Here is a 461,373-nt window from a genome sequence, read left to right on the forward strand (position 1 = left end):
TAACCCTGCTTGTCCAGGTTGGCCAGCACCACCTCGATGTCTTCCCGTGCCAGTTTACGCTCGGGCGAAAGCACCAGGTCAAAGGCGTGACGAGGGGTGCCGAACGCCATCAGCAGGCCTTCAGGAATGTGCTTGAGGGCATCGGCCTTGCGCACATAGAGGTACATCTCGTTTTTTTTCGGGCTTTTGTAGATAGAGCAAATCTGTTTCATGGTTGTTCTCCAGCGCTGGCGAGACTGTCGAGCAGCGCCTGGCCCATCCGCTCACGGCGCCAGCCGCGCAGCGAATCGGGCAATTGATAAGGGCCATTGGGGAAGCCGGTCTTGAGCAGGGCTTCCAGGGTTTTCTTGCGCAACATCAGTTCCGGTGCGATCCCCAGGCGTTCGGCTTCAGCCTGGCCGATGGCACGCAGTTGCTTGAGCAGCACCGACGCATCAATCGGCAGTGGCTCGGGCAAGGCTGGCGGCCACTCGGTCGGCAGGACGCTGCCCGCTTCTTTGACCAGGCCCAGCAGGAATTCGCCGTCCTGACGCACGGTGCGCGGGTGCATGTCTTCGATCCTGGCCAATGCCGCCAGGTTGTCCGGCTGGGTGCGAGCCAGTGGCCACAAAGCGTTCTCGCGGATGATGCGGTTGCGTGGCAAGTCGCGGGCACGGGCCTCGCGCTCACGCCAGGCGCACAGCTCGCGCATCACCGCCAGCTGAGCACGGGAAAGTTTCCAGGCAAGTTTGGCCTCCCGGTACAACTCGTACGGGTCGATCTCCCGTTGCAGTTGCGCCACCAGCTCCGCACCGTCTTCCAACACCCAGGCACATTTTTCGTCGGACAGTCTGGGGCGCAGTTGCTCGTAGACTTCGGCCAAGTGCACCGCATCTTCGGCGGCGTAGCTGATCTGTGTTTCGGAGAGCGGGCGCTGCAGCCAGTCTGAGCGCGTTTCACCCTTGGGCAGCTCGATGCCCAGTACTTCTTGCACCAAGCGTGAGTAGCCCATCGAAAAACCAAGGTTCAGGTAGGCGGCCGCCAATTGGGTATCAAACAGCGGCGCCGGCAGGCTTCCGGTCAAGCGCAGCAATACTTCGAGGTCTTCGGTGCAGGCGTGCAGCACCTTGATCACGGTCGGGCATTGCAGCAAGGCTGCCAGCGGGCTCCAGTCATGGATGGTCAACGGATCGATCAGGAAGGCACGCTGGCCGTCTCCCACCTGGATCAAGCCGGCGATAGGGTAAAAGGTGTCGACCCGCATGAACTCAGTGTCGAGTGCGATGTAGGGCAGATGCTGCCATTGCGTGCAATGGCTGGCGAGGTTGGCGTCGTCGCGTATCCAGTGAATGTCGATGGCCACGAGGCTCTCCTTGAACAATGGCGCGCAGTATATATCGGCGCCGGGCTTTGCTGGGCATCGACTCGACAAGAGTAGCTGCAACAGACGCACAAGTGGCTCAGGCGCTCGCCCGCCATTGCAACAAGCGCCGCATCATTGCTTGGCCATTACCCCATCCGCCGCGGCCGTGCGGCAGTGGGCGAACAGGTCCAGGTGCGGTTGATAGACTTCGCTTTTGACTTCCAGCAGCCCCAGCATCGAGTGGAACAGGTTGTCCTGGCTCAAGGGCTGGTTGCGTTCGGCTTGCAGGCATTGAGTATCGACGGCGAATGAACGCTGATAGGCGTCAGAAAACCAGGCCAGCATGGCCACATGCTTTTGCTGATCCGGTGCCAACATGTAGGGGGTGCCGTGCAGGAACAGGTTGTATTCGCCCAGCGACTCGCCATGGTCGGATAAATACAGCATGGCGGTATCCACGCTGTCCTGACGACTGCGCAGAATATCGATCAGGCTGGCCAGCACGTGATCGGTGTAGACCAGCGTGTTGTCATAGGCGTTGACGATACTTTCGCGACTGCAATTGTTCAGCGCATTGCTCTGGCACACGGGCGTGAAGCGCTGAAATTCCTTCGGATAACGCTTGTAGTATTCCGGGCCATGGCTGCCCATCTGGTGCAAGACCAGCACCGTGTCGTTTTTCAGGTTGTCGATGAACGGCTGCAAGCCCTGCAACAGGATCTCGTCGCGGCACTCGTTGTTGGCACACAGCAGCGGGTCCTTGAGGTTGCTCACATCTTGCAGGGTGACCCGGTCACAGGTGCCCTTGCAGCCAGACTGGTTATCGCGCCAGATAACATCAAGGTCTGCCCGCTTGAGCACGTCCAACAAGCCTTCCTGGTTCTTGGCCTGGCTGGCGGAGTAATCCTTGCGGCCCATATTGGAGAACATGCAAGGGACCGACACAGCGGTCTCGGTGCCGCAGGAATGCACGTCGGTAAAGGCGATCAAGCCCTTTTCCTTGCTCAGTTGCGGGGTGGTATCGCGGTCATATCCGAGCACACCGAAGTTCTCGGCCCGAGCGCTTTCACCCACTACCAGCACCGTCAGCGACTTGCGGGTGTGCTGCTGCCAGCCAGCCTCTTTATGGGCATCTTCACCGATCCGGCTAAACGGGTGCGTAGCGGAGGCGACTTGCTCGCGAGCATAACTGATCGAGGCGCCGATGAGGTTGCTCGGCACCACCATCAGGCGCAATTCATGGTGGTTGCGAAACAGGGACGACAGGCCCTGGTAGTTCACCAGCGCAACCCCGCCAATAACACACACCGAGGCGACCATCACCAATGCCTTGCTGAGCAGTTCACGCGGCCAGCGGCGATAGGCAATAGGGGTTTTCCACAACAGCAGGGAAGGCACGACGCCCAGCAAAAACAGATAAACGGCCAGTTTTAACGACAACAAGTCGCGTATTTCGGTGGCGTTGGTCTGCATCGTGTTGCGAACCATGCCTATATCAATCAAGACACCGTACTGGCTCATGAAGTAAGCCACGCCTGCGCCCATGAAAAACAACAGAATCAGCAGAGGTTTCAATACAAAGCGAAAGGCAAAGAGTGTTAATACGGTATTGAAAATGGCCAGGATCAATAGCCCAAATGCAGCGCGCAGAGCGAAACCTTGAGTGATTTCAACCACATGGTTCCACAGGTAAATATTGAAGCCGAAAAGTAGAAAGACGCTGGCAATCAGCGTGACCCACTCGGGGCGCGCGGCTTTGATTCTTAACATGAGAGTCTGCTTTAACCCATAAAGTTGTGATCTGGCAACCTCGCGTCCACGACGCACCAGATTTGCGCAACTCTAGGTAGCGAACCATCAATTTTTTGTGAAAAACTTGGTAACAAATAGTTTGTTTACGGAACTAAATCGGCTGGTAGGAGCAGAGCTTGCTCGCGATGGCATCACCGCCGTAATCGGATAGATGCCATCGCCGTCGTAATTGGATAGACCGCGGCGATGCCATCGCGAGCAAGCTCTGCTCCTACAGCGAAACCATAGGGTAGCGCAATGAACCGACCGCCTGAAGCGCCGAGTCGGGCAATCACGGCTATCCTGAATGTTCATAACTCCAGCACTCAAACGGAGAGGTGACGAGATGCCAACGAAACACGATCTGTTCGCAGACCTGCAGCTGACACGGGAAGAAGTTGAAAAGCGCACCGCCAGTGACCCCAAGCTCAGCGCGTTGTTGAGTAAATATGCATCGATCGATGCCGATGTTGTGGAGAAAGAGGCGAACTACACGGCCGACGAACTGGTCAAGCGAAATAAAGAAAAGCGCCTTCAAATCAAGGATGAAATCGTCAGGCACCTGGGGAATTCAGGCGCCAAATAACGTCTGATACCGAACACTCGAGGGCCCCGCTGCCGCACAGGCAGCGGGGCCTTTATATGACGAGCCTGCCAGCCTTGCGCATCCAACCCCGACATGGCAGCGTGAGGCGCTGGCCCGTTAATTGGACAAGGAGCTTTCAAGTGTCGGACAAGAAGCTGGAAACCACCGTGGAGCGCGTCTACCAGGGGGTCTATGAGGCCATCAGCAAGCGTAGGATGCGCCCCGGCCTGAAGCTTGGGGAGGCTTCACTCGCTGAGCTTTTTGACGTCAGTCGCACCTCCGTGCGGGCCGCACTCAAACAATTGGAGGCTGAAGGGCTGGTCTCCACCGAGACCAATCGCGGGGCCTGGGTGTCGCTGCCCAGCGACGATGAAATCCGCCTGCTGTTCGAAACCCGGCGCCTGATCGAAATCGGTATCGTCAGCGAACTGTGCCGACGCCGCGACAGCGCCGCCATGCAGGACCTGCGCGACCACTTGCTGCTGGAAGACGAAGCGGCCAAGGCGCACGACCATGATCGATTGCTGCACTTGCTGGGCGAATTTCATATCAAGTTGGCGGCAACGCTGCACAACCCGGTGCTGCTGGACTGGTTCCGCAAGCTGATATCCCGTACCTCGCTCTACGCCGCGGCCCTGGACGACGACCGCCACGATGCCTGCCGCGAAAACGAACACCTGCGCCTGATCGAGTTTATCGAGGCGGGCAATCAGAATGCCGCCATCGAATTGACCTGCATTCATTTGAATGGGGTCGAGAAGGCGATTCTGGACGTGGCGGCGACGCTGAAACTGTCCTACCCCCCGCCTCACTGACGGAGTATCACCACTCGGGAAAAAAATATTTACATATTCTTAAGAATGATTATTATTAACGCCGATCCGAGCGAGACCCAAAAGGACCTGCGTCAGTGATACGAATCTCTCCGGTATTTCCCCGGTTACAAGAAGGGAAAAATATCTACGGCTTGCTCAACTCGTTACCTTCACCGCTGCTCTGCGAAATGATCGCGTTTGCGGGCTACGACTTCGTGATTCTCGATCTTGAGCATCTACTGCGCTCAGAAGAAGACATCATGCATTGTGTCCGCGCCTGTGAGGCTGCTGGCATTTCGCCTTGGCTGCGCATACCGCAAGTGGACGAAAAACTGATCGGCCGGGCACTGGATGCCGGCATCGAAGCCATTGTTCTTTCACGCACCGAAAGCGCCGCGCAAGTTCAGCGCGCCATCGAAGCGGCCTTCTTTCCCCCCTTGGGAAAACGCGGAATAACCGGCGGACGTATTACCGGTTTCGGTCGCCTGCCACTCCCCGAATACATCGAACTGGCCAATCGTCAGACCCCCATTATTCCCATGATCGAAAGCAGCGCCGGAGTCCAAGCGCTGGGCGAGATCCTGCAACTGCCGGGGGTCGGCATGATCATGGAAGGCGCCCTGGATCTGTCCCTCGATCTGGGTCTTGGGCCTGACCCGCTCAACCCTCAAGTCTGGCAAATGTTGCAAGACATGGCCGATGCCTGCCTTAGCGCCGCCGTCCCTTTCTGTGCAAACCCTCGCACAGCTGAACAGAACTCGCTGTGGTGCGCTCGCGGGGTTCGAAGTTTTCTGGCCGGTGAAGACCGAGGCTTGCTGTATAACGCGTTGAAAGCCCGCCTGCACTCTCTCAAACCGTAAAAATAAGCCAACGTAGTCCAAAATGAAAATAACAACACCCCTACATTTTTCACTCAGCCTTATCACGCTGGGCATCTGCCACGCCGCCGTGGCCGCCGATCAATCCACAGGCTCTGCCAACGAAATGTCGCTGGCGCCCATGGTGATTCAGGGTGATGTGCTCCGCTGGGCCAGCGACGAAGACGTGCGCACCTACGCCGGCAGCCGCAGCGTTGTCGATTCCAGCGAGCTGAAAAAAGCCAGCGTCCGCGGTCTGGACGATGCGTTGCAACGGGTACCGGGCGTCAAGATCTTTGACGAAACCGGCACCGGCGCCTTGCCGCAGATTTCGGTACGCGGACTGTACGAGAGCCGCAGTGGCCGGATTCAAGCCTTGTCAGATGGCATTCCATTGGCACTGGCGCCTTACGGCCAGACAGGCCTGTCGCTGTTTCCAATGACCATGGCGACAGTCGACCGTATAGATATCGTGCGTGGGGGCGCAGCGGTGCAATACGGTCCGAACAACGTTGGCGGGGTGATCAACTTCATCAGCAAGCCGATTCCTCGCCGCTGGGAAACCACGTTGCAGGAGAAGACCACCTTCAATGCTGGCGGTCGCCAGTTGTGGGACACCTACCTGGGCACCGGCGGCTACCTGACCGACAACTTCGGCCTGCAACTGGACATCAACACCTTAAGTGGCGAATACGGTCGCGAGCACTCCGACACCGATGTGCAGAACTACCGTCTGCGCGGCCAGTGGAACATCGACGACGATCGTGACCTGAGTTTCGGCATCCAGCACTACAAGGCCGATATGGATCTGGCCGGTGCGCTCAGCGTTCGGGATTACAAGGATGATCCACGCCAATCGACCCGCCCGCTGGACCGCTTCGAGGGTGACACCAATCGCGTCTGGGGCACCTACACCCAGCGCCTGGGCGCCATGGGGCCGTTCGACTCGGTAGAATTCAGCTGGACCAACTTCGCCCACGACAGCTACCGCAACTTCGTGGTCGGCCTGCCGTTCACCCCGGACGGTACGCCGGCGACCAAACAGGACGCCCCACGTGACTTTAGAGTCTGGGGCACGGAGCCGCGCATCAGTGCCACCATCGATGGCGACACCGTCGGCCAGACCTGGTTGCTGGGCGCCCGATATGTCAGCGAAGACATCGACTACAAGGTCAACCGCCAGAGCATCGCTACCGGCGTGAATGCGCCGTTCCGCGACTGGAAATTTGATGACGACGCCCGCGCGTTCTACATCAGCAACGCCATCAGCCTGCTCGATCAACGCCTGACCATCACCCCCGGCGTGCGCTACGAAAATGCCCGCATGGATTACAGCGACGGCATCACCGGGTTCAACCGCGAGAACAAATCCGAAGAATGGCTGCCAGGCCTGACAGTAGGCTACCAGGCGACCGACGACTGGTTCGTCTATGCCAACGCCCAAAAGTCCCTGCGTCCACCGCAAATCACGCAGATCGTCAAAGAAGGCGATGTCGGCGCGGAACTGGCGTGGAACTACGAGACCGGTGTGCGCTACACCCCATGGGACGGCATGCGCGTCGACTTCAACCTGTACCGCATCGATTTCGACGACCAGATCGCGTACAACGCCACGACCGACCGTTTCGTCAACCTCGGCAGCACCCGTCATCAGGGTGTCGAGACCGAGATTTTCTGGACGCCGGAAGCCATGCGTGACCTGGACCTGCACGCCAGCTACGCCTACCTCGATGCCAAGCAGCGCAACGGCACCTTCAAGGACAACGAGGTGCCGTTCTCCTCGCGCAATCAGTTCACGGTTGACGGTCGTTACCGTTTTGCCGAGCACTGGACCTACAACCTCGACGGCTTGTATGTCAGCAGCGCCTACACCGATGCGGCCAACTCCCGCAACGAAGATGCCACCGCCAGCGTGGGCAAGCTGCCTGCCTACTGGGTGTGGAACACCGCCATCGAGCGTGAATTCCTGCTGGCCGACAAGAGCGTCCTGACCGCATCCGCCGGCGTCAGCAACCTGTTCAACCGCGAGTACTACTTCCGCGGTATCGACACCAGCCCTTGGGGTCGTCAACCCGCGCCAGAGCGCTCGCTCACCCTAGGCGTCAACTACCGCTTCTAAACCGCGCACCTGCGCCCCTGTAAACAGTTGCCCGATCCTTCGGGACGGGCAACTGCTGCCCCCAGGAAACTGCCATGCACCGTCCTTTCGTCATCCTTACTCACGTCGCCCACCCTGCAATTCTTGAGGGTTTCCTGCCTGCCGCGCACAAACGCGGGTTGCCGATCGTGGTCATCACCGATCACGCTCAGGAACACCGGCGCCTGCTCGCCACTTCAGAGATTTCGCCGCAGCAACTGCTGGTTATCGAGTGTGATGTGTTCAATCCGCTGGCAGTCATCGAGGCCCTCAACAGTCAAGGCCTGCGCCCTGGCGCCGTGTTCTCTAACAGCGATCACTTGCAGACCGCGACCGCCATCGTGGCCGAAGCATTCGAATGCCCGGGCAAGGACTGGCGGCTGTGCTATGCGGCGAAGAACAAGGCAGCCATGCGCGAGCGCATGCAACGCCTGGGTCTGCCTGGGCCTTGGTTCCAGGTACTCACCTCGAATGCCATGCTACCGACCGATGCACCCTGGCCGGTGGTCGCCAAGCCTCGTGAAGGCGTCGCCAGCCTGGACGTCCGGCTGTGTCACAACGCCGCCGAGCTGAGCGCTTACTGCGAGCAGTTCTGGCAGCAGCAACCGGACCGCGCCTTGTTGCTGGAGGCCTACATGGAAGGCCCATTGTTCACCCTCGAAACCCTGGGCGACGGGCGCACTCTGCAAGCCATCGGTGGCTTCGACGTCACCCTTTCACCCCCCCCGCATTTCGTAGAACTCGCCGCTCGCTGGAATGGACAACTCAGCCGCGCCCAGCGTAGCGCCGCGCTGGCTCAAGTGGCCGCGTTCGGGGTCAATTTTGGTGTCTGCCACAGCGAATTCATTCTGACCGCCCAAGGCCCGGTGCTGGTTGAGATCAACTATCGCAGCATCGGCGACGGGCGCGAGTTCCTGCTTGATCGCCTGCTGCCACAGGGTTGGTTCGATCGCATCATCGCCCTGCACTTGGGAGAAAGTCTGATCGAGGCGCAACCGGCGCAAGCCGAAGCCACCGTGCATTACCTGGTGGCCGATCGCTCCGGGCGCCTGGATCAGGCCAGCGACAGCTTCAACGTTGAGCGTGAGGGCCATTGGTGTGACTACCGTGCACTGCACCAAGCCGGTGACACCGTGACCATCAGCCACTCCAATAAAGACTATGTGGGCGTACTGCGACTGATCGCGCCGGATGACGCGAGCCTGCAAGCACAACTGAATTCGACCCTGAACGACCTGAAATGGGTGGTGGCATGAGCCTGCAACCAGAGGCCGCCGATCAGGCGTACATGACTCGACGCATCATCGATTGCTGCCTGCGCGAGGACATCCGTGGGATCGTCAGCAAAGGACAGATTGGCCCGCTGCCCGAAGCCCTGAGCCAATGTTTGCAGCATCAGCCCGACGCCAGTTGGCTGCGAATCGCCCATCTGGGCGCCGACGAACTATGGCTGCCGGTGGTCAAGGCGTATCCATTGCAGGACTGGATCGGCACCAGCGACGCCTGGATCAAGGTGTCCCCGCAAAACCACGCCGAAGTTCAACGCGGATACTCACTCTGGCTGAGCCACCTGGGCCACGGTCTGGACGAAGAAAGCCTGGCGCTGTTCGCGGCGTATTTGAAAGAAGCCGATTGCGCGACCGAACACCGGACCCTGTGCAATCAGGCGTATCACCAACAGGCAACCGCGCTGAGCAACGTGACGGACCTTGCGGACTGGTCGCAGCGGCTGCTGAAAATCGATCAGTTGGCGAGCTACCTGGATCACCCGTTCTATCCAACGGCCCGAGCTAAAAGCGGCTTCGATTCCGCTGCCCTCAAAGGCTATGCACCGGAGTTTGCACCGCGCTTCGAACTCAACTGGCTGGCGATCCCCAACACCGCCCTGACCTTGACCAGCCCGCAACCTGCGCACTGGCCAGACTTCGAGGAAGTCGGCCTGTCACCAACCTTGCAAAATAGCCATTCATTGTTGCCGGTACACCCGCTGACCTGGGGAGAACTTGAGCACTACGGCCTGCCTGAAGGCACGCTCAAGGCCCCACGTACCGCCATGCAGGTCGAGCCGACGCTGTCCGTGCGCACCGTGGTTTGCGTCGATCACCCTCAGTGGCACATTAAACTGCCGCTATTGGTCAGCACACTCGGTGCCCGCAATTTGCGCCTGATCAAACCCAGCACGTTGTACGACGGTCACTGGTTCCAGACCACTTTGCAGGCCTTGACCGAGCGCGATCCGGCGCTGGCGTCCCGTTATCTGCACGTCGATGAAAAACACGGGGGGCATGCCGCCGAGAGTCGCCACCTGTCCTACATCGTGCGCCGTTACCCGACGGGGCTGGAAAATATCACGCTGGTCCCGGTCGCCGCATTGGCAAGCCCGCTTGCCGATGGCCGCCTGTTCCTCGAACAACTGGCCGAGCGCTTCTATGCAGGCTCGCTGCAACAGTGGCTGGAAGATTATCTCGATGTGCTGTTGCAGGTTCATCTGCGACTGTGGCTGCGCTATGGCATCGCGCTGGAGGCCAACCAGCAGAACGCCGTTTTGATGTTCGAACCAGGGCTGCCATTGCGCCTGCTGATGAAGGACAACGACGCCGCTCGCCTGTGGCCTCAGCGCTTCGCCAACGCCTGCCCGGACCTCGCAGATCTGCCCGCCGCCTTGCAGGATGAGCGCATTCGCGTCGACAGCAGCCAGCCGTTGGCCGAGATGTTCTGCACCATCACCTTGCAGTTGAACATCGTTGCAATCCTGGAAGCGATTGCGACCGCAGGCCTGGCTCCTCGATCCAGCCTGTACGGCACGCTGCGCCAGCGCTTCACGAGCTGCCTGACACAACTCGAAGCAGAAGGCATCGACTGTCACGACGCGCGCCAATGGCTACTCGACAGCCCGAAACTGCCGGTGAAATACCTGCTCAGCGCTGGCAGCCTGTTCAGCAAGGCGCATTCCGGTGCCAGCGACATCAACAAGTTCTATGGCTACAGCGCGGCGAACTTCCTGCTGGAGGACGGCCCATGCAACGACGCCTGATCACCAGCGTCTTGCTGGGGCATTACCTGTCGGCCTTCACGGCGCTGGGTATCCCGCTGTACCTGCCGCGCATCCTCGCCGACCTCGCACCGGACACACCGGGCTGGGCCATCGGGGTGCTGTTCGTACTGCCGACACTCTGTACCGCGCTGGCAGCGCCGCTTTGGGGGCGCTGGGCCGATCGCAACGGTTGTCGCACCTCGTTGCTGCGCGCCCATGCCGGGCTGTTCGCAGGCTTTCTGTTGGCAGGCTTCAGCCCCAATCTGACGGTGTTCGTCCTGGCGTTGATCATCCAGGGCACCTTCGGCGGCGCGATGGCGGCGTCCAACGCCTACCTGTCGACCCAGTTCAAAGAGGGCGATCTGTCCCGCGCCCTGAACTGGACGCAGTACTCGGCACGCCTGGCGATGATCAGTGGCCCGATCCTGTTGGGGCTGCTGACCTCGCAAGGCTTGGGGCTGGACCTGTATCGCTATCTGGCCTGGTTACCGCTTTTGGCCTTCGTGCTGATCCTGCCGCTGCCCAACGACGCGCCTAAACATGCCTTGGCCAGCAAGAAAGCCGAGGCCTTGGGCGAACTGCCACAAGACATGCCACGGCTGCTGGCGGTGCAGTTTCTGTTCAGCTTCGCGATGGTCGTGACCTTTCCCTACTTCATGCCCTTTGGCGAGCAACTGGGCATTGGCAACGACGTCTTGATCGGCGTGCTCTACAGCCTGCCGCATCTGGTTTACCTGCTGGCCCTGCCCTGGGTCCAGAAGCATCAGGGCAACCTGCTGTTACCGGGGCTGGCGCTGCTGGCAATCTCTAACGCCCTGCAATTCTGGAGCGTACAGGCCGAGCCTTTGTTCGCGCTGCGCCTGCTCAGCGGCGCCGGCATGCTGCTCAGTTTTGTCGGGTTGCACCGTTGCCTGAGCCAACGCAGCCGCAAAGGCAGCGCCGGCCGCCTGTTCGGCTGGTTCGACTCCAGTGGCAAATGGGCCGGCACCGCTGCCGGTGTCACGGCCGGGCTGGTCAGCCAGACCTGCGGTATCGCCTCGCCCTTTCTTGTTGCGTGCCTGGCAGCCATGGCGGCCATGGTGCTCGCGCGCCCTCTATTGATGACCTCCCGGGAGATTCCGGCATGACACTCGCTAATACCGCATCGCTGAACACTGCATCCCTGCATGACCATGCCCTCGATGGTGAAGCCCAGCGCCATGCCATCGAATGCCTGCTCAATTGCTATTTGCGCGAATACGCATTGCCACGCAATGAAGCGGACCTGGACTATCAAGCCCAGGATCTGCCGATGAGCCTGCGCCAGGCCAATGGCCGTTGCATCAGCATTAGCCTACCCAGCGGCCGATTGGTCGTACGCACCGGCCGCACTAGCCTGCTGGGCCGTTGCCACTACACCAGCGCGCCTTATTTCAAAGGCAACAACCAGAGTTGGAAACCGTTGGAAGCCAACGAACTGGCGCGCTTGCTCTGCACACCGCTCAGTGGCGCCGACCGCGTTGGCGAGATGCTGCAACAGGTCGCCAACAGCCTGCACATCACCCGCACCTTTCTGCGTCATTCACGCCCAGCCAACGAAGCCGCCGACAGCTTGCTGGCGTCCGAGCAACATCAGCTGTGGGGCCACGCCCTGCACCCGACGCCGAAAAGTCGCGAGGGCATCTCTCATGACGATTTACTGGCCTGCTCGCCGGAAGTCGGGGCGAGTTTTCAACTGCACTGGTTCAAGGTCGATCCGACGCTGATTCGCCACCAAGGCGAAGACCCGCGCAGCACCTTGCAGCAACTGTCGGGGCGCGACGACGCCTACCCGTGCCACCCCTGGGAAGTGGCTCGCGTGCTGGCCGACCCGCTGGTGCAGCGTGCACAACAACAAGGCTTGATCGAATACCTCGGCCCCCTGGGCCAGGCCATGTACCCAACCTCGTCGGTGCGCACGCTCTACCATCCGCAGCTGGCTTATTTCTTGAAGTTCTCGATGCACGTGCGCCTGACCAACTGTGTGCGCAAGAACGCCTGGTATGAGCTGGACAGCGCCGTCGCCCTCACTCGCCTGCTCGGCCCGATCATGAACGAGCTTGCGACACAACAACCGGGCTTTATGTTGATGCCTGAGCCCAGCGCCACCAGCCTGGACCTCAGCGCCCTGGGGACGCTGGAGGAGGCCCGCGAAGTCACCGAATGCTTCGGTATCGTTTACCGGGAAAACCTCTCCCTCGCCGACCGCGAACAGTATCTGCCGCAAGTGGCCATGGCGCTGTTCACCTGGGATCAACAAAATCGCAGTGTCTGCCGCCAACAGGTACAGGTCTACGCCGACAACACCGGCTTGAGCATTGAGCAAGCCACCCTGAACTGGCTGGATGCCTACGCCAGCCAGATGCTCGGTGGCGTGCTGTATTGCCTGTTCCGCCAGGGCATCGTGCTGGAGCCGCATTTGCAGAATACGGTGATCGGCTTTGCTGAGGACGGGCTGCCCAGCCAGGTCTGGATTCGGGACCTGGAAGGCACCAAGCTGGTCCCTGAAGTCTGGCCCGCCGAGCGCCTGAGCGAACTGGATGAGCGTACCCGTAACTCGGTGTACTACAGCGCGCAAAAGGCCTGGCAACGAGTGGGCTACTGCGCACTGGTCAACAACCTTGGCGAAGCAATCTTCCATTTGGCCAATGGCAGCGCCTCGCTGGAAGACCAATTGTGGGCGCGCATCGGCAACCTGCTGCAGGTGCAATCCACGCGCCTTGGCCATCCGCCAGAACTGCGTGAGTTGTGCGCCGGAGCGCCCTTCCCCAGCAAGGAAAACTTTATGACCCGCCTGATGATGCGCGCCGACCGCGAGGCCGGCTACACCTCCCTGCCGAGCCCCCTGGCAATCATTGAAAAGAGGAAACGCGCATGAGCCTGCCTGCCTCCGTTACCCAACGCATCGAGCAACTCAAGACTGAGCACGACGCGCCCTTGTGCGCCTACGTCTACGACCTTCCCGCGCTTGAGCAGCACATCAAAGCGATGCGTCAGGTACTGCCCGAAAACTGCGAATTGTTCTACGCCGCCAAGGCCAACCCGGAAGCCCCGGTGCTGAAAACCCTGGCACCGTGGGTGGACGGTTTCGAGGCCGCCTCGGGCGGCGAACTGACGTGGCTACATGAGCAGTGCCCCGATCAGCCGCTGATCTTCGGTGGCCCCGGCAAGCTCGATCGCGAACTGGACATTGCCTTGCAGTACCGGATTTCGGCGTTTCACGTAGAGAGCGTGACCGAACTGCGCAGCCTGGCCCGCATCGCCCGCGAGCGCGGTGTGCGGGCTCCCGTGATGCTGCGGCTAAACCTGAAACTGGCCCAGGCACCGCAGAGCCGATTGGTCATGGGCGGCAAACCCACGCCGTTCGGCCTGGATGAAGAAGGCCTGGCAAGCGCCCTGCAATTGCTGCGCGAAGAGCCATCGCTGGAACTCAAGGGCCTGCACTTTCACCTGCTGTCGCACCAACTGGATGTCGACGCGCACCTTGAAATCATCCGCAGCTACTTCCTGACCTTCCGCCAACTGTGCGCCGACCACAACCTGCAACTGCCGGTATTGAATGTCGGTGGAGGCATGGGTATCAACTACCAGGACGCGGCCCAGTCGTTCGACTGGCCACGGTTTTGCCAGGGCCTGAAGGGATTGATCGACGAATACGACATGGGCGCAACCCGCGTCCGCTTCGAGATCGGCCGCTTCATCAGCGCTGCCTGCGGCTACTACGTCATGCAGGTCCTGGACATCAAAAAAAGCCACGGCGAGTTTTTTGCCATCGGCCGCGGCGGCACCCACCACTTCCGCACGCCTGCGGCGCAAGGTCATGACCATCCGTTTACGGTATTGCGGGGCACTCAGCCGGCACAGATCAGTGATCAGGCCGTTACGCTGGTGGGGCAGTTGTGTACGCCGAAAGATGTGCTGGCCAAGCAACAACCGGTGGCGCAGCTGGCGATGGGTGATTTGCTGGTGTTTACCCTTGCGGGGGCTTATGCCTGGAATATCTCGCACCAGAATTTTCTGATGCATGAGCCGCCGTTGAAGGTTTTTATTGGGGGGTGAATCCAGGCCTGACTGGACGGCTACAGCGTGCGCTGCCTGCGCCTGCCGCGCTTGAAGGAGGAACTGGGCCTGGCTCACGGCGATATTTTGCGTTGACATAGTGATGTTCATCGTCGACCATTGGTCCCAATCGCGCCCGATCCTCTGGTGCTGGCTAGTCCAGCATTATGTTTGGGCCTTCTTTTTTTTGAGACATGGACGTTGCAGCAGCTCTCCCCACCAAAACCATTCCAAAGCTACCCTGATCTGGTGGCGCTTCTGGTTGCGCGGGGAATGGCAGTCGCCGACCCACAGCGAGCGGAACGGAAAATTTCGCAGATTGGCTACTACCGGCTGAGTGGCTACTGGTTTCCTGCTCGTGAATTTGTGAGGGACACACAACTCAACGTTGCCTTCTGCCAGGTAACCCGCAAACCTCTGCGACAGAACCAGTTCATGGCAGGAGCGTCTTTTGACGATGCGGTCGCGCTCTATCTTTTTGACAAGAAGCTTCGGCAGCTCATGCTGGATGCTATCGAAAGGATTGAGATCCAAATCAGAACGGTAGTCGCCCATGAAGTCGGCTACCACAGTCCAATGGCGTACACCGACCCCCAGTTTATCCAGCCAAAGCAAACCAAAGACTGGACTGACAGCCGTGGTCGAAAGCGAAATACATGGTCAGAATGGCAGCTTCGTAAACAGGGTTTGGTCGATCGCAGTCAGGAAGACTGCATCGAGTGGCACAGGCGGGCACACAAAGCCATTCCCTTTTGGGTGGCAGTTGAAGCATGGGACTTCGGCACTCTGTCTAAGTACTATGAGATTCTCAAGGGTAACCACCAGAATCGTATCGCGGCCCGACTGGGGATCACAGATACGCGGGTGCTTACGCGCTGGCTCCGGGACATCAACACTCTTCGAAACAGATGTGCTCACCACACACGTATCTGGAATCAGGTTTCAGCTAACCCATTGCCAGTACTGAACAATGAGCCCTATTTCCAACAGCTCGCGCTCGATCACAATGCCCTTTCTCGAGTCTACGGACTGATCTCGGTGATCTGGTTTCTTGTGCAGCGACTAGGACCTAGCTCTCGCTGGATACACCAGGTTGCTGAGGCATTCGACTCGAAACCGACCTTCCCAGGCTGCCAGTTTTCAGCGTTGGGTCTTCCCACCGAGGTAGGATTCCCAAGAACGTTATTTGGAATCTGATCGTCCCTGACTTATGCCTTGCATCGGCCCAGCCCCCCCCTGGACGCGCAACACCTTCCTATGCGCCCTACACGTTGTAGCCGGCCTAATCGTCGGTCATGACAAGTTGCGGATATTTTCAGGTCAATCAGCGCTCGGGCATCCGCTGAAACTCGACCAATCACTCCGAGCCAGAACCAAACCCGACTACAAAAGAGCTCCCACTGCCCACCCATTTACTGGCAAGCGGGGAGCATCTCAGTGCGAACGGAGCGAGATAATCACTCGTAGTACGAGATAGCCCCTTTAAGCTGCTCTGCAAAACCATAGATATCATCTACGGAAGCTATGGGGTGTCGAGCCTCGTTCTTCTCGTGATCGAAAATACCGATGTACTTCTGACTTCGATTGAAGTGAAGCCGGCAAATTGGCTTACGATTGTTGTCGTCGAGAAGAATGCCGAAATAGCTTTGCGTATCCCGATGAACAATCCGCTTCGCATCAACCACCGCCCTGACAATAGCCTTTACGATATGAAAGCCTTCCAGCTCATCAAGCGTCGTTTGGACCAAATCCTCGCCAGACTCTTCAGCGGGAGCAGACTCACTTACCGGCTCGCTCTCAATGGAAGCTAGCGGATAGGACGGCTGAATCACACCATTCATTGCCGACTTCAGACGCTCATTTACCTGATCACCCAAGAATTGAGCGGATGCCTTACGCGTCAAAATAGCAAATTGATCCCGAACCTTTTGCGTGATGATTCCATCATAAACACGGGCAGCGAAGAATTTCACAAAGTCATCGCTGGGTTGAACAAACTGAGAAGCAATTTCCTTCTTGATCTGGCTAACGTACTTCAGCTCACCAGCAGCACTGATAATCGAATCAACATCAAATGCCGATTTGGTTAGCTTCTGGAGCTCAGGTAGCACGTGCTCATCAAGGTCCAGCAGGTCCAGCTCCAGAAACGGCTTCTCGTCCATCTTGTTCGGAGCATCTAGATCAGTGAAGAATTTGTAGACACGGCCGTTGGTCAGAATGGAGATACGAGCACTGGTTACATGAAAGTACCGAAAGAGCTGACTTGCATGATTGATGTGTAACGGTTCTCCGATCTTCTTGCACTCAATCAGAATCTGAACCTCACCATTCTTCATGATTGCATAGTCGATCTTTTCGCCTTTCTTTGTCCCGACATCGCAGACGTACTCCGGCGTCACCTCGGAGGGATCAAACACATCGTATCCAAGCACAGAGTTGATGAACGGCATGATGAAGGCTGTCTTGGTAGCCTCCTCGGTTTGGATCGCCCCACCCTGATGTTGGATTTTGGCGGACAACGCATTCAATCGCTCTAGAAATTCCATGTCACTTTCCTTGATCAGACACCGCATCCTAGTGGCACACCCCAATACTGGCAATTGCAAATCACAGTCCGCGTGATTCAGCTCACCAGCAGAGCACCCAATAGTCTGACGACAAGGATCGAGCTTCGTACGGGCATGCATGGAAGGAAGACTCGAACGGGCATCACAGGTTGCGTAACGGCACCCAGTTGTGCGGCAACAGCTCAGCAATCTCGCTCGCCCGCTGCATCAGGAAGGTCTGTTGGCCAGACGCCTACCCTAGCTTCACAGTTAGGCAGAGGCGGAATGCTTCTTTATGCGTTCGGCGAATCTAGGTAGCTCTGTAGCTGGATCAAATTTGGCTCCCTTGCGAAGTCCTTGGCCTGAGAAATGGTGGTATGCCAGAAATAGACTGCCTTTTAGCATTGAATGCTGTGCTTCGGGCGGTTGATAGCGATCAATATGGATACCCAATGACCTGGCAAATTCCTCAGCTCTAGAGCCATGACAGAAAACAGCTTTGGGTTTGATATGCGAGATGAGCGCCGTCAGAGTTTGGTGGGCGAGCCTCCACTCAGCTCTGGGGATTTCCTTCTGTTTCTGCACTGGATACCAACATGTGTTCGTAACCAGACAATTGAGCGGGCTGACCAATTCGATCAGTTTCATCGTCCAACGAGTTGATTTCGAGGTACCCCCCGCAGTGCTGAGCTTCATAGTGCTCCCAGAACAGAGCCGGAAAGAGGGTCAGCGAAGCCCAATACTCATCGAATGAGGAGAACTGCTCGCGAAGAGGCGTAGCCGGGTTCGTACCAATAATGATTAGATCAGCCGTAGACCAGTTTGGGTTCGGCGAGAATGGGCGGCGATAGGGGCCGCTCGGAGTATCGCACCATTGCTTTAGCTGTGCTTCAAAGTCCATGGTGGATTCACCTCCACACCCTGATCTTCCTCGCAGGAGCTGTTACAACGCTCTGAATTGAACAAGGATAGCTTGTTCAATATAGCCGGTTGGCTGAAGTCTTCTCACACGACGACACACGAGCCAAAGAAATTATTGGCACGCCGAGACAGGTGGCGGAGCTGTTTTCAAATTGCCACGCTGCATTGATTGGCGAGCTTACTGGCGGAGCTTGAGCCGCATCGATTGCCTGCTGATTGGAAGTCGAAGGTGAAGCGATGGATCGAGGGAGTGCAGCGAGGGCGATTTTAGTAGTACAACAGAGTAGTACAATCGAAAAACAAAAAGCCCCGTAATTCATTGAATTACGGGGCTTTTGTATGTATGGCGGAGAGATAGGGATTTGAACCCTAGGTACTGTCGCCAGTACAACGGATTTCGAATCCGTCCCGTTCGGCCACTCCGGCATCTCTCCAATGGCGCGCATGATACCAGCACTTTCGCAGAAGGCGAAGCCCCCAAGCGAAAAAAAATTGCGTGCTATCAGGCGCTTGCGTGAACTTGCCGCTTACAGCGGCACGCCCAGGCGTTTTGCGACTTCTTCGTAGGCTTCGATGACGTCGCCCAGACCCTGGCGGAAGCGGTCCTTGTCCATCTTCTTGCGGGTTTCTTTGTCCCACAGGCGGCAGCCGTCCGGGCTGAACTCGTCGCCCAGCACGATTTGGCCGTGGAATACGCCGAATTCCAGCTTGAAGTCCACCAGCAGCAGGCCAGCGTCATCGAACAGCTTGTTCAGCACGTCGTTGACCTTGAGCGACAGCTCTTTCATCTTGGCCAATTGCTCGGCGGTGCCCCAACCGAATGCCACGACGTGGGATTCGTTGATGAACGGATCGCCCTTGGCGTCGTCCTTCAGGAACAGTTCGAAGGTGTGCGGGTTGAGCTTCATGCCTTCTTCGACGCCCAGGCGCTTGACCAGGCTGCCGGCGGCGTAGTTACGAACCACGCATTCGACCGGAATCATGTCCAGCTTCTTGACCAGGCACTCATTGTCGCCCAGCAGTTTGTCGAATTGAGTCGGGATACCGGCCTCTTCGAGCTTCTGCATGATGAAGGCGTTGAACTTGTTGTTCACCATGCCCTTGCGGTCGAGTTGTTCGATACGCTTGCCGTCGAACGCCGAAGTGTCGTTGCGAAACAGCAGGATCAAGCGGTCTGCGTCGTCGGTCTTGTAAACCGACTTGGCTTTGCCGCGGTAGAGTTCTTCACGTTTTTCCATGATGGGCTCCGCTTGCTAAATAGATGGGCTAGGCGATTTCACGCCAGTCGAGCCCAGAATCTTGATCGGCCAATTGCAGCCAGCTCGGGTCGCACCCCAGGGTGTCGACAAATTGTTGCCGGGCCAGCTGCGGCAGGTTGTTCTTGCTACTGAGATGGGCCAGCACCAGGTGTTGCAGGTGCTGCCAGCCCAACTCGGCCACCAGGCCGGCCGCCTGGTGGTTGTTCAAATGCCCCATGGAGCCGCCCACCCGTTGCTTGAGAAAGCTTGGGTAGTGCCCCCTGGCCAATAAATCTCGACAGTGGTTGGCCTCAATCATCAAGGCGTCCACACCGTCATAGCAGTCCAGCAGGTTGCCATCGTATGAGCCCAGGTCCGTCAGTAGGCCAAAACGTCGGCGCCCATCACTGAACACATACTGGGTGGGCTCTTGCGCATCATGCTCGACAGCCACCGCTCTAATGCTCAGAGAACCGACTTGCAGGCTCTCGCCACCGGCCATGAACCCGGCCGCCTCGACCGGCTTGCGCATCCCGCGCTGGGTACCCCGGCTCATATAGACCGGTAAATTGTAGCGCCGCGACAGCAACTCGACCCCATGCACATGGTCGGCATGTTCGTGAGTCACTATCACGGCGCTCAATTGCGCCGGCGTCATGCCCAATCGGGCCAGCCGGCGCTCGGTTTCTCGCAGGGAAAATCCGCAGTCAACCAGTACGCAAGTATCGCTACTTGCGACCAGCGTGCCATTGCCCTTGCTTCCGCTTCCTAAATTCGCGAAGCGCACTTAACCCAGGTTATCCTGGATCAAGGTCAGTACGCGGCGAGCCACATCGGCCGGCGCCACAGTATTGATGTTTTTCTCGACCGTCACCTGCACGCTGTCACCGACCTTGCTCAGGCGGACCTGATAACGCTCGGCGCGAGCTTCACGCTCTTCCTTGGAAGGGGCGGTACCCAACAGCTTGCTGAAGAAGCCAGGCTCTTGATCATGCTTCTCGGCTTTTTCGGCCAAGTTGATGTAGTACAGGCCCAGGCTGCGGTTGATGTCTTCGATGCGCCATTCGCCCTGCTCCAAGGCGCGACCAACACTGGACCAGGCACGGTCAAGATCGGTGCCGACGCTCAGCACCGGGTTGCCGCTGCCGTCTTCTTCCAGTGTGACGCGGGTCGGGGCGTCGAAATCACGCGCAGCCAACAAGGATACCGAACCGCCCTTCTCGGCGCTGCGAGTCATGCTGGCCAGCAATTCGTCGGTCAGCGCCGCATCGATACCGCTGCCCGAACGGGCCGGGAAGTCGACTTCAGTGGTGCTGCCGGCAGGACGCTCGACGCTTACGACGTAGACTTCACTGGTATTGCGTTGAACGCCAGGCTCGATCCGCACGCGTACGCGGGCTTCGTTGTCGCTGCTGCTTGCACTGCTGGCCAGACGCTTGGCCATACTTGCAGACAATTCATCGAAACGCTGCCAGGTGGTGCTGAATTCGCCAGTTTGCGGGCGCTCTTCGGCAATCCGAAAACCGTTGTCTTCAAAGAATTGACGCGCCACCGGCCAGACTTCCGAGGGCGAATGCTGCGCCAGGACCCAACGCGACTCGCCGCTTTTTTGCAGGCTGTAGTCGGTCGCTTCGGCGGAAGCCTGCATCGGCAGCGGACGCGGCACCTCGTACTCGCCCTTGACGTTGCTGTCGGCAACGTTGCGAGGAATCGGCAACAGAGGGTCCAGACGCTTGCTGGTGGTGACATCAGGTGGCAACTGCATGGCAGCCGTAGGATGCGCCTCCAGGTAATCGCTGCCACGATCGCGGAAGTAGCCATCCTCGCCCCACAACCAGCCGCAGCCGCTGGTGCTCGAGATAACCAGGGCAAGGGCAGACAGGCCAGCCAATCGCTTCATGCGGTGTACTTCCTCAAATTTTCAGAATGCCGGAATCACGCAAGGCGTTCCGCACTGTTTCATGATATTTAGCGCTCAGCCAGGTCAGCGGCAGGCGGATGCCCTCCTGCATCAAGCCCATTTCGTACAGTGCCCACTTGACCGGAATCGGGTTGGCTTCAACGAACAGGTCTTTGTGCAGCGGCATGAGTTTTTCGTTGATGGCGCGCGCCGTGTCGGCATCGCCAGCGAGCGCGGCGTTGCACAGGTCGGCCATTTCACGCGGGGCGACGTTGGCGGTCACCGAGATATTGCCCTTGCCGCCCATCAGGATCAGTTCAACGGCAGTCGGGTCATCGCCGGACAGCACCAGGAAATCGGCCGGCACGCCGTCCAGGATTTGCTTGGCGCGCTCAAGGTTGCCGGTGGCTTCCTTGATGCCGATGATGTTTTTCACGGTCGACAGGCGGATAACGGTTTCGGCCAGCATGTCGCAAGCGGTGCGGCCAGGCACGTTGTAGAGGATCTGCGGAATGTCGACGGCTTCGGCGATGTGCTTGAAATGCTGGTACAGGCCTTCCTGGGTCGGCTTGTTGTAGTACGGGGTCACCAGCAGGCAGGCGTCAGCGCCGGCGTCCTTGGCGTCCTTGGTCAGGCGCACGGCCTCGCTCGTCGAGTTGGCACCGGTACCGGCGATGACCGGAATGCGCCCTGCGACTTTCTCGACCACATATTTGATGACTTCGAGATGTTCATCGACGTCGAGTGTCGCGGATTCGCCTGTGGTGCCTACCGCAACAATGGCATGGGTGCCGTTTTGCAGATGGAAATCCACGAGCTTGGCGAGGCTGTTCCAGTCGATATTACCCTGTGCATCCATGGGTGTGACCAGTGCCACCATACTGCCCGTAATCATGCAACCGCTCCTGCCGGAAAAAGAGAGCCGTAATGGTACTGGCGCTATCAGGCTTGCACAAGCGAAGTCCGGCGGCTGAGCATTCCCCTCGGCGACGCTTTTCGCTACCCTTCTGACTTTGATCGGTACGGACCGACCTGTTTGCTGACTTGCCGCGTCCCTTTTCGGTGCTATAACCCTCATTCCTGGGCCGTCGTTGCTCGCTGCGCCGTCTTTTTGCGCTTAGCAATGGTGATTGCCACAGGTTTCGCAGGCCCGCCGAGACACGCGCCAAATGGCAAAACCCGCCCTTGACCGTATCGACCGCTCATCGCTTTAGGAATGCTGCATGTCCACCCCCACCGTTCGCGAACAATTTCTCGTCATCAGCGCCCTGGGCCCAAACCCCATGGAACTGACCAATGTCCTGTCCCGCGCCAGCCACGACAACCGCTGTGCGGTCATCACCTCGCGCCTCACTCGCCATGGCGACTGCAGCGCGTTGGTGCTGCAGGTGTCGGGTAACTGGGATGCCCTGGCGCGACTGGAAACCGGGTTGCCGGGCCTTGCCAAGAAACACGGTTTCACCGTCAATGTGGTTCGCAGCGCAGCGCTGGACAACCGCCCACAGGCGCTGCCCTATGTGGCCTATGTCAGCGCTGCCTACCGCACTGACATCGTCAACGAGCTGTGCCAGTTCTTTATCAACCACAATGTTGAACTTGAGAACCTGACCTGCGACACCTACCAGGCCCCGCAAACCGGCGGCACCATGCTCAACGCCACCTTTACCGTGACCTTGCCGGCCGGCACTCAAATCAGTTGGCTGCGTGATCAGTTCCTGGATTTCGCCGACGCCCTCAACCTTGATGCGCTGATCGAACCTTGGCGCCCACAGAACCCCGCCTGAGGAGAGCAAGCATGGCAGTTGAACTCGACAAGGCAGTGGCAGACTTCCAGGCCCAGGCCACCAGCGACAAGACGGTCAGCCTTTCGGACCTCAAGGGTCGGCAGGTGGTGCTCTATTTCTACCCCAAGGACAGCACCCCTGGCTGCACCACCGAAGGCCAGGGTTTCCGTGACCAGTACCCGGCCTTCCAGGCCGCTGGCACCGAGATTTTTGGCGTGTCGCGCGACGGCCTCAAATCCCACGAGAACTTCAAGGCCAAGCAGGCCTTCCCGTTCGAACTGATCAGCGACAAGGACGAAGCGCTCTGCCAGCTGTTCGATGTCATCAAGCTCAAGAAGCTGTATGGCAAGGAATACATGGGCGTGGACCGCAGCACCTTCCTGATCGACAAGAACGGCGTGCTGCGCAAGGAATGGCGCGGGGTGAAGGTGCCCGGCCATGTCGACGCCGTACTGGCCGAGGCGCAAGCGCTCAACGCTTGATGCAACGCTAACAATGTGGGTGATGTGGGAGCTGTGGGAGCTGTGGGAGCTGTGGGAGCTGTGGGAGCTGTGGGAGCTGTGGGAGCTGGCTTGCCAGCTCCCACATTGTTAGAGCTACGCCAATAGCCTGGATTAAATCATCGGTGCTACTGTCGGCTCCTGCTTCGGCCAGGCATCAAGCACGGCCTTGAATAGCGTGGCCAGGGGGATCGCGAAGAACACCCCCCAGAAGCCCCACAGACCGCCAAACAACAACACCGCACAAATGATCGCCACCGGGTGCAGATTGACCGCCTCGGAGAACAGCAGCGGCACCAGCACGTTGCCATCCAGTGTCTGGATGATGCCGTAGACCGCCATCAAGTAGATGAACTGATCGCCCCAACCCCATTGGAACAAGGCAATCAAGGTGACTGGCACCGTCACCACCACGGCCCCCACATAAGGGACCACCACCGACAGGCCAACCAGCAGCGCCAGCAAGGCGGCGTAGTTCAGGCCCAGCACCACGAAGGCGATGTAGGTGGCGACACCACAGATAAAGATCTCGATGACCTTGCCACGAATGTAATTGGCGATCTGCCGATTCATGTCCTGGGCCACACGCGTCAGCAAGGCTCGCTCACGCGGCAAATAACCGAGCACCCACTGGCCGATCATGCTGCGGTCCTTCAGGAAGAAGAACACCAGGATCGGCACCAGCACCAGGTAGATCATGATATTGACCAGCAGCGGCAGGCTCGACAGCGAAAAGGTCAGCGCCCACTGGCCAAACTTGCCAATCTCGCCACGCATCACTTCGATGGCTTGCAACACCTGCTCATCGGACACCAAGTGTGGATAGCGCTCAGGCAACAGCAATAGCAGCGACTGCCACTTGCCCAGCATGCCCGGCAGCTCGTTGAACAAGGTGATCAACTGATGCCAGAGCAGCGGCACCAGCACCAGCAGAAACACCCCCAGGGCAGCCATGAACAAGGCGAAGACCACCCCGACAGCCACACCCGTCGGTACCCGCAAGCGCTCCAGGCCCACGACCAGGCCCTGCATGAGAAAGGCCAGTACCATCCCGGCCAGTACCGGCGCCAGCATCCCTCCCAGCGTCAATACTGCCGCGAAGGCAAGAAACAACAGGACCGCCAGTACCACTGCTTCTTCATCGGAAAAGTAGCGCTGGATCCAGTCGCGAAGCACTTTGAACATCAATCATCCTTAAAAACTGAAATCGCCGAGGTCAGGCTTTTTTCAACCAGTACGTGTAGACACCCAACTCCACGTCTTCGTGTAACAACGTATGGCCGGCCAAACGCGCAAAGCTGCGAAAATCGCGCTGCGATCCCGCATCGGTCGCCACCACTTTCAATACCGCCCCACTGGCCAGGCGATTGAGTTCCATTTTGGCCTTGAGCAGGGGCAGCGGGCAGTTCAGCCCGGTAGCGTCGAGTTCAGCGTCACACTCTACAACGAAGGTCATTGATTCACTCCAGGCTATTGCGCGATTGTCTCAGACAACGATACTCGACTTTCGATCCATATCGACAAGCCCGTCAGCATATCGCAAGCAGGCAGGTCTCTGGCCGCAGGACGGGTAGCCAGCTACAGTAGGTTCTTTGTCGACCCGAGCTTTGTGCATGACTTTATTGCGCCCTACCCTGCTGACGCTGGCCTGCCTGCTGGCTATTCCAAGCCACGCCGACGACCTGCCGTCACTCGGCGACGCCAGCTCTTCCATCGTTTCCCCGCAACAGGAGCATGACTTGGGCCGCGCCTGGCTCAGCCTGTTGCGCAGCCAGGTGGCCCAGCTGTCCGACCCCCAGCTCAAGGATTTTGTCGAAACCAGCGTCTACAAATTGGCGGAAACCAGCCAACTTCAAGACCGGCGCCTGGAATTCATCCTGATCAAGAGCCCGGAACTCAACGCCTTCGCCGCCCCGGGGGGGATCGTCGGGGTAAACGGCGGGCTTTTTCTCAATGCCCAGACCGAAGGGGAATACGCCTCGGTACTGGCGCACGAACTGGCGCACTTGTCACAACGCCATTTCGCCCGCGGGGTTGAAGCCCAGCAACGCATGCAGGTGCCGATGATGGCAGCCTTGTTGGTTGGCATCGTGGCAGCCGCAGCAGGTGCCGGTGACGCCGGCATCGCCGCCATTGCCGGCTCCCAGGCGGCTGCCATCCAGTCCCAGCGAACCTTTTCACGGCAGAACGAGCAAGAGGCCGACCGCATCGGCATCCAGAACCTGGAGAGAGCCGGGTATGACCCGCGCAACATGCCAACCATGTTCGAACGCTTGATGCGCCAGTACCGCTTCGATGCCAAGCCACCCGAATTCCTCCTGACGCACCCGGTGACCGAATCGCGGATTGCCGACACCCGTAACCGCGCCGAACAAGCCGCCAAGGGTGGCACTGAAGACAGCCTGCGCTATCAACTGATGCGCGCCCGCGTGCAACTGGCCTTTGAAGATACGCCCGGGCTTGCCGCCAAGCGTTTTCGCGCCTTGCTCGACGAGAACCCCAAGCTCGACGCCGCGCGCTACGGCCTGGCACTTGCCCAGATCAAGAGCGGCCAGCTCAACGAGGCCCGCGAAGGCCTGGCGCAGTTACTCGCCAAGACGCCGAATGATGTCACCTACAACCTGGCGCAAATCGACCTGGACCTGACCAACAATCGCCTGGCCGACGCCCAACAGCGTGTGGACAGGATGCTGACCCTGTATCCCAACAACTATCCGTTGAACCAGACCCGCGTCGACGTGCTGCTCAAGCAGAACAAGGCCGGCGAGGCAGAAAAGACATTGGATAAGCTGCTCAAGAGCCGCCCGGACGACCCGGACATCTGGTACATGGTCGCCGAAACCCGCGGGCTCTCCGGCAACATCATCGGCCTGCACCAGGCCCGCGCAGAGTACTTCGCCCTGGTGGGCGACTTCGACCAGGCCGTGCAACAGCTGGACCTGGCCAAGCGCAAGGCCAATAACCTGCCATTGCAATCACGTATCGATGCGCGTCAACGCGAGCTGCTGGACCAGCAACGGATGGTCAAGGAAATGATGCGCTGACAAACCCTGTAGGAGCAGAGCTTGCTCGCGATGGCATCACCGCGGTTTATTCCAAGACCGCGACGCCCGCATCGCGACCAAGGTCAGCTCCTACGCGTTACCGGACAACTTCATGCGCGCCGCATGAGTGAAGTCGAGCATGCGGTTGAGCGGGCGAATGGCCTGGGGAATGATTGCCGGGTCGACGAAGATCTCGTTGCTACCCTCACGCAGGCACTGCAAGGTGCGCTCTAGCGTGTTCATGGCCATCCAGGGGCAATGTGCGCAACTACGGCACGCGGCGCCATTACCCGCCGTAGGGGCCTCGACAAACACCTTGTCCGGGCACAGCTGCTGCATCTTGTAGAAGATGCCGCGGTCGGTGGCGACGATAAAGGTCTTGTTCGGCAGCGTTTGCGCGGCAGCGATCAACTGACTGGTGGAACCCACGGCGTCGGCCAGATCGATAACCGATTCCGGCGACTCTGGGTGAACCAGGATCGCGGCATCCGGGTACAGGGCTTTCATGTCTTCCAGCTGGCGAGACTTGAACTCTTCGTGGACGATGCAGGCACTGTCCCACAAGAGCATGTCGGCACCGGTTTGCTTCTGGATATAACGCCCCAAGTGCTTGTCCGGCGCCCAGATGATTTTCTCGCCGTTATCCATCAGGCTTTCGACGATTTCCAGCGCGCAGCTGGAAGTCACGACCCAATCTGCTCTCGCCTTCACCGCTGCCGAGGTATTGGCATACACCACCACGGTACGATCGGGGTGCTGATCACAGAATGCCGAGAACTCATCGACCGGACAGCCCAGGTCCAGCGAGCAAGTCGCCTCCAGGGTCGGCATCAGAATCCGTTTTTCCGGGGTCAGGATTTTTGCGGTTTCGCCCATGAAGCGCACACCGGCCACCAACACTGTCTTGGCGGGGTGATTCTTGCCAAAACGGGCCATCTCCAGGGAGTCAGAGACGCACCCGCCGGTTTCCTCGGCCAGGGCCTGGATAACAGGGTCGCAATAGTAGTGAGCAACCAGCACCGCGTCCTGAGCCTTGAGCTCGTCGGCGATGGCGGAACGAAGATGAGCCTCTTGCTCTGGCGTCAGCGGCTTGGGCTGCTTGGCGTCGAGGTGGGCTTGTACCAGAAGGCGTTCGGAAATTTGCGTCATGTTCGCAAGACCTGCAAGCGCTAGTGCGCGAAAGTCGAGTATACCACCCGACTCTCGCAGAGCCGGTACGTGGCTGCAAGCGGGCACACAGCCCGCGAAAACGCCGAAGGCTACAGATAATTGGATGAATTCAAAAGATTTTTTTGACCATGGGTGAAACGCTCGAAAGAAACGAGAATCATTAGTTTCCTCCGAATGACAGGCAACAAAAAAGCCGCTTTCAAGCATTGAACTTGAAAGCGGCTTTTCTGATGAAGCATGTGGTGGGTCGTGTGGGATTCGAACCTACGACCAATTGGTTAAAAGCCAACTGCTCTACCAACTGAGCTAACGACCCGCTAAGTGAGGCGTATAATACTGATTTCTAACGGGAATTCAACACCTATCAGAAAAATATTTCAAAAATATCTCGTTGGGTCGCTGACACCCGCCGCGGCAAAGCCTTCGGCACGCAGACGGCAGCTGTCGCACTTGCCGCACGCACGGCCCAGATCGTCGGCCTGATAGCAGGAAACGGTGAGGCTATAGTCCACGCCACGGGCAATGCCCGCCTGGACGATAGCGGCCTTGCTGAGATTCTGCAGCGGGGCCTGGATACGGAATCCGTTACCCTCCACACCCGCCTTGGTCGCAAGATTGGCCATGCGCTCGAACGCTTCGACAAACTCGGGACGGCAATCCGGGTAGCCGGAGTAGTCCACGGCGTTCACGCCAATAAAAATATCCCGAGCGCCCAACACTTCTGCCCAGCCCAGGGCCAACGAAAGGAACACCGTGTTACGAGCCGGCACATAAGTGACCGGTATGCCTTCACTCGGCGCTTCAGGGACATCGATGGACGTATCGGTCAGGGCTGACCCACCAATGCCATCGAGGCTCAAGCCAATCACCTTATGCTCGACCACACCCAGGTCACGGGCGACACGAGCCGCTGCATCCAGCTCGGCGCGATGGCGTTGGCCGTAGTCAAAACTCATGGTGTAGCAGCTGTAGCCTTCGGCCTTGGCCATGGCAACCACCGTGGCTGAATCCAGGCCACCGGACAGCAGAATTACCGCGCGTTTTTCGCTCATTGCTTGCTCACTCCTCTCAGCGCCCCGGCTCATCATTCCACAGCAGTTTATGCAGCTGCATCTGCAACCGTACCGGCAGGTTATCGGCAACAATCCAGTCCGCCAGGTCGGTCGCCCGCATTTCATCCTTGCTTGGCGAGAACAAGACTTCGCCCGCCCGCTCATCCAACCGATATTCAATCAGCTTGGAGACAGCCCAGTCGTAATCTTCCCGAGAACAGATCACGAACTTGACCTGGTCATTGCGGGTCAGCAAACCGATATTTTCATAGCGATTGCGATGAGCTTCTTTGGAGCCGGGCGTCTTGAGATCAAGCACACGACTGACCCGCGTGTCGACAGCGGATATGTCCAGCGCACCGCTGGTCTCGACCGAAACCTCGTAACCGGCATCACACAGCTGCTTGAGCAACGGGATAGCATTGGGCTGGGCCAATGGCTCGCCGCCCGTCACACAGACGTAGCGTGGGCGAAAGCCAGCCACTTGCTCAAGAAGGGAGTCCAGGGTTCGGAGGGTGCCGCCACTGAAGGCATAGGCGCTGTCGCAGTACTGGCAGCGCAGAGGGCAGCCCGTCAGGCGAACAAACACAGTGGGCAGGCCAGCCGTGCGCGTTTCACCCTGCAACGAGTAAAAAACTTCGGTAATTCGTAATGTATCTTGCATAGTCGCCACGGGCGAGACAGCTAAACAGGCCGTCCGCCTCCGTCAGGCACCTTTCCAGACTCGACATCGCGCAGCCCGGAAAAGCGTATTTCAATAAAAGGGCCAAGATTCTAACGAAAAAACCCGCGGCAAGCGCGGGTTTCTTCAAATCAAGGCGTTTGGCTCAGAGCCGCTGCAGGTCTCGCTGCGCCAATTGCGCTGCTGAAGTACCAGGATACTGGCTCACGACCTGCTGCAAAATCCCCTTGACCTTGTCCATGTGCCCAAGCCGGCGCTCGACGTCGGCCAGCTTGTACAACGAATCAGGCACCTTGTTGTGCTTGGGATACAGCTGGCTGACCTTGGCAAAGGCCTGGCCTGCGCCTTGCAAATCACCCTTGGCGAGGTTTACTTCGCCCAACCAGTACTGGGCATTGCCCGCGTACTGGCTGTTGGGGTATTTGCGCAGGAAGGCGTTGAACGCCTGGCTGGCCTTGTCAAAGTCCTTGGCCTTGATCAGGTCGAAGGCAGCATCGTAATAGAGCTTTTCCTTCGCCGGATCGCCCGCTTCGCTGCCAGCAGGCGCTTGGCCGGCCGGCGCTACGGGAGTACCGGGGGCGTTGATATCGCCACCGGTAGAAGAATTCTCGGATGCCGCAGGTGCCGGGGCACTGCCACTTCCAATGCGCCGATCAAGGTCCTGATAACGTTCCAGGCTCTCTTGCTTGATGCGCGACACTTCGTTTTGCAGGACTTCGATCTTGTCCTGCTGGCGCTCGATCTGCTCCTGCATCTGCTGCAGTTGCAAGAACAGCTGCCCCTGCGACGAGGTCGGGGTCGAAACCCCTCCCCCGGCGTAGGCGCCGTTCGTACCGTAACCCGCAGGCGGATAACTACTGCCCCCACCGGCGTCATAGCCACCGGCATCGTTGTTATCAACCACAGGAACCTCAGCCCATGCCAACAAAGGCAGGGTGAGAGCCAAGACAGTTACAGCACGACGGCACGTTCGCATATCGAATTACTTACGCAATTCGACGCGACGGTTCTGAGCCCACGACTGCTCGTCGTTGCCGGTAGCAATTGCACGCTCTTCGCCGTAGGAAACCAGTTCCAGCTGAGCAGGCGAAACGCCTTGCAGTACCAGGTAGCGTTGAACGGCTTTCGCACGACGCTCGCCCAGAGCCATGTTGTACTCGCGAGTACCGCGCTCGTCGGTGTTGCCTTCCAGCACGACGCGAGCGCCGTTGCCTTTCAGATCCTTAGCGTGAACATCCAGAGCGCGCATGGCTTCTGGCTTCAAGTCCGAGCTATCGTATTCGAAGTAGAAGGTAGTGATTGCGCGCAGAGCAGCTTCTTCGCTCAGGCTGCCATCGACAGCGCCGGTGTTTGCACCGTAGCCAGCGTTAGGATCGACAGCAGCGCCTTCACCAGCGTTGTCGCCGCCCTTCGAGGAGCAACCTACAGCTACAGCCATGGCCAGAGCCAGCGCAGCAAACTTACCAAACTTCAGCATTTCCATCGTGAAACTCCTAATGAACCCCAATGTGTTAAGTAAAACGTACAACGTCGCCGCATCAGTTCAGGTAAGGGGACCAGGACGGTTCTCTGACTTCGCCTTGAGCGGTAGGAAGCGGGAGCCTCACTCGCCCATTGAGGGATACGAGCATCAAGACTCCCCGGCCCTGCTGGCGGGTGGCGTAGATTAGCATGGTGCCGTTGGGCGCAACAGTAGGCGACTCATCAAGACTGGTCTCTGTGAGGATCTTTACGCTTCCGCGTTGCAAATCTTGAGCTGCCACCTTGAAGTTGGTGAAGCCATCCTGACGATGAATCATGACAAGAGTCTTTTCATCAGCGGACAATTTAGGGTTGGCGTTGTAGTTACCGATAAAGGTAACGCGCTCGGCACCGCCACCACCCACGCTGGTTTTGTAGATCTGTGGCTTGCCGCCACGGTCGGAGGTGAAGTAGATGGTCGAACCATCCTTGCCCCAGAACGGTTCGGTATCAATGGCCGGGCTGCTGGTGACACGGGTCAATTGACGCGAGCCCAGGTTCATCACGTAGATTTCCGGGTTACCGTCCTTGGACAACACGAACGCCAGGCGATTGCCGTCCGGCGAGAATGCCGGGGCACCGTTGAGGCCCTCGAAGTTGGTGATCTGCTCACGGCGACCGGTATCGATATTTTGCAAGAAGATACGAGGACGCTTCTGCTCGAACGACACGTAGGCAATGCGCTTGCCATCCGGGGCAAAACGCGGAGACAGGATCGGTTCACGCGATTGCAGCAGCGTCACTGCACGAGCACCGTCGTAGTCCGAACGCTGCAAGGTGTAGCGCGTGTTGTTGGCAGCAAAGCGCTCAGCCGTCACGTACAGCATGCGAGTGGAGAATGCACCTTTGATGCCGGTCAGCTTTTCAAACGACTGGTCGGCAATGTAGTGAGACATATCGCGCAACTGGTCAGTACTGCCAGACACGCTGCCGGTCAGCACTTGCTGCTGGGTGGCTACGTTGAACAGGGCGTATTGCACCTGCAGGCGACCGCCGGCCGGAGTAATGCTGCCCACCATGACGTACTGGGCGCCCAGCGCCTGCCAGTCACGGAAGATGACTTCGCTGGCCTGGGTCGGCTGGCTGATCATGTTCTGTGGTGGAATCGGCGAGTAGTAACCCGAGTTGCGCAGGTCATTACCAATGATTTGGGCCATGTCTTCAGGCAGTACACTGCCGCCCTGCAAGCCGAATGGAACGACGGCGATAGGCGTGGCACGGTCGCTGCCACTGGTGACCAGGATGTTCTTTTCTTCTGCAACGACCATTCCCGCTGTGCAGCAGAGAACGACCAGCAGTCCTCGAAGAATGTTAATCACAAGGCTAGATCCTCAGGTGTGAATGTCATCTTGAATGAACGATAGGGATTGAACTCGCTCGGTTTCAGGCCCTGCATTTCTGTTAAACGACCAATGTTCTTGACCGCCGCGACCGCCGAATTGTCAAACGGCGCATCGCCACTGGAGCGTGCAACGCTCACGTTGGTGATGGTGCCATCGGGCAACATGCCGATTTGCAACACAACCGTCATGTTCTTGCGCGCAGAAGGAGGACGCGCCCAACCTTCGGCAGCACGAGCACGAATCAGATCGTCGAAGTCGCCCGCTACCTGGTCACCACGCTCATCGGCCAGGGCCTGTTGACGTTCGGTGGTATCAGACAGCAATTCGGCCAGCGCCTGGGCTTTCTTGTCCTCGGCAGCCTTGCGTGCAGCGTCTGTTGCCTTTTTCTTGGCAGCATCGGCAGCCGCTTTCTTCTTCGCATCCTCAGCGGCTTTTTTCTTCGCCTCCTCGGCAGCAGCCGTTTTCTTGGTGTCTTCGGCAGCCTTCTTCTTGGCGTCCTCAGCGGCCTTTTTCTTGGCCTCTTCGGCAGCCTTCTTCTTGGCGTCCTCAGCGGCCTTTTTCTTGGCCTCTTCGGCAGCCTGCTTCTTGGCGTCCTCTTCAGCCTCCTTCTTGGCTTCTTCCTCGGCCTTTTTCTTGGCTATATCGGCCAGTTTTTTCTCTTCGGCCTTTTTAGCAGAATCGGCTTTCTTGGCCTCATCAGCCTTTTTAGCCTCATCGGCTTTCTTGGCTTCGTCTGCCTTCGCCGCCTCGGCTTTTTTCGCCTCGTCAGCTTTTTTGGCTTCTTCGGCTTTTTGAGCTGTTTCTTCTTTCTTTTGTTCCGCAGCCTTCACCGCTTCCTGCTTTTGCTGCTCGACCTTTTTCTGCTCCATCTGCTCGACTTCAGTCTGGCGCGACGCGGTTTTCTTCGCTTCCCCGGCAATCTTCTGATTGGTCTGGGTGGTGGCCTGACTTTTCGATTTCAGCTGGTACAGCGTTGCCTGGACGATAGGCCTGGACGGCGGCAACTCCGGCGTCATGGCAAAACTGACGAACAGCATGCCAAACACCAGTATGTGCAGCGCGATGGCCCAGACGCTGGGCCAGAAATAGCTTTCCGAGGCGGATTGCTCTCGCTGTTGCATCAGGGCGCCTCGGTAATCAAGCCAACATTGCCGACACCCGCCTTCTGCAACCCGCCCATCGCGCCCATGACCGCGCCGTAATCGACGGACTTGTCACCGCGAATGAACACCTGGGTCTGCTTGCCCTGGTCGCGTCCGGCAGCAATGATCTTGGTGACCGCATTGGTCATCTGCGGCAACGTCATGGCTTTATCCATCTGTTTTTCGGTATCGACTTCGCTGCCCAGGTTCCAGAAGTAGGTCTTGTCGGCCTTGATGGAGATGGTCAGGATCTGGACGTTGTTGTCCTGCGGCAAGGCTTCGCTGGAAACCTTGGGCAGATCAACCTTCACGCCCTGGTTGAGCATCGGTGCGGTCACCATGAAAATGACCAGCAGTACCAACATCACGTCGATGTATGGCACCACGTTCATTTCGGCGACCGGCTTGCGTTTGTGGCGAACTCGAGCCATTGGGTCTACCTGCTCACTCTTCGCTGGTGTGCACTTTACGGTGCAGGATGGCTTGGAACTCATCGGCGAACGTGTAGTAACGGCCGATCAGTATTTCGCTGCGGGCAGCGAAGCGGTTGTAGGCGATGACCGCAGGAATGGCGGCAAACAAGCCGATTGCGGTGGCGATCAGGGCCTCGGCAATACCCGGGGCCACAGTGGCCAAGGTCGCCTGCTGAGCAGATGCCAGGCCGCGGAAGGAGTTCATGATCCCCCAGACGGTACCGAACAGGCCGATATAAGGGCTGGTGGAGCCCACGGTGGCCAGGAACGGCAGGCTTTGCTCGAGCTTTTCTTCCTCACGGGAGATGGCCACGCGCATTGCACGCCCCACACCTTCCATGACGGCATCCGGGTCTACACCCGACTGCTGGCGAAGACGGGAAAACTCCTTGAAGCCGGCACGGAATACCTGCTCGACACCGGAGTCCGGGTCAGGGTTGCTGCCCGCCTGGCGGTACAGCTTGGACAGGTCGATACCCGACCAGAAGCGCTCCTCGAAGCTTTCCAGGGCACGACGACCGGCGCGCAGCATGGTGCTGCGCTGAAAAATCATGATCCATGAGGTTACCGATGCTGCTACCAGAATCAGCATTACCAGCTGTACAACGACGCTGGCATTGCTGACCAGGCTCCACATGGAGGTATGGTCGACGACGTTAGCTTCCACGCTTAATCTCCTGCTCTTTGGTGTGTACCCGGGCTGCTCGCGTCGGCGAAGGCCGCACGCAAGTCGGGGGGAATGGCCCGGGGTTTCAAATTATCGGCGCGCACACAGGCCACCAGGAACTGCCCTTCGCAGAGCAGCGTTGCATCCGCAGCCCGCCTGACCTGCTGATGAAATCTCAGGCTGGCGCGGTTCAATTCCATTACGTCGGCAGTCACCAGCAATTCGTCGTCCAGCCGCGCCGGCACGTGGTAACGGGCCTCGCTGGAATGCACGACGAACAACATGTTCTCGCCCACCAGTTGCGACTGGGCAAAGCCCAATTCGCGCAACCGTTCGGTACGGGCACGCTCCATGAATTTAAGGTAATTGACGTAATACACGATGCCGCCCGCATCGGTGTCCTCGTAATAAACGCGACAGCGATGTGCGAACGACTGAACCCCATTTTGCGCGCGCATACTCTAGTGCTTACTCCTCAGGTTGCCAATCCGCCCAGGCAACTGTTTTTCATGGTTTGTGCAGCTTTCCCCCTTGGTCTTGCCCACACCCGTCGGTAGGACCATGAAAACAGCAAAAAAATCAGTACCTAACGATGATTCACTCTTCAATCCGACCAGTGCCCGCTTCGGTCACTGGCATTTCACCCAGCCGACTGGGGATGTTCAGGCCAAAATGCAGGTAAGCGTGCCGGGTCACCACTCGACCCCGGGGCGTGCGCATGATGTAGCCCTGCTGAATGAGATAAGGTTCAAGCACATCCTCGATGGTATGACGCTCTTCGCTGATCGCCGCCGCCAGGTTATCGACCCCCACCGGGCCGCCATCGAACTTCTCGATCATGGTCAACAACAGGCGCCGATCCTGATGATCGAAGCCACGTTCATCGACGTCTAGCAGGTTCAGGGCCAAATCGGCGACCGGACGGGTAATCTCGCCCTTGCCGCGCACCTCGGCGTAATCGCGAACCCGACGCAGCAAGCGGTTAGCGATCCGTGGCGTGCCGCGTGCACGGCGAGCAATCTCGAACGCGCCAGCATCTTCGATTGGCAAACCAAGAATGCCGCCGGAGCGACTGACGATGGTGGTCAGGTCTTCGGTGTTGTAGAACTCCAGGCGCTGGACAATGCCGAAGCGGTCTCGCAATGGATTGGTCAGCATGCCGGCACGGGTGGTCGCCCCCACCAGCGTGAAAGGCGGCAAGTCCAGCTTGATGGATCGCGCAGCCGGACCCTCGCCAATCATGATGTCGAGCTGGAAGTCTTCCATGGCCGGGTACAGCACTTCCTCGACGATCGGCGAAAGCCGGTGGATCTCGTCGATAAAGAGCACATCGTGGGGTTCAAGATTGGTCAACAAAGCGGCCAGGTCGCCCGGGCGCTCCAGCACGGGGCCGGACGTGCTCTTGATCGAGACACCCATTTCCTGGGCGATGATATTGGCCAGCGTGGTCTTGCCAAGCCCCGGCGGGCCGAAGATCAGGGTGTGATCCAGCGCCTCGTTGCGGGCACGGGCCGCCTGAATGAACAGCTCCATCTGCTCTCGCACCACCGGCTGGCCAATATAGTCAGCGAGGCGATAAGGGCGGATGGCGCGATCCTGCACTTCTTCACGGTCACGCCCGGAGGCGGCAATCAGTCGGTCAGCTTCGATCACTTAAATCATTCCTTTCAGCGCGCGACGGATCAGCTCTTCGCTGCTCAGGCCCTTGGCATCGATGGCGGCGATGGCCCGGCTGGCTTCCTGGGGTTTGTAACCCAGCGAAATCAAGGCACTGACCGCATCGTTCTCCGGCGTGGCCACAGGCATTGTCGGCCGGCTTCCATTAGGCGAATCACTCGGTACCAGCGCAAACATGCTCGGCACCGTCTCCCAGGCCTTGAACCGGTCCTTGAGCTCGACCAACAGTCGCTCGGCGGTTTTCTTGCCAACACCCGGCACCTTGACCAACGCCGAAGCGTCCTGGGCACTGACGGCGCGCACCAACTCATCGACTTCAAAGCCTGACATCAATGCCAGTGCCAGTTTGGGGCCAACGCCATTGAGACGGATCAGCTCGCGGAAGAACTCACGCTCGCGCTTTTCATAAAAGCCGTAGAGTAACTGAGCGTCTTCGCGCACGACCAAATGCGTGTGCAAGGTGACAGCTTCACCGACCGACGGCAAACGGTACAAGGTGGTCATGGGCACTTCCAGCTCATAACCCAGGCCATTGACATCAAGAATCAGGTGCGGCGGCTGTTTTTCAGCCAGGGTGCCGCGCAGGCGTCCAATCACGTTCAAATCCTTTCTTTGAAGCCACCCGCATGGGTGCTCCACTGAAACCAGCAGGCGTGCCCACAATAATTGCAGTTGCAGGGCACCCCGCAAGATTAAATGTATGAGTCATTGATGCAGTCAGAGCCGCAAGCGACCACTGCGCCTGCGCGCGGTGCTCAAGCCATGGGGGATCAGGCTGGATCGGGTATGTGCATGACACAAGGCAATCGCCAGGGCATCGGACGCATCGATTTGCGGTTTCTGGACCAACTTGAGCAGGTGCATGACCATCATTTGCACTTGCTCCTTACTGGCGCCACCTGTCCCCACGACCGACTGCTTCACCTGGGTTGCAGAATATTCGGCTATTTCAAGGCTTTCTTCGGCTGCAGCAACGATAGCCGCACCGCGAGCTTGCCCAAGCTTGAGTGCCGAATCAGGGTTGCGAGCCATAAATACGCGCTCGATACCCATGGTGACCGGCCCATAGGTCTGGATCACTTCGCGCACCCCACGATAAACGATCTGTAAACGCTCATGCAGCAGGCCGCTGCCGGTACGAATACAGCCGGAAGCGACGTACTCACAGCCGCGCCCGGTATCGCGTACCACGCCATAGCCGGTGATTCGCGAACCGGGGTCGATACCAAGAATAAGGGTCATAGGGTCTGCAATGAAAATCAGGCACCTGTCGGTGCCAGCATAAAGACAGAAGCCGCAGCGACGCAACGTGACAAGCAGGTTGCAGCCGCTACGGCTTTTTGTGTGTTGCGCTTGAAACGATCAGCCCAGTTTTTCCATGACTTCGTCTGGAATTTCGGCATTGGAATAGACGTTCTGCACGTCATCCAGGTCTTCAAGCATGTCGATCAGCTTGAGCACCTTTTCAGCGCCCTCAAGATCGAGTTCGGCACTGGTGGTCGGACGCATGATGATCTCAGCATCAGAAGCCTTGAAACCTGCGGCTTCCAAGGCGCTGCGCACCGCATAGAAACCGGCGAATGAGGTGTACACCTCAAAGGAGCCATCTTCGTTGCTGACCACATCATCGGCATCCGCCTCCATGGCCGCTTCCATCAATGCGTCTTCGTCCACGCCTGCGGCAAACGAGATCTGCCCCTTGCGTTCGAACAGATAGGCGACCGAGCCGTCAGTACCCAGGTTTCCGCCGCACTTGCTGAACGCATGGCGCACAGCAGCCGCCGTCCGATTGCGGTTGTCGGTCATGGCCTCAACCATGATCGCCACGCCGCCCGGGCCGTAACCTTCGTAACTGAGCTCTTCGACGTTGTCGGCTTCAGTGGCACCAGCACCTCGCGCAACGGCGCGATCGATGATGTCACGGCTCATGTTGGCGCCCAGCGCCTTGTCCAGCGCCAAGCGCAGACGTGGGTTGGACCCAGGATCACCGCCACCTTGCTTGGCGGCTACGGTGAGCTCACGAATCCACTTGGTGAAAATCTTGCCTCTTTTGGCATCCTGACGCTCTTTGCGGTGCTTGATGTTCGCCCACTTAGAATGACCTGCCATAACTCGCTCCGAATTCTTTTTTGAAACAGTTGCCTACCCTGCTGCATTGTCAGGGCGCCCAGGTACCGACAAACAGAAAGGCGCACCGCAGTGCGCCTTGATCTGCCTTATTCGGCCTTGGGTTGCTCGCGCAAACGAATGTGCAGTTCGCGCAATGCCTTGCCATCCACCACGCCTGGCGCCTGAGTCATGACACAGGCAGCGCTCTGGGTTTTCGGGAAGGCGATCACTTCACGAATCGACTGGGCGCCGGTCATCAGCATCACCAGGCGATCCAGGCCGAAGGCCAGGCCACCGTGCGGCGGCGCGCCGTATTTCAGTGCGTCGAGCAGGAAGCCAAACTTCTCTTCCTGTTCCGCCGCTTCAATACCCAGCAGACGGAACACCGCCTGTTGCATTTCTTTGCGGTGGATACGGATAGAACCGCCGCCCAGCTCAGTACCGTTCAGAACCATGTCGTAGGCGCGAGACAAGGCTGCGCCCGGGTTGGCCTGCAGCTCTTCTGGCGAGCACTTGGGTGCCGTGAACGGGTGGTGCAAGGCGGCGAAGCTACCGTCGTCGTTCTCTTCGAACATCGGGAAGTCGACAACCCACAGTGGCGCCCAGTCGGTCGTCAGCAGGTTGAGGTCGTGACCGACCTTGATACGCAGAGCGCCCAGCGCTTCACTGACGATCTTGGCCTTGTCGGCGCCGAAGAACACGATATCGCCATCAACCGCACCGACGCGATCAAGGATCACGTTCAGGTTGGCCTCTGGAATGTTCTTGACGATTGGCGATTGCAGGCCTTCGACGCCCTTGGCGCGCTCGTTGACCTTGATGTAGGCCAGGCCCTTGGCACCGTAGATACCGACAAACTTGGTGTAGTCGTCGATTTGCTTACGCGGCATGCTCGCCGCGCCCGGTACACGCAATGCCGCGACACGGCATTTCGGGTCGTTGGCCGGGCCGCTGAACACCTTGAAATCAACAGCCTGCAACTGATCGGCAACATCAACCAGCTCCAGCGGAATACGCAGGTCCGGCTTGTCCGAACCGTAGCGACGCATGGCTTCGTCCCACGTCATGTGCGGGAAGTCGCCGAAATCCAGATCCAGCACTTCCTTGAACAGCTTGCGGATCATGGACTCGGTCAAGCCCATGATTTCGCTTTCGTTGAGGAAGCTGGTCTCGATGTCGATCTGGGTGAATTCCGGCTGGCGGTCTGCACGCAGGTCTTCATCGCGGAAGCATTTGGCGATCTGGTAGTAGCGGTCGAAGCCAGCCACCATCAGCAGCTGCTTGAACAGCTGGGGCGATTGAGGCAAGGCGAAGAAGCTGCCAGCGTGGGTACGGCTCGGCACCAGGTAGTCACGCGCACCTTCCGGGGTAGCCCGGGTCAGGATTGGCGTCTCGACATCCAAAAAGCCGTTTTCGTCGAGGAAGCGACGAATGCTGGTGGTGATGCGCGAGCGCAGACGCAGCTTTTCAGCCATTTCCGGACGGCGCAGGTCGATGAAGCGATAACGCAGGCGAGTTTCCTCACCCACGTCGGAAAATTCGTTGAGCGGGAACGGCGGGGTTTCCGCTTCGTTCAATACAGTCAGCTCGTAGCCCAGCACTTCAATAGCGCCGGAAGCCATGTTGGCATTGACCGCGCCAGCCGGACGAGGACGGACCTTACCGGTGATCTTGACCACATATTCGCTGCGCACGCGGTCGGCAGCAGCAAAGGATTCTGCGCGATCCGGGTCGAAGACGACCTGGGCCATGCCTTCACGATCACGGATGTCGAGGAAAATAACCCCGCCGTGGTCGCGGCGACGATGGACCCATCCGCAAAGGGTAATTTCCTGACCGTCCAGGCTCTCGTTCAGTTGGCCGCAATAATGGCTGCGCATCATGATGGTGGTTTCGCTTCTCGTGATTCGAATGTTCGGTGGAGGCCTTACTGGCCGCAAGGGGGGCTTATAGTGCAAGAGCCCAAGGGTCAGTTCAACTCAATCGGACTTGTCGCCGCCCGCCAGGTTCTTTTTAGTCCCGGTTTTGAAGTCGGTTTCGTACCAGCCGGTTCCGCCCAGGCGAAAGCCTGGCATGGACAGCATCTTCTTGAGCTCCGGCGCCTGGCAGGCTGGGCAGTCTGTCAGTGGCGTATCGCTGATTTTCTGGATGGCTTCGAGCTGGTGATTGCAGGAAGCACACTGATAGTCATACATGGGCATGGGCGTGTCTCGACAACCTGGACGCGAAGGCGCAAACCGCGCCTGACGACAAAAAGCGAGATTATATAGGGTTCAAGGGGGACTGTGCAGCCGTATGGCGCAACTGCTCGCCCACCGGTTGCCAGCCCACCCACTTCGGGCGTCATGAAGCACTGGCAGGCCTGAGTAAATGCACCACACAGATGACTCGAACCAGCCCACTGAAGTTCTTGACCCCGCCGTGGCGCAGGTGAACCTCGCGGTCAACATACGAAAGAATCGCGTTGACCGAACAGTTATTGGTCTTGGCGATACCCTCCAGAATCTTCCAGTACACCACTTCCAGGCGCAGGCACGTGGCGAAGCCGTTCAACCTCACCGACTTGGACCGCGGCAAGGCCAAGTTCATATTGAAGTTTTCATCAAAGGGATCAATCCCCGCTTTTTGCAGCCGTCCTGCCACACTGACAACACGCTCAAATGCACGCGACATAATTTCACCATTCCTTTGGCAAACTACTCAAAAGGGCATTCCATTCATTCATGACCACAGCGTTATCAAAACAGCAGCCAATAATGCCCCACTAGCAGATAGGACTCTTTTTATACGTAGGACGCATCCACAAAACGACCGCGACCTCTTCACCCGCCCGAACGTTGATTCACCACGCCTGATCAATATTCCACGAGACAGAAACGCCGAAGGCCCGCCTCACCGAGTCAAGTGGGGCGGGCCTTCGCGGCAGGTTCAGGCGCTTTGGCGCGCCCGGCGACTTAGTGGTTTTCCAGCAAGGCGCGCAGCATCCACGCTGTTTTTTCATGAACTTGCATACGCTGAGTCAGGAGGTCCGCGGTCGGCTCATCACTGACTTTATCGAGCAGTGGAAAGATTCCCCGAGCCGTACGCGTAACGGCTTCCTGACCCTGGACCAACTGCTTGATCATTTCCTCGGCCGCCGGCACGCCTTCTTCTTCCTTGATAGAGGAAAGTCGGGCATAGGTGGAATAAGTACCCGGTGCCGGGAAGCCCAATGCACGAATACGCTCGGCAATAGAATCAACGGCCAAGGCCAGCTCGTTATATTGCTCCTCGAACATTAAGTGCAGGGTGCGGAACATGGGGCCCGTGACGTTCCAGTGAAAATTGTGCGTCTTCAGGTAAAGCACATACGTATCAGACAACAGCCGGGACAAACCTTCCACGATCGATTTGCGGTCTTCTTCACTAATACCGATATCAATTGCCATATACAGCTCCTTTTCGGATGGTTTTACCGCGTGCTACCCACCCCACTCTATCAAGACTCAGTGCCCCCTGCAGCCTTCGGAGCGTCGCAAACCTTGGCCTGGGCCAAACCCGAGACAGGTCGAAACCCGGCTCCTTGTCCCTACGCAGTCAACCGTTCAGGCCCCTGATTTGAGTCGCTATGCCGTTTGCTGTTAAATAGGCAGCGTGCCGCCCTTGCCGTTTTTTTTCTGGCCGGAGCGCCATAGGCTGACTTTTACCGCCACGTAGCGTGCACCTCCTTTATATAAGCGCGCGACGTGAATTCAGCTATTCCTGTGATCTGCCTAACGTGAGTCATTCAAAATGTTAAAAATCGTCCACCTCCTGACAGGCGCAGCAGCCTTGCTGTTGTCCTTTATTCCCAGCTTGCGAACCGAAGCAATCCCCTACCTGCAAGAACCCGATGCGCTTTACCTGGCCTTGTTCGGCCTGCTTAACCTGACCATTGCTCCAATGACCCAACACCCCCGCTACGGCCTGCGTCGTCACCTGCAAAGCCTTGCCAGCGCACTGCTGATCCTGACCGTCGTGCTACAGACCCTGACCCTGTTGGCTCGCCCGGAAATCGGCGGCTACCCGGCCATTCTGTTCAGCCTGCTGTGCGCGGTAGTGGCAACGCTTCTGCACGTCTTCGTCAGCCTCTACACCCCTCGTACACGCACCAGTTCCGCGCCGTCGTCCGAGTACGATATGAGCAATCGCGATACCGGTACCGTGAAGTGGTTCAACACATCCAAAGGCTTTGGCTTTATCTCCCGGGATTCGGGCGATGACATTTTTGTCCACTTCCGCGCCATTCGTGGCGAAGGCCATAGGGTTTTGGTCGAAGGTCAGCGTGTCGAGTTTTCGGTAATGAATCGAGACAAAGGCCTGCAAGCCGAAGATGTGATCGCCGCCGCTCCGCGACGCTAATCTCGGCCCACAAAAAAGCCCGCAACGTGTGCGGGCTTTTTTGTGGATAACGAAAAGCGCTTCAATAATGTGGCGGTGGCGCATCCTCGCTTTCGATCTGGAATTGCCCCTGCATCTCTTCGTGACGCTTGATCAGCGCCGCCATCTGCAATTTCAGGCGCTCAACCACCCGCTGCTGCTCCACCAGTACGTCATTGAGCGTTTGCAAGGTGTCATCCTGAAAAGCCAGGCGACTCTCAAGTTCTGTAACGCGCGCTTCCAGACTCATGATTCAACCCTCCAAAAACACAAAACCTTCCACCCCATTCAATATCGGCTTTAGGCGATTGCGAATCACTTCCACTTGAGCGACTGTGTACTCCACTGCTGGGTGACGCCCCCAGACAGGTGCCGGCCAAGCAATATCGTCGCGCTGGCGAACTATTACATGCATATGTAACTGACTGACTACATTCCCCAAGGTTGCCACATTCATCTTTTCAGCCATGAACTCAGCCTTCAGAATTTTCGCCAAGACTGTAGTCTCTTTCCACAACTGCACTTGATCCGCCTCACCAAGATCGAACACTTCGCTGATGCCTGGCACACGAGGCACAAGAATAAACCAGGGATAGTTCGCATCTCGGGACAACAGCAACTGGCAAAGAGGGAAGTCGCCAAGTGGCAAGGTATCTTGTTGAAGCCGCGAATCGAGTACGAACACCTGAAACCTCCAAAACAGCTAATAAATAAGCAGCGCTCCCAGCCAAGCCAGGCAAAAAGCGTGTCACTCAGGATACCCGTGAATGCTCCGCCTGGCACCGACAAGCCACCACCCCACCACCATCTGTGTACCGTATACCAAAAACCAGAACAGAATTTGTTACCGTGCCGATCACATTTAGCACCAAAATAGTGCAAACAGGCTGAAAAACCTATCCCAGAAGGCCCGCGGTGTAACCGCGCAAAGCCAAAAGCGGCCTGCACGCTACTTTTTTGCACCAAAATCAGACCAACATCAGCCTGCCTCTCCCTTTTTTATCCGCCATTTACCCAATTCCGCGGCTACGAAGGTAACGATCCGCCTGCACCCCTGCCGCCAGCCTTATTACCCAAGGTGAGTCAAGCTGAAACAAATAGTTCTTAGCCCCCAATGTTTTCGGGGCTTTTGTCAGAAAAAACGAAAAAAAGTGAAAAAAATGCACACCCTTGGCATGCCTGTGCACGCTTATTGCATAGCCACTTCGCATAGTCGGCAAGCCCCCCGTGAGGACCACGGCGAACTGCGACAAATCACAACGGCGGCATGGAGTGACCGCGTGTTTCGACCCTGACTCAATAGGTCGAGTTTGCGACATGGACACAACTTTTTGCGACACGGTCGTAAAGAAGCCAAAAGGATTGTTTTGCAAGTATCGCCAATATTGGTCAGCGTGATATAAGTTTGCGCCGACACAAAAAGAAAGAGCCGCCCAGATAAAAACATCAGGTGGGACGGCAGTACTCTTCCTAAAAAACCAAAGGAGCAAATCACGATGCGCGTGATGAAGTGGAGCATGATCGCCCTCGCCGTAGCAGCAGCAAGCGGCACTCAAATGGCTAGCGCCTCCAGCCAGTCCGAATCCAAGGGCTTTGTTGACGACAGCACGTTCAACGTGACAACTCGTGCGCTTTATTTCAGCCGCGACTTCCGCAACAGCCCACCGGGTTCGAAAAGCTACACCCGCGAAACAGGCCTGGGCTTCAACGCTCTGTATGAATCCGGCTTTACCCAAGGCACCGTAGGCTTCGGCGTTGACGCCATCGGCTTGCTGGGCGTGAAACTGGACAGTGGCCGCGGCCGTAATGGCACCGGCCTGTTCCCTACCGGCTCTGACGGCCGGTCGCAGGACGACTACTCCGAAGCGGGCGGCGCGGTCAAATTGCGCATCTCCGACACCGTGCTCAAGTATGGCGACCAGTACACGACTGTTCCGGTCTTCGCTACCGATGACAGCCGCCTGCTGCCAGAAGTCGCTGAAGGCTTCTCGCTGAACAGCAAGGAAATCGCTGGCCTGGACCTGAACGCCGGTCACTTCACCGCGATCAACGCCCAAGACCAGACCTTCCATGACAGCCTGGGCCTGACCAAGACCGACTTCGTCGGTGGCACCTATGCCATCACCGACGGTCTGAGCGCCAGCCTGTACTACGCAAAAACCGAAGATTTCTGGAAAAAGTGGTACACCAACGTCAACTACGCCATGCCACTGGGTGAAGGCTCTGGCCTGGTGTTCGACTTCAACCTCTACAACACCAAGAGCGACGGCGCTGCCAACTACACCGCGTTCGACGGCGACGAGCTGGACAACAACGCGTACAGCCTGTCGGCAGCCTACACCTTCCTGACCGCCCACACCTTCACCCTGGCCTACCAGAAAGTGTCCGGCGACGGCGACTACGGTTACGGCGTAGACGGTGGCGGCACCATCTTCCTGGCCAACTCCATCGCTCGTTCCGACTTCAACGCCGAAAACGAGAAGTCCTACCAGGCTCGTTACGACCTGAACATGGCAACCTTCGGCGTTCCAGGCCTGAGCTTCATGGCTCGCTACGTCAAAGGTACCGACGCACACGTTGCCGGCACCGACAACGGCAAAGAGTGGGAACGCGACATCGAAGCCAAATACGTCTTCCAGGAAGGTCCTGCAAAAGACCTGAGCCTGCGCGTACGTCAAGCGACCTACCGCTCGGCCGATGGCGTCTACTACGGTTCGCCTTCGATCGACGAGCTGCGCCTGATCGCTCAGTACCCACTGAACATTCTGTAATTACAGAAATCAGCGCGTCGCAACACCCCGAAAGCCCGGCTCTGCCGGGCTTTCTCTTTATATGAGGGAATTGGCCCGACGCAATGAGCCGCCTCATGCCCGCGCATGCCTGTACGCGATCGAATCACCACCGTACAATGCCGGGTCATTTCAGTCTTCAGCAACCGACAACGGCCAACCATGCGCACCAGTCAATATTTGCTCGCCACTCAGAAAGAAACCCCTTCCGACGCGGTCGTCATCAGCCACCAGCTCATGCTGCGGGCCGGCATGATCCGCAAACTCGCATCCGGTCTCTACACCTGGCTGCCGATGGGCCTTCGGGTGATGCGCAAGGTCGAGGCCGTCGTACGCGAAGAAATGAACGCCGCGGGCGCCCTTGAAGTGCTGATGCCCGGCATCCAGCCTGCCGAACTGTGGCAGGAATCCGGCCGCTGGGAACAGTACGGCCCGGAACTGCTGCGCATGAAGGATCGCAATGATCGCGATTTCTGCGCAGGGCCAACCCATGAAGAAGTGATCACGGATCTGGCGCGCAACGAGCTGAACAGCTACAAGCAGCTGCCAATCAACCTGTATCAGATCCAGACCAAATTCCGTGACGAGATTCGTCCACGCTTCGGCCTGATGCGCGGTCGCGAGTTCATCATGAAGGACGCCTACTCCTTCCATGTGGACCAGGCATCCCTGCAAGTCACTTACGATCGCATGCACCAGGCCTACTGCAACGTATTCACCCGCCTGGGCCTGAACTTCCGCCCTGTAGAAGCCGACAACGGCTCCATCGGCGGTGCCGGCTCCCACGAATTCCACGTGCTGGCCGACTCGGGTGAAGACGATATTGTCTTCAGCGACACTTCCGACTACGCCGCCAACATCGAAAAAGCCGAGGCACTGCCTCGCGAAAAATCGCGCCTGGCCGCCACCGAAGAACTGCGCTTGGTCGACACCCCGGATGCCAAGACTATTGCCCAGTTGGTAGAAGGTTATGGCCTGCCGATCGAGAAAACCATCAAGACCCTGATCGTCCACGCGGCCGAAGAAGGCAAGCTGGTTGCGCTGATCATCCGTGGCGACCACGAGCTCAACGAGATCAAGGCAGGTAACCTGGAGCAGGTCGCAAGCCCACTGGTCATGGCCTCCGATGCCGAACTGCGTGCCGCGATCGGCGCCGGTGCAGGCTCCCTGGGCCCATTGAACCTGCCACTGCCTTGCATCATCGACCGTTCGGTTGAACTGATGAGCGACTTCGCCATTGGTGCCAACATCGACGACAAGCACTATTTCGGCGTGAACTGGGAGCGCGACCTACCCGTCCCTACCGTTGCCGACCTGCGCAATGTGGTCGAAGGCGACCCAAGCCCGGACGGCCAGGGCAACGTGGTGATCAAGCGTGGCATCGAAGTGGGCCATATCTTCCAGCTGGGCACCAAGTACAGCGAAGCCATGAAATGCCAGGTGCTGGGTGAAAACGGCAAGCCCGTCACCCTGACCATGGGTTGCTACGGCATTGGCGTGTCTCGCGTGGTGGCTGCAGCGATCGAGCAAAACTACGACGAGGGCGGCATCATCTGGAGCGACACCCTGGCGCCCTTCCAAATTGCCCTGGTTCCCCTTCGCTACGAGACTGATGCGGTTCGTGAAGCCACCGACAAGCTCTACGCGGAACTGACCGCTGCCGGCTTCGAAGTGCTGCTGGATGATCGCGACAAGAAGACCAGCCCAGGCATCAAGTTTGCCGACATGGAACTGATCGGCATTCCGCATCGCATCGTTGTCAGCGATCGCGGCCTGGCTGACGGCAATCTTGAATACAAGAGCCGGACTGAAGGTGAGGCGCACGCCGTGCCCGTTGCCGAGGCCCTGTCGTTCCTGCAAGCCCGCATTCGTCGCTGATTACTACCAAGAGCAATCATGTTCAAGCGAAGTACCATTCAACTCGGGGGCGCCGCACTGTGCGGCGCCATGTTGCTCAGCGGATGTGCCAACCACATGTCCCAGCGCAGCGAACACGAGGACCGTGTCGAGCGTAAATTGCTCGAGCACAGCCTGCAGATCGATGTTGGCGAGCCCAAGGTGCTTGAGCTGCCGCAACGCCGGGTTCGTATTCACGAGCAAAAGACCTTCGAAATCACCGAGTTCGAAGTGAGCCGGCGCTATGATCGCTACACCCCCTACCAGCCTTGGCGGGAAATCTACGAGATTCCGCTGGGCGCAGTGGCGGTGGTGGCTGGCATTGGCGCCAATGTTGTCAACGTGTTCGCGCTGGGGACCTTGCCCGACAGCGTTACGCGGGATTGGCTGAGTTATGGCTTTGCCGGGCTCAACCCGCTCATGAACACGCAGTCCAATGGTCGCGCCCAGCAAAACCTGGCCGGTATCGACGAAACCCAACGGGACAAGCGTCGCGAGTACACCAGCTTGCCGTGGAGCGAACGCCCGGTCGAGGTCCAGGCCGGCAAGAAGTCCTACGACTTGAGCACTGATCGTAACGGCGTACTGCGCTTGAACCTGCTGGACAGCCCGTTTTCAGAGCAGGATCTGACCCACGTCGGCACCTTGCACTTGCGTATCAGCGATGAAGACGAAAGCACCCACGCCGATGCCAGCCTGCTTCTGAGCGGGCAACTGCGCAGCAAGCTAGTCGAAGCCCACGCCCTGATTTTCGATGATCTGGAAGGTGATGATGTCGGTCAATGGGTTCATCGAGTCAAGCGCCTGTCGGAGCTTGGCATGGAAGAAGAAGCCAGCGAGCTGGAGCAAAGCCTGATCGAGCTGACTCGCAACGATCCAGAGCTGCAACAAGAGTTTCTCAAATCGCTGACTAAAAATGCGGGCCGACTGGTTGCCGATCCAGGCTCCTTCAATTGAAATGAAGCCTGTGCCGCACCTGCGGCCCAGGCTGTTTCACAGCTCGAACAGCTCCAGCTGTTCATGGGCGCCACGCAGATCCTGCAAACGCACTCCTACCCCCAAGAGCCGCACAGGTTTGTCGCCGCGTGCGAACGCCTGAGTCATCAGTTGCTGGTAACTTTCCAGATCTCGCCCGGCGCCCGCCTGCTCAAGCGTGGTTTGGGTGAAGTCATGAAACTTGACCTTCACAAAGGGCTTGCCAGGCCGATAGCTGTCGTCGATTCGAGCCATGCGGCCAGCCAGCGACTCCAGAAGCTCCGGTAACCGCTGCAGGCAACTGGCCAAGTCAGGCAAATCAACGTCATAGGTATTCTCGACGCTGACAGACTGGCGGCGACTGTCGTTCTGCACAGGGCGATCATCGATACCTCGGGCCAAGCTCCAAAGCCGCTCGCCGAAACTGCCAAACTCACGAACCAGCGCCAACTTGGCCCAGCCGCGCAAATCGCTGCAGTTCAAGATTCCCAGACGACCCAACTTGTCAGCGGTGACCTTGCCGACGCCATGCAGCTTGCTAACCGCCAGCGTCGCGACGAAGTCCTCAACGTCAGCTGGCGTAATCACAAACAGACCATTGGGTTTACGCCAATCGCTGGCGATTTTGGCAAGAAACTTGTTTGGCGCGACCCCCGCAGACACCGTGATGTGCAGCTGTTGAGCGACCTTGCGACGAATGTCTTCGGCTATTCGAGTTGCGCTGCCAGCAAAATGCGGGCTCTGGGAAACGTCCAGATAGGCTTCATCCAAGGACAAGGGTTCGATCAAGTCGGTGTAATCGCGAAAGATACCCTGGATTTCCCGCGACACCTCTTTATAGACATCCATGCGCGGCTTGACGATCAACAGGTCCGGGCACAGCTTCAAGGCATGACCAGACGCCATGGCCGAGCGCACACCAAAGGCTCTTGCCTCATAGTTGCAGGTGGCGATCACTCCGCGCCGATCCGCAGAGCCCCCCACCGCCATGGGCTTGCCAGCGAGCGCCGGGTTGTCACGCATTTCGATAGCCGCGTAGAAGCAATCGCAGTCGACATGAATGATTTTGCGTTGGGTCATGGCTCGCCGTGGCATTTATATAAAGGAGAATATCCTGGGCAGTATCTCATTGCCTCACCCCTCCTACATCCACTGCGTTGGTTTCCCATCTCACTAGATAATAAATTTGAACACGAAAAAACTCTCGAACTGCCCTGAAAGGCCCGTCGCACCTGACTTCTCGGCCCACTTGACGACGCTAAGCATCTGAACGAAAAAGAATTTCCTGAAACTAGCATTTGACAAGACGGCCGAACGCTGTAGAATTCGATCACACAGACGCGGGATGGAGCAGTCTGGTAGCTCGTCGGGCTCATAACCCGAAGGTCGTCGGTTCAAATCCGGCTCCCGCAACCAGTTATACGAGAAAGGCCACTTGAAAAAGTGGCCTTTTTTCGTTGTGCGCATTTTAACCGAGCCGGCTAATTTATCTATTTTCTTTATTAATCATTGACATGGCAGTCGTTCTCTATAGAATGCGCCACACAGACGCGGGATGGAGCAGTCTGGTAGCTCGTCGGGCTCATAACCCGAAGGTCGTCGGTTCAAATCCGGCTCCCGCAACCAGTTATACGAGAAAGGCCACTTGAAAAAGTGGCCTTTTTTCGTTGTGCGCATTTTGACCGCGCAGACTAATTTATCTATTTTCGTTATTAATCATTGCTATAGCTGCCATTCTCTATAGAATGCGCCACACAGACGCGGGATGGAGCAGTCTGGTAGCTCGTCGGGCTCATAACCCGAAGGTCGTCGGTTCAAATCCGGCTCCCGCAACCAGTTATACGAGAAAGGCCACTTGAAAAAGTGGCCTTTTTTCGTTGTGCCAAAAAAAACCCCTATGCTTGCAACGATAGCCTTGGCAGCCTCGATGAATATTTTTCCATGGAAACGGCCTGCCATCGCCTAGTCATCAGTATGTGCGTAACATTCAGAATTATTTTTCCATAGGGATTGGTAACGTGGCTGGATGCTTCCATCCTTGGGCGCACAATCCAAGAGGTTATTGATGCGCACCGAATCGCCTGATGCTCAAGCCCCTGAGACTGCACCACACCCCCTGAACCCCAAACGCCTACACTGGCTGGAGCTGCTGAGCCGGTATCGCCAGCCCATTGGCCTGGCAGTGACTTTGCTGCTGTTCGGCATTGCGTTGATTGCCTGCCGACACATGCTCAGCGAACTCGACATCTATGCCCTGCACGATTCGCTGCTTAATGTTCCACTGCCCTCCCTTGCCAGCGCATTCGTAGCAGCCGTCATCGGCTTTGTGATTATGCTGGGTTATGAGTGGTCGGCCAGCCGCTATGCCAATGTTCAACTGGCGCCCCGGACCTTGGCGATGGGCGGTTTTACCGCTTTTGCCATCGGCAATGCGATCGGTCTGTCGCTGCTCTCCGGTGGCTCGGTTCGCTATCGCCTGTATGCGCGCCATGGGGTCGGGGCCGGTGATGTCGCGCGCATGACGTTATTTGCGAGCCTGTCGCTGGGTTGCGCACTGCCACCTTTGGCTGCACTGGCGGCATTGAGCGATTTATCGGCCGCCTCCATTGCCCTGGGCATTGCACCCACCTTGCTGGGCAGTGTTGCCGTCGCTGTGTTGGCCCTTAGTGTGCTGCTGGCTTACGGCATCTATCGCCGACGACTGCCGGATCAACCACTGGCCGATAACCTGCTAGTCAAGATCGGACGCCGCACCCTGCGCCTGCCAGGCTTGCGCCTGACGCTGCTGCAGCTAGTGATCACCGCGCTGGACGTCGCCGCCGCCGCAACCGTGCTGTATTTGCTTTTACCTGAAACGCCACCGTTCGGCACGTTCCTGTTGGTGTACCTGCTGGCGTTGGCGGCGGGCGTGCTCAGCCACGTGCCCGGTGGCGTTGGCGTGTTCGAGGCAATTCTATTAGCCGCTTTCGCCAATCAACTGGGCGCCGCGCCGCTGGCTGCCGCCCTGCTGCTCTATCGCCTGATCTACGTTGTGCTGCCTTTGCTACTGGCCTGCGTGATGTTGCTGGCCAACGAGGCCAAGCGCCTGCTGTTTGCCCAACAAGCCATTCGTGCAGCCTCCGGGCTGGCTGCACCGGTGTTGGCGGTGCTGGTATTCCTCTCCGGCGTGGTCCTGTTGTTTTCCGGTGCAACGCCTGAAATCGACGAGCGCCTGGAGCATCTTGGCTTTCTGATCCCACACCGCCTGATCGATGCCTCGCACTTCGGCGCCAGCCTAATCGGCGTGCTGTGCCTGCTACTGGCCCAAGGCCTGCGTCGACGCCTGTCCGCGGCCTGGATCTTGACCACCATATTGCTGCTGGTCGGCGCGCTGCTTTCACTGCTCAAGGGTTTTGACTGGGAAGAGGCCAGCCTGCTCACACTGACCGCCTGCCTGCTGGCGGTCTTTCGCCGCTCGTTCTATCGCCCGAGCCGATTGATGGAGCTGCCCTTCTCGCCCATCTATTGGGTCGCCAGTGCCTGTGTGGTTGCCGCCTCCATCTGGTTGCTGCTTTTTGCCTATCAGGACGTGCCTTACAGCCATCAACTGTGGTGGCAGTTCACCCTCGACGCCGACGCGCCTCGTGGCTTGCGCTCAGCCTTGGGCAGCGCCGTACTTCTGGTGGTTGTTTCGCTGACCTGGTTGCTGCGCACGGCTCGCCCTGTGATTCACTTGCCGACCCAGGACGAACTGAGTAAAGCGGTAAAGGTGTTGATGGCCTCGGATCAGCCCGACGGTGGCCTGGCCTTGACTGGCGACAAGGCGCTGCTATTTCACCCCAATGACGATGCCTTCCTGATGTACGCTCGCCGGGGCCGCAGCCTGGTTGCCCTGTACGATCCGATCGGCCCACCACAACAACGCGCCGAGATGATCTGGCAGTTTCGTGACCTGTGCGACATTCATCATGCTCGCCCGGTGTTCTACCAGGTGCGCGCGGAGAATCTGCCTTTCTATATGGACATCGGCCTGACCGCGCTCAAGCTGGGCGAAGAGGCGCGGGTCGACCTCAAGCGCTTTGACCTGGACGCCAAGGGCAAGGAAATGAAGGATTTGCGCTACACCTGGAGCCGGGGTGGGCGCGACGGCTTGAGCCTGGAGATTCACGAACCCAACCAGGCTCCGCTCGATGAGCTGAAAGCGATTTCCGATGCCTGGTTGACCGGCAAGAACGTCCGCGAAAAAGGCTTCTCCCTGGGCCGGTTCAGCCCCGATTACTTGCAGCATTTTCGCATTGCAATCATTCGTTTCGAAGGCCGCCCGGTGGCGTTCGCCAACTTGCTCGAGACCCACAGCCATGAACTGGCCAGCCTCGACCTGATGCGTGCACACCCCGACGCGCCCAAACTGACCATGGAGTTCATGATGGTCGGCTTGATCCAACATTATAAAAATCATGGATACACACGCTTCAGCCTGGGCATGGTGCCGCTTTCTGGCCTGCAACCCCGGCGCGGAGCACCGCTGACCCAGCGCCTGGGCTCGATGGTGTTTCGCCGCGGCGAGCAACTCTACAACTTCCAGGGTCTGCGCCGCTTCAAAGACAAGTTCCAGCCTGACTGGGAACCCCGCTATATGGCAGTGCCGGCCGGACTCGATCCGCTGGTAGCACTTGCCGACACTGCCGCACTCATTGCAGGCGGCCTGACTGGATTGGTGAAACGCTGATGATTCAACGCTACTGGCGACATTTAGGGGTGACGGTGCTCGTGCTGTTGCTGGCGTGTGGTACGGCCTTCTGGCTCTGGACGCGCCCTGCCCCTCAGGCTTCTGTGCAAACCTTGGCACAGCCCGATGGCAGCACCCTGACTCGCGTCGTGCCCGGCAACCGGGCCAAGGCACAGGTTGCGCTGGCGGTGCCTGCCGAAGACGCCCTGAGCACCAAGCAATTACTTAATTTGAGCCAGGGCGGCTCGGCACAGATTGTCCAGGTCATCCTGCCCAAGGACGACTGCACGTTGCAGCAGCAAGCCCTGCAAAGCGCCCTGAAACAACTGGACGGCCCAGCCACCCTGGTTGCAGGCATCGGCCCGGGCGCCGCACAAGCCTGGAACTGGTTGGCCAATCAAAATGACGACAAGGCCCAGGCCATTTCGGTCGGTTTCACACTGGAACAGCCGGGCTGCACTACCGCCCTGCCCAAAACCGCCGTCCACGGTCATTGGACTGTCGCCTGGAACGACAACCCGGATGATCCCAGCGCAGCCTTTGTGCGCGATCAACCCAATGCCCAAACCAGCATCAGCGATTACGACATCCACTTGCCACAAGTCCTGCAAAGCCAGTTGAATAAACAGCTGGTTGGTGAAGACGGCGACGCGCTGAAAATTCCAGTCGTCGAAGTACCCGCCGGGCAAACCACCGACACGGTAACGCTGTTTCTGTCAGGCGACGGTGGCTGGCGAGACCTGGACCGTGATGTGGCCGGGGAAATGGCAAAGCTGGGTTACCCAGTCGTGGGTATCGACACCCTGCGCTACTACTGGCAGCACAAATCACCCGAGGAAAGCGCCGCCGACCTGGTGGAGCTGATGCACCATTACCGGCAGAAATGGGGCACCAAGCGCTTCGTGCTGGCCGGCTACTCGTTCGGTGCCGACGTGCTGCCGGCCATCTACAATCGCCTGCCCGCCGACGCTCAAGCGCATATTGATGCAGTACTACTGCTGGCATTCGCCCGCAGTGGCAGCTTCGAGATCGAAGTGGAAGGCTGGCTGGGTAACGCTGGCAAGGAAGCACCGACAGGGCCGGAAATGGCCAAGATGCCGAGCGCCAAAGTACTGTGTATCTATGGCGAAGAAGAAACTGACGACAGCGGCTGCACCGATACCACTGCCGTGGGTGAGAAGCTCAAGCTACCCGGTGGCCATCACTTTGATGAAGACTACCCGGCTCTGGCCAAACGCATGATCGACGCTATCGAGAAGCGCCAGGGAAAGACTGACGTAGCCAAGGACTGAGGCCCGCCGCGGCGGATCATGCAAAATTGCAGCGCCTGCATCGCAGCCAAGGCTGGCTCCTACACCGGCGGGTAGGAGCCAGCCTTGGCTGCGATGGCCACACCGCGGTGTATCTGGCTATATCTCAACCTGCGTTCCCAACTCGATCACCCGATTGAGCGGCAGATTGAAGAACCGCAAATTGCCGTTGGCGTTCTTCAACAGAAACGCGAACAACAAGCCCCGCCACCGCGCCATCCCCACCAGCTTGGAAGGTATGACCGTTTCCCGGCTGAGGAAATAAGTGGTGCGCATCGGGCTGAAATCCAGTTCATCAAGATGGCACAACGCCAGAGCGCCCGGTACATCCGGCTCATCCATGAACCCGAAATGCAGGATCACTCGATAAAACCCCTCGCCATGGGCCTCGACTTCGAAGCGCTGCTGCTGGGGTACACGCGGCGAGTCTTCGTTAACCACCGTCAGCAACACCACCTGCTTGTGCAGGACCTGGTTGTGCAACATGTTGTGCAACAGCGCATGAGGCACAGCGTCGACGCGCGCCGTCAAAAACACCGCCGTACCTTCGACCCGGTGTGGAGGCTGCACGCTGATACTGCTGATAAAGATCGGCAGTGGCAGGCTGCCTTCATCAATACGTTCCACCAGCACCTGCTTGCCGCGCTTCCAGGTGGTCATCAACACAAACAACGCGATGCCGGCCAGCACCGGAAAGGCACCTCCCTGAAAAATTTTGGGAACGTTGGCGGAAAAGAACAGCGCATCCACGAACAGAAACCCCAACAGGACCGGCACCGCAAAGATCGGCGGCCATTTCCACAGCAGCAACATGGCCGCCGACACCAGAAGCGTGGTAATCAGCATGGTCCCGGTCACCGCCACCCCATAGGCCGAGGCCAGCGCACCGGATGACTCGAAGCCCAGCACCAGCAGGATCACGCCAACCATCAGCGCCCAGTTCACCGCCCCGATGTAGATCTGCCCCTGCTCATCGCTGGAGGTGTGTTGGATTTGCATGCGCGGCACATAGCCCAATTGAATGGCTTGTCGAGTCAGGGAAAAGGCACCGGAAATGACCGCTTGGGAGGCGATCACTGTAGCCAGGGTTGAAAGGCCGACAAGCGGCACCAGCGCCCACCCCGGCGCCAATAGGTAGAACGGATTACGCGCCGCCTCCGGGTTTTCCAGTAGCAATGCGCCCTGGCCAAAATAGTTCAGCGCCAACGCCGGCAGCACCAGGGCGAACCAGGCGCGGGCAATCGGCTTGCGGCCGAAGTGCCCCATGTCGGCATACAGCGCTTCGGCGCCGGTCAGCCGTATTTGATTGAAACCACCCAAATCAACGACCAGAGGATTAATGACAGAATCCCCAGCACGCCATCATGGTTGACCGGTACGCCGTACTCACCGGAAAACACTTCCTTGAGGGTATACAAGGGGCTGGTGCCGATATCGCCGTACACCACCCCTACCGCCGCCACCAGCATGCTCAACGGCTTGGTAGTCGAATGCTCACCGGCCACCTGACCATTTGCCTGAACCATCAACCACCCCTGACACCTGGATCTGGACTTGCGCCAAAATTGACGAAAAACCTGCGTCTGCGCACGCGCAAGCCGCTTCATTGCAGAGAGCCTTTAACCGCAGCGGCTCAACGCGGCGAAGCATAGCGCAGCACTCGTCGTATTTCCCCGTTTAAAGCTGGTCAAGCGCGTTGTGCATCGCTAGAATTGCGCACTTTTTGATCAGAGGCGCTCACAGCGTCCGCCAGGGCAGTTACGCTCAATGCGCAACTGCCCCTTCAACACCGAGGTTAGCCATGTCCACCGTCCCTACGCCTGCTGCTCCCAAGGTTGGCTTCGTTTCCCTGGGCTGCCCAAAAGCCCTGGTCGATTCCGAGCGCATCCTCACGCAATTGCGCATGGAAGGCTATGAAGTCGTTCCCACCTACCAGGACGCCGACGTCGTGGTGGTCAACACCTGCGGCTTCATCGATTCGGCCAAGGCCGAGTCGCTGGACGTAATCGGCGAAGCCCTTGCCGAAAACGGGCGCGTGATCGTGACCGGTTGCATGGGCGTGGAAGAAAGCGCGATTCGCAACGTACACCCCAGCGTGCTGTCGGTCACTGGCCCCCAGCAATACGAGCAAGTGATCAATGCCGTCCATGAAGTGGTCCCGCCACGTCAGGACCACAACCCGCTGATCGACCTGGTACCGCCACAAGGGATCAAGCTGACCCCGCGCCACTACGCGTATCTGAAGATCTCCGAAGGCTGCAACCACAGCTGCTCGTTCTGCATCATCCCGTCCATGCGCGGCAAGCTGGTCAGCCGCCCGGTGGGTGATGTACTGAGCGAAGCAGAGCGCCTGGTCAAGGCCGGCGTCAAGGAACTGCTGGTCATCTCCCAGGACACTAGCGCCTACGGTGTCGACGTCAAGTACAAGACCGACTTCTGGAATGGCCAGCCGGTTAAAACCCGCATGCTGGAGCTTTGCCAGGCCCTGAGCACCCTGGGTGTTTGGGTGCGCCTGCACTATGTCTACCCGTACCCGAACGTGGACGACGTGATTCCGCTGATGGCCGCTGGCAAGATCCTGCCGTACCTGGACATCCCGTTCCAGCACGCCAGCCCCAAAGTGCTGAAGTCGATGAAGCGCCCAGCCTTCGAAGACAAGACCCTGGCGCGCATCAAGAACTGGCGCGAGCAGTGCCCTGACTTGATCATCCGCTCGACCTTCATCGTCGGCTTCCCTGGCGAAACCGAAGAAGACTTCCAGTACCTGCTGAACTGGCTGACCGAAGCCCAGTTGGACCGCGTTGGGTGCTTCCAGTACTCACCGGTTGAAGGCGCACCGGCCAATGACCTGAACCTGGATGTGGTTCCAGACGACGTCAAGCAGGATCGCTGGGACCGTTTCATGGCTCACCAGCAGGCCATCAGCGCCGCTCGCCTGCAGATGAAAATCGGCAAGGACATTGAAGTGCTGATCGATGAAGTCGACGAACAGGGCGCGGTTGGCCGTTGCTTCTTCGACGCCCCGGAAATCGACGGGAACGTCTTTATCGGCGGTGACAACAACCTCAAGCCAGGCGACAAGGTCTGGTGCCGGGTGACGGATGCCGACGAATACGACCTGTGGGCCGATGTGATCTGATCCCCGTAGGAGCCGACCTTGCCGGAATGCCGGACCATCGCGATAGCCTCACTGCGGTTATCAGCTAGACTGCAGCGCGTTCATCGCGGCTAAAGCCTGCTCCTACACGAGTCAATAGGCGGGGACTTTCAGGTATGCGCCACTACCCGGTCGTGCAGACCCCAAGGCGGAGTGACTACGACGAACTGACCGAGGTCTGGGAGGCCTCGGTGCGCGCCACCCATGATTTCCTGCCAGACAGCTATATCGAACTGTTGCGCGGCCTGGTCCGTGATCAGTACCTGGACGCCGTCATGCTGATCTGCTGCAAGGACTCACGCCACAGCATCACCGGTTTTGCCGGTATCACAGCCGGCAAGATCGAAATGCTCTTCGTGGCCCCCGAACACCGCGGCCACGGTGTCGGCCAAACCCTCCTGCAGTACGCCATCGATCACTTGAACGCCACCGAACTGGACGTCAACGAACAGAACCATCAGGCACGGGGCTTTTACGCGAAGCTTGGGTTTGAGGTGATCGGCCGTTCCCCAACCGATGGCATGGGCCAGCCCTACCCTTTGTTGCACCTGCGCCTGCCCCGCACCGGCAGCCCGCGAACCGGCTGAATCCACCCAATGCCGAATGTTGCCGGGATAAACCGGCGCCAGGCGGTTACAATGTCATCCTTTTCTTGTAACGGCCTTGCACATGACAGACCCCATCCGCCTTTCAAAACGCCTCATCGAACTCACCGGCTGCTCGCGCCGCGAGGCCGAGTTGTATATCGAGGGTGGCTGGGTCTCGGTGGATGGCGAGGTCATCGACGAGCCGCAATTCAAGGTTGGCGACCAGAAGGTCGAGCTGGCCGCTGACGCCAAGGCGGTCGCACCGGAGCCGGTGACGCTGCTGCTCCACCAACCGGCCGATCAGGCCAGCGACGACGCGATTGCCGGCATTACGCCAGACTCCCTGGCGGAAGAGCATCGTTATGGCCGTCGCCCGCTCAAGGGCCACTTTGCCCGCCTTGCCTGTGCAGCCCCCCTGCAGAAAGGCGCCAGCGGCCTGCAGGTCTTTACCCAGGACTGGCGCATCGTGCGCAAGCTCACCGATGACATCGCCAAGCTCGAACAGGAATACGTGGTCGAAGTGGGTGGCGAAATCGCCGAACACGGCCTCAACCGACTGAACCATGGCGTGAAATGGAAGGGCAAAGAGCTCCCCGCCGTCAAAGCCAGCTGGCAGAACGAAACCCGCCTGCGCATGGTCATGAAAAACCCTGCACCCGGCCTGATCGCCCAGTTGTGCGCCAGCGTCGGCTTGACCGTGGTGTCGATTCGCCGCATCCGCGTCGGTGGCGTGTCCATGGGCAAGCTGCCCTTGGGCCAGTGGCGCTACTTGTCCGCCAAGGAAAAGTTCTGACCCCTTTTTTCGGCGCCACCAACCGGTGGCGCGCCTTACCAGGATTGAATCATGATTCACAATGATGTGCTGCGCAGCGTGCGCTATATGCTTAACCTCAACGACAAGCAGATGACCGACATCATCAAGCAGACCGGCTTTGAAGCCGAGCAAGCCGACGTCACCAGCTACGTCAAAAAAGAGGACGAAGAAGGTTTTGCTCACTGCCCGGACGAGTTGATGGCTCACTTTCTCGACGGCCTGGTGACCTTCAAGCGCGGCAAGGACGACAGTCGCCCACCGGTGCCCGTCGAATTGCCGGTCACTAACAACATCATCCTGAAAAAGCTGCGGGTGGCCTTCGAGCTGAAAGAAGAAGACTTGATGGCCATTCTCAAATCGGTGGAGTTCTCGGTTACCAAACCTGAACTGAGCGCACTGTTTCGCAAGTTTGGCCACAGCAACTACCGCGCCTGCGGCGACCAACTGCTGCGCAACTTCCTCAAGGGCCTGGCCCAGCGCGTACGCCCCAGCTGACCATGAACCACAGCGTGTCGCCGATCGGTATCGTGCACTCCTGCTTCAAGGAAAAGTTCGCCATCCCACGCCAGCCCCAGCTGGCACCGGCAGCACGTGGCGTATTGGAACTGTTGCCACCCTTCAACCAGGGTGACGCGGTACAGGGGCTGGAGCAGGTCAGCCATGTCTGGTTGCTGTTTCTGTTCCACCAGGCGCTGGAGGACAAGCCGCGACTGAAGGTGCGCCCTCCTCGCCTGGGCGGCAACAAATCCATGGGGGTATTTGCCACCCGCGCCACTCACCGCCCCAATGGCATCGGCCAATCTGTGGTCAAGCTTGAGCGTGTCGAGGCAGACCGCTTATGGCTGTCAGGTATCGATCTGCTGGACGGAACGCCAGTGCTGGACATCAAACCTTACGTGCCGTATGCCGACAACGTCATGGATGCTGTCAATGGCATCGCCAGCGCTGCTCCAGCACTGATTGCAGTGCGATGGAGCGATGAAGCGATGGTAGAGGCCCAGGTCCATGCACAGCGCCTTGGCGAGCCACTGGTGGCCCTGATCGAACAATGCCTGGCCCAAGACCCGCGCCCGGCCTATCAGGTACCGTCCCCTGAGCGCCACTACGGTGCGCGCTTCTGGGATGTGGATGTGCGCTGGCACTATCCCCAGGCCGATACCATCGCCGTGCTGGCGGTCGTGCCAACAGCCCCTGACCCGCCCTGTAGGAGCACGGCTTGCCGGCGATAGAAGCGCCGCGGTGTGTCAGGCATGACGTCTCGCGGGCAAGCCCAGCTCTCACAGACACGGGGCAATAAAAAACGCCCGATCAAGCCATGTTGATCGGGCGTTTTCTTTTCAGCGGGTTACTTCTCGACGAAGGCGCGCTCGATCAAGTAGTCACCTGGCTCACGCATCCGCCTGGATACCTTCAGGCCGAAGCTGTCGAGCACTTCGCTGGTTTCATCCAGCATGCTCGGGCTGCCGCAGATCATCGCACGGTCGTCCTGAGGATTGATCGGTGGCAGGCCAATATCGCTGAACAACTTGCCGCTGCGCATCAGGTCCGTCAGGCGACCCTGGTTCTCGAAGGGTTCACGGGTGACGGTCGGGTAGTAGATCAGCTTGTCCCGCAGGGACTCACCGAAGAACTCGTTCTGTGGCAGATGCTCGGTGATGAACTCACGGTACGCGACTTCGTTGACGTAGCGAACACCGTGAACCAGGATCACTTTTTCAAAGCGCTCGTAGGTTTCCGGGTCTTGGATGACGCTCATGAATGGCGCCAGCCCGGTACCGGTGCTGAGCAGGTACAAATGCTTGCCAGGGTTCAGGTCGTCCAGCACCAGGGTCCCGGTAGGCTTCTTGCTGATGATGATCTCATCGCCTTCCTTGAGGTGCTGCAACTGAGAGGTCAGCGGGCCGTCCGGCACCTTGATGCTGAAGAACTCCAGATGCTCTTCCCAGTTCGGGCTGGCGATGGAATAGGCGCGCATGAGTGGGCGGCCAGTCTCTTGTTGCAGCCCGATCATCACGAACTGACCGTTCTCGAAGCGCAGGCCCGGGTCGCGAGTGCACTTGAAGCTGAACAGGGTGTCGTTCCAGTGGTGGACACTGAGGACACGTTCGTGGTTCATGTTGCTCATGTACAGGGGCTCCTGAAGAAAAACGCGGCGCTGAGCGAAAGCGCGATGTGCCGTAGTTTAGAGAACGCGAGAATATCTGTTAAATGGGTTATTAAGATATAGGTTATTGGTTATATAGATATGCGATTTACTTTGCGTCAGCTCCAGGTATTCGTTGCCGTGGCCCAGCAGGAAAGCGTCTCGCGTGCTGCTGGCCTGCTGGCGTTGTCGCAGTCGGCGGCCAGTACTTCCATCACTGAACTTGAGCGCCAGTGCAGTTGCCAGTTATTCGACCGCGCCGGCAAGCGCCTGAGCCTCAACGCCCTGGGCCATCAACTGTTGCCCCAGGCCGTCGCCCTGCTGGACCAGGCCAAGGAAATCGAAGACTTGCTCAACGGTAAGTCCGGCTTCGGCTCTTTGGCGGTAGGGGCCACTTTGACGATCGGCAATTATTTGGCAACCCTGCTGATCGGCAGCTTCATGCAGCAGCATCCAGAAAGCCAGGTCAAGCTGCACGTCCAGAACACTGCTCATATCGTGCAACAAGTGGCTCACTATGAAATCGATCTGGGCCTGATCGAGGGCGATTGTAATCACCGCGATCTGGAAGTACATCCATGGGTAGAGGATGAACTGGTGGTGTTCTGCGCGCCACAACACCCCTTGGCCAATCGTGCCAGTGTCGACATGCAAACCCTGACCGGTGAGGCATGGATCCTGCGCGAACAAGGCTCGGGCACACGCCTGACGTTCGATCAAGCCATGCGTCACCATCGCAATTCGCTGAATATCCGCCTGGAGCTCGAGCACACCGAAGCCATCAAGCGCGCCGTCGAGTCGGGCCTTGGCATCGGCTGCATTTCACGGCTGGCACTGCGCGATGCCTTTCGTCGGGGCAGCCTGGTTCCTATCGAGACCCCGGAGCTGGATCTCGCTCGACAGTTCTACTTCATCTGGCACAAACAGAAATTCCAGACCCCAGCCATGCGCGAGTTCCTGGAGCTGTGCCGCACCTTCACCGCCGGGGTCAGGCGCAGCGACGAAATCGTTCTGCCCAATATTGCCTAAAGCAGTATGACGCCCCATACCACAGCAATCATGGTCAGTGTAACCAATTGCGCTGCGCTCCCCATGTCCTTGGCGTTCTTGGACAGCGGGTGCCTGTCCAGGGAAATGCGGTCGATCGCCGCCTCAACCGCTGAGTTGAACAACTCCACGATCAAGGCCAGCAGGCACACTGCGATCAACACGGCACGCTCGGCACGGCTGACATCGAGTAAAAACGCGACAGGCACCATCAATACGTTAAGCAGTACCAATTGACGAAAGGCTGCCTCGCCAATAAAAGCGGCGCGCAAACCGTCCAGTGAATAGCCCGCGGCATTGAAAATACGTTTGAGGCCGGTCTGGCCTTTAAAGGGAGACATAGATGAAATTTCTGCAACCAGGGAGGTGGGAAACGCTAATTCAGATCCGGTCAAAAAAGCGTGAAGACACACGCTTCAATTAGACGAGATTGATTCGAGTTGTTGCAAAAGCAAGGCCGCCTGGGTACGTGTACGCACACCCAGCTTGCGAAATATAGCCGTGACATGTGCCTTGATCGTGGCTTCGGACACGCTCAACTCATAGGCAATCTGCTTGTTCAGCAAACCTTCGCAGACCATCGTCAATACTCGAAACTGCTGCGGAGTGAGGCTGGCAAGGCCTTCGCTGGCAGCCTTGGCCTCAGCCGAAACACTGACAGCCTCAAACGCTTGTGGCGGCCACCAGACATCGCCATCGAGCACCTTGCACACCGCCTGCTGGATAGTTTCGAGCGAACTGGACTTAGGGATGAAGCCGCTTGCGCCGAACTCGCGCGAACGCACCATCACCGAGGCTTCTTCCTGGGCCGAGACCATCACCACCGGCACTTGTGGATACTGCCCGCGAAGCAGCACCAGGCCAGAAAAGCCGTAGGCGCCTGGCATATTCAGATCCAGTAGGACCAGATCCCAATCGGATTTCTCCGTCAGGCGGGTTTCAAGCTCAGCGATACTCGCGACTTCGACCAGTCGCGTCTCCTTGCCCAGGCCCAGGGTCAGGGCTTGGTGCAATGCACTGCGAAAGAGAGGGTGGTCATCGGCTATCAGGATTTCGTATGTGGCCATCGATCAAATGATCCTGTTCAGTGCAAACGCCTTTTTGAGGACGCTTGCCGAGGCAACTCAAGGCGCCGGTATTGTGTACCGCGCGCCGCTGGACATTCCCTAACGCCCGAAAATACGTGTGCCCAGGCCTTCGTCGTGCCCGAATCGGCGCCAAGGATGCCGAGACCGGCCCGGGTGGTCAAGTTCGAAGGAGCCATATTGCCATTCTAGGGCTCATCGGCTCTCTCAACACCCCCAATGCGACCCTATAGATAAGGCTGCAGACGCATGTGCACTTCGTCCTGCGCATCAATTGGCATTTGGAACTTGGCGCTCAGGTAATGGGTGCTGAAGACATCAAGGTAGGCATCCAGCGCATCGGCTGCGGTTTGATCCTGGGCCAGCTCAAGACACATGGCCGCCACTTCCGCAGTGCAGAAATGGTCATCACGTTTGGAGCGCCGCAGTTTGTAGCGAGACAAACGATCCGGCTCCAGGCTCAGGACCGGCAGGCGATCAAAGTACGGACTTTTACGAAACATTTTGCGTGCTTCGTTCCAGGTTGCATCCAGCAGGATGAACAGCGGTCGCTTGCCATTCTGCGGCGTCACTTGGGTCACCACCCGTTGTGGCTCGACAAATTCGCCAGGAAAAACCAGATAAGGTTGCCACTTGGGATCGTCCAGCAGCGCAAGCAGTTGTTCGTCCACCTGTGTGCGCTGCCAGTTGAAGGCACGGGTATCGACGATGGTATCGGCGATCAACCAACCGGTATTACTGGGTTTGAGCGGTTCTACATCATGCATGACCAGGCACATACCCGAGCGCGCTTCGACGCGAGGCCGCCATGCGCACAAACAATGGCTGGGGATTACCCGGCAATCAGGGCAGCGCGGTGCGCGCGAGCCGCGGGCGGTAAAGGGCTTGATGCATCGGGCAAGGCGCCCATCACGCAATAGGGAAACAGCATTACTCATGGGCGCGGGCAACGAAAGCAGGAATGAATCGACACGACAACAACTCGCAAGCTCAAAGGCGCGAGTCTATCAGATTGCCCTTCCCACCAACGGGATAGAGCGCCATCGTAAGCTCCCTTATACTGGCGGCAATGAACGTACCGCCAGGTCGCTGGTCCAATCGCCAGCCACCGAATCAGGAGAGTTGCATGCTGCGTTTTATCGTTCCGTCCATCACCTTGCTGCTGGCCCTGCCCTTGAGCGCACAGGCTGCATCGCTGAAAGACTTTGAGCTGGGCAAGATGCTGGACAAGGTCGCCAAGGAAAGCAGCGTCGGCACCCCTCGGGCGATCAACGACGATATTCTCGACCAGGGCTACACCGTAAAGGGCAATGAACTGATCAATCACCTGAGCGTGCGGGACAGCCATGCGGCGAAAATGCGCGCCAACCCGGACGATGTACGATTCCAATTGGGCAAGAGTGTTTGCCTGAACAATGGCTATCGTCAATTAATGGCCAAGGGTGCAGTGATGCGCTACGACTTTACCGAGTACAAAACCAATCGCCCTGTAACAACTGAACGCTTTACCGCTGCCGACTGCGGCATGAACAACCCGCCGAAAAAGAAGTAACTCCCCATTATGCGCACCGCCCCTGAAGCTGGCGCGCATACATGTCACGTGATCCCGTCAGCATAAAGACCCGCCAGGGTCTAGATTTAGAGAGACGAATCCCCCTTTCCTGATGGACGAGCGGAGGTATTGCCCTGCCGGGTTGCGCAAGTATTACCGCAGGGCAAAGATTGCGATGCAGAAGGAGACGTTGAATGCCGTACAAACCGAATGATTTTCTATCCACTTACTTCAAGAGTAACGGTGTCGACCTCACCAGCAAGGTCGAAGAACAGATCAACCTGGTGGCCCCTAATAGTCCGAACCAGCCACTTTATCGCGACATGATGCTGACAGTCCTGCGCATGGCCCAGGACGATCGCGATCGCTGGAACGCCAAGATCACCCTACAGACACTGCGCGAACTGGATCACGCCTTTCGCGTTCTGGAGCAGTACAAGAGCAAACGCAAGGTTACGGTTTTCGGATCAGCCAGAACGCCTGTCGAACACCCCTTATACGCCTTGGCCCGTGAGCTTGGCGCAACATTGGCACGCTCAGACTTGACGGTCATCACCGGTGCCGGTGGTGGCATCATGGCCGCTGCCCATGAAGGGGCCGGGGTGGATCATAGCCTCGGGTTCAATATCACCCTGCCCTTTGAGCAGCATGCCAATGCAACGGTCGAAGGCACCGACAAACTGCTGCCGTTCCACTTCTTCTTTATTCGCAAGTTGTTCTTCGTCAAGGAGGCTGATGCACTGGTGCTGTGCCCTGGCGGCTTCGGCACGCTGGATGAAGCTTTGGAAGTACTCACCCTGATCCAGACAGGCAAGAGCCCGCTGGTGCCTGTAGTGCTATTGGATGCCCCAGGCGGAACGTTCTGGAAGGAAGCCTTGAGTTTCATCAAGCGCGAACTGGAAGACAATCGCTACATTTTGCCCAGCGACATGAAACTGATGAAGCTGGTCTACAGCGCCGAGGACGCCGTGGAGGAAATCAATCAGTTCTATAGCAACTACCACTCCAGCCGCTGGCTGAAAAACCAGTTTGTCATTCGCATGCACCACGCACTGAACGACAATGCCTTGGCAGCGCTTCAGACCGACTTTGCCGGCCTGTGCCTGAGCGACACCTTCCATCAGCATGCCTACAACGGCGAGGAGCACAACGAGCCCCAGTACAGCCATCTGGCTCGTTTGGCCTTTACCTTCAATGGTCGCGACAATGGCCGTTTGCGTACACTGATCGACTTCATCAACCTCGAAGAAAACCGCGTTAACGCACCTGGGCAACCACAAAGCCCTTCGGTACAACGCTCGTCGCGTGAGCCGTTGAAAGTTACCTGAAGCCAGAAACAAAACTGCCAACCTGAAAAGGTTGGCAGCATCGTCATTCAGTCATACAGGTCACGGCCGCTCAACAAGCGACCCACCATGTCCATCGAATACCCTCTATAGACCAGGAAGCGTGTTTGCTTTGCTCGCTCGCGCGGGTCTGAAGGAAGTTGACCGGAAAACTTCCGCTCCCAGGTGTCATGCAAGCGCTCCTGCCAATCGACCTCGCATTCGCGCAAGGCCTGCTCGACGTCAGAACGCGCTAGCCCGCGTTGCCCGAGCTCTTCGCGGATGCGAACAGGGCCGTACCCGGCACGAGCGCGATAGCCGATAAAGCTTTCCAGATAGCGGGATTCACTGAGAAGCCCCTCTTCCGTCAGACGGTCGAGCGCTTCATTGATCAGTTCTTCGGGAGCGCCGCGCTGACGCAGTTTGCGCGTCAGTTCGACTCGACCGTGCTCGCGTCGTGCGAGCAGGTCCATGGCTGTCCGTCGCACCGCGACGGGGGTATCAAGTACGGCGGACATGGGATCAGAAGTTGGCGTCGGCGTCTTCTGGCGCTTCTTCTACTGCTTTAGCAGTAACAGGATTGGCGTTTGCCCCACCGTTCAGTAGTTTGTCGCGAATCTGCTTCTCGAGAGCGGCGCCGATTTCCGGGTTTTCTTGCAGGAACTTGGCAGAGTTTGCCTTGCCCTGACCAATCTTGCTGCCCTGGTAGCTGTACCAGGCGCCGGCTTTTTCCAGGAAGCCATGCAGTACACCCAGATCGATGATTTCGCCATTCAGGTAGATACCCTTGCCGTACAGGATCTGGAATTCAGCCTGGCGGAAAGGCGGTGCAACCTTGTTTTTAACGATTTTGACGCGGGTTTCGCTACCGACAACCTCATCACCTTCTTTAACCGCACCGGTACGGCGAATATCCAGACGAACCGAAGCGTAGAACTTCAGCGCGTTACCACCGGTAGTGGTCTCTGGGCTGCCGAACATGACGCCGATTTTCATGCGGATCTGGTTGATGAAGATGACCAGGCAGTTGGCGTTTTTGATGTTACCGGTGATCTTACGCAGCGCCTGGGACATCAGACGAGCCTGCAGGCCCACGTGCATGTCGCCCATTTCGCCTTCGATCTCGGCCTTGGGGACCAATGCTGCGACGGAGTCGACGATGATCACGTCAACGGCATTGGAGCGCACCAGCATGTCGGTGATTTCCAGGGCCTGTTCGCCGGTGTCTGGCTGGGAGACCAGCAGGTCATCGACATTGACGCCCAGCTTGCCGGCGTACTCTGGGTCCAAGGCGTGCTCGGCATCGACGAATGCACAGGTAGCACCCATTTTCTGGGCCTGGGCAATGACGGACAGGGTCAGCGTGGTTTTACCCGAAGATTCAGGACCGTAGATTTCGACAATACGACCTCTTGGCAGGCCGCCAATGCCTAGGGCGATGTCCAGACCCAGCGAGCCGGTAGAGATGGCCGGGATGGACTGGCGCTCGTGATCGCCCATGCGCATGACCGCGCCTTTACCGAATTGACGTTCGATCTGACCCAGGGCCGCAGCCAAGGCACGCTTCTTGTTGTCGTCCATTGAAGTCCTCGTAAATTCAATAAGGCCTGTCGGCCATAAATAACTGTATAAGTAGCCAGTATTATTCCACAGGGTTTTGCAACCGCCTACCCCCGATTTGTTATTTCTTCGGCGGCAAGCTGTATCAGCCCCTCTAGCGCGGCCTTCACCGTTTGTCGGCGGACGTCGTCCCGGTCTCCGGGGAAATGCCGGCATTCTGCCAGCTCGCGCTCACCGACCGACCAGGCGAGCCAGACGGTACCGACCGGTTTTTGCGGCGAGCCGCCTTCGGGCCCGGCGATACCACTGACCGCCACGGCAAACTCGGCGCTGCTTTCAGCGCGCGCACCTCTGGCCATGGCCTCGACCACTTCTTTACTGACCGCACCGACACGAGCGAACAGCTCGTCAGGCACACCCAGTTGCCTGGTCTTCTGAGCATTGGAATAGGTCACGTAACCGGCCTCGAACCAGGCTGAGCTGCCAGCGATCCGGGTGATGGCCTCGGCAATACCGCCACCGGTGCAGGACTCGGCCGTGGTGACTTGGGCATTGAGACTGCGAAGACGTTCACCGAGGGTGCGTGCAAGTTGAGTGATCGGGTCCATGAGGCGCTCCATTGAGGGGATCCGGTTGCCTACCGTACACCAGGCAAGCCCCCGTGCAAGAGCCCTGCCCCGGCAAATATGCTGCAAGCTGCGACAGCGTCCAGTTGCGCCATGCAAAGCGGGGCGATTGCGACCCCGCATTCGGCAAGGGAAGGAAAATCCCTGTACTATTCGCCGCTTGCCTTATTGTCTAATCGACACTGCGAGCCACGTTTGCGCATGAGTGACCTTTCAAACCACACCCCGATGATGCAGCAGTACTGGAAGCTGAAAAACCAGCACCTGGACCAGCTGATGTTTTACCGCATGGGCGACTTTTACGAAATCTTCTACGAAGATGCGAAAAAAGCCGCGAAACTTCTGGATATTACCCTGACTGCGCGTGGGCAGTCGGCTGGCCAGTCTATCCCCATGTGCGGTATTCCGTACCATGCCGCCGAAGGCTACCTGGCCAAGCTTGTGAAGCTCGGTGAATCAGTGGTGATCTGCGAGCAGATCGGCGACCCGGCCACCAGCAAGGGCCCTGTCGAACGCCAAGTGGTACGCATCATCACGCCCGGCACCGTCAGTGACGAAGCCCTGCTCGATGAGCGTCGCGATAATCTGATCGCCGCCGTACTGGGCGATGAGCGCTTGTTCGGCCTGGCAGTGCTGGACATCACCAGCGGCAACTTCAGCGTGCTCGAGATCAAGGGCTGGGAAAACCTGCTGGCAGAGCTTGAGCGCATCAATCCGGTCGAGTTGATGATCCCTGATGATTGGCCCCAGGGCCTGCCCGCCGAGAAACGCCGGGGGTCGCGTCGCCGCGCACCATGGGACTTCGATAAGGATTCGGCATTCAAAAGTCTCTGCCAGCAATTCTCGACCCAGGACTTGAAGGGCTTCGGCTGCGAGAAGCTGACCCTCGCCATCGGCGCCGCCGGTTGCCTGCTGGGCTACGCCAAGGAAACCCAGCGTACCGCCCTGCCGCACCTGCGTAGCCTGCGCCATGAACGCCTGGACGACACGGTAGTGCTCGACGGCGCCAGCCGCCGCAACCTCGAGTTGGACGTCAACCTGGCCGGTGGCCGTGACAACACCCTGCAATCGGTGATCGACCGCTGCCAGACCGCCATGGGCAGCCGCCTGTTGACCCGCTGGCTGAATCGTCCGCTGCGTGACTTGAAAGTGCTCAACGCGCGCCAGAGCTCGATTCGTTGCCTGCTGGAAGCCTACCGCTTCGAGAAGTTGCAGCCGCAGCTCAAGGAAATCGGTGATATCGAGCGGATTCTCGCCCGTATCGGCCTGCGCAATGCCCGTCCTCGGGATCTGGCGCGCCTGCGAGACGCACTGGGTGCGCTGCCAGAGCTGCAAAATGCCATGGCCGAGCTCGAAGCTCCGCACCTGGCTCGCCTGGCCGCCATCGCCGGAACCTACCCCGAGCTTGCTGACCTGCTGCAAAAGGCGATCATCGACAACCCACCGGCGGTTATCCGCGACGGCGGCGTGCTCAAGACCGGATACGACAGCGAACTTGACGATCTGCAATCGCTCAGTGAAAACGCCGGCCAGTTCCTGATCGATCTGGAAGCCCGCGAGAAAGCCCGAACGGGCCTGGCCAACCTCAAGGTCGGTTACAACCGCGTGCACGGCTACTTTATTGAGTTGCCCAGCAAGCAAGCCGAGCAGGCTCCGGGGGATTACATCCGGCGCCAGACGCTCAAGGGCGCCGAGCGCTTTATCACTCCGGAGCTCAAGGCCTTCGAAGACAAGGCCCTGTCAGCCAAAAGCCGCGCCCTGGCACGCGAGAAGATGCTGTACGACGCACTGCTCGAAACCATGATCGGGCATTTACCACCGCTGCAGGACACCGCCGCAGCCCTGGCTGAACTGGATGTGCTGAGCAACCTGGCCGAACGCGCCTTGAACCTGGACCTGAACTGCCCAAGCTTCGTCGAAGAGCCGTGCATGCGCATCAATCAGGGCCGCCACCCGGTGGTTGAACAGGTGTTGACGACGCCATTCGTGGCAAACGACCTGGCGCTGGATGACAGCACCCGCATGTTGATCATCACCGGTCCGAACATGGGCGGTAAATCGACTTACATGCGTCAAACGGCATTGATCGTGCTGCTGGCCCATATTGGTAGTTTCGTGCCCGCCGCCAGTTGCGAGCTGTCTTTGGTGGATCGCATTTTCACTCGGATCGGCTCCAGTGACGACCTGGCCGGTGGACGCTCGACCTTCATGGTTGAAATGAGCGAAACCGCAAACATTCTGCACAACGCCACCGAGCGCAGCCTGGTACTGATGGATGAGGTCGGTCGCGGCACCAGCACCTTCGACGGCTTGTCGCTGGCTTGGGCCGCCGCCGAGCGCCTGGCTCAGTTACGTGCCTATACGCTGTTTGCCACCCATTACTTTGAACTGACGGTACTGCCTGAAAACGAGCCACTGGTGGCCAACGTTCACTTGAACGCCACCGAGCACAATGAGCGAATCGTGTTCCTGCACCATGTGCTGCCTGGCCCTGCCAGCCAAAGCTACGGTCTTGCAGTAGCACAGCTGGCCGGTGTACCAGGGCTTGTAATCCAGCGTGCGCGTGAGCACTTGAGCCGGCTGGAAACATCGAGCCTGGCCCATGAAACACCGCCCGCCAAGCAGGGCCAGCAGTTGGTGCCTCATCAGAGCGATCTGTTTGCCAGCCTGCCGCACCCGGTGCTCGAAGAGCTGGCACGGACCGATATCGACAATCTCACTCCCCGCCAAGCTATCGAATTGCTCTATACACTAAAGACACGGGTCTAACGCACGCTCGCTCAAGCTGATAGAATCCGGCGCGGTTTGGGAACGCCGCGGACTCCTAGCCTGGTCCGCCGGCTGACTGACCCAAACCTGACGGGCCCTATCTGGATGGGTTCCGTTGCCGCCGCCTGAGGAGAAAACGAGAAATGACCTTCGTCGTCACCGACAACTGCATCAAGTGCAAGTACACCGACTGCGTAGAAGTCTGTCCGGTGGACTGCTTTTACGAAGGCCCTAACTTCCTGGTGATTCACCCGGATGAGTGCATTGACTGTGCGCTGTGTGAGCCTGAATGCCCTGCTGTAGCGATCTTCTCGGAAGACGAAATTCCAGCAGGCATGGAAAACTTTATCGAGTTGAACGCCGAGCTTGCCGACATCTGGCCGAATATTACTGAAAAGAAAGATTCGATGCCGGACGCTGAAGAGTGGGATGGCAAGACTGGCAAGATCGCTGAACTGGAGCGCTAAACGCACCGGATTCAATAAAAGGCCCCACGAGGGCCTTTTTTAATGCGCGGTAAAAAACAGGCAAAAAAAAAGGTTCTTCACGGAATCCTGGGAAATAGACAAAAAAGAACGGCGATTTGACCGATGATGTTCGTGCGAGCAAACCCATCAACCAAACCGCCGTTCTCATGCCAGATATTAATACGATCCTGCCTTTTTGGGATGGATTTTCTGTGGCTTCCGCCCAAGTCGTTGGCGGCTCTCTCCAGATCAACCTAACCCCTCGACCTAATCAGATTCCTCTTTGCAGCGGCTGCCTCAAGCCCTGCCTTGCTGTCCACGACCAGTCAGAGCGATCCATTCGGGATCTGCCAATTCTTGGCCACCCTGTCACGCTTACCGCTGTTTTTAGACGCCTGCGTTGCCTGGACTGCGGGACTCGGATGGAGTCGGTCAGTTGGCTTGATCGGTACGCCAGGCTTAGCGCAAGGCTTTGCCAAGCGGTCATCAAAGCCTGTCGCCAGATGGCAACGCTCCATGTCGCTCAACTCTTTGGCCTGCACTGGGAAACAGTGCGCGTCCTGGAGCGTCGCGCGCTTGAGCAAACATTGCATGAACTACCCGAGGCCGAGCCCAAGCGCTTGGTGATGGATGAGTTCGCCTTGTTCAAGGGGCATCGCTACGCCAGCGTGATCTTGGATGCCGATACGCGTCGCGTTTTGTGGGTGGGTGAAGGGCGCAGCCGGATAGCTATACGCTCGTTTTTCGAGGATCTGGGGCCAGAGCGGTGTTCACAAATCGAAGCGGTCGCCATGGATATGAATACGGCCTTCGATCTGGAAGTGAAACATCACTGCCGCAATGCGCGAGTGGTCTACGACCTGTTTCATGTCATCGCCAAATACGGTCGTGAAGTCATCGACAGGGTACGAGTCGACGAGGCTAACCGACTGCGCCATGACAAACCGGCGAGAAAGGTGGTCAAGCAGGCCCGCTGGCTCTTGCTGCGCAACCCCGAAAATCTGAAGAGCCAAGAGCAGCAGGTACATCTGCAGGATTTATTGGATGCCAATCAGTCGCTGATGACGGTCTATATCATGAAGGCTGAGCTCAAAGCGCTATGGTCGAGCGAAACAGCGTGGGAATGGCGTAGGGCGTGGAAACAATGGATGGGGCATGCCAAGCAGAGCGGCATTCCTTCGTTGATCCAGTTCGCGAAAAGGCTGAGCGGTTACTGGCGAGGCATTTTGAGCAGAGTTCGATGGCCAATGCACACAGGCCAACTAGAGGGGATCAACAATCGGATCAAGGTCATCAAGCGAATGGCTTACGGCTACCGGGACAGCGCATTTTTCTTCTTGAAGATCAAATGCGCTTTTCCCGGCAATCCGTGAAGAACCAAAAAAAAGGGGCGGTATGACCCGCCCACATTTTTTCCGTAGTCCCTGCTATTCCCTGTCATCGTCCTGATGAATCGCTTCATGCGATGTCCTTGGCCGTCGTCCTTGGCAGCCTGTGTCTGTCCGTAGACACAGTGCTGATACTAGAGATTCTGGCGGACGAAGCAATCGACGAAACCTTTCAAAAAAAAACTGAAACCTATCGACACATCCGGCCAGTTTCTTTTGTTTTCAATGGGTTAGATAAAGGATTGCATCCATTCTGGACAGCCTGCCACAGCGTTTACTAACAATCACTTACATCAACGGTAAGAGATCGCTTACACGTAGCAGAGCACTTCTGACTTTATTTCGCACCCACGACAACGCCCCGAACAAATCAGGGCGCTGTAATACGATCAGGTCAAACCAGAATCACTGGAACAGAGACTCGCTGGAAAGCCCGTTTTTCTCAAGGATTTCGCGCAGGCGCTTGAGGCCCTCGACCTGGATCTGGCGAACACGTTCACGCGTCAAGCCAATCTCAAGGCCGACATCTTCCAGGGTGCTGCTTTCATGACCCCGCAAGCCAAAACGACGAATCACGACTTCGCGCTGCTTGTCAGTCAATTCGCTGAGCCACTGATCGATGCTCTGGGATAGATCATCGTCCTGAAGCAGCTCACAGGGGTCCGTCGGGCGATCGTCGGTCAGGGTGTCCAGCAGCGTCTTGTCTGAGTCCGGTCCCAGGGAAACATCCACCGAGGAAACCCGTTCGTTCAGACCTAGCATGCGCTTGACCTCGCCAACCGGTTTTTCCAGCAGACTGGCAATCTCTTCCGGGGAAGGCTCGTGATCGAGCTTCTGAGTCAGCTCGCGGGCAGCGCGCAGATAAACATTGAGTTCCTTGACCACGTGAATCGGCAAGCGAATCGTACGGGTCTGGTTCATGATTGCCCGTTCGATGGTCTGGCGAATCCACCACGTGGCATAGGTCGAAAAGCGAAAGCCGCGCTCAGGGTCGAACTTCTCTACGGCACGGATCAGGCCCAGGTTGCCTTCTTCGATCAAATCGAGCAATGACAGGCCTCGATTGACATAGCGCCGAGCAATTTTCACCACCAGCCGCAAGTTGCTCTCGATCATGCGCTTGCGCCCTGCCGGATCTCCACTTTGCGACAGGCGCGCGAAGTGAACTTCTTCTTCAGGAGAGAGCAGAGGAGAAAAACCGATTTCATTCAGATATAACTGGGTCGCATCGAGCGCCCGGGTGTAATCGATGTACTTATGCTGTTTAAGCGCTGTGGAGCTTTTAGCCTTGGTACGAACCGAAGGTACAGCAGGTTCTTCGTCTGACACCGATTCCATAACGATGTCGGTTTCCATAAGGAGCACCTCATCGTCGATGTCAAACTCCGGCGCTTCTTTGTTGAGAGCCATTGTTATAGTCCTTTGCTGAGTTCGACCTCAAGCTCGAGCGACGCCTGATCTCCTTGGCAGCGCTGGAGCCTGTCCCCATTTACGTGAAGGAACAGGCTGGGAATGCAATCAACGACGCGGCAGGAATTGCAGCGGATCTACAGGTTTACCCTGGCGGCGAATTTCAAAATGCAGCTTCACCCGGTCTGTCCCTGTTGACCCCATTTCTGCAATCGTCTGTCCGACTTTGACCTGCTGTCCCTCCCGAACCAACAGCCTGCGGTTATGGCCGTAGGCACTTACGTAAGTATCATTGTGCTTGATGATGATCAGCTCGCCGTAGCCCCGCAAGCCACTCCCGGCATAAACCACTGAACCATCAGAGGCAGCAAAAACAGGCTGTCCCAAATCACCCGCGATATCAACGCCTTTATTCAAACTACCGTTTGAAGCAAATTTACCAATCAGAACGCCGCTCGCAGGCCATGCCCAGCCCTCCACCGAACGCTCTCCAACCGGTACTGGAGTGGCTATTGGCGCACTGACAGACGCCGTGCCACCCGAGGCAGGCGGGACCGGCACAACGGTGCCATTGGCATCGACAGGCCGCTTGAAGACCGTGGTTTTGCTTGAGGACGAGGGTGAGGAACCGGATTGGGTGACCACGGATGTCGCAACGCCGCTGGAGCGCCCGTCAAAACGGATCGCCTGGCCTGGATGAATCGTGTACGGCGCAGGGATGTTGTTTCGCGCGGCGAGCGCTTTGTAATCCCAGCCGTAACGGAAAGCAATGGAGAACAACGTATCGCCCTTGCGCACGACATATTGGCCCGTGGTGACGGTCGGTCGCTGGGGCGCTGAGCGATCAACCACGCGGGCGCTGCTCGATGAACTGGAAGAGCTGCTGCAACCTGCCAGCAAAGTGCCGAAAGCAAGACCAATCACCAGAAGCTTTAAGCTCGATAGACCCGTACGCTGCCGAATGACTGTGAGACTCACCCGCCGCTCCCTCTAGTGGTGACCAAATGAAATAATGTTGCAATTATAACCAGACGGCGACGAATTACCGACGCCAAAGTAGCGACAAAGTTTGATTGAACGCACTTTTTAAAGTTCGATTGGCCCATAGACCGGCGCATTGAGACAGAATTCCCAAGTGCGCACGCTTATTTCAGGCCAAAGGCCCATGGAGCAGGGGAACGAATCTGACTGAGCCTAGCACTCGGCGAGAAAATCCATGTTCTTCACGCACAATCAGCATCAGTTGCTGAACTTCTCCAACAGCCCCCACCGGAATGACCATCCGCCCTCCGGGTGCCAATTGGTCGAGCAATGCGGGTGGGACCTCGCTGGCGACAGCAGTGACGATGATACCGTTATACGGCGCAAGGGCCGGCCAGCCTTCCCAGCCGTCTCCCCAGCGAAACACTACGTTGCGCAGATTGAGTGCGACCAGGCGCTCCTTGGCCCGATCCTGCAGGACCTTGATGCGTTCGACCGAAAACACCCGCTCAACCAGTTGCGCCAGGATGGCAGTCTGATAACCGGAGCCGGTGCCAATTTCCAGGACTTTGTCCAGCGGGCCGTCTTCGAGCAGCACCTCGCTCATGCGCGCCACCATGAACGGCTGGGAGATGGTCTGGTTGTGGCCGATCGGCAACGCAGTGTCTTCGTAGGCGCGATGGGCCAATGCTTCGTCCACGAATATATGCCGTGGCGTACGCCGGATGACATCGAGCACTCGCTCGTTGGTGACCCCTTCCTCGCACAGGCGCTGGATCAACCGCTCGCGCGTACGCTGGGAGGTGAAGCCTATGCCACCACGCATCAGATCATCCTGCTTTCGCATCAGCCCATACCCTCCAGCCAATCTTGAACGCTCTCGAAAGCATCATTGAAGGTACGATCAAGCTGCAATGGGGTAATCGACACGTACCCCTGCATGACCGCATGGAAATCCGTACCCGGACCGCCATCTTCAGCATCCCCGGCCACCGCGATCCAGTAGCCTTCCTTGCCGCGCGGGTTGACCACCTTGGTCGGTGCCGCAGCACGGGCGCGATGCCCGAGGCGGGTCAATTGGACCCCACGAATGCGCTCCAGCGGCAAGTTCGGAATATTGACGTTGAGCACCGTACGTGGCGGCAAGTTGAGCCGCTCATGGGCCTCGACCAGCTTACGAGCATAGTAAGCCGCCGTGCCCAGATTGTCAGGTTGGCGCGATAGCAGAGAAAAAGCAAACGAGGTATTGCCCAGGAAGCGCCCTTCCAGTGCCGCCGCCACGGTCCCCGAATAAAGGACGTCATCCCCAAGGTTAGCCCCCAGATTGATACCGGACACGACCATGTCCGGCTCGTGCGCCAACAAGCCATTGAGGCCCAGGTGGACACAGTCAGTGGGGGTGCCATTGAGGCTGATAAAGCCATTGCTCAGGGTTTGCGGATGCAGGGGGCGATCAAGGGTCAGCGAACTGCTGGCCCCACTCTTGTCTTGGTCCGGCGCAATCACTGCACACTCGGCATAGTCCGCCAGCGCAGCATGAAGCGCGGCGAGACCGGGGGCCATAACCCCATCATCGTTGGATATCAGAATACGCATGGGCTGTCCGTCTGTGCTGCCGAAACCAGATCGACCAGTTCGCGCACCACCACGGTGGCAAAGCATCCGGCCGGGAGAACGAATTCCAGTTGCAGAATGTCTGGCTCGGGATAATGCCACGTCAGCCCCTGGATGGGCAGTCGCAGGATGCGACGTTCGTGATCCATTCCCGCCATGGCCAGCCATTGGCAGAGTGGCAGATTGGCCTGAGCCACCTCTTGCTCCGACTCATGAGAGAGGCCACTGGCAGGTGAGTCGCCAGCGCCCCACATCGGCCCGGTGGGATGTAGATCCAAAATGGCCAAACGAGGATCGCTGCATTCTGTTTCAGTTGCAGGAAAGAAACTGCGGCTGTCGGTAAAGGCCAGTAAATCGCCAACCCGCGCCTGATTCCAACTGCCCTCTGCAACCCGTGCAGCCAGGACCTGGTTGAACAAGTAGCTACGCGCACTGGAGAGCAGGCGCGAGCGGGTGTTGCGCTGCTCGGGCAAGGCTTGGCGCTCAGCCCAATGCCGAGCGGCCGCCATGTTGCCGCCCTCATGGCCGAAACGCTGGGTGCCGAAATAGTTGGGAACGCCCTGCTCTGCCATGCGCTCCAGACGCGCTTGCAACGCTTGCGGATCCGCCGTGAGGCCGGTCAGGCGCAGGGTAAAGCCGTTCGCCGAATGCGCGCCGCGCTGCAGTTTGCGCTGATGGCGCGCACGCTTGAGGATACGCAGCGTCTCGTCCTCGGCAGCCGAGAGGTCCGGGTCTGCCTTGCCTGGCAGGTGCAGGCTAAACCACTGACGTGTCAGGGCCTGGCGGTCCTTGAGGCCGGCGTAGCTGATATGGCGCACCTGCACACCGGCGGCGCGCGACAAACGCCTCGCAGCTTCCTCGGTGTTCAGGCCGCGCTTTTCCACCCACAACCACAGGTGTTCGCCTTCGCCGCTCAAGGGAATATCGAGTACTTCGTCGACCTGGAAATCTTCGGCGGTCGCCTTCAGTACAGCGGTGCCCAGGGCCTCACCCCAGGCGCGTGGGCCGAGCAGTTCTTGTTCGTTCATGCTGGCAGCAACAAGGCAACGGCGTGGACGGCGATACCTTCCTCGCGACCGGTGAAGCCCAGCTTCTCGGTGGTGGTGGCCTTGACGTTGACCTGATCGAGATCCACGGCCAAATCCTCGGCAATCCGCATGCGCATGTCTTGAATATGAGGAGCCATCTTGGGTGCCTGGGCAACGATGGTCGCGTCGACGTTGCCGACCTTCCAGCCCTTGTCATGCAGCAGTCCGATCACGTGGCGCAACAGCACGCGGCTGTCGGCGCCCTTGAATTGCGGGTCGGTATCTGGGAAATGCTTGCCGATGTCGCCCAGGGCGGCGGCACCGAGCAAGGCATCGCTCAAGGCATGCAACAAGACATCACCGTCAGAGTGCGCAAGCAATCCAAAGGTGTGTGGGATTTGTACACCGCCCAAGGTAATAAAATCGCCTTCAGCGAAACGGTGCACATCATAGCCGTGGCCAATACGCATAAAAAAACGCCCTGAGTGAGTCAGGGCGTGATTCTACCTGCTTTGCGCAACCTTAGGCTCAGGATTTGCCGCCCTCGCACAGGGCCTGGGCATGATGGCGCAGGTGATCATCGATGAAGCTGGCGATGAAGTAGTAGCTATGGTCGTAGCCGGGCTGCAGCCGCAGTTCCATGGGGTGCCCGGCTGCTCGTGCAGCCTGGGCCAATACCTCTGGTTTGAGCTGATTAGCGATGAAGTCGTCCCGATCTCCCTGATCGACCAGCAGCGGCAAGCGCTCGCTGGCCTCGCTGATCAACACCGAGGCGTCCCACTCTCGCCAACGCGCACGCTCCTCACCCAAGTACCGCGAAAGTGCCTTTTGCCCCCAAGGGCAATCCATCGGATTGCTGATCGGGGAAAACGCCGACACTGACTGATAACGCCCCGGGTTACGCAAGGCACAGACCAACGCACCGTGTCCGCCCATGGAGTGGCCACTGATGCCGCGCTGCTGCGAAGCCGGGAAATGCGCCTCTACCAGCGCTGGCAATTCTTTGACCACGTAATCGTGCATCTGGTAGTGCTGGGCCCAGGGCTGCTGCGTCGCATTGACGTAGAAACCTGCGCCAAGGCCAAAGTCCCAGGCGTTGTCTGGATCACCTGGTACCTCTGGACCACGGGGACTGGTGTCGGGTGCGACGATAATCAGGCCTAGCTCGGCGGCGAGCTTGTGCGCACCCGCCTTCTGCATGAAGTTTTCATCTGTACAGGTCAAACCGCTCAACCAGTACAGCACCGGCAGCTTGCCCCCCAGCTCGGCCTGAGGCGGCAGGTACACAGCAAAAACCATGTCACAGCCCAGCACCTCGGAGCTGTGACGGTAGCGTTTGTGCCAGCCGCCGAAGCTTTTCTGACAGGAAATGTTTTCCAGGCTCATGGCAAACCTCAGAAATGGATGACGCTGCGGATGCTCTTGCCTTCGTGCATCAGGTCGAAAGCCTTGTTGATGTCTTCCAGGCCCATGGTGTGGGTAATGAAAGTATCCAGCGGGATTTCACCCCTCTCGGCCATGTCCACATAGCTCGGCAACTCGGTACGCCCACGCACACCACCAAAGGCCGAACCCCGCCAGACGCGACCGGTCACCAACTGGAACGGACGGGTGGAGATTTCCTGGCCGGCAGCGGCCACGCCGATGATCACCGACTCACCCCAGCCCTTGTGACAGCACTCCAGTGCAGCGCGCATCAACTGCACGTTGCCGATGCACTCGAAGGAGAAGTCCACGCCGCCATCGGTCATGTCGACAATGACTTCCTGGATCGGACGATCGAAATCCTTCGGGTTGACGCAATCGGTCGCACCTAACTGGCGAGCGATTTCGAATTTGCCCGGGTTGATGTCGATGGCGATGATACGACCGGCCTTGGCCTTGACTGCACCGATGATCGCCGACAGGCCAATGCCGCCCAGGCCGAAGATAGCCACGGTGTCACCGGGCTTGACCTTGGCGGTATTGAGCACGGCGCCGATCCCTGTGGTCACGCCACAACCGAGCAGGCAGACCTTCTCCAGCGGCGCGTCCTTGGCAATCTTGGCCACGGAAATTTCAGGGAGCACGGTGTACTCGGAAAAGGTCGAGGTGCCCATGTAATGGAACAGCGGCTTGCCGTTGTAGGAAAAACGAGTGGTGCCATCGGGCATCAGGCCCTTGCCCTGGGTGGCGCGGATGGCCTGGCACAGGTTGGTCTTGCCCGACAGGCAGAATTTGCACTGACGGCATTCCGGGGTGTAGAGCGGAATCACATGATCGCCAACGGCCACCGAGGTCACACCTTCACCGATCGCCTCGACAATGGCGCCGCCTTCATGCCCCAGGATCGAAGGGAAAATGCCCTCTGGGTCCGCACCGGACAGCGTGTAGGCATCGGTATGGCATACACCGCTGGCCACTACCTTGAGCAGTACTTCACCCGCCTTGGGCATCGCGACATCCACTTCGACGATTTCCAGCGGTTTCTTCGCCTCAAAGGCTACAGCGGCACGGGACTTGATCATCATCTTTTCCTTCAGGGGTGAGCAAACATTCGACGAGTGTAATTGAGCGCCAAGTGATTAATAATCAGGCCAAAGACAAAACATTATTGCTGTATGGGGATAATCATGGGCGAGAGTCGCTGGGAAGGGATCGACGAATTTGTTGCGGTTGCCGAATGCAGCCAATTCACAGCCGCTGCCGAACGCCTGGGGGTCTCGAGCTCGCATATCAGCCGGCAGATCGCCCGCCTTGAAGACCGCTTGCAAACTCGCTTGCTGTATCGCAGTACCCGGCGCGTGACCCTGACTGAAGCCGGGCAAACCTTTCTGCACCACTGCCAGCGCTTGCAGGACGGGCGCGAGGAAGCCTTGCGCGCAGTCGGTGACTTGAACAGCGAGCCCAAGGGCTTGCTCCGCATGACCTGTGCGGTGGCTTATGGAGAGCGCTTTATTGTTCCGCTGGTGACGCAATTCATGGGGGCTTACCCGCAACTGCGCGTCGATATCGAGTTGTCCAATCGCACGCTGGACCTGGTGCACGAGGGGCTGGACCTGGCGATCCGCCTGGGGCGCCTGCAAGAGTCCCGGCTGGTGGCGGCACGACTGGCGCCAAGGCGCATGTACCTGTGCGCCTCGCCTTCCTACCTGGAGCGCTATGGCCGCCCGCACAGTCTGTCGGAACTGAGCCGTCACAATTGCCTGGTTGGCAGCTCGGATCTTTGGCAGCTGCAGCAAAACGGTCGCGAGTTTACCCAGCGGGTCCAGGGCAACTGGCGCTGCAACAGCGGCCAGGCCGTGCTGGATGCGGCATTACGGGGAGTGGGGTTGTGCCAGCTACCGGATTATTACGTGCTGGAACACCTCAACAGTGGGGCGCTGATTTCGCTATTGGAGGCGCATCAGCCACCCAATACTGCCGTGTGGGCGCTGTATCCGCAGCAACGGCATTTGTCGCCGAAGGTGAGAAAGCTGGTGGACTTTCTACGTGAAGGCCTGGCGATACGGCCTGAGTACAAAATCAATTGAAAAACGATGATGCGCAATGCCTAGAAAACAGGAGTGAACCCTTGGGTGCCTGCCAACGGATCGCATGAGCCCCACGAGGTGCCCGCCTTGGTTTTTCCTTGGTTCTTGAGATCGAGCGCCGCCCGCGCGGCGCATCGCCGGCTAAAGCCGGCTCCCACATTGGTTGCAACGTGCCATGGCCTGTGAGAGTGGAGTTGTCAGCCACGCGCCCCCCCCCGAAACCACAAAAAACTAAAGCCGAACCACCAAGGCTAACAACCCCTACCCCACAGGCCATGGCACGTTGCAACCAATGTGGGAGCCGGCTTTAGCCGGCGATGCGCCGCGCGGGCGGCGCTCGATTTGGGCAACAGCGAAAAACCCAAGGCAAGCGCCTGGAAGCCTTGAAACGGTCTTCCTCCCGTCATTCACAGGGTGAACCGCAGAGTACCTGGCAACAGATTACATGAGCACCCACGAGGTGCCTGCCTTGGTTTTTCTTTTGCTCTTGAGATCGAGCGGCGCCTTCAGCGTGGACGCAACGCCCAGCGCTGGCGCAGCCATTCAAGGTCTTCAGGGCGGGTGACCTTGATGTTATCGCTGCGCCCTTCGATCAGGCGCGGCGCCTGGCCGGACCATTCGATGGCGGACGCTTCGTCGGTGATAACGACATCGGCCACAAGGCTGTCCGCCAAGGCTCGGTGCAATGCGCCAAGGCGAAACATCTGCGGGGTGAAGGCTTGCCAAATGGTGCTGCGATCCACAGTGGCACTGACACGGCCCTGGGCATCGGCACGCTTGAGGGTGTCACGAGCAGGAACAGCCAACAGCCCTCCGACCGGATCATCCGCAAGCTCAGCCAGAAGCTTGTCCAGGTCGTCGCGGGTCAGGTTCGGGCGCGCCGCATCATGGACCAGCACCCAATCCTCGTCGGCGGCACCCTGTTCGTGCAGCAACAACAAAGCATTGAGCACCGAGTCGGCGCGCTCGCGACCGCCCGGGGCACGCTGGATGCGTGTATCGCGAGCTGATTGCAGGTTTGGCCAGAACGGATCGTCAACCGCCAGGCTGACAACCACCCCTTTCAGACAGGGATGATCAAGAAAACAGTCGAGGCTATGCTCGAGAATGGTTCTGCCGCCCAGTTCCAGATACTGCTTGGGGCGGTCGGCAGCCATGCGGGCGCCTATGCCCGCGGCGGGAATCACTGCCCAGAAGGCAGGCAGGGACTGGCTCATTGAGCCATCTGGTAGAGGGTTTCGCCCTCCTTGACCATCCCCAGTTCATGGCGAGCGCGTTCTTCAACGGTCTCCATGCCTTTTTTCAGTTCGAGCACTTCAGCATCCAGTACTCGGTTGCGTTCCAGCAGACGCTCGTTTTCGGCGTGCTGTTCGGCGATCTGTTGCTTCAGGTCGGTCACTTGCTTGAGGCTTCCGTTGCCCACCCAGAGGCGATACTGCAGGCCACCGAGCAGCAGGAGCAAGACAAGGAACAACCAATAAGGACTGCGCATCTAGATATCCAGTGGAAAAAGACAACCGCCGCTCGAGCGTCTTATGGCACGAAGCCTGGCACAGGCCAGGCTTTGTGATGAAGCTCACAGCAGGGCTGGCGAAACGCCGCCGGGCGACGTTTCGAACAGGCCTTAGTGCCTTTTTACCATCTCAGGCTTAACCGCGAAACTCGGCACGACCACGGTATACCGCTTTGGCGCCCAGTTGCTCTTCGATGCGCAGCAGTTGGTTGTACTTCGAAACGCGGTCGGAACGGCACAGCGAACCGGTCTTGATCTGGCCAGCCGCAGTACCGACAGCCAGGTCAGCGATGGTCGAATCTTCGGTTTCACCGGAACGGTGCGAGATCACGGCAGTGTAACCAGCGGCCTTGGCCATCTGGATGGCTTCCAGGGTTTCGGTCAGGGTGCCGATCTGGTTGAACTTGATCAGGATCGAGTTGCCGATCTGCTTGTCGATGCCTTCTTTCAGGATCTTGGTGTTGGTCACGAACAGGTCGTCGCCGACCAGTTGGACTTTCTCGCCGATCTTGTCAGTCAGGATTTTCCAGCCGGCCCAGTCGGACTCGTCCAGGCCGTCTTCGATCGAGATGATCGGGTAGCGCTGGGTCAAGCCTTTGAGGTATTCAGCAAAACCTTCAGCGTCGAATACTTTGCCTTCGCCAGCCAGGTCGTACTTGCCATCCTTGTAGAATTCGCTGGCCGCGCAGTCCAGTGCCAGGGTCACGTCGGTGCCCAGCTTGTAGCCTGCATTGGCAACGGCTTCGGCGATGGCCGACAGTGCGTCTTCGTTGGAAGCCAGGTTCGGCGCAAAACCACCTTCGTCACCGACGGCAGTGTTCAGGCCACGGGCCTTCAGCACGGCTTTGAGGTGATGGAAAATCTCGGTGCCCATGCGCAGCGCATCGGAGAAAGTCTTGGCGCCAACCGGCTGAACCATGAATTCCTGGATGTCGACGTTGTTGTCGGCATGCTCGCCGCCGTTGATGATGTTCATCATCGGAACCGGCATCGAATAAACGCCTGGGGTGCCGTTCAGGTTGGCGATGTGAGCGTACAGCGGCAGGTCCTGGTCGTGTGCAGCAGCCTTGGCGGCGGCCAGGGATACCGCGAGGATAGCGTTGGCGCCCAGGGTGGCCTTGTTCTCGGTACCGTCCAGTTCGATCATGGCGCGGTCCAGGGCTTGCTGGTCAACCGGGTCTTTGCCCAACAGCAAGTCACGGATCGGGCCGTTGATGTTGGCAACGGCTTTCAGTACGCCTTTACCCATGTAACGGCTCTTGTCGCCATCACGCAGTTCCAGCGCTTCGCGCGAACCGGTGGAAGCACCGGACGGCGCGCAAGCGCTGCCGATGATGCCGTTGTCCAGAAGCACGTCAGCTTCAACGGTAGGATTGCCACGGGAGTCGAGAACTTCACGACCTTTGATGTCGACGATTTTTGCCATTGTTGTACGCACTCCAAAATTGACGAAAACGACGCAGCTGAAGAAAAACGTGAGCGTCTGCAGGCATTAGCACTGGCAAGCCTGAAGACGGTCAGGCTCCGACCCTAGGGGGACCCTGGGGTCAGAGCGAGAAATCGTGCGGTACTTTACCGGAGATTCGAGGATTACGCGGTTTCTACTGTCGGAAAACTCTTCACCAGGTCATCCAGGGCCTTGAGTTGGCTCAGGAAGGGTTCGAGCTTGTCCAGGCGCAGGGCGCAAGGGCCGTCACACTTGGCGTTGTCCGGGTCCGGGTGCGCCTCGAGGAATAGCCCCGCAAGGCCTTGGCTCAGGCCGGCCTTGGCCAGGTCAGTAACCTGGCCACGGCGACCGCCCGCAGAGTCGGCGCGACCGCCCGGCATCTGCAGGGCATGGGTCACGTCGAAGAAAACCGGGTATTGGAATTGCTTCATGATGCCGAAGCCGAGCATGTCCACCACCAGGTTGTTGTAACCAAAGCTGGAACCACGCTCGCACAGAATCAACTGATCATTACCAGCCTCTTCGCACTTGGTCAGGATATGTTTCATTTCCTGGGGTGCGAGGAATTGCGCCTTCTTGATGTTGATCACAGCACCGGTCTTGGCCATGGCCACCACCAGGTCAGTCTGGCGCGACAAAAATGCCGGCAACTGGATGATGTCACAGACTTCGGCAACCGGCGCTGCCTGGGCAGGCTCATGCACATCGGTGATCAAGGGCACGCCGAAGGTGGCCTTGATCTCCTCGAAAATCCGCAGGCCCTCTTCCAGGCCGGGGCCACGGTAAGAGGTCACGGAGGAACGGTTGGCCTTGTCGAAGCTGGCTTTGAATACATAAGGGATACCAAGCTTTTCGGTAACCCGCACGTACTCTTCGCACACCTTCATGGCCAGGTCCCGCGACTCCAGCACGTTCATGCCGCCGAACAGGACGAACGGCTTGTCGTTGGCGATCTCGATCGCGCCTACACGGATAATCTTCTGTGCCATGGGTCAGGCCTTTTTCTGATGCTGAGTCAGTGCAGCCTTGACGAAACCGCTGAACAACGGGTGACCGTCGCGCGGCGTCGAGGTGAACTCCGGGTGGAACTGGCAGGCGACAAACCATGGATGCTCGTTCGCTTCAACCACTTCGACCAGCGCGCCATCGCCCGAACGGCCAGAAATCTTCAGGCCAGCCTCGACCATTTGCGGCAGCAGGTTGTTGTTCACTTCATAGCGATGACGATGACGCTCGACAATCACATCCTTGGCGTAGCAGTCGTGAACCTTGGTGCCGCTCTGCAGCTGGCATTCCTGTGCACCCAGGCGCATGGTGCCGCCCAGGTCGGAAGCTTCGGTACGGGTTTCGACTGCGCCAGTGGCATCGGCCCACTCGGTGATCAGGCCCACGACCGGGTGACCGCTGGTACGGTCGAACTCGGTGGAGTTGGCGTCTTTCCAGCCCATGACGTTACGCGCGAATTCGATCACGGCAACCTGCATGCCCAGGCAGATACCCAGGTACGGCACCTTGTTCTCGCGAGCATATTGCACGGCGGTGATCTTGCCTTCGACACCGCGCAGACCGAAGCCGCCCGGTACCAGGATGGCGTCGACGCCTTCGAGCAGGCCAGTGCCCTGGTTCTCGATGTCTTCGGAGTCGATGTAGCGCAGGTTGACCTTGGTACGGTTCTGGATGCCCGCGTGGCTCATCGCTTCGATCAGCGATTTGTACGCATCCAGCAGCTCCATGTACTTGCCGACCATCGCGATGGTGACTTCGTGCTCTGGATTGAGCTTGGCATCGACAACCTGCTCCCACTCGGACAGATCAGCGCCGTTGCACTGCAGGCCAAAGCGCTCGACGACGAAGTCATCCAGGCCCTGGGCGTGCAGCACGGCCGGGATCTTGTAGATGGTGTCGACGTCTTCCAGCGAAATCACCGCACGTTCTTCAACGTTGGTGAACAGCGCGATCTTGCGACGCGACGACACGTCGACCGGGTGGTCGGAGCGGCAGATCAGCACGTCAGGCTGCAGGCCGATGGAACGCAGTTCCTTGACCGAGTGCTGGGTAGGCTTGGTTTTGGTTTCGCCTGCGGTGGCGATGTACGGAACCAGCGTCAGATGCATCAGCATCGCGCGCTTGGAGCCGACTTCGACACGCAGTTGGCGGATCGCTTCCAGGAAAGGTTGCGACTCGATATCACCGACAGTACCGCCGATTTCAACCAGGGCCACGTCGGCATCGCCGGCGCCCTTGATGATACGACGCTTGATTTCGTCGGTGATGTGCGGAATCACCTGAATGGTGGCGCCCAGGTAATCACCACGGCGCTCTTTGCGCAGCACGTGCTCGTAGACACGACCAGTGGTGAAGTTGTTGTTCTGGGTCATGGTCGTGCGGATAAACCGCTCGTAGTGGCCCAGGTCCAGGTCGGTTTCGGCGCCGTCGTGGGTGACGAACACTTCACCGTGCTGGAACGGGCTCATGGTGCCCGGGTCGACGTTGATGTACGGGTCCAGCTTGAGCATGGTGACCTTAAGTCCCCGCGCCTCCAGGATGGCCGCCAAAGATGCCGATGCAATGCCTTTCCCCAATGAAGAAACAACACCGCCCGTGACGAAGATGTAGCGCGTCATGAAAAACCCTAGAAGTCTGCGTTAAAGCGGTCAGAGCCGCCGGGGGAAGCGAAGGAAGGCCGAAGCCCCCGATCACCTGCATTTTTTACGGTGCACCTCGAAAAACTGCCGCGTTTTGACAGACCAGGGCAACAGCACCCGGTACGGAACTCGCTACACATTTTCAGAATCGCCCAGCAAAGACTGCGTGGTAACCGGCAGCGACTGTAATTCGGTTGAATCAACAGAAGCTGTATCAAGAAGGGAGCGTAGTCTACCGGAAACCCCCTTTCATCTCAAACCTTGCGCGTTCGTCGTACATCTGTCGGTACCTGCCATTGCAGTTGCAGGCCGCTCGTCGGTGCCTGAGGCAGATTTGCCACGGCGACCAATTGATCATCCTGGTATAACAGCGGCAGCCTTGCGCGAGCGAATGCGGGCAGGCCCCACTCGTTGAGCAGGCGCTTGAGGTCTCGATGCCCACGCCCCGCCAACGCCAGCACCTCACCGCCCCGGCGGTAATCGACACGCAGGCTCGACTGCGGCAGATCGCCGCTCAACCAGAGCGTGCCGTTGCCCGGCAGGGTCAATGGCTGGCCAGGGTCCGGCCAATCGATATCACCCACAGGCTCTGCCAGCCATTCATCGGACAACCACCACAGCCGCCCGGCGGATCGCTGCAACTGGCCATCAGTCAATTGCCAGAGCGCCGTGGCGTCTGCGCCGGCATCGCGCAGGGTGTCCCAGCCGACCCAATGCCGGCTGTCGGGCAAGCGCGTGCGCACGGCCAGCCAATACTGCAGGGCATTGCGCTGGCGTGCTGGCGAAAGCTCGCACAGGGGCGCCAGAGCAAGGGACGACAGCCCCAGCCAATCGAACTCACTGGGCGTGGCAATGCCTTTGAGGTCCTGTTCAGCAAGCTCGTCCAGCAAGCCCTGGGCTTCGGACAGGTGTTCGGCGGCGCGAGCGATCGTGGCACCGGCCTGGGGCCAGCGTCGGGTGATGAGCGGTATCACTTCGTTGCGCAGAAAATTGCGCGAGAAACGGCTGTCGGCATTGGACGGGTCTTCGATCCAGTCCAGGCCGTGAGCCTGGGCGTAGGCCAACAGCTCGCTGCGCGGCCTGTCGATAAAGGGCCGCAACAGATGACCGGCGCCCAGAGGGCGGTGCGTTGGCATCCCCGTCAGCCCCCGCAGACCACTGCCGCGCAAGAGCCGGAACAATAAAGTTTCAGCCTGATCGTCGCGGTGTTGTGCCAGCAATAGCACCTCACCCTTCCCCAGCACCTGACCAAAGGCCGCATAACGCGCGTCTCGCGCTTGCTGCTCAAGGCTGGCGCCGGGCGCGACCTGTATATGAACGATCTGCAGCGGCACACCCAAGCTGTCGCACTGCGACTGGCATTGCGCGGGCCAGGCAGACGCAGCCGTTTGCAGCCCATGATGAACATGGAGCGCCTGCAAGGGTGGGAGTTTTTCGTGGCGAGCCAGGTTGGCGAGCACGTGAAGCAGCACGGTGGAGTCGAGGCCGCCCGAGAGGGCGATGCGCACAACCCGGGCATTGCGCCAAGGGGCCAGGTAGGACAGAAGCCGGAAGGCAAGCGAATCGGACATGAGAGCCACTGCCGTAGTCGACTGTACTGGACTGCACACGGTCTTCACATAAACCGCAGCGCATTCATCGCCGTAGGAGCAGAGCTTGCCGGAATGCCGGACCATCGCGATGGCATCACTGCGGTCGTCTTTAGGATCGCAGCGATGCCATCGCGGGTAAACCCGGCTCCTACAGGACGGGTTGGCGTATCAGAGGCCGTAGCTCATCAGACGCTCGTAGCGACGTGCCAGCAAGGCGTCGTTGTCGAACTTCTTGAGCATTGCCAACTGCTCGCCCAACGCCTGGCGAATGGCCGCCGCAGTCTTGGCCGGGTCACGGTGCGCACCGCCCAGGGGCTCGTTGATGACCTTATCGACAATACCCAGGCCTTTGAGGCGCTCGGCCGTGATACCCATGGCTTCGGCTGCGTCGGAGGCCTTCTCGGCGGTTTTCCACAGAATCGAGGCGCAACCTTCTGGCGAAATCACCGAATAGGTGGAGTATTGCAGCATGTTCAGTTGGTCGCAGACACCAATGGCCAGCGCACCACCCGAACCGCCTTCACCAATCACGGTGGCGATGATCGGGGTTTTCAGGCGTGCCATTACGCGCAGGTTCCAGGCGATCGCCTCGCTCTGGTTGCGCTCTTCGGCATCGATGCCTGGGTAGGCGCCCGGCGTGTCGATAAAGGTCAGGATCGGCATTTTGAAACGTTCGGCCATTTCCATCAGACGGCAAGCCTTACGGTAGCCTTCTGGGCGCGGCATGCCGAAGTTGCGGCGTACCTTTTCGCGAACGTCACGGCCTTTCTGGTGACCGATCACCATCACTGGCTTGTCGTCCAGGCGAGCAACGCCACCCACGATAGCGGCGTCGTCGGAGAAGTGACGATCACCATGCAGCTCATCGAACTCAGCGAAGATATGATCGATGTAGTCCAGGGTGTACGGGCGACGAGGATGACGCGCCAGGCGCGCAATCTGCCAGCTGGTCAGGTTGCCGAAAATGCTTTCAGTCAGCGTGCTGCTCTTGTCTTGCAGACGGGAGATCTCATCGCCGATGTTCAGCGAGTTGTCGTTGCCGACCAGGCGCAGCTCTTCGATCTTGGCTTGCAGGTCAGCAATCGGCTGTTCGAAATCGAGAAAATTCGGGTTCATAGGCATCCGTCTTGGGTCGACGGCCAAGCGGCCGGCCGGTTGATCCGTTTGGCGCCCTACCATAAGGGATCAGGCGCATTCAGGTCGAGTTTAAATCACAGGTCGGGCTCAATCCCGGGCTCGCGGCCCGAGGCTGAACTCAACGATATTGCAAAAAGACGTTCTCACGGCCGAACTGGTCACGCAGAGCTTGAATCAAGCTGTCAGCCGGGTCGATGGACCAACCCTCGCCGAACTGCAAAAGTGCCTTGGCATCGGGGCCGGTGTACTCCATGGTGATCGGGCAGGCGCCGCGATGGCGCTTGCACAAATCGCCCAGCCAGGAGAGCCGATCACCCTTCAAGGCCTGGGCGTGCACCTTCAGGCGCAGGCTCTCGGCCAAGTTGGTGCGCGCATCCTCCATGCTCATCACCCGCTTGACGCGCAGGCGCAAGCCACCGGAAAAATCGTCGTTACTGACCTCCCCTTCCACCACCACCATGGCATCGGTTTGCAGCAATGACTGTGCCGAGTGGAAAGCCTCGGCAAACAGGGAGGCTTCGATCCTTCCTGAGCGATCATCAAGGGTGATGAAGCCCATCTTGTCGCCTTTCTTGTTCTTCATGACCCGTAGCGCAATGATCATGCCCGCCACGGTCTGTGTGTCACGGGCAGGTTTCAGATCAATGATCCGCTGGCGTGCGAAGCGGCGGATCTCACCTTCGTATTCGTCGATTGGGTGACCGGTGAGGTACAAGCCCAGGGTTTCTTTCTCACCGCGCAGGCGCTCCTTGAGCGTCAGCTCCTTGGCCTTGCGGTGATTGGCATAGACATCGGCATCCGACTCGACAAACAGCCCGCCGAACAGGTCCGCATGGCCGCTGTCGTGCGTGCGGGCAGTTTGCTCAGCTGACTTGATCGCCTCTTCCATGGCCGCCAGCAGCACGGCACGGTTCAGGTCGATATTGGCCTGGTAGGCTTTCAATTCGTCATAAAAATACGGCCCCAGGCGGTCCAGAGCGCCGCTGCGCACCAGCGCATCAAGGGTGCGCTTGTTGATCCGCTTGAGGTCCACCCGCTCGCAGAAATCGAACAAATCCTTGAACGGCCCGGCTTCACGCGCCTCGACAATGGCCTCGACCGGCCCCTCGCCGACACCCTTGATCGCCCCCAGGCCGTAGATGATCCGGCCATCTTCGTCCACGGTGAACTTGAACTCAGAGGCATTCACGTCCGGCGCATCCAGACGCAGCTTCATGGTTCGCACTTCTTCGATCAAGGTCACGACCTTGTCGGTGTTGTGCATATCGGCCGACAGTACCGCCGCCATGAAAGGCGCGGGGTAATGGGTCTTCAGCCAAGCGGTCTGGTAGGACACCAGGCCATAGGCGGCGGAGTGGGATTTGTTGAAGCCGTAACCGGCGAATTTTTCCACCAGGTCGAAAATGTTACCGGCAAGGTTCGCGTCGATCCCATTGGACGCACAACCTTCAATGAAACCGCCCCGCTGCTTGGCCATTTCTTCGGGTTTTTTCTTACCCATGGCTCGACGCAGCATGTCCGCACCCCCGAGGGTGTAACCGGCCATCACCTGGGCAATCTGCATCACCTGTTCCTGATACAGGATGATGCCGTAGGTGGGCGCCAGTACCGGCTTGAGGCCGTCGTACTGGTAATCGGGGTGCGGGTAGGCCAGCTCGGCGCGACCGTGCTTACGGTTGATGAAGTCATCCACCATGCCCGACTGCAAAGGCCCCGGACGGAACAGGGCCACCAGTGCGATCAGGTCTTCGAGGCAGTCGGGCTTGAGCTTTTTGATCAGCTCTTTCATGCCGCGCGATTCAAGCTGGAACACCGCCGTGGTTTCAGCTTTCTGCAACAATTGGTAAGTCGGCTTGTCATCCAACGGAATGAACGCGATGTCCAGCGGTGGCTGGTCCACCTTGGCGCGATCGCGATTGATGGTCTTGAGTGCCCAGTCGATGATGGTCAGGGTCCGAAGGCCCAGGAAGTCGAACTTCACCAAGCCCGCGGCCTCGACGTCATCCTTGTCGAACTGGGTAACCAGGCCACCGCCTTCTTCATCGCAGGAAATCGGCGAAAAGTCGGTCAGCTTGGTGGGGGCGATAACCACACCACCGGCGTGCTTGCCGGTACCGCGGGTGACGCCTTCAAGCTTGAGTGCCATGTCCCAGATTTCCTGGGCTTCCTCATCGACCTTGAGAAAGTCGCGCAGGATCTCTTCCTGCTCGTAGGCTTTCGCCAGGGTCATGCCAACTTCGAACGGGATCATCTTCGACAGACGGTCAGCCAGGCCATAGGACTTACCCTGGACCCGCGCCACGTCACGCACGACCGCCTTGGCCGCCATGGAACCGAAGGTGATGATCTGGCTGACGGCGTTGCGGCCATACTTGTCGGCCACGTAGTCGATGACTCGGTCCCGGCCGTCCATGCAGAAGTCGACGTCAAAGTCGGGCATGGAGACCCGTTCCGGGTTCAGGAAACGTTCGAACAGCAGGTCATATTCCAACGGATCAAGGTCGGTGATCTTCTGTACATAGGCTACCAATGAGCCAGCACCCGACCCCCGACCCGGTCCTACCGGCACGCCGTTGCTCTTGGCCCACTGGATAAAGTCCATAACGATCAGGAAGTAACCGGGGAAGCCCATCTGGATGATGATATCCAGCTCAAAGTTGAGCCTGTCCACATAGACTTGACGCTTGGCGTCGTAATCTTCGGTGGTATCGCGCGGCAGCAGGACCTGCAGGCGCTCCTCCAGCCCGTCGAAGGAGACCTTGCGAAAGTACTCATCGATGGTCATGCCATCCGGGATCGGGTAGTCAGGCAAAAAGTGCTTGCCCAACTGGACGTTGATGTTGCAACGCTTGGCAATCTCGACGGTGTTTTCCAGCGCCTCGGGCAGGTCGCTGAACAACTCGGCCATTTCCTCGGCGCTTTTCAGGTATTGCTGGTCGCTGTAGTTTTTCGAGCGGCGCGGGTCATCCAGCGCCCGCCCCTCACCGATGCACACACGGGTTTCGTGGGCTTCGTAATCGGTTTGCTTGATAAAGCGCACATCGTTGGTGGCCACCAGCGGCGCGCCCAGGCGGTCGGCCAGGGCCACGGCGGCGTGCAGGTATTCTTCGTCGTTGGTGCGGTTGGTACGCTGGACTTCGACATAGAAACGGTCGGGGAAGATGGCCATCCATTCGCGCAGCAGTGTTTCAGCTTCAGCCGGGTTGCCCGAGAGCAACGCCATGCCGATGTCGCCCTCCTTGGCCGCGGAAAGGGCAATCAGCCCTTCGCTGGCAGGCGGCACCCAATCGCGCTCGATGATCACCAGGCCATTGCGCTGGCCTTCGATGAAACCGCGGGAAATCAATTCGGTAAGGTTTCGGTAGCCCTTGGCGTTCATGGCCAGCAAGCTGATGCGGCACAGCGGTGCATCGGGGTCTTTGCTCGCCAGCCACAGGTCGGCCCCGCAGATCGGCTTGATACCAGCGCCCATGGCGGTTTTGTAAAACTTGACCAGCGAACACATGTTGCTCTGGTCAGTGACCGCTACGGCGGGCATGCTCATCCCGGCCAGGGCCTTGACCAGCGGCTTGATCCGCACCAGGCCATCGACCAGCGAATATTCGGTGTGCAGGCGTAGATGAACGAAAGAAGCCGACATGGTGATCCTATAGCAACCGAAAAAACGACAAGGCCCGGATTGTACCGGGCCCTGATAAAAACATCAGCCAGTCAGGCCGGTGTGAAGTCTGGATCGAGTGCCAGACGCGCCTCATAGGCGACTCGGACCGGGGCGAAGGAACGCCGATGAATCGCCGTCGGACCCAGCCGCGCCAAGGCTTCCAGGTGCACCGGGGTCGGGTAACCCTTGTGCCCGCCGATACCATAGCCTGGGTAAATCAATTCAAAGGCGGCCATCTCACGATCCCGACTGACCTTGGCCAGAATCGAGGCCGCCGCAATGGCTGGCACCTTGGCGTCGCCCTGGACGACGGGCGCCGAAGGCACTGCCAGTTTAGGACAGCGATTGCCGTCGATCAGCGCCATTTTAGGGGTGATGCGCAGGCCTTCCACCGCTCGCTGCATGGCCAGCATGGTGGCCTGCAGAATATTGAGCTGGTCGATTTCGTGCACCTCGGCCCGCGCAATGCACCAGGACAAGGCTTTCTCGCAGATTTCGTCGTAGAGCTTTTCGCGCTTGGCTTCAGTCAGTTTCTTGGAATCATTGAGCCCCAGAATCGGACGATTGGGGTCCAGTATGACCGCTGCGGTGACCACTGCACCGCACAGCGGGCCGCGGCCCACTTCATCGACCCCGGCCACCAGGTCTTCGACCAGGTCGAAGTCCAACCCCATGCTCATTTGCATTTATTGCTTACCCAACAAGTTCAGAACGGCGTCGGCAGCCTGATTAGAGGCGTCGCGCCGAAGCGTTCGGTGGATCTGATCGAAGCTGTCGGTCTGCTCGGTGCCTGCACCGATCAGCGGCACCACGGTACGAGCCAGGGCATCGGGCGTTGCCGCCTCCTGCAGCAGTTCCGGCACCAACAGGCGCTGGGCCAACAGGTTCGGCAAGGAGACGTACGGGCTTTTGACCATACGCTTGAGAATCCAGTAACTGACGGGCGCCAACCGATAAGCAACCACCATGGGACGCTTGTACAGCAGCGCCTCCAGGGTTGCGGTGCCTGAAGCGATCAACACGGCATCACAGGCTGCCAGGGCCAAATGCGACTGACCGTCGAGCAATGTCAGCGGCAGGTCGCGACCTTGCAGCATTTGCTCAAGTTGCAAGCGGCGCTCCGGGTTGGCGCAAGGCACCACGAACCGCACCTGTGGCAGGCGCTCACGCAGTTGCTGTGCCGCGTCCAGGAACAAGGCGCCCAGGCGCCCGACTTCGCCCCCGCGGCTGCCTGGCATCAACGCCACCACCGGGCCTTCGGGTAAACCGAGTTCAGCGCGGGCAGCAGCGCGATCAGCGTCCAGCGGGATAGTGTCTGCCAGCGGATGGCCGACGAAACGCACCGGCACGCCTTGTTCCTCATAGAAACGCGCTTCAAACGGAAACAGCGTGAGCATCAGGTCGCAACCTTCGCGAATCTTCAGCACGCGCTTCTGGCGCCACGCCCATACGGACGGGCTGACATAGTGCACCGTCTTGATACCGGCCTGACGCAGTTTGAGTTCGATATTCAGGGTGAAATCAGGCGCGTCGATACCGATGAAAACATCAGGCTTCTGATCGATCAGCGTCTGGATCAACTGTTTCCGGCGCTTGAGCAGCTCGCGCAGGCGACCCAATACCTCAACCAGCCCCATGACGGCCAAGCGTTCCATCGGGAAATAAGAGGTCAGGCCCTGGGCCTGCATCAGCGGTCCACCCACGCCGATGAACTGCACGTCAGGGTGACGTTCCTTGAGCGCACGCATCAAACCCGCGCCAAGGATGTCACCGCTGGCCTCACCCGCCACCAGCGCTACACGTAGTGCGCCCATGATCAGCGGGTAATGCCACGGGTAGAAGTCTTGATCGACGTGAGGAACACGTCTACTTCAGGAAACAGACTGGCAGGCTCGGCCAGCTCGACGATGGCCTGCTCCACGGTCAACCCCTGGCGGTACACCACCTTGTAGGCGCGTCGTAGTGCATGGATTGCGTCTTCGCTGAAACCACGACGGCGCATGCCTTCGAAGTTCATGCTGCGCGCTTGGGCCGGGTTGCCAAAGACAGTGACAAAAGCCGGTACGTCCTTGCCAATGGCGGTACCCATGCCGGAAAAACTGTGGGCGCCGATGTGGCAGAACTGATGCACCAGCGTGAAACCGGACAGGATTGCCCAGTCATCGACATGCACATGGCCAGCCAACGCCGTGTTGTTGACCAGGATGCAATGATTGCCGATAACGCTGTCATGGCCAATGTGGGCATAGGCCATGATCAGGTTGTGATCACCCAGGGTTGTTTCCGATCGATCCTGAACCGTACCGCGGTGGATGGTCACGCCTTCACGGATGATGTTGTGGTCACCGATCACCAGGCGTGTTTCTTCACCCTTGTACTTGAGGTCCGGCGTGTCTTCACCCACCGAGGAAAACTGGTAGATGCGATTGTGCTTGCCGATGCGGGTTGACCCCTTGAGCACCACGTGCGGCCCAATCACGGTCCCCTCGCCGATTTCCACACCAGCGCCGACGATCGACCAAGGGCCGACTTCGACACCCGGGGCCAGGATGGCCGTCGGGTCGATGATTGCGCGAGGGTCAATCAAACTCATAGTTTGCGTTCCGCACAGATGATTTCAGCGGAGCATACCGGTTTGCCATCGACCGAAGCCTGGCAATCGAACTTCCAGATCTGGCGCTTGCAGCTAATGAACTTGGCTTCAAGAATCAGTTGGTCGCCGGGCAGGACTGGCTGGCGGAAGCGCAGCTTATCCGAACCCACGAAATAGTAGAGCGTACCGTCGGCGGGCTTCACGTCGAGCATCTTGAAGCCCAGGATACCGGCCGCCTGGGCCATGGCTTCAATGATCAGAACGCCTGGCATGATCGGGTGAGCAGGAAAGTGGCCGTTGAAAAACGGTTCATTGATGCTGACATTCTTATAGGCACGAATGCGCTGAGCCTCGACATCGAGCTCCACTACCCGGTCCACCAACAGGAACGGGTAACGGTGAGGCAGGTATTCGCGAATTTCGTTGATGTCCATCATTTCGAGGGGAAGCCTGTAGTCAATATAAGGAGCGCGCGACTGACACGCAGCACTCCTGTAAGCAAATCAAGGAGGCAGTCTAGCGGCTGTGCACACTTGATGTGGAAATGGTTTCAGCTTTCTGATGAAGGCTGGCCGCTTGAGGTCACTGCTTCGACACGCTTTTCTAGTTGCTGCAGGCGTTTCGACATATCATCGAGCTGGCGAATTCTCGCTGCGCTCTTGCGCCATTCTGCAGCTGGCTGCATCGCTGTACCCGACGAATAAGCGCCTGGCTCAGTGATTGAACGGGTCACCATGGTCATGCCGGTCACAAAAACGCCATCACATACATCAATGTGGCCGACCATTCCAACGCCGCCCGCAATGGTGCAATGCTTGCCGATTTTGGTGCTGCCGGAAATCCCGACACAGGCCGCCATCGCCGTGTGGTCACCCACTTGAACGTTGTGGGCAATCTGAATCTGGTTGTCGAGCTTCACGCCGTTACCGATGCGAGTATCCGCCAACGCGCCGCGATCGATCGCTGTGTTGACGCCGATTTCGACATCATCACCAATACTGACACCGCCAATCTGGGCAATCTTCTGCCAGACGCCTTTTTCGTTGGCAAAGCCGAAGCCTTCGCCACCGAGCACTGCGCCCGACTGGATGACCACCCGTTTACCGATACGGACATCGTGGTACAGGGTGACTCGCGGAGCCAACCACCCGCCCTCGCCTACCTGGCAACGAGCCCCGATGAAGCAATGGGCGCCGATTGTAACGCTCGCACCAATGCTCGCACCGCTTTCGATGACCGCAAATGCACCGACACTCGCGCTCGGATCAACCTGGGCATCCGCAGCCACGACAGCGGTCGGATGAACCCCGGCCGCAGCCTTGGGTTTAGGGTCGAACAGATGGGAAATGCGTGCATACGCAAGATACGGGTCGGGCACGATCAACGCGTCGCCGGCAAACCCTTCGGCATCGGCAGCCTTGAGCAATACCGCAGCCGCCTTGGTTTCAACCAGGTATTTGCGGTACTGAGGGTTGGCCAAAAAGGTCAACTGACCAGGGCCAGCCTCCTGCAAGGTGGCCAGTCCAGTGATTTCCTTCTCCTCAACGCCACGTACGGTAGCCCCGAGGAACTCAGCCAGTTGGCCAAGCTTCATGGTCACGGTCATGATCAACGCGCTTGGTTCATGCGCTCGATGACTTGGCGAGTGATGTCGTACTGAGGTTTGACATCAATCACGGCACCGCGCTCGAAGACCAGGTCGAAACCGCCTTTCTTGATGACTTCTTCAACAGCGCCATCCAGCTTAGGCTTGAGTTGCTTGAGCATTTCGCGGTCAGCAACGGCCTTGGCTTCGTTCAGTTCCTTGGACTGGAACTGGAAATCACGGGCCTTTTGCTTGAATTCAAGCTCCAGACGCTCGCGCTCGCCTTGCTGCATTTTGTCGCCACCACTGACCAGACGGTCCTGGATGCCCTTGGCGCTGCTTTCCAGGCTCTTGAGCTTGGTCAGTTGCGGGCCGAATTTTTTCTCCGCATCGACGGCGTATTTCTTGGCCGCGTCGGATTCGAGCAGTGCCATCTGATAGTTCAGAACAGCAATTTTCATCTCGGCGAGAGCCGGGGTTGCGATCAGGGCCGTAGCCAGGATAGCCAGTTGAGTCAACTTACGCACGATGCCACTCCTACAGAATCCGATGTCGTTAGCTTGGGGCAGACCTTAGAAGGTCTGACCGAGGGAGAATTGGAACACTTGGGTTTCGGCGTCGTCTGGCTTCTTGACCGGCATCGCCAGGCTGAAGCTCAGCGGGCCCAATGCAGTGATCCAGGTCACGCCCACACCCACGGAACTGGCAAGCCCGGACAGACCGACTTTTTCGCAGTCAGGCTTGGAGCCGCAGTTGGTGTCGAACACGTTACCCACATCCCAGAACAACGAGGTCCGCAGGGACCGCTGGTCCTTGACGAATGGCAGCGGGAACAGGATTTCCGCACCACCCTGGACCAGCACGTTACCACCGAACGGCAGCGGATCCTGATCCGGGTCGATCGCTGTGCCCGGGTTAATACCCTGGCTTGGCGTACTGCGCGGACCCAAGGTGCTGTCCTTGAAACCACGTACCGAGTTGAAACCGCCGGCAAAGTAGTTTTCGTAGAACGGCAGACCCGAGGTCGAACCGTAACCATCACCGTAGCCCAGCTCGGTGTGGAAGCGCATGGTGTACTTGTCATTGATCGGCTGGAACAGCTGGGCGCGGTAGTCGAGCTTGAAGAACGACAGGTCGCTGCCCGGCGTCGTGGTTTCCAGCACCAGGCTTTGAGAGTGACCGCGGGTCGCCAGTACGCCTTTGTTCAGGGTCGATTCCGACCAACCGGCCGAGGCCTTGAAGTTGAGGTACTTGTTGCCTTCCTGATTGATGAAATCAAAGATCTCGTCAACGGTGTACAGACCCGTGTTGATTTCGTCCTGCTGCACGCTCAGGCCAAAGGTAAGGCGCGAAGTCTCGCTGATCGGATAACCCAGGTTAACGCCTGCACCGAGGCTGTCCACGGCATAGCTGGCAACGTCGACATCGAGTTCGTCGTAGTCGGTTGTCCGGTAGAAGGCGTTGTAGCCCAGGCTTACGCCGTCTGCAGTGAAGTAGGGGTCCACAAAGCCGAAGTTGTAGCGGCTCTGGTATTCGCTGCGGGTCAGGCCGATGGAGACCTTGTTACCGGTACCCAGGAAGTTGTTCTGGCTGATCGAGCCACCCAGGATCAGACCGGCGCTCTGGGCAAAACCGACGCTGGCGGTGATGGAACCGGAAGCCTGTTCTTCTACGCTGTAGTTCACGTCGACCTGGTCGTCAGTACCCGGCACAGCCGGCGTCTCGACGTTGACTTCCTTGAAGAAGCCCAGGCGCTCCAGACGGGTCTTGGACTGGTCGATCAGGTAGGTAGAAGCCCAACCGCCTTCCATCTGGCGCATTTCGCGACGCAGGACTTCGTCTTCGGTCTTGGTGTTGCCACGGAAGTTGATGCGGTTGACGTAGGCACGCTTGCCAGGGTCGACCACAAAGGTGATATCGACGGTGTGATCGTCATCGTGAGGCTGTGGCACGCCGTTGACGTTGGCGAAGGTATAGCCTTCGTTACCCAGGCGACGGGTGATCAGCTCGGAAGTGGTGGTCATGACCTTGCGCGAGAACACCTGGCCTTGCTTGACCAGCAGCAGCGCCTTGACCTGGTCTTCCGGCACTTTCAGGTCACCGGACAGTTTCACGTCACGAACGGTGTACTTCTCCCCTTCGTTGACGTTGACGGTGATGTAGACGTTTTTCTTGTCCGGGGTAATCGATACCTGGGTCGAGGCGATATCCATATTGATATAGCCGCGATCGAGGTAGTAGGAACGCAGACGCTCCAAGTCGCCAGCGAGTTTCTCGCGGGCGTACTTGTCATCGTTCTTGAAGAAGGACAGCCAGTTGGTGGTCTTGAGCTCGAAGAGGTCGATCAGGTCTTCGTCCGGGAATACCGAGTTACCCACCACGTTGATGTGCTGGATGGCGGCGACGGTGCCTTCGTTTATCTTGATTTTCAAGGCCACGCGGTTGCGCGGTTGCGGTACGACTTCGGCATCGACCGAGGCGGAGTAGCGGCCTTGGGCCACATACTGGCGCTGCAGTTCGTTACGAACGCCTTCGAGGGTTGCCCGCTGGAAGATTTCACCTTCGGCCAGGCCCGACTGTTTCAGGCCCTTCATCAGGTCTTCAGTGGAGATCGCCTTGTTGCCCTCGATCTCGATACTGGAAACCGAAGGACGCTCGACCACGGTGATGACCAGGACATTACCTTCACGGCCCAGCTGGATATCCTGGAAGAAACCGGTCTTGAACAGCGAGCGCGTGGAGTCCACCAGACGGCTATCGTCTACCTTGTCACCCACGTTCAGCGGCAAGGCACCGAACACGCTGCCGGCCGAAACCCGTTGCAGCCCGTTGATGCGGATATCGGAGATAGTGAAGGACTCGGCGTGAACTTCAGCGATCATCATTACGGCGAGAACCGCAGTTAGCAACAGACGTTTCATGAAGTCCTTTCTTATTCCAACTGGCAATAGACAAACTGCCGCCAAAGGGCGGCAGGTTCGCAATTGAGCGAAGCGTTACAGTCGACCCAAATCGTTTATCAGGGCAAGCAGCATGACCCCGACTACCAAACTGATACCGATCTGGACCCCCCAACCTTGCACCCGATCGGATAACGGACGACCACGCGCCCATTCAATCAGGTAGAACAGCAAATGCCCCCCATCCAGCACAGGGATGGGCAGCAAATTAAGAACCCCCAGGCTAATGCTCAGGTAGGCAAGGAAATTCAGAAAATCCCCTACACCGGACTGGGCCGAAGCGCCCGCCACTTTAGCAATGGTTATCGGTCCGCTCAAGTTTTTTACCGAGAGCTCACCGAACAACATTTTCTTCAGTGATTCCAAGGTCAGGACGCTCATCGTCCAGGTCCGTTGAACCCCTTCAACCACGGCATCCAGAGGGCCGTAGCGAACTTCGCGCAGCATCGCTGCTGGCCACTCGACAGCTTTGACGCCTGCCCCCAGATAACCGCCCTTGGCCTTACCTTCACCACGGCTGGCGAGCACCACCTGAACATCGAGCTGCGCACCATCACGCTCTATACGCAAGACCACCTGGGCGCCCGGGCGCTTGCGCACCGAATCGACCACCTGCTGCCAATCGGACAGCGGCTGGCCATCAAGGCTCAGCAACCGGTCACCGGACTTGAGGCCGGCTGCCTGGGCAGGCCCCTTGGGGTCCAGCTCGGCCAACACTGGCTCCAGCGCCGGACGCCACGGGCGAATGCCCAGTGAAGAAATCGGGTCAGGCTCATCTTCACCCTTGAGCCAATTGTTCAGGACCAGCGAGCGAGTCTGTTCGGCAGTCGAGCCCTGCTCACGGACAGACACTTGCAGGGTGCCACTTTCACCCAGGCGGCTGACCAGTTGCAAATTGACCGCAGCCCAACCGGTGGTCGGTTCGCCATCGATGGCAACAATTTCCTGCCCTTCGTGCAAACCGGCAACCGCGGCGATACTGCCGCTTTCGATGGCACCGATGACGGGACGTATTTGCTGGCTGCCAAGCATGGCCAGCACCCAGAAAAACAGGATGGCGAGCAAGAAGTTGGCAATAGGGCCGGCCGCCACGATAGCAATACGCTGGCGTACCGACTTGCGATTGAACGTTTGATCCAGCTGATCGGCAGGCACTTCGCCTTCACGCTCGTCGAGCATTTTGACGTAGCCGCCCAGCGGAATGGCCGCGACCACGAACTCCGTCCCCTGGCGATCATGCCAGCGCAACAGCGGCGTGCCGAAGCCAACCGAGAAGCGCAGCACCTTGACGCCACAACGCCGCGCCACCCAGAAGTGGCCGAATTCGTGGAAGGTAACCAGCACACCCAATGCCACCAGGGTGCCGATAATCATGTAAAGCGCACTCATTGCTTTCTCCGAATGACGTTCACAGGTTTCGGCCCTCCAAGCCTGCGTGCTTGCCCATCAGCGACCGTGACGACTCAACCATTGCCCAGCCAGCTCACGCGCCCGGGTATCGACGGCAAAAACGGCTTCAAGTTCATTGACCGCCACGACCGCTTCGCTGTCCAGCACTTGTTCGATGATACTCGCGATCTCCGGGTAACGGATGCGCCGATCCAGAAATGCCGCCACCGCCACCTCGTTAGCCGCGTTGAGCATCGCCGGCGCACTGTTGCCCGCCTCGGCAGCCTGACGCGCAAGACGCAGACACGGGAAGCGTTGCTCGTCAGGCGCCTGGAAGTCCAGACGAGCCACGGCAAACAAGTCCAGTGGCGCTACACCGGAGTCAATCCGCTCAGGCCACGACAAGGCATGCGCGATAGGCGTACGCATGTCTGGATTACCCAATTGCGCCAACACCGAACCATCCACGTAGTCGACCAGCGAATGGATCACGCTTTGTGGGTGTACGACAACCTCGACCTGCTGCGGCCGCGCATCGAACAACCAGCAAGCCTCGATCAGTTCCAGGCCTTTGTTCATCATGCTGGCCGAATCGACCGAAATCTTGCGCCCCATCGACCAATTAGGGTGCGCGCAGGCTTGCTCGGGCGTGACCGCGTCCAGCTCATTGAGCGGTGTTTCGCGAAACGGCCCACCCGAGGCGGTCAACAGAATTCGACGAACACCAACAGCCCCCAGGCCTTGGGAGAAATTACCCGGCAGGCACTGAAAAATAGCGTTGTGTTCGCTGTCGATGGGCAGCAGCACAGCACCACTGCGGTGCACGGCATCCATGAACAAGGCGCCGGACATGACCAACGCTTCCTTGTTGGCCAGCAGGACTTTCTTGCCTGCTTCAACGGCCGCCAGGGTGGGCTTCAGGCCAGCCGCACCGACAATCGCCGCCATGACCACATCAACCTGCGTGGCCGAGGCGACCTGACACAAGCCCTCCTCCCCCACCAGGACTTCGGTTGCAAGCCCCGCGGCCTTCAACCGCGCCTGTAACTCAAGGGCAGCGCCAGCTTGCGGCACGACGGCGTACGCCGGCCTGTGCTGTACGCACAGCGCGAAGAGCTCGCTCAAGCGCGAATAGCCACTCAGCGCAAAGACCTGGTAGCGATCAGGGTGGCGCGCAATGACGTCCAGCGTACTCAGGCCGATGGAGCCGGTGGCGCCCAGCACGGTAATCCGTTGCACAGTGTTCACAGCACGCCCCAGTTGGCAGCCCAGAGCACCACGGCAAAAACAGGAATGGCAGCGGTCAGGCTGTCAATGCGGTCCAACACTCCACCATGGCCCGGCAGCAGGTTACTGCTGTCCTTGATGCCGGCGCGACGCTTGAACATGCTTTCGGTCAAATCGCCCACCACCGAGACCAGCACCACCAAGGAGGCACCGAATAGGCCCTGGATCAATTCACCTGCGCTCCAGTCGCGCTGCACGGCGACGACCGCCGTAATGACCAGACTGAGCAGCAGGCCGCCATAGAGACCTTCGCGACTCTTGCCCGGGCTCACTTCCGGGGCCAACTTGCGCTTGCCGAAAGCCTTGCCAGAGAAGTAGGCACCAATATCCGCCCCCCACACCAGCACCATGACCGCCATGATCAGCCAGTTACCCAGTGGCCACTGCTTGATCAACACCAGCCCTTGCCAGGCGGGTAGCAGCACCAGCAGGCCGATCAACAACTTGCAGGCGACGCTGGACCAAAGATCTCCCGTACGCGGGTAAGTCGCAACCAGCCAGGTTGCCAACGCCCACCAGAGCACCGACGCACCCAGTACCCAGGGCGCCATTTCCGGCAGCAGGTACAGCAGAAACAGCAGGCCAGCGACGATGGCGGCATAGGCGATGCGCAAGGGTTGCGCTTCGAAGCCTGCCAGGCGCGCCCATTCCCAGGCGCCCAAGGTCACCACCAGACCGATAAAAAGGGAAAAGCCGGCGCCTGAAAGCAGGAAGAACCCGCCCAGAGCAACCGGCAGCAGAATCAGCGCAGTGATGATTCGTTGTTTAAGCATTAAGCGCGGGCTCCAGCTTCGACCTGCTCGCTCGTTTTACCAAAGCGACGCTGGCGCGAAGCAAAATCGGCCAGCGCCTTGCGCATGGCCTCGTGTTTGAAGTCCGGCCAGAACAGGTCGGAAAAATACAGCTCTGCATACGCCAGCTGCCAAAGCAGGAAATTGCTGATGCGATGATCTCCGCCCGTGCGAATGCAAAGATCGGGCAGCGGCTGATCGCCGGTGACCAAACAGGTCTGCAGCAGGTCAGGCGTGATGTCTTCCGGGCGCAGGTGCCCCGCCTGGACTTCGCGAGCCAGGCGCTGCGCAGCCTGGGCGATATCCCACTGGCCACCGTAGTTGGCGGCGACCTGAAGGATGAAGCGCCCTTCACCCGCGGTCATGGCCTCTGCTTCACGCATCGCCGTCTGCAGCTCAGGATGGAAACGCGAACGGTCGCCGATGATGCGCAAGCTGATGTTATTTTCATTCAAGCGCCGGGCTTCACGCCGCAACGCCGAGAAAAACAACTCCATCAGTGCACCAACTTCATCGGCCGGGCGCTGCCAGTTTTCACTCGAGAAGGCGAACAGCGTCAAGACTTCAACGCCCGACTTCACGCACACCTCGATTACCGCGCGCACCGCGTCCACGCCGGCCTTATGGCCAGCCACGCCGGGCAAAAATCGCTTCTTCGCCCAGCGATTGTTCCCGTCCATGATGATCGCGACATGGCGCGGTACCGCGTCAGCCGCGGCCTGTTTGGTCTTATCCATGAATAAACTATTCCGACCCTTAAACGGCCATCAGGTCCGCTTCTTTTTGCTTCACGGCAACTTCGATCTCAGCGACAAACTTGTCAGTCAGCTTCTGGATTTCGTCAGCGGCACGACGCTCGTCGTCTTCGCTGATTTCCTTTTCCTTGACCAGGTCCTTGAATTGGCTCAAGGCGTCGCGACGAATGTTGCGCACGGCGATGCGAGCGTTTTCTGCTTCATCACGGGCCTGCTTGGTGAAGCCCCGGCGGGTTTCTTCAGTCAGGGCCGGCATGGAGATCAACAGCAGCTCACCCAGGTTGGTCGGGTTCAGGTTCAGGCCTGCACTACCGATGGCCTTGTCGACAGCGCCCAGCATGTTGCGCTCGAACGCGACAACTTGCAGGGTGCGAGCATCCTTGACAGTGATGTTAGCGACTTGCTTGATCGGCGTATCGGCGCCGTAGTAAGGCACCATCACACCTTCAAGAATGCTCGGGTGGGCCTGTCCGGTACGAATGCGGCCGAATGCATGAGCCAGAGACTCGAGCGACTTCTTCATGCGCTCTTGAGCGTCTTTCTTGATTTCGTTGATCATTCTTCGCCTTCCTCGATCAGAGTTCCTTCAGCGCCGCCCACTACGATGTTCAGCAGCGCACCTGGCTTGTTCATGTTAAACACCCGCAGCGGCATCTTGTGGTCGCGGCACAGGCAAATTGCAGTCAGGTCCATCACACCCAGCTTGCGATCCAGTACTTCATCGTACGTCAGGCGATCGAACTTCTCGGCATGCGGATCCTTGAATGGGTCGGCAGTGTACACACCATCGACCTTGGTCGCTTTCAATACCACGTCCGCGTCGATTTCAATCGCGCGCAGGCAAGCGGCCGAATCGGTGGTAAAGAAAGGATTGCCGGTACCGGCAGCGAAAATTACCACATCGCCGGAATTGAGGTGGCGAACACCTTTGCGGCGGTCGTAGTGATCTGTGACGCCGACCATGGAAATCGCCGACATGACGATCGCCGGGATGTTGGAGCGCTCCAGCGCATCGCGCATGGCCAGGGCATTCATGACGGTTGCCAGCATACCCATGTGGTCACCGGTAACGCGATCCATGCCCGCTGCACTCAAGGCAGCGCCACGGAACAGGTTGCCGCCGCCGATGACCAGACCTACCTGCACGCCGATGCCGACCAGCTGGCCAACTTCCAACGCCATGCGATCCAGTACTTTCGGATCGATCCCGAACTCTTCGGAACCCATCAGGGCCTCGCCGCTAAGTTTGAGCAAAATGCGTTTATAGCGAGGTTGACGACCACTCACCTGCTGAGCCATTGCGAATCTCTCCTGCGGCGTTTTAAAAATTCTGAGCCGGCTGCTTACAGCCTGGGCTAACTCTAGCTTGGCGCTGCGACAGCGCCACGGACGCGGGCCTCGTAAGCCCGAACGCATCCTTCACTTTGACAAAGAGGCTGCGCGCGTGAGCGGGCAGCCTCTTTGGGGCGACAGAGGTTAGTCCGTCTTATTGCTTGCTGGCGGCAGCCACTTGTGCGGCAACTTCTTCAGCGAAGTTGTCGACTGGCTTCTCGATGCCTTCACCGACCTTGAAGTAGGTGAACGAAACGATTTCAGCGCCAGCTTTCTTGGCCAGATCACCAACCTTGACTTCAGGGTTCTTGACGAACGCCTGCTCAACCAGGCTGGCTTCTGCCAGGAACTTGCTGATACGACCAGCCACCATCTTCTCGACGATCTCGGCTGGCTTACCCTTGATCTTGTCTTCGTTCAGGCTCATGAAGACGCCTTTTTCACGCTCGATCGCGTCGGCCGAAACTTCCGAAGGCAGCAGGAACTCAGGGTTGCTGGCAGCTACGTGCATAGCGATGTCTTTGGCCAGCTCAGCGTTGCCGCCTTTGAGAACAACCAGAACACCGATCTTGTTACCGTGCAGGTAACCGTCAACCACGTCACCTTCAACGCGAACCAGGCGACGGATGTTGACGTTTTCGCCAACCTTGGCAACCAGGGCTTCACGCGCTGGCTCTTGAGCGGCGATCAGCGGAGCTGCGTCGGTCAGCTTGTCAGCGAAAGCTTTTTCGAGGCTGGCAGCAACGAAGGACTTGAAGTCATCCTGCAGAGCCAGGAAGTCGGTCTGCGAGTTGACTTCCAGAATGACGGCGGACTTGCCATCTTCAGCGACTTTAACAGCGATAGCGCCTTCAGCAGCAACGTTGCCTGCTTTCTTGGCAGCCTTGATGGCGCCCGAAGCACGCATGTCATCAATGGCTTTCTCGATGTCGCCGCCAGCCTTGGTGAGGGCTTTCTTGCAGTCCATCATGCCTTCGCCGGTGCGCTCGCGCAGTTCTTTTACCAGCGCTGCAGTAATTTCTGCCATTTCAAAATTCCTCTTGGATAGGTTATCAACCATTCCACCCGATCGAACGGGCGTTCAATTCTTCCCAGACAAACCCTTGTTAGCTGCCGCACGTTACAAACAGAACCGTGGGCGCCGACAAAGGGTTTTCGAGGTGGCAAAAAGGGGGCCAAGCCCCCTTTTTGCTTACTGAGTCAACGACAGGTCGTCAATTACTCAGCTGCAGCTACCGGAGCTTCTTCAACGAAAACTTCAGTTGCGCCAGCACCACCGTTGCGACCACGGATAACAGCGTCAGCCATCGAACCCATGTACAGCTGGATAGCGCGAATGGCGTCATCGTTGCCTGGGATGATGTAGTCAACGCCTTCCGGGCTGCTGTTGGTATCGACAACGCCGATGACCGGGATGCCCAGCTTGTTGGCTTCGGTGATCGCGATGCGCTCGTGATCAACGTCGATTACGAACAGTGCGTCAGGCAGACCGCCCATGTCCTTGATACCACCCAGGCTGCGATCCAGTTTTTCCAGATCACGGGTGCGCATCAGGGCTTCTTTCTTGGTCAGCTTGGCAAAGGTGCCATCTTCGGCCTGAGTTTCCAGGTCGCGCAGACGCTTGATCGAAGCACGGATGGTTTTGAAGTTGGTCAGCATGCCGCCCAACCAGCGGTGGTCGACGTACGGCGAACCGCAACGTGCTGCTTCTTCAGCAACGATCTTGCCAGCGGAACGCTTGGTGCCGACGAACAGGATCTTGTTTTTGCCCTGGGCCAGGCGCTCTACGAAGGTCAGCGCTTCGTTGAACATTGGCAGGGTTTTTTCAAGGTTGATGATGTGAATCTTGTTACGCGCGCCGAAAATGTACTTGCCCATTTTCGGGTTCCAGTAACGGGTCTGGTGGCCGAAGTGCACACCGGCCTTCAGCATATCGCGCATATTGACTTGGGACATGATAGTTCCTTGATAAGTCGGGTTAGGCCTCCACGCATCCCAATGACCCACCGACAGCTCAATGGCTGAAGGCACCCAGGTCATCGTGCCGATGCATGTGCGGGTTAGTGCTCACCGGGTCGACCCGGAAAGCGGCGCATTTTATATCACAGAACCGAGCACAACGAAACCCGAAATCTCAGGCAGCCCCCAGGGTTTTGCGCACGGCCAGGTTTCGCGCCAGAATGAACCCAGTCCTGCTCCTGATCCGAGCCCACTACTCCCTATAAAGGCAGCGACTGCGCCGCGCCGCCAGAATCGGCCGTGCGTCTGTTAGAATTGCGCCTTTCCGTGTTTACCCGCGCCGTCGGCGCCGAGAGAGCCTGTATGACCGTCACTATCAAAACCCCCGAAGACATCGAAAAGATGCGCATTGCCGGCCGCCTGGCAGCCGAGGTGCTGGAAATGATCGGGGAACATGTCAAGCCCGGCGTCACCACTGAGGAGCTGGACCGCATTTGCCATGATTATATCGTCAATGTGCAACAGGCCATCCCTGCGCCGCTGAACTACAAGGGCTTCCCCAAGTCGATCTGCACCTCGATCAACCACGTGGTCTGCCATGGCATTCCCAATGAGAAGCCCCTGAAAAATGGCGATGTGGTGAACATCGACATTACCGTCATCAAGGATGGCTACCACGGCGACACCAGCAAAATGTTCCACGTCGGCACCGTGCCCGAGTGGGCCGTACGCCTGTCGAAAGTCACCCAGGAGTGCATGTACAAGGGTATTGAGGTCGTGCGCCCCGGCGCTCGCCTGGGCGATATCGGCGAAGTGATCCAGAAGCATGCCGAGAAGAATGGTTTCTCGGTGGTTCGCGAATATTGCGGCCACGGCATTGGCAAGGTATTTCATGAAGAGCCGCAAGTGCTGCACTACGGCCGGGCCGGCACCGGTCTTGAGCTCAAGGAAGGCATGACCTTCACCATTGAGCCGATGATCAACCAGGGCAAGGCCGATACCCGCCTGCTCGGCGACGGCTGGACGGCGATCACCAAGGATCGCAAATTGTCCGCCCAGTACGAGCACACCATTCTGGTAACCGCCGACGGCTACGAGATCTTCACGTTGCGCAGCGATGACACCATCGCCCGCATCTCGGCCTGAATGCTCTTGTTCATTTAGTTAAGGAAGGCGACGCGATGCCGCAGGTGGATCCAGATTTGTTCGACCGGGGTCAATTCCAGGCCGAACTGGCCTTGAAAGCCAGCCCCATCGCCGCCTTCAAGAAGGCCATCCGTCAGGCCCGCGAGGTGCTCGACAATCGCTTTCGCAGCGGCCGGGATATCCGTCGCCTGATCGAGGACCGCGCCTGGTTCGTCGACAACATCTTGCAACAGGCCTGGAATCACTTCGACTGGAGTGAAGAGGCAGATATCGCGCTGGTGGCCGTGGGCGGCTATGGCCGGGGTGAGCTGCACCCCTACTCCGACATTGACTTGCTGATACTGCTCGACAGTGCCGACCATGAAGTCTTTCGCGACTCCATCGAGCGCTTTCTAACCCTTTTGTGGGACATCGGCCTGGAGGTTGGCCAGAGCGTACGGTCGGTGGATGAATGCGCAGAGTTGGCCCGTGGCGACCTGACCATCATCACCAACCTGATGGAAAGTCGCACCATCGCCGGCCCCGAAAGCCTGCGCCTGCGCATGCTTGAGGTCACCAGCACCCAGCACATGTGGCCGAGCAAGGAGTTCTTCCTGGCCAAGCGCGCCGAACAGAAAACCCGCCACCACAAATACAACGACACCGAATACAACCTGGAACCCAACGTCAAGGGCTCCCCCGGCGGCCTGCGCGATATCCAGACCATCCTCTGGGTTGCCCGCCGCCAATACGGCACGCTTAACCTGCACGCCCTGGCCGGCGAAGGGTTTCTGCTGGAAAGCGAAAACGCGCTGCTCGCCGCCTCCCAGGAGTTTCTCTGGAAGGTTCGCTATGCCTTGCACATGCTGGCGGGGCGGGCCGAAGACCGTTTGCTGTTCGACCACCAACGCAGCATCGCCGCCTTGCTGGGCTACCAGGACGACAACGCCAAACGCGCCATCGAACGCTTCATGCAGCAGTATTACCGGGTGGTCATGAGCATCGCCGAGCTGAGCGACCTGATCATCCAGCATTTCGAAGAGCTGATCCTGGCCGATGACACCAGCAGCAGCACCGAGGCGTTGAACTCACGCTTCCAGCTGCACGATGGCTACATCGAAGCCACGCATCCGAAAGTGTTCAAACGCACCCCCTTCGCCATGCTGGAGATCTTCGTGCTGATGGCCCAGCACCCCGAGATCAAGGGCGTGCGCGCCGACACCATCCGCCTGCTGCGTGAACACCGCCATCTGATCGACGACGAGTTTCGCAACGATATTCGCAACACCAGCCTGTTTATCGAGCTATTCAAGTGCGAGATCGGCATTCACCGAAATCTACGGCGCATGAACCGCTACGGCATCCTGGGCCTCTACCTGCCGGAATTTGGTCATATCATCGGCCAGATGCAGCACGACCTGTTCCACATCTACACCGTCGATGCGCACACGCTCAACCTCATCAAGCACTTGCGCAAGCTTCAATACACACCGGTTTCCGAGAAATTCCCACTGGCCAGCAAACTGATGGGAAAACTACCCAAGCCGGAGCTGATCTACCTGGCGGGGCTGTATCACGACATCGGCAAAGGTCGCCAGGGCGATCATTCGGAGCTCGGCGCAGTCGATGCCGAAGCCTTTTGCCGTCGTCATCAATTGCCCCAATGGGACAGCCGCCTGATTGTCTGGCTAGTGCAAAACCACCTGGTGATGTCCACCACGGCCCAGCGCAAGGACCTCTCCGACCCACAGGTCATCCACGACTTCGCCAACCTGATGGATAACCAGACGCGACTCGATTATCTCTACGTGCTGACGGTCGCCGACATCAACGCGACCAACCCCAGCCTGTGGAATTCCTGGCGAGCCAGCCTGTTGCGCCAGCTCTATACCGAAACCAAGCGCGCCTTGCGCCGTGGCCTGGAGAACCCGCTGGACCGCGAAGAACAGATTCGCCAGACCCAGAACGCGGCCCTGGACATTCTGGTGCGCAGCGGTACCGATCCAGACGACGTCGAGCAACTCTGGTCGCAGCTCGGTGACGACTATTTCCTGCGCCACACCGCTGGCGATGTGGCCTGGCACAGTGACGCCATCTTGCAGCAACCTGCAGACGGCGGACCGCTGGTACTGATCAAGGAAACCACCCAACGCGAATTCGAGGGTGGCACTCAAATCTTTATCTATGCACCCGACCAGCACGATTTCTTTGCCGTGACCGTAGCGGCCATGGACCAGCTCAACCTGAATATCCATGACGCCCGCATCATCACCTCCAGCAGCCAGTTCACCCTTGACACCTATATCGTGCTCGACAACGATGGCGGCTCTATTGGCGACAACCCGGCGCGCATCAAGGAAATCCGCGATGGCCTGACCGAGGCCCTGCGCAACCCCGACGACTACCCCACCATCATCCAGCGTCGAGTGCCGCGCCAGCTCAAGCACTTCGCCTTCGCCCCACAGGTGACGATCCACAACGATGCCCAGCGCCAGGTCACGATCCTGGAGCTGAGCGCACCGGATCGCCCAGGCCTGCTGGCCCGCATTGGCAAGATTTTCCTGGAGTACGACCTGTCGTTGCAGAACGCCAAGATCGCCACCCTGGGCGAGCGCGTAGAAGACGTGTTTTTCATTACCGACGCTCACAACCAACCACTTTCAGATCCGCAGCTGTGCAGCCAGCTGCAGGATGCCATTATCGATCAACTGAGCGTTAATCAGACCAACAGCATCGAACTGAGCCGCCTGTCCATCTAGTTTGATCATCCGCGAGACCCGACCCGAATGAACAATGCTTTGACCCAGCTTCAGCCCTACCCGTTCGAGAAACTGCGCGCACTGCTCGGCACCGTGACACCTGCCGCCGACAAGCGTGCCATTGCGCTGTCGATCGGTGAGCCCAAGCACCGCTCGCCAAGCTTTGTCGCCGAAGCGCTGTCGGCCAACCTTGAACAGATGGCGGTGTATCCGACCACACTGGGTATCCCGGCCCTGCGCGAAGCCATCGCCAACTGGTGCGAGCGTCGCTTCAATGTACCGGCCGGCTGGATTGACCCGGCTCGTCATGTGCTGCCGGTCAATGGCACCCGCGAGGCGCTGTTCTCATTTACCCAGGCAGTGGTCAATCGCAGCGACGATGCCTTGGTCGTGAGCCCCAACCCGTTTTACCAGATCTACGAAGGCGCAGCCCTGCTGGCCGGCGCTCAGCCGCACTACTTGCCTTGCCTGGACGAAAACGGCTTCAACCCGGATTTCGACGCTGTTTCGGCCGATGTCTGGGAACGTTGCCAGATTCTTTTCCTGTGCTCGCCGGGCAACCCAACGGGCGCGCTGATTCCACTGGAAACACTGAAGAAGCTGATTGCCCTGGCAGACCAGTACGACTTCGTGATCGCCGCGGACGAGTGCTATAGCGAGCTGTACTTCGACGAGCAGACCCCGCCACCCGGCCTGCTGAGCGCCTGCGCGGCCCTGGGCCGCAGCGACTTCAAGCGTTGCGTGGTGTTCCATAGCCTGTCCAAGCGCTCCAACTTGCCAGGCCTGCGTTCAGGCTTCGTGGCCGGCGATGCCGACATCCTCAAGGGCTTTCTGCTGTATCGCACCTACCACGGCTGCGCCATGCCGGTACAAACCCAATTGGCCAGCATTGCGGCCTGGAATGACGAAATCCATGTGCGCGCCAACCGCACCCTGTATCGCGAGAAGTTCAACGCCGTGCTCGAGATTCTGGCACCGGTGCTGGACGTACAGAAGCCCGACGGTGGTTTCTACCTGTGGGCCAAAGTGCCCATGGACGACGCGCAATTCTGCCGCGACCTGTTCGAACAGCAGCATGTGACGGTAGTGCCGGGCTCGTACCTGTCACGCGAAGTGGATGGCGTCAACCCAGGAGCCGGGCGCGTGCGCATGGCACTGGTTGCCCCGCTGGCCGAGTGTGTCGAAGCCGCCGAGCGGATCCGCGACTTCTTCAAAAAATGACAAAAAAAACCGGCCATCACGGCCGGTTTTTTTATGCGCTTGGCAATTACAGCTTGCCAGCGTTCTCGCTCAGGTAAGCAGCAACGCCTTCTGGCGAAGCGGTCATGCCCTTGTCGCCTTTTTTCCAGTTGGCAGGGCAGACTTCGCCGTGCTCTTCGTGGAATTGCAGTGCGTCGACCAGGCGCAGCAGCTCGTCCATGTTACGACCCAGTGGCAGGTCGTTGACGATTTGCGAACGCACGACACCGTTGGTGTCGATCAGGAAAGCGCCACGGAAAGCTACGCCGCCCTCGGACTCAACGTCGTAGGCCTTGCAGATCGCGTGGTTGATGTCGGCAGCCAGGGTGTACTTGACTGGGCCGATACCACCATCATTGATCGGGGTGTTGCGCCAGGCGTTGTGAGTGAAGTGCGAATCGATGGAGACACCGATCACTTCAACGTTACGCGCCGTGAACTCAGGAATGCGGTGGTCCAGAGCGATCAGCTCGGACGGGCATACAAAGGTGAAGTCCAGCGGGTAGAAGAACACCAAGCCAAATTTGCCTTTGATAGCATCGGACAGTTTGAAGCTGTCTACGATTTCGCCATTGCCAAGCACGGCAGCGACGTCGAAGTCCGGGGCTTTTTTGCCAACGAGCACGCTCATTCGTAATCTCCTGATGTGTTTTTGAATGCAATACACGACTTGCCATGACGGCCTGCACGGTATCGCACGAATCGACCATCATACACGGCGATTGCGACAACTCCGAATTTGAAGATCCGAACCGACAAACCGCACGCGCCTCCCCCCTCACCTGTCCGCGACCAGCCGCTCTAGATCAGGCCTTAGAGAAGTTGTTTTGACAAGCATTCTCATTACCATTACTCTTCTTCGCATTGAGCACTTAACCACGATGGTCCTCACTTATGTATGTATGTCTCTGCGTAGGCGTCACCGACGGTCAGATCCGCGAAGCCATCTATGAAGGCTGCTGTAGCTACCGTGAAGTTCGCGAGGTCACCAATGTTGGCACTCAATGCGGAAAATGCGCCTGCCTCGCCAAGCAGGTGGTACGTGAAACCCTGACCAAATTGCAGGTCAGCCAGGCCACCCTGCCCTATCCCGCAGAATTTACTGCCGCCTGATTTACCCTCTTTTGAAGAGCCGGACCTTGAGTCCGGTTTTTTTATGCCTGTAATTCAAGAAGTTAGCGTCCAGATGCAGAACTCAAACATTCTTATTCCGATTAATTTTTACTTATTATTCAATAACTTAGGTTTGACAGTAATAGTTGCGAGGCTCAAACTTCTAAGTATCGGCACATAACATCAGGGCAGGACCCCACCATGAAAGGCGACATTAGCGTCATCCAGCATCTCAACAAGATCCTCGGAAACGAGCTGGTCGCAATCAACCAGTACTTCCTCCATGCGCGGATGTACGAGGACTGGGGCCTGAACAAACTCGGCAAGCACGAGTACAAGGAATCCATCGATGAGATGAAACACGCTGACAAACTGATCAAGCGTATTTTGTTTCTCGAAGGCCTGCCGAACGTTCAGGACCTGGGCAAGCTACTGATTGGCGAGCACACCCGCGAAATGCTCGAGTGCGACCTGAAGATCGAACAAACCGGCGTCGTCGACCTCAAGGCCGCGATCGCCCACTGCGAAACCGTTGGCGACTTCGGCAGCCGTGAATTGCTCGAAGATATCCTCCAATCCGAGGAAGAGCACATCGACTGGCTGGAAACCCAACTGAGCCTGATCGACAAGGTCGGCATGGAAAACTACCTGCAGACGCAGATGGGCGAAGAGTAACGTTCCCCGCCCACAAAAAAGCCCCGCCTCTTTGCAGAGCGCGGGGCTTTTTCGTTCAAGGCCGAATCAAGCCTTGGCAGCTTCAGCCTTGGCGGCGGCGTCCTTGATCAGGGTCTGCAGCGAACCATCGGCGGCCATTTCAATCATGATGTCGCTGCCGCCGACCAACTCGCCGCCGACCCACAGCTGTGGGAAGGTTGGCCAGTTGGCGTACTTTGGCAGGTTGGCGCGAATTTCCGGGTTCTGCAGGATGTCCACGTAGGCAAACTTTTCGCCGCAACCCATGACAGCCTGAGCTGCCTTTGCCGAAAAGCCGCACTGCGGAGCATTTGGCGAGCCTTTCATGTAAAGCAGAACGGTGTTGTTTGCGATCTGCTCTTTAATCGTTTCGATGATATCCATGGAACACCTCAGCTGGAACTTTGCGGCTTGCTCGCCGGTACGGTGGCGCATTGTATCGGAATCCCGAGCGTAGTGCTCGGCCTTGCCCCAATGCCAGGGTAGGCGCCGGCTTTAGCCGCGATAAGGGCGCCGCGGTTCACCAGATGTACCGCGGCGCCCTTATCGCGGCTAAAGCCGGCTCCTACAGGCATCTGTTCAAGCCTGGGACAGTTGGGGGAGCAGGCAGTAACTGGATTTCGTCGACGGTCTGGACTTGCTCCTGTGCAATCGGGATACCGGTCAGCTCACCAATCAGCCGCCAATGCTCGTCCAAGCCGGTACTGATGGTCGCCATGCGATCGATCATGCGCTTGCCCGCATGACGGGTGATTTCATCGTCACTGCGCAGCAGCTCGAAACACATGGCGGTCATCGACGCCGTCAGGTGTGTCAGGGTTCGAGCGGTGATACCCAACAGTTCCATCAGTTGCTGCTCTTTGACATCCATTGCAAAGGCTCCACGGACTTGAATGCTCTTTATAGCGCAGGCATAGGGGTGCGCAATGCGGCCTGCCCTTGTGCAAGGCATAATGATATCGTCTGGTCGACAAACGGCATTCAAGCCGATGAGAGGTGCCGTCATTTGCAATGCCTGACGGGCTCGGTGTACAACTGTCGTTTGGCTTGGCAGGTATTGAGCCTGGCGCTGACACATTCAGTTGCCGCCATACCGTCAGCCCCTATTGGTAAGACGCGACATTTAATTATAAGATCGCGCCTTCCCCTATTCGTCGCCCCGTGCGGCTTACGCCGCAGGTCTCCCACGTTTTCCCGTAAAAACCTGGTTTCGAGCATCTGCGGTCTGTTGCAAAAAGGTAGTCAATGATGAGCGCAAGGCACTTTCTCTCCCTGATGGATTGCACGCCAGACGAGTTGGTCAGTGTGATTCGTCGAGGCATCGAGCTGAAGGACCTGCGTAACCGCGGCGTACTCTTCGAACCTCTGAAAAACCGTGTGCTGGGCATGATCTTCGAGAAATCCTCGACACGTACCCGCCTGTCGTTCGAGGCTGGCATGATCCAGCTCGGTGGCCAGGCCATTTTCCTATCGCCGCGCGATACCCAGCTGGGCCGTGGCGAGCCGATTGGCGACTGCGCCATCGTGATGTCGCGCATGCTCGATGCGGTGATGATCCGTACCTTTGCGCACAGCACCCTGACCGAGTTTGCGGCCAACTCCCGGGTCCCGGTGATCAATGGCCTGTCCGATGACCTGCACCCCTGCCAGTTGCTGGCCGACATGCAGACCTACCTGGAGCACCGTGGCTCGATCCAGGGCAAGACCGTGGCCTGGATCGGTGATGGCAATAACATGTGCAACACCTATATAGAAGCCGCCATCCAGTTCGACTTCCAGTTGCGTATCGCCTGCCCGCAAGGCTATGAGCCCAACCCTGAGTTCATCGCGTTGGCCGGTGACCGGGTGAAAATTTTCCGTGATCCAAAAGATGCAGTCGCCGGCGCCCACCTGGTGAGCACCGATGTCTGGACTTCCATGGGTCAGGAAGAGGAAACTGCACGCCGCCTGGCGCTGTTTGCGCCGTATCAGGTCAACTGTGCGCTGCTGGATCTGGCGGCCGACGATGTCCTGTTCATGCATTGCCTACCAGCCCATCGTGGCGAGGAAATCAGCATGGACCTGCTCGATGACCCGCGCTCGGTTGCCTGGGACCAGGCAGAAAACCGCCTGCATGCGCAGAAAGCGCTGCTTGAATTCCTTGTTGAACCGGCCTATCACCACGCATGAGTCAACCTTTACTGCTTAATCTGCGAAACCTGGCCTGTGGGTACCAAGGCCAGCGTGTCGTCCAAAACCTCAATCTGCACCTGAACGCCGGTGACATTGGCTGCCTGCTGGGCTCCTCGGGTTGTGGCAAGACCACCACCCTGCGGGCCATTGCAGGCTTCGAGCCGATCCATGAAGGCGAGATCCAGCTGGCAGGTGAGGTCATTTCCAAGGCCGGGTTTACGCTGGCCCCGGAAAAACGCCGGATCGGCATGGTGTTTCAGGACTACGCCCTGTTTCCACACTTGACCGTGGCGCAAAATATCGCGTTCGGCATTCGCAAGCATCCCCAGCAAACCCGCGTGATTGCCGAGATGCTCGAACTGGTCAATCTGGCCGGCCTTGGCGAGCGTTTCCCTCATGAGCTCTCGGGCGGCCAGCAACAACGCGTCGCCCTGGCCCGCGCCCTGGCACCAGAACCACAACTGCTGCTGCTCGATGAGCCCTTCTCCAACCTTGACGTTGAACTGCGTCGGCGCCTAAGCCACGAAGTGCGCGACATCCTCAAGAACCGCGGCACCAGCGCCATCCTGGTCACTCATGATCAGGAAGAAGCCTTTGCTGTCAGCGACCATGTGGGCGTGTTCAACCAAGGTCGGCTGGAGCAGTGGGATACCCCGTTCAATCTCTACCACGAGCCACTGACGCCCTTTGTTGCAAGCTTCATTGGCCAGGGCTATTTCATCCGCGGGCAGATGCTCAGCCATGACGCGGTACAAACTGAATTGGGCGAGTTGCGTGGCAACCGGGCTTATACCTGGGCACACGGCAGCGCCGTAGATGTCTTGCTGCGCCCTGACGACATCGTGTATGCCCCGCAAAGTGCCTTGAAGGCTCGTATCGTCGGCAAAAGCTTCCAGGGCGCCTCAACGCTATATCGCCTGCAATTGGCGACCGGCACCCAGCTGGAAGCTATCTTCCCAAGCCATATCGATCACGCACCGGGGAGTGAAGTTGGCATCAAGGTCGCGGCTGATCACCTGGTGCTGTTCCAGGCGCCCGGCAGTGTGGCTGTAGGAGCAGACGGTTCGGCGCTCCGACTTGCTCGCGATGGCGTCACCGCCGTAGCCGGATAGACCGCGGTGATGCCATCGCGACGGTTCGGCGCCCCGACAAGCTTGGCTCCTACGGCCGGCCGATATCCGCAAACTTCGCGCTGGTGTGCTCGGCCAGCACTGCGGCCGATAACTCTACCTCCAGCCCCCGGCGGCCAGCACTGACAAAAATGGTCGGTTGTGGCTGGGCCGTCTGGTCGATAAAAGTGCGCAGGCGCTTTTTCTGACCCAGCGGGCTGATCCCCCCCAACAAATATCCGGTCGCCCGCTGGGCAGCCGCGGGATCTGCCATTTCGCATTTTTTTACACCTGCCGCCTGGGCCAGGCCTTTCAAGTCGAGCGTACCGGCTACTGGAACTACAGCCACCAGCAATTCGTGTTTCTCGCTGCTGGCAAGCAGGGTCTTGAACACTTGGGCAGGGTCCAATCCCAGTTTTTCGGCCGCTTCAAGGCCATAAGAAGCGGCCTTGGGATCATGTTCGTAACTATGGATACGATGTTCGGCGCGAACCTTCTTCAACAAATCCAACGCGGGGGTCATTGCGGGGCTCCAAAGCGATAGGGAGATTCAGCAGGACATTACTGTAGGGGATTCTGCCCAGTTGAGGTGAGGCAACCACTTCCTGATTTCGGTTTTTGCGCCAATCATAGAGGCATGCTTGAGAGCCGTGTTGTATCGCGGGGTAATCACCCGCAACCTGTCTCCCTGACCACACCTATTCAAGTGCAAGGCCACCGATATGACAGACACTCAGAACAAGCTCTACATCATTGCCCTGGACCAGGGCACTACCAGTTCGCGAGCCATCATTTTCGATCGTGACGCCAACGTGGTCAGCACGGCCCAGCGCGAGTTCGCCCAGCATTATCCGCAAGCAGGCTGGGTCGAACACGACCCGATGGAAATCTTCGCCACCCAGAGCGCGACCATGGTCGAAGCCCTGGCCCAGGCCGGCATCAGCCATGATCAGGTCGCCGCCATCGGCATCACCAACCAGCGTGAAACGACGGTAGTGTGGGACAAGACCACCGGGCGCCCCCTCTATAACGCCATCGTCTGGCAATGCCGGCGCAGCACCGAGATCTGTGAACAACTCAAGCGTGACGGCCTGCAGGAGTACATCCGCGAAACCACAGGCCTGGTCACCGATCCGTACTTCTCCGGCACCAAGCTCAAGTGGATCCTGGACAACGTCGAAGGCAGCCGCGAGCGTGCACGTCGAGGCGAGTTGCTGTTCGGCACCGTCGACAGCTGGCTGATCTGGAAATTTTCCGGCGGCAAAATCCACGTCACCGACTACACCAACGCCTCGCGCACCCTGCTTTTCAATATCCATACCTTGCAATGGGATGAAACGATGCTGCAGGTGCTGGATATTCCTCGGGAAATGCTGCCAGAAGTGCGCTCCTCTTGCGAAGTCTATGGCCATACCAAAAGCGGTATCGCCATTGCCGGTATTGCCGGTGACCAACAAGCAGCGTTGTTCGGGCAAATGTGCGTCGAACCTGGCCAGGCGAAGAACACTTATGGCACCGGCTGCTTCCTGCTGATGAACACCGGGACCAAGGCGGTGACGTCGAGCCACGGCATGCTGACCACTATCGCCTGTGGCCCGCGTGGCGAAGTGGCCTATGCGCTGGAAGGCGCTGTGTTCAACGGTGGCTCCACCGTGCAATGGCTGCGCGACGAGCTCAAGATCATCAAAGACGCCCATGACACCGAGTACATTGCCAGCAAGGTAAAAGACAGCAACGGCGTTTATCTGGTGCCGGCCTTTACCGGGTTGGGTGCGCCTTACTGGGACCCTTATGCCCGTGGCGCACTGTTCGGCCTGACCCGCGGGGTCAAGGTCGACCACATCATCCGCGCCACGCTGGAGTCGATTGCCTACCAGACACGCGATGTCCTCGATGCCATGCAGCAAGACTGCGGCGAGCGCCTGAGTGCATTGCGGGTAGATGGCGGTGCGGTGGCCAACAATTTCCTGATGCAGTTCCAGGCCGACATCCTCGGTACCCGGGTCGAGCGCCCGCAAATGCGCGAAACCACGGCCCTGGGTGCGGCCTACCTGGCAGGCCTGGCCTGCGGCTTCTGGGCCAGCCTGGATGAGTTGCGTGGCAAGGCCGTCATCGAGCGCGAGTTCACCCCGCAACTGGACGACGCCCAGAAAGAAAAGCTCTACGCCGGCTGGCTCAAGGCGGTAGACCGCACTCGCGATTGGGAGCCCCACGAAGCGCATTGAGTGTGGGCCGCCCCTGACGGGGCAATGGGTAGCCGTCAGGGGAGTCATGCGGCATCATGGGCGAATTTTGCACGGCAGCCTAAGGAAAGCCCATGAACCTGCCTCCTCGTCAGCAGCAAATTCTCGATCTGGTCCGTGAGCGCGGCTATGTCAGCATCGAAGAAATGGCCCAGCTGTTCGTGGTGACCCCACAGACTATTCGCCGCGATATCAATCAGCTGGCCGAACTGAACCTGCTGCGTCGCTATCACGGCGGCGCCGCCTATGACTCGAGCATCGAGAACACGGCGTACACCATGCGTGCCGATCAGATGCGCGATGAGAAACAACGTATCGCCGAAGCCATTGCCGGGATGATCCCTGATCATGCCTCGCTGTTTATCAATATCGGGACGACCACCGAATCCATCGCCCGCGCCCTGCTCAATCACAATCACCTGAAAATCATCACCAATAACCTGCATGTGGCATCGATCCTCAGCGGCAAGGATGATTTCGAGGTGCAACTGGCGGGCGGTAATGTTCGTCGTGATGGAGGCGTGGTGGGCCAGGCCAGTGTCGATTTCATCAATCAATTCAAAGTTGATTTCGCGCTGGTGGGCATCAGTGGTATCGATGAGGACGGCAGCCTGCTGGATTTCGACTACCAAGAGGTCCGAGTATCCCAAGCGATCATCGCCAATGCCCGGCAAGTCATTCTGGCCGCTGATTCAAGCAAATTCGGACGCAATGCCATGGTACGCCTGGGGCCGATCAGCCTGATCGATTGTCTGGTGACCGATCAAGCGCCGGTGCCGGCACTGACACAGCTGTTGACCCAACACAAAATCCGCCTCGAGGTCGTGTAGGAGCCAGCCTTGCAGACTGTGTGAAAACCTAGCAATTTTCGCAGCGATTCAAGAAAATGCCTCGTATTGAAAACACGGGGCATTTTTCAGTGGCGTACATTCAAGGCGAAGCGCGGCACCAGACCAGTCTCTTTCCGACTTCCCTGGAAGATCTGATACCTGAAGATCATCTCGTGCGCGTGATTGACGCCTATGTCGCCAGGCTGGATCTAGTGCAACTGGGCTTCGGTAAAGCGATTCCCAAGAGCACAGGTCGCCCTTCCTACGATCCTGCTGATCAGCTCAAACTGTACTTCTACGGTTATTTCTACCGGATTAGATCCTCACGCCGGCTTGAAGCCGAGTGCCAGCGTAACGTCGAAGTTATGTGGCTGATCAATCGACTCAAGCCTGACTTCAAGACCATTGCCGATTTTCGCCGCGACAACAAAGCAGCCTTCGTTAAAACGTGTCGAGCCTTTGTCCAGTTTTGCCGCAAGGCCGGCTTGATTGCGGGTAATTTGGTGGCCATTGATGGCAGTAAATTCCAGGCGGTAGCCTCTGCACGGCGTCATTTAAGCCTCAAGCAACTCAAACTGCAGGAAGAAAAGCTGGACAAGCGCATTGGCGAGTATCTGGCACAGCTGGATGAGGCCGATAAGTCTGAAGACAGCGAAACAATTGACCCCAGCGCTATCAAAACAGCGCTGGCTCGACTTGAAGACAAGCAATCAAACAACCGGGCTCGCCAAGCGTTGCTGAAGTCCAAGGGGCTAGAACAGTTCAACACCCACGAAAGTGATGCCCGCATGATGCGCACTGCCAAGGGCTCGCAGGTTGCTTACAACGTGCAAACGGCGGTGGACGCCGAGCACTGCCTGATCTTGCACCATGAAGTGACTCAGGATGGCGAGGACAGGCGCCAATTAGAGCCGATGGCCAAGGAAGCCAAAGAGCTGTTGCAACAGCCTGAGCTAACGGTGACTGCCGATGGTGGTTACTCCAATGGCAAGCAATTCCAGGCGTGTGAAGACGCGAGCATCACCGCTTATGTCCCGCCCAGCCGCTCAAAAAACTCCAGCAAAAAGGGTCAGGATTTTTTTGAGCGAAGCGCTTTTACTTACGACCAAGAGCAAGACCACTACACGTGTCCTGCGGGTCAATTGCTGATATTTAAACAGTTGCACAACGATGGCCGGGTCTATAAGGCCGTCAGCGATTGCACATCGTGCGCGTTAAAAGGGCAATGCACCGACGCTAGGCGTCGATACCTCTCGCGCCATGCTCACGAAGATGCTTTTGAGCGAATGGCGCAGCGAATGCAGGCGCATCCCGAGATGATGGTCAGCCGAAGATCGATTGTTGAACACCCTTTTGGCAACCTCAAACAATGGCTATTTGGTAATGGCCGTTTCTTGTTGCGACAACTTGAGGGTGCGCGAGCGGAAATGGCGCTTGCGATAACCGCTTACAACCTTAAAAGAGCAATTAACGTGCTCGGGGTACGCCAAATGATGGCGCTAATGGACTGAAAGGTCTTTTTTCGTCCATATTTTCGATTCAAGCAAACACCCCGAACAGGTCGGGGCGCTTGCTTGAATCGATGGCCGCGGGTTTTCACACGGTCTGCTTGGCTGCGATGAACGCACCGCGGTGTGCCTGATGCACCGCGGTGCGTTCATCGCGGCATAGGTATCTACACATCTTTTGGTGTACTGCATTTCGTAGCAGTGGACGAGTAGAACGAGGCCACGTCCGGCTGCGCAGCAGTCGTAAAACCTGGCACTTCAGTATTCAGATACACCGCGAGTACAGGCTTTGCGAGGACTACGTCCCCGGACCTGGCCTCGCTGAACTCGTCTACTGCTACGAATGTAGCCGCTGACGAGGTACGAGGCTGCGATCGGCAGCGAAGCGGCCGTAAAACCTGAGACCGTAATCCATCAGGCACACCGAAGGGCCTGAATTTACGACGGCTTCGCCGCCGATCGCAGCCTCGTACCTCGGCAGCGGCTACAAGAGCCGCGCTGCCCCAGAATTGTGTAGATACCTATGCTGCGATGAGCACACCGCGGTGCATCAGGCAAACCGCGGTGCATTCATCGCGGCTAAAGGCTAGGCGCCCCCGCCGCTCCTACATGGCTGCAAAACATGTTCGATTATTTACATTTACCTTCCTGATCAGCAACACTTTCAATCAACCATAACTGGAAAGACCTCCATCATTGCGCTAAAATTTTCGAAAGTGAACATTAATGTTCGGTTTTAGTTTTCGATAGTGCATCGCGAGAGGCCATCCAATGCCCCATTCAACGATCCCACCCCTGGCTGAAGTCTATGACCTGGCCGTTATCGGCGGCGGCATCAATGGCGTTGGGATTGCAGCAGATGCGGCTGGGCGCGGCCTGTCGGTGTTCCTTTGCGAAAAGGACGACTTGGCCAGCCACACCTCATCGGCCAGCAGCAAGCTGATCCACGGCGGCCTGCGCTATCTGGAGCATTACGAGTTTCGTTTGGTGCGCGAAGCACTGGCTGAGCGTGAAGTCTTGCTGGCCAAGGCGCCGCATATCGTCAAGCCCATACGTTTCGTGCTGCCACACCGCCCTCACCTGCGCCCGGCCTGGATAATCCGCGCCGGCCTGTTTCTTTATGACCACCTGGGCAAGCGCGAAAAACTGGCCGCTTCGCGCAATGTGCGTTTCGATGCCAACAGCCCGCTCAAGTCCACTATCGTGCGCGGTTTCGAATACTCAGATTGTGCCGTCGACGACGCCCGTCTAGTCGTGCTTAATGCCATGGCGGCGCGAGAACAAGGCGCGCACATTCATACCCTGACTCGCTGCGTCAATGCTCGGCGGATCAAAGGCCTCTGGCATGTTCACCTGGAGCGCACCGACGGCAGCCTGTACTCGATTCGTGCCAAAGCCCTGGTGAACGCTGCGGGTCCCTGGGTCGCCACCTTCATCCGCGACGACCTGAAACTTGACTCCCCCTATGGCATTCGCTTGATTCAGGGCAGCCACCTGATCGTGCCGAAACTCTATGACGGTGACCACGCCTACATTCTGCAAAACGAAGATCAGCGTATCGTTTTCGCAATCCCCTACCTTGAGCGGTTTACCCTGATCGGCACCACCGACCGTGAATACCAAGGCGACCCCGCGAAAGTTGCGATCAGCGAAGCAGAAACCGACTACTTGCTCAATGTCGTCAATGCACACTTCAAAAAGCAGATGGGCCACGGTGACATCCTCCACACCTATGCGGGAGTACGGCCTCTGTGCAACGACGAGTCCGACAACCCTTCGGCCATCACTCGTGACTACACCCTGTCGCTGTCTGTAGTCGCCGGCGAAGCGCCCTTGTTGTCGGTGTTCGGGGGCAAGCTGACGACCTATCGCAAATTGGCGGAATCTGCCATGTCGCAGTTGGCGCCCTTCTTCCCGAACCTCAAAGGCAGCTGGACGGCCAACGCGCCATTACCCGGTGGCGAGGACATGAGCACACCGTCGGCCTTGAGCGACGCCTTGCTGGCACGCTGTGGCTGGCTGCCTGGCGAAGTGGCCAAGCGCTGGGCGCTGACCTACGGCAGTCGCAGCTGGCGCCTGCTTGAGGGTGTGCAAGGGCCGGAAGACTTGGGCCCATTGATCGGTGCCGGGCTTTACACTCGCGAAGTTGACTATCTCTGCTCTGAAGAGTGGGCAGTCACGGCTGAAGACATCCTCTGGCGGCGAACCAAACTGGGCCTGCTCACCACGCCGGTGGAACAGCAATGCCTGCGCGATTACCTCGATCAGTTCCACGCCAACAAGGCGAAGACCCAGGCAGCCTGATCTGCGCAACTGCGGTGCCTGTAGGAGCCAGCCTTGCAGGCTGTGTGAAAACTCAAAATTTGGTTGATTTAGGGGGTACTTGACCCCCTCCCGACTAGTCGATCGTCGCGTGTACGCGATTACAGGAGGTCGTTTTTTGAGTGGGTCGACTTTTGTCGGAGTTTTCACACAGCCTGCTTGGCTGCGATGAACGCACCGCGGTACCTGTAGGAGCCAGCCTTGCCGGAGTGCCGGACCACTGCGATGACCACGCCGCGGTACATCAGGCAAACCGCGGCGCATTCATCGCAGTGGTCCGGCACTCCGGTAAACCCGGCTCCTACACATTCGGTTTTCCGAACATGGTGTTTTGAGTCATTCGGCAATCCGGACAAAAACGATTCATAAATTATTCTTAAAAATTAAATATTCTTTAATAATCAACAAGTTGACTACTTTTCACCTGAGTGGCACGAGTCATGCTCTACACTCTCCTACGAATGCGCAATTCGATTACCTGGCGCATTCGCTGAACGAAAGGGCCACTCTGAGGCTCAATAAAAAAAACAAAGGTCGAGGACAATTTGATGCGCATCGTTCCCCATCTGTTGGGCGCAGCCATTGCTGCCGCTCTGATTTCTACTCCGGTTTTCGCCGCCGAACTGACTGGCACCCTCAAGAAGATCAAAGAGTCCGGCACCATTACCCTGGGGCACCGTGACGCTTCCATCCCGTTTTCCTACATCGCTGATGGCTCGGGCAAACCGGTCGGCTATTCCCACGACATCCAGCTGAAAGTTGTCGAGGCCCTGAAAAAGGACCTGGGCATGCCGGACCTGAAGGTCAAGTACAACCTGGTCACCTCCCAGACCCGTATCCCGCTGGTGCAAAACGGCACCGTCGACCTGGAATGCGGCTCGACCACCAACAACGCCGAACGCCAACAGCAAGTAGACTTTTCAGTCGGCATCTTCGAGATCGGCACCCGTCTGCTGGCCAAGAAAGACTCGCCCTACAAGGACTTCGCTGATCTGGCCGGCAAAAACGTCGTGACCACCGCGGGCACCACGTCCGAGCGCATTCTCAAGTCGATGAATGCAGACAAGCAGATGAAAATGAACGTCATCTCGGCCAAGGACCATGGCGAATCCTTCCAGATGCTCGAAACCGGCCGCGCCGTGGCCTTCATGATGGATGACGCCTTGCTCGCCGGTGAAATGGCCAAGGCCAAGCAGCCACAGGCCTGGGCCGTGACCGGTACACCTCAGTCCTATGAGATCTACGGTTGCATGGTCCGCAAGGGTGATGCGCCGTTCAAGAAAGCGGTCGACGACGCCATTGTCGCCACCTACAAATCGGGCGAGATCAACACGATCTACAACAAATGGTTCCAGTCCCCTATCCCGCCTAAAGGCCTGAACCTGATGTTCCCGATGAGCGCCGAGCTCAAGGCACTCATTGCCACCCCCACCGACAAACCTGCTGCTGAAAAAAAGTCCTGACTTCAGACTAACCTTTCTCTCGAGAGTGCCGCGCGCTCTCGAGGGCTAGAAGGTGCCCGTAAATCAAACGAATCTGAGGGGAGACCCTGATGAATTACAACTGGGACTGGGGCGTGTTCTTGAAGTCCACGGGCGTGGGCAACGAGACCTATCTGGACTGGTACATCACCGGGCTGGGGTGGACCATCGGCATCGCCATCGCCGCCTGGATCATTGCCTTGTTGCTGGGCTCGGTGCTCGGCGTGATGCGCACGGTTCCGAACCGCTGGGTATCCGGCATTGCTACCGTGTATGTGGAAGTCTTTCGTAACGTACCGCTGCTGGTGCAGCTGTTTATCTGGTACTTCCTGGTACCCGACCTGCTGCCCGAGAACCTGCAAGAATGGTACAAGCAGGACCTCAACCCGACCACCTCGGCATTTCTGAGCGTGGTGGTCTGCCTGGGCCTGTTCACCGCAGCCCGCGTGTGCGAGCAAGTGCGCACCGGCATCCAGGCGCTGCCCCGTGGCCAGGAGTCGGCCGCTCGCGCCATGGGCTTCAGACTGCCGCAGGTCTACTGGAACGTACTGCTGCCGCAAGCCTACCGGATCATCATTCCGCCACTCACCTCCGAATTCCTGAACGTGTTCAAGAACTCTTCGGTAGCGTCGCTGATCGGCCTGATGGAGCTACTGGCCCAGACCAAACAGACGGCCGAGTTTTCCGCCAACCTGTTCGAAGCCTTCACGTTGGCGACCCTTATCTACTTCACCCTGAACATGGGCCTGATGTTGCTGATGCGCATGATCGAGAAGAAAGTCGCCGTGCCGGGCCTTATCTCCGTGGGGGGTAAATAATGGACTTCAGTGGAATCATCCCAGCCATCCCAGGCCTGTGGAACGGCATGATCATGACCCTTCAGCTCATGGTACTGGGGGTTATCGGCGGTATCGTGCTGGGCACTATCCTGGCACTGATGCGGCTGTCGTCAAGCAAGCTGCTGGCCAACATCGCCGGCACCTACGTGAACTACTTTCGCTCCATCCCGCTGCTGCTGGTGATCACCTGGTTCTACCTGGCGGTGCCGTTCGTGCTGCGCTGGATCACCGGTGAAGACACCCCGGTCGGGGCATTTACCTCGTGCCTGGTGGCGTTCATGATGTTCGAGGCGGCGTATTTCTGCGAAATCGTCCGCGCCGGTGTGCAATCGATCTCCAAGGGCCAGATGGGCGCCGCCCAGGCACTGGGCATGAACTACAGCCAGACGATGCGCCTGATCATCCTGCCCCAGGCCTTTCGCAAGATGACTCCGCTGCTGCTGCAGCAGAGCATCATCCTGTTTCAGGACACCTCGCTGGTCTACACCGTGGGCCTCGTGGACTTCCTGAACTCGGCCCGCGCCAGCGGCGACATCATCGGACGCTCCAACGAGTTCCTGATTTTTGCCGGTGTCGTCTACTTCGCCATCAGCTTCTGCGCCTCCCTCTTGGTCAAGCGCCTGCATAAAAGGTTAGCCGTATGATTTCTATCAAGAACGTCAACAAGTGGTACGGAGACTTCCAGGTGCTGACCGACTGCACCACCGAAGTCAAAAAAGGTGAAGTGGTGGTGGTCTGCGGGCCGTCAGGCTCGGGCAAATCGACCCTGATCAAGTGCGTCAATGCCTTGGAACCCTTCCAGAAGGGCGACGTGATCGTCGACGGCACCTCTATTGCCGACCCGAAGACCAATCTGCCCAAATTGCGCTCTCGCGTGGGCATGGTGTTCCAGCACTTCGAGCTGTTCCCGCACCTGACCATTACCGAAAACCTGACCATCGCGCAGATCAAGGTATTGGGTCGCAGCAAGGAAGAAGCCACCAAGAAAGGGCTGCAACTGCTTGAGCGGGTGGGCCTGAGCGCTCACGCGCACAAACATCCAGGGCAGCTTTCCGGTGGCCAGCAACAACGCGTGGCCATTGCCCGCGCACTGTCGATGGACCCCATCGTCATGCTGTTCGACGAACCCACCTCCGCGCTGGACCCGGAAATGGTCAACGAAGTGCTCGACGTGATGGTGCAACTGGCCCACGAAGGCATGACCATGATGTGTGTGACCCACGAAATGGGCTTCGCCCGCAAGGTCGCCAACCGGGTGATCTTCATGGACCAGGGAAAAATCGTCGAGGACTGCGAGAAAGAAGAGTTCTTCGGCGACGTCAGCGCCCGCTCTGATCGTGCCCAGCACTTCTTGAACAAAATCCTGCAGCACTAAGCCCGCTTGCCCGTGCCCAGCAAAAGATGGGCACGGGCAACTGGTCGTTCCAAGGCGACTGTGATGAAATGCGACCCTTCTCTTTATCGCGCATCCAAGCCTGCATTAGCCGTGAAACCCCGTCTGATTCGCCACCTGTTCCTGCCCCCGCTAATTATCTTGTTGATGATTGGCCTGGGTTACGCCGGCTATCTGGTCAGTGAACGCAATGGCATTCGGGCGCTGAGTGAAAACGGCGAGCGGCAGCTGGAGCTGCATGCCCGTGCGGTCGAGAGCGAAATCAACAAGTACACCTACCTGCCCAGCCTGTTGGAGCTGGAAGACAGCGTGTCTTCGCTGCTGACCGGCGCCGATGGCGAACACCGTCAAATCGTCAACGAATACCTCGAAGGCTTGAACCGACGCAGCCGCAGCCGGGCCATCTATGTGCTCGATACCACAGGCAGAGTCCAGGCCACCAGCAACTGGCGTGATGCCGACAGCTACCTGGGGGAAGATCTCTCCTTCCGTGCCTACTTCCAGGATGCGGTGCGCGGCCAACCGGGCCGGTTCTATGGCATCGGCAGCACCACGGGCGAGCCCGGTTATTACCTGGCCCATGGCCTTGAAGAACATGGCAAGATCATTGGCGTTGCGGTGATCAAGGTACGCCTGGAAGCCATGGAGGAGCGCTGGCAGCGCGCTCGCCTGGAGGCCTTTGTCAGCGACGAAAACGGCATCATTATTTTGTCCAGCGACCCCGCCCGACGACTCAAGTCGGTGCGCCCGCTGACACCTGAAACCAAGGAACGCCTGGCGCGCAGCCTGCAGTATTACTGGTGGCCGCTCAACGAACTGCAACCGCTGGCCCGGGAAAAACTCAGTGAGGGTGTCGAAAAGCTCACCTTTCCCGGCAACGCCGAACTGGGTGCCGATAAGCACGAAGTGTCGTATCTGGCCCAGACACGCCAACTCAGTGACACACCGTGGCACTTTACGCTACTCACCCCGCTTCAGGATTTGCGTCGCGAATCAATTATCCAGGGAGTACTGGCCGGCGTTGCCTTCGCTCTGCTGGCGATTTTGCTGATTGCATGGAACGAACGACGCAAAGTCATCGCCACCCGCCTGGCTGCCCGCGAAGCGCTAGAGGAAGCCAACAGCCAGCTTGAACGCCGGATTACCGAACGCACCGCGGACTTGCGCGCCAGCAACGAACGCCTCAAGGGCCAGATCCGCGAGCGGCGCCATGCTGAAGAAACCCTGCGCCGGGCCCAGGATGAACTGGTCCAGGCCGGCAAGCTGGCAGCTATCGGGCAGATGTCTACCAGCATTGCCCATGAGTTGAACCAGCCGCTGGCAGCCCTGCGCACCCTGTCGGGCAACACCGTGCGTTTTCTTGAGCGCGGCGCACTGGATACCGCCAGCGCCAACCTTCGAACCATGAACGATCTGATCGACCGCATGGGCCGAATCACGGCCAGCCTGCGCTCATTCGCCCGCCGGGGCGACGATCGCGGCGAGGCCTCGTTGGCCAAGGCCGTCGACGCCACCCTGCAAGTGCTCGCCCCGCGCATGGACACCAGCCATCTGCAATTGCACCGCGACTTCAGTGATATAGCCGTCAGGATCGACCAGACGCGCCTCGAGCAAATCCTGGTCAACCTGATCGGTAACGCCCTGGACGCGATGCAGGCGCAACCCAAGGCCGAGCTCTGGCTGGAAGGCGAGACCAGCGGCGACAAATATCGCCTGCGAGTACGCGATAATGGCCACGGCATCGACAGCGAAGCGCGCAAGCACCTGTTTGAACCTTTTTTTACCACCAAGCCTGGAGAACAGGGCCTGGGCCTGGGCCTGACCCTTTCTGCCAGCCTCGCGGCGGCCGCCGGTGGCTCGCTCAGCGTTGAACACCCTTCAGAAGGCGGCACCGCGTTTACCCTGAGCCTGCCGCTGCTCACCGCCCCCACCTTGCCAGCCGAGCCGCTATGAATCCCTCGCCTCTTACCGTCCTGATCGTTGAAGACGATCCGCATGTATTGCTCGGCTGCCAGCAGGCGCTGGCGCTGGAAGATATCGCCTGTGAAGGCGTCGGCAGCGCCGAAGAAGCCCTGGAACGCATTGGCGACGATTTCGCCGGCATTGTCGTCAGCGATATCCGCTTGCCGGGCATGGACGGGCTGGAGCTATTAACCCGCCTGAAAGCCCGCGACCGCAGCCTGCCCGTGGTGCTGATCACCGGCCACGGCGATATCAATATGGCCGTTGGCGCCATGCGCAACGGTGCCTATGACTTCATGGAGAAACCTTTCTCTCCCGAGCGCCTGGTTGAAGTCGTACGCCGCGCCCTGGAACAGCGCAGCCTGGCGCGGGAAGTGTTTTCTCTGCGCCGGCAACTGGCTGAGCGTAGTTCGCTGGAAGGCCGGATCATCGGCCATTCCACGGCCATTCAAGATTTGCGCGAACTGATCAGCAACGTCGCCGATACGTCCGCCAATGTGCTGATCGAAGGCGAAACCGGCACCGGCAAGGAACTGGTTGCCCGCTGCCTGCATGACTTCAGCCGCCGTCAGGGCCAACCCTTCGTGGCGCTCAACTGCGGGGGGCTGCCAGAAAACCTGTTTGAAAGTGAGATTTTCGGGCACGAAGCCAACGCTTTTACCGGCGCCGGCAAACGCCGCATCGGCAAGATCGAACACGCCAACGGCGGCACGCTGTTTCTTGACGAAGTCGAAAGCATGCCGATCAACCTGCAGATCAAGCTTTTGCGGGTGTTGCAGGAGCGCACCCTGGAACGCCTCGGCTCCAACCAGAGTATCGCGGTGGATTGCCGGATCATCGCTGCCACCAAATCAGACCTGAACGCACTGAGCCAGGCCAGCCAATTTCGCAGCGACCTGTATTACCGCCTGAACGTGGTGACCCTGGAACTGCCTGCGCTGCGTGAACGGCGTGAAGACATCCCCCAGCTGTTCGAACACTTCCTTGAACAAGCCTCCTTGCGTTTCGACCGGGAAATCCCCGAGCTGGACAGCCAGACCCTTTCACGCCTGATGGCCCACGACTGGCCAGGCAACGTGCGCGAACTGCGTAATGTTGCCGAGCGCTATGCACTGGGCCTGCCTGCCTTCAAGAAAGCAGGGGGCGCGAGCCAGGCACAGAGCCTGGGCTTTGCCGAAGCCGTCGAAGCATTCGAACGCAACCTGCTCAGCGACGCACTGCAACGCACCGGCGGCAACCTGAGCCAGGCCAGCCAGGAGCTGAGCATGGCCAAGACCACTCTGTTCGACAAGGTCAAGAAGTACGGCCTGGGCTAAGCGGCTACCCGGACAGGATCAGAGTTGCGCCCAGTGGCTGACATCCTGGCGGTGGGCTTTGAGATACGGCAAGACTGCCGCCAGCAAAGGTGCCTTGAAACGCTCTTGAAATCGATGTGCAAGCCCCGGAATCAACCGCAGCTCACTGCCTTGGATGTGCGCCGCCAGATGCACCCCATGCATCACCGGCAGCAACGGATCGGCCGTGCCGTGTACCACCAGGGTCGGCACCCGCAGTCGATTGAGCAATTCAACCCGGCTAGGCTCGGCCAGTATCGCCAGGATCTGGCGCTTCACCCCCTCTGGGTTGAAGGCGCGATCGTAAGACAAGGCGGCCTGATGCAACAGCACCTGGCGGTCGTCCACCTCCTCTGGGCTGCCCAGGGCAGCCAGCAAGTCAGCTTGCTGCTCCAGCGCCACTTCACGATTGGAAGCACCGCGCTTGGCCAACAACTGCAGCAACGCCGCATTGGGCGCAGGCAAACCGGCCGCCCCTGAGCTGGACATGATCAACGTCAGGCTTTCGACCCGCTGCGGCGCCATGGAGGCCATGTGCTGGGCAATCATTCCCCCCATGCTGGCGCCCAGCACATGGAATTGCTCGACCTGCAAGGCGTCCATCAGGCCAAGGGCATCTTCGGCCATATCGATCAAGGTGTAGGGAGCTGAAACCGGCAATCCGAGCTTGTAGCGCAGCACCTCAAAAGTGAGATTGGCATCCGCCGGGGCCTGGGCCCAAGTCGACAAACCGACATCACGGTTGTCATAGCGAATCACCCGAAAGCCCTGCTGACACAGTGCGACCACCACCTCATCGGGCCAGTGGATCAATTGCCCGCCAAGACCCATCACCAGTAACAAGGCCGGGTCCGAGTCTCGACCAATGCTCTGATACGCAAGGTTCACCTGAGTCAGTTCGGCCCGCTCGGTCGGCACGTCGACACTGCAACGCGAAGCTGCAAATGAAGGAAGGCCGCACAGCAGTGCGACCCAAAAGACAAATACCCGCATGAAAAAAACACCAAAACGAAAATCCCCAGTCAGACGCGATTCTGATGAACTTCATGCCAGCGCGCTGCCACAAAACCATGACAGTTTGATGAAGGTCGCTGAGCGGTAGATGCTTTACATATGTAGCCCCCGCTCAAACATGGGAACACATCCAATGTGGCCTCCATCACGCCGCAGAGAATGTTCACTCATGTCATCGATGCCATTGAAACCCGTGCCCCAAACACTCTTCGAGCTCCCCCTTGACCTACGCAAGCACCAACAAGACTTCGGCACCACTGCCGTGCCCCTGGCAGATATCGACGCGCAAGTAGCACAGATCCAGGCCATGCTCGGCGAAACGTTCGATCCGCGCACCGACGCCAAGTACCTTAATTTTCATAAAACATTTGATGAGCTGGAACAACAACAGGCGAATTTCGACGACACGGCTGCAAAATTACTACGCGTCTATCGCCTGAAAAGGGGCATTGATGCCTTCGCCCAACCCTATAAGGATTTACTCAAGGCACGCCTGCAGAGCGTTCGACTCGAAGGGGATCTCCAACAACAAATGGGGCAACTGGATGCTTCCACCTGGAGAATGCTCAGCGAATGCGTCGATGCCCTCAATGACAATCGGACAGTGCCCAAGGCGTACACCTTGGCGAGCCTATGGCTGGAGCAAGGTCGCCAGAGACACAAACTTGAAGGTGTCGTCATCCTGGCCCCTGCTTCGGCGCAGAGCAGCCAAGCCCAATGGTTGCTCTATTGGCCAGGACGGTCAGGCGACCTCATTGCGTTCAAGGACAAAGCCGCGCTGACGGAAAGACTTGAGCAACTGCTCGAAGCCGGGGATGACCGCATGCTGGCTGTGCAAGTCGAGCAAGACAACCTCTTCCACACAGGCTTGTACTATCAAATGGTGCAAGGACAATTACAGGCCACACTGATCGAAAACGATTCGGCCTACACAACGCTCGAATCGCGCAAAGAAGCACTTGAGCAACTGATCCTGACGGTCACCGAATCCATTGCCATCCCCGCCATGGCGGCCCGGGACTTGGCGATGGCTCGGGTACAAGAACAACACCGCACCGTGATCCTGGGCCTCAACCGCTCCACTTGGGTAGAGACGCTAGAGCAACATGATCGCGAAACGCTGAAGAACCATATCGAGGGTTTTCGTCAAGCGACAAAAGACGCGCAAGCCCTTGTGGAGCGCGAGCTGCCTGCACGTGACGATTTTGCCGCCACGCAGGTACAGAACTACCTGACCGAAGCGTTCAAGCTCGACGAGCCTTGCGAGATCTTCATCGACCTTCCTGAAAAGGTCGATACGGTGAAAGAATTTATAGAGGGTGCGGCACCCGGCACGCCTGTGCGGCAAGCTCACAAGCCTTCCACCCAGCGCGAAAAAGTGAGCCTTGAATCGTTGTTGATGCGAAACATCGACCCGCCGATGGTCTTACGATTGCATTATCTGAATATCATCGTCGAACCGTCTGATGTGCCGGATGCACACCGCCTGATTGAGGGTATCGACCGCCAATGGCTTCGAGAAGCTGCCAAGTCTTTGGACCTGGCACAGCAGTACGAGAACAAGCTGCGAGGCGTGTACAAGCGGGCCGAAGGTGAAACTTGGGACGACTCCCAACAGCGCCAGCAGACGCTACGCAAACCCTTTGAAAAAGCACTGGACCTGCACCGGTTTGTCGCTTTCAAACAAGGCCAGATCAATAGCAATGCAGAAGAAATACTCGAGATCGCCACGACTGCATGTAAAAAAGAGGATTGGACACGCTTTGGCCGCGATATCGAGTTGCTACCGGTGTACTTGAAGTTGTTTGATCCCGATCAGGACAACCGAGGCCCCACATTACTTGGTGTGACCTTTATCCATGATCGGGACAGCCATCAGACGCTGCTCTATGTGCCAGATGCACCCGATCACAGAAATGTACGTCAATACCCCAGCCTCGCGGACGCGCGCGAAGGCCTGGCGAACCTGTGCCTGGACAACACATTTGCGCAATACCTGGCTGGGCGCGCCTTGAGCGGCAACCCCATTGAGCACGCCAGCCGCATTAATCTGGCCCTGGCCAGCGGCTTTCGAAGCTTCATAGGCAACGGCGATGCATGGCCAGCCACCACCTCGTTGGCGCAGAACCTGCTCCACGCCGAACTGGGGCGGCTGATCAGTGCCCACCGGGATACGGCTCGTTCCAACGCAGACCTCAAAACAGAGCTGGCCCTCTTGGCGCATGGGCGTGTGTTCAACTACTTGAAAATGGCCTTCAGCGTTTTACCTGTGGTTGGCAGCGTCATTGCTGTTGCGGATATTGCAGTGTCAATCCACCAAGCAACCGCGGCTTTTTTGCGAGGTGATTTCAAACATGCCATGGATGAAATCGAATCGGCCTTTTTGTCTTTGGTGACCGGGTTTATCGACGTGCTCCCGGCTTTGCCCACTGGTTTGACTCACCTTGCCAAACTGCATCGAATCAGCCGGTTGAAAGGCGCATACACCCGCGGCCAACACTTGCATCGGTTGAGCCGTGCGGCGAGAAAACATGCCGACGCTCCATTCAAGGGGTATGCCGTAGATGTTTCGCTGCAGGGGTTGCAACCCGGCACCCACGGCCGTTATTTGGGAATTTATCAGCATTCCGATGGAGACTTCATTTTGCGGGATAGCAGGGTGTATCAGGTTTCCTGGGATGCCGACGCTGTCACATGGCGTCTGGTGCCTCCTCCGAGGCGGTCCTATCGGACGCCTATCGCCTTGGACGGGTCGGGGACTTGGCAAACACACGGCAGGCTCTATGGAACGTTCTCCAATATCAGTCTTAAGGGAGGCGGCAATGCAGTGGGGCGCGTTCTGGACCAGGCCGACCCATATTTTCCTGCGGTGTTGCGCGAGCGTCTACCGCGCTGGTGGACGGACCCAATCTATCGTCAGCACCTACGGGTTCAGAGTAAGGCCGACACCGACTGGGCAACGTTCAAGAACCAAATCGACAACACCGACAATAAACTCAGGGTATATAACGAGCACATTGATGAAAACTCAGCTGCGATTGCCGATGCCGCTTGCAAGCAGGACCTGAAGTTAGCCAGAGGCATGTTCGATACGCTGGGTGATTACCTCAAGCAATTATCCAGGCGCAATAAAATCAGAATTGAAGAGCAGCGCAGCCGCGTCGCCATGGTGATGACCGAACGTTTGGTGTTGCGTTCACATTTCGCTCGCATGCGGGCGGCTGAAAAGCTGGATGAAATCCAGGCCCTTTGGGAAACCGCCAGTGATGCCAATGCAGCGTTCAGGCGCGGTGAACTGAGTCTTGGACAGTTTCATCAGCAGAGCCTGGCCACCATCCGCCAGGTCCGACGTCATCGCGCAGCCGTCTTGAGTGAACTTGAGAACGTCGAGAAAAAGGTTGAGAACGCAAAAAAATGGTTTGAACATATCCATCCAGACCAACGCCCGACCATTCGATCCTCCTATGACGAAGCCAGCGAATTGTTCACGCCTGAACGTGCCGACTATTTGAAAACCACTCAAATAATGGAGTTGATTTTCAACGATACGCAGGTAGGGAGTGTGGCCTGGAGCTATTTACGCCAACACTTCACCCATGCCCGGGATAACATCGATCGGCTATTGAAGTCTCAGCATGGTCTCTTGGATATCAGCTCTGCCAAAGCTCAACGGCAAAAACTGCTGCACCAGTGCATCGACGCCTATGGGGAGTTCAAGACAAAACTCAAAGGTTGGTCCGCAGGCTACCCCGAGATGTTTGACAACGACATGCTCGATCGCTTGCTGGCGGCGCTAGATCGAATACAAGCTCGGGCACACACTCAGTTGACCAAACCCGCCACCCCTCGCGTTCCCGGAGGTGGCCCATCGAAAAAACGCGTTTTTGAAACCGACGACAATCAAGTATTGATTGGGGAACCTGCAGACAACCGTCCAGACATCATGGAAATCGAAGGCATTAATGGACGCACCGAACGCTACATCAAGACGGCCAACAACATGTTCCGTCGCGAGATCGATACCGCGGCCCCTAGGTTCGAGGTTGAAACTGATCTCACGCAACTGAGCAACGAAGCCAGCAGGCGATTGGCGCAACTGCCGCAGTTCAAGACACGCGTAATGCAATACAGCCAGCAGAAAATGCGGCCAGCGGACCTGGAGGACATCATGCTGGGCGAAGCCGCGGAACTTCGCAGCCGGGCCAGCCGAATTCGTACAGACTTACCCGCCGGGCAGCAGAGCGCACTATCGGAACAACTGGACCAGGCCGCCTTGTCATTGATCAGGGAGGGGCGTCAGATGCGGATCGACCAGTCCCTGGCCAGCGATACACCCACTGCTGGCTATCTGGACTATCTGCTGGATGAACAGGTGTTGGCGTTGAAGAAGCTGGGGCCTTTGCAGGCACTCGAGAGCGGCGACTTCCTGCAGGAGTTCGAAGCGTTCAATCGTCTCTCCAATGCACCGCAATGGTATGTCCACTTTCACTACAAAAAAGCGGCGCCGCCGTTCGCCGACTTCGTCAAAGCCCACGTCAAGCGTCCTGACCAACGCCGTCTGGGATTACGCTGGCAACAAGCCCAGGGGCCCAATGCTACTCCTATCTGGCGTGGTGACTTAAGCCTGCCACTGGCTCGAAAGCACTTTGAGCCCCTGTTCAACTGATGCACCAAGGAGCCGGCTGTACCGGAATGCCGGACCACCGCGGTGAGGCCATCGCGACGGTTCGGCGCCCCGACAAGCTCTGCTCCTACGATGCGTGTGCGGCGGTCGACTTCCCGCTAAACATGAGACAAACTCAACAAGTTCTTGTTGTTATCAAAGTTTACTCATGGTGCCCTCCGTGCTCGAAATCCGCCACCTGAAAACCCTGCACGCCCTGCGCGAAGCCGACAGCCTGGTCGAAGCCGCCGAACGCCTGCACCTGACTCAATCGGCTTTGTCCCATCAGTTCAAAGAGCTGGAAGAGCGCTTGGGGATGCAGCTGTTCGCCCGCAAGACCAAGCCCGTGCGCTTCACCAGTGCCGGCCTGCGCCTGCTGCAACTGGCCGATGCCACATTACCCTTGCTGCGCGGCGCCGAACGCGATATCGGCCGCCTGGCGGGCGGGACAGCCGGGCGCCTGCACATGGCCATCGAATGCCACAGCTGTTTCCAGTGGCTGATGCCGACCATTGACCAGTTCCGCGATGCCTGGCCGGAAGTGGAACTGGACCTCGCTTCAGGCTTCGCGTTTGCACCCCTGCCCGCCTTGGCCCGCGGCGACCTGGACTTGGTGGTGACCTCCGACCCGATAGACCTGGCAGGCATCACTTATGTGCCGCTGTTCACCTACGAAGCCATGCTGGCGGTGGCTAACCAGCACGCCCTGGCCACCAAGCCCTATATCGTGCCGCAGGATCTGGCCAGCGAAACGCTGATCACCTACCCGGTGGAGCGCGACCGCCTGGACATCTTCACCCGGTTTCTGGAGCCTGCCGATATCGAACCCGCGCAGGTTCGAACGTCCGAGCTCACAGTGATGATGATGCAATTGGTAGCGAGCGGGCGCGGCGTGTGTGGCATGCCTCATTGGGCGTTGCATGAATACAGTTCACGCGGCTACGTCAAGGCTCGCCGGCTGGGTGAAAAAGGCTTGTTTGCAACGCTGTACGCCGCGGTGCGCACCGATATGCTCGATGCGCCCTATATGCGCGATTTTCTGCTGACGGCCAAGGACACGTCGTTTTCAACCCTGGATGGGGTCAGTGCGGTGCGGTAGGAGCTGGCTTTAGCCGCGATGGCCACACCGGGGTGCGTCAGGCAAACCGCGGTGTGGCCATCGCGGCATAGGTATCTACACAATTCTGGGGCAGCGCGGCTCTTGTAGCCGCTGCCGAGGTACGAGGCTGCGATCGGCGGCGAAGCCGTCGTAAATTCAGGCCCTTCGGTGTGCCTGATGGATTACGGTCTCAGGTTTTACGGCCGCTTCGCTGCCGATCGCAGCCTCGTACCTCGTCAGCGGCTACATTCGTAGCAGTAGACGAGTTCAGCGAGGCCAGGTCCGGGGACGTAGTCCTCGCAAAGCCTGTACTCGCGGTGTATCTGAATACTGAAGTGCCAGGTTTTACGACTGCTGCGCAGCCGGACGTGGCCTCGTTCTACTCGTCCACTGCTACGAAATGCAGTACACCAAAAGATGTGTAGATACCTATGGCCATCGCGGCTAAAGCCGGCTCCTACACGGGTTAGGCAATAGTGGCCAGGGATTGACGGTAAAGCGGCAAAATCAGATCCCGAGTCAAAGGCGCCAGCACCAAATGGCTGTCAGCCAGAGGATCGACCCAAACCGCTTCCTCGATTTCAGCGGCAGGCGTTACCGCTTGGCTGATCGTCAGTTGGAACAGTTCGGCGACCACCTCAAACCCTGGCTCGTTGGCGGCCGGTGCGCAAAACTGCCCCACATACTGGGCGGCCTCGATATCGACCTTCAACCCCAGCTCTTCCTCCAGTTCGCGCGCCAGTGCCGCAACCGGCTGCTCATGGGCTTCGATTTTGCCGCCCGGCTGCATGAAGGCTTGGGTACCACGCTTGCGCACCAGCAGGGTTTGGCCCTGAGCGTCGAGCAACAGAGCGGCAGCGATACGAATCGTCTTGTTCATCGAAAAAGTCACTGTCGGAAAAGGCGGCAAAGAATCACATGCACAAGCTCGGCTGACAATTAGCAGTTAGGCTTGGCTAAGCGTGCAGGAGATCGAGGCCATGAACCTGGACACCTTTCACCCGGCCGTGCAGGCCTGGTTCAGCCGACACTTTGCGGCGGTCACCCCGGCGCAGGCGGGGGCGTGGCCGCTGATTCAGGCAGGGCAATCGACGCTGGTGGCAGCACCGACCGGTTCAGGCAAGACCCTGACGGCTTTTCTTGCCGTGCTCGATGAACTGGTGCACCAAGGCGTGGAGCTGGGCGGCGAGTTGCCTGACCAGACGATGGTGGTGTACGTGTCGCCGCTCAAGGCGCTGTCCAACGATATCCAGATCAACCTGCAACAGCCGCTGGCAGGCATCACCGAGCAACTTGAAGCCCTGCATCTGCCGCCGGTGAAGATCCGCACCGCCGTGCGAACGGGCGACACGCCCCAGAAAGAACGCGCGGCCATGCGCAAATATGCCCCCCATATTCTCGTCACGACCCCTGAATCGCTGTATGTGCTACTCGGCTCCCAGTCCGGTCGCAGCATGCTGGGCACGGCGCACACCGTGATCGTCGACGAAATCCATGCCATTGCCGCCAGCAAGCGCGGCAGCCACCTGGCCTTGAGCCTGGAGCGCCTGCAGGGTTTGTGCCGCCAGCCCTTGCGGCGCATTGGGTTGTCGGCCACGCAACGCCCGGTCGAGGCCGTGGCCAGACTGCTGGTGGGGCATCAACGGCCCTGTGCCATTGTCGATATCGGCCATGCCCGCCCGCGTGACCTGGGTATCGAAGTGCCCGCCGTACCGCTGGGGGCGGTCATGGCCAACGATGTCTGGGAGCTGGTCTATAACCGCCTGGCGGAGTTGGCCCGCGAACATCGCACCACGCTGGTGTTCGTCAACACGCGGCGCCTGGCCGAGCGCCTGGCGCGGCATTTGAGCGAACGCCTGGGCCGTGAGGCCGTCGCCGCCCATCACGGCAGCCTGGCGCGCGAACAACGGCTTGAAGCCGAACAGCGCCTCAAGCGTGGGGAACTGCAAGTATTGGTGGCCACCGCCTCGCTGGAGCTTGGGATTGATATCGGCGAAGTCGAGCTGGTGTGCCAGATCGGATCGCCCCGCTCGATTGCCGCTTTCCTGCAGCGCGTCGGTCGCAGCGGCCACCAGGTCGGCGGCACGCCCAAGGGGCGGCTGTTCGCCACTTCGCGCGACGATCTGATCGAGTGCGCAGCCTTGCTCGACAGCGTGCGCCGCGGCGAGCTGGATACCCTCCACATTCCCCGGGCGCCGCTGGATGTCCTGGGCCAGCAGATCGTTGCCGAAGTCAGCTGCCAACCGTGGCCTGAGCAAGCGCTGTTCGAGTTGATCCGCAAGGCTTCGCCCTATGCCGATCTCGAGCCGAAACACTATGAAGACCTGCTGCGTATGCTCGCCGAGGGCTATAACGGCCGCCAGGGCGTGCGCAGCGCCTACCTGCACCGCGACCACGTCAGCCATACCCTGCGTGGGCGACGTGGTAGCCAGCTAACGGCGGTGACCAGCGGCGGGACGATCCCCGACAACGCTGACTACAGCGTGATCCTAGAGCCTCAGGGCTTGAACATTGGCAGCGTCAATGAAGACTTCGCCGTGGAAAGCATCGCGGGCGATGTGTTCCAACTGGGTAATGTGTCCTATCGCATCATTCGGGTCGAAACCGGCCGGGTACGGGTCGAGGATGCCCAGGGGCAACCGCCGAATATCCCTTTCTGGCTGGGCGAGGCACCGGGGCGCAGCGACGAGCTGTCGGTCGCCGTGGCCCGCCTGCAGGCGCACATCGACCAGTGGCTGGACTTGAGCGACAACCAGCCCCAGCCGGTCATCGACGCCTTGGTCGAGCAATTGGGCCTGGATGCCAACAGCGCAGAGCAGCTGGTGGACTACCTGGCCCGCACCCGCCAGGCCCTCGGCGCCCTCCCTTCGCAAGACACACTGATCATGGAGCGCTTCTTCGATGAGTCAGGTGGCACCCAACTGATTATCCACTCGCCCTTTGGCAGCCGTCTGAACCGCGCCTGGGGCCTGGCCTTGCGAAAACGCTTTTGCCGTACCTTCAATTTCGAGCTGCAGGCCGCGGCCAGCGAAGATGCCATTGTCTTGTCGTTGTCGATCACCCACAGCTTCGAACTGGACGACGTCTGGCGCTACCTGCATTCGGCCACGGCCGAGCACATTCTGATCCAGGCCGTGATCGAAGCGCCTCTGTTCGGCGTGCGTTGGCGCTGGAACGCCGGGATTGCCTTGGCATTACCGCGCTACAGCGGCGGTCGCAAGGTCGCCCCGCAGATCCAGCGGATGAAAAGCGAAGACCTGATCGCCAGCATCTTCCCGGACCAAATCGCCTGCCTTGAAAACCTGGCTGGCGAGCGCGAGATTCCCGAGCATCCGCTGGTGGCGCAAACCCTGGACGACTGCCTGCACGACGCACTCGACACCGAAGGTTGGTTGCAGTTGTTACGGCGTATGGAGCAGGGCGAAGTTCGGCTGATCAGTCGTGACTTGCCGGCACCCTCGCCCTTGGCGGCGGCGATCTTGAACGCCCGCCCCTATGCGTTTCTGGATGATGCCCCGCTGGAGGAGCGTCGCACCCAGGCAGTGATCAACCGACGCTGGAGTGAGCCGCAGTCGAGCGACGATCTGGGTGCACTGGATGTCGAGGCGATTGCTGCCGTGGCCACTGAGGCCTGGCCAGCACCCGCCAGCCTGGACGAAATGCAGGAGGCGCTGGTGTCGTTGGCGCTGATCAGCGAATCGGAAGCGAACTGCCATTCACACTGGAATTCCTGGCTGCAACACCTGGCCGATGTTGGCCGGGCCACACGCGTCAACAACCTGTGGCTCGCGGTGGAGCGCCTGAACTGGGCACAAGCGCTATTTCCCGGCCAAGGGATGCAACCTGCGCTGCTAGCGCTGCCAGGTTTCGACACGCCCCTCGACACCGACGTTGCGCTGGTGGAAGTCTTGCGTGCGCGCCTGGGCGGCTTCGGGCCGCAAACCTTGCAACAAATCGCCGAGCCCTTGGGTCTGCCAGAGGCCGACATTGAGCAAGCATTGCTACAACTGGAGGCGGATGGCTATGTGCTGCGCGGCCATTTCGACCCGACCCAAGCGGCCTCTCAATGGTGTGAGCGCCACTTGCTGGCGCGTATTCACCGCTACACGGTCAAGCGGTTGCGACGCGAAATCGAGCCGGTGTCACTGCAAGACTTCATGCGCTTTTTGTTCGATTGGCAACACCTTGCCACTAACACTCGCGTGCAGGGGCAGGCCGCCCTGCTTGAAGTGCTGGCCCTGTTCGAAGGCTTCTCGGCACCCGCCTCTGCCTGGGAAAGTGATCTATTGCCCTGTCGCCTGAAGGATTACGCCATGACCTGGCTGGACGAGGCGTGTCGCAGTGGCAAGACCGTCTGGGCACGCCTGGCAGGCGCAGGCAAAGGCGGCGTCGCCACTTTACGCAGCACGCCAATCGTATTGCTGCCACGCGCTCGCCTGAACCTATGGCAAAGCCTGACGGCGATGGCCGACAGCAGCGAGTTGTCGCAACGGGCACAGAATGTGCTGTCCGCCTTACACCTGCACGGTGCGATGTTTTTCGACGAACTGATGAGTGAGGCCCATCTGCTGCGCACCGAGCTTGAAAACGCCCTGCAGGAGCTGGTGGCCGCAGGCTGGGTCAATGCCGACAGCTTTGCCGGCCTGCGCGCCCTGATCACCCCCGCCAGCAAACGCCAGGCCCGCAGTAATCGGCGTGGCCGAGGCGCTTTTATCGGTGGCATGGATGACGCAGGACGCTGGGCCCTGCTGCGCCGAAACAGTCCTGAAGACGACCACAGCGAAGTCCTTGAACACATCGCCCACACACTGCTGCGCCGTTATGGGGTGGTGTTCTGGCGTCTGTTGGAGCGCGAGGCGGACTGGCTGCCGAGCTGGCGTGAGCTGCTGCGCACCTTCCATCGCCTGGAAGCGCGCGGTGAAATACGCGGCGGGCGCTTTGTCAGTGGCCTGGCCGGAGAGCAATTTGCCCTGCCCGAAGCGATCCCGCTGCTGCGCGAAGTGCGCAAGCGACCGCTGGATGGCAGCCTCATCGCCATCAGTGCCAGCGACCCGCTCAATCTGGTCGGCACGTTATTGCCTGGCAGCAAGGTACCGGCCGTCAGCGGCAATCGGCTGGTGTTTCGCGACGGCATTCCGGCCGCCGCACAGATCGCTGGCAGTGCCGTTTATTGGCTCGAACTGCAAGCCGAGCACGCCGCGAACCTACGCGAAAAATTGATTCGCCATGAGTAAATCGATCTTTCCCGGCTGTGGGCTGTCTTAATGACCCTGATCGGTCTATGGTTTTTGCTTTGCGCCGATCCAGAGCCATTACAAGGACCCCGTATGAGCCTGTCCCTCCTGAGTCGCTACGCCTTTTTCGCCGCTTGCGTGCTGTTTACCCTCATCAGCCTGCCCTTTCTCGACCACGATGGGCTATGGCCATTTACCACCATTACATTGGTGCTTAGCCTGATCGGCATCGGCGACTTGCTGCAAAGCCGCCACGCGGTGCGCCGCAATTACCCGATCCTGGGCAACATCCGTTACCTGGTCGAAGGCATCCGCCCGGAGATTCGCCAGTACCTGCTCGAATCCGACAGTGACGCCCTGCCCTTCTCCCGCTCCCAGCGCTCGCTGGTGTATTCGCGGGCCAAAAACGAAAGCTCGGACAAGCCTTTCGGCACCCTGATCGACGTGTATCAAGCCGGCTTCGAGTTTATCGGTCATTCCATGCGCCCAGCGCCGCTCAGCGACCCTAGCGGCTTTCGCGTCATCGTTGGAGGACCGCAGTGCACCCAGCCTTATTCGGCGTCGGTGTTCAATATTTCCGCCATGAGCTTCGGCTCGCTTAGCGCCAATGCCATTCGCGCGCTCAACCAAGGCGCCAAACTGGGCAACTTCGCCCACGACACGGGTGAAGGCAGCATCAGCCCTTACCACCGCGAGCACGGCGGCGACCTGACCTGGGAGCTGGGCAGCGGCTATTTCGGCTGCCGGACTCCCGACGGCCGCTTCGACCCCGAGCGCTTCGCCGTTCAGGCCCGCGATCCGCAGGTCAGGATGATCGAAATCAAGATGAGCCAGGGCGCCAAGCCCGGCCACGGCGGCATCCTCCCCAAGCACAAGGTTACCCGCGAAATTGCCGAGACCCGTGGGGTGATGATGGGCGAGGACTGTATTTCACCCTCACGCCACAGCGCGTTTTCAACGCCCATCGAAATGATGCATTTCATCGCCCAGCTGCGTGAGCTATCCGGTGGCAAACCCGTAGGCTTCAAATTCTGTCTGGGTCACCCCTGGGAATTCATGGGCATCGCCAAGGCCATGCTGGAAACCGGCATTCTGCCGGACTTCATCGTGGTCGACGGCAAGGAGGGCGGTACCGGCGCGGCACCCGTGGAGTTCACCGACCATATTGGCGCGCCTATGCGCGAGGGCTTGCTGTTTGTCCATAACACCCTGGTGGGGCTGAACCTGCGCGACAAGATCAAGCTGGGCGCCAGTGGCAAGATCGTCAGCGCCTTCGACATCGCCAGCGTGTTGGCCATTGGTGCCGACTGGGCCAACTCGGCACGCGGCTTCATGTTCGCCATCGGCTGCATCCAGTCCCAAAGTTGCCATACCAACAAATGCCCAACCGGCGTCGCCACCCAAGACACCTTGCGCCAGCGTGCATTGGTAGTGCCAGACAAAGCCCAGCGGGTCTTCAACTTCCACCGCAGTACCCTCAAGGCCCTGGCCGAAATGCTCGCCGCGGCAGGGCTTGAGCATCCCGCGCAACTGGAGGCCAAGCATCTGGTGCGACGCATGTCGGCCACTGAAATCAAACTGTTTTCACAGCTGCACGTGTTCCTCAAGCCAGGCGAACTGCTGAGCGGCGACATCAGCGGCGAGTTCTACGATCGCATGTGGAAAATGGCCCGGGCAGACAGTTTCGAGGCCCTGTAGGAGCACGGCTTGCCGGCGATGGGATCAACGCGGTCCGCCGAAGGGACGGTGGTGATGCCATCGCGAGCAAGCTCTGCTCCTACAGAGACATCCAGTAATACCCATCTTTTGCAATCCTTGGCAAAAAACGCCACCCTCCGCGCCGCTGATCGGCATCGGCCAGCTTCACGGAACCCCTCTCGTTCCCCACCTATCCTTAGTGAAAACTTCACCGGCAAGAGTCCGCACCATGATTAACGGTCGAGACCATCGGATCGATTTTTTTCGGGGTTTGGCATTGATCTTCATTTTCTGGGATCACATTCCGCAAAACCCTTTGGCCCAATTGACCATCCGCAATTTCGGCTTCAGCGATGCCGCGGAAATTTTCGTGTTCCTGGCGGGCTACGCGGCAGTGTTGGCCTATGGCAAGATCGCTCAGCGCGACGGGTACCTGGTGGCTTGCGTGCGCATCCTGCGCCGGGCCTGGGTGCTGTATGTGGTCCACATTTTCCTGTTGGTGTTGCTGATGGGCATTGTGTTCGTGGCTAACAACCATGTCGAAACCCGCGACATGATTCAGGAGATGGGCCTCTATTACTTTCTCAGCAACCCCCAGCAGGCGCTGGTGGATGAATTGCTGCTGCGCTTCAAACCCAACCTGATGGACCCGCTGCCGCTCTATATCCTGTTGTTGCTTGGCCTACCCATGGTGCTGCCATTGATGCTGCGCCGGGCCGAATACGTGGTGGGCCTGTCGGTCGCGCTGTATGTACTGGCGCCGCATTTCCAGTGGAACCTGGCGGCCCAGGAAGGTGGGGTGTGGTTCTTCAACCCGATGGCTTGGCAGTTGCTGTTTATCCTCGGCGGCGCTGCGGCGATTCATGGGCAGCGGGACAATGGCCCAACAGATACTCGACCGGTCTTGCGCCAGCCCTTGTTCGTGGCGAGCGCCCTTTACCTGCTAGTGACTGGGCTGATCGCGCTGTCCTGGAAGTGGCCGAACCTGCACGATGCGGTTATGCCGCGATTGCTCGCTGAGTGGCTCTACCCGATCAGCAAGACCAACCTGTCGCCGGCACGACTGCTGCATTTTCTGGCCTTGGCATATTGCACGGCAAAACTGCTGCCCAACGGGCCGTGGCTCGAGCATTGGCTGGCGCGGCAAAGTTGCCGGATGGGGCGTTACTCACTGGAAGTGTTCTGCTTTGGGGTGTTGCTGGCGCCGCTGGCCGACATGGGCAACGCGCTGGGCGACGACCGCTGGCCAACGCAGGTCGCCACGGCTTTGGCAGGGGTTGCTTTGATGGTGGTGCTGGCGCTGTGGCTGGATATCAACAAGCGCCTGAACCGGCCGGCACAGGTGCCGGCGGTGTGATGCCGCCGGTGCTGTGGGTGATGGGTGATGGGTGTAGGAGCTGACCTTGGTCGCGATGGCATCACCGCGGTGTCTGCGATGAACCGCGGTGTGGCCATCGCGACCAAGGTCTGCTCCTACAGCACCTCGGCGGTGACCTGGTTCTTCGGCGACAGCTTGAACACGTAGAACAATACCGTCAGCAGTACCAGGAACGCTGGCCCTACGTACAGAGCAATCCGGGTCTCTTCGAAGTACGCCATCAGGCCCACCACCAGGATCAGGAACGCTAGCGCGAGGTAAGAGCTCAGCGGCCACAGCCACATACGGAACTGCAGGCGATCACGCTCTGCGGCGCTCAGGCCGGCGCGGAACTTGAGCTGCGCCAGCAGAATCATCACCCAGGTCCAGATCGCGCCAAAGGTCGCGATGGCCGTTACCCAGACAAAGACTTTCTCCGGCACCAGGTAGTTGAGCAACACACCCAGCAACAAGGCAGCGATAGACAGCAGCAGCGCCGCGCGCGGTACGCCGTTGCGGGAGGTCTTGGCGAAGGTCGCCGGGGCCTGGCCGTTCTGTGCCAGGCTGTACAACATGCGCCCGGTGCTGAAGATGCCGCCGTTGCAGGACGACAGGGCCGCCGTGATGACCACAAAGTTGATGATGCCGGCCGCCGTCTTGATACCCAGGCGCTCGAAGGTCATCACGAAGGGGCTGCCTTGGGAGCCGATTTCGTTCCACGGATAGATCGAAAGGATCACGAACAACGCGCCCACGTAGAACAGCAGGATGCGCCAGAATACCGAGCCGATGGCATCGGGAATGGTCTTCTGCGGGTTGCGCGCTTCACCGGCGGTCAGGCCGATCATTTCCACGCCCAGGTAGGCAAACATCACCATCTGCAACGACATCAGCACACCGGTCATGCCATTGGGCATGAAGCCACCTTGGCTCCACAGGTTGGAAATGCCCAGCGCAACGCCGTCATTACCAAAACCGAAGGCGATAATTCCGATACCACCCAGCACCATGGCGATGATGGTGACAACCTTGATCAGCGCGAACCAGAACTCGAACTCACCGAAGGCCTTGACCGCGATCAGGTTGATGGTGCCCATGCTGGCCAATGCCCCAAGGGCCCAGATCCACCGGGGTACCTCGGGAAACCAGACGCCCATGTAGATGGCCACGGCGGTGATTTCCGCAACGCAGGTCACCAGCCACAGGAACCAGTAGTTCCAGCCGGTCAGAAAGCCCGCCAGGGGGCCAAGGTAGTCTTGCGCGTAACGGCTGAAGGAACCTGCGACCGGGTTATGCACCGCCATCTCACCGAGGGCGCGCATGATCACCAGAATCGCCAGACCACCAATGATGTAGGACAGCATGATTGCAGGGCCGGCCATCTGGATGGCCTTGGCCGATCCCAGGAACAGTCCGACGCCAATACAGGCGCCCAGTGCCATCAGGCGAATGTGCCGCTCGCCCAGTTCCCGCTTGAGTGGGCCGCCTTGGGCGGTCTCACCGTGTGAAGGGTGGTTGCCGACTGGCATAGAAATACAACCTCATCTTGTTATTGGATATGACCGAACGAGCATCAATCGCACGGCCGATAGGCTGTGTGCGACGTCATGCCGGGCTCCACCTTGTGAGTGGGCCCGTCTGCAGGCAAGCCTGACAGTTCGACGGGGGCGAGCAGTATAGAAAGCTCACGCAGGTGCTTTTCACTGTATAACCGGCAATATTTGGAGAGAACTCTCGCCAAAAAGGCCTTTTGCGGAGAGAGAATAACCGCCAAGGGGCAAGGCGGTTGCACCTTGGGCAACTTCTCTTCACGACGCGGGCTACCGGATCGAGGCGCACCCTAGCAACAAAACCAGAGTTTTGATCTACAACTTTGGGCGATAACCCACAGTTTTTTAGGAAACATCTGATCTAACTGATACAAATTTTTCACCAGCGCTGGGCAGCGTCTAAGCTTCAGGCAAGAGTGAGGAACATAAGTGATCGGGCTAAAAACTATGGGCGCATTGTGGCAATCCGAACCTACAAGGACAGAGGGTCCTGCTGAGAATCCGGATGACGCACCGCCCCCAACACCCCACAAACGTCGCTTATGGTGGCGCCTGTTCTGGTTACTGCTGGTGCTCGCGATCATTGCCGCGGCGTACTGGGTTTCAGAGGAAGTTCGCACCTCCAGGCTACAAGCCCGGGAGTTCAGCCGTTTTGCCGCAACGCTGAGCTACTCCATGCATCCAGGCCCCACCGATGCCATGATCTATCCGGGTTCCGGCCCGTTCGACCAGCGCCTGGGCTACAGCGCCTTGGGCGAGTTTCTGCCCCGTCTGCTCAAGCGCGACTACGTCATCAAGGAACAGACCCGTTTCTCTCCTGCGCTGATGAGCTACGCCAAGCATGGACTGTTCGTTCCCTACCCGGAAAAAAGCCAGGTTGGCCTGTCGATCACCGACTGCACCGGCGATGTCCTGTACCAATATCGCTACCCGCAAATGCTCTACAGCAGCTTCGCAGCGATCCCACCGTTGATGGTGCACAGCCTGCTGTTTATCGAAAACCGCGAGTTACTCGACACCGATGAGCCACTGGCCAACCCCGCCGTGGACTGGCCACGCTTTGCCATGGCGGCCTACACCCAGGTGGCCAAGTTGCTCGCCCTGCCGGGCCAATCGGCGGGCGGCAGCACCCTGGCCACTCAGTTGGAAAAATACCGTCACTCGCCCGACGGCCTGACCGGTTCCGGCAGCGAGAAAATACGCCAGATGATCTCCGCCAGCGTTCGCGCCTATCAGGGCGGCCCGCAAACCTTCGAAGCCCGACAGAAGATTGTTCGCGACTACCTCAACAGTGTGCCGCTCTCGGCAGTGCCCGGGCATGGCGAAGTACACGGCATGGCTGAAGGCTTGCGGGTCTGGTATGGCGCCCACTTCGATCAGGTCAACGAGGCTTTGTTGTCCAACGCACAAGACCCTGCCAGCCTCGCCGCCCGCGGCTTGGCCCTGCGCCAGGTCTTGTCGCTGATGATTGCCCAGCGCCGTCCTTCCTACTTTCTTTCCAAGGGGCATGACGAACTGGCACTGCTGACCGACAGCCATATCCGCTTGTTGGGCGCCAACAACATCATCGACCCGGCACTGACCCAGGCCGCCTTGAAAAGCCAGGTCACTTATCGCGACTGGGTCCAGCAGCCGACTATCCAGCCGATCGTCACCAACAAAGGCATCAGCGTGGCCCGCAGCCGGCTGTCGTCGATGCTCAATCGTCCACTGTACGACCTCGACCGTCTCGACCTGTCGGCCACCACGACCTTGCAGTCAGACCTGCAACGCCAGGCCAGCCAATACTTGCGCGACTTGGCCGACCCGGCTTTCGCAGCCAAGGTTGGCCTGATGGGCGAGCGCTTGCTGACGCCCACCACCACCGGCCAGGTGCGCTATAGCTTTACCCTGTTCGAGCGCACACCCGACGGTTCTCGGGTGCGGGTGCAAACCGACAGCACCGACCAGCCGTTCGATATCAACGAAGGCAGCAAACTGGAACTGGGCTCCACCGCCAAACTGCGGGTACTGACGACCTACCTTGAGATCATGGCCGAGATGCACGACAAGTACGCTGCCATGACCCCGGCCGACCTCAAGAAGGTGCCCGTCGAAGACCTGGACCGATTGTCTCGTTGGGCGGTCGACTACCTGATCCAGAACAAGGATCGCAACCTGCCGGCCATGCTGGATGCGGCCTTGGAACGCAAATACTCGGCAAGCCCCGGCGAAGCGTTTTTTACCGGCGGTGGCATGCACGTGTTCAATAACTTCCGCCGCGAGGACAACGGCCGCAACCCGACCCTCAAGGAAGCCCTGCGTGAATCGATCAACTTGCCGTTTATCCGCCTGATGCGTGACCTGGTGCGCTATAGCGTGTACCAGGCGCCGAACAACAGCGGCGCTTTGCTGCGCGATGACAGCGACATGCGCCGCCAGGAATACCTGGTCAGCTTTGCCGACAAGGAAGGGACTGATTACCTGCTCAGGTTCTGGAAAAAATACCAACGCAAAACCTCACAGCAACGCTTGGACACTTTCCTCGACGGCCTACATGTCACGCCGATTCGCTTGGCGGCCGTGCATCGCTACCTGTTCCCCAACGCTGACCAGGCCACCTTCAACAGCTTTGTCCGGGCGCACCTGAAACTTAAAAAAGACACCGTCACCGACAAAAAACTCGACGACATGTATTACGCCTATGGCCCCGGCAAGTACGACCTGCCCGACCAGGGCTATATCGCCCGCTCCCACCCCCTGGATCTGTGGCTGCTCGGCTACCTGCTGGAGAACCCGGCCGCGCAGTTCAAGGATGCGGTCAAGGCCAGCCACTTCGAGCGCCAGGAAGTCTATGGCTGGCTGTTCAAGAGCAAACACAAGAGCGCGCGCGACAGCCGGGTGAGGACCATGGTCGAAATCGAAGCGTTCCTCGACATTCACCGCCGTTGGCAACGCGTAGGCTACCCATTCGATCACCTGGTACCCTCGCTGGCCACGGCCATCGGTAGCTCCGGCGACCGCCCGGCCGCACTCGCCGAATTGGTCGGCATCATTCAGAACGACGGTATCCGCATGCCGACGTTGCGTATCGACACGCTGCACTTTGCGGCCAATACGCCTTACGAAACCCAGGTGGTCAGCGACCCGGACAGGGGCCGTCGAGTGCTGCCTTCGGAAGTCGCCGCCGCCCTGCGCGGCGCGCTTTCCCAAGTGGTGGATGCCGGTACTGCACGGCGCGTGCAAGGCACCTTCAAGACGTCCGATGGCACGCCGCTGATCATGGGCGGCAAGACCGGGACCGGTGACAACCGCATTGAAAGCTTCGGTGCCGGCGGGCGGATGATTGGCTCGCGTTCACTCAACCGCACGGCGACATTCGTGTTCTACATTGGTGATCACCACTTCGGCACGCTGACGGCCTTCGTGCCGGGCCGGGCCGCCGAAACCTTCAAGTTCACCTCCGCCTTGCCCGTTCAGGTGCTCAAAGGCATGGCGCCCTTCCTGATGCCGTATCTGGAACCGGGCACCAATACCCTGTGCAAAGTCCCTCCCAAGGTTGACCCGAGCCAGTCGGCTATCGTTACCAACCTGCATTGACGTTAGAGCCGCCAGCGCCGGAGCGCGCTGGCGGCCAACAACCTGCCCTCTGGTACCACCCGTCAATAATAATAGTTCTCGATTGCGCCGACCCATTTCAAGATATATCTTAAGAAACTTCTTAAGTAATATCTCAACACATGGAGCGACACATGAAAGACCATCACCTCCATCGTGACCACCACGAAGGCCACGACCTGTTCGAACGCGGACCTCGTGGCCGTGAGCGCGGACGCGGGCCACGGGTATTTGCCCCCGGAGACATCAAGCTTTTGCTACTGGCGTTGATCGCCGACCTGCCTTGCCATGGCTATGACCTGATCCGCCAGATCGAAGGCATGTTCGACGGCGCTTACAGCCCCAGCCCCGGCGTGATCTACCCGACCCTGACGTTCCTGGAAGAAAGTGAACTGATCGAAAGCAATACCGAGGGCAGCAAAAAGCGCTTCTGCATCACCCCAGCCGGGCAACTGTCGCTGAGTGAACAGGCCGTGGCCCTGGACGGCGTGCGCATGCGCATCGAAGTGAGCAAGCGCGCCCTGCGGGGGCACGATCGCCCACCGGAGATTCATGAAGCCGTCCACAACCTGCGCCACGCCCTGCAAATGCACCATGGTCGCTGGAGCCCGGAAGAAATCACGCGAGTTCGCGACCTGCTCAACGAGACGGCCAAGGCGATTGCCGCCGGCCCTTCACACCCAATCCCTCCTCAGGAGACTGCTGAATGACTGCCAGTGCCACCGACTCCATTCACCGTGTCATGCATGAAATCAAACGCCGCCGCCTGCAAGTGTTGCGCGTTGTAGACCTCACCCCACGGATGCGCCGCATCACCGTTGGCGGTCCGCAGCTTGAAGGCTTTCTGAGCCAGGGCAGTGACGACCACCTCAAACTGCTGTTCGCGACCAACCCTCAAGAACAGGCAGCGCTCGAAAACATGCGTCTGGGTGGCCCGGCGCCCGAAGGCGCAAAACCTGCCATGCGCGACTACACCCCACGCCGTATCGACCTGGCAGCGGGTGAGTTGGATATCGATTTTGTCTTGCATGGCGATGGCCCCGCCTCGACTTGGGCAGAGCAGGCTGAACCCGGCCAGGACCTGTGGGTCGCTGGGCCGCGCAGCTCGATGATCGTGCCGGATGTATTCGACAGCTACCTGCTGATCGGCGATGAGACCGCCATCCCGGCCATTGCTCGCCGCCTGGAAGAGTTACCCGGCAATCGCCAGGTACAGGTCATCATCGAAATTGAAGATGCGCAGGAACAACAGCCGCTGCAAAGCGCCGCGAATGTCCAGGTGATCTGGGTGCCGCGTCACGAGAAATCATTGTTGGAAGTGGTCGCTGGGCTGTCCCGCCTGGACGGAGAGCTGTACGCCTGGATCGCCACGGAAGCGGCGCTGTCACGCAAACTTCGCCGCGTACTGATCGATGACATGGGCTTGCGGGAAAGCCAGATCAAGGCGGCAGGTTACTGGCGCCTGGATGAAAACGACGAGGGCTGATCAACGTTGCGCCTTGACCAATGCAAGGCGCCTGCCCTGCCAGCGATCCAGCCCGATCAGCATCAGCGCCAGCAACAGAAACACCAGCAGAATCACCAGGGCGTTGATCATCACCCGCCCATACCCCAGCGTGGCGACGTCGATAAAGGGATAGGGATACACCCCGATCCAGTGCCCGCGCAGCAACGCATAGCCAAAATACACCAGCGGATACACGGCCCAGGGCAACAAATGCCCAACCCTCAGGCTACCTTTGGGCACACAGGCCCACCAATACACCACGAACAGCAGCGGCATCACATCGTGCAACAGGCCATCGGCCAACCACTGCAAGCCCTGCGGTTGCCAGAGGTGGCGCAACAGCAGGCTGTAGGTCAAGGCGACCATGATGATGCTGACGGTGATTCCCGAGACGACCCACGGCGCCAGAAAGAACCGGCGCATCGTCCCCTCCCGGCCGAAGGCGGCATGGCTCAGCGCCGTGGCGACCAAGGTGTTGGTGAGAATGGTGAAGTAGCTGAAAAAACTCACCAACCCGCCCAGCAGGCTGGCGTCATTGGCCAGGCGTGAGACAAAGATCAAGTACAACTGCACGACCAGCGCCAGCCAGCCCAGCCCGGCGGCAATCTTGATGAACATCAACATGGGCGGGGAAAGGGACGAGGCGTCGCTGGGCATAGTGAATTCCTTGTTGAGATCAGCCTTTGGCTTTTTGGCGCAGCATGTACAAATACAGGGATTCGACCTTCTCCCGGGCCCACGGCGTGCGGCGCAGGAAGGTCAGGCTCGACTTGATGCTCGGGTCGCTCTTGAAGCAGCGCAGGTCGACACGCTCGGCCAGCCCTTGCCACTGGTACTCCTCGACCAGCGCCGTCAGCACCTGCTCCAGCGTTACACCGTGCAAGGGATTTTTGTTCTGTGCAGTCATGCCAGGGCTCCAGCCAAGAGAAAGGGCACGCACCTTAGCTGAGGCATCGGGCAGCGGGAAGAGATTACGTGTCTGCCCTGCGCAATAACATCAGCCAAGATTCTATTTTTGTCGTAGCTCGTTTCCGTAGGAAGAATCCACCTCCACAGATTCTAGTGCGTGCCGACAGGGTTGTCGGATGAAGCCATTGTCGCGACAACTTGAGATGTTATATTGTTTCACTTTAATCAAGCACCTCAAGGAAACCCGGATGTCCTCCCTTCCCACTCGCCCGCTCATCCTGGGTCTGTCGCCCCTCGCGGCAGCCCTGATGCTGGCGTCAACCCCAGCGACCGCGCTGGAATTGCAACCCCAGGTCGTGACCGCCAACCCGCTGGGCAACGCCCAACTGGCGGCCCCGAGCACCACCCTGCAAGGCGACGATCTGACCCTGGCACAAAAGGGCAGCCTGGGTGAAACCCTCAACAACCAGCCCGGCGTGTCCTCGACCTGGTTTGGACCGGGCGCCAGCCGACCGATCATTCGAGGCCTGGACGGCGACCGCATTCGCTTGCTGCGCAATGGTGTCGGCGCCCTGGATGCCTCATCGCTGTCGTACGATCACGCTGTGCCCATGGATCCGGTCACGGTCGATCGCATCGAAATCATTCGCGGCCCGGCTGCGCTGCTCTATGGTGGCAATGCCATCGGCGGCGTAGTGAACAGCTTCGACAATCGCATTCCAACCGAAGCCATCAATGGCATCCACGGTGCCGGTGAGCTGCGTTACGGCGGTGCCGACACCACCCGCAGCGCCGCCGGTAAACTGGAAGCCGGGGACGGTCGCTTCGCCCTGCACCTGGACGCCAACTCACGCGAGTTCAACGACCTGCGCATCCCAGGCTACGCCCATAGCGCCAAGGTTCGCAGCCAAGAAGACGAAGGCGGCAAACACCGCCTGGACAACAGTGACGGTCGTCAGGACGGCGGTGCAGTGGGCGGCACCTACACATGGGACGACGGCTATGCGGGGCTTTCCTACAGTCACTACGACGCCAATTACGGCTCCCCTGCCGAAGAGGACGTCCGCCTACGCATGCAGCAGGACCACTACGCCTTTGCCTCTGAGCTGCGCAATCTGCAAGGCCCCTTCTCGTCCATCAAGCTCAATGCTGGCTATACCGATTACGAGCACCGGGAAATCGAAGACGGTGAAGTGGGCACGATCTTCAAGAACAAGGGCTATGAAGCGCGAGTCGAGGCCCGGCATCAACCCATAGGGCCGGTGGAAGGCGTGGTGGGTGTGCAGTTCAACCGCAGCGAGTTTTCGGCCCTGGGCGAAGAAGCCTTCGTCCCCGAGAGCCATACCGACAGCGCCGCGCTGTTTGTGCTGGAACAATGGCAAGCCACTGACCGCCTGGCCTTGAGCCTTGGCGGACGACTGGAACATACCCGGGTCGACCCGGATGCGGCAGGCAACGAACGCTTCGAAGGTGACCGGGCTGCAAGCTTTACCGCCGGTAGCTTGTCTTCCGGGGCTGTCTACACATTGACACCGGTCTGGTCGTTGGCCGCGACCCTGGGCTACACCGAGCGCGCTCCGACTTTCTACGAACTCTATGCCAATGGCGCCCACGTCGCCACCGGCACCTTTGAAGTGGGCGACGCTAGCCTTTCCAAGGAGAAGGCTGTCTCCAGCGACCTGGCGCTGCGCTTCGACAATGGCGTGCACAAAGGCAGTTTCGGCGTGTTCTACAGTCACTTCTCCAACTACATCGGTCTGTTGAACAGCGGCCGTACGCTGGATGATGAAGGCCAGGAAGACGCCGACGGCATCCCGGAATACCTCTATAGCGGTGTGCGCGCACGCTTCTGGGGTATCGAAGCCCAGGATCATTGGACCTTAAGTGAAAACGCCTACGGCAAGTTTGCCCTCGAACTGTCGGGCGACTACACCCGCGCGAAGAACCTCGACAACGGCGAAGACTTGCCGCGCATCGCGCCGCTGCGCCTGGGCAGCGGCCTACTCTGGGAGCGTGAGCGCTGGCAGGCACGGGTAGATGTGCAACACGCCAGCAGCCAGCACAACAAACCCGCCAATGAAACCAGCACCGACGGCTATACCACCCTGGGCGCCAGCGTCGGCTATCGCTTCGATGTAGCCGACAGCCAGTGGCTGGCTTTTGTCAAAGGCGAGAACCTCACCGATCAGACCGTGCGCTATGCAAGCTCCATCCTGCGCGATATCGCTCCGGCGCCTGGGCGTAGCGTAGCCGTCGGCTTGCGCACAGCCTTCTAGCCCCTGCCGTAGCCAAATCGCACCGGGTCATGCGCCATTGTTGCAATGACGGCAACGACCTGGTGTGACATTTTGTCTTTTTTCTTACATCTACCGCTATATCCTGCTTGCCGTCACGCTGAAACGCTTCACTTCGCTTCATTAACCAGACGCCCAAGCCGCCCTGTTCGATGCCAACTCCCTCCAACCTTGAGCGCGACAATGGCTTCAAGCTCAGCGGCAGCGGTACTCAGGGCGCAGTCATTCCAGTGGAGTTGGTCTGGACACCGCGCGTCAATGGCTTCCCAAGGGAATATCGAGCCGGTTACTACTACAGTAGTGCTAAGGCTAATGACGTCTACAAGGATAGCAACGATCAGCCAGCAGCACTGAGCGGCCAAGCCTATCGCAGCCGGTCGAGCAAACATGGGCTGTGGCTTGGCGTGCAACAGCAACTGACCAGCACAGCGAGTGACCACTCGCGGGGGTTGAGCGTGTTTGCCCATGCAACGAATACAGCGCCGAACTCTATTACGGCGTACACCTCACCGACTGGCTCACCGTGCGCCCGAACCTGCAGTACATCCGCCATCCAGGCGGCGCCCCGCAGGTCGATGATGCCGTGATCGCCGGCCTGAAAATCCAGAGTTCCTTCTAAAACGATCCACGCCTGAACGACGCGGGCGCTGCCCGCCTGCTGTTAACTTACGGAGAACACACTATGGGCACTGAGGGTGCTTCAAACCGCAATCGCCTGCTACCCGGCCTGCTCGGCGCGCTATTGGTGCTGATGGGCCTGGCCATGCTGGTCGGCGGCATCAAATTGAGCTCACTGGGTGGCTCACTGTATTACTTGCTCGCCGGTATCGGTTTTGGCGTCAGTGGGCTTCTGCTCTTGGCCGGCCATCGCGCCGCATTGGGCCTGTACGCGTTAACCCTGCTGGCCAGCACCGTCTGGGCCCTGCTGGAAGTCGGCCTGGACTGGTGGCAATTGGTCCCGCGCCTGTCGCTGTGGTTTGCCTTGGGCGTGGTGTTGCTGCTGCCCTGGTTCCGCCGCCCCCTGCTGCGCGATGCCCCTGCCCCCCTGGCGACCGGCGCCTTGAGCGTAGCGGTGGTGCTGGCCGGCGCGACGGCCGTCGCCAGCCAGTTCACCCACCCGGGTGAAGTCTTCGGCCAGTTCGAGCGTGACAGCACCGATATGCAAAGCACGGCCCCTGACATGCCTGAAGGCGAATGGCAGGCCTATGGCCGCACTGAGTTCGGCGACCGCTACTCGCCGCTCAAGCAGATCACCCCGCAAAACGCCAAACAGCTGCAAGAAGCCTGGCGTATCCGCACCGGCGACCTGCCGAGCGCGGATGACCCGGTCGAGCTGACCAACCAGAACACGCCGCTGAAGGTCAATGGCATGCTCTATGCCTGCACCGCCCACAGCAAAGTGCTGGCCCTGGACCCGGACACCGGCAAGGAAATCTGGCGCTTCGACCCGCAGATCAAGAGCCCGGTCGGCTTCAAGGGCTTCGCCCACATGACCTGCCGTGGCGTTTCGTACTATGACGAAAACAGCTACCTCAACAACAGCTCCATCAGCACCCCGGCAGTCTTGAGCGAAGCTGGCAAAGCTGTTGTCGCCACCTGCCCGCGTCGTCTGTTCCTGCCAACCGCCGATGCTCGCCTGATCGCCTTGAACGCCGACACCGGCAAGGTCTGTGAAAGCTTCGGCAACCAGGGCGTGATTGACCTGACTCACGGTATTGGCCCGTTCACGGCCGGTGGTTACTACTCCACCTCGCCTGCGGCCATCACCCGCAACCTGGTCATCCTCGGCGGCCACGTGACCGACAACGAGTCGATCAATGAGCCGTCCGGCGTGATCCGTGCTTTCGATGTGCACGATGGCCACCTGGTCTGGAACTGGGACAGTGGCAACCCCGAGGCCACCGAGCCGCTGAAGGACGGCCAGTTCTATACCCGCAACTCGCCGAACATGTGGTCGCTGGCCAGCGTCGACGAAAAGCTGGGCATGGTCTATCTGCCCCTGGGCAACCAGACCCCGGACCAGTGGGGCGGCGATCGCACCCCTGCCTCGGAAAAATACAGCGCAGGCCTGGTCGCGCTGGACCTGAACTCGGGCAAGGTGCGCTGGAACTACCAGTTCACACACCATGACCTGTGGGACATGGACGTTGGCAGCCAGCCGACCCTGCTGGACATGAAAACCGCCGAGGGCGTCAAACCTGCGCTGATCGCGCCGACCAAGCAAGGCAGCCTGTACGTCCTGGACCGTCGCGATGGCACACCGATCGTGCCGATTCGTGAAATCCCGGCGCCCACCGGCGCCGTGCCGGGTGACCACACCGCGCCGACCCAGGCCCGCTCGGACCTGAACCTGCTGGGCCCGGACCTGACCGAAAAAGCCATGTGGGGCGTCACCCCGTTCGACCAGATGCTCTGCCGCATCCAGTTCCGCTCGCTGCGTTACGAAGGCCAGTACACCCCGCCGTCGGAGCAAGGCAGCATCATTTATCCGGGTAACGTTGGGGTGTTCAACTGGGGCAGCGTCTCGGTCGACCCGGTTCGCCAATTGCTGTTCACCACCCCTAACTACATGGCCTTCGTTTCCAAGATGGTCAAGCGCGCCGATGTCGCCGAAGGCAGCAAGCGCGAAAGCGAAACCAGTGGTGTGCAACCCAACGCCGGCGCCCCTTACGCGGTCATCATGTACCCCTTGATGTCGCCGATCGGCGTCCCCTGCCAGGCACCTGCCTGGGGTTACGTGGCGGCTATCGACCTGACCACCGCCAAAGTGGTCTGGAAACACAAGAACGGCACCAGCCGTGACAGCTCGCCGCTGCCCATTGGCGTGCCACTGGGCGTGCCGAGCATGGGCGGCTCGATGGTCACCGCAGGCGGAGTAGGCTTCCTGAGCGGCACCCTGGACCAATACCTGCGTGCCTACGACGTCAAGAACGGCAAGGAACTGGGCGCATGGCGCCTGCCTGCTGGCGGCCAGTCCACGCCGATGACCTACACCGGCAAGAATGGCAAGCAGTACGTGCTGGTGACCGCTGGCGGCCACGGCTCACTGGGGACCAAGATGGGTGACTATGTGATCGCTTACAAACTGCCCTGATGTAGGAGCCCCTGTGGGAGCCAAGCTTGCTCGCGATGCAGACGCCACGGTACATCTGGCAGAACGCAGTGAAGCTATCGTGAGCAAGCTTCACTCCCACACCGATTTCCGCTCACTACGATATCAAGCAGTGAACTTTTGAACCTGTGGGCCATGCGATGGCTTCACCGCAGTCCCGAGGCGGCTACCTTTAAGGGTCAGCCGCCTTTTTTGTGCCCGCCTTGCATTGAAACCACTTCGCGATTGCCCCATCTAAGGTCCATAGTCATTTGCGCAGGTGCCCCATGAGCGACCAGCAAGCCCTAAACGATCTCCCCGAAGACCCCAGCGAAACCGTGGAACCGGACCCTTCCAGCGAACCAAAAACTGGCCTGGCACTGCCCGATCACAGCTTGCCGGACAAGGTCTACATCATTCCGATCCACAACCGGCCCTTCTTCCCGGCACAAGTCCTGCCGGTCATTGTCAACGAAGAGCCCTGGGCCGAAACGCTGGATCTGGTCGCCAACACCCCGCATCACTCCCTGGCGCTGTTCTTCATGGACACCCCGGTTGAAGATCACCGCCACTTCGATACCTCGCGCCTGCCGTTATACGGCACGCTGGTCAAGGTTCACCATGCCAGCCGCGAAAACGGCAAACTGCAATTTGTAGCCCAAGGCCTGACCCGGGTTCGCATCCGCAGCTGGCTCAAGCACCACCGCCCACCCTACCTGGTGGAAGTCGAATACCCGCACCAACCGGCCCAGCCCACCGACGAGGTCAAGGCCTACGGCATGGCCCTGATCAATGCGATCAAGGAGTTGCTGCCGCTCAACCCGCTCTATAGCGAAGAGCTGAAAAACTACCTCAATCGCTTCAGCCCCAACGACCCCTCGCCGTTGACCGACTTTGCCGCCGCGCTGACCTCGGCCACCGGCAACGAACTGCAGGAAGTGCTCGATTGCGTGCCCATGCTCAAGCGCATGGAGAAAGTCTTGCCGATGCTGCGCAAGGAAGTCGAAGTCGCACGCCTGCAAAACGAGATTTCCGCCGAGGTGAACCGCCAGATCGGTGAGCACCAGCGCGAGTTCTTCCTCAAGGAGCAACTCAAGGTCATCCAGCAGGAGCTGGGGCTGACCAAGGACGATCGCAGCGCCGACGTCGAACAGTTCGAGCAACGCTTGCAAGGCAAAACCCTGCCGCCCGCCGCGAAAAAGCGCATCGACGAAGAGCTGGGCAAACTGTCGATCCTGGAAACCGGCTCGCCCGAATACGCAGTGACCCGCAATTACCTGGACTGGGCGACAGCCCTGCCCTGGGGTGTCTATGGCAAGGACAAACTCGACCTCAAGCATGCTCGCAAAGTGCTCGACCAGCACCACGCCGGGCTCGATGACATCAAGGCCCGCATCCTCGAATTCCTTGCCGTGGGCGCCTACAAGGGCGAGATCAGCGGCTCTATCGTGCTGCTGGTAGGCCCGCCCGGCGTGGGCAAGACCAGCGTCGGCAAATCCATTGCCGAGTCCCTTGGCCGACCGTTTTATCGCTTCAGTGTCGGCGGCATGCGTGACGAGGCCGAGATCAAGGGCCACCGTCGTACCTACATCGGCGCCCAACCGGGCAAGCTGGTGCAGGCGCTCAAGGATGTCGAAGTGATGAACCCGGTCATCATGCTCGACGAGATCGACAAGATGGGCCAGAGCTACCAAGGCGACCCCGCCTCGGCACTGCTTGAAACCCTGGACCCAGAACAGAACGTCGACTTCCTCGACCATTACCTGGACCTGCGCCTGGACCTCTCCAAGGTGCTGTTCGTGTGCACCGCCAACACTATGGATTCGATCCCAGGCCCCCTGCTGGACCGGATGGAAGTGATTCGCCTGTCGGGCTATATCACCGAAGAAAAGCTCGCCATCGCCAAGCGCCACCTGTGGCCCAAGCAACTGGCCAAGGCCGGTGTCGCCAAAACCCGCCTGAGCATCAGCGATACCGCCCTGCGCGCGGTGATCGAAGGTTATGCCCGTGAGGCTGGCGTGCGACAGCTGGAAAAACAGTTGGGCAAACTGATCCGCAAGGCGGTGGTCAAACTGCTCGACAACCCGGACGCCATCATCAAGATCGTCCCCAAGGATTTGGAAGAGTCGCTGGGCATGCCGGTGTTTCGTAGCGAGCAGGTACTCTCGGGCACCGGTGTGATTACCGGGCTTGCCTGGACCAGCATGGGCGGTGCGACGCTGCCCATCGAAGCGACACGCGTTCACTCACTTAACCGGGGTTTCAAGTTGACCGGGCAATTGGGCGAGGTGATGAAAGAATCGGCCGAGATTGCCTACAGCTACGTCAGTTCGCACCTCAAGCAATTCGGTGGCGACCCGACATTCTTTGACGAAGCCTTTGTGCACCTGCATGTGCCAGAAGGCGCAACGCCCAAGGATGGCCCCAGCGCGGGCGTGACCATGGCCAGCGCCCTGCTGTCGCTGTCTCGCGACCAAGCGCCGAAAAAAGGCGTGGCCATGACCGGAGAGCTGACCCTGACTGGGCATGTACTGCCGATTGGGGGCGTGCGCGAGAAAGTCATTGCCGCGCGCCGGCAGAAGATTTACGAGCTGATCCTTCCCGAAGCCAACCGCGGCCACTTCGAAGAACTGCCCGACTACCTGAAGGAAGGCATCACCGTACACTTCGCCAAGCGCTTTGCCGATGTGGCAAAGGTGTTGTTCTAACGGTAGGAGCCGAGCTTGTCGGGGCGCCGAACCGTCGCGATGCAGGCGCCGCGGTATTCCAGGCAAACCGCGTCGATCCCATCGCCGCGGTCCGGCGTTCCGGCAAGCCGTGCTCCTACCCCACCCCGTTGGTGCGGCGGGCCGGCTGTAGGAGCAGAGCTCGCTCGCGATAAAGGCGCCGCGGTTTGGAGGCATCAGATACCGACGTTTCGGTTATGCTTGGGCTGTCCAAGCCCGACCGGAGCCTCTATGCCCACCGTCCGCCTGATCGTTGCCTTGAGTTTTGCCCTGCTCACCGCCTGTGCCACCCAGGCGCCAGAAAATGTCAACCTGCACAAGCAATCCCAGTGCCCCCTGCCCCTGCAGGTCGGCCAGCACCTCACCCTGACCCTGCCCAGCAACCCCACCACGGGTTTTCGCTGGCTGGTGCAAAACCCCGCGGGCAGCATCCTGCGCAGCCTGGGGCCAGAGGTTTACAGCAACCCGGAAGACGCAGGCCTGGTTGGCAGTGGGGGGCAATCCGTCTGGCGCTATCAGGCACAGGCCGCAGGTGAAGGCCACCTGATCCTGGTCTACCAGCAACCCTGGGCACCCGAAGTCAGCCCCGCGAAAACCTTCGACTGCGTCATACAGGTGAAATGACATGCGCTGGCTGAGCCTGGGGTTGCTGGGTGCCGTACTGTTTGTGTATGGCCTGAGCACCAGCTCGCCCTGGCTGTGCCTGCTCAGCAAGCCCCTGCCGGTGCTGGCGCTGCTGGGCTGGCTGCACCAAGCGCCAGCCGGCGTGTATCGGCGCTGGATTATCGTGGGCCTGCTGTTTTCATTGCTGGGCGATGTGCTGCTGGCCTGGCCTACCGATCTATTCGTATTCGGCCTGGGCGCGTTCTTGCTGGCGCACCTGGCCTATTTGCGGGCCTATTTGGATAACAGCCGGCGATTGGCCCCCATCGCGCTAACGGTGGCTGTCGTGACTGGCATGCTCTTGCTGGGCGTGTTGATTGCCCACGATCTGGGCGAGTTGCTGATTCCGGTCTGTGTCTATGCCCTGGCAATCAGCGCGATGCTCTGGCGCGCGCTGGCCTGCGCGGGCCTGGCCGCCGCAGGGGCCGTGGCCTTCGTGTTTTCGGACAGCGTGATCGGCATCGACCGTTTCGTCAGCCCGTTCGCGGCAGCGCCCTACCTGATCATCCTCGCCTACTGGCTCGGCCAGTGGGGAATCGCCGCCTCGGCCTGGCAGCCAGCACGGCGTTCATCCGCCAGCGATGCATCCACCGGCCAACTTGGCTAAAATACCCGCCTTTTACCCTCTGCCGTTGGAATTGCCGTGAGCAAAGAGCCCGATCGCCTATTCGCCCAGCCGCTGGACCAGGTCCCCGACTTCGCCTTCAACGAAGACGTGGTCCGGGTGTTCCCGGACATGATCAAGCGCTCAGTGCCCGGCTACCCGACCATTGTCGAGAACCTCGGCGTGCTCGCCGCCCAGTTCGCCCAGCCGCACACTGTGCTTTACGATCTGGGCAGCTCGCTGGGCGCCGTCACCCAGGCCTTGCGCCGGCACGTGCGCAGCGAAGACTGCCGGGTGATTGCCGTGGACAACTCCCAGGCCATGGTCGAGCGCTGCCGCGAATACCTCAATGCGCAGGACTCGATGTTTCAGGAACTGCTGCCCGTGGACGTGGTTGAGGGCGATATCCTTGCCCTGGACTTCAAGCCCGCCTCGGTCGTGGCCCTGAACTTCACCCTGCAATTCATCGCCCCGGAACAGCGCCTGGCCCTGCTCACGCGCATCCGCCAGGCGCTGGTGCCAGGCGGCGCGATGATCCTGTCAGAGAAGCTGCGTTTCAACGACAGCGATGAACATGCCCTGCTCACCGACCTGCACATCGCCTTCAAGCGCGCCAATGGCTACAGCGACCTGGAAATTGCCCAGAAACGCAGCGCCATCGAAAACGTGATGAAGCCCGACAGCCTCGAAGAACACCGCGAACGCCTGCTGGCGGCCGGTTTCTCGAAGGTCGTACCCTGGTTCCAATGCCTTAACTTTGCCTCGTTGATTGCCCTGCCATGATTGATTTGTCTCCGTTAGTCCGCCGTATGGCGGGTACTCCCCTGGCCACCTGGGCCGAAGGCCTGCAGGCTCAACTCGACGCCAAGATGGAAAAAGGCCATGGCGATCTGGAGCGTTGGCAAAGCGCGCTCAATGCCCTGCCTGAACTGACACCGACCACCCTCGACCTGCAGACTGGCCTGACTCTGGACACCGACTGCGACAGCGAAACCCGCGAACGCATGCACCAGGCCCTGATGGGCCTGTCGCCATGGCGCAAGGGCCCGTTCGATCTGTTTGGTGTGCACGTGGACACCGAATGGCGCTCGGACTGGAAATGGTCACGGGTTTCACCGCACCTGGACCTGCGCGGCAAGCGCGTACTCGATGTGGGCTGCGGCAACGGCTACTACCAGTGGCGGATGCTCGGCGCCGGCGCCGACAGCGTCATCGGTGTCGACCCCAACTGGCTGTTCTTCTGTCAGTTCCAGGCCGTTCAGCGTTACCTGCCGGACCTGCCGGCCTGGCACCTGCCGTTCGCCCTGGAAGACCTGCCAGCCAACCTGGAGGGCTTTGATACCGTATTTTCCATGGGCGTGTTCTACCACCGCCGCTCGCCCATCGAGCACCTGCTGGCGCTCAAGGATTGCCTGGTCAAAGGTGGCGAACTGGTACTGGAAACGCTGGTGGTCGAAGGCGACCAGCATCAAGTGCTGGTCCCAGAGGATCGCTATGCGCAGATGCGCAACGTGTGGTTCCTGCCCTCGGTCCCCGCGCTGGAACTGTGGCTGCGTCGCGCCGGCTTCAAGGACGTGCACTGCGTAGACGTCAGCGTCACCAGTATTGAAGAACAACGCAGCACCGACTGGATGCGCTATCAGTCGCTGGGCGACTTCCTCGACCCGCAAGATCACAGCAAGACCGTCGAAGGCCTGCCCGCGCCGATGCGCGCAGTGATCGTCGCACGCAAATAACCCTGGCCCTATGTAGCCGCTGCCGAAGGCTGCGATGCGCCCCGCCAGGGGCGCCATTACGGATCTCAGGATCCCGCGCCCGCTTTGCGGTGGTCCGGCATTCCGGCGATCGCAGCCTGACGGCAGCGGCTACAGTCGATCGCAGCCTCGCGGCAGCGGCTACTGTCCGTTTTAACTACGGGCTGTTGTTTATCGCCATGGATTTTCTCCTGACTTAATTTGAATTGTCTCCAGAACTCCTGTGAGCGTTCAGCGCCCCCTTCTGCCATGACGCCTGTAGAACACAACAGCACTGCGCCCAACACCCACAACTTAATCGTTTTCATGAACACACCTCTTCAGTTCTTTGTGTAGGGCTTAATAATAAAGAGAGGCAACTAACCCACGCATGAGCGCTTAGTTACAATTTTGAAAGCTTCCAACTATTCAGGTGCATCAAGACGGTCCTCAACGACTTCCTCCTTTCGATGCGCCCAGTGATAAAGCGCTGGCAATACCAGAAGTGTCAGGGCTGTAGAGGACAGAATCCCGCCGATCACCACCGTCGCCAGCGGCCGCTGAACCTCTGCACCGGTGCCGGTGGCCAGGGCCATGGGAATAAACCCCAGCGATGCCACCAATGCGGTCATCAAGACAGGCCGCAATCGCGTCAATGCGCCTTCGTCTATGGCCACCCGCAAGCTTCGCCCCTCTTCGCGCAGGTTGCGGATAAAGGCAATCATCACCAGCCCGTTAAGCACTGCCACACCCGACAAGGCAATAAAGCCGACCCCAGCGGAAATCGACAATGGAATATCGCGCATCCACAAGGCGATGACTCCGCCGGTCAAGGCAAAGGGAATGCCGGTGAACACCAGTAGCCCGTCCTTGAGGTTGTTGAACATCATGAACAACAAGGCAAATACCAGCAGCAGTGCCACCGGCACCACGATTTGCAAACGCTTGGCCGCCGATTGCAGTTGTTCGAATTGACCGCCCCAACTCGTCCAATACCCGGCTGGAACTTGCACTTGCCGATCCAGCCGGGCTTGTGCGTCCTCCACGAACGAGCCGATATCGCGACCGCGCACATTGGCACTGACCACCACCAGCCGCTTGCCGTTTTCGCGGCTGATTTGGTTAGGCCCCTGAGCCAGCTCAAGGCGGGCGACCTGAGACAGCGAGATAAACCCGATACCCGTGCTGCCCGCCGTGGCCGGCACTGGAATCAGCAATTGGGACAGCCCCTCAATGTCAGTGCGCAGGGTGTCGGACAGGCGCACCACCATGTCAAAACGACGGTCACCCTCATACAGAGTCCCTGCGCGACGACCGCCCACGGCCACTGCAACGGTATCTTGCACATCGCCGATGTTCAGGCCATAGCGCGCCGCCTTGTCGCGGTCAATCTCAATGGTCAGCACGGGCAGGCCCGAGGTCTGCTCGACCTTCACCTCGGACGCCCCCGGCACCCCTTGCAGGGCCTGGGCGATTTGCGCCGCGGTACGGTTGAGTACGGCCATGTCATCACCGAAGACCTTCACCGCCACATCACTGCGCACGCCTGAAATCAGCTCGTTGAAACGCAGCTGGATAGGTTGTGACAGTTCAAAGTTGCTGCCCGGCACCAAGGCACTGGCGCGCTGGATGTCGGCAATCAACTGCTCTCGGGTTTTATCAGGATCGGGCCACTGGCTCTGTGGCTTGAGCATCACATAACTGTCGGAGATATTCGGTGGCATCGGGTCGGACGCAATCTCGGCGGTACCGGTACGAGCGAACACCCGCTCGACTTCAGGCACCTGTTCGAGCACCGTCTTTTCCAGTTGCTGCTGCATCTGCACGGACTGCGTCAGGCTGGTGCCCGGAACGCGCAAGGCCTGCAGGGCAAAATCCCCTTCGCTCAGGCTGGGAACGAATTCACTGCCCATGCGACTGGCCACCAGCCCCGACAGGGCGATGGACAGCAGCGCCAGGCCAAAGGCGATCGAGCGATGATTCATCACCCAGTTCAATACCGGCGCATAGCCCTGTTTGGCGCTGCGCATCAGCAGGTTTTCGTCTTCCTTGACCTTGCCGGTCACCCACAGCGCAATCGCGGCCGGAACAAAGGTCACCGACAGAATCATCGCGCCGAGCAAGGCGATGACCACGGTAAACGCCATCGGGTGGAACATTTTGCCCTCCACCCCGGTCAACGCGAAGATCGGCAGGTACACCACCATGATGATCAACTGGCCGAAAATCAGCGGCCGACGCGCTTCCCTGGCTGCGTTGAACACTTCGTGCATCCGCTCACTGCGGCTGAGCAAACGGCCTCGTTGCTGCTGAGCATGGGCCAACCGCCTGATTGCGTTTTCAACAATTACCACCGCACCGTCGACAATGATGCCGAAGTCCAATGCGCCAAGGCTCATCAGATTGGCGCTGACCTTATTGGCGAACATGCCGGTAAAGGTAAACAGCATGGCCAATGGAATGACCATTGCCGTGATCAGCGCGGCGCGGATATTACCCAGGAACAGGAACAGCACCGCGATCACCAGAATCGCACCTTCGATCAAGTTGGTCTTGACCGTGGCAATCGCCTTGTCGACCAGCGTCGTGCGGTCATAAACCGTCACCGCCACCACGCCGTCAGGCAAGCTGCGATTGATCTCGGCAAGCTTGGCGGCCACCGCCTGGGAAACGGTGCGACTGTTCTCGCCAATCAGCATGAACACCGTACCCAAGACCACTTCGCGCCCGTTCTCGGTCGCCGCCCCCGTGCGCAGTTCACGGCCGATGCCCACCTGCGCGACGGCACTGACACGGATCGGTGTGCCGTCGACATTGGCGATCACGATATTGGCAATGTCGGCGATGCCGGCCAATTGGCCCGGCGCGCGAATCAGTAATTGTTCGCCGTTGCGTTCGATGTAGCCGGCGCCGACGTTGGCATTATTACGCTCAAGTGCCACCAACAGGTCATTGAGGGTCAACTTGTAAGCGGCCAGGCGCTTGGGGTCCGGGGCGATCTGGTATTCCTTGGCATAACCGCCGATGCTGTTGATCTCCGCCACACCGCGCACATTGCGCAATTGCGGCTTGATGATCCAGTCCTGGACCTCACGGAGATCAGTCGACGTCCATGGGCTGCCATCGGCCTTCAATGCGCCCTCCCTGGCCTCTACCGTCCACAGGAAAATTTCGCCAAGGCCCGTGGAGATCGGCCCCATGGTGGCTTCCACGCCCTCGGGCAATTGTTCACGCGCCCCCTGCAGCCGTTCGTTGACCAACTGGCGAGCGAAGAACAAATCAGTGCCGTCATCGAAAATCACGGTCACCTGCGACAAGCCCGAACGAGACAACGATCGGGTTTGTTGCAAACCGGGCAAGCCGGCCATGGCGGTCTCGATCGGGAAGGTAATGCGCTGCTCGGTTTCCAGCGGAGAAAAGCCAGCAGCCCCCGTGTTGATCTGGACCTGGACGTTGGTGATGTCGGGCACCGCATCGATCGGCAATTTCTGATAACTGCCAATCCCCAGCGCGGCCATCAGCAGGACCGCCAGCAGCACGATGATGCGCTGCTCTATCGCAAATTGAATCAGGCGTTCAAACATAGAGGCATCTCATAGGTGATGAGCGGATCAATGGGCGTGGTCGGCTTCGGCCTTCCCCAATTCCGACTTGAGAATGAAGCTGCCCGCCGAGACCACCCACTGGTTAGCCTTCAGGCCTTCGCGTATTTCGACAAAGCCGTTTTCGCGGATTCCCAGCACTACGGGTTGCGGGGCAAAACCCTCGGGGTTGCGAATAAAAACCGTGGGCGTATTTTCCAGGGTCTGTACCGCTTGCTCAGGCACCACTACCGCCGCGCGCTGGCGATCGGTGGCCAGTTGAACCTCGACAAACAGGCCTGGGCGCCAGGCGTCTTCGGGGTTTGCCAGCGTGACGCGCACGCTGGCGGTGCGAGTCTGCTCACCCAACAGGCTGCCCACGTAGCTGATGGTGCCGCTGACCTGCTGGCCCAACTCGAGCGCGCGGATGCGCACGCTCTCGCCCACCCGCACCTTGCCCAGGTCCTTGGGTGAAACGCCGAAGGTTGCCCACACGCTAGACAAGTCGGACACCGTGAAAGCGCTACTGGCCTCGCTGACCACTTCACCCGGTACCAGGTGCTTTTCCACCACCACACCCGTGAATGGCGCTCGCAACTCGTAGCGATTACCGCCGGTAACCACTACGCCACCACTGAGCGCGCTCATCTTCTGCTGAGCGTTGCCCTGCGCAATCTCGGCCTCCTGCAGGGCCTGGCGTGCCTGCAAGTAATCCTGCTCGGGCGAAATCTGCTCTTGCCACAGCTGACGCTCGCGCTCAAACGTAATGCGAGCCAGCTCAAGTCGCCGGTGACTGGCCGCCAGTTCACTGCGCTGCTCCGATATTTGCGGGCTGGCGATAACCGCCAACAGATCACCTCGTTTGACAGCTTGCCCGAGGCTGACATTGACCGACTCAACCACCCCGCTTGCCCGTGGTACCACGTGGGCAGTGCGGTCTTCATCGAAACGAATTTCACCGGGCAACGTGAAGGTGTTGGCCAATTCGCGCGGGCCGGCCTGGACCCACTCAATACCGGCTGCTTCGATCTGGGCAGCGCTCAGAGACAACGCTGGCACTTGCACGACCTCGCTAGCCTGATCATGGCCATGCCCGTCAGCTTGCGTCTCATGCCCATGACCTTCTTCTGCACTGCCATGATCATCCAGCGGGTTCCAGGCACCCATCGCGATGCCCAAGCCCAGCACCACAACGATGATCAGGATGTTTGTCTTGTTCATACACACTCCTGCGTGGGATCAATATCGAAAAAAGGCGGCTTATGTGGCCGCAGCGAACTCGGACACATCGCCGAACACCTGCTCCACCCGCATCCGTGCGTCGGCCAGCTCAGTGGCGGTCTGCAGGTATTGGTCGCGCGCGCTGATCAGCGTGCGCTGGGCGTCCAGCACCTCGAGGAAGTTGAATTTGCCGGCTTCGAAGCCACGACTGGCGGCGTCCACTGCGCGCTGGGCGGACGGCAGGATGATCTGGTCGAAGCTGGCCAGCGCCTGTTGAGCGGTACGCCACTGATCCAGTGCCTGACGCACCTGTGAGCGCAGGCGCAGCTGGGCGGCGTTGCGCAGGTCGCGGGCCTGGTCGGCGCGCCTGGAAGCGGCCAGTACATTGCCCTGATTACGGTCGAACAGCGGCAGCGGCATCGACACGCCGAGCACATTGACCCGCTCACGGTCGCTGGCGCTGTATTGGCTACCCACGCTGACGGTCAGGTCAGGGATACGACGACGTTGCTCCAGCCCCAATGCGGCGTCGCCCTGATCAATCTGCAGCTGCGCCAGACGCATGTCGGCGGTGTCATTCAGCCGCTCGAGCAAGGCCTGGGTGTCGGGGACGGTCATGGCGGCAATCGGAGCCTCTTGCACATGCTCGAACGCCGCGAAAGCCGCCCCGGTCAACTCGGCCAGACGCTGATAGGCGCTGGCCCGATCGTCCACCGAACGACGACGTTCCAGCTGCGTTTCGGCCAGCAACACTTGAGCACGGGAAGCCTCAATGGGCGAAGCCCTGCCGGCCTTGATCCGGCTCTGGGCAATCGTCAGTCCTCGCTCAGCAAGGGCCTGCGACAGCCCCGCCAGCTCTTCACGCTGCTGGGCGCGCAATGCCCCCAGATAAGCCCCGACCACCTCGGCGCGCAGGGTGTTGCGTTGGCGTTCAAGTTGTACCTGTGCCAATGCCTGGCCACGGCTGGCAACCTCCACACGAGCACCGCGTTTTCCGCCCAGCTCCAGGGTCTGGCTGAGCGTCACGGTGCTTGTGCGCGATTCGCGCCGGGTGTCTTCGACCTCCCAGGCCAGCTGGGGGTTGGGTCGCAAACCGGCCTGCTCACGCTCCCCCTGCGCTACACCCAGCTCGCTGTGTGCAAAGGCAAGTTGCGGGTTATTGGCCAGGGCGGCCTGCAAGGCCTGCTCCAGATTCAAGGCTGCCATGGGCGACGCCTGAAGCGGCAACCCGGCCAGCAAGCCGATGCTTAATACGATCTGTCGGGATATCAGATTCCACTGCATGGGCGCACTCCTTTTTATTCCAGGAGGCGACTTTAAGTGGCGGGTTTTATCCACAAGGTGACGTGAACATTACAAATCCGTAAGACTTCAAGTGCGATGAATATAATCGCTTAAGCTATTAAAAATCAGCGACTTGTAAATTTACAACAAGAAACAAAACATCTCAAAAAGTAATAATTAGTTTCTTGACCCTGAAGCCAGTTCAACCCTCAGGCTACGCACCCAACTACACCATGCCGACGTTATAACCGACCTTGCCCGCGCCACTTTTAATAACTGCCAAGAGTGAACTTAGATGCGAATCCTGATTATCGAGGATGAAACCAAAACGGCTGAATATCTGCATCAGGGCCTGAGCGAAAATGGCTATGTCGTCGACTGCGCCGACAATGGCGCCGACGGCTTGCACCTTGCCCTCCAACACCGCTACGACCTGCTGATCCTGGACGTCAACCTGCCGCAACTGGACGGCTGGGGTGTACTCCAACGACTGCGCATGAACAGTGCTTCACGAATCATGATGCTAACCGCTCGCGGACGGCTCAGCGATAAGGTGCGCGGCCTGGATTTGGGCGCCGACGACTATCTGGTCAAACCCTTTGAGTTTCCCGAGCTACTGGCAAGAATACGCACCCTGTTGCGGCGCAGTGAGCAAAACCTGGCCAGCCACACCCTGCGGGTCGCAGACCTGGAGCTTGACCAGGGCAAACACCGCGCCTACCGGGGCAGTCGGCGTATCGACCTGACTGCCAAGGAGTTCGCCCTGCTGCATCTGCTGATGCGCCACAGCGGTGAAGTGCTGTCGCGCACGCAGATCATTTCGCTGGTCTGGGACATGAACTTCGATTGCGACACCAATGTTGTGGAGGTGTCCATCCGGCGCTTGCGGGCCAAGATCGACGACCCCTTCGATGACAAGCTGATTCATACCCTGCGCGGCGTCGGCTATGTACTGGAGGCACGTGAATGAAATCCACACGACTCTCGCTGCGCCTGGGTCTGAGCGTCAGCCTGATGGGCGCTTGCCTGGTGCTACTGCTGGCCACCCTCGCCGTCCTGGCCTTGAGCCATGAACTCAGTGAGCGGGAACACACCAACCTTGAAAACAAGATGGAGCAAATCCGTCATTACCTCAGTGTGGATGTGGGCAATGTCGAGTTGTCGGCGCGAGCGCATGTACTACAAGACCTGATCAGTGCGCATGACAACCTTAACCTCACCCTCTACGACCTGCAGCCGCAATACGCGCGCCTGCTCTCTCTGGGCATCAAGCTGGACAACCAGATTGGACAAATCCCCGCCAGCACCAGGCTTAACTTTCAGAATTGGTCTGCCGATAACGGCACACGCCTGCTAACGGCCTCGCAATTGATGGCCCTACCCGACGGCCAACAGGTTCGGGTGCTGCTCTCGGTCGACCGCGCCGATGATCGAAACCTGCTAAGCGCTTACCTCAAATCGATCCTGGTCGCCGTTCCCATTCTTTTGCTGTTGATCGGCATCACCGCCTGGTGGCTCGTGAAACGTGGCTTGCAACCGCTGCGTCAATTCCGTCGAATCGCCGCCAAGGTCTCGGCTCAAGACCTCAGCCACCGGCTTTCAGTCGATAAGCTGCCTCAGGAGCTGGGCGAACTGGCCCAAGCGATCAACTTTATGCTCGACCGCCTCGACAGTGGCGTGCAGCAACTGACCCAATTTTCCGATGACCTGGCCCATGAGCTGCGCTCGCCGATCAGCAACCTGATGGGCAAGGCCCAAGTGACCCTGGCCAGAGAAAGGCCGGCCGCCGAGTACCGCTCGGTGCTGGAGTCCAGTGTCGAGGAGCTGGAACGCTTGAACCGGATCATCACCGACATGCTTTTTTTGGCCCAGGTCAGCGACCCCGTCACCCAAATGAAGTTCGAGACCCTCGAGCTGGCCCACGAAGCGCAGCGGGTGATGGACTTGTTCAGCCTGAGCGCCGAAGACCGCGATATCACTATGAGCCTCACGGGTGAGGCGGTGATTGAAGGGGACCGTTTGATGGTCCAGCGTGCGCTGTCCAATCTGGTCTCCAACGCCATCCGGCATAGCCCAGAGGGCGAGCCGGTGCAAATCAGCATCGCGCCACGCCAAGGCATGATCGACCTGGCGGTGAGCAACCGCGGCAAGGGTATCGGCGCCGAGCACGTGCAGCAGCTGTTTGACCGTTTTTATCGGGCCGACACCAGCCGCTCACGCCTGGAGGGGGGCACGGGGTTGGGGTTGGCGATTGTGCGCTCGATCATGGCACTGCATGGCGGGAGCGTTGAAGTGAGCAGTGGGGAGAATGAAGTGACGGTGTTTCGATTGATGTTTTCGGTGAATCCTATTTCCGCTGTCCGCTTGCGCTAGGGATTCTCCGAACAAGTCTCAAACTGTGCTGAAATACGCATGCCCCCCCTGAGCCGAGCCGCCCATGAGCCAGATGAGCTTTTCCGACTTTGAATACGCCGGCAAGCGCAAGCAGACCCGCCGCGAACGCTTCCTCGCCGAGATGGATCAGGTCGTGCCCTGGACTGGCCTGCTTGAGCTGATCGAGCCGTTCTACCCCAAGGCCGGTGGCGGCCGAAAACCCTATCCACTGGAAACCATGCTGCGCATCCATCTGTTGCAGAACTGGTTCTCCCTGAGCGATCCGGCCATGGAAGAAGCGCTCTACGAAATCACTCCCATGCGCCAATTCGCACGCCTGACGCTGAGCGCGCCGATCCCCGAAGACACCACGATCATGAACTTTCGGCACTTGCTGGAGAAGCATCAGCTCGCACCTGCGATCCTCGCGGTCATCAATGGTTATTTGCAGGAAAAAGGCTTGTCGCTGCGCCAGGGCACCATCGTCGATGCCACCATTATTCATGCCCCCAGTTCGACCAAGAACGAAGAAGGCAAGCGCGATCCCGAGATGCATCAGACCAAGAAAGGTAACCAGTATTTCTTTGGGATGAAGGCCCATATTGGCGCCGATGCAGAGTCGGGGCTGGTTCATCACGTCCATGGCACCGCCGCCAATGTGGCCGATGTCACACAGGTCGCGGAGCTACTGCATGGCGAAGAAAACGCGGTGTATGCAGACGCCGGATACACCGGGGTCGAGAAGCGTGAAGAGCATGAAAATCGCGAGGTAATCTGGCAAATCGCCGCGCGCCGCAGCACCTATTCCAAATTGAATAAACGCAGCCTGCTCTACAAAGCCAAGCGCAAGATCGAGTACTGCAAAGCTCAGACGCGGGCCAAAGTTGAACATCCGTTTCGGGTGATCAAGCGCCAGTTTGGTTACGTGAAAGTTCGCTTTCGTGGGCTGATGAAAAACACGGCTCAGTTGACCACGCTGTTCGCCCTATCAAACCTGTGGATGGCTCGCAAACGGCTCATGGGTATGGGCGAGTTGCGCGCTTAACACGGAAGACCGGGCAAAAAAGCCCTCAATACACGATGCATCGGTCGTTTTTCGGCAAATAGCGGTACGTGCCGGGTAATTTTCGACCTGCTTCTGTCTTGCAGCGAGTTGATCGGAGCATCCCTAGAGTGTTTTTGCCTTCTGGTTATGCTGAGATTCGGTGCTGGATAGTTTATTGCCTTGGTGAAATCCTTTTACTGCTGCGATGACAAGTAATGCCCCAGCGATAGTGACCCAGGAAACCTTGTGTCCGAAAGCGACATAGTCCAGCGCCATGGTAATGATTGGCACTAAATAAAAAAGCACGCCCACCTTGCTAGTGTGCTGTCTGCGAAATAGCTTTTCTAATTTTTCACCTACACTTCAGGTGTCATTTCCCCCTTGGAGAGCTTCAGGTGAGCGCACTGGACATTACGCTTAGCTCCGAAGAAAAGGCCGAACTGAACCGGCGCGTTCGCTCCGCCACCATTCCCCAGCGTGAAGGTCGTAGAGCACGCATTGTGCTGCTTGCAGCACAGGGCGAAACACGGGAAGAGATTGCACGACTGACTGGGTTTTCTCTCCCGACAGTCACCAACTGGTGCCAACGCTTTCAGTTGCTCCGGCTCGACGGATTGATTGATAAACCAGGTCGTGGACGCAAGTCGTCGCTGCCTGCCGATACTGTCCGCCGCGTCTTGGAGCAGGTCACGAAACCTCGCATTGGCGAGTCGCGATGGAGCTGCAGGAGTATGGCGAGAGCGGTCGGGATTTCTTCGAGTACGGTCCATAAGTTATGGGCTGCCAATGACTTGAAGCCTCATCTGACTCGCACCTTCAAGCTCTCAAACGATCCGCAGTTCGAACAGAAATTCTGGGATGTTATCGGCCTTTACCTGGCCCCGCCGGACAAGGCATTGGTGCTGTGTTGCGACGAAAAAAGCCAGGTGCAGGCCTTGGAACGCACGCAGCCTGGATTGCCTCTGGGCATCGGCCACATCCAGACGAAATCACATGATTACACCCGCCACGGCACGGTTACATTATTCGCTGCGCTGGATTATCTGCAGGGAAAATTGATCAGCAGCATCGAACGTCAACACCGTCATCAAGAGTGGTTGTCCTTCCTCAAGAAGATCAACAAGCAGACCCCCAAGAATCTCCAGCTTCACCTGATCGTCGATAACTATGCGACGCACAAGCACGCCGCCGTGAAAACCTGGCTGGCGAAGCACCCGCGTTTCCATATGCACTTCACACCGACGTCCAGCTCTTGGATGAACATGGTCGAACGATTTTTCCGAGACATCACGGTGTATCTACGAGACGGTAGCTTTGCCTCGGTGCGCGAGTTGGAATCCTCGATAACAACGTTCATGGCACTAAGAAATGCTCAGCCGACCCGGTACGTTTGGAACGCGAAAGGCGAGGAGATTTTGAGCAAAATCCAACGAGCTCGCGAGGCACTTGAGGCCGTACCATAGGGATAAATTATTTCGAAGACAGCACACTAGCTGAGTTCCTGCTAAGCATATAGAACAAAAGCAGGACAGCTAAAGTCGACACCACGACGATCATCCAGGTGGCAGACAGGATAAATACAGGGGTGATCTTTAGGTGGATATCAGTGACGGGTAGAACTAGCAAAAAAATCAAAGATGCGCTCAGGCTCTGATAAAACGCGGACACGACAGGATCAACAGTCGATTTTTTCTGCATGACTGACCCTATACTAATAGCTAAAACCGAAATCGCACCAAAAGCTAATCCTGCCAAGGTGACTGCTCCAATCTCACGCGCTCCGACAATCGCCACCGTCAGGCCTACCAAACCTAGCGAAAGAAAAAGACAACCTTTGATTCCTATTTTCTCACGCGCAAATAACGGCGTTAGTATGGGTTGCATCCCTAGCAGAATTGAAAGAACACCAGGAGTGAGTTTGTAGTAAAGAGCCAAAAAAAATGCTGATTGATAGCCAACCTGCAAGAACAGACCTATGACGAATGCACGCAACAATAGAGACTTCGGCAAAGAGAGCTTATTCCCTACGCCGCCTTTAATTCCAACCAGCACACATAAGATAAAAAGTGCTAACGCACCCCCTACGGATCGGACGGTCAAAAACACAGAAACCGAAGCGTCCTCTAGCCCCATCGTCACAACGATGGCTCCGCTACTCCACATCAGAAGAAATAGCAGGGGTACGTATTTTTCCAGTGCCGTCATAGAGTGATTCCTTTCATGTTTAATCTACACTACCCTAATGACTGGCCGGATGATTTCAAATAATTATGATCAGGGGTATCTCGAAACGTGATAATGGATTATCAGATATGAATTTGGATATGAATCAGCTACGTGCATTCGTGACAGTTGCCGAGTGTCGAAGCTTCTCCAGAGCATCCCTAAAACTGTGTCGCGTCCAATCCGCCGTCAGTCAACAAATACAAAAACTTGAAGGCCATCTAGGGGCTGAGCTATTTATTAGGGATCGGCGCGGGCTTGAACTAACTGCGCACGGTGATCGCATGTTGTCGTATGCGCTGAAAATTCTTGAAATTAACGATCAAGCAGTAGCGTCGCTAACAGAAGAGTCGCCCAAGGGCGTGGTGAGGGTGGGGACATCGGACACCTACGCTTCAAAATTTTTTGCTGATATTTTGAAAATCTGCTCGACTCGCTTTCCCGAGATTGAAATCGAAGTGCATTGCGGATATAGCAATCATATCTGGCAACAGTATGAGGCCGGCGAACTTGATCTTGTGCTAACGCAGGGGTGTCCAGCGAGTATCCCATCAGAGCTCTTGTACTCCGAGCCCTTGACATGGGTGTGTGCTTACGACAGCAACGTCTCAAGCCAAGACCCTGTGCCGCTTGCGTTTTTCACGAAAGGTTGCGGTGATAGAGAGTTAGCCTTAAGCGCTCTAAATCGTGTCAGGAAGAACTATCGAGTTAACTATCACAGTACAAGCCATTCCGGCATTATCGCTGCTGTTTCATCAGGGTGTTATGTGTCTGCTCTCTTGCTCAGCACAGCTGACTGTGAACTTCAGGTACTGGGGGAGTCGGATGATTTTCCAATATTAGGGAATGTGGATATCTCGCTTGCTTACCATGATAAATCTCGGCATGCCCCAATGAACCTGTTTGCAGATATCGCTCGAAGCTACTTTCTTTCGCTGGATTGATGTTCGCGGCGGTTCGCCGCGAACAGGTTTACAGCAGCGCCTAAACCCTATCGGCTGGCCGCCAGGATCAGCGCCTTCATCTCGGCCACAGCCGACTTGAAGCCCACAAACAGCGCATGGGCCACCAGCGCATGGCCGATGTTCAGTTCGTTGATGCCCTTGATGGCCGCCACTGCTTCGACGTTGTGATAATGCAGGCCATGACCGGCGTTGACGATCAGGCCCTGGCCCAGGCCAAAGGCTACGCCATCGGCGACGCGCTTGAGCTCTTCGGCCACCTCGGTGGGCGTCTGGGCATCGGCATAGCGGCCAGTGTGCAACTCAATGGCTGGCGCGCCGACCCGGCGGGACGCTTCGATCTGGCGTTCGTCAGCGTCGATAAACAGCGACACTTCAGCACCCAGGCGAGACAGGCGCTCCACCGCCGCCTTGATTCGCGCTTCCTGCCCTGCCACGTCCAGGCCGCCTTCGGTGGTCAGTTCCTGGCGGGTTTCCGGTACCAGGCAAATGTGTGCTGGGCGGATTTTCTCGGCAAAGGCCATCATCTCTTCAGTGACACCCATCTCGAAGTTCATGCGCGTTTGCAGCACGTCCTTGAGCAGCAGCACATCGCGCTCCTGAATATGCCGGCGATCTTCGCGCAAGTGCACGGTAATGCCATCGGCACCGGCTTCTTCAGCATCGAGCGCCGCCTTTACAGGATCTGGGTAACGGGTACCACGGGCCTGACGCAGGGTGGCAACGTGATCGATGTTCACGCCAAGCAGCATGCGGTTGCTTTGAGTCACGGGAGGTCTCCAGAAAATTGAGCGTTACAGCATACGACGAGCTTACGGCTTTCGAAACAGTTCCCGACTGACCAGTGGCTTGCCGCCCAAATGAGGGGCCAATGCCTGGCGCATCAAGCGCTTGGCGGCCGCCAGCGCGCCCGCGGCGGTCCAGTCTGCTTCGGCCATGGCGAGCAATTCGACGCCCTTGAACAGCCCAGGCTGAATCAGCCAGACCCGCTCAAGACCGGCATCGACTCGAAGACGATAGAGGCCCTCGGCATCCACCGGCTCACCATTGACGTCCACATCCAGGGCAAAGCCATAACCCAGGTCGCTCAACAACCGCCACTCGAACGCCCGTAGCAAAGGCTCCAGCGGTCGGCCGGCCGCCAAGGCCTGCACAGTGGCTGCGTAATGCTCGAACAGGGAAGGTTGCGGGTCTTCGGCAGGCAGGACGCGAATCAACAGCTCATTGAGATACAAACCGCTGAACAGGGCATCACCGACCATCCAGGCATTGATGCCGGTGCTTTCCAGGCGGCCCACATTCTTGAGTTCGCCCCGGCCACGAAATTCGACCTCGAGCGGCACGAACGGGCGCGCCAGGGTGCCCGCTTTACCGCGAGCACTGCGAAGCACTGCGCGAAGGCGCCCTTGAGGCGTAAGGAAATCGACCAGCGCGCTGGATTCGCGATAGGCCCGGCTGTGCAGAACGAAGGCCGGTTGGGCGTCAGGGACACTGGCGGTCATGAGAGATATGCAACGAGGGCGGCCATAGCCGCCCTCGTTTGCCTGTCAGATGTCGCCGTAGCCCAGCGAACGCAGGGCGCGCTCGTCATCGGACCAGCCACCCTTGACCTTGACCCAGAGGTTGAGCATGACTTTTGCGTCGAACAGCAGCTCCATGTCCTTGCGCGCTTCGGTGCCGATGCGCTTGATGCGCTCGCCCTTGTCGCCAATGATGATCTTCTTCTGGCCATCACGCTCGACCAGGATCAGGGCATGGATATGCAGGGTCTTGCCCTGCTGCTTGAACTCTTCGATCTCGACGGTGATCTGGTACGGAAGCTCCGCACCCAACTGACGCATGATCTTCTCGCGCACCAACTCCGCGGCCAGGAAGCGGCTGCTGCGGTCGGTGATCTGGTCTTCCGGGAAGAAATGTTCGTTTTCCGGCAGGTGCTTGGCAATCAGGGATTCCAGCGCATCGAGGTTATGCCCCTGCTGTGCGGAAATCGGCACGATCTCGGCATTGGGCAGTTGCTCCTGGAGCCACTGCAGGTGCGGCATCAGGTCGGCTTTCTCTTCGATACGGTCGGTCTTGTTTATCGCCAGGATCACCGGCCCTTGCACGTACTGGACACGTTCCAGCACCAGCTGGTCTTCGTCGGTCCATTTGGTGCGATCAACCACGAAAATCACTACATCCACGTCTTTCAAGGCCGCCGAAGCGGTCTTGTTCATGTAGCGGTTGAGCGCCTTTTCGTTGCCCTTGTGCATGCCGGGGGTGTCGACATAGACGGCCTGGATATGACCCTCGGTCTTGATCCCGAGCATGTTGTGGCGGGTGGTCTGTGGCTTGCGCGAGGTGATCGCCAGCTTCTGCCCCAGGATGTGGTTGAGCAGCGTGGACTTGCCGACGTTAGGGCGGCCAACAATGGCAACATAGCCACAACGGGTCAGGTTTGTATCAGTCATTGCCATTCTCCACGCCCAGGGCGATCAATGCGGCGGCGGCTGCCACCTGTTCGGCGATGCGCCGGCTTACGCCCTGGCCACGGCTCTTCTCGGACAGCAGGGTCACTTCACACTCGACGAAAAACGTACGGCAGTGCGGTTCGCCCTGGATATCCACTACTTCGTAGCGCGGCAGGTCACAGCCACGCGACTGCAAAAACTCCTGCAGGCGAGTCTTGGGATCTTTATTGGTGTCGACCAGGGTCAAGCTTTCGAATTCGCTGGTCAACCAAGCCAAGACCCGGTCACGCGCGGTTGCCATGTCGGCATCCAGGTAGATGGCGCCGATCAGGGCTTCCAGGGCATCGGCCAGGATCGACTCGCGGCGAAAACCACCGCTTTTCAATTCACCCGAACCCAGGCGCAGGTACTCGCCCAAGTCAAAGCCGCGAGCCAGCAAGGCCAGGGTTTCCCCTTTGACCAGGCGTGCACGCAAGCGCGACAACTGGCCTTCGCGGGCCTGGGGAAAGCGTTCGAACAACGCTTCGCCGGCGACGAAGTTGAGGATGGCATCACCGAGAAATTCCAGCCGCTCATTGTTGCGGCCCGCGAAACTACGGTGAGTGAGGGCCAGCAGCATCAGCTCCTGGTCTTTGAAGGTATAACCGAGCTTGCGCTCGAGACGGCTCAGGGGAACGCTCACAGTGTACCCACGTTCAGTTCGTGGTCGATTTTCAGCTGGGCGGCATCACCGCTCAACTCACACATTTCTTGACTTGCAGGTGCCCAGACTTGAGTCGGATGCACCATCACGCTTAACGCCTTGTTCAAATCCAATTCCTGAAAACGGTTGAGCGACACGCCCGGCGACAGGGGCCGTGTACTCCAAAGGGCTGAACCCTTGCACACAGCCTATGCCAGAAAAGCATTCGGCGCTGTCCCAGGACAGCGCCGCGATTGACTTACTTGATCAGCCCGACCCGAGAGAAGTTCGGGAAGTGGCTCAGCTTAGGCTCAGGCCAGCTCATCCACACGGCAAATGCCTTGCCGACGATGTTCTGGTCGGGAACCATGCCCAGCAGATCCTTCGGGATCTTCGGGTCGTCCCAATAGCGACTGTCGTTGGAGTTGTCGCGGTTGTCGCCCATCATGAAATAGTGCCCGGCAGGCACCGTCCATTGCTGGTCGGGGGACATACGATAACGGGTCATTTCCTTGCGGATCAGGTGCTCGGCTTCACCGAGCTTTTCCTTGTACAGCTCGGCGCTGCCCAGGGTACCCGGCTCGGTGCCGATCAATTGTTCGGCAACCGACTGACCATTGACGAACAGATGCTTGTCGCTGGTGTAGCGAACCTGATCACCCGGCAAGCCAACCACCCGCTTGATGTAGTTGACGTTCGGATCACTCGGGAAGCGGAACACCATGACGTCGCCGCGCTGCGGCTCACCCACCGGGATGACCTTCTGGTCGAGTACCGGCAGGCGGATGCCGTAGGAAAACTTGTTCACCAGGATGAAATCGCCCACTTCCAGGGTCGGTTTCATCGACCCCGAGGGAATCTGGAACGGCTCTACCAGGAACGAACGCAGCACCAGCACGATAAACAGCACCGGAAAGAACGATTTGCCGTACTCGACCAGCAACGGCTCCTTGTTCAACTGCTCGACGATTGCCATTTCAGGCTGCGGTACAGTGCCTTGATAGTTGGCAATAGCCGCCCGCCGGCGCGGAGCCAGGAACAGCAGATCGACCAGGGCCAGCAGACCGCAGACGGCTACAGCAATGACCAGCAACAGCGGGAAATTTAATGACATAGGACCTAGCTATCCAACCTGAGCACGGCAAGGAAGGCTTCTTGTGGAATTTCCACGTTACCTACTTGCTTCATGCGTTTCTTACCGGCCTTCTGCTTTTCCAACAGCTTGCGCTTACGGCTGACGTCACCACCGTAGCATTTGGCCAGTACGTTCTTTCTGAGCGCCTTGACAGTCGTACGCGCCACAATCTGCCCACCAATGGCGGCCTGGATTGCCACGTCGAACATCTGTCGAGGAATCAGTTCTTTCATCTTCTCGGTCAGCGCCCGGCCTTTGTAGTGGGCGTTGTCCTTGTGCACGATCAGGGCCAGGGCATCGACCTTGTCGCCGTTGATCAGCACGTCCAGCTTGACCAGGTTGGCCGACTGGTAGCGATCGAAATGGTAGTCCAGCGAGGCATAGCCACGGCTGGTGGATTTGAGGCGGTCGAAGAAGTCGAGCACCACTTCGTTCATCGGCAGGTCATAGCGAACCTGAACCTGGGAGCCGAGGAACTGCATGTCGCGCTGAACGCCACGCTTCTCGATGCACAGGGTGATGACGTTGCCCAGGTGCTCTTGTGGCACCAGGATGGTGGCGCTCACGATCGGCTCGCGGAAGTCTTCTACCGAGGAGGCATCCGGCAATTTGGACGGGTTATCGACGTAGATCGTCTCACCGGTCTTGAGGACGACTTCAAAGATTACGCTTGGCGCGGTGGTGATCAGGTCCAGGTCGTATTCGCGCTCCAGGCGCTCCTGGATGATTTCCATGTGCAGCATGCCGAGGAAGCCGCAACGGAAGCCGAAGCCCAGTGCGTCGGAGCTTTCCGGCGAGTATTGCAGCGACGAGTCGTTCAGGGTCAGTTTCTGCAACGCATCACGAAAATCTTCGAAATCGTCGGAACTGACCGGGAACAGGCCGGCATAAACCTGAGGCTGGATACGTTTGAAACCTGGCAGCACTTCAACGTCAGGCGTCGAGTTCAAGGTCAGGGTGTCGCCCACTGGCGCGCCGTGAATGTCCTTGATGCTGGCGATGATGAAGCCTACTTCACCGGCCTTGAGGTCTGCGGTCTGGGTGTGCTTGGGGTTGAAGACACCCACGCTGTCGACCAGATGCACCTTGCCGGTGGACTTGACCAGGATCTTGTCGCCCTTCTTCACGCGGCCATGACGCACGCGCACCAGGGAGACAACGCCCAGGTAGTTATCGAACCAGGAGTCGATAATCAGCGCCTGCAGAGGCGCGTCGATATTACCGGTCGGCGCCGGGATGGTCTGCACCAGGCGCTCCAGGACTTCATCGACGCCCATGCCGCTCTTGGCGCTGCAGGCCACGGCGTCGGTGGCATCGATACCGATGATTTTCTCGATTTCGTCCTTGACCCGGTCCGGGTCGGCCTGGGGCAGGTCCATCTTGTTCAGGACCGGCATGACTTCCAGGCCCTGCTCGATGGCGGTGTAGCAGTTGGCGACCGATTGCGCCTCCACGCCCTGGCCGGCATCGACCACCAGCAGGGCGCCTTCACAGGCGGCCAGCGAGCGGCTGACTTCATAGGTGAAGTCAACATGGCCAGGGGTGTCAATGAAGTTCAGCTGATAGGTAATGCCATCCCGTGCCGTGTAGTACAGGGTCACGCTGTGGGCCTTGATAGTGATACCGCGCTCACGCTCCAGGTCCATGGAATCGAGGACTTGGGCTTCCATCTCGCGATCGGCCAGGCCACCGCACATCTGGATGAAGCGGTCAGCCAGCGTCGACTTGCCATGGTCAATGTGGGCGATGATGGAGAAATTGCGGATATGACTCAAATCACTCACGGATCAGCACTCAAAAAGGCTGCGGGGCAGATGCCCGCCGAAAAATAGCCGGGAATTGTACCTGAAAGACAGCCCGGGCGTCACGCATGGGTCACACTGCGGCGACGACGGCCCTCTGTGCATTGTCGACCAGGCGCCTGCGAAAAGGCCCGCCAGCCCTGTGGGAAAGCGGACCTTGACTGACGCGTCAGAGCCCGACGACGTCTTCGGCCTGAAGGCCTTTTTGCCCCTCGACCAGTGCGTATTCAACGCGCTGCCCTTCTGCCAGGGAGCGGTGACCTTCACCACGAATGGCGCGATAGTGCACAAACACGTCCACACCGTCCTCGCGGGAGATAAAACCGTAACCTTTTGCATCGTTGAACCACTTCACACTGCCAGTTTCACGAGACGACATCTGCACTACTCCGGTTTTTTATTTTGGTTTCGCCCTTGCGTAGCGGGGGTTTGGGGTGTGCCGCAAACCCGCGCGGCCCGAGTATAAGTCAGCTGCGCGACAAATTTTATGATCCAGGGCGGTTTTTGCTGAACGAGCGCAGATACGTCACACTGGTACGATTGTGCAACCGAGCAAGTGCTTGTTTTTCCACTCAAAGCAGACCCCGTATGACCCGATCCCCGATCCGCCGTTTTATTTTCGGTGCCCTGCGCCGGCTGTTGTACCTCTGGGTGCGCTCCGAGACCATCAACCAGTCGTCCTACTCACTGAATCTGGATCGCAGTCGCCCGGTGTTCTATGTGCTGCAATCGCCCTCCTTGAGCGACCTGGCAGTGGTCGACCGCGAATGCGCCAAGGCCGGCTTGCCACGCCCAGTGTTGCCGGTGGCCGTCGGAACGCTGGTCGAACCTGCGGCCTTCTTCTATCTGACGCCCGAGCCCGACTGGCTTGGCCGCCATGACAAGCGCGGGGCGCCGCCCACGCTGTCGCGGCTGGTCAGCGCGATCAGCCAGCACGCTGAACAAGACGCTCAGATCATCCCGGTCAGTGTGTTCTGGGGCCAATCGCCGGCCAGCGAGTCGAGCCCGTGGAAACTGCTGTTCGCCGACAGTTGGGCGGTCACCGGGCGCCTGCGTCGGCTGGTCAGCATCCTGATCCTGGGGCGCAAGACTCGTGTGCAGTTCTCCACCCCCATCCACCTGGGCGAGCTGGTCAGCCAGGACAAGGGCCATGAACGCACCGTGCGCATGGCCCAGCGCATCCTCCGGGTGCACTTTCGCAACCAGAAAGCCGCGGTTATCGGGCCGGACATTTCCCACCGTCGCAACCTGGTCAAGGGCCTGATCCACGACTCGCAAGTGCGCCAGGCCATCGCCGAAGAAGCCGAGCGCGAGGGCATCCCACTGGCCAAGGCCGAAGCCCTGGCCCTGCGCTATGGCAATGAAATCGCCTCGGACTACACCTACACGGCGATCCGCTTTATGGAGGTGGTGCTCAGCTGGTTCTGGAACAAGATCTATGACGGCATCAAGGTCAACCATATCGAGGGCGTACAAGGCATCGCCCAGGGCCATGAAGTCATCTACGTGCCCTGCCATCGCAGCCATATCGACTACCTGCTGCTGTCCTACCTGCTGTTTCGCAACGGCCTGACGCCGCCGCACATCGCCGCCGGCATCAACCTCAACATGCCCATCATTGGAGGCTTGTTGCGCCGCGGCGGGGCGTTTTTCATGCGTCGCACCTTCAAGGGCAACCCGCTGTATTCGGCGGTGTTCAACGAATACCTGCACACCCTGTTCATCAAGGGCTTTCCGGTAGAGTACTTCGTGGAAGGCGGCCGCTCGCGTACCGGGCGCATGCTGCAGCCGAAAACCGGCATGCTGGCGATCACGCTGCGCAGTTTCTTGCGTTCATCGCGCATGCCGATTGTGTTCGTACCGGTCTACATCGGCTATGAACGGGTCCTGGAAGGTCGTACCTACCTGGGCGAGCTACGCGGCGCCAGCAAGAAAAAAGAGTCGATTTTCGATATTTTCAAAGTCATCGCCGCGTTCAAGCAGCGCTTTGGCCAGGTCGCGGTCAATTTCGGCGAACCGATCCGCCTGGCCGAGTTCCTCGACCAGCAGCAACCCGGCTGGCGTAACGAGAACCATGGCCCGCAGTTCAAGCCGACCTGGCTGAATGCGACCACCCACCGCCTGGGCCAGAAAGTCGCCTGCCACCTCAACGAAGCGGCGGCCATCAACCCGGTCAATCTGGTGGCCCTGGCGCTGCTTTCGACCAGCAAGCTGGCCCTCGACGACCGCGCCATGGCGCGGGTGCTGGACCTGTTCCTGGCGCTGCTGCGCCAGGTGCCCTACTCGCCGCACACCACCTTGCCCGAAGGTGATGGCCAAAAGCTGATCCAACACGTCAAGGACATGGACCTGCTCGCCGAGCAGAGCGACGCCCTGGGCAAGATTCTCTACCTGGATGAGCACAACGCCATCCTGATGACCTACTACCGCAACAACGTGCTGCACATCTTTGCCCTGCCGGCCTTGCTGGCGAGCTTTTTCCAGAGCGCTTCGCGCATGAGCCGCGAGCAGATCCTGCGCTACACGCGCGCACTGTATCCCTACCTGCAATCAGAGCTGTTCATTCGCTGGTCGCTGGAGGAGCTGGACGCGGTGATCGACCAGTGGCTGCAAGCCTTTGTCGATCAGGGCCTGTTGCGATTCGAAAACGAGGTGTACCTGCGCCCCGCGCCGAGTTCGCGCAACTTTGTGCTGTTGACCCTGTTGTCACGCGCCATTGCCCAAACACTGCAGCGCTTTTACATGGCCATTTCGCTGCTGCTCAACAGCGGCCAGAACAGCATCAGCGCCGAAGAACTGGAAGACCTGTGCACGGTCATGGCTCAGCGCCTGTCGATCTTGCATGGCCTCAATGCCCCGGAGTTCTTCGACAAGAGCCTGTTTCGCCACTTTATCCAGACCTTGCTCGACCAAGGCGTGCTACAGCGCGATAGCGCCGGCAAATTGAGTTACCTGGAAGTGCTCGGCGAGCTGGCCGAAGGCGCCGCCAAGCGCGTGCTACCGGCCGAAATTCGCCTGTCGATCCGCCAGGTGGCGCTGCACCGTAACGAAGATGCGACCGAAGCCGTGGTCGCCACGACTGTTGACTGAATTTACTCGATAGGGAAATACCCATGAAGAAACTCTCACTGCTGCTTTTGTCCGCATTGCTGGGCGCCTGCGCCACCTCCCAGGCACCCCAACAAACCACGCTCGATGGCGAAGTGTTCTACCTGCAACGCATTGCCCTGCCACCGACCGCCACACTGGAAGTGAGCCTGCAGGATGTGTCGCTGGCCGATGCCCCAGCGCTCACGCTGGCGCGCCAGAGCGGCCCGGTCAAAGGCCAGGTGCCGCTGCCTTTCCACCTCACTTATGACCCGGCGCAGATCCAGCCCGGCCATCGCTATTCGGTCAGTGCGCGCATCGAGCTCGAAGGCAAGCTACTGTTTATCAACACCGAACATCATGGCGTGCAATTGAACGGGGAAGACCCGCAACCCCTGCGCATTCGCGTCGATGCTGTTCGTTGATTGCCGATACCCTTGCCCTTTAAGGAAGCTGCCATGCTCCGTCGCTCTCTTTCCATTGCCGGCCTGTGTGCAGGCCTTGTGATGTCTGCCAGCGCCCTGGCTCTCTCGCTCAACGACCTGTCGCAAACGGATGCCACGGGCGGGCTCAAGGATGCCTTGACCCAAGGCGCGCAAATCGCCGTCAAGCAACTGGGCACGCCCGGTGGCTTCAGTAACAACCCGGACGTACGCATCGAACTGCCAGGCAACCTGGGCAAGGCTGCCAAGGCCATGAAGAAATTCGGCATGGGCGCCCAGGTCGACCAGTTGGAAGCGAGCATGAACCAGGCTGCTGAAGCGGCGGTACCGCAAGCGCAGGCGCTGCTGGTGGATGCGGTCAAGAAGATGTCCGTGGAGGATGCCAAGGGAATTCTCAGCGGCGGCAAAGAGTCGGCCACCGAGTACCTGAGCAAGACCAGCCGCGAACAGATCCGCACCCAGTTCCTGCCCATCGTCAAGCAAGCCACCGATCAGGTAGGGCTGGCCAAGCAGTACAACAGCTTCGCCGGCCAGGCCGCGAGCCTGGGCGTGCTGGATGCCAAGAATGCCAACGTCGAAGGTTATGTGACTGAGCAGGCCCTCAATGGCCTGTTCGAGATGATCGGCAAGCAGGAAGCCGCCATTCGGGAGAACCCGGCAGCGGCAGCGACCAGCTTGGCCAAGAAGGTGTTTGGGGCACTCTGACATCGGCTCCTACACCGCTGTGTATCTGGAACACCGCGTCGTTTTCATCGCAGGCAAGCCTGGCTCCTACAGCGCTGTGTATCTGGAACACCGCGTCGTTTTCATCGCGGGTAAATCGGAGCGCCGAACCGCCGGCTCCTACCGGCCTTGGTAGGAGCCAGCCTTGGCTGCGATGGCCACACCGCGGTGTTCCGGCATTTCGGTAAACCCGATTCCTACAGACCTTGATAGGAGCCCGCGTGGGTTACGCGGTTTTACGGACCCGAAACCACGCCGCATACAACGCCGGCAGGAACAACAGCGTCAGCGCCGTCGCCACGATCAAGCCGCCCATGATCGCCACGGCCATCGGCCCGAAGAATACGCTGCGCGACAGCGGGATCATGGCCAGCACCGCCGCCAGTGCGGTCAGCACGATTGGACGGAATCGCCTGACCGTCGCTTCGATGATGGCCTGCCAGCGATCCAGCCCCGCGGCAATGTCCTGCTCGATCTGGTCCACCAGAATCACCGAGTTGCGCATGATCATCCCCGACAGCGCGATGGTCCCCAGCATGGCAACAAAGCCAAACGGCTGGCGAAAGACCAACAGGAACAACGTCACGCCGATCAGCCCCAGCGGCGCGGTCAGGAACACCATCACCGTGCGCGAGAAACTGCGCAGCTGCAACATCAGCAAGGTCAGCACCACCACGATAAACAGCGGCACGCCGGCCTTCACCGAGTTCTGCCCGCGCGTCGAGTCTTCCACCGTGCCGCCGACTTCCAGCAGGTAGCCATCAGGCAACTCGGCCCGCACGCCGTCCAGCGTCGGCAAGATCTGCTGGACCAGGGTGGCGGGTTGCTCCTTGCCATAGATATCGGCGCGAACGGTCACGTTGGGCAGCCGGTTGCGATGCCAGATAATCCCCTCTTCAAATCCGTATTCAAGGGTGGCGACCTGCGACAGTGCCACACTCTGGCCATTGTCGGTCGGCACCGCCAGGCTAGGCAGGCGCGACAGCTCGGTGCGCTCCTGCTCGGTACCGCGCAAGAGAATTTCGATCAACTCGTTGTCTTCGCGATACTGGCTGACGCTGGCGCCGGTCAGTGAGCTTTGCAAGAAACGCGACAGGTTGGCCGTACTGACCCCAAGCGCCCGGGCGCGATCCTGATCGACATTCAGGTAGACCACCTTGCTCGGCTCTTCCCAGTCCAGGTGCACATTGGCCACATGGGGGTTGTCGCGCACCTTGGCCGCCACCTTGCGCGCCAGGGCGCGAACCTCATCGATGTGCTCGCCGGTGACCCGAAACTGCACCGGATACCCCACGGGCGGGCCGTTTTCCAGGCGGGTGACCCGCGAGCGCAGGTCTGGGAAACGCTCATTGAGCGACTCGATCAACCAACTGCGCAACGCCTCACGGTCTTCGATAGTCTTGGCCAGCACCACAAATTGGGCAAAGCTGGTGGCGGGCAATTGCTGATCCAATGGCAGGTAAAAACGCGGCGATCCCGTGCCGACATAGGCCACATAGTTATCGATACCCGCGTGCTCCCTGAGTAGCGCCTCCAGCTGCTTGACCCGTTCGGTGGTATTGCTCAGCGAAGCGCCTTCGGCCAGCTTCACGTCCACCATCAGCTCGAGTCGCCCGGAGGCCGGGAAGAACTGCTGCGGCACAAAACGGAACAGCGCCACCGAGCCGATAAACAACGCAAGGGTCAATACGATCACGGTTTTGCGCCGGCTGACGCACCATTCCACCAGTCTACGTACACGCTGATAGAACGGTGTGCCGTAAGGGTCATGGCCATTTTGGCCGTGCTTGGCCGCGTGCTGCTTGGCAAGGTCCGGCAACAACCGCTCGCCCAGATACGGCACAAACACCACCGCTGCCACCCAGGACGCCAGCAAGGCGATCGTCACCACCTGGAAGATCGAACGGGTGTATTCACCGGTACCGGACTGTGCAGTGGCGATCGGCAGGAAACCCGCGGCCGTGATCAAGGTGCCGGTGAGCATCGGGAAAGCTGTGCTGGTCCAGGCATAGCTGGCTGCCTTGAAGCGATCGAAGCCCTGCTCCATCTTGATGGCCATCATTTCCACCGCAATGATCGCATCGTCCACCAGCAAGCCCAGCGCCAGCACCAAGGCCCCGAGCGAGATCTTGTGCAGGCCAATACCCAGGTAATACATGGTGGCGAAGGTCATCGCCAACACCAGCGGGATCGCCAGCGCCACCACCAGCCCGGTGCGCATCCCCAGGGAGAAGAAGCTCACCAGCAGCACGATGGCCAACGCTTCGACCAGTACCTGGACGAACTCTCCCACACTGGTTTTCACCGCCGCTGGCTGGTCAGAGACCTTGCGCAGCTGCATGCCCGCCGGCAAGTTCTGGCTGATTCGGGCAAATTCGGTTTCCAGCGCCTTGCCCAGCACGAGGATGTCGCCACCCGGCTTCATCGACACGGCGAGGCCAATGGCATCCTCAGCCATGAAGCGCATCCGCGGCGCGGGCGGATCGTTGAAGCCGCGTCGCACGTTTGCCACATCGCCAATACGGAAGGTGCGGTCCTCGACCCGAATCGGGAATTGCTGAATCTGTTCCACCGTCTGGAAACGCCCGGTCACTCGCAATCGCACGCGCTCGCTGGGCGTTTCAAAGAACCCTGCGCTACTGACCGCGTTCTGTTCTTCCAGTGCCTGCTGTACGGCCGCCAACGGTAATCCCAGGGTCGCCAGCTTGACGTTGGAAAGCTCGATCCAGATCTTTTCGTCCTGCAGGCCGAGCAACTCGACCTTGCTCACATCCTTGACCCGCTGCAGCTGGATCTGGATGCGATCGGCGTAATCCTTGAGCACGGCATAGTCGAAACCTTCGCCGGTCAGCGCGTAGATATTGCCGAAGGTGGTGCCGAATTCATCGTTGAAAAAAGGCCCCTGCACACCCGGCGGCAAGGTGTGGCGAATATCGCTGACCTTCTTGCGCACCTGATACCAGAGCTCGGGGATTTCATTGGAGTGCATGGAGTCGCGGGCAATAAATGTGACCTGCGACTCACCGGGGCGCGAAAACGAGACGATCTTGTCGTACTCGCCGGTTTCCATGAGCTTTTTCTCGATGCGCTCGGTGACCTGGCGGGACACTTCCTCGGCGCTCGCGCCCGGCCAATTAGTGCGAATGACCATGGCCTTGAAGGTAAAGGGCGGGTCTTCGCTCTGCCCTAGCTTGGTGTATGAAAGCGCGCCGACGATGGCCAGCAACAGCATCATAAACAGCACGATCTGGCGATTGCGCAACGCCCATGCAGAAAGGTTGAAACCCATCAGACCTACTCCTTGGCCGCTACATTCACCACACGATTGCTCCGGTCGACCGGCCGTATCTGCTGCCCTTCATGCAACACATGCCCACCCGCCGCCACCACCCAGTCCGAGGCCTTCAGGCCTTCGAGCACCGGCACGCCGGTTTCACCAAAGGGGCCAATCCGCACCGGGACGCGCTGCAGGGTGTTGCTGGCGTCTACACGCCAGACGTAACTCTGGCCATTTTCGGCGGTCAGTGCCGACAGCGGCACCGACAACGGCACCTCGGCACTGCTCTGAATGAACACCCGGGCGCTCTGCCCGAGCTCGGCCGGCACCTTGCCCGAGGTGAAAGCTATACGCGCGGCGAAGGTGCGCGAGCGCGGATCCGCCGCGGGCGACAGTTCGCGAATACGGCCAGTGAACCGCTCGTTGGGTTGCGACCACAGTTCGACCGAAACCGGTTGGCCGACCTTGAAGCGCCCGAAATTCTGCTCCGGCAAACTGATCGAGACTTCACGCTCACCATCGGCTGCCAGGGTGAAGACCGTCTGCCCCGCAGCGACCACCTGCCCGACTTCCACCGAACGGCGCGACACGACCCCATCGTTCGGGGCCCGCAAGACCGCATAGCCGGCCTGATTACGGGCCACGTCGAACTCGGCGCGAATCTGCTTGAGCCGCGCTTCGCCGGATCGGTAGAGGTTTTCGGCATTGTCGTATTGAGATTTGCTGACCATTTGCCGGTCCATCAGCGTTTTGTAACGGTCACGCTCGGCACGTACCAGGTTCAGATTGGCCTGGGCCGCGGCCACTTGGGCACGGGTGGCTTCCAGTTGCAGGCGCACGTCCTGCGGGTCCAGCTCGGCCAGCGGCTGATCGACCTTGACCCGCTCCCCCTCTTCAACCAGCCGATGACTGACTTTGCCACCGATACGAAACGCCAGGGCCGGTTCGAAGCGCGCACGCACCTCACCGGGGTAGCTGTCGACAGCGGACGTGGCGGGCACAGGCTGCACCACCAGCGCAGGACGCAACGGGGTTTGAGCCGTTTGCTCCTGGCCGCAGGCACCCAACAACAGGGCCATGGACAGTGACAGGGCAAGGGACAAGACAGGGCGCAACATAGTGAATGACCTTTGGCGACGAGGGGCCTGGAATTTTTATACTGCCCAGTATACTAATCCAGCTCTGGCCATCACGGAAGCCGGTCAATTGCACCCTGCGCTGCAACTATGGCCCGAGGTAAGATGTCCAATTGTTTCAAACCACTGTGCAAACTCATGCCAAACGAACCCATCATCCAGACAGGTCCGGGCCGCCCCAAGGATCTGGCCAAGCGCCAGGCCATCCTCGAATCGGCCCGTGATCTGTTTTTAAGTAACGGCTATGCCAACACCAGCATGGATGCTGTCGCCGCTGCGGCGGGTGTTTCAAAACTGACGGTCTACAGCCATTTCACCGACAAGGAGACGTTGTTTTCTTCAGCCATCATTGCCACCTGCCAGGCGCAACTGCCCGAATTGATCTTTGAACTGCCTGATGGCGTCCCCATCCAGACGGTGCTGCTGGCCATCGGCCGGGGATTTCTGGGGCTGGTCAACGGCAGCGAGTCGATCAAGCTGCATCGCCTGATCATGGCATTGGGCAGCCAGGACCCGCGCCTGAGCCAGATCTTTTTCGAGGCGGGTCCGCAGCGGGTGCTGCACGAGATGGAAGGCCTGCTCAAGCGTATCGATGCCCGCGGCGAACTGCGGATCGAGGCGCCCTATAATGCCGCCGAGCATTTTTTCTGCCTGCTCAAGGGCGCCGCCAACTTCCGCCTGCTGCTCGGTTGCGCCGAGCCGCCGACACCGGCGGCAGCCGAGGCCCATGTGCAAGAAGTGGTCGCGTTGTTTATGCGGGCTTATCGGCCTTGAGGGCTTTTTTCGGGTAGATGTCGTACCGGCTCGATTTGCCTTCCAGGCTATGGCTCGGCTTGGGCCCCTCGATGCAAGGCGCCTTGCGTGGACGCTTGACCACCACCCGGTGGCTGGCGAGCGCCAACGCGGCTTCAAGCAACGCGGGGGCGTCGAGATCATCACCCACCAGTGGGCGGAATACCCGCATCTCTTTTTTCACCAGGGCGCTTTTGTCCCGGTGTGGAAACATCGGGTCCAGATAGATCACCTGCGGCGCCTCACCTTCCCAGCCACGGATACGCTCGATGGAATTGCCGGTCAACAAGCGCATGCGAGCAACAATGGCGCCCACCTCCTGATCATCGCGAGCCCTTGCCAGGCCGTCTTCCAACAGGGCCGCTATCAGTGGCTGCCGCTCGATCAGGCTCATTTCGCAACCCAGGCTCGCCAGCACAAAGGCGTCCTTGCCAAGCCCTGCCGTAGCGTCGAGCACCCGTGGGCGCACCCCTGGGGCCACGCCCACTGCCTTGGCGATCATCTGCCCGCTGCCGCCACCGAACAGGCGGCGGTGAGCGGCCGCCCCTTCGACAAAGTCGACTCGCACCGGGCCCGGCGCCTGTGGGCCCAGTTGCTGCACCTGTAAACCGTCTTCGCCGACTTGCACGGCAAACTCGGCGTCCTCGATCTGCATTGGAAAACCCAGCCGCGCCGCCCACTCCTCGGCCTGCGCCTGGTAAGCCGGGCTCAGCGCCTCGACACGAATACGACAGCCCGCTGCTTGTTCAACCATGAATTTTCTACACTCAAACATTAAATGATCGGCCCATGCGGCCGATAAACCCGGTAATCGCCATTTTGCCAGAGCCGGGGCTCTGCGACTGCCATGACTGACATTCAACCCGCATCGCTAGGTTACCTGTCGCCGGTCGACAGCTACAGCACTCGGAATATCCAGACACTGGGCGGCTCCAGCCAGCTCTGGCAGGATTTCTTTGCGCGCGCCCTTGCCGAGCAGCAGGGTGATGTGCAGTTTCCGGCACTGGAAAGCGAGCTGGACGCCAGCAGCGGCGAACCGATCAGCGGCAGCGAAGTGCTGGCGCAGATCATCTCCCAGCGCCTGTGCGATGTGAAAGACACCGACCTTGAACCGCCCGAGCCATTGTTCCTGCCAATCGCCGAGTTCGAACTGGACTTGCTGGACAAGCCCGCCCCGCCTTTCCCCATCGAAGCGCTGATTGCCCAGCAGAAGCACCTGGACTTCGACATCAGTTGGCGCCGCCCGGTGGTCATGAGTGCCGGCCACCCCATTCCTGAGCCCGCCCCAGGGCCCCAGCCACGGCCGTTGCACCTACCCATTGCCGAGTTCGAGCTGGACCTGCTGGACAAACCCGCCGCCCCCTACAATGAAGCCACCCTGCACTTGCAGCAGCGCCACCTGGACTTCGACACCCGCTGGGTCAGCCCGGTGGTCTTGCAGAATATCCGCCTGGCCGCCTGAACCCAGCTTAACGGCAGACTGACCACCTCCCCATATCCAAATGAAAGTGGTCACGATGGGCCGCATTGTAATCTGGCCCCAACACCGCCTTGAAATGCTGGCACGCACCGTCACGCACTTCATGCAGAAAGCGTGAGCCCTGCCCTGCCTTACCCCAGTCCCGCGCGATACTGATGCGCCGCCCATCCGCCAATCTGAAACCCGCGATGTCCAGCGCATTGGCGCTCGCATGCTGGCTGCGTGGCCCGTCGGCACGGTTGTTGATATTACGACAGGCAAAACTGCCCAGATGATCGACCTGCGCCACCGCTTGGCCGAACACCGATTGCGCCGCAGGCTGCAGGGAATGGCGCTCGAACATCACAAAGGCAACCGCCAGCGGGCAACTGGCCAAAAAGCTGCTGCTAAAGCGTACCTGCGAGCCTTGCACGCGCAACACATGGGTCAGCGGGCAGGCCGCTTGGGGGGAAGAGTCCGCCTGAACGGTGTAACGCAGGCTGGACTTCGCTAACACCTGTTCACAGAGCTGAGGGTTGCCCTGCAATCGCCCCAGCTTGAAACCGGTGAGCAGGTTGAGCGGTGCCGCTATATCCAGCGGCGCCCAGGGGTTCCAGGCATCGGGAATACGCCAGCCCGAATTCCAGATAAGCACGGCGGAGCCTGCGCACAGCACCAGCAGCACGGTCCAGCGCAAGGCAGCCGCCATGGCTATCAGCGTTTAAACAGAGCGTTGAGTTCGGCGAATGGCATCGCCTGGCCGAGCGACTCGAAATGACCCTCGCGGCTGATGCTTTGCGCAGCGGTGAAAAATGCCCCGTAGGCCGCGCGGGCCAGCGAAGAGCCAACACTGATGCGCTTGACGCCAAGCGCGGCAAGCTCTGCCACCGTCAATGTCACGCCACTGAGCCCCATCAATACATTCACAGGCTTGGGTGCTACCGCTTGCACCACCGCTCGAACTTCCTCGGCGCTGCGCAAGCCGGGTGCAAACAGCACATCGGCGCCAGCTTCGGCGAACGCTTGCAGACGGCGGAGGGTGTCGTCCAGATCCATGCGCCCGTGCAGCAGGTTTTCGGCCCGGGCGGTCAGCATGAAAGGGAATGGCAAGCTGCGCGCAGCCTCAACGGCAGCCTCGACACGGGCTACTGCCAACGAGAATGAATAGATCGGGTCTTGCTCATCACCGCTGGCATCTTCGATCGAGCCACCCACCAGCCCGACCGATGCGGCCTGAAGAATGGTATCGGCGCACTCCTCGGGCGCATTGCCAAAGCCGTTTTCAAGGTCCGCGGCCACCGGCAGCGCGGTGGCATCGACGATGGCCTGGGCATTGATCAAGGTTTCATCACGACTGACGGCACCCTCGCCATCCGGGCGCCCCAGCGAGAATGCAAGACCGGCACTGGTGGTGGCCAAGGCCTCGAAACCGAGGTTGGCGAGCAACCTTGCCGAACCTGCATCCCATGGATTGGGGATCACAAAAACGCCGTCGCGCTCATGCAGTGCCTTGAACGCCTGAGCCCTGAGGGTTTGCACATCCATCGTCACTCTCCTCCTTGGTATCGCCGACAGGATTCAAAGCAGCCCGAGCTGTTGCACCTCAGGTGTTCTGTCCAGTTCATTTAAGGCCGGCAGGCCCGGCAATCGTTCCATCAAACTTAAATGAAATCGCTGCGCAAGGGCGGCGGCCAATCGATTATCCGAGGTGTGCAAAAACATATAGGGCGTGCGCCCTTCTTCGATCCAGGCGGCGACCTTGTCTAGCCAGGGCTGCAGAAAGGGTTGGTTGTACTCAAGCTCGGGGTGGCCGATAAAGCGAACTTGCGGTGACTGGCTGAAAGCAGTCGGACGCGGCGGCACGCGTGGCTTTTTCGATTGAGCGTGCAGCACCGCAGGGTCCTGTGACGTGCAACTGAACAGGGCGCGCGGGTCCAGGCAGATGCGTTCGATACCGCGATCAAGCAACAGTCGATTGAGCAACCGTTCTTCGTCTCCCTTGGCGAAGAACGCCGGGTGGCGCACTTCCACCGCGACCGGCACGGTCAGGGCATCCAATAATCCCAGCAGTTGGCCCAGTTGCCGCGGCCCCACGGTGGCCGGCAACTGTAGCCAGAACGGCGCGACCCGTCCCCCCAGCGGCCTGAGCAACGCAATGAAGTCTTCGGCGGCACTGATCTGTTGGCTGAGGTCGCCGCCATGACTGACCTCACGGGGGAACTTGGCGGTGAATCGAAAGTGCTCGGGCATACTGCTCGCCCAGCGCTGAACAGTGGCCGGCGCCGGGCTTGCATAGAAAGTGGTGTTGCCTTCCACGGCATTGAATACCTGGCTGTATAGCTTCAGGTAATCGGCAGGCTTGGCATCGGCGGGATACAGGTACTCGCGCCAGGCGTTTTCGCTCCAGGACGGGCATCCGATGTAATACGGCAGGTGAGCATGGGTCATGGGGCTCAAATATACAGATCGAGGCCCAATACTTCATGTTCCCAATCGATGAACCCTGCGGTATTCAGGTAGCTGGCCAGGGCAAGCGCGGTGCGCCGGCTGCAGGCGCGGGGGAAAACCATGTCTTGCTGGCGGGCGGGCAAGGCGGATGCCCGGGGCGGCTCACCCTGGCCGCTGGCGCAAGAAGGGGCCGCAGTATCGAGTTCGCCTTCCAGATCATCCGCTTGCGCGCCGCCCGCAGGGCTTTTGCGCGGCTTACGCTTGATGGGATATGAAGAGGAGGCAAAACCCTCGATACGCATGGCAAATCACTCAGAACCAATAGTGGCAATTTAGCGGCGCCGCGAGGGTGTCGCCAATAGTCGATTGATAACTGGACCACATTTGCGATGAAAGGTTTAGCGCCGATGGCGATAAACCGCTAAACGGTATTACACGGTTCAGCGGGCTTTCGGGGTAGCCACTTTGTCACGCAGATAAACCGGCTGCGCCAGGTCCGCCGCAATCACCTCGCCGCGCTCATAGGCAAAGCGCCCCAGCGTCAGCAAGTCCAGCGCATGGGGCAGCATCGTTGCATCCTGCCCGCTCAAGGTCACGCCGATGCGCTCGCCATAGCCCCAACCGGTGCCAGCACCAAACCACTCACCCGCCGCATCTGCTGGCAAACAGGCTTGTTCCGGCGGCAGGACCGCTTCTGCACCGGCCAGGCGCATTTCACCCGCCTGCTCGCGGTAGCAACCCCAATACACTTCATCCATCCGCGCATCGATGGCCGCTGCGACCTGCCGGGCGCCCTGCTCTCGAAAGGCGCGCTGGGCCAGCAGCGCCAGGTTGGACACCGGCAGCACCGGACGGTCCAGGCCAAACGCCAGGCCTTGCACCACACCGATAGCAATCCGCACCCCCGTGAACGCGCCCGGGCCACGGCCAAAAGCAATGGCATCGATGGCCGACAGGCTGGTGCCTGCCTCAGCGAGGATGGTCTTGATCATGGGCAGCAGCTTCTGCGCATGAAGACGCGGGATCACCTCGTAGTGGCTCAGCACCTTGCCGTCATGCAGCAAGGCCACGGAGCAGGCTTCAGTGGCAGTATCCAGGGCCAGCAAGGTGGTCATCGGTGATTCCAGACAAGAGAAAAAAGAGCAGCATTATAAACAACAACGGCCCGCAAGCGGGCCGTTGACGAACGCGGTGCGACGAATCAGCTCAGCGCAGCCATTACCTTGGTGGTGATGTCGGAAACCGAACCCACGCCTTCGATGTGGCTGTAGACCGGCTTGCCCTTGTCAGCACCCAGGTTCTGGTAGAACTCAACCAGTGGCTTGGTCTGGCTGTGGTAGGTGCCCAAGCGCAGGCGCACGGTTTCTTCGGTGTCGTCCTTGCGCTGAACCAGGTCATCACCGGTGACGTCGTCTTTACCTGCAACCTTTGGTGGGTTGTAGACAGTGTGGTAAACGCGACCCGAGGCTTCGTGTACACGGCGCCCGGCGATACGCTGGACGATTTCTTCGTCATCAACGGCGATCTCGACCACGTGGTCCAGCTCGACACCTGCCGTTACCAAGGCTTCAGCCTGAGGAATGGTGCGCGGGAAGCCGTCGAACAGAAAGCCATTGGCGCAGTCGGCCTGGGCAATGCGTTCCTTGACCAGATTGATGATCAGGTCATCGGAGACCAGACCGCCCGCGTCCATGATCGACTTGGCCTTGATGCCAAGCTCAGTGCCGGCCTTGACGGCTGCACGCAGCATGTCGCCAGTGGAGATCTGTGGAATACCGAATTTTTCAGTGATGAACTTTGCCTGAGTACCTTTGCCGGCCCCGGGAGCCCCCAGCAGAATTACGCGCATCGATGTGCTCCTCAATTTTTATATGAAAATCGGCGGATCCGCCCAGAAGGACTAATCGCAAAAATATGTTCAGGCCGCAATACGGCCAAAGGCTGATCAAGATACACAGCACATTCCGGCCACACAAGCCGTCGAAAGTTGGAACAATCTCCTGCAAAGGACGCTTTTTGTAGCGGGTTGCCCTGGGTGCAACCCTATTCGAGCGCGTGAACGGTGCGACACGGTTAACGCTTTCGAATAGGTTTCGGGCAACCGCCGATAAAGCCAACCGGCGTTAGCCGGTGTTGCGCAACCCTGCCGCGATACCCGCCACGGTGACCAGCAGCGCCTGCTCCAGAGGGCTATCGAGCGCCGCTTCTCGCCCACGCGAACGCGCCAGCAACTCAGCTTGCAATAAATGCAGCGGGTCCAGATAGGTATTGCGCAAACGGATAAATTCCAGCGTTTCGGGACTGTGGGCCAGTAGCACCGGCTGACCGGTTATACCGAGCACCACTGCGCACGCCTGCGACAATAGGTCGCGCAAATGTGTACCCAAAGGTCGCAGTTGTGGTTGCACCAGACGTTCGTCGTAGAGCCGGGCGATATCGGCATCTGCTTTGGCCAGTACCATTTCGAGCATGTCGATACGGGTGCGGAAGAACGGCCACTGCTCACGCATGGTCGCAAGCATAGCCCCCTGCTTGCGCTCGTTCACAGCCTTGTTCAAGGCCGCTTCCCAACCCAGCCAGGCTGGCAGCATCAGGCGTGTCTGGGTCCAGCCGAAGATCCACGGAATCGCCCGCAGGCTTTCGATGCCCCCGGCACGTCGCTTGGCCGGCCGGCTGCCCAATGGCAGGCGCCCCAGCTCCTGCTCGGGTGTGGACTGGCGGAAGTACTCGACGAACTCAGGGTTATCGCGCACCACCGCCCGGTAGGCCTTGACCCCGTCATCGGCCAACTGGTCCATCACCTCACGCCAGGCAGGCGCAGGCGGCGGAGGGGGCAGCAAGGTGGCTTCCAGCACGGCGGCCAGGTACAGATTGAGGTTCTGTTCAGCGATGTCTGGCAGGCCGAACTTGAAGCGGATCATCTCGCCCTGCTCGGTGGTGCGGAAACGGCCTGCGACCGAGCCTGGCGGTTGCGACAGGATGGCCGCATGGGCTGGGCCACCACCGCGTCCGACAGTGCCACCACGACCATGGAACAGCATCAGTTCGACCGACTGCTCACGACAGATGCGCACCAGCGTTTCCTGGGCACGGTACTGGGCCCAGGCCGCTGCGGTGGTGCCGGCATCCTTGGCCGAGTCCGAGTAGCCGATCATGATCTCCTGCGGCCCATGCAGGCTGGCGCGGTAACCCGGCAAGCCCAACAGGCGCTCCAGCACGGGGCCTGCGTTGTCCAGGTCCGCCAGGGTCTCAAACAGCGGCACCACGCGCATTGGGCGACGTACCCCGGCTTCCTTGAGCAGCAATTGCACCGCCAGCACATCGGAGGCAGCACCCGCCATGGAGATCACATAAGAGCCGAGCGATGCCGCAGGTGCCGCGGCGATTTCCCGGCAAGTGGCGAGCACTTCAGCGGTTTCATCCTCGGGCCTGAAGTCGCTTGGCAGCAGGGGACGACGATTGGCGAGTTCTTTCTGGAGGAACTCGATGCGCGCCTCTTCATCCCATTCCTCATAGCGCCCCAGCCCCAGGTAGGCGGTGATTTCGCTCATGGCCGAGGCATGTCGAGCGGCATCCTGGCGCACGTCCAGGCGCACCAGGAACAAGCCGAAGGTCACCGCCCGGCGAATACAGTCGAGCAGCGGGCCATCGGCGATCACGCCCATGCCACATTCGTGCAGCGACTCAAAGCAAAGCTGAAGCGGTGCCAACAACTCGCGGTTGTCGACCAGCACATCCGCCCTGAGTGGCTGAGTTTCACGCAAGGAGGCGTGAGCCCAATTTTGAGTGGCGCGCAGGCGTTCGCGCAGATGCTTGAGGTGCGCGCGATAAGGCTCGGCGCTGTCGCCCTCCTGTTCGCGCAAGGCTGGGCTTGCCTGCTGCATGGACAACTCAGCGGCCAGGTGATCGATATCACGCAAGAACAGGTCGGCCGCCATCCAGCGCGCCAACAGCAAGACTTCGCGGGTGACCGCAGCGGTGACATTCGGGTTGCCGTCCCGATCCCCGCCCATCCAGGACGCGAACTTGATGGGCGCGGCCTGCAAGGGCAGATGCAAGCCGGTGGCGGCGTGCAGGTCCTTGTCGGCCTTGCGCAGGTAACTGGGGATCGCTTGCCAGAGCGAATGTTCGATGACCGCGAACCCCCACTTGGCCTCATCGACGGGGGTCGGCCGCACGCGGCGAATTTCTTCAGTGTGCCAGGCCTCTGCGATCAACCGCTGCAAGCGCTCGGCGATCGCCTTGCGCTCAACCGGGATCAGGTCTCGGTGATCACCTGCGGCCAGTTGTGCGGCAATCGCATCATATTTCTGGATGAGGGTACGGCGCGCCACTTCGGTGGGGTGGGCGGTCAACACCAGTTCGATCTCTAGCCGACCCAATTGCCGGGCCAGGGCATCATCGCTGTGGCCTCCGGCCTTGAGCCGATCCAGCAGTTCGGGCAGCACACGTGCCTCAAAAGGTTCGGGCTGGCTGGCGTCGCGGCGGCGGATGGTCTGGTACTGCTCGGCGATATTGGCAAGGTTCAGAAACTGGTTGAAGGCTCGCGCCACGGGCAGCAGCTCGTCTTCGGTCAGGTCATTCAGGCTTGAACTCAGTTGCTCGGCACTGACCTCGGCTTCGCGCCGATCCGCCTTGGCGCCGTGGCGAATGCGTTCGATCTTGGCCAGGAACGCCTCGCCATGCTGATCACGAATGGTATTGCCCAACAACTCGCCCAACAGGTGCACATCTTCACGCAGGCGCGCATCGATCTCATTCATCCAGTGTTCTCCAGTTTCGGGAAAAAACAACCTGGGAACAGAGTGCCTCAGCCTTGCGTCTGTAGACAAGGCAAGCAAGTGTTGCTGTGTGCCAAACACGGCTACGCTTTATGCACGACAGCACCCGCGCCTGCGGGATTCGATGAGGTCATTATGAAAATCCGCGAACTTGCCCAGCATTGGGAAGAAAATGCCAAGGGCCGCCTGACCAAGACCGGCTACACCTTGCACCTGGACGTGGAAGCCGCCGCTCGCCTGGCGGCCATTGCCGAGATGTACCCCAAACGCCAGCCTGAAGAATTGCTGGGCGAACTGCTCGGCGCAGCACTCGAAGAGCTGGAAGCCAGCTTTCCCTATGTCAAAGGAAAACAGGTGGTGGCCACCGATGAGGAAGGAGACCCGCTCTACGAAGATGTCGGCCCTACCCCGCGCTTTCTCTCACTCTCACGCCGTTATCTGCACGATCTGTCTGCTCAGATAGACGATAAGAAGCACTGATCCTCGCGCTTTTCATCCCCTTGCGGCACCGCCCAGGTGCCGCGTCATATGCCCCCTGCGTTCCTTTTAGCCGATTGTCTTCTCAGTCAGGACTTTCCTTTCCGCGTTGGCACTGGGTAGCAGCTTTCTGTTGGCCGGCTGCGCCGGAAAACCGCCAACCGAGCAATACGCGATGACTCAGTCCGCGGTGAATTCGGCGGTGAGCGCTGGCGGCACCGAGTTCGCAGCAGTCGAGATAAACCGCGGTGCTTTCATCGCGGCTAAAGCCGGCTCCTACCGACCGCTGTAGGAGCCAGCCTTGCCGGAGTGCCGGACCACTGCGATGGCCGCACCACGGTGTATCAGGTAAACCGCGGTGCCTTCATCGCGGCTAAAGCCGGCTCCTACCGACCGCTGTAGGAGCCAGGCTTGCCGGAGTGCCGGACCACTGCGATGGCCATAGGTATCTACACATCTTTTGGTGTACTGCATTTCGTAGCAGTGGACGAGTAGAACGAGGCCACGTCCGGCTGCGCAGCAGTCGTAAAACCTGGCACTTCAGTATTCAGATACACCGCGAGTACAGGCTTTGCGAGGACTACGTCCCCGGACCTGGCCTCGCTGAACTCGTCTACTGCTACGAATGTAGCCGCTGACGAGGTACGAGGCTGCGATCGGCAGCGAAGCGGCCGTAAAACCTGAGACCGTAATCCATCAGGCACACCGAAGGGCCTGAATTTACGACGGCTTCGCCGCCGATCGCAGCCTCGTACCTCGGCAGCGGCTACAAGAGCCGCGCTGCCCCAGAATTGTGTAGATACCTATGCTGCGATGGCCCCACCACGGTATATCAGGCAAACCGCGGTGCCTTCATCGCGGCAAGCCGGCTCCTACCGACCGCTGTAGGAGCCAGCCTTGCCGGAGTGCCGGACCACTGCGATGGCCATAGGTATCTACACATCTTTTGGTGTACTGCATTTCGTAGCAGTGGACGAGTAGAACGAGGCCACGTCCGGCTGCGCAGCAGTCGTAAAACCTGGCACTTCAGTATTCAGATACACCGCGAGTACAGGCTTTGCGAGGACTACGTCCCCGGACCTGGCCTCGCTGAACTCGTCTACTGCTACGAATGTAGCCGCTGACGAGGTACGAGGCTGCGATCGGCAGCGAAGCGGCCGTAAAACCTGAGACCGTAATCCATCAGGCACACCGAAGGGCCTGAATTTACGACGGCTTCGCCGCCGATCGCAGCCTCGTACCTCGGCAGCGGCTACAAGAGCCGCGCTGCCCCAGAATTGTGTAGATACCTATGCTCATCGCGGCTAAAGCCGGCTCCTACCGATCGCTGTAGGAGCCAGCCTTGCCGGAGTGCCGGACCACTGCGATGGCCGCACCACGGTGTATCAGGCAAACCGCGGCGCCTTCATCGCGGCTAAAGCCGGCTCCTACCGACCGCTGTAGGAGCCAGCCTTGCCGGAGTGCCGGACCACTGCGATGGCCGCACCACGGTGTATCAGGCAAACCGCGGTGCCTTCATCGTGGTGGTCCGGCACTCCGGTAAAGCCGGCTCCTACCGGGTTTCCTGGCCCATGCAGCGCACCGCTTGCTTCTTGGCGTCGACCAGCACGCCGGTCAGGCCTTTCTGTTCGGTATCGAACAGCACCAGCACACCCTCCACACACTGGGCCACTTGTGGCGCCGGCTTCAGGGAGATCTTGTAGTCTTCGCCTGGCACGGTCTTGAGCATGGTGAACTCGGTCAGCAGCAGCGCGTCTTCTGGCTTGGCAAAGTGCAGGTAGCCGTAATACCACAGGCAACCGACGGTGCCGAGAATGCTGCAGATGCCGGTAATGATCAGCGGGATGGCGTTGCGTTCTTCACTCATTGCGAACTCTCGGGTTTTGCGGGCGGCGGATAATTGGGCACTTCGGCCAGGCGGCGCAAGCCGTTGAAGTGCTCGGGGTCATCCAGGAAACGCAGCATGACCTGGCGCCAGGTTTTATCGGCAAAGGTCTGCACGTGGCCGCCTCGGGTCAATTGCAGGACTTTGGGCGGCGACGCAGCTTGATACAAGCGGATGCCGTTGGGAAGTGGCACAAGCGGGTCATCGATGCTGTGGAAGAACAACTGTGGCACGCCCGTAAGGTTGGGCATGGCCCGGATCGCACTGTCGCTATCAGGCACTATCCATGACAGCGGCACCTGCAAGGCCCAAGTCATCCACGAGGTGCTCAACGCATATTGCCCCACCCCTCGATAGCTGGCCGGCACGCCATCGAACACCATGGCCTTGAAGCGGCGACGCTGTTCGGGATGTTCGGCCAGATAATGGATACCTACCGCGCCGCCAAGGCTCTGGCCCAGCAACACCAGGGGTTTGCCCTGCACCTCTGGCGCCTGCTGCAGCCAGTCAAGCGCAGCCGCCACATCTTGATAGATCGCCGGAAAACCGGGTTCTCCCTCGGACAAGCCGTAGCCGCGGTAATCGATCAACAGCACCTGATAACCCTGCTCCGGCAACCACCAACTGGCCCCCAAATGCCAGGCCAGGTTGCCGCCGTTGCCATGCAGGTGCAGCACTGTGCCTTTGACCTGGACTCCCTCTTTGGCGGGTAACCACCAGGCATGCAGCCGCGTGCCATCGGCGGCCGTCAACGTCAGGTCGCGGTATTCAAGCTTGGCTTTTGCCGGGGTGAAGGGCTGGCCCGGCTCGGGGTAGAACAGCAGCGAGCTGCACCCGGCCAGGCCCAGGAGCAAGGCCAGGAGCAGCGGCTTACAGAATGTTCGAGTAGTCAGCTTCAATCCGGTCCAGGCTCAGGTGGTTGAGGAAGTTGGAGAAGCACATCCAGGCCGACAACGCGTTAAGGTCGCGAAACTGCTCTGGCAAATATTTGGGTGCTATCACCAGTCCCTCGTCCACCAACTGGCGCATAGTGCGCATATCTTCCAGGGTGGTCTTGCCACAGAACAGCAGCGGTATCTGCTCAAGCTTGCCTTTGCGTACCGCCAACTGAATGTAGTTGTAGACCATGATGAAGCCCTTGAGGTAGGACAGGTCTTTGGTAAAGGGCAGGCCATTGGGGACGGAGCCACGGAACACTCGGCTGGCATTGCCGTAGCTTTCCGGCATGCCAAATCCTTGCTCGCGGAAAAACTCGAAGATCTGCAGAAAGTCGGCGCCCTCCTCCACCATGTGGATGGCGCGGGTGCGGTTGGTCAATTTACGCAGCCGGCTGGGGTAGGACGCGAAGGCAATCACCTCCATCAAGATCGCCAGGCCTTCCTGGGTCACCGTTGAGGAGGGCGGGCCCTTGGATAAAAACGTGCAGATCGGCTGGTTCAGGCCATTGAGGGTGGTGCCCACATGCACCAGCCCTTCGTGTACCTCCAGCGCGCGCACATCGCGAATGTTGAACAGGGCGTCGGCGCGCACCTTGATGTAGTCCGCGCCGGCGGCGGCATCCGCAACGATGCCGTCGGAGACAAACACCCGCACCGTTTCCTCGGCTTCGCCAAAGACCTTGTTCAAGCGGCTCTGGAGCATCTCCACGGCCTGTGGCGCGGTGAGGTTCTTGGGCTCGTCCTTGAGGTCGCCGCGGCCGGCGATATTGTTCAAGTAATCGGACAGCATCAGGCCCAGGTCAGACAACGTCGGGTCTCCGGCGTGGAAAGCATCCGAGGCTGCGCCGTACAGCTCCTGGGAGATCAGGCCAAAGTCTTCGGTGCCACGCGCCTCGAGCATGCGCACGACCATGCGGTACTCCTTGCACATGCGCCGCATGATCTGCCCCACCGGGTTGAACTGGCCCAGTTGGCGGGTGATATCGCGCTCGATGTTCTGGAATTCAAGCTTCGTGGCGCTGGAGTCGAACGCCAGTGGGCGGTTCTGGTAATAGGCACGGTCCACCGCCGGTGGCTCCTTGCCCTTGGTCTTGAGAAAGCCTTCGCGAATGCTGTCGTCCCACTTCACCGCATCGAGCACCCGAATCGGCGCCTGCGCCAGCACGATACGATCGGACAAGCCGCGAATGGTCTGCTGGTACTCGTCCACACCTGACTCCTTGATTGAACGCTATGGGGCTTACTGAGGGGTGCGTCGTTGATAACGCGCAGCTTCCACGAACACGTCGGAATTGGCCGGCTCATCCAGGTAAGTAAAGACCTGCGACAGAGGGCTCGAAATGTAGATGCCGTCGCCATCGTCGGTCTCGAAGGTATCGCCACCCATCATGCGCTGGTCGAGCACTTGCTTGAAACGCTCAAGATCGAGGCTATAGACCACCAGTTCCTGGTTGTCGGTCAGCTCGAAGCCAGCCAGGGTGTAATGGCCTCCGTACTTGTCCGGGACCGGCGCCGACACATACCAGCGGCTGCCATGGCGAGAGACAGTGAAGGGGTAAGCGTGACGTTCGCTTTTCTTGCCCTTGGGATAACTGACCGCCTGATAGCGGTTGTGCCCGTCACGGCTGATTTCAAGGTAAAGGTGTTCACCCCAGGCGTCCTTGCTGGACCACTTGCCCAACAGGGCCATGGGCGCCGCCTGATCGGCCGGAATAGGGTCCTTGAAGGTCACCAGGCACCCGCTCAACATCAGAAACGTCATGGCCAGTACGACACGCCAGGCTTTCATCCAGCTCTCCTTGTAATACCGCGGCTCAGGTCGAGGCCAACACCAGATGCATGTATCGGGTAAGAATTGCGAGGCTTTCGTCCTCGGCCGGCGGCTGCGCATGATTGAGCAGTGCCTGATATTCCATCCCCCCGATAATCGCCGTCAACACTTTGGCATCCTGTTGTGGCTCACGCGAGCCGACAACCTGGAGCATCTGACAGGTGCCTTGCAACAAGATTCGTTGGTGCGAGCACACCAATTGCGCCAAACGCGGGTTGATCAGCGCTTCCTGGCGGAACGCCTGCTCGGCCATCAGATAATCGCGGCGGGTGTTGAGCTGATGAATCACATAGTCGGCGGTGAGCTTGGCCACGTCATCAGCCAGGCGCGCACGCGCGGCAGGGCTGCCATCGCCCTGGGCCACTAACTGGCGCAGGATCAGCTCGGTATTGGTCCAAAGCTTGACCATATAGTCCGCGCTGCGCTCCACATACAGGGCGAAGGCGTCGCTGAGCAGATCCTGGATGTCCTTGAAGTAGTAGGTGGTCGCCGACAGCGGCACGCCCGCCTCTGTGGCCACCGCCCGATGACGCACGCCACGCACACCGTCGCGCACGACAATGCGCAAGGCGGCATCGAGAATCTCCTGGCGACGTAGCTCGCTTCCCTGGCGGCTGGCCTTGCGGCCCTGATACTGAACACTTTCTGCCACGGCGGTGGCAACGCCGGCGGCACCTTGTTGAGCCATTACAGGAGTCACTGCGCTAACCCTCGGTTCTTGTCGATCGAATTATTCTGGGCCAAGAAAAAGCCGCCTGAAAAGGCGGCGTGTAGGAGCCAGGCTTGCCTGCGATGAATACGCCACGGTTATACAAATAGACCGCGGCGTATTCATCGCGGGTAAACCCGGCTCCTACAGGCGACCCGGCTCCTGTAGGAGCCGGGTTTACCGGAATGCCGGACCACCGCGATGGCCACACCGCGGTGGACCGTCAGGCCTCGGGGCGCATGTGCGGGAACAGGATGACGTCGCGAATCGACGGGGAGTTGGTCAACAGCATGACCAGACGGTCGATACCGATGCCTTCGCCGGCCGTTGGCGGCATGCCGTACTCCAGCGCGCGAACGAAGTCGGCGTCGTAGTGCATGGCTTCGTCGTCACCGGCGTCCTTGTCGGCTACCTGCGCCATGAAGCGTTCGGCCTGGTCTTCGGCATCGTTGAGCTCGGAGTAGGCGTTGGCGATTTCACGGCCACCGATAAACAGCTCGAAGCGGTCGGTGACGTTCGGGTTGTCATCGTTGCGGCGCGCCAGTGGCGACACTTCGAACGGGTACTGGGTAATGAAGTGCGGCTGCTCCAGCTTGTGCTCGACCAGCTCTTCGAAAATCATCACCTGCAGCTTGCCCAGGCCTTCGAAGCCCAGCACCTTGGCGCCGGCTTTCTTGGCGATTTCACGGGCCTTGTCGGTGTCGCTCAGGTCGGCCGCGGTGAGTTCCGGGTTGTACTTGAGGATCGCGTCGAACACCGACAGGCGTACGAACGGTTCGCCGAAGTGGAACACCTTGTCGCCGTACGGCACGTCGGTAGTTCCGAGAACAAGCTGCGCCAACTCGCGGAACAGTTCTTCGGTCAGGTTCATGTTGTCTTCGTAGTCAGCGTAGGCCTGGTAGAACTCGAGCATGGTGAACTCGGGGTTGTGCCGGGTCGAAACGCCTTCGTTACGGAAGTTGCGGTTGATTTCGAAGACTTTCTCGAAACCACCGACCACCAGGCGCTTGAGGTACAGCTCAGGCGCGATACGCAGGAACATTTCCATGTCCAGCGCGTTGTGGTGGGTCTCGAACGGCTTGGCCGCGGCACCGCCCGGGATGGTCTGCAGCATCGGCGTTTCGACTTCCAGGAAGTCACGCTGCATCAGGAAGCTGCGGATGTGAGCGATGACTTGCGAACGAACGCGGAACGTCTGGCGGGTATCTTCGTTGACCATCAGGTCGACGTAACGCTGGCGGTAGCGCTGTTCGGTGTCGGTCAGGCCGTGATGCTTGTCCGGCAGCGGGCGCAGCGACTTGGTCAGCAGGCGTACTTCGGTCATCTCGACGTACAGGTCGCCCTTGCCGGAACGGGCCAGGGTGCCAACGGCTGCGATGATATCGCCCATGTCCCAAGTCTTGACGGCCGCCAGGGTTTCTTCTGGCAGGGTCTTGCGGTTGACGTAGACCTGGATGCGACCGGTCATGTCCTGGATCACCATGAACGAACCACGGTTGAGCATGATGCGACCGGCAACCTTGACCGGGATCGCTGCAGCTTCCAGCTCTTCCTTGGTCTTGTCCGCGTACTGTTTCTGCAGGTCGTTGCAGTAGTTGTCGCGACGGAAGTCGTTGGGGAAGGCCTGACCCTTGGCGCGTTCTGCGGCAAGTTTTTCCTTGCGCAGGGCGATCAGGGTGTTTTCTTCCTGTTGCAGGTCTTGCGGGTCGAGTTTGAGGTCGCTCATGTCGTCACATTTTCCATCACGGGTTCATTGCCCCTCGCCAGCGGCGAGGGATCGCGGGCAAGCCCTGCTCCTACATTTAAAGAAGCGTGCTTGCCCGCAGCACAGGTGTCGCGCTTACAGCCCTTGTTTGAGGCTGGCTTCCAGGTATTCGTCGATGTCGCCATCGAGCACCTTGTCGCAGTCGCTGCGTTCGATGTTGGTGCGCAGGTCCTTGATCCGCGAGGCGTCAAGCACATACGAACGGATCTGGTGACCCCAGCCGATATCCGACTTGGTGTCTTCCAGTGCCTGGGAGGCGGCGCTACGGCGTTGCATTTCCTGCTCGTACAACTTGGCCCGCAGCATTTTCATGGCGGTGTCTTTGTTGGCGTGCTGGGAGCGTTCGTTCTGGCAGCTGACCACGGTGTTACTCGGTACGTGGGTGATACGTACGGCCGAGTCGGTGGTGTTTACGTGCTGGCCACCGGCGCCCGAGGAGCGGTAGGTGTCGATACGCAGGTCTGCCGGGTTGATCTCGATTTCCACCTTGTCGTCGATCTCGGGGGAGACGAATACGGCAGAGAACGAGGTGTGGCGGCGGTTGCCGGAGTCGAACGGGCTCTTGCGCACCAGGCGGTGAACGCCAATTTCGGTACGCAGCCAGCCAAAGGCGTATTCGCCCTTGATGTGCACAGTCGCGCCCTTGATGCCGGCGACTTCACCTGCCGACAGTTCCATGATGGTGGCGTCGAAGCCGCGCTTGTCAGCCCAGCGCAGGTACATGCGCAGCAGGATGTTGGCCCAGTCCTGGGCTTCGGTGCCACCGGAACCGGCCTGGATATCCAGGTAGGCGTTGTTCATGTCCATTTCACCGCTGAACATGCGGCGGAATTCCAGCTTCTCCAGCGACTCGCGCAGGCGATCGATTTCGGCGACAACGTCGGCGACTGCGCCTTCATCGTCTTCCTCGACAGCCATATCCAGCAGGTCACGGGCGTCAGACAGGCCACCGGACATTTCGTCCAGGGTCTCGACGATCTGAGCCAGCGCAGCGCGCTCGCGGCCCAGCTCCTGGGCGTACTCAGGTTTGTTCCAGACGCTTGGGTCTTCGAGTTCGCGGTTAACTTCGATCAGGCGGTCATGCTTGTGATCGTAGTCAAAGATACCCCCGAATGGACTGCGAGCGCTCGGTCAGGTCCTTGATGCTGTTCAGGATCGGGTTGATTTCCATGGGCGGGCGGCTCTCGTGCGTATGTCTGTCAAAAGCCGGGGAGTATAGCGCAGTCTGAGGGGCGACGGCAGCCCGCTGGGCGGGATGAATGGGGTAGGAGCCGGCTTTAGCCGCGATAAATGCACCGCGGTTTGTCTGATGCACCGCGGCGCGTTCATCGCGGCTAAAGCCGGCTCCTACAGGGAGCGTCAGTCGACGCCGACCTGGTTACGGCCGTTGTTCTTGGCGAGATATAAGCCCTTGTCGGCCGCTGAGATCAGTTGCCGACAAAAGCTGCCCGCTTGTGGCGTCTGGGTGGCGACGCCAATGCTGGCGGTCAGGTACGCGTCTAGGTCCGGGGCGATGTGCGGGATTTTCAAGGCAGCGATGGTCTGGCGCAGTTTTTCTGCCACCAGCCGCGCGCCGCCCAGGGAGGTATTGGGTAATACCAGGGCGAATTCTTCACCGCCATAGCGCGCGGGCAGGTCCGAAGGCCGGCTGCAGGAATTACGAATGGCATCGGCCACACGGCGCAGGGCTTCGTCGCCGTCGAGGTGGCCAAAGTTGTCGTTATAAGACTTGAAGTAGTCCACATCGATCATCAACAGCGACAACTGCGTCTGCTCACGCTGGGCTCGGCGCCACTCCAGTTCCAGGTACTCGTCGAAGTGCCGGCGATTGGAAAGCCCGGTCAGGCCGTCCGAGTTCATCAGCCGCTGCAACACCAGGTTGGTGTCCAGCAACTGCTGCTGGCTGACGCGCAGGGCACGATAGGCTTCGTCGCGCTGCAGCAAGGTCAGGTAGGACTTGGAGTGGTAGCGAATGCGCGCCACCAGCTCGATGTTGTCGGGCAGCTTGACCAGGTAGTCGTTGGCGCCTGCGGCGAACGCGGCACTCTTGATCAGCGGGTCTTCCTTGGTCGACAGGACGATGATGGGGATATCCCGGGTGACCGGGTGCGCGCGGTACTCGCGCACCAGGGTCAAGCCGTCCAGGCCCGGCATGACCAGATCCTGGAGGATCACCGTGGGCTTGATGCGGATAGCCTGGGCAATCGCCTGGTGAGGATCGGCGCAAAAATGGAAGTCGATGTTCGCTTCCTGGGCCAGACCACGGCGCACGGCTTCGCCGATCATGGCCTGGTCATCGACCAATAGAACCATCGCGGCGTTTTCGTTGGCGGTCTTGAAACCGTCGATCGGTAGATCATTCATGCCTTGTCACCTGATTACTGCCTGCCATCCGGCTTGGCCGAACACTTGGATTCATTTCGAAAATACTTCCATCAACCTTGGAGCAATTCGGTCCAGAGACCGCACCTCCACGGCGGCGTTGATCTCGGCGGCAGCCTTGGGCATGCCGTAGACCGCTGAACTTTGCTGGTCCTGGGCGATGGTCAAAAAACCACGCTCGCGCATGTGCTTGAGGCCCTGGGCGCCATCACGGCCCATGCCGGTCAGCAACACCCCGACCGCATCCCCCCGCCAGTAGTCGGCGACACTGTCAAAAAACACATCGATCGAGGGGCGATAGATGGCATTGGCAGGTGCCTCGGTGTAGGCCAACGCACCCGTCTTTAAAAGCCTGAGATGGTGATTAGTGCCCGCCAGCAGGACCGCCCCGCTTTGCGGCTGTTCACCTTCGCAGGCCAGCCGCACGTCCAGGCCGGATGCACTGCTGAGCCACTGGGCCATGCCGCTGGCGAACACCTGGTCAACGTGCTGGACCAGCACGATGGCCGCGGAAAAATCCTTAGGCAAGCCTTTAAGCAGAATCTCCAACGCGGCCGGCCCACCGGCAGAGGAGCCGATCGCCACCAGGCCCTGGCGCTGCACTATATCGCGCAGGGTCGGCATCAAGGGCCTGGCAGGCGCTGGCTGCTGGCCCACCAGCCAACTGATATTGAGGATTTTGCGCAACAGCGGCGCTGCGGCCTGGCGAGGGTCACCCGCCCCCAACGCCGGGGTATCGACGACGTCCAGGGCACCATGCCCCATGGCTTCGAATACCCGGTGTACATTCTGTTCGCGGTCCACCGTGACAATCACGATGGCACAAGGGGTCGCCGCCATGATCCGGCGTGTGGCTTCGACGCCGTCCATCACCGGCATGATCAAATCCATGAGGATCAGGTCCGGTGTCAATTCTGCGCAGCGCTGCACCGCTTCGGCGCCGTTGCCTGCCACCCACACCACTTGATGGCTCGGCTCAAATGCCAACGCCCGACGTAAAGCCTCGACGGCCAACGGCATGTCGTTGACGATAGCGATCTTCATCCCTGCGCACTCCCTATCAACTCAACCACAGCCTCGAGCAAGGCATCATCGTGGAAACTGGCCTTTGCCAAATAGTAGTCGGCGCCAGCCTCCAGTCCACGCCGACGGTCTTCTTCGCGATCCTTGTAAGACACCACCATCACCGGCAGCGATTGCAGGCGACTGTCGCGGCGCAACAGGGTCACCAGCTCGATTCCGTCCATGCGCGGCATATCGATATCGGTAATCAGCAGGTCGAAGTCTTCGGCGCGCAAAGCGTTCCAGCCGTCCATGCCATCGACCGCCACCGCCACGTCATAACCTTTGTGGCTCAGTAGTTTGCGCTCAAGTTCGCGCACCGTGAGCGAGTCATCCACCACCAGAACGCGCTTGCGCGGCACTTCGCTGATCGAGCGCCGGCCGCGATCGATGCGTTCCAATCTTCCTGTGCTGAGCAACTTTTCGACCGAGCGCAACAGGTCTTCGACGTCGATGATCAAGACCACTGAGCCGTCGTCGAGCAAAGCGCCGGCCGAGACATCCTGCACCTTGCCCAGGCGCGCATCCAGCGGCAGCACCACCAACGTGCGTTCACCGATAAAGCGCTCGACGGCCACGCCATAGATCGCATCACGCTCGCGGATCACCACCACGCTCAGGGTTTCGCTTTCGCACTGGGCGGTGGGGCGGTTCAACAATTGGCTGGCAGCCACCAGGCCGACATGCCGGCCTTCATGCCAGAAGTGCTGGCGCCCTTCGAGTTGGACAATCGCCTCGATCGGCAGCTCCAGGGTGCGCTCGATGTGCGCCAGCGGGAAGGCATAGGCCTCGCCGCCGACATCCACCACCAGGCTGCGCACCACCGACAGGGTCAGCGGCACTTCCAGATGAAAACGGCTGCCCTGCCCATGCACCTGGGTGAGCAACACCGAGCCATGCAGTTGGCGGACGCTATGCTGCACCGCATCCAGGCCCACACCGCGCCCGGACACTTCGGTGACCTGGTCGCGAAGACTGAAGCCGGGCAAGAACAGGAAGCTGAGCAACTCTTCCTCGCTGAGCTGGGCCGCCGTCTCGGCCGTGGACAGTTCGCGCTCGACGATACTGCGGCCAAGGCGCTGCAGATCGACACCGCCGCCGTCATCGCTGATCTCCAGTACCAGCAGGCCGGCTTGATGGGAGGCGCGCAGAAGAATCCGGCCTTCGCCTGGTTTACCGCTCAACAAGCGTTGCTCAGGAGACTCGATCCCGTGGTCCACGGCATTGCGTAGCAGGTGAGTCAAAGGGGCTTCGAGCTTTTCCAGAACATCACGGTCGACCTGGGTCTTATCGCCTTCAATGTCCAGCCGAACTTGCTTGCCCAGCGAGCGTCCCAGATCCCGGACCATACGGGACTGGCCGGTCAACACATCGGCAAACGGCCGCATGCGGCAAGCCAGCGCGGTGTCGTACAGCAGTTGGGCGCGCTGGCCACTCTGCCAGCCGAACTCATCCAGCGCCACGGTCTGCTCCTGCAACATCTGCCGAGTGTCGCCCAGCAGTTGCAGGGCCACGGTCATGGCTTCATGCACCTCAGCGCGTTGCCCTTGGCTGTCCAGTTGGGTTTTCAGGTCTTCCAGCGCACGGATACTCTGGGACTGCATGCGCTTGATGCGTTGCAAGGTTCCCAAATACGGTTTGAGCCGCTGGGTCTCGACCAGCGCCTTGCTCGACAGATCCAAGAGGCTGTTCAGGCGCTCGGCGGTCACCCGCAGTACCCGCTCACCCCCTTCATTGAGGCGGTTGCTTCTCGGCGTCTCCAGCGTCAATTCCGGCTCTGGGTCAATCGCGGGCGGATCGGATTCAGGCAACGTCAGCAGGCTTTCCAGCGACGCGGGCGCGGGCGTCGCCACAGGTGCAGTCGAGACACGTGCCCCCGGTGAACGCACCCCGTCTTCGACCAGCGCCGTCAGTTGCCTTTCGAAGGTTTCGATTTGCGCCGGACCAATCGAGGCGCCGGCAGGCGTGGAGATACGCAGCAACAGATCGGTGCCTTGCAGCAAGGCATCGATATGCTCGGGCAGCAGATACAGCCGGCCCTCCTGGGCGCTCACCAGGCAGTCTTCCATCACATGAGCGATGCGTACGCCCGCATCCAGCCCGACGATTCGCGCCGCCCCCTTGAGCGAGTGCGCAGCGCGCATGCAGGCTTCCAACTGATCGGCCTGGGTCGGGTTGCGCTCCAGCGCCAGCAGGCCTGCACTGAGCACTTGAGTCTGGGCCTCGGCCTCCAGGGCGAAGAGTTCGAGCAGCGAGGCGTCGCGCATCTGGTCGGGGGTCATGACAGGCTCCGGCTCATGGCAGACAACAATTGCGCCTCATCCAGCACCCGCACACTGCGCCCCTTGAACTGCAGCACTGTCTGAGTAAAGCGAGTGCCGGCCTGTGGCTGGGCGACCTCGTTGCGCTCTAGTTCCTGCTGATCGAAACCGTGGATGCCATCGACTTCCTCGACCTGCACCACCACCGAACCGCCCTCGGCTGCCAGGATCAACATGCGCGGCATGACGCGCGCTGCGGCTTGCGGCGGCGCACTGGCCGGCAGGCCGAGCAGCTCCGTCAGCGACAGGCAAGCCACCAGCGCACCGCGCACGTTGGCAACACCCAGCAAGGCGCGCGAACGCTGATGAGGCAAGGAATGAATGGGCTGCAAAGGGGCCACTTCGACCAGGCAACGGGTCGGCAAGGCCAGCCACTCTTCCCCTAAGCGAAACAGCAACAGCGAACGCGTTCCAACACGAACCTGCTCGACCTGGCGCACCTGCGTCTCTTGCCGCGAAAGCGAATAGCGGTCCAGCAGCCGGGTGGCGGCGGCGGCTTGCACCGAACAGTTGCGGCAATGCACGTGCTCTTCAAGCAGCGGGCAGGATTTGTCGCCATGCACACCGATGCGATTCCAGCAGTCATCAATGTCATGCGCATCGGTGTGGATCATGTTCAGCGAATTCAGGCCGATCATCCGTTAGCCTTCCCTTGGCCGCTGCGCATGGCGCGTTCCTGCAGGCGCCTGGCACCGGCGGCGTCACCCCTCGCGGCCAACAAAGCTGCCAGATGCGCCAGCGCCTCCGGGTGCTGCGGCTCCAGATACAGGGCCTTGCGATAGAACCCTTGGGCTTGCAGTTCATCGCCGCCCACATCATTGAGCAGGCCCAGCCAGTAAAACACCTGAGCGTGCGGGCCGTGCTGCTTCAAATAGTCTTCACAGATTCTATGCGCATCGGCACTTTTGCCTTCATTGGCCAGGGTCGCGATCTGCAACAGCAGTTCATTGCCCGACGCCTTCACTGGCAAGGGTTCGGCAGGCGCCAGCCTGAACGAGGAACGAGCACGCAAGGCAGGTTCGGTCGCGGTGCGTACCGCCACGACTGGCTTGGGCAAGGGCGGCACCAGGGCAGGCGTGAACGGGGCGGCAGGCACAGTGGTCGTTTGCGTCTGGCGCACGAAGGCGAACGACTGCGCGATGCCCAAGGGGCGCATGCCCATGCGAGCCAACAAGCTGCCTTCGGCCGGGCCGATAAACAGCACGCCCTTTTCGCGCGTCAGTCCCTTGAGCACATCGAAAACGCGCTGTTGGGTCGGCACATCGAAATAGATCAACAGATTGCGACAAAACACAAAGTCGTAAGGCGCTTCGCCGGCCAGCAGGGTCGGGGCCATCACGTTGCCGACCTGCAGGCGCACCTGGGCACGCACGACCTCGTGTAACTCAAGGCCCTCTTCCAGGCGCGTGAAATGGCGCTCGCGAAAATCAAGCTCGCTGCCCCGGAATGAATTACGGCCGTACACGGCTCTGCGAGCCCGCTTAACCGACTGTGGGCTGATATCAATCGCATCAATCTTGAATGACGTGCTCGGGAGGCCGGCATCGAGCAGTGCCATGCTGATCGAGTACGGTTCCTCACCCGTCGAACAGGGCAAGCTCAGCAGCCGCAAGGGCCGCACACCGTTCAGTTCGGCCAGGCGCGCCCGGGCCACCCAGACCAGGGCCGTGAAGGATTCGGGATAGCGGAAGAACCAGGTTTCCGGCACCACGACCGCTTCGATCAGTGCCTGCTGCTCCTGTGCCGACTGCTGTAGACGCAGCCAATAGTCGTCCAGATCCTGGGCATTGATCAGGCTACAGCGTTGGCGCAAGGCACGCTCGATCATGCCGGCGCCCACCGACGCCACGTCCAGGCCAATACGGTGCTGCAGAAACCGAAAGAACCGCTGCTGGTCCATCACCCCTCCTCGCCCAATTGCAATTGCCTTGGCGGTTGTGGAAACAGCAGGGCACGCACGGTGTCTGGCAGCAGCGCATCGACGCTGACCCACTGCAACAGGCCGTGTTCATCTTCGCGTACCGGGCCCAGATAGGGCGCATCGCGGTTGTCCAGGCCGGTGTCACGAAACTGCGCCGGGTCGCAGCGCAACGTGTCGGTCGCCTGCTCCAGAACCAGGCCAAGCAGCAAGTGCGGGCGAGAGGGGTCGAAACGATAATGCACCAACACCACACGCGTGCTGGTGCGCTCAGGGGCTGGCTGACCGAAGCTCAAGGCGCTCAGGTCAATCACTGGCACCAACTCGCCACGATGAGCAAACACGCCGCGAACCCAGCCTGGCGTCTGCGCGATGGGCTTGAACACTTGCATGGGCAATACTTCGGCGACTTCAGTGGCGGCCAGGGCAAAACGCTCCGCGCCGATGCGAAAGGTCAGAAATAACCGGCCTGCCCGACTGCTTGCAGCCTGGGGCGCCAACTTACGCTCGTTCATCAATGGGCTCAGACTTTAAACCGCGAAACACCGCCGCGCAGCCCGACCGCCACTTGGCTCAACTCATCGATGGCAAAACTGGCCTGACGCAAGGAGTCGACTGTCTGGCTGCTGGCATCGCTCAGTTGCGCCAGCGCATGGTTGATCTGTTCGGCACCCGTGGCTTGGGCCTGCATACCCTCGTTGACCATCAGCACACGGGGCGCCAGCGCCTGAACCTGCTGAATGATCTGGGTCAACTGTTCACCCACCTGGGTGACTTCGTACATGCCGCGGCGCACTTCCTCGGAAAACTTGTCCATGCCCATCACGCCTGCGGACACCGCCGACTGGATTTCGCGGACCATCTGTTCGATATCGTAGGTCGCCACGGCCGTCTGGTCGGCCAAGCGCCGCACTTCGGTGGCAACCACGGCAAAGCCACGGCCGTACTCACCGGCCTTCTCGGCTTCGATGGCAGCGTTCAGGGACAAGAGGTTGGTCTGGTCGGCCACTTTGACGATGGTGACCACCACCTGATTGATATTGCCGGCCTTCTCGTTGAGGATCGCAAGCTTGGCGTTGACCAGATCGGCGGCGCCCATGACCTGATGCATGGTGTCTTCCATACGCGCCAGGCCCTGTTGGCCGGAGCCGGCCAGAATCGAAGCCTGGTCGGCGGCGGACGTCACCTCGGTCATGGTCCGCACCAGGTCTCGGGAGGTCGCGGCAATTTCTCGCGAGGTCGCCCCGATTTCAGTGGTGGTGGCGGCCGTCTCGGTGGCGGTCGCCTGCTGCTGCTTGGAGGTGGCCGCGATCTCGGTGACCGAAGTTGTGACCTGGACCGAGGAGCGCTGGGCCTGGGCAACCAGGGCGGTGAGTTCGGTCATCATGTCGTTGAAGCCGGTTTCAACCGCGCCAAACTCGTCCTTGCGGTCCAGGTTCAAACGAGTACTGAGGTCACCGGTCCGCATGATTTCGAGGATTCTCACGATGCGTTGCATCGGCGCCATGATGGTGCGCATCAATAAGAGGCCACAGACCGCGGCAGCAACGATCGCCAGCAGCAGGGAGATGCCCATGCTGAGCTTGGCCGCCGCCACTGCATCGACAATAGCGGCGGTGGCAACGTCGGCCGCCATGCGGTTGCGGTCGATTACGCCATTCAGGTGTTTGCGACCGGCCATCCAGGCAGGTGTGACCTCCTCGCTCAGCAAGCGCTGGGCCAGCGCGTAATCCTTGTTGCGATAGGCATCCAGGGTGCGGTTCAGCGTTTGTGCGTAAGCCTGTTGCAGCTGGGCGAACTGCTCGAAGAGGATCTGATCGTCCTTCTCGTGGATGGTCTTGCGGTAGTTGTCCATCTGCTCGACCAAGCGTTGGTCGTAGCTCTTGAATTGTTCGACATCGCTGGCAGACATTTCTCGGTGGTTGCTCAACCCCACCAATTGCTGGGTAAACACATAGCTGTCGACCCAGGCACTGCGAATCATGGAGCTGTAGTAGACACCGGGGATGCTGTCGGTGCGCACGACTTCTTCACTGGACTCGATGGTCACCAGCCGGGAGTAGGAGGCAACCACCATCAACAGCATGATTGCGATAATCACGGCAAAACTTGCCAGGATCCGTTGGCGCAAAGTCCAGTTTTTCACAGTCAGCCCTCAAGTGTCGGTCGCCCGCCAGCCAAATACGCCGATTATAGCCGCTAGCTGTTAACTTTCTGACACTACTGAGGGCTTTTTCCTACAAAGCGGGACGTACCTCTTGGTTTCAGCTTGCCTGGCGAACCTGTTTTTCCAGTTCCACCTTCAAATCCGGGTCCAAGGCCAACTGGCGGGCCAGTTCATCCAGGTAGGCGCGTTCCATAAAATGCTCTTCGTCGACCAGCATGACGCTGGCGATGTACATCTCGGCTGCCATTTCCGGGGTGCGAGCAGCACGTGCTACATCAGCGGGGTCTAGCGGTTTGTTCAATTCGGCGTGCAACCAGCTTTGCAGGTCTCGGTCCTGAGTAAGCTTGACGAACTCACCTTCGATCAGTTCACGCTCGCGCTCATCGACATGCCCATCAGCCTTGGCCGCCGCCACCAGCGCCTTGAGAATGCCCTGGCTGTGTTCTTCGGCCTGGGTAGGTGGCAAACGGTCGAGGGTTTGTGGCTCGCCTTGGGGCGCGCTGCGTTGTTGCGCCTGCCAATTGCCGTAGGCCTTGTAAGCCAGCACACCCAGCGCCGCCAGGCCACCATAGGTCAGCGCCTTGCCGCCATATTTGCGTGCTTTTTTATTGCCCAGCAACAGGCCCATGGCGCCTGCTGCCAGAGCGCCGCCGCCGGCACCGCCCAACAGGCTACCGAGCCCGGACGAAGAGGAAGTTGAGGGGGAACGAGAAGATGACTGGTTTTGCAGCAAATCCTTGCCGGATTTGAGCAGTTGGTCGAGCAAGCCTCGGGTAATCATGGGGATCCTCCAGGGAAAGCCGCACTATTAAGTAGGAAAAGTGCCCCCAGAGTAGAACGATCCTCCCGCACACACGCGGGAGGATTTGCTTCCAGATGTTGCCCGCTCACCTGGCGCGTGGGGAGTTGGGCCTGACACACCGCAGTGGCTTCATCGCCGGCAAGCCGGGCTCCTACCCGATGTGTGCACTGGCCGTTGTAGGAGCTGGGCTTGCCCGCGAGGCGTCAGGCCTGACACACCGCAGTGTCGTTATCGCCGGCAAGCGGGCTCCAAAGCTCCGCGAAAAAGGCGGGCTATTCAGTCGCGGCTCAGCGCCAGCGCGACACCTTGGCCGCCGCCAATGCATAGCGTCGCCAGGCCTTTCTTGGCGTCGCGCTTGATCATCTCGTGCAGCAAGGTCACCAGCACGCGGCAGCCGGAGCCACCAATCGGGTGGCCCAACGCGATGGCGCCGCCATTGACGTTGACCTTGCTCGCCTCCCAGCCCAGTTCCTTGCCAACCGACAACGCCTGCGCAGCAAAGGCTTCGTTGGCTTCGATCAGGTCCAGGTCATCGAGTTGCCAGCCGGCCTTGGCCAAGCAGCGCTGGGTGGCCGAAACCGGGCCGATCCCCATGATCGCAGGGTCGACACCGGCGTTGGCGTAGCTGGCGATGCGGGCCAGTACCGGCAAACCCAGTGCCTTGGCCTTGTCAGCGCTCATCAGCAGTACGGCAGCGGCGCCATCGTTGAGGGTGGAGGCATTGCCCGCCGTCACGCTGCCGTCTTTCTTGAAGGCCGGCTTGAGCTTGGCCAGCGACTCGGCGGTGGTGCCGGGGCGCGGCTGCTCATCCACTTCAAAGCGGACCGGCTCACCCTTGCGCGAAGGAATCAGGATCGGCGTGATTTCATCCTTGAAGCGGCCCGCCTCGATCGCGGCGACAGCCTTTTGCTGAGAAGCGGCGGCGAAGGCGTCCTGCTCTTCGCGGCTGATGTCGTACTTGCTCACCAGGTTCTCGGCGGTGATACCCATGTGGTAATCGTTGAAGGCATCCCACAGACCGTCGGTGATCATGCTGTCGATCATCTTCGCGTGCCCCATGCGCAGGCCCGTGCGGGCACCCGGCATCACATAGGGGGCCAGGCTCATGTTTTCCATGCCACCGGCGATGATCACCTCGGCATCGCCACAGCGGATCGCCTGCGCGCCCAGGTGCAGCGCCTTGAGGCCCGAGCCGCAGACCTTGTTCAAGGTCAATGCGGGGACCGCATGGGGTAGCCCGGCCAGGATCGCCGCCTGGCGCGCCGGGTTCTGCCCCGAGCCTGCTGTCAGCACCTGGCCCAGGATCACTTCATCAACTTGAGCACCGTCCAGCCCGGTCTGTTCCAGCAGGCGACGGATCACCGCGGCGCCCAACTCAGGCGCTGGGACAGTCGCCAGAGCGCCTTGGAAACTGCCGATGGCTGTGCGGGTGGCGGCAACGATAACGACGTCTTGCATGGGGTTTCTCCGGGTGAATGGCGAATGACAAGGATTCTGCTGCGCAAACGTATATTTGTTAAATATATTTTTCCAAACAACTAATTAGTAAATCAAATATATACCCACCTTCATTACCGTCTCGTGACCCCGCCACAGCGATCATCTGAGTTAAGGCCCGATAACAGCACTACGCTAATAACAAGCTCCCGCCCTTTGAAACTGCCCCGACATAATTTAAACAAGAGGGATACCCAATGTTCGTGCACAAGACTGCACTGTTCAGCGCCTTGACCACCACCTTGCTGGCCAGTGTCGCCGTCCAGGCCGCCGAACCGCTCAAGGCGGTTGGCAAAGGCGAAGGCCAGCTGGATATCGTGGCCTGGCCCGGTTATATCGAACGCGGCGAAAGCGACAAGAACTACGACTGGGTGACCGGCTTCGAGAAGGAAACCGGGTGTAGGATCAACGTCAAGACCGCCGCCACTTCCGATGAAATGGTCAGCCTGATGAACAAGGGCGGCTATGACCTGGTGACGGCTTCAGGCGACGCCTCGTTGCGCTTGATCGCCGGCAAGCGTGTGCAGCCGATCAATACCGCGCTGATTCCGAACTGGAAGAACATCGACCCTCGCCTGCAGGACGGTGCCTGGTATGTGGTCAATAAACAGGTCTACGGCACCCCGTACCAGTGGGGCCCGAACGTGCTGATGTACAACACCGACATCTTCAAGACGCCGCCCACCAGTTGGGGCGTGGTGTTCGAGCCGCAGAACCTGCCGGACGGCAAGCCGAACAAAGGGCGCGTCCAGGCTTACGACGGGCCGATCTATATCGCCGACGCGGCGCTGTATCTGAAGTCGACCAAGCCCGACCTGGGTATCCAGAACCCTTATGAACTGACCGAAACCCAGTACAAGGCCGTGCTCGAACTGTTGCGCCAGCAGCAGCCGCTGATCCATCGCTACTGGCATGACGCGACCGTGCAGATGAGCGACATGAAGAATGAAGGCGTTGCAGCGTCCAGTTCCTGGGGCTACATGGTCAACGGGCTAAAGGCAGAGAGCCAACCTGTGGCTTCGGTGATTCCCAAAGAAGGCGCAACTGGCTGGGCCGACACCACCATGCTGCACGCTGATGCCAAACACCCCAACTGTGCCTACCAGTGGATGGACTGGTCGCTGCAGCCCAAGGTGCAGGGTGATGTAGCGGCCTGGTTCGGATCGTTACCCGCGGTGCCGGCCGCCTGCAAGGAAAGCGTCCTGCTCGGTGCTGAAGGCTGCGCCACCAACGGGATGGATCAGTTCGACAAGCTCGCGTTCTGGAAAACCCCGCAGGCCGAGGGTGGCAAGTTCGTGCCGTACAGCCGCTGGACCCAGGACTACATTTCAATCATGGGCGGGCGCTGAGGCTCCCTGTTCGCGCCAGTGTAGGAGCCAGCCTTGGCTGCGATGAACGCGCCACGGTGCATCAGGCAAACCGCGGCGCTTTCATCGCAGCCAAGGCTGGCTCCTACCTAAAACCAATTTCGAGCTTCAGGCCATGACTCTTGCAGTCCAGTTCACCCAAGTCTCCCGCCTGTTCGGCGATGTAAAGGCCGTTGACCAGGTGTCCATCGACATCCAGGACGGCGAATTTTTCTCCATGCTCGGCCCTTCGGGGTCGGGCAAGACCACCTGCTTGCGGCTGATCGCCGGGTTCGAGCAACCCAGTGCCGGCTCGATTCGCATCCATGGCGTCGAGGCCGCGGGCTTGCCGCCCTATGAGCGTGATGTGAACACCGTATTCCAGGATTACGCACTGTTCCCGCACATGAATGTGCGCGATAACGTGGCCTATGGCTTGAAGGTCAAGGGCGTGGCCAAGGCCGAACGCCTGGCCCGGGCCGAAGAGGCGCTGGCCATGGTTGCCTTGAGTGGCTACGGCGAGCGCAAGCCGGTGCAACTGTCCGGTGGCCAGCGCCAGCGTGTGGCCCTCGCGCGTGCGCTGGTCAATCGGCCGCGAGTGCTGCTGCTCGATGAACCCCTGGGCGCACTGGATCTGAAGCTGCGTGAGCAGATGCAGGGCGAGCTGAAAAAACTCCAGCGCCAATTGGGCATCACCTTTATCTTCGTGACTCACGACCAGACCGAAGCCTTGTCGATGTCCGACCGGGTGGCCGTTTTCAATCGTGGCCGGATCGAGCAGGTCGATACGCCGCGCAACCTCTACATGAAGCCCGCCACCACCTTCGTCGCTGAATTTGTCGGCACCTCCAATGTGCTGCGCGGGGAGCTGGCACAAACCCTCAGTGGCAGCGCCCTGCCCTTTTCGATCCGCCCGGAACATATTCGCTTTGCCGATGGCCCGGCGGCCAGCCATGAAATCGAGGTCAGCGGCCTGCTGCATGACGTTCAATACCAGGGCAGCGCCACGCGCTACGAGTTGAAGCTCGATGGCGGCCAGAGCCTTACCATCAGCCACGCCAATAACCAATGGCAGGAAAACGCCAGCCCTCCTCAACCCGGCCAGCGCCTGACCGCACGCTGGGCCCGCGAGGCCATGACCGCCTTGCAGGAAACCGCCTTGAGCGAGGCCACGTGAGATGAGCCTGACCCAGGAGAAATCTGCGCTGACGCCGAACTATTCACCCTTGCGGCGTTTTTCCAACCTGCTCTACCGGCGCCCCAATCTGTACCTGGCGTTGCTGCTGATACCGCCGCTGATCTGGTTTGGCGCGATCTACCTGGGCTCACTGCTGACGCTGATGTGGCAAGGCTTCTATACCTTCGACGATTTCACCATGGCGGTGACGCCAGACCTGACGCTGGCCAACTTTGCGGCGCTGTTCAACCCGTCGAACTTCGACATCATCTTGCGCACCCTGGGCATGGCCGTGGCCGTGTCGATGGCCAGTGCCGTGGTGGCCTTTCCGATTGCCTACTACATGGCGCGCTACACCACGGGCAAGACCAAGGCGTTTTTCTATATCGCGGTGATGATGCCGATGTGGGCCAGCTATATCGTCAAGGCCTACGCCTGGACGTTGCTGCTGGCCAAGGGTGGGGTGGCCCAGTGGTTTGTCCAGCAGCTCAATCTGGAGCCGGTGCTGCAACTGATCCTGGGCCTTCCGGGGGTGGGCGGCAGTACCCTGTCAACTTCGCATCTGGGCCGCTTCCTGGTGTTCGTCTACATCTGGTTGCCGTTCATGATCCTGCCGATCCAGGCCTCCCTGGAGCGCCTGCCGCCCTCGCTGTTACAAGCCTCGGCGGACCTGGGCGCCAAACCCCGGCAAACGTTCATGCAGGTGATACTGCCGTTGTCGGTGCCAGGCATCGCTGCGGGCTCGATCTTCACCTTCTCGCTAACCCTGGGTGACTTCATCGTTCCGCAACTGATCGGCCCGCCCGGCTATTTCATCGGCAGCATGGTCTACGCCCAACAAGGGGCCATCGGCAATATGCCCATGGCCGCTGCCTTCACGCTGGTGCCAATCGTGCTGATCGCCATTTACCTGTCCATCGTCAAACGCCTGGGGGCCTTCGATGCACTCTGACGCTTCCTCCCAAGGGCGAGCATCCCTGGGCCTGCGCATTGCCGCCTGGGGCGGGTTGGTGTTCCTGCACTTCCCGATCCTGATCATCTTTTTGTACGCCTTCAATACGGAAGACGCTGCTTTCAGCTTTCCGCCCCAAGGCTTCACCCTGAAATGGTTCAGCGTCGCCTTTGGGCGGGCGGACGTGCTGGAGTCGATCAAGCTGTCGCTGCAGGTGGCTTGCCTGGCCACCCTGATCGCGATTGTGCTGGGCACCCTGGCCTCGGCGGCGCTGTACCGGCGCAGTTTTTTCGGCAAGGAAAGTATCTCCTTGATGCTGATCCTGCCGATTGCCTTGCCCGGGATCATCACCGGCATTGCCCTGCTGTCAGCGTTCAAGACGCTGGGGATCGAACCCGGCGTGCTGACCATCGTGATCGGCCATGCCACCTTCTGCGTGGTGATCGTCTACAACAACGTCATCGCCCGCCTGCGCCGAACCTCGCAAAACTTGATCGAGGCGTCGATGGACCTCGGCGCCGATGGCTGGCAGACCTTCCGCTACATTGTTTTGCCCAACCTGGGCTCGGCGCTGCTGGCTGGCGGCATGCTGGCTTTCGCCCTGTCGTTCGATGAAATCATCGTCACCACCTTCACCGCCGGCCACGAACGGACCCTGCCGATCTGGTTGCTCAACCAACTCAGCCGTCCTCGTGATGTGCCGGTGACCAATGTCGTCGCCATGCTCGTGATGCTGGTGACCATGCTGCCAATCCTTGGCGCCTATTACCTGACCCGCGGCGGCGAAAGCGTGGCCGGCAGTGGCGGCAAATAACTGATGGAGCACAGACCCCATGCAAACCCAATTGCTCATCAACGGCCAACTGGTCGACGGCGAAGGGACCGCCCAACCCGTGTACAACCCGGCTCGTGGTCAGATACTGGTAGAAATTCCAGAAGCCAGCGAAGCCCAGGTCGACGCCGCCGTACGCGCGGCCGACAGTGCCTTTGCCAGTTGGTCGCAGACCGCGCCCAAGGAACGCTCGCTGTTGCTGCTCAAGCTGGCCGACGCCATCGAAGCCCACGGAGCAGAACTGGCCAAGCTGGAATCAGACAACTGCGGCAAACCCTACAGCGCGGCCCTGAACGACGAGATCCCGGCGATTGCCGATGTGTTCCGCTTCTTCGCCGGTGCCAATCGCTGCATGTCAGGCTCCGCAGCGGGCGAGTATCTGCCGGGGCACACTTCGATGATCCGCCGCGACCCCATCGGCGTGGTCGCCTCGATCGCGCCGTGGAACTACCCGCTGATGATGGTCGCCTGGAAAGTCGCCCCAGCGCTGGCCGCGGGTAACACCGTGGTGCTCAAGCCTTCCGAGCAAACGCCGCTGACGGCCTTGCGCCTGGCCCAACTGGCCAACGAGATCTTCCCCGCTGGCGTGCTCAACCTGGTGTTCGGCCGCGGCCCGAGCGTCGGCAGCCCACTGGTCAACCACCCGAAAGTGCGCATGGTATCGCTGACCGGCTCCATCGCCACCGGCTCGAACATCATTTCCAGCACCGCCGACAGCGTAAAACGCCTGCACATGGAACTGGGCGGCAAGGCCCCAGTGATCATCTTCGATGACGCCGACATCGACGCTGCCGTCGAGGGCATCCGCACCTTCGGCTTCTACAACGCCGGGCAAGATTGCACCGCTGCCTGCCGGATCTATGCACAAAAAGGCATCTACGCACGCTTCGTCGAGCAGCTTGGCAAGGCCGTCGCCAGTATCAAGTACGGCCTGCAGGACAACCCCGAGACCGAGCTGGGCCCGTTGATTACCGCCCAGCACCGCGCCCGCGTGGCAGGCTTTGTCGAGCGAGCGATTGCCCAGCCGCACATCCGCCTGGTGACCGGTGGCAAGGCCATAGAGGGTGACGGTTATTTCTTCGAGCCGACGGTGCTGGCCGATGCCCTGCAAAGCGATGAAATCGTGCGCCGCGAGGTGTTCGGGCCTGTGGTCTCGGTCACCTGCTTCGACGATGAAGAGCAGGTACTGGGTTGGGCCAACGACTCCGACTACGGCCTGGCCTCCTCGGTCTGGACCCAGGACATAGGCCGCGCCCACCGGCTTTCGGCGCGCCTGCAGTACGGTTGCACCTGGGTCAACACGCACTTCATGCTGGTCAGCGAAATGCCCCATGGCGGGCAAAAGCTGTCGGGGTACGGCAAGGACCTGTCCCTGTACGGGCTGGAGGACTACACCACCGTGCGGCACGTGATGTTCAAGCACTAATCCCTCAAACCGCGGTGCCTTCATCGCCGGCAAGCCGTGCTCCTACATGACACGCGGTCGGAGCACGGCTTGCCGGCGATGAAGATACCGCGGTCGGTAGGAGCACGGCTTGCCGGCGATGAAGGCACCGCGGTCGGTAGGAGCACGGCTTGCCGGCGATGAAGGCACCGCGGTCGGTAGGAGCACGGCTTGCCGGCGATGAAGATACCGCGGTCGGTAGGAGCACGGCTTGCCGGCGATGAAGATACCGCGGTCGGTAGGCGCACGGCTTGCCGGCGATGAAGATACCGCGGTCGGTAGGAGCACGGCTTGCCGGCGATGAAGATACCGCGGTCGGTAGGAGCACGGCTTGCCGGCGATGAAGATACCGCGGTCGGTAGGAGCACGGCTTGCCGGCGATGAAGATACCGCGGTCGGTAGGAGCACGGTTTGCCGGCGATGAAGATACCGCGGTCGGTAGGAGCACGGCTTGCCGGCGATGAAGATACCGCGGTCGGTAGGCGCACGGCTTGCCGGCGATGAAGATACCGCGGTCGGTAGGAGCACGGCTTGCCGGCGATGAAGATACCGCGGTCGGTAGGAGCACGGCTTGCCGGCGATGAAGATACCGCGGTCGGTAGGAGCACGGCTTGCCGGCGATGAAGATACCGCGGTCGGTAGGAGCACGGCTTGCCGGCGATGAAGATACCGCGGTCTCCCAAGTACGATGCGATGCCCACAACTTTTGGCAGTCTTTTGCAGTACATCTCACTAGAATGGCGGTCCAAACAAAGCGGGCGCAATGGCGTCTGCGCCGAACGGCCGATATCGACTTATGAGTGACACCCTCCATTGCCCAGCGTGCGGCGCCCTCAATCGCTGCACCCTGGCCGACCCCCGCACCGTTGCCCAGCCTTGCTGGTGCTACGGGGTGAGCATCGACCCGGCGGTGCTTGAAGCCCTGCCCACTGAGCTGCGCAACCAGGCGTGCCTGTGCCCGCGCTGCGCTCAGGTCGAAGCGCAACTGACCAAAGCTTCCAAAGACGCGCCGATGCCGTAAGCTACGCCGCCCTCTGCCCACTACCGATCACCATGCGCATTGACCGATTCCTCAGCAACCTGCCCCGCTTCAACCGCCAGCAAGTGCGCTTGCTGCTGATCGAGCGGCGCGTGCGCGTGGAAGGTGAAGTGGTCAGTAACCCGCTCCATGATGTGCGTGAATTCAGCCGCATCGAATGTGACGGCGAAGTGCTGCAACAAGGCCGGCCGGCGCGCTACTTCATGCTGCACAAACCCATGGGCTGCGTCAGTGCCACGGTCGACCCGCAACACCCCACCGTGCTCGACCTGATCCACGAACCGGACAAGGGCGAATTGCACATCGCCGGTCGCCTGGACTTCAACACCTCCGGGCTGATGCTGATCACCAACGACGGGCAGTGGTCTCGGCGCCTGACCCAGCCAGACACTAAACTTGCCAAAATCTACTACGTCGAAACCGAGCAACTGATTGGCCCGGACTACGAGCAAAAGTTTTTGGAAGGTTTTTATTTTGCCTTCGAAAACCTGACCACCCAGCCGGCTGAGCTGACCCTACTCGGTCCTCGCCAGGCTCGCCTGAGCATCGTCGAAGGTCGCTATCACCAGGTCAAAAGAATGTTCGGCTTCTTTAATAACAAGGTCTTGCGCCTGCATCGTGAACGCATGGGGCCGTTGGTGCTCGACGACACCCTGGCGCCAGGCCAGTACCGGGCGCTCACCGCTGCAGAGATCCAGCACATCTGAGGCGTCGACCGCTCAGCCGAAATTTGTGACTTTTTTCTGACTGCGCACTTGCGGGTTCGGACTTCGCCTGCTTGAATCCAAACCGTCAGTCCAACCGTGACTGATGAGTCACTCGCAACATCCAAGCAACTTTTTGTTCGGCCATCGGTGTCTCGAAGCGACGAGTCCGACAGCCTGCCCGCCTATAACAACACCTGTCGACCAGGGCTTTAGCGGATCGACAACTGGGCCAAAAAACTTCCTGGGCGTGTGCCTACCTGTCATAAAAAACGTGCAAGATTTTTTGCACGATCACCCGCTTTTCGCCAGGAGTCTATGACATGAGGCCAGAAATAGCTGTGCTTGACATACAAGGTCAGTACCGGGTTTACACGGAGTTCTATCGCGCAGATGCCGCCGAAAAAACGATCATTCTGATCAATGGCTCGTTGGCAACCACCGCCTCATTCGCCCAGACGGTGCGTAACCTGCATCCGTATTTCAATGTCGTGGCCTTCGACCAGCCTTACGCTGGCAAGTCCAAACCGCACAACCCGCATGAACAGTTGATCACCAAACACGAGGAAGGCCTGATCCTGCTGGAGCTGATCGACCACTTTGGTGTCGATCAAGTCATGTCCTTCTCGTGGGGCGGCGCAAGCACCCTGCTGGCCCTGGCGCAAAAGCCACGGCGTATCGAAAGAGCCGTGATCAGCTCGTTCTCGCCGGTGATCAACGAACCGATGCGCGACTACCTGGAGCGTGGCGTCAGCTACCTGAGCGCCTGCGATCGCTATCAGGTCGGCAACCTGGTCAACGACACCATCGGCAAATACCTGCCGTCGCTGTTCAAGCGCTTCAACTATCGCCACGTCAGCAGCCTGAGCGAGCACGAATATCGCCAGATGAACTACCACATCAGCGAAGTGCTCGACCACGATCTGAACAACGCACTGGTTGGCGCCAGGGCCATCGACATCCCGATGTTGTTCGTCAACGGCGACCTGGACGAATACACCACGGTACAAGACGCACGCCGGTTTGGTGATTGCGTGCGCAACTGCCAGTTCTCCACCATCAAGGGTGCCGGTCACTTCCTGGACATGGAAAACAAAGCAGCGTGCCGCGACACCCGCAAAGTCCTGATGGATTTCCTGCTGCCCATCTCGCAAGAAACCCGCGCCCGCTACCAGCCATTTCAGGGCCACCATGCCCTGGCCATTTGATCAACAAGGCCGCCTGTAACGCAGCCCGTGCATCAACGCCGATTCGGTACGGCACGAGGAAGGTGTACGCCCCAGCGTTACAGGCAGCCGCATGTTTTATGCAAAGAAACGCTTCAATTAGCTGGTGACTTCTGGTACAAAGTCAGCCGCTGCACGCGGGTGTCGTATAATGGCATTACTCCAGCTTCCCAAGCTGATAACGAGGGTTCGATTCCCTTCACCCGCTCCAATGTTTTCAAGGGTCTCAGGGCTTCTGAGATCTTGTCTCACCATGTTGGGGGACGTTTTGGGGGCCGTTTGGATTATCAAGCGTATTCAGCCGCGAGTAACCTATCCCCCTCACCGCTTAAAAATCGCTCCGACCAAAGGTCACGTCTAACCAGTGCATGACGCCACGCTCGTCATCCCGAGCGAATCGGAGCATTCATTTTTGAGCTGCGCGAATAGGCCGTAAAAATCAGCCGGCAAACGATTAGCTATGTTTAGAATGTGGTCGATATATGGAAATTGAAGCTGCAAGAACACTTCTGACCCTTTCAAACATCGCCTTAGCGGTGTGCGCTGTTATTGTAGCATTAGGTACCTACGGCACATTTCATGCAAATTCCATCATTGAAAAATACGATGAAAATCGCCAAGCACAAACTGACTTAAAAATTGCCGAGGCAACTAAAGCATCTAGCTTGGCGGATGCGAGAGCGGCTGAAGCAAATCTAAAATCTGCCGCAGCAAATGAAAGAGCCTCAAAGCTAGAGAACGAAACTTCGCTGCTCAAGAAACAGGCAGAAGAAGCTAAGGCAGAAACTGCAAAAGTAAATGAACGCCTGCATAAGCTTCAGAAGTTACGCAGTTTAACGCCGAGCCAGGCGGGAATATTGTCCGACCTTCTTAAATCTGAAAAATTCAAGATCGCACCGGTAGTCACCTTCAGGGTCGCTTCAGTTGCAGATAGCGAAGCACAAATGTACGCCATGCAATTTCAAGATTTATTTCACTCTTGCGGAGTGGGAATCTCACCGACTCCATACGGTGGTGTTAATTCGTGCACTCAAATTAATCCGGATGCTGATGGATTAGTTATGACAATGAAAAGTATAGATATAACACCCGAAAACCAACCATATATCCACTTCGCGAACCTAATGCACTCCATGGGCCTCAACCTTGGAGTTCAACTAGATCCAATGCAAAACGACTTGGCGATGTTAAATGTCTTGAGAAAGCCAAACGAGACCTGACCCTTCATTCACTTGCTCCGATATTGCCAATGCTTGCAGCTCCTTACATCCGTTGCCACTTCCCACTAAGGAGACGCTGCATAAATAGCCAACCGCCCCCGACCCTTGGCACACTACACACCTTCAGCCAGCCATCCTCTTCGTGAGCCTCGTTACCCGACATGCAGAAGACCTTCTCCGAACTCGAATACGCCGGCAAGAAAAAGCGAACGCGCCGCGATCGTTTCCTGACTGATATCGAGCAGTTGGTGCCCTGGGCGCAGTTGGAGGCGCAGGTGGCGCCGTTTTACGGCGACACCACAGGCAAGCGCGGGCGCCCCGCGATTGGGTTGTCGCGCATGCTGCGCATGTATGTCGTGCAGCAGTGTTTCGGTTTCTCCGATGAAGGTACCGAAGATGCTGTTTACGACAGCCAGGCCATTCGTGGATTTATGGGCATTGACCTGGGCCGCGAGTCGGCACCGGACGCCACTACCTTGCTGCGTTTTCGCCGCTTGCTGGAAACCCATCAGCTGACACGGGTGCTGTTTGAAACGATCAACCAGCATCTGGCCAATCGTGGTCTGTTGCTCAAGGAAGGCACCATTGTCGATGCCACCCTGATCGCCGCACCGCCCTCGGTCAAGAACCGAGAAGGCAAGCGCGACCCTGAGATGCATCAGGCCAAAAAAGGCAATCAGTGGCACTTTGGGATGAAGGCCCACGTTGGCGTCGACGCCACGTCGGGGCTGGTGCACAGCCTGGTGGGGACGGCGGCCAACGTGGCCGATGTCACCTAGGTCGACAAGCTGCTACACGGTGCCGAAACCTATGTCTCGGGAGATGCTGGATACACCGGTGCGGACAAGCGAGCGGAGCATGCTGAACGGGACGTTATCTGGTCGATTGCAGCACGGCCAAGCAGCTACCAGCATCACGGCAAAGACAGCGTGCTGTACAGGGCCAAGCGCAAGATCGAATACGCCAAGGCGCAACTGCGTGCCAAGGTAGAGCATCCGTTCCAAGTGATCAAAGTGCGCTTCAATCATCGCAAGGTGCGTTACCGCGGGCTGGAAAAGAACACCGCGCAGTTGTTTAGTCTGTTCGGGTTGGCCAATCTGATGCTGGCCAAGCGGTATTTCCAGCGCATGGCGGGATAAATCCGTCTGAAAGGCGGGGTTGGCCCGCTAATTAGCAAAATGGGGCCTGAAATCGGCCCCAGAAACGTGGAATAAGACCGGTAGGGCGAAAAAACCGGTTTGAAAATGGGGCTCGGTATGAATCGGTGATTTGTTCAGCGTCTCCCTAAGAGGGTGTAGACAAAATAAACTAAACTCACCACTCCTACTGTTCCACCCTGAGGATCAGCCCTTTCAAGGTCTTCGTTTAAACTCTCTCCCATCTACGGTCCAGGATGACGAAACGATGTGGGAAGAAGTCTTAGCGCGGTTTGAAAAAAAAGCACCGGCCAGCGTCATGGCCAAGTTGGCGTTGGAGCAGGCCATCCCGGCCGAGTGGGTCGATCAGGTGTTCGAAAACCATCGCCAACGCCAGTACCCGCGTGAGCTTTTGTTTTCGACCATCGTTGAGCTGATGTCCCTTGTTTCATTGGGTTTACGACCTTCACTGCATGCCGCTGCACGTCAGATGGAGGACCTTCCGGTTACCTTGGCAGCGCTCTATGACAAGGTCAGCCGCACAGAACCCGCGTTGCTGCGGGCCCTGGTCACCGGCAGCGCAGAGCGGTTGACCCCGACCATAGAAGCGTTGGGCTGTTCAGCCATTTTGCCCGGCTGGCAACTGCGTATCGTCGACGGCAACCACCTGCCTTCTACCGAAAAACGTCTGGGGGCTTTGCGGCGTGAACGAGGCGCCGCGCGGCCTGGTTTTTCGGTCGTGGTCTATGACCCCGACCTGGATCAGGTCGTTGACCTTCAGCCCTGCGAAGATGCCTACGCCAGTGAACGCGTCAGCGTACTGCCGTTGCTGGCGAGTGCGAGGGCGGGACAGCTGTGGATGGCCGATCGGCTCTATTGCACGCTCCCCGTCATGGAAGCCTGCGAGGAGTCGGGCGCCTCGTTCATTATTCGTCAGCAGAGTCACCATCCACGCCTGATCCAGGAAAACGACTGGCAAGAACCCGTGTCTGTCGAGGCTGGAACGGTGCGTGAACAAACCATCGAATTGAAAGGCGGACGCTGCTGGCGGCGAATTGAACTGAGCTTGCGAACGCCCACTGAGTCGGGTGACTCCACGCTCTTATTCTGGAGCAATTTGCCCGACAGCATCAGTGCTCAGCAGATCGCTGATTTGTACCGTCGTCGCTGGAGTATCGAAGGGATGTTCCAACGCCTGGAATCGGTGCTGGACAGTGAAATCGCAAGCCTGGGCAACCCCCGAGCGGCCTTGCTCGGTTTTGCCTCGGCGATCTTGGCCTACAACGTTTTGTCGGTCCTTAAGCGCAGTGTTGAACAGGCCCATCGCCAGACGCAGCCCGAGGGCTGGGAAGCTTCGATCTTCCACCTGGCGGTGCAGGTGCGCAGCAGTTATGAGGGGATGCAGATCGCGTTGCCCTCGGATTACCTATCACTCCAAACGACCTCAGAAACTCTGGCGGAGCGTCTGTTGGCGCTGGCCAGGAATATCCAGCCCCGACAGGTCGCTAAAAGCAAACGCGGCCCCAAAGTAGATAAACCCAAGGAATGGCTCGAGGGCAAAGCTGCGCGTGCTCATGTATCGACGGACCGGGTGCTCAAGGCCAAAAAAGATGAAAGACCTTGAAAGGGCTGACCCTGAGGATGAAGGGAGAGAGACCGTATCAAGGCTTCCAGGCGCTTGCCTTGGGTTTTGCGTTGTTGCCCAAATCGAGCGCCGCCCGCGCGGCGCATCGCGACCAAGGTCTGCTCCTACATTTGTTGAAACGTGCCATGGCCTGTGGGGTCGGCGTTGTTAGCCTTGGTGGTTCGGCTTTGGATTTTTATGGTTTCGGTAGGGGTTGCGCGATTGCGCGTGGCTGGCAACTCCAATCTCACAGGCATGGCACGTTGCAACAAATGTAGGAGGGGGCTTTAGCCGCGATGCGCCGCGCGGGCGGCGCTCGATCTCAAGAACAAAGGAGAAACCAAGGCAGGCACCTCGTGAGGCTTATGCAATCTGTTGACAGGCACTCTGCGGTTCACCCTGAGGATGAAGGGAGAGAGACCGTGTATTAAGGCTTCCAGGTGCTTGTCTTGGGTTTTGCGCTGTTGCGTAAATCGAGCGCCGCCCGCGCGGCCGTTCAGTCCGGCCAGTTCCACCCAAAACCACCGCCAGCCAGTGCTTTTTAGTCCACGATTCAGTCCCTGAATGTGGTGGCCGCAGAAAATCTGTAAGCGTCCGGCCATGTCACCTTCAAAACTCCAGCATTAAGGGCGATGGTGCCCCCGGTGTCAGGATAGTTGTCGCCTCTCCGATTTTTCCTAAAAAAGCATATCGGGGGCGGAAAGAGACTGGTCGTGCCGTATTATTCACCTGAACGCAGAGCCGCATTGCTCAAGATGCTGCTTCCCCCACTGAGCCTGTCGATGGCCGAGGTTTCTCGGCGCGAAGGGGTCAGCGAAATGTCTTTGTCCAACTGGCGCAAGCAGCTCAGTTCTGAAGGAAATGCAGTGTCCGAAAACAAGCCGTTGACCGAGAACTGGTCAGCCGAAACCAAGTTTGCTGTCGTCCTTGAAACCGCCAGCTTGTCCGAGATCGACCTGGGCGAGTATTGCCGGCGCAAAGGCCTTTACCCCGAGCAAATCAGCGCGTGGCGACAAGCCTTCATTACCGGCCAGAAGTCGGATAAAGCCCTGCAAAAAGAGGATCGAGAGCAGTCGCGCAAGGATAAGAAGCGTATCCAGGAGCTTGAGCGAGAACTGCGCCGCAAAGATAAGGCGCTCGCTGAAACAGCCGCGTTGTTGGTGCTGCGAAAAAAGCTCAACGACTACTGGGGGACCGACAACGAGGACAACTGACGTCTTTGCCGCAACGGCAGTTGTTCGTTGACTGGCTGAGTGAAGCGGTCATGGCGGGAGCCAGAAAAATCCGGGCCTGCCAGGAGGTCGGTTTATCGCCGCGAACCCTGCAACGCTGGACCGAAACTGAAGTCGTTCAGGCCGATGCTCGAACGACGGTCGTGCGGCCAACGCCCTGTAACGCACTGAGCGAGGGCGAGCGACAGGTGATTGTGACGCTGTGCAACAGCTCTGAGTACGCCCATCTACCGCCGAGTCAGATCGTGCCGCGCCTGGCCGATCAAGGGCGTTATCTGGCGTCGGAGGCGACGTTTTATCGCGTCTTGCGGGCGGCGGGTCAACAGCAACACCGAGGTCGTAGCCAACGCCCCAGGCGGCATGCCGCACCGACGACGCATGCGGCCAAAGGGCCCAATCAGGTGTGGTCGTGGGACATCACCTATTTACCGTCGCCGATACGTGGAAAGTATTACTACCTCTATTTGATCGAAGATATTTACAGCCGCAAAGCCGTGGGCTGGGAGGTCTACGACGCGGAAAGCGGCGAGAAAGCCGCTGCGCTGCTGCAACGCAGCGTGAGCGGCGAGCAGTGTTTGCGCGAGCCTCTGGTGCTGCACTCGGACAACGGAGCGCCGATGAAATCGGTGACGCTGTTGAGCAAGATGTATGACCTGGGCATCACGCCCTCGCGGGGCCGACCGCGGGTCAGCAACGACAATCCCTACTCGGAGTCGTTGTTTAGAACGCTGAAATACTGCCCGCAATGGCCGCCGGATGGCTTTGCCAGCTTGGACGCTGCACGCGCTTGGGTGAGGGATTTCATGCGCTGGTATAACCACGAGCACCGGCATAGCCGTATCCGGTTCGTCACGCCAGCCGAGCGGCATCGAGGAATGGACCATCAGGTCCTGGCCCGACGGCATGAGTTGTATGAGCGAGCCAAGGAGAAAAAGCCGGAGCGGTGGTCAGGCCGGACGCGTAACTGGCAGCCGATCGGTACCGTGTTGTTGAACCCGGATCGAGAGCAACAGGTCGAGAAAAGAGCGGCATAGTTAGACGGTTGAAGCGACAAGTACCTTGAAAAACGCCGGGTGTCCGCGTATTTTTAAGCGGACGCGATCACCCTTAATCGCCAGGATTTCCATGCGCCAACGAAGTTCTTATCCCAAACCGTTCAAAGCCCAGGTCGTTCAGGAATGCCTTCAGCCCGGGGCCACCGTTTCAAGCGTTGCCATCGCTCACGGCATCAACGCCAACGTCACTCGTAAATGGCTGCCGCTTTACCGGCATACCTCAGTTGCCGCGTTGCCTGCGTTTGTCCCGTTGAAGGCTCCGCCTAAGCGGCCGTCGGAGGCATCGGCGATCATCGAGATACCCGTTGGCGAACAAGCCATCGCAGTGAAGTGGCCAGTTTCCGATCCTGATGGGTGCGCTCGATTTATTCGAGAGCTTGCCAAGTGATCCGCATAGACGCCATCTGGCTCGCCACCGAGCCCATGGATATGCGCGCGGGTACCGAGACTGCGCTGGCCAGAGTGATCGCAGTATTCGGTGCGGCGAAGCCGCACTGTGCTTATCTGTTTGCCAATCGCAGGGCTAACCGAATGAAAGTCCTGGTTCATGACGGAATTGGTGTTTGGCTGGCGGCACGGCGGTTGAACCAAGGCAAATTCCACTGGCCAGGCATTCGCCAAGGTTGCGAGATGGAGCTGGATGCCGAGCAACTTCGGGCGTTGGTGCTCGGTCTACCTTGGCAACGTGTTGGCGTTGGCGGCGTAATTACACTGCTTTAAAAGTTTTAATTTTGCTTCTTGGCCTACTGCCGTAGGCGGTCTGCTTTGGTAAAATCCACGGCATGGTGCGACACGAGACCGTGTACTCACTATCAAAGGTTAACAATTGAGTACATGTCGCAACTCTGAGTCTCATTGCTCAGCCCTGCTTTATGGGGTACCGAGCCTGATGTGTATCCATCAGTTCACTAGATCGGCATGCGTCAGGAGCTAATCTTGGTGTGTGAAGCCCGATCAACAATGTCCCTCTCGCAAGAGCGCGCAGGCCGGTAACGGGATGTGCGGGACAACCGAGTTGCACGGTAGTGCGGGGGCTAGTGACCCAACCTGCATGGCTAACATATGTGAATCGTCGACAGAACCCTCGTTAGGGATGCTCCGATCAACTCGCTGCAAGACAGAAGCAGGTCGAAAATTACCCGGCACGTACCGCTATTTGCCGAAAAACGACCGATGCATCGTGTATTGAGGGCTTTTTTGCCCGGTCTTCCGTGTTAAGCGCGCAACTCGCCCATACCCATGAGCCGTTTGCGAGCCATCCACAGGTTTGATAGGGCGAACAGCGTGGTCAACTGAGCCGTGTTTTTCATCAGCCCACGAAAGCGAACTTTCACGTAACCAAACTGGCGCTTGATCACCCGAAACGGATGTTCAACTTTGGCCCGCGTCTGAGCTTTGCAGTACTCGATCTTGCGCTTGGCTTTGTAGAGCAGGCTGCGTTTATTCAATTTGGAATAGGTGCTGCGGCGCGCGGCGATTTGCCAGATTACCTCGCGATTTTCATGCTCTTCACGCTTCTCGACCCCGGTGTATCCGGCGTCTGCATACACCGCGTTTTCTTCGCCATGCAGTAGCTCCGCGACCTGTGTGACATCGGCCACATTGGCGGCGGTGCCATGGACGTGATGAACCAGCCCCGACTCTGCATCGGCGCCAATATGGGCCTTCATCCCAAAGAAATACTGGTTACCTTTCTTGGTCTGATGCATCTCGGGATCGCGCTTGCCTTCTTCGTTCTTGGTCGAACTGGGGGCATGAATAATGGTGGCATCGACGATGGTGCCCTGGCGCAGCGACAAGCCTTTTTCCTGCAAATAACCATTGATGACCGCGAGGATCGCAGGTGCGAGCTGATGCTTCTCCAGCAAGTGCCGAAAGTTCATGATCGTGGTGTCTTCGGGGATCGGCGCGCTCAGCGTCAGGCGTGCGAATTGGCGCATGGGAGTGATTTCGTAGAGCGCTTCTTCCATGGCCGGATCGCTCAGGGAGAACCAGTTCTGCAACAGATGGATGCGCAGCATGGTTTCCAGTGGATAGGGTTTTCGGCCGCCACCGGCCTTGGGGTAGAACGGCTCGATCAGCTCAAGCAGGCCAGTCCAGGGCACGACCTGATCCATCTCGGCGAGGAAGCGTTCGCGGCGGGTCTGCTTGCGCTTGCCGGCGTATTCAAAGTCGGAAAAGCTCATCTGGCTCATGGGCGGCTCGGCTCAGGGGGGGCATGCGTATTTCAGCACAGTTTGAGACTTGTTCGGAGAATCCTTAGGATTGTCGGGCCTACGGCAATTATCGGCCCCAGCCAAATAGGCATTACAGCAAGTCATTCCTGTCATGCAAAGGGATGCGGTACTACGAACGCTGTCGGGGGATAGACGAAGCCTAACCAGCGAATTGATGCGACTCAGGGAACGTGGCAATCCCGACCACTCGCCTTCTCAGAGAAATCAGGAAGGCAGACTTTCCGCAAGGGACGTTGATGGGTGTGGGGAATAGGAGGATGCAAAAAGCGAAGGGCCGCCTGTAACGGGCGGCATACCGGTTTTAACATTACCGGCAGGGGCAACCCTGGCTGACGTGCATCTGGTTTACGAGCGCATAGAAACTGTTGATTCCATCGAATTACGAAGTATTACGCGGAAACACATTAAGAGTATCTGTGGAAATAATCTATAAACTCGAACAGGACTGTATGAATACCCAACCGTCAACTTCGGTTGCGTCTACGTCCTTGGACGGCTCCGTGAGTTGGCCCGGTCTAGACTGGGCAACAATTCAAGCTTCCGTTCGGAAAACGCAGTTGAAAATCGCGCAGGCAACAAGGAAGGCGGACTGGCGAAAGGTGAAGCGTCTTCAACGGTTGTTAATCCACTCGTTCCATAGTCGGTGTTTAGCCGTGCGGCGAGTAACGGAGAACCGAGGGCGCCGCACCCCAGGGATCGATGGTGAAACATGGGAGACGCCGTTAGCCAAACTTCGAGGTGTGAAACTCCTCTCGAGGAGGCGGGGTTACTGTTCTAAACCTTTGAGGCGGGTATGGATACCCAAACCTGGGAGACAGGAGAAACGTCCACTCGGAATTCCGACGATGTTGGACAGGGCTATGCAAGCGCTTCATCTAATGGCGGTTGAACCCGTCGTAGAGAGCCAGAGCGATCCTCGCAGCTACGGCTTTCGACCAGATCGCTCGACGGCCGATGCGATGGTAGAGCTGTTCCATTTGCTGGCACCTCAAGTGGCCCCTACATGGATTTTGGAAGGGGACATCAAAGGTTTCTTCGATAACATCAGTCATGATTGGCTATGTCAAAATATCCCTATGGATAAGACGATATTGCGAAAATGGCTGAAAACCGGGGTTGTTGACCAAGCGCATTTCGTTGCTACGGACGCAGGTACGCCACAAGGCGGTATCATTTCGCCCTGCCTCGCAAACGCCACCTTAAATGGTTTAGAACTTTTACTAAAAGACCACTTGAAAAAGCGCTTTGGCGCCTTGGTAGCTAAGAAAACCAAAGTTCAAGTTGTGCGCTACGCAGATGACTTTGTGGTAATGGCAAACTCGAAAGAGTTGCTTGAAAACGAGGTCAGGCCTTGGATTGAGCAATTCCTGTTTGCACGTGGGGTTGCGCTATCCCAGGATAAAACGCACATCGTACATATCCATCAAGGATTTGATTTTCTTGGGTGGAATTTTAGGAAGTACGTTCCGAAGTCGTCGAAAAGAAAAGCAAAGCTGATGATCAAGCCTTCGAAGAAAAATGTATCAGCGTTCTACCGAAAAGTGCGAGATGTCATAAAAAATAGCGGAGCGCTTACCCAAGACGCACTGATGGGACGGCTTAACCCTGTACTGCGAGGATGGGCACAATACCATTCCCCGGTTGTGGCGAAAGCCACCTTTAGTAAGCTGGATAATCTAATATTCTGGCGTATTTTTAGGTGGGCAAAGCGACGGCATCCGAGGAAGTCTGTTGGCTGGATTAAGCGACGATATTACTGCTCCGAAATTCATCGGGCATTTGTGCACCCATTAAAGGGGCCCGACGGGATGGTAAGGTTTCGCCAACTATACATGCTGGCGGACACCGCGATCGTTCGTCACAAGCGTTTACCGCTTGCGTATCAACCGTACGATGCAGAACAGGAGTTCAAATGGGAGGCATTAAGGGTTCAGCGGATGCTGCACAAGCTTCGTTATCGACGGCAGATACATAGCCTTTTCAGGCGGCAACAGGGTATATGTGCCTTATGCGGGCATGCCATCAGCAAGGATACCGGCTGGCATGATCACCATGTTGTCAGGCGGGTGGATGGCGGCTCTGATAAGTTAGAAAACCGCGCACTGCTTCATCCCGACTGTCACTTGCAGTGCCATGAACTGGGACTCAACAAGCCACTTCAGTATAACGGTTTGCAAAAAACCACCTTCCGCGTAACCGGCCAGTGATGCACTGGCTTTCGTAAGCTTGAGCCGTATGCGGGGAAACTCGCACGTACGGTTCTGAGGGGGCTGCGGATCAGTAATGATCTGTGGCTACCCGACACTTCTATGCCCAACCTCGACCAAATGACCCCCGACCAACTGCGTGCACTCGCTGCGCAGTTGATGTCGAAGGTCGACACCATGGGCAGAAAGATCCACCGCGATCAAACCATCATTGAGCAACTGACCCACGAGATCGCGATCCTCAAGCGGCACCGGTTTGCCAAACGCAGCGAGCAGATCAGTCCTGAACAAGGCAGCTTGCTCGACGATCTGCTCAACACCGACCTTGAGGCTATCGACGCCGAGCTGACGGCACTGCTTCCGGCTCCTGCTCCAGAAGAGGCGCGCCAAAAACCAAAGCGCGCGCCACTGCCGCCGCAGTTTCCACGCACCGTCATTCATCACGAACCAGAAAGCACTCAGTGCACTTGCGGCTGCCAACTCCAGCGCATCGGCGAGGACGTCAGCGAGAAGCTCGATTACACGCCGGGCGTGTTCACCGTTGAACAGCATGTGCGTGGGAAGTGGGCCTGCCGTCAGTGCGAAACACTGATCCAGGCACCGGTACCGGCCCAAGTGATCGACAAGGGCATCCCAACTGCGGGCCTGATCGCGCATGTGTTGGTGGCGAAGTTCGCTGACCACTTGCCGCTGTATCGGCAGGAGAAAATCTTCGGGCGCGCTGGTTTAGCGATCCCGCGCTCCACACTAGCTCAATGGGTTGGACAAACAGGTGTACAGCTTCAGCCATTAGTTGATGCCTTGCAAGAAGCCGTCCTGGCGCAGCAAGTTGTCCACGCCGATGAGACGCCGGTGCAGATGCTTGCGCCCGGAGAGAAGAAAACTCACCGCGCTTATGTCTGGGCTTACTGCACCACGCCGTTTTCGGCGCTTAAGGCAGTGGTTTATGACTTCAGCCCGAGCCGCGCCGGTGAGCATGCGCGTAACTTCCTCGGCGCGTGGAATGGCAAGCTGGTGTGCGACGACTTTGCTGGTTATGTTGCGGCCTGAGTTATGTGATTCCGACCGGGCGAATAGGCAGTTTCTATGTTGTCGATAGGCGATTGACGCAACATAAATTGCAGCGCCTTGGTAGACCTTCATCCCCTGGAGTGTCTGCCATGTTCGAAAATATCTATTCTTCAAACGCTGCCTGTAAACGCCATCGTGCGGGGTCGCTGGCCGCTGAACGCGAGCGATATCTACAGCACTGTGCTGAGCAGGGCTGTACGCATGCCTCCCTTTACTTAAAGGCGTGCTGCTTGCTTTGGATCGCCGAGCGGGTGCAGCCAAGCGACCTCAATGCAATCAATTCGTCGCGGCTGCGCCAGATTATTCACGAAGGGCCATTGCCGGCCAATTCTCCTGCAACTGCTACGACGTTGATAAACACCGCGAGACCTTGGTTTAAGTTCCTAGGCTGGTGGCAAGAGCCAACGGCGGAGCCAATTCCATTCGAGGAGAATCTTGAGCTTTTCGTCTCGTGGATGCGGGACGAACGCGGTTTGACACCATGTACCATCAGTCAATGGCGCAGTCGAGCGGCAACCTTTTTACGCTGGTGCTTCAACACAGGCCGTAGATTTTCGACGCTTAGCCCCGAGGATATTGATGCCTACTTCATCACCTACGGTGCGCAACGGTGGTCGCGAATTTCGGCAGGGCACGTCGCAACAATGTTGCGGGTATTCCTGCGCTACGCGGCAACGCAGGGATCATGCAGCAGTACATTGGCCGACTCGATCCGCTCCCCGCGACATTACGCCCTGGAGTCACTTCCCTATGCACTGAGCTGGGAGGATGTTCAGCGGTTACTCGCAACTACAGATTCAAGTTCTGAACGCGATGTGCGCGATCGAGCCATTCTGATGCTTCTCGCCATCTACGGCTTACGCCGGGGAGAAGTTGCTGCACTCCGGTTGGATCAGATCGACTGGGCTGCTCGCCAATTGCGTATTTGGCGATTGAAGCGCCGTCAGCCGCAGGTTTACCCATTGGTCTCCACAGTGGCTGAGGCATTAGCGCAATACGTTGACACAGTGCGTCCGAAGGTACTGCACCCTGAGATATTCATCCGAATTCGGGCGCCGCGAATCCCCATCTCCGCTGCAGGTCTATACAACATCGTCAGCGGCAGATTGCGTCTGCTCAACATACAAGCTGCACATTTGGGGCCGCACGCGCTTCGACATGCATGCGCGGCCAGGCTGCTCGCCAATGGGCTGAGCCTCAAGGAAATTGGCGACCACCTTGGCCACCGAAGCACATCGGCGACGATGACGTACACCAAGGTTGATCTGGTCTCGTTACGTGAAGTCGGTGACTTCGACCTGGGAGACCTGCAATGAGAACCTTGGACGTAGTCAATGCCTACGTGGCTGTCCGTCGTGCCCAAGGCGTGGGCCTGAATAGCAGTGCCAGAGTGCTGCGTCAGTTTGCACGTGAGACTGGAAATCTCCCGCTCCCCGAAGTTACTCCAGAGGCTGTAGCCGCATTTCTGCACGGGCACGGTGAGCTAAGCGCTACGTGGAAGACGAAGCGAGGATTACTTGTTAGCTTTTATCGCTTCGCAATCGCACGTGGCCACACAACGATCCAGCCCCTGCCGGAACGACCACCACAGCTTCCACCGGCACAGACTCCCTATGTCTATGCCGCCGCAGAAATACAGCACCTATTAGATGCCACCGTCATACTGAGTACCTCGCTCAGTCGCCTTCAAGCTGTGACATACAGAACTCTGCTGCTGATCCTTTACGGTGCCGGGCTGCGCGTCGGAGAGGCGATCAGACTAAACCTCTGTGACGTCGACCTCGAGCAGCGAATCATCACCGTTCGTGACACAAAGTTTTATAAGACAAGGCTGGTGCCGATTGGGCCCAGGCTGGCATCGAAACTGCGAGTTTATCTACGACAACGTTGCGCGCTAGCACTTCCACTAGGCCAAGACTCTGCCCTGCTGTGCACTCGTACTGGCCATCGCCTGAACTATCAATACGTCATAACTCTGTTCCAACGCGTTCGTTTGGCGGCAGGTATTGCTCGCCCAACTGGCGAGCTACGGCCTCCGCGTCTCCATGATCTGCGGCATACAGCCGCCGTTCATCGTGTACTGGGATGGTATCGCGCCGGTAAGGATGTACAGCGGCTATTGCCGCAATTGGCAACGTATTTGGGGCATTTCGACATAAGGTCGACCCAGCGCTATTTGCATATGACTCCCGAACTGTTGCACGAAGCGAGTCGCCGATTTGCCATTTATTCAGGCCAGGAGATTGATCATGATTGACCGCAATCGCCTCGGGGCATGGGTACGTCGCTTCTTGTTGGAGTATCTGGTCGCCGAGCGCAACCTTTCCCACAACACTCAGATCAGTTACCGCGACACGCTGACACTCCTGCTTCCATTTGTCAGTCGAAGAGCCTCGGTGGCAATCGACCATTTGTCGGTGCTCGACATATCGCCCGCCATCGTGCGCGCATTCCTTGAACACGTCGAACACGAGCGCGGTTGTGGCATTGTCACGCGCAACCAGCGGCTCTGCGCGATTCATTCATTAGGGCGCTTCATCGCTATGCGATCGCCAGAGCATTTGGCGTGGTGCACAGAGATCCGTTCTATCCCGTTCAAAAAAACTACCCAGGCGGTCATCCACTACCTCGACAAGCCAGAAGTGGAGGCTCTGCTCCGGGCACCTAATCGAGCTACGAGCCAGGGTGCACGGGACTATGCGATTTTGCTTTTTCTGTACAACACTGGCGCCCGCGCTGATGAAGCTGCCTGCCTCAGCGTTGGTAATTTGCAACTTGGGACTTCACCCTCCGTGCGCATTCTGGGTAAGGGAAACAAATGGCGCGTCTGCCCCCTGTGGGCAGTAACAGCTACAGCGCTGCGGCCACTCATCGTCGAACGCAGAACAGAGGATCGCGTATTCATAGGTCGTACCGGGAATCCCATGACTCGATTCGGCATGTATCGCGTTGTGTCGGTGTATGGACGAGCAGCCGGCAAGTGGGTTGATTCCATGCAAGGCAGGCGCATCAGCCCGCACACTATTCGACACACGACCGCCGTTCACCTGTTAAGAGCCGGGGTCGATATCAATACAATTCGGGCCTGGCTGGGGCATGTCTCCTTGGACACAACCCACATCTACGCGGAAGTCGATCTCGAAATGAAGGCCAAGGCGCTTGCATGTTTGGACGTCACAAATGTGCCTGAGGCTGTGCGCCTGCGACCGAATTCAGCATCTCTCATGGCGTTCATGCGAGGGCTGTAGCATGAATTTATGTGCCACTTTTTGCGCCGAACTCCCGATTGGGAGGCGGCGCCTCTTACCCCCGCAACATAACTCAGGCCGCAACATAACCAGCATTATGTGTTGGAGCACATAATGCTGGTTACAAAGCTGGGTTTGAGAAAGGCATGATCGAAATCGGCTGCATGGCTCACGCCCGCCGCAAGTTTTTCGATCTGCATGTCGCGAATAAAAGTCAGTTGGCAGAACAGGCGCTGCACTCGATTGGCGGTTTGTACGAAGTTGAGCGGCAAGTGCGAGACATGAGTGACGGAGATCGCTGTCGAATACGGCAAGAAAAAGCAGCGCCGCTGGCCAAAGCACTGCACGACTGGATGTTGGCCCAGCGCGATCTTGTGCCCAATGGATCAGCAACGGCCAAAGCCTTGGATTACAGCCTTAAACGCTGGGTAGCGCTGACGCGCTACCTGGTCGATGGGGCGGTGCCCATAGACAACAATCCAGTCGAAAACCAGATCAGGCCGTGGGCACTTGGACGCTCGAACTGGTTGTTTGCTGGATCGCTTCGCAGCGGCAAACGGGCAGCGGCGATTATGAGTTTGATCCAGTCGGCACGTATGAATGGGCACGATCCGTATGCCTATCTCAAAGATGTGCTGACGCGGCTGCCGACGCAGCGGGCGAGTGAGATCGACCAACTGCTGCCGCATCAGTGGGTATCTGCCTGAGTCATGCAAGGTGACTTCGGCGGACGCTTACGTATAGAGGAGAGACTGGCCAAGACCACTGACCCTGCGGTCGCGCAGGATCTATGCAACGACTATCAAAAGTTCAGTGCGGAGCTAGAGGGGCTGGAAAATTCATGGATTGAGCTTCAGGACATTTGATGCCAAAAAAAGGAGTAGTAGAGAGATACTCCTTTCCCCTGAACGACCTCCTCAGTGCGCGCCCAACACACGCTCCAGCGAATACGAGTCGAAGTGGCTTTCTACCTGCAAAGGGTTGGTGATCATCTGCTCGATGGCCTCGCCGACCGCGAGCGCTGCACTGGGGTTTACGTCATGGCCGATCGCAACGATCAGACCGTGAAGATCTTTCGGACGACCCAGTAGAGGTTGACCATCAGGTGTAATCGGAACCACACCGGAGAACACGCCAGGCACATCGGAACGAGCCCGGTTGGCCCCCAATCGGTTCACGCCCTCACTCACTGGCAGACTGAGCCCAATCGCATTCAGTAGGGGCAATCCTCCAATCCCTGCGCTCAGGACAACCTCATCTGCTAGCAACGCGCCCCAGCTGGTCTGGCAGCCCACAACTCTGCCTTCCCTGATGACAAGAGACTCGACACTTTCCTCCTCAAACACCCGCACGCCACAATCCTTGCATCGCTTGAGTAGGTCAGCGGCGAGGTCAGTCAGGAGAACGGGTTGCTGACTCGCCTTCTGCAGCAGCTCTTTACCCGTTGAGCTGTCCTCGTCGACAACGTAACCAAGCTCGCTGGCCAGAACTGTTACGAGCTCCGCTCCGCGATTAGTTAGAGCGCCTTGAAAGAGGGTGGCGCAAAAGGACAAGACTTTAGTGAGACCCAATCGTGGCTGCTGTGAAGCGATCACACCCTTCTCGATGATCGTCACGTTCATGCCGACGCGTTGTAACTGAAGAGCTGCCGTTAGCCCAATCAGGCCCGCACCCACCACTGCGACATCCAAACCCATGCGATTACCCATACGCGTCTCCATAGATCTCGATATTCAACAGGCATCACCCTTCAACGGCTGCAGCCCCTGATATTTGACCATTAGTTCTTTTTTACATACCTGTCGGTCAGTATGGTAACGAGTGGTAACCCTTGTCAACGCCATGGCATTGAGAATGGCCGATGCGGAATACAGGATCTGACGGATGGGATGGACATGAATTACTTGGCAGCCGCGAATCTACGGGCCATGCGCTGCAGAATCGGGAGTAACTCATCAAGGTGAGTGGGTGACACCGTGCGGTTGAGCAAAACCCCGTCCAAGGTGGCAAAGATCGTCTTGGCCATGAAACGTGCATCATCACGTTCGAAGAGTTTTTTGGCACCTCCTACAGCAAAGATCTCCCAAAGACGGTTGATCTGCTTGCTCTTGAGCTGCCTCACGGCTTGGGCATGCTGGCCGGTTAGACGATGAAACTCACGCCGGGCGAGTAGGTGATAGGCCCGACGCCTGACGCCGAAGCTGACAACAACCTCCACGAAACGGTCTAGCGCCTGAAACGCTCCCAGCGATTTGGGTACGTTCAGTACGATCTTCTCCAGCAACTCGGTTTCGTAGGCGATCAGCAGTTGCGCCAACAACTCATCCTTACCCCCGTAGCCTTGTGAATCGAGCCCTGTTTCACACCCGCCTGGTCAGCGATCTGCCTCAGCGAGACGGTCTCAACGCCATGGATCAGGAAAAGTTCGATAGCAGCGGCATGCAACGGCGCAAGATCACGCAGAGTTGAAATGTCATCGGCCCCGCTCAGAGCAGCGGCTTCAAATTGGATGTCCTCGCCACCTTGCAGTGAGCCAGTCAAATCGTCGGTTTCAAAAGCCATGTGACCCTCTGCGGTGGCGGTCTGGATGAGCGCGGCGCCAAACTGTACCACGGGTATTTTTTAGTCCACCGGGTACGCTAGCATTTTTTCGGCCTTCACCATGGCTCACCGACCGCTCAGGGAGAGCCGCAAAGAGCCTGCGTACCAATTGTACATTTTACTTGACCAAGCGGTATGTATGACAGACCATTGAGTACGACCAGCCCTCTGGGCGCTCCGAAGCCAGCAAGTCACACCTTCCTGGCGGCCGGTACCGTATGTAATCAAAGCCGCACAAAAAGCGAGCCGGTGAACATATAGCGTTAATAACAACAATTGCATACACCGAAAAATAATTTGCTCTGCCCCGCAGATCGCCAAACAGGTGCTTCAAGCAACGCTCAAAGGTACTTCATGAAACACGTGCACTCTATCGAAGATGTCCCGCTGAATTCTTTTCACCGTTTGCTGACCTTGAGATCGGGTGGTGGATCATTTGTAGACGGTTATATACTGAGCATCATCGGCGTTGTAATGATGCAAATGTCCACAGCACTTAGTCTCAATAGTTTTTGGGAAGGGATGATTGCGGCATCTGCGCTGATCGGCATTTTCTTCGGTGGCTTCCTTGGCGGCTGGCTCACCGACTTCGTAGGACGTCGCCGCATTTTCTTTGTCGGCCCAATTGTATTTACCGTGGCCTCGATTGCGCAGTTGTGGGCCGACAGTGCCATGGCCATATTTACCCTACGGCTGCTGATAGGTGTGGCGGTGGGCATCGAATACCCAGTCGCAACAGCCTTGCTGGTTGAATTCCTGCCCAAAAAACACCGGGGACAGAAGCTCGCAGGGCTGACCGTACTCTGGTTCGCGGGGGCCGCGTCCGCCTACATCATTGGAGAAATGATCCTTCGCAGCGGTGTTCCCGATGCATGGCAATGGGTGACCGCCAGCAGCGCACTGCTCGGCGCAGCTCTGTTCGTCATCCGACTAGGCACCCCCGAATCCCCTCGCTGGCTGCTGACCAAGGGTCGACGTAGAGAAGCTGAGATCACGATCAAGAAGGTCTTTGGCGAAAGCTACTCCCTCTCCAGCCTGCCAGAGCAGGACGACGCATCGAAGCTTCCGCTGAGTTCCCTTCTCCACTCTGGATATGGCAAACGCCTGTTCTTCGTGCTGGTCTTCTGGACGTGTTCAATCATTCCAATTTTCGCCGTTTATGCGTTTGCACCGAAGGTGCTGTCGGCCCTGAAGCTTACCGGCGATCTCAGCGCGATCGGCTCGATTTTCATCACAGCCTTTTTCATGATCGGATGCATGCTTGCCAGTAAGGCCATCAACTTCATCGACAGGCGAAAAATTCTCATCTATGGGTTCTTGTTCTCCGGGTTGGCGCTCGTTGGCCTGGGCGTCTTCGACTCGCACGGCGGGATCGTGATCCTCGTGTTCTTCTCGCTGTTTGCGCTATTCATTGGCGGTGCCCAAGCCCTGTGCTTCGTATACCCCAACGAGATTTTCCCTACGGAAGTGCGATCGGTGGCAGTCGGCATTGCCACATCGCTCTCTCGGGTCGGCGCTGCCGCTGGCACCTACCTGGTACCCATGTCGCTGGGCGGCATCGGAGTCGCTAACACCATGTATGCGGCTGCAGCGATTACGTTCTTCGGTCTCTTCGTGTCCTGGTGGCTAGCACCGGAAACGCGCAGCCTTTCTCTCCAAGAAGCGGCAGCATTGCGATAGCCCCAGACCCGCACCTCTCAAGGCGCCATTGATCCTCAATGGCGCCTTTTTTTTATTGCCATCTCAATCTAGCGGCGGCCTCAAGAGCGGCGCGTTAAGGGGTGATGAAGCCCCTCGGATGAGGCCGGCAAGGCCAGCCCATGGACGTCCGAACGAGGCGCAATCGGGCTGGCAAAATAAATCATACCGACCAGTCGGTTTATTTGCATACGCGGTTGACAGCAAGCAACTACAGTGACATTGTCAGCATACGAATGCAGCTATCACAAACTCTAGGTGGTCGCAGCGGTTAGGGATGTAGATATCAAGGGACTGGTGCGTAGAAGCGTTTAGAACAAGGAGTGATGCAGGGTTACATGTTTAAGCTGCCGATCTGAAATCTAATAATTACGAAGGAAAAATCATGTTCAGACTTCCCATTGCTTTCGCAACCTTGCTTTCCCTCTCCGCTCAGGCGGCCATGGCATGCACCCCCGCAAACGAGTTCAAAACCATCACTCCAGGGAAGCTGACTGTAGCGACCATGATCATTCCGCCGTTCCTTATCCCAGACGGCAAAACGCTGAAAGGCGTCGATGGCGATATCATTCACAAAATCGCTGAGATGGAGTGCCTGCAGATCGAGCCAGTTGTCGTCGACACTCGTGCCGTCATGCAGTACGTCGTCTCCAACCAGGCTGACGTTGCGGTAGGTAACTGGTTCCGCACCGCTGTGCGCCTGAAGTCCATGGACATGACCGACCCTGTGTATCTCGACAGCCTTGCCATCTTCAGCAAGGAAGGCACGAAGTCGCTGGATGACATCCTCAAATCGGGCAAGCTCGTAGGTACCGTCCAGGGCTACAACTGGGTGAGCGATCTGCAGAAGATGTTTGGCAGCAAAATCAAGCTCTACCCGAGCCCGGTCGCCTTGGTTCAGGATCTGGAAGCCGGGCGTGTCGACGCCGGCCTGGATAGCTACTCTGGCGGCGTCTATGCACAGCAACAGGGTGGCTTGAAAGGCTTCCAAATCAAGCATGCGCAGTCTGACGATCGCGTCAAAGCCTCGATCAAGGCCGCACAAATCGCCTTTGCAATCGCCAAAGGTAATGAAGCGCTCGGCGCAGCCCTGAACAAGGACATCGCGGCCCTGCGCACTAAGGACGTCATCGGCCAGACGCTGAAAAATTATGGTTTGAGCGCGAAAGACAGCGAAGTGGGTGAACCCCGAGCGATCGAATAAGCATCCTCTGGGATCATCGAGCCCGGTGCACCGCACCGGGCTTTTTATTGGGCGGCTTTCCTGAGCAGAAGGTGAACGGCCTGATAGCTGATCCGAGGTTGGCCAAGTGAACGAAGCTGGTCAGGTTTACAAGCTTCCTGTGATGCCTCTTTCCCGCTGTGTAGCGATACGGCGAACAACCAGTTCGAGCGTCCGAGTGTCCATGGCTGTATCTGGGACTCGACCTGATTGTTGTCGATGAGCACAAGCGATGACGCCGGCACTACGCCAGAACGTGAGCACGCTGGGCTACCCAATGCCTGATCATGAAGCTCGGAAAGGACGTGCGTTTTCAGAATAAAAAAAGGCGATCTTTACGATCGCCAAGCCGACACAACAAGCCGGGTAGAGGAAGCTCAACGGTGTCCGAATCGATCCCGGACACTTTCAAATTCCTCTGCATTGCGGTCTTTCAGGCTCTGGTAGTACGCCCTGCGACTGATGGAGTAAGCGCCTTGCTTCCTCAATTCAGCCAGCGATTGCGCGAGCTTCAGCGCCATGGTGTTCGGATTGAGGATCGAGGGGTCGCGAGGCTTGCCGTTCATGATCGATTTCTCATAGGAAGCGGAAATGATCGTGCAACCCAGGATGCATACATCTGCATCAGCTTCCTGACGAATCTTGGACGCTGCCGCTACCGCGTCCCGCGCAACACCTTCGGTATCCTGGATCATCTCCGTCACCCACCAATCGATGCAGTCGACTTTACGGCAGTGGGCATCCTCGCCATAAAGCCGCACCATGTCCCGCAAGTACGGTACGGCTTTGTGGTGATCGGTCACCAACACGTATTCGTGCCCGTAATAAGGGGCGAGCTGCATGGTGGCCTCCAAGGGCCCGATGACGGGAATATCAACAAGCTCTCGCGCCACTCGCACACCTGGGTCGTAGCAGCAACCAACAATGACCGCATCGAAACCGTTTTTCTCTGCTTCAATACAGCTTTCGAAAACGGCTTCTTCGATGAGGTGCTTGCTGTAGTAGTAATCAATATTCTCGGGACAGTTCTTGGTGTTACTTACAACAAGCTCTGCCCCGTTTGACAGATAGGGCGTCATGGTTTCCATGATCAATCCGTTATAGGCATTGGTACCGAACGGATTGATAAAATTGATCTTCACAGTCATTTTCCACCCCTCAGCCAATTAGATTGATTTAGTCAACTCAGGTAGTACTTCGAAGACATCACCTACCAAGCCATAATCGGCAACTTGGAAAATCGGCGCTTCTTCGTCTTTGTTGATAGCAACAATCACTTTGGAGCCGGTCATGCCCGCCAAATGCTGGATAGCGCCGGAAATACCGCACGCGAAGTACAGCTCTGGGGCAACGATCTTGCCCGTTTGACCAATCTGCCAATCGTTGGGAGCGTATCCCGAGTCCACAGCCGCGCGGGAAGCGCCAATGGCTGCGCCAAGCTTGTCAGCCAGGGGCGAAAGTGTTTCGGTGAATTTCTCAGCCGAGCCCAAGGCGCGACCGCCTGCTACGACTACCCGCGCGGATGCCAAGCCTGGGCGCTCACTGGTAGCGAGGGCTTGCGAGACAAACGTGGTCAGCGTGTTGCTGACATTTACACTGACCGCTTCGATGCCTGCAGAAGCGCCCGCCGCTGTGGCTTCGAATGCAGTCGCCCGGATGGTAAGCACCTTTTTGGAATCCGAGGACTTTACAACCTGGATAGCATTGCCCGCATAGATAGGACGAGCGAAGGTGTCATTGGAAACAACTTCGACCACTTCCGAAATCTGCATGACGTCCAGTTTCGCAGCAATCCGTGGCATCACCGACTTGGCGACGATGCTCGCAGCGGCGAGAACCACTTCATAGTCAGACGCCAGGCCCACGACCAGGTCGGCCAGAGGCTCGGAGAGCTGATTCTCAAAGGTGGCGTCATCAGCCACCACTACTTTTGCCACGCCCGCCAGCTGGGCGGCTTGCTCGGCGACAGACGCAACGCCCTTGCCCGCCACCAGGACGTGGATATCTTGGCCAAACTTCTTGGCGGCGGTCACTGCTTTGGCGACATCATCCGAAAGACGGCCATCGGTGTAATCAGCAAAAACGAGAACAGTCATTTCAATCTCTCCTAATCAACCAATGATCGCGCTGGCCTTCAGTTTCTCGACCAGCTCAGCAACCGAAGACACGCGGATGCCAGCCTTACGAACTGCCGGCTCCTGAACCTTCACAACCGTCAGACGAGGGGATACATCAACGCCGTAATCTGCTGGGGTCTTCTTATCCAGCGGCTTTTTCTTCGCCTTCATGATGTTGGGCAGGGAGGCGTAACGCGGTTCGTTCAGGCGCAGATCAGTGGTGATCACTGCCGGGAGGCTGACGCGAACCGTTTGGGAGCCGCCATCGACTTCACGGGTTACGACCGCCGCTTCGCCATCGAGGACAAACTTGGAGGCGAAGGTGGCTTGCGAGGCATTCATGAGCGCAGCGAGCATCTGGCCCGTCTGGTTGCAGTCATCGTCGATCGCCTGCTTGCCAACGAAAATCACCTGGGGCTGCTCAGCCGCGCACACTTCCTTGAGGATTTTCGCGACTGCGAGAGGCTCCACAGATTCTTCCGTTTGAACCAGAATCGCGCGGTCTGCGCCCATCGCCAAAGCGGTACGCAGGGTTTCTTCGCATTTAGCGGAGCCGATGGATACGACCACGATTTCGGTGGCCACGCCGGCTTCCTTCAGGCGAACTGCTTCTTCTACAGAGATCTCATCGAACGGGTTCATAGACATCTTGACGTTATCAAGATCGACTCCCGAACCATCGCCTTTAACGCGAATTTTGACGTTGTAATCAACAACACGTTTTACGGGAACAAGAATTTTCATATTACCCTGCCCTTTTAAGTTAAGCGCAATCCACCGGACGGTAATAATCACCGACCATTTCAAATTCTATTCTTCAGGCGAAGAGCACCAGCGCTGATGACTTGCTCAGCGCTGCAGATCCTCGCCATTGAAAGTATTAAGTGTTGTAGCTACCTGGTTGCCACTTACGTAGCTCTTTCCAATTAGCGGGTAGATCTTTGAACCGATCAAGCTTGAGCGCATCGATCGGCATGGTGGTTTTGCCCTCCAATGCAAGATCTTTGACGGCAACGCCAACGCTGACAGCCATGCCGAAACCGTGGCCGGAAGTACAGGCGATGATCAGACCCTCCGGGTCGTTCAACCGATCAACGATACACACCTGATCCGGTGTCACATCGACGATCCCCGCCCAGGTTCTGAGCAGCGGGATATGAGCGATGGAAGGCATGAGCTCGGCCAGGCGCCCTGCAATGTTACGGATAATTGGGGTGTTCGGTTTGGCTGACTCTTCAGTGAGGCTCACATCGATCCATTCATGGGGGCCACCATTGAAGTGGATGTTGCCCCGACGGGTTTGCCGCAGAGAGAGGCCGTTGCCCACCATCGCGACGTCGAACAATGGAGGCAGAGGTGCAGTCACCATGGACTCCAAACGCACCGTAGCGACCGGAATATCGACACCCACCATGCTCGCGACTTTGGCGAGCTGGGGGCCCGCACAGTTCACCACAACCGGCGCGTAGTAAACGGTGTCCGGGGTTTTGACCCCTTTCACCCGTCCACCCTCTACGAGAATGTCGACTACCGGACTGTTCTCGATGATGACCCCGCCGCGATCTTGGAATGCCCAGGCAAAGGCCTGGGAAGTACGCTGAGGGTTACCATGACCAGATCGATGCGTGTAGATCCCGCCCACCACGCCAGGCAGCAGCGAAGGAACGATCTTGCGGCAACGATCAGCATCGATCAGCTCAAATGGAATGGCGGTGGTGCAGAAGTGCTCGTAGGTGAGCTGCATGTCTGCCCACTCTTGGGCATTCGTAGCGACCCACAGACGACCTTGTTGCTTCCACTCCGTGGGGTAGCCCAACTCTTCATCGAGTGTGTCCCAAAGCTTCTCAGCCTCAGCCGCAAGCGCTGACTCCATAGGCTGCTCGCCACGCAAACTGAGGAACCCCGTTGCGCGCGAGGATGCTTCACCAGCCGTCCGTCCTTTATCCAGGACGATGACCTTGGCCCCTGCCTTGGCCAACCAATAAGCCGACGCGAGCCCGGTGATTCCCGCGCCAATGATCACAACATCTGCGTTCTGCATATGAACCTCTGTCTCGCGCTACTCAATGAGCACCGGGAATGGTGTCTTCAACCGGGTGCAGCCAGGTCGGCCAGTTTTCTCGCATTTCCTTGGACTCATCGAGTGCTCGAATGACGTTCAGGGGCAGCGGGCGAACGGGGACACGGTAGCTACCGGGTGACACATTGCGCAGCTCGACGCCGGCCACACCAGCCAGCAGCATGGCCGAATGCTCTCGGCAACGCCGACCTTGGCAGTGCCCCATGCCGACACGGGTCATCCGCTTCAACATATCCTGGCTGGCCTGGCCTTCAGCGATGAACGTCTTTGCAGCGTTGCAGGGGCTACTCTGGGCAGCGTTCAGGTATTTCGGTGCACGAATTTCCACAAGCTCCTGGCGAGTTACGTCTTCGCATTGACACGCCATCACTTGCATTCCACCAGCATTGATCAAAGCGTCAAGCCAGTACTGAGGGGGGTAGACCGATTTAGAGTCACTGACGGCCTCGGGAGCAGGCGGAACCTCTTCAACCTCAAGACCTTCCCGCCCAGCAATGACGGAGGCAACGCACTGGGCTTGATGTACGGAAATCTCCGGATTGATGAGCCCTGCTTCGGTGACACCTGAGGCATCACCGATCACAAATACATTGGCAATGGTGCTTTCAAAGTCGTCGGAAAGCCGAGGTACCCACCCGCTCAGGTTCGCATCGAAGTCGATTTTGCCACCGGTAGATGCGATGAGTTCGATATTGGGTACCACCCCATACGCCATGCAGATGGTGTCGCAACTGACATCGACTGCAGGCTTTGACTTGTCGCTTACGGGTAGCAGGACAGCCCCTTTAACATCATTGGTGCCAGTAGCCTTCTCGATGCAGTAGCCCGTGAACGTTGGGATACCCTTTTGCTGAAGCGAGGCCAGCAGTTGGGAATCACCAACCAGCTCGTCAGCGGCTTCCACCACACCAGCGATTTTGACGCCCGCTTCGCTCGCCTGAAGTGCAAGCTCAAGTGCAATGTTCCCGGAGCCCAGAATCAGCATCTCGTTGCCACCCAATGCCTGGTACTTGCCCAGCAACGTGGTGGCACCTTTAGCCGCGAGCACCCCCGGCAGATGCCAGCCGTCAAACGAGAGCACCAGATCTCGCGACCCGGTCGCTAACACTAGGTAGTCAAAGCCGAGCATCCAGGATTTCTCGGTATCAGCCAGGCCGACCTGATTGCATTCCAGATGCTCATTGTTAGGCCCGCTTACGAAAACACCCCAGACACAGGTGTTGGGTAAGACCTCAACACCTGCCTCAAGGCATTCCATAAGCGGATCGTTCGAGCCAAGGACGCGATCAGCGATCGTGCCCTCGTCCGAGAGCACCGACGCGAGACGGGCACCGTAGAAATAGGGCGCGTCGAGGCTCATCGCCGCTGTGCTCTGCGGATGCTCATCGATGAGGGTCACGGTCAACCCAAGACGGGCCGCTTCCAGGGCTGCTGTGCAACCTGCCAGGCCAGCACCGATAACAACCACTTTCTCTCTTGTAATAGTCATAGTGATCAAACCTACTTGCTGCGCAGCTCGTTAACCCGCGCTACGAACGCCGGGAGAACCACCTTCGCATCACCCACCACACCGTAGTTTGCAACGCTGAAAATGTTCGCCTCTGCATCGCTGTTGATAGCAACAACGTTCTTCACGCGACTGATGCCGGCCAGGTGGTGAATAGCACCGGAGATACCGGCTGCAACATAGAGGTCAGCTGCGACTTTCAAGCCACTGAAACCGACCTGTTTGGATGTCGGAACCCAGCCCATTTCCACGGCGGCACGCGTGGCACCCACAGCGGCACCGAGGCCCTTGGCCGAGTCTTCAATGACTTTCCAGTTTTCAACACCACCAATACCGATACCACCGGAAACGACGACTTTGGCGGTACGCAGCGATGGCCCATCGGTTGCGGCCTCACTGATAGTTTCGACCAACTCCACGGGCGCTGCTACTTCACCCAACGCTACCTGCTCAACGGCAGGAGCCGCACCAGTGGCTGCAGAAGCGAAGGCACCCACCGACAGGGTCACGACTTTCAATTGCGCATGCACAGCGTATTGCGCTTGAACAGCTCCGCCGGCGACTGGTTTGGTTACCAACACCGAGCTGCCTGAACGCTCCAGGTGCGTGCCGTTTGTCACGATTGCGGCATTCAACCGGGCTGCCAAACGGGGGGCCCACTCAAGGGCGCTGGAGGTGTGGGGAACGATGATCAGCTGCGCGCCTACTTGCTTAGCGATTTCCGCCGCCGCGCTGACGTACGTTTCACAGAGGTAAACCGCCAAACGCGGATCATCTACAACCACTTGACGATCGATGCCGGAAACAGCGAAAGAAAGGCCCGAGACACCGTTGCCGATCAACGCACCAACGATTTCTGTGCCCGACTCACGGACGCTGAGCGCTGCAGTGACGGCCTCAGCGGAAGCCTGAAGGAGTTCGCCGCTTTGAACTTCACCGAAAACGAGAATAGTCATCAAATCACCCCTTCTTGAACCAGACGCTCAGCGAGGGCACGACCGCTGGCTTCGTCAGACCCTTCGGAAATCATTACGGTTTCCACCTGGACAGGTGGCTTGATGTAGAGGCGCTTGAGCTCGACTACCGGAGCGGCAGCCAAGGTACCAAGGTCTGCCTCAGTCCATGTCGGGATGGCGACTTTCTTGGCCATCATCACCCCTTTGAGCGGAGCGGTGCGTGGTTTGTTGGTCTCGTTGGAGATACCGAGCAGCAGTGGCAGCTTGGCCTTCAGACGCTGGGTTACGTCTTCGCCCATGCGATCCACGACCAGCGCGCCCTCTTCTACCTTATTGATGGCTTTGATCGGGCTTACTGAAGCGAAGCCCAGCTTCTCAGCAAGGATGAGATGGGTCTGACCTGCGTCGGTATCGGACGATGCTTTACCCGAAAGCACCAGGTCGACGTTACCCAGCTTTTGGATTGCCTTGGCCAGCAGCTCGGCGATCTCAAAGCTATCCCCTGCCAAGGCAGTGGCGCCCTTGATGTGAACACCGCCGTCAGCCCCCATGGCGATAGCGCGGCGCAGTTGAGCAATCGACTGCTCGTCTCCAACGGTGATGACGGTGACCGTTCCCCCAACCGCTTCCTTGATTTTCAGAGCTTCCTCAACCGCATTGGCATCGTAGCCATTGAGAACGGGGCTGCCCGAGCGAACTTCGATAGATTTTTCATCCGACGCAACCTGCAGCAAAACAGGTGGGGTGTTGGGGTCGAATACTTGCTTGAGGGTTACAACGATATGCATGCGATGCTCCTAGGGTGCCAGCATTTCACACGGTGGAGGTTGTCATCGCCTACCGACTGCCCCGGCTGCGCGTACGGTGAAACAGCCGTGCTAAAGGGCTTTCTTCCCGTATTCCGCTTCTCAGATCAGGGCCTGACGAAGGTGGCTTGAGACCAAATGTACAACCTTTTGACTTTGCAGTATACAAAAAAGACTCATGGGTCTAAGATTATTTCCAGGCGGCCAGTTTGGCCCCATTTAAGCCATCAACGCGCCGACGATTCGGCAACAGCAGAGGTCTGAAACACTATGCGTACCGCAGTCACTGAAATGTTTGGGATCGACGTACCACTCTTCGCCTTCTCTCACTGCCGCGATGTCGTGCTCGAAGCCTCGAAGGCAGGTGGCATGGGCATCCTGGGTGCTGCGTGGATGACTCCCGAGGAGCTTGAGGTGTCGCTGAAATGGATTGAAGAGCGCATTGATGGCAAGCCTTACGGCGTGGATATCGTCTTCCCTGGCACCTTCGCCCCGCTGACCGACGACCGAGATCCGGCCAAGATCTTGCCGGAGGAATATCGGACATTCGTCGACAAAATGATGGAGGATGCGGGTATCCCAGCCCTCCCGGATGACGATGCAAAAGCGTTCGCTCAAGAGCACGCTGACAAGATGAAAATGACGCCGAGCGACAGCGAGCGATCGCTGCAGATCGCCCTCAAGTATCCTGGTGTGAAGTTCATTGTGAGCGCCATGGGCGCCGCCCCGAAACACGTCGTGGACATCGTGCACGAGCACGGTTTGAAAGTAGGCGCCCTGGTAGGCAACATCGACCACGCGGTCAAACAGAAAGCCGCAGGCGTTGACGTCCTGATCGCACAAGGCGCAGAAGCGGGTGGCCACGTCGGTCGCGTCGGCTCGATCGTACTTTGGCCACAACTGGTTGATGCGATGGCCCCAATCCCGGTACTCGCTGCCGGTGGTATTGGTCGTGGTCGTCAGTTCGTCGCCGCGATGGCATTGGGTGCTGCCGGCGCTTGGTGCGGTTCGGTCTGGCTGGGCACCCGCGAAAGCGACCTGACGCCGAACATGAAGGAGCGTCTGTTCGAATCCAAGTCGGAAGACGCGGTAGTCAGCAAAGCCCTGACCGGTAAAAACTGCCGCATCCTGCGCAGCAATTACACCGAAGCCTGGGACAAATCCGAGCTGCTGAAACCGTTGACCTTCCCCCTCCAGTCCATCCTGGGCGGTGTCCCACTGCGTCGCGCCGAACGCGTTCGTCGCTTCGATTACTGGACGTACGCTGTAGGCCAAATCGTGGGCGATATGCAGCAGGAAACCACAGTCCGCCAGATCTTCTCGGAGATGCTGGGCGAGTACGTCGAGGTCATGGAGAACCTGAACTCAATGCTGGAAGAGTGATCGATCTCGCTCCCTAATGTGATTTACCGTTGACTCACCCTCCTCTGCGGCAGATAGCAACACAGCGGTGAACATAGACGCCGAATGCTGTAGTGCTTGAACCTCAGAATTTGCCACGCAGATGCGTGGCTTTTTTTTGCCAAGCTGAAAGCGAAAAGCAACAATGACGGCCATCTGCCATCAAGGCGTAATCCCGATTACTGTCGCCTAGGCACTGGAAGCCAATATCGGAGTAGGAATGAAAAAAAGAAAGTATGTAACTGAGTTCGCGATCGTCTACAAAAATACACGTTGGTGTCTCGTAACAGCGAATGATCTACTGTCGGACGACCCTTTCGATGACGCGAGCCAGGACGTCGCTAACAAATCGCACATTTACATCATTGCAGCCAGGCCCGCGTGCTACTTGAAGTCGTGCACCCATGATGCAGACACTTCAAAGCTCAGCGGCGAGGTTGGCTATAAGGTAAATGGCGTAGAGCACGTCCTGTCTTTCAAAGACTATGAGTTCGAACTCTGCGACGGTGCGGTAAAGGTCACAATCGACCCCTACCCTCATCGTAATATGTGGACGCTGAATGCCGCGAACGAGAAAGTACGGTATCTTTCAGCCAACACCCTCGCGCTGGTGGCGGACTATCAAAATGAGGCGAGGATCTTCAACCAATTTGAAACATTGTACGTCGGGCAGGCATTTGGCGATGGAAATCGCTCTGCCCAGACCAGGCTCAGAAGCCACTCCACCTTGCAAAAAATCCTAGCAAGAACGGCATACGAGTATCCTGATCGTGAAATCGTGATCTTCATGCTGGAGTTTGATCATGACCAGATCGTAAGCGGAATGGATGGGGCGCCGGGAGCCATTGACACAGATGAGAATGAAGAGCGGTTGTTCAAGGCCATTGACAACCCCCCTTCCAAAAATCAGAAAATCTCGCTTATCGAAGCTGCGCTTATCCGGTATTTACAACCGAAATATAACGAAATCTTCAAAATCAAATTTCCGTCGCCCAAGCTGAAAACACTTCAGTCATGCTATGACCTGGACATCAGCGGATTGATTGTCGAACTCAGCTTGTCAGAGTTCGATTTCGTACTTTACTCAGAAACAGTAAAGCCAAGATGGATTCACTTTGCTCAGTACGATTTGGTCTCAGTGAAAAATCGCGCTTCGTTTTTCCACATTTATAGGCTGGGAGGTTCCTTTACGAATGTAATCGAGGGAACGAAATAGCCCGACTATCCATCGGCTTAGGATACGACAGAGGAGCGATCCTGAAGAATGTGAAAGCTTCAGGATCGCGGGCTCATCAGGCCACGAAGCCACCGTCCACAACCAGGGAGTGACCAGTAATGTAGCTAGCTTCATCCGAGGCCAGGAACAGTACCGCTGCAGCGACCTCATCCGAAGTACCCTTGCGACGGGCAGGAATCGACTTCTTATATGCTTCGGGATCGCTTGCTCCAACACCACGGTTCATTAGGTGGGCAGCATTTGGCAGGATCGATGCCGAGTTGCCACGAATGTCGGTGGCGATGACACCAGGGCACACGGTGTTGAAGGTCACGCCGGTCTCGGAATGGGAGGTGGCCATCTGACGGGTCAAACCGATCACGGCGAACTTCGAGGCGGTATAGGACGCACCGTCTGCACGACCAACCAGGCCGCCAACCGACGAGGTGTTGATAATTCGGCCAGTGCCGTTTGGAATCATGTGCTTGAGCGCTGCCTGGCAGCCAAAGAAGGTACCTTTCAGGTTAATGCCAGTGATCTGATCCCAAAGTGCCTCGGTCGTTTCCAGCACGTCAGCAAAACCATCGAACACACCAGCGTTGTTCACCATGATGTCGAGCTTGCCATAGGTGTCCACGGCAGTTTGAACCAGCGCCTCGACCTGTGCCTGCGAGCGCACATCCGTTTTGACGAAGATTACTTCACCGCCCTCTGCGACGATCTCGGCTGCCGCCTTTTCACCGACTTCAGCTTGGATCCCACCGATGACCGTCTTGACACCGGCCAGGGCCAGTTGACGGGAGATTGCCAAGCCAATACCTGTTTCGCCACCGGTGATAACAGCGACTTTACCTTTCAAGTCAAACATAAATACCTCACGCTAGAAAATGAAATCAAACTAACTCTATGGCTAGAAGACTTTCACAACTTCAGTCAGCACCTAATAGGCGCGTTACGGCAGATTTAAGCTTATTGACGGCGTCAGACACTTCACTCTTGCGTATGTCGTCGCGCACTACCATCCCATCCAGCAGGCTCCAAATGAACCTGACCGAGAACGTATGATCAGTAACCTTCAACAAGCCGGCTTTGGATGCCCCATGCAGCATGTCAACTACCAAGCGCTCATGTGACGCCTGAGTGTCGCGCAGTCTGGCAGCGCCATCGCTGTCCAGGCATCGTTTCTCACGAACGGCGAGAACATGAAGTTCTCGATTGACGCATGCGTAGCGATAGTAATTTTCCACATACGCTTTAATCTTGTTCAGTGGGTCACTTTGAGCTGCCACAGCACTCTTCAGAACTTCCAGCAAATTCTTCTCAGTTTCATAGATCAACTCGAAGAGCAGCTCTTGTTTGCCGTCGATATGGTTGTAGAGCGAACCTACCTGAACACCGCTGACGTCCGCAATACGCCTGAGGCTTACGGACTGAAAGCCTTCTGCAGCGAAGAGCCTGATCGCCGCTGCCCGGATGACATCCGCTCTATCTACAGCCTTCTTACCTTTACCTGCCAATGGATAATTCATGACAGCGGCCATCCGCGCACTAACGTAATTGATGGAATGAAGCAGCTATTCGTGTCTACCCAGCCGACGTTCAATGAGGTCAACCATGAACGTCGCAGGTATGCAGACCAGGGCATACATCAGCCCTGTCAGGCTCAGTACCGACATGTACTGGAATGTCTCGGAGCCGATGTCGTTGGCCGCGCTTACCAACTCTGGCAGCGCAACGGTGAAGCACAGCGAGGTCGCCTGGAGGATCAGTAGAGCGAATCCCAACAGAGGTGGGAGTGCAATCCGCAGCCCCTGGGGGATGATCACGATACGCAGCGCATCGAGCCTTGATAACCCAAGCGTTTGAGCCGCTTCTCGCTGGCCATGCGGAACAGCGTTCAAGCCCGCGCGGATAATCTCACTGGTGTAAGCCCCGGTACTCCAGGCCAGCGCAGCGATGGATGCCGAAAAGGAAGTCAGCGTCATGCCCGCGTTCGGTAGGCCGAAGTATAGGAACTGGAGCAGGATCAACACTGGGCCGCCCCGACCAAGCTCAACCAAAAGAACGGAGACACTTCGCAAAAGCTTGCTTTTGCTTTGTGTGCTGATCGCCCAGATCAACCCGAGTGGAATGCCAAGCAGCAGACTGATACCCGCGACCTGCAGGCTCAGGACATAGCCATTCCACAGTCTCGGGAACCATTCGACCCAATCATTAATGAACGAAATCATCGTTCGATCCTCAAGCGCAAGCGAGTGTCAATTACTCGGGACAAATAGGCCATCAAGAAGCTAAGCGAGAAGTACCCGATAGCGGCCCACGCATAAATCTGGAGACCTTGAAATGTCTGCTGAGTCAACTGATTGGCAATTTGCGCAACGTCGCTGACGCCGATCACAGAAGCGATTGCCGTGTCCTTTAACAGACCGATTGCGTAGGAGCTGGCAGAAGGCAGAGAGTATCTAAACACTTGCGGTGCCAGGACGAAACGATAGCGCTGCCAGGTGTTGAGACCAATGACCTTGCTCGCTTCAGTTTGGCCTTTGGGAATAGCTTTGAGCGATCCTCTATAAATCTCAGCCAGGTTGGCCGCCGTGATCAGCGACAGACCAATCACTGCAGCTGTGAAGGGGCTGATTCGCACCACGTGCTGACCAATGGCGAAGAATACGGCGAACAACCATACAATCGGCGGCACGGAGCGTACGATTAGGATTACGGTCGCTCCTACGTAAGCCAGCGTCTTATTTTTTCCTGACCTCAGCGCACAGAGCGGGATCGCGAGCACTGCACCAATGAAGAACGAGCTCAACGTCAGCGCTATCGTCCAAGGCAGACCAGCGGCCAGTTTCGCAACGATATTCAGAGCGTCCATTATCGATCTCGCACGGCGGAGAGGAACTGCTGGACACGAGGATGAGAAGGCGACTGCATCACACGGGTGCTTTCACCCTGCTCGATGATCTCACCATCTGCCATCACCAGAACGCGATCAGACACGTTCTCGGCAAATCGCATCTCGTGGGTGACGACCATCATGGTCATGCCCTCTTGAGCCAGCTCACGCATAACCGCCAAGACCTCCAAACCCACCTCAGGATCGAGGGCGGAGGTTGGTTCATCGAACAACATGATTTCGGGATCTAGGGCCAGCGCGCGAGAAATCGCGATCCGCTGCTGTTGCCCCCCAGAGCATCGAGAAGGATAAAGGTGGGCCTTGTTGGCCAGACCTACTCGCTCCAACAGCTGCATTGAGCGAGCATCGGCCTCGTCCCGCCCACGCTTGAGTACGCGTCGCTGCGCTAGCGAGACGTTCTCCAGCACGGTCATATGCGGGAACAGGTTGAACGACTGGAAGACCATGCCGATCTTGCTGTTGAGATACGCCATTTGGGACTTAGTGGCTCCCACTGACGCATCGATAGGAATATCACCAATCGAGATCCGACCTTCCGTTGGCGGCTCCAACTGGTTGATGCACCTTAGCAGCGTGCTTTTACCTGAACCACTCGGGCCAATCAGGGCAACAACCTCACCAGCTTTGAGCTCGAAGTCGATGCCGTTCAATACCCGGATGTCACCAAACCGTTTGCCTACGCCTTCAAGACGCAGTGCGGTGCTTCGTGCTTTTTCACGGATTGGTGGTGAGGTAAACGCTGTAGACACTTCAACACTCATAATGACGCCCTATAGTTATGAAATTTTGTGACAGGCTCAAATAGAGAAAGCGGGCTGCAGCACAAGCAGCCCTTAAATCGTTTACCGCCGTTTACGGAATCTACCGTCTTACGGTCTTTTCAAATTAAGACTGGAGCGCCTGGTAGAACTCTGGTCGCCGATCCCGAAGGTGCCTCACTTCACCTTTTTCCCGAGACAGACGAAGCAGCGCCAAGTCCAGATCAACTGTCAGCAAACCAGGTTCATCGAGAGCGGACTCTGCATAAGTGCCATCAGTTACTTTGAACCGGTTGTCGATCGGACATGCAACAAAGGCCTTGCCCATGCAGCTAACCGGGTAGTCATGCGGAATGCCCAGGTCGCCCACCAACGGCGATACACATACGTACGCCTGGTTCTCCAGTGCTCGTGCATGAGCGCTATGCCATTCGCGCCATGATCCCCGCTCCTCAGTGAGCGCCGGCACGAAGATCACTTCAGCACCTTGGGCTACGAAATGGCGCGTCAGCTCAGGGAACTGCACGTCATAGCAAACGAATAGACCGCACTTCACACCATCAATGGTGAAGACATCGTTGAGCTGGCTCGCACCAGATGTCTGGATAGCCTTTTCACCACGGGTCAAATGCACCTTATTCTGGCGAATGACCGTACCGTCGGGATTGAACACGAACGCCGAGTTGAGGCCTTGGCCCTCCTCCTCGTGCCAGTACGTCGCTCCCACCAAGTAGATGTCGTATTGCTGAGCCAAGCTCGTGAGCAGCTCAATAAAACGAGGGTAGAGAGGGGTCAGGACTTCGCGATAGAACGCCGACACGGTTTGGTTGCTCACACCTTTCGCCTCAGGGTGCGTCCAGAGCAGTCCCATCGGCAGGAATTCGGGAAGCAGCAGAACCCGGCTCCCTTCACGCTTGGCCTTGGCTACGGTGTCCTTCATATGCAGGGAGAACTCTTCGAATTTCCGATAGCGGCGGATCTCAAACACCGAAACGGATACCTTGAGACTATCAAGCATGAGCGGCGCCCTCCCACAGCTTAAACAACGCTTTTTTATCAATCTTTGCTGTGGAGCCCAGAGGCATCTCAGGCAGTTGGATGAATTCGACCGGCACTTTGAACTCGGCAAGCCGTGAACGGCAATGGGCATCGAGCTCTTCGCCAGATACCTGGCGACCTGCAGTGGTCACAAAGAACGCCAGTGGCAGCTCACCGAATTTGGGATCGGGAATTCCGATAACCGAGGCCAACTGAACAGCTGGATGTGCGCAGATAGCTTCTTCGACCTCTGCCGGCGCGATGTTGGCGCCACCCTTGATGATGATGTCCTTGATGCGCCCGGTGAGGTAATAAAAGCCGTCCGAATCGCAGTAACCCAGGTCTCCAGTTTTGAAAAAGCCTTCCTCGAATGCCGCCTCGGTAAGCTCTGGGGCTTTGAAGTACCCACTGGTGGTTGCTGGAGCTTTGACCCACACCTCGCCGACGGCGCCCGTTTGAACCGTCTTGCCATCACCCCCTACGAATTTGATCTCAACACCCGGAGCGGCCTGGCCGATCGATCCATTGGGAATCACCACGTCACGAGCGGCATAGCGACCAAAAACGGGGCGAACCTCGGTAAGGGCGTAGTAGTCCTCGATCTCCTTGTTGAAGCGTCGCTTGAAGCGATCACGAAGCTCCTGAGACAAGGGCGCACCCGCCGATATGAATGAGCGGACAAACGAGAGGTCGTAGGTCAGGTCATTCTGCTCGGCATATTCAAGCATCATGGAAAACATCGTAGGGACGCCCTGGAACACGGTGACTCGGTGCTGGAGAACGGCATCCAGGACATCAGAAGGACGGAACCTTCTGAGCAGGATCACTTCTGCGCCACCCTGCAGCGCCATGGAAGCAGCGGTCGACAGGCCATAAAGGAATCCCAGCGGGAGCGCCACAAGCACCTTGTCCGCTGGCGTGATGTTCCAGAGTTCAATAAGCGATTGGTTTCCGTCGATCTCAGATTGCTGCGTGTACCGCACCGCTTTAGGCACGCCAGTAGAGCCCGACGTGTAGACAATGAGGAAATCATCATTCTGATTCTGCCCAGCTTCAGGCGACGCTTCGTTAAAGCGCTCCTTGAATTGCTGGACATTGATAATTGTGCAGGAGCGCTCGCCTACTGCTTCGATTGCTGCTCCATTGAGCTTGTCATCCACGAACAAGTGGTGGATGCCTGCGTGATCTATAATGTAAGCAGCCTCTGATGCCGTAAGCACAGAGTTCATTGGCACGAAAGTCCCGCCAATTTTTGAAATCGCATAATACAACAACATGGTGACGCTGTTGTTCTCACAGTAAACGCCGACCGGCGTAGCGGCATTGACACCTTGCGAGATCAAAAGACCCGCTACGCGATCAATCTCGTGCACTAACGCTTTGTAGCTGAAAGCTTCGTTTTCAAATCGCAAAGCAATATTGTCCGGATTGCTATTAGCGAGTGAATGAATGGAGCTCAAAATCATAACAAAACCTCAGTGGAACGTTAGCGCCGAGTTTATTGAATTTTAGACCGGTTTACAGTGCATCATGACTTTCCACTCGCCTTCCTGCACGGACTCGCCGCGCTGGTTGACCAGCGAAACTTGGAAATTCACGATACCAACGCTAGGTTTTTTGGTCTCGCGTTTCGAACCGACCTTCTGGTGGACGTGGATGGTGTCACCAATTTTGATCGGCCCACGCAGATCCCAGGTCATGCCCAAGAAGGCGATCGCAGTGCCTTCTTTGATACCCAGGCGGCTTTCCAGACCAGTGGCGATGGCGAAGCCTGCCGGGCCGTGAAGGATTCGGCCACCGAACACGGTGCTCTTGGCGAATTCTTCGTCGGTGTGCACAGGGTTGTGGTCACCGGTCAGGGCCGCAAACATGACGATGTCGGCTTCAGTGATGGTGCGGCGAGGAGAATTCCACTCCTGCCCAACCTCCAGCTCGTCGAAGTACAGTGCGTTTTGGCCAATACCGGCTTGGCCGTTCGGTTGGACAGCGCTATTCATCAGTCGTTACTCCTGGTTAAAGAGACTTGCTCTTGATCTTCTTAGCAGCATTGCCCATGGTCATAAATTCGACACCGGGCTGTTTCATGTGATTGATCAGTTTCTCAAGCATTTTGATGCGAGGCCCGCGACCAATAATTTCTGGATGGCAGGTCAACGTAAAAACACCACCCACTTCGTGTGCATAATCAAACTCAGATGCCCACGCACGATAAACATCGTCCGCGAGCCTCAGACCTGTATTCAACGGACGCGGCGAGAACTGGAAATAGGGATAATCGTCCAACTCCCACGCCACAGGAAATTCCAGAACGCGGCTATTCTCCCCTTTCTCAAACTTCTGCTCAGTCAGTACATCGCCTTTACGCGCGAAGAAAGGTTCAAAGTCGTTCGACATCAGACTGCTGTCGTAAATAAGACCAAACTCTTCGAGAAGAGCGATGGTGTTATCGCTCAAATCCCAGGCTGGGGAGCGATAACCGATCGGGCGCTTACCCGTGACGCTCTCAAGCACATCCATGCTTTTGCCCAGCAGCTCCTTTTCCGCTTCGTACTCCAGGCCAACTGGAGACTCATGGAGGTAACCGTGGCAAGCGACCTCATGGCCAGCAGCGATGATCTGTTTGACGATTTCCGGATATGAGGAGGCGGTGTGAGCAGGCACGAAGAAAGTGGCAGGCACATCGCAACGCTCCAGCACGCCCAAGAGACGAGGCATGCCAACGTCGGCTCCAAATTCACCTCGGGAAAGAGGCGTTGGGGACGTTTGTTTAAAGGTGCTGAGCCAGATGGCTACACCATCAAAGTCAAAGGTAAGGCACGCAGTTGTCATCAGTGTTCCTCGGGCGGATCTACGGTTCAGCGATCTCACCGGCCTTCATCAAAGGGCTTTGATCGGCTGCAAGCCTCGCGCGGCGCGCCTTACCAAGGGGATCGACCCCTGCGGCGTCCTCGTTATAGATTTCAGACCGACCATATGGTTTTTTAGACCGCCCAGTCAGTATGCTCCAATTTGTGGTCGTGTCAATAGCTCCCCGAACGCCAACGCGGGGCGTGCGAACCCGCTCGGGAACACAGCTTGCGCATTTCAAAGGGGGGGATTAGGATCGCGTACCGAGCGGTCTAATTTTCTGGCCGAATGGACGGTCTAATTTAAAAGAAGGTACCTATGATCAACGCAATCAACGCTGGGCCTGGCTATCCAGGTGTCTCGATGTCCATCCGCGTTTCGGATGGCGATACCCTTTATCTGACCGGGCATGCGCCGGTCGATGAGGCAGGCGAAGTGGTGCAAGGCGACTTCGAAAGCCAAGTAGTCGCGGTGTTCAACAACCTGCGCACCACGCTTGCCGCTGCTGGAGTCGGTTTCGAAGCGCTGGCTCGCATGAACACCTACCTGACAGACGTCAGCCCCGAGACGTTGGCGACCTTTAAAAAGGTCAGAAATCAGTTCGTGAACATGGACTGTCCGCCGGCTAACACTCTGCTTAAGGTGGCCGGCCTCTACGATGAACAAATCAGAATCGAAATTGACGGCATCGCTGTGATCCCGCGTCGCTGACACCAAGTTGCTTCGTCGCACGGCCCTCCCCCAGCCGTGCGACCGGCCTCTAATAAGGCAGCACCTGGCGTCAGACCTAGGTGAAGGTAAATTTGACTTGGCGGTACAAAAAAAAGACAATCAGCGGTAGCTACGGGCAAGGTCACACGAAAGCCGCTGAGCAAAGCTGAACGAGGAAGGAATTTTTCGTCATGATTACGTATCGAGGTGTGGTCTACCCCGCTCAAACCGACGCAATGGGCCACATGAACGTACAGCATTACATTGCAGCTTTTGATCAAGCTTTCTGGCACTTTGTCGATCAACTGGGCTATGACATCGAATGGCGAGAGCCCCGCAAGCAAGGGTGGGCGGATGTTCACTACGACATCGATTTTCGCTCTGAGCTGCACGTCGGTGCAGTGTTCCACGTGGTGAGCTCCGTTAAGAAGATAGGTCGTACCTCTCTGATAACTCACCATGCCCTATTTGATAATCATAAACAGTTGTGCGCAGAAATTAATATGACGTCGGTCTATTTCGATCTGGAAGCGCGTACAGCCATAGAAATTCCAGAATCAATCCGAGTGTCTGTAGGCAATCAGCTACAGGCTTAACTGCCTAACGTTTTGGTGTATACCCATGAATGTAGATCTCAGAGATCAGCTTAAACAGAAAAAACAAGCCTACGTTCAAGACGAAATTTTGTCTTCGGCTGCAACCCTCTTCGCCGAGAAAGGATTCAGAGCGATTACCATCACCGATGTTGCGGCACGTTTGGGTTACACCAAATCAGTTGTCTATTACTACTTCAAAAACAAAAATGAGATTCTCTGGCAAATTTTCATGCGGATGCATGAGAGCTATCAGGAAACCATCGATGGCATCCTGGCTCAGAGCCTGCCGCCTGATGAGTCGCTGCGCCAGATTCTCTACAACCATGCCCTGCACGTCATGAAGAAGAAGGACTGGACAGCCATCTACTTCCGCGACGAGAGTGAGCTGGAGCCAGACCAGCGTCTGGATATGCGTAAGCGTAAACGCGAGTATGACGCAAAAATCGAAGTCATTTACCAGCGCGGTGTTGAGCAAAAGATGTTCAAAGACGTCCCGCCACACATCGCCATTTCGGGTTTCATGGGTATGTGTAACTGGCTCCACATGTGGTACAACGACGAGGGTAGCTTGACGGCTGAGCAAATCGCCGACTACTACTGCGACTTGATGAGTGGTGGGTATCTCAACTGAGATGCTCTCCTTTCGACAATTAAGCTGCAAAAAAAAAGCGCGATTTAATCGCGCTTTTTTCATTCAACCTTTTTTAATCTGATCCACATCTTCAGCAAAATTGCGACGCTCGCGAGCGTAGTCAACCTGGTCATCCGGGATAACACGGATGCGCACCTTGCTTTGAAGCTCTTCGGAAATATGGGCAATCACCCCTGGCATGGTGGAGATCACAGCCAACCCGGTCATCTCTGCAGGCGTAAAGCCCATCTGCGCCAGAATCGCGCCCATCATCCCGACTTCGTTAATGACGATTTCGGGCTTGCCCGCTTGGGTAGTGAAAGCCTTGTGCACGGCCTCATACCACTCGCAGATCTCGCCCCATACACCCGTCTCAATGGCCAACTGCTTCAGTTGCTGCGCACGTGGATCGGTATATTTGAAGGCCGGATGCCCCAGACCAGGCACCCGCTCTTTACGAGCCCGCATGCTCTCTACCAAGTGATTAGCTGCTTCCTCGAAAGAGTCCACCTGCTTCGCCACACCAATGGTCTTGTTCAGGAACAGGCCAGTTTGATCTGGCGCAAGAGAGTACTCCCCAGCTGCCAAAACGGCAGTCGCCAAGCCCGCAACCATCGATGGGTTGCTCGACACACAGAAGCGTGCAGCCGCAGTGCCAGGCTTGCGCAGCGAGTAGTCCAGAACAGAGCACAGCACGCCTTCAATCATCGCCGCTTGGCCAGCGGTGGGCAGGCTTCCACGGATCAGCAAATAGGTAGCGTCAGCAAAGCTCAGCTTGCCAATCAGATCACCCAAGTCATAGCCACGGATGTACACGGTGTTGTCCTGGACGTCGCTAACAGCGCTGCTCCAGTATTTTGGGGACTCGTTCATTCTCATTCCTGTCAGATCGAGGCCAAGCGGGACGCCTGCCGTGGAACGATGGTAGCGAATACCAGCTGCACTGTCCATCCGGACGGTCATTTATACTGACCGTACAGTACGTTCCTTTATGAATCACCCAATCCAAGGGCAAGATAGAGGTTCAAGAGTGCTTTCATTGACCTGAGGTTGGACACCTACCTGCAGGCTCGACGCAAAATCTGCGAAGCGTTTGGCGGATGCGACCCAATGCGCTAGTGTCCTGTCTGGTTAGTCCAGAAATCTATTTTTTATCGCGCCCAGCTTCGCCCTATTTACCGAGCTAATGATTGTTTCTGCCGTTTTGTTCCACTGGAAGGGTTTGGCTGAGTGCTCGTTGTGGGCCTCGATAAATTGCCGAATGGCCACCTTCAATTCCTCCACGCTGCTAAAGACTCCACGGTACAGGGCTCGGCGCGCCAATTGAGCGAACCACCCTTCCACCGCGTTCAGCCAGGAGGCACTGGTCGGTGTGAAGTGCAATTTGAAGCGCGGGTGTTTCTCCAGCCACTCCCTGACAGCCGGGGTCTTGTGAGTCGAGCTGTTGTCCAGAATTACATGCAGATCCAAGGCAGCGGGCGTGCTTCTATCGATCTGCCGCAGAAAGTCAAGAAACTCCTTGGCCCGATGTCTCTGGGTAATCCGGCCAATTACCTTACCGCTCAGGATGTCAAAAGCGGCGTACAAGCTGGTGGTGCCATGACGTTTGTAGTCATGGGTTCGCCGCTCGATCTGCCCCGGACGTAACGGCAGCATGGGCTGCGTGCGATCCAGGGCCTGGATCTGGGTTTTCTCGTCAACCGACAGCACCAAAGCGTTATCAGGCGGGTTCAGGTAGAGCCCGATCACGTCGACAACCTTGTCGGCAAAAAGAGGATCGTTGCTGATCTTGAACGTTTTCAGCCGATGCGGTTTGAGATCCGATGCTGCCCAGACTTGGGATACTTGCCAAATCGTGACCTGCGCATATTTGGCCATCAACCGAAGACTCCAGTGCGTCGCTTCGCGAGGCACCCGTTGAGTCGTCAGGGTTAAGATTTCCTTTATTTTCTCCTCGCTGAGCTTGCGAGGCTGGCCACTTCGGGGCAAATCTTTCAAGCCTTCAAGACCCGCTTCCAGATAGCGTTTACGCCATTTGAAAACGATCGGGGCCGTGATCTGCAATTGCTCACAACACACCTCCATTGCTCACCGCTCGATCATTCATGGCCCCTGTACCGTGGGTAATCGCGTATTCATCGGTTTCAACAGCGTGGTATTCAACTGCACCGTCGGCGATGGCTGCGTGGTTCGCCACAACGCGGTGGTCGACGGCTGCGACCTGCCGGCAGGCTTCCATGTCACCTCGACCCAACGCATCGGTCCACATACTGACTTGAGCCAACTGCCCAAGGTCAGCGTCTCGGCTACCGAGTTCTCAGAAGATGTCGCGCGCACCAATATCGATCTGGTGCGTGGTTACAAGGCCCTGCAGAACGAGTTTTAACCATGAGCAGCCTACTGATCCGATTGAGTTTGTCCTCCGGCAACGCTTGGGCGGCAACCTCGGAAATACCGACCTCACGCAGGTCGGCAAGCCACCTGGGATCAAGCAGGAAGCGCCCGGGGCCCTGCCAACCGCGAATGATAGGCAGTGCTGCTATACTTCTTACGGATTGCATGAAGTGTGCAACGCCCCCGCGGGCACAGGTACCGACTGCAAATCCCACTGAACGGCTGCAGGACAAAGGAGGTCTACAGCAAACCGAGATGGGAGGTGTGGCATGAACCGACACTATTACATCAGTGACAATCTCGACGAACTTGAAGCCATTGAAAATGAATTGGAAGCCAATGGCATCAATACCGAGCAAATTCATGTGCTCAGTGAGGACGTTGCCGATGTCGAGCAACATCACCTCCACGAAGTCAACTCGTTAATGAAGCAAGATGTTGTTCACTCTGGCGAGATTGGTGCAGTGATCGGCGTGCCACTCGCGGCGCTGGTCCTTGGCGTTGCCTATTGGATGGGTTGGACCGACTCCGCCGCAGGCTGGGTGCCTTTTATCTTCCTTGCCATCATCATAGTGGGCTTCTCCATCTGGGAAGGCGGTTTTCTGGGTATCCAGGTGCCGAACGCTCACTTCCGCAGTTTTAAACAGACGGTAGAAGAGGGTAAACATATCTTCTTCGTGGATGTTGAGCCGAATCAGGAACCGGTACTGGATCGGGTCATCGAACTTCATCCAAGGTTGCAGATCGCCGGCACGGGAACGGCAGCCCCCCACTGGACAGTCGCCTGGCTGCACAAATGGCATCAGTTCAAGCGAACGATATAAAGCGACTCATGACGCACCCCCTGGTGGTTCAAGGCCACCGGGAGGTTGTCTATTGGCCAAAGAAAATGCCCCGGCTGAAGAAAATATAATCCGCCTCGGACACCATCAGCCCCACGAGCACCAGTAAACACAAAGGTGGCACCAATATCGCGTAGACCATGGCCAATCGTTCCCACGCCATATGCATGAAGATGGAGACAATTAAACCGGCCTTCAACAACATGAACGTGATAATCAGCGACCACCTGAGGTAGCCATGGAAGTGAAAATAATCGACCAGATACGACAGCGTGCTGAGGACGAATAACAGCCCCCAGATTTTAAGGTACAAACTGATTGGGTGTTGCTGACCCTGGGCATGTGCCATCATCAGTGCTCCTCTTCAGAACCTGCTCACGATCGAGTGCGCTTGATCATGAACAGTCTCTTGGACCTACCATAAATAGAAGAACGCAAAAATAAACACCCACACCAAATCCACGAAGTGCCAGTAAAGACCGGCAATCTCGACAATCTGATAGTTTCCCGAGCGCTCATAATCTCCGCGCAATACTTTCAGCGCCACAATGCTGAGATAGATGACACCCATTGACACGTGCAGTCCGTGGAACCCGGTAATCATGAAAAAGCTGGCACCAAATTGCGCCGCCCCCATGGGGTTCCCCCAGGGACGCACCCCTTCGGAGATGAGCTTGCTCCATTCAAATGCCTGCATGCCGACGAAAGTCGCCCCCAAGGCTGCGGTCGCCAGCATCAAGGCAGTGGTTTTCGCGCGATCACGGCGATAGGCGAAATTGACGGCCATGGCCATGGTGCCGCTGCTACTGATCAGCACAAAGGTCATGATGGCGATCAGAATGAGTGGGATTGATTTACCGCCGATCGTCAAGGCGAACACTTCACTGGGGTTCGGCCAAGGGTCAGTGATGGTCATGCGTACCGACATGTAGCCGATTAAAAAACAGGTGAATATAAACGTATCACTGAGCAGGAAAATCCACATCATCGCCTTGCCCCAGGGGACCTGCTTGAAGGCCTCTTTATCCGAGGACCAGTCGTTGGCGACGCCCTGCCATCCCGGTGCGGGCGGGGAGCTGGGTGGATTGGATGAACTGGACTCGTCTGGGGCGGGTGGGCGCGATGCCATGGCTGTTCACCTCAGGCCGCAGAATCTGGCGATGGCTTCATAGGTTTGCGGCGTGCTGGTCAGCAGAGCGAATAGCACGAACCAAAGACCCAGTAGGTAATGCCAATAGATGGCACAGAGCTCGATGCTGGCGCTCAGTTGCGGCAATGGCACGCGATGCAGGAATTTAGCGACGGTCCTGCCCCAGGCTATCAGCCCGCCCAGTAGGTGGAGCCCATGCAGGCCGGTCAACAGGTAGAAGAAACTGTTGGCCGGATTGCCGGCGACAAAGTAGCCCCAGGCGACAAACTGCTGCCAGACCATGAGTTGTCCCGCCAGAAAGGCAATTGCAAATACGCCCCCCAATGCAAAGCCAATGGCAGTTGCGCCCAGTCGAGCCCGTCGGGCGGCCATACGCGACCACTGCAGCGCAATACAACTCAATACCAGTAATGCCGAATTCAGCCATAGCAGCCCTCGATTGGCCAACGGCGCCCAGGGCTCTGTCAGGGGCAGCCAGTCGGCCATTTGTGAGCGGGCAATAAAGGCGATCAGGAAAAGAAAGAATAACGAACTCACCACGATCAGAAACAAGCGCAGGCCTGTTCTTGCGATGTGGTTTCTATCGGCACCCGCGGCGGCCTGCGCCCCCTCAGGATCAACACTCCCACCGGGGTCAGCGCCGTCGGCGTTTTTCAAGAGCAGTCTGTTCATGTTCTAACGTCCGCTATCTTGAGTTGCCGCATATCCTCCAACTCCTCGGCGGATACCGTTTGCGGAACGAAATCCTGTTCTATTCCCGGCACACTGTAGTCATAAGCCCAGCGATGCACGACCGGCAGTTTCGCGCCCCAATTACCGTGTTTCGGCGGGGTGTCTGGTGTTTGCCATTCCAGGCTGGCAGCGCCCCAAGGGTTACTGCCTGCAGGCTTGCCTTTGAACACACTCCAGGCCAGGTTGAACAGGAACAGCAGTTGGGAAACACCGACGATCAATGCCACCACCGTAATAAAGGCATTCAAATCTTGCGCCGACTGCGGGATGAAGGCGTAGTTTTCAAACGCGTAGTAGCGGCGTGGCATGCCCTGGAAACCCAAGTAGTGCATGGGAAAGAAGATGGCGTAGGTGCCCAGGAAGGTAATCCAGAAATGCAGCTTGCCCAGGGTGTCGTTCAACATCCGCCCGGTGACTTTCGGAAACCAATGGTAGATGCCCCCGAACACCACCAGTACCGGGGCGACACCCATCACCATATGAAAATGGGCGACGACGAAATAGGTGTCCGAGAGCGGAATATCCACGATCACATTGCCGAGAAACAACCCGGTCAGACCGCCGACCAGGAAAGTGACGATAAAGGCCAAGGCAAACAGCATCGGCACGGTCAGGTGGATGTCACCCCGCCACAGGGTCAGCACCCAGTTGTAGACTTTCAGTGCGGTCGGCACCGCGATGATCAAGGTGGTGATGGCGAAGAAAAAGCCAAAGTACGGGTTCATTCCGCTGACGTACATATGGTGCGCCCAGACCACAAAGCTGAGTACGCCAATCGCAATAATGGCCCACACCATCATTCGGTAGCCGAAGATATTTTTACGCGCATGGGTGCTGATCAGGTCGGAGACCAGACCAAACGCGGGGAGCGCAACGATGTAGACTTCCGGGTGGCCGAAGAACCAGAAGAGATGCTGGAATAAAATCGGGCTGCCACCTTGGTGATCGAGCTGTTGCCCCAGCGAGATCATCGCCGGCATGAAGAAGCTGGTGCCCAACAGTTTGTCGAACAGCATCATGATCGCACTGACGAACAACGCCGGGAAAGCCAGCAAGGCCATGATCGAGGCCATGAAGATTCCCCATACTGAAAGTGGCATGCGAAATAATGTCATGCCGTGCGTACGCGCCTGCAATACCGTGGTGACGTAGTTCAACCCGCCCATGGTGGTGGCGACAATAAATATCGCCAGTGAGACGAGCATCAGGACGATGCCCCACTCGACCCCCGGTGTCCCCGGGGTAATGGACTGTGGCGGATAGAGTGTCCAGCCCGCACCGGTGGGGCCGCCTGGGACAAAGAAACCGGCGAGCAACACCAGCACCGCGAGCAGGTAGAACCAGTAGCTCAGCATGTTGACATAGGGGAAGACCATGTCGCGGGCGCCCACCATCAGTGGGATCAGATAGTTGCCGAAACCACCCAGAAACAAGGCCGTCAGCAAATAGATGACCATGATCATGCCGTGCATGGTCATCGCCTGATAGTAAGCATTGACGTCCATGAACTCCAGGCTACCGGGGAAGCCTATCTGCATGCGCATCAAGCCGGATAACACCACGGCGATAAGCCCGACGAATAGGGCGGTCAAGGAATATTGAACGGCTATGACCTTGTGGTCCTGACTCCAGATATATTTGGTCAGGAAGCTTTTGGGTTCGTGCAGTGCTGCTGTATCGGCTTGCTCCGCATAGGCCATCACGTCATCCTCCTGCTGAAGTTTCGGTGTTTTTCTGGCTGCTTTACGGCTGCTTTCCTGGCTCCGCCTTGCCCGCATCAGCGTCGGCATTCGCTTTGGATTTGATAAACGCGATCAGTGCCTTCAACTCCTGTTCGCTCGGCGTAAAAGCCGGCATGACGGGGGGATAGCCCTTGGCGATGATGGCACTGGGATCAAGAACCGACTGTTTTATATAGCCCTCATCGACCTTGATCGTCGTACCGTCGGCAAGGGTTTCGGTCTTGCCATACAGGCCCTGCCAGCTAGGGCCAACGCTCTTGCTGCCATCGACAGTGTGACAGGCCAGGCAACCGAGCGACTCGGCCAGCCGCTGTCCCTGCGCTGCCAAGTCGTCTTCTGGAGTCGATGCTCCGCCGGTAGGCAGCTCATCGCCTGGCTGCCCAGCACCCAGTGATTTGATCAGAGCGACGAGTGCACCCAGTTCATCGTCACTGAGAGTATAGGCCACCATCACCGGCGGGTAGCCCTGCACCAGTCGGGCCTTCGGATCGAGGATCGACTCTTTCAGATAGGCCTCATCGACTTGCACACGGGTGCCATCGGCAAGCTGTTCAGTGCGGCCGTACAGCCCCTTCCATCCTGGGCCGAGACTGGCACTGCCATCCTGGCTATGGCAGGCACCGCAGCCGAGGTTTTCGACCAGCAGGCGTCCTTTTTCCAGCATGCTGTCCCGGCTGGGCTGGGCAGCTGTCGTTAATGTCTGCGCAAAAGTCGGCTGACGGTTCAGCCATTGTTCGAAGGCGCCCTGCTCTTCCACGATCAGATGGCCGCGCATGTTGAAATGACCGACGCCACAAAATTCAGCACACAGGACTTCATAGTTTCCGATTTTAGTCGGCGTAAACCAAAAGTACGACACCATCCCCGGCACCATATCCATCTTGCTGCGTATTTGCGGCACATAAAAGTTATGCAGCACATCTTTAGAGCGCAGTAAAACCTTGACCGGCTGATCGATCGGCAGGCGAACTTCATTGTTTTTTATCAGCACATCGTCCTGCCCGGCAGGATCCTTGGGATCAAGGCCGAAGGGATTGGCGGAATCAACAAACTTGATAGCCGACTTGCCCAACTTCCCGTCCTGGCCTGGAAATCGGAAAGCCCACTGCCACTGCTGGGCGACCACTTCAAGTTCAAACGCATTTTTCGGCACCCGGACGAAATCATTGTAAACAATCAGGCCGGGCGCCAACATTCCGGAAATACCCACCGAGGTAATGATAATTAACCATAACTCCAACTTTTTATTTTCTGGCTGGTAGGCTGCCCTGGCACCCTCTTTGTGACGAAAGCGTATGACGGCCACCGCCATAAATACCGTGACGGCGACGAAAAATATTCCGCTGATGACCAAGGTGATGAACAGCGTGGTGTCTATTGACCCCCAGTTGGAAGCTGCCGGTGTCGCATGCCAAGGCGCCAGGAGGTGGAACAGCACGGAGGCAACAACGATTAGAATCAAGATAATTGCTATTGCCATTTTCTCTTCATCCTATTCCTGTCACTCAATATCTATCTGATGCCCCAACAGAATAGACAACGACTCCCCTTCCTGACGGCGCGCAGCGACTTGTTTGCGCCAGCACGGCCCGGTTGCCAGCTATACTCAATCTCTGATTACACAGGCAGCAATCGGCCAGAAGCCGCCCCAAACGGCGAACCCTGCCCAGACGTCGAGGTCAGATGAGTGATGGCCTTGACAAGCGACCAGCGCTACAGGGTCCAGCAATCCACAACAGAGGTTTCGTCATGAGTAACCTGACGATCGAAGGCTGGTGCAAACCCAGCAAAGACCAAAAGTCTACCCCAACGGGGGAGATCCATTTTGACGTCTATGACCTCCTCCATCGGCGTCTAGAGGACGCTGAAGAACGCCTTCAGGAAACCCAAGAACCTGAAGCCATGCTCGATGTCGACATGGATTCATTGAAATTGACCCTGCCAGAGGGGTACGGCCCCTTATCCGACTGCAAAATGCGTGTCTATTTGCAACACGGTCGCGGTCAATTCCATTTGGTCGGACACCGAGAGAGCGATGGCAGCTTGATCTATTCCAATGCGGTGTTGATTGATCAGCTGATTTAGGCACTCGGTAACCGATTAAAATTCACGCCAATGTCCGTACAAGCAGCACGGTACGGACATTTTCATTCCGCTGAAACGAAAGCTTGGTCTCTGGATGATCGGTGCATGCCTTTTCGCGCTGTTGCGATTCATCAACCCATTCAAAAGCCAGCACAGACACAACGAGGGCTTCGAGTGACCGTTACAGCGTTGACGGTGCGATTAGCTCAACAGGACGATTACGAAGAGTTTCGACCAGGAATTCTGGTCGCTGAAACTCTAGGTTTAACGGCTGCCCGGTAGGCATGGGCAAGCCGGGCGTATCCTTCCATCCAACCGTCAATCACTTCGGATATCAAAATGCCCGCCCCCGAATCCCCCCTCCTCCAAAGCTGGCACCGCAACGCCCAATCCTGGATCGAAGCCATCCGTACCGGCAGCATCGAAAGCCGCCAGCAGGTCACCGATCAGGCCATCCTGCTCGCGGTGCTAGGCCGCCAGCCCGAGCGTGTACTCGACCTGGGCTGCGGTGAGGGCTGGTTGTTGCGTGCGCTGGCGGATCGGGGCATCGAGGCGGTCGGCGTGGATGGCGATGCGACGCTGGTCGAGGCAGCGCGGGCGGCGGGTTCTGCGCGGGTGCATTTGGCCAGTTATGAAGCGTTGGTGGAGGCGAAGGTGGACATCGGCAGCGGTTACAACCTGATCTGCGCCAACTTCGCCCTGCTGCACCAGGACATTATCCCTCTGCTCGCGGCCATGAACGCTCTGCTCGCCCCAGGCGGTGCGCTGGTGATCCAGACGCTGCATCCGTGGACCGCTGCGGCAGGCACCTATCAGGATGGCTGGCGGGAAGAAACCTTCGCCGGGTTCAAGGGCCAATGGCAACCCATGCCGTGGTACATGCGCACCTTATCCAGTTGGCTCAATGCCCTGGACATGGCCGGCTTTAGGCTGGCCGGCCTGCAGGAGCCGCAACATCCGCAAAGCCCTGCGCCGCAGTCGTTGCTGCTGGTGGCAATGCCCAACGGAGAGTGAGGTTTACTCAAGAACCGTTGGATCCCGCCGAATCTCCTCGCGAGCCATGGCCTCCCACAGGAACGGAAAGCCATTGGTATCAGTGCGCTCGCCGGTCGCGAGGGCGACGCTGGCGGGCAACGGTGAGCCGCCGCCGAGCATCTCGACACGCCAGGCCAGACGGCTGCGCCATTCCAGGGTGATGGCGCGCAGGTGCGCCTGACGAATGCCGTTGGCCACCACCAGAACGCCGTGGTTCGCCAGTAGCGCCCATTTGTGCGCACCCAATGCATCCACGGCAGCGCGACTCAGCTCGGTGTCGTCGACCGTGCCTCGATACTCGTCATAGAGCACCGGGTCGGAGTCAACCAAGGCGGACGTCTGGTCGTAGATCGGTGGAATGCGCCCGGCCGCCGACCACACCGACCCCCACTGCGGGTGGTTGTGGATGACCACGCCGACGTCATGGCGCGCCGCGTGCACATCAATATGCAGGTTGATGGCCGGGGTGATGTTCCATTCACCCTCGATCACCTTGCCCTGCTGATCGAGGCGCACGATATCCGAGGCGGTCACTTCACCCCAGGTCAGTTCCCACGGGTTGGCGAGGTAAGTGCCGTCGTCCTGGCGAACGGTGATATGGCCGGCGATGTGGTCGTTATAGCCTTCACGTGATAACACCCGACACAGCAACGCCACGCTCTGGCGGGGTGTCAATTCGGGCAGCAGCGCGTAGCGACCTGGCCTGGGCGTGTAGCGAGCCAGCAAATCGTGATTAATCTCATCTTTCAACATGGCGGTTTCCTCTAGAGCAATCGTTGTAAACGGTGATCGGCCCATCACGAATCACGCGTGGAAAGACCCGCGAGCGAATACCGATGTGCGCTGCATGCGCCGTTGGTGCGGTTGATAGTCGAGGATGGCGTTGTGAAGCACGCTACGGTTGTCCCAGAGCAGCATGTCACCGACGCGCCAGCGATGCCGAAAGCCAAATCGGACGTGTTGGCAATGGGCATGCAGGTAGGCCAGGATGGCATCGCTTTCGGCGATGGCCAGGCCGTCGATATGGGTGGTGTAGGTCGGGTTCAGGTACAGCGCCTTGCGACCTGACACCGGGTGCTCAATGACCAGCGGATGCAAGTGTCGGCGGTTCATTTTAACCACCTCGACATAGCGATCATGGGGGATGACGTTCTGGCGCAATGCCGCCGTCATCGGCCCGTTCATATCGTGCCAGGCACTGAGGCCTTCAAGGTAATGCTTCATGCGCTCGGACAGCGCCTCAAAGGCCGTAGTCATGCTGACCCAGCAGGTGTCGCCGCCACACGGCGGCAGGATTTGTGCGTGAGTCATGGTGACGATTGGCGGGCTGGGCAGAAAGCTTTCGTCGTGGTGCCACATGTCCGCTCGGTCGCCCAGCTTGGAGTCGATCACGGTGATCTGTTCAAAACCTTCACCCAGGTTGGGATAGAAGGTGTGCACTTCTGGCTCACCGAAATACCGGGCTATCGCCAGGTGTTGCTCGGGTCGTAGGCCTGGGACGTGCAGCACGATGGCTTCATGTTTGATCAGTGCCGCCTCAAGCGCCGCCAGCGTTTCTGGCGAAGAGACTGAAGCGGGATCCAGATCTAGCACTTCGGCGCCCAGGCTTGGGCCAAGGGGCTGGACGGTGAAAAAGGACGACATGGGCGGTCTCCCGACAGGGTTGGAACATCCGATCTGGTGGGCGCGTTACTGCGCATTTGGACGTTGTCTGATTGACGAAAACGATCATACTCAGGTCGCCAGGGCTGAGATATTCGCATTCCTCAATCACAGCAAGCTGTTGATTTAATTAATAATTATTGATTAATAAACACCGCCTTGAAGGCACACTCGGATTTTCATGAACAAGAAAGATATCGACCCTGCACCTCGCCCAAAGCGTGTGGCGCAGCCTCTCCCGGCATTACGCAAGCGCCCAATGCAGTCACGCTCTCGCGCACTGGTCGAGGCCGTGGAGCAGGCGTGTCTGCGGATTCTCGATGAAGCGGGCGAAGAAGCGCTGACCGTCGCCCGTATCGCGGAAGTCTCGGGGGTGGCGGTCGGGTCGATCTATCAATATTTCCCCAACAAAGATGCGATCGTTGCCTTGCTGTACGAGCGTGTTCTGGATGAGGAATCCGAGGAGTTGTTGAGGGTGCGCGAAAGGCTCGTCGGCATGCCTTTGGATTCGGCACTGCGGGATATTCTGGCCAACATTATTCGGGTCGAAACACGCCTGTTCAGATTGAACAAGGCTTTCCACTTGCGTTACCACGCAGCCCTTCACTTAGGGATGTGGCGCGGCCCTTATCACACTGCAGGGGAATTCATCGAAGCCACCTGGCTACCGCTGCTGAACTTGTATGAGCACGAGATCACCACCGAGCACCCTGCCCTGGCGGCCTATTTGCTTGGGCAGGGGTTGCGCAGTGTGATCCGCTCGGTATTGGACGATATGCCCAACCAATTGGAATCTTCGGCGTTGCTCGATAGCTTGGTCGCCATGGCGCTGGGTTGCCTGCGGCCCCCGCAATCCATTAGCTCAACGAATTGATCCCTCACCCTTCGCTGCCAGTTCCCCTCATATCCCCCAGCACCACCATTGCATCCACCGCAATCAAGGCATCCAAGGCCAGCGAAGTGACGCCTATCGAAGCCCTTGCAGGATAGGGCGCATCAAAGTACCGGCCCATCACTTCATTCACGATGGGGAAATACGATAAGTCCGTCAGGTAAATATTAAGCTTACCCACGTCTGCGAAGGTGGCCCCTGCTGCTTGCGTCACGGCCTTGAGATTTTCGAATACCTGTACAACTTGACCCTCGATGTCCGGCACCAATTTCATAGTCTGCGGGTCCAGCGCGATTTGCCCCGTCAGAAAAACCAGATTGCCCATCTGAACGGCCTGGGAGTATGCCCCGATGGCCTTGGGGGCTTTTTCGCTATCAATGGCGACTCTTTGCATGCGTATCTCCTGCCAACGAGCGCTTGGCGTATCAGACGGAACTGGTCACGCCGCCATCGACGCGCAAGTTCTGGCCCGTGATATAGCCCGCGCCTTCGCTGGCGAGAAAGGCGATCACGCTGGCGATTTCTTCTGCCTTGCCATAACGATTCATCGGCACGCTTTTTCGACGATCCTCGGTGGCGGGGAGGCTGTCGATCCAGCCTGGCAATACGTTGTTCATGCGCACGTTGTCCTTGCCGTATTGGTCGGCAAAAATCTTGGTGTACGCGGCCAGGCCCGAACGGAAGACCGCTGAGGTCGGGAACATCTCGTTCGGCTCAAAGGCCCAGGCGGTGGAGATGTTGACGATGGAGCCGCCGCCTTGCTTCTGCATGATGGGTGCGATCAGGCGGGTCGTGCGCACGATGGGCAGGAAGTAAACCTCCATGCCCTTGTGCCAGTCTTCGTCGGGAATCTCCAGGATGGCTGCGCGAGGGCCATGGCCTGCGCTGTTGACCAGCACATCGATCCTGCCCCATTTCGCCATGACGGCTTCGACCAGGCGCAGGATGTCTTCGTTGGACTGGTTGGACCCAGTGATACCGATGCCGCCCAGTTCCTCGGCCAATGCCTCACCCTTACCCGAAGACGATAGAATCGCTACACGATAACCGTCAGCGGCCAGCTTTCGAGCGGCGGCGGCGCCCATTCCACTGCCGCCCGCCGTGACCACCGCAACCTTATCTTGTGACATGATGCATACCCCGTTCGTGATGATTTCGTTTGCCTATCTAGCCAGAGGGCCGGGATATTCACTAATCATAAAAAGTGATGCGAGACAGTAGGAAATCTACAGAATGAAATCATCTGATGCGCAGCGCGTCATGCATTCGGTCCACGGCCATCTGATAGCGCTGGAAGCGACGGCGAGGCTCGGAAGCTTTCGCGCTGCGGCCGATGAGTTGCACGTGAGCCAAGGGGCCATCGCGCAGCAGATCCGCGCCATGGAGAGCAAACTCGGCAGGGAACTGTTCACGCGTCTGCCGCGTGGCCTGGCCGTCAATCCAGCCGCGCAGGAGTACATTGCCCGCGTGCGCCTGGCGCTGGGCATCATCGGTGAGGCAACTCGCGAGCTGGTCAGCCAGGAGCACGGGAAAAACCCAAACCAGTTGTCACTGAGCACCACCGCCTCCTTTGCCAGTCGCTGGTTGATTCCGCGCCTGGCTAACCTCGCCAGCGCCCACCCGGATATCGCGATCATGATCGACGCCTCGGAGGTGATCCGCCCCCTGCATGGGCATGGAGGCATCGACATGGCGATTCGCTGGGGCATTCCACCGTTCACTGAGGGGCATGCCAGCTTTCTACTCCCAGGCCGCGCCATTGCGGTGTGCTCGCCATTGTTGCCGGGTTATGGCACTTGGAAAAAGCCAGAAGACCTCGCCCAGGTCCCCTTGATCAGCGACACCCATAACAACTGGAAACGCTGGTTCGAGGCGTACACGAATGCAGGCACCCGCTTCTCGGGACCGGTTTTTTCCCAGACCAGCCTGGCCCTGGATGCCGCCGAGCAATGCATGGGCATTGCGTTGATTCCAGAGCCTTTGGTGGCGTCTTCGCTGAAGAACGGCACGCTGGTCAAGGCTATCGGTGATCAGTATCGGCTCGACACGGAGTATGGGTTCTATGTCATTACGGCCGAGCCCGTGGTACCCGATACCGTGGTCGGGTTGGTGGTGCAGTGGCTGGTGGAGGAAGCCAATGGAGGCCGCATCACTACACCCCTTGTTACCTTGCCTCACGTGAGCTAACGTAGCTCATAGGATACATTGCGCGGATGCCAACAATCATTCGCAGCTCGACCTTTTCCACTTGGCTGGCTCGACTCGCTGACAGTCGCGCCAGAACTCGTATCCAGATCCGAATTGATCGCATCGCGAGTGGTAACGTGGGCGATATCAAGGCGATCGGAGAAGGTCTGAGCGAGCTTCGTATTGATTACGGTCCCGGCTATCGCCTGTACCTCATGCAGCGCGGCGACCAATTGATTGTTCTTCTTTGCGGTGGCGATAAAAGCAGTCAAGCCCGTGATATTAGAAACGCCAAGTTGATTGCTCGATCCTGGAAGGAGCAACACCAATGACTGAATCATTTGCCACTTGGGATTCCGCCGAATACCTCAAAACAGAGGAAGACATGGCGAACTATCTCGAGGCTTGCATGGAAGAGGCAGGAGACGATCCTGCCTTTATTGCGAAAGCTTTGGGCACCATAGCGCGTGCCCGAGGCATGACCCAAGTCGCGCGCGACGCCGGCCTTTCTCGTGAAAGCCTGTATCGAGCATTATCAGGAGATGGGAATCCAGAGTTCGGGACAATTCTAAAGGTTGTACGCGCCTTGGGTTTGAAGCTTCATGTAAGCCTATGAACCGTAAGGCTGTGCATTGATTGCACAGAAACGACAACGTGCTGGAGTCGGCTGATCAATCATAAAGACCATCCACTCATTGAGCCGCCCAGCAGCTCAAACAGCCTGTGCTAAAGTCGCCGTCCCAATGACGACGAGCCCCCCATGGAACACCAAACATTCGACCCTGCCCTGCCCCACTGGGCAGACTTGCACGTGCAGTGCAGCGGCCTGCTGCTGGGCAACGGTGCCAGCCGGGCGATCTGGCGCAACTTTGCCTATGAATCGCTGTTCGAGCGGGCCCAACGGGTGCGCAATAAGCCACTGGGGCAGACGGACCTGGCGTTGTTCAAATCCATGGGCACCGAGAGTTTCGAACAGGTGCTCAGCGCCCTGAACACCACGGTGCGGGTCAACGCGGCCTTGGCCATCAGCTCGTCCTCGCCGCTCAATCGCTACTACGCCATCAAGGAAGCCCTGATCCACGCCTTGCGCAGTGTGCATATTCCTTGGCGACTGGTTCAAGCGCAGACCCTGCAGGCCATCAACCAAGCGCTGCGCCAGTATCCACGGGTGTATTCGAGTAACTACGACCTGCTGTGTCACTGGGCAGTCCAGCACCAGCCCGAAGGGTTTGCCGATCTGTTGCGGGGTGACGAAGGTTTCAGCAGTGCCGATATCCCCGCCCAAGGCATACGGTTGCACTATCTGCACGGCGGCCTGCACTTGCTCAAGAACCAGGACGCCAGCACTCGCCAACGCAGCGCGAGCGCCAGTCATCTACTGGACGGCTTTGCGATCAACACACCTGGGGATGTGCCGCTGTTCGTCAACGAAAGCAACAGTGCAGACAAATTGCGAGTGATACGGGGCTCGGATTATTTGAGCTGGTGTCTTGGCCAGTTGTCGGGGCATCAAGGTCCACTGTGCATTTTTGGCCATAGCCTGGAGACAGCCGATCAGCACATTGTCGAGGCCATTCGACAGAGCGGGGCCACACATTTGGCAATTTCTATTTTCCCGCTCAGCGAAGCTTCGATCATCAGTCAGAAACAGCATTACAGCCGCCTGTTTGCCGCCGAGGGGGTGACCTTGAGCTTCTTCGATTCGACCACGCACCCACTGGGCGCCAGCGCATTGGATGTACCCGTGCCATTGCCCGCCCCCACCAAACGTCGGCGCTGATCGCAGTTCGCACTTTTCAGCCTGGCGCCGCTACTGGCCATTAGCACCGCTTGCCGATCCGCGTCACAAGACGGGCTCGGCATGAAGAACGGGTGCAGGCTTGGCCACTGCACGACGTAAATCTCCTTCGGCATAGGGCAACCTGACGTCTGGATTTGGCATACCGCTGGGCGACAGTTCGTGCGTCATTTCGAACTCCGCCCGTACCGACCAGCCACAGGCTTCGTGCGTGCATTGCAAATAGGCAATTCGCAGGAAAATGTGGCGGCCTTCACTGGTTCGAATACGCATCCGGCTCGAGCAATGCGGGCAAACCATTTTATACGTGCTCATCGCAGGCCTCCGTTCAACCTGGTTTCCTCGCAAAACGGTCTATACAAAGCCCTGTGCTTTGAATTGTCCCTCAAATAATGACAATTGTTCATGACGTCCAATCTCTCTTGTAAGCTAAGGGATGTAAGCGTGTACGCCCGATATAAGAAGGAAATTTCCTTCTTATATTTGGGATTATTAGGCATTGCGTTACCGATTCTCATCGTATTGGTGCCTTGGTGTGCATAAAAGTACGCATTTCGCATAATTTTTTGCGATATCTAAACATTAAGTCAAACGGATCTACTTAAAATGCGTAACAAAGGATCTGCAGCTGTGTTGAGCCGGCTGAAACGCGTAACCGAAACACACACCGATTCTCAGCTGGCGTCAGTGCTCAGCGTCAGTCCACAGACGCTCAGCAGCTGGAAAGGCCGCGAAAGTATCCCCTATGCGATTTGCATAGACATCGCTGAAACCAATGGCATCTCGCTCGATTGGTTGCTGATCGGTGAGGGCCCCATGTTGCGCCAGGAGTGTGCTGAATCCAGCGCGCAACCCCAGACGGCACTTGAACTTGAAATACTCGGCCTGCTTCGTTCTCTCGACGTCGCCGATCAGCAGTTCATCCACCACGCTGCCCAAGAAAAAAAGCGTCTGCGCGACTTGGAGCAGCGAGTGGAATACTTGGCCGCCATCTATCGTTCAACGCCCTGTCCGTAGGCGCTGCAGTACTTCACGCAAATCGGCGGCGTCGAGCCAGACCATGACCTTGATACAAATGGGAATGACCACCACGGCGCCAATAAACGCAGCAACACCGGTCGATAAAAAGGGCGCCACCGACAACACCATCGGTGCGAACAAGTAGCCAACACCCGCCGAAAGTGTCAGTGAGCCAAGGCGTTGCCAGGCCTTCAGATGCTGCCGCGTGCTGGAGACCAGCCAGGCACCCAACAGCGATCCGAACAGCGCATCGCCATCGATTTTTGGCGCAATGGCGGCCAGCGCAAGGCCTATGTAGACGCTGGTAATACTGGTTGAGGGCTCAGCCATGACTCGCCACTCCTGTCCGGTCCAAGCTGAGTACGGCAGTTGTATGCGGCTGCTGTTCGATTTCTCGAATATGACAGTCAAGCGCCAGCGCCGCGCGGGCCATGACGGCCTTGAAATAACAACGTACCAAGGCTGGCGCGTCGTCTTCAGGCTCACCACGCAATTGCTCAAGGCAGCCATAGCCTTTTTCCTTGAGCGTGCGTCGCCACTGACCGAACTCTCGGTTGACAGCAATCACCGCGCTGATCACTGCGACTTCCAGTCGAGCGTCACTGACCCGAGTATCCAGGCACAACTGCTGGCGGACGCTGTCCAGGTCAATGGAGGGCCAGAACGGGTCGCTGTTGATACAGAGGTTTTTTGGATCAAGTAGGGGTTCAGTCACGATCCAGCATCCCGAGCTTGAGCGCCTTGACCAGCGCTGCTGTACGGGAAGACACATCGAACTTGCGCCGAATGTTACCGAAGTGAAAATTCACGGTAGCCTCGGTGCAACTCAAGATATGGGCAATTTCCCAGGTCGACTTCCCCAACGAGAACCAGCCCAGCACGTCCAACTCTCGCGGGGTCAACACAACGTCGTCGCAGACGGGGTGTGGCGCCGGGGAGCGGCCATTTTTCATCATTTGCATTGAATTCGCTTCCTGCCTATTGGCGGGTGCCAAACTGCACACCGCAGTGAATATGCCTACGGAGCAAAGTGTGGGCGTGCAGCCGCGACCGGGCAACGACGGGGGGTTGTCGCTCCAGTTGCTACAAATGATGTGTAACGGGAAGTTCAGAGGGGAGGTAGGCAGCGACCTGCACAAGCAGGCCGCTTTGGGCGTTAGCCTAGCAGGCTGTCTGCTTTCAGCAGGCTTTCCAGGCAATGCTCTTCAATGGCATAGAACGCCTTGAGGGTCTGGATTTTTTCCAGCAAGGCCGCTGGGTCCGTCGGCTGGGCACGCTTGACCGCAAGAATCATCTTGTTCTTGTTGGTGTGCTCCAGGGAAATAAACTCGAACACCTTGGTGTCGTAGCCACAGGCTTCCAGGTACAAGGCCCGCAAGCTGTCGGTGACCATTTCCGCTTGCTGCCCCAGGTGCAGGCCGTACTGAAGCATGGGCTTGAGCAGGCCGGGGCTCTGGATTTGCAAGCGGATCTGCTTGTGGCAGCACGGCGAGCACATGATGATCGCCGCGCCGCAGCGAATGCCGGTATGGATGGCGTAGTCGGTCGCGATATCACAGGCATGCAGCGCGATCATCACGTCGATCTCGCTGGGCACCACGGTGCGAACATCGCCGTGCTCGAACGCAAGGCCTGGGTGGTCCAGGCTCGCCGCTGCGGTGTTGCACAAGTTCACCATGTCCTGGCGCAATTCCACACCGGTCACCTGAGCCTGGCGCTGCAAGGTGTTGGTCAGGTAATCGTGGATGGCGAAGGTCAGGTAGCCTTTGCCGGAGCCAAAGTCCGCCACCCGCAGCGTCTGCTCAGCCGGCAGTGTGGCGCTGGCCAGGGCGTGAGAGAACACCTCGATGAACTTGTTGATCTGTTTCCATTTGCGCGACATGGCCGGGATCAACTGATGCTGGCGATCCGTGACGCCCAGGTCGATCAGAAACGGTCGCGTCAGGTCCAGGTAGCGTTTTTTCTCCCGATCATGCCCGGCTGCCGGTGTTTCGCGAGTCGTTTGCACCGCGGATCGGTGCAGCATCGGCTTGAGCTTCTTGCTGAACTCCAGTTGCAGCTCATCGCTCAGGGTCAGCAGGTGCGCGTTGCGAAAGCTTGCGGGCAATAGCTCGGCGACTCGCGCCTGGGCTTCCTCCAACGGCAAGTTGCGAGTGATGTCGCGGGTCTTGTAGCGGTAGACGAACGACAGGCAAGGCTGCTCCTTGACGATCAGCGGCTTGATGATGACGCGCTGCAAATCGGCTTCCTCGCCAACATGACGGGCCAGCACCAGCTTTACCAGCGCGTTTTGCGCAAGGCTGGTATCGAGCAGGGTCAAGAATTGCGCACGCGGGTCAGCGGCGGATTTGCCGGGGGAAGCGGAAACAGACATTCGAAGGCAGTGCCTCAAGGGGGCGAAAAATCGCGCAGAAGGGAAGTGCCAGCATTTTAAAAGGGAAGCCCGCCCAAGGCACGGGCTAATTTGCGTTGGTCAGGACAATACGACCAAACGGTTTGGCAGCTCGTTTCTGACATGGGTCACCGGCACATGGACCTTGAGCAGCTCGCCACAGGCCTCAATGCAGCTGATAAACCCTTGCAGGGTCTGGCCTGCTTTCACCTGGCGGGTGAAATCCTCGACGATCGACGCCCAGGCCTTGTCGTCCAACCGACGAGAAATACCCTCATCCACCAGGATTTCGACGTAGCGTTCCGCCTCGCTGACGAAGATCAGGATGCCCGTACTGCCAGCGGTGTGATGCAGGTTCTGTTCGAGAAATTGCCGCCGTGCGAGGTTCGCCGCACGCCAATGCCTTACGGAACGCGGAATCAGATGACTGGTAATCCATGGAATGCGAAACAGCAGGCACAGCACAAAAAAACTCAACCACTGCACCATCAACAGCGTATGAGCGGTCAGTAGATCGGTGAGGTAATTCACCGCCCCCGGCACCACCAGCGCCAACAGGCTGGCCCACAGCAGCGGAATATACGTGTAGTCATCGGCACGCGCCGCCAGCACGGTCACCAGTTCCGCATCGGTATAGTGCTCGACGCGGACAATGGCTTCGGCCACCTGGCGTTGTTCGTCATCACTCAATAAAGCCATGGATCGATAGTCCCTTCATTGTTTTACCATCCACCCGACGAGCCGCCGCCGCCGAAACTCCCGCCACCCCCACTGAAGCCTCCACCGCCGCCACCACCAAACCCGCCACCGCCCATGCCACCAAAGCCACCGCCGCGACCGCTGATGCCCAGGCCCTGGCTGATAAAAACGATGATAAACAACAACACGAGCAAGCCGATCACCCATCCCGGCGCCTCCGGGGAGTCGTCTCCTCCAAGGGCTTTTGCAGGTTCGGCCAGCGGATTGCCACCCAACACCTGGATGATCGCAATGGTGCCGGCAGCAATGCCCCGATTGAAGTCACCGCGCTTGAACGCCGGGGTGATGACGCTGTTGATAATGACCGAGGCCTGGGCATCGGTGAGCCGATCTTCCAGGCCATAACCCACTTCGATACGCAGCTTTCGCTCGTCACGGGCCACGATCAACAGCGCACCATTGTCCTTGCCCTGCTGGCCAATGTCCCAGTGACGGCCCAGCTGATAACCGTAGTCTTCGATGCTTGAGCCCTGTAAGTCAGGCAGCGTGACCACCACGACTTGCTCACCGCTCGCCTGTTCGTGGGCGGTGAGCATTTCAGTGAGTTGGCTGATGGTGCTCGCTTCAAGCATCCCGGCATTGTCCACCACCCGCCCGGTCAGGGCCGGAAAGCTCAACTCGGCCCGCGCCACGGCTGCGCCCAGTACCAGCAGCAACACCAGGCACAGCCGAAGGGCTCGCATCAGAACTTCACTTGCGGCGCTTTATCGGCATCCGGGCTGGTCGCCTCGAAGTTCTCCCGTACCGGCATGCTGCTGTACATCAAGGTGTGCCAGATACGCCCGGGAAAGGTGCGGATCTCGGTGTTATAGCGTTGCACCGCAGCGATGAAGTCGCGCCGAGCCACGGCAATGCGGTTTTCCGTGCCTTCAAGTTGCGACTGCAGGGCCAGGAAGTTCTGGTTCGACTTGAGGTCTGGGTAACGTTCGACCACCACCATCAAGCGGCTCAGGGCGCCGCTGAGTTGTTCCTGGGCCTGCTGGAACTGGCGCATTTTTTCCGGGTTGTCGAGGGTGCTGGCATCGACCTGGATCGAGGTCGCCTTGGCCCGCGCCTCGACGACGGCCGTGAGCGTATCCTGCTCTTGCTTGGCGTACCCCTTCACGGTCTCGACCAGGTTGGGGATCAGGTCAGCGCGACGCTGGTATTGATTTTCGACCTGCGCCCAGGCGGCCTTGGCTTGCTCGTCGTAGCTGGGAATGTTGTTGATGCCACAACCGGCCAGCATGCTGGTCAGCATCAGCCACAACAGCACCCTGAAACCTGGGCCTGTTATTCGAAGGTCGTGCATGTGCTTTACGCTCCTGAAAGAGGGCCCCAAAAGCCCATTTCGCCCTCAAGCGCGGGACTTGAGGCATAATCCGTCGCCACTGCTGGAATGCGCCAGCCCGATTGGCTAAACGACGCTACCTGCGAATTACAACAATAGCCGCTCTCCCAACTTCGGCTGAACAGTCTGCACCGTGAAGACTGTTGTGGGCCTTGAGAATTGAAGACATGAATAAGCTGTGTTTGCTGGGCCTACTCGTCAGCCTGGCCAGTCACTCGGCCTTTGCCGATACTCAGTCCGACGCGCTGAAGCAAAAAAATGCGTTCGTTTCCGACCTGCTCAAGCAGATGACCGAAGCCGAAAAAATCGGCCAGTTGCGCCTGATCAGCATTGGCCCTGAAATGCCCCAGCCGCAGATCCTCAAAGAGATCGCGGCAGGTCATATTGGCGGCACCTTCAACTCGATCACCCGCCGCGAAAACCGCCCACTGCAGGACGCCGCGGTGAAGAACAGCCGGTTGAAGATCCCGATGTTCTTCGCCTACGACGTGATCCACGGTCACCGCACCATTTTCCCGATCAGCCTGGCCCTGGCGTCCAGCTGGGACATGAACGCGATTGCCACGGTAGGTCGCACCTCGGCCATCGAGGCCAGCGCTGACGGCATCGACATGACCTTCGCGCCGATGGTCGATATCGCTCGCGACCCGCGCTGGGGCCGCACCAGCGAAGGCTTTGGCGAAGACACCTACCTGGTGTCGCGCATTGGCGCGCAAATGGTCAAGTCATTCCAGGACCAGGGCGCCGCCTCCCCCACCAGCCTGATGGCGAGCGTCAAGCACTTCGCCCTGTACGGCGCCGTTGAGGGTGGCCGCGACTACAACACGGTCGACATGAGCCCGACCAGGATGTATCAGGATTACCTGCCGCCTTACCGCGCCGCCATCGATGCCGGCGCTGGCGGGGTGATGGTGGCCCTGAACTCCATCAACGGCATCCCGGCCACGTCCAACACCTGGCTGATGCAGGATTTGCTGCGCAAAGACTGGGGCTTCAAGGGCGTGACGGTGAGCGACCACGGCGCCATCACCGAACTGGTGCGCCATGGCGTGGCCCGCGATGGGCGCGAGGCCGCAAAGCTGGCGATCAAGGCCGGCATCGACCTGAGCATGAACGACTCGCTCTACGGTGAGGAACTGCCTGGCCTGCTCAAGTCCGGCGAAGTCAGCCAGCAAGACCTGGACAACGCCGTGCGTGAAGTCCTGGGCGCCAAGTACGACATGGGCCTGTTCGACAACCCGTATCGGCGCATAGGCGTGGCCAGCGAAGACCCGGCCGACACCAACGCTGAAAGCCGCCTGCACCGCGAGGCGGCCCGGGACGTGGCGCGCAAGAGCCTGGTGCTGCTGGAAAACCGCAACCAGACCCTGCCACTCAAGAAACAAGGCACCATTGCCCTGGTCGGCCCACTGGCCGACGCACCGATCGACATGATGGGCAGCTGGGCCGCCGCAGGCGTACCTCGCCAGTCGGTGACCGTCTATGACGGCCTGCGCAAGGCAGTGGGTGATCGTGCCCGCGTGATCTACGCCAAAGGCGCAAACATCACCGACGATGCGAAAATCATCGACTACCTGAACTTCCTCAACTTCGACCATCCCGAAGTGGATGTGGATCCTCGTCCGGCCGCGGCCATGATCGAGGAAGCGGTCAAGGCCGCTCGCCAGGCCGATGTCATCATCGCCGCCGTCGGTGAATCGCGCGGCATGTCCCATGAATCTTCCAGCCGTACTTCCCTGGAAATCCCGGCGAGCCAGCGCGCGTTGATTACCGCGCTCAAAGCCACCGGCAAGCCGCTGGTGCTGGTATTGATGAACGGCCGCCCGCTGGCGCTGAGCCGCGAGCGCGAAGAAGCCGATGCCATCCTGGAAACCTGGTTCAGCGGCACCGAGGGTGGCAATGCGATCGCCGATGTCCTGTTCGGCGACTACAACCCGTCTGGCAAGCTGGCAATCACCTTCCCACGCTCGGTCGGGCAGATTCCGATGTACTACAACCACTTGAGCATCGGTCGCCCCTTCACACCGGGCAAGCCAGGCAACTACACCTCCCAGTACTTCGAAGAGCCAAACGGCCCGCTTTACCCCTTTGGCTACGGCTTGAGCTACAGCACCTTCGAGCTGTCAGGCCTGGCGCTGTCGAGCAATACCTTGAACAAAGGCGGCAAGCTCCAAGCCAGCATCACCGTCAAGAACACCAGCCAGCGTGAGGGTGAGACCGTTGTGCAGTTGTACATCCAGGACGTGTCGGCTTCCATGAGCCGGCCGGTCAAGGAGCTGAAGAACTTCCAGAAAGTGCGGCTCTTGGCCGGTGAGTCGAAAGTCGTCAAGTTCACCCTCGACGAAAACGACCTGAAGTTCTACAACACCCAGCTCAAGTACGCAGCCGAGCCTGGGGAGTTCAATGTACAGGTGGGGCTGGATTCCCAAACTGTGCAACAGCAGAGCTTTGAGCTGCTGTAGGAGCAGAGCTTGCTCGCGATGGCATCACCGCGGTCTAACTGATAACCGCGGTGAACGCGCTGCGGTCTAACTGAGACCGCGGTGATGCCATCGCGACCAAGGGCTAGGCGCCCCCGTCTCTCCTACAGGGGCAAAATGTTATTGTGTTGTCCTTCCTGAATTGTTGTTGATCTTATGCGCCCTCCTGCCCGCGCCTTGCGCCTCTCGCTGATTGTTCTGCTGATTTTGCTCGGCACGCTGGCGTCCGCGGGCTTGGCCATGCGCCATGCCGAGCGGGTGGCGATGGTCGATGAGGCCGCCCGTGCCAATGAACAGTTGCACCTGTATGCCACTTCCCTGCATACCCTGATCGAACGTTACCGGGCCTTGCCTGCCGTACTGGCGCTGGACCCGGAGCTGATCAGTGCCCTGCGCGGCACGGTCGATGGCGGCCTTCAAGAAGCCTTGAATCTAAAACTTGAGCGCATCAACGGCGCTGCCAACTCCTCGACCCTGGAGCTGCTGGATCGCAACGGGTTTGCAGTGGCCGCCAGCAACTGGCGGTTGCCCACCAGCTACGTCGGTCAGAATTACGGCTTTCGCCCCTATTTCCAACAAGCGCGCAGCACCGGCAGTGGCAGCTTCTATGCCGTGGGCGTCACCAGCGGCATACCCGGCTATTTCCTGGCCAGCGCCGTGACGGACGAGCACGCCCGATTCCTCGGTGCCATGGTGGTCAAGCTGGAGTTCCCGGAGCTGGAGCGAGAATGGCGCCAAGGCAGTGATGTCTTGCTGGTCAGCGATGCCCGCGGGATTGTCTTTATCGCCAATCAGGACGGCTGGCGCTATCGAGAGTTGCAGCCGTTGTCGAGTACAGACCGCACTGAGCTTGCGAACACCCGTCAATACAACAATCAGCCGCTTACCCCGCTTGAGCGCAGCACACTGGAGCGCTTTGCCGACAACAGCCATCTGGTCCGCGTGCAAGGCCCCCAAGGCGAGGCCAATTACTTGTGGGAGTCGCTTGCCCTGCAAACCGAGGGTTGGACCCTGCACCTGTTGCGTCAGCCCCATGCCAATGAAGACGGCCGCAAGGCCGCTTTCGCGGCGGCTGCGGTATGGCTGAGCCTGGTGTTTCTGGCACTGTTCCTGAACCAGCGCTGGCGCCTGGCTCGCCTGCGCCAGCGCACGCATGAAGAGCTTGAGCAACTGGTCCAGGAGCGCACTCGGGAACTGCGCACCGCTCAAGAAGGGCTGGTGCAATCGGCCAAGCTCGCGGCGCTTGGGCAAATGTCGGCAGCGCTGGCGCATGAAATCAATCAACCCCTGACCACCCAGCGCATGCAGCTGGCAACCTTGCGCCTACTGCTCGACCACGGCCGCGTCGACGATGCCTACAAGGCGCTCGAGCCCTTGGAACAGATGCTTGAGCGCATGGCTGCCCTGACGGGACACTTGAAGACCTTCGCCCGCAAAAGCCCGCAGGGACTGCGTGAGCGACTGGATCTGGCGAGTGTGGTCGATCAGGCCCTGCACCTGCTCGACCCGCGTATTCGTGCCGAAGCCGTCAGCACGGCGCTGCACCTGACGCGCCCAGCCTGGGTTCGCGGCGATGCCATTCGCCTTGAGCAGGTGCTGATCAACCTGATTCGCAACGCCCTCGATGCCATGAGCAATAAACCGCTTAGGCGCCTGGAGGTGCGAATCGAGCAAGTGAACGGCGACTGGCAACTGAGCGTTGGCGACAGCGGGGGTGGCATTGAGGCCGAGATTCTGCCCAATGTCTTCGATCCATTCTTCACCACTAAACCTGTGGGTGACGGCCTGGGCCTTGGCCTGGCGGTATCCTATGGCATCGTTCACGAACTGGGTGGCCGCTTGCAGGCCAGCAATCGTGGCCCCGGCGCGCTCTTCACTCTGACATTACCTGTAGATCAGGAGACCCCCTGTTGAACTCTGTGATCGTCGTCGACGACGAAGCCAGCATCCGTATCGCCGTCGAGCAGTGGCTGAGCCTGTCTGGCTTTGCGGTGCAACTGTTCAGCCGCGCCGAGGACTGCCTGGCGCAACTGCCGGCGCACTTCCCAGGCGTCATTCTCAGCGACGTGCGCATGCCCGGCATGGATGGCATGGAGCTGCTGCAGCGCCTGCAAGGGCTGGACGCCGACTTGCCGGTGATTCTGCTCACTGGCCACGGCGATGTACCCCTGGCAGTGGAGGCGATGCGCAGTGGGGCCTATGACTTTCTTGAAAAGCCCTTCAGCCCCCAGAGCCTGCTCAACAGCTTGCAGCGCGCCTTGGAAAAACGCCGGTTGATCCTGGAAAACCGCCAGCTGCACGAGCGAGCCGACCTCAAGGCGCGCCTGGACGATACTTTGCTTGGCGTGTCCCAAGGCCTGCAAACCCTGCGCCGACAGGTACTGGATTTGGCCAGCCTACCGGTCAATGTCCTGATTCGCGGCGAAACCGGCAGCGGCAAGGAGCGCGTGGCCCGCTGCCTGCACGACTTCGGGCCGCGCGCCGGTAAACCTTTCGTGGCCCTGAACTGTGCGGCCATTCCCGAGCAACTGTTCGAAGCAGAGCTGTTCGGACACGAGAGCGGCGCCTTCACCGGTGCCCAAGGCAAACGCATCGGCAAGCTGGAATACGCCCACGGCGGCACGGTGTTTCTCGATGAAATCGAAAGCATGCCCCTGGCCCAACAAGCCAAGTTGCTGCGTGTGATACAGGAACAGAAGCTGGAACGGCTGGGTTCCAACCAGAGCATCACGGTTGATCTTCGGATCATCGCCGCCACCAAACCGGACCTGCTTGAAGAAGCCCGTGGCGGACGGTTTCGCGAAGACCTGGCCTATCGCCTGAACGTCGCCGAGTTGCGCCTGGCACCCTTGCGCGATCGTCGCGAAGACATTCCCCTGCTGTTCGACTATTTCGCCCGCAGCGCCTCGCAACGCCTGGATCGGCCTTTCACTGCGCTCACTGGCGAGCAATTGGGCCACCTGCTCAGCCACGACTGGCCAGGTAACGTGCGTGAACTGGCCAACGCTGCCGAACGTCACGTGCTGGGCCTGGACAACACTCACACCGAACCTGCCGGCAGTGGGCAGTCACTGGCCGCGCAACAGGAAGCCTTCGAAGCGCAATGCCTGCGTTCGGCGCTGGCGCGTCATCAGGGCGATATCAAGGCCGTGCTCACCGAGCTACAACTGCCCAGGCGCACCCTGAATGAAAAAATGCAGCGTCATGGTCTGCTGCGCGAGGACTTCCTGAAAAGCGATTGATCGGCAATTTCTTGCTTATCACTTCAACGCCAATAAGCGGATTTCCGCCTATTCGGCCACTGCAAACCCTTCTAGAACGGGCATTCCGCCGCTGGCACAGGTCCTGCTATAGACCTTGTCAGGTTGCGTGCGAACGCGCTCCACAAAAACAACTAGAAGGATCCATCATGGATAATTCCAATACCCTGCCTGCTGGGGCGGTGGCTGCACCCGCCGCCGAACGCACCACCTCCAGCCGTCTCAAGTCGATCTTCAGCGGCTCGGTCGGCAACATGGTCGAGTGGTACGACTGGTACGTCTACGCTGCATTCTCGTTGTATTTCGCCAAGGCCTTCTTTCCGGCTGGCGACACCACCGCACAACTGCTGAACACCGCTGCTATTTTCGCCGTGGGCTTCTTGATGCGCCCGATTGGCGGCTGGATCATGGGCATCTACGCCGACCGCAAGGGCCGCAAGGCGGCGCTGATGTTCTCGGTCATCATGATGTGCTTCGGCTCGCTGATCATCGCCCTGACACCGGGCTATGAAACCATCGGCGTCGGTGCCCCGATCATGCTGGTACTGGCGCGCCTGCTGCAGGGCCTGTCGGTCGGCGGCGAATACGGCACCTCGGCCACCTACCTCAGCGAGATGGCGACCAAGGAACGTCGCGGCTTTTTCTCAAGCTTCCAGTACGTCACCCTGATTTCCGGCCAGCTCATCGCGTTGGGCGTGCTGATTGTGCTGCAACAGGTGCTGACCACCGAAGAACTGCACAGCTGGGGCTGGCGTATTCCGTTTGCCATCGGCGCACTGTGTGCCGTGGTTGCGCTGTACCTGCGTCGTGGCATGGAGGAAACCGAATCCTTCACCCAGAAAAAGGACAAGCCCAAAGAAAGCACCATGCGCATCCTGATGCGCCACCCCAAGGAACTGCTGACCGTAGTCGGCCTGACCATGGGCGGCACACTGGCGTTCTACACCTACACCACCTACATGCAGAAATACCTGGTGAACACGGCCGGGATGAGCATTTCGGACTCCACCACGATCTCGGCCGCCACCCTCTTCCTGTTCATGTGCTTGCAGCCTGTGATCGGTGCGCTGTCGGACAAGATTGGTCGTCGTCCGATCCTGATCGCCTTCGGCGTGCTGGGAACAATCTGCACCGTGCCGATCCTGACCACCTTGCACACCATCGAAACCTGGTGGGGCGCGTTCTTCCTGATCATGGCCGCACTGATCATCGTCAGTGGCTACACCTCGATCAACGCAGTGGTAAAAGCCGAACTGTTCCCGACCGAAATCCGCGCCCTGGGCGTCGGCTTGCCATACGCACTGACCGTCTCGATCTTCGGCGGCACCGCTGAATACGTCGCGCTGTGGTTCAAGAGCGTTGGCCTGGAAAGCGGTTACTACTGGTACGTGACGGGTTGTATTGCAGTGTCGTTGCTGGTGTATGTGTTCATGAAAGACACCCGCAAGCATTCGAAGATCGATAACGACTGATCTGATTTACCGGAATGTCTGATGTACCGCGGCGCTTTCATCGCGGGTAAACCCGGCTCCTACACCCCCCGCACACACGGTGGTGTAGGAGCCGGGTTTACCCGCGATGAAGGCGCCGCGGTTCGTTAGGGTTTGTGCCAACGCTGCGCCGCTGCCTGGTCGCTGTCGCGCCCTTCCACCCAGCGCGGCCCGTCTGCCGTGGTTTCCTTCTTCCAGAACGGCGCACGGGTCTTGAGGTAGTCCATGACAAAATCACAGGCCTCAAAGGCCGCCTGCCGGTGAGCACTGGCCACCCCGACAAACACGATCGGCTCGCCCGGCTCCAGCGCACCGACCCGGTGCAACACCTCAAGGCGCAACAACGGCCAGCGCTGCTCTGCTTCCACCACGATCTTGGCCAAGGCTTTTTCGGTCATGCCCGGATAATGTTCAAGGAACATCCCCGCCACATCGCGCCCATCGTTGAAGTCGCGCACATAACCGACAAAACCCACCACCGCGCCGATGCCAACATTGGCAGCATGCAAGGCATTGAGTTCGGCACCGGGATCGAATGCCGCCGTTTGCACCCGAATCGCCATCGTCAGCCTCCGGTCACGGTCGGGAAGAACGCCACTTCGTCGCCATCGGCCAAAGGTTCGTCGAGTTGGCAGAGATCTTCGTTGCGGGCACACATCAGGTTCTGCTCGGCCAGCACCTTCCGACCTTCTCGTATCAGCAAATATTGGCGCAGATCATCGATGGTCTGGAATTCGCCGCTGACCGCTTCTGAATCCAGCCCCACCGCCTCACGGTAGCGCGCAAAATAAAGCACCTTGAGCTTCATACATCCTCCGCCCGGTAGTGCCCGCTCTTGCCGCCCTGCTTCTCCAACAGGCGCACCGCTTCGATGGTCATGCCGCGGTCCACGGCCTTGCACATGTCGTAGATCGTCAGCGCGGCAACGCTTGCGGCGGTCAAGGCTTCCATCTCCACACCGGTCTGCCCGGCCAGTTTGCAGCGGGCCACAATCAGCACGCAGTCTTCGCCGTCCGCCGACAACTCGACCTTGACGCTGGTCAGCATCAACGGATGGCAAAGTGGGATCAGATCACTGGTTTTTTTTGCCGCCTGGATGCCGGCAATGCGCGCCACGGCGAACACATCGCCCTTGGGGTGCTCCCCGTCGACGATCATTTTCAACGTTGTGGGCAGCATGCGTACACGCGCTTGGGCCACAGCTTCACGCGAGGTCACGGCTTTTTCCGTGACATCGACCATATTGGCGCGGCCTTGGGAATCGAGATGAGTCAGCACAGCCTTACTCCTGATCAGGAGAGGCGATTGTAAACCCACGAGTCAGGATTGGGCACTGCAAAAAACGGGCGGCACACAGGCCGCCCGATGGCTGGATCTACAGATGCGATTCAGCGTATTCAGCAAGGATAGAGCGCGGCACACCTTGCAGGGTGATATGCACGCCGTTGGGGAAGTCCTTGAAGCGCTCGGTCAGGTAGGTCAGGCCCGAGCTCGTCGCAGACAGGTAAGGGGTGTCGATCTGCGCCAGGTTGCCCAGGCAGATCACCTTGGAGCCAGCACCGGCACGGGTAATGATGGTTTTCATCTGGTGCGGGGTGAGGTTCTGGCATTCATCGATCAGGATCAGGCTTTGCTGGAAGCTGCGGCCACGGATGTAGTTCAGGGATTTGAACTGCAGCGGGACCTTTTGCAGGATGTAATCGACGCTGCCATGGGTGTTTTCGTCATCCATGTGCAAGGCTTCGAGGTTGTCGGTAATAGCGCCCAGCCATGGCTCCATTTTTTCAGCTTCGGTGCCCGGCAGAAAGCCGATTTCCTGATCCAGGCCTTGCACGCTGCGGGTCGCGATAATGCGCCGGTAGCGTTTGCTGACCATGGTTTGTTCAATGGCGGCGGCGAGCGCCAGGATGGTTTTACCTGAGCCTGCGGCGCCGGTCAGGTTGACCAGGTGGATGTCCGGGTCCAGCAGCGCGAACAGCGCCAGGGCCTGATGGATGTCACGAGGCTTGAGCCCCCAGGCTTCCTGGTGCAGCAGCGGTTCCTGGTGCAGGTCCAGGACTAGCAACTCACGCTCATCGATGCCTTTGATCCAGCCGACGAACCCCTGTTCGTCGATGATGAATTCGTTGACATGAACCGCTGGCAGGTTGTCGATCAATTGCACCTGATGCCAGGTGCGACCATGGTCCTGACGGGTTTCAACTTTGCTGACGCGGTCCCAGAAGGAGCCTGTCACCGTATGATAGCCCTTCGACAACAGGGCCACGTCGTCGACCAGTTGGTCGGTGCTGTAGTCCTCGGCCGCGATTCCGCAGGCGCGCGCCTTCAGGCGCATGTTGATGTCTTTGGTGACCAGGACGACGCTCAAGTCCTTGTTGCGCGCGCGAAGGTCGACCAACTGGTTAATGATGATGTTGTCGTTCAGGTGCTCGGGCAGCAGGCGGTTGGGCTCGGCACGCGGCGTCATCAGGATCGACAGCAGCCCCTTGGGGCCACTCTTGCCACGCTGGATGGGCACCCCCTGCTCGACGTCGCCGGGGGACGCATCGCCCAGGGTCTTGTCGATCAGGCGAATGGCCTGGCGACATTCGGCGGCCACGGAGTGCTTGCCGTCCTTGAGCTTGTCGAGCTCCTCAAGCACGGTCATCGGGATGGTGACGTGGTGCTCTTCGAAGTTCAGTAACGCGTTCGGGTCGTGGATCAGAACATTGGTATCGAGCACATAAAGGATTGGCTGGTCGGAAGAATTGGTGCGTCCTTGGTCATCCATACTCGGTCACCTTTGTGGGGTCAGACGACGCAAAACCAGTGCAGAGCTGCGCCGTGGAGTAACCGCCGTCCGAGCCATCCCGTTTCATGTGGGAGACCAGAGCTGCAAACCAAAATGGGCCGGGTGTGGACGCCACCTGTGTTGCAGGGTTCGGCGGTCTGACTTCGTAATACCGCAAAAACCATGACGATAAAAAGCACTTTGACGCTTTTTTGAAGTTTATTTTTCCAGTCGACGAATATCGCTTGGCGGTATGCCAAAGCACCGGTACAGTCAGAAATTCACCTGCCTGCGTTTCCTTGGGGAATTTACCCCCCAAACCGCTGAAACCCCTCTATTTAGCGGCTCCTGGCAAAATCCTGACAGTCTTCCCAACCAATCCCGCTTTGCGCCGTTTGCTTGAGCAATCGGGGCAATATCGTCAGTGCATTGGCCTGGCTGTCGTGGAGCTGGATCACGCCGCGGCGCCACAACAACATCAGGGTCAATAACCGATCACCGGCCTGTTCAGCGCTGATCTGATGGCGGGTGTCCTGGACATCGATGTTCCACAGCACAACCTGCAATTGCTGGCTGCTGAAAAATGCCTGGGCGTCGGCTCGGCGCTGACCATAGGGCGGCCTGAAGAGGGGAACGAAGTTTTCCGGCAAGTCGCCCTGCACCTGCGCCACGCTGCGCAGCACAGAGGCCTGCCAGTCCTTCCACTGGCTGTGCGAGCGATACTGCCAGCCCTGCACGCCCACGCACTGGCCTTTGTACAACGCCCGCAGCGCTTGCAAGGACGTCTTGTCGCGGCGTATTTGCTCGCTGTTGCCGAGCACAAAAAACACCGCATTCATTTTTTGCCGGCGCAAGAAGCCGGCCAACTCGTCGGTGCTGCCGTCCACAGCGCTGGGGCCAGCATCGAACGTCAACAGGAACAGTCGGTCATTAAGCTCGTCCCCGGTGCGCTCCAGGTCAGACAAGCGCGCGACCTCACTGGCGATGTGTGGAAACAGCGCCGCCTTGCGCAGCAGCTCGTCCAGGTAACGCTCATGGAACGCCTGGCCAGCCGCCGACCAACCGGCATAGAAAGAATCGGCCCCGATTCTGAAATGGGCAGCCTGTTCGCGCAGGCTGGGCAGATCATCGATGGCCAGGCAGAACGAGGCATCCTGCTCGCAGCTTTGTTGCGCGGCGTCGTAATTGCGCCATAAGCGTTGCCACAGCACAGTGCGCAGGCTGTTGATCGACACCCAATTGATTTGCCGCAAGCCCAGCCGTGCAGCCAGTTCAGCCTGGTCGAGCACCTCGCTCTGCGCCAGCGCGTGGGCAAAGACCAGGATTTCGGCCCGCGAAGCCACATCGAACAGCACCGGTGTATTCAGTGCTTCAGGCCACGTGCTTCGATCCACGCTCGCCACCGGCGCCGGCGCGGCACCCGCCGCAGCGCTCAACAGGCCCGCCAGCCATAACACAGCAATACGCACCACGATCCCTCCCCCGTTTCGCTGCGCACTATAGACCCAGCGCCCTTCATCCGAAAACCGCCGCTATCGCCCCGATAGCTGGAGATCAGCGCCCCTGCCCCGTAAACTCCGCGCCACGCATAAAGGAGCCGACTTATATGTTGACGGTGATCTCCCCCGCCAAGACCCTCGATTTCGATACCCCGCCTGTCACCCAGCGCTTTACCCAGCCGCAATACCTGGACCACTCCCAGGAACTGATCCTGCAACTGCGCGAACTGACGCCTGTGCAAATCAGTGAGCTGATGCACCTGTCCGACAAACTCGCAGGCCTCAACGCCGCGCGTTTTGGCAGCTGGACACCGGCTTTCACGCCAGAGAACGCCAAGCAGGCACTGCTGGCCTTCAAGGGCGACGTGTACACCGGCCTGGATGCCGAAAGCTTGAACGAAGCGGACTTCAGCTACGCCCAGGACCACCTGCGCATGCTCTCGGGCCTCTACGGCCTGCTGCGCCCACTGGACTTGATGCAGCCCTACCGCCTGGAAATGGGCACTAAGCTCGCCAACGCCCGTGGCAAGGACCTCTATGCCTTCTGGGGCACGCGCATCAGCGAATGGCTGAACGAAGCGCTGGCGGACCAGGGTGACGACCTGCTGTTGAACCTGGCCAGCACCGAGTACTTCTCAGCGGTCAAGCGCTCGGCGCTCAACGCCCGGATCATCAACACCGAGTTCCGTGACTTCAAGAACGGCCAGTACAAGATCATCAGCTTCTACGCCAAGAAGGCCCGCGGCATGATGAGCCGCTTCGTGATCCAGGAGCGCATCAGCGACCCAGAGCGGCTCAAGCAGTTCGATGTGCAGGGTTACTACTACAGCGCCGAGCAGAGCAAGCCCGATAACCTGGTGTTTTTGCGCGATCATCCCGCCGGGTGATTCGCGGCAGGTTTACCGGAATGTCGGACCACCGCGATGGCGGCGCCACGGTCCTGTAGGAGCCAGCCTTGGCTGCGATGGCCACACCGCGGTACATCAGGTAAACCGCGGTGTGGCCATCGCGGTGGTCCGGCATTCCGGTAAACCCGGCTCCTACAACCGGACGGAATCGCCTGATTAATGGCGCCAAAAAAAAGTCACCGAAAATCCCCCCTTTTTGTCATCGTCCGTTCGTAGTTTTTTTACCCCCGCCGCAAAAAAAATTTACCGTACTGGCATAAAAACATCCCACCCCGATTTCGCCCTTTATTATAGGGACGCTCCCGAAGTGTGCTATCAATTTGAAAGCATCTTCATCGAGAAAAATATTAAAAATAATTTCATCGCCCACTTCCTCGTTCAGGAACTTATCCCCTCGGCCGCCGCTCATACCACCCGTAACGATTCTCGAGCTTCATGTGAGAGATGCCCTACATAGCAATATGAGATGAGCCTGGAAGTTACTCCAGGCAACTTTGACTCCCAGTCACTTAGGTGACCTTAAAGTTAATATCAGGAGATGGCGCATCAATATCATCCCCGACACGATCGAGCCATAAGGTCTCAAGCGCGCTCCCAAAAGGCGTCTTAGTGGTTGATTTAAAAGGCTTATAGCCGCCACTAAAGCAACGTCTGCAATAGCGGGAAACCGTTCTGACATAAAGACCGGCTACCTTTCAGGGCACGCCCCGAATAACACGGCCAACGCGTGCCCTTTTGAAGTGCGATCACTTTGCACTCAACTTTTATTGTGCCCGAATTCGATTGGTTAATTAACTCAGTCTGGCGTGTTAACTATCGCCGGCGTGATAACACATGAGGTGAATGCGATGCGTATCAGCATCTTTGGTTTGGGTTATGTCGGTGCCGTTTGTGCTGGCTGCCTGTCTGCACGAGGCCATGAAGTGGTGGGCGTGGATGTTTCCAACGCCAAGATCGACCTGATCAACAAAGGCAAATCGCCGATTGTTGAACCGGGCCTTGAAGCACTTCTGGACCAAGGCATCAAGACCGGTCGCCTGCGTGGAACCACCGACTTTGCCGCGGCCATTCGCGACACCGACCTGTCGATGATCTGTGTCGGCACGCCCAGCAAGAAGAACGGCGACCTGGAGCTCAACTACATCGAATCGGTGTGCTGCGAGATCGGTTTCGTCCTGCGTGACAAGAGCACCCGCCATACCATCGTGGTGCGCAGTACCGTGCTGCCAGGCACCGTGAAAAACGTGGTGATCCCGATCCTGGAAGACTGTTCGGGCAAGAAAGCCGGCGTCGACTTCGGCGTGGCGGTCAACCCTGAATTCCTGCGTGAAAGCACCGCGATCCAAGACTACGACTTCCCACCGATGACCGTGATCGGCCAGTTCGACACCGCCAGCGGTGACGTTCTGCAATCGCTCTACGAAGAACTCGACGCGCCGATCATCCGCAAGGACATCGAAGTGGCCGAGATGATCAAGTACACCTGCAACGTCTGGCACGCCGCCAAGGTGACCTTCGCCAACGAGATCGGCAACATCGCCAAGGCCGTCGGCGTCGATGGCCGTGAAGTGATGGACGTGGTCTGCCAGGACAAATCCCTGAACCTGTCGCAGTACTACATGCGCCCAGGCTTTGCCTTCGGCGGCTCATGCCTGCCCAAGGACGTGCGCGCCCTGACCTACCGCGCCAGCACCCTGGACGTGGAAGCGCCGCTGCTCAACTCGCTGATGCGCAGCAACGAATCCCAGGTGCAGAACGCCTTCGACATCATCGAAAGCCACGACAAGCGCAAAGTCGCCCTGCTCGGCCTGAGCTTCAAGGCCGGCACCGATGACCTGCGTGAAAGCCCGCTGGTGGAACTGGCCGAGAAACTGATCGGCAAGGGTTACCAGTTGAGTATCTACGACAGCAACGTCGAGTACGCCCGTGTCCACGGTGCGAACAAGGACTACATCGAGTCGAAGATTCCGCACATTTCCAACCTGCTCAATGCCGACTTCGACCAGGTCATCAACAACTCCGATGTGATCATCCTCGGCAACCGCGACGACAAGTTCCGCGCCCTGGCCCAGGACGTTCCGCATGGCAAGCAGGTCATCGACCTGGTGGGCTTCATGAGCAAGACCACCGACCCGGCGGCCCGTAGCGAAGGCATCTGCTGGTAAGCGGCCCCTGCGCGGGGCCACGGGCCCCGCGCATCGCTTCTGTGCCTGCCCCAACCCACTGGATACGGATAAAGATCATGCAAAGGCTCAAGCACGGCCTGCTTCAGGCCGCCGGTTGGCTGTTCTACGTGAGCTTGCTCATGCTGATCGCGTTGGCCTTGCCCAACTCCATTTTCGACCCCGAGTCGAAGGATTTCATTTTCCTGGTGGGCGCCGTCGGCATCTGGCGCTACTCCATGGGCGCCACGCACTTTGTGCGCGGCATGGTGTTTCTCTACGTGGTCTACCCGCACCTGCGGCGCAAAGTGCGCAAGCTGGGCAAGGCGGCAGACCCGTCCCACGTGTTCCTGATGGTCACCAGCTTTCGCATCGATGCGCTGACCACCGCCCAGGTCTACAGCTCGGTCATCCGCGAGGCCATCGCCTGCGGCTTTCCAACCACCGTGGTCTGCTCGCTGGTGGAAATGTCCGATGAGCTGCTGGTGAAAAGCCTGTGGGCCAAGCTCAACCCGCCTGAACACGTAAAGCTGGATTTCGTGCGCATTGCCGGCACCGGCAAGCGTGATGGCCTGGCCTTCGGCTTTCGCGCCATCTCCCGCCACCTGCCCGATGAAAACGCGGTGGTGGCGGTGATCGACGGCGACACCGTGCTCGAAGCAGGCGTGGTGCGCAAGACCGTGCCCTGGTTCAAGCTGTTCGGCAACGTCGGCGGCCTGACCACCAACGAATTCTGCGAAGTACGCGGCGGCTACATCATGAGCGAGTGGCACAAGCTGCGCTTCGCCCAGCGGCACATCAACATGTGTTCGATGGCGCTGTCCAAGCGCGTGCTGACCATGACTGGACGGATGTCGGTGTTCCGCGCTTCGGTGGTAATCAACCCCGAGTTCATCGCCGACGTGGAAAGCGACTCGCTTGAGCATTGGCGCCTGGGCCGCTTCAAGTTTTTGACCGGCGACGACAAGTCCAGCTGGTTCAGCCTGATGCGCCTGGGCTACGACACGTTCTACGTACCGGACGCCGCGATCAACACGGTCGAGCACCCACCGGAAAAAAGCTTTATCAAGGCCAGCCGCAAGCTGATGTACCGCTGGTACGGCAACAACTTGCGCCAGAACTCCCGAGCCCTGGGCCTGGGCATTCGCCGCCTGGGCCTGTTCACCAGCGTGGTGCTGTTCGACCAGCGCGTGTCGATGTGGACCAGCCTGCTGGGCCTGACCGTTGCCCTGATCGCCAGCGTCAAGTTCGGCCCGGCGTACCTGTTGGTCTACCTGCTGTGGATCGGCATCACCCGCCTGATCCTGACCGTCATGCTGATGTGCTCCGGCCACTCGATCGGCCCGGCCTACCCGCTGATTCTCTATTACAACCAGATCGTCGGCGCGCTGATGAAGATCTACGTCTTCTTCCGTCTCGACAAGCAGTCCTGGACGCGCCAGCCCACTGCCCTCAAGCGTGATCTCGCCAGCTTCCAACAATGGTTCAACACCTGGTCTTCGCGGACCATGACCTTCTCGGCGGCCAGCATCTTCGTTGCTGTGCTGTTCATGGTCGTGTGAGCCGCAGCCCAAACGGATTAAACAGGAACAATCGCCATGAATACCGCCGTGAACGTCAATGTCGTGCATGAGTCCGAAGCCCAGCGCCAACACGCCCGGGTCCGTATCCCCGCCAAGCTGCGCTATATCGGGGCCAATCGGGAAACCCTGGAAGCGAAGATCGAGGACTTGTCTGCGGGCGGTTTCTGCATTTTCGCCAAGCAGCCGCTGAAAGAGGGTGAAGTACGCCGCGGGCGCCTGCAATTCACCATCGACGGCCTGGGCCTGGCCATGGACGTGGAGTTTCAGGTGCGCTCGTTCCTGACCGAAACCGGCCGTGCCGGCTGCCAGTTCCAGAACCTGGCACCGCGTGATATCGCCACCCTGCGCCACCTGATCACCTCGCACCTGAGCGGCGAACTGGTCACCGTGGGCGATGTGCTCAGCACGCTGCAGCGCGACAACTTCACCAAGGCTCGCAAGCACAAAGACGGCAGCGGTGGCATGAGTGCCTTCGGCCGCATGAAAGCCTTGGTCTTGAGCATGGGCGTGTTTGTGGTGGGCGTGGCAGCGTTCGGTTTTATCGCCAAGTCCGTCTACGGCGTTTACTTCGTCAGCCACGCCGAAGCCGGGGTGGTCAGTGTGCCGACCATGAACGTGACCATGCCTCGCGATGGCACCGTGCAGGGCCTGGTGGAAATCAATGGCCCGGCGGCCAAGGGCGCGCCGCTCGCCTCGTTCAGCACCAGCATGCTCGATGTGCTCAAGGGCCATCTGGACGACCAGCAACTGGCGCCGGCCAAGGTTGAGGAGCTGTTCGGCAAGCAAATGAGCGGCACCCTGACCAGCCCTTGCGACTGCATCGTGTCCCGCCAACTGGTGGACAACGGCCAGTACGCCAGCAAAGGCGCGGTGATCTTCCAACTGGTGCCGCGCAACAGCGAAGCCACGGTTGAAGCGCGCTTCAGCTACCGCCAGTTCGACCAGATCAAACCGGGTACGCGGGTCGACTTTGAAGTGGCCGGTGAAGACACCGTGCGCCAAGGCAAGATCGTCAGCAGCACCAGCCTCAACAGCGCTGATTTGTCGTCGGACATCCGCGTGCAGATCAAGCCCGACGAATCCCTGCCCAGCGCACTGGCGGGTCGCCCGGTCGCCGTGAACAGCGACCGTGGCCCGTCGATGAACTGGCTGATCGACAAAGCCGTGGCTCGTGGACTCTAAGAGGAAAATACCGTGAGTGATCTTAAAGCTGGCGAGTGCTTCGCACTCGATCGCGGGCAAGCACGCTCCTACAAAAGCGGGTGGCTTGCCAGTGAAGCTCTTAAAATCTGCAGCCTGGCCCTGGCGGTGAGCCTGGCCGGTTGTGCCGGCCTGCCTGACCAGCGCCTGGCCAACGAGGCGCTCAAGCGTGGCGACACGGCGCTGGCCGAACGCAATTATCAGCAGTTGGCGGACCTTGGCTACAGCGAGGCCCAGGTCGGCCTTGCCGATATCCAGGTCGAAACCCGTAACCCGGCGCAGCTGAAAAAAGCCGAAGCCACCTATCGCGCTGCCGCCGCCGTTTCGCCTCGCGCACAAGCCCGCCTGGGCCGCCTGCTGGTGGCCAAGCCGGACGCCAGCGACAAGGAGCGCCACGAAGCCGAGTCGCTGCTCAAGAAAGCCCACGCCAATGGCGAAGCGAACACCTTGATTCCGCTGGCCATGCTCTACCTGCAATACCCGCAGGCCTTCCCTGAAGTGAATGCCCAGCAACAGATCGATCAGTGGCGCGCGGCAGGCTATGCCGAAGCCGGTTTGGCCCAGGTACTGCTGTATCGCACCCAAGTCACTTACGACCAGCACCTGGACGAAGTCGAACGTATCTGCAAGGCGGCGCTGGCCACCACCGACATCTGCTACGTGGAACTGGCCACCGTCTATCAAAAGCGCGGCCAGGCCGATCAGAAAAACGCCCTGCTCGAACAGATGAAAACCGCTTACCAGCGCGGTGCGATCCCGGCCACGCGGGTCGACAGTGTTGCTCGTGTGCTGGCCGACCCGGCGCTGGGGCAGACCGACGAGAAAGCCGCGCACGCCTTGCTCGAACAGATCGCCCCGGCCAACCCGGCGTCCTGGGTGAGCCTGGCGCAACTGCTGTATGACTTCCCGGAGCTGGGCGACACCGACAAGTTGATGGAATACATCGACAACGGTCGCGCCGCCGCCCAACCCCGCGCCGAGCTGCTGCTGGGCCGGTTGTACTACGAAGGCAAGGTGGTGCCGGCCGATGCGAAAAAAGCTGAACAACACCTGACCACCGCCGCCCAAAGCGAAGTCAGTGCCCATTATTACCTGGGCCAGCTGTACCGCCGTGGTTACCTGGGCCAGGTCGATCCGCAGAAAGCCGTCGAGCATCTACTGACCGCCGCGCGCGGTGGCCAGCTCAGCGCCGACTACGCCATGGCCCAACTGTTCAGCGAAGGCCACGGCACTCGCCCGGACCCGGTCAACGCCTGGGTCTTCAGCCAACTGGCGCAAGCCAACCCGACGCCGCAATCCACGGAGCTGGCCGGGCAACTCGATCAACAACTGTCGCCGCCACAAAAAGCCCAGGCCCAACGCCTGCTGCAGCAAGAACGACAGGCGCGGGGCGCCTTGGGCCAAGGGCAGAACGCCCTGGCCATCCATGCCCTGCCAGAAGAAGACGACGGTGAGGACTCCCTATGACACTCAATCACTGGATGAAAGCCGGCATTGGCCTGAGCTTCGCCCTGATCTGGTCGTGCCCGACCCTGGCCGCCATGACGGCCGAAAAAAACTTCGGCCTGGAAGTAAAAGCCACCGGCCAGTCCGAAGACGACCGTGACCTGGGCACCCGTGAGGGCGGCGACGTCAACGGCCTGGGCCTGGACCTGCGCCCGTGGGTCTATGGCGAGCGCGGTAACTGGAGCGCCTACGCCATGGGCCAGGCCGTGACCGCCACCGACATCATCGAGACCGACACCCTGCGCCAGTCCACCGACGATCAGGCCCAGGCCCGCGGCAACGACAGCCGCGAGCCCGACAAAAGCTACCTGGCCATGCGCGAGTTCTGGATCGGCTACAGCGGCCTGACCCAATACCCTGGCGAGCAGCTGCGCTTCGGCCGCCAGCGCCTGCGCAACGACGACGGCATGTGGCGCGACACCAACATCGAGGCGCTGAACTGGGGTTTTGACACCACCCTGCTGCGCGCCAACCTGGGCGTGGCCGAGCGCTTCAGCGAATACCGCACCGACCTCACTGAGCTTGCCCCCGAGGACAAGGACCGCCTGCACCTGTTCGGTGATATCTCGACCCAGTGGCAACCCGGGCATTGGGCTGGCCTGCGCGCCCACCACACCCACGACGACGGCAAGCTCGCCAACCCGGGCGAAACCGTCGACGAGCTGGACAAAACCCGCACCGGCGACCTGACCTGGCTGGGCCTGGAAGCCAACAGCGACGCTTATAACTTCCGCAACACCAACACCCTGAACTACTGGGGCAGCGTGACCTGGCTGACCGGTGATCGCGATTCGCTGAACACCACCACCGTCAACGACGAGCAAGTGGCCACCGGCAAGCAGAGCGGTAACGTCAATGCCTGGGCGACCGACCTCGGCCTGCGCTGGCGCCTGGACCCGAACTGGCAAGTGGGTGCGGCCTACGCCCGTGGCAGCGGCGGCGGTGGTGACGATGGCTCAGGCAACTACGAGCAGACCGGCCTTGAGAGCAACCGCAACAACTTTACCGGCACCCGCTCGCGCATCCACCGCTTCGGCGAGGCCTTCCGTGGTGAGCTGGGCAACCTTCAGGCGATGACGCTGTTCACCTCCTGGCAGTTGCAGGATGACTACGACGCAAGCCTGGTCTACCACAAGTTCCGTCGCATCGATGGCGACCAGAACATCGGCAGCAGCGGCATCAACGCAGTGGTCGAGGACAACGGCATCAACCGTCCGCTGATCCAGGGTGAAAAAGACCTGGGGCAGGAAATGGACCTGGTGGTCACCAAGTACTTCAAGCAGGGCTTGCTGCCGGCGGCACTGAGCCAGTCGATCGATGAGCCTTCGGCACTGGTGCGCTTGCGTGGCGGCGTGTTCAAGCCTGGTGACGCTTACGGCAAAGAAGCGGACTCGTACATGCACCGTGCCTTTGTCGACGTGATCTGGCGCTTCTGATGCAGACCGCCCTGGAGTGCCCCGTGATGAATACCCAACCCCGACGCGCCCGTACGCTGTTGGCCACCGCGCTGCTGCTGGCCAGCAGTGTGGCGCTGGCCAACACACAAGCGCCACAGCCGCTGGCCAAGGAGCTGCAGCAGGCCAAGACCTACACGGTGACCAGCGCGCCGATCGAGCCGTTGCAGATCGACAAGCCCAAGCTGCCGGACCTCAGCGGCTACACAGCCGAGGCGGTGCAGGCCAAGATCGACCGCCGCCAGAAGGGCAAGGTCTCGGTGCGGCGAATGCTGCAGGAAGACGTGCTCAAGGAGTTTATTGGCGGCGACAACAAGATGGCTGAATGGGTGGCGCGTCAGCACGGTATTCCCCAGGCAATCTTTATCGACAACGGCCATGTGAACATCAAGGACCTGGCCAAGAGCCTGCCCAAACAGTACCTGAACGAAACCGCGCCGGGCGTGTACCTCGCCAAGTTGCCTATCGTGGTCGGTCGCAAGGGCGTGCTGGAGCTGGACAAGCACGTGAAAGAGCTGCGCCTGTCCCAGGAAAGCGGCGCCTTTATCGTCAACGACGGCAAGCTGTTCGTCACCGATACCCAAGTGACCGGCTGGCGTGAAAAAGACAACGGCCCGGCCACCTTCCGCGATCCGAAAGAGTTCCGCCCGTTCCTGCTGTCCTGGGGCGGCACCGAGACTTACATCGTCAACAGCAAGATGGCCAGCTTCGGCTACGCCAAGAGTAAGTCGTATGGCGTGAGCATTTCCCAGTACACGCCGAACATGGCCAAGGCCATGAACCGCAGCGAGCCAACCGGCTGGATCCTGGGCTCCGAGTTCTCGGACCTGTGGTACGGCTTCTACTGCTATGAGACCACCGACTTTGTGATCAAGGGCAACACCTACCGCGACAACATCGTCTACGGCATCGACCCGCACGACCGTTCGCACCGGCTGATCATTGCCGAGAACACCGTGTATGGGACCAAGAAAAAGCACGGGATCATTATTTCCCGCGAGGTCAACGACAGCTGGATCTTCAACAACAAGAGCTACGACAACAAGCTCTCGGGCGTTGTGATCGACCGTAACAGCGTCAACAACCTGATCGCCTACAACGAGATTTACCAGAACCATACCGACGGCATCACCCTGTACGAAAGCGGCGACAACCTGATCTGGGGCAACAAGCTGATCAGCAACCGCCGCCACGGCATCCGCGTGCGTAACAGCGTGAACATTCGCCTGTACGAGAACATCGCCATGGCCAACGGCCTGGTCGGTGTGTACGGGCACATCAAGGACTTGAGCAACACCGACCGCGACATCGCCCTGGACCCGTTCGACACCAAGGTCTCGCTGATTGTGGTGGGCGGCGAGCTGGCGGCCAATGGCAGCGGCCCGCTGTCCATCGACTCGCCGCTGAGCGTGGAGCTGTATCGGGTGTCGATGTTGGCCCCGAGCAAAGCCAGCGGTATCAGTTTTTCCGGCGTATTGGGCGAACGTCAGGACGAGATCCTCGACCTGATGGTGCGCCAGGGCAAAGCCGTGTTGATCGACCCGGTTGAACGCCAGACCGAAATGCGCGACTGAGGACGTATACAAATGCACCCACACCTGACCAAATTGTTGAGCCTGTCCGGCCTTGCCGCCGCCCTCCTCGCCGCCCATGGCAGCGCCCAGGCGGCCGAGGTCCAGGCCCCCAAATTCAGTGCCGAGCCGTGCTGCCAACTGTGCCCCGAGGCCCACGACGCCAGCCGCTACACCACTCGCTACCAGCAGAACTTCACCACCCTGGTGCAGGCTGAAGGCGACTGGCTGTTCCGTACCCGCGAAGACCTGCGCACCGAATTCGACACCACCCCGGCCGGCTATCGTCGCCTGCAACAACTGCACAATGCCTTCAAGGCCAAGGGCGTGGAGTTGGTGGTGGTCTATCAACCGACCCGCGGGCTGGTCAATCGCAACATGCTAAAGCCCGCCGACAAGGCCGCCTTCGACTACGAGAAAGCGCTGCGCAATTACCAGGCCATGCTCACCCGCTTCAGCAAGATGGGTTACTGGGTACCGGACCTGTCGCCGCTAACCAACGAAGCCCTGCCGCTGGCCCAGCAAGGCCATGACTTCTACTTCCGTGGCGACCAGCACTGGACCCCCTACGGCGCCGAGCGCGCGGCGAAAATCGTTGCTGAGAAGGTCAAGCAGGTGCCGGGCTTTGCAGACATTCCCAAGCGTGAATTCGAAACCCACAAATCCGGGCGCATGGGCAAGACCGGCACCCTGCATAACGTCGCCGGCCAGCTCTGTGGCACCAGCTACGCGGTGCAGTACATGGACCAGTTCACCACCGAGCCCAAGGGCGAAAGCGGTGGCGACGATCTGTTCGGCGATTCGGGCAACCCTGAAATCACCCTGGTCGGCACCAGCCACAGCGGCAAGAACTACAACTTCGCAGGCTTTTTGGAGCAGTACATCGGCGCCGACGTGCTCAACGTTGCCTTCCCCGGCGGTGGCCTGGAAGGCTCGATGCTGCAGTACCTGGGCAGCGAAGACTTCCAGACCAAGCCGCCGAAGATTTTGATCTGGGAGTTCTCACCGCTTTACCGCCTGGACCAGGAAACCATCTACCGGCAAATGATGGCGCTGCTCGACAACGGCTGCGAAGGCAAGCCGGTGCAAATGAGTGCCAGCACCACCCTGAAACCGGGCAAAAACGAACTGCTGGTCAACGGCCGTGGCGGTGCGATCAAGCACATCGACAACGGCAGTCATCAGGTCGATATCCAGTTCGAAGACACTACGGTCAAAACCCTGCAGGCGACCCTTTGGTACATGAACGGGCGCCACGAAAACCTGAAAATCGAAAAACCTTCCACATCAGACACCGACGGGCGCTTCGCCTTTGAACTGCGCGACGACGAGGACTGGGGCTCGCAGGACCTGCTGGCCATCGAAGTCCAGGGGCCAGAGGCCGGTGCCGCGCCGCAGAAAGTCGAAGCGAAAATTTGCAAACGCAACGTATTCCCCGGCGCGGCCAGCCATACCGCCCGTGCCGGGCTATGAGGTTTCTATGCAAAGGTTAAGCAAGCAAAGGTCAAGCACATCCGCATTGCTCGCCCTGGCCCTGTTCGGCGCTGCCGCGCAGGCCAATGCAGCACTGGTTCCGCCCCAGGGCTATTACGCCGGGGTGGAGAAATTCAAGACGGGTAAGGACGATTTCAAATGTGAGGCCATCCCCGCGCCCTATACCGAAAAGCTGGTGTTTCGCAGCAAGTACGAAGGCTCGGACAAGGCCCGCTCCACCCTCAATCGCGACTCCGAAAAAGCCTTTCGCCAAGCCACCGCCAACATCACCACGCTGGAGCGTGGGGTGAGCAAGATGGTCATGCAGTACATGCGCGACGGCCGCCCCGAGCAGCTCGATTGCACGCTGGCGTGGCTCGGTAGCTGGTCGCAGGCCAATGCCCTGATGTCCACCGACTTCAACCACACCGGCAAGTCGATGCGCAAATGGGCGCTGGGCAGCCTGTCTTCGGCCTGGCTGCACCTCAAGTTCTCCAACTCGCACCCGCTGGCCGCGCACCAGGCCCAGGCCGAGCAGATCGAAAAATGGTTTGGCCGCATGGCCGACCAAGTGGTCAGCGACTGGAGCAACCTGCCGCTGGACAAAATCAACAACCACTCCTACTGGGCCGCCTGGTCGGTGATGGCGACTGCCGTGGCTACCGATCGCCGTGACCTGTTCGACTGGTCGGTGAAGGAGTACCGCGTGGGGGCCAACCAGGTCGATGCCCAAGGCTTCTTGCCTAACGAGCTCAAGCGCAATCAGCGGGCCCTGGCTTACCACAACTACGCCCTGCCGCCGCTGGCGATGATCGCAAGCTTCGCCCAGGTCAATGGCGTGGATGTGCGCCCCGAGAACAACGGCGCCCTCAGGCGCCTGGGAGAACGGGTGTTGGCCGGGGTTAAAGACCCCTCCGAGTTCAGGAGTAAGAACGGCGAGAAACAGGACATGACTGACCTGAAGATCGACAGCAAATACGCCTGGCTCGAACCCTGGTGCAGCCTCTACCGCTGCAGTGCCGATGTGATCGAGCAGAAGCACAAGATGCAACCGTTCAAGACATTCCGCCTGGGCGGCGACCTGACACGGGTCTACGACCCGCAGGCCGAACAAAAACGGTAACGCCCCACCCCCTTCCCCCTGTAGGAGCAGAGCTTGCTCGCGAGACGTCGAACCTGACACACCGCGTAGGCCCTAATCGCCGGCAAGCCGTGCTCCTACAGGTGGGGGTACAGAATATTTTTGGAATTTCCCCCGCAATGGCGCGGGGGGTTTGGGGGGCTGCGGCCCTTGACTCGGAAAACAAGGAGAGATCGGGATGGTGTTTTCATCCAACGTGTTTCTGTTCCTGTTCCTGCCGATCTTTCTCGGCTTGTACTACTTGAGCGGGCAACGCTATCGCAACCTGCTGCTGTTGATCGCCAGCTACGTGTTCTATGCCTGGTGGCGGGTGGACTTCCTGGCGTTGTTCATCGGCGTCACCCTGTGGAACTACTGGATCGGCCTGAAAGTCGGTACCGCCGGCGTACGCACCAAGCCTGCCCAGCGCTGGCTGCTGCTGGGCGTGGGAGTCGACCTGGGCATCCTCGGCTACTTCAAGTACGCCAACTTCGGCGTCGACAGCCTCAACGCAATCATGGCCTCGTTCGGGCTCGAGCCGTTCATCCTGACCCATGTGCTGCTGCCGATCGGCATCTCGTTCTACATTTTCGAGTCGATCAGCTACATCATCGACGTCTACCGTGGCGACACCCCGGCCACCCGCAACCTGATCGACTTCGCGGCATTCGTGGCGATCTTCCCGCACCTGATCGCAGGCCCCGTGCTGCGCTTCAAGGACCTGGTCGATCAGTTCAACAACCGCACCCACACCCTCGATAAGTTCTCCGAGGGCTGCACCCGCTTCATGCAGGGCTTCGTCAAAAAAGTCTTTATCGCCGACACCCTGGCGGTGGTCGCCGACCATTGCTTCGCGCTGCAAAACCCAACCACGGGTGATGCCTGGCTCGGCGCCCTGGCCTACACCGCGCAGCTGTACTTCGACTTTTCCGGCTACAGCGACATGGCCATCGGCCTGGGCTTGATGATGGGCTTCAGGTTCATGGAGAACTTCAAGCAGCCGTACATCAGCCAGTCGATCACCGAGTTCTGGCGGCGCTGGCACATCAGCCTGTCGACCTGGTTGCGCGACTACCTGTACATCACCCTGGGCGGTAACCGTGGCGGCACCTTTGCCACCTACCGCAACCTGTTCCTGACCATGCTGCTGGGCGGCCTGTGGCATGGCGCCAACTTCACCTACATCATCTGGGGCATGTGGCACGGTATGTGGTTGGCGATCGAACGCGCGCTGGGCATCAACGCCGCCCCGCAGCGCTTCAACCCGATCCGCTGGGCCGCGACCTTCTTGCTGGTGGTGGTCGGCTGGGTGATCTTCCGCGCCGAAAACCTGCACGTCGCCGCCCGCATGTACGGCGCCATGTTCAGCTTCGGTGACTGGCAGTTGTCGGAACTCAACCGCGCCAACCTCACCGGCCTGCAAGTGGCCACCTTGGTGGTCGCCTACCTGACGCTCGCGATCTACGGCCTGCTGGACTTCTACCGCAACGCCAAGCCAACCCCTCGCGAGCCTGTCCAGATCGTGCTGCCGAGCGCAGGCGGCGCAGCGGCCATCGACTGGTCGCGCTATGCGGTGCGCGCCATGGTGCTGCTGTTGTTCGTGGCCTCGATCCTCAAGCTCTCGGCGCAAAGCTACTCGCCGTTCCTTTACTTCCAGTTTTGAGCGAGGCGACCATGACCCGATCCTTACGACTGATCTACATCGCGCTGTTCATGGGCCTGCTGGTGGCCCTGGGGCTGTGGTCGCTGGGGGCTTTCAAAAGCTTTCAGCGCACCGAGCAGATGACCCTGCTCAACGGCAAATGGGCCAAGGCCACCGAGACCCACTACGACGCCGAGTTCCCGCTCAAGCGCATGGGCACCAACCTCTGGGCGGCGCTGGATTTCAAACTGTTCAATGAAGGTCGGCCGGGTGTTGTGCTGGGCCGCGAGCAGTGGTTGTTCAGCGACGAAGAGTTCAAGCCGATTGCAGGCAGCGATCACTTCGAACAGGAAAACCTGGCGTTGATGCGCGGCGTGCGCGACACCCTCAAGCAGCATGGAGTGGAGCTGGTGCTGGCCATCGTTCCGGCCAAGGCGCGCTTGTATTCCGAGTACCTTGGCGAGCAGACCCCGGCCACCTTGCACGCCGATCTCTACAGCGAATTCCATGCCCAGGCACGCCAGGCCGGTATCTTCGCCCCGGACCTATTGGCACCGCTGCAACAAGCCAAAGCCCGTGGCCAGATGTTCCTGCGCACCGACACCCACTGGACGCCGATGGGCGCCGAAGTGGTAGCCCAGGAAATCGGTGCGGCCGTAGCCCGCCAGGTCCCGCTGAGCGGCGAGCCGCAGCCGTTCGTGACCGAAGCGGCCAAGAGCGCCCCCTACAAGGGTGACCTGACCAACTTCCTGCCGCTCGACCCGCTGTTCACCGACCTGCTGCCGGCCCCCGACAGCTTGCAGCAACGCACCACCCGCGCCGTTCGAGCGGGCGATAAAGGCGATGCGTTGTTTGCCGACAACGAAATCCCGGTGGCGCTGGTGGGCACCAGCTACAGCGCCAACCCGCACTGGAACTTCCTCGGCGCGCTGCAACAAGCGCTGAAAAGCGACGTGGTCAATTACGCCGAAGACGGCCATGGCCCCTTGCTGCCGATGCTCAAGTATCTGCAAACCGACGCCTTCAAGAGCAACCCACCGCAGGTGCTGATCTGGGAGTTCCCGGAGCGCTACCTGCCCATGAAAAACGACTTCAGCGCGTTCGATCCGCAGTGGATCGCTGCCCTGAAAAAAACCCGCAATGCCAATCAAGACCTGGCCCTGTCGTCCAATCGGACGGAACACTGAAGAGGAAACGCACATGACCTTGCACACTACCCAACGTCGTAACCGCACCACTCGCATCGCCAAGGCCTGCGCCCTGGCAGCCAGCCTGAGCGTGTTGTCGCTGCAAGCCTTTGCCGGTGCCGACGCCGCGCTCTATGGCCCGACCGCGCCGAAAGGCTCGACCTTTGTACGGGTCTATAACGCCAGCAATCAGGAAGTCAGTGCCACGGTGGGCAGCACCCACATGAACGCCATCGGCCCGCAGGCCAGCAGTGACTTCAGCTTCATGCCGCAAGGCGACTACAGCGCCAAGCTGGGCAGCAAGACCGTGCCGGTCAAGCTCGCCTCCGACCACTACTACACCCTGGTCAACAACAGCAGCGGCGAGCCAAAGCTGGTGGAAGAACCACCCTTCAAGAACAAGCAAAAATCCCTGGTACGGGTGCAGAACCTGACCAGCCAACCGCTCACCCTCAAGACCGCCGACGGCAAGACCGAAGTGGTCAAGACCGTCGCGGCCAACGCCCGTGGCGAGCGTGAGATCAACCCGGTGAAAGTCAGCCTGGCGCTGTACGAAGGCGACAAAAAAGTCAGCGACCTCAAGCCGGTGGCCCTTGAGCGCGGTGAAGCCGCCGTGCTGTACGTCACAGGCTCCGGCAGCAGTCTGAACCCGGTCTGGGTCACCCGCCCAGTCTCAACCCGTTAATCAGATGAAATAAATCTTAAATGAACACTTTCTGTGGGAGCTGGCCTTGCCAGCGAACGAATGCACCGCGGTGCATCAGGCAAACCGCGGTGATGCTATCGCGATGGTCCGGCACTCCGGCAAGGTCTGCTCCTACAAAAAACATCCTGCTTCTCATGACAGTATTTTTTGAATTTTTTACGGAGATACACCCATGATCCCGGTCATTCTTTCTGGTGGTAGCGGTTCGCGTCTGTGGCCTTTGTCGCGCAAGCAGTTTCCCAAGCAGTTCCTCGCCCTGACCGGCGAGCACACCCTGTTCCAGCAGACGATCGAGCGCCTGGTGTTCGATGGCATGGACGCCCCGATCGTGGTCTGCAACAAGGACCACCGCTTTATCGTCAACGAGCAGCTCAGCGCCCTGAAGCTTGAAACCCAGGCGATCCTGATGGAGCCCTTTGGCCGCAACACCGCGCCAGCCGTGGCGATGACCGCCATGAAGCTGGTCAACGAAGGCCGCGACGAGTTGATGCTGGTGCTGCCGGCCGACCACGTGATCGACGATCAGAAAGCCCTGCAACGCGCCCTGGCCCTGGCCACCGTGGCGGCTGAGCGCGGCGAGATGGTGCTGTTCGGCGTGCCGGCCACTAAGCCTGAAACCGGCTATGGCTATATCAAGTCCAGCAACGATGCCTTGCTGCCCGAGGGTGTCAGCCGCGTGGCTCAGTTCGTCGAGAAACCGGATGAAAAGCGCGCCAGTGAGTTCGTCCAGGCCGGTGGCTATTTCTGGAACAGCGGCATGTTCCTGTTCCGCGCCAGCCGCTTCCTCGAGGAGCTGAAAAAGCACGACACCGACATCTACGACACCTGCCTGCTGACCCTTGAGCGCAGTGTCGAAACTGCCGATTCCGTGGACATCGACGAAGCCACCTTTGCCTGCTGCCCGGACAATTCCATCGACTACGCGGTGATGGAGAAAACCCAGCGCGCCTGTGTGGTGCCGTTGACGGCCGGCTGGAGCGATGTGGGCTGCTGGTCTTCGCTGTGGGAAGTGAACGAAAAAGACGACCACGGCAACGTCACCAAGGGCGACGTGGTGGTCCAGGACAGCCGCAATTGCATGATCCACGGCAACGGCAAGCTGGTGTCGGTGATCGGCCTGGAAAACATCGTGGTGGTTGAAACCAAGGACGCCATGATGATTGCCCACAAGGACAAGGTCCAGGGCGTCAAACAGATGGTCAACACCCTGAACGAGCAAGGCCGCAGCGAAACCCAGAACCACTGCGAGGTGTACCGTCCATGGGGCTCGTATGACTCGGTGGACATGGGCGGTCGCTTCCAGGTCAAGCACATCTCGGTGAAGCCTGGGGCGTGCCTGTCACTGCAGATGCACCACCACCGCGCCGAGCACTGGATCGTGGTGTCGGGCACGGCCGAAGTCACCTGTGACGAGAACGTGTTCCTGCTGACCGAAAACCAGTCGACCTACATTCCGATTGCCTCGATCCACCGCCTGCGCAACCCAGGCAAGATCCCGCTGGAGATCATCGAAGTGCAGTCGGGCAGCTACCTGGGCGAGGATGATATCGAGCGCTTCGAAGACATCTACGGCCGCTCGACGCCGATCCAGCGCGGGGTTTCCATCAAGACCATCGCGCAATAACGCAAATCGCGGCGCATTCATCGCGGGTAAACCCGGCTCCTACAGGTCGGTGTAGGAGCAAGGCTTGCCTGCGATGGCTACACCCGGGGTTAGCGGGGAACCACGACCACAGTGCAGGTTGTGCCTGCGGCCAGCAGGAAACCTTCTGGCACTTCATCGATATGAATGCGCACCGGCACTCGTTGCGCCAACCGCACCCAATTGAAGGTCGGGTTTACATCGGCAATCAACTCGCGGCTTTCGGGGTTGTCGCGGTCATAGATACCACGCGAAATACTCTCCACATGCCCCTTGAGCCGCTCCCCGCTCATCATCTGCAGCTCAGCCTGGTCGCCCACTTTCACATGGGGCAGTTTGGTTTCTTCAAAGAAGCCATAGACCCAGAACGAATCTTTATCGACCACCGCCATTTTCGCCTCGCCCACCCGGGCGTAATCGCCCTTGTGAACATTGAGGTTGGTGACATAGCCATCCACCGTGGCGAGGATTTTGGTGCGTGCCAGGTCCAGCTTGGCCGCGTCCAGTTGCGCCTGGGCATGCTGGTAATCAGCCTGGGCGGAGTTGGCGATGTTGCTGGCATCGTCACGGTTTTCCTTGGAGATCACCAGATTGTCCAGGTCGGCACGGCGGTTGGCATTGACCTTGCGCATCTCCCAGGTGGCCTTGCGTGACGCCACCTGCGCCTCGGCCTGCTTGACCGCGATCTGGTAGTGCTCAGGATCGATCTGCAGCAACACATCGCCCTTCTTCACCAATTGGTTATCGCGCACCGGCACGTCCACCACATAGCCCGGCACGTCAGCGGCGACGTTGATGATATCGGCGCGTACACGCCCGTCGCGGGTCCAGGGTGTGGTCATGTAGTTGACCCACAACTGGCGGCCGATCATCACGGCGACGATCAGTACCAGTAAAGTCCCGAGCAGGCTGAAAAGCTTTTTCATCGATCAGTTTCTCAACGGTAAACAGTGAGCGCCATGGCGCCGAAGATGCAAAAGAACAGACACAGGCGCAACAGCGCCGGGTGCCAGAAAAAGCGATAGAGATCCAGGCCGCTGAGTAGCCGGTCGAACCCCCAGGCCACCACCGCAGCCAACAAAAACAACAAGGAAACAGTCGGCATATAAATGCCGTGGAAGGCGAATTCACGGGGCATGGATCAATCCAGACGGGGTCACCAACGGCGACCGAGGGTCGAGCAAGGAGGTGCGGATAAAGTGCAAGTAGCTCTGCACCCGGCGCAGTGGCGAGGTGTCGAAGTGGCGGGCAAACGGCTCATCGGTGGCCTGAACCCGGACAATGGCATGTTCGACCGCCACCCGTGCGCGTTCCAGGTTGCTGGCACTCGGTGCAATGAACAGCCGCACCAGCGCCCGGCCCATGACCCGGATCGCCTGGCGCCAGGCCTGGGATTCGGCATAAGCCGGGTGCACCGGCAATATCGCCTGCTCGCGGCGCAGTTCGATGATCGCGTGGCCAACTTCCAGCACCACGAACATCCAGCGCAGCAGGTCGCGCTGAACGTGCGGTTTACCGGCGGCCAGCCCATAAGCCTGGTGCAACACATCCCGAGTGCGGCTTTCGAACGCCGAACCCAGCCCGCGCAAGCGACCGCTGATGGCAAACACCACTTGCGAACGCAGGTCCTGCTCCATTTTTTGCCACAACCAGCGGCTGTTCGGCGGCAAGATAATCGCCCCGGCCGCGGCGCAGACCAGCATGCCGATCAGCATGCCGATGTAGTCGTTGATAAACGCATAGGGGTTGTAGACGGTGAGGTTGTCCGGCACCGATCCGATCGAAAAAAAGATCAGCAGGCCCACACCGTAACCGGCATACAAAGACCTTGAAGCCAGGAAAGCACCGACAGCCAGCACCGGCGCCAACACCACGCACAACAAGGGAAAGCCGTCGATCCAGGGGAACACGAAAAAGGTTTCGGCAAAGCCCACCAATGCACCCAACAATGTCCCACAAGCCATCTGGAACGACATGCGCTTAGGGTTGGGTGTGGCCGCAGAAAGCCCGACGGTGGCGGCGGCCACCAGGGTCATGACCGCGCCGCTGGGCCAGGCTGTGGCGATCCAGTAGCTGCCCAATATCAGCAGGATCGAAGCGGCGCGCAGCCCCGCCGACAACGACACCCACCCATTAGTCTGAGGCATGAACGGCTCGTCCCAACGCTCGCGATCGTGGCTGTGATCGGCCAGCGAGGCGTGGGTTTGGGCATAGCTGTGCAGGTCATCGACAAAACGGTACAGCAGCTCATAAGCGGTGTGGAAATCCAGCAGGTCGTCGTCCGCTGGGCTGCTTTCGATGAAGTGCTCGCGCAGGCGCCGTACATGGGCTGGTAGCGCGTCCTTGTACTGCGCAAGCGCAAGCACCAGGCGCGCGGCATCGGCGTCGGTCAAGGCCCGGCCGCTGTAGCTGTCGAGCAGATCAGCCAACGCCTGCAGGCCAGGTTCGATAGCGGTTACCGTCTCGCCACGGCCACGGTCGCGAATACGCTCAAGCAATTGGTGCAGAGCATTGAAGCGGGTGGTGATGGCCATAAACTCGCTGTTCAGGCGGCTGACCCGGCCCGAGCGACGGCGCATGTGCGGGTCCTCGAATGCCACCACCCCTCGCAGCCCTTCCAAGCCTACGGCTTCGGCAATAAACCGAACGTTGCTGCTTTCGAAGCGATCGCGCTGGCTATGGCCTCGCAGGCCCTCGGTGACGAAACCTGCAAACACGCCAAAGCGCTGATACAGCGCATTGCGCATCGAGGCGCTGGCCGACTGAGGCAAGATCGCCGCGCTGACAACGGTCGATACCACCAGCCCGAGGCTGATCTCCAGCACCCGCCAGACGGCCGCCATAAAGGCTGCGTCCGGGTGTGACAGCACCGGCAACCCGACCATCGCCGCGGTGTAGCCCGCCAACACGAAGCCATAGCCGCGAAAGTTGCGCTGGCGCACCGCGCCGGCCGTGCAGATCCCCACCCAGAGGGCCAGGGCTGGCAAAAACAGCTCGGTGTTCTGAGGGAACAACGCCACCAGCCCAACCGTGACGGAGGAGCCTGCCAAGGTCCCGAGAAACCGATAGAAGCTCTTGGCGAAGACATGCCCGCTCTGCAACTGCATCACGATAAACACCGTGATCATCGCCGTGCGTGGCTGCGGCAACTCCAGGCGCATGGCCAGCCACAGCGTCAGGAAGGCTGCGGTCAGCACCTTGAAGATGTACACCCAAGTCACGCCATCGCTGCGTGCCCATTCAAAAAAGCCACGGCGCCACTCCAGGGTCCAAAGCGTGCGAAACGGCAACAACCACAGGTTCATTGCAACCGCCTCATTGATCAAGCACGGCGAGGGTCGCCGGCGTTTTCGGGGCTTGTGCCTTGCCGTCGTCCGGCACATCGGCGCCTGCATTCAGGCCGCCACCCAAGGCGGTGACCAACTCGGCGTGGGCGCTCAGGCGTGCGGCCTGGACTTGCTGCTCGATCTGTTGCTGGCGAAACAGCAAGGTTTGCGCATTGAGCACATTGAGGTAATCGGTCAGCCCGCGCTCAAAGGCAACCCTCGCGATGTCGTAGGTTTTCTGCGCCGAGGCCACCGACGCCTCGGCAAAGTGCTGCTGCTTGTCCATCGACTCGCGACGAATCAGCTGGTCAGAGATGCTTTTGAGCGCCTCGACGAGCGTCTGGTTGTAATGCGCCACCGCCACGTCGTAACCGGCCGATGCCTCACCCAACTGCCCACGCAGGCGGCCGCCGTCGAAGATCGGCAAGCTGACCGCCGGGCCCAGGTTGTAGTTGAGCTTTTTGCCGGTCAAAAACTCCAGCGGCCCGCCACCCGTGGCCATGAAACCGAGGCTGCCGACCAGATCGACATTGGGGTAGAAGCCTGCATGGGCGACCTCAATACCGCGCGCCTGGGCTGCGACCTGCCAGCGGCTGGCAACCACGTCCGGGCGTTGGCCCAGCAGTACGGCGGGCAGCGTCGAAGGCAGTTTCAAGGCGGTGTGCAGGGCCAGGGTCGGCCGCTGAATCTGCGCCCCCACGCCTGGACCCTTGCCGGCCAGCGCCGCCAACTGATTGCGGCTCAGGGCGATTTCTTCGTCGAGGGCGTCCAGTTGCCGATGGGTTTCGGGCAGCGGCGTCTGCGCCTGACTGACTTCGAAATGAGTGCCGATGCCGCCGTTCAAGCGCCGCTCGGCCAGTTGCAGTATTTGCTCCTGCTGTTCCAGCGTGGCCTTGACGATGTCACGCTGGGCATAGTGCAGCGACAGCTGGATATACACCCGCACGATGTTGTTTTGCAGCTCAAGCTGGGCCTGACGCGCCTGGGCCACGGTCATATGGGCCAGGTCCACCGCCTGTTCGCTGGCATTACGCTCACGGCCCCAAAGGTCCAGGGCATAACTGAAACCGATGGCGGCGTTGTTGTCCCAGGTATTAGCCCCGGAAAGATCGCCCGGACCATAGAACTGATCTTCAGGCCAATTGTGGCGCTTGAGGGTCGATTCTCCCTTGATCTGTAAAGATTCGGCCGACTCGACCACACCGGCCATGGCCTTGGCCTGGCGTACTCGTGCGGCGGCCATGGCCATGCTCGGGCTGCCCTGCACTGCCTGGGCAATCCAGCGGTCCAGTTGTGGGTCGCCATACGCCGACCACCATTGCTGGGTCGGCCAGTGTGCATCCTTGGCCGCGGCCTGGATGGCTTCGTCAGTCGCCAGGGCGTTGGCGTCTATTGCAGCGCCTTTGGGGGCGATTCCTCCAGTACCGATGCAGCCGCTGAGGGTCAAGGTTAAAGCCCATACACTGAAAGCGTTCAGCTTTCTTTTGATGCGACGCGGCACTACGGCGAGTTCCCGATAGAGGTGGATAACGCTTTGAGGAGCGCAATTCTAGGGGGCGGATCGGGGTGCCGATAAGCCGGGAATACTGCGAATCTTTGTTACAGATCCGTTGATAATCAGGCTTTAGTCTGAAGACTGAGTTGAAACTTCGTGTCACAATTTGTCGTCTATTCAGAGAGCGACCCATGGACACCCTGCAAAACATGCGTGCCTTCAGTTGTGTGGCCCAGGTCGGCAGTTTTACTGCCGCCGCCGTGCAGTTGGACACGACGACCGCCAACGTCTCGCGCGCTGTCTCCAACCTCGAAGCACATTTGCAAACCCGCCTGCTCAACCGCACCACCCGGCGCATTGCCCTGACCGAAGCCGGCAAGCGTTACCTGATGCGCTGCGAGCAAATTCTCACCTATGTCGAAGAAGCCGAAGCCGAGGCCAGCGATGCCCACGCCCGACCGGCAGGCGTCTTGAAAGTGCATTCGATGACCGGCGTAGGCCAGCACTACGTCATCGACGCCATCGCCCGCTATCGCAAGACTCACCCGGACGTGACCTTCGACCTGACCATGGCCAACCGAGTGCCCGACCTGCTCGACGAGGGGTATGACATTTCCATCGTGCTGGCCAGCGAATTGCCCGACTCAGGGTTCGTGTCCCAGCGTCTTGGCATCACCTACAGCGTGGTCTGCGCCTCGCCTGAATACGTGCAAACCCACGGCATCGCGCAAAAGCCCAAAGACTTGCTCAACCACGCTTGCCTGCGCATGGTCAGCCCGGTGATTCCGTTGGAAAAATGGACATTCGACGGCCCCGAAGGCCAGGAAATGGTCAGCATCTCCAATGCCCCGTTCCAAGTGAATTCGGCCGATGCCATGGAAGCAGCCATCAGCAGCGGCATGGGCGTGGGTGTACTGCCGATCTATTCGGCCATCGAAGGCCTGCGCAACGGCACGTTGGTGCGGGTGATGCCCAAGTACCGGCTGCAGGAGCTGAACCTGTACGCCATCTACCCCTCGCGCCAGTACCTGGATGCCAAGATCAAGACCTGGGTCGAGTACCTGCGCAACTCGTTACCGGAGATCCTCGCGGCGCACGAAGCGGACCTCAAGACCCACGAGGTCTGGATCCCCAACTGAACCCAGGGTGAGCCTGGGTGATGGAGAATGGCGGTGGAGAATGTTAGCGTGCTACGTGTTAGCCGCTTTCCTCTCCACCGTCCGCCGAGAATTTGCCCGATGAAAAAGACTGTCCTTGCCTTCAGCCGCATCACGGCACCCATGGCCGAGCGCCTGCAGCAAGACTTCAACGTGATCATCCCAAATCCGAAACAGGGCGATATCGCCGCCCAGTTCAACGAAGCCCTGCCCCACGCCCATGGCCTGATCGGTGCTGGCAGGCCGCTGGGTCGCAAGCAGCTGGAAGCCGCCACCCACCTTGAAGTGGTGTCCAGCGTTTCGGTCGGCTACGACAACTACGATGTGGCCTATTTCAACGAACGTGGGCTGATGCTCACCAACACCCCCGACGTGCTGACCGAAAGCACCGCGGACCTGGGGTTCTCGCTGATCATGAGCAGCGCCCGCCGAGTGGCCGAACTGGACGCCTGGACCAAGGCCGGCGAATGGAAAGCCACCGTCGGCCCGGCCCTGTTCGGCAGCGACGTCTATGGCAAGACCTTGGGGATTGTCGGCATGGGCAACATCGGCGCCGCCATCGCCCGCCGTGGCCGCCTGGGCTTCAACATGCCGATCCTGTACAGCGGCAACAGCCGCAAGACAGCGCTGGAACAAGAGTTGGGCGCGCAGTACCGTAGCCTTGAGCAGCTGCTGGCCGAGTCGGACTTTGTTTGCCTGGTCGTGCCCTTGAGCGACAAGACCCGCCATATGATCAGCCACGAACAACTGGCCCTGATGAAGCGCAGCGCGTTCTTGATCAACATCAGCCGCGGGCCGGTGGTCGACGAGCCGGCATTGGTGCAAGCCCTGCAACAAGGCACTATCCGTGGCGCGGGGCTGGATGTGTACGAGAAAGAGCCGCTGACCGAATCTCCGCTGTTCCAGCTCAAGAACGCTGTGACCTTGCCACACGTAGGCTCGGCCACCGCCGAAACCCGTGATGCCATGGCGAACCGGGCGGTCGATAACTTGCGTGCAGCATTGCTGGGTGAACGCCCGCAGGACCTGGTGAACCCGCAGGTGTGGAAGGGCTGAACCCCGACGCCTCGCGGGTCACGGGTCACGGCTTTGGGGTAGGAGCCGGCTTTAGCCGCGATGAACGCACCGCGGTGCATCAGGCAAACCGCGGTGCGTTCATCGCGGCCAAGGCCGGCTCCTACCTTGGGATTGTGCTGCCCAGCTTCAGCACCACCTGTGCCGAGTCGTACAACGGAATTTTGGGAAACTTCCCGCGCAGTGATGTGGATTTTTCCTACTTATCTTTTTCCCGTAATTTGCCAAGGTCTGGCCTCTTTCTGATTGATAGGAACAGGCCATGTCTCGTAAACCTGCTGCCCGCCAGGGTGATGCTGTCAGATGCCCATGTTGCGGCGAAACCCAGATCGATTCTGGCTCGCCGAACGTACTGTTCGACGGCTTGCCTGCCGCCCGTCTGGGTGATTGCACCGCCTGTGGTGCAACGATCAACGCCCAGGTCATCCCCAATGTACTGATCAATGGCCGACCTGCCGTTGTCACGGGTTCCGAAAGCTCCCAGGGTGGCGTTGTTATCGGTGGTTCTGGCACGGTCTTGATTGGCTCCACTCCGCAACATCACACAAGCTTCAGCCCTCCTCAGTCTTTCGATGCTCCCTCGGTAAAGCAGCCGGTTATGCCGGACAGGAAAGCCGCGTGGCGTGGCGATGACAACCCACCGAACGTGTTCGAAGAGGAAGAGGAGGAAGAAGAGCAGCAGGAGGACATGGTCGCTGGCGTTACCTTGCGTATTGGCGTGTTTTTTGATGGCACCGGTAACAATGCGACCAATGCGATGTTGGGGGCGCAGTGCAATTTGTCAGTTGGGATATTGCCCGAAGACGTGGAAATCAGTTGCAAGCCTTATATGAGCGACCCGGAGAGCAGTTATGGGAATGATGTGACGAACATCAGAAAGCTGAGTGATCTTTATCATGCGCCTGAAAAAATTGAAGGTGGGACGACGCTAAAGCAGGCTGTTCGATCCATCTACATTGAAGGTATTGGTACTACTGCAGGCAAAAAGGATAGCCTGTTGGGCTCAATGATGGGCCGCGGAAAAACTGGGGTAGCCGGTCGGGTAGAGCATGCTATTACGGAGGTTAATACTGAACTCGAGCGCTTCAGAGAACAGAACCCAACCCGTGAAATCAGTCACCTCATCTTTGATGTGTTTGGTTTCAGCCGAGGCGCTGCTGCCGCGCGGCACTTTGCTAATGAGGTCGCACTTGGCGCAAACGGGCCATTGCAAACCGTAGTAACGAATAAAAAAATATCGTTCACTCGTTCGTTCAGGGGGGACTTTCAGAACGACATTGATGTCGGCTTTATCGGTCTGTTCGACACCGTCGCCTCGGTCGGTGGCTTAGACAATTTCGGCTATATCCGCAGCCCGAGTGCACCGGGTGTCAATCTTCATTTGCCGGTCAAACGATTCCCGAATGTGGTGCACCTAGTCGCCGGCGACGAAACTCGTGCGAACTTCGCGCTCAATCGAGTCGGCCCCGACCATCCAGAAATCGTATTGCCCGGCGCGCACTCGAATCTAGGAGGCGGTTACCACCCCAGCGCTGAAGAGCGGGTATTGATCTCCCCGATGCTGGCGCTCTCAGTCCCCCTCTCTACTCCCGTAGAGGTTACCTCCATCTACAAATATGCCCGTGAAGCCTACGATAATTATCGCGCCATGGGCTGGCCTGCCGAGATGCTTGAAATAGTGATCCCCGCCTCGAAGCTCTTGCCGGTTGATCCCCTGGACCGAATGGGCACTCGCGAAAAACGGGTCTACGTTGCGCTCGAACTCAAACGCCAGGTACGCGGCGAGTTGTCTCGAGTGTATTTGCGAGTGATGCATGCGTTAGCGAAACAGAAAGGTGCGCCCTTCAAAGACATACCTGATTTATCAGAATTCAATATTCCAGAAGAGCTTAAACCCTTATGTGATCGCTTTGTCGCAGGGGACTACCGTATGACGGCGCAAGAAAAACACTTACTCCAGCTTCGCTACATCCACACCTCCGCCCACTGGAATCCACCAACCGCTCTACAAGGGAAAGATCCCCGCACGGGGCTGCTGTTGTACGTCAATGCTCCGACGCCTGATGGCGAACGGGTGCTTCATCCTCATGCTCCTGAGCGAGACCGTAGTTGATGCGATTTGCGTTCGTCTTCTTGGCAATTCTGCTCACCTCCGGTTGTCAGGCACGGGACCCGCTTTCGGGGGAGCAAGATCCACACTCGCCGTGGTGGTACCTTGGCTTTACCGCGCCGTACTACATGCTGGCTCAGGTAGAACACAGTGCCGTCGTTGATATCTCGAACATGCTGTTTCATCGCCCCGGAGGGCGCCTTGCTGGAGACGAACCAGAGAGCAAGAGCGCGTCTGCAAAAGAGTGGGCGGGGTATGGGGGGATCGGCCAAGCCGTATCGGGAGCTGCGCTTCCTATTCGGATCTATGTTCGCTGGCAGTCCATTGCCGAGCCGCAAACTTATGAGGCCTGGGTTGAAATCCCTGAAGAGGCACGGCAAATCATGAGAAAGGCCACCTCCAGACGATGCCCAAAATATCCAGATAGCCCTGCCCCCTATCTCACCAGTGTGACCCTGGGTCTGGCCCCGGGCGGCATTGTCCAGGCCTGGACTTACGATGAATGCCATAAGTCGATCAAAATCGCTCGGGCCCAAGGTGAAGTGGTGCTTTTGGGGCCGGATTTGGGGCGCAACGAAGGCCGTTACGCCTACGAAATCAGCGAGCGCTCCAAGCGCTATATCGAGGAGTTCGGAATCCCGTATGGCAGTTGGTAGTACTGCTGTGAAGCCCTGCACCGTAGACCCACTTCTTGGTGGGCCTGCGGTCATGTGCTGGGGGGGGGGCGCTTTGCAGCTGAAATATCCGAAAACCCGAAGAACTTGAACACTTATGTGATCGTTTCGTTAAAGGTGACTACCGTATGACAGCGCAAGAAAAGCACTTACTTCAGCTTCGCTACATCCACACCTCCGCCCACTGGAATCCGCCCATCGCTCTACAAGGGGAAGATCCCCGCACGGGGCTGCTGCTTTACGTCAATCCTCCGACGCCCGATGGCGAACGGGTACTTCATCCTCATGCTCCTGAGAAAGCACGTGGATGATGCGAGTGCTGTTCGTCTTCTTGGCTCTGATATTGACCACTGGTTGTCAGGCACGGGACCCACTTTCGGGGGATCGCGATCCTCACTCGCCGTGGTGGAACTTGGGCTTTACGGCACCTTTCTACATGGTGGCTTATGTTGAGCACAGTGGAGTCGTTGATATCTCTAATAGGGTATTTCATCGTCCCGGCGGCGGCTCATATGGAGACGAGCCGAAGGGAGAGGTCGCGTCTGCAGAGAAATGGTCGGGGCACTCGGGCATTGGCCAATCCGTGTCGGGTGCCGCGCTTCCCCGGCGTATCTATGTCCGTTGGCAGTCCATTGCCGAGTCACAAACATACGAGGCCTGGGTTGAAATCTCGGAAGAAGCACGGGAAATCATGAAAAGGACCACCTCCCGGCGGTGCCCCAAATATCCAGACAGCAATTCGCCGTACATGGCCATTGTGAGCCTTGGCTTAGCCCCCGGCGGCATTGTCCAAGCCTGGACTGACGATGAATGCCATAAGTCGATAAAAATCGCTCGAGGCCAAGGTGAAGTGGTGCCGCTAGGCCCTTTCCTAGGGAAGAGCGGAGGCCGTTACGCCTACGAAATCAGCGAGCGCTCCAAGCGTTACATAGAGGAGTTCGGAATCCCGTATGGCAGTTGGTAGTACTGCTGTGAAGCCCTGCACCGTAGACCCACTTCTTAGTGGGCCTGCGGTCATGTGCCGGGGGGGCGATTTGCAGCTGAAATATCCGAAGATCCGAAGAACTTGAACTCTTATGTGATCGTTTCGTTAAAGGTAACTACCGTATGACGGTGCAAGAAAAACACTTACTCAAACTTTGCTACATCCACACCTCAGCCCATTGGAATCCGCCTATCGCTCTACAAGGGAAAGATCCCCGCACGGGGCTGCTGCTGTACGTCAATGCTCCGACGCCTGATGGCGAAAGGGCTCTTCATCCTCATACTCCTGAGCGAGACCGTGGTTGATGCGTTTTGCATTCGTCTTCTTGGCAATTTTGCTCACCTCCGGTTGCCAGGCACGGGACCCGCTTTCGGGGGAGCGAGATCCACAATCGCCGTGGTGGAACTTGGGCTTTACCGCGCCCTACTACATGCTGGCTCAGGTAGAACACAGTGCCGTGGTTGATATCTCGAACATGCTGTTTCATCGCCCCGGAGGGCGCCTTGCTGGAGACGAACCAGAGAGCAAGAGCGCGTCTGCAAAAGAGTGGGCGGGGTATGGGGGAATCGGCCAAGCCGTATCGGGAGCTGCGCTTCCTATTCGGATCTATGTTCGCTGGCAGTCCATTGCCGAGCCGCAAACTTATGAGGCCTGGGTTGAAATCCCTGAAGAGGCACGGCAAATCATGAGAAAGGCCACCTCCAGACGATGCCCAAAATATCCAGATAGCCCTGCCCCCTATCTCACCAGTGTGACCCTGGGTCTGGCCCCGGGCGGCATTGTCCAGGCCTGGACTTACGATGAATGCCATAAGTCGATCAAAATCGCTCGGGCCCAAGGCGAAGTGGTGCTTTTGGGGCCGGATTTGGGGCGCAACGAAGGTCGTTACGCTTACAAAATCAGCGAGCGCTCCAAGCGCTACATCGAGGAGTTCGGAATTCCGTATGGCAGTTGGTAGTACTGCTGTGAAACCCTGCACCGTAGGCCCACTTCTTGGTGGGTCTACGTGTCGGGACGAGGTTGGCGCTGCTCACCTATCAACTACCGATGCACCCGATCCCGCCCCACCACATTCTTCACTACGTACCGGGGCCGGTGCTTGGTCTCCATGTAGATCCGCCCGATGTACTCCCCCAACACACCAATCCCGATCAACTGGATCCCGCCCAGAAACAGAATCGCTGTCATCAGCGACGGGTACCCCGGCACGCCGTTGTCGTTGACCAGGTTGTCCACCACCATGTACACCGCATACGCCAGCGCAAACAGCGACACTAAACCGCCCACATAAGTCCATAGCCGCAGTGGCACGGTGCTGAACGAAGTGATGCCCTCCAGTGCCAGGTTCCAGAGTTTCCAGCCGTTGAACTTGCTCTCCCCCGCCACTCGCTCGGCGCGGTCGTATTCGACGACCACAGTATTGAAGCCCACCCACGACAGCACGCCTTTCATAAACAACTGATGTTCGGGCAACTGCAGGATCGCCTGCACCACCTTGCGATCCATCAAGCGAAAATCGCCGACGTTTTCCTCGATCTTGGTATAAGCGATCTTGTTGTGCAGGTGATAGAACATCGCGGCCGAGCTGCGCTTCAGGTAGCTGTCGGCCGAGCGGTCGCGGCGCTTGGCCAACACCACATCGGCGCCGTTGTGCCACTCGCGCAGCATGATGGGTATGACACTGATCGGGTCTTGCAGGTCGGCATCCATCGGGATCACCGCTTCGCCGCTGGCATATTCCAGCCCGGCAAACAGCGCCGATTCCTTGCCGAAGTTGCGGGAAAAGTTGATCACCAGCACGTTGTCATCGGCTTGTGCCAAGGCATGGGTAATGGTGTCGGTGCTATCGGTGCTGCCATCGTTGACGAAGATGATCTCTACCGTCAGCTCGGCCAGCGCCGGCTCACCCCGTACCGCGCGATAGAACAGCTCCACCGTCTGCTCTTCGTTGAACACAGGAACGATCAGTGAAATCTTCACAGGTTAAGTTCTCCTGAACACAACGAATTTCGAAAACAGATACCCCACCACCAGGCTAAAGGTCGAAAACAGCACCAGGGTGAACAATGGCGGCAGGGACAAGCGATCGCCACCATGACCGAACAGCAAGCTGATCAACCCCATGAAAGCGATAAACAAAACGTAGCGCAGGCCCGATGGCCGTACGCCGAAGGTAAAACGGGCGTTGATAAAATACGAAAAACTCACGGCCACACAAAACGCTGCCAAATTGCTCAGGGCCTGTGGCTGGCCAAGCTCCCAATGCAATATCAGGAACACCAGCCAGTGAATGCCGGTATTGACCAACCCCACCGCAAGGTAACGGCTGAACAGCCTGGGCATGAAGCGGCCTCGTGAAAAAGACGGGCTTACCACCGGTAGACCTCAGGGGCGGTCACAGGCTTCATTACGATGAAGCCGTTGCCGTTGATCGCATACACGTCATAAAACCGGCCCTGCACCAGTGGCAGGAAATTGCCTTGCGCCAACTGCCGCGCCGTGTAGGGCGGATCACTCTGAATCACGTTGGTCCAACCGGCCCTGGGAAGCATCTCTGGCAGGACAAAGAAATTGATATTGAGCACGTATTTCAGGGCGGGCACCAGCGTGGTCGAACCGCTGGCGCCTGGTAGCCAGGCCGCGCTCGTTCCGATATCCAGCATGTAGAGCTTGTTGGCCTCGCGCAGTTCACGGTGGCTGCCCAGGTCGTAGCTCAGGTGGTGCAAGACGGTGTCGGTCAACGCTTTCTGCACGCTCAAGACACGCCCATAGACGTAGCTGAACGACAGCAGGCAGAACACCGGCACCAGCAGCACCAATCCCAAGCGGGAGTGACATTTATGCAGCCAGACATGGTTCAGATAGAACACCAGTATCAACAGGCTGCCCAGACCCGTGAGCGTGCGCGCACCATCGTTGAACTCGCGAAACAACAAGGTGAAGCCCGAGACACACAGCAAAAGCAACGGCAGGCTGAGCACGTAGAACAGCAACGGCACCACGCTGCGCCAACCGTACTTACCCCACATCCGCCATCCCGCCCAACCCCAGGCCAGCACCGCACCAATGGCCAGCAAAACGCACAGCCAGCGATTGCCGCCGTTGACCAGTAACTCCACTCGCGTCACGACCAGCATCAAGCGTGTGCCCAACTCATGGAACACATCCGGTTGGACGCTCAACAAGCCTTGGCGCAACGGCGTCATGAACTGATAAGCCGTCAGGTAATAGCCGACGCCGCCGGCCAACAACTGAGCCACCCGGAGGATCACCATCTGCCAGACACGCGCCGGCGGCTGGCGCTCCACCACAAGCCGGACCACGTCGATACAACACAGCCCGATAAACACGTTCAGGCTCAGTTGATAGAGGCCCATCGCCAAGGCAATCAATACGCCCGGCCAGAGTATCTGCAACCAGCGATAGCGGGACTGGAAAGCCAGTGCATAGACCATCGCCACCAAGCTCAGGGCCATGGTCGGCCCGTCATATTGATACGACAGGTTTTGCAGAAAATAAGGGCTGTACCACAACGGCAGCACCACCAGACAGGCACTGAAGGTGGGTTGCCGGAAATAATGAAAGACCAGCCTTCGCAGGGCAAAGGCTATCGCCAGGGTGGCGATCAGCAGGGGCAGCGGAAAGATATTCGGCGCCGCCCCGGTAAAGGTCAGCGCCTGGTAAAACAGCTCGTTGAATAACCTGCCTTCGTCGCGCCAGCCTGTACCGGCCATTTGCGAGCGCCAGCTGTCATCGATGTAGAAGAAATCCGCGAGTATCAGCGGGTACACAAACACGAATGCAGCGACCACAAACAGCACCAGCGTTTCACCCGGTGACAGCACCCGATCGAACAGTGAGTGGCGGCCCATCGCGTCTCCTCATGAAGCGGGCAATCATCGCATCACCCTCCTCCATGATCGCCACCGCCACCCAGTGTAGTCGAGCGCCCATCACTGTGGCTTCAGGCTGCCATTCAAAGGCCCCAAGAGTCGTGAGGGGCGCGGTTTGCGGAACACCAGCACGTTGCCCAGCATCACCAGCACCAGCCCCGCCAAGGCTGGCAAGGTCCATTGATAGCCCTCGGCGTAGGCCGAGACATTCAGTGCCACCAGTGGGAACAGCACCGTGCAATAGGCCGCCCGCTCCGGCCCCATGCGCCCTACCAGCGTCAGGTAGGCGGTAAAGCCAATGACCGACCCCGGAATGACCAGATACAGCAAGGACCCGATGTAGCGAGTGTTCCATTCCATAGCAAAGGGAATACCACTGACCACGCAGTACACCGCCAGCATCGATGCGCCGTAGAGCATGCCCCAGGCGTTGGTGGTCAATGGCTTGAGGCCAGCCTTTTGCTGCAGGCTGGACAGCATGTTGCCCGCCGAGAAACACAGCGTGCCGATCAGGGCCAGGCCCAAGCCTAAAACGGTTTCGCGGCTGGCCGCATGCCCGGCCAGCTCCGGCCAGAACAACAGCCCCAAGCCACCGAGCCCCAAGGCACCACCGCCGAGCACATTGGCCGCGATCTTCTGGCCAAAAAATACGCGGGCATTGAGCGCATTCCACAACGTGGCGGTCGAAAACACCACGGCGATCAGCCCACTGGGGATCCACTGGCTGGCGGTCAAAAAGCACATGAAGTTGATACAGAACAGGCACACACCTTGAGCCAGGCAAATCAGGTGCCCTCGCCGGTTCATCGGTTGCAGCCTGCGGCCGATCAGCAGAATCAAAAACAGCACCAGTGCCGCGAGGCCGAAGCGATAGACGATCGACACCGGAATCTCGACCACCCCCAATTGCAGCTTGAGGGCAATCCAGGTGGTGCCCCAGATCAAAACAGTCAGTAAATACAGAGAAAGGTTCATGCCAAGGCTCCCGGTTGAGCCTTCAGTGTCTTCGGATCCTGGCGGGCCGACTTGCATAAACTTGCGCTTTTTACATCGCTAGGGCTGGCAGCACAGAGGGCGCGGAGTAGGATGACCCTGGAGGTAAATACACATGACCAACCTGGCCCATCTGCAAGTCTTTCAATCGTTGAACAGCTCGCCCAATGCTCGCCTGGAGCACAGTGCCGAGTTGGGCGATGGTATGGGCGCGGCCTTGTGGAACAACCATCACGATGCCCGTGACTACCAGGCGCCGACACATCACACCCTGTCGTGTTACATCGACGGCGGCACCGAGACGTTCCGCCGTGAAAGCCCTTCCAGCAAGGGTGCGCCGGGCAAGCTGTGCGTGCTGCCGGCGGGTCATGAGTCCGCGTGGGTCATCAACGGCAAGATCCGCCTGGTGCACCTGTATTTCAGCCAGGAACAGTTCGCCCTCGGCTGCATCGGCCTGCTCGATCGCGAGCCGCGCGAGCTGCAACTGCGCGAAGGGACCTTCCTCGACGACCCTGAACAAACCCGGCGCTTCTATCAGCTCATCAACCTAAACTGGGATGAGCCGGGCGAGCGCGTACTCACCAGCAACCTGGCCCATGAAATGCTCGGCCATGCACTACTCAGCCAGGTCGGCATTCGCCAGGGCCTCAAACTCAAGGGCGGTCTTGCGCCGCATCAACGGCGCCGGATGCTGGACTTTATCGAGATACAACTGGCCGAACCGCTCAGCCTTGGGCAACTGGCGGGGTTATGCAGCCTGTCCGAATATCACTTTGCGCGGATGTTCCGCGCAAGCTTCGGGTTACCGCCGCATCAATACGTGCTGGCCCGTCGCCTGAACCGCGCCCGGCATCTGCTGCGTCATGGCAGCTTGCCGCTGGGGGAAGTGGCGCTGGCGTGTGGATTTGCCAGTGCCAGTCATTTTGCCAATCGGTTTCGGCAGGCTGTGGGCGTGACGCCGGGGGAGTATCGGTTGGCGTTGGCGAAATGAAGGTTCGGCGCTCCGACTTTCAAGCCCAATCCTGTACAAATAATGTACAGCGTTGCGACAAGCCATACAGGCCAAGGCCTGACACTGTTGATCTACATGTTATCCACAGGCAGGCCCACTGGAATTGTGGGTAAAACAGGCAAGTTATTGATCTAAAACCCCAAACCAGCGCAACCCTCAGCCGATCAGGACAATCCTTCCAGCAGGCCATCGACGCGAAGCAGATCGACGATCACATGTTCATCGACTGCATACACCCCCCGCGAAGCCTTCCAAACCAATTTCTTCTCCTGTAAGGCAATGAGTGCTTGCTGTACTCCCGGCACCTCAACCTTTATGTCGCTTGCTGCGATACCCGCCTGCGCCATGGCTTTGGCGTACAGCTCCATGGTCGGAGCCTCGAATGGCGCGTAGTGATCACCCTTCACACTCATGACGCGAATAACGGCAGATTGGATCGGGGTGAGGCTATGGATCACCTTCTTGAGGTTCGCGTTCAACTCATCAGCTTGCGCTCGAACAAGCTCAGCAAACCGTGCCGGTATAGATTCTGGGGCAATGATGAAGTCGAAGCGGATTTCGTCAGCCGCCGCGCCGAGCAGTTCAGGGCGATAGCCACTTTCCTTGAACAACTGGAAGACCTCTGCTGGATCGAGCGCGCAGGGAAGGTCAAGGTTGGCGCACAGCCAATCAATGAAGTCTTGATCCAGGGTGGGGAACGGCACCATGGAAGCGCCAAAGAATGCCTGATCCTTACTATTGCGTAGCATGGCCAGCTTGTCCCTGTTCGATCCAGTGCAGACGATGCGAAGGCCATGATGTTTCGAACTGTTGAGTTCGTCCCTCGCCGCCTTGAGGGCAAACAGAGCCGCCACACCTTCGTCCGTTGTTATTGCGTGCTGCGCTTCGTCGATCATCAGGACGATGATCTTCTGCGATTCATCGGAGAGCGCCACAAGCGCAGTGGTGAGATCGATGTCTTTTCCAAGCCCGATTTTGTCCAAGCTGAAATTCAAGCCACCGACCGTAACCTTCTCCATGCCGGATGATTTTGCTAGCCGTGTGATGAACCCCTCGTTACGCCCAACCGCTTCGCGGACTGCTTCTACGATGACAAGGCCTGGGTCTTTCGTCAGGTCTTTCCACAGGTCGGCATACAGCACAATCGCCCCTGCTGCTTCAAGGGCGGGTCGCAGGTCTTCACGTGCAAACGTGGATTTTCCGGTACGTCGTGGCGCTGCCAGGAAGACACCTGAGCTTGCCGAACTGCCCACAGCGACCTGCATGATTAGCTTCGAAAGCCGGGCAGCCAAGGCCGGACGGTGATAGAGGGTTTCAGTCATTTCAGGCCTCAAATTCAGGTTTATAGGGAATTATAGAGTGACTATAGACCAATTATAGAGAGCCTAGGCAGAAGGGGGATATAGGGTTTTATAGCTGATTATAGAACGACTATAGACCGATTATAGGCCAGGTGGCGGAAGCCTCCCACAGCCCGGCCGTAATGGCTAATACCCGCGAACTTTCTTGCGTGAAAAAATTTATCTTCATCAGGGGGTTGAAAAACTTCTCTGGCTGCCTGACCTTGTAATCAAGGGCGCCGGAATATTTCACTCGCCGCGCAGCCCTGGCGAGCTAGCTGAATAAGGGATTAACTATGCAAATCCAAGTCAATAGCGACAACCATATTCAAAGCAGCATCCGGCTTGAGGAGTGGGTACGCAGTACCGTAGAAAGCACGCTCGACCGTTATGAAGAGGACCTCACCCGCGTGGAGGTCCACCTCAAAGATGAAAATGGCGACAAGCCAGGCCCGCACGACAACCGCTGCCAGATGGAGGCTCGACCAAAAGGCCACCAACCGATTTCCGTCAGCCACACCGCAGAAACCCTGGAGCAGGCCATCGAAGGCGCTGCGACCAAACTCGAACATGCGCTGGAGCATTTGTTCGGCAAACTGCGCAACAAGCGTTCCGGCAAAACCGTGGAGATCGTACCGGCCGGTAACGACGCACTGCTGGAAGAAGAGTTTTTGGAAAATGAGCAGGCCCGGACTGGCACCTACTAGCCATTACGGCCACTGCATCACAAAAGGCGAGCCTCGGGCTCGCCTTTTTTCATTTCCGGCATGGGCGTTGCAAAGTCTTTGATCAGCTGGTCACGATGAACGCCACCGAACTATTCGGTGATTCATCCGGTCAATGACTCTGAGTCTTAAATAGCCAGGTGCCTCCCATGGACAACCCCTTTCAGCTCATCAACGATGCCTTCGCCAACGACTACCGCGTCAACCTGTGCATCGAACGCCTGGACGGCAGCATCACACTGACCCTGTCTGACGAGGGCGGTGTGGTCGCCAAGCGCCTGATCAGCCCCGCTCAGCGCAACGACCCTAAGCGCTTGAAGCACTTGATCGAAAGCATTCAGTTCGGCATCGCCATTGAGCAGGGCCGCAGTGCCCTGGAGATTCTTGGCAGCATGACGGACAGCTACCGCCGGGCAGCATGCACCAAGAGTGCGTCCCACCTGTAAGCGCTGCCCCGCTTTGCTTCATATCAACGACCGTCCGACTCGATTTCCTTGCCGCTGGCATCAATGGCCTTGCTGGACGGGTATTTCGACGACGCCATCCGCACGACCAGAATCGAGAACGACAACAGCAAAATACCGCCACACACATACAGTAAACCAGCATCCGGTGCCTTGTGGTGGGACACATCGCCGATCAACAAACGGGTCAGTGCGGTGATCGCCACATAGAGCAGAAAGCGGATGGGCATATGGTTGGTCTTGAAATAAATACCAACCATGGCGCCCAGCTCCAGGTAGATAAACAGCAGCAGAATGTCGTCGACGCTGACGCTGCCCTTGCCAATCATCTCGATAAAAGCAAACACCGCCCCGTAGGCGGTGATAGCGCCTATCCCGAACAACGCCAGGTAATGAAAAGCCTCGACACACAGATTGCCGAGCGAATCGGCTTGCGAATGCAAATTCTTGCGCAGCTTTTCAGCCCATTTGATTTCTGACATTACCTATCCATCCTGTACAAAAATTGAGCAGCGCTTCCACGATTCGAGCCGGATGATACCCCGGTGCTGATGACCCTTTCCCTGCCATGCAGTTAAAAGGCCAGTCGCAGGACATGGGAAGGTGGCAGATTGCCGCAAGGCACGTTTACACCAGAGCGCTAAGATGCCACTACTCAAATGTTCGAGATTCGCTTATCCTGAGCACTGTATAAATTAACAGTACCCAACGACGAGGCCGAAAATGGCTGTTGAAACCCTGTATCGCAGTACCCGTGACCTGGAGACGACATTCGTGGATCGCAAACTTGCCGACGCTCACGACCAAATGCTTGAACTGGCCGAGTCGCTGACAGATGTGCTCCTGAAAAACATCCCTGACCTGACCGAGAAGCAGGCCGAAGACACCGGTATCTTCATGGCCAAGAATCGCGCGGTGTTTGCAGCGGCGTTCAAAAGCAATGCCGGGGCGTTGGCTGAGCTGATACCGGGCAAGGGCGAATAGCTGCTTGGGGGCTGCGGGCAACCGGCATCCGACGGGCTACGAGTGCGGATACACCAACCGCTCAGCCAGACTCTCGGCCACGCGCGCAGGCGAGCGTTTTTCGGCCTGCGCGTGGGCATAGACCTCTGTCAGGCGCAACGGGATACGTGACAGGTGGGCGGTTATCGTACTGAGGTCTTCGCCCCGGTGTTTCAACGCCGAGTAGATCAGCCCACCGGAATTGATCACGTAATCCGGGGCGTAGAGAATGCCGCGCGCTTCGAGCTGGTCGGCGACCTGCATATTGGTGAGCTGGTTGTTGGCAGACCCTGCAACGGCTGCGCAACGCAGCTGAGCAACGCTTTGGCCATTGAGGATCGAACCCAGGCCACAGGGGGCGAAAATATCGCAGGGGGTGCTGATCAAGGCGTCGATGGCCACGGGCTTGGCATTCATTTGCTCCATCGCCAGTTGCACCCGACCTTCGTCATGATCGCTGACCAAAAGGTCCGCGCCCGCGGCGTGCAACTGCTCGGCCAGCGCATATCCGACGTTACCCAACCCTTGCACGGCGATGCGCAAGCCTTCCAGGTTACTGCTGCCCAAACGCGCCAGCGCAGTGCTGCGAATGCCAGCGAACACGCCCATCGCGGTATGTGGCGATGGGTCGCCCTGGGCTGTGGTACTGGTGACGTGCTGGGTGGCCTGGGCGATGCAGTCCATGTCCTGGGTCGAGGTGCCGCTGTCGATGGCGGTGATATAGCGCCCCTGCAGCGTCTCGATAAATCGGCCGAATGCTTCGAAGAGCGCCGCACGGTTTTCCACATGGGGGCTGCGAATGATCACAGCTTTACCACCCCCCAGGGGAAGTCCCGCCAGGGCGGCCTTGTAGGTCATGCCTTGAGCCAGGCGTATGGCATCGATCATGGCCGACTGATCATCCGGGTAGGCCAGGTATCGACAGCCACCCAGTGCCGGGCCCGCACTTTCATTGTGAATCGCGATCACAGCCTTGAGCCCGGTCGCAGGGTCTACGGCCAGGTGCAGCGATTGAGTGCGCGTGCTTTGCATCAGAGCAAACATCAACGGGCTTCCGGGGGGGCAGGTGCTGATCCAAGTATAGGCCGCATCGGCCGAGACGACCGAACGCCCAGCAATAAGCACGCTTTTGAGCATAACAATCCGAGCACTGGACTAACCGCTGGCACAGCGCTAAAAGGAACTCATAAGCGGAGGCTTTCATGAACCCACGTCAAGCCTGTCTAGCCTGCCTCGACCGCAACCCACCCGCGCTTTTCGAAGCGGCGTTGTGGATAGCGGCCGAACACGATGCCAGCGTCGAGCCCGAAAAACTGCTGCGCGAGTTTCAGTCGCTGCAACAGCAGATCAGTATCGGCTTGCCGATGCTGCCGGTCAGCGAACTGGCCCAGCCCATGTTGCGGCGCCTGAATCACCTGGGGTTTCAACAGGACGAGTTCCACCCGCTACGGCCCCAGGCGGCACTGCTCGACAAAGTCCTGCAACGCCGACGCGGGCAACCGCTGGCCCTGGCGCTGATCTGCCTTGAGCTGGCCAAACGCCTGGATATTCCGTTGACGGGTGTGAATTTTCCGGGCCATTTCCTGTTGCGAGTGCCGGGGGCCGACCATCTGCTAGACCCTTGTGGCGGCCGTCGGTTGTACCCCAGTGATTGCCGCGAGCTACTGGGGCGCCAGTTCGGCCCGCAGATTGCCCTGACGGCCGAGCATTTGCTTGAAGCCGATGCCAAGCAGATGCTGCAACGACTGTCGCGCAACCTGCGCCAACTGCATTCAACCAACGATAACGATCTGGCCGCACTCAAGGATGCCGAGCGCGTGATGGAGCTAGGGCCCGCCAATGCCAGCGATTATCTGGCCCGCGCGGCTTTGTATCAGCATCTGGACTGCCCACAGGCCGAGCGTTTCGACCTGGAGCGAGCCTTGTTGCTAACCGACGATCCGATCCAACGCCTGCGCCTGACCGATCGCCTGAGCCGTTTGCCACCGACGGCAACGCCGTCGATGCACTGAACCTCCAGATCAGGTGGCTGGGATGTCCACCTGATGACTCGGATGCGCCTTCACAAACGCCGGATGAGCGTTGACCAGCTGTGCCACCCGACGAATCCGTGGATACGCCTCAAGCGATACCCCGAACCGTTCGGCCGCGTACAACTGCGGAATCAGGTAGACATCCGCAAGCCCAGGCTCGCTGCCAAAGCAATAGCCTTGATCGCCAATCATCTGCTCCACCGCTGCCAACCCCTGGCTGATCCAATGGCCGATCCAGGCATTGACCTGATCGTCATCGAACCCGCCCTTACGCAGCTGGCCCAGCACACTGACGTTGTGCAACGGGTGAACATCGCAACCGATCACTGCCGCTACAGCACGGGCATGGGCTCGTTGCACAGCATTGCCAGGTAGCAGCGTGGGCGTTGGATAAAGCTCTTCGAGGTACTCGATGATCGCCGGGGACTGCACGATCAGCTCGCCCGAGTCCACCCGCAGGGCCGGTACTCGGCCCTGTGGATTGAGCGCCAGAAAGCTCGCCTCACGTTGCTCACCCTTGAGCAGATTGACGGGCAGCGCCTGAAAATCCAGGCCCTTGAGGGCCAGGGCGATACGTACCCGATAGGAGGAGGTCGAGCGATAGTATGTGAACAAATCCATCGTCAACCTCCTCAGTGTGCTGGCACAACCCTGCCACGGCATTCACCGAAGCCGATAGAAACCAAGCCGTCACCCTGACAGCGGGCGCGCAGGATGATTTCATCGCCGTCTTCCAGGAAGGTACGCACCTCGCCCGAGGCAAGCTTGATCGGTGCTTTGCCGCCTTCGGTGATCTCCAGCAGGCTGCCAAACTCGCCAGGGTTGGCGCCAGACAAGGTGCCAGAACCGAACAGGTCACCGGCTTGCAACTGGCAGCCGTTGACGCTGTGGTGCGTGATCATCTGGGCGACGGTCCAATACATTGCCTGGGTGTTGCTCAGGGCCAGGCGTTCGGCCGGCAGGTTCTGCTCGCGCATTTTTTCGGTCAGCAGCAGGACTTCCAGGTTGATATTAAGCCCACCACCTTTCTGGTCACGGTCGTCCAGCAAGTACGGCAGCGGCTGTGGATCACCGTCAGCGCGTGGCGTCGGCGCACAACGGAAGGCCTCCAGTGCCTCGGCCGTTACCACCCAGGGCGAGACGCTGGTGATAAAGCTTTTCGACAGGAACGGGCCCAGCGGCTGGTATTCCCAGGCCTGGATGTCACGCGCCGACCAGTCGTTGAGCAGGCAATAGCCCGCCACATGATTGGCCGCCTCGGACACCGGGATCGACTCGCCCAGCGCGTTGCCAAGGCCGATCCAGATACCCAGCTCCAGTTCGAAGTCCAGGCGTTCGGTGGGGCCGAAGGTGGGTTCGGTCCCACCTGCGGGCAGGATCTGGCCCTTGGGACGCCGCACGTCGGCACCCGACGCGCGAATGGTCGAGGCGCGGCCGTGATAACCGATAGGGACGTGCTTGTAGTTGGGTAGTAGCGGGTTGCCTGGACGGAACAGATTGCCGACATTCTTGGCGTGCTCGATGCCGACGTAGAAGTCGGTGTAGTCACCGATGCGCGCTGGCAGGTGCATCGTGCACTCTGCTGCCGGGTACAGGAATTCGACGAGCTGTTTCTGTTCCTCCTCGGCAACCTGTTCGCCCAACATTTGCATCAAGCGCCTACGCAAGGCCATTCGTGTCTGCTGGCCCTGTTCGAAAAACGCATTGAGGGTGCCACCACACACCGCTTCCACTGCGCGACGGGCTTGGCCATCGAACAGCCCTGCGGCCAGTACAGCTTCAAGATCCAGAATCGAATCACCGATGGCTACGCCGCAACGGGGAGTCTGGTCGCCATGGCTGAAAATGCCCATGGGCAAGTTCTGCAGCGGAAAGTCGGCATGGCCATTGGCGCCGGGGACCCAGCTGAGCAAATAGACTGGCTGATTCATGGGTTATCTCCGATTCGGTGTGAAAGTAGTCGGCAACGTGGCCCAGCAAGCATCGTAGCTGGCTTGCAGTTGAGGGCAATCCAAAGCATAGCGAGTCGGGCGCAGCACTTGGCTGGTCTCGAACATAAACGCCATGGTGTTGTCGATTTTGTGCGGTTCAAGTTGTGCGGCGATGGCCGTGGTGCAGGTTTCGCCATCCGGTCCATGGGCACTCATGCAGCTGTGCAACGAGGCACCGCCAGGTAGAAAACCTTCGGCCTTGGCATCGTAGCTGCCGTGGATCAGGCCCATGAATTCATTCATCAGGTTACGGTGGAACCAAGGTGGACGAAAGGTATTTTCGGCCACCATCCAGCGCGGGGGGAAAATCACGAAGTCGATATTGGCCAAGCCATGCACACTGGTGGGCGAGGTCAATACCGTGAAAATAGAGGGGTCCGGGTGATCAAAGCTGACCGTGCCGAGGGTGTTGAAACGGCGCAGGTCATATTTGTAAGGGACGTTATTGCCGTGCCAGGCGACCACATCCAGCGGCGAATGCTGCAATTGGCAGCCCCACAGCTCACCCAAAAATTTCTGCACCAGCTGCACGGGGCCTGTGCTTTCTTCGTAGTGCGCAACCGGGGTCAGGAAATCACGCGGGTTGGCCAGGCCATTGCTGCCGATCGGGCCCAGATCGGGTAGACGCAAAGGCGCGCCGTGGTTTTCGGCGATATAGCCGCTCGCCTGGTCATCGAGCAATTCGACGCGAAATTTCAGGCCCCGTGGCAGTACAGCGATTTCCAGGGGCTCAACGTCCATGACACCCAACTCGGTGGCAATGCGCAGGCGGCCCATTTCCGGCACCACCAGCAGCTCGCCATCGGCGTTGAAAAACACGCGTTGCATCGAGCAGTTGGCGCGATAGAGGTGAACGCTGACGCCCGTGGGTTTTTCGGCGCTCGAATTAGCCGCCATGCTGACCCAACCGTCGATGAAATCAGTCGGCTCGCAGGGCATCGGCAATGGGTTCCAACGCAGACGGTTTGGCGTGACAGGCCCCAGCGGCCCGCCCGCCAATTGCCGCTCCAACCGTTCAAAGGCTGGGTGCAGCGCCGAAGGGCGAATGCGATACAGCCAGGTACGCCGCTGCTCACTGCGGGCCATGGTGAAGGCTGTGCCGGAGAATAATTCGGTGTACAAACCATACGGGGCTTTTTGCGGCGAGTTCTGCCCCTCCGGCAACGCACCGGGCAAGGCTTCACTGTTGAATTCGTTGCCGAAGCCGCTCAGGTAATTGAGCGCAGGTGGAGTAGAGTCGAGGTTCATGGAAGCCTCCTGGCCAGCAGGCCGGTGTGTGGCAGTTGGGCGTTTTGCGCTTGGCTGCGTTATTTTTATCGTAATCCGATTACGAATACCGTAATTTGATTAGGATTCAGCGTCAAGCTATAAAGACGCCCTCCCGTCTTCCCGGATCAGAATGCGCCATGGACAAAGCCAGCCCCTCAGCCGACAACGGCAAACAAAAAGTCCGCTCGGCGGAAGTCGGCACCGACATTCTCAAGGCGTTGGCGCAACTGGCGCCGTCCACGTCTTTGTCACGCCTGGCCGAGCATGTGCAAATGCCTGCCAGCAAGGTACATCGCTATCTGCAAGCACTGATCGCCAGCGGCTTTGCTGAACAGAATCCAGCGACCAACCATTACGGCCTGGGCCGTGAAGCATTGCGGGTTGGCTTGGCGGCCCTGGGCTCGATGGACGTGTTGAAAGTCGCTGCCCTGCCCCTCTCACAACTGCGCGACGACATTAATGAAAGCTGCTTTTTGGCCGTGTGGGGCAATCAGGGCGCAACGGTGGTCAGCATCGAGCCAGCCGCCCGTGCAGTGACCGTAGTGACACAAATTGGTTCAGTCCTACCGTTACTCAGCTCATCCACGGGGCTGGTGTTCGGTGCCTATTTGCCTGCCCGGGAAACGGCGCCGCTGCTGGCCCGTGAGCTAGAAACACTTGGCGGTGAACAGGATTACGAAGCTCAATTTCAAGCCATTCGCCAACGTGGCCTGCATCACATCCACGGCCTGTTGATGCCCGGTGTGGACGCGCTGTCGGCACCGGTGTTCAACGCGGTCGGGCAGATTGTGGCGGTGCTGACGATTGTGGGCCCGACCTCGATTTTCCACGCTGACGAGCATGGCCCAGCGGCGCGGAAACTTCTGGCAACAACTCAGGCCATCAGTTGGCGCATGGGTTTTGAAGCCTAGGTCACTGTTGCGTGAAGAGTAATAGTGAATGTCGCAATCAGGTATTTTTCGGTAGGAGAAGTCTGATTAATATTGTCGGACTTTCTGAGCGGCTAGCAGGCTGCAAGAAAGGTTAATCAGTTGTTAATGGCTCGAGTGTAACGTCCTCGCCTGCAACACCCAGGGTTCACCGACGTTGATTTGAAGCTCCTTGATCGAACGTCTTCTTTGGCCGCTGTCTTACAGCGGCCTTTTTTATGGGCGCAGATTGGTAAACCTGTCCCTGTAGGAGCAAGGCTTGCCTGCGATGAACGCAACGCGGTCTGGCTTTGGACCGCGTTGCGTTCATCGCGAGCAAGCTCGGCTCCTACAAGGATTCAGGAACAGGCCATTTGCAGCGACAGGCTCGAACAACGGTCGCGAAAACTCAGGTAATGGTGCAATACCTGTGTAGGCGCCTCGGTGTGCGGGTAATGACCGATGTCATCCAAGAGTACGGTGTCGGGTTGGGGTACCAATTCGCAATAGCGCCGGAGCATGTGTTCGCCGGAGACCGGGTCGACTCCTCCATTGATAAACCGCAGCGGCACATCCCCTTGCTGAAGGGCACCGACCCAACGCTCGCGGCGCTCGATCCGTTCGTGCATGTAGCCCACCAATTTGTGCAGCACGCGAGTGCCGCGGTTGGACTCGATCAGGCTCCAACCATCGTCGAGTGCGCTTTCACTTGGACGAGTATGTGGCCCGTAGATCTGTATCACCTGCTTGACCAGATCATCACGCGAGAAGGTCCGGCCGACCAACCAACCCAAGGGGCTGAGCATCAGTTTCTGGATCAGCAGCGAGCGATGCGCCTCGGGGAACAGCCCGCTGTTGAGAAATACACAGCTGGCGACGCTGGCCCACTGCTCATGATGCCGGGCAAGCAGCTCCTGAGCCACTGTGCCGCCGTAATCATGGGCCAACAGGTGAACCGGCTGCTCGATGTTCAGACGCACGAGCAATGCCTGCTGCAGATCGGCTTGCTCGATCATGCTGTATTGATGGTTGACCGGCTTGGACGAGTCGCCAAAACCGATCATGTCGCAGGCTATTACCCGAAAGCGCTGCGCCAAGGGTTGCCACAAGTAGTGCCAGTCCCAGCTGGCGGTCGGAAACCCGTGGATTAACAGCAGTGGCTCTCCTTGCCCTGCGCTCCAGTAACGAATGTTGTGGCCCCGAAAGGAAAACGTCTGGCCGCGGGTACGCCAGACGCACAGGGGGATTTCGGACAGTTGCATTTAAGCGTTCACCTCGCGACGGGTGTCGGCTGAGGCGCTTGCGCACTGGGTACTGACGGGCTCCCTGGGATGTATCGGCAAGACATGAGCTAAAGCCATGGCAATCACCTCGGCACTTTGACGTGCTCTCCTGGCTGCTGAGTCTAGCCACAGCCAGGGCGAAAGGTAGTTGCGTTGGCAGCCAGCTTACTGGCCTTTCGAGTCAACCGCCCTACGGCGTCCTTTCAGGCTTGCAATTGTGTGATCAATTGCGCGATCCAGGGCTCTGCGTCTGTTTCCGGGGTGACACTTTCGCTGGCATCCAGGCGTAACATCGACAGCACTTCACGCACGCCCAGCTCAACGAATAATTCGCGCAGTTGCTCGCCGCCAGCGCAGAACGTATCGCCATAGCTGGCATCGCCCAGGCCAATGACCGCACCCGGCAAGCCACGCCAGGCGCCTGGCAGCTCATCACGAATCTGGTGAAACAACGGCTGAAGGTTGTCAGGCAACTCGCCCATTCCCGTGGTGGAGGTCACGGCCAGTAAGGCTTCAGGCTCGAAGCCTTTCAGGTCTTGAAGCGTTGCACGATTGCTGTAGGTCACTTCGAAACCGGCCGCTTGCAGCAGTTTCTGGGCGTGGCGAGCGACTTCTTCGGCAGTTCCGTAAACCGACCCGGAAAAGATAGCGACTTTCATGACAGATCCTGTGGCTGAGTATTTGGGTCGGATATTAACAGGCTCTACCTTTGATTCGCAGCGAGAAGGCAAACGGCCGGTCAGGCTCACTGGGTGCACGCAGAGCAGAAAACTTCGGTTATGCTGGGACCATTTCGCACCCGGTAATTTCTGAAGTTGACAGCCAATCCATGAATAGTCCAATCCTTGTCACCGGCGCCAGTCAACGGGTAGGTCTCGAACTGGCTATCCAACTGGCCCAGGCTGGCCATCACGTTATCAGCGCCAGCCGCCATCTCAGCGCCACTGCTGCGCATCCGAACATCGAACAGTTCCAGGCAGACTTGACCCAACACGCCGACCGCTTGGCACTGATCGAACACATCAGCCGTCATTACGATGGATTGCGGGGCGTGATCCACAATGCCTCGCTATGGCTGGACGACGGCCTGGACAACCTGGACACCATGTTCAAGTTGCACGTCCAAGCGCCTTATCACCTGAACATGGCGCTCGGTGAGCAATTGGCAAAGGTGGAAAAGGCCGACATCATTCACATCTGCGATGAAACCTCGACCCGTGGCAGCAAAAGCCATATTGCCTATGCCGCCACCAAGGCTGCCTTGCAAAATATGGTGCTGTCCTTTGCCGAGAAATACGCCCCCAATATTCACGTCAATGCCGTGCTGCCTGGGCTGTTGATGTTCAAGGAAGACGGCGACGAGCAGTATCGCCGCCAGACACTGAAGAAAGCCCTGCTGGAATTCGAGCCCGGCGCACAACCGCTGATCGATGCTGTCTTCTTTCTCCTCAATACCCCCTACAGCACAGGCAGCAGTGTGATGATCAATGGTGGCCGTCACCTGAAAAAAGCCGTCCAGTGATCCATCGTCTGCAGTCAACTTCTGTGAGAACAGCATGAACAACCAAGAACAACTTGAACTCGAAGCGGCTGCCTTTCGCCGCCTCGTGGAACATTTTCAAAGCCGCACCGACGTGCAGAACATCGACCTGATGAACCTGGCCGGGTTCTGCCGCAACTGCTTGTCCAAGTGGTACAAGGCCGCCGCCGATGAGCGTGGCATCGAGGTCAGCCTCGATGACGCCCGTGAGCAGGTCTACGGCATGCCGTACAGCGAGTGGAAAAACCAATACCAGAAAGAAGCCAGCGCCGACCAACAGGCGGCGTTCGTCAAAGGAAAACAGCATGACTGATCTGAATACCCTGCGCGCCAGCCTCAAGAGTGGTGAACACGCATTTGCCGGCACCCTGGCCTTTATTGCCGCAGGCTACGAGTACCAGCCCCAGGCTTTCAATAACGGTGGTGTGGAGAACGCGGCCGGGCAGAACGAAGGTTCCTGCAAGACCTTGGGCTTGGCCCTGCTGGAAGGCTTGACCGATGAAGAGGCGCTGTTGGCCTTTGGCGAGCACTATCGCTCAGTGGTGGCCACGCCTGAGGGCAGCGACCATGCCAACATTCGGGCGTTGATTGCCCATGGCTTGGCCGGCGTCAAATTCGCTGCCCAGCCGCTGCATCGCAAGGCTTGATGTAGGAGCAGAGCTTGCTCGCGATGCAGACGCCATGGTGCATCTGGCAGAACGCGGTGAGGCTATCGTGAGCAAGCTTTACTCCCACGCCGACCTCCATTCACCTCGATATCGAGCAGTGAGCTTTTGATCCTGTGGGAGCCAAGCTTGCTCGCGATGAACGCGCCGCGGTCTACCTGATACACCGCGGTGCGGCCATCGCAGCCAAGGCTGGCTCCTACAGGGCTGCGTTCTGCAGGCCGTCCAGGTAACGCTCGGTATCCAGTGCTGCCATGCAGCCAGCGCCGGCCGAGGTGATGGCCTGGCGGTAGATGTGGTCAGCCACGTCACCGGCAGCAAATACGCCTTCGACGCTGGTCGCCGTAGCGTTACCGTCACCGCCGCCCTTGACCACCAAGTAGCCGTCTTTCAATTCCAGCTGGCCTTCGAACAACCCAGTGTTCGGGGTGTGGCCGATGGCAATGAATACGCCGTCGACCTTGATTTCGTCGCTGCTGCCGTCGTTGTTTTTAAGGCGAGCACCGGTCACGCCCATGTTGTCACCCAGCACTTCGTCCAGGGTGGCGTTGAGCTTGAGCTCGATCTTGCCTTCAGCAACCCGGGCGTGCAGCTTGTCGATCAGGATTTTCTCGGCGCGGAAGGTTTCGCGACGGTGAACCAGGGTGACCTTGCTGGCGATGTTGGCCAGGTACAGCGCTTCCTCGACAGCGGTGTTGCCGCCACCGACCACGGCCACTGGCTTGTTGCGGTAGAAGAAACCGTCGCAGGTAGCGCAAGCGGAAACGCCTTTGCCCATGAACGCTTCTTCCGACGGCAGGCCCAGGTAACGAGCGCTGGCACCGGTGGCGATGATCAGGGCATCACAGGTGTAGGTGCCGCTGTCACCGGTCAAGGTGTACGGCTTGCTGGCCAGGTCTACCGCATTGATGTGGTCGAAGACGATTTCGGTTTCGAAACGCTCGGCGTGCTCACGCATCCGCTCCATCAGTACCGGGCCGGTCAGGCCATGGACGTCGCCCGGCCAGTTGTCGACTTCGGTGGTGGTGGTCAGTTGGCCACCGGCCTGCATGCCGGTGATCAGCAGTGGCTTGAGGTTGGCGCGGGCAGCGTAGACGGCAGCGCTGTAACCGGCAGGGCCGGAGCCAAGGATAATCACGCGGGAATGACGGACTTCAGACATGACACACTCCTGTCGAACCTGGATGCATCCGGTTCGTGATGGAAACTAAAAAGGCCTCACAACGCCTTGGGGAAGGAATATTGCCAGACCTGAAAACGGTTAGGTACGGTTTACAGGCATTGAAAAGTTGAGCGCACTGTAAACGAGGTGGCAAAGAGTAGAGAAATACCTAAATACAATCCACCTCATAGACGACCTCTATAGCGTCAACCTGCATTGTTACAACTCGTTTCTCACCTATCGCCCGGCACCGTAACTCGGTAAGGTCGGCCCGTTTCCACAGCTTGGAGCTCGCGATGCAAGCCCCCGTACTTTCCGGCCCTCAATACCTGCGTGAAGGGCTGAACCTGATCTTAAGCCCCAACCTGCGGCTGTTCGTACTCCTGCCGCTGGCCATCAACCTGATTTTGTTTGGCGGCCTGATTTACCTGGCCGGTCATCAGTTCAGCCTTTGGGTCGACAGCCTGATGCCCAGCCTTCCCGACTGGCTGAGCTTTCTGAACTACATCCTCTGGCCGCTGTTTGTGGTGCTGGTGGTGCTGATGGTGTTTTTCACCTTCACGATGCTGGCCAACATCATTGCCGCGCCGTTCAATGGCTTTCTGGCGGAAAAGGTCGAGGTGGTGGTGCGTGGCACCGATGACTTCCCGGCCTTCAGCTGGGGCGAACTGACTGCCATGGTTCCGCGTACCTTTGGGCGGGAATTGCGCAAGCTGGGTTATTTCCTGCCGCGCGCCATCGGTTTATTCATCCTGTCGTTCATTCCGGTGGTCAATATCGTCGCCGCCCCCCTCTGGCTGTTGTTCGGTGTATGGATGATGGCCATTCAGTACATCGACTACCCGGCAGACAACCACAAAATGAGCTGGCAAGACATGCTCGCCTGGCTGCGCGCCAAGCGCTGGCAGAGCCTGAGCTTTGGCGGCAGCGTCTACCTGGTGTTGCTGATTCCGCTAGTGAACATTGTGATGATGCCGGCAGCGGTGGCCGGGGCGACCTTGTTCTGGGTACGTGAGCGGGAAGCGCGCTCACTCTGATCATTGTGTGGGAGCCGGCTTTAGCCGGCGATGGCCACACCGCGGTTCCCCGATGCACCGCGGTGTGGCCATCGCGAGCAAGCTCTGCTCCTACAGCACCGTTCATCAATCCATCTTGTAACTGTCACACCAGCGCAATGCTCGCGATCGACACTGGTCGTCATGACAGCACCCTTTCTGCACATCACTCTAATCAGCGAAACCTTCCCACCTGAAATCAACGGCGTGGCCAATACCCTTGGTCGCCTGAGCGAGGGCTTACGGGCACTAGGGCATCGGGTTGAGCTGGTGCGGCCACGCCAAAGCGTCGATGAAGCGACCGGCGCCAGTGATGACCTGCTGCTGTGTCGCGGCTGGCCATTGCCCGGCTACCCTGGACTGCAATGGGGCCAGGCCTCCATGCACAAGTTGCTGCGCCGTTGGACGCGACAGCGCCCGGATGTGCTTTATATCGCCACCGAAGGCCCCTTGGGGCTCAGCGCCCTGCGGGCGGCCAGACGGTTGGGCATTGCCGTGGTCAGCGGTTTTCATACCAACTTCCAGCAGTATTCCGGGGTGTACGGGCTGGGCCTCTTGAATCGGGTGCTAACCCATTACCTGCGCTGGTTTCATCGTCGTACCCAGATCACCCTGGTGCCCAGCCCCAGCCAGTCGATAGCGCTGGAGCGGCGAGGCTTTGAAGGCCTGGCGCTGCTCTCGCGGGGTGTGGACAGCCGGTTATTTCATCCCAGCAAGCGCTCGCCGGCGCTGCGTGAGCAATGGGGCCTGGCCGACGATGACATTGCCCTGCTACACGTCGGACGCCTGGCGCCGGAGAAGAACCTTGGAATGCTCAAGCGCAGCTTCGATGCCCTGGCCCTCACCTACCCCTCCCGTCGTATCAAATTGATCGTGGTCGGTGATGGCCCGCAACGCGCCGCGCTGGAGCAACAATTGCCGCAGGCGATTTTCTGCGGCGCACAACGCGGCGAAACCCTGGCTGAACACTATGCGTCAGGCGATATATTCCTGTTTCCCAGCCTGACCGAAACCTTTGGCAATGTAGTGCTCGAAGCCTTGGCCTCAGGCCTTGGCGTGGTGGCTTACGATGAAGCTGCCGCCGCCCAGCACATCCGCCACGGTCACAACGGTGCCCTGGCGATGCCGGGAGATGAAGCAGCGTTTATCGACGCCGCCGCCTGGCTGCTGGAAGAGGCTGAAACCTTGCGCCGGGTGCGCCTGAACGCACGGCAACATGCCAGTCGCCAAGGCTGGCCAGCGATCATCGAACAATTTGAAGGGTTTCTGCGTAGCGCCTGCAAGACCACAGACGCTGCAGTGCATCCTCAGTTACTGGCGATCAAACCAGGGTCGTCAACGCTTCGCGGCTGAACGGCAAAATGTCCTGTTCTCGCCCCTCGCGAACCTTGAGCGCCCAGTCCGGGTCCACCAGCAATGCACGCCCCACTGCGACCAAATCAAACTCATCGTTATTCAAACGCTTGAGCAGATTTTCAAGGCTGGCCGGCTGCGCCACTTTGTCGGTCGACACCATGAACTGCAAAAACTCGTCATCGAGTCCCACGCTTCCCACGGTAATGGTCGGCTTACGGGTCAGCTTACGAGTCCAGCCGGCCAAATTCAGCTCCGAGCCCTCAAATTCGGGTTCCCAGAAGCGGCGAGTCGAGCAGTGAAAGATGTCCACACCGGCTTCGACCAACGGCTGCAGGAACTCGCCCAACGCTTCGCTGCTCGTCACCAGGCGTGCGCTGTAATCCTGCTGCTTCCACTGGGAGTAGCGAAAGATAATCGGAAAGTCGGGCCCAACTGCGGCTCGCACAGCCCGAATCAATTCGATGGCAAACCGTGAGCGATTGGCCAGCGAGCCACCGTACTCGTCGGTGCGACGGTTGCTGTGGTCCCAAAAAAACTGGTCGATCAGGTAGCCGTGGGCGCCATGAATTTCCACGCCATCCATACCAATGGCCTGGGCGTCGCGGGCGGCCTGGGCGAAGGCGGCAATGACCTCGCCGATATCCTCAAGGCTCATGCCGTGCACCAAGGTTTCCCCGTCCTTGATTTTTTCGCTGGGGCCAAAGCCCGGCACACTGGCGTCCGGCTCGGTACCCTTGCGACGCACGCTGCCGACATGCCACAGCTGCGGGACTATTTTGCCGCCCTCGGCATGGACGGCATCGACCACGGCTTGCCAGCCAGCCAAGGCCTCTTCGCCATAAAACCGCGGTACGTGAGGGTAACCGTTGGCTGCCTTGTGCCCAACCGTGGTGCCTTCGGTGATAATCAGCCCGACACCGGCTGCCGCGCGACGACGGTAATACTCCACCACCTTGGCGCCAGGCACACCGCCGGGTGAGAAGGAGCGCGTCATCGGCGCCATGACCACGCGCGAGGGCAACTGTAGCGAACCCAGGCTGAAAGGTTGGAACAGGGCATTGACCGACATGCGGAACTCTCCGAGCAGATGGGGAATAGAGAGGTGCAGGATAGGTGGCCGTGGCCTGTGCGGCCCAGCACTATTGATATTGGTGATAAGAGGAAAAAACGACGGCGCTGTAGGAGCCGGCTTTAGCCGCGATGAACGCACCGCGGTTTGCCTGACGCACCGCGGGCTAAAGCCGGCTCCTACCCCAAAGCAGGTCAGGTCAGCGCTTTTTCGATGGCCTGGATCACTGTCTGATCATCCGGTGCGGTGCGCGGCGAAAAGCGCGCCAGCACCCGGCCATCCTTGCCGACCAGGAATTTCTCGAAGTTCCAGCTGATATCGCCTGGAAACTCTGCGCCCTCACCCGCCAGCAAGCGGTACAGCTGATGGCGATCATGGCCGTTGACTTCAATCTTGCTGCCCAGCGGGAAACTCACACCGTAGTTCAGGCTGCAAAACTCTTTGATTTCATTTTCGCTCCCAGGCTCCTGCCCGGCAAACTGATTGCATGGCAAGCCCAACACACTGAAACCCTTGCCTTTGTACTGCTGATACAGGTTTTCCAAGGCCGCATACTGAGGCGTCAGCCCGCACTTGGAAGCCACGTTGACCACCAGTACAACCTGCCCCTTCAGAGGTGCCAACGGCAAGTCCTTGCCATCCAGTCCTTGCAACTTAAGGTCGTGAAAAGCACTCATGACGATCTCCCCTATCTTGATCCCTGAAGCCCCTGATTACCGCCACAAGGAATACTGACAGACAAAAAAAAGCGCCCATCCAGGCCGACAGCAGGCTAATGTAAGCCTGCCTTGACCTGCTCGGGCGCCTCTACGGCTTTCTGAGCTTAGCAGCAGAAATCAGTGGTGATGACCACCTTCGCCATGAACGTGGCCATGAGCCACTTCTTCCTGGCTGGCATCACGAATGTCGACAATCTTCACCTGGAAGGTCAGGCGCTGGCCAGCCAGTGGGTGGTTGCCGTCGACGGTCACGTCGTCGCCGTCCAGGTCGCGAATGGTGACGATCTGCATCTGGCCGTCCGGCGCCGAAGCGTGGAACTGCATGCCCACTTCCAGCTCGTCGACACCTTCGAACATGCTGCGGCTCAGGGTGCTGACCAGTTCAGCGGAGTATTCGCCGTAGGCTTCTTCAGGCTCGATGGACACTTTCAGCTCTTCGCCGACGTCCTTGCCTTCCAGGGCCTTTTCCAGACCCGGGATGATGTTACCTGCGCCGTGCAGGTAGACCAGCGGAGCGCCGCCGGCAGAGCTGTCGATGACCTCACCAGCGTCGTTGGTGAGGGTATATTCGATGGACACAGCCTTGTTGGCAGCGATCGGCATGGGGCGGGACCTTTTGCATAAGAATGTTGAATCGACAAGTGTAACCAAGCCCTCGCCTGAAAGCTAACGCAAGGAGGACAGACGGCCCACCAGCGTTGTCGCGTGCGCTCAGGGGGTCGATGGCGCTACCCTAGGCAATTGATTCAGAGGTTGGCGGGCTTGCACCACGCCGGCCCCCTGCACGCACATTTCGAGAAGTTCGCATGCAAACTTTTTTTATCGCGCCGACCGACTTCGGCGTCGGCTTGACCTCTATCAGCCTTGGCCTGGTACGCACGCTTGAGCGCGCGGGCCTGAAAGTCGGCTTCTTCAAGCCGATCGCTCAACCTCACCCTGGCGATACCGGCCCTGAGCGCTCCACCGAACTGATCGCTCGCACCCACGGCCTCAAGCCCCCCAAGCCGCTGGCCCTGGCCCATGTCGAACGCATGCTCGGTGACGGCCAACTGGACGAACTGCTGGAAGAAATCGTCAGCCTTTATCAGCAGGCAGCGGTCGGCAAGGACGTGCTGATTGTCGAAGGCATGGTGCCGACCCGACACGCCAGCTACGCCGCCCGGGTTAACCAGCACTTGGCCAAGAGCCTGGACGCCGAGGTCATCCTGGTCTCGGCGCCGGACAACGAGGTGCTGACCGAACTGTCCGGCCGGGTAGAGCTGCAGGCCCAATTGTTCGGCGGCCCACGGGACCCGAAAGTGCTGGGCGTCATCCTTAACAAGGTTCGCACCGACGAAAGCATGGATGAGTTCGCCGCACGCCTGCGCGAACACTCGCCGCTGCTGCGCGGGGGTGATTTCCGCCTACTGGGTTGTATTCCCTTCCAGGCCGACCTCAACGCCCCCCGCACCCGCGATGTGGCGGAGCTCTTGGGCGCACAGGTGATCAATGCCGGGGACTATGAAACCCGGCGCATGAACAAGATCATCATCTGCGCCCGCACCGTGCTCAACACCTTGCAACTCCTCAAGCCCGGTACGCTGGTGGTGACGCCGGGCGATCGCGACGACATCATTCTGGCCGTCAGCCTGGCCGCCATCAACGGTGTGCCCCTGGCCGGCCTGCTCCTGACCAGCGACACCGTGCCCGACCCGCGGATCCTCGAACTGTGCCGCGGCGCCCTGCAGGCGGGCCTGCCCGTGCTGTCGGTGAGCACAGGCTCCTATGACACCGCCAACCGCCTCAATGGCCTGAACAAGGAAATCCCGATCGATGACCGCGAACGTGCGGAGATCATCACCGATTTCGTCGCCAGCCACCTGGACGCTGCCTGGTTACACCAACGTTGTGGTACGCCACGCGAGCTTCGCCTGTCACCGGCAGTGTTCCGCTATCAGTTGATCCAGCGCGCCCAGCAGGCCAACAAGCGCATCGTCCTGCCCGAGGGCAGCGAACCGCTGACGGTACAGGCCGCTGCCATTTGCCAGGCCCGTGGCATCGCTCGCTGCGTGCTGCTGGCCAAACCAGAAGACGTCTATGCCGTGGCCCAGGCCCAGGACATCGTGCTGCCCGAAGGTCTGGAGATCCTCGACCCGGACCTGATCCGTGAGCGCTATGTCGAGCCCATGGTGGCCTTGCGCAAGAGCAAAAGCCTCAACGCACCGATGGCCGAACAGCAGCTGGAGGACCCGGTGGTGATCGGCACCATGATGCTGGCGCTCGATGAAGTAGACGGCTTGGTCTCGGGCCTGATCCATTCCACCGCCAACACCATCCGTCCTGCCCTGCAGCTGATCAAGACCGCGCCGGGCTGCACACTGGTGTCCTCGGTGTTCTTCATGCTGTTTCCCGAGCAGGTACTGGTGTACGGCGACTGCGTGATGAACCCGCACCCCAGCGCTGCGGAACTGGCCGAAATCGCCCTGCAAAGCGCCGACTCCGCTGCGGCCTTTGGCGTCGCGCCGCGGGTTGCGATGATCAGCTATTCCAGCGGCAACAGCCTGGGCGACGAGGATGTGGAGAAGGTTCGTGAAGCCACGCAGCTGGCCCGCGAAGCCCAACGCGACCTGCAGATCGACGGCCCGTTGCAGTACGACGCCGCCGCCAATATAGACGTGGCCCGCCAGCTGGCCCCGGACAGCCCCGTGGCCGGTCGCGCCACGGTGTTTGTGTTCCCGGACTTGAACACAGGCAACACCACCCACAAGGCGGTGCAGCGCAGCGCCGACTGCGTCAGCCTTGGGCCGATGCTGCAAGGCTTGCGCAAACCGGTCAACGACCTGCCCCGTGGCGCCCAGGTAGATGACATCGTCTACACCATCGCCCTGACGGCGATTCAGGCCAACCGTAGCGCCGACCTCTAGGACCGTCCATGCTTGCCTTTTTACCCGCTGCCCTGCGAGGCGTGATCGCCTCGCTGTTATTGGGGCTCAACACACTCGTTTGCTGCGTACCGTTGTTTGTCGCCAGCCTGTTGAAACTGTGCCTGCCCTTCCCGGCTGCCCAGCGCGTCTGTGACGTGCTGATGCGGCATATCCACGAAGCCTGGATCAGCGCCAACAAAGGCTGGATGCGCCTGGTCGCGCCGACTCGCTGGCGCGTCAGCGGGCTCGAAGGGCTGGACTACCAGCACTCTTACCTGATCACCAGCAATCACCAGAGCTGGGTGGACATCCTGGTGCTGCAATACGTGCTCAACCGGCGTATCCGGCCCTTGAAGTTTTTCCTCAAGCAAGTACTGATCTGGGTGCCCGTCATTGGCCTTGCCTGGTGGGCACTGGGCTTTCCGTTCATGAAGCGCTACAGCAAGGCGTACCTGGCCAAACACCCGGAAAAGCAAGGCAAGGATCTGGAAACCACGCGCCGTACCTGTGCCAAGTTCCGTCACCAACCCACGGCCATCTTCAACTTTGCCGAGGGGACTCGCTTTACCCCCGCCAAGCATGCCCAGCAACAATCACCGTTTCGCCACCTGCTCAAACCCAAGGCAGGCGGGATCGCCTTTGTGCTGGACGCCATGGGCGAGCAATTGCAATCGATCATCAACGTGACCCTGCACTACCCGGGCGGCCACCCGGGGTTCTGGGACCTACTGTGCGGCCGCGTGCGGGAGATAGTGGTGGTGCTGGAAGAAATCGAAATACCGCAGGCGTTCATAGGCAAGAGCTATGACCAGGACGAAGCCTATCGCCAGGAATTTCAGGCGTGGATCAATGGGCTTTGGGAAGAGAAGGATCGGTTGCTTAGCGAACTGAAATAAACCGCGGCGCCTGCATCGCAGCCAAGGCTGGCTCCTACACGAACTGGTAGCCTGCATCGCCGGCAAGCCGCGCTCCTACGTAGGAGCCGGGCTTGCCCGCGATGCAGGCGCCGCGCTGTGTCAGGTAAGCCGCCTCACGGGCAGCCAACCAACGCAATTTACTGCTGGTATTGCTGGCCAGGAATCGGCTTGAGGTTGACCTCGACGCGACGGTTCTGGGCACGGCCATTGGCGTCGGCGTTGCTGGCGATCGGCTGATCAGGCCCTGCGCCACGCACCGAAAGGCGCGAGCCATCCACACCTTGGGAAGTCAGGTAGGTGCTGACCGCCTGGGCGCGCTGCAGCGACAGGTCCATGTTGTGCTGGCGGCTGCCGGTGCTGTCGGTGAAACCGATGATCTCGATGTTGTTCTGGTTGAACTGCTTGAAGGAGTTGGCCAGGTTGTTCAGCGGTGAGTAAAAGCTGCTGGCAATGGCCGAAGAGTCGGTGCCGAAGGTGATGTTGCCCGGCATGATCAGTTTGATCTGATCGCCTTCACGCTGCACTTCAACGCCGGTGTTGGCCATGCTGGCACGCAGGGCGGCTTCTTGCTTGTCAGCGTAGTAGCCGTAGCCGGCCGCGGCCGCGCCAACGGCAGCGGCGCCAATCAGCGCACCCTTGCCACGGTTGTCGTGATCGATGGCGGCACCCGCCAAGGCACCGGCCAGCGCACCCAGGCCGCCGTACTTGGCGGTCTTGCTCATGCCGGAGGACTCTTGCGTCTGACCTTGGCTATTGTAGGGGTTCTGGGATGCACAGCCGGACAGCAAGGCCACGGCCGTGGCGACAATGATCATGCGACGCGAGGTGAACATTGGTAAAGCTCCTGATCTTTCTTTCGGTGGTTACAGCCTGATGCTGCGGACCTTTGTTGGCCTTTGAGCGCAACGGTCGCAAAAAATTCCGTGCAGACCCTTCAGGCATTTGCAAAAGGATAGTCTGCCTAGCGGCCATCAAGCCCGCACAAACGGATTCTCGCGCATTTCATCGCCCAGCCGGGTATCCGGCCCGTGGCCAGTCACCACTGTCGCCTCTTCATCAAGGCTATACAGCCGCTGCTTGATCGAGCGCACGATGGTCGGCTGATCACCGCCCCACAAATCCGTGCGGCCAATACCACGACGGAACAACGTGTCGCCGGCAATCAACAGCTTGGACTCTGCAAACCAGAAGCTCATGGACCCCGGCGTATGCCCCGGCGTGTGCAACGCCACACCGCAGCCGCAGGCCAGTTCTTCATCGTCTTCCAGCCAACGGTCCGGCGAAGGCACCGGCGTGTACGGCACGCCGAACATCTGGCACTGCATTTCCAGGTTGTCCCACAGGAATTGATCGGCCTTGTGCAGATGCAAGGTCGCACCCGTCTTCTCCTTCAACTGACCGGAGGCCAGGAAGTGATCCAGATGGGCGTGGGTGTGGATGATACTGACCACCTTCAGGCCCAGCGCATCGAGGCGGGCGAGGATCAGCTCATGGTTGCCGCCTGGGTCGACGACAATGGCTTTCTTGCTGATCGGGTCACCTATGATGGTGCAGTTGCACTGCAACGGGCCGACGGGGAAGGTTTCGCGGATGAGCGGGGGGTTGTTAGAGGTCATGGATAGTCCTGAGGAAAACGGGCTGATTGGGACGAAGTGTTACATGCCCAACCCTTACACAAAACCCCGTTTTACCTGCGATGACCTCACCGCGGTGTATCAGGTAAATCGCGGTGTGTTCATCGCGGCTAAGCCGGCTCCTACACGCGTTGTAGGAGCAGACCTTGGTCGCGATGGGATCCCCATGGCATCCCCGCACACCGCGAGGATTACAGCAGCCCCAGCGACTGCGCCTTGGCTACCGCCTGTGTACGCCGCGCCACGCCCAGTTTACTGTTGATGTGGCTGGCGTGGGTCTTGACCGTGTGCAGCGAGATAAACAGCTGTTGGCTGATCTGTTGGTTCGAGCAGCCTTGGGCGATCAACTCCAGCACAGCCCGTTCGCGGCTGCTGAGCAGTTCAATCGGGGCGCTGGCCAGCGCTTGCGCTTCGCGTGTGGGTAAAGCGTCCAGCAGCGCTTGTTGGGTGAGGCTTGGGGAGTGATGTTGAAGTTGCTCACGAAGCCAATCCGGGTGCTGGCGGATCAGACGATCAAATGGCAGCAGTGCTCCACCTTCGGCCGCTTGAAGGCTGCGACTGAATAAGGATCTGGCTTCAGGCTGCTGGCCATTGCCCAGCAGCCATCCGATCCATTGGTTCAAGGCCATGACGCTAAGCAAATGGCCACCGCTGGCTTGCCCCTGGGCATCCAGTCGAAACAACCTTTCCTGCGCTTGGGCCGGTCGTTGCTGAACCTGCGCCAGCTGCGCCTGTTGCAACTCGATATGCAGCGCCAACTGGGGATGGAACTCCGGCGCCGCTGCCGCCTGCTCTCCCCCGTAGGTCTGGCCTAGGCGCAATAACCAGGCTTCGGCCAAGTCTGTTCGGCCTTGGGCCAGCCATAGTTCGCATTTGATCAGGGTGATCATCGCCAAGTAGTAAATGGGCGGCACGTCCCAGATGTGCATCAAGCGCTCGGCCTCGGCAAGCTGGGTGAAGGCTTCGGCAAAGCGACCTTCTCGCCCATCCAGCCCGGCCAACACGCAATGGCCGATCAGCACGCTGATATCCCGGCAAGCCCGCGCTTCGTTCAGACCGGCCTGCAGACGTTGGCGACCGGCCTGCGGTTGCAGGCGCGCCACCAGCAAATAGCCCTCATACAGCGTCAAGCGCGCTCGCACTGCATACAGCCGCTGAGCTGATAACCCCTGCAGGCGCCGCAACCCTTGATGCACTTCATCGAGGGCACGTAGCACTTCGCCCCTGGCATGCAGCACGCGCGCCCGGTCATAGTGGGCCAAGGCTTCAAACATGGGGTTGCCCACGCGCTGGGCCAATTCCAGTGCCTCACGGTTCCAACGCCGCGCTCGCCAGAAATCGGCATCGACAATCGCCAGGTTGGAAAGCGTGGACAAGCACATCAGGCGTTGGCCATAACGTTTGATTGGCAGGCTTAGCAACGCTTCGGTGCAATAGGCCAGTGTGCGCTGCCGATCACCACGACCGCGGGCGATGATGCCGCTCAAGGCCAGCCACTGGGCCAACATCGACTTTTGAGCCGTGGCCGAAGGCGCCGGCAGAAAGCGGCTCAGGTGAGCGGCCAATGCTTCAGCGGCATCCAGTTGGCAGGCCAGCGCCAGGGCCCAGCTGTACAGCACGATCAGACGCGGGGAGCTACTGAGCAGGCTGTCAGGCAAGTCCATTTTCCAGCGCAGCAGCATGCCAACATTCTGCTCGGCAAGCAGTTGCTCTTCCGAGAGGTTCTGTACCAGGTTGGCGGCCACATCCAGATGCCCGGCACGCAATGCCTGCTCGACCGCTTCATCAAGCAGGTCCTGCGTGTTGAACCAGCGGCAGGCACGCAAATGCAAGCTGGCCGCCGGAATACCGCTGGAGCGGGTGCGCAGCAAGTCGGAAAACAGGTGGTGATAGCGAAACCAGTGGCCTTGGGCGTCCAGTGGCACCAGAAACACCTGATGGGCCTGCAAATAGCGCAGGATCTCGGCGCTGTCATGGGCCTCGCGCATGGCGTCGCACAGTTCTGCGCAGAAACGATCCTGGCAGGCGGTGTCATAGAGAAAGGCCTGGATCTCGGGTGTCAGGCCGTCGATGACTTCTTCAAGCAAGTAATCGCGAATCAGCCCTTCGCCACCGTGCATGGCCTGCGGCAATACCGCATCCCCACCGGCAGCGGCCAGCAACCAGAAACGCAGCCCCGCCACCCAGCCTTCACTGCGCTGAACCAGGCTGTCGAGGGCCTGGCCGTGAAGGCTGGAGGAATGCTGGCCGAGGATCGCAATGGACTCGGCCTCGGTCAGGCGCAGGTCCTGTTCGTTCAGTTCCAGCAACTGGCGTGAGAGGCGCAGACGCGCCAAGTGCCACTCCGGGCGCTGGCGACTGGTGACCAGCAACACCAGGCCTGCCGGCAAATGGTTGAGAAAAAACTGCAGGCAGCGGTCCAGGATCGGGCCCTGTGCCAGGTGGTAGTCATCGAGTACCAGCAGCACCGGTTGTTCGGGCTGAAGTTGCTCACCCAACTCATCGAGCAGGCCGTCGAGCCATTCTTCGAAGGCGAAGGGTTGATGCCGTTGGCGCATTTTCAGCAGGCCCATCGCCTGGCCGCCCAACAAGGGAAAGTGCTGTTGCAAGCCTTCGAGCAAGCGCTCCAGAAACCGCCCCGGGTCATTGTCGCGGCGGTTCAGGCCCAACCACAGGCTGCGCCATTGTTCAGGCAAGTGTTGACAGAACTCGATGGCCAGCGAGCTTTTGCCAAAGCCTGCCGGGGCGCTGACCAGCATTAAACGCCCGCTGAGCCCCGCTGCCAATCGTTCGCACAAACGCCCCCTCGGCACATGGCCCTCAGGTAGCGGTGGACGATAGAACGGCCCTTCCAGCGACGGCGTGGCGCGACCGGTCAGGCCTTGCAAACGGGACAGATCAGTCATATTCCGGCTCAGGTCGAAAGTGCTGTTGTCGGCAGTGCAGATGTCCGCAGACTAGCGGTTAAATCGAGGGAGTTGAAGATTCTTTTACAACAAATGTCTGTGACAAGATGTTATCGAGAAAAGATGACAAGGATGTGCGGGGACAACGCATCTGGCAAACCGCGGCGTGATCGAGTGTAGGAGCAGAGCTTGCCGGAATGCCGGACCATCGCGATGCAGGCGCCGCGGTCTTGGAATAAACCGCGGTGATGCAATCGCGAGCAAGCTCTGCTCCTACAAGTCTTTTAGCGCACCCCATCCTGGCGCAGCGCCGCCGGGGTGAAGTCGCTGGTATTGGCCATATAGCCAAAGTCGTACGCCTTTTTCTCTTCGTTCTTCATGCCCAGCGCCAGATAGCGCCCAGACTGCAGGTCGTAGAGGGTTTCCAGGGTGTACCACGGTACCTGGACGTTGTAGTACGGCTGGGCATGAGCCTCGGCTACACGCCACAGTTGGCCACGACCATCGTAGTGGTCGATCACCGCGGCCTGCCAGGTGTCTTCGTCGATGTAGAAGTCGCGCTTGGCGTAGATATGGCGCTGGCCTTCCTTCAGGGTTGCGACCACATGCCAGACCCGGCGCAGCTCGTAGCGGGTCAGGTCCTGGTTGATGTGGCCGGCCTTGAGGATATCGGCGTACTTGAGGGTCGGTGAGTCCAGCTTGTAGGCATCGGATCCGATGTACATCTCTTTCTTGCCTTCAAGCTTCCACTCGTAGCGGTCGGGTGCGCCGTTGTACATGTCCAGGTTGTCGGAGGTGCGCAAGCCATCGGCTGCAGTGCCCGGGCCATCGTAGGACACTTGCGGCGCACGACGAACCCGGCGCTGGCCCGCGTTGTAGACCCACGCCAAGCGCGGCTCCTTGACCTGGTCCAGGGTCTCATGCACCAGCAGTACACCACCGGCCAGGCGCGCGGGTGCTGTGACCTTCTGCTTGAAGAAGAAGAGGATGTTGCCCGGGCTGCTTGGGTCGTAGTCCTTCATCTTGTCGCGGAATACAAATTGATCCTGGAAGTACACCAGGCTGTAGGAGCCAGTCGGTTGCGGTGTGGCCTGGGTCACCAGCCGCGTAACGCTACCCCCCCGGTAGCGGGTGATGTGGTTCCAGATGACTTCAACACCGTCCTTGGGAATGGGAAACGGCACAGCGGTCTTGAAGTTCTCCAGGCCGTTGCCGCCCGCCGCCAGTTTGGTGTGGGTGGCGTTTTCCTTGATCGCCGCGAACACGTCATCTGGCACAGTGGCGCCGCGATGGGACGGATAGACCGGCATCGTGAAGGATTCCGGGTAGCGCTTGAACATGGCGATCTGGCCAGGGGCCAGTTTGTCTTTGTACTGCTCAACGTTTTGCGCGGTGATGGTAAACAGCGGCTTTTCATTGGCGAACGGGTCGGACAGAAATCCCTTGGCATCGACCGTGCCAGCATTCTTCGGCAGCGGCGCCCAGGCCGGGATGGTACCGGCGGCATTGCCAGCCTTTTCCGCGCCCATGGGCGTCAAAGTAGTGCCCAGCTTGGCCGCTTCAGTGGCCGACACTGCCGCCATGACGCCGGTTGCCAACATCGACAGCCCCAGCACACCGACCTGCAACAACTGTTTGGTTGTGTTCATTTTCATGATGACTCCGAATTCTCTGTGCTTAGAAGTTCACGCCGAAGCTGAGCGAAACAAAGTCGCGATCGTCCACGGTGGTGTACTTGCCATCGAAGAAATTGGTATAGGAAAGGCTGGTGGTGTAGGTGTTCTGGTATTCGGCATCCACCCCGAGGCTGACGGCCTTGCGGCCTTCCTCGAAGTTACCGCCAGGGCCTGGCGAATAGCCGTCGACGTCATGAGACCAGGCGATGTTGGGCTTGAGATTCACACCGGCGAAGACGTCGTTGTAGTCCCAGATGGCCCGGGCGCGGTAGCCCCATGAGGTGGCCGTGGTAAAACCTTCGTCGTTGCAGTTGCGGCTCAGGTTATTAGTGGCGGCACCAGGGCCTGCGCCGGCAATGGTGCTGGTGTTGAGCGCCACGCACGTATTGGCGCCACCGGTAGCCGGCAGCTCGCCTGGGCCATAGACCGGGTCGCGGCCGTAACGCACATTGGACGTGCTTTCGAGCCCGCCCACATGGGTCACGCCCACTTCACCCACCAGGGTCAGGCGGCTGGCGCCCATGACCTGATCGAAGAAGTGCGTGAGGGTGGTCTGGAATTGTGTGATTTCCTTACGACGGTAGCCGTGCAAGTCCTGGCCGGGAACGCCATTGAGCAGCGATGCGTTAGCCAAGGCCCCACCAATGGGCCGCACACCGGAAAACAGGATATCGGTGGAGTTCAACTGCACGGGTGCGTTGGGTCGGTAGCTGACCTCGCCGCTCCAGGCGGTACCGGTGGGTAGGGTGGTGGAGAAACTCAAGCCGTACAGGCGAATGTCTTCAGGGTATTCCACGAAATAGCTGGAGTTACCCGCGACGATCAACGGCGCCAGCGCGCGCAGGTTGGCTGGCAGGGCCGCCAGGCTCGCAAACGTCTGGGCCGAGGCACCAGTGGCGCTGAAGATCGGCGCACGGCTGTGGTAGTTCATGAAATAGGCGCCGAACTCGGTGTCCAGCGGGTCGAACAGATAACGAAACGCCACACCGAACTGGCCGCCGTCGCGGGCATCGCGATCGCCGCCTCGGCGAATCAACACGCCCTCTTCGTTCACATCGACATTACGCGAGGCCAGGAACGGCAGCGCAGCAGCCGGAAGGGCGGATCGCTTGTTCAACACCCGCAGGTTGTTGTCGCAGCCATCGGCGATGATGTCCGGCTGGGAGAAAAAAGTGCCGCAGTTATCCACAACCGTCTGGTCCCACTCCAGCTGGTAGAAAGCTTCAGCCGAGAGTTTGTCGGTCAGGCTCTGGGACACATAAAACATATTGACCGGGATCAAGCCTTCCTTGACCTCAGCGCCAGGGCGGCGAAACGCCGACACGTCAATGGGGTTGATGGCGTTGATGCCGCTGCCGATAAAGGTACTTTCCCCCCAACTCACCACCTGCTTGCCCAAGCGCACTGAGCCCGGCTGATCAGCAATGTCGTAGTTGTGATAGACGAAGGCGTCGAGAATCTGTCCGCCAGACGACTGGGCGCCTTCCTTTCGATTGTGGTCGCTGATGTCCTTGAACTCGCGCCCCTCGTCCTTGAGCTCGAAGTCATACCAGTACTTACCGCGCACGAACATGCCGGTGTCGCCGTACTTGAGCTCCAGGTCATGGATGCCCTTGAAGATTTTCGAGAAGGTTTCACCGCGTTTGAAATTCAGGTGGCCGTCGTCCGAGGTTTGGGACAGGCCACTGCCGCCGTTGTTGACGCCGATAAGATTTCTATTGGCCTTTTCAGTTGACCAACTGGTACCGACAGACAGTGAGGAGTCGAACTGACCTTCGACTTCACCGATGTTGAAGCTGACACCAAAGGCGGGACTGGCAAGCGTAGAAGCAAGGCTGACGGCCAAGGGCAATCTTGCCCGGCGCCAGAAAGGTTTTGCAGTGGACATCGACGCTACTCCATGTACTTTTTTTGTTATGGCGGTGAGTCCCTTTAAAAACGCATCGAACGACCTTGATTGCGCAGCGTTCAGGTCGACCTCGTTCCTAAAAATCCCCTGAGCCGACTATAACCAGCCGCCTGTACGGCTTGATCCCTCTAAAGTGTGATTTGCAAATGGCGAGCGTCTGGCCCGCCCATTGTGGCGTGAAAGCGCCTATCAGCACAGGGCAAGAATGGCTCAAGATCGCGGCTTGAGAACCCAAGCGCTTGCTTGGGAGGGGAAGCCGCGCCCGAGTGGGCGCGGCGGCATATCGGTCAAAGGGTGGACAAAAAGGTGCTGTTGTTGGCCTGCCACTCGCTGATGTCCAGGCGGATACGTTTTTTATCCAGCTTGCCGACGCTGGTCTTGGGAACTTCTGTAACAAGCGCTATCTGGCTGGGAATGGCCCACTTGTTGATCAGCCCCATTTCCACAAAGGGCTTGAGGTGTTCCTTCAGGGCCTTGGCATCGATGACCTGCCCTTCGCGTGCCACCAGCAAGGCGAACGGGCGCTCGCCCCACTGCGGGTCGGGAATGCCGACCACGGCTACTTCGCGGACAGCCGGATGGCGGCTGATCAGGTCTTCCAACTCCAGCGACGACACCCACTCGCCGCCCGTCTTGATCACGTCCTTGATACGGTCGCGAATATCGATCACACCCATGCCGCACAGGGTGGCCACATCGCCTGTGTGCAGCCAGCCGCCCTTCCACAGTTCCGCGCCCTTCTCGGGTTCGCGGAAATAGCCCATGGTCAGCCAGGGTGCTCGCAGTACCAACTCGCCTTGCGTCTCGCCATCGGCGGGCAGGAAGTTGCCGTCGGCATCGACCACCGCCGCCTCCACCAGCGGCACCGGCACGCCGGCCTTGATGCGATAGGTAATGCGCTCGTCTTCGCTGCCGGCCAGCAGCTCTTCGTTGATGTGGGCACAGGACACCAGCGGGCAAGTTTCCGACATGCCGTAGGCGGCTGTCAGTTGAATGCCACGCGCCTTGGCCGCTTCATACAGTGCGCGGTTGAGCGCACTGCCGCCGATGATGATTTTCCAGCCATTGAAATCAGCCGGGCCGGATTTGGCGTTGAGCAGCATCTGCAGGATGGTCGGCACGCAGTGGGAGAAGCTGACTTTTTCGTCGCGCCACAGTTTCACCAGCAGATCGGGGTCGTATCGGCCTGGATAGACTTGCTTGATGCCCATCATGGTCGCGACGTACGGAATGCCCCAGGCATGCACATGGAACATCGGGGTGATCGGCATGTAGACGTCATCAGTCCCGAGCAGCCGTATGCTGTCAATACCGCCGACTACCGAGGCCGCCGCCAGGGTGTGCAGCACCAGTTGCCGATGGGTGAAGTACACGCCCTTGGGGTTGCCCGTGGTACCGGTGGTGTAGAAGGTCGTGGCCACCGAGTTCTCGTCGAAATCCGGGAAATCGTAGCGTGGGCTCGCCGCGGCCAGCAGTTGCTCGTATTCACCGATCAGGTTGGGCAGGTCGGCGGTTTTTTCCTCGCCATCGGTCAGCAGCAGCGTTTTTTCGATCGTGGTGAGTTGCCCGCCAATGGCGTTGTAGAGCCCGACGAAATCGCTGTTGACCAGCACAAAACGGTCGTCGGCATGGTTCATGGTGAACAGGATCTGCTCGGGCGACAGGCGCACGTTGATGGTGTGCACCACCGCACCGATCATCGGGATAGCGAACATGCACTCGAGATAGCGATGGCTGTCCCAGTCCATCACCGCCACCGTATCACCGGCCTTGACGCCGGCTTCGGTCAGCACATTGGCCAACCGCGCGATCCGCTCATTGAGGGTGGAGTAGCTGTAGCGCAATTGATCGCGGTAGACGATTTCGCGGGTTTTCTCGTAGCGATTGCCCGACATCAGCAAGCGCTTGATCAACAGCGGGAACTCATAGGCACCGTCGGCCGGTGGAATAATGCGCGTCTGCAACATAAAAATCCCTCTACTGAGTGCTCAGGCTAGACAAGAGCCTCCCACTCTAGAGCCTCTAGGTGACGATCAAATCACCCAAAGGTATGATTTTTTGCGCAATCGCCAGCCGAAGGAATCAATGCATCTCGGTCAGCGCAATCTTGACCCCGAGCGCGACCAGCACGGCGCCCATGGTGCGGTCAAACCAGTGGCCCATGCGGGCAAAACCTGCGCGAACCCGCTGCTGGCTGAACAGCATCGCCACCAGGCAGAACCACAGGCCAGTGGCCACGGCCAGGTAAACTCCATATCCAGCTTGCACGGCCAGTGGGGTGTGCGGATTGATCACCACGGTGAACAACGACAGGAAAAACAGCGTCGCCTTGGGGTTCAGGCCGTTGGTCATGAAGCCTGCCACGAAGGCCGCACGAGGGGTGCGCTCGACTTTGTCGGCCTCAAGTGTTTCTGGGCTGGCCGCTGCAGGGCGGGCACGAAGCGCCTTGATGCCGATGTAGAAGAGATAGGCCGCCGCCAGCCACTTCAAAGCGTTGAACAGCACAATCGATTGGGACACGATCAGGCCAATCCCCAGCAGCGAATAGCCCACATGCAGAAAGATCGCACTGCCCACGCCAAAAGCGGTCCAGGTGCCTGCACGTCGCCCATGGGTCACACTCTCGCGCACCACTACGGCAAAGTCGGGGCCCGGACTGGCCACGGCGAGCAGGTGAATCAGGGCTACGGTAAAAAATTCCGTCCAGTACATCTGGGCTCCTCAGTAACAAACTATTTCCAGTCGTTAACAGTACGCCGTTTCCATGGACAGACAATAGGTACAGTTACCGAGGATTTTCACCCGGCACTCGCGCTAGGATGGCTATCCCGCCCGCTTTCAGCGCACATGGAGTCTTGCCTAATGCACGCCGTTTTCCTCGATTATTGTTCGCTGGACCTGGGCGACCTGGATTTTTCCAGCCTCCAAGCCTGCTTTGACAGCCTGGAATTGTATCCAGCTACCTCGCCCGAGCGATTGCTCGAACACCTCAAAGGCGCCACGGTGGCGATCAGCAACAAAGTGGTACTGGACGCCCAGACCTTGGCCGCCTGCCCCGACCTCAAGTTGATCCTGGTGGCTGCCACCGGCACCAACAACATTGATCTGGCCGCCGCCACTGCCCAAGGCATCTGTGTCAGCAACTGCCAAGGCTACGGTACGCCGTCGGTGGCACAGCACACGCTGGCACTATTGTTGGCACTGGCGACTCGCCTGCCTGACTACCAGCACGCGGTGTCCGCTGGCCGCTGGCAACAGGCCAAGCAGTTCTGTCTGCTGGATTTCCCGATTGTGGAGTTGGAAGGCAAAACCCTCGGCCTGTTGGGCCATGGCGAGCTGGGCGGCGCCGTGGAGCGTCTGGCCGAAGCCTTTGGCATGCGGGTGCTGCTGGGCCAATTGCCTGGCCGCCCACCCCGCGCCGATCGCTTGCCGCTGGATGAATTACTGCCACAGGTCGACGCCCTGACGCTGCACTGCCCGCTCAACGATGCCACCCGTAATATGATCGGCGCGGCTGAGTTGGCGCTGCTCAAGCCCGGTGCTTATGTCGTCAACACCGCGCGCGGTGGGCTGATCGATGAGCAGGCACTGGCCGACGCCCTGCGCCAGGGGCATCTGGGCGGGGCTGCGACCGACGTACTAAGCGTCGAGCCGCCGGTTGACGGCAATCCCCTGCTGGCTGGCGATATCCCACGCCTGATCGTCACCCCCCACAGTGCCTGGGGCAGCCGCGAGGCGCGCCAGCGTATCGTCAACCAACTGACCGAAAACACCCAGGCGTTTTTTGCAGGCAACCCCCGCCGAGTGGTCAGTTGAAGGCTGCGGGTCTGGTAGACTTCGCCCTTTTTTCAGGAGCCCGCCATGGACCCGCGCAGTGAAGTGTTGCTTCGTCAGGCCGACTTGTTCCAGGGTCGGCTGATGCTGGCCGGCCTGCCCGCCGACGACCTGCTGGGCACACTGCCGCAAGCACAGGGCTGGTGCTGGCATGCCGGCGATCAAGCTGCCCTTGAGGCGCGCTTTGCCGGGCGCAGCCACTTTGGTGTGCAGGTGCCACAACAACCGTTCGACGGTGCCGTGCTGTTCTTGCCCAAATCCCGCGACCTCGCCAACTACCTGCTCAATGCCCTCGCCTCGCAACTGCAAGGCCGTGAGCTGTTTCTGGTGGGTGAGAAACGCGGCGGTATCGAAGGCGCGGCCAAGCAGTTGCACGCCTTCGGCAAGCCACGCAAGCTCGACAGCGCGCGCCATTGCCAGCTCTGGCAAGTCACGGTTGAAAACGCACCCGCCGCGGTAGAACTTGAAAGCTTGGCCGAGCGTTACGAGCTGCCATTGGCCGAAGGCCCTCTGACAGTTGTGAGCTTGCCGGGCGTCTTCAGCCATGGCCGGCTGGATCGAGGCACAGCCTTGCTGCTTGAGCACCTGCAACAACTGCCCAAAGGCCATGTGCTGGACTTCGGCTGCGGTGCCGGGGTACTTGGGGCAACCCTCAAGCGCCGCTACCCGGGCAGCCAACTGACCTTGCTCGATGTGGATGCCTTTGCGGTCGCCAGCAGCCGTCTGACCCTGGCAGCCAATGGCCTTGAAGGTGAAGTGATCTGCGGGGATGGAATTGATGCTGCGCCCCTGTATCTGGACGCTATCCTCAGTAATCCGCCGTTCCATACCGGCGTGCATACCGACTATCGCGCGTCAGAAACCATGTTGCGAAAATGCGCCGAGCATCTGAAAAAAGGTGGCGAAATTCGCTTGGTTGCCAACAGTTTCCTGCGCTATCAACCGCTGATCGAAGCGGCAATGGGCAACTGCGAAACGCGCGCTGAAGGCCAGGGGTTTCGGATCTACCGCGCAACACGCGGCTGAAAACTTAACTTGCCGAATCAATTTTCCCTAGGCAGAATCCGCACCGTCCTAGGGGAGTAGTCTCCCACGAGCGCACTGCTCGTCCGGCCCGCGTCAACATACTTGGTCAACAGACCATGGCGCGTGCGACCCAAGGTCCGCATCGACGGGCCTAAGGGTTTGACAAGACCTATGACACGAACACCTTACCCGGGGCGGGGAGGCTGTACGTGTCATAGCCGTGTCGACCCGCCCCCGTAGGAATCCTGATGCTGGAATCACTTCTCGTACCCACCGCGATCGTGGCCTTGGCCGAAATTGGCGACAAGACCCAACTGCTCGCGCTGGTGCTCGCTGCACGCTTTCGAAAACCCTGGCCAATCATTGCCGGTATCATCGCCGCCACCCTTGCCAACCATGCCGCTGCCGGTGCCGTCGGGGCCTGGGTTGGAGCGTTCTTCTCCGAAGCCAGCTTGCACTGGATTCTGGCCGCCAGCTTTGCCGCCACGGCGCTCTGGACCCTGGTCCCGGACAAGCTGGACGATGACGAAACCAGCACCGCACGCAAATTCGGCCCCTTCCTGACCACCTTGATCGCCTTCTTCATCGCCGAAATCGGTGACAAGACCCAGGTCGCCACGGTGATGCTCGCCGCTCAGTATCCGCACCTGATCATGGTGATCATCGGCACCACCCTGGGCATGCTGATTGCCAACGTGCCGGTGGTGCTGGCCGGTAACTTTGCCGCCGAGAAGCTGCCGCTCACCTTGATTCGCCGCCTGGCGGCCTGCGCGTTCTTCGTGCTGGCAATAGTGGCGGTGTACTCAGCCATGACGCTGTAGGAGCAGACCTTGGTCGCGATGGGATCGCTGCGGTCCCTCCTTATGACCGCGGCGATGCCATTGCAGATGCAGATACCGCGGTGATGCCATCGCAGCATAGGTATCTACACAATTCTGGGGCAGCGCGGCTCTTGTAGCCGCTGCCGAGGTACGAGGCTGCGATCGGCGGCGAAGCCGTCGTAAATTCAGGCCCTTCGGTGTGCCTGATGGATTACGGTCTCAGGTTTTACGGCCGCTTCGCTGCCGATCGCAGCCTCGTACCTCGTCAGCGGCTACATTCGTAGCAGTAGACGAGTTCAGCGAGGCCAGGTCCGGGGACGTAGTCCTCGCAAAGCCTGTACTCGCGGTGTATCTGAATACTGAAGTGCCAGGTTTTACGACTGCTGCGCAGCCGGACGTGGCCTCGTTCTACTCGTCCACTGCTACGAAATGCAGTACACCAAAAGATGTGTAGATACCTATGGCCATCGCAGTGGTCCGGCACTCCGGCAAGCCTGGCTCCTACCTTGCCTGTTCGTACAGGGGCATTACTTTGGGAATCGCTGCCTGCAGCGATGCCGTCCGGCTGCTGGAAGCCGGGTGAGTGCTCATGAACTCAGGCTGCGAAGCTCCACCGGAAGCGGCGGCCATCTTTTCCCACAAGGTGATCGCGGCATTCGGGTTGTAGCCGGCACGGGCGGCCAGCTCGAGGCCAATCAGGTCGGCCTCGTTTTCGTTGCTGCGACTGTTGGGCAACGTCAGGCTGTACTGCACCACGGTGTCGGCCAGCGCCAGGCTATCCTGCCCTAATCCCAGCAAGGCACCGGCGCCAGACTTGGCCATTTGTACGCCATAGGCCTTGGACATGGCTTCACGACCGTGCTCACGCAGGGCATGGGCGATTTCATGGCCCATAACGGCTGCGATCTCATCGTCAGTCAGCTTGAGCTTGTCAATCAGGCCACTGTAGAAAATGATCTTGCCGCCAGGCCCGCAGTTGGCGTTGAGCTCATCGCCCTTGATCAGGTTCACTTCCCATTGCCACTGCGCCGCATCCGGGCGGAATTTCGGTGCCTGGGCAATCAAGCGATCGGCAATAGCCTGCACGCGCTTGGCCTCGGCACTGGTCTTGTCCAGCACGCCCTTGGTGCTCGCCTCGCCCAGTGTCTGCTGGTAGGACTGGGCATACATCTGATTCACCTGGTCGGTGGACAACATGCTGAACATATATTGCTTGCGCTCGACACCCACTGCGCCGCCGCTGGTGGTGTTCACCGCCTGGCAGCCAGCAAGCAGAAGGCTGGCGCAGAGCGCGCTGATAACAAAAGACTTACGCATGAAAACACTCCCTGGAATCCTGGCGGGTATGCTAGAGCCACGTCGGCCCGTGCGCCACCGCGATCAGACAGTTTCCCAGGTATTAAGTGCCCTCAGGCCGGGGTCAGGCATTCGGGGGCGTTGAGCTTGGGGTCGTTGACAAGGTTAGCCAGCACCCGCTCGCGCAGGGTTGCCTGGGGGGCCGCGAGCAGTGTTTGCAGCGCGGGCAAGGGGGTATCGGCGGCGAGCCAGGTAGCTTGGCCTGCAGCATCAAGGATCAAGGGGCGACGTTGATCCATCGCCGCCTGAGTCACCACCGCCACGCTCAGCCACACTTGCTCCTGCACTGGGTACGCCTCCCAGATCGCGGCGAAGAACAGCGAGGAGCCTTCACCCGGCGTCAGCCAGTAGGGCCGTTTGCGCACCGATCCACGCCACTCATAAAAGCCGTTGGCCGGCAGCAGGCAACGGCGCTGCCTGAAGGGTTCGCGAAACATGGGTTGTTCGGCCAGGGTTTCGGCGCGGGCATGGGCGGGGGTGCGGGAAAGATCGGTCAGCCAGGGCGGTGTCAGGCCCCAGCGAGCCCGCGCCAGGTTCAAGCCGTGTTCATCCTGGCGCTGGATCAATACCGAGTCGCCGGGCGAAATATTCCACTGTGCCTGCTGGTCAGCCGGAAAACCGGGCAACGCGGCAAAGGCCGGGGACCAACGAAACAGCGCATAACGTCCACACATAAGGCGAGAAACTCTCGTTCAACAAACCAGCGTACCGGGAAAACTGTCCGGCTCATCAATCGGCAGCGGCAAGGCGGCATTGTACTCGGCGATGAGCTGGCGTGCGTATTGCGCCTGGTCATTGTCGACATTCAAGGCCAACAGGCCCAGCGGCGGCAGCTCACCCACACCACCGACCAGATCGCGGCCCAGCAGATGCGCCTCCACGCCTTCGCTGGCCAGCATGCACAGCAGCAGCTCGGCTTCCAGCAGGTTTTCCGGCTCGTAGATGCGTTGCATCATTCATTCTCGCTTTTGACTTCGAGCATCCATTCTTCGCCGTGGACCTGCAAAATGAAGGTGATCGGCCGACAACAGACCGCGCAGTCCTCAATATAGGTTTGATCCCCCCCGGACAGGTCGAGCGTGGTCTCGACTTCTTCGCCACAATAGGGGCATTCATAATGTGCAGTTTCCAGCATCGCGGTCTCCACAGTGACTTGTGCGTATAATCGCCGGTCTATTTGTAGGCCCGTTGCGAGTCTGCGCGTTTTTTCAGACCCAAGCCTTACCTATTACCCTAGCCGTTTCCAACAAGAGAGCATGATGGGCGAATTCGATGCCATCCGACCGTACAACGACGCTGAAGTCCCTGCCGTGCTGGCGCGACTGCTCAGCGATCAGGCATTCCTGGATATCCTCACCCACTTTCGCTTCCCGCGCATGGCCGGGGCCTTGGGCTGGGCGCTGCGCCCGCTGATTGCCAAGCGCCTGCGCAAGGAATTCGCCCAGGTCAGCTGCGTATCGACCCTACAGGATAAAGTCGAGTTCTACGTCGACCATACGATCGAGCGGGCCACTGACGGTGTGACCTACACGGGCGTGGAGCAATTCAAGTCTGGCAGTGCCTACCTGTTTCTGGCCAACCACCGCGATATCGTGATGGACCCGGCCTTTGTCAACTATGCGATCTATCACGCAGGCTTGCCCACCCCGCGTATCGCCATTGGCGACAATTTGCTGCAAAAACCCTTCGTCAGCGACCTGATGCGCCTGAACAAGAGTTTTATCGTGCACCGCTCGATCAGCGGTCGTCGCGAAAAGATGGCGGCCTATCAGTTGCTTTCGGCCTATATCAACCATTCGATCCGCAACGACTGCCAATCGATCTGGATCGCCCAAGCCGAAGGCCGTGCCAAGGACGGTGATGACCGCACCGATTCGGCGATCCTGAAAATGTTCCACATGAGCCGCAAGGCTGAGCCGTTTGGCGAGGTGATCCAGTCACTGAACCTGACCCCGGTGTCGATCAGCTACGAATACGACCCGTGCGACCAGGCCAAGGCCCGCGAGCTGTACATCCGCGCCACCACAGGCAGCTACACCAAGGTGCCGGGCGAAGACGACGTGAGCATTGCCCAGGGCATCACCGGCTACAAGGGCCGGGTGCATGTCAACTTTGCCGCGCCCATTACCCAGGCCTTCGAAGACACCAAGCAATTGGCGGCTGAAATCGACCGGCAGATTCTGGCTGGCTATCGGCTGTTCCCGGCGCATTACCTGGCTTACGCCCAATGGTCGGACGCGGACCCTGCGCTTGAGGTGCCCAAGGCCGAAGCGGTGTTTGCCAAGGATGAGCTGGAGAAGGCCAAGGCCGAATGGCAGCGCCGCCTGGATGCCTGCCCGGCTGAGCATCGACCGTACCTGGTGATGCAGTATGCGACGCCGGTGCGTAACCAGTACCGGGTCAAGGCGGGGTTGTCGCTTTAATCCTCAAACTTGCCAGATGAACCGCGTCGTTTGCATCGCAGGCAAGCCTGGCTCCTACATGGAGCGGAATATCACCGCGATCAATGTAGGAGCCAGTGGTCCGGCATTCAGGCTTGCCTGCGATGCAGACGACGCGGTTGCCAGATAGGATCAGAGGCGCGTGCTGACCCAGGACACCAGCAAGGCCATGCCCAGGCAGGCAAAGCCGAAACGGTAGAAAAAGCGGTTCATGCGCGCAGTCGGTGCATCAAGCACAGCCACGGCTGTCTCCCCCTGCCCGGGCAGATTGGCCAAGGCGCGCAGCTCGCGACGGCGCGTGGCATGCAACAGCCAGCCGCCCGGAAAGGCAAACAGCAGCGCCAGAATATTCACAAGTTTGGCCGGATGGGCGTTGAACAGGGTCCATATGACTTGCAGCGACATCAAATAACCTCGACATACATCCTGAATTGAGCGGCCAATATTTTACGCGCTCCTTTGGCTAAAACCTCCCCCCATACGACCAATGACAAACCGGCTGGCGATTAATCCCGGCCGTCATACGTTCGTCATGCAGACAAGCGAAGGTATCGCACCCCAACCGACAAGGAGCTCGTCATGCTGCATGCGCAGAACCAGGATCGCCTTTACCTGATCACCCCCAGCGATGAGCAGGAAGACTTGATCAATGGCCTGTCCATCAACGTGCAAGACCGACAGTGGCTGGTGTATTGCGCCCTGGGCGGCCTGGCGCATTTCGATTTACCTGAGGTGGACGCGCATACCGGCATCAGCGTGCTCGATTTCTACAGCGACGCTGCCTGATTCAAGCGCCCATGAAAAAGCCCGATACCGCCAAGGCGATATCGGGCTTTTTTACGCGGGTGTGTTATCGATTACTGGCCAAGCACCTGACCGATGGTCTGATCCTTGAACAGACGCGTCAACGCATCGCTCAGTACATCGCTCACCAGCTTGGTGTTGGTTTCCTGGTTCGGCGCCATGCCGAAACGCTGGTCCAGGGACGCCCCGTAACGACCACTGTAACGACGGCCACCGTTGTTTACATCGGCGCGGAAGGTAGCGCTGATGGTGGCTTCGGTCACATACAGGCCTTCCTTGGGCGATTGGTACTTAAGATCAGCCAGGGTAACGGTCAGCTGGGGAGCGTTGGGCGCACCCGGGGTTGGGGTGAAGCCCAGCAGGCGGACCGCCGCTTCAGCCTGGGCTTGCAGCTTGGGCAACACATCGTTGCTGCTGACACTAATGGCGCTGGTTTCCGGGTACAGACCACCGCGCGTGCCCAGTGCTTGCGAGGTACGGCCATCGACCACGCGAACCACGACCGGCTGACCATGACCGACCGGCGCCAGTTGGGCGGTCAGTTTCGGTTGCGGGCTAAGTTGTTGCGGGCTGTGGGCACAACCGACCAAGGTCAGACTGGTCACAGCGATCAAACCGAACAACAGGCGTTGCAACATGCTCATCTCTCCGGGAATAGGCATTAACAGGGGCGCAGTATAACGGGCCAGAGCCCCGCCCCACCAGCTATGGACCACGCTGGACGGCAACGGTGCCGCAGCTTCTGTCATTTTCATGTCATGGGTTTGAGGCAACCTTGCAGTCAATCAACAGGAAGGCCATCGCCATGCGCTTTTTAAGGTCATTGTTTACCGCTCGCCCCACACCTCGCTGCTTTGCCCTGCTCGACCAGAACGGCCGGTGCCGGGCGTTTCGTGAGTGTGCGGACTTGCCTGCCGGTAGCGGCTGGGTCGAAATCGAAGAAATTCGCCTGCACTGGCTCAACCAGTTTCTACCCGCCAACGCCCGTGTTCTGAGCCGCGCAGAGCGGCCCCGCCTGTCGCGTGCCCTGGCCGCTTGAGCCGCCAGTCGATAAAAGTCCATTAATTAACATCTTTTCTGCGCGTTTCATCGCTATAATCTGCCCCCGATTATAAGGACGTCTCCTGATCGGGCCTCGCACCACCGCTCATGCCCTGCATAAGCACTTCGAATCGCCCACAGAGAGCCGCCCACACAGGCAATGTGAAGCTTGGCGTGCCCGCTGTTTTTGGCGCCCCTCACTCGCACTGACCTGCCGGACCTGCCAGCGCGCAGCTCCATTTTGAGGTTCGCGTCTCCAAAAGAGCGTGAAAAAACGGTTATTCACTACTTCACAAGAGTGTGGCGAGCAAATGAACAGTTTGGCATGTGTAAATGCATTCCCGGCGTCTCGATCAGCCCTAAAGCGCTGCACGGACCTCTCACTCACCCTGGGAGTCTGATGCCTGTCCACTACGCAAAACGGATGTCTCGACCTTAAGTCGAATTGCCGCGCCGGTTGCAACATGCGTTCATAGGGAACGCAAAGCCCGGTTGGTGGCGTCCGCTGAAGTTGCAGAACATTGCGAAGAATCGGACATGGCGATCCTGGCCATGGGTAGACCGCGGGCTGGCGTAGGCTTGACCCCTTGGATACCCGGCAATCGTTGCAGGCCTGTGGATCCTATGCTGTCAATTTGGTGCTGAAAGATTTTTGGAGACGCGTTAATGGCGCAGAACGAAACAGTCGACGTGGTATTGGTTGGGGCAGGCATCATGAGTGCCACCCTTGCAGTACTGCTCAAAGAGCTCGACCCGGCGATCAAGCTGGAAGTCGTCGAACTGATGGACTCGGGTGCTGCGGAGAGTTCCAACCCCTGGAACAACGCAGGGACCGGACACGCCGGGCTGTGTGAATTGAACTACACGCCCCAGGCTGCCGATGGTTCCATCGACATCAAGAAGGCCGTGCATATCAATGCCCAGTTTGAAGTGTCCAAGCAGTTCTGGGCCTACCTGGCCAAGAAAGACACCTTCGGCTCGTGCCGCTCGTTCATCAATCCGCTCCCGCACCTGTCCTATGTCGAGGGTGACAAGGGCGTCTCATTCCTGAAGAAGCGCTTTGAGCTGCTCAAGCAGCATCATGCGTTTTCTGATATGGAATACACCGAAGACAAGGCCAAGATGGCCGAGTGGATGCCGTTGATGATGCCAGGCCGCCCAGCCGACCAGCACATTGCCGCCACCCGCGTGATGAACGGTACCGACGTCAACTTTGGCGCCCTGACCAACAAACTGCTCAAGCACCTGGCCAGCGCCCCTGAGGCCCTGGTCAAGTACTGCAAACGCGTGACCGGCCTTACCCGCAAGGGCGATGGCTGGGCGGTCAGCATCAAGGACGTCAACACCGGTAATACCCGTGAAGTCGACGCTCGCTTCGTGTTCCTCGGCGCCGGTGGCGCGGCCCTGCCGCTGCTGCAGATGTCCGGCATTGAGGAAGGCAAGGGCTTCGGTGGTTTCCCGGTCAGCGGCCAGTGGCTGCGTTGCGACAACCCGGAAGTGGTCAAGAAGCACCAGGCCAAGGTCTACAGCCAGGCCGCCGTCGGTTCACCGCCGATGTCCGTCCCGCACTTGGACACCCGTGTAGTCGAAGGCAAAACGTCCCTGCTGTTCGGGCCTTACGCCGGCTTCACCACCAAGTTCCTCAAGCACGGCTCGTTCCTTGACCTGCCGCTGTCGGTACGTGCCAGTAACATCGGCCCGATGCTGGCCGTAGCCCGCGACAACATGGACCTGACGCGCTACCTGATGAGCGAAGTGCGTCAAACCATGGAACAGCGCCTGGACTCCCTGCGTCGCTTCTACCCAGAGGCCAAGGCAGAAGACTGGCGTCTGGAAGTGGCTGGCCAGCGCGTGCAGATCATCAAGAAAGACCCGAAAAAAGGCGGCGTCCTGCAGTTCGGTACCGAACTGGTCTCCGCCAAGGATGGCTCGCTGGCCGCACTGCTGGGTGCCTCCCCAGGCGCTTCGGTCACCGTGTCGATCATGCTGGAACTGATCGAGCGCTGCTTCCCTGAGCAAACCCGCACCACGTGGGCTGCCAAGCTCAAGGAAATCTTCCCGGCCCGTGAAAAGGTACTGGCAGCCGATGCTGCGCTGTACCAGAAAGTCAGCCGTCACAGCGACGAAATGCTGGAGCTGGTCGAAAAGAAAAGCACGACCGAGCACTACGCATAAAATCTGCGCCCATAAAAAAACGCCCTTCGGGGCGTTTTTTTATGCCTGATACTGTAGCCGCTGCCGTTAGGCTGCGATCGACCTGTAGCCGCTGCCGTTAGGCTGCGATCGACCTGTAGCCGCTGCCGTTAGGCTGCGATCGGCCGCGAAGCGGGCGCAAGATCGTGCGAACGCACTGGCGCCCCTTTCGGGCCGCATCGCAGCCTACGGCAGCGGCTACAAGTCAGCCGCGGGCTTTTTCGATGATCTCGATATATTCCGGCGCGTTGCGCTGATCCTTGATCAGGGCGATGAAGTCGTTGTCGTGCTCATCCTTGCCGTTCAGGTCGTAACCGGCTTCCAGGAAAAAACCGATAAAACGCTCGAAATCGTCGATACGCAGGCCACGATAAGCCTTGATCAGCTTGTGCAGCGACGGCGAGGTTGCGTCGACAGGTTCGAAATCGAGAAACAACTTGATCTGGGCATCGCCGATTTCATCACCAATCACCTGCTTCTTATCTTTACGCATTGCCGACTCCAAACTGAACGATCGCGGACATTTTCACGGGCCGGCAGTTTACCCCTGCGCAGGCATCAGGCTCAACGCGCGCGTACAGCCCCTGTATGCAAATCAGCCCAGACATGGCCGTTGTCATAACTGAGAAACTGCACATAGACCGTGTCATTGCGCAGCAGGTCGAGAATCACCTGGTATTGGCTCAGCGGATAGTTGAGGGTCAGCACGCGGGTTTTCTCATCGAAAACCGGCTTTTTCAGGCTTTTGCTTTCGGCGTCAAAGCTGATCAGCACTTGGCCAACGATCGCGCCCTTGCTCAACGGCTTGCCTTTGAGGCGCAGCAATAGAGGAGAAGTCACTGGAATCGGTTGCTGATTGGATTGCCGTTGATTGCCCACGACCACGCTGTAGTCGGTGATCTGCAGCAATTGCTGCTGCTGCGGTGCACCTTCGCGCAAGGCCAGATCATCCGGTGGCAGGAACTGACTGTGCATCGGCGCCGCTGCTGCAAAGGTAGCGGTCAGTGACAAGGCAAGCGACAACGACAGCAAGGTGATCAGGCGCATGGCAGGCTCCGTGAAAGGCGGCCAAGCACTCTAGCACGGCCCTGCCATTGCTGATCAGTCGAACTGAGCGCGCATCCAGGCCTGATATTCAGCCACACCAGCCTCCCCTTCACGCGGGGCCCAACCGGCCAGCTCGCCCTCACCCACCGGGCGGTAGGGGCCAGCCTTGCACTCGAACATCAGCGTGTCGGCCTCCAGTACCACCAAGCCGTGGAACGTGCCGGGCGGCAGGTCCACCCCCAGGCACTCACCACCCGCCTGCAAGATGCGCTTGGCCAGCACCTCACCGGTTTCGCTGAAAAGCAGCAAACCCAGTTTGCCCTTGAGCACGATCAGGGTTTCAGCCTTGTCGTCGCCCAAATGCCGGTGCGGCGGAACATAAGTATTGGGCTGCAGCCCCACCGCCATGCGATGGCAGGGATCTTCCATCTGATGGAAGTTATGGTGCTGGCGCCCGCGCGGGTTGGCCGCGGCCTTTTCGGCTAGCTCAGCAAACAGCGACTGTTCGAGAAAACCGGGCTGCCCCATGGATCAGAGCCCCTTGACCGCGAAGATGCCGTTGGCGTTGCGCCAGTAACCCTTGTAGTCCATGCCGTAACCGAAAATGTAGCGGTCCACGCACGGCAGGCCGACGTAATTGGCCTTGAGGTCTGGGCGGGCCTTGCGGTCGTGGTCTTTGTCGATCAGCACCGCGGTATGCACGGCGCGCGCACCCGCGTGTTTGCAGAAGTCGATGATCGCGCCCAAGGTGTGACCTTCGTCGAGGATGTCGTCGATGATCAGTACGTCGCGATCAATAAAGGACACTTCCGGCTTGGCTTTCCAGAACAGGTCGCCGCCGCTGAGCTCGTTGCGATAGCGAGTCGCGTGCAAATAGGAGGCTTCCAGGGGGAACTGCAGGTGAGTCAGCAGCTTGCCCGCGAAAATCAGGCCACCGTTCATCACACAGAACACCACCGGGTTGCTGTCAGCCAGCTCAGCGCTGATCTGGGCGCCAACACGGGCGATCGCCGCGTCCACCTCAGCTTCGGTGTACAGGCAGTCAGCCTCTCGCATGACTTGACGGATGTGCTCGAGATCAGCGGACATGTCGCTCTCCAGGGGGTGCTGTGGAAGAAAAGCGGGCAACGGTACGCATCCGTTCGGCTCATATCAAGCATTTCTGGACTAACGTCCAGAGAGCCTACAGGACATGCATGGCTGAATAGATTAACCTAGCGCCGTTTTTTTGCCCCTCCGGAGCCTTTTCCTATGCCCATCCTTGAGATCCGCCACCCGCTGATCCGCCACAAACTCGGCCTGATGCGCCGTGCCGACATCAGCACCAAGAACTTTCGCGAACTCGCCCAGGAAGTCGGAGCGCTGCTGACTTATGAAGCGACCAAGGATTTGCCGCTGGAAAGCTACGATATCGACGGCTGGTGCGGCACAGTCCAGGTCGAGAAAATCGCTGGCAAGAAAATTACCGTGGTCCCGATCCTGCGCGCCGGTATCGGCATGCTCGACGGTGTGCTCAGCCTGATCCCAGGTGCCAAGGTCAGTGCCGTGGGTATCGCCCGCAACGAGCAAACCCTGCAAGCACACACCTACCTTGAAAAGCTGGTCCCGGAAATCAACGAACGCCTGGCCATGATCATTGACCCGATGCTGGCCACGGGCGCGTCGATGGTTGCCACCATCGATCTGCTGAAAAAGGCCGGTTGCAAGGACATTCGTGCCATGGTCCTGGTCGCTGCCCCCGAAGGTATCGCCGCGGTCGAAAAATCTCACCCTGATGTGCGCATCTACACCGCCTCCATCGATGAGCGCCTCAACGAACACGGTTACATCATCCCGGGCCTGGGCGACGCGGGTGACAGGATCTTCGGCACCAAACAGAAGGACGTTTGAACATGCAGGACGAGTTCAAGGACCCGCTCTGGCGACAGGTCATTTCCGGTGCGCAGATGCTGTTTGTCGCGTTCGGCGCGCTGGTGCTGATGCCGCTGATTACCGGTCTGGACCCAAACGTCGCGCTGTTTACTGCAGGTTTAGGGACTCTGCTGTTTCAACTGGTGACCGGCCGTCAGGTGCCCGTCTTCCTGGCATCGAGCTTTGCCTTCATCACACCGATCATTCTCGCCAAGGGTCAATTCGGCCTGGCGGCGACCATGGGCGGAGTGATGGCGGCTGGCTTCGTTTATACCTTCATGGGCCTGGCGGTCAAAATCAAAGGCACCGGTTTCATTGACCGCATGCTGCCGCCGGTGGTGATCGGCCCGGTGATTATCTCCATTGGCCTTGCGATGGCACCGATTGCCGCGAACATGGCCATGGGCAAGGCCGATGACGGTACCGAGCTGGTCGCTTATAGCACCGCGATGATGATTTCCATGCCGGCGTTGCTGACCACGCTGATCGTGGCGGTATTTGGCAAGGGCATCTTCCGCCTGGTGCCGATCATATCCGGCGTGCTGGTCGGGTTTGCCATGTCGTTTTATTTCGGCGTGGTAGACACGGCCAAGATTGCCGCCGCCCCCTGGATCGCCCTGCCCCACTTCACCGCACCGGAGTTCAACTGGCAGGCGATTCTGTTTATCCTGCCGGTCGCCCTGGCACCTGCGATCGAACATATCGGCGGTGTGATTGCGGTGGGCAGTGTCACCGGGCGTGACTACCTGAAAAAGCCTGGCCTGCACCGCACCCTGCTGGGTGATGGTATCGCCACCACCGCTGCCGGCCTGTTTGGCGGACCTCCCAACACCACGTATGCCGAGGTGACGGGCGCGGTGATGCTGACCAAGAACTACAACCCGAAGATCATGACCTGGGCGGCGATCTTTGCCATTAGCCTGGCATTTATCGGTAAGTTCGGCGCATTGCTTCAAAGCATCCCGGTGCCGGTCATGGGCGGGATTCTCTGCCTGCTGTTCGGCTCGATTGCGGCGGTGGGCATGAACACCATGATCCGCCACAAGATCGACCTGGGCGAAGCGCGCAACCTGGTGATCGTGTCGGTGACGTTGGTATTTGGTATTGGCGGCGTACTGATCGGCACAGGCACCGGGCCCGATGACTTCGGGCTCAAGGGCATTGCCCTGTGTGCCATCGTGGCCATTGCCTTGAACCTGATCCTGCCGGGCAACGACAGCTGGAAGAAAGAACCGGAAATCTGATAGCGGGTAGCCGGACCACCGCGATGAACGCACCGCGATTTTCCTGATGTATCGCGTCGTTTTCATCGCGGGTAAACCCGGCTCCTACCAGGCGGATCAAATCATCAGCGGGGCGCGCTCACACAGTCCTTTGAGCGCCATGGCCCAATCAGGGTGATCATTCAGGCAAGGCACCAATACCAACTCCTCCCCGCCTGCCTCGCAAAACTGCTCGCGACCGCGATCACCGATCTCTTCCAGGGTTTCAATGCAGTCGGCGACAAACGCCGGGCACATGACCCTCAATTTTTTCACCCCATCGGCCGCCAGCTCTTCCAGGCGCGCTTCGGTATAGGGTTCGATCCACTTCGCACGTCCCAGCCGCGACTGAAACGAAACCGACCATTTACCCTGCGGTATGCCCATCCGCTGGGCAAACAACTCGGCGGTGCGCAGGCATTGGCCGCGATAGCACACGGCGCGCATTTGGGCGCTGGCGCCCTCGCAGCAGTTGGCGGCCTGGAAATCGTGACGGCCGGTGGGGTCGAGTTTTTTCAGGTGCCGTTCCGGCAGGCCGTGAAAGCTCAACAGCAGATGGTCGAACGGCTGTTCGAGCCAGGGCTTGGCGCTGGCAACCAAGGCGTCGATATAGTCCGGGTCTTCGTAGAACGGTGGCAGCAGCGACAATCGCAGCGCGAGCTTGTGCTCGCGAACAACACGACGTGCTTCTTCCACCACCGTGGTCACGGTGCTGTCGGCAAACTGGGGATACAGCGGAGCCAGTGTGACCTGCTTGATGCCCTGCCCGGCCAGCCGGGTCAGCACCGTTTCAATCGATGGCTCGCCATAGCGCATGGCCATTTCTACTGGGCCGTGCGCCCACTGCTGCTCCATGGCTTGCTGCAGACGTTTAGTCAGTACGACCAGCGGAGAGCCTTCATCCCACCAGATGGAGGCATAAGCATGGGCTGACTGCGCGGGTCGCTTGACCAGGATCAGCGACACCAACAGCCGACGAATTGGCCATGGTAAATCGATTACGTAAGGGTCCATCAAAAACTGATCGAGATAACGGCGAACATCCGCAACTTGGGTAGACGCCGGTGAGCCCAGGTTGATCAGCAGCAAAGCATGATCAGTCATGCAAGGTCCTATATCGGTTTTCAGAGGTGCCTGGACAAGTCGTCCAAGGCTGACTGCACATCATTGAATCGGAAGGTGAACCCAGCGGCCAGCAAACGCACCGGGCGCGCCCTTTGCCCCCCCAGCAGCAACCCGGACATCTCACCGAGCCCGGCCTTGAGCACCAGGGACGGTAACGGCATGATTGCCGGTCGGTGCAAGACCTTGCCCAGGCGCTTGGCAAATTCGCGATTGCGTACCGGTTCCGGGGCGCAGGCATTGTAAGGGCCGTGAGTCTCGCCGTGGTTCAATAGAAAGTCGATCAAGGCCACCTGATCATTGATATGAACCCATGGCATCCATTGGCGGCCCGAGCCGATCGGGCCACCCAGGCCGAGCTTGAAAGGCAAGATCATTTTCGACAGCATCCCGCCATCGCTGGACAGCACAAGCCCGGTGCGCACCAACACCACCCGAATACCCAAGGCTTCGGCGCGCTGGGCGGTCTCCTCCCAGGCAATGCACAGCTGGCTGGCGAAGTCTTCCTTGATTGGCGGCGAGGCCTCGGTAATTTCACGCTCTCCGGCATCGCCGTACCAGCCTACCGCCGAACCGGATATCAACACCGACGGGCGTTGCGAGCGACGCTCAAGCCAGGCCAGCAACTGTTCGGTCAGGTTGATGCGGCTGCTCCACAACAGGGCACGTCGATGGCCTGTCCAGGGGCGATCGGCAATGGGGGCGCCGGCCAGGTTGATGACCGCATCCAGTGGCTCATCCACGAGCGATTCAAGACTGCCAACGCCCTTGACCCCGGCGCCGCATAATTTACCCACCTGTTCGGCACGCCGGCTCCAGACAGTGATGCGATGCCCTTGGCCGAGCCAGTACTGACACAGCTGTCGTCCGATCAAACCCGTACCGCCGGTCAGCAATATATGCATCATTGCGCCCTCATGCAGCGATTAACTCACGTCACTAGTCTATTTTTAGAGCAAGGCACTTTATTCACCCGCTGCTCTCAGATAACCATAGGCCAACCTGTCGGGCTCGGACTAGCGTAACTTATACTCGAGCGAGCGATTCTACAGGTTTCCTGTCTGCGTAATCTGCGTACAGAGGTTAACGAGGCCCCTATGACTGTACCCATCGCCATCATCGGGACCGGCATCGCCGGACTCTCAGCGGCCCAGGCCTTGCACAAGGCCGGGCACGACGTGCAGCTTTTCGACAAGAGCCGTGGCCCTGGCGGTCGCATGTGCAGCAAGCGCAGCGACGTGGGTTCCCTGGACCTTGGCGCCCAGTATTTCACCACCCGGGACCGGCGTTTTGCCAACCAGGTCCAGGAGTGGCAAGTCAAGGGCTGGGTCCAGGAATGGGAACCGCTGCTGTACAACCACAACGGTCAGGAATTCCTGCCCTCACCCGACGAGCAGACTCGCTGGGTCGGCGTGCCACGCATGGGGGCGATCACCCGTGCCATGCTCGGCGCACTGCCCGTGCACTTTTCCTGCCGTATCACTGAAGTCATTCGCGGTGAACACCACTGGCAGCTTCAAGACGCCGAGGGCAACACCCACGGCCCCTTCCAGCAGGTGGTCATTGCGGTACCGGCGCCCCAGGCCACGGCCTTGCTGGCGGTAGTCCCCAAGCTTGCCGGCATGGCCGCCGGCGTGCAGATGGAACCGACTTGGGCCGTTGCGCTGGCGTTCGATACGCCGCTGGATACTCCCATGGATGGTTGCTTCGTCAAAGACAGCCCACTGGACTGGCTGGCGCGTAATCCCAGCAAACCCGGTCGTGATACCAGCAAGGACACTTGGATCCTGCATGCCACCAGCAGTTGGAGCAAGCAGCATATCGACCTGTCCAGGGAAGCTGTGATTGAACAGCTTCACGGCGCCTTCGCCGAACTGGTCGGCCATACGCCCGCCCCTGTACTTTCCCTGGCACACCGCTGGCTCTACGCCCGCCCGGTCAGCCCTCGCGAATGGGGCGCCCTGGCCGATGCCGACCTTGGCCTGTATGTCTGTGGCGACTGGTGCCTTTCCGGGCGTGTGGAAGGGGCCTGGCTCAGTGGCCAGGAAGCGGCTCGACGCCTGTTCCAGAAACTGGACGCCTGAATCAAAAGAGTGCAGCTGCAGGCCGCTCGGTGTTTGCAGCCCCTTCTAACAAACCCACACAACGTTTGGCCAGCGCTCAGGGCCGAAACTCCTGTGCGGCACTGCGGTCAGCATTAACAGCAGTCGACTGCTGAGCTTGCAAGCAGGCCGAACTCCACAATCCGACATACGGGAGCCTGATCGAAGTGACTGATTACCCTGCAACCGTCGTCGATTTAAACAGCTGCAGGGAATGCACGCTCAAAGCTTTCAAAGACTTACTTCAAAGGCAGGACCCGCGAGGCACCCTATGGATAATCGACTGCCCTCGCCCGCCTACTCTCTAATAAAAGGAAAAACCTCCAATGAGCCCACGTCGATTCTGGCTAACCGGCGCCAGTGACGGGATCGGAGCAGCCCTGGCCACGCAGTTACTGGACCAGGGCATGCAGTTGGCAATCAACGCAGCCAACCCTGAGCAGCACGCTGTCTGGAACCAACGCTACCCCAACCAGGTGCTTTCATTGAGCGGCAATCTCAGTGAGCGTGAGGCAGCGCAACAGGCCTGCGCGCAAATAGCGGCTGCCTGGGGTGGCATAGACACGGTGATTATCAATGCTGGCACTTGCGAGTACGTGCAAGGACAGCCATTGGACGAACATGTGATCATGCAAGTCGTGCAGACCAATCAGTGGGCGACCGCTTACTGTGCTGAGTTTTCCGAGCCCTTGCTCAAGACAGGGCAGCACCCCCAATTGGTGGCAATCGTCAGCCCCATCACGGCATTGCCTTTGGCTACATCGGATTTCACCACCCACTATACCCGCCTACTGGATATGCTTGAAAAAAGCCGCGAGTCGTGGGCCCAGCAAGGTATTGCCCTGACGGTGATCAATCCAGGGCTTACTGACGTCGGAAATCCTCTTGAGCCCAATGGAGAATTTCCAAGGGCATGGACACCACAAGAGGCGGCCCTGCATGTACTGAAGCACCTGCAGCTACGCTCGCTGCATGCCCAACTGCCGACCCTTTCGGTTGACGTGCTGTGGCCACTGCCAAGGTCAGCTTGAGCATAATTTGAAGGGCTTGAATAACCCGTTGATGAAGACTCAACGGGCCGACGCCGCAGCAGCACTGCCGTGTCAGGCAGCCAGCACTTACAAAGCCATGCGGTAATGCAGGGCGTAGTTTTCGACACCGTCGTTGGGTGTCTGCAGGCCGGCGTTGGAATAGTGAATCGCACGCACGCCGATTTCATGGCCACCGGCAAAACGCAGCCCGAATCCGATACGGTCTTCAAACTGAAACGCTGAGCCCAGGTCATCGTTTTCATATTCGGTATTGGCGAAGACCGCCATGCCGATACCCACTTCGATATACGGCTTGACCGACTCACCGGCAAATTCGTAAACGAATACGGGCGCAAAGGACAAGCTGTGATTGCTTGAAGTTTCGTCGCCTTGCCAGTAGGTGTAGCCCGCATCCCAATAACCGGTCAGGCGGCCCACGCTGGTCTGCCACCAACTGGTATCCCAGTTCGATTGCAGCCCCAGCCTATACGCCATGGTGGATTCGCCCGTCACACCGACCGAAAATGACACATCGGCTGCTTGTGCTGAAAGAATTTGCCCCAGGGAAACGGCTGCAATCGCAGCCAAACACAACATTTTCATCATAAGAAATTTCTCACTTTCCAATGCTGTTGTAGGTATTTTTGTCGCATCCGACACTTTATAGAAATCGGCAGATTGCCATTAGTTCAGTGTCAAAAGGCTTCGTTCAGCAATTTTTGCTTGCCTTAGAAGCTTTGCACAAAGTCGGATTTATGCCACAGCATTGGAAGGATGTTGCGCAAGTGTTCGGGACTGGCACTGGTCCAGAATTGAGCCGGCTGCGCGGGGCTGTCAGCCAGCAGGTTGCGTTCACTCAGCAAGCGTTTTAGTTGTCTGGCGACCGCCGCGCCGGTATCGATAATGGCCACTGAAGCGGGCATCATCTCAGCCAGCAGAGGCTTGAGAAAGGGGTAGTGCGTGCAGCCCAGAATCACGGTGTCGCAGCCGCTTTTGAGCAACGGAGTGACATAGCCCTGCAGCAAATCACGCAAGGCTGGGCTCTGCAAATCGCCTGTCTCGATCAACTCCACCAGCCCTGGGCAGGGCTGGGTAATCACCTGTACATCGTTGGCGAATCGGTCCAACAAGGCGGCAAATTTGGCGCTTTGCAGCGTGCCGGTCGTGGCCAACACCCCGACCACGCCACTGCGTGTCGCGGCGGCTGCGGGCTTTACGGCGGGCTCCATGCCGACAATGGGCCAATGCGGGTAGCGCTCGCGCAAGTCGGCCACAGCCGCAACAGTGGCTGTATTGCACGCCAGCACCAGCGCCTTGGCGCCCTTGGCCTGGAAGAACTCAGCCACGTGGCGGCATCGCTCTCGAATGAACTCCGCAGATTTCTCGCCGTAGGGAATGTTCCCGCAATCTGCCACATACAACAGTGACTCGTCAGGCAGCAGACGATGAATCTCACCCAATACCGACAGGCCACCCACACCCGAATCGAAAACGCCGACCGGCGCCTGCCGGGCGTCAGGCATGCACGCCCCCACAGACACTGCAAGCGGGGTCTCGCTTGACCCGCAGCTCTCGAAAGCGCGTACCCAGTGCATCGATCAGCAACAATCGCCCTACCAGCGGCTCGCCAAATACGGCCAGCAGTTTCAAGGCTTCCAGGGCTTGCAGGCTTCCTACCAGCCCCACGAGCGGGCCCACCACGCCGGCCTCGCTGCAGGTCAGCTCTGCCTCGCTGCCATGCCCGTACAGGCAGTGGTAACAAGGGCTTTCCGGGCGACGGGGGTCGAAAACCGACAACTGCCCTTCAAGGCGAATCGCCGCGCCGCTCACCAGTGGCTTGCCGGCAGCAACGCACGCCGCATTGACCGCTTCGCGGGTCGAAAAGTTGTCTGAGCAGTCCAGCACTACATCGACACCTGCCACAGCAGCGGCCAGCGAGTCTTCATCCAGCGCACAGCGATGAGCGACCAGGCGCACCTCAGGATTGATCGCCTGCAACCGGGCAATGGCCGAGTCAACCTTGCTCAAGCCCACGGTGGTGGTGTCGTGCAACACTTGGCGCTGCAGGTTGGTCACGTCGACCGTGTCGAAATCGGCCAGGTGCAACTCCCCCACACCGGCAGCCGCCAAGTATAACGCCACGGGCGAGCCGAGGCCACCCAGGCCGATAATCAACGCCCGACTGTCCTTGAGCCGCAATTGGCCATGGATATCGATTTGCGCCAACAGGACCTGTCGGCTGTAGCGCAGCAATTCCTGATCGGTCAGCATGTCAGTCGCCCCAGCGTGATGCGTTCATGGCCAGACAAATCGGCCCGGCTTTCGATCTGTTCGAAGTCGTGTTGCGCCAACAGCTCGCGGACGGCCGCAGCCTGATCATAGCCGTGCTCAAGCATCAGCCAGCCCCCCGCCGTCAAATGCGCCGGGGCCTGGGCGATGATCGTGCGCAAGTCATCAAGCCCATCGAAGCCCGCCACCAATGCGCTGGCGGGCTCGAAACGTACATCGCCAGCCACCAGGTGAGGGTCGGCAGCTGCAATATAAGGGGGATTGCTGATGATCAGCTGGTAGCGCTCACCGGCCAGGGCGTCGTACCAATGGCTTTGACGCACCGACACATTGTCCAGGCGCAAACGCTGGCGATTGCGCTCAGCAAGCGCAACGGCCTCCTCGATCCGGTCAACGGCGGTGACCTGCCATTGCGCTCGCTCACTGGCCAAGGCCAGGGCAATGGCCCCCGTTCCCGTGCCCAGGTCCAATACTTGGGCTGGGTCAATCGGCAGCAGCTGCAAGGCGGTTTCAACCAGCAGCTCGGTTTCAGGACGGGGGATCAAGGTGTGGGGAGCGACTTCCAGATCGAGTTTCCAGAACCCCTGCTGCCCCAGAATGTAAGCCACAGGCTCACCGGACTGGCGACGTTGCAGGTAGTCGGCAAACGTGGCCGCGGCTTCGCTGGTGACAATGCGCTCGGGCCAAGTGTGCAGGTAGCTGCGCGACTTGCCCAGGGCCGCCGCCAACAGCAACTCGATGTCCAGTCGCGCAGTGGGCGAATCCGGCAATTGGGCGCCGCGAAGCAGGCTGGCGATAATCGTCATTTACTCCCCCAGTGCTGCAAGTTGGTCTGCCTGGTACTCACTGAGCAGTGGTTCGATGATCGACTCCACATTGCCCGCCAGGATTTCGTCGAGCGAGTACAGGGTCAGGTTGATGCGGTGATCGGTCACCCGGCCCTGGGGATAGTTGTAGGTACGGATGCGCTCGGAGCGGTCGCCCGAGCCCACCAGCAATTTGCGCTCGCTGGCGATGGCGTTCTGCGCAGCGCTGGTCTGCATGTCGTTCAGCTTTGCTGACAACCAGGACATCGCGCGCGCACGGTTCTTGTGCTGCGAGCGCTCCTCTTGGCATTCGACGACGATGCCGGTCGGCAAGTGAGTGATACGAATGGCAGAGTCTGTCTTGTTGACGTGCTGGCCACCCGCGCCGGAGGAGCGGTAGGTGTCCACGCGCAAATCGGCCGTGTTGATCTCGATGGCCGCTTGCTCGTCGGGTTCAGGCAACACCGCCACGGTACAGGCAGAGGTGTGGATACGGCCTTGGGATTCGGTTTCCGGGACACGCTGGACGCGGTGGGCGCCGGACTCGAACTTCAATTTGCCATAGACATTCTCGCCCTCGACCCGGGCAATCACTTCTTTATAACCGCCGTGCTCACCTTCGTTCTCGGAGAGAATCTCCAGGCGCCAGCCACGACGCTCGGCATAACGGGAGTACATGCGAAACAGGTCGCCGGAGAAAATAGCCGCCTCATCACCGCCGGTGCCTGCGCGAATCTCAAGGAAAACGTTACGCCCATCGTTCGGATCCTTGGGCAACAGCATGCGTTGCAACTGGCTTTCCAGCTCGATCAGTTGCTCCTTGGTTTCGCGCACCTCCTCGACGGCCATTTCGCGCATGTCCGGGTCGCTGTCCTTGAGCAGTGCCTGGGCCCCTTCCAGATCAGCCTGAACCTTGCACCATTGGCTGTAGGCCCCGGCAATTGGCTCAACCTCGGCGTACTCCTTGGAATAGGCGCGAAAACGGGTCTGGTCGGAAATGACTTCGGCATCTCCCAACAGGGCAGTCAATTCTTCGAATCGGTCCTGGATCGTGTCCAGTTTGTTGAGCAGCGACGCTTTCATTGCGGGGGTTTATCCGTCGGGCCCTCACCGAGGGCAAAGAGTTCTTGGGCCATGGCCAGCGCATCGAGGCGGCCTTCGGCTGACAGTTTTTTCAATTGTACGCTGGGTGCGTGCAGCAATTTGTTGGTCAAACCACGTGCCAGTTGCACCAACACCTCTTCGGCGTTGCCACCATTGGCCAGCAGGCGCTGGGCCTTTTGCAGCTCTTCGTCGCGCAGCCGCTCACTTTGTTGACGGTAGGCGCGCAACACATCCACCGCCGCCAGCTCACGCAAACGCACCATGAAGTCATCGGCACCGACCGATACCAACTCCTCGGCAGCCTGAGCGGCACCCTGACGGCTCTTGAGGTTCTCGGCAACCACGTCGTGCAGGTCGTCGACGGTATACAAGTAGACATCGTCCAACTCACCGACTTGCGGTTCGATATCCCTCGGCACGGCGATATCGACCATGAAAATCGGCTTGTGCTTGCGCTGTTTCAGCGCACTTTCCACCGCGCCCTTGCCCAGGATCGGCAATTGGCTGGCGGTGGAGCTGATCACGATGTCGCTGTTGACCAGTTCTGCCGGAATATCGGCCAGCAAGACAGCATGTGCCCCGAACTGCTCGGCCAGCGTACTGGCGCGCTCCAGCGTCCGGTTGGCCACCACGATTCGCCTGACCCCCTGCTCATGCAGGTGGCGGGCAACCAGCGTGATGGTTTCCCCTGCCCCAATCAGCAAGGCTTGGCTGCGGGCCAGGTCGCTGAAAATCTGCTTGGCCAGGCTCACCGCGGCGAAGGCGACCGAAACCGGGTTTTCGCCAATAGCCGTGTCGGTACGCACCTGCTTGGCTGCACTGAAGGTCGCCTGGAACAGGCGCCCCAACAATGGGCCGATGGTACCGGCTTCGCGCGCCACGGCGTAGGCCGATTTCATCTGGCCGAGAATCTGCGGCTCGCCCAGCACCAGCGAATCCAGGCCCGACGCCACACGCATCATATGCCGTACCGCCGCATCGTCCTCGTGGATGTAGGCACTGGCGCGCAATTCTTCCAGGCTGAGTTGGTGATACTCGGCCAGCCAACGCAGCACGCCGTCGGCCGCCAGGTGATCCTGCTCAACGTAGAGTTCGCTACGATTGCAGGTCGAAAGGATCGCAGCCTCACGGCTGTCGGTCAGTCGGCAGAGCTGTTGCAAAGCGTCGACCAGCTGCTCAGGGGTAAACGCCACGCGTTCGCGCACGTCTACTGAGGCAGTCTTATGGTTGATTCCGAGGGCAAGGAAGGCCATTCAAGGTCGCTGATGATGTCGGTAAGCCGACAATTGTCCTACTTCGCTAGATTGAGAACAACCTCCCCTCTCTAATGTCTCAATACTCCACCCCCCGAAACGGCACCGCAGGTGGGTTTGCCGGGGCGCTTGTGTCATGATGATCCGACCGCAGGTTAGTCGCCAATTTCCTTTTATGAATAGATCTTCCGCGTTGTTCCTTGCCTTTGTCTTGCTTCAGGGTTGCCAAGCCTGGAAGCCCGGTGCGCTCGACGATTCGTCCGTTGATCCCGGCGCCGGCGTCGAGCAAGGGGCAAGCACCCCCGCCCAGCCACAGGTGTATGGCTCATTCAGCCAAGACACTGTTTATAGCCTGCTGACGGCTGAACTCGCGGGCCAACGTAACCGCTACGACATTGCCTTGGACAACTACGTGACCCAGGCTATCAGTACCCAGGATCCTGGCATTTCCGAACGCGCCTATCGCATCGCCGAATACCTGGGGGTCGACCAGTCGGCGCTGGACACCTCCCTGATCTGGTCCCGCAATGACCCAGACAATCTCGAAGCCCAGCGCGCGGCCGCTATCCAACTGGCCCGTGCCGGCCGCTATGACGATTCCATGGCCTACATGGAAAAAGTGCTGCAAGGCAAAGGCGATACTCATTTTGACTTTCTTGCCCTGTCCGCGGCCGAAACCGACCAGGGCACCCGCGACGGCCTGCTCAAGAGCTTTGACCGGCTGTTGACCAAATACCCGAACAATGGGCAACTGTTGTTTGGCAAGGCACTGTTGCTGCAACAGGATGGCAATGCCCAGGCGGCCCTTTCACTGCTCGAAGACAACCCCCCTCAAGACGGCGAAGTTGCCCCGATCCTGTTGCGCGCCCGCTTGCTGCAAAGCTTGAACCGTGGCGAAGAAGCCTTGCCTCTGCTGCAAAAAAGCATCCGTAAATACCCGGACGACAAGCGCCTGCGTCTGACCTACGCCCGCACTTTGGTCGAGCAGGACCGGATCGAAGACGCCAAGGTCGAATTCGCCAGCCTGTTGCAGCAATACCCCGAAGACGACGAACTGCGTTATTCGCTGGCGCTGGTCAGCCTCGAAGCCAAGGCTTGGGATGAAGCCGCTGCTTACCTGGAAGACTTGATTGCCCGTGGCGCCCACGCCGATTCGGCGCATTTGAATCTGGGGCGGATCAAGGAAGAGCGCAACGACCCACAGGGCGCATTGATCGAATACGCCCAGGTCGGGCCGGGCAATGACTTTCTCCCGGCGCAACTGCGCCAGGCCGATATTTTGATCTCCAACGGCCGCGCCGCCGAAGCCTCAAGAAGGCTGGCCGATGCCCGCGACGAACAGCCGGACTACGCCATTCAGCTGTACCTGATCGAATCGGAAACGCTCTCCAACAACGGCAAACAGCAGCAAGCCGCACAGGTTCTCAACCAGGCCCTCAAGCAATACCCGCAAGACCTGAACCTGCTCTATACCCGGGCGATGCTGGCGGAAAAACGCAACGACCTGGCACAGATGGAAAAAGACCTGCGCGACATCATCAAGCGCGAACCAGACAACGCCATGGCCCTCAATGCCCTGGGCTACACCCTGTCGGATCGCACCACACGCTATGCCGAAGCCAAGGCCCTGATCGAAAAAGCCCATCAGCTCAACCCGGAAGACCCCGCCGTGCTCGACAGCCTGGGCTGGGTCAACTATCGGATGGGCAACCTGGACGAAGCTGAGCGCCTGTTGCGCAGCGCCCTGGAGCGTTTCCCGGATCACGAAGTGGCCGCCCATCTAGGCGAAGTGCTGTGGGCCAATGGCAAACAGCGCGAAGCACGGCAGGTCTGGGGCAAAGCCCTCAAGGCCCAGCCTGACAGCCCTATCCTGCGTAGCACTGTGTTACGCCTGACCGGTTCCGAGACCCTTTAATCCTATGTTTTTGCGCCACGTCATTATCTTTTCCCTGATCGCCCTGCTGGCTGGCTGCGCCGGCCTTGGCCCCCGTGAATCCCTCGAGGGGCGCGGCAACCCGCAACAGTGGCGCGAGCACAAGGCACATTTGACCCAGCTCGACGGCTGGCAGATTTCCGGCAAGGTCGGCATTCGTGCGCCCAAAGACTCCGGCAGTGGCACCTTGTTCTGGTTGCAACGCCAGGATTACTACGACATTCGCCTGTCCGGCCCACTGGGTCGCGGTGCCGCCCGCCTGACCGGCCGCCCGGGCCAGGTCGTCCTGGAAGTTGCCAATCAGGGGCGCTTTGAAGCGCCGACCCCAGAAGCCCTGCTCGAAGAACAATTGGGCTGGAACCTGCCGGTCTCGCACCTGGTGTGGTGGGTACGCGGCTTGCCGGCACCCGACAGCAAAAGCAAACTGACGCTCGACGCCGACAGCCGCCTGGCCCAACTGGAGCAAGACGACTGGAGCGTTGAATACCTGAGCTACACTGAACAAAACGGTTATTGGTTGCCCGAGCGGATCAAACTGCATGGCCGCGACCTGGACGTGACCCTTGTGGTCAAGGACTGGCAGCCTCGGCAACTGGGGGCCTTGAAGTGATGGCAGCCTCCCTCACCCTGCCCGCCCCGGCCAAACTCAACCTGATGCTGCACATCCTTGGCCGCCGCCCTGACGGTTACCATGAGTTGCAGACCCTGTTTCAGTTTCTCGACTACGGCGACGAACTTTCCTTTGCCCTGCGCGAAGATGGCGAAATCCATCTGCGAACCGAAGTCACAGGCGTCCCTCACGACAGTAACCTCATCGTCAAGGCCGCCCGCAAACTCAAGGCATTGGCAGGCACAACGCTCGGCGCCGACATCTGGTTGAAAAAAATCCTGCCCATGGGCGGGGGCATTGGCGGCGGAAGCTCCGACGCCGCCACCACCCTGTTGGGCCTGAACCATTTGTGGAACCTGGGCCTGGATGAAGATGCACTGGCCGAACTGGGCCTGACGCTGGGCGCCGATGTACCGGTTTTCGTACGCGGCCACGCGGCTTTTGCCGAAGGCGTTGGCGAAAAACTGACCCCGGTCGACCCTGAAGAACCCTGGTATGTGGTACTGGTCCCGCAAGTATTTGTAAGTACAGCAGAAATTTTTTCACATCCTTTGTTGACACGTGATTCAACGCCCATTAAGATGCGCCCCGTTCCCAAGGGAAACAGTCGAAATGACTGCCAACCGGTCGTAGAGCAGAGTTACCCAGAAGTACGTAACTCACTGAATTTGTTAAGCAAATTCACGAATGCAAGACTGACCGGAACTGGAAGTTGTGTGTTTGGGGCCTTCCCAAGCAAAGCTGAAGCTGATAAAGTTTTGGCCCTTCTTACAGAGACCCAAACAGGATTTGTAGCTAAGGGAAGCAACGTATCAATGTTGCATCGCAAGTTGCAAAGACTGCTCTAGGAATCGAGTGTCAGGCACTCGCAGCAACAGATACAGGGGCGTCGCCAAGCGGTAAGGCAGCAGGTTTTGATCCTGCCATGCGTTGGTTCGAATCCAGCCGCCCCTGCCATTTTCCTTATACTCATCCAGGTATACCCTCAGCCTTCAGGTACTGCGCGTGTCCAAGATGATGGTCTTTACGGGGAACGCAAACCCCGATCTGGCTCGGCGTGTCGTACGTCAGCTGCATATCCCTCTCGGTGATATTTCTGTCGGTAAATTTTCCGACGGCGAAATCAGCGCAGAGATCAATGAAAATGTTCGCGGTAAAGACGTTTTCATTATTCAGCCGACTTGCGCGCCAACCAACGATAACCTGATGGAACTGGTCGTGATGGCTGATGCCTTCCGCCGCTCCTCAGCATCCCGAATCACTGCCGTGATTCCTTACTTCGGTTACGCCCGCCAGGATCGCCGTCCGCGTTCGGCACGAGTAGCTATCAGCGCCAAAGTGGTTGCTGACATGCTCACCGTTGTCGGTATCGACCGTGTTCTCACTGTCGATCTGCACGCTGACCAAATCCAGGGTTTCTTCGATATTCCTGTAGATAACATCTACGGCTCCCCCGTTCTGGTGGATGACATCGAAGACCAGCGTTTCGAGAATCTGATGATCGTTTCCCCGGATATCGGTGGCGTCGTGCGTGCACGTGCCGTTGCCAAGTCCCTGGGTGTCGATCTCGGTATCATCGACAAACGCCGCGAGAAGGCCAACCATTCCGAAGTGATGCATATCATCGGCGATGTGGAAGGTCGTACCTGTATCCTCGTTGACGACATGGTCGACACCGCCGGCACCCTGTGCCATGCGGCCAAGGCCCTGAAAGAGCACGGCGCTGCCAAGGTTTTTGCCTACTGCACGCACCCTGTCCTTTCCGGTCGCGCCATCGAGAATATCGAGAATTCCGTGCTGGACGAGCTGGTGGTGACCAACACCATCCCGCTGTCCGCCGCTGCTCAAGCCTGCTCACGTATCCGTCAACTGGATATCGCGCCGGTTGTAGCTGAAGCGGTCCGCCGCATCAGCAACGAAGAATCGATCAGCGCGATGTTCCGCTAAGGGCCCTGCCCTTCTCGGATATCTCGTTGACGAAAAGCGCCCCGCCCCAACAGCAGTGTTGGGGCGGGGCTTTTTTGCCCATCCCGCTTTGGCGCTGGTCGCAAGTGCCTGTCGGGAATGGCTATTTTGGAGATACAAAATGACTGATTTCATTCTGAACGCCGAAGCGCGCAAAGACCTGGGGAAAGGTGCGAGCCGCCGCCTGCGTCGTTTGAACGCCCAAGTGCCTGCTGTTGTTTACGGTGGCGACAAAGCCCCTGAATCCATCACCATGCTGGCTAAAGAAGTTGCCAAACTGTTCGAAGACGAAGCGGCTTTCAGCCACATCATCGAACTGAACATCGACGGCACCAAGCAAAACGTCGTCGTCAAGGCTATGCAGCGCCACCCGGCCAAGCAGTTCATCATGCACGCTGACTTCGTCCGCGTTGTAGCTGGCCAGAAACTGACCGCTATCGTTCCAGTGCACTTCATCAACGAAGAAGCACCGGTCAAGAAAGGCGGCGAGATCTCCCACATCGTGGGCGAGATCGAAGTTTCCTGCGAAGGTAAAGACCTGCCTGAGTTCATCGAAGTCGACCTGGCTAACGCCGAGATCGGTTCGATCATCCACCTGTCCGACCTGCAAGCGCCAAAAGGCGTTGAGTTCGTGGCACTGGCTCACGGCAACGACCTGGCAGTAGCCAACGTCCACGCTCCAAAAGTAGCACCAGAAGCAGCCGCTGAGTAATTCGTTACTCCGCAGGTGTTGCCCGGCCACGGTGCTTCATGCTCCGTGGCCCACAACTCCAAGGAAGAGCCCCTGACGTGACCGCCATTCAACTGATCGTCGGCCTGGGAAATCCAGGCCCCGAATACGAACAGACCCGGCATAACGCAGGGGCTCTTTTCGTAGAACGCATTGCCAGCGCCCAGCGCGTCAATCTGACATCTGATCGCAAGTATTTCGGCCTGACGGCAAAATTCAGCCATCAGGGCCAAGACGTTCGTCTGCTGATCCCCACCACGTACATGAACCGCAGCGGTCAATCCGTCGCGGCACTGGCCGGTTTTTTCCGCATACCGCCAGAAGCCATCCTGGTGGCCCATGACGAACTCGACCTGCCCCCAGGCGTCGCCAAGCTCAAACAGGGCGGCGGCCATGGCGGGCACAACGGGCTGCGCGACATCATTGCCCAGCTCGGCAATCAAAACACCTTCCACCGTCTGCGGCTTGGCATCGGCCACCCGGGTGTAAGCAGCCAGGTGTCCAATTTTGTCCTGGGTCGTGCGCCACGCGCCGAACAGGAAAAACTGGATACCAGTATCGATTTTGCCCTCGGCGTGCTGCCGGATATCCTCGCTGGCGAGTGGAATCGCGCGATGAAAACCTTGCACAGCCAGAAGGCCTGACTTCAGTAGAGGGGATATACCATGGGTTTTAATTGCGGCATCGTCGGCCTGCCAAACGTCGGCAAGTCCACCTTGTTCAACGCCCTGACCAAATCCGGTATCGCAGCGGAGAACTTCCCCTTCTGCACGATCGAACCCAACAGCGGTATCGTGCCGATGCCGGATTCGCGCCTGGACGCACTGGCGGCCATCGTTAATCCAAAGCGCATCCTGCCGACCACCATGGAATTCGTCGACATCGCAGGCCTGGTCGCCGGCGCCTCCAAAGGTGAAGGCCTGGGCAACAAGTTTTTGGCCAACATCCGCGAAACCGATGCTATCGCCCACGTGGTCCGCTGCTTTGAAGACGAGAACGTGATTCACGTCTCCAACAGCGTCCACCCCAAGCGCGATATCGAAATCATCGACCTGGAACTGATCTTCGCCGACCTCGACAGCTGCGAGAAGCAACTGCAGAAAGTCGCGCGCAACGCCAAAGGCGGTGACAAGGATGCCGTGGTCCAGAAAGGCCTGCTCGAGCAGCTGATCGCTCACTTCACCGAAGGCAAGCCTGCACGCAGCCTGATGAAGAACATGGGCGCCGATGAGAAAGCCGTCATCCGTGGCTTTCACCTGCTGACCACCAAGCCTGTGATGTACATCGCCAACGTGGCCGAAGACGGCTTCGAAAACAACCCGCACCTGGACGTGGTCAGGGCCATTGCCGAAGAAGAAGGTGCGATCGTGGTGCCGGTGTGCAACAAGATCGAAGCAGAAATCGCCGAGCTCGATGACGGCGAAGAAAAAGACATGTTCCTCGAAGCCCTGGGCCTGGAAGAACCCGGCCTGAACCGCGTGATCCGCGCCGGTTACGAGCTGCTGCACCTGCAAACCTACTTCACCGCCGGTGTCGAAGAAGTTCGCGCCTGGACCGTCCGCGTCGGTGCCACCGCACCACAAGCCGCTGGCGTCATCCACACCGACTTCGAAAAAGGCTTCATCCGCGCCGAAGTCGTCGCCTACAACGACTTCATCCAGTACAAGGGTGAAGGCGGAGCCAAGGAAGCCGGCAAATGGCGCCTGGAAGGCAAGGACTACATCGTCAAGGACGGTGATGTGATGCACTTCCGCTTTAACGTCTGAGTTTATACGCAACACTTTGATAGACATCCTTGGCTCTTGATGGATACAAAAACCAAATAGAGTTAGGGAGTTGCCATTCATCAGGGCTCCATGAATGGTCTTTGGAACCTGTTGTGTTCCGAAGTTGCAGGGGGTAGATTTGAGGGTATCCGAATTGATGGGTGGGGGTATTTCACCCCTTCCATGGAACTCAAAGATGCCCAATGACCTGCTGACTGATGCCAAGCTCAAAGCTGCAAAGCCAGCAGAGCGCCCCTATAAACTCACCGATGGTGGTGGCTTGTACTTGTTGGTCCAGACCACGGGGAGCAAGCTTTGGCGGTGGAAGTATCGAATCGATGGCAAAGAGAACCTCTATGCCATCGGTCCATATCCTGCTGTCGGCCTGGCAGAAGCCCGCGCAGCACGAGAGTCCGCCCGTCTGCTTGCTAAACAGGGCATCCACCCGTCTCAGAGCCGGCGAGATGCCAAGCAGCGCAACATTGATGAGCGCCAGGCTCGCAAGCTTGCAATGGAGAGCTCTTTTGCAAAAGTGTCGGCAGCCTATCTGGACGACATTCGAACGTCCTACACAGCAGGCTCCTACCGCGCCAAAGTATCCAGAATCAGGAAGCATCTCGCCCTTAAGCTAGATCACATGGTGATTGGCGAAATTAGTGCCAAAGAGATTCGCCCAATTCTCGAAGCCTGTAAGGCAAATGGCGCTTGGGCAGGGATCCACGTCAAAGGTGACCTATCGGCCATCTTCGACTACGCCGTTGTACGCGGCTTGGCCGACACCAACCCAATTCCCGGTCTGCGTGGTCTGTTGCGCGTTCCCAGCAGCCAAAGCAAAGCTGCCATGAGCATTTCCCAGATCAAGGCCTTCTATCTCGCGTTACGTGCCTATAGGGGATATCCAGAAACCTCACTTTGCCTACGCCTGATCGCCTTGACAGCTTGCCGGCCCGGCGAAGCCGCAGATGCTGAGTGGAGCGAGTTCGATTTGGATGCCAGGCTTTGGCGGCGGCCAGCTGAGAAGATGAAGGCGCGTCGCGAACACGTTTGTCCGCTGTCAGATCAGGCCATCGCCACACTAGCATCGTTGCGCTGCATCACGGGTGACGGTCGCTACCTGTTTCCGCACCGCAGCGGGGAAGGATTCACCACACCAAATCGCCTGACCTATGCCATGCGGGATATGAACTTGGGGCCGGGGACATCTCCTCATTGCTGGAGAACCACGTTCTCAACCTGGGCCAATGAGCAAGGCTATCGCCCTGACGCCATAGAACGGCAATTGGCCCATGTCGAAAGCAACAAAGTATGCGCCACCTATAACAAGGCCCTGCTGCTTGCCCAGAGAAAAGAACTGATGCAATCATGGGCTGCCTATCTGGAGCAAGCCGATCACGAAGCAACGACACAGGACACCGTGACCGCTTCAAAAGAAGGTCCGGCTTACTCAAATCCACCGATGCCCTTCGCCATGGAAGCGCGATGAAATACGCTTATGAAGACCTGAGTGACGCACAGTTCGAGAACCTCATCGTGTTCTTGTGCCAACGACTGCTGGGTATCTCCGTCCAGGGCTTTGCCAAGGGCCCAGATGGCGGACGAGATGCAAAATTCGTCGGTACCGCTGAGCTGCATCCCAGCAAGGCCGCGCCATGGGTAGGCACGACCATCATTCAGGCCAAGCACACCAATGGCTATAACCGGAATTTCTCCGAGCCTGATTTTTTCAGCGCTAAAGCCGCAAATACTGTGCTGAGCAAAGAGATCCCGCGAATTCAGAAGCTACGCACCAACAAGCAGCTTGATCACTACATGCTGTTTGCTAATCGACGCCTCGCAGGTAATGCCGAAAGCGAGATTCGCAAACACATCTCGACCCAATGCAGCCTCCCCGAATCGTCTATCTACTTGTGTGGCCTAGAGCAACTGGAAGTCTTCCTGAAAGTCTTCCCGGACATCGCAACGCTGGCGGACCTCGACCCTGTCGACTCTCCGCTGATTGTTAGCCCCGACGATCTGGCCGAAGTTGTACAAGCGCTGGCAAATCATAAAGACGAGGTTGGCGCCGTGCTCGATGACCCGCCTACCGAGCGGGTTTCCTATGAAGAGAAGAACGCACTGAACAACATGAGTGCCGAGTACGCCAAGGCTCAGCGCAAACGGTACCTCAAGGAAACCGCGCAGATTCGCGCCTTCCTCGCCGCGCCGGAGAACCTTGAACTGCTCCACCTGTATGAGTCAGTGGTCGACGAGTTCCAATTCAAAATCATTGCCAAGCGTAAGGACTACCAGACCTTCGATGAGGTTATGGAGTACTTGGTCGATCTGCTGTTCAATCGTGATCCGGTACTGCGCCAGCACGCGCATAAGCGTCTCACGCGCGCGATGTTGTTCTACATGTACTGGAATTGCGATATTGGGGAGGTAGGTGATGCTGAGGCCGACTAAGCACTCTCACCCGGATCGCACCATCATCAATGTCTCATTGCTGCTATTGGGGCGATTGAAGTCGCGCCGTGTCGAAGACTACGGTGCGCTCCGCAGATACGCTAAGAAGGCGGTGATTGGCGGAGATGTGCTGTTTCTGCCAGCACTGAACTTCCTCTATTTAATGGGGTTGATTGACTATCGCCCCAAGACTGACGCCGTGGAATATGTGGGGCCCAATGAAACTCTCTAGGATCTACACCAATAAACCGGATCTGTTCGAACCGGTAGAATTCATAGAGGGGCTGAACGTCGTTACGGCGGAAATTCGCCTGCCCGAAAACAAAGCCAAAGACACCCACAACTTGGGTAAAACGACACTTGGGCGCCTGCTTGACTTCGGCTTTCTTGCCGGACGCGATGCCAAGTTCTTCCTGTTCAAACATGCCGAACTGTTCAAGGATTTCGTCTTCTTCCTGGAGATCGAATTGGACGACGCATCTTTCGTCACCGTCCGGCGTGGGGTGAAGGACGCGTCGAAAATCAGCTTCAAGAAGCATGAAGCCGGCAATCAGGACTTTTCAACACTGCACGTTGCAGAGTGGGACCATCAGGATGTCCCATTCGATAGGGCACGCGACCTGCTCGATGGCTTGCTCGACTGGCGAGCACTGAAACCTTGGTCATATCGCAAAGGGCTGGGTTACTTGTTGCGCTCCCAGGAGGACTATCGGGAAGTCTTCCAACTGCGCAAGTTCGCCTCCAAGCATGCTGACTGGAAGCCGTTTCTTGCGCACTTGCTGGGTTTCAATGCCCAGCTGGTCTCGCAGCACTACCTCAAAGAGGAGGAGCTCGCCAGAAAGCAAGAAACGGCTCAAACGATAAAGAATGAGCTCGGTGGCTCTGTCGAGGACATCAGCAAAATTGAGGGTATTCTGCTCCTCAAGCAAAAGGATGCTGAGAAGAAGCAGCAACTACTGGATGCTTTCGACTTCCGCTCCCAGGATAAGGACCACACCAAGCAACTGGTCGAAGACATCGACGAGCGAATCGCGGCACTCAATTCGGAGCGCTACTCGCTAAGCCAAAACAGAAAAAAGGTCCTGGCATCTCTGGAGGAAGATCAGATTCTGTTCAACCCCGATGAAGCACAGCAGCTGTTCAAAGAAGTCGGCGTGCTTTTTCAGGATCAGATAAAGAAGGACTTTGAACAACTCATTGCTTTCAACAGGGCTATCACTGAAGAGCGTCGCGGCTACCTTCAAGAAGATCGCGTAGAGATCGAAGCGGAACTGAAGCGTTTGAACACGGAGCTCAATGCGCTTGGCAAGAAACGTTCAGAGATGCTGGCGTTTCTGAGCAGCACCGATGTGTTTGCCAAGTACAAGCAGGTGGCCGACGACATGGTGATGCTACGTGCTGATATCACCTCGCTTGAGCGCCAGCGTGGCTTCGTGCATCGATTGCAGGAACTGCGAACTGAAATCAGGGCGCTGACTGAAGAGTGCAGTCATCTGCAGACACAAATTGAAGAAGATGTAGAACAGCAAAACTCGATGCAAGACAGCCTGTTCTCGGTGATTCGTGTCTACTTCAACGAGATCGTCGAGGAAGTCATTGACCGTAAAGCGCTGCTAAGCGTGTCCCCCAATCAACAGGGCCACCTAGACTTCAAAGCTGAGATTCTGGATGAATCTGGCAATGCCACCAGTGCAGATCTGGGCCACACCTACCGAAAACTTCTTTGCATTGCGTTCGATATGGCTGTGCTGCGCGCTCATCTCGATGAAAAATTCCCCCGATTTGTCTATCACGATGGTGTGTTCGAGTCACTGGACAACCGTAAGAAAGAGAACTTGCTAAGCGTCATCCGTCGATATGCAGAACTGGGACTGCAGCCGGTCATCACCCTGATCGACTCGGATCTGCCAGTTCGCACCGACGACGACCCTGTATTCGCCAAGGCCGAAATTGTGCTCACCCTGCACGATGAGAATGAGCAGGGGCGATTGTTCAAGATGCGTGCTTGGTAGAGCAACGTGAAACACTGATCTCTCTATGGAAGCACTCGCTGCCCAAACAGGCCTCAAAGCCCGATGAAATGGGTGATACATCTCAATATCTGTAAAGGTCAATATCTCCAGAAAACTGGAGTCACGAGTACCAACACCGTTAGGATTTCAAGTCTGCCTAGCAGCATTCCAACGGTCAGTAGCCATTTGGCGGCATCAGGTAATGATGAGAAATTACCTGCCGGCCCAATGATCGTGCCAAGCCCTGGCCCGACGTTACACACCGCCGTAGCGGCACCGCTCAACGCTGTAGTCCAATCTAGCCCAATGAGTGCCAAGCCCAAGGCGATGGCAGCAATGGTGATGGTGAAGAAAAACGAGAAGGTCAACAGTGAGCGCGAGATCTCCTCGTCAATGGGATGACCGTTGTACTTCTTCTGAATCACGGCTCGAGGATGGATCAACTGCTTCAAACTACTTCCCAGTAGAGCGGCAGCCACCTGAAAACGGAAAATTTTAAGACCGCCTGCAGTTGAGCCTGAACATCCACCGACGAAGGTCAGATAGAAAAAGAGCAAGACGGCGAAGCTGCCCCATAACGTGTAGTCGCCAACCGCAATGCCGGTGGTCGTGACGACTGACGTCACATTGACTGCCACGATACGAAACGCATCCCACCATCCGTAATCGCTGTGAAAATACAGCCAAGTACCCACAGCCAGCGATGTGACGATCAAGAATCCAATAAATCCGCGTACTTGGTGATCCTTGATCAGCACACGCCGATCGCCCCGCAATGTCGCGACGTACAAGGTGAATGGCAGGCTGCCCAGAATCATGATGGCCACCGCCACCCAGTGAATCGCTGGTTGCGTCCAATGCCCAAGTGAGGCGTCCGAAGTTGAGAATCCCCCCGTAGAGATCAACGACATTGCGTGGTTGACCGCTTCAAATGGCGTCATTCCAGCGATCCAGAGCGCCAGAGCTCCGATGCCAGTAAGCCCCAGATAGAGCAAAAGTATGTACTTGGCTGCCACATGGGAACGCGGTGTCACTTTCTCCGACCAGTCTGAGGACTCTGTCTGGAACAGACGCATGCCGCCTACTCGCAACAGTGGAAGGATCGCCACAGCCATACCGATAAAACCGATGCCTCCCAACCAATGCAGCATGGAGCGCCATATCAACAAGCCGGGAGATGAGCTATCCAAACCGGTGAGTACGGTCGAGCCAGTGGTTGTGATGCCAGACATCGTTTCAAAGAATGCGTCGGTGTAGCTGATGTGGCTGATGAACACCATTGGCAACGCTGCGAAGGTGCACACAACTACCCAGCTGCCAGTAGTGAGCACGTACATATCCCTCGGGCGAAGCTGGCCAGTCTCTGGACGCCCCCGCACGGTCAACAGGAGGCCACAGATGAAGGTAATCAAACTTGACCAGAGAAAGGCCGACAGATCGTCGCTACGCTCATAGGCCACCAGTGTGATCATGGGAATCGCCATGCTTACGGCCAGCGTGATCAGAAAAATGCCTAAGATGAAGGCGATAAGCCGAATGGATGCGAGGGACATAACAGTATTTGTTCCAAATTGGCCCTGCGCAGTATCGGATGGCCAAACTCAAGGCCCTGTAAATTTTGCGTAAAATTTCTACGGGCAATCAGTCAGGCTGCGTACTTCCAAGGTTTTTCAATGAGTCATTAGTGCTCAAAGGCGCAACGGTACCTCGTCAAAGCATTTAGAACTGAAGGGCAGCTTCAGTCGATTTCGGCCCGTCGTCGCTATTCACTTCGAGCAAAATCCTATTAGCAAACGAACCAGGACGAAACAGGCCTGTGTGTCGTCAAATACATGGATGACATCGACGCCGGCCGGCTGGACCGAGTATTTGAACAGGACTTTTGTACCGATGCCAGCTTTTACTTGCTGTGGCCACGCAGAGTGAAAACCCCTGCTGCACTGGCAATCGTTCGGCAATGGTTGATGGATCTAAAGAACAGCTGAATCAATTACTCCAGGACGTTGGTGAACCTTTTACGAGATCAGAACCCAGCTCAGATGCGGGAAGATGCTGCTTCATGAAGCAGGCTAGGTCATTCATTCCGTGCGCATGCACGGAGCCCGACGGGAGCACTGTTCGCCATGTCCAATTATCCTTGTATCGAATATCGATCCAGGTCTGCCCTTGCTGCCTGGCGTTGCCTGGGTTGGAGAGCTGCAAGATAGACCGGACACTCGCAAGAATTTCTCCTCGGTTATAAATGCGGTAGATGGTCAGACCAGCAGCCTGCGCCTCGAAGCCTGCGACGCTACGCTTGGTCGATACGGGAGACGGGTCGAACGCATACACTGCACGTACGCTGGGAACCCCTGAATCTTGCCGCAGGGAGTAGGCGAATCGTTGGGCCAACCCTCCTCCAAGAGAATGTCCGGTAGCCACGACTTGGGCGGTTTTGAGCCATTCATTACCCGGCGCTTCGCTTTTCCTGCGGTATTCCTTGGCAAATACAGGCAGGAAAACATCGCTCAGTACTTCGTACTGGTCGTTTGGATGAAACGGTGCCAAGAACCAGTGAAGGTTAGATTTCCAATCTTCAAGGCTCGAGACCGCCGTGCCTCCAAAAGCAACAATGACCTTATGGTGCTTGGCGCTTGACCACACTTCGACACGCAGGTGTGCGCGGCGCATCTGCTCACTTGCAGGCTCTGGCTCGTCCTTGCTTTTTCGCAGCCGTGGGAGCTGGTCCCAACGCTCCCAACCTTGAGCCTTCAGAAAGTCGTGCGGTTCAGGGCATTGGGGGGTGGTTTCCAGGGGCTTGCGCTTGGGGTCATCAGCGTCCTGATAGGCAGCCACAGCCGCCCATGCATAAGGCCAGTGCAACAACGCAGCCTCTTGCACGGATAACCAAGGTTTGAGTTTTTCGCCGCTTAGACGCCGGTAGACCTCCTGGTCAGTCTGCTTGAAGCTGTCGCATCCACAGAGAAGCACCATCGCTGCAGTGGCTACGAACTGCCAGGAGCGCATAGCGACCTCCCAAAGAGCCGAGGCCCGCACAGGGATTGAGACAGGTTTCGCGCGGCTCGTTGTTTACAGGATAGCTATCCGTAACGCGCCTTCACGTCAGCCGACAGCCGGCGATAGCGAATTTATTGGCTCAACGCGCAATCGCGCAACTCCACCCCGAAACCATAAAAATCCTAAGCCGAGCCACCAAGGCTAACAACCCCAATCCCACAGAACATGGCACGTTGCAACAAATGTGGGAGCGGTGGTAGTTAATCGGTTCAGGTACGACAAGCACCCCACCGAGGAACGCTATCTCATCAAGATGCAACTTGCCACGCCATGGGTAAAGCCATGACTCTGCGCCTCTCGTTACGGAATCAATGCGCCGTTGATGCAGTAGGAGCCCGGCTTGCCGGCGATGGGGCCCTCAAGATCGCCATCGCTTGCAAGCAAGGCTCCTACGGTGAGGGTGGTGCGCGCAGGGGCTCCTGACTCGTCCGTAGCCGCGGCCGTAGGCAGCGGCTAGGGTTTTTCAGCGGTCTGAACGAGCGCTATTAACGGAATGCAGCCACCACATTGGCCCGCGCCGTGTGCAGTTTTTTGTAGCTGTCGATCAGGCGCAGGTGCCTGTCGAGCCCTTCCAGTTTCATGCTCGTCGGCGTCAAGCCGAAAAAGCGTACGCTGCCGTCCACCGAGCCAATTGCTGCGTCCATCCGGTCGTTGCCAAACATCCGGCGGAAGTTGACCTCGTAGTCCACCAGCTCCAGGTCTTCGTCCAGTTTCATCTCCAGCACCGCATTCACGGCCTGGTAGAACAACCCACGCTCGACCGTGTTGTCGTTGTACTGAAGGAAGGTTTCCACCGCCTCTTTCGCCTCTTCAAACTGCTGCAGGGCGAGATAAATCAGCAGCTTCAATTCCAGGATCGTCAGCTGGCCCCAGGCGGTATTGTCGTCAAACTCGATGCCGATCAAGGTGGTGATATCGGTGTAGTCGTCCAGCTCACTTTCTACCAGGCGCTCAGCCAACGACTTCAGTTCGGTTTCGTCCAGGCGATGCAGGTTCAAGATATCGGCGCGGAAGAACAAGGCTTTGTTGGTGTTATCCCAGATCAGGTCGTCTACTGGATAGATTTCCGAATAGCCTGGCACCAGAATGCGGCAGGTGGTTGCGCCGATATGCTCATACACCGCCATGTACGCTTCTTTACCCATGTCTTCGAGAATGCCGAACAGCGTCGCGGCTTCGTCGGTATTGGAGTTTTCACCCTGGCCCGAGAAATCCCACTCCACAAACGCGTAATCCGACTTGGCACTGAAGAAGCGCCACGACACCACACCGCTGGAATCGATAAAGTGCTCGACGAAGTTGTTCGGCTCGGTCACCGCGTGACCTTCAAAAGTGGGCTGAGGCAGATCGTTCAAACCCTCAAAACTGCGGCCCTGTAGCAACTCCGTCAGGCTGCGTTCCAGCGCCACCTCAAAGCTTGGGTGCGCGCCGAACGAGGCAAATACACCGCCGGTTCGCGGGTTCATCAAGGTCACGCACATCACCGGGAATTCCCCCCCCAGCGACGCATCCTTCACCAGCACGGGGAAACCCTGCTCTTCCAGCGCCTGGATACCGGCCAGAATCCCAGGGTATTTCGCCAGCACTTCGAGCGGCACATCCGGCAGTGCAAATTCACCCTCGATGATTTCGCGTTTTACCGCGCGTTCAAAGATCTCCGACAGGCACTGCACCTGGGCTTCGGCCAGCGTGTTACCGGCACTCATGCCATTGCTCAGGTACAGGTTTTCGATCAGGTTGGACGGGAAATACACCACCTCGCCGTCGGACTGACGTACAAACGGCAGCGAAACGATACCGCGCTCTTCATTGCCAGAGTTGGTATCGAACAAATGCGAGCCACACAACTCGCCATCGCGGTTGTAAATCTTCAGGCAGTACTCGTCGAGAATTTCAGCCGGCAGCTCATCTTTACGGCCAGGCTGGAACCAGCGTTCGTCCGGGTAATGCACAAACGCCGCGTTGGCGATGTCTTCACCCCAGAACTGATCGTTGTAAAAGAAGTTGCAGTTCAGTCGCTCAATGAACTCGCCCAACGCCGACGCCAACGCGCCTTCCTTGGTGGCGCCCTTACCGTTGGTAAAACACATCGGCGAGTGCGCATCGCGGATATGCAGCGACCACACATTGGGAACAATATTGCGCCACGAAGCGATTTCAATCTTCATGCCCAAGCCCGCCAAAATGCCCGACATATTGGCGATGGTTTGCTCCAGCGGCAGGTCCTTGCCCAAAACATAGGTGCTCGCTTCTGAATCTGGATTCACCATCAGCAAGGCCTGGGCATTGGCATCCAGGTTTTCCACCTCCTCGATCACAAACTCAGGCCCCGTTTGCACCACCTTCTTCACCGTGCAACGGTCGATGGAACGCAAAATGCCCTGGCGGTCTTTATCGGAGATCGTGGCCGGCAACTCGACTTGAATTTTAAAAATCTGGTTGTAGCGGTTTTCAGGATCAACAATGTTGTTCTGCGACAGGCGAATATTATCGGTGGGAATATTGCGCGTTTCACAGTACAACTTCACAAAGTAAGCCGCACACAAGGCCGATGAAGCCAGGAAGTAATCAAACGGCCCCGGTGCCGAACCGTCGCCTTTATAGCGGATCGGCTGATCGGCCACTACTGTAAAGTCATCAAACTTGGCTTCAAGCCGAAGGTTGTCGAGAAAGTTGACCTTGATTTCCATGCGGGAGCACCATAATAACGAGCAAAGCGATTTGGTCGCTATTATCCGGTTTTTCGGTTGGAAGTCTTGCGCTTTTGGCGGTGGCCGCTGGCCGGTGCCTCGCCACATCAGCATTTTGTAAATGTGTAAAAAGCCAGTCATCGCACGTTCAAGCGCGATGACTGGCAGATCAAACTCAATCACTCAGCGTTACGCAAACTCTTTGCGCAGCTGTCGGGCAGCGGTCACCATATGCACCAAAGCCGCTTCCGTTTCTGGCCAGCCACGGGTTTTCAAACCGCAATCCGGGTTGACCCACAAGCGCTCGACAGGAATACGCTTGGCGGCATTGCGCAGCAAGTTGGCCATTTCAGAAGCATCTGGAACACGTGGCGAATGGATGTCGTACACGCCTGGGCCGATTTCATTCGGGTAGGCGAAGGCTTCAAACGCCTCCAGCAGCTCCATGTCCGAGCGCGAGGTTTCGATGGTGATCACGTCGGCATCCATCGCTGCAATGGATTCGATCACATCATTGAACTCGCTGTAGCACATGTGGGTGTGGATCTGGGTTTCGTCACGCACGCCCGAGGCGCACAGACGGAAGGCTTCAGCCGCCCAGTCCAGGTAGTGCTGCCATTGCGCTTGGCGCAGGGGCAGGCCTTCGCGGAAGGCGGCTTCGTCGATCTGTACGATCTTGATGCCGGCGGCTTCCAGATCAACCACTTCATCACGAATGGCCAGGGCCAGTTGGCGGGCTTGCACTTCACGGGTCACGTCTTCACGCGGGAAAGACCACATCAGCATGGTCACAGGGCCGGTCAGCATGCCTTTCATCACCTTGTCGGTGAGGCCTTGGGCGTAGCGAATCCATTCGACGGTCATGGCTTTCGGGCGGCTCAGGTCGCCGAAGATCACGGCCGGTTTAACGCAGCGTGAACCATAGCTTTGGACCCAACCGAAACGGGTGAATACGTAGCCGTCCAGTTGCTCGGCGAAGTATTCGACCATGTCGTTACGCTCGGCTTCACCGTGAACCAGTACATCCAGCCCCAGGCAATCTTGAACTTCGACCGCGTGCTTGATTTCGCTGTGCATCGCTTCGGTGTATTCGGCTTCGCTCAACTTGCCTTGCTTGAACGACTTGCGGGCCAGGCGGATGGCACCGGTTTGCGGGAACGAGCCGATGGTGGTGGTCGGGAACAGCGGCAGATCCAGGCCGGCCCGTTGCTTGGCGATACGGGTGGCAAACTCGGATTGGCGCTGGCTGTCCTGGGCGGTAATTGCAGCGACACGTGCCTGCACCGCGGGTTTGTGGATGCGCGAGGAAGCCGCACGGCTGGCCTGGACGACGCGGCTCCGTGCCAATGCATCCAGTACAGGCGCTGCTTCTGGTTCGTTCAGAGCGCGGGCCAGGATGGCAACTTCTTCGCACTTCTGTACGGCGAAAGCCAGCCAGCTCTTGAGCTCGGCGTCCAGTTTGTCTTCACGCCCCAGGTCTACCGGGCTGTGCAACAGGGAGCAGGAAGGCGCAACCCACAGGCGATCACCCAAGCGCTCTTTGGCGTGTTCAAGCACGGCCAGCGCTTTTTCCAGATCGCAGCGCCAGACATTACGGCCATTGACCAGCCCCAGCGACAGCACTTTATAAGCTGGCAGACGATCCAGAATCGTGGGGTACTGATCCGGCGCGCGCACCAGATCGATGTGCAAGCCATCCACGGGCAGGTTGGCGGCCAGGCCGAGGTTTTCTTCCAGGCCACCAAAGTAGGTGGCGAGCAGTTTTTTCAATGGGTCGCGCTGGATCTGGTTGTAAGCGCGCTCAAAAGCGTTTTTCCATTCCTGTGGCAAGTCCAGTACCAGGATCGGCTCGTCGATCTGAACCCACTCAACGCCCTGGGCAGCCAGACGCTGGAAGATCTGGCCATACAGCGGAAGCAGCCGATCGAGCAGGTCAAGCTTGTCGAAATCGTCGCCTTTGGCTTTGCCCAACCACAAGTAGGTCAGCGGGCCGATGACCACCGGTTTGACGCTATGGCCCAACGCCTTGGCTTCTTCGACTTCTTCAAACAACTGGTCCCAGCCCAGTTGAAATTGCTGGTCCGCCGTGAACTCAGGGACCAGGTAGTGGTAGTTGGTGTCGAACCACTTGGTCATTTCCTGGGCGTGTGCACCGCCACAGCAGCTGTCGCTGACGCCGCGCGCCATGCCGAACAATGTTTGCAAGGAGGTTTTGCCATCGTGCGGGCGGAAGCGCTCCGGGATGACACCGAACATCAGCGAGTGGGTCAGGACCTGGTCGTACCAGGCAAAGTCGCCGACCGGCAGCAGCTCAATCCCGGCTTTTTTCTGAATGTCCCAATGCGTCTTACGCAGCTCGGCGCCCACAGCGCGCAGCTGGGCCTCGTTCAACTCGCCCTTCCAGAAAGCTTCTTGAGCTTTCTTCAGTTCGCGATCGCGGCCTATGCGAGGGAAGCCGAGGGAATGGGCCAGTGCCATGACAAAAAACTCCAATGTGTTGATGGGAGCTATTGTCGATACTGAAGGGATGGTGAGACAAACTCATATTATTCTTGATCATCACAAGTTTTTCTCATCATTGGATCAAATCCGCGATCAGTGCTTCATGCCATGGGCGTGATCATGACCACCCAGCGCTCGTGCGGGCGCTTCTACCTTGATGACTTCTTTCTCGCCTTGGGCATTCTCGATGTTCAAGGTCAGCGGCACCTTGTCGCCCTCCTTGATCTGTGCATTCAGGTCAATCAGCATCACGTGATAACCCTCGGGGCTCAAGGCGACGGCGGTTCCGGCCGGCAGATCTACGGCCGCGACCGGTTGCATGCTCATCACGTCGTTTTTCATCGTTGATTGATGAATCTGGACTATTTTGGCGACGGGCGACTCAACACTGAGCAGTTTGCCCGCGGTGCTGGAGGTGATGGTCATAAAGGCCCCGGACGCTTGCTGGCCCGGCACGGTGGCACGTGCCCATGCATCGGTCACCTGCACCTGCGCGTTGGCCTGGGCAGCCCCCATGAGCAGTGAGCAGATGACGGCGGCGTGCTTGATCCCTTTGATTAGTGTGCGGTTCATTAGCAGATCTCCATGAGCGTGACCAAGTCTTGCGCGCATTCTTGCGCGGTGAGCGATTGAGAGAGGCCCAGGCGCAATACACCCCTGGAATCAAAGACGAAGCTGGTGGCGGTATGGGACATGGTGTAGGTCGAGCCGCTGGGGATCTTCTCGTAGAAAACCTCGAATTCCTTGGCCGTTGCGGCGGTTTCTTCAAGGGTGCCGTACAAGGCTTCGAAGGTTGGATCAAATGCCTTGATGTAGGCATCCAGCACCTGAGGTGTATCGCGTTCAGGGTCTAGTGTGATGAAGACCACTTGCAGGCGATCACCGTCCCGGCCCATCAGCTTTTTGGCCTGGGCGGCTCGGGCGAGCGTGGTCGGGCAGACGGCCGGGCACTGGGTGAAGCCAAAGAAAATCATGGGCATCATGCCCCGATAGCTCGAAAGCATACGCTCATTGCCGTCTGTGTCGCGCAGCTTGAAACCACGCCCAAGGATCTTGTTGCTCAAGTCCTTGCCGTATTTGAATGACAACCCGCTGCGGGTATCGCAACCGGTGAGCAAGCCCAAAGACAACAGGCTAAGGCCTGTAACCACTTGGCGGCGAGACAACGAAACGCTCATGAAGTACGTCCTTTGAAAAATCAGACGGTCAAATGGCGCGCATGGTATCAAACCGTGTCCAAACTAAAGCGTCCCAATTGTCGCACCCCGTTGCGAGGCGCGCGGGGCTTGTTGTGTTAGCGACAGAAATTTGCACGATCGCCATAATTGCCTTTGACCATCAGCAAGCGACGGGCTGTGCTGAAAGACAAGACCAGAGATATGGCCAAAAAATCATCAGTCATCGAAGACTTCATCGACCTCGCCAGCAAACTACCCCGATGGGTCAGGGGCTTGCTCGACCAGCGGACTGCCAAGGCCAACCCTCCCAACCCTTGCGCCAGCGTCAACGAGGTCGCAGAGCAAATTGAGCCGGTGTTGGCTCCTGAACCGGTGAAGCCCCCTCCCCCCAAGAAACCTACGCCACCGATTCAACCCAAGCCACCCGCCTGCCCCCACTGCAAAAAACCGATGGTCATGAAAGTGGCGCGCACCGGCCGCAATGCAGGCGGCGACTTTTGGGGCTGCACGGATTATCCGAAGTGCCGTGGGATTCGCGCCATTTTTCCCACGGCAGGTGTTAACAAACCCAAATAGAAGGTCGCCAGGCCTTCGGGATCACCGTTTGCCAGTCGATGGCAACAGCACGGCGAGTACGCCGAACAGGGGCAGATACGAGCACAGGGTGTAGACGTATTCGATGCCGTGGATATCCGCCAGATAACCCAGAAGGGCCGCACCGATACCGCCAAAGCCAAACATCAGGCCGAAGAAGATACCGGCGATCATGCCGACATTGCCGGGTACCAGTTCCTGGGCATAAACCACGATGGCGGAGAACGCCGAGGCCAGGATAAAGCCGATGATCACGCTCAACACGCTGGTCCAGAACAGGTCCACATAGGGCAGCAACAAGGTGAAGGGCGCCACACCCAGGATCGAGAACCAGATCACGGCCTTGCGCCCGATGCGGTCGCCAATCGGGCCACCGAAGAAGGTGCCGGCCGCGACTGCGCCCAAAAACAGGAACAGGTGCAGTTGCGAGCTGGCCACCGACAGGTCGAACTTCTCGATCAGGTAGAAGGTGAAGTAACTGGTGAAGCTGGCCATGTAGAAATACTTGGAGAACACCAGCAAGCCCAATACCACCAGCGACGCGATCACCCGGGACTTGCTCAGCCCGTGAGTCGCTTTCTGGCCCTGCTTGGCCTTGAAGTTGTTCAAGTGCTCGCGATACCAGCGGCTCAAACCGTAGGTCACACCCAGGGCCAGGAGCGCAAACAAGCCAAACCAGACCACATTGACCTGGCCAAACGGGATGATGATGGCAGCTGCCAGCAACGGGCCGAAAGCGGAGCCTGCATTACCTCCCACTTGAAAGGTGGACTGCGCCAGGCCAAATCGCCCACCAGAGGCCAGCCGCGCAATGCGCGAGGTTTCGGGGTGAAAGGTTGAAGAACCAATGCCGATCAATGCTGACGCCACCAAAATCATCGGAAAGCTGCCGACAAAGGCCAACATCAGGATCCCCACCAATGTGCACACGGTGCCCAGTGGGAGCAGGTTCGGCATCGGCTTGCGGTCTGTATAAAAGCCTACCCAAGGCTGCAGCAGCGAAGCTGTGACCTGGAAGGTCAGGGTAATCAGGCCGATCTGAGTGAAGGTGAGCCCGTAGCTGGCCTTGAGTAGCGGGTAGATCGACGGCAGTACCGCCTGGATCAAGTCATTGATCAAATGCGCCAGCGCACAGGCGGCGATGATGCGCATGACCAGTGGGCTGCTCTGGACAGCCGAGGCTACAGACGCCGGGCTCGCTGAAGTACTGCTCGAAGCCATGGTGAACATTCCATACCGCGAAGTGGGATCCAATTATCCAGAATCCAATCGTTATCGCGCTATCGATTTTATTGCTCACCGATCAACGCCCTGCCCGCCCCAGGTTTTTCGAGATTTTTAGGCCTGCAAAGCTAAGCAATTGATCATTCGCATAAATTTTTTAAATCGGGTGTTGACACATCTCAATTTTCAGCCAATAATGCGCGCCACTTGGCTACATAGCTCAGTTGGTTAGAGCATAGCATTCATAATGCTGGGGTCCGGGGTTCAAGTCCCTGTGTAGCCACCAAGTACTTGTTCAATGATATCGCTCGATGTCATTGAACATACAAGAAACCCGCCTAGTGCGGGTTTTCTTGTTTCTGGGGCATTCGTTTGTCACTCCAGGTCTCCTGACAGTCCTCGCCATCGTGTATGCCGCAGATGGCAAACCCCTCGCTACTCATTGTAAATAGCCACCTGTCTCACTTGTCCACCATCATTTATCTCAACCCAAAGCAGACATTTATTCGTGTCGTTCAATCACCGGACTTTGGGCCAGGTTTTTCGTCATGCCAGAAAAACAAGGCCGCAATCGCGGCCTTGTAGTTTTCCAGGGTGTTACTCGTGTGTATGTCCGTGATCGGCGCTCTCGGATGTAGCGTCTTTCTCACCACCGCCGCATGCAGTCATAAGGCCGAGGAAGCAGATCAGGAGCATCGAACGAATCAAAGTAGTTGGGGTTTTCATAGGGTAGTTCTTCAAGAGTGGAGGAAAATAAAGGGTCTGTGGTCAGGCTAAACCCTGCGTTTTCGGCAGCAGGATAACCATCGTTGCTGCGAGCTACTGTTTGACGCCCAAGTAATCGCCAGTTGTCTTGAGTGAGATGGTCACGTCGTTGTTGCTGCGATTACGCCAAAACCAACCGTGGGTGCCGTCAAAAAGGGCGGTGAACTCACCTTTATTACTGTTGACCTGCTTGCCCTTGTTGTAGCTATGGAAGTAACCCTTTTCGCCGTTGTAGGGCTCGCCATGGGTGTCGTAATTCACAGGCCCACCCGCCGCTGTCCATTCATAGCTGACAGTCTTGTTCTTCAGCACTTCCAGTTTGATCTCTGTCCCTTCACCAGGTTTAAGCGTGACGGTCATTTGATCGGTCTTCAAGGCAGGGGCAGGTGTCGCCACTGGCTGAACAGCTGGTTGCACAACCTGTGAAGCCGGAGCCGGAACCGCTGCCTGCGGCAAAGCTGCATCCGCCAACGCCTCTTGGGCAAGGATGATCTTGAGTTCGCCCATCTGGGTCAGCCCCAGTGCGCGGCCCACCCCCGTAGGATCAACGGCATATTCCGAAGGCATGACCACAGTCACCAGCAAACCGACCGCAGTCAGCAGGGCAATGACAGTCGAACGAACCAGTTTGCGAGTGCTAGGCAATTCATTAACAGTTGGAAGCGGGGTATTGAACATGGTCAGAATTCCTTACGCGGAGACAAACAGGCCGGTGATCTGGTAACCCATCAGGAGGAAGCCGGCACTCATCATGGCGACGTTGGCGGCATAGGCGTGGCGCCAGAAACTGCCGGTGCGCCGCCAATACCCCATCAGAATGAGAATCGCGCTAAGTGCCAACAACTGGCCGATCTCGACGCCGACGTTAAAGGCGATCAGATTCGGAATCAGGCCATCAGGCGAGATTTCGTACTCCTGGATCTTGGTGGCCAGACCAAAACCGTGAAGCAGGCCAAAAACCAGCGTGGCCACTTTGGTATTGGGTTGGAAACCGAACCAGCGCTGAAACGCGCCCAGGTTATCGAGCGCCTTGTACACCACCGAAAAGCCGATGATGGCGTCGATGATGTAAGAGCTGATGCTGACCTCGGCCAGCACGCCCAGCAGCAGCGTGACCGAGTGGCCTACAGCAAACAGCGTGACGTAGAGCCCCACGTCTTTCAGGCGGTATAGAAAGAAGATCACCCCGAACAGAAACAGCAGGTGGTCGTAGCCCGTCATCATGTGCTTGGCGCCCATGTAGATGAACGGCAACAACATCACGCCTGAGCTTTCCTGGATGAAACCCTTGTCGCCTTCAGCCACGGCATGAGCCATCGCCTCGGGCATTCCGAGGAAAAATGCCGCGACAAGTAAAAAAAACAGCAGTAGTGGGCGACGCGAAGGCGCAGTAAATGCGTCAACGCCGCTCATCGAGTGCGAATGCATGGATTAATCCTACGTTGCAGGGATCAAAGGCCGCAATGCGGCCATGGTCAGGAGGCGAACGAAGGACGGGGTGGGCGCTCGATCAGGAAAGTCGGCGGCCGAGGAACGTAATATCGGAGGGCATCGACCCGCACGGATAGCTTCGGCTGTGCAGCCACACTCAACGTGGAAGTGAGCTGCGGTGTCTCGTGCTGATGGTCAGGGGTTAACGGCGAATGATAGTGATCCGAGCAGTTGGTGCACGACATCTCGGCCTGCTCGTCATGGGCGTGATAGGCGTCTTGCGCAATCTCCCAGGCAGGCTGTTTGGCCGCAACCAACAATGTATAGGTATGCCCTGCCCAAGCCATCAACATGGCCAGAGCAAGTGCGAGTACCACTGTCATTGTCAGGGAGCGACTGAGCATAGTGTCTGTGTTCTAACTCGTTTGTTGTGGCGGCTATACGTTTGACCATATCCCCCCAGGGGGGATAGGATGCCAGCGTAATTCATTGAAGGCCGAGGCTCAAGCCATGAGTGAGCACGAACACGATCACAACCTTCCCCATACCCACCAAAGTCACGAGGCGATCATCAAACGTCTCAAGCGGGCGGATGGTCATCTGCGCAGCATCATCACCATGATTGAAGACGGTCGTGAGTGCGTGGACATTGCTCAGCAACTGCATGCTGTCGAAAAAGCCGTGTGCCAAGCCAAGCGCACACTTATCCAGGATCACATCGATCACTGCCTGGAGGACACCGTTTCGGCGCTGAACAATGGCAATCGCGCCCCCCTGGAAGCGTTCAAACAAATCACCAAGTACCTCTAAGACTGACATGCCCAATTTCGCTGAACTGCTGCAACAGGGTGGCTCTCAAGCCTGGCTCTACTTCCCGAGCGCTATCTTGCTCGGTGCTTTGCATGGCCTCGAGCCGGGCCATTCAAAAACCATGATGGCGGCGTTCATCGTCGCCATCCGTGGTTCGGTAAAACAGGCGGTGCTATTGGGCCTGGCCGCTACGCTGTCGCACACCGCCGTGGTGTGGTTGGTCGCTATTGGCGGCATGTATTTGGGTAAAGGTTTGGACGCACAAACCACTGAGCCTTACTTTCAACTGGCATCTTGCGCGCTGATTATTGTGATTGCCCTGTGGATGCTCTGGCGGACATGGCGTGGTGAGCAGATGTTCAAGTTCGAGCAAGGCGATGATCACCATCATGGCGATCATGACCACGCGCATCACGATGAAACTCACCGTATTGATACCGGTCATGGCCGGATCGAGCTTTCAATCTTCGAGGACGGTTTGCCCCCACACTGGCGGATGAAAGTGCTAAGTGGCCATGGCTGGCCGGCTGCCCAAGTTCTATTGACCACTATCAGGTCCGATGGGAAGACCCAGCAATTCGCCTTTGCCGAGCGAGAGGGGTACCTCCAATCGACAGATGATATTCCTGAGCCCCATGAATTCAGCGCGCGGCTCAGCCTCGGCCATGCGGGTCATTCGCATGACTATGATCTTGATTACCGCGAGCACGATCATGGTCACGCCCATTCCGAGCTGGAGGGCTTAGAGCTGTCTGTCGATGGCTATCAGGACGCGCATGAACGTGCTCATGCCAACGACATCCGTAAGCGTTTTACCAACCGGGAAGTCACAACGGGGCAGATCATCATGTTTGGCCTGACCGGCGGCCTTATTCCATGCCCTGCAGCCATCACCGTATTGCTGCTCTGCCTCCAGGTTAAAGAAGTCGCACTGGGCGGCATGCTGGTTCTGTGCTTCAGCATTGGATTGGCGCTTACCCTCGTTGCAGTAGGGAGCGCTGCAGCAATTGGTGCAAGACAAGCGTCCAATCGCTGGCCATGGCTGGGTACCGTGGCGCGGCGTGCGCCCTACCTCTCCAGCGTCCTGATTATCGGTGTCGGCCTCTATGTGGGCTTCCACGGCTGGATCGGGCTGAACAGCTAAAGGCGTGATTGCCGCTGTCCTTTCGTTCTCTTCGGTGGCTGCGTTCGCACACAGTGGTGGTACCGACGCCAAGGGTTGCCACACCAACCACAAAACTGGCAGCCGCCCCTGCCACTAAGCGGCAATGCCCAGCAGTTGCTGGGCCTCCCAAATGATGGTGATTAGAACCAAAGCTGGAAAAACGCTCCCCAGTTCCCATTGCGCACCAGGTACACCAGCAAACCGACTACACCGCAGCTGAGCAGTACCTGAATGACGCCGCGCTTGAAGTGAAACAACGCTATGGCAGCGGCTATCGCAATCACCAGCGAAGGCCAGTCCAGAGCTGCTCCAAATCCATTGGGCCACAGCACGTGGTAACCGAAAAACATGGCGAGATTGAGGATAACGCCCACAACAGCAGCGGTAATGCCAGTGAGTGGGGCGGTGAACTTGAGTTCGTTGTGAGTCGACTCCACCAACGGCCCACCAGCCAGGATGAACAAAAACGAAGGCAGGAAGGTGAACCAGGTCACCAGGCTTGCCGCTACGGCACCGGCGAGGAATGCCTGATCGGCGCCGAAGACTTGATGGACATAAGCACCCACAAAACCAACGAAGGCCACCACCATGATTAGCGGCCCAGGCGTGGTTTCACCCAAGGCCAGACCATCGATCATTTGGGTAGGAGTCAACCAGCCGTAATGACCAACCGCACCCTGATATACATAAGGTAGAACGGCGTAGGCACCACCGAAGGTCAGCAAGGCGGCCTTGGTGAAAAACCAGCTCATCTGGGTCAAGGTACCTTCCCAGCCAAAGAGTGCAGTCAGGACGCCCATGGGCAGGACCCACAACACGATACCGATCAGTATCAACAACGCGAGGCGCGACCAGCAGAAACGGGCGTGTTCTGGCGCAGGTGTATCGTCATCGATCAATGCCGGACCGAACGACTTTTGCGCCGCACCGTGGCCACCGACCCTGAACTTCTCCGGGGCTAGACGCCCACCGAGGTAACCCAGCACGGCCGCCGCCAGGACGATCAAAGGGAAGGGAATATTCAGGGCAAAGATCGCTACGAACGAAGCTGCCGCGATGGCCCATAACCAGCTGTTTTTCAACGCCCTGGAGCCAATCCGGTGAGCGGCATGAACTACGATGGCCGTGACGGCTGGCTTGATGCCGTAGAAGAGGCCTGCTACCAGGGGGACTTCGCCAAAAGCGATATACATCCAGGACAATGCAATCAGGATGAACAGCGACGGCAGTACAAAGAGGACGCCAGCGATTACACCGCCCCAGGTTCGATGCATCAACCAACCGATGTAGGTTGCCAATTGCTGGGCCTCCGGCCCTGGGAGCAGCATGCAATAATTCAGCGCATGGAGAAAACGCCGTTCGGATATCCAGCGCCGACGCTCCACCAACTCTTGATGCATGATCGAAATCTGTCCAGCCGGTCCGCCGAAGCTGACGAAACCCAACTTCAGCCAAAACCAAAAGGCCTGGAGCAGGCCGACAGCTTCAGGTCGAGACAGGTCAGGCTCAACTACGGGTTTGAAGGCGTTATTCATCGGAGTTTTCCTCTTGCGCAAACTCAGCGAGCAGACCATCGAATATTGCACTTGCCGCTGAAAGCAGAGAGTCATCATGGGGTATGGTTTCTCGTAGCCCCGCCAGGACGCGCTCGATACCGGCAGCCTCAATGGGTTGAACGCCACCGACATCCAGGTAATGCACCAGCGCGGCGAGACGGCTGAGGCCGGGTGCATCAAAGTTGAAGCTGGCTTGTAGGGTTTCGAAGGTCACGCGGTTGCCGATGTGGCTGAAGATTGCCCCATCAAAGTCGAAGCCCAGGGCGTCGGCCGGGCAGTCCTGCGGACTATCCAGCCAGAGGATGCGAGCGAGGGGATCAATGAAGCGTTGAATCAGCCAGGCACTGGCCAGACGGTCAACCCAAGGGCGCTTGCGCGTTGCCCAAACACGGCCCTGGTAATCGCTCTGCCTCAGCACCGTTATGGGTTGTTCTCGGCTGTGCGGCTCATCCGCCGACAAAGCTCTACTGACCGCCGATTCAAGTTCCTGTAATGCTGCGTCAATCTGCTGCTGCGGTTTTCCTGGGAAGTAATCGATGTTGGTCAGCTGAGCATAGGCCTTACGTAACTTGCGGATCTGCTTGGTGGTGCCGAGTGCATTCTCGGTGTTGAGCAGTGCACGGCAGGCTTCGATTTCTGCGCGTAGCTTGTTGTAATCATTGCTACGGTCGAATAACTCGACAAAGCGCTCACCGTCAGGATCGATGACGGGCAGGACGTAAGCGGTGCCATTGATGGCCAGAATGTCACGCTCAACAGACGCAAGCGCTTCACGACAGACACCGGTATCAGGCAGCAGATAGGCACCATCGCGCAAAACAGCCGCACCTGATGCTTTCAGAGCACGCCAAGCGCGCATGCGCTCCGTGGCATTAGCGGTGGGTAAGCCGAGAATCAAAGCGAGCCATTTATTCATGTAGCGATCACTATTTATTTTGTAGCTTAGACTACACCAATAGTGATCTTTGAAAACCAGGATTTTGGCAAGCGGTGCTTGGGCTCCGCGTGAAAGTCCACGCTGTCGAAATCCATCCACACGCTGGATAACTGCACCGGCAGGCAGTCCTACCTACTACCTACCGGTGCCGTGCCTGGTCAGCCGGCATTGCTTTCTGTGCCCTGCTCCACGATATCGGTAAAACTACTAAAGTCCGTCCGAAACGGAAGATCCCCTATAGGGGAGCCTCCGTTTCGGACGGACTCCATCGATAAAAAAAATGCGGCAAGTCAACTCGCAGAGCCCCTCGATTGACCAATGCATCACATGCTTCCTTGAACCGGCTCCTGGGGATGTCTGCAGTTTTCAAAGGCGCTGGTCAATCTCAAGACGAACGACAATGGTTTCGCGACGCGTAGCGGCGACCGTCTGGAGTTAATCGCCCTGGACACCCCGGCCGACCTTAAAGTCGGTGCGCGTACAAGTCATGTTCGACGGCAAACCGCTGATCAGTCTCCGCGCCTCTGGAGTGGTCAGGTGGTTGACACTCTCCCCGACCAGGTCGAGAATAATTATTGAGGACTGCAATTGCGCATCTCTGGGTATGGGCTCCAGTAACGCTCCCCCCAGAATTCGGCAGCAGAGGTACTGGCCCCCTCTGAAGTAGTGACGATGAGCCCGCTCATCGGATCCTGGACCCAAGGTCGATCATGACCCGGTGCTAAAGAATCGCTGCGACTACTCCTCATGAATCCTTAAAGGCGCCCTTCGGGGCGCCTTTTTTTATGGGTCTTCACACATTCCCGTCTGCGGCATGACTTCATTCAGACAAAGCTCAGCACGCCACCTAATACAATCAGTTGAGTGGTCAGCACGAATGCCAGAATCAGTGGCTTGAGCCCCGCCTTGCGCAGGTCGATAAGCCGAGTACTGAAACCCAGGGCGCCCATGGCAGCAGCCAGCAGCAAGTCATCCAGGCCGATCATCAGCTGGTGTACCGGCTCTGGCATGGGTAACCAGGAGTTGATCAGCATGCAGACGATGAAGCCAATCACGAAGGTCGGCACTTTCACCGGCGCAGCCGTCTGACCGGGCGTGGAACGACGATTGATCCAAATGCCCAGGCCGACCAGGAACGGTGCCAGCAACAGCACTCGAATCAACTTGGCGACGATGGCCGCCTCAGCAGCCTGCGGATCCATGGCCTGGCCAGCGGCGACGACCTGGGCCACTTCGTGCAGAGTCGCGCCAGTGAAGATGCCAAAACCGTGGCTAGACCCGAACAAGTTCGGCATCACGCTAAATACCCAGGGATAAAGCAACATGCCCACGGTGCCGAATAGAACCACACAGGCTACCCCGATGGCCACCTGGTCGTTGCGCGCCTTGACCACACCGGCACTGGCGAGAATGGCTGCCGCACCGCAGATGGCATGCCCGGCACCGATCAGCACGGCGGTTTCGCGCTCCATGCGCAGCACTTTTGTGCCAAACCAGATTGCCAGGCTGATCGTCGACAGGATCAACAACGCATCGGTGACGAATGCCTGCACGCCAAGGGCTTGAACTTGATGAACAGTCAACCGCAAGCCATAGAGCGCAACGCCCAGACGCAAGATCGGCTGTTTGCAAAATTGCACGCCGCCAGCCGCAGCCTGATGCACGCGCTCCGGTGCGAGATTGCCGACCAACAGCCCCATCAGCATAGCCAGGGTCAGTGCGCCGATACCGGTACCGTGCAGTACGGGGGACGTCGATAACCACTGCGCCAGTCCAGCCAGCAGGAAACTGCCGATGATTCCGGCAATCAGGTTAAAGGGCAATCGATCGGAACGGCTTAGGACTAGCATGACGAAACCTCGTTTGTGGTCATGCAAGCTTGCAAGTTCTTATAACCTAAACGAAGCTGTATATTCTTATACGTAATATCAGGAATTCTGATATGCAATGCCACATCACTCTGCGCCAACTGGCGACCTTCATCGCCATCGCCGACCTGGGCAGCGTGACCCAGGCCAGTAAACACATCAGCTTGAGCCAGGCCGCAGCCAGCATGTCGCTGCAGGACCTGGAGCATCAGCTCGGGACCCGCTTGTTTGATCGGCACGGCAAACGCCTGATGCTCAACGAACACGGTCGGCGCTTCTACCCGCACGCCAAGGCCACACTCGAAGGCGCACAAGAGGCGCAAACGCTGTTCCAGCAGCAGCTCACCTGTCATCTGCGGATTGGCGCCAGCACGACCATCGGCGGCTATGTACTTCCAGAGCGGTTGGCCGCCTTTCTCGCAGCCGAGCCCGAGAGCCGACTGGAATTGAAGGTGGAAAACACCGAAAAGATCGTCGAGTCGCTGTGCAACTTCAGTGTCGACGTCGGCTTTGTCGAAGGACCGGTACAGCACCCGGACATCGATGTACGCCCGTGGCGCGAAGATGAACTGATACTGATCGCCGCCCCCAGCCATCCCCTCGCCCGCCAGCCACACACGACGGCCGAAGAGCTTGCCAATGCGCGTTGGATCCTGCGTGAACAGGGTTCAGGTACCCGGCGAATGCTCGAACACTTGCTCGGGCCATGGCTTGGCAGCCCGCGACAACTGTTGGAAATTTCCGATGCCGAAGCCATCAAGGGCTGTGTGATCGCGGGTGCTGGCATCACCTGTGTCTCGCGCATCATGGTGCGCAACGAACTCGCCCAGGGCCTGCTATGCATCCTGCCCTCCCCCTGCGGCCCACTTAAACGCCAGCTATACCGGGTCATCCACAAGGACAAACAACCGACCCGGGGTCTCGGGCGTTTTCTGGATTTCTGCGAAAGCCCGAGTTGAAGCAGAATGCCGGCGGTCAGAGATGCAGAGGCGTCAACGGCGCGCGCCCCAACACCAGATCGGCGCCCTTGTCGCCAATCACCACGGACGTGGCATTGGTGTTGCCGCAGATCAGATTGGGCATGACCGACGCATCGATCACCCGCAAGCCTTGCAAGCCCCGTACACGCAGATCAGGGGTGCAGACGGCCATCGCGTCATCGGCATGCCCCATGCGGCAGGTGCCTACGGGGTGATAGGCGGTGGTGAGTAAAGGCTCCATCCAGGACAGCCATTGTTCGTCGGTCTGCACCTCGAGACCGGGGCGCATCTCTGCATCGATCAGTCCGGCCAGCGCCGGCTGCTTCACCATGTCCCGCAACCAGCGCAATGACCAGATCAGCGCGCGACGATCACGCTCGTCGTGCAGGTAGTTCATGGTAATCGCCGGGTGCTGATCCATGTCGCGGCTTTTGAGTCGCACATGGCCCCGTGAGAACGGCCGCCCCTGATAGGGCCCCAGCGTCATGCCCTCGTAACTGTCCGGCTGCGGGGCCTTGTCGCTGTCGGCATCGATCTGGCCGGTCATCGGCAGGCCGAACACTTGAATATCGTTATATGAAAGCGTTGGATCGCTCTTGAGGTAGCAGCCGAACTCCGCGGGTGGGCTCATCATCGGCCCGGTGCGGGTCGCGACGTAACGCAGCACCGAGCCCACCAAGCCCACGCCACGAAACTTGCTGTTCATCCCGCGTACGCCCGGCTTGAGCCGCCAGCACAACGGCGCAGACACATGGTCCTGCAGGTTCTCGCCCACGCCGGGCAAGTCCGCCACGACCGGGATACCCAAGGCCTGTAACTGCGATGCCGGACCGACACCCGAGACCATCAGCAACTGGGGCGACTGTATGGCCCCGGCGCACACCAGTACCTCGCGCTGGGCCTTGACGATGTGGCGGCTGCCATCGGGCAGGCTGTATTCCACACCCGTTGCACGGCGCCCCTCAAAAACAATCCGCTGCACCATCGCCCGCATGACCAGCTTCAAATTGGAGCGACGCAGGGCCGGTTCGATAGCATTGCTGGCAATCGAGGAGCGCTGGCCGTCACGAAAATTGACTTGAAAGACCCCCGCGCCCTTGGCCTGGCCATCATTGAAATCGTCGACCCGCTCCAGACCCGCTTGCGCGGCGGCGTCAATCATCGCGTGCGTCACTGGGTGTACCGCCGGCAGGTCGCTCGCCGGGAGCGGACCGCCCTGGCCATGCAAGGCATTACGAATGCGCTTCTGGTCTTCGGTTCGCACAAAGTGCGGTACCAGTTCCGGCCAACTCCAGCCCGTGGCGCCAGCCGTGACCCAATCGGCGTAATCTTGCTTGTGCCCCCGGATATAGATCATGCCGTTGATCGAGGACGAACCGCCGACTACCTTGCCCCTGGGCATCATCATACGGCGACCACCGGCATACTGTTCTGGCTCGGTCTTGTGCATCCAGGAAAACCTGGGGCTGTACGTCATCGCCCCCCAGCCCGCGGGCATACGGACAAAAAGACTCTTGTGGCTACCGCCGGCTTCCAGCACCAGCACCCGGTAACGGCCATCTTCGCTCAGACGCGCCGCCAAGGTGCCGCCCGCCGAGCCAGAACCCACCACGATATAGTCAAAGGTGTCCGTCAAAATTGATCTCCTTGCCCGTCAAAGATACATCCATGCACATCACCGGCTCGGCTTAACTGACTGGCATCCACCTGCGCCCTATGTAGGAGCTGGGCTTGCCCGCGAGAGGCCATGCCTGACGCACCGCGTTGCCTCCATCGCCGGCAAGCCGTGCTCCTACCGGCGTACACGCCACCGATCTACCGGCTTGTCGGACCACCGCGATGTGGGGAGGCCATTTGATCCTTTCACGGCCGTCCAGTCGGTGCTTACCTCATTCGGACTAACCAGGCGATTTCCGGGGCTCACTGGAGTCGGCGTTGAACAGCTTTGCCGCCACAGCTGGCGTCAGCGTGTCGTCCTCATCTGAATGGATTCAAGGCCTGCAGTCGCCAGAGTGTCGGCAACGGTCTGACCCTGGGCGGCGGGATTAACTGGCAGAGCGAGATATACAGCGACGGCATGGGCCCATTGGGGGTGCGTTTCACTCAGGATGACTATGCCCTGGTTGACGCGTTTGCTCGCTACCCACTGACCGAACAACTCACTGCCACCCTCAACCTCAACAATCTGCTGGATGAGAAGTACTACACCAGCACTTACTCGAGCTACTTCGGCACGCCACGCAACGCCACACTCGGCCTGCGCATGACCTTCTGACAGGCCGCCGCTGCGCAGTGACGCTTAGCCAACCCTGCGCGGCGGACATATTTAGTCATAACTCCAGGGATCCACAAAAGGCGGGTTTTCCACGCTCGTTCGTCTTGGTAATTGAAAGATGACTATTACTGCGCCCCTGCCTATCTCGGGTGACTCCGGCGGTTTTACTTTGCATCGACCCATGGCTCTTGACTGATGAAACCAATCGACTCCCCCCGTAGGCCTGTACTCAGGCTTCTGTCCCGCACGACTGCGGCCATTTTTGGTGGCTACGCCCTGACTTCGGCGGTGGTGATCTTCTTGGGCGCCGTGCTGCCGCTACCCAAGAGCCAGGCCATTCTGGCCGCCTCACTGGCCAGCTTCGCGGTCTATGTCGCCGCCATCATCTGGGTGTTCGCCGTGCAGGATGACCGCCGCGCCTGGCTCGGACTGCTGCTACCGGCCGCCGTGCTGGCGCTGCTTGGCGGGTGGTTGGGGAGCGGCGCATGACTCAATCAACCGAAAAGCAGAGCCTGCGTCAGGCCATGGCCTGGCTGCACACTTGGGGTGGGCTGTGGGCGTGCTGGGTACTGTTCGCGATCTTTCTGACCGGCTCGCTGGGTGTGTTCGACGAGCCGATCACCCGCTGGTTGAAGCCGCACCTGCCACAGGCCAGTTCGCTCAATGGCATGGATGACGGCGTTGACCGTCCGCTGGCCGTGCGCCTGGGCCAGGCCTACATGAGCCAACACCAACCGCAGGCACACTCCTGGGGTATCGCCCTGCCCAATGACCAGGACTCTGCGGTTCGGCTGTTCTGGCAGGACGCCAACGAGCAGTTCCACAACCAGCGATCAACCGCTGGTGGCAGCCAACGAACGCGAGAGCGAGGGTGGCCACCACTTCGTGCACATGCACTTCGAATTCCACGGCGGCACCGCCGGCATCTGGCTGGTGGGTTTCTTCACCATGGCCATGCTGGTGGCGCTGGTCAGCGGGGTGATCATCCACAAACGCATCTTCAAGGACTTCTTCACCTTCCGTCCCGGCAAGGGCCAACGCAGTTGGCTGGATGCGCATAACGCGGTGTCGGTGCTGAGCCTGCCGTTTCAGTTGATGATCGCCTATACGGGCCTCGCGACCTTCTACTCGCTGTACATGCCGGCCGGTATCGCCGTGCATTACCCCAGCGACAAGGCTTATTTCGCCGACCTGCTCACCCAGCCACCACCGCGCGAAGAAACTGGAATCGCCGCCGCCGTGACGCCGCTCGATGAGCTGCTGGTGCGCAGCGAGCAGCAGTTGCAGCGCCCGGTCAGCTTCGTCAGTGTCGAACACCCCGGCGACAGCAGCGCTGCAGTACAGACCTTCGGCCGCTTCATCGAAAGGACAGGTGAGTACCGCCTGCTCGGCGATGGCAGCGGCAACGTGCATTTCGACGGGGTCAGCGGTGCGATCCTGTTCATGGTCAAACGCCAGCAGCGCTCGCTGCATGAATTCGGCACGCGTACCCCGCAGGTCTATCGGGTGATAGAGGTGCTGAATATTGGCACGATTGCCGGGTTGAGCCTGGCCTGCATCGCCTTCTTCTGGGCCAACCGCCTAATCCCGCTGGGGATTGCTGCCCGCGCCGAATGGGAGATCGCCGCGTTCTTCGCGGTCTGGCTATTGAGCTTGGGCCACGCCATGTGGCGTGCGCCAGGCCGCGCCTGGATCGAGCAACTGCTGGCCATCGCCCTGCTCTGCTTGGCGCTGCCGCTGCTCAACTGGGTAGTGCTCGGCGAGCAGTTTGTCAGTTACCTGCAGCGTGGCGACGGCGAACGCGCCGGGGTCGAGTTGGTGGCCATCGTGTTCGGCCTGCTGAGTCTGTGGACCGCTCATCGGCTCTGGCGCAAAAGCCGGGCGCCACAACAACCACGCCGCCAGCGCGCAGCGGCAGCAGCCGTGGAGGTTCACTGATGGACGTACTGCTCGCCAGCTGGCTTGCCGGCAGCCTGTGCTATGCCGGCCTTAGCGGCCTGTGCCTGGCCATGGAGCGACACCACAAGCAGGTCTGGACGCACAAGGCACCCGCCCTCCAACTTGGGCTGCGCATTGCTGGCTGGCTGCTGCTGGTCCTGGCCCTGTGGCCGTGCATCCTGGCCTGGGGGGCTGCGGTGGGCGTGGTGCTCTGGCTCGGCTGGCTCGCAGTTGGCGGCTTGTTGCTGGTTCTGCTGCTGCCCTATCAACCCCGCGCCGCAGCCCTGCTCGGGGCACTGGCACTGCTCGGTGGCCTACCGCTGCTGTTGAGCGCCGCGCTGTGATCCGCCTGTATTCAACCAGCAAGCGCGTTCGGCAACACCGCGGTGAGCAAGATAAAACTGCCCATCGCGACAAACAGGGCAAAGGCACCGCGACGCATGCTCTGGTCGGAAAGTTGCGGCGGAAATCGTACATACAACCAACTGGCCAGGATGGCGACCGGGATCGACAGGGTGCCGAGCGACAGGATCTCTGCGTTCAACTCCCCTTGCAGGCCCTGCATCATCAAACGGATCAGGGCCATCGCGCCGGACAGCGCCAGCAAGCTGGTGCGGATAGTCTGTATTGAGACCGGTTGGCGATAGTAGTGATAGATCATCGGCGGCCCCGGTACGCTGAACAGGCCGCCCAACAGGCCGCCGAGCATGCCCATGATGACGAAGCTCACAGGGCTTGAACGTAATGGATGAGGACGTGGCTTGAAAAACAAGGCGATTCCGCCTGCCACGATCAGCCCACCTAACAGCGTTTGCAGCAGCACGGTATGCGCTTCGGCCAATTTGCCCAGCAACCACAGCCCCAACAGCGTGCCCGGTATCAGGCCAATGAGGTTCTGGAAGAACGATGCCCGGTCAATATGCCGCCAGTGGCGAGCCAGGACGATGACGATGCCGGGCAAAGCGACGATCGTGATGGTGGTGGCGACGGTGGCGATGGGGGCGGCGTGGGTGAGTACGGCAATCGCCAGTACCACAATGCCCAGTGCGAACCCCGTGAAAGCTTGCAGGTAACTGCCGACAGCCACGGCGACAAGAATGATGATGAGGGAGTGTTGTTCCATGAATCATCCTTGGGAGCAGTTGAGCAGTCCATTATTGTCACGCGCCAGTCACCTGCTTCTCATTGAGCGACTGTGAGTTAGCATTTGATGACAGCGGTTGTTGTCTCGCGGTTATTCACCCCCAGGCAGACAAAAAGAAGTTTTCGAACTGAAATCATCCCCCCAGGTGCGATAACCGGCGGTATCGATGTGAATTCGGCCAGTGGCGTAGCGGCTCAAGCCCATCTTCCAGGCCTCGCCTGATTGCGCCCAAAATCCACACAACGGCGCAGCAGCCTCCTGGCCCTGTGGCAACTGAATATCGACTGCAAAAGCGCGCAAGTGAGCACTGCTCGGTGCCCCACCTGCACAGCGGTTCAACGCCGCGTCGCGATAGGCGGAGACCACTTCAAAATTGCTCAACACGCCCTCGTCTCGCAGCGCCTGCAGCAACTTGAGTGTGGACCGCACCGAAGGCCAGAGCGGTTTTGGAGGGATGGCGAAAGGCTCAGCGCTGCAGCGTTGCCAGTCGCTGGCACTGCGCAGCAATTGGAATAACGGAACAACGTCATCCACACTGTTGACCTGCAAAAAGTCAGCGAACACCCGAGTGTCGTGGGTGCGGGACCACTGCTCAAACATCACTTGGTCGCGCTCATCGGCCTGCACCGTTGCCGCCACCACAAGCAGTGTCGCAGTCAGTAATGACCTCAGTGCGCTCACAGCATTCAACTCCACGAAAAAGGGGCCGCCCTTGCGAGCCAGCCCCTCTTTTAACACGATGCGGCGGGGTGTCGGTATCTACACACCCAGGCACAATGGACCCGTCAAACCTACTCGAGCGGTCGCAGGCGATACTGAGGTGGCAACTGTTCAAAGCCACTGATCGTCGTATTCAGACTCTTCCAGCGACCATCCTTGATGCCATAGATGCAACCATGCACCGACAGGCTCTGGCCACGGTGCCAGGCGTTCTGAACGATGCTGGTATGACCCACATTGGCCACCTGCTGGATCACGTTCAGTTCGCACAGGCGGTCTACCCGCTCTTCCTCAGTGGGCAATTGCGCCAAAACGTCGCGATTTTCGTAGTAAAGATCACGGATCGAACGCAGCCAGCCATCGATCAGGCCCATCTGGCGGTCCTGCATCGACGCGCGCACGCCACCGCAGCCGTAATGGCCGGTGACGAGGATGTGTTTGACCTTGAGTACATCCACTGCGTACTGGATCACCGACAGGCAATTGAGGTCGGTATGGAGTACGACGTTAGCCACATTACGGTGAACAAACAGGTCGCCTGGCAGCATGCCGACGATTTCGTTGGCCGGAACGCGTGCGTCCGAACAGCCGATCCAGAGATACTCCGGCGTTTGCTGGCGCGCCAGCTTAGCGAAGAAATCCGGGTCTTCCTGTTTGATCGCGTCAGCCCAGCGTGCGTTGTTATCAATCAGTTCCTGTAGGTCGTGCATGTTCAAGCCTCATCAAGGATGCGCAGGTAGGACAGGCGCCAGGCGCCCAAGGTCACGCCGCTGGGGCATGAGCGTTGAATTTTCGCGGCGCTGGCAGGTCTTATCTAGACAGCCTTACCGATACAAGGAACTGTCATGAGCCCGTCACAACGCCCACCGCATTCTCCAGAACCTGCCCCGATCGACGATAACGAAGACCGCATGGGCTCGATCCGCGAGCTGGATTTCGACACCGATGAGCCCAGTGGCCGAATCGGCGATCTCATCCCCGAAAAAGAGCTGCACCAGACCCTACCGCCGGAGCGAGTTCGCGACGCCGGCATGACCGGTGCCTCCACAGCCGATCATGAGCCCACCGATGACGACATGAGCCCTGAAACGCTGATCGACGAAGACGGCGCCAGCGAAGACGGATCTGATGGCCCGGCCGACCAGGAGCTGCGCGTAGTCGACGCCGATGACATTGGCGGTGGTAGCGGCCTGGATGAAGCAGAACTGGCTCGTCGCGACCCACTGGATGGTATACCGTAACGTTAAACCATTCAGTCGACCAGCGTGCAAGCCATGACCAGTGCATCTTCGCGACCGCCTGTCGCCGGGTAATAATCCCGGCGCCGGCCAACTTCGTTGAAACCAAAGCGCTCATACAGGCGATAGGCCGGGCCATTGCTGGCGCGCACTTCAAGAAAGCATTCGCGGGCTTCAAGCTCATAGGCGCGCTTCATCAAGTGCTCCAACAACTTAAGCCCCAGGCCATGCCCCTGGCTTTGCGGCTTGACGGTGATATTGAGCAAGTGCGCCTCATCAATGATGACATTGATCACGCCATGGCCCACCTGCTGCCCACCTTCGAACATCAGCCAGATTTCGTAGGATTTTAGCCCATCCAGGAAAATACCGCGGGTCCAGGGGTGACTGAAGGCGGCGTATTCAACCTTCAATACGGCGTCCAAGTCTTCTTCAGTCATCGGACGAAAGGTTACAGCATCACTCATCAGTCATTTTCCAGCGCGTCATCAGCCGACGCATGGCTTTCCAGACATCCGCCTTGCGTAGCGGCTCATCCATCAGTAATTCAAGGCCGGGCAAGGTCCAGGCAAAGCCCAGCCCCTCGATCGACAACTCTTGGTTATAGGCATCGGCCAGGGCCTCGCTGGCAAATCGAATCGCCGGACCGCCAATCAACCACAGGCAACTGCAGGGGGCTGCTTCCAATTGGGCCTGGACAAATCCTTGGACGAAATCGCGCGCCGCTTCCGGGCCCTGATCAAGATTACCGCGCACCAGCAGTGGCCAGCGCACAGGCTCGCCGACAATCTGCGGGCTGTCTGGCAGGACCGCGGCACGCAGCATGTCCTTAAGGAGCAAATAAGACGGGTCGCGACTCTGAAACGGCTCCCCTGTGGCCAGTTCGACCAGCAGTAGGCACGGCCCCGAGCGCAGCAATTGCAGGGTAAATCGTGGCGCTGGCACCACAGCCCTGATGGGTGTGGGCGCGGCCTCAGCCGCAGGCTTAACGACCGGCTTGGGCGCCGTCGAGGGGCGTGGCACTTCGATTTTTGGCCGCTCGCTGCGCGCCACCGGGGCGGCAACTGGAGCGATTTGAGGAGCCCGTGGCTCAACCTCAGGCTCTGGCAACGCCACCGGTAGCAAAAGTTCAGGCCGCGAGGGCGCTGCGAACGGCAACTCGGTACGCGGCAGCCAGTGCACCACTTGCATGGCGTTCAAATAAGCGCGGCGGCGGGACTCGATAAGCAAGGGTCGGCCATCTGTGGATAAGTGGAACCGGCAATTCTACCGCTGTTCGTCCATCGATGGAGCAGTTGATCGGCAGAAATCCCGACGGCAATACCTTGAGGCGATCAGGGGTGAATCGCGAATCGTTTGATGCAGTACAATCGTCCCCTTTTTTAGCTGGCAACGAGGTCGGCCATCCAATGATCGAACCCAAGCGCGTCTTGCGCGCCCTCGCCGAACACTGGGCATTGCTTGAGCCTTTGTGCGAGCGCTTCGACCAAGGCACCCTGAGCCTGAGCGAACTGCGCCTGCAACTGGCAGCCCAGCAAGTGGACAGCACCCCACAGGAAATCACCAGCCTGCTGGACGTGTGGATTCGCCTGGACATCCTGGTCCCGGTTGCCAAAAGCCCGAACCGCTTCGAGCTCAATGCCCAGATCCACGATTTTCTCGCCTACCTTCGCCGCGAACACCGGCTGGGGCTGTGCCTGGAAATCGAAGCCTATCTTCGCCATCTCGAGCGCCTGGCCGTGCACATCCAGGATGCTTTCGACATCCGCGATGGCAATGACCTCGCTCGCCAGCTGCGCCTGCTCGACATGCGCGTACGTGATGTGCTGAAAAAGCTCGATAACGACGAACAAGCCTTGGTGGCCGTGGCTGAACGGGCTAAGACCAGCGATCGGCAGATCCCCTTGCGCCAGCGCTATGCCGAAGTATTGGCCACCTGGGATGAGTACGTCGAACCGATGATCCAGCTGGTCAACGCCGACGGTGCATTCGAGCAAGGGGTACGCAAAGTCGAAAACGTCTTGCTTCGCCTGCTGAGCGAGCAGCAGCGGCTGGGCCATCTGGTCGACGATGACATGCTGCTGCGTACCCACGCGCGAATTCTCGAAATGCAAACCAGCGCACAACTGACCCTGCGCCACGCCCGCGAACTGCTGCTGCCGTTGCGTGAAGAAGCCCGCCGGCATAACGCCGTGACCCGTGGCGCAGCCCTGGCGTTGTCGTTGATACGCCGCAAGGGGCTTGATGCCTTGCCGCAGGCAGCGATGCCGCTGTTCACTCGGCCGCAAAGTACATTTCTCGGCAGCGCCAGCCAGGTCGAAGCCTATGTCTATGCTCTCGCCCGCTTCGAGCCCAAGCCTGCGCAGTTTCCCAAGGCCCACAAGACCCAAAAGGACGACGCCAAGCGCGCACCGCGCACGGTTCGAGAAATGCTCGACCGCTGTGAGAACGCGCTGCCGATGCCTGACTTGATGGCCTGGTTGCTGGAGCAGGAACCCGATGGGGCGACCGACGAGTTGCTGTACTGGTTCTCACGCCTGTCCCGCGAAAAGCGCTTTGGCCGTGAGCGCCTGGAGCGTCGCGACTACCACACGCACGAGCATCAGGTCAGCCTGCGCTCCTTTGCCCTGCATGCCAGCCGGACCGAGCCGCTGGATGCTTCTGCGAGCACCCCTCATGCATCTTGATCTTTCCGAACTGTCACAACTGGCACCGATCTTTCGCGAGCTGCTCAAGGGTTTCCACATCAGCCGCCGCGACCCGGAGCTCTACGCACAACTGTCGAACTTCCAAGACCAATACCGCGGCCTGTTCAAGGCCCTGGGTTTCGAGCTGGTCTGCGATACCCGCGGCTTTTACTACTTCGTGCCAGACATGGCCGCCGCCCAGGTGAACAAGACGGCCCAGCGCCTGTCGCTGTTCACCTTTATCCTGGTCGAGCACCTGGCCGACCAGGGCCGCGACCCAATGGCCGTGCTGGACGGCGGCAGCATCGGCCGGGACGAGTTGCCATCGCTGCTGGAAAAGTATCGCGACCTGTTCCTCCAGGCCGAAGTCCAGACCCAGGATGAGCTTGAAGAAAAGATCCTGCGGCGCATGACTCAGCTTGGCTTTGCCAGCGAAGAAAACGGCATTTACCGCTTTCTACCGCCTATGCACCGCTTCCTCGATGTGTGCCTTTCGGTTCAACAAGACCGTGATCTGGCTGCCAGCCTGCACAGCACCTTGCCACTGCCAGTACCGGTTCTGGTCGAGGACGATACCAATGAAGTGTCCGAGGAAGACGCGCTGGCCAGGGCTATCGCAATCGAGCAACAGGAGATGAACGCATGAGCCAGGAACGCTACGGTATACGCCGCTTTGCCTTGCTGAACACGGCAGGCTACAGCCTGGGGCTGTTTCCGCTTGAGCACCCCTTGTCAGTCTATGGCGCGAACAACCTGGGCAAAAGTGCTTCGATCAACGCCCTGCAGTTCCCCATTCTGGCGCGCATGTCAGACATGAGCTTCGGCAAATACAGCCTGGAACAATCGCGGCGCTTTTACTTCGCCAGCGACACCAGCTACATCCTCTGCGAAGTCTCATTGCCCCATGGCCCCCATGTGATCGGCGTAGTTGGGCGCGGCCCCGGTGGCGGTTTCGGTCACCAATTCTTCGCCTATGCCGGTGAGCTGGACCTGGCTCACTACCAGAAGAATGACACCTGCCTGCGTCAGAAAGAGCTCTTTACCAACCTTGAGCGCCAAGGCCTCAAGGCCTACGAATTAAAGCCCGACGAACTGCGCCGCCTCCTTGTCGGTGGGCACACCTCGGTGCCCCTGGACCTGACGCTGATTCCGCTGCGCTCCACCAGCGAGCAAAGCCTGAAAACGTTCCGCGCCCTGTTCATCAACCTGCTGCACATGCGCGAAATCACCGCGGCCAAACTCAAGCAACTGTTCCTTGATGCCTTCGAACACAGCTTGCGATCCGGCAGCGTGGATTACATCGCCGCCTGCGAAGAAGCGTTCCGCGATGTGCGTCGCATGGAGCAGGACTACAACTCGCTGGTGTCTGCCGGCCCTCTGGTCGAGGCGCTGGCCAACGGCGTCCGGCAGCGTGACATTTTGCGCGGCAAGCTGCATCGCTTGTCGCCTCTGCTCGACTCGCTGCTCGGTACCTGGCAAGACTACGCCATGGCCCGCAAGGAAGAGCTTGTCATCCAGGCCGAGCATTACCGCAGCGAGCAAGACGTGCTGCAAAACGATCAGCGCGGCGGCACCCAGGAGCTGATGCGCCTGGAGCGAGAAATCACCGGCATCCAGCGCTGGCTGGGCGAACTGTCGGTGCTCAAGCATCGCTTTGCCTTGATCGATGACGTGCGCGTACTCGAACAGCAGTTGCTGGCCGCCAAAGATGCCCACGACGAACTGGCCGGCGCCCTGGCGCAATCCCGGCAGTTCAGTGCCGAAGACTTGGACGAGCGCCTGCGTGATCTGGAAAAACGCCTGAAGTCGGTCAAGCTGCAACTCGAACACGCCGACAACAACAGCTACGCCCGCCTGCGCGAAGAGTTTTCCCAGCAGGATGTAGAACGCCTGATGCGTTTGTTCAATGGCGCGCTGTTCAGCCTCCCGCTGGGTGAACACGGCATCGCCCTGGATGACGGTGATACCTGGGTCAAATCCCTTGAGGCCGTACTGGATGGCTTCAAGGGTGAGCGCTTCGAAGTGCCAGGACTGTCCATTGACTTGTCCCATATCGAACCACCCGCCCTGCAAGCCCTGGCCGACCGTGCAGCCCTGCGCGAACAAAAAGACCGCCTGGAAAAAGAACTCAAGCAACTCAAGACCCAGCAGGCGGTCACCGCCGACCGTGTCGCGAGCAAAACTCAAACCGAAACCCTGTATCAGCAGGTGCTCGACGCCCAGAAGGCACTGGAAGACTTCCGCCGCCGCCAGACGCTGAGCGCTGAAGAAGGCGAAAAACTGGAGCAGCTGGCGCAACTTGAAGCCGCCCAGGACGAACTCAAGCGCTCCAGCGATGCGTTCACTGAGCGCGTTCAGCAACTGTCGGCAAAACTGCAACTGGTGGGCCGGCAGATTGCCGATCTGGAAGCCAAGCAACGCACGTTGGACGATGCTTTGCGCCGTCGTCAGCTATTACCGGCCGACCTGCCATTCGGTACACCCTTCATGGACCCGGTCGACGACTCCATGGATAACCTGCTACCGCTGCTCAACGATTATCAGGACAGCTGGCAGGGCCTGTTGCGTTGCGATGGGCAGATCGAAGCCTTGTATGCCCAGGTACGACTCAAGGGCGTAGCCAAATTCGACAGCGAAGAGGACGTGGAGCGTCGCTTGCAGCTGTTGATCAACGCCTACGCTCACCGCCAGGACGAAGCCCTGACCCTGGGCAAGGCTCGCCGCGCGGCGGTCACCGACATCGCCCGTACCTTGCGCAACATTCGCAGTGACTACGACAGCCTCGAACACCAACTGGCGCTGTTCAACCGCGAAATCAACAAACGCCAGGTTTCCAACCTGCAGAGCTTTCGGATTGTCCTGGCACCGAACAAAGAAGCGCTCAAACACATCGATCAAATTATCCACAGCGCCGGGCAATACGAGGAAGGCGAAACCCTGTCGGTTTTCGACCTGAGCCAAAGTGCCGAGCAGGACAACAAGAACGAAGAGGCCAAGGAGTATCTGGCACGCTTGGTAGCCGCCAACCATAATCAATTGGGCCTGAAAGACCTGTTCGAGTTGGCGTTTGAAATTACCAAGGTCAATGGCCAACCGGTGATCCATACCGACATCGATGGCGCCGCTTCCAACGGCACCACCATGACCATCAAGGCGCTGACCAACATGTATCTGTTGCTGCACCTGATGGATCGTGACCTGGCAGGGCGTATCCGTTTGCCGTACTACCTGGACGAAGCGGCTGACATCGACGAACGCAACCAGGCTGCACTGCTTGAAACCAGCCTTCAGTTAGGCTTCGTGCCGATTCTGGCGAGCGTCAAGCCGCAAGTTTCGGCGCGAGTGGCTATCGATCTGGAAGGCGGCAGCGGCCCGAATGGCATCTACATCGATGAGGAGGACTGGAAGATCATCCGCCGCCATGATGAAACGCAACCGGCAGTGCAGAGCGAAGAAAGCGAAATTCAAACGGCCTGACGGTCTGTAGGAGCCGGGTTTACCGGAGTGCCGGACCACCGCGGTTTGCCCGACGCACCGCGGTGCGTTCATCGCGGCTAAAGCCGGCTCCTACATCTACCTCATCGTGGCCTTTTTATTACTTACCCAAAGGAATCTTTGGCGCCCACCTGAGCCAGTCTTCCTCGGCTTTGTCGAACAAGGCAAAGGTCTGTTCTGGACGGGCCGGATTACCCATGGCCTCCCCTTCTGGAGTAGCGAAAGCGACCCCACCCGCAACCAGGGTTTCTACTGATTCGGTACGGACCGTCACGCCCTTGAGCAGGCCCCAATCAACGCCAAAGCCACTGGTGTTCCAAAACCGGCTACCACCACGAACCAAGGGTGCATAACGCGGCTCAATCAAGATATGAATCAATACTCGGTCAGCGGTTTGTCCCAGTTCATATCCGGTCACCTTACCGACCGTCACCTCACGGTAGGTAACAGGCACTCCAGGTTTGAGTGAACCTCGACGCGGCGCGCTCAACACCAGGCTCAAGCCCACTTCACGCTCGGAAAGTTCGGGCGCTTGCGACAATGCGACAAAATCACGCTGAGGCCCATTACTCTTAAGCGCTGGTCGAACTTCGATGTATTGACCCGTCACCAATGTGCCCAGGTTCTCGGTCCTGAGAATGCCGAGCTCAGGCTTGACTACCCAGAACTGCGTACCCGCACGGGCGATACGCTCAGGGACTTCAGTGATTTGAGCCTTGAGCAAGACAGTCTGTAAATCAGTGCTCAAGTCGACATCTTCAACCTTGCCAACGTCCAGGCCTTTGAACCGAATGGGCGTGCCCACTTTCAATCCATCAGCATCGTCGACACGAATAGTCACGGCTGTGCCTACCCGATTGGCAGCCTCATGGTTCTCGTGCAGGCGAAAACGCGGGATGCGTTTTTGCAACGGAACGTTCGGGCGCGGCGTTTCGAAGGCAATCCCGCCAGCCATCAGACTCTGCAGAGACTCGCTTTTGACCTGAATACCGGACAACCCGCCGCTCAAAGTAATACCACTGGCATTCCAGAATCGGCTGGATCCGTTGACCAGATCGGCATACTCCTGCTCGATATGAACACCGAGCACCAGTTGCTTGCGGGTTCGCGAGAACTGATAGCTTTGTACGGTGCCAACCTTGACCTGCTTGTACAGGACCGGGCTGCCGACTTCCAGAGAGCCCAGGCTTTCACTGAACAGCACGAGGTGAAGACCTGGCGCCCGTAAGTCCAGGGGCGGGGCTTTCGCGCGAGCTTCAAACTCACGCATCGGTGCTCCACCCTTATCGCCTGGTCTGATTGCGATGTAGTTACCTTTGACCAAGGCTTCAAGCCCTGTAATACCGGCCAACGAAATCGACGGCTTCACTACCCAGAACTGCGTGCCTTCTACCAGGTAGTCTTCGGCTAGCGGGTCCAGGGTCAATTCAGCTATTGCACTGGAAAGACCAGAGTCCACCTTCAAGGCTTTCAAGGTGCCTACCTGAATGCCTTTGTACATCACCGGTGTCCGACCCGCCTGCAAGCCTTCAAAATCACTTAACTTGACCTTGATCCGAATCCCGGCTTGAGCCGCATCAAAATCGTCGTACAACCGAAACGGCAGGCTGGGGTCGGTTGGCGGGCTGTCCTGGCGGTGTTCCGGTGTAGCGAATGCAATACCGCCAGCAACGATGCTGGTCAGCGACTCGCTGCGTACTTTCACACCGCTGAGCCCTGCGTCGATACTGATACCGCTAGCGTTCCAGAATCGCGTGTGCTTGCGCACGAGTTTGGCGTAGAGCGGCTCGATGAATACTTTGATCTCAACCGTGTTCTGGTCTTCGGCCAGCGCGTAGCTTTTCACTCGGCCGACTTTGATCTGTTTGTAGAAGATCGGGCTGTCGCGGTTCAGCGAACCAAGTCGATCCGCCTTGAGCGTCAAGTGCAGGCCTGGCTCTGTGTCCGACAAAGGCGGAGCTTCAGACAACGCCGTGAATTTTTTGGTCGGTTCTCCATCACCTGGGCTAACGGCGATGTAGTTACCGGATACCAGCGTTTCAAGGCCGGTGATACCCGCAAGGGTCACACTAGGTTTGACCAGCCAAAAACGCGTGTTAGCACGCAGGTGAGGGTTGGCCGCCTTGTTCATCTCGATCGTGGCAATCACACCCTTGTTCTCGCCTTTGGCATCCAGGGCCAAGGCAACGACCTTACCCACCGACATGCCCTTATAGACCACCTCAGTTTTGTTGGCCTGGATACCTTCGCCACTGACAAAGCGTACCTGGATTTCGATGCCCGATTGATTGTAGGCACGCCAGCCCAGCCATCCACCAATGATCAGGGCGATCAGTGGCAAGACCCAGATGGCCGACCAATTGGAAGCAGGGCGGGTTCTTGCAGTAGGCAAATCACTCATGATCGTCGTCCGACTCCGTGTTATCCCAGATCAGTCGGGGATCGAAAGTTACCGCAGCTAACATCGTCAATATCACCACACTGGCAAAGGCGACAGCGCCCAAATTGGCTTCCACACTGGCGATGCGGCCGAAATTCACGACGGCCACGAGGATGGCAATCACAAAAATGTCCAACATGGACCAGCGCCCAATAAACTCGATGAATCGGTACATCCAGATCCGCTGCCGGGCAGAAAGCGGCTGATGACGCTGCACCGAGTAAAGCAGCAAGGCGATGCCCACCAGTTTGAAGGTCGGCACCAGAATACTGGCCACAAACACGACTGCGGCAATCGGGAACATCCCATGCTTGATCAGCGTGATGACGCCAGACATGATCGTGTCTGGACTGCCTTGCCCCAGCGAACTCACCGTCATGATCGGCAACACGTTGGCTGGGATATACAGAATGGCTGCCGTGATCAGTAAGGCCCAAGTACGAGCGATGCTGTTCGGACGTCGCGCATGAACCATTGCACCGCAGCGAGTGCAGGTTTGCTCATCGCTATCCGAGTCAGCCCGATTGAGCTCATGGCATTCATGGCAAATCAGAATATTTGCATCAATCGCCCGCATGCGTGTCCTCCCCAGACAGCGCAACCCATACTTGATGTGGCGACATCACCACTTCCAGCCAGACCTGAACCAGCAACAGACCGACAAAACAAGCCAGGCCCAAGCCCAAGCTCAACTGTGCAAGATCCGAAAGCTTAACAATCGCCACCAGCACCCCCATCAAGTAGACCTCAAGCATGCCCCAATCGCGCAAGTGATGGTAAATGCGATAAAGCAGCAATCCATAACTGCGCCCTCGGTCCAGGCGGATCGTCAGCAGTACGATCAACTGGCATATCAGCTTAAGCAGGGGGATCGCCATGCTGCAGAGAAATACGACAACGGCGATCCCTTCCATGCCGGTATTGAACAAACCAAGAACGCCTGACCAGACGGTATCCTGGGAGGTTTGCCCCAATAGATCGAGTTGCATGATGGGTAAAAAGTTCGCCGGCACGTACAGCAATAACGCTGCGAGCACCAATGCCAGGCTACGGTTCACGACGTTGTGTCTTTGAGTGTAAAGCTCATAACCACAGCGGGGGCAGATGGCCTTTTCGTCATGCGCAAGCTCTGGCTTGAGCATCAACAGATCACACTCATGGCAGGCTAACAGCGCTTCGAGCGGGAGCTGGGCAAGCCGCTCAGGGGCGACGGGATCAGGCATATTCAACTTCTGGATGGCGAAAGTGAGGCTCTATTCTAGTGTTCTTGCTCGAAAATAGTCGGGCAATTTTTCGCACACAAAACAAAACCCCTACCTGCGTATGCAGATAGGGGTTTCGGAATTTAATCTTGACGATGACCTACTCTCACATGGGGAAACCCCACACTACCATCGGCGATGCATCGTTTCACTGCTGAGTTCGGGATGGGATCAGGTGGTTCCAATGCTCTATGGTCGTCAAGAAATTCTGTAGCCAGCGCGTCAACCTTCGGTCGACGTTCCAGCGAATCGGGTATGTGATGGTTTGTGAGTTGCAAACTTTCGGTTCGTTTCGTCTTCACAACACCGCAATCTGCTGCTCAACCGAGCGAGTCAAATTGCTTGGGTGTTATATGGTCAAGCCTCACGGGCAATTAGTATTGGTTAGCTCAACGCCTCACAGCGCTTACACACCCAACCTATCAACGTCGTAGTCTTCGACGGCCCTTCAGGGAGCTCAAGGCTCCAGTGAGATCTCATCTTGAGGCAAGTTTCCCGCTTAGATGCTTTCAGCGGTTATCTCTTCCGAACATAGCTACCCGGCAATGCCACTGGCGTGACAACCGGAACACCAGAGGTTCGTCCACTCCGGTCCTCTCGTACTAGGAGCAGCCCCTCTCAAATCTCAAACGTCCACGGCAGATAGGGACCGAACTGTCTCACGACGTTCTAAACCCAGCTCGCGTACCACTTTAAATGGCGAACAGCCATACCCTTGGGACCGGCTTCAGCCCCAGGATGTGATGAGCCGACATCGAGGTGCCAAACACCGCCGTCGATATGAACTCTTGGGCGGTATCAGCCTGTTATCCCCGGAGTACCTTTTATCCGTTGAGCGATGGCCCTTCCATACAGAACCACCGGATCACTAAGACCTACTTTCGTACCTGCTCGACGTGTCTGTCTCGCAGTCAAGCGCGCTTTTGCCTTTATACTCTACGACCGATTTCCGACCGGTCTGAGCGCACCTTCGTACTCCTCCGTTACTCTTTAGGAGGAGACCGCCCCAGTCAAACTACCCACCATACACTGTCCTCGATCCGGATAACGGACCTGAGTTAGAACCTCAAAGTTGCCAGGGTGGTATTTCAAGGATGGCTCCACGCGAACTGGCGTCCACGCTTCAAAGCCTCCCACCTATCCTACACAAGCAAATTCAAAGTCCAGTGCAAAGCTATAGTAAAGGTTCACGGGGTCTTTCCGTCTAGCCGCGGATACACTGCATCTTCACAGCGATTTCAATTTCACTGAGTCTCGGGTGGAGACAGCGCCGCCATCGTTACGCCATTCGTGCAGGTCGGAACTTACCCGACAAGGAATTTCGCTACCTTAGGACCGTTATAGTTACGGCCGCCGTTTACCGGGGCTTCGATCAAGAGCTTCGCGTTAGCTAACCCCATCAATTAACCTTCCGGCACCGGGCAGGCGTCACACCCTATACGTCCACTTTCGTGTTTGCAGAGTGCTGTGTTTTTAATAAACAGTCGCAGCGGCCTGGTATCTTCGACCGGCATGAGCTTACGGAGCAAGTCCTTCACCCTCACCGGCGCACCTTCTCCCGAAGTTACGGTGCCATTTTGCCTAGTTCCTTCACCCGAGTTCTCTCAAGCGCCTTGGTATTCTCTACCCAACCACCTGTGTCGGTTTGGGGTACGGTTCCTGGTTACCTGAAGCTTAGAAGCTTTTCTTGGAAGCATGGCATCAACCACTTCGTCACCCAAAGGGCAACTCGTCATCAGCTCTCGGCCTTAGACTCCCGGATTTACCTAAGAGTCCAGCCTACCACCTTAAACTTGGACAACCAACGCCAAGCTGGCCTAGCCTTCTCCGTCCCTCCATCGCAATAACCAGAAGTACAGGAATATTAACCTGTTTTCCATCGACTACGCTTTTCAGCCTCGCCTTAGGGACCGACTAACCCTGCGTCGATTAACGTTGCGCAGGAAACCTTGGTCTTTCGGCGTGGGTGTTTTTCACACCCATTGTCGTTACTCATGTCAGCATTCGCACTTCTGATACCTCCAGCAAGCTTCTCAACTCACCTTCACAGGCTTACAGAACGCTCCTCTACCGCATCACCCAAAGGTGATACCCGTAGCTTCGGTACCTGGTTTGAGCCCCGTTACATCTTCCGCGCAGGCCGACTCGACTAGTGAGCTATTACGCTTTCTTTAAAGGGTGGCTGCTTCTAAGCCAACCTCCTAGCTGTCTAAGCCTTCCCACATCGTTTCCCACTTAACCAGGATTTTGGGACCTTAGCTGACGGTCTGGGTTGTTTCCCTTTTCACGACGGACGTTAGCACCCGCCGTGTGTCTCCCATGCTCGGCACTTGTAGGTATTCGGAGTTTGCATCGGTTTGGTAAGTCGGGATGACCCCCTAGCCGAAACAGTGCTCTACCCCCTACAGTGATACATGAGGCGCTACCTAAATAGCTTTCGAGGAGAACCAGCTATCTCCGAGCTTGATTAGCCTTTCACTCCGATCCACAGGTCATCCGCTAACTTTTCAACGGTAGTCGGTTCGGTCCTCCAGTTAGTGTTACCCAACCTTCAACCTGCCCATGGATAGATCGCCCGGTTTCGGGTCTATACCCAGCGACTAAACGCGCTATTAACACTCGCTTTCGCTACGCCTCCCCTATTCGGTTAAGCTCGCCACTGAATATAAGTCGCTGACCCATTATACAAAAGGTACGCAGTCACAGAACAAAGTCTGCTCCCACTGCTTGTACGCATACGGTTTCAGGATCTATTTCACTCCCCTCTCCGGGGTTCTTTTCGCCTTTCCCTCACGGTACTAGTTCACTATCGGTCAGTCAGTAGTATTTAGCCTTGGAGGATGGTCCCCCCATATTCAGACAAAGTTTCTCGTGCTCCGTCCTACTCGATTTCATGACCAAGAGATTTTCGCGTACAGGGCTATCACCCACTATGGCCGCACTTTCCAGAGCGTTCCGCTAATCTCAAAGCCACTTAAGGGCTGGTCCCCGTTCGCTCGCCACTACTAAGGGAATCTCGGTTGATTTCTTTTCCTCAGGGTACTTAGATGTTTCAGTTCCCCTGGTTCGCTTCATGCACCTATGTATTCAGTGCAGGATACCTAACTTATGTTAGGTGGGTTCCCCCATTCAGAGATCTCCGGATCAAAGTCTGTTTGCCGACTCCCCGAAGCTTATCGCAGGCTACCACGTCTTTCATCGCCTCTGACTGCCAAGGCATCCACCGTATGCGCTTCTTCACTTGACCATATAACCCCAAGCAATCTGGTTATACTGTGAAGACGACATTCGCCGAAAATTTGCAATATCACTCACAAATTTTACCTTAGCCTGAACAAACACCAGTGAAAGTGCTGTCCAGTCTATCTTTCTATCACATACCCAAATTTTTAAAGAACGATTCTGAAAAAGTTCAGAAATCAATATTCGAAGCGAATATTCATTTCTAAGCTTTTACGATAGTGGCTATCTGTAATGGTGGAGCCAAGCGGGATCGAACCGCTGACCTCCTGCGTGCAAGGCAGGCGCTCTCCCAGCTGAGCTATGGCCCCGTATCGCTACAGGGTGCACCACGTAATTGGTGGGTCTGGGCAGATTCGAACTGCCGACCTCACCCTTATCAGGGGTGCGCTCTAACCAACTGAGCTACAGACCCAATCGTCTTCTTCAATGAATCAAGCAATTCGTGTGGGTGCTTATGAGCAGCTGATGTCTGTCGATTAAGGAGGTGATCCAGCCGCAGGTTCCCCTACGGCTACCTTGTTACGACTTCACCCCAGTCATGAATCACACCGTGGTAACCGTCCTCCCGAAGGTTAGACTAGCTACTTCTGGTGCAACCCACTCCCATGGTGTGACGGGCGGTGTGTACAAGGCCCGGGAACGTATTCACCGCGACATTCTGATTCGCGATTACTAGCGATTCCGACTTCACGCAGTCGAGTTGCAGACTGCGATCCGGACTACGATCGGTTTTGTGAGATTAGCTCCACCTCGCGGCTTGGCGACCCTCTGTACCGACCATTGTAGCACGTGTGTAGCCCAGGCCGTAAGGGCCATGATGACTTGACGTCATCCCCACCTTCCTCCGGTTTGTCACCGGCAGTCTCCTTAGAGTGCCCACCATGACGTGCTGGTAACTAAGGACAAGGGTTGCGCTCGTTACGGGACTTAACCCAACATCTCACGACACGAGCTGACGACAGCCATGCAGCACCTGTCTCAATGTTCCCGAAGGCACCAATCTATCTCTAGAAAGTTCATTGGATGTCAAGGCCTGGTAAGGTTCTTCGCGTTGCTTCGAATTAAACCACATGCTCCACCGCTTGTGCGGGCCCCCGTCAATTCATTTGAGTTTTAACCTTGCGGCCGTACTCCCCAGGCGGTCAACTTAATGCGTTAGCTGCGCCACTAAAATCTCAAGGATTCCAACGGCTAGTTGACATCGTTTACGGCGTGGACTACCAGGGTATCTAATCCTGTTTGCTCCCCACGCTTTCGCACCTCAGTGTCAGTATGAGCCCAGGTGGTCGCCTTCGCCACTGGTGTTCCTTCCTATATCTACGCATTTCACCGCTACACAGGAAATTCCACCACCCTCTGCCCTACTCTAGCTTGCCAGTTTTGGATGCAGTTCCCAGGTTGAGCCCGGGGATTTCACATCCAACTTAACAAACCACCTACGCGCGCTTTACGCCCAGTAATTCCGATTAACGCTTGCACCCTCTGTATTACCGCGGCTGCTGGCACAGAGTTAGCCGGTGCTTATTCTGTCGGTAACGTCAAGACAGCAAGGTATTCGCTTACTGCCCTTCCTCCCAACTTAAAGTGCTTTACAATCCGAAGACCTTCTTCACACACGCGGCATGGCTGGATCAGGCTTTCGCCCATTGTCCAATATTCCCCACTGCTGCCTCCCGTAGGAGTCTGGACCGTGTCTCAGTTCCAGTGTGACTGATCATCCTCTCAGACCAGTTACGGATCGTCGCCTTGGTGAGCCATTACCTCACCAACTAGCTAATCCGACCTAGGCTCATCTGATAGCGCAAGGCCCGAAGGTCCCCTGCTTTCTCCCGTAGGACGTATGCGGTATTAGCGTTCCTTTCGAAACGTTGTCCCCCACTATCAGGCAGATTCCTAGGTATTACTCACCCGTCCGCCGCTGATTCGAGTAGCAAGCTACTCTCCTCCGCTCGACTTGCATGTGTTAGGCCTGCCGCCAGCGTTCAATCTGAGCCATGATCAAACTCTTCAGTTCAATACTGCTTGGGTTTTGAGAAAACCCTAAACTTGGCTCAGCAATCTCAAAATGAACTATATGATTACTCGTATAGTCACTTGTGATGCTGATAATCTTTTTGACGATCAGTCTGATTTCACAAGCACCCACACGAATTGCTTGATTCAGTTGTTAAAGAGCGGCTGGCTGAGAGTCTTTCGTCTCAACCGAGGTGCGCATTCTACGCTTTCCTCTGTGTCTGTCAAGCGTTTATTTTGAAGTTCTTTAGGAGAAACCTGAACAACTTCAACCACTTGCCTCGCTTCGATCTCTCGTTGCGGGAGGCGAATTATAGAGAGATGCACAGCCGGGTCAAGCGTTTCTTTAAACTTTTGTTACAGGCATGCGTTTTTTGCTCGAAACGCAAGGAATGCGCTTTGCCACGACTGGAAACCGCAACACCATCAGCAAACATCCTATAGCGGCGTAGATTGCCCATTCCTTGAGGTCAGCCCGCACAACCCACAGAAAATGGAGCAAACCCAATCCGAGAACCACGTAGACCAGCCGGTGGAGTTTTTTCCAGCGTGCGCCCAAGCGGCGCTGACTGAAACGATTGGATGTGAGGGCCAAAACCAACAGGCACAAGAAAGCTGTAGCACCGACAACAATATAAGGACGCTTGCGCAGCTCGACGCCTAACTGCCCCCAATCCAACCCCAGAATGAATACGGCGTAAGCACTCAGGTGCAACAGTACGTAGGCGAAGCACCAGAGCCCCAACTGTCGACGGACAGCAATCCAACCAGCCCATCCCGTCAATCGCTGAGCGGGCGTCATGCTCAAGGTAATAAGCAGAAGGATCAATGTGCCAAGCCCAAGCCGATCCACCAGTACTTTTCCTGGATCCGGCCCCAAGGCAAAGATCCATGCCTGGTACAACCACAGTAAAGGCCAGATGGATGCCGCGACAAAAACACCCATTCGCCAAAATGGAAAACGCATCAGTAGTTCACCCGAAGGTCGAGCCCGCTATATAAAGAAGCGACCTCCCCCGCGTAACCATTGAACATCTGCGTCTCCCGCACATTTGGACTGAACAACCCACTGGGCAGCCGCCTTTCACGGGCCTGCGTCCAGCGCGGATGATCCACCGTCGGATTGACGTTGGCATAGAAGCCATATTCATCAGGTGCAATGCTTTGCCAGGTCGTCTTTGGCTGCTCACTCACCAGGCTGATCCGAACGATGGATTTAACGCTCTTGAAACCGTACTTCCACGGCACCACTAACCTCAGTGGAGCGCCATTCTGATTGGGAAGCTCGCGCCCATACATGCCCACGGCAAGAATAGCCAACGGATGCATAGCCTCATCCAACCTCAAGCCTTCTACATAAGGCCAGTCAATAAGGGCAAAGCCCGAACGTTGACCTGGCATGTGCTTCGGGTCGTGCAGAGTCTCGAAGCGGATGTACCTGGCCTTCGACGTAGGCTCGACCTGCTTGAGCAACGCAGAAATCGGAAAGCCAAGCCAGGGAATGACCATCGACCAGGCTTCAACACAGCGCAACCGGTAAATCCGCTCTTCCAGTTGATACGGTTTCATGAAGTCTTCAAGCGCATACCGACCTGGCTTGGCCACCTCTCCATCAATCATGACCGTCCAGGGCTCGGTTTTCAGGCTGCCGGCATTTTGCGCGGGATCGCCCTTGCCGGCACCAAACTCGTAGAAGTTGTTGTAGTGGGTCGCATCCTGGAAAGGCGTGATGGATTCACCTTGCACGGTGACCGCTTGCCATTTAGTGCCCGGTAATTTGCTGGAAAACCAGGAAGGGGGGGAGCTCGCTTCAACATTGGGATAGCGCGTGTTGTCGGCAGCCGAACCCCAGCGCGGCAAACCAGCGACAGCCAAAGCCGCCAAAGATCCGCCCATGAGAGAGCGCCGCGATAGATAGAAGGATTCGGGAGTGACCTGCGACTCATGACAGTCGCCGGGCTTGGGAAGCTTGATCAGCATAGTGACTCCGTAGCATTGGATGTCTGATGCACCAATAGACTACGGAGTCTGGGGGAAATTACATCACTCCGCGCTCTTCTTGCGGCGCATGCGCAGCAGGTATTGCACAGGCCCGGACGCAGCATAGGCGAGGAAAATAAGCAGGAGGATGCGCGGCGGATCGCTGAACACAACCGCAAACACCAACACCACAGCCAATATCGCCACAAACGGCACGCGCCCTTTGAGGTCCAGCTCCTTGAAGCTGTTGTACTTGATATTGCTGACCATCAGCATGCCGGCAGCCGCGACCAGCAGGGCGACCAGGAAGGACATTTTCGAACCCAGGATGCCGTAGTCGCTGAAGGCCCAGACGGTACCCGCTACAACACCCGCAGCAGCCGGGCTGGCGAGACCAATGAAGAATCGTTTGTCGGTCGTGCCAATCTGGGTGTTGAAGCGAGCCAGCCGCAGCGCAGCGCCAGCCACATAGATGAAAGCAACCATCCAGCCAACCTTGCCCATGTCACCCAGCGCCCAGCTGAATGCCAGCAGCGCCGGCGCCACACCAAAGGCAACCATGTCTGACAGGGAATCGTATTCGGCACCGAATGCGCTCTGGGTATTGGTCATGCGCGCCACTCGACCATCAAGGCCATCGAGCACCATGGCCACGAAAATGGCGATAGCAGCCACCGCGAAATACTTGCTCGCCTCTCGCGCATCCCCCGCTCCCAGTGCCGCCTGAGCACTCATCGAGTTGATGATGGAGTAGAAACCGGCAAACAGGTTAGCGGTAGTGAAGAGGTTTGGCAGGAGGTAAATACCGCGGTGCCGGACTTTTCGCCCTTCGGCATCGTGCCCTTCCTCGACATGTTCATCGATCGGTAGCAGGCTTTCGGCGTCAGAGGCCTGGTTCGGCTCTTCGGGACGTTCGCTCATGGACTTTACCTTGCAACTGTTTGGAAAAATTTTGACATGTCTGCGACGAGGGTTCGGCGTCAGACCATAACGATATGGCTTTATACCAGAAGCTGCCCCCTAAAATGAAAAAACGCGGCCGAAGCCGCGTTTTCATCGCATCAAGTCAAGATTAGTTCTTGGCCTTGTCGACGATTTTGTTCGCCGAGATCCAAGGCATCATCGAGCGCAGTTGCTCGCCGATGATTTCGATGCCGTGAGCGGCGTTGTTACGACGCTTGGCGGTCATCGATGGGTAGCCAGTGGCGCCTTCGCTGATGAACATCTTGGCGTATTCGCCGTCCTGGATGCGCTTCAGAGCGTTGCGCATGGCCTGACGGGATTCGGCGTTGATGACTTCAGGGCCGGTCACGTACTCGCCGTATTCGGCGTTGTTGGAGATCGAGTAGTTCATGTTGGCGATACCGCCTTCGTACATGAGGTCAACGATCAGCTTCAGTTCGTGCAGGCATTCGAAGTAGGCCATTTCTGGCGCGTAGCCAGCTTCAACCAGGGTTTCGAAACCGGCCTTGACCAGTTCAACGGTACCGCCGCACAGAACGGCTTGTTCGCCGAACAGGTCGGTTTCGGTTTCGTCCTTGAAGGTGGTTTCGATGATGCCGGTACGACCACCGCCAACGCCCGCAGCGTACGACAGTGCGACGTTCTTGGCGTTGCCCGAAGCGTCCTGGTAGATAGCGATCAGGTCAGGAATACCGCCGCCCTTGACGAACTCGGAACGCACGGTGTGGCCTGGAGCCTTCGGCGCGATCATGATCACGTCGAGGTCAGCGCGAGGAACAACCTGGTTGTAGTGGATCGCGAAGCCGTGGGAGAAAGCCAGGGTAGCGCCCTGCTTGATGTTCGGCTCGACTTCGTTCTTGTACAGCTGGGACTGGAATTCATCCGGGGTCAGGATCATGACCAGGTCAGCAGCGGCTACCGCAGTTGCCACGTCAGCCACTTTCAGGCCGTGAGCTTCTGCCTTGGCAACGGTCGCCGAACCTTTACGCAGACCGACAGTGACATCAACACCGGAGTCTTTCAGGTTGCATGCTTGCGCGTGACCCTGGGAGCCGTAACCGATGATGGCAACTTTTTTGCCCTGGATGATCGAAAGGTCGCAGTCTTTATCGTAATAAACTTTCATGAAATACCCCTGTTTTTCCTGGCCTATCAGGCCATTCGCTAATTTGGTTTAGATGCTCAGTACTTTGTCGCCACGGGCAATGCCGGTGACGCCGCTGCGTACTGTTTCAAGAATGGCTGCCGTGCCGATGGACTGAATGAAGCTGTCCAGTTTGTCGCTCGTACCGGTCAATTGAACGGTGTAGACACTGCTGCTGACGTCGACGATCTGGCCCCGATAGATATCGGTGGTGCGCTTGATCTCGGCCCGCTGGGCGCCAGTTGCCTTGACCTTGACCAGCATCAGCTCGCGTTCAATGTGCGCGCTTTCAGACAGGTCCACCAGCTTGACCACTTCGATCAGCTTGTTCAGGTTCTTGGTGATCTGTTCGATCACCTCATCGTGACCGACAGTGGTCAACGTCAGACGCGACAGTGTCGGGTCTTCGGTAGGGGCCACGGTCAGGCTTTCGATGTTGTAGTTGCGCTGCGAAAACAGGCCGACCACGCGGGACAAGGCACCTGGTTCGTTTTCCAACAGCAGGGAAATAATGTGCCGCATGATTAGGTACGCTCCGTCTTGCTCAACCACATGTCGCGCATGGAGCCGTCTTTGATTTGCATCGGGTAGACGTGCTCGCTGTTATCAACCTGGATATCGATGAACACCAGACGATCCTTCATGGCGAAGGCTTCTTCCAGTTTCGGCTTCAGGTCCTTGAGGCTGGTGATGCGGATACCCACATGGCCATAGGCCTCGGCCAGCTTGACGAAGTCAGGCAGCGATTCCATGTACGAGTGCGAGTGACGGCTGTTGTAGGACATATCCTGCCACTGGCGAACCATACCCAACACGCCGTTATTCAGGTTGACGATCTTGACCGGCAAGTCGTACTGAAGGCAAGTCGACAATTCCTGGATGTTCATCTGGATGCTGCCTTCACCCGTAACGCAGGCAACGTCCTGATCCGGGAAGTTCAGCTTCACACCCATGGCCGCCGGGAAACCGAAGCCCATGGTGCCCAGGCCACCGGAGTTGATCCAGCGGTTAGGCTTGTTGAAGCGATAGTACTGCGCCGCGAACATCTGGTGCTGGCCCACGTCGGAGGTGACAAAGGCATCGCCCTTGGTCACTTCGCACAGGGTTTCGATCACGGTTTGAGGCTTGATGACGCTGCCATCGCCCTTCTCGTAAGGGAACAGGTCACGATCACCGCGCCATTCGTCGATCTGCTTCCACCAGGCATCGATAGCCGCCTTGTCAGGCTGCTCGCCAATTTCCTTGAGGGTCGCAACCATTTCGGTCAGGACGCTGTCGACCGGACCAACGATTGGCACATCGGCCTTGATGGTCTTGGAGATCGATGCAGGGTCGATATCGATATGGATAATCTTGGCGTTTGGACAAAATTTGGCCGCGCCGTTGATGACGCGATCGTCGAAACGCGCGCCAATTGCCATGATCACATCAGCATTGTGCATCGTGAGGTTGGCGGTGTAGCTGCCGTGCATACCCAGCATACCGACGAACTGACGATCGGTGCCCGGGTAGGAACCCAGCCCCATCAGCGTGTTGGTGACGGGCACGTTCAGCATCTGAGCCAGTTCGGTCAGTGCAGCCGAACCACCACCGAGGATGACACCACCACCGGCGTACAGCACCGGACGCTTGGCCGCCAGCAGCATTTCGGCAGCCTTGCGGATCTGGCCGGAGTGGCCACGAACGGCAGGGCTGTAAGAGCGCAGCTTGACCTTTTTCGGGTAGACGTATTCGAACTTCTCGGCGGGGTTGGTCATATCCTTCGGGATATCGACCACAACCGGACCAGGGCGGCCGGATTGTGCGAGATAGAAGGCTTTTTTCATGACCTCCGGGATTTCCGAAGGATGCTTGATCATGAAACTGTGCTTCACGATCGGCCGGGAGATACCGATCATGTCGGTTTCCTGGAATGCATCGGTGCCAACCATGGTACTAGGGACCTGGCCAGACAGGATAACCATGGGGATCGAGTCCATGTAGGCCGTCGCAATACCGGTAATGGCATTGGTCGCGCCTGGTCCCGAAGTCACCAGAACGACGCCCGCCTTGCCAGTGGCACGGGCGTAACCGTCGGCCATATGGGTAGCAGCTTGCTCATGACGAACCAGAATGTGACAGACTTCCGGTTCTTTGAACAAAGCATCGTATACATGAAGAAGAGCACCGCCAGGGTACCCATAGATGTGCTTAACGCCTTCGTCACGCAAAAAGCGGACGACCATCTCAGCGCCAGATAAAAGCTCCACGTTGTTCACCTCTAAAACGCCAGAATACCGTCCACTGGAGACGGGTCTTAATAGGTTTACTGCCAGCAGAGCATGAGCGACGGTAATTTACCGACTGCGCCAGCACTGAACTGAGCAAGTATTGGGAGTGCCCCAAAGTGTTTGCGGGGATTTCCCACCCAGCGCGAGGTAACGCGTTGCGGGTGTTACAAGTCGGCGCGGGTGTGCGCCTCATGATCTGCTGAGTGGGTCTGCTTCTGGCAGTCCCTCTACAGCGGACTTCGGATTGTTGTGATTAGACCTGCGCAAGTCAAGTCATGATTCACGCTTTCTTCAATCAGAAGCGCAGCTTAGCGGAAAAAAACGTTTGCCTGAACTGCGCTATGGTAGTTTCAGAGCCTGCTGACTTTGAAAGGATCTCACATGCGTGCTCTGGTGTTGTCCACCTGTTGGATACTGGCATTGAGCTCATCGGCCATGGCCGCACAGGTGTACAAGTGGGTCGATGCGCAAGGCGTTACCCATTTTGATGCTCAGCCGTCACAAGGGCAGGATGCCGTGCAATTGGACGCCCCGGCAGCGCCCAGGCCAGGCAACCCCGCCCCTCGCGCAACTGCCGGTAACTCGGGCGCAGAGCAGCAACGCGCCATTGATGACAAGGTCCGCGCACAAGTCCAGGCAGAGCAAGCAAAACTCGATGAGTACTGCAAAGACATGCGTACCAATCTGGCGCAGTTGAAAATCAACCCCAGGGTTCGGGAAACCGTCGAAGGAGGCGTTCGTCGCCTGTCGGAGGAGGACCGACAGGCGAGAATTTCAGAGACACAGCAAGCGATCACAAAGAACTGTCAGTAGCCTTGACTGCGAAACTTCAGTTCGCCTGAGTAATCAATTCGTCGAATTGCTTGAGCAGTCGCTTCAGGCCTTGGCTTTTTGGTGAGTCGCGGTAGGTCATCTCGGCCATCTCAAGAATCCCGGACGCACGGGGTAAAGGCAGATCCTGCTCAAGAATGTTCTTCATACGCGGCAGGAAAATCCACTGCAGCCACTGCTCGAACGCTAGCGTATCGACGGCAAACGGCTCAACGCTGGCCAGTGCCTTGGCATCAGGGGGGACGTCCTGCCACCACCCCTGCACACGCAGTTCAGCCTCAATCAGCAGCAAGTGGTCGGCGAGCGCAGGAAAACGTGCATCCATCACAGGCTGGCCTGCGCTTTTTGACGCGCCAACGCTGCGCCAGCAGAGTCACCCTGTTTCTCCCGCGCCTGGGCAATGGTATTCCACAAGCTTGCCTGCAGATCCGGGCGACCGTTGGCATAGCTCAACGCACGACGAGCAAATTGCTCAGCCTGCTGGGGATCACCTTGGGCCAGTCGAACCTGGGCCAGGCGGTACAACACTTGAGGCTCGCGCGGGGCTATGCGCTGAGCGCGCTCAAGGCTTGATGACGCTCCATTCAGGTCCCCTGTGCCCTGCTGCTTCTGCGCGGTCGTGAGCAATGCCAATACCGGGCCGTCCAATTGCTCATCAGCCGACAGGCCGCCCGTGTTATTTCGTGGAATACCGGTTGGCGCACTGACGCTTGCCGCTGTCACGGGCGCCGAGTAGCTGCCCGTGTTGATCGGAGCCGTATTGATTGGCGCGCTATAGATCGGACCTGTGCTTATCGGAGCCGCTGCGGTGGAAGCAGGAAATGTCTGGATCGGCGTCGAACCTGCGCCTTGCGGCACCATCACGGTCACGCCCGAATCCTGAGGAACGGCGCGCGCTTGAGCGCTGCCGTTCGAAGGACGATTGGCAACGCCACGGTTTGCCTGGATACGCTCGCTGTTGGATACACGACTACCCGAGTCGACGACGGGAATTGAACCACGCTGCACGCTGGCACAACCGTTAAGCAGTGCCAGTGCAGTCAAAGCAGGAAACAACCACTTGTTCATCACAGCCTCTTCTCTTAATTCATCCAGCCCTTGACCCAGTCCATGACGGACTCGGCAGGCGTCGTTTCACCACCGCAGGCGGGTCCCGGCGCAGGCTCGCTGCCGCGAATATACGGCATCTGTACAGCATTCGGGCAACTGGCATCCGACCCTTGCCCGCTGTAGGCATCTATCCAGGCCTTAACCACGTTGTCCGGCATCGGCATGTCCAGCGGCAGCGGATCGGCCTTGCGCATGAAACTGGTCCATACCTGCAGGGCGCCGCTGGCGCCGGTAAACGGTGTTTTACCGTTATCGTCTCGTCCGAGCCAAACAACCGCAAGCAAGTCCTGGCTAAAACCTGCGAACCAGCTGTCACGCGAATCGTTACTGGTGCCGGTCTTGCCTGCCAGGTTTAGCGACCTGGGTAAGACATTGTAAACCGAGGCGCCCGTACCTTCGCGCATGACCCGCTGCATGGCGCTTTGCACCAGATAAATAGAACCTGGATCAAAACGCTGCTGAATCTGGAACGGGT

Annotated in this window: 415 protein-coding genes, 10 tRNA genes, 3 rRNA genes, 12 pseudogenes and 1 riboswitch (2 of these 441 cut by a window edge); of the genes and pseudogenes, 193 read left to right on the forward strand and 247 right to left on the reverse strand. The window is 58.7% G+C overall.

The features are described 5' to 3' along the window. From AC3IX4_RS22600 to AC3IX4_RS22610, 3 genes are all read right to left on the reverse strand, one after another. Nucleotides 1-212 carry the 5' portion of a YcgL domain-containing protein gene (locus tag AC3IX4_RS22600; RefSeq protein ID WP_489257586.1) on the reverse strand. The gene continues 82 nt to the left of window position 1, outside the view, so the window shows 212 of its 294 coding nt (coding positions 1-212); its start codon is at nt 210-212; the stop codon falls past the left edge of the window. Beyond that, nucleotides 209-1,342 carry a ribonuclease D gene (gene rnd / locus AC3IX4_RS22605; protein WP_489257587.1) on the reverse strand — a complete coding sequence of 378 codons (1,134 nt, stop codon included), beginning with the start codon at nt 1,340-1,342 and terminating at the stop codon, nt 209-211. The genes AC3IX4_RS22600 and rnd overlap by 4 nt, the downstream gene beginning before the upstream one ends. Before the next feature lie 132 nt (nt 1,343-1,474). Beyond that, the gene (locus AC3IX4_RS22610) at nt 1,475-3,112 is read right to left on the reverse strand and encodes a phosphoethanolamine transferase (RefSeq protein ID WP_489257588.1); all 1,638 of its coding nucleotides are present in this window, start codon (nt 3,110-3,112) and stop codon (nt 1,475-1,477) included. A gap of 328 nt (nt 3,113-3,440) precedes the next feature. On the opposite strand from AC3IX4_RS22610, the gene AC3IX4_RS22615 reads away from it, so the two are divergent. The 10 genes from AC3IX4_RS22615 (at nt 3,441) to AC3IX4_RS22660 (ending at nt 15,836) form a co-directional block, all read left to right on the forward strand. Then, nucleotides 3,441-3,719, forward strand: coding sequence for a hypothetical protein (locus AC3IX4_RS22615; RefSeq protein WP_489257589.1), 279 nt, complete (start codon nt 3,441-3,443; stop codon nt 3,717-3,719). Between the two features lie 140 nt (nt 3,720-3,859). Continuing rightward, nucleotides 3,860-4,534 carry a GntR family transcriptional regulator gene (locus AC3IX4_RS22620; protein ID WP_489257590.1) on the forward strand — a complete coding sequence of 225 codons (675 nt, stop codon included), beginning with the start codon at nt 3,860-3,862 and terminating at the stop codon, nt 4,532-4,534. A 95-nt stretch (nt 4,535-4,629) separates the two neighbouring features. Beyond that, entirely contained in the window at nt 4,630-5,394 is a 765-nt protein-coding gene (locus AC3IX4_RS22625) for an HpcH/HpaI aldolase family protein (RefSeq protein WP_489257591.1), read from the forward strand. 22 nt (nt 5,395-5,416) lie between these two features. Then, nucleotides 5,417-7,510 (forward strand): TonB-dependent receptor family protein, encoded by a 2,094-nt coding sequence (locus AC3IX4_RS22630; RefSeq protein ID WP_489257592.1) that lies wholly within the window; start codon nt 5,417-5,419, stop codon nt 7,508-7,510. 74 nt (nt 7,511-7,584) lie between these two features. Then, nucleotides 7,585-8,784 (forward strand): ATP-grasp domain-containing protein, encoded by a 1,200-nt coding sequence (locus AC3IX4_RS22635; RefSeq protein ID WP_489257593.1) that lies wholly within the window; start codon nt 7,585-7,587, stop codon nt 8,782-8,784. Next, nucleotides 8,781-10,562: an IucA/IucC family protein gene (locus tag AC3IX4_RS22640; RefSeq protein WP_489257594.1), complete on the forward strand. Its 1,782-nt coding sequence runs from the start codon at nt 8,781-8,783 to the stop codon at nt 10,560-10,562. Before AC3IX4_RS22635 ends, AC3IX4_RS22640 begins: the two co-directional genes overlap by 4 nt. Next, entirely contained in the window at nt 10,547-11,689 is a 1,143-nt protein-coding gene (locus tag AC3IX4_RS22645; RefSeq protein ID WP_489257595.1) for an MFS transporter, read from the forward strand. Before AC3IX4_RS22640 ends, AC3IX4_RS22645 begins: the two co-directional genes overlap by 16 nt. Next, nucleotides 11,686-13,458, forward strand: a complete 1,773-nt coding sequence (locus AC3IX4_RS22650) for an IucA/IucC family protein (protein ID WP_489257596.1) — start codon at nt 11,686-11,688, stop codon at nt 13,456-13,458. The genes AC3IX4_RS22645 and AC3IX4_RS22650 overlap by 4 nt, the downstream gene beginning before the upstream one ends. After that, nucleotides 13,455-14,639 (forward strand): type III PLP-dependent enzyme, encoded by a 1,185-nt coding sequence (locus AC3IX4_RS22655; protein WP_489257597.1) that lies wholly within the window; start codon nt 13,455-13,457, stop codon nt 14,637-14,639. The genes AC3IX4_RS22650 and AC3IX4_RS22655 overlap by 4 nt, the downstream gene beginning before the upstream one ends. A gap of 201 nt (nt 14,640-14,840) precedes the next feature. Then, on the forward strand, nt 14,841-15,836 hold the full coding sequence (locus AC3IX4_RS22660) for an Abi family protein (RefSeq protein WP_489257598.1): 996 nt from the start codon (nt 14,841-14,843) through the stop codon (nt 15,834-15,836). A 260-nt stretch (nt 15,837-16,096) separates the two neighbouring features. Here the strand turns inward: AC3IX4_RS22660 and AC3IX4_RS22665 are convergent, their stop codons facing one another. From AC3IX4_RS22665 to dapA, 7 genes are all read right to left on the reverse strand, one after another. Continuing rightward, entirely contained in the window at nt 16,097-17,185 is a 1,089-nt protein-coding gene (locus AC3IX4_RS22665) for a type I restriction endonuclease (protein WP_489257599.1), read from the reverse strand. Nucleotides 17,186-17,738: 553 nt separating this feature from the next. After that, nucleotides 17,739-18,086 (reverse strand): hypothetical protein, encoded by a 348-nt coding sequence (locus AC3IX4_RS22670; RefSeq protein WP_489257600.1) that lies wholly within the window; start codon nt 18,084-18,086, stop codon nt 17,739-17,741. A gap of 364 nt (nt 18,087-18,450) precedes the next feature. Next, a tRNA-Ser gene (locus tag AC3IX4_RS22675) sits at nt 18,451-18,540 on the reverse strand. Nucleotides 18,541-18,633: 93 nt separating this feature from the next. Beyond that, nucleotides 18,634-19,344: a phosphoribosylaminoimidazolesuccinocarboxamide synthase gene (purC, locus tag AC3IX4_RS22680; RefSeq protein WP_166569334.1), complete on the reverse strand. Its 711-nt coding sequence runs from the start codon at nt 19,342-19,344 to the stop codon at nt 18,634-18,636. A gap of 28 nt (nt 19,345-19,372) precedes the next feature. Further along, nucleotides 19,373-20,131, reverse strand: a complete 759-nt coding sequence (locus AC3IX4_RS22685; protein ID WP_489257601.1) for an MBL fold metallo-hydrolase — start codon at nt 20,129-20,131, stop codon at nt 19,373-19,375. After that, nucleotides 20,132-21,244: an NlpB/DapX family lipoprotein gene (gene bamC, locus AC3IX4_RS22690; RefSeq protein WP_489257602.1), complete on the reverse strand. Its 1,113-nt coding sequence runs from the start codon at nt 21,242-21,244 to the stop codon at nt 20,132-20,134. 13 nt (nt 21,245-21,257) lie between these two features. After that, the gene (gene dapA / locus AC3IX4_RS22695; RefSeq protein ID WP_489257603.1) at nt 21,258-22,139 is read right to left on the reverse strand and encodes a 4-hydroxy-tetrahydrodipicolinate synthase; all 882 of its coding nucleotides are present in this window, start codon (nt 22,137-22,139) and stop codon (nt 21,258-21,260) included. A 328-nt stretch (nt 22,140-22,467) separates the two neighbouring features. On the opposite strand from dapA, the gene AC3IX4_RS22700 reads away from it, so the two are divergent. Next, nucleotides 22,468-23,028 carry a glycine cleavage system transcriptional repressor gene (locus AC3IX4_RS22700; protein ID WP_489257604.1) on the forward strand — a complete coding sequence of 187 codons (561 nt, stop codon included), beginning with the start codon at nt 22,468-22,470 and terminating at the stop codon, nt 23,026-23,028. 11 nt (nt 23,029-23,039) lie between these two features. Further along, nucleotides 23,040-23,510 carry a peroxiredoxin gene (locus AC3IX4_RS22705; RefSeq protein ID WP_489257605.1) on the forward strand — a complete coding sequence of 157 codons (471 nt, stop codon included), beginning with the start codon at nt 23,040-23,042 and terminating at the stop codon, nt 23,508-23,510. A 132-nt stretch (nt 23,511-23,642) separates the two neighbouring features. On the opposite strand, the gene AC3IX4_RS22710 is transcribed toward AC3IX4_RS22705, so the two are convergent. Both AC3IX4_RS22710 and AC3IX4_RS22715 read right to left on the reverse strand, forming a co-directional pair. Next, on the reverse strand, nt 23,643-24,713 hold the full coding sequence (locus tag AC3IX4_RS22710) for an AI-2E family transporter (RefSeq protein ID WP_489257606.1): 1,071 nt from the start codon (nt 24,711-24,713) through the stop codon (nt 23,643-23,645). Nucleotides 24,714-24,744: 31 nt separating this feature from the next. Beyond that, nucleotides 24,745-24,984, reverse strand: a complete 240-nt coding sequence (locus AC3IX4_RS22715) for a sulfurtransferase TusA family protein (protein WP_489257607.1) — start codon at nt 24,982-24,984, stop codon at nt 24,745-24,747. 157 nt (nt 24,985-25,141) lie between these two features. Here AC3IX4_RS22715 and AC3IX4_RS22720 point away from each other — a divergent pair, with 157 nt between their 5' ends. Next, on the forward strand, nt 25,142-26,572 hold the full coding sequence (locus AC3IX4_RS22720) for a M48 family metallopeptidase (protein WP_489257608.1): 1,431 nt from the start codon (nt 25,142-25,144) through the stop codon (nt 26,570-26,572). 90 nt (nt 26,573-26,662) lie between these two features. Here AC3IX4_RS22720 and nadA read toward each other — a convergent pair whose 3' ends face one another. The 19 genes and pseudogenes from nadA to AC3IX4_RS22815 form a co-directional block, all read right to left on the reverse strand. Then, nucleotides 26,663-27,721, reverse strand: a complete 1,059-nt coding sequence (nadA, locus tag AC3IX4_RS22725; RefSeq protein ID WP_489257609.1) for a quinolinate synthase NadA — start codon at nt 27,719-27,721, stop codon at nt 26,663-26,665. Nucleotides 27,722-27,982: 261 nt separating this feature from the next. Further along, a tRNA-Lys gene (locus AC3IX4_RS22730) sits at nt 27,983-28,058 on the reverse strand. 61 nt (nt 28,059-28,119) lie between these two features. After that, nucleotides 28,120-28,794: a 7-cyano-7-deazaguanine synthase QueC gene (gene queC / locus AC3IX4_RS22735; protein WP_489257610.1), complete on the reverse strand. Its 675-nt coding sequence runs from the start codon at nt 28,792-28,794 to the stop codon at nt 28,120-28,122. Between the two features lie 16 nt (nt 28,795-28,810). Further along, a complete protein-coding gene (gene queE / locus AC3IX4_RS22740; RefSeq protein WP_489257611.1) occupies nt 28,811-29,458 on the reverse strand; it encodes a 7-carboxy-7-deazaguanine synthase QueE in 648 nt (215 codons plus the stop codon). A gap of 163 nt (nt 29,459-29,621) precedes the next feature. Beyond that, on the reverse strand, nt 29,622-30,452 hold the full coding sequence (gene ybgF, locus AC3IX4_RS22745; protein WP_489257612.1) for a tol-pal system protein YbgF: 831 nt from the start codon (nt 30,450-30,452) through the stop codon (nt 29,622-29,624). 6 nt (nt 30,453-30,458) lie between these two features. Continuing rightward, entirely contained in the window at nt 30,459-30,959 is a 501-nt protein-coding gene (gene pal / locus AC3IX4_RS22750; protein WP_489257613.1) for a peptidoglycan-associated lipoprotein Pal, read from the reverse strand. 55 nt (nt 30,960-31,014) lie between these two features. Continuing rightward, nucleotides 31,015-32,265 (reverse strand): Tol-Pal system beta propeller repeat protein TolB, encoded by a 1,251-nt coding sequence (gene tolB / locus AC3IX4_RS22755; protein WP_489261342.1) that lies wholly within the window; start codon nt 32,263-32,265, stop codon nt 31,015-31,017. 47 nt (nt 32,266-32,312) lie between these two features. Continuing rightward, nucleotides 32,313-33,461, reverse strand: a complete 1,149-nt coding sequence (gene tolA, locus AC3IX4_RS22760) for a cell envelope integrity protein TolA (protein WP_489257614.1) — start codon at nt 33,459-33,461, stop codon at nt 32,313-32,315. Beyond that, on the reverse strand, nt 33,461-33,913 hold the full coding sequence (gene tolR / locus AC3IX4_RS22765) for a protein TolR (protein WP_489257615.1): 453 nt from the start codon (nt 33,911-33,913) through the stop codon (nt 33,461-33,463). The genes tolA and tolR overlap by 1 nt, the downstream gene beginning before the upstream one ends. Nucleotides 33,914-33,926: 13 nt before the next feature. Continuing rightward, nucleotides 33,927-34,622: a protein TolQ gene (gene tolQ, locus AC3IX4_RS22770; protein WP_489257616.1), complete on the reverse strand. Its 696-nt coding sequence runs from the start codon at nt 34,620-34,622 to the stop codon at nt 33,927-33,929. Then, nucleotides 34,612-35,080: pseudogene (gene ybgC, locus AC3IX4_RS22775) on the reverse strand (tol-pal system-associated acyl-CoA thioesterase). The gene tolQ and the pseudogene ybgC overlap by 11 nt, the downstream one beginning before the upstream one ends. Nucleotides 35,081-35,219: 139 nt before the next feature. Beyond that, the gene (gene ruvB, locus AC3IX4_RS22780) at nt 35,220-36,275 is read right to left on the reverse strand and encodes a Holliday junction branch migration DNA helicase RuvB (RefSeq protein WP_489257617.1); all 1,056 of its coding nucleotides are present in this window, start codon (nt 36,273-36,275) and stop codon (nt 35,220-35,222) included. After that, nucleotides 36,276-36,896 carry a Holliday junction branch migration protein RuvA gene (gene ruvA / locus AC3IX4_RS22785; protein WP_489257618.1) on the reverse strand — a complete coding sequence of 207 codons (621 nt, stop codon included), beginning with the start codon at nt 36,894-36,896 and terminating at the stop codon, nt 36,276-36,278. 120 nt (nt 36,897-37,016) lie between these two features. Next, nucleotides 37,017-37,541 (reverse strand): crossover junction endodeoxyribonuclease RuvC, encoded by a 525-nt coding sequence (gene ruvC / locus AC3IX4_RS22790; protein WP_489257619.1) that lies wholly within the window; start codon nt 37,539-37,541, stop codon nt 37,017-37,019. 120 nt (nt 37,542-37,661) lie between these two features. Then, nucleotides 37,662-38,408 carry a YebC/PmpR family DNA-binding transcriptional regulator gene (locus AC3IX4_RS22795; RefSeq protein WP_489257620.1) on the reverse strand — a complete coding sequence of 249 codons (747 nt, stop codon included), beginning with the start codon at nt 38,406-38,408 and terminating at the stop codon, nt 37,662-37,664. A gap of 107 nt (nt 38,409-38,515) precedes the next feature. Continuing rightward, nucleotides 38,516-40,291 (reverse strand): aspartate--tRNA ligase, encoded by a 1,776-nt coding sequence (gene aspS, locus AC3IX4_RS22800; RefSeq protein WP_489257621.1) that lies wholly within the window; start codon nt 40,289-40,291, stop codon nt 38,516-38,518. A gap of 96 nt (nt 40,292-40,387) precedes the next feature. After that, nucleotides 40,388-40,609, reverse strand: coding sequence for an FmdB family zinc ribbon protein (locus AC3IX4_RS22805; protein ID WP_489257622.1), 222 nt, complete (start codon nt 40,607-40,609; stop codon nt 40,388-40,390). A gap of 142 nt (nt 40,610-40,751) precedes the next feature. Beyond that, nucleotides 40,752-41,081, reverse strand: a complete 330-nt coding sequence (locus AC3IX4_RS22810; RefSeq protein WP_489257623.1) for a ribbon-helix-helix domain-containing protein — start codon at nt 41,079-41,081, stop codon at nt 40,752-40,754. A 281-nt stretch (nt 41,082-41,362) separates the two neighbouring features. After that, nucleotides 41,363-41,836: a Dps family protein gene (locus tag AC3IX4_RS22815; protein ID WP_489257624.1), complete on the reverse strand. Its 474-nt coding sequence runs from the start codon at nt 41,834-41,836 to the stop codon at nt 41,363-41,365. A 343-nt stretch (nt 41,837-42,179) separates the two neighbouring features. Here AC3IX4_RS22815 and AC3IX4_RS22820 point away from each other — a divergent pair, with 343 nt between their 5' ends. Then, a complete protein-coding gene (locus AC3IX4_RS22820; protein WP_489257625.1) occupies nt 42,180-42,788 on the forward strand; it encodes a cold-shock protein in 609 nt (202 codons plus the stop codon). Nucleotides 42,789-42,849: 61 nt separating this feature from the next. Here the strand turns inward: AC3IX4_RS22820 and AC3IX4_RS22825 are convergent, their stop codons facing one another. Beyond that, on the reverse strand, nt 42,850-43,056 hold the full coding sequence (locus AC3IX4_RS22825) for a SlyX family protein (RefSeq protein ID WP_489257626.1): 207 nt from the start codon (nt 43,054-43,056) through the stop codon (nt 42,850-42,852). Between the two features lie 3 nt (nt 43,057-43,059). Continuing rightward, the gene (locus AC3IX4_RS22830) at nt 43,060-43,491 is read right to left on the reverse strand and encodes an HIT domain-containing protein (protein ID WP_489257627.1); all 432 of its coding nucleotides are present in this window, start codon (nt 43,489-43,491) and stop codon (nt 43,060-43,062) included. Nucleotides 43,492-44,302: 811 nt separating this feature from the next. On the opposite strand from AC3IX4_RS22830, the gene AC3IX4_RS22835 reads away from it, so the two are divergent. The 3 genes from AC3IX4_RS22835 (at nt 44,303) to AC3IX4_RS22845 (ending at nt 48,448) form a co-directional block, all read left to right on the forward strand. Beyond that, nucleotides 44,303-45,577: an OprD family porin gene (locus tag AC3IX4_RS22835; protein WP_489257628.1), complete on the forward strand. Its 1,275-nt coding sequence runs from the start codon at nt 44,303-44,305 to the stop codon at nt 45,575-45,577. Between the two features lie 180 nt (nt 45,578-45,757). Next, nucleotides 45,758-47,473 carry a proline--tRNA ligase gene (locus tag AC3IX4_RS22840; RefSeq protein ID WP_489257629.1) on the forward strand — a complete coding sequence of 572 codons (1,716 nt, stop codon included), beginning with the start codon at nt 45,758-45,760 and terminating at the stop codon, nt 47,471-47,473. A gap of 18 nt (nt 47,474-47,491) precedes the next feature. Further along, nucleotides 47,492-48,448 (forward strand): hypothetical protein, encoded by a 957-nt coding sequence (locus AC3IX4_RS22845; protein WP_489257630.1) that lies wholly within the window; start codon nt 47,492-47,494, stop codon nt 48,446-48,448. 36 nt (nt 48,449-48,484) lie between these two features. On the opposite strand, the gene dinB is transcribed toward AC3IX4_RS22845, so the two are convergent. Next, the gene (gene dinB, locus AC3IX4_RS22850; protein WP_489257631.1) at nt 48,485-49,546 is read right to left on the reverse strand and encodes a DNA polymerase IV; all 1,062 of its coding nucleotides are present in this window, start codon (nt 49,544-49,546) and stop codon (nt 48,485-48,487) included. Between the two features lie 259 nt (nt 49,547-49,805). Here dinB and AC3IX4_RS22855 point away from each other — a divergent pair. From AC3IX4_RS22855 to AC3IX4_RS22875, 5 genes are all read left to right on the forward strand, one after another. Then, nucleotides 49,806-49,882: transfer RNA gene (locus AC3IX4_RS22855), tRNA-Met, on the forward strand. Nucleotides 49,883-50,015: 133 nt separating this feature from the next. After that, nucleotides 50,016-50,092: transfer RNA gene (locus AC3IX4_RS22860), tRNA-Met, on the forward strand. Nucleotides 50,093-50,225: 133 nt separating this feature from the next. Continuing rightward, a tRNA-Met gene (locus AC3IX4_RS22865) sits at nt 50,226-50,302 on the forward strand. Between the two features lie 229 nt (nt 50,303-50,531). Beyond that, nucleotides 50,532-53,174 carry a bifunctional lysylphosphatidylglycerol flippase/synthetase MprF gene (gene mprF / locus AC3IX4_RS22870; RefSeq protein WP_489257632.1) on the forward strand — a complete coding sequence of 881 codons (2,643 nt, stop codon included), beginning with the start codon at nt 50,532-50,534 and terminating at the stop codon, nt 53,172-53,174. Then, nucleotides 53,174-54,466: a virulence factor family protein gene (locus AC3IX4_RS22875; RefSeq protein WP_489257633.1), complete on the forward strand. Its 1,293-nt coding sequence runs from the start codon at nt 53,174-53,176 to the stop codon at nt 54,464-54,466. Before mprF ends, AC3IX4_RS22875 begins: the two co-directional genes overlap by 1 nt. 117 nt (nt 54,467-54,583) lie before the next feature. Here AC3IX4_RS22875 and AC3IX4_RS22880 read toward each other — a convergent pair. Then, nucleotides 54,584-56,010: pseudogene (locus AC3IX4_RS22880) on the reverse strand (potassium transporter Kup). Nucleotides 56,011-56,285: 275 nt separating this feature from the next. Here AC3IX4_RS22880 and rimO point away from each other — a divergent pair. From rimO to tsaA, 5 genes are all read left to right on the forward strand, one after another. Continuing rightward, nucleotides 56,286-57,623, forward strand: a complete 1,338-nt coding sequence (gene rimO / locus AC3IX4_RS22885; RefSeq protein ID WP_489257634.1) for a 30S ribosomal protein S12 methylthiotransferase RimO — start codon at nt 56,286-56,288, stop codon at nt 57,621-57,623. A gap of 134 nt (nt 57,624-57,757) precedes the next feature. Then, complete coding sequence (locus tag AC3IX4_RS22890) at nt 57,758-58,228, forward strand: GNAT family N-acetyltransferase (RefSeq protein WP_489257635.1); 471 nt, start codon at nt 57,758-57,760, stop codon at nt 58,226-58,228. 82 nt (nt 58,229-58,310) lie between these two features. After that, entirely contained in the window at nt 58,311-59,021 is a 711-nt protein-coding gene (locus tag AC3IX4_RS22895) for an rRNA pseudouridine synthase (protein ID WP_489257636.1), read from the forward strand. Between the two features lie 51 nt (nt 59,022-59,072). Next, nucleotides 59,073-59,537: a YehS family protein gene (locus AC3IX4_RS22900; RefSeq protein WP_489257637.1), complete on the forward strand. Its 465-nt coding sequence runs from the start codon at nt 59,073-59,075 to the stop codon at nt 59,535-59,537. A gap of 2 nt (nt 59,538-59,539) precedes the next feature. Then, the gene (tsaA, locus tag AC3IX4_RS22905; protein ID WP_489257638.1) at nt 59,540-60,271 is read left to right on the forward strand and encodes a tRNA (N6-threonylcarbamoyladenosine(37)-N6)-methyltransferase TrmO; all 732 of its coding nucleotides are present in this window, start codon (nt 59,540-59,542) and stop codon (nt 60,269-60,271) included. Nucleotides 60,272-60,387: 116 nt separating this feature from the next. Here tsaA and fpr read toward each other — a convergent pair whose 3' ends face one another. Next, nucleotides 60,388-61,167 (reverse strand): ferredoxin-NADP reductase, encoded by a 780-nt coding sequence (gene fpr / locus AC3IX4_RS22910; RefSeq protein WP_489257639.1) that lies wholly within the window; start codon nt 61,165-61,167, stop codon nt 60,388-60,390. A gap of 120 nt (nt 61,168-61,287) precedes the next feature. Here fpr and AC3IX4_RS22915 point away from each other — a divergent pair, with 120 nt between their 5' ends. Further along, nucleotides 61,288-62,214, forward strand: coding sequence for a LysR family transcriptional regulator (locus AC3IX4_RS22915; protein ID WP_489257640.1), 927 nt, complete (start codon nt 61,288-61,290; stop codon nt 62,212-62,214). Here the strand turns inward: AC3IX4_RS22915 and AC3IX4_RS22920 are convergent. From AC3IX4_RS22920 to AC3IX4_RS22930, 3 genes are all read right to left on the reverse strand, one after another. Then, entirely contained in the window at nt 62,211-62,573 is a 363-nt protein-coding gene (locus tag AC3IX4_RS22920) for a diacylglycerol kinase (RefSeq protein ID WP_489257641.1), read from the reverse strand. The two genes, AC3IX4_RS22915 and AC3IX4_RS22920, sit on opposite strands and share 4 nt — an antisense overlap. Before the next feature lie 75 nt (nt 62,574-62,648). After that, nucleotides 62,649-63,299, reverse strand: coding sequence for a response regulator transcription factor ErdR (erdR, locus tag AC3IX4_RS22925; RefSeq protein WP_489257642.1), 651 nt, complete (start codon nt 63,297-63,299; stop codon nt 62,649-62,651). 245 nt (nt 63,300-63,544) lie between these two features. Beyond that, nucleotides 63,545-64,255 carry a tRNA-uridine aminocarboxypropyltransferase gene (locus AC3IX4_RS22930; protein ID WP_489257643.1) on the reverse strand — a complete coding sequence of 237 codons (711 nt, stop codon included), beginning with the start codon at nt 64,253-64,255 and terminating at the stop codon, nt 63,545-63,547. A 188-nt stretch (nt 64,256-64,443) separates the two neighbouring features. Between AC3IX4_RS22930 and AC3IX4_RS22935 the strand changes: the two genes are divergently transcribed. Both AC3IX4_RS22935 and AC3IX4_RS22940 read left to right on the forward strand, forming a co-directional pair. Continuing rightward, complete coding sequence (locus tag AC3IX4_RS22935) at nt 64,444-64,869, forward strand: quorum-sensing-regulated virulence factor family protein (protein ID WP_489257644.1); 426 nt, start codon at nt 64,444-64,446, stop codon at nt 64,867-64,869. A 194-nt stretch (nt 64,870-65,063) separates the two neighbouring features. Further along, complete coding sequence (locus AC3IX4_RS22940) at nt 65,064-66,197, forward strand: LOG family protein (RefSeq protein ID WP_489257645.1); 1,134 nt, start codon at nt 65,064-65,066, stop codon at nt 66,195-66,197. Nucleotides 66,198-66,244: 47 nt separating this feature from the next. Here AC3IX4_RS22940 and recX read toward each other — a convergent pair whose 3' ends face one another. From recX to AC3IX4_RS22955, 3 genes are all read right to left on the reverse strand, one after another. Next, on the reverse strand, nt 66,245-66,712 hold the full coding sequence (gene recX, locus AC3IX4_RS22945; RefSeq protein ID WP_489257646.1) for a recombination regulator RecX: 468 nt from the start codon (nt 66,710-66,712) through the stop codon (nt 66,245-66,247). 4 nt (nt 66,713-66,716) lie between these two features. Next, nucleotides 66,717-67,775, reverse strand: a complete 1,059-nt coding sequence (recA, locus tag AC3IX4_RS22950; RefSeq protein ID WP_489257647.1) for a recombinase RecA — start codon at nt 67,773-67,775, stop codon at nt 66,717-66,719. Nucleotides 67,776-67,861: 86 nt separating this feature from the next. Then, nucleotides 67,862-68,362, reverse strand: a complete 501-nt coding sequence (locus tag AC3IX4_RS22955; protein ID WP_489257648.1) for a CinA family protein — start codon at nt 68,360-68,362, stop codon at nt 67,862-67,864. Nucleotides 68,363-68,581: 219 nt separating this feature from the next. Here AC3IX4_RS22955 and mutS point away from each other — a divergent pair, with 219 nt between their 5' ends. From mutS to AC3IX4_RS22970, 3 genes are all read left to right on the forward strand, one after another. Continuing rightward, on the forward strand, nt 68,582-71,149 hold the full coding sequence (mutS, locus tag AC3IX4_RS22960) for a DNA mismatch repair protein MutS (protein ID WP_489257649.1): 2,568 nt from the start codon (nt 68,582-68,584) through the stop codon (nt 71,147-71,149). Between the two features lie 143 nt (nt 71,150-71,292). Beyond that, nucleotides 71,293-71,616, forward strand: coding sequence for a ferredoxin FdxA (fdxA, locus tag AC3IX4_RS22965; protein ID WP_489257650.1), 324 nt, complete (start codon nt 71,293-71,295; stop codon nt 71,614-71,616). 167 nt (nt 71,617-71,783) lie between these two features. Then, nucleotides 71,784-72,989 carry an ISL3 family transposase gene (locus AC3IX4_RS22970; RefSeq protein ID WP_489256731.1) on the forward strand — a complete coding sequence of 402 codons (1,206 nt, stop codon included), beginning with the start codon at nt 71,784-71,786 and terminating at the stop codon, nt 72,987-72,989. A gap of 420 nt (nt 72,990-73,409) precedes the next feature. Here the strand turns inward: AC3IX4_RS22970 and rpoS are convergent, their stop codons facing one another. The 8 genes from rpoS to AC3IX4_RS23010 form a co-directional block, all read right to left on the reverse strand. After that, complete coding sequence (gene rpoS / locus AC3IX4_RS22975) at nt 73,410-74,414, reverse strand: RNA polymerase sigma factor RpoS (RefSeq protein WP_489257651.1); 1,005 nt, start codon at nt 74,412-74,414, stop codon at nt 73,410-73,412. 108 nt (nt 74,415-74,522) lie between these two features. Continuing rightward, the gene (locus tag AC3IX4_RS22980) at nt 74,523-75,392 is read right to left on the reverse strand and encodes a peptidoglycan DD-metalloendopeptidase family protein (RefSeq protein ID WP_489257652.1); all 870 of its coding nucleotides are present in this window, start codon (nt 75,390-75,392) and stop codon (nt 74,523-74,525) included. Between the two features lie 172 nt (nt 75,393-75,564). Then, the gene (locus AC3IX4_RS22985) at nt 75,565-76,242 is read right to left on the reverse strand and encodes a protein-L-isoaspartate(D-aspartate) O-methyltransferase (protein WP_489257653.1); all 678 of its coding nucleotides are present in this window, start codon (nt 76,240-76,242) and stop codon (nt 75,565-75,567) included. Next, nucleotides 76,242-76,991, reverse strand: coding sequence for a 5'/3'-nucleotidase SurE (gene surE / locus AC3IX4_RS22990; RefSeq protein ID WP_489257654.1), 750 nt, complete (start codon nt 76,989-76,991; stop codon nt 76,242-76,244). The genes AC3IX4_RS22985 and surE overlap by 1 nt, the downstream gene beginning before the upstream one ends. Then, a complete protein-coding gene (truD, locus tag AC3IX4_RS22995; RefSeq protein WP_489257655.1) occupies nt 76,979-78,037 on the reverse strand; it encodes a tRNA pseudouridine(13) synthase TruD in 1,059 nt (352 codons plus the stop codon). The genes surE and truD overlap by 13 nt, the downstream gene beginning before the upstream one ends. Then, nucleotides 78,034-78,507 carry a 2-C-methyl-D-erythritol 2,4-cyclodiphosphate synthase gene (ispF, locus tag AC3IX4_RS23000; protein WP_489257656.1) on the reverse strand — a complete coding sequence of 158 codons (474 nt, stop codon included), beginning with the start codon at nt 78,505-78,507 and terminating at the stop codon, nt 78,034-78,036. Before ispF ends, truD begins: the two co-directional genes overlap by 4 nt. A 58-nt stretch (nt 78,508-78,565) precedes the next feature. After that, the gene (fghA, locus tag AC3IX4_RS23005) at nt 78,566-79,423 is read right to left on the reverse strand and encodes an S-formylglutathione hydrolase (RefSeq protein ID WP_489257657.1); all 858 of its coding nucleotides are present in this window, start codon (nt 79,421-79,423) and stop codon (nt 78,566-78,568) included. Nucleotides 79,424-79,431: 8 nt separating this feature from the next. Then, a complete protein-coding gene (locus AC3IX4_RS23010) occupies nt 79,432-80,544 on the reverse strand; it encodes an S-(hydroxymethyl)glutathione dehydrogenase/class III alcohol dehydrogenase (protein WP_489257658.1) in 1,113 nt (370 codons plus the stop codon). A 105-nt stretch (nt 80,545-80,649) separates the two neighbouring features. Between AC3IX4_RS23010 and AC3IX4_RS23015 the strand changes: the two genes are divergently transcribed. Next, nucleotides 80,650-81,549: a LysR substrate-binding domain-containing protein gene (locus AC3IX4_RS23015; RefSeq protein WP_489257659.1), complete on the forward strand. Its 900-nt coding sequence runs from the start codon at nt 80,650-80,652 to the stop codon at nt 81,547-81,549. A 506-nt stretch (nt 81,550-82,055) separates the two neighbouring features. Here AC3IX4_RS23015 and ispD read toward each other — a convergent pair. The 23 genes from ispD to rpsB all read right to left on the reverse strand — a co-directional run bounded on the left by ispD (nt 82,056) and on the right by rpsB (nt 108,192). After that, the gene (gene ispD, locus AC3IX4_RS23020) at nt 82,056-82,766 is read right to left on the reverse strand and encodes a 2-C-methyl-D-erythritol 4-phosphate cytidylyltransferase (protein ID WP_489257660.1); all 711 of its coding nucleotides are present in this window, start codon (nt 82,764-82,766) and stop codon (nt 82,056-82,058) included. After that, nucleotides 82,763-83,041, reverse strand: coding sequence for a cell division protein FtsB (ftsB, locus tag AC3IX4_RS23025; RefSeq protein WP_489257661.1), 279 nt, complete (start codon nt 83,039-83,041; stop codon nt 82,763-82,765). The genes ispD and ftsB overlap by 4 nt, the downstream gene beginning before the upstream one ends. Nucleotides 83,042-83,198: 157 nt before the next feature. Then, the gene (gene eno, locus AC3IX4_RS23030; protein ID WP_489257662.1) at nt 83,199-84,488 is read right to left on the reverse strand and encodes a phosphopyruvate hydratase; all 1,290 of its coding nucleotides are present in this window, start codon (nt 84,486-84,488) and stop codon (nt 83,199-83,201) included. Between the two features lie 164 nt (nt 84,489-84,652). Next, nucleotides 84,653-85,498 carry a 3-deoxy-8-phosphooctulonate synthase gene (gene kdsA, locus AC3IX4_RS23035; protein WP_489257663.1) on the reverse strand — a complete coding sequence of 282 codons (846 nt, stop codon included), beginning with the start codon at nt 85,496-85,498 and terminating at the stop codon, nt 84,653-84,655. Between the two features lie 3 nt (nt 85,499-85,501). Further along, nucleotides 85,502-87,133: a CTP synthase gene (gene pyrG / locus AC3IX4_RS23040; RefSeq protein WP_489257664.1), complete on the reverse strand. Its 1,632-nt coding sequence runs from the start codon at nt 87,131-87,133 to the stop codon at nt 85,502-85,504. A gap of 275 nt (nt 87,134-87,408) precedes the next feature. After that, on the reverse strand, nt 87,409-88,725 hold the full coding sequence (gene tilS, locus AC3IX4_RS23045) for a tRNA lysidine(34) synthetase TilS (RefSeq protein ID WP_489257665.1): 1,317 nt from the start codon (nt 88,723-88,725) through the stop codon (nt 87,409-87,411). Between the two features lie 189 nt (nt 88,726-88,914). Continuing rightward, nucleotides 88,915-89,862, reverse strand: a complete 948-nt coding sequence (locus AC3IX4_RS23050; protein WP_489257666.1) for an acetyl-CoA carboxylase carboxyltransferase subunit alpha — start codon at nt 89,860-89,862, stop codon at nt 88,915-88,917. A 139-nt stretch (nt 89,863-90,001) separates the two neighbouring features. After that, on the reverse strand, nt 90,002-93,523 hold the full coding sequence (gene dnaE / locus AC3IX4_RS23055; RefSeq protein WP_489257667.1) for a DNA polymerase III subunit alpha: 3,522 nt from the start codon (nt 93,521-93,523) through the stop codon (nt 90,002-90,004). Nucleotides 93,524-93,594: 71 nt separating this feature from the next. Next, on the reverse strand, nt 93,595-94,224 hold the full coding sequence (gene rnhB / locus AC3IX4_RS23060) for a ribonuclease HII (RefSeq protein WP_489257668.1): 630 nt from the start codon (nt 94,222-94,224) through the stop codon (nt 93,595-93,597). Between the two features lie 6 nt (nt 94,225-94,230). Beyond that, complete coding sequence (gene lpxB, locus AC3IX4_RS23065; protein ID WP_489261343.1) at nt 94,231-95,361, reverse strand: lipid-A-disaccharide synthase; 1,131 nt, start codon at nt 95,359-95,361, stop codon at nt 94,231-94,233. After that, nucleotides 95,361-96,137, reverse strand: a complete 777-nt coding sequence (gene lpxA, locus AC3IX4_RS23070; protein WP_489257669.1) for an acyl-ACP--UDP-N-acetylglucosamine O-acyltransferase — start codon at nt 96,135-96,137, stop codon at nt 95,361-95,363. Before lpxA ends, lpxB begins: the two co-directional genes overlap by 1 nt. Next, a complete protein-coding gene (gene fabZ / locus AC3IX4_RS23075; protein WP_166568883.1) occupies nt 96,134-96,574 on the reverse strand; it encodes a 3-hydroxyacyl-ACP dehydratase FabZ in 441 nt (146 codons plus the stop codon). The genes lpxA and fabZ overlap by 4 nt, the downstream gene beginning before the upstream one ends. Before the next feature lie 113 nt (nt 96,575-96,687). Continuing rightward, on the reverse strand, nt 96,688-97,743 hold the full coding sequence (lpxD, locus tag AC3IX4_RS23080) for a UDP-3-O-(3-hydroxymyristoyl)glucosamine N-acyltransferase (RefSeq protein WP_489257670.1): 1,056 nt from the start codon (nt 97,741-97,743) through the stop codon (nt 96,688-96,690). A 2-nt stretch (nt 97,744-97,745) separates the two neighbouring features. Further along, on the reverse strand, nt 97,746-98,249 hold the full coding sequence (locus tag AC3IX4_RS23085; protein WP_489257671.1) for an OmpH/Skp family outer membrane protein: 504 nt from the start codon (nt 98,247-98,249) through the stop codon (nt 97,746-97,748). Nucleotides 98,250-98,294: 45 nt separating this feature from the next. Then, nucleotides 98,295-100,643, reverse strand: a complete 2,349-nt coding sequence (gene bamA / locus AC3IX4_RS23090) for an outer membrane protein assembly factor BamA (RefSeq protein ID WP_489257672.1) — start codon at nt 100,641-100,643, stop codon at nt 98,295-98,297. Between the two features lie 75 nt (nt 100,644-100,718). Beyond that, nucleotides 100,719-102,071, reverse strand: a complete 1,353-nt coding sequence (rseP, locus tag AC3IX4_RS23095; protein WP_489257673.1) for a sigma E protease regulator RseP — start codon at nt 102,069-102,071, stop codon at nt 100,719-100,721. Between the two features lie 57 nt (nt 102,072-102,128). Next, a complete protein-coding gene (ispC, locus tag AC3IX4_RS23100) occupies nt 102,129-103,319 on the reverse strand; it encodes a 1-deoxy-D-xylulose-5-phosphate reductoisomerase (protein ID WP_489257674.1) in 1,191 nt (396 codons plus the stop codon). Then, entirely contained in the window at nt 103,316-104,131 is an 816-nt protein-coding gene (locus AC3IX4_RS23105; RefSeq protein ID WP_489257675.1) for a phosphatidate cytidylyltransferase, read from the reverse strand. The genes ispC and AC3IX4_RS23105 overlap by 4 nt, the downstream gene beginning before the upstream one ends. After that, complete coding sequence (gene uppS, locus AC3IX4_RS23110; protein ID WP_489257676.1) at nt 104,131-104,886, reverse strand: polyprenyl diphosphate synthase; 756 nt, start codon at nt 104,884-104,886, stop codon at nt 104,131-104,133. Before uppS ends, AC3IX4_RS23105 begins: the two co-directional genes overlap by 1 nt. Before the next feature lie 19 nt (nt 104,887-104,905). Next, entirely contained in the window at nt 104,906-105,463 is a 558-nt protein-coding gene (gene frr / locus AC3IX4_RS23115) for a ribosome recycling factor (protein ID WP_489257677.1), read from the reverse strand. Beyond that, entirely contained in the window at nt 105,460-106,203 is a 744-nt protein-coding gene (gene pyrH / locus AC3IX4_RS23120) for a UMP kinase (protein WP_099773716.1), read from the reverse strand. Before pyrH ends, frr begins: the two co-directional genes overlap by 4 nt. A gap of 187 nt (nt 106,204-106,390) precedes the next feature. Next, a complete protein-coding gene (gene tsf, locus AC3IX4_RS23125; RefSeq protein ID WP_489257678.1) occupies nt 106,391-107,263 on the reverse strand; it encodes a translation elongation factor Ts in 873 nt (290 codons plus the stop codon). 191 nt (nt 107,264-107,454) lie between these two features. Further along, a complete protein-coding gene (rpsB, locus tag AC3IX4_RS23130; protein WP_489257679.1) occupies nt 107,455-108,192 on the reverse strand; it encodes a 30S ribosomal protein S2 in 738 nt (245 codons plus the stop codon). A 366-nt stretch (nt 108,193-108,558) separates the two neighbouring features. On the opposite strand from rpsB, the gene map reads away from it, so the two are divergent. Genes map through dapC form a run of 3 tightly spaced genes read left to right on the forward strand, consistent with a single transcriptional unit; the run spans nt 108,559 to nt 113,300 of the window. Continuing rightward, a complete protein-coding gene (gene map, locus AC3IX4_RS23135) occupies nt 108,559-109,341 on the forward strand; it encodes a type I methionyl aminopeptidase (protein WP_489257680.1) in 783 nt (260 codons plus the stop codon). Nucleotides 109,342-109,376: 35 nt separating this feature from the next. After that, the gene (locus tag AC3IX4_RS23140) at nt 109,377-112,079 is read left to right on the forward strand and encodes a [protein-PII] uridylyltransferase (RefSeq protein ID WP_489257681.1); all 2,703 of its coding nucleotides are present in this window, start codon (nt 109,377-109,379) and stop codon (nt 112,077-112,079) included. A gap of 27 nt (nt 112,080-112,106) precedes the next feature. Further along, on the forward strand, nt 112,107-113,300 hold the full coding sequence (gene dapC / locus AC3IX4_RS23145) for a succinyldiaminopimelate transaminase (protein ID WP_489257682.1): 1,194 nt from the start codon (nt 112,107-112,109) through the stop codon (nt 113,298-113,300). Nucleotides 113,301-113,346: 46 nt separating this feature from the next. On the opposite strand, the gene AC3IX4_RS23150 is transcribed toward dapC, so the two are convergent. Beyond that, nucleotides 113,347-113,949 carry a peroxiredoxin gene (locus tag AC3IX4_RS23150; protein WP_489257683.1) on the reverse strand — a complete coding sequence of 201 codons (603 nt, stop codon included), beginning with the start codon at nt 113,947-113,949 and terminating at the stop codon, nt 113,347-113,349. Nucleotides 113,950-114,212: 263 nt separating this feature from the next. Between AC3IX4_RS23150 and AC3IX4_RS23155 the strand changes: the two genes are divergently transcribed. Both AC3IX4_RS23155 and bfr read left to right on the forward strand, forming a co-directional pair. Next, on the forward strand, nt 114,213-114,431 hold the full coding sequence (locus AC3IX4_RS23155; RefSeq protein WP_489257684.1) for a bacterioferritin-associated ferredoxin: 219 nt from the start codon (nt 114,213-114,215) through the stop codon (nt 114,429-114,431). 201 nt (nt 114,432-114,632) lie between these two features. After that, entirely contained in the window at nt 114,633-115,106 is a 474-nt protein-coding gene (gene bfr / locus AC3IX4_RS23160; protein WP_489257685.1) for a bacterioferritin, read from the forward strand. A 66-nt stretch (nt 115,107-115,172) separates the two neighbouring features. On the opposite strand, the gene grxD is transcribed toward bfr, so the two are convergent. Then, the gene (gene grxD, locus AC3IX4_RS23165) at nt 115,173-115,508 is read right to left on the reverse strand and encodes a Grx4 family monothiol glutaredoxin (protein ID WP_489257686.1); all 336 of its coding nucleotides are present in this window, start codon (nt 115,506-115,508) and stop codon (nt 115,173-115,175) included. Nucleotides 115,509-115,689: 181 nt separating this feature from the next. Continuing rightward, nucleotides 115,690-115,995, reverse strand: a complete 306-nt coding sequence (locus tag AC3IX4_RS23170) for a hypothetical protein (RefSeq protein ID WP_489257687.1) — start codon at nt 115,993-115,995, stop codon at nt 115,690-115,692. A 377-nt stretch (nt 115,996-116,372) separates the two neighbouring features. Between AC3IX4_RS23170 and argF the strand changes: the two genes are divergently transcribed. Continuing rightward, nucleotides 116,373-117,293, forward strand: a complete 921-nt coding sequence (argF, locus tag AC3IX4_RS23175) for an ornithine carbamoyltransferase (protein ID WP_489257688.1) — start codon at nt 116,373-116,375, stop codon at nt 117,291-117,293. Beyond that, nucleotides 117,290-118,408, forward strand: coding sequence for an ABC transporter ATP-binding protein (locus AC3IX4_RS23180; RefSeq protein ID WP_489257689.1), 1,119 nt, complete (start codon nt 117,290-117,292; stop codon nt 118,406-118,408). The genes argF and AC3IX4_RS23180 overlap by 4 nt, the downstream gene beginning before the upstream one ends. Nucleotides 118,409-118,457: 49 nt before the next feature. Here AC3IX4_RS23180 and ybaK read toward each other — a convergent pair whose 3' ends face one another. Beyond that, complete coding sequence (ybaK, locus tag AC3IX4_RS23185) at nt 118,458-118,928, reverse strand: Cys-tRNA(Pro) deacylase (RefSeq protein WP_489257690.1); 471 nt, start codon at nt 118,926-118,928, stop codon at nt 118,458-118,460. 199 nt (nt 118,929-119,127) lie between these two features. Here ybaK and glpK point away from each other — a divergent pair, with 199 nt between their 5' ends. The 10 genes from glpK to aauR all read left to right on the forward strand — a co-directional run bounded on the left by glpK (nt 119,128) and on the right by aauR (nt 132,299). Then, nucleotides 119,128-120,630 carry a glycerol kinase GlpK gene (glpK, locus tag AC3IX4_RS23190; RefSeq protein WP_489257691.1) on the forward strand — a complete coding sequence of 501 codons (1,503 nt, stop codon included), beginning with the start codon at nt 119,128-119,130 and terminating at the stop codon, nt 120,628-120,630. Between the two features lie 92 nt (nt 120,631-120,722). Continuing rightward, the gene (locus AC3IX4_RS23195) at nt 120,723-121,478 is read left to right on the forward strand and encodes a DeoR family transcriptional regulator (RefSeq protein ID WP_489257692.1); all 756 of its coding nucleotides are present in this window, start codon (nt 120,723-120,725) and stop codon (nt 121,476-121,478) included. Nucleotides 121,479-121,567: 89 nt separating this feature from the next. Further along, nucleotides 121,568-122,989, forward strand: a complete 1,422-nt coding sequence (locus tag AC3IX4_RS23200; RefSeq protein WP_489261247.1) for an IS1182 family transposase — start codon at nt 121,568-121,570, stop codon at nt 122,987-122,989. Nucleotides 122,990-123,757: 768 nt separating this feature from the next. Next, entirely contained in the window at nt 123,758-125,290 is a 1,533-nt protein-coding gene (gene glpD / locus AC3IX4_RS23205; protein WP_489257693.1) for a glycerol-3-phosphate dehydrogenase, read from the forward strand. A 566-nt stretch (nt 125,291-125,856) separates the two neighbouring features. Beyond that, nucleotides 125,857-126,771, forward strand: a complete 915-nt coding sequence (locus tag AC3IX4_RS23210) for a glutamate/aspartate ABC transporter substrate-binding protein (protein ID WP_489257694.1) — start codon at nt 125,857-125,859, stop codon at nt 126,769-126,771. An 89-nt stretch (nt 126,772-126,860) separates the two neighbouring features. Then, complete coding sequence (locus AC3IX4_RS23215) at nt 126,861-127,607, forward strand: amino acid ABC transporter permease (protein WP_489257695.1); 747 nt, start codon at nt 126,861-126,863, stop codon at nt 127,605-127,607. Beyond that, complete coding sequence (locus AC3IX4_RS23220) at nt 127,604-128,272, forward strand: amino acid ABC transporter permease (RefSeq protein ID WP_489261344.1); 669 nt, start codon at nt 127,604-127,606, stop codon at nt 128,270-128,272. The genes AC3IX4_RS23215 and AC3IX4_RS23220 overlap by 4 nt, the downstream gene beginning before the upstream one ends. Continuing rightward, the gene (locus AC3IX4_RS23225; protein WP_489257696.1) at nt 128,269-129,003 is read left to right on the forward strand and encodes an amino acid ABC transporter ATP-binding protein; all 735 of its coding nucleotides are present in this window, start codon (nt 128,269-128,271) and stop codon (nt 129,001-129,003) included. The genes AC3IX4_RS23220 and AC3IX4_RS23225 overlap by 4 nt, the downstream gene beginning before the upstream one ends. A 63-nt stretch (nt 129,004-129,066) precedes the next feature. Beyond that, a complete protein-coding gene (gene aauS, locus AC3IX4_RS23230) occupies nt 129,067-130,974 on the forward strand; it encodes a two-component sensor histidine kinase AauS (protein WP_489257697.1) in 1,908 nt (635 codons plus the stop codon). Further along, a complete protein-coding gene (gene aauR / locus AC3IX4_RS23235) occupies nt 130,971-132,299 on the forward strand; it encodes a two-component response regulator AauR (RefSeq protein WP_489257698.1) in 1,329 nt (442 codons plus the stop codon). Before aauS ends, aauR begins: the two co-directional genes overlap by 4 nt. A gap of 18 nt (nt 132,300-132,317) precedes the next feature. Here the strand turns inward: aauR and AC3IX4_RS23240 are convergent, their stop codons facing one another. After that, nucleotides 132,318-133,310 carry an alpha/beta fold hydrolase gene (locus AC3IX4_RS23240; protein ID WP_489257699.1) on the reverse strand — a complete coding sequence of 331 codons (993 nt, stop codon included), beginning with the start codon at nt 133,308-133,310 and terminating at the stop codon, nt 132,318-132,320. A gap of 139 nt (nt 133,311-133,449) precedes the next feature. Between AC3IX4_RS23240 and AC3IX4_RS23245 the strand changes: the two genes are divergently transcribed. Next, complete coding sequence (locus tag AC3IX4_RS23245; RefSeq protein WP_489257700.1) at nt 133,450-137,997, forward strand: dermonecrotic toxin domain-containing protein; 4,548 nt, start codon at nt 133,450-133,452, stop codon at nt 137,995-137,997. 178 nt (nt 137,998-138,175) lie between these two features. Beyond that, nucleotides 138,176-139,093 (forward strand): transcriptional regulator MetR, encoded by a 918-nt coding sequence (metR, locus tag AC3IX4_RS23250; protein ID WP_489257701.1) that lies wholly within the window; start codon nt 138,176-138,178, stop codon nt 139,091-139,093. A gap of 466 nt (nt 139,094-139,559) precedes the next feature. Here metR and AC3IX4_RS23255 read toward each other — a convergent pair whose 3' ends face one another. After that, on the reverse strand, nt 139,560-139,973 hold the full coding sequence (locus AC3IX4_RS23255) for an NUDIX hydrolase (protein WP_489257702.1): 414 nt from the start codon (nt 139,971-139,973) through the stop codon (nt 139,560-139,562). Between the two features lie 100 nt (nt 139,974-140,073). Between AC3IX4_RS23255 and AC3IX4_RS23260 the strand changes: the two genes are divergently transcribed. The 3 genes from AC3IX4_RS23260 (at nt 140,074) to AC3IX4_RS23270 (ending at nt 147,382) form a co-directional block, all read left to right on the forward strand. Beyond that, complete coding sequence (locus AC3IX4_RS23260) at nt 140,074-144,327, forward strand: DEAD/DEAH box helicase (protein WP_489257703.1); 4,254 nt, start codon at nt 140,074-140,076, stop codon at nt 144,325-144,327. Between the two features lie 93 nt (nt 144,328-144,420). Beyond that, complete coding sequence (locus AC3IX4_RS23265) at nt 144,421-146,025, forward strand: FMN-binding glutamate synthase family protein (RefSeq protein WP_489257704.1); 1,605 nt, start codon at nt 144,421-144,423, stop codon at nt 146,023-146,025. A gap of 229 nt (nt 146,026-146,254) precedes the next feature. Continuing rightward, nucleotides 146,255-147,382 (forward strand): OpgC family protein, encoded by a 1,128-nt coding sequence (locus AC3IX4_RS23270; protein WP_489257705.1) that lies wholly within the window; start codon nt 146,255-146,257, stop codon nt 147,380-147,382. A gap of 116 nt (nt 147,383-147,498) precedes the next feature. On the opposite strand, the gene AC3IX4_RS23275 is transcribed toward AC3IX4_RS23270, so the two are convergent. Next, nucleotides 147,499-148,911: an amino acid permease gene (locus AC3IX4_RS23275; protein ID WP_489257706.1), complete on the reverse strand. Its 1,413-nt coding sequence runs from the start codon at nt 148,909-148,911 to the stop codon at nt 147,499-147,501. 468 nt (nt 148,912-149,379) lie between these two features. On the opposite strand from AC3IX4_RS23275, the gene AC3IX4_RS23280 reads away from it, so the two are divergent. From AC3IX4_RS23280 to AC3IX4_RS23290, 3 genes are all read left to right on the forward strand, one after another. Then, nucleotides 149,380-152,511: a transglycosylase domain-containing protein gene (locus AC3IX4_RS23280; RefSeq protein ID WP_489261345.1), complete on the forward strand. Its 3,132-nt coding sequence runs from the start codon at nt 149,380-149,382 to the stop codon at nt 152,509-152,511. Between the two features lie 152 nt (nt 152,512-152,663). After that, entirely contained in the window at nt 152,664-153,239 is a 576-nt protein-coding gene (locus AC3IX4_RS23285; protein ID WP_489257707.1) for a PadR family transcriptional regulator, read from the forward strand. Next, nucleotides 153,236-154,015 carry a siderophore-interacting protein gene (locus AC3IX4_RS23290; protein ID WP_489257708.1) on the forward strand — a complete coding sequence of 260 codons (780 nt, stop codon included), beginning with the start codon at nt 153,236-153,238 and terminating at the stop codon, nt 154,013-154,015. The genes AC3IX4_RS23285 and AC3IX4_RS23290 overlap by 4 nt, the downstream gene beginning before the upstream one ends. On the opposite strand, the gene AC3IX4_RS23295 is transcribed toward AC3IX4_RS23290, so the two are convergent. Continuing rightward, nucleotides 154,016-154,693, reverse strand: coding sequence for a Pr6Pr family membrane protein (locus AC3IX4_RS23295; RefSeq protein ID WP_489257709.1), 678 nt, complete (start codon nt 154,691-154,693; stop codon nt 154,016-154,018). Between the two features lie 19 nt (nt 154,694-154,712). Beyond that, nucleotides 154,713-154,943 carry a VF530 family protein gene (locus tag AC3IX4_RS23300; protein ID WP_489257710.1) on the reverse strand — a complete coding sequence of 77 codons (231 nt, stop codon included), beginning with the start codon at nt 154,941-154,943 and terminating at the stop codon, nt 154,713-154,715. A 250-nt stretch (nt 154,944-155,193) separates the two neighbouring features. On the opposite strand from AC3IX4_RS23300, the gene AC3IX4_RS23305 reads away from it, so the two are divergent. The 8 genes and pseudogenes from AC3IX4_RS23305 to cmoB all read left to right on the forward strand — a co-directional run bounded on the left by AC3IX4_RS23305 (nt 155,194) and on the right by cmoB (nt 166,059). Then, entirely contained in the window at nt 155,194-157,221 is a 2,028-nt protein-coding gene (locus AC3IX4_RS23305) for a TonB-dependent receptor (RefSeq protein ID WP_489257711.1), read from the forward strand. A gap of 179 nt (nt 157,222-157,400) precedes the next feature. Continuing rightward, nucleotides 157,401-157,858, forward strand: a pseudogene (locus AC3IX4_RS23310) (carbohydrate porin); the annotation flags it as partial. A 63-nt stretch (nt 157,859-157,921) separates the two neighbouring features. Beyond that, complete coding sequence (locus AC3IX4_RS23315; RefSeq protein ID WP_489257712.1) at nt 157,922-160,333, forward strand: glucose/quinate/shikimate family membrane-bound PQQ-dependent dehydrogenase; 2,412 nt, start codon at nt 157,922-157,924, stop codon at nt 160,331-160,333. A 284-nt stretch (nt 160,334-160,617) separates the two neighbouring features. Next, a complete protein-coding gene (lon, locus tag AC3IX4_RS23320; RefSeq protein WP_489257713.1) occupies nt 160,618-163,038 on the forward strand; it encodes an endopeptidase La in 2,421 nt (806 codons plus the stop codon). Nucleotides 163,039-163,287: 249 nt separating this feature from the next. Further along, nucleotides 163,288-163,680 (forward strand): protease inhibitor I42 family protein, encoded by a 393-nt coding sequence (locus AC3IX4_RS23325; protein WP_489257714.1) that lies wholly within the window; start codon nt 163,288-163,290, stop codon nt 163,678-163,680. 1 nt (nt 163,681) lies between these two features. Then, complete coding sequence (locus tag AC3IX4_RS23330) at nt 163,682-164,326, forward strand: lysoplasmalogenase (RefSeq protein ID WP_489257715.1); 645 nt, start codon at nt 163,682-163,684, stop codon at nt 164,324-164,326. Between the two features lie 36 nt (nt 164,327-164,362). Beyond that, nucleotides 164,363-165,106, forward strand: coding sequence for a carboxy-S-adenosyl-L-methionine synthase CmoA (gene cmoA, locus AC3IX4_RS23335; RefSeq protein WP_489257716.1), 744 nt, complete (start codon nt 164,363-164,365; stop codon nt 165,104-165,106). Next, complete coding sequence (gene cmoB / locus AC3IX4_RS23340) at nt 165,103-166,059, forward strand: tRNA 5-methoxyuridine(34)/uridine 5-oxyacetic acid(34) synthase CmoB (RefSeq protein ID WP_489257717.1); 957 nt, start codon at nt 165,103-165,105, stop codon at nt 166,057-166,059. The genes cmoA and cmoB overlap by 4 nt, the downstream gene beginning before the upstream one ends. A 65-nt stretch (nt 166,060-166,124) precedes the next feature. Here the strand turns inward: cmoB and AC3IX4_RS23345 are convergent, their stop codons facing one another. The 4 genes from AC3IX4_RS23345 to AC3IX4_RS23360 all read right to left on the reverse strand — a co-directional run bounded on the left by AC3IX4_RS23345 (nt 166,125) and on the right by AC3IX4_RS23360 (nt 172,142). Beyond that, entirely contained in the window at nt 166,125-166,385 is a 261-nt protein-coding gene (locus AC3IX4_RS23345; RefSeq protein WP_489257718.1) for a DUF2790 domain-containing protein, read from the reverse strand. Nucleotides 166,386-166,481: 96 nt separating this feature from the next. Continuing rightward, nucleotides 166,482-169,640 carry a CusA/CzcA family heavy metal efflux RND transporter gene (locus AC3IX4_RS23350; protein ID WP_489257719.1) on the reverse strand — a complete coding sequence of 1,053 codons (3,159 nt, stop codon included), beginning with the start codon at nt 169,638-169,640 and terminating at the stop codon, nt 166,482-166,484. Nucleotides 169,641-169,667: 27 nt separating this feature from the next. Beyond that, nucleotides 169,668-170,858, reverse strand: coding sequence for an efflux RND transporter periplasmic adaptor subunit (locus AC3IX4_RS23355; protein ID WP_489257720.1), 1,191 nt, complete (start codon nt 170,856-170,858; stop codon nt 169,668-169,670). A gap of 39 nt (nt 170,859-170,897) precedes the next feature. After that, nucleotides 170,898-172,142 (reverse strand): TolC family protein, encoded by a 1,245-nt coding sequence (locus AC3IX4_RS23360; protein WP_489257721.1) that lies wholly within the window; start codon nt 172,140-172,142, stop codon nt 170,898-170,900. A 295-nt stretch (nt 172,143-172,437) separates the two neighbouring features. Between AC3IX4_RS23360 and AC3IX4_RS23365 the strand changes: the two genes are divergently transcribed. The 3 genes from AC3IX4_RS23365 (at nt 172,438) to AC3IX4_RS23375 (ending at nt 175,560) form a co-directional block, all read left to right on the forward strand. Next, the gene (locus AC3IX4_RS23365; RefSeq protein WP_489257722.1) at nt 172,438-173,112 is read left to right on the forward strand and encodes a heavy metal response regulator transcription factor; all 675 of its coding nucleotides are present in this window, start codon (nt 172,438-172,440) and stop codon (nt 173,110-173,112) included. After that, nucleotides 173,109-174,515: a heavy metal sensor histidine kinase gene (locus AC3IX4_RS23370; RefSeq protein ID WP_489257723.1), complete on the forward strand. Its 1,407-nt coding sequence runs from the start codon at nt 173,109-173,111 to the stop codon at nt 174,513-174,515. The genes AC3IX4_RS23365 and AC3IX4_RS23370 overlap by 4 nt, the downstream gene beginning before the upstream one ends. A gap of 64 nt (nt 174,516-174,579) precedes the next feature. Next, entirely contained in the window at nt 174,580-175,560 is a 981-nt protein-coding gene (locus tag AC3IX4_RS23375; protein ID WP_489257724.1) for an IS5 family transposase, read from the forward strand. A gap of 123 nt (nt 175,561-175,683) precedes the next feature. Here AC3IX4_RS23375 and AC3IX4_RS23380 read toward each other — a convergent pair whose 3' ends face one another. Next, the gene (locus tag AC3IX4_RS23380; protein WP_489257725.1) at nt 175,684-175,872 is read right to left on the reverse strand and encodes a hypothetical protein; all 189 of its coding nucleotides are present in this window, start codon (nt 175,870-175,872) and stop codon (nt 175,684-175,686) included. Between the two features lie 83 nt (nt 175,873-175,955). Between AC3IX4_RS23380 and AC3IX4_RS23385 the strand changes: the two genes are divergently transcribed. Then, entirely contained in the window at nt 175,956-177,023 is a 1,068-nt protein-coding gene (locus AC3IX4_RS23385; RefSeq protein ID WP_489256307.1) for an IS630 family transposase, read from the forward strand. A gap of 7 nt (nt 177,024-177,030) precedes the next feature. Here AC3IX4_RS23385 and AC3IX4_RS23390 read toward each other — a convergent pair whose 3' ends face one another. Continuing rightward, the gene (locus tag AC3IX4_RS23390) at nt 177,031-177,765 is read right to left on the reverse strand and encodes a DMT family transporter (protein WP_489257726.1); all 735 of its coding nucleotides are present in this window, start codon (nt 177,763-177,765) and stop codon (nt 177,031-177,033) included. A gap of 107 nt (nt 177,766-177,872) precedes the next feature. Here AC3IX4_RS23390 and AC3IX4_RS23395 point away from each other — a divergent pair, with 107 nt between their 5' ends. Continuing rightward, nucleotides 177,873-178,727, forward strand: coding sequence for a LysR substrate-binding domain-containing protein (locus tag AC3IX4_RS23395; RefSeq protein ID WP_489257727.1), 855 nt, complete (start codon nt 177,873-177,875; stop codon nt 178,725-178,727). A gap of 47 nt (nt 178,728-178,774) precedes the next feature. Here the strand turns inward: AC3IX4_RS23395 and pdxJ are convergent, their stop codons facing one another. The 8 genes from pdxJ to AC3IX4_RS23435 all read right to left on the reverse strand — a co-directional run bounded on the left by pdxJ (nt 178,775) and on the right by AC3IX4_RS23435 (nt 185,193). Next, nucleotides 178,775-179,497 (reverse strand): pyridoxine 5'-phosphate synthase, encoded by a 723-nt coding sequence (pdxJ, locus tag AC3IX4_RS23400; RefSeq protein WP_489261346.1) that lies wholly within the window; start codon nt 179,495-179,497, stop codon nt 178,775-178,777. Between the two features lie 60 nt (nt 179,498-179,557). Beyond that, nucleotides 179,558-180,247 carry a DNA repair protein RecO gene (gene recO / locus AC3IX4_RS23405; protein ID WP_489257728.1) on the reverse strand — a complete coding sequence of 230 codons (690 nt, stop codon included), beginning with the start codon at nt 180,245-180,247 and terminating at the stop codon, nt 179,558-179,560. 45 nt (nt 180,248-180,292) lie between these two features. Next, nucleotides 180,293-181,195, reverse strand: coding sequence for a GTPase Era (gene era / locus AC3IX4_RS23410; protein ID WP_489257729.1), 903 nt, complete (start codon nt 181,193-181,195; stop codon nt 180,293-180,295). After that, nucleotides 181,188-181,877, reverse strand: coding sequence for a ribonuclease III (rnc, locus tag AC3IX4_RS23415; protein WP_489257730.1), 690 nt, complete (start codon nt 181,875-181,877; stop codon nt 181,188-181,190). The genes era and rnc overlap by 8 nt, the downstream gene beginning before the upstream one ends. Next, complete coding sequence (locus tag AC3IX4_RS23420) at nt 181,874-182,005, reverse strand: hypothetical protein (RefSeq protein WP_489257731.1); 132 nt, start codon at nt 182,003-182,005, stop codon at nt 181,874-181,876. Before AC3IX4_RS23420 ends, rnc begins: the two co-directional genes overlap by 4 nt. 131 nt (nt 182,006-182,136) lie before the next feature. Then, complete coding sequence (gene lepB, locus AC3IX4_RS23425; RefSeq protein WP_489257732.1) at nt 182,137-182,991, reverse strand: signal peptidase I; 855 nt, start codon at nt 182,989-182,991, stop codon at nt 182,137-182,139. 5 nt (nt 182,992-182,996) lie between these two features. Beyond that, on the reverse strand, nt 182,997-184,796 hold the full coding sequence (gene lepA / locus AC3IX4_RS23430; RefSeq protein ID WP_489257733.1) for a translation elongation factor 4: 1,800 nt from the start codon (nt 184,794-184,796) through the stop codon (nt 182,997-182,999). Between the two features lie 187 nt (nt 184,797-184,983). Then, nucleotides 184,984-185,193: a cold shock domain-containing protein gene (locus tag AC3IX4_RS23435; protein ID WP_489257734.1), complete on the reverse strand. Its 210-nt coding sequence runs from the start codon at nt 185,191-185,193 to the stop codon at nt 184,984-184,986. Nucleotides 185,194-185,402: 209 nt separating this feature from the next. On the opposite strand from AC3IX4_RS23435, the gene plsB reads away from it, so the two are divergent. From plsB to AC3IX4_RS23450, 3 genes are read left to right on the forward strand one after another with little or no spacing between them, the layout of a single operon-like run. After that, nucleotides 185,403-187,904, forward strand: coding sequence for a glycerol-3-phosphate 1-O-acyltransferase PlsB (plsB, locus tag AC3IX4_RS23440; protein WP_489257735.1), 2,502 nt, complete (start codon nt 185,403-185,405; stop codon nt 187,902-187,904). Nucleotides 187,905-187,927: 23 nt separating this feature from the next. Continuing rightward, nucleotides 187,928-188,326, forward strand: coding sequence for a YbaY family lipoprotein (locus AC3IX4_RS23445; protein ID WP_489257736.1), 399 nt, complete (start codon nt 187,928-187,930; stop codon nt 188,324-188,326). A 33-nt stretch (nt 188,327-188,359) separates the two neighbouring features. Further along, on the forward strand, nt 188,360-189,049 hold the full coding sequence (locus AC3IX4_RS23450) for a DUF4197 domain-containing protein (protein WP_489257737.1): 690 nt from the start codon (nt 188,360-188,362) through the stop codon (nt 189,047-189,049). A gap of 244 nt (nt 189,050-189,293) precedes the next feature. Here AC3IX4_RS23450 and AC3IX4_RS23455 read toward each other — a convergent pair whose 3' ends face one another. Both AC3IX4_RS23455 and AC3IX4_RS23460 read right to left on the reverse strand, forming a co-directional pair. Next, on the reverse strand, nt 189,294-192,356 hold the full coding sequence (locus AC3IX4_RS23455) for an efflux RND transporter permease subunit (protein WP_489257738.1): 3,063 nt from the start codon (nt 192,354-192,356) through the stop codon (nt 189,294-189,296). Between the two features lie 5 nt (nt 192,357-192,361). Continuing rightward, entirely contained in the window at nt 192,362-193,462 is a 1,101-nt protein-coding gene (locus AC3IX4_RS23460; protein WP_489257739.1) for an efflux RND transporter periplasmic adaptor subunit, read from the reverse strand. Between the two features lie 156 nt (nt 193,463-193,618). On the opposite strand from AC3IX4_RS23460, the gene AC3IX4_RS23465 reads away from it, so the two are divergent. After that, a complete protein-coding gene (locus AC3IX4_RS23465; RefSeq protein ID WP_489257740.1) occupies nt 193,619-194,254 on the forward strand; it encodes a TetR/AcrR family transcriptional regulator in 636 nt (211 codons plus the stop codon). Here AC3IX4_RS23465 and AC3IX4_RS23470 read toward each other — a convergent pair. Further along, entirely contained in the window at nt 194,232-195,026 is a 795-nt protein-coding gene (locus AC3IX4_RS23470) for a class I SAM-dependent methyltransferase (RefSeq protein ID WP_489257741.1), read from the reverse strand. The genes AC3IX4_RS23465 and AC3IX4_RS23470 overlap by 23 nt on opposite strands. A gap of 93 nt (nt 195,027-195,119) precedes the next feature. On the opposite strand from AC3IX4_RS23470, the gene AC3IX4_RS23475 reads away from it, so the two are divergent. Then, nucleotides 195,120-195,734, forward strand: coding sequence for an energy transducer TonB (locus AC3IX4_RS23475; protein WP_489257742.1), 615 nt, complete (start codon nt 195,120-195,122; stop codon nt 195,732-195,734). A 7-nt stretch (nt 195,735-195,741) separates the two neighbouring features. On the opposite strand, the gene AC3IX4_RS23480 is transcribed toward AC3IX4_RS23475, so the two are convergent. From AC3IX4_RS23480 to ppc, 7 genes are all read right to left on the reverse strand, one after another. Next, on the reverse strand, nt 195,742-196,440 hold the full coding sequence (locus tag AC3IX4_RS23480) for an extensin-like domain-containing protein (protein ID WP_489257743.1): 699 nt from the start codon (nt 196,438-196,440) through the stop codon (nt 195,742-195,744). 5 nt (nt 196,441-196,445) lie between these two features. Next, a complete protein-coding gene (locus AC3IX4_RS23485) occupies nt 196,446-197,276 on the reverse strand; it encodes an isocitrate lyase/PEP mutase family protein (RefSeq protein WP_489257744.1) in 831 nt (276 codons plus the stop codon). A gap of 33 nt (nt 197,277-197,309) precedes the next feature. Continuing rightward, nucleotides 197,310-198,179, reverse strand: a complete 870-nt coding sequence (locus tag AC3IX4_RS23490) for a DUF72 domain-containing protein (protein WP_489257745.1) — start codon at nt 198,177-198,179, stop codon at nt 197,310-197,312. A gap of 5 nt (nt 198,180-198,184) precedes the next feature. Beyond that, nucleotides 198,185-198,481, reverse strand: a complete 297-nt coding sequence (locus tag AC3IX4_RS23495) for a hypothetical protein (protein ID WP_489257746.1) — start codon at nt 198,479-198,481, stop codon at nt 198,185-198,187. Between the two features lie 138 nt (nt 198,482-198,619). Continuing rightward, nucleotides 198,620-199,294, reverse strand: a complete 675-nt coding sequence (tsaB, locus tag AC3IX4_RS23500) for a tRNA (adenosine(37)-N6)-threonylcarbamoyltransferase complex dimerization subunit type 1 TsaB (RefSeq protein WP_489257747.1) — start codon at nt 199,292-199,294, stop codon at nt 198,620-198,622. 86 nt (nt 199,295-199,380) lie between these two features. Next, entirely contained in the window at nt 199,381-200,028 is a 648-nt protein-coding gene (gene adk / locus AC3IX4_RS23505; protein ID WP_489257748.1) for an adenylate kinase, read from the reverse strand. Between the two features lie 274 nt (nt 200,029-200,302). Then, nucleotides 200,303-202,942 (reverse strand): phosphoenolpyruvate carboxylase, encoded by a 2,640-nt coding sequence (gene ppc, locus AC3IX4_RS23510; protein WP_489257749.1) that lies wholly within the window; start codon nt 202,940-202,942, stop codon nt 200,303-200,305. Between the two features lie 153 nt (nt 202,943-203,095). Here ppc and AC3IX4_RS23515 point away from each other — a divergent pair, with 153 nt between their 5' ends. Beyond that, a complete protein-coding gene (locus AC3IX4_RS23515; RefSeq protein WP_489257750.1) occupies nt 203,096-203,440 on the forward strand; it encodes a pilin assembly protein in 345 nt (114 codons plus the stop codon). Between the two features lie 73 nt (nt 203,441-203,513). Then, nucleotides 203,514-203,678 (forward strand): annotated as a pseudogene (locus AC3IX4_RS23520) (DUF4398 domain-containing protein); the annotation flags it as partial. A gap of 1,311 nt (nt 203,679-204,989) precedes the next feature. Here AC3IX4_RS23520 and AC3IX4_RS23525 read toward each other — a convergent pair. The 16 genes from AC3IX4_RS23525 to AC3IX4_RS23600 form a co-directional block, all read right to left on the reverse strand. After that, the gene (locus AC3IX4_RS23525; protein ID WP_489257751.1) at nt 204,990-205,304 is read right to left on the reverse strand and encodes a PA3694 family proteiin; all 315 of its coding nucleotides are present in this window, start codon (nt 205,302-205,304) and stop codon (nt 204,990-204,992) included. Next, on the reverse strand, nt 205,301-206,221 hold the full coding sequence (locus AC3IX4_RS23530) for an alpha/beta hydrolase (RefSeq protein WP_489257752.1): 921 nt from the start codon (nt 206,219-206,221) through the stop codon (nt 205,301-205,303). The genes AC3IX4_RS23525 and AC3IX4_RS23530 overlap by 4 nt, the downstream gene beginning before the upstream one ends. After that, the gene (locus AC3IX4_RS23535) at nt 206,193-207,470 is read right to left on the reverse strand and encodes a flavohemoglobin expression-modulating QEGLA motif protein (RefSeq protein ID WP_489257753.1); all 1,278 of its coding nucleotides are present in this window, start codon (nt 207,468-207,470) and stop codon (nt 206,193-206,195) included. Before AC3IX4_RS23535 ends, AC3IX4_RS23530 begins: the two co-directional genes overlap by 29 nt. Before the next feature lie 30 nt (nt 207,471-207,500). Then, nucleotides 207,501-208,049, reverse strand: coding sequence for a hypothetical protein (locus AC3IX4_RS23540; RefSeq protein ID WP_489257754.1), 549 nt, complete (start codon nt 208,047-208,049; stop codon nt 207,501-207,503). Between the two features lie 25 nt (nt 208,050-208,074). After that, entirely contained in the window at nt 208,075-208,779 is a 705-nt protein-coding gene (locus AC3IX4_RS23545; RefSeq protein WP_489257755.1) for a TetR/AcrR family transcriptional regulator, read from the reverse strand. A 244-nt stretch (nt 208,780-209,023) separates the two neighbouring features. Then, nucleotides 209,024-210,526, reverse strand: coding sequence for a lysine--tRNA ligase (gene lysS, locus AC3IX4_RS23550; protein ID WP_489257756.1), 1,503 nt, complete (start codon nt 210,524-210,526; stop codon nt 209,024-209,026). A gap of 114 nt (nt 210,527-210,640) precedes the next feature. Further along, a protein-coding gene (prfB, locus tag AC3IX4_RS23555; protein ID WP_489257757.1) for a peptide chain release factor 2 occupies nt 210,641-211,736 on the reverse strand; the annotation gives its coding sequence in 2 pieces (ribosomal slippage) (nt 210,641-211,663 and nt 211,665-211,736; 1,095 coding nt in all). Nucleotides 211,737-211,924: 188 nt separating this feature from the next. Then, on the reverse strand, nt 211,925-212,929 hold the full coding sequence (locus tag AC3IX4_RS23560) for a diguanylate cyclase domain-containing protein (RefSeq protein WP_489257758.1): 1,005 nt from the start codon (nt 212,927-212,929) through the stop codon (nt 211,925-211,927). Nucleotides 212,930-212,980: 51 nt separating this feature from the next. Next, nucleotides 212,981-213,991, reverse strand: coding sequence for a chemotaxis response regulator protein-glutamate methylesterase (locus tag AC3IX4_RS23565; RefSeq protein WP_489257759.1), 1,011 nt, complete (start codon nt 213,989-213,991; stop codon nt 212,981-212,983). Beyond that, entirely contained in the window at nt 213,988-216,291 is a 2,304-nt protein-coding gene (locus tag AC3IX4_RS23570; protein ID WP_489257760.1) for a hybrid sensor histidine kinase/response regulator, read from the reverse strand. Before AC3IX4_RS23570 ends, AC3IX4_RS23565 begins: the two co-directional genes overlap by 4 nt. Beyond that, entirely contained in the window at nt 216,288-216,968 is a 681-nt protein-coding gene (locus AC3IX4_RS23575) for a chemotaxis protein CheW (RefSeq protein ID WP_489257761.1), read from the reverse strand. Before AC3IX4_RS23575 ends, AC3IX4_RS23570 begins: the two co-directional genes overlap by 4 nt. Next, nucleotides 216,965-218,230, reverse strand: coding sequence for a CheR family methyltransferase (locus AC3IX4_RS23580; RefSeq protein ID WP_489257762.1), 1,266 nt, complete (start codon nt 218,228-218,230; stop codon nt 216,965-216,967). The genes AC3IX4_RS23575 and AC3IX4_RS23580 overlap by 4 nt, the downstream gene beginning before the upstream one ends. Continuing rightward, the gene (locus tag AC3IX4_RS23585; protein WP_489257763.1) at nt 218,230-218,763 is read right to left on the reverse strand and encodes a chemotaxis protein CheW; all 534 of its coding nucleotides are present in this window, start codon (nt 218,761-218,763) and stop codon (nt 218,230-218,232) included. The genes AC3IX4_RS23580 and AC3IX4_RS23585 overlap by 1 nt, the downstream gene beginning before the upstream one ends. 8 nt (nt 218,764-218,771) lie before the next feature. Continuing rightward, a complete protein-coding gene (locus AC3IX4_RS23590; RefSeq protein ID WP_489257764.1) occupies nt 218,772-220,394 on the reverse strand; it encodes a methyl-accepting chemotaxis protein in 1,623 nt (540 codons plus the stop codon). Between the two features lie 118 nt (nt 220,395-220,512). Continuing rightward, nucleotides 220,513-221,196: a tellurite resistance TerB family protein gene (locus AC3IX4_RS23595; protein WP_489257765.1), complete on the reverse strand. Its 684-nt coding sequence runs from the start codon at nt 221,194-221,196 to the stop codon at nt 220,513-220,515. A gap of 297 nt (nt 221,197-221,493) precedes the next feature. After that, on the reverse strand, nt 221,494-222,675 hold the full coding sequence (locus tag AC3IX4_RS23600) for an acetyl-CoA C-acetyltransferase (protein WP_489257766.1): 1,182 nt from the start codon (nt 222,673-222,675) through the stop codon (nt 221,494-221,496). 236 nt (nt 222,676-222,911) lie between these two features. Here AC3IX4_RS23600 and ydcS point away from each other — a divergent pair, with 236 nt between their 5' ends. The 16 genes and pseudogenes from ydcS (at nt 222,912) to tnpB (ending at nt 238,421) form a co-directional block, all read left to right on the forward strand. Beyond that, nucleotides 222,912-224,063: a putative ABC transporter substrate-binding protein YdcS gene (ydcS, locus tag AC3IX4_RS23605; protein WP_489257767.1), complete on the forward strand. Its 1,152-nt coding sequence runs from the start codon at nt 222,912-222,914 to the stop codon at nt 224,061-224,063. A gap of 133 nt (nt 224,064-224,196) precedes the next feature. After that, nucleotides 224,197-225,237 carry an ABC transporter ATP-binding protein gene (locus AC3IX4_RS23610; protein WP_489257768.1) on the forward strand — a complete coding sequence of 347 codons (1,041 nt, stop codon included), beginning with the start codon at nt 224,197-224,199 and terminating at the stop codon, nt 225,235-225,237. A gap of 1 nt (nt 225,238) precedes the next feature. Then, complete coding sequence (locus tag AC3IX4_RS23615; protein ID WP_489257769.1) at nt 225,239-226,189, forward strand: ABC transporter permease; 951 nt, start codon at nt 225,239-225,241, stop codon at nt 226,187-226,189. Continuing rightward, nucleotides 226,179-227,003 carry an ABC transporter permease gene (locus tag AC3IX4_RS23620; RefSeq protein ID WP_489257770.1) on the forward strand — a complete coding sequence of 275 codons (825 nt, stop codon included), beginning with the start codon at nt 226,179-226,181 and terminating at the stop codon, nt 227,001-227,003. The genes AC3IX4_RS23615 and AC3IX4_RS23620 overlap by 11 nt, the downstream gene beginning before the upstream one ends. A gap of 19 nt (nt 227,004-227,022) precedes the next feature. Next, on the forward strand, nt 227,023-228,447 hold the full coding sequence (locus AC3IX4_RS23625) for a gamma-aminobutyraldehyde dehydrogenase (RefSeq protein ID WP_489257771.1): 1,425 nt from the start codon (nt 227,023-227,025) through the stop codon (nt 228,445-228,447). An 814-nt stretch (nt 228,448-229,261) separates the two neighbouring features. Beyond that, a complete protein-coding gene (locus AC3IX4_RS23630; RefSeq protein WP_489257772.1) occupies nt 229,262-229,486 on the forward strand; it encodes a cysteine-rich CWC family protein in 225 nt (74 codons plus the stop codon). Between the two features lie 32 nt (nt 229,487-229,518). After that, nucleotides 229,519-230,211 carry a pseudouridine synthase gene (locus AC3IX4_RS23635; protein WP_489257773.1) on the forward strand — a complete coding sequence of 231 codons (693 nt, stop codon included), beginning with the start codon at nt 229,519-229,521 and terminating at the stop codon, nt 230,209-230,211. 320 nt (nt 230,212-230,531) lie between these two features. Then, complete coding sequence (locus AC3IX4_RS23640) at nt 230,532-231,416, forward strand: alpha/beta fold hydrolase (RefSeq protein WP_489257774.1); 885 nt, start codon at nt 230,532-230,534, stop codon at nt 231,414-231,416. Between the two features lie 155 nt (nt 231,417-231,571). After that, a tRNA-Gly gene (locus tag AC3IX4_RS23645) sits at nt 231,572-231,645 on the forward strand. Between the two features lie 271 nt (nt 231,646-231,916). Further along, on the forward strand, nt 231,917-232,654 hold the full coding sequence (locus tag AC3IX4_RS23650) for a hypothetical protein (protein WP_489257775.1): 738 nt from the start codon (nt 231,917-231,919) through the stop codon (nt 232,652-232,654). 161 nt (nt 232,655-232,815) lie between these two features. Then, nucleotides 232,816-233,793 (forward strand): annotated as a pseudogene (locus tag AC3IX4_RS23655) (IS5 family transposase). 316 nt (nt 233,794-234,109) lie between these two features. Further along, nucleotides 234,110-235,414 (forward strand): IS4 family transposase, encoded by a 1,305-nt coding sequence (locus tag AC3IX4_RS23660; protein WP_489261189.1) that lies wholly within the window; start codon nt 234,110-234,112, stop codon nt 235,412-235,414. Continuing rightward, nucleotides 235,411-235,692 carry a hypothetical protein gene (locus AC3IX4_RS23665; RefSeq protein ID WP_489257776.1) on the forward strand — a complete coding sequence of 94 codons (282 nt, stop codon included), beginning with the start codon at nt 235,411-235,413 and terminating at the stop codon, nt 235,690-235,692. The genes AC3IX4_RS23660 and AC3IX4_RS23665 overlap by 4 nt, the downstream gene beginning before the upstream one ends. 435 nt (nt 235,693-236,127) lie before the next feature. Beyond that, nucleotides 236,128-237,680 (forward strand): IS3 family transposase gene (locus tag AC3IX4_RS23670; protein ID WP_489256773.1). Its coding sequence is split into 2 segments (ribosomal slippage): nt 236,128-236,590 and nt 236,590-237,680, totalling 1,554 coding nucleotides; the frame shifts between segments, so codons are not numbered across the junction. Between the two features lie 91 nt (nt 237,681-237,771). After that, complete coding sequence (tnpA, locus tag AC3IX4_RS23675) at nt 237,772-238,089, forward strand: IS66-like element accessory protein TnpA (protein ID WP_489257777.1); 318 nt, start codon at nt 237,772-237,774, stop codon at nt 238,087-238,089. After that, nucleotides 238,086-238,421, forward strand: a complete 336-nt coding sequence (tnpB, locus tag AC3IX4_RS23680; RefSeq protein WP_010465920.1) for an IS66 family insertion sequence element accessory protein TnpB — start codon at nt 238,086-238,088, stop codon at nt 238,419-238,421. The genes tnpA and tnpB overlap by 4 nt, the downstream gene beginning before the upstream one ends. 494 nt (nt 238,422-238,915) lie before the next feature. Here tnpB and AC3IX4_RS23685 read toward each other — a convergent pair whose 3' ends face one another. Further along, a complete protein-coding gene (locus AC3IX4_RS23685) occupies nt 238,916-239,896 on the reverse strand; it encodes an IS5 family transposase (RefSeq protein ID WP_489257724.1) in 981 nt (326 codons plus the stop codon). Nucleotides 239,897-240,387: 491 nt separating this feature from the next. Here AC3IX4_RS23685 and ltrA point away from each other — a divergent pair, with 491 nt between their 5' ends. From ltrA to tnpC (AC3IX4_RS23715), 6 genes and pseudogenes are all read left to right on the forward strand, one after another. Beyond that, the gene (ltrA, locus tag AC3IX4_RS23690; RefSeq protein WP_489257778.1) at nt 240,388-242,145 is read left to right on the forward strand and encodes a group II intron reverse transcriptase/maturase; all 1,758 of its coding nucleotides are present in this window, start codon (nt 240,388-240,390) and stop codon (nt 242,143-242,145) included. A 102-nt stretch (nt 242,146-242,247) separates the two neighbouring features. Beyond that, nucleotides 242,248-243,192: pseudogene (gene tnpC, locus AC3IX4_RS23695) on the forward strand (IS66 family transposase); the annotation flags it as partial. 113 nt (nt 243,193-243,305) lie between these two features. Beyond that, a complete protein-coding gene (locus AC3IX4_RS23700; RefSeq protein WP_489257779.1) occupies nt 243,306-244,532 on the forward strand; it encodes a tyrosine-type recombinase/integrase in 1,227 nt (408 codons plus the stop codon). Then, entirely contained in the window at nt 244,529-245,473 is a 945-nt protein-coding gene (locus AC3IX4_RS23705) for a tyrosine-type recombinase/integrase (protein WP_489257780.1), read from the forward strand. Before AC3IX4_RS23700 ends, AC3IX4_RS23705 begins: the two co-directional genes overlap by 4 nt. Further along, nucleotides 245,466-246,464 carry a tyrosine-type recombinase/integrase gene (locus AC3IX4_RS23710; RefSeq protein ID WP_489257781.1) on the forward strand — a complete coding sequence of 333 codons (999 nt, stop codon included), beginning with the start codon at nt 245,466-245,468 and terminating at the stop codon, nt 246,462-246,464. The genes AC3IX4_RS23705 and AC3IX4_RS23710 overlap by 8 nt, the downstream gene beginning before the upstream one ends. Before the next feature lie 116 nt (nt 246,465-246,580). After that, nucleotides 246,581-247,171: pseudogene (gene tnpC / locus AC3IX4_RS23715) on the forward strand (IS66 family transposase); the annotation flags it as partial. Nucleotides 247,172-247,381: 210 nt separating this feature from the next. Here the strand turns inward: tnpC (AC3IX4_RS23715) and AC3IX4_RS23720 are convergent. The 3 genes from AC3IX4_RS23720 to AC3IX4_RS23730 all read right to left on the reverse strand — a co-directional run bounded on the left by AC3IX4_RS23720 (nt 247,382) and on the right by AC3IX4_RS23730 (nt 249,026). Next, on the reverse strand, nt 247,382-248,173 hold the full coding sequence (locus AC3IX4_RS23720) for an FAD-dependent oxidoreductase (RefSeq protein ID WP_489257782.1): 792 nt from the start codon (nt 248,171-248,173) through the stop codon (nt 247,382-247,384). Between the two features lie 191 nt (nt 248,174-248,364). Then, on the reverse strand, nt 248,365-248,781 hold the full coding sequence (locus AC3IX4_RS23725) for a TetR-type transcription factor C-terminal domain-containing protein (RefSeq protein WP_489257783.1): 417 nt from the start codon (nt 248,779-248,781) through the stop codon (nt 248,365-248,367). Continuing rightward, nucleotides 248,766-249,026, reverse strand: coding sequence for a TetR family transcriptional regulator (locus AC3IX4_RS23730; RefSeq protein ID WP_489257784.1), 261 nt, complete (start codon nt 249,024-249,026; stop codon nt 248,766-248,768). The genes AC3IX4_RS23725 and AC3IX4_RS23730 overlap by 16 nt, the downstream gene beginning before the upstream one ends. 393 nt (nt 249,027-249,419) lie before the next feature. Between AC3IX4_RS23730 and AC3IX4_RS23735 the strand changes: the two genes are divergently transcribed. Together AC3IX4_RS23735 and AC3IX4_RS23740 are read left to right on the forward strand one after the other, a co-directional pair. After that, the gene (locus tag AC3IX4_RS23735) at nt 249,420-250,745 is read left to right on the forward strand and encodes an MFS transporter (protein ID WP_489257785.1); all 1,326 of its coding nucleotides are present in this window, start codon (nt 249,420-249,422) and stop codon (nt 250,743-250,745) included. A 403-nt stretch (nt 250,746-251,148) separates the two neighbouring features. Beyond that, nucleotides 251,149-251,967 (forward strand): substrate-binding periplasmic protein, encoded by an 819-nt coding sequence (locus AC3IX4_RS23740; RefSeq protein ID WP_489257786.1) that lies wholly within the window; start codon nt 251,149-251,151, stop codon nt 251,965-251,967. 140 nt (nt 251,968-252,107) lie between these two features. Here AC3IX4_RS23740 and AC3IX4_RS23745 read toward each other — a convergent pair. The 8 genes and pseudogenes from AC3IX4_RS23745 to AC3IX4_RS23780 form a co-directional block, all read right to left on the reverse strand. Beyond that, nucleotides 252,108-252,212, reverse strand: a pseudogene (locus tag AC3IX4_RS23745) (IS66 family transposase); the annotation flags it as partial. 150 nt (nt 252,213-252,362) lie between these two features. Next, on the reverse strand, nt 252,363-253,133 hold the full coding sequence (locus AC3IX4_RS23750) for an aspartate/glutamate racemase family protein (RefSeq protein WP_489257787.1): 771 nt from the start codon (nt 253,131-253,133) through the stop codon (nt 252,363-252,365). Between the two features lie 18 nt (nt 253,134-253,151). Then, on the reverse strand, nt 253,152-254,081 hold the full coding sequence (locus AC3IX4_RS23755; protein ID WP_489257788.1) for an electron transfer flavoprotein subunit alpha/FixB family protein: 930 nt from the start codon (nt 254,079-254,081) through the stop codon (nt 253,152-253,154). A gap of 15 nt (nt 254,082-254,096) precedes the next feature. Next, nucleotides 254,097-254,846 carry an electron transfer flavoprotein subunit beta/FixA family protein gene (locus tag AC3IX4_RS23760; protein WP_489261347.1) on the reverse strand — a complete coding sequence of 250 codons (750 nt, stop codon included), beginning with the start codon at nt 254,844-254,846 and terminating at the stop codon, nt 254,097-254,099. 136 nt (nt 254,847-254,982) lie between these two features. After that, the gene (locus AC3IX4_RS23765; protein ID WP_489257789.1) at nt 254,983-256,143 is read right to left on the reverse strand and encodes an NAD(P)/FAD-dependent oxidoreductase; all 1,161 of its coding nucleotides are present in this window, start codon (nt 256,141-256,143) and stop codon (nt 254,983-254,985) included. A 22-nt stretch (nt 256,144-256,165) separates the two neighbouring features. Continuing rightward, nucleotides 256,166-257,671 (reverse strand): FAD-dependent oxidoreductase, encoded by a 1,506-nt coding sequence (locus AC3IX4_RS23770; RefSeq protein WP_489257790.1) that lies wholly within the window; start codon nt 257,669-257,671, stop codon nt 256,166-256,168. 11 nt (nt 257,672-257,682) lie between these two features. Beyond that, a complete protein-coding gene (locus AC3IX4_RS23775) occupies nt 257,683-258,645 on the reverse strand; it encodes an electron transfer flavoprotein subunit alpha/FixB family protein (protein WP_489257791.1) in 963 nt (320 codons plus the stop codon). Then, nucleotides 258,645-259,433, reverse strand: coding sequence for an electron transfer flavoprotein subunit beta/FixA family protein (locus tag AC3IX4_RS23780; RefSeq protein WP_489257792.1), 789 nt, complete (start codon nt 259,431-259,433; stop codon nt 258,645-258,647). Before AC3IX4_RS23780 ends, AC3IX4_RS23775 begins: the two co-directional genes overlap by 1 nt. Nucleotides 259,434-259,721: 288 nt before the next feature. Between AC3IX4_RS23780 and AC3IX4_RS23785 the strand changes: the two genes are divergently transcribed. Both AC3IX4_RS23785 and AC3IX4_RS23790 read left to right on the forward strand, forming a co-directional pair. Continuing rightward, complete coding sequence (locus AC3IX4_RS23785; RefSeq protein ID WP_489257793.1) at nt 259,722-260,834, forward strand: NAD(P)H-dependent flavin oxidoreductase; 1,113 nt, start codon at nt 259,722-259,724, stop codon at nt 260,832-260,834. Nucleotides 260,835-261,072: 238 nt separating this feature from the next. Further along, nucleotides 261,073-262,068 carry a hypothetical protein gene (locus AC3IX4_RS23790; protein ID WP_489257794.1) on the forward strand — a complete coding sequence of 332 codons (996 nt, stop codon included), beginning with the start codon at nt 261,073-261,075 and terminating at the stop codon, nt 262,066-262,068. A gap of 76 nt (nt 262,069-262,144) precedes the next feature. Here AC3IX4_RS23790 and AC3IX4_RS23795 read toward each other — a convergent pair whose 3' ends face one another. The 9 genes from AC3IX4_RS23795 to AC3IX4_RS23835 form a co-directional block, all read right to left on the reverse strand. After that, complete coding sequence (locus AC3IX4_RS23795; RefSeq protein WP_489257795.1) at nt 262,145-262,936, reverse strand: SDR family NAD(P)-dependent oxidoreductase; 792 nt, start codon at nt 262,934-262,936, stop codon at nt 262,145-262,147. Nucleotides 262,937-262,997: 61 nt separating this feature from the next. Continuing rightward, nucleotides 262,998-263,597 carry a TetR/AcrR family transcriptional regulator gene (locus tag AC3IX4_RS23800; RefSeq protein ID WP_489257796.1) on the reverse strand — a complete coding sequence of 200 codons (600 nt, stop codon included), beginning with the start codon at nt 263,595-263,597 and terminating at the stop codon, nt 262,998-263,000. 45 nt (nt 263,598-263,642) lie between these two features. Beyond that, complete coding sequence (locus AC3IX4_RS23805) at nt 263,643-264,299, reverse strand: amino acid ABC transporter permease (RefSeq protein WP_489257797.1); 657 nt, start codon at nt 264,297-264,299, stop codon at nt 263,643-263,645. After that, on the reverse strand, nt 264,296-264,943 hold the full coding sequence (locus AC3IX4_RS23810) for an amino acid ABC transporter permease (RefSeq protein ID WP_489257798.1): 648 nt from the start codon (nt 264,941-264,943) through the stop codon (nt 264,296-264,298). The genes AC3IX4_RS23805 and AC3IX4_RS23810 overlap by 4 nt, the downstream gene beginning before the upstream one ends. Further along, nucleotides 264,943-265,746, reverse strand: a complete 804-nt coding sequence (locus AC3IX4_RS23815; RefSeq protein ID WP_489257799.1) for an amino acid ABC transporter ATP-binding protein — start codon at nt 265,744-265,746, stop codon at nt 264,943-264,945. The genes AC3IX4_RS23810 and AC3IX4_RS23815 overlap by 1 nt, the downstream gene beginning before the upstream one ends. 124 nt (nt 265,747-265,870) lie before the next feature. Beyond that, entirely contained in the window at nt 265,871-266,761 is an 891-nt protein-coding gene (locus AC3IX4_RS23820; RefSeq protein ID WP_489257800.1) for a nitrilase-related carbon-nitrogen hydrolase, read from the reverse strand. Then, a complete protein-coding gene (locus AC3IX4_RS23825) occupies nt 266,754-268,247 on the reverse strand; it encodes a class I adenylate-forming enzyme family protein (RefSeq protein ID WP_489257801.1) in 1,494 nt (497 codons plus the stop codon). Before AC3IX4_RS23825 ends, AC3IX4_RS23820 begins: the two co-directional genes overlap by 8 nt. Before the next feature lie 42 nt (nt 268,248-268,289). Beyond that, a complete protein-coding gene (locus AC3IX4_RS23830; protein ID WP_489257802.1) occupies nt 268,290-268,778 on the reverse strand; it encodes a MaoC/PaaZ C-terminal domain-containing protein in 489 nt (162 codons plus the stop codon). A gap of 16 nt (nt 268,779-268,794) precedes the next feature. Beyond that, entirely contained in the window at nt 268,795-269,610 is an 816-nt protein-coding gene (locus tag AC3IX4_RS23835) for a polysaccharide deacetylase family protein (protein WP_489257803.1), read from the reverse strand. A gap of 336 nt (nt 269,611-269,946) precedes the next feature. Here AC3IX4_RS23835 and AC3IX4_RS23840 point away from each other — a divergent pair, with 336 nt between their 5' ends. From AC3IX4_RS23840 to AC3IX4_RS23850, 3 genes are all read left to right on the forward strand, one after another. After that, complete coding sequence (locus AC3IX4_RS23840) at nt 269,947-270,339, forward strand: RidA family protein (protein WP_489257804.1); 393 nt, start codon at nt 269,947-269,949, stop codon at nt 270,337-270,339. A 191-nt stretch (nt 270,340-270,530) separates the two neighbouring features. After that, nucleotides 270,531-270,935, forward strand: a complete 405-nt coding sequence (locus tag AC3IX4_RS23845; RefSeq protein WP_489257805.1) for an acyl-CoA thioesterase — start codon at nt 270,531-270,533, stop codon at nt 270,933-270,935. A 25-nt stretch (nt 270,936-270,960) separates the two neighbouring features. Beyond that, the gene (locus tag AC3IX4_RS23850) at nt 270,961-271,566 is read left to right on the forward strand and encodes a TetR/AcrR family transcriptional regulator (protein ID WP_489257806.1); all 606 of its coding nucleotides are present in this window, start codon (nt 270,961-270,963) and stop codon (nt 271,564-271,566) included. Between the two features lie 63 nt (nt 271,567-271,629). On the opposite strand, the gene AC3IX4_RS23855 is transcribed toward AC3IX4_RS23850, so the two are convergent. Both AC3IX4_RS23855 and AC3IX4_RS23860 read right to left on the reverse strand, forming a co-directional pair. Then, on the reverse strand, nt 271,630-272,517 hold the full coding sequence (locus AC3IX4_RS23855) for a citryl-CoA lyase (RefSeq protein WP_489257807.1): 888 nt from the start codon (nt 272,515-272,517) through the stop codon (nt 271,630-271,632). 180 nt (nt 272,518-272,697) lie between these two features. Continuing rightward, nucleotides 272,698-273,636: pseudogene (locus AC3IX4_RS23860) on the reverse strand (IS630 family transposase); the annotation flags it as partial. Nucleotides 273,637-273,640: 4 nt separating this feature from the next. Here AC3IX4_RS23860 and AC3IX4_RS23865 point away from each other — a divergent pair. Continuing rightward, nucleotides 273,641-273,952, forward strand: a pseudogene (locus AC3IX4_RS23865) (LbetaH domain-containing protein); the annotation flags it as partial. A gap of 277 nt (nt 273,953-274,229) precedes the next feature. After that, entirely contained in the window at nt 274,230-274,784 is a 555-nt protein-coding gene (locus AC3IX4_RS23870; protein ID WP_489257808.1) for a magnesium transporter, read from the forward strand. A 49-nt stretch (nt 274,785-274,833) separates the two neighbouring features. Here the strand turns inward: AC3IX4_RS23870 and AC3IX4_RS23875 are convergent, their stop codons facing one another. The 5 genes from AC3IX4_RS23875 to AC3IX4_RS23895 form a co-directional block, all read right to left on the reverse strand. Beyond that, nucleotides 274,834-275,151, reverse strand: coding sequence for a cytochrome C oxidase subunit IV family protein (locus AC3IX4_RS23875; RefSeq protein WP_489261348.1), 318 nt, complete (start codon nt 275,149-275,151; stop codon nt 274,834-274,836). A gap of 66 nt (nt 275,152-275,217) precedes the next feature. Beyond that, entirely contained in the window at nt 275,218-275,931 is a 714-nt protein-coding gene (locus AC3IX4_RS23880; protein ID WP_489257809.1) for a heme-copper oxidase subunit III family protein, read from the reverse strand. A 6-nt stretch (nt 275,932-275,937) separates the two neighbouring features. Beyond that, nucleotides 275,938-276,624: a cytochrome c oxidase subunit 3 gene (locus tag AC3IX4_RS23885; protein ID WP_489257810.1), complete on the reverse strand. Its 687-nt coding sequence runs from the start codon at nt 276,622-276,624 to the stop codon at nt 275,938-275,940. Continuing rightward, on the reverse strand, nt 276,621-278,384 hold the full coding sequence (gene ctaD / locus AC3IX4_RS23890; RefSeq protein WP_489261349.1) for a cytochrome c oxidase subunit I: 1,764 nt from the start codon (nt 278,382-278,384) through the stop codon (nt 276,621-276,623). Before ctaD ends, AC3IX4_RS23885 begins: the two co-directional genes overlap by 4 nt. A 43-nt stretch (nt 278,385-278,427) precedes the next feature. Further along, nucleotides 278,428-279,906: a c-type cytochrome gene (locus AC3IX4_RS23895; protein WP_489257811.1), complete on the reverse strand. Its 1,479-nt coding sequence runs from the start codon at nt 279,904-279,906 to the stop codon at nt 278,428-278,430. A gap of 269 nt (nt 279,907-280,175) precedes the next feature. Here AC3IX4_RS23895 and AC3IX4_RS23900 point away from each other — a divergent pair, with 269 nt between their 5' ends. Both AC3IX4_RS23900 and AC3IX4_RS23905 read left to right on the forward strand, forming a co-directional pair. After that, on the forward strand, nt 280,176-280,511 hold the full coding sequence (locus tag AC3IX4_RS23900; RefSeq protein ID WP_489257812.1) for a hypothetical protein: 336 nt from the start codon (nt 280,176-280,178) through the stop codon (nt 280,509-280,511). Between the two features lie 339 nt (nt 280,512-280,850). After that, nucleotides 280,851-281,525 carry a class I SAM-dependent methyltransferase gene (locus AC3IX4_RS23905; protein WP_489257813.1) on the forward strand — a complete coding sequence of 225 codons (675 nt, stop codon included), beginning with the start codon at nt 280,851-280,853 and terminating at the stop codon, nt 281,523-281,525. Nucleotides 281,526-281,528: 3 nt separating this feature from the next. Here the strand turns inward: AC3IX4_RS23905 and AC3IX4_RS23910 are convergent, their stop codons facing one another. After that, nucleotides 281,529-282,299 (reverse strand): class II aldolase/adducin family protein, encoded by a 771-nt coding sequence (locus AC3IX4_RS23910; RefSeq protein ID WP_489257814.1) that lies wholly within the window; start codon nt 282,297-282,299, stop codon nt 281,529-281,531. Nucleotides 282,300-282,350: 51 nt separating this feature from the next. Further along, on the reverse strand, nt 282,351-283,190 hold the full coding sequence (locus tag AC3IX4_RS23915) for a TauD/TfdA dioxygenase family protein (protein ID WP_489257815.1): 840 nt from the start codon (nt 283,188-283,190) through the stop codon (nt 282,351-282,353). A gap of 199 nt (nt 283,191-283,389) precedes the next feature. Here AC3IX4_RS23915 and AC3IX4_RS23920 point away from each other — a divergent pair, with 199 nt between their 5' ends. Further along, nucleotides 283,390-284,082, forward strand: coding sequence for a TetR/AcrR family transcriptional regulator (locus tag AC3IX4_RS23920; RefSeq protein ID WP_489257816.1), 693 nt, complete (start codon nt 283,390-283,392; stop codon nt 284,080-284,082). A gap of 4 nt (nt 284,083-284,086) precedes the next feature. On the opposite strand, the gene AC3IX4_RS23925 is transcribed toward AC3IX4_RS23920, so the two are convergent. After that, the gene (locus AC3IX4_RS23925) at nt 284,087-284,494 is read right to left on the reverse strand and encodes a Rid family detoxifying hydrolase (protein ID WP_489257817.1); all 408 of its coding nucleotides are present in this window, start codon (nt 284,492-284,494) and stop codon (nt 284,087-284,089) included. Nucleotides 284,495-284,525: 31 nt separating this feature from the next. Next, the gene (locus tag AC3IX4_RS23930) at nt 284,526-285,230 is read right to left on the reverse strand and encodes an SDR family oxidoreductase (protein WP_489257818.1); all 705 of its coding nucleotides are present in this window, start codon (nt 285,228-285,230) and stop codon (nt 284,526-284,528) included. A gap of 103 nt (nt 285,231-285,333) precedes the next feature. On the opposite strand from AC3IX4_RS23930, the gene AC3IX4_RS23935 reads away from it, so the two are divergent. The 4 genes from AC3IX4_RS23935 to AC3IX4_RS23950 all read left to right on the forward strand — a co-directional run bounded on the left by AC3IX4_RS23935 (nt 285,334) and on the right by AC3IX4_RS23950 (nt 288,067). Beyond that, a complete protein-coding gene (locus AC3IX4_RS23935) occupies nt 285,334-286,287 on the forward strand; it encodes a LysR substrate-binding domain-containing protein (protein ID WP_489257819.1) in 954 nt (317 codons plus the stop codon). Nucleotides 286,288-286,313: 26 nt separating this feature from the next. Further along, nucleotides 286,314-286,619: a type II toxin-antitoxin system RelE/ParE family toxin gene (locus AC3IX4_RS23940; protein ID WP_489257820.1), complete on the forward strand. Its 306-nt coding sequence runs from the start codon at nt 286,314-286,316 to the stop codon at nt 286,617-286,619. Beyond that, on the forward strand, nt 286,616-286,903 hold the full coding sequence (locus tag AC3IX4_RS23945) for an addiction module antidote protein (protein WP_489257821.1): 288 nt from the start codon (nt 286,616-286,618) through the stop codon (nt 286,901-286,903). Before AC3IX4_RS23940 ends, AC3IX4_RS23945 begins: the two co-directional genes overlap by 4 nt. Nucleotides 286,904-287,047: 144 nt before the next feature. Continuing rightward, on the forward strand, nt 287,048-288,067 hold the full coding sequence (locus tag AC3IX4_RS23950) for a DUF4917 family protein (protein ID WP_489257822.1): 1,020 nt from the start codon (nt 287,048-287,050) through the stop codon (nt 288,065-288,067). A gap of 63 nt (nt 288,068-288,130) precedes the next feature. Here the strand turns inward: AC3IX4_RS23950 and AC3IX4_RS23955 are convergent, their stop codons facing one another. Continuing rightward, nucleotides 288,131-288,400 (reverse strand): Ogr/Delta-like zinc finger protein, encoded by a 270-nt coding sequence (locus tag AC3IX4_RS23955; protein WP_489257823.1) that lies wholly within the window; start codon nt 288,398-288,400, stop codon nt 288,131-288,133. A gap of 291 nt (nt 288,401-288,691) precedes the next feature. On the opposite strand from AC3IX4_RS23955, the gene AC3IX4_RS23960 reads away from it, so the two are divergent. Beyond that, the gene (locus AC3IX4_RS23960; RefSeq protein WP_489257824.1) at nt 288,692-289,102 is read left to right on the forward strand and encodes a helix-turn-helix domain-containing protein; all 411 of its coding nucleotides are present in this window, start codon (nt 288,692-288,694) and stop codon (nt 289,100-289,102) included. On the opposite strand, the gene AC3IX4_RS23965 is transcribed toward AC3IX4_RS23960, so the two are convergent. The 7 genes from AC3IX4_RS23965 to AC3IX4_RS23995 form a co-directional block, all read right to left on the reverse strand. Further along, nucleotides 289,085-289,435, reverse strand: coding sequence for a putative holin (locus AC3IX4_RS23965; RefSeq protein WP_489257825.1), 351 nt, complete (start codon nt 289,433-289,435; stop codon nt 289,085-289,087). The two genes, AC3IX4_RS23960 and AC3IX4_RS23965, sit on opposite strands and share 18 nt — an antisense overlap. After that, nucleotides 289,428-289,820 (reverse strand): head completion/stabilization protein, encoded by a 393-nt coding sequence (locus AC3IX4_RS23970; protein WP_489257826.1) that lies wholly within the window; start codon nt 289,818-289,820, stop codon nt 289,428-289,430. The genes AC3IX4_RS23965 and AC3IX4_RS23970 overlap by 8 nt, the downstream gene beginning before the upstream one ends. Then, nucleotides 289,813-290,067, reverse strand: coding sequence for a response regulator transcription factor (locus AC3IX4_RS23975; RefSeq protein ID WP_489257827.1), 255 nt, complete (start codon nt 290,065-290,067; stop codon nt 289,813-289,815). Before AC3IX4_RS23975 ends, AC3IX4_RS23970 begins: the two co-directional genes overlap by 8 nt. A gap of 194 nt (nt 290,068-290,261) precedes the next feature. Beyond that, on the reverse strand, nt 290,262-291,479 hold the full coding sequence (locus tag AC3IX4_RS23980) for a class I SAM-dependent methyltransferase (protein WP_489257828.1): 1,218 nt from the start codon (nt 291,477-291,479) through the stop codon (nt 290,262-290,264). Nucleotides 291,480-291,578: 99 nt separating this feature from the next. Continuing rightward, on the reverse strand, nt 291,579-292,196 hold the full coding sequence (locus tag AC3IX4_RS23985) for a TPM domain-containing protein (protein ID WP_489257829.1): 618 nt from the start codon (nt 292,194-292,196) through the stop codon (nt 291,579-291,581). Nucleotides 292,197-292,219: 23 nt separating this feature from the next. Next, the gene (locus AC3IX4_RS23990; RefSeq protein WP_489257830.1) at nt 292,220-292,939 is read right to left on the reverse strand and encodes a TPM domain-containing protein; all 720 of its coding nucleotides are present in this window, start codon (nt 292,937-292,939) and stop codon (nt 292,220-292,222) included. After that, a complete protein-coding gene (locus AC3IX4_RS23995) occupies nt 292,939-293,547 on the reverse strand; it encodes a LemA family protein (RefSeq protein WP_489257831.1) in 609 nt (202 codons plus the stop codon). The genes AC3IX4_RS23990 and AC3IX4_RS23995 overlap by 1 nt, the downstream gene beginning before the upstream one ends. A 206-nt stretch (nt 293,548-293,753) precedes the next feature. Here AC3IX4_RS23995 and bglX point away from each other — a divergent pair, with 206 nt between their 5' ends. From bglX to AC3IX4_RS24015, 4 genes are all read left to right on the forward strand, one after another. After that, on the forward strand, nt 293,754-296,048 hold the full coding sequence (gene bglX, locus AC3IX4_RS24000) for a beta-glucosidase BglX (RefSeq protein ID WP_489257832.1): 2,295 nt from the start codon (nt 293,754-293,756) through the stop codon (nt 296,046-296,048). A gap of 174 nt (nt 296,049-296,222) precedes the next feature. Beyond that, entirely contained in the window at nt 296,223-297,980 is a 1,758-nt protein-coding gene (locus tag AC3IX4_RS24005) for an ATP-binding protein (RefSeq protein ID WP_489257833.1), read from the forward strand. Beyond that, nucleotides 297,974-299,308 carry a sigma-54-dependent transcriptional regulator gene (locus AC3IX4_RS24010; RefSeq protein WP_489261350.1) on the forward strand — a complete coding sequence of 445 codons (1,335 nt, stop codon included), beginning with the start codon at nt 297,974-297,976 and terminating at the stop codon, nt 299,306-299,308. Before AC3IX4_RS24005 ends, AC3IX4_RS24010 begins: the two co-directional genes overlap by 7 nt. A gap of 167 nt (nt 299,309-299,475) precedes the next feature. Then, nucleotides 299,476-300,798 carry an MFS transporter gene (locus AC3IX4_RS24015; protein WP_489257834.1) on the forward strand — a complete coding sequence of 441 codons (1,323 nt, stop codon included), beginning with the start codon at nt 299,476-299,478 and terminating at the stop codon, nt 300,796-300,798. A gap of 125 nt (nt 300,799-300,923) precedes the next feature. Here AC3IX4_RS24015 and moaE read toward each other — a convergent pair whose 3' ends face one another. The 5 genes from moaE to AC3IX4_RS24040 form a co-directional block, all read right to left on the reverse strand. Next, complete coding sequence (moaE, locus tag AC3IX4_RS24020) at nt 300,924-301,379, reverse strand: molybdopterin synthase catalytic subunit MoaE (RefSeq protein WP_489257835.1); 456 nt, start codon at nt 301,377-301,379, stop codon at nt 300,924-300,926. Nucleotides 301,380-301,381: 2 nt separating this feature from the next. Beyond that, nucleotides 301,382-301,624 carry a MoaD/ThiS family protein gene (locus AC3IX4_RS24025; RefSeq protein WP_489257836.1) on the reverse strand — a complete coding sequence of 81 codons (243 nt, stop codon included), beginning with the start codon at nt 301,622-301,624 and terminating at the stop codon, nt 301,382-301,384. Beyond that, nucleotides 301,621-302,094 carry a cyclic pyranopterin monophosphate synthase MoaC gene (gene moaC, locus AC3IX4_RS24030; RefSeq protein ID WP_489257837.1) on the reverse strand — a complete coding sequence of 158 codons (474 nt, stop codon included), beginning with the start codon at nt 302,092-302,094 and terminating at the stop codon, nt 301,621-301,623. Before moaC ends, AC3IX4_RS24025 begins: the two co-directional genes overlap by 4 nt. Nucleotides 302,095-302,191: 97 nt before the next feature. Then, complete coding sequence (locus AC3IX4_RS24035; protein ID WP_489257838.1) at nt 302,192-303,586, reverse strand: PhoH family protein; 1,395 nt, start codon at nt 303,584-303,586, stop codon at nt 302,192-302,194. Between the two features lie 338 nt (nt 303,587-303,924). After that, the gene (locus tag AC3IX4_RS24040) at nt 303,925-305,055 is read right to left on the reverse strand and encodes a polysaccharide deacetylase family protein (protein WP_489261351.1); all 1,131 of its coding nucleotides are present in this window, start codon (nt 305,053-305,055) and stop codon (nt 303,925-303,927) included. Nucleotides 305,056-305,192: 137 nt separating this feature from the next. On the opposite strand from AC3IX4_RS24040, the gene yaaA reads away from it, so the two are divergent. The 13 genes from yaaA (at nt 305,193) to AC3IX4_RS24105 (ending at nt 323,221) form a co-directional block, all read left to right on the forward strand. Beyond that, complete coding sequence (gene yaaA, locus AC3IX4_RS24045; RefSeq protein WP_489257839.1) at nt 305,193-305,972, forward strand: peroxide stress protein YaaA; 780 nt, start codon at nt 305,193-305,195, stop codon at nt 305,970-305,972. 869 nt (nt 305,973-306,841) lie between these two features. Further along, entirely contained in the window at nt 306,842-308,158 is a 1,317-nt protein-coding gene (locus tag AC3IX4_RS24050; RefSeq protein WP_489257840.1) for a nucleotide sugar dehydrogenase, read from the forward strand. Between the two features lie 77 nt (nt 308,159-308,235). Next, nucleotides 308,236-309,717 (forward strand): mannuronan synthase, encoded by a 1,482-nt coding sequence (gene alg8 / locus AC3IX4_RS24055; RefSeq protein ID WP_489257841.1) that lies wholly within the window; start codon nt 308,236-308,238, stop codon nt 309,715-309,717. Nucleotides 309,718-309,753: 36 nt separating this feature from the next. Next, nucleotides 309,754-310,920: a PilZ domain-containing protein gene (locus AC3IX4_RS24060; RefSeq protein ID WP_489257842.1), complete on the forward strand. Its 1,167-nt coding sequence runs from the start codon at nt 309,754-309,756 to the stop codon at nt 310,918-310,920. Nucleotides 310,921-311,025: 105 nt separating this feature from the next. After that, nucleotides 311,026-312,405, forward strand: a complete 1,380-nt coding sequence (algK, locus tag AC3IX4_RS24065; protein ID WP_489261352.1) for an alginate biosynthesis TPR repeat lipoprotein AlgK — start codon at nt 311,026-311,028, stop codon at nt 312,403-312,405. Beyond that, nucleotides 312,402-313,880: an alginate export family protein gene (locus tag AC3IX4_RS24070; RefSeq protein ID WP_489257843.1), complete on the forward strand. Its 1,479-nt coding sequence runs from the start codon at nt 312,402-312,404 to the stop codon at nt 313,878-313,880. Before algK ends, AC3IX4_RS24070 begins: the two co-directional genes overlap by 4 nt. A gap of 26 nt (nt 313,881-313,906) precedes the next feature. After that, nucleotides 313,907-315,472, forward strand: a complete 1,566-nt coding sequence (gene algG / locus AC3IX4_RS24075; protein WP_489257844.1) for a mannuronan 5-epimerase AlgG — start codon at nt 313,907-313,909, stop codon at nt 315,470-315,472. A gap of 12 nt (nt 315,473-315,484) precedes the next feature. Beyond that, the gene (locus tag AC3IX4_RS24080; RefSeq protein WP_489257845.1) at nt 315,485-316,942 is read left to right on the forward strand and encodes an alginate O-acetyltransferase; all 1,458 of its coding nucleotides are present in this window, start codon (nt 315,485-315,487) and stop codon (nt 316,940-316,942) included. A gap of 7 nt (nt 316,943-316,949) precedes the next feature. Next, nucleotides 316,950-318,065 carry a mannuronate-specific alginate lyase gene (locus tag AC3IX4_RS24085; protein WP_489257846.1) on the forward strand — a complete coding sequence of 372 codons (1,116 nt, stop codon included), beginning with the start codon at nt 316,950-316,952 and terminating at the stop codon, nt 318,063-318,065. Between the two features lie 196 nt (nt 318,066-318,261). Beyond that, entirely contained in the window at nt 318,262-319,725 is a 1,464-nt protein-coding gene (locus AC3IX4_RS24090; RefSeq protein WP_489257847.1) for an MBOAT family O-acyltransferase, read from the forward strand. Between the two features lie 11 nt (nt 319,726-319,736). Further along, nucleotides 319,737-320,891 (forward strand): alginate O-acetyltransferase, encoded by a 1,155-nt coding sequence (locus tag AC3IX4_RS24095; protein WP_489257848.1) that lies wholly within the window; start codon nt 319,737-319,739, stop codon nt 320,889-320,891. Nucleotides 320,892-320,904: 13 nt separating this feature from the next. Then, nucleotides 320,905-321,576 (forward strand): alginate O-acetyltransferase AlgF, encoded by a 672-nt coding sequence (locus AC3IX4_RS24100; RefSeq protein ID WP_489257849.1) that lies wholly within the window; start codon nt 320,905-320,907, stop codon nt 321,574-321,576. Nucleotides 321,577-321,769: 193 nt separating this feature from the next. Beyond that, entirely contained in the window at nt 321,770-323,221 is a 1,452-nt protein-coding gene (locus AC3IX4_RS24105) for a mannose-1-phosphate guanylyltransferase/mannose-6-phosphate isomerase (RefSeq protein ID WP_489257850.1), read from the forward strand. Between the two features lie 89 nt (nt 323,222-323,310). On the opposite strand, the gene AC3IX4_RS24110 is transcribed toward AC3IX4_RS24105, so the two are convergent. From AC3IX4_RS24110 to AC3IX4_RS24125, 4 genes are read right to left on the reverse strand one after another with little or no spacing between them, the layout of a single operon-like run. Next, a complete protein-coding gene (locus tag AC3IX4_RS24110) occupies nt 323,311-324,165 on the reverse strand; it encodes an efflux RND transporter periplasmic adaptor subunit (protein WP_489257851.1) in 855 nt (284 codons plus the stop codon). An 11-nt stretch (nt 324,166-324,176) separates the two neighbouring features. Further along, a complete protein-coding gene (locus AC3IX4_RS24115; RefSeq protein ID WP_489257852.1) occupies nt 324,177-324,377 on the reverse strand; it encodes a DUF1656 domain-containing protein in 201 nt (66 codons plus the stop codon). Then, nucleotides 324,367-326,544 carry an FUSC family protein gene (locus AC3IX4_RS24120; protein WP_489257853.1) on the reverse strand — a complete coding sequence of 726 codons (2,178 nt, stop codon included), beginning with the start codon at nt 326,542-326,544 and terminating at the stop codon, nt 324,367-324,369. Before AC3IX4_RS24120 ends, AC3IX4_RS24115 begins: the two co-directional genes overlap by 11 nt. A 10-nt stretch (nt 326,545-326,554) precedes the next feature. After that, nucleotides 326,555-328,066, reverse strand: a complete 1,512-nt coding sequence (locus AC3IX4_RS24125) for an efflux transporter outer membrane subunit (RefSeq protein ID WP_489257854.1) — start codon at nt 328,064-328,066, stop codon at nt 326,555-326,557. 185 nt (nt 328,067-328,251) lie between these two features. Here AC3IX4_RS24125 and AC3IX4_RS24130 point away from each other — a divergent pair, with 185 nt between their 5' ends. The 6 genes from AC3IX4_RS24130 (at nt 328,252) to AC3IX4_RS24155 (ending at nt 335,018) form a co-directional block, all read left to right on the forward strand. After that, a complete protein-coding gene (locus tag AC3IX4_RS24130; RefSeq protein ID WP_489257855.1) occupies nt 328,252-329,199 on the forward strand; it encodes a LysR family transcriptional regulator in 948 nt (315 codons plus the stop codon). A 99-nt stretch (nt 329,200-329,298) separates the two neighbouring features. Next, nucleotides 329,299-330,273 carry a 2-hydroxyacid dehydrogenase gene (locus tag AC3IX4_RS24135; RefSeq protein ID WP_489257856.1) on the forward strand — a complete coding sequence of 325 codons (975 nt, stop codon included), beginning with the start codon at nt 329,299-329,301 and terminating at the stop codon, nt 330,271-330,273. A 280-nt stretch (nt 330,274-330,553) separates the two neighbouring features. Further along, a complete protein-coding gene (locus AC3IX4_RS24140; RefSeq protein ID WP_489257857.1) occupies nt 330,554-332,404 on the forward strand; it encodes a type VI secretion system family protein in 1,851 nt (616 codons plus the stop codon). Further along, nucleotides 332,404-333,057, forward strand: a complete 654-nt coding sequence (locus AC3IX4_RS24145; RefSeq protein WP_489257858.1) for a DUF2931 family protein — start codon at nt 332,404-332,406, stop codon at nt 333,055-333,057. Before AC3IX4_RS24140 ends, AC3IX4_RS24145 begins: the two co-directional genes overlap by 1 nt. Nucleotides 333,058-333,385: 328 nt before the next feature. Continuing rightward, a complete protein-coding gene (locus tag AC3IX4_RS24150; protein ID WP_489261353.1) occupies nt 333,386-334,039 on the forward strand; it encodes a DUF2931 family protein in 654 nt (217 codons plus the stop codon). 325 nt (nt 334,040-334,364) lie between these two features. Continuing rightward, a complete protein-coding gene (locus AC3IX4_RS24155) occupies nt 334,365-335,018 on the forward strand; it encodes a DUF2931 family protein (protein WP_489257859.1) in 654 nt (217 codons plus the stop codon). A gap of 83 nt (nt 335,019-335,101) precedes the next feature. Here the strand turns inward: AC3IX4_RS24155 and AC3IX4_RS24160 are convergent, their stop codons facing one another. From AC3IX4_RS24160 to AC3IX4_RS24175, 4 genes are all read right to left on the reverse strand, one after another. Further along, nucleotides 335,102-336,040, reverse strand: coding sequence for a glycosyltransferase family 2 protein (locus tag AC3IX4_RS24160; RefSeq protein ID WP_489257860.1), 939 nt, complete (start codon nt 336,038-336,040; stop codon nt 335,102-335,104). Between the two features lie 3 nt (nt 336,041-336,043). Continuing rightward, nucleotides 336,044-336,403, reverse strand: a complete 360-nt coding sequence (locus AC3IX4_RS24165) for a GtrA family protein (protein ID WP_489257861.1) — start codon at nt 336,401-336,403, stop codon at nt 336,044-336,046. Nucleotides 336,404-336,429: 26 nt separating this feature from the next. Beyond that, nucleotides 336,430-337,932, reverse strand: coding sequence for a glucosyltransferase domain-containing protein (locus AC3IX4_RS24170; RefSeq protein ID WP_489257862.1), 1,503 nt, complete (start codon nt 337,930-337,932; stop codon nt 336,430-336,432). Between the two features lie 81 nt (nt 337,933-338,013). Beyond that, entirely contained in the window at nt 338,014-338,928 is a 915-nt protein-coding gene (locus AC3IX4_RS24175; protein WP_489257863.1) for a DMT family transporter, read from the reverse strand. Between the two features lie 133 nt (nt 338,929-339,061). Between AC3IX4_RS24175 and AC3IX4_RS24180 the strand changes: the two genes are divergently transcribed. After that, nucleotides 339,062-339,937, forward strand: a complete 876-nt coding sequence (locus AC3IX4_RS24180; protein WP_489257864.1) for a helix-turn-helix domain-containing protein — start codon at nt 339,062-339,064, stop codon at nt 339,935-339,937. Between the two features lie 185 nt (nt 339,938-340,122). Here AC3IX4_RS24180 and AC3IX4_RS24185 read toward each other — a convergent pair whose 3' ends face one another. Then, entirely contained in the window at nt 340,123-341,280 is a 1,158-nt protein-coding gene (locus AC3IX4_RS24185) for an ATP-binding protein (protein ID WP_489257865.1), read from the reverse strand. Between the two features lie 314 nt (nt 341,281-341,594). Here AC3IX4_RS24185 and AC3IX4_RS24190 point away from each other — a divergent pair, with 314 nt between their 5' ends. After that, nucleotides 341,595-342,005, forward strand: coding sequence for an HPF/RaiA family ribosome-associated protein (locus tag AC3IX4_RS24190; protein ID WP_489257866.1), 411 nt, complete (start codon nt 341,595-341,597; stop codon nt 342,003-342,005). Between the two features lie 167 nt (nt 342,006-342,172). Beyond that, nucleotides 342,173-342,469 carry a DUF3509 domain-containing protein gene (locus tag AC3IX4_RS24195; protein WP_489257867.1) on the forward strand — a complete coding sequence of 99 codons (297 nt, stop codon included), beginning with the start codon at nt 342,173-342,175 and terminating at the stop codon, nt 342,467-342,469. 23 nt (nt 342,470-342,492) lie between these two features. Here the strand turns inward: AC3IX4_RS24195 and AC3IX4_RS24200 are convergent, their stop codons facing one another. After that, nucleotides 342,493-342,969, reverse strand: a complete 477-nt coding sequence (locus tag AC3IX4_RS24200; protein ID WP_489257868.1) for a phosphate-starvation-inducible protein PsiE — start codon at nt 342,967-342,969, stop codon at nt 342,493-342,495. A 241-nt stretch (nt 342,970-343,210) separates the two neighbouring features. On the opposite strand from AC3IX4_RS24200, the gene AC3IX4_RS24205 reads away from it, so the two are divergent. Next, nucleotides 343,211-343,471, forward strand: a complete 261-nt coding sequence (locus tag AC3IX4_RS24205) for a YebG family protein (protein ID WP_489257869.1) — start codon at nt 343,211-343,213, stop codon at nt 343,469-343,471. Nucleotides 343,472-343,507: 36 nt separating this feature from the next. Here AC3IX4_RS24205 and AC3IX4_RS24210 read toward each other — a convergent pair whose 3' ends face one another. After that, complete coding sequence (locus AC3IX4_RS24210; protein ID WP_489257870.1) at nt 343,508-344,533, reverse strand: Leu/Phe/Val dehydrogenase; 1,026 nt, start codon at nt 344,531-344,533, stop codon at nt 343,508-343,510. A gap of 158 nt (nt 344,534-344,691) precedes the next feature. Between AC3IX4_RS24210 and AC3IX4_RS24215 the strand changes: the two genes are divergently transcribed. After that, a complete protein-coding gene (locus AC3IX4_RS24215; protein WP_489257871.1) occupies nt 344,692-345,501 on the forward strand; it encodes a SirB1 family protein in 810 nt (269 codons plus the stop codon). A gap of 9 nt (nt 345,502-345,510) precedes the next feature. Here the strand turns inward: AC3IX4_RS24215 and maiA are convergent, their stop codons facing one another. The 3 genes from maiA to hmgA are packed head-to-tail and all read right to left on the reverse strand — an operon-like array spanning nt 345,511 to nt 348,761. Then, the gene (gene maiA / locus AC3IX4_RS24220; protein ID WP_489257872.1) at nt 345,511-346,143 is read right to left on the reverse strand and encodes a maleylacetoacetate isomerase; all 633 of its coding nucleotides are present in this window, start codon (nt 346,141-346,143) and stop codon (nt 345,511-345,513) included. Between the two features lie 11 nt (nt 346,144-346,154). Beyond that, nucleotides 346,155-347,453 carry a fumarylacetoacetase gene (gene fahA, locus AC3IX4_RS24225; RefSeq protein WP_489257873.1) on the reverse strand — a complete coding sequence of 433 codons (1,299 nt, stop codon included), beginning with the start codon at nt 347,451-347,453 and terminating at the stop codon, nt 346,155-346,157. Between the two features lie 3 nt (nt 347,454-347,456). Continuing rightward, nucleotides 347,457-348,761: a homogentisate 1,2-dioxygenase gene (gene hmgA / locus AC3IX4_RS24230; RefSeq protein WP_489257874.1), complete on the reverse strand. Its 1,305-nt coding sequence runs from the start codon at nt 348,759-348,761 to the stop codon at nt 347,457-347,459. A gap of 158 nt (nt 348,762-348,919) precedes the next feature. On the opposite strand from hmgA, the gene AC3IX4_RS24235 reads away from it, so the two are divergent. Then, nucleotides 348,920-349,693 carry an IclR family transcriptional regulator gene (locus AC3IX4_RS24235; protein ID WP_489257875.1) on the forward strand — a complete coding sequence of 258 codons (774 nt, stop codon included), beginning with the start codon at nt 348,920-348,922 and terminating at the stop codon, nt 349,691-349,693. A gap of 356 nt (nt 349,694-350,049) precedes the next feature. Here AC3IX4_RS24235 and AC3IX4_RS24240 read toward each other — a convergent pair whose 3' ends face one another. Both AC3IX4_RS24240 and AC3IX4_RS24245 read right to left on the reverse strand, forming a co-directional pair. After that, a complete protein-coding gene (locus AC3IX4_RS24240; protein WP_489257876.1) occupies nt 350,050-350,952 on the reverse strand; it encodes an alpha/beta fold hydrolase in 903 nt (300 codons plus the stop codon). A gap of 224 nt (nt 350,953-351,176) precedes the next feature. Further along, nucleotides 351,177-351,632 (reverse strand): flavodoxin, encoded by a 456-nt coding sequence (locus tag AC3IX4_RS24245; RefSeq protein WP_489257877.1) that lies wholly within the window; start codon nt 351,630-351,632, stop codon nt 351,177-351,179. Nucleotides 351,633-351,802: 170 nt separating this feature from the next. On the opposite strand from AC3IX4_RS24245, the gene folM reads away from it, so the two are divergent. The 3 genes from folM to AC3IX4_RS24260 are packed head-to-tail and all read left to right on the forward strand — an operon-like array spanning nt 351,803 to nt 353,160. Then, on the forward strand, nt 351,803-352,495 hold the full coding sequence (folM, locus tag AC3IX4_RS24250; RefSeq protein ID WP_489257878.1) for a dihydromonapterin reductase: 693 nt from the start codon (nt 351,803-351,805) through the stop codon (nt 352,493-352,495). 34 nt (nt 352,496-352,529) lie between these two features. Further along, complete coding sequence (locus tag AC3IX4_RS24255; RefSeq protein ID WP_489257879.1) at nt 352,530-352,826, forward strand: DUF1244 domain-containing protein; 297 nt, start codon at nt 352,530-352,532, stop codon at nt 352,824-352,826. Continuing rightward, a complete protein-coding gene (locus AC3IX4_RS24260) occupies nt 352,819-353,160 on the forward strand; it encodes a HopJ type III effector protein (RefSeq protein WP_489257880.1) in 342 nt (113 codons plus the stop codon). The genes AC3IX4_RS24255 and AC3IX4_RS24260 overlap by 8 nt, the downstream gene beginning before the upstream one ends. 217 nt (nt 353,161-353,377) lie before the next feature. Here AC3IX4_RS24260 and trxB read toward each other — a convergent pair whose 3' ends face one another. Then, nucleotides 353,378-354,340: a thioredoxin-disulfide reductase gene (gene trxB / locus AC3IX4_RS24265; protein WP_489257881.1), complete on the reverse strand. Its 963-nt coding sequence runs from the start codon at nt 354,338-354,340 to the stop codon at nt 353,378-353,380. Nucleotides 354,341-354,636: 296 nt separating this feature from the next. On the opposite strand from trxB, the gene cysZ reads away from it, so the two are divergent. Both cysZ and AC3IX4_RS24275 read left to right on the forward strand, forming a co-directional pair. Continuing rightward, nucleotides 354,637-355,377, forward strand: a complete 741-nt coding sequence (cysZ, locus tag AC3IX4_RS24270) for a sulfate transporter CysZ (protein WP_489257882.1) — start codon at nt 354,637-354,639, stop codon at nt 355,375-355,377. A 162-nt stretch (nt 355,378-355,539) separates the two neighbouring features. Next, on the forward strand, nt 355,540-356,748 hold the full coding sequence (locus AC3IX4_RS24275) for a glycosyltransferase family 4 protein (RefSeq protein WP_489257883.1): 1,209 nt from the start codon (nt 355,540-355,542) through the stop codon (nt 356,746-356,748). Here AC3IX4_RS24275 and AC3IX4_RS24280 read toward each other — a convergent pair. From AC3IX4_RS24280 to AC3IX4_RS24290, 3 genes are all read right to left on the reverse strand, one after another. Next, entirely contained in the window at nt 356,717-357,820 is a 1,104-nt protein-coding gene (locus AC3IX4_RS24280; RefSeq protein WP_489257884.1) for an NADH:flavin oxidoreductase, read from the reverse strand. The genes AC3IX4_RS24275 and AC3IX4_RS24280 overlap by 32 nt on opposite strands. 194 nt (nt 357,821-358,014) lie before the next feature. Beyond that, nucleotides 358,015-358,497, reverse strand: a complete 483-nt coding sequence (locus AC3IX4_RS24285) for a glutathione peroxidase (RefSeq protein ID WP_489257885.1) — start codon at nt 358,495-358,497, stop codon at nt 358,015-358,017. A gap of 159 nt (nt 358,498-358,656) precedes the next feature. Next, the gene (locus tag AC3IX4_RS24290; protein ID WP_489257886.1) at nt 358,657-359,142 is read right to left on the reverse strand and encodes an FKBP-type peptidyl-prolyl cis-trans isomerase; all 486 of its coding nucleotides are present in this window, start codon (nt 359,140-359,142) and stop codon (nt 358,657-358,659) included. Between AC3IX4_RS24290 and AC3IX4_RS24295 the strand changes: the two are divergent. The 3 genes and pseudogenes from AC3IX4_RS24295 to yihG form a co-directional block, all read left to right on the forward strand. Beyond that, nucleotides 359,111-359,206: pseudogene (locus tag AC3IX4_RS24295) on the forward strand (DUF3565 domain-containing protein); the annotation flags it as partial. The gene AC3IX4_RS24290 and the pseudogene AC3IX4_RS24295 sit on opposite strands and share 32 nt — an antisense overlap. A 139-nt stretch (nt 359,207-359,345) precedes the next feature. Beyond that, nucleotides 359,346-361,442 (forward strand): phosphate acetyltransferase, encoded by a 2,097-nt coding sequence (gene pta, locus AC3IX4_RS24300; RefSeq protein ID WP_489257887.1) that lies wholly within the window; start codon nt 359,346-359,348, stop codon nt 361,440-361,442. Between the two features lie 8 nt (nt 361,443-361,450). After that, nucleotides 361,451-362,338, forward strand: a complete 888-nt coding sequence (gene yihG, locus AC3IX4_RS24305; RefSeq protein ID WP_489257888.1) for a 1-acylglycerol-3-phosphate O-acyltransferase, YihG family — start codon at nt 361,451-361,453, stop codon at nt 362,336-362,338. Nucleotides 362,339-362,496: 158 nt separating this feature from the next. On the opposite strand, the gene AC3IX4_RS24310 is transcribed toward yihG, so the two are convergent. From AC3IX4_RS24310 to AC3IX4_RS24340, 7 genes are all read right to left on the reverse strand, one after another. After that, nucleotides 362,497-363,192, reverse strand: coding sequence for a YiaD family glycine zipper/OmpA-like lipoprotein (locus AC3IX4_RS24310; RefSeq protein ID WP_489257889.1), 696 nt, complete (start codon nt 363,190-363,192; stop codon nt 362,497-362,499). A 138-nt stretch (nt 363,193-363,330) separates the two neighbouring features. Beyond that, nucleotides 363,331-363,975 (reverse strand): MBL fold metallo-hydrolase, encoded by a 645-nt coding sequence (locus AC3IX4_RS24315; RefSeq protein WP_489257890.1) that lies wholly within the window; start codon nt 363,973-363,975, stop codon nt 363,331-363,333. A gap of 209 nt (nt 363,976-364,184) precedes the next feature. Beyond that, nucleotides 364,185-366,899, reverse strand: coding sequence for a winged helix-turn-helix domain-containing protein (locus AC3IX4_RS24320; protein WP_489257891.1), 2,715 nt, complete (start codon nt 366,897-366,899; stop codon nt 364,185-364,187). Nucleotides 366,900-367,183: 284 nt separating this feature from the next. Next, entirely contained in the window at nt 367,184-368,548 is a 1,365-nt protein-coding gene (locus AC3IX4_RS24325; RefSeq protein WP_489261354.1) for a DUF1329 domain-containing protein, read from the reverse strand. A gap of 28 nt (nt 368,549-368,576) precedes the next feature. Continuing rightward, on the reverse strand, nt 368,577-370,463 hold the full coding sequence (locus tag AC3IX4_RS24330) for a DUF1302 family protein (protein ID WP_489257892.1): 1,887 nt from the start codon (nt 370,461-370,463) through the stop codon (nt 368,577-368,579). Nucleotides 370,464-370,771: 308 nt separating this feature from the next. Continuing rightward, complete coding sequence (locus AC3IX4_RS24335; RefSeq protein WP_489257893.1) at nt 370,772-372,451, reverse strand: fatty acid--CoA ligase; 1,680 nt, start codon at nt 372,449-372,451, stop codon at nt 370,772-370,774. 115 nt (nt 372,452-372,566) lie between these two features. Continuing rightward, nucleotides 372,567-373,196 (reverse strand): LysE family translocator, encoded by a 630-nt coding sequence (locus AC3IX4_RS24340; RefSeq protein WP_489257894.1) that lies wholly within the window; start codon nt 373,194-373,196, stop codon nt 372,567-372,569. Between the two features lie 150 nt (nt 373,197-373,346). On the opposite strand from AC3IX4_RS24340, the gene AC3IX4_RS24345 reads away from it, so the two are divergent. From AC3IX4_RS24345 to AC3IX4_RS24355, 3 genes are all read left to right on the forward strand, one after another. Then, nucleotides 373,347-374,300: a 2-hydroxyacid dehydrogenase gene (locus tag AC3IX4_RS24345; protein WP_489257895.1), complete on the forward strand. Its 954-nt coding sequence runs from the start codon at nt 373,347-373,349 to the stop codon at nt 374,298-374,300. A gap of 45 nt (nt 374,301-374,345) precedes the next feature. Beyond that, nucleotides 374,346-375,344, forward strand: a complete 999-nt coding sequence (locus AC3IX4_RS24350; RefSeq protein WP_489257896.1) for a methyltransferase — start codon at nt 374,346-374,348, stop codon at nt 375,342-375,344. Nucleotides 375,345-375,383: 39 nt separating this feature from the next. After that, nucleotides 375,384-375,505: riboswitch (yybP-ykoY riboswitch) on the forward strand. Nucleotides 375,506-375,592: 87 nt separating this feature from the next. Continuing rightward, on the forward strand, nt 375,593-376,165 hold the full coding sequence (locus AC3IX4_RS24355) for a TMEM165/GDT1 family protein (RefSeq protein WP_489257897.1): 573 nt from the start codon (nt 375,593-375,595) through the stop codon (nt 376,163-376,165). A gap of 501 nt (nt 376,166-376,666) precedes the next feature. Here AC3IX4_RS24355 and AC3IX4_RS24360 read toward each other — a convergent pair. The 4 genes from AC3IX4_RS24360 to AC3IX4_RS24375 all read right to left on the reverse strand — a co-directional run bounded on the left by AC3IX4_RS24360 (nt 376,667) and on the right by AC3IX4_RS24375 (nt 378,656). Next, a complete protein-coding gene (locus AC3IX4_RS24360; RefSeq protein ID WP_489257898.1) occupies nt 376,667-377,482 on the reverse strand; it encodes a M48 family metallopeptidase in 816 nt (271 codons plus the stop codon). Nucleotides 377,483-377,574: 92 nt separating this feature from the next. Continuing rightward, nucleotides 377,575-378,195 (reverse strand): SOS response-associated peptidase, encoded by a 621-nt coding sequence (locus tag AC3IX4_RS24365; protein ID WP_489257899.1) that lies wholly within the window; start codon nt 378,193-378,195, stop codon nt 377,575-377,577. Nucleotides 378,196-378,213: 18 nt separating this feature from the next. Next, a complete protein-coding gene (locus AC3IX4_RS24370; RefSeq protein ID WP_489261355.1) occupies nt 378,214-378,474 on the reverse strand; it encodes a putative signal transducing protein in 261 nt (86 codons plus the stop codon). After that, entirely contained in the window at nt 378,474-378,656 is a 183-nt protein-coding gene (locus AC3IX4_RS24375) for a CPXCG motif-containing cysteine-rich protein (protein ID WP_489257900.1), read from the reverse strand. The genes AC3IX4_RS24370 and AC3IX4_RS24375 overlap by 1 nt, the downstream gene beginning before the upstream one ends. 124 nt (nt 378,657-378,780) lie before the next feature. On the opposite strand from AC3IX4_RS24375, the gene AC3IX4_RS24380 reads away from it, so the two are divergent. Beyond that, on the forward strand, nt 378,781-379,944 hold the full coding sequence (locus tag AC3IX4_RS24380) for a 1-acyl-sn-glycerol-3-phosphate acyltransferase (RefSeq protein WP_489257901.1): 1,164 nt from the start codon (nt 378,781-378,783) through the stop codon (nt 379,942-379,944). Nucleotides 379,945-380,094: 150 nt separating this feature from the next. On the opposite strand, the gene AC3IX4_RS24385 is transcribed toward AC3IX4_RS24380, so the two are convergent. Beyond that, on the reverse strand, nt 380,095-380,367 hold the full coding sequence (locus AC3IX4_RS24385; RefSeq protein ID WP_489257902.1) for a hypothetical protein: 273 nt from the start codon (nt 380,365-380,367) through the stop codon (nt 380,095-380,097). Nucleotides 380,368-380,541: 174 nt separating this feature from the next. Between AC3IX4_RS24385 and AC3IX4_RS24390 the strand changes: the two genes are divergently transcribed. Beyond that, nucleotides 380,542-380,748 carry a hypothetical protein gene (locus AC3IX4_RS24390; RefSeq protein WP_489257903.1) on the forward strand — a complete coding sequence of 69 codons (207 nt, stop codon included), beginning with the start codon at nt 380,542-380,544 and terminating at the stop codon, nt 380,746-380,748. A 71-nt stretch (nt 380,749-380,819) separates the two neighbouring features. Here the strand turns inward: AC3IX4_RS24390 and AC3IX4_RS24395 are convergent, their stop codons facing one another. Next, complete coding sequence (locus AC3IX4_RS24395; RefSeq protein ID WP_489257904.1) at nt 380,820-381,404, reverse strand: YajG family lipoprotein; 585 nt, start codon at nt 381,402-381,404, stop codon at nt 380,820-380,822. Nucleotides 381,405-381,571: 167 nt separating this feature from the next. Here AC3IX4_RS24395 and AC3IX4_RS24400 point away from each other — a divergent pair, with 167 nt between their 5' ends. Continuing rightward, nucleotides 381,572-381,805 (forward strand): hypothetical protein, encoded by a 234-nt coding sequence (locus AC3IX4_RS24400; protein ID WP_489257905.1) that lies wholly within the window; start codon nt 381,572-381,574, stop codon nt 381,803-381,805. A gap of 668 nt (nt 381,806-382,473) precedes the next feature. Beyond that, entirely contained in the window at nt 382,474-383,982 is a 1,509-nt protein-coding gene (gene mqo / locus AC3IX4_RS24405; protein ID WP_489257906.1) for a malate dehydrogenase (quinone), read from the forward strand. A gap of 223 nt (nt 383,983-384,205) precedes the next feature. On the opposite strand, the gene AC3IX4_RS24410 is transcribed toward mqo, so the two are convergent. The 4 genes from AC3IX4_RS24410 to AC3IX4_RS24425 all read right to left on the reverse strand — a co-directional run bounded on the left by AC3IX4_RS24410 (nt 384,206) and on the right by AC3IX4_RS24425 (nt 386,136). After that, entirely contained in the window at nt 384,206-384,493 is a 288-nt protein-coding gene (locus AC3IX4_RS24410; protein ID WP_489257907.1) for a PA4642 family protein, read from the reverse strand. 71 nt (nt 384,494-384,564) lie between these two features. Next, on the reverse strand, nt 384,565-385,047 hold the full coding sequence (locus AC3IX4_RS24415) for a hypothetical protein (protein ID WP_489257908.1): 483 nt from the start codon (nt 385,045-385,047) through the stop codon (nt 384,565-384,567). A 54-nt stretch (nt 385,048-385,101) separates the two neighbouring features. Next, nucleotides 385,102-385,575 carry a WbuC family cupin fold metalloprotein gene (locus AC3IX4_RS24420; RefSeq protein WP_489257909.1) on the reverse strand — a complete coding sequence of 158 codons (474 nt, stop codon included), beginning with the start codon at nt 385,573-385,575 and terminating at the stop codon, nt 385,102-385,104. A gap of 3 nt (nt 385,576-385,578) precedes the next feature. Then, nucleotides 385,579-386,136 carry a hypoxanthine-guanine phosphoribosyltransferase gene (locus tag AC3IX4_RS24425; RefSeq protein WP_489257910.1) on the reverse strand — a complete coding sequence of 186 codons (558 nt, stop codon included), beginning with the start codon at nt 386,134-386,136 and terminating at the stop codon, nt 385,579-385,581. A 162-nt stretch (nt 386,137-386,298) separates the two neighbouring features. On the opposite strand from AC3IX4_RS24425, the gene upp reads away from it, so the two are divergent. Then, the gene (gene upp, locus AC3IX4_RS24430) at nt 386,299-386,937 is read left to right on the forward strand and encodes a uracil phosphoribosyltransferase (RefSeq protein WP_489257911.1); all 639 of its coding nucleotides are present in this window, start codon (nt 386,299-386,301) and stop codon (nt 386,935-386,937) included. 2 nt (nt 386,938-386,939) lie between these two features. Then, nucleotides 386,940-388,202 (forward strand): uracil-xanthine permease family protein, encoded by a 1,263-nt coding sequence (locus AC3IX4_RS24435; RefSeq protein ID WP_489257912.1) that lies wholly within the window; start codon nt 386,940-386,942, stop codon nt 388,200-388,202. A 96-nt stretch (nt 388,203-388,298) separates the two neighbouring features. Here AC3IX4_RS24435 and hemH read toward each other — a convergent pair whose 3' ends face one another. Both hemH and AC3IX4_RS24445 read right to left on the reverse strand, forming a co-directional pair. Then, a complete protein-coding gene (gene hemH, locus AC3IX4_RS24440) occupies nt 388,299-389,324 on the reverse strand; it encodes a ferrochelatase (RefSeq protein WP_489257913.1) in 1,026 nt (341 codons plus the stop codon). A 20-nt stretch (nt 389,325-389,344) separates the two neighbouring features. Then, nucleotides 389,345-390,247: a TIGR01777 family oxidoreductase gene (locus AC3IX4_RS24445; RefSeq protein ID WP_489261356.1), complete on the reverse strand. Its 903-nt coding sequence runs from the start codon at nt 390,245-390,247 to the stop codon at nt 389,345-389,347. A 192-nt stretch (nt 390,248-390,439) separates the two neighbouring features. Here AC3IX4_RS24445 and AC3IX4_RS24450 point away from each other — a divergent pair, with 192 nt between their 5' ends. Together AC3IX4_RS24450 and AC3IX4_RS24455 are read left to right on the forward strand one after the other, a co-directional pair. After that, a complete protein-coding gene (locus tag AC3IX4_RS24450) occupies nt 390,440-391,426 on the forward strand; it encodes an NAD(P)/FAD-dependent oxidoreductase (RefSeq protein ID WP_489257914.1) in 987 nt (328 codons plus the stop codon). 344 nt (nt 391,427-391,770) lie between these two features. Beyond that, a complete protein-coding gene (locus AC3IX4_RS24455; RefSeq protein ID WP_489257915.1) occupies nt 391,771-392,475 on the forward strand; it encodes an SDR family NAD(P)-dependent oxidoreductase in 705 nt (234 codons plus the stop codon). A gap of 87 nt (nt 392,476-392,562) precedes the next feature. Here the strand turns inward: AC3IX4_RS24455 and AC3IX4_RS24460 are convergent, their stop codons facing one another. The 6 genes from AC3IX4_RS24460 to hemA form a co-directional block, all read right to left on the reverse strand. After that, nucleotides 392,563-393,081, reverse strand: a complete 519-nt coding sequence (locus AC3IX4_RS24460) for an acyloxyacyl hydrolase (protein WP_489261357.1) — start codon at nt 393,079-393,081, stop codon at nt 392,563-392,565. Nucleotides 393,082-393,203: 122 nt separating this feature from the next. After that, nucleotides 393,204-393,998: a glutamate racemase gene (murI, locus tag AC3IX4_RS24465; protein WP_489257916.1), complete on the reverse strand. Its 795-nt coding sequence runs from the start codon at nt 393,996-393,998 to the stop codon at nt 393,204-393,206. Further along, nucleotides 393,991-394,746 carry a molybdopterin-synthase adenylyltransferase MoeB gene (locus AC3IX4_RS24470; protein WP_489257917.1) on the reverse strand — a complete coding sequence of 252 codons (756 nt, stop codon included), beginning with the start codon at nt 394,744-394,746 and terminating at the stop codon, nt 393,991-393,993. Before AC3IX4_RS24470 ends, murI begins: the two co-directional genes overlap by 8 nt. Beyond that, the gene (prmC, locus tag AC3IX4_RS24475) at nt 394,740-395,570 is read right to left on the reverse strand and encodes a peptide chain release factor N(5)-glutamine methyltransferase (RefSeq protein ID WP_489257918.1); all 831 of its coding nucleotides are present in this window, start codon (nt 395,568-395,570) and stop codon (nt 394,740-394,742) included. Before prmC ends, AC3IX4_RS24470 begins: the two co-directional genes overlap by 7 nt. Continuing rightward, nucleotides 395,571-396,653, reverse strand: coding sequence for a peptide chain release factor 1 (prfA, locus tag AC3IX4_RS24480; protein WP_489257919.1), 1,083 nt, complete (start codon nt 396,651-396,653; stop codon nt 395,571-395,573). Then, on the reverse strand, nt 396,650-397,927 hold the full coding sequence (gene hemA / locus AC3IX4_RS24485) for a glutamyl-tRNA reductase (protein ID WP_489257920.1): 1,278 nt from the start codon (nt 397,925-397,927) through the stop codon (nt 396,650-396,652). The genes prfA and hemA overlap by 4 nt, the downstream gene beginning before the upstream one ends. A gap of 136 nt (nt 397,928-398,063) precedes the next feature. On the opposite strand from hemA, the gene AC3IX4_RS24490 reads away from it, so the two are divergent. The 12 genes from AC3IX4_RS24490 (at nt 398,064) to AC3IX4_RS24545 (ending at nt 409,388) form a co-directional block, all read left to right on the forward strand. Then, the gene (locus AC3IX4_RS24490; RefSeq protein ID WP_489257921.1) at nt 398,064-399,842 is read left to right on the forward strand and encodes a tetratricopeptide repeat protein; all 1,779 of its coding nucleotides are present in this window, start codon (nt 398,064-398,066) and stop codon (nt 399,840-399,842) included. A 4-nt stretch (nt 399,843-399,846) separates the two neighbouring features. Continuing rightward, nucleotides 399,847-400,470, forward strand: coding sequence for a lipoprotein insertase outer membrane protein LolB (gene lolB / locus AC3IX4_RS24495; protein WP_489257922.1), 624 nt, complete (start codon nt 399,847-399,849; stop codon nt 400,468-400,470). After that, a complete protein-coding gene (gene ispE / locus AC3IX4_RS24500; RefSeq protein WP_489257923.1) occupies nt 400,470-401,318 on the forward strand; it encodes a 4-(cytidine 5'-diphospho)-2-C-methyl-D-erythritol kinase in 849 nt (282 codons plus the stop codon). The genes lolB and ispE overlap by 1 nt, the downstream gene beginning before the upstream one ends. Before the next feature lie 34 nt (nt 401,319-401,352). Then, nucleotides 401,353-401,427, forward strand: a tRNA-Gln gene (locus AC3IX4_RS24505). A gap of 48 nt (nt 401,428-401,475) precedes the next feature. Beyond that, nucleotides 401,476-402,417 (forward strand): ribose-phosphate pyrophosphokinase, encoded by a 942-nt coding sequence (locus AC3IX4_RS24510; protein ID WP_489257924.1) that lies wholly within the window; start codon nt 401,476-401,478, stop codon nt 402,415-402,417. Nucleotides 402,418-402,556: 139 nt separating this feature from the next. Further along, nucleotides 402,557-403,147, forward strand: coding sequence for a 50S ribosomal protein L25/general stress protein Ctc (locus tag AC3IX4_RS24515; RefSeq protein ID WP_489257925.1), 591 nt, complete (start codon nt 402,557-402,559; stop codon nt 403,145-403,147). 77 nt (nt 403,148-403,224) lie between these two features. Then, nucleotides 403,225-403,809, forward strand: coding sequence for an aminoacyl-tRNA hydrolase (pth, locus tag AC3IX4_RS24520; RefSeq protein ID WP_489257926.1), 585 nt, complete (start codon nt 403,225-403,227; stop codon nt 403,807-403,809). A gap of 21 nt (nt 403,810-403,830) precedes the next feature. After that, nucleotides 403,831-404,931, forward strand: coding sequence for a redox-regulated ATPase YchF (gene ychF, locus AC3IX4_RS24525; protein WP_489257927.1), 1,101 nt, complete (start codon nt 403,831-403,833; stop codon nt 404,929-404,931). Between the two features lie 196 nt (nt 404,932-405,127). Next, entirely contained in the window at nt 405,128-406,414 is a 1,287-nt protein-coding gene (locus AC3IX4_RS24530; protein ID WP_489257928.1) for a tyrosine-type recombinase/integrase, read from the forward strand. After that, entirely contained in the window at nt 406,411-407,376 is a 966-nt protein-coding gene (locus AC3IX4_RS24535) for an ABC-three component system protein (RefSeq protein ID WP_489257929.1), read from the forward strand. Before AC3IX4_RS24530 ends, AC3IX4_RS24535 begins: the two co-directional genes overlap by 4 nt. Beyond that, a complete protein-coding gene (locus tag AC3IX4_RS24540) occupies nt 407,360-407,608 on the forward strand; it encodes an ABC-three component system middle component 8 (RefSeq protein ID WP_489257930.1) in 249 nt (82 codons plus the stop codon). Before AC3IX4_RS24535 ends, AC3IX4_RS24540 begins: the two co-directional genes overlap by 17 nt. Further along, a complete protein-coding gene (locus tag AC3IX4_RS24545; RefSeq protein WP_489257931.1) occupies nt 407,595-409,388 on the forward strand; it encodes a DUF2326 domain-containing protein in 1,794 nt (597 codons plus the stop codon). Before AC3IX4_RS24540 ends, AC3IX4_RS24545 begins: the two co-directional genes overlap by 14 nt. A 98-nt stretch (nt 409,389-409,486) precedes the next feature. Here AC3IX4_RS24545 and AC3IX4_RS24550 read toward each other — a convergent pair whose 3' ends face one another. From AC3IX4_RS24550 to AC3IX4_RS24575, 6 genes are all read right to left on the reverse strand, one after another. Continuing rightward, entirely contained in the window at nt 409,487-410,941 is a 1,455-nt protein-coding gene (locus AC3IX4_RS24550; protein ID WP_489257932.1) for a TrkH family potassium uptake protein, read from the reverse strand. 433 nt (nt 410,942-411,374) lie between these two features. Further along, complete coding sequence (locus AC3IX4_RS24555; protein ID WP_489257933.1) at nt 411,375-412,394, reverse strand: Tle-like phospholipase domain-containing protein; 1,020 nt, start codon at nt 412,392-412,394, stop codon at nt 411,375-411,377. Nucleotides 412,395-412,930: 536 nt separating this feature from the next. Then, entirely contained in the window at nt 412,931-415,135 is a 2,205-nt protein-coding gene (locus AC3IX4_RS24560; RefSeq protein ID WP_489257934.1) for an OsmC domain/YcaO domain-containing protein, read from the reverse strand. Between the two features lie 189 nt (nt 415,136-415,324). Continuing rightward, complete coding sequence (gene metE / locus AC3IX4_RS24565) at nt 415,325-417,613, reverse strand: 5-methyltetrahydropteroyltriglutamate--homocysteine S-methyltransferase (protein ID WP_489257935.1); 2,289 nt, start codon at nt 417,611-417,613, stop codon at nt 415,325-415,327. Nucleotides 417,614-417,730: 117 nt separating this feature from the next. Then, nucleotides 417,731-418,210, reverse strand: a complete 480-nt coding sequence (locus AC3IX4_RS24570) for a copper chaperone PCu(A)C (protein ID WP_489257936.1) — start codon at nt 418,208-418,210, stop codon at nt 417,731-417,733. Further along, nucleotides 418,210-418,815, reverse strand: a complete 606-nt coding sequence (locus AC3IX4_RS24575) for an SCO family protein (RefSeq protein WP_489257937.1) — start codon at nt 418,813-418,815, stop codon at nt 418,210-418,212. Before AC3IX4_RS24575 ends, AC3IX4_RS24570 begins: the two co-directional genes overlap by 1 nt. A 147-nt stretch (nt 418,816-418,962) precedes the next feature. On the opposite strand from AC3IX4_RS24575, the gene AC3IX4_RS24580 reads away from it, so the two are divergent. After that, on the forward strand, nt 418,963-419,391 hold the full coding sequence (locus tag AC3IX4_RS24580) for a topoisomerase DNA-binding C4 zinc finger domain-containing protein (RefSeq protein WP_489257938.1): 429 nt from the start codon (nt 418,963-418,965) through the stop codon (nt 419,389-419,391). A gap of 21 nt (nt 419,392-419,412) precedes the next feature. Here the strand turns inward: AC3IX4_RS24580 and AC3IX4_RS24585 are convergent, their stop codons facing one another. Then, nucleotides 419,413-420,630 carry an MFS transporter gene (locus tag AC3IX4_RS24585; protein WP_489257939.1) on the reverse strand — a complete coding sequence of 406 codons (1,218 nt, stop codon included), beginning with the start codon at nt 420,628-420,630 and terminating at the stop codon, nt 419,413-419,415. A gap of 212 nt (nt 420,631-420,842) precedes the next feature. Here AC3IX4_RS24585 and AC3IX4_RS24590 point away from each other — a divergent pair. Then, nucleotides 420,843-420,919, forward strand: a tRNA-Met gene (locus AC3IX4_RS24590). Nucleotides 420,920-421,452: 533 nt separating this feature from the next. Here the strand turns inward: AC3IX4_RS24590 and AC3IX4_RS24595 are convergent. Both AC3IX4_RS24595 and AC3IX4_RS24600 read right to left on the reverse strand, forming a co-directional pair. After that, on the reverse strand, nt 421,453-422,076 hold the full coding sequence (locus AC3IX4_RS24595) for a transmembrane anchor protein (RefSeq protein ID WP_489257940.1): 624 nt from the start codon (nt 422,074-422,076) through the stop codon (nt 421,453-421,455). A 12-nt stretch (nt 422,077-422,088) separates the two neighbouring features. Beyond that, nucleotides 422,089-422,826, reverse strand: a complete 738-nt coding sequence (locus AC3IX4_RS24600) for a HupE/UreJ family protein (RefSeq protein WP_489257941.1) — start codon at nt 422,824-422,826, stop codon at nt 422,089-422,091. A 513-nt stretch (nt 422,827-423,339) separates the two neighbouring features. Here AC3IX4_RS24600 and AC3IX4_RS24605 point away from each other — a divergent pair. From AC3IX4_RS24605 to AC3IX4_RS24615, 3 genes are read left to right on the forward strand one after another with little or no spacing between them, the layout of a single operon-like run. Continuing rightward, nucleotides 423,340-423,639: a metal-sensing transcriptional repressor gene (locus AC3IX4_RS24605; protein ID WP_489257942.1), complete on the forward strand. Its 300-nt coding sequence runs from the start codon at nt 423,340-423,342 to the stop codon at nt 423,637-423,639. Nucleotides 423,640-423,646: 7 nt separating this feature from the next. After that, a complete protein-coding gene (locus AC3IX4_RS24610) occupies nt 423,647-424,783 on the forward strand; it encodes a nickel/cobalt efflux protein RcnA (RefSeq protein WP_489257943.1) in 1,137 nt (378 codons plus the stop codon). Between the two features lie 34 nt (nt 424,784-424,817). Then, complete coding sequence (locus AC3IX4_RS24615; protein WP_489261358.1) at nt 424,818-424,901, forward strand: YHYH domain-containing protein; 84 nt, start codon at nt 424,818-424,820, stop codon at nt 424,899-424,901. A 43-nt stretch (nt 424,902-424,944) separates the two neighbouring features. Here AC3IX4_RS24615 and chrA read toward each other — a convergent pair whose 3' ends face one another. The 3 genes from chrA to AC3IX4_RS24630 form a co-directional block, all read right to left on the reverse strand. Continuing rightward, nucleotides 424,945-426,339: a chromate efflux transporter gene (chrA, locus tag AC3IX4_RS24620; RefSeq protein ID WP_489257944.1), complete on the reverse strand. Its 1,395-nt coding sequence runs from the start codon at nt 426,337-426,339 to the stop codon at nt 424,945-424,947. Next, complete coding sequence (locus tag AC3IX4_RS24625) at nt 426,332-427,276, reverse strand: chromate resistance protein ChrB domain-containing protein (RefSeq protein WP_489261359.1); 945 nt, start codon at nt 427,274-427,276, stop codon at nt 426,332-426,334. Before AC3IX4_RS24625 ends, chrA begins: the two co-directional genes overlap by 8 nt. An 845-nt stretch (nt 427,277-428,121) precedes the next feature. Next, on the reverse strand, nt 428,122-429,147 hold the full coding sequence (locus AC3IX4_RS24630) for a YeiH family protein (RefSeq protein ID WP_489257945.1): 1,026 nt from the start codon (nt 429,145-429,147) through the stop codon (nt 428,122-428,124). Nucleotides 429,148-429,239: 92 nt separating this feature from the next. On the opposite strand from AC3IX4_RS24630, the gene AC3IX4_RS24635 reads away from it, so the two are divergent. After that, a complete protein-coding gene (locus AC3IX4_RS24635; protein WP_489257946.1) occupies nt 429,240-430,124 on the forward strand; it encodes a LysR family transcriptional regulator in 885 nt (294 codons plus the stop codon). A 16-nt stretch (nt 430,125-430,140) separates the two neighbouring features. Here AC3IX4_RS24635 and AC3IX4_RS24640 read toward each other — a convergent pair whose 3' ends face one another. Next, nucleotides 430,141-431,781, reverse strand: a complete 1,641-nt coding sequence (locus AC3IX4_RS24640; protein WP_489257947.1) for a GMC family oxidoreductase — start codon at nt 431,779-431,781, stop codon at nt 430,141-430,143. Between the two features lie 309 nt (nt 431,782-432,090). Between AC3IX4_RS24640 and AC3IX4_RS24645 the strand changes: the two genes are divergently transcribed. From AC3IX4_RS24645 to AC3IX4_RS24660, 4 genes and pseudogenes are all read left to right on the forward strand, one after another. After that, complete coding sequence (locus tag AC3IX4_RS24645; protein ID WP_489257948.1) at nt 432,091-432,420, forward strand: hypothetical protein; 330 nt, start codon at nt 432,091-432,093, stop codon at nt 432,418-432,420. A 195-nt stretch (nt 432,421-432,615) separates the two neighbouring features. Continuing rightward, nucleotides 432,616-432,909: a DUF3649 domain-containing protein gene (locus AC3IX4_RS24650; RefSeq protein ID WP_489257949.1), complete on the forward strand. Its 294-nt coding sequence runs from the start codon at nt 432,616-432,618 to the stop codon at nt 432,907-432,909. Between the two features lie 35 nt (nt 432,910-432,944). Then, nucleotides 432,945-434,358 (forward strand): annotated as a pseudogene (locus AC3IX4_RS24655) (PepSY-associated TM helix domain-containing protein). After that, complete coding sequence (locus AC3IX4_RS24660) at nt 434,358-434,702, forward strand: DUF3325 domain-containing protein (protein ID WP_489257950.1); 345 nt, start codon at nt 434,358-434,360, stop codon at nt 434,700-434,702. Before AC3IX4_RS24655 ends, AC3IX4_RS24660 begins: the two are co-directional and overlap by 1 nt. Nucleotides 434,703-434,713: 11 nt before the next feature. Here AC3IX4_RS24660 and AC3IX4_RS24665 read toward each other — a convergent pair whose 3' ends face one another. From AC3IX4_RS24665 to can, 3 genes are all read right to left on the reverse strand, one after another. Continuing rightward, on the reverse strand, nt 434,714-435,481 hold the full coding sequence (locus tag AC3IX4_RS24665; RefSeq protein WP_489257951.1) for a TSUP family transporter: 768 nt from the start codon (nt 435,479-435,481) through the stop codon (nt 434,714-434,716). Nucleotides 435,482-435,592: 111 nt separating this feature from the next. Beyond that, nucleotides 435,593-436,183, reverse strand: coding sequence for a D-Ala-D-Ala carboxypeptidase family metallohydrolase (locus AC3IX4_RS24670; RefSeq protein WP_489257952.1), 591 nt, complete (start codon nt 436,181-436,183; stop codon nt 435,593-435,595). 110 nt (nt 436,184-436,293) lie between these two features. Beyond that, nucleotides 436,294-436,932: a carbonate dehydratase gene (can, locus tag AC3IX4_RS24675; RefSeq protein ID WP_489257953.1), complete on the reverse strand. Its 639-nt coding sequence runs from the start codon at nt 436,930-436,932 to the stop codon at nt 436,294-436,296. 135 nt (nt 436,933-437,067) lie between these two features. On the opposite strand from can, the gene AC3IX4_RS24680 reads away from it, so the two are divergent. Continuing rightward, entirely contained in the window at nt 437,068-437,463 is a 396-nt protein-coding gene (locus AC3IX4_RS24680; protein WP_489257954.1) for a serine kinase/phosphatase, read from the forward strand. 11 nt (nt 437,464-437,474) lie between these two features. Here the strand turns inward: AC3IX4_RS24680 and rimI are convergent, their stop codons facing one another. Continuing rightward, complete coding sequence (gene rimI, locus AC3IX4_RS24685) at nt 437,475-437,927, reverse strand: ribosomal protein S18-alanine N-acetyltransferase (RefSeq protein WP_489257955.1); 453 nt, start codon at nt 437,925-437,927, stop codon at nt 437,475-437,477. Beyond that, nucleotides 437,920-438,690 (reverse strand): energy transducer TonB, encoded by a 771-nt coding sequence (locus AC3IX4_RS24690; protein WP_489257956.1) that lies wholly within the window; start codon nt 438,688-438,690, stop codon nt 437,920-437,922. The genes rimI and AC3IX4_RS24690 overlap by 8 nt, the downstream gene beginning before the upstream one ends. A 179-nt stretch (nt 438,691-438,869) precedes the next feature. Here AC3IX4_RS24690 and mksB point away from each other — a divergent pair, with 179 nt between their 5' ends. The 3 genes from mksB to mksF are packed head-to-tail and all read left to right on the forward strand — an operon-like array spanning nt 438,870 to nt 443,624. Continuing rightward, entirely contained in the window at nt 438,870-440,147 is a 1,278-nt protein-coding gene (mksB, locus tag AC3IX4_RS24695; RefSeq protein WP_489257957.1) for an Mks condensin complex protein MksB, read from the forward strand. Continuing rightward, entirely contained in the window at nt 440,137-440,793 is a 657-nt protein-coding gene (gene mksE / locus AC3IX4_RS24700; protein WP_489257958.1) for an Mks condensin complex protein MksE, read from the forward strand. The genes mksB and mksE overlap by 11 nt, the downstream gene beginning before the upstream one ends. Further along, on the forward strand, nt 440,790-443,624 hold the full coding sequence (gene mksF, locus AC3IX4_RS24705; RefSeq protein WP_489257959.1) for an Mks condensin complex protein MksF: 2,835 nt from the start codon (nt 440,790-440,792) through the stop codon (nt 443,622-443,624). Before mksE ends, mksF begins: the two co-directional genes overlap by 4 nt. A gap of 118 nt (nt 443,625-443,742) precedes the next feature. Here the strand turns inward: mksF and AC3IX4_RS24710 are convergent, their stop codons facing one another. From AC3IX4_RS24710 to AC3IX4_RS24775, 14 genes are all read right to left on the reverse strand, one after another. Further along, nucleotides 443,743-446,043 (reverse strand): PqiB family protein, encoded by a 2,301-nt coding sequence (locus AC3IX4_RS24710; RefSeq protein WP_489257960.1) that lies wholly within the window; start codon nt 446,041-446,043, stop codon nt 443,743-443,745. Next, nucleotides 446,036-446,659 (reverse strand): paraquat-inducible protein A, encoded by a 624-nt coding sequence (locus AC3IX4_RS24715; protein WP_489257961.1) that lies wholly within the window; start codon nt 446,657-446,659, stop codon nt 446,036-446,038. Before AC3IX4_RS24715 ends, AC3IX4_RS24710 begins: the two co-directional genes overlap by 8 nt. Continuing rightward, nucleotides 446,646-447,305, reverse strand: a complete 660-nt coding sequence (locus tag AC3IX4_RS24720; RefSeq protein WP_489257962.1) for a paraquat-inducible protein A — start codon at nt 447,303-447,305, stop codon at nt 446,646-446,648. Before AC3IX4_RS24720 ends, AC3IX4_RS24715 begins: the two co-directional genes overlap by 14 nt. 126 nt (nt 447,306-447,431) lie before the next feature. Beyond that, a 5S ribosomal RNA gene (gene rrf, locus AC3IX4_RS24725) occupies nt 447,432-447,547 on the reverse strand. A 150-nt stretch (nt 447,548-447,697) separates the two neighbouring features. Beyond that, nucleotides 447,698-450,591 (reverse strand): 23S ribosomal RNA (locus AC3IX4_RS24730). A gap of 228 nt (nt 450,592-450,819) precedes the next feature. Then, a tRNA-Ala gene (locus AC3IX4_RS24735) sits at nt 450,820-450,895 on the reverse strand. Nucleotides 450,896-450,922: 27 nt separating this feature from the next. Then, nucleotides 450,923-450,999: transfer RNA gene (locus tag AC3IX4_RS24740), tRNA-Ile, on the reverse strand. A gap of 65 nt (nt 451,000-451,064) precedes the next feature. After that, nucleotides 451,065-452,601, reverse strand: a 16S ribosomal RNA gene (locus AC3IX4_RS24745). Together the 16S, 23S and 5S rRNA genes with 2 tRNA genes alongside form the textbook arrangement of a ribosomal RNA operon. A 345-nt stretch (nt 452,602-452,946) precedes the next feature. Beyond that, nucleotides 452,947-453,567, reverse strand: coding sequence for a protein-methionine-sulfoxide reductase heme-binding subunit MsrQ (msrQ, locus tag AC3IX4_RS24750; protein ID WP_489257963.1), 621 nt, complete (start codon nt 453,565-453,567; stop codon nt 452,947-452,949). Then, nucleotides 453,567-454,580, reverse strand: a complete 1,014-nt coding sequence (gene msrP, locus AC3IX4_RS24755) for a protein-methionine-sulfoxide reductase catalytic subunit MsrP (RefSeq protein ID WP_489257964.1) — start codon at nt 454,578-454,580, stop codon at nt 453,567-453,569. Before msrP ends, msrQ begins: the two co-directional genes overlap by 1 nt. 63 nt (nt 454,581-454,643) lie before the next feature. Next, nucleotides 454,644-455,501: a CDP-diacylglycerol--serine O-phosphatidyltransferase gene (gene pssA / locus AC3IX4_RS24760; RefSeq protein WP_489257965.1), complete on the reverse strand. Its 858-nt coding sequence runs from the start codon at nt 455,499-455,501 to the stop codon at nt 454,644-454,646. A gap of 151 nt (nt 455,502-455,652) precedes the next feature. Further along, nucleotides 455,653-456,669, reverse strand: coding sequence for a ketol-acid reductoisomerase (gene ilvC / locus AC3IX4_RS24765; protein WP_489257966.1), 1,017 nt, complete (start codon nt 456,667-456,669; stop codon nt 455,653-455,655). A 48-nt stretch (nt 456,670-456,717) separates the two neighbouring features. Next, nucleotides 456,718-457,209: an acetolactate synthase small subunit gene (gene ilvN / locus AC3IX4_RS24770; RefSeq protein ID WP_166571663.1), complete on the reverse strand. Its 492-nt coding sequence runs from the start codon at nt 457,207-457,209 to the stop codon at nt 456,718-456,720. Between the two features lie 2 nt (nt 457,210-457,211). After that, the gene (locus AC3IX4_RS24775; RefSeq protein ID WP_489257967.1) at nt 457,212-458,936 is read right to left on the reverse strand and encodes an acetolactate synthase 3 large subunit; all 1,725 of its coding nucleotides are present in this window, start codon (nt 458,934-458,936) and stop codon (nt 457,212-457,214) included. Between the two features lie 402 nt (nt 458,937-459,338). On the opposite strand from AC3IX4_RS24775, the gene AC3IX4_RS24780 reads away from it, so the two are divergent. Then, nucleotides 459,339-459,770 (forward strand): DUF4124 domain-containing protein, encoded by a 432-nt coding sequence (locus AC3IX4_RS24780; protein ID WP_489257968.1) that lies wholly within the window; start codon nt 459,339-459,341, stop codon nt 459,768-459,770. 16 nt (nt 459,771-459,786) lie between these two features. Here AC3IX4_RS24780 and AC3IX4_RS24785 read toward each other — a convergent pair whose 3' ends face one another. The 3 genes in view from AC3IX4_RS24785 to mrcB are tightly spaced (at most 14 nt apart) and all read right to left on the reverse strand, a layout consistent with a single transcriptional unit that may run on beyond the window. Then, complete coding sequence (locus tag AC3IX4_RS24785; protein WP_489257969.1) at nt 459,787-460,113, reverse strand: YqcC family protein; 327 nt, start codon at nt 460,111-460,113, stop codon at nt 459,787-459,789. Continuing rightward, nucleotides 460,113-460,856 carry a tetratricopeptide repeat protein gene (locus AC3IX4_RS24790; protein ID WP_489257970.1) on the reverse strand — a complete coding sequence of 248 codons (744 nt, stop codon included), beginning with the start codon at nt 460,854-460,856 and terminating at the stop codon, nt 460,113-460,115. Before AC3IX4_RS24790 ends, AC3IX4_RS24785 begins: the two co-directional genes overlap by 1 nt. Nucleotides 460,857-460,870: 14 nt before the next feature. Beyond that, nucleotides 460,871-461,373: the final stretch of a penicillin-binding protein 1B gene (gene mrcB, locus AC3IX4_RS24795; RefSeq protein ID WP_489257971.1), read on the reverse strand. It continues 1,819 nt past the right edge of the window; 503 of the gene's 2,322 nt are visible here — the last part of the coding sequence; the start codon falls outside the window, past its right edge — the gene reads right to left on this strand; the stop codon is at nt 460,871-460,873.

The organism is Pseudomonas sp. KH_021, assembly GCF_057838865.1.

Coding starts and splice junctions, on each gene's coding strand:
- AC3IX4_RS23880 (WP_489257809.1), bottom strand. CDS start 275,931: ATGGCATCGCGCCCACCCGCCCCAGACGAGTCCAGTTCATCCAATCCA.
- AC3IX4_RS23825 (WP_489257801.1), bottom strand. CDS start 268,247: ATGATTTTGAGCTCCATTCATTCACTCGCTAATAGCAATCCGGACAAT.
- cysZ (WP_489257882.1), top strand. CDS start 354,637: ATGCAAGCCCCCGTACTTTCCGGCCCTCAATACCTGCGTGAAGGGCTG.
- AC3IX4_RS24370 (WP_489261355.1), bottom strand. CDS start 378,474: ATGCAACGCATCTACGAGCCGGAAAACCTGCTGGAAGCCGAGCTGCTG.
- AC3IX4_RS22635 (WP_489257593.1), top strand. CDS start 7,585: ATGCACCGTCCTTTCGTCATCCTTACTCACGTCGCCCACCCTGCAATT.
- AC3IX4_RS24180 (WP_489257864.1), top strand. CDS start 339,062: ATGACCAACCTGGCCCATCTGCAAGTCTTTCAATCGTTGAACAGCTCG.
- rimO (WP_489257634.1), top strand. CDS start 56,286: ATGTCCACCGTCCCTACGCCTGCTGCTCCCAAGGTTGGCTTCGTTTCC.
- AC3IX4_RS24390 (WP_489257903.1), top strand. CDS start 380,542: ATGCTGCATGCGCAGAACCAGGATCGCCTTTACCTGATCACCCCCAGC.
- AC3IX4_RS24550 (WP_489257932.1), bottom strand. CDS start 410,941: ATGTCCCTCGCATCCATTCGGCTTATCGCCTTCATCTTAGGCATTTTT.
- AC3IX4_RS24345 (WP_489257895.1), top strand. CDS start 373,347: ATGCACGCCGTTTTCCTCGATTATTGTTCGCTGGACCTGGGCGACCTG.
- cmoB (WP_489257717.1), top strand. CDS start 165,103: ATGATTGATTTGTCTCCGTTAGTCCGCCGTATGGCGGGTACTCCCCTG.
- AC3IX4_RS23955 (WP_489257823.1), bottom strand. CDS start 288,400: ATGAGCACGTATAAAATGGTTTGCCCGCATTGCTCGAGCCGGATGCGT.
- ispF (WP_489257656.1), bottom strand. CDS start 78,507: ATGCGTATTGGCCACGGCTATGATGTGCACCGTTTCGCTGAAGGCGAT.
- upp (WP_489257911.1), top strand. CDS start 386,299: ATGCCCATCCTTGAGATCCGCCACCCGCTGATCCGCCACAAACTCGGC.
- AC3IX4_RS23180 (WP_489257689.1), top strand. CDS start 117,290: ATGAGTCAACCTTTACTGCTTAATCTGCGAAACCTGGCCTGTGGGTAC.
- AC3IX4_RS24515 (WP_489257925.1), top strand. CDS start 402,557: ATGACTGATTTCATTCTGAACGCCGAAGCGCGCAAAGACCTGGGGAAA.
- hemA (WP_489257920.1), bottom strand. CDS start 397,927: ATGGCCTTCCTTGCCCTCGGAATCAACCATAAGACTGCCTCAGTAGAC.
- pssA (WP_489257965.1), bottom strand. CDS start 455,501: ATGAGCGAACGTCCCGAAGAGCCGAACCAGGCCTCTGACGCCGAAAGC.
- AC3IX4_RS24575 (WP_489257937.1), bottom strand. CDS start 418,815: ATGAGCGTTTCGTTGTCTCGCCGCCAAGTGGTTACAGGCCTTAGCCTG.
- aspS (WP_489257621.1), bottom strand. CDS start 40,291: ATGATGCGCAGCCATTATTGCGGCCAACTGAACGAGAGCCTGGACGGT.
- lysS (WP_489257756.1), bottom strand. CDS start 210,526: ATGAGCGACCTCAAACTCGACCCGCAAGACCTGCAACAGGAAGAAAAC.
- tolA (WP_489257614.1), bottom strand. CDS start 33,461: ATGCAACAGCGAGAGCAATCCGCCTCGGAAAGCTATTTCTGGCCCAGC.
- argF (WP_489257688.1), top strand. CDS start 116,373: ATGAGCGCAAGGCACTTTCTCTCCCTGATGGATTGCACGCCAGACGAG.
- pal (WP_489257613.1), bottom strand. CDS start 30,959: ATGGAAATGCTGAAGTTTGGTAAGTTTGCTGCGCTGGCTCTGGCCATG.
- AC3IX4_RS24170 (WP_489257862.1), bottom strand. CDS start 337,932: ATGGGCCGCCACTCACTGTTCGATCGGGTGCTGTCACCGGGTGAAACG.
- AC3IX4_RS24190 (WP_489257866.1), top strand. CDS start 341,595: ATGCAAATCCAAGTCAATAGCGACAACCATATTCAAAGCAGCATCCGG.
- ilvC (WP_489257966.1), bottom strand. CDS start 456,669: ATGAAAGTTTATTACGATAAAGACTGCGACCTTTCGATCATCCAGGGC.
- glpK (WP_489257691.1), top strand. CDS start 119,128: ATGACAGACACTCAGAACAAGCTCTACATCATTGCCCTGGACCAGGGC.
- AC3IX4_RS23780 (WP_489257792.1), bottom strand. CDS start 259,433: ATGCATATCGTTGTAACCCTCAAGCAAGTATTCGACCCCAACACCCCA.
- AC3IX4_RS23625 (WP_489257771.1), top strand. CDS start 227,023: ATGCAAACCCAATTGCTCATCAACGGCCAACTGGTCGACGGCGAAGGG.
- ychF (WP_489257927.1), top strand. CDS start 403,831: ATGGGTTTTAATTGCGGCATCGTCGGCCTGCCAAACGTCGGCAAGTCC.
- AC3IX4_RS24385 (WP_489257902.1), bottom strand. CDS start 380,367: ATGTCGCTGCAAGTCATATGGACCCTGTTCAACGCCCATCCGGCCAAA.
- AC3IX4_RS24710 (WP_489257960.1), bottom strand. CDS start 446,043: ATGAGTGATTTGCCTACTGCAAGAACCCGCCCTGCTTCCAATTGGTCG.
- tilS (WP_489257665.1), bottom strand. CDS start 88,725: ATGTCCGATTCGCTTGCCTTCCGGCTTCTGTCCTACCTGGCCCCTTGG.
- AC3IX4_RS22630 (WP_489257592.1), top strand. CDS start 5,417: ATGAAAATAACAACACCCCTACATTTTTCACTCAGCCTTATCACGCTG.
- AC3IX4_RS24570 (WP_489257936.1), bottom strand. CDS start 418,210: ATGAACCGCACACTAATCAAAGGGATCAAGCACGCCGCCGTCATCTGC.
- ilvN (WP_166571663.1), bottom strand. CDS start 457,209: ATGCGGCACATTATTTCCCTGCTGTTGGAAAACGAACCAGGTGCCTTG.
- AC3IX4_RS22825 (WP_489257626.1), bottom strand. CDS start 43,056: ATGAGTCTGGAAGCGCGCGTTACAGAACTTGAGAGTCGCCTGGCTTTT.
- AC3IX4_RS24155 (WP_489257859.1), top strand. CDS start 334,365: ATGCGTTTTGCATTCGTCTTCTTGGCAATTTTGCTCACCTCCGGTTGC.
- AC3IX4_RS24355 (WP_489257897.1), top strand. CDS start 375,593: ATGCTGGAATCACTTCTCGTACCCACCGCGATCGTGGCCTTGGCCGAA.
- AC3IX4_RS23660 (WP_489261189.1), top strand. CDS start 234,110: ATGGCCAAGTTGGCGTTGGAGCAGGCCATCCCGGCCGAGTGGGTCGAT.
- AC3IX4_RS23545 (WP_489257755.1), bottom strand. CDS start 208,779: ATGGCTCAACAAGGTGCCGCCGGCGTTGCCACCGCCGTGGCAGAAAGT.
- fghA (WP_489257657.1), bottom strand. CDS start 79,423: ATGAGCCTGGAAAACATTTCCTGTCAGAAAAGCTTCGGCGGCTGGCAC.
- AC3IX4_RS23390 (WP_489257726.1), bottom strand. CDS start 177,765: ATGACGGCACTGGAAAAATACGTACCCCTGCTATTTCTTCTGATGTGG.
- fpr (WP_489257639.1), bottom strand. CDS start 61,167: ATGAGCAACATGAACCACGAACGTGTCCTCAGTGTCCACCACTGGAAC.
- AC3IX4_RS23985 (WP_489257829.1), bottom strand. CDS start 292,196: ATGGCTTTATTGAGTGATGACGAACAACGCCAGGTGGCCGAAGCCATT.
- AC3IX4_RS23910 (WP_489257814.1), bottom strand. CDS start 282,299: ATGTTGAAAGATGAGATTAATCACGATTTGCTGGCTCGCTACACGCCC.
- lpxA (WP_489257669.1), bottom strand. CDS start 96,137: ATGAGTTTGATTGACCCTCGCGCAATCATCGACCCGACGGCCATCCTG.
- lpxD (WP_489257670.1), bottom strand. CDS start 97,743: ATGACCGTGACCATGAAGCTTGGCCAACTGGCTGAGTTCCTCGGGGCT.
- aauR (WP_489257698.1), top strand. CDS start 130,971: ATGAATCCCTCGCCTCTTACCGTCCTGATCGTTGAAGACGATCCGCAT.
- AC3IX4_RS22970 (WP_489256731.1), top strand. CDS start 71,784: ATGCCAGATATTAATACGATCCTGCCTTTTTGGGATGGATTTTCTGTG.
- surE (WP_489257654.1), bottom strand. CDS start 76,991: ATGCGTATTCTGATATCCAACGATGATGGGGTTATGGCCCCCGGTCTC.
- purC (WP_166569334.1), bottom strand. CDS start 19,344: ATGGAAAAACGTGAAGAACTCTACCGCGGCAAAGCCAAGTCGGTTTAC.
- AC3IX4_RS23525 (WP_489257751.1), bottom strand. CDS start 205,304: ATGAGTGAAGAACGCAACGCCATCCCGCTGATCATTACCGGCATCTGC.
- AC3IX4_RS23965 (WP_489257825.1), bottom strand. CDS start 289,435: ATGGCTGAGCCCTCAACCAGTATTACCAGCGTCTACATAGGCCTTGCG.
- AC3IX4_RS23370 (WP_489257723.1), top strand. CDS start 173,109: ATGAAATCCACACGACTCTCGCTGCGCCTGGGTCTGAGCGTCAGCCTG.
- AC3IX4_RS22650 (WP_489257596.1), top strand. CDS start 11,686: ATGACACTCGCTAATACCGCATCGCTGAACACTGCATCCCTGCATGAC.
- dnaE (WP_489257667.1), bottom strand. CDS start 93,523: ATGTCGGCTTCTTTCGTTCATCTACGCCTGCACACCGAATATTCGCTG.
- AC3IX4_RS24455 (WP_489257915.1), top strand. CDS start 391,771: ATGAGCCCACGTCGATTCTGGCTAACCGGCGCCAGTGACGGGATCGGA.
- AC3IX4_RS23845 (WP_489257805.1), top strand. CDS start 270,531: ATGATTACGTATCGAGGTGTGGTCTACCCCGCTCAAACCGACGCAATG.
- AC3IX4_RS23730 (WP_489257784.1), bottom strand. CDS start 249,026: ATGGCTTTTGAAACCGACGATTTGACTGGCTCACTGCAAGGTGGCGAG.
- AC3IX4_RS23800 (WP_489257796.1), bottom strand. CDS start 263,597: ATGAATTATCCATTGGCAGGTAAAGGTAAGAAGGCTGTAGATAGAGCG.
- AC3IX4_RS23245 (WP_489257700.1), top strand. CDS start 133,450: ATGGGAACACATCCAATGTGGCCTCCATCACGCCGCAGAGAATGTTCA.
- murI (WP_489257916.1), bottom strand. CDS start 393,998: ATGCCTGACGCCCGGCAGGCGCCGGTCGGCGTTTTCGATTCGGGTGTG.
- AC3IX4_RS24215 (WP_489257871.1), top strand. CDS start 344,692: ATGAACCCACGTCAAGCCTGTCTAGCCTGCCTCGACCGCAACCCACCC.
- AC3IX4_RS24120 (WP_489257853.1), bottom strand. CDS start 326,544: ATGAACCTGTGGTTGTTGCCGTTTCGCACGCTTTGGACCCTGGAGTGG.
- AC3IX4_RS24625 (WP_489261359.1), bottom strand. CDS start 427,276: ATGAATAAATGGCTCGCTTTGATTCTCGGCTTACCCACCGCTAATGCC.
- AC3IX4_RS23105 (WP_489257675.1), bottom strand. CDS start 104,131: ATGCTTAAACAACGAATCATCACTGCGCTGATTCTGCTGCCGGTTGCT.
- AC3IX4_RS23835 (WP_489257803.1), bottom strand. CDS start 269,610: ATGACAACTGCGTGCCTTACCTTTGACTTTGATGGTGTAGCCATCTGG.
- AC3IX4_RS23635 (WP_489257773.1), top strand. CDS start 229,519: ATGCGCATTGACCGATTCCTCAGCAACCTGCCCCGCTTCAACCGCCAG.
- ydcS (WP_489257767.1), top strand. CDS start 222,912: ATGTTCGTGCACAAGACTGCACTGTTCAGCGCCTTGACCACCACCTTG.
- AC3IX4_RS23945 (WP_489257821.1), top strand. CDS start 286,616: ATGACTGAATCATTTGCCACTTGGGATTCCGCCGAATACCTCAAAACA.
- msrQ (WP_489257963.1), bottom strand. CDS start 453,567: ATGCGTTTTCCATTTTGGCGAATGGGTGTTTTTGTCGCGGCATCCATC.
- AC3IX4_RS23140 (WP_489257681.1), top strand. CDS start 109,377: ATGCCGCAGGTGGATCCAGATTTGTTCGACCGGGGTCAATTCCAGGCC.
- yihG (WP_489257888.1), top strand. CDS start 361,451: ATGCTTGCCTTTTTACCCGCTGCCCTGCGAGGCGTGATCGCCTCGCTG.
- AC3IX4_RS23565 (WP_489257759.1), bottom strand. CDS start 213,991: ATGAAGATCGCTATCGTCAACGACATGCCGTTGGCCGTCGAGGCTTTA.
- AC3IX4_RS23720 (WP_489257782.1), bottom strand. CDS start 248,173: ATGGGTAATCGCATGGGTTTGGATGTCGCAGTGGTGGGTGCGGGCCTG.
- AC3IX4_RS23015 (WP_489257659.1), top strand. CDS start 80,650: ATGGGCGAGAGTCGCTGGGAAGGGATCGACGAATTTGTTGCGGTTGCC.
- AC3IX4_RS23460 (WP_489257739.1), bottom strand. CDS start 193,462: ATGTTGCGCCCTGTCTTGTCCCTTGCCCTGTCACTGTCCATGGCCCTG.
- rpsB (WP_489257679.1), bottom strand. CDS start 108,192: ATGTCCCAAGTCAATATGCGCGATATGCTGAAGGCCGGTGTGCACTTC.
- era (WP_489257729.1), bottom strand. CDS start 181,195: ATGACTGATACAAACCTGACCCGTTGTGGCTATGTTGCCATTGTTGGC.
- pdxJ (WP_489261346.1), bottom strand. CDS start 179,497: ATGCTGCTTGGCGTGAACATCGATCACGTTGCCACCCTGCGTCAGGCC.
- AC3IX4_RS23760 (WP_489261347.1), bottom strand. CDS start 254,846: ATGAAAATTCTTGTTCCCGTAAAACGTGTTGTTGATTACAACGTCAAA.
- AC3IX4_RS23960 (WP_489257824.1), top strand. CDS start 288,692: ATGCGTAACAAAGGATCTGCAGCTGTGTTGAGCCGGCTGAAACGCGTA.
- AC3IX4_RS23895 (WP_489257811.1), bottom strand. CDS start 279,906: ATGGCAATAGCAATTATCTTGATTCTAATCGTTGTTGCCTCCGTGCTG.
- ppc (WP_489257749.1), bottom strand. CDS start 202,942: ATGAATGAGATCGATGCGCGCCTGCGTGAAGATGTGCACCTGTTGGGC.
- AC3IX4_RS23615 (WP_489257769.1), top strand. CDS start 225,239: ATGAGCCTGACCCAGGAGAAATCTGCGCTGACGCCGAACTATTCACCC.
- AC3IX4_RS23315 (WP_489257712.1), top strand. CDS start 157,922: ATGGGCACTGAGGGTGCTTCAAACCGCAATCGCCTGCTACCCGGCCTG.
- AC3IX4_RS24070 (WP_489257843.1), top strand. CDS start 312,402: ATGACACTCAATCACTGGATGAAAGCCGGCATTGGCCTGAGCTTCGCC.
- AC3IX4_RS23345 (WP_489257718.1), bottom strand. CDS start 166,385: ATGAAAACGATTAAGTTGTGGGTGTTGGGCGCAGTGCTGTTGTGTTCT.
- AC3IX4_RS24110 (WP_489257851.1), bottom strand. CDS start 324,165: ATGAAAAAGCTTTTCAGCCTGCTCGGGACTTTACTGGTACTGATCGTC.
- AC3IX4_RS24545 (WP_489257931.1), top strand. CDS start 407,595: ATGAAACTCTCTAGGATCTACACCAATAAACCGGATCTGTTCGAACCG.
- maiA (WP_489257872.1), bottom strand. CDS start 346,143: ATGGATTTGTTCACATACTATCGCTCGACCTCCTCCTATCGGGTACGT.
- queE (WP_489257611.1), bottom strand. CDS start 29,458: ATGCAAGATACATTACGAATTACCGAAGTTTTTTACTCGTTGCAGGGT.
- alg8 (WP_489257841.1), top strand. CDS start 308,236: ATGCAAAGGCTCAAGCACGGCCTGCTTCAGGCCGCCGGTTGGCTGTTC.
- AC3IX4_RS23765 (WP_489257789.1), bottom strand. CDS start 256,143: ATGCAGAACGCAGATGTTGTGATCATTGGCGCGGGAATCACCGGGCTC.
- aauS (WP_489257697.1), top strand. CDS start 129,067: ATGAAATGCGACCCTTCTCTTTATCGCGCATCCAAGCCTGCATTAGCC.
- AC3IX4_RS23155 (WP_489257684.1), top strand. CDS start 114,213: ATGTATGTATGTCTCTGCGTAGGCGTCACCGACGGTCAGATCCGCGAA.
- AC3IX4_RS24035 (WP_489257838.1), bottom strand. CDS start 303,586: ATGGATGACCAAGGACGCACCAATTCTTCCGACCAGCCAATCCTTTAT.
- AC3IX4_RS24785 (WP_489257969.1), bottom strand. CDS start 460,113: ATGGATGCACGTTTTCCTGCGCTCGCCGACCACTTGCTGCTGATTGAG.
- AC3IX4_RS24380 (WP_489257901.1), top strand. CDS start 378,781: ATGGGCGAATTCGATGCCATCCGACCGTACAACGACGCTGAAGTCCCT.
- AC3IX4_RS22930 (WP_489257643.1), bottom strand. CDS start 64,255: ATGAGTAATGCTGTTTCCCTATTGCGTGATGGGCGCCTTGCCCGATGC.
- bamA (WP_489257672.1), bottom strand. CDS start 100,643: ATGAAACGTCTGTTGCTAACTGCGGTTCTCGCCGTAATGATGATCGCT.
- plsB (WP_489257735.1), top strand. CDS start 185,403: ATGACCCGATCCCCGATCCGCCGTTTTATTTTCGGTGCCCTGCGCCGG.
- AC3IX4_RS23260 (WP_489257703.1), top strand. CDS start 140,074: ATGAACCTGGACACCTTTCACCCGGCCGTGCAGGCCTGGTTCAGCCGA.
- AC3IX4_RS24600 (WP_489257941.1), bottom strand. CDS start 422,826: ATGCATTCGCACTCGATGAGCGGCGTTGACGCATTTACTGCGCCTTCG.
- AC3IX4_RS23365 (WP_489257722.1), top strand. CDS start 172,438: ATGCGAATCCTGATTATCGAGGATGAAACCAAAACGGCTGAATATCTG.
- AC3IX4_RS23050 (WP_489257666.1), bottom strand. CDS start 89,862: ATGAACCCGAATTTTCTCGATTTCGAACAGCCGATTGCTGACCTGCAA.
- AC3IX4_RS23630 (WP_489257772.1), top strand. CDS start 229,262: ATGAGTGACACCCTCCATTGCCCAGCGTGCGGCGCCCTCAATCGCTGC.
- AC3IX4_RS23360 (WP_489257721.1), bottom strand. CDS start 172,142: ATGCAGTGGAATCTGATATCCCGACAGATCGTATTAAGCATCGGCTTG.
- tolR (WP_489257615.1), bottom strand. CDS start 33,913: ATGGCTCGAGTTCGCCACAAACGCAAGCCGGTCGCCGAAATGAACGTG.
- AC3IX4_RS23785 (WP_489257793.1), top strand. CDS start 259,722: ATGCGTACCGCAGTCACTGAAATGTTTGGGATCGACGTACCACTCTTC.
- tsaA (WP_489257638.1), top strand. CDS start 59,540: ATGAACCACAGCGTGTCGCCGATCGGTATCGTGCACTCCTGCTTCAAG.
- AC3IX4_RS23475 (WP_489257742.1), top strand. CDS start 195,120: ATGACTGACATTCAACCCGCATCGCTAGGTTACCTGTCGCCGGTCGAC.
- AC3IX4_RS23950 (WP_489257822.1), top strand. CDS start 287,048: ATGGAACACCAAACATTCGACCCTGCCCTGCCCCACTGGGCAGACTTG.
- ltrA (WP_489257778.1), top strand. CDS start 240,388: ATGAATACCCAACCGTCAACTTCGGTTGCGTCTACGTCCTTGGACGGC.
- AC3IX4_RS24780 (WP_489257968.1), top strand. CDS start 459,339: ATGCGTGCTCTGGTGTTGTCCACCTGTTGGATACTGGCATTGAGCTCA.
- AC3IX4_RS23350 (WP_489257719.1), bottom strand. CDS start 169,640: ATGTTTGAACGCCTGATTCAATTTGCGATAGAGCAGCGCATCATCGTG.
- AC3IX4_RS22895 (WP_489257636.1), top strand. CDS start 58,311: ATGACAGACCCCATCCGCCTTTCAAAACGCCTCATCGAACTCACCGGC.
- AC3IX4_RS22795 (WP_489257620.1), bottom strand. CDS start 38,408: ATGGCAGGTCATTCTAAGTGGGCGAACATCAAGCACCGCAAAGAGCGT.
- dapA (WP_489257603.1), bottom strand. CDS start 22,139: ATGATTACGGGCAGTATGGTGGCACTGGTCACACCCATGGATGCACAG.
- AC3IX4_RS23930 (WP_489257818.1), bottom strand. CDS start 285,230: ATGTCACAAGATAAGGTTGCGGTGGTCACGGCGGGCGGCAGTGGAATG.
- AC3IX4_RS24095 (WP_489257848.1), top strand. CDS start 319,737: ATGACCCGATCCTTACGACTGATCTACATCGCGCTGTTCATGGGCCTG.
- moaE (WP_489257835.1), bottom strand. CDS start 301,379: ATGGCGATTCGGGTGCAAACGGCGGCATTCGATCCCGGTGCCGAACTC.
- queC (WP_489257610.1), bottom strand. CDS start 28,794: ATGAGCGAAAAACGCGCGGTAATTCTGCTGTCCGGTGGCCTGGATTCA.
- AC3IX4_RS23980 (WP_489257828.1), bottom strand. CDS start 291,479: ATGTCTGTTTCCGCTTCCCCCGGCAAATCCGCCGCTGACCCGCGTGCG.
- bglX (WP_489257832.1), top strand. CDS start 293,754: ATGAATAAGCTGTGTTTGCTGGGCCTACTCGTCAGCCTGGCCAGTCAC.
- AC3IX4_RS22710 (WP_489257606.1), bottom strand. CDS start 24,713: ATGTTCAAAGTGCTTCGCGACTGGATCCAGCGCTACTTTTCCGATGAA.
- AC3IX4_RS23810 (WP_489257798.1), bottom strand. CDS start 264,943: ATGGACGCTCTGAATATCGTTGCGAAACTGGCCGCTGGTCTGCCTTGG.
- AC3IX4_RS24400 (WP_489257905.1), top strand. CDS start 381,572: ATGCGCTTTTTAAGGTCATTGTTTACCGCTCGCCCCACACCTCGCTGC.
- AC3IX4_RS22645 (WP_489257595.1), top strand. CDS start 10,547: ATGCAACGACGCCTGATCACCAGCGTCTTGCTGGGGCATTACCTGTCG.
- AC3IX4_RS22705 (WP_489257605.1), top strand. CDS start 23,040: ATGGCAGTTGAACTCGACAAGGCAGTGGCAGACTTCCAGGCCCAGGCC.
- AC3IX4_RS24460 (WP_489261357.1), bottom strand. CDS start 393,081: ATGATGAAAATGTTGTGTTTGGCTGCGATTGCAGCCGTTTCCCTGGGG.
- hemH (WP_489257913.1), bottom strand. CDS start 389,324: ATGACTGATCATGCTTTGCTGCTGATCAACCTGGGCTCACCGGCGTCT.
- AC3IX4_RS24585 (WP_489257939.1), bottom strand. CDS start 420,630: ATGGCTTCGAGCAGTACTTCAGCGAGCCCGGCGTCTGTAGCCTCGGCT.
- AC3IX4_RS24790 (WP_489257970.1), bottom strand. CDS start 460,856: ATGAACAAGTGGTTGTTTCCTGCTTTGACTGCACTGGCACTGCTTAAC.
- truD (WP_489257655.1), bottom strand. CDS start 78,037: ATGAACGAACAAGAACTGCTCGGCCCACGCGCCTGGGGTGAGGCCCTG.
- AC3IX4_RS24680 (WP_489257954.1), top strand. CDS start 437,068: ATGAGCCCGTCACAACGCCCACCGCATTCTCCAGAACCTGCCCCGATC.
- AC3IX4_RS24555 (WP_489257933.1), bottom strand. CDS start 412,394: ATGCGCTCCTGGCAGTTCGTAGCCACTGCAGCGATGGTGCTTCTCTGT.
- AC3IX4_RS24605 (WP_489257942.1), top strand. CDS start 423,340: ATGAGTGAGCACGAACACGATCACAACCTTCCCCATACCCACCAAAGT.
- AC3IX4_RS24275 (WP_489257883.1), top strand. CDS start 355,540: ATGACAGCACCCTTTCTGCACATCACTCTAATCAGCGAAACCTTCCCA.
- rseP (WP_489257673.1), bottom strand. CDS start 102,071: ATGAGTGCGCTTTACATGATTATCGGCACCCTGGTGGCATTGGGTGTG.
- AC3IX4_RS23275 (WP_489257706.1), bottom strand. CDS start 148,911: ATGCCAGTCGGCAACCACCCTTCACACGGTGAGACCGCCCAAGGCGGC.
- AC3IX4_RS24090 (WP_489257847.1), top strand. CDS start 318,262: ATGGTGTTTTCATCCAACGTGTTTCTGTTCCTGTTCCTGCCGATCTTT.
- AC3IX4_RS23435 (WP_489257734.1), bottom strand. CDS start 185,193: ATGTCGTCTCGTGAAACTGGCAGTGTGAAGTGGTTCAACGATGCAAAA.
- AC3IX4_RS24100 (WP_489257849.1), top strand. CDS start 320,905: ATGACCTTGCACACTACCCAACGTCGTAACCGCACCACTCGCATCGCC.
- AC3IX4_RS23840 (WP_489257804.1), top strand. CDS start 269,947: ATGATCAACGCAATCAACGCTGGGCCTGGCTATCCAGGTGTCTCGATG.
- AC3IX4_RS23515 (WP_489257750.1), top strand. CDS start 203,096: ATGAAAATCCGCGAACTTGCCCAGCATTGGGAAGAAAATGCCAAGGGC.
- AC3IX4_RS22655 (WP_489257597.1), top strand. CDS start 13,455: ATGAGCCTGCCTGCCTCCGTTACCCAACGCATCGAGCAACTCAAGACT.
- adk (WP_489257748.1), bottom strand. CDS start 200,028: ATGCGCGTAATTCTGCTGGGGGCTCCCGGGGCCGGCAAAGGTACTCAG.
- AC3IX4_RS23285 (WP_489257707.1), top strand. CDS start 152,664: ATGAAAGACCATCACCTCCATCGTGACCACCACGAAGGCCACGACCTG.
- AC3IX4_RS23600 (WP_489257766.1), bottom strand. CDS start 222,675: ATGCAAGACGTCGTTATCGTTGCCGCCACCCGCACAGCCATCGGCAGT.
- nadA (WP_489257609.1), bottom strand. CDS start 27,721: ATGACGCAAATTTCCGAACGCCTTCTGGTACAAGCCCACCTCGACGCC.
- AC3IX4_RS23150 (WP_489257683.1), bottom strand. CDS start 113,949: ATGAGCGTGCTCGTTGGCAAAAAAGCCCCGGACTTCGACGTCGCTGCC.
- AC3IX4_RS24135 (WP_489257856.1), top strand. CDS start 329,299: ATGAAAAAGACTGTCCTTGCCTTCAGCCGCATCACGGCACCCATGGCC.
- AC3IX4_RS24025 (WP_489257836.1), bottom strand. CDS start 301,624: ATGAAGCTCAAGGTGCTTTATTTTGCGCGCTACCGTGAGGCGGTGGGG.
- AC3IX4_RS23240 (WP_489257699.1), bottom strand. CDS start 133,310: ATGCGGGTATTTGTCTTTTGGGTCGCACTGCTGTGCGGCCTTCCTTCA.
- pta (WP_489257887.1), top strand. CDS start 359,346: ATGCAAACTTTTTTTATCGCGCCGACCGACTTCGGCGTCGGCTTGACC.
- AC3IX4_RS22700 (WP_489257604.1), top strand. CDS start 22,468: ATGTCCACCCCCACCGTTCGCGAACAATTTCTCGTCATCAGCGCCCTG.
- pyrH (WP_099773716.1), bottom strand. CDS start 106,203: ATGGCTCAGCAGGTGAGTGGTCGTCAACCTCGCTATAAACGCATTTTG.
- AC3IX4_RS22890 (WP_489257635.1), top strand. CDS start 57,758: ATGCGCCACTACCCGGTCGTGCAGACCCCAAGGCGGAGTGACTACGAC.
- AC3IX4_RS22915 (WP_489257640.1), top strand. CDS start 61,288: ATGCGATTTACTTTGCGTCAGCTCCAGGTATTCGTTGCCGTGGCCCAG.
- AC3IX4_RS23445 (WP_489257736.1), top strand. CDS start 187,928: ATGAAGAAACTCTCACTGCTGCTTTTGTCCGCATTGCTGGGCGCCTGC.
- AC3IX4_RS23920 (WP_489257816.1), top strand. CDS start 283,390: ATGAACAAGAAAGATATCGACCCTGCACCTCGCCCAAAGCGTGTGGCG.
- recO (WP_489257728.1), bottom strand. CDS start 180,247: ATGACCGCCAGTGTCCCTGACGCCCAACCGGCCTTCGTTCTGCACAGC.
- AC3IX4_RS23375 (WP_489257724.1), top strand. CDS start 174,580: ATGAGCCAGATGAGCTTTTCCGACTTTGAATACGCCGGCAAGCGCAAG.
- AC3IX4_RS23995 (WP_489257831.1), bottom strand. CDS start 293,547: ATGCACGACCTTCGAATAACAGGCCCAGGTTTCAGGGTGCTGTTGTGG.
- AC3IX4_RS24335 (WP_489257893.1), bottom strand. CDS start 372,451: ATGTTGCAGACGCGCATTATTCCACCGGCCGACGGTGCCTATGAGTTC.
- map (WP_489257680.1), top strand. CDS start 108,559: ATGACCGTCACTATCAAAACCCCCGAAGACATCGAAAAGATGCGCATT.
- yaaA (WP_489257839.1), top strand. CDS start 305,193: ATGTTGACGGTGATCTCCCCCGCCAAGACCCTCGATTTCGATACCCCG.
- AC3IX4_RS24650 (WP_489257949.1), top strand. CDS start 432,616: ATGAAACCAATCGACTCCCCCCGTAGGCCTGTACTCAGGCTTCTGTCC.
- AC3IX4_RS23225 (WP_489257696.1), top strand. CDS start 128,269: ATGATTTCTATCAAGAACGTCAACAAGTGGTACGGAGACTTCCAGGTG.
- AC3IX4_RS24085 (WP_489257846.1), top strand. CDS start 316,950: ATGCAAAGGTTAAGCAAGCAAAGGTCAAGCACATCCGCATTGCTCGCC.
- AC3IX4_RS24560 (WP_489257934.1), bottom strand. CDS start 415,135: ATGGAAATCAAGGTCAACTTTCTCGACAACCTTCGGCTTGAAGCCAAG.
- AC3IX4_RS23740 (WP_489257786.1), top strand. CDS start 251,149: ATGTTCAGACTTCCCATTGCTTTCGCAACCTTGCTTTCCCTCTCCGCT.
- AC3IX4_RS23280 (WP_489261345.1), top strand. CDS start 149,380: ATGGGCGCATTGTGGCAATCCGAACCTACAAGGACAGAGGGTCCTGCT.
- AC3IX4_RS24415 (WP_489257908.1), bottom strand. CDS start 385,047: ATGCGCCTGATCACCTTGCTGTCGTTGTCGCTTGCCTTGTCACTGACC.
- pyrG (WP_489257664.1), bottom strand. CDS start 87,133: ATGACGCGCTACATCTTCGTCACGGGCGGTGTTGTTTCTTCATTGGGG.
- AC3IX4_RS24255 (WP_489257879.1), top strand. CDS start 352,530: ATGAACAACCAAGAACAACTTGAACTCGAAGCGGCTGCCTTTCGCCGC.
- AC3IX4_RS23685 (WP_489257724.1), bottom strand. CDS start 239,896: ATGAGCCAGATGAGCTTTTCCGACTTTGAATACGCCGGCAAGCGCAAG.
- AC3IX4_RS24115 (WP_489257852.1), bottom strand. CDS start 324,377: ATGCCCCGTGAATTCGCCTTCCACGGCATTTATATGCCGACTGTTTCC.
- AC3IX4_RS23265 (WP_489257704.1), top strand. CDS start 144,421: ATGAGCCTGTCCCTCCTGAGTCGCTACGCCTTTTTCGCCGCTTGCGTG.
- AC3IX4_RS24195 (WP_489257867.1), top strand. CDS start 342,173: ATGGACAACCCCTTTCAGCTCATCAACGATGCCTTCGCCAACGACTAC.
- AC3IX4_RS23495 (WP_489257746.1), bottom strand. CDS start 198,481: ATGCGTATCGAGGGTTTTGCCTCCTCTTCATATCCCATCAAGCGTAAG.
- AC3IX4_RS23990 (WP_489257830.1), bottom strand. CDS start 292,939: ATGCGAGCCCTTCGGCTGTGCCTGGTGTTGCTGCTGGTACTGGGCGCA.
- fahA (WP_489257873.1), bottom strand. CDS start 347,453: ATGAATCAGCCAGTCTATTTGCTCAGCTGGGTCCCCGGCGCCAATGGC.
- AC3IX4_RS23875 (WP_489261348.1), bottom strand. CDS start 275,151: ATGGCACATGCCCAGGGTCAGCAACACCCAATCAGTTTGTACCTTAAA.
- AC3IX4_RS23395 (WP_489257727.1), top strand. CDS start 177,873: ATGAATTTGGATATGAATCAGCTACGTGCATTCGTGACAGTTGCCGAG.
- AC3IX4_RS23195 (WP_489257692.1), top strand. CDS start 120,723: ATGAACCTGCCTCCTCGTCAGCAGCAAATTCTCGATCTGGTCCGTGAG.
- AC3IX4_RS24260 (WP_489257880.1), top strand. CDS start 352,819: ATGACTGATCTGAATACCCTGCGCGCCAGCCTCAAGAGTGGTGAACAC.
- AC3IX4_RS24435 (WP_489257912.1), top strand. CDS start 386,940: ATGCAGGACGAGTTCAAGGACCCGCTCTGGCGACAGGTCATTTCCGGT.
- AC3IX4_RS23925 (WP_489257817.1), bottom strand. CDS start 284,494: ATGCAAAGAGTCGCCATTGATAGCGAAAAAGCCCCCAAGGCCATCGGG.
- AC3IX4_RS24540 (WP_489257930.1), top strand. CDS start 407,360: ATGCTGAGGCCGACTAAGCACTCTCACCCGGATCGCACCATCATCAAT.
- AC3IX4_RS24375 (WP_489257900.1), bottom strand. CDS start 378,656: ATGCTGGAAACTGCACATTATGAATGCCCCTATTGTGGCGAAGAAGTC.
- AC3IX4_RS24290 (WP_489257886.1), bottom strand. CDS start 359,142: ATGCCGATCGCTGCCAACAAGGCTGTGTCCATCGAATATACCCTCACC.
- recX (WP_489257646.1), bottom strand. CDS start 66,712: ATGTCCGCCGTACTTGATACCCCCGTCGCGGTGCGACGGACAGCCATG.
- AC3IX4_RS24420 (WP_489257909.1), bottom strand. CDS start 385,575: ATGGGGCAGCCCGGTTTTCTCGAACAGTCGCTGTTTGCTGAGCTAGCC.
- AC3IX4_RS23295 (WP_489257709.1), bottom strand. CDS start 154,693: ATGCCCAGCGACGCCTCGTCCCTTTCCCCGCCCATGTTGATGTTCATC.
- AC3IX4_RS23790 (WP_489257794.1), top strand. CDS start 261,073: ATGAAAAAAAGAAAGTATGTAACTGAGTTCGCGATCGTCTACAAAAAT.
- AC3IX4_RS24410 (WP_489257907.1), bottom strand. CDS start 384,493: ATGCGTAAAGATAAGAAGCAGGTGATTGGTGATGAAATCGGCGATGCC.
- rpoS (WP_489257651.1), bottom strand. CDS start 74,414: ATGGCTCTCAACAAAGAAGCGCCGGAGTTTGACATCGACGATGAGGTG.
- chrA (WP_489257944.1), bottom strand. CDS start 426,339: ATGAATAACGCCTTCAAACCCGTAGTTGAGCCTGACCTGTCTCGACCT.
- AC3IX4_RS24610 (WP_489257943.1), top strand. CDS start 423,647: ATGCCCAATTTCGCTGAACTGCTGCAACAGGGTGGCTCTCAAGCCTGG.
- AC3IX4_RS24715 (WP_489257961.1), bottom strand. CDS start 446,659: ATGCGGGCGATTGATGCAAATATTCTGATTTGCCATGAATGCCATGAG.
- AC3IX4_RS23570 (WP_489257760.1), bottom strand. CDS start 216,291: ATGACCCCCGACCAGATGCGCGACGCCTCGCTGCTCGAACTCTTCGCC.
- AC3IX4_RS24635 (WP_489257946.1), top strand. CDS start 429,240: ATGCAATGCCACATCACTCTGCGCCAACTGGCGACCTTCATCGCCATC.
- AC3IX4_RS22640 (WP_489257594.1), top strand. CDS start 8,781: ATGAGCCTGCAACCAGAGGCCGCCGATCAGGCGTACATGACTCGACGC.
- AC3IX4_RS22810 (WP_489257623.1), bottom strand. CDS start 41,081: ATGTCGCGTGCATTTGAGCGTGTTGTCAGTGTGGCAGGACGGCTGCAA.
- AC3IX4_RS24365 (WP_489257899.1), bottom strand. CDS start 378,195: ATGTGTGGACGTTATGCGCTGTTTCGTTGGTCCCCGGCCTTTGCCGCG.
- AC3IX4_RS23770 (WP_489257790.1), bottom strand. CDS start 257,671: ATGACTATTACAAGAGAGAAAGTGGTTGTTATCGGTGCTGGCCTGGCA.
- AC3IX4_RS22615 (WP_489257589.1), top strand. CDS start 3,441: ATGTTCATAACTCCAGCACTCAAACGGAGAGGTGACGAGATGCCAACG.
- AC3IX4_RS22820 (WP_489257625.1), top strand. CDS start 42,180: ATGTTAAAAATCGTCCACCTCCTGACAGGCGCAGCAGCCTTGCTGTTG.
- tsaB (WP_489257747.1), bottom strand. CDS start 199,294: ATGACCACCTTGCTGGCCCTGGATACTGCCACTGAAGCCTGCTCCGTG.
- rnhB (WP_489257668.1), bottom strand. CDS start 94,224: ATGAGCATGGGGTTGGACTTCGACCTGGTCGAAGACCTGGTGGCCGGG.
- AC3IX4_RS22720 (WP_489257608.1), top strand. CDS start 25,142: ATGACTTTATTGCGCCCTACCCTGCTGACGCTGGCCTGCCTGCTGGCT.
- AC3IX4_RS23560 (WP_489257758.1), bottom strand. CDS start 212,929: ATGAATGATCTACCGATCGACGGTTTCAAGACCGCCAACGAAAACGCC.
- trxB (WP_489257881.1), bottom strand. CDS start 354,340: ATGTCTGAAGTCCGTCATTCCCGCGTGATTATCCTTGGCTCCGGCCCT.
- AC3IX4_RS23010 (WP_489257658.1), bottom strand. CDS start 80,544: ATGATCAAGTCCCGTGCCGCTGTAGCCTTTGAGGCGAAGAAACCGCTG.
- lepB (WP_489257732.1), bottom strand. CDS start 182,991: ATGTCATTAAATTTCCCGCTGTTGCTGGTCATTGCTGTAGCCGTCTGC.
- AC3IX4_RS23210 (WP_489257694.1), top strand. CDS start 125,857: ATGCGCATCGTTCCCCATCTGTTGGGCGCAGCCATTGCTGCCGCTCTG.
- AC3IX4_RS24240 (WP_489257876.1), bottom strand. CDS start 350,952: ATGCAACTGTCCGAAATCCCCCTGTGCGTCTGGCGTACCCGCGGCCAG.
- AC3IX4_RS22665 (WP_489257599.1), bottom strand. CDS start 17,185: ATGGAATTTCTAGAGCGATTGAATGCGTTGTCCGCCAAAATCCAACAT.
- AC3IX4_RS24315 (WP_489257890.1), bottom strand. CDS start 363,975: ATGACCTCTAACAACCCCCCGCTCATCCGCGAAACCTTCCCCGTCGGC.
- AC3IX4_RS23575 (WP_489257761.1), bottom strand. CDS start 216,968: ATGATCGGCCTGAATTCGCTGAACATGATCCACACCGATGCGCATGAC.
- AC3IX4_RS23850 (WP_489257806.1), top strand. CDS start 270,961: ATGAATGTAGATCTCAGAGATCAGCTTAAACAGAAAAAACAAGCCTAC.
- AC3IX4_RS22940 (WP_489257645.1), top strand. CDS start 65,064: ATGCCGTACAAACCGAATGATTTTCTATCCACTTACTTCAAGAGTAAC.
- AC3IX4_RS24165 (WP_489257861.1), bottom strand. CDS start 336,403: ATGCCCAGGCTGTTCAGCCGTTACCTTGCGGTGGGGTTGGTCAATACC.
- AC3IX4_RS23700 (WP_489257779.1), top strand. CDS start 243,306: ATGTTCGAAAATATCTATTCTTCAAACGCTGCCTGTAAACGCCATCGT.
- ybgF (WP_489257612.1), bottom strand. CDS start 30,452: ATGCGAACGTGCCGTCGTGCTGTAACTGTCTTGGCTCTCACCCTGCCT.
- AC3IX4_RS23355 (WP_489257720.1), bottom strand. CDS start 170,858: ATGAACAAGACAAACATCCTGATCATCGTTGTGGTGCTGGGCTTGGGC.
- AC3IX4_RS22815 (WP_489257624.1), bottom strand. CDS start 41,836: ATGGCAATTGATATCGGTATTAGTGAAGAAGACCGCAAATCGATCGTG.
- AC3IX4_RS23795 (WP_489257795.1), bottom strand. CDS start 262,936: ATGTTTGACTTGAAAGGTAAAGTCGCTGTTATCACCGGTGGCGAAACA.
- AC3IX4_RS24665 (WP_489257951.1), bottom strand. CDS start 435,481: ATGGAACAACACTCCCTCATCATCATTCTTGTCGCCGTGGCTGTCGGC.
- AC3IX4_RS23610 (WP_489257768.1), top strand. CDS start 224,197: ATGACTCTTGCAGTCCAGTTCACCCAAGTCTCCCGCCTGTTCGGCGAT.
- grxD (WP_489257686.1), bottom strand. CDS start 115,508: ATGGATATCATCGAAACGATTAAAGAGCAGATCGCAAACAACACCGTT.
- AC3IX4_RS22670 (WP_489257600.1), bottom strand. CDS start 18,086: ATGGACTTTGAAGCACAGCTAAAGCAATGGTGCGATACTCCGAGCGGC.
- AC3IX4_RS23580 (WP_489257762.1), bottom strand. CDS start 218,230: ATGGACCAGCAGCGGTTCTTTCGGTTTCTGCAGCACCGTATTGGCCTG.
- AC3IX4_RS23710 (WP_489257781.1), top strand. CDS start 245,466: ATGATTGACCGCAATCGCCTCGGGGCATGGGTACGTCGCTTCTTGTTG.
- AC3IX4_RS24395 (WP_489257904.1), bottom strand. CDS start 381,404: ATGTTGCAACGCCTGTTGTTCGGTTTGATCGCTGTGACCAGTCTGACC.
- AC3IX4_RS23620 (WP_489257770.1), top strand. CDS start 226,179: ATGCACTCTGACGCTTCCTCCCAAGGGCGAGCATCCCTGGGCCTGCGC.
- tsf (WP_489257678.1), bottom strand. CDS start 107,263: ATGGCAGAAATTACTGCAGCGCTGGTAAAAGAACTGCGCGAGCGCACC.
- AC3IX4_RS24210 (WP_489257870.1), bottom strand. CDS start 344,533: ATGTTTGCTCTGATGCAAAGCACGCGCACTCAATCGCTGCACCTGGCC.
- AC3IX4_RS24005 (WP_489257833.1), top strand. CDS start 296,223: ATGCGCCCTCCTGCCCGCGCCTTGCGCCTCTCGCTGATTGTTCTGCTG.
- AC3IX4_RS22920 (WP_489257641.1), bottom strand. CDS start 62,573: ATGTCTCCCTTTAAAGGCCAGACCGGCCTCAAACGTATTTTCAATGCC.
- AC3IX4_RS22715 (WP_489257607.1), bottom strand. CDS start 24,984: ATGACCTTCGTTGTAGAGTGTGACGCTGAACTCGACGCTACCGGGCTG.
- AC3IX4_RS23255 (WP_489257702.1), bottom strand. CDS start 139,973: ATGAACAAGACGATTCGTATCGCTGCCGCTCTGTTGCTCGACGCTCAG.
- AC3IX4_RS23940 (WP_489257820.1), top strand. CDS start 286,314: ATGCCAACAATCATTCGCAGCTCGACCTTTTCCACTTGGCTGGCTCGA.
- AC3IX4_RS23885 (WP_489257810.1), bottom strand. CDS start 276,624: ATGAACAGACTGCTCTTGAAAAACGCCGACGGCGCTGACCCCGGTGGG.
- AC3IX4_RS23855 (WP_489257807.1), bottom strand. CDS start 272,517: ATGGACAGTGCAGCTGGTATTCGCTACCATCGTTCCACGGCAGGCGTC.
- AC3IX4_RS23755 (WP_489257788.1), bottom strand. CDS start 254,081: ATGACTGTTCTCGTTTTTGCTGATTACACCGATGGCCGTCTTTCGGAT.
- AC3IX4_RS22840 (WP_489257629.1), top strand. CDS start 45,758: ATGCGCACCAGTCAATATTTGCTCGCCACTCAGAAAGAAACCCCTTCC.
- AC3IX4_RS24360 (WP_489257898.1), bottom strand. CDS start 377,482: ATGCGTAAGTCTTTTGTTATCAGCGCGCTCTGCGCCAGCCTTCTGCTT.
- AC3IX4_RS22875 (WP_489257633.1), top strand. CDS start 53,174: ATGATTCAACGCTACTGGCGACATTTAGGGGTGACGGTGCTCGTGCTG.
- AC3IX4_RS24205 (WP_489257869.1), top strand. CDS start 343,211: ATGGCTGTTGAAACCCTGTATCGCAGTACCCGTGACCTGGAGACGACA.
- tnpA (WP_489257777.1), top strand. CDS start 237,772: ATGCGCCAACGAAGTTCTTATCCCAAACCGTTCAAAGCCCAGGTCGTT.
- kdsA (WP_489257663.1), bottom strand. CDS start 85,498: ATGGCACAGAAGATTATCCGTGTAGGCGCGATCGAGATCGCCAACGAC.
- AC3IX4_RS23705 (WP_489257780.1), top strand. CDS start 244,529: ATGAGAACCTTGGACGTAGTCAATGCCTACGTGGCTGTCCGTCGTGCC.
- AC3IX4_RS22610 (WP_489257588.1), bottom strand. CDS start 3,112: ATGTTAAGAATCAAAGCCGCGCGCCCCGAGTGGGTCACGCTGATTGCC.
- bfr (WP_489257685.1), top strand. CDS start 114,633: ATGAAAGGCGACATTAGCGTCATCCAGCATCTCAACAAGATCCTCGGA.
- AC3IX4_RS22835 (WP_489257628.1), top strand. CDS start 44,303: ATGCGCGTGATGAAGTGGAGCATGATCGCCCTCGCCGTAGCAGCAGCA.
- rimI (WP_489257955.1), bottom strand. CDS start 437,927: ATGAGTGATGCTGTAACCTTTCGTCCGATGACTGAAGAAGACTTGGAC.
- AC3IX4_RS24105 (WP_489257850.1), top strand. CDS start 321,770: ATGATCCCGGTCATTCTTTCTGGTGGTAGCGGTTCGCGTCTGTGGCCT.
- AC3IX4_RS23750 (WP_489257787.1), bottom strand. CDS start 253,133: ATGACTGTGAAGATCAATTTTATCAATCCGTTCGGTACCAATGCCTAT.
- AC3IX4_RS24285 (WP_489257885.1), bottom strand. CDS start 358,497: ATGAGTGCTTTTCACGACCTTAAGTTGCAAGGACTGGATGGCAAGGAC.
- AC3IX4_RS24080 (WP_489257845.1), top strand. CDS start 315,485: ATGCACCCACACCTGACCAAATTGTTGAGCCTGTCCGGCCTTGCCGCC.
- AC3IX4_RS23290 (WP_489257708.1), top strand. CDS start 153,236: ATGACTGCCAGTGCCACCGACTCCATTCACCGTGTCATGCATGAAATC.
- AC3IX4_RS24150 (WP_489261353.1), top strand. CDS start 333,386: ATGCGAGTGCTGTTCGTCTTCTTGGCTCTGATATTGACCACTGGTTGT.
- AC3IX4_RS23485 (WP_489257744.1), bottom strand. CDS start 197,276: ATGGATGTGCAAACCCTCAGGGCTCAGGCGTTCAAGGCACTGCATGAG.
- metE (WP_489257935.1), bottom strand. CDS start 417,613: ATGGCACTGGCCCATTCCCTCGGCTTCCCTCGCATAGGCCGCGATCGC.
- AC3IX4_RS24450 (WP_489257914.1), top strand. CDS start 390,440: ATGACTGTACCCATCGCCATCATCGGGACCGGCATCGCCGGACTCTCA.
- hmgA (WP_489257874.1), bottom strand. CDS start 348,761: ATGAACCTCGACTCTACTCCACCTGCGCTCAATTACCTGAGCGGCTTC.
- AC3IX4_RS24185 (WP_489257865.1), bottom strand. CDS start 341,280: ATGACTGAAACCCTCTATCACCGTCCGGCCTTGGCTGCCCGGCTTTCG.
- ybaK (WP_489257690.1), bottom strand. CDS start 118,928: ATGACCCCCGCGTTGGATTTGTTGAAGAAGGTTCGCGCCGAACATCGT.
- AC3IX4_RS23270 (WP_489257705.1), top strand. CDS start 146,255: ATGATTAACGGTCGAGACCATCGGATCGATTTTTTTCGGGGTTTGGCA.
- AC3IX4_RS24310 (WP_489257889.1), bottom strand. CDS start 363,192: ATGTTCACCTCGCGTCGCATGATCATTGTCGCCACGGCCGTGGCCTTG.
- prmC (WP_489257918.1), bottom strand. CDS start 395,570: ATGACGATTATCGCCAGCCTGCTTCGCGGCGCCCAATTGCCGGATTCG.
- msrP (WP_489257964.1), bottom strand. CDS start 454,580: ATGCTGATCAAGCTTCCCAAGCCCGGCGACTGTCATGAGTCGCAGGTC.
- AC3IX4_RS24535 (WP_489257929.1), top strand. CDS start 406,411: ATGAAATACGCTTATGAAGACCTGAGTGACGCACAGTTCGAGAACCTC.
- AC3IX4_RS24325 (WP_489261354.1), bottom strand. CDS start 368,548: ATGAACACAACCAAACAGTTGTTGCAGGTCGGTGTGCTGGGGCTGTCG.
- AC3IX4_RS24280 (WP_489257884.1), bottom strand. CDS start 357,820: ATGTCGGTCAATGCCCTGTTCCAACCTTTCAGCCTGGGTTCGCTACAG.
- ispD (WP_489257660.1), bottom strand. CDS start 82,766: ATGAGCCAGTCCCTGCCTGCCTTCTGGGCAGTGATTCCCGCCGCGGGC.
- frr (WP_489257677.1), bottom strand. CDS start 105,463: ATGATCAACGAAATCAAGAAAGACGCTCAAGAGCGCATGAAGAAGTCG.
- AC3IX4_RS23325 (WP_489257714.1), top strand. CDS start 163,288: ATGCCCACCGTCCGCCTGATCGTTGCCTTGAGTTTTGCCCTGCTCACC.
- AC3IX4_RS23935 (WP_489257819.1), top strand. CDS start 285,334: ATGAAATCATCTGATGCGCAGCGCGTCATGCATTCGGTCCACGGCCAT.
- AC3IX4_RS23305 (WP_489257711.1), top strand. CDS start 155,194: ATGTCCTCCCTTCCCACTCGCCCGCTCATCCTGGGTCTGTCGCCCCTC.
- AC3IX4_RS23640 (WP_489257774.1), top strand. CDS start 230,532: ATGAGGCCAGAAATAGCTGTGCTTGACATACAAGGTCAGTACCGGGTT.
- AC3IX4_RS24470 (WP_489257917.1), bottom strand. CDS start 394,746: ATGCTGACCGATCAGGAATTGCTGCGCTACAGCCGACAGGTCCTGTTG.
- AC3IX4_RS23805 (WP_489257797.1), bottom strand. CDS start 264,299: ATGATTTCGTTCATTAATGATTGGGTCGAATGGTTCCCGAGACTGTGG.
- mksE (WP_489257958.1), top strand. CDS start 440,137: ATGCATCTTGATCTTTCCGAACTGTCACAACTGGCACCGATCTTTCGC.
- AC3IX4_RS23820 (WP_489257800.1), bottom strand. CDS start 266,761: ATGCTTGATAGTCTCAAGGTATCCGTTTCGGTGTTTGAGATCCGCCGC.
- lon (WP_489257713.1), top strand. CDS start 160,618: ATGAGCGACCAGCAAGCCCTAAACGATCTCCCCGAAGACCCCAGCGAA.
- erdR (WP_489257642.1), bottom strand. CDS start 63,299: ATGGCCACATACGAAATCCTGATAGCCGATGACCACCCTCTCTTTCGC.
- AC3IX4_RS24530 (WP_489257928.1), top strand. CDS start 405,128: ATGCCCAATGACCTGCTGACTGATGCCAAGCTCAAAGCTGCAAAGCCA.
- lolB (WP_489257922.1), top strand. CDS start 399,847: ATGTTTTTGCGCCACGTCATTATCTTTTCCCTGATCGCCCTGCTGGCT.
- AC3IX4_RS23735 (WP_489257785.1), top strand. CDS start 249,420: ATGAAACACGTGCACTCTATCGAAGATGTCCCGCTGAATTCTTTTCAC.
- mksB (WP_489257957.1), top strand. CDS start 438,870: ATGATCGAACCCAAGCGCGTCTTGCGCGCCCTCGCCGAACACTGGGCA.
- AC3IX4_RS23490 (WP_489257745.1), bottom strand. CDS start 198,179: ATGACCCATGCTCACCTGCCGTATTACATCGGATGCCCGTCCTGGAGC.
- AC3IX4_RS22900 (WP_489257637.1), top strand. CDS start 59,073: ATGATTCACAATGATGTGCTGCGCAGCGTGCGCTATATGCTTAACCTC.
- mutS (WP_489257649.1), top strand. CDS start 68,582: ATGAGTGACCTTTCAAACCACACCCCGATGATGCAGCAGTACTGGAAG.
- AC3IX4_RS23650 (WP_489257775.1), top strand. CDS start 231,917: ATGGAAATTGAAGCTGCAAGAACACTTCTGACCCTTTCAAACATCGCC.
- AC3IX4_RS24140 (WP_489257857.1), top strand. CDS start 330,554: ATGTCTCGTAAACCTGCTGCCCGCCAGGGTGATGCTGTCAGATGCCCA.
- AC3IX4_RS23470 (WP_489257741.1), bottom strand. CDS start 195,026: ATGGTTGAACAAGCAGCGGGCTGTCGTATTCGTGTCGAGGCGCTGAGC.
- AC3IX4_RS24200 (WP_489257868.1), bottom strand. CDS start 342,969: ATGTCAGAAATCAAATGGGCTGAAAAGCTGCGCAAGAATTTGCATTCG.
- AC3IX4_RS23775 (WP_489257791.1), bottom strand. CDS start 258,645: ATGACTATTCTCGTTTTCGGTGAAGTTCAAAGCGGCGAACTCCTTCAG.
- mprF (WP_489257632.1), top strand. CDS start 50,532: ATGCGCACCGAATCGCCTGATGCTCAAGCCCCTGAGACTGCACCACAC.
- AC3IX4_RS23480 (WP_489257743.1), bottom strand. CDS start 196,440: ATGGCGGCTGCCTTGCGCTGGACCGTGCTGCTGGTGCTGTGCGCAGGC.
- mksF (WP_489257959.1), top strand. CDS start 440,790: ATGAGCCAGGAACGCTACGGTATACGCCGCTTTGCCTTGCTGAACACG.
- bamC (WP_489257602.1), bottom strand. CDS start 21,244: ATGAAGCGATTGGCTGGCCTGTCTGCCCTTGCCCTGGTTATCTCGAGC.
- AC3IX4_RS23540 (WP_489257754.1), bottom strand. CDS start 208,049: ATGAAAGCCTGGCGTGTCGTACTGGCCATGACGTTTCTGATGTTGAGC.
- AC3IX4_RS24350 (WP_489257896.1), top strand. CDS start 374,346: ATGGACCCGCGCAGTGAAGTGTTGCTTCGTCAGGCCGACTTGTTCCAG.
- uppS (WP_489257676.1), bottom strand. CDS start 104,886: ATGGATAAGACCAAACAGGCCGCGGCTGACGCGGTACCGCGCCATGTC.
- ruvC (WP_489257619.1), bottom strand. CDS start 37,541: ATGACCCTTATTCTTGGTATCGACCCCGGTTCGCGAATCACCGGCTAT.
- AC3IX4_RS23975 (WP_489257827.1), bottom strand. CDS start 290,067: ATGCAAATGATGAAAAATGGCCGCTCCCCGGCGCCACACCCCGTCTGC.
- AC3IX4_RS23915 (WP_489257815.1), bottom strand. CDS start 283,190: ATGTCGTCCTTTTTCACCGTCCAGCCCCTTGGCCCAAGCCTGGGCGCC.
- AC3IX4_RS22805 (WP_489257622.1), bottom strand. CDS start 40,609: ATGCCCATGTATGACTATCAGTGTGCTTCCTGCAATCACCAGCTCGAA.
- AC3IX4_RS23870 (WP_489257808.1), top strand. CDS start 274,230: ATGAACCGACACTATTACATCAGTGACAATCTCGACGAACTTGAAGCC.
- AC3IX4_RS23465 (WP_489257740.1), top strand. CDS start 193,619: ATGCCAAACGAACCCATCATCCAGACAGGTCCGGGCCGCCCCAAGGAT.
- mqo (WP_489257906.1), top strand. CDS start 382,474: ATGGCGCAGAACGAAACAGTCGACGTGGTATTGGTTGGGGCAGGCATC.
- AC3IX4_RS24130 (WP_489257855.1), top strand. CDS start 328,252: ATGGACACCCTGCAAAACATGCGTGCCTTCAGTTGTGTGGCCCAGGTC.
- AC3IX4_RS23215 (WP_489257695.1), top strand. CDS start 126,861: ATGAATTACAACTGGGACTGGGGCGTGTTCTTGAAGTCCACGGGCGTG.
- fabZ (WP_166568883.1), bottom strand. CDS start 96,574: ATGATGGACATCAACGAAATTCGCGAATACCTGCCTCACCGTTACCCG.
- algG (WP_489257844.1), top strand. CDS start 313,907: ATGAATACCCAACCCCGACGCGCCCGTACGCTGTTGGCCACCGCGCTG.
- AC3IX4_RS24050 (WP_489257840.1), top strand. CDS start 306,842: ATGCGTATCAGCATCTTTGGTTTGGGTTATGTCGGTGCCGTTTGTGCT.
- AC3IX4_RS22985 (WP_489257653.1), bottom strand. CDS start 76,242: ATGCGAAAGCAGGATGATCTGATGCGTGGTGGCATAGGCTTCACCTCC.
- AC3IX4_RS24060 (WP_489257842.1), top strand. CDS start 309,754: ATGAATACCGCCGTGAACGTCAATGTCGTGCATGAGTCCGAAGCCCAG.
- AC3IX4_RS24490 (WP_489257921.1), top strand. CDS start 398,064: ATGATGATCCGACCGCAGGTTAGTCGCCAATTTCCTTTTATGAATAGA.
- ftsB (WP_489257661.1), bottom strand. CDS start 83,041: ATGCGCAGTCCTTATTGGTTGTTCCTTGTCTTGCTCCTGCTGCTCGGT.
- AC3IX4_RS24660 (WP_489257950.1), top strand. CDS start 434,358: ATGGACGTACTGCTCGCCAGCTGGCTTGCCGGCAGCCTGTGCTATGCC.
- AC3IX4_RS23450 (WP_489257737.1), top strand. CDS start 188,360: ATGCTCCGTCGCTCTCTTTCCATTGCCGGCCTGTGTGCAGGCCTTGTG.
- folM (WP_489257878.1), top strand. CDS start 351,803: ATGAATAGTCCAATCCTTGTCACCGGCGCCAGTCAACGGGTAGGTCTC.
- prfA (WP_489257919.1), bottom strand. CDS start 396,653: ATGAAAGCGTCGCTGCTCAACAAACTGGACACGATCCAGGACCGATTC.
- AC3IX4_RS23900 (WP_489257812.1), top strand. CDS start 280,176: ATGAGTAACCTGACGATCGAAGGCTGGTGCAAACCCAGCAAAGACCAA.
- AC3IX4_RS24340 (WP_489257894.1), bottom strand. CDS start 373,196: ATGTACTGGACGGAATTTTTTACCGTAGCCCTGATTCACCTGCTCGCC.
- AC3IX4_RS24175 (WP_489257863.1), bottom strand. CDS start 338,928: ATGAACCTTTCTCTGTATTTACTGACTGTTTTGATCTGGGGCACCACC.
- AC3IX4_RS24595 (WP_489257940.1), bottom strand. CDS start 422,076: ATGTTCAATACCCCGCTTCCAACTGTTAATGAATTGCCTAGCACTCGC.
- AC3IX4_RS23595 (WP_489257765.1), bottom strand. CDS start 221,196: ATGATTACCCGAGGCTTGCTCGACCAACTGCTCAAATCCGGCAAGGAT.
- ctaD (WP_489261349.1), bottom strand. CDS start 278,384: ATGGCCTATGCGGAGCAAGCCGATACAGCAGCACTGCACGAACCCAAA.
- tolB (WP_489261342.1), bottom strand. CDS start 32,265: ATGGTCGTTGCAGAAGAAAAGAACATCCTGGTCACCAGTGGCAGCGAC.
- AC3IX4_RS22935 (WP_489257644.1), top strand. CDS start 64,444: ATGCTGCGTTTTATCGTTCCGTCCATCACCTTGCTGCTGGCCCTGCCC.
- dapC (WP_489257682.1), top strand. CDS start 112,107: ATGAACAATGCTTTGACCCAGCTTCAGCCCTACCCGTTCGAGAAACTG.
- AC3IX4_RS24330 (WP_489257892.1), bottom strand. CDS start 370,463: ATGTCCACTGCAAAACCTTTCTGGCGCCGGGCAAGATTGCCCTTGGCC.
- AC3IX4_RS23455 (WP_489257738.1), bottom strand. CDS start 192,356: ATGGGTTTCAACCTTTCTGCATGGGCGTTGCGCAATCGCCAGATCGTG.
- glpD (WP_489257693.1), top strand. CDS start 123,758: ATGCCCCATTCAACGATCCCACCCCTGGCTGAAGTCTATGACCTGGCC.
- AC3IX4_RS23830 (WP_489257802.1), bottom strand. CDS start 268,778: ATGAATAGCGCTGTCCAACCGAACGGCCAAGCCGGTATTGGCCAAAAC.
- AC3IX4_RS22955 (WP_489257648.1), bottom strand. CDS start 68,362: ATGGACCCGATCACTCAACTTGCACGCACCCTCGGTGAACGTCTTCGC.
- AC3IX4_RS24720 (WP_489257962.1), bottom strand. CDS start 447,305: ATGCCTGATCCCGTCGCCCCTGAGCGGCTTGCCCAGCTCCCGCTCGAA.
- AC3IX4_RS23170 (WP_489257687.1), bottom strand. CDS start 115,995: ATGGATGTCAAAGAGCAGCAACTGATGGAACTGTTGGGTATCACCGCT.
- recA (WP_489257647.1), bottom strand. CDS start 67,775: ATGGACGACAACAAGAAGCGTGCCTTGGCTGCGGCCCTGGGTCAGATC.
- AC3IX4_RS24445 (WP_489261356.1), bottom strand. CDS start 390,247: ATGCATATATTGCTGACCGGCGGTACGGGTTTGATCGGACGACAGCTG.
- AC3IX4_RS23585 (WP_489257763.1), bottom strand. CDS start 218,763: ATGAACGAGCGTAAGTTGGCGCCCCAGGCTGCAAGCAGTCGGGCAGGC.
- eno (WP_489257662.1), bottom strand. CDS start 84,488: ATGGCAAAAATCGTCGACATCAAAGGTCGTGAAGTTCTCGACTCCCGT.
- AC3IX4_RS23815 (WP_489257799.1), bottom strand. CDS start 265,746: ATGAGTGTTGAAGTGTCTACAGCGTTTACCTCACCACCAATCCGTGAA.
- AC3IX4_RS24015 (WP_489257834.1), top strand. CDS start 299,476: ATGGATAATTCCAATACCCTGCCTGCTGGGGCGGTGGCTGCACCCGCC.
- AC3IX4_RS23300 (WP_489257710.1), bottom strand. CDS start 154,943: ATGACTGCACAGAACAAAAATCCCTTGCACGGTGTAACGCTGGAGCAG.
- AC3IX4_RS23330 (WP_489257715.1), top strand. CDS start 163,682: ATGCGCTGGCTGAGCCTGGGGTTGCTGGGTGCCGTACTGTTTGTGTAT.
- AC3IX4_RS24245 (WP_489257877.1), bottom strand. CDS start 351,632: ATGAAAGTCGCTATCTTTTCCGGGTCGGTTTACGGAACTGCCGAAGAA.
- AC3IX4_RS24320 (WP_489257891.1), bottom strand. CDS start 366,899: ATGACTGATCTGTCCCGTTTGCAAGGCCTGACCGGTCGCGCCACGCCG.
- dinB (WP_489257631.1), bottom strand. CDS start 49,546: ATGACCCAACGCAAAATCATTCATGTCGACTGCGATTGCTTCTACGCG.
- AC3IX4_RS22845 (WP_489257630.1), top strand. CDS start 47,492: ATGTTCAAGCGAAGTACCATTCAACTCGGGGGCGCCGCACTGTGCGGC.
- fdxA (WP_489257650.1), top strand. CDS start 71,293: ATGACCTTCGTCGTCACCGACAACTGCATCAAGTGCAAGTACACCGAC.
- AC3IX4_RS24425 (WP_489257910.1), bottom strand. CDS start 386,136: ATGTCCGCTGATCTCGAGCACATCCGTCAAGTCATGCGAGAGGCTGAC.
- AC3IX4_RS23905 (WP_489257813.1), top strand. CDS start 280,851: ATGCCCGCCCCCGAATCCCCCCTCCTCCAAAGCTGGCACCGCAACGCC.
- AC3IX4_RS24145 (WP_489257858.1), top strand. CDS start 332,404: ATGCGATTTGCGTTCGTCTTCTTGGCAATTCTGCTCACCTCCGGTTGT.
- AC3IX4_RS24630 (WP_489257945.1), bottom strand. CDS start 429,147: ATGCTAGTCCTAAGCCGTTCCGATCGATTGCCCTTTAACCTGATTGCC.
- AC3IX4_RS24235 (WP_489257875.1), top strand. CDS start 348,920: ATGGACAAAGCCAGCCCCTCAGCCGACAACGGCAAACAAAAAGTCCGC.
- can (WP_489257953.1), bottom strand. CDS start 436,932: ATGCACGACCTACAGGAACTGATTGATAACAACGCACGCTGGGCTGAC.
- ispE (WP_489257923.1), top strand. CDS start 400,470: ATGGCAGCCTCCCTCACCCTGCCCGCCCCGGCCAAACTCAACCTGATG.